Here is a 444,053-nt window from a genome sequence, read left to right on the forward strand (position 1 = left end):
CCATGTCGACGTGGTCCGCGTCCACGATCGCGTCGTCGTCGTCGGAGCCGGCCACGACCCGCACGAGCACGCGGAGGACGCGTCGTGACCCTCTTCGACTTCAGCGACTACGGCGCCCTGCTCGGCCTCGTCACGAACTCGCTCATCGCCGGGGCACTGCTCGGAATCGTCGGCGGTCTGATCGGCTTCTTCGTCATGGCGCGGGACCTCCCCTTCGCCGTGCACGGGATCAGCGAGCTCTCCTTCGCGGGTGCGGCGGGCGCCCTGCTCGTCGGCGCCGACGTGGTCGTCGGCTCCGTGGTCGGCTCGATCGTCGCGGCGCTGCTCATCGGCCTGCTCGGCGTGCGCGCCCGGGAGCGGAACTCGGTGATCGGCGTGCTGATGCCGTTCGGGCTGGGGCTGGGCATCCTCTTCCTCGCCATCTATCCGGGCCGCTCCGCGAACCGGTTCGGCCTGCTCACCGGGCAGGTGGTGTCCGTCGACGGGCCGCAGGTGCTCGTGCTGATCGGGGTCTCGCTCGTCGTGCTCGTCACGCTGCTGCTCGTCTGGCGGCCGCTGCTGTTCGCGAGCGTCGACGAGGACGTGGCGATCGCCCGCGGCGTGCCGACGCGCGCGCTGTCGATGCTCTTCATGGTCCTGCTGGCGCTGACGGTGTCGGTCGCCGTGCAGACGGTGGGCGCGCTCCTCGTGCTCGCGCTCCTCGTGACGCCCGCGGCCGCCGCGTTGCGGGTGGCGTCCGGACCGCTCGCGGTCGCGCTGCTCAGCATGGCGTTCGCGACCGTGTCCGTGGTGGGCGGGATCCTCCTCGCCCTCGGCGCGGCGATCCCGATCAGCCCGTACGTCACCACGATCTCGTTCCTCATCTACCTCGTCTGCCGGATCGTCGGAGGGCGGCGGTCCGCGCGCGTACGCTCGGCCGCATGAAGCGCCGGACGTGGCAGCGCGCCGCCGTGCAGGACGCCCTGACCGGACGGGACGACTTCGTCAGCGCGCAGGCGCTGCATTCGCAGCTCCGGGCGGACGGATCGTCGATCGGCCTGGCGACCGTCTACCGCGCGCTTGCGGACCTCGCCGAGGAGGGCGAGGCCGACTCGTTGCAGGCGGAAGGGGAGAGCCTCTACCGCGCGTGCGCCTCCCCCGGCCACCACCACCACCTGATCTGCCGCTCGTGCGGTCGGACGGTCGAGATCGAGGCCGACGACATCGAGGCCTGGGCGGCATCGACCGCCGCGGCGCACGGCTTCCGCGACCCGCAGCACGTCGTCGATGTGTTCGGAACTTGCGCCGCCTGCGCGGCTCGGCAGGACGCCCGGATCCCCTGAAACGCAATCACGTGTTCGAACCTCGGCGTTTCACGGCCGGGTCCGTTGCACGTGGGCGGGAAGCGGCTCCGAACGGCTCCGCGCCGGGCCTCTGCTAGGCTCTCCGACCGGCCGCGTCGCGGCAGTGGGCGCCCCGCACCCGGGGTGCTCGCAGACAAGTGATCTTGGGTGCTCGCGCTTGCTGCGCGTGCACGGTAAGCAGGAGGAAATCGTGGCAGCAGTGTGCCAGGTGACCGGAGCCGGCCCCGGCTTCGGCAACACCATCTCGCACTCGCACCGGCGCAACCGTCGCCGGTTCGACGTGAACGTCCAGAAGAAGAAGTACTACGTGCCGTCGCTCAAGCGCACCGTCACGCTCACGGTCTCGGCCAAGGGCATGAAGGTCATCGACGTCCGCGGCATCGAGAGCGTCGTTGCGGGCATCCTGGCCCGCGGGGAGAAGATCTGATGGCCCGCCAGCAGGACGTCCGGCCGATCATCAAGCTCAAGTCGACCGCCGGCACCGGGTACACCTACGTGACCCGCAAGAACCGCCGCAACAACCCCGACCGCATCGTGCTGAAGAAGTACGACCCGGTGGTCCGCAAGCACGTCGACTTCCGCGAGGAGCGTTAATCCATGGCCAAGAAGAGCAAGATCGCGAAGAACGATCAGCGCGCGATCGTCGTCGAGCGCTACCGCACCAAGCGGCTCGAGCTGAAGAAGCAGCTCGTGGACCTGAACGGGACCGACGAGTCCCGCGAGGAGGCCCGCCAGGCCCTGCAGAAGCTGCCGCGCGACGCGTCGCCGGTCCGGCTGCGCAACCGCGACGCCGTCGACGGTCGCCCCCGCGGCAACCTCTCGAAGTTCGGCATCTCCCGCGTCCGCTTCCGCGAGATGGCGCATCGGGGCGAACTTCCGGGCATCACGAAGTCAAGCTGGTAGGTTTCCGCGTGGTTCCGGCCGACACGCCGGAGCGACACGGGTCGTGATTCGACTCGAACCGACCCCGCCGACCCGCCGCCGAAGCGCGGCATGACCGTCCGACTCGAGGAGGACGACCGATATGGCAGACACCCTGAACCGCACCGAGCTCGTGCAGGCAGTTGCAGCCGACACGAACCAGTCGCAGGCGACCGTGAACAGCGTGCTGGACGCGGTGTTCTCGCAGCTGGCGAAGTCGGTCGCCGACGGCACGAAGGTGACGATCCCGGGCTGGCTCGCCGTCGAGCAGACCTCTCGCGCCGCCCGCACCGGCCGCAACCCGCAGACGGGTGAGCCGATCGAGATCGCGGCGAGCAAGTCGGTGAAGATCAGCGCCGGCAGCAAGCTCAAGGCCGCCGTCAAGTAGTCGACGACCAGCACGGGAACGGCGCCCGCTCCTCCATCACGGAGGGCGGGCGCCGTTCCCGTTCCCGTCCGGATCGCGCCGTCCGCGCGCCTACCCTGGACGGGATGACCTCCGCCGGCCCCACCGCTGCGCCGGCCGCAGCGATCGCGCGGCCGATGCTGGCCCCGGCCGTCGTCGTCGGGGCGGCCCTGCTGGCGATCGTGGTCGCGGCGGCCACGACCGCTGCGCTGACCGGTGGTGTGCTGCCCGTCCTCCGAGCCGTCGTCCTCGCGCTCCTCACGACCGCCGCGTCCGCGGTGCTCGGCACCGTCCTCGCCGCCGCGCGCCTGCCCCTCGCCCAGCCGATGCGCGGTCGGCTGCTCGACGCGGCCGCGGTCGCTGCGGCGGCGCAGACCGTCCTGGCGGCGACGACCGCGTTCCTGCTCTACCTCGGGACGTCGCCAGCACCGGGCGACCCCGCCTTCGGACCCGGTCTGGTCGCGTTCGTCGAGGACGTCCCGATCGGTCGCACGTGGGCGATCGCCGCCGGTCTCGCGGCGCTGCTGACGGCGCTGCTCGTCGGGGTGCGCTCGCGGCTCGGCGTCGCGGTGCTGTGGCCCGCCTCCGCGCTCGCGCTCGTCCCCGTCGCCGTGCAGGGCTCGATCGGCGGCGGCCCGATCGGGGTGACGCGGTCGGCCGCGGCCGCGCTCCTCGTGCTGCTCCTCGCCGTCTCGACCTGGGCCGGGACGGCGGCGCTCCGCACGCTGCGCGTCGCCGCACCGGCGCGCGGGATCGCGATCGCGTCGGCCATCGCAGCGAGCGTCGCCGCGGCGGCGGGCTGGTCCGCCCTGCGCTCGACCGGGGTCGCCGTGCCCGTCGGGGTGGCGGCGCTCCTCGTCGTGCTCGTGGCGGGGGCCGTGGCCCTCCGCGGCCTCCCGACGGTGCAGCTCGGCCTCCTCGCCCTGGCAGTCGGCCTCGGGGCGACCGCCGCCGTGACCCGCGCGCTGCCGGAGGTCGCGACGCGCAGGACACCCGCGGAGATCCTCACCGGCGCTCCCCTGCCCCAGCCGGCGACACCCGCCGCGCTGCTCGCCGCCTGGCAGCCGGACGCCCTGTGGCTCGTGGTGTGCGTCGGCCTGCTCGCGGCGTACGCCGTCGCGGTCCACCGCGCCGCCGGTCCCTGGTCGCGGTGGCGGGCGGCGTCGTGGACGGCCGGCGTGCTGGTGCTGGCGTGGCTCACCAGCGGGGGACCGGCGGTGTACGAGGAGGTGCTGTTCGGCGTCCATCTCGCGCGGCTCCTCGCGGTGCTGCTCGTCGTGCCAGTGCTCCTCGCCGGCGGCGCTCCCCTGCGGCTGCTCACCGTCCTCGCTCCGCACCGCCGTCTCCCGACCGGGCGACCCCTGGTCGCCGCGGCGCTCGTCGTCGCGCTCGTGCTCTTCCTCCTCTCCGGTCCGGTGCTGCAGTGGTCGCTGACCGATCCCGTCGGCACGGAGTCGGCCCTCGTGGCCGCGCTGCTCGCCGGGACCTGGCTGGTGTGGTCGATCTCGACAGGCGGTCGTGCGCGGGCCGTCGCCGCCGCGGTCGCGCTCCTCGTGTCGGAGGTGATCGGAGCGGTGCTCCTCGGCACCGGGTCCTCCCTCGTGCTCGCGGACTGGTACGGCGCCCTGGGCTGGGGCGTCGACGCGGCGGCGGCGCAGCGGGCCTCCGTGCTCGCGGCGCTGCCGGTCGCGCTCGTGCCGACGGGCATCCTGCTCGTGCGCGCGCTGCGCGCCCCTGCGGTCGGCCCGGCGCCGGCGACGGCCGAGGCGGTGACCGCATGAGCGCCGCGCTCGAGGTCGCCCTCACCCCCGCTCAGCAGGCGGTGCTCGACGCGGTCGGCGGTGACGACGTCACGCCGCTCCTCGTCACGGGGCGCGCGGGCACGGGCAAGTCCACCGTGCTGCACCGCATCGTCGCGGTCGAGCAGCGCAAGGTCGCCGTCGTCGCACCGACCGGGGTCGCCGCGCTGAACGTCGGCGGCCAGACGATCCACTCGTTCCTCCGGCTGCCGGTCGGCCTGATCGGCAACTCCCGCCTGTACCAGGACCGCGAGCTGCGGAAGCTGCTGATGGCGCTCGACGTGCTGATCGTCGACGAGATCTCCATGGTGAGCGCCGACCTGATGGACGGGATCGACCGGGCGCTGCGCGAGGCGCGCGGCCGGCCGGACCCCTTCGGCGGCGTGCGGCTCGTGCTGTTCGGCGACCCGTTCCAGCTCTCGCCCGTGCCGGGCGGTGCGGAGGAGCGTGCCTGGTACACCGAGATGTACCGGTCGCTGTGGTTCTTCGACGCCCATGTCTGGGACCGCATCGGCCTCCGGACCCTCCACCTCGACCTCATCCACCGGCAGCAGGACGAGGAGTTCCGGCGCCTGCTCACCGCCGTGCGGCACGGCGCCGTGACCCGCGAGATGGCGCAGCGCTTGAACGAGGTGGGTGCCAGGCCGCTGCCCGCCGATCCCCCGCTCACGCTGGCGAGCACGAACGCCGCCGTCGCGACCCTCAACCGGCGCGCGCTCGCCGACCTGCCGGGTCAGGAGGCGACGGCGCTCGCGGAGGTCGACGGCGACTTCGGAGGCCGCACGTTCCCGGCCGACGAGGAGCTCCGGCTCAAGGTCGGCGCGCACGTGATGATGCTGCGGAACGACTCGGAGGGCCGCTGGGTCAACGGGTCGATGGGCACCGTCGCGAAGCTGCACCGCGGCGTGCTGACCGTGGAGATCGACGGCGTGCGGCACGAGGTCGAGCCGGTGGTGTGGGAGCGGCACCGGTACACCGTGTCCGCGGACTCGAAGGAGCTGCAGCGGGAGGTCGTCGCGCAGTTCCGGCAGCTGCCCGTGCGGCTCGGCTGGGCGGTCACGATCCACAAGGCGCAGGGCGCGACGCTCGAGGCCGCGCGCATCGACCTCGGACGGAAGGCCTTCTCCCCCGGCCAGACCTACGTCGCCCTGAGCCGGCTGACGACGCTTGCCGGGCTGTACCTGACCCGGCCGCTGATCCCCGGCGACGTCATCGTCGACCCGGACGTCCGACGCTGGGTCGAGGACCGCAGGCGGGCCGCCGCAGCCGATTGAGCCGCTCCGCCGAGGAGCGACAGGATCCGATCAGTGCATCTGCATGGTGCCGCCGACCGAGGTCGCGGCGAGGCTCTGCGTCGTCACGACCGCGACGACGGCGGCAGCCGCCGCGGCCCCGAGCAGGAACCGGACCGGACGGGACTCCCCCGGCGTCCGGCCGGCTCGGAGGAGCTGCAGGGCGACGAGCATCCCGGTCGCGAGGTCGAGGAGGCCGGCACCGAGGAACGCCGACGGCGGGACACCGAGGTCGACCATCGAGCCGTGGCGCGCGGCGGAGGGCGGCAGCAGGAGGGCGACGACGCCGACGACCAGGGCGAGCCCGATGCCGACCGCCGCGGGGACCGGAGCCGGGACCGGGGTGCGCGCGAGCGCGGCGACGCCCCAGAGCAGCTCGAGCGCGCCGAGCAGCGCGAGGGGGACGAGGACCGCGGGCGACGTCCCGGCCGCGCTGCCGAGATGGATCAGCCCGGCCCCGATCGCGGCGAGGCCGGGCCAGGTTCGCATGCGCGCCGGGTCAGGCGTGCAGCGTGCTCTGCGGCTCCGGCTGCTCGGTGGCCCGCGTCGCACCGCGGTCGGCGCCGAGCGCGGTCGCGAGGAGCAGCAGCGCCGAGGCGAGGTGCAGGATGTGGTCCGGCACGTTCAGCGAGAGGAAGTTGATCGGCGAGCGCCCGCCGTCGGGAGCGGTGAGGAAGAACCCGACCACGCCGAGCAGCAGGTAGAGGGCGCCGACCGTGCCGTTCGCGGCCCTGGCGGACGCCGCGGTGCCGGCCCCCGCGATGAGGAGCGCGGCTCCGATCAGCAGGTGGGCGATGTTGTGCAGCGGGTTCACCTCGAACAGGCCGAAGATCGCGTTGCTGCCGTCACCGGGCCCGGCGAACGGGACGCCGTTGACCCAGAAGAACCCGAGCAGCCCGACGAGCACGTAGACGCCGCCGAACAGGAACGCGATGATCCGGTTCGGGGACCGGTGGAACGCGGTGCCGGGGTTGATCTGGTTGATGGGCATGCTGCTGCGCCTCCTGGTGAACGTCCCCGACGCGGGGCCACTCAACGATGGCAGGCCCCGATGGGAACTGCCACTCGGGCCTGCACCCGGTCAGGGGGCCGCGGTCGGGGCGGGCGCCTAGCGTGGAGGCATGACCGATGAGGCCGGCTCCCCCGCCATCGCCGTGAGCGTCCCGAGCGAGCAGGAGGTCGGCGTCTTCGCCGACTTCGCCGGGATCTGGCACACGCCCAACACGTTCGTGCTCGACTTCCTCTCCCTCACCTCTCCCGCTCCGCAGCAGCAGGTCGCGGGCGACGGGGAGGTCATCGGCGCGATGCCGGCCAAGGTCGCGGCGCGCGTGCGCATCCCCGCGGAGCAGGTGTTCCAGATCATCGCCGCCTTGCAGCAGCAGGCCGACCAGTGGCTGGAGGAGACCGGCCGGTCCGAGCCGCCGGACGCCTGGATGCCGTCCGTCTGACGAGAACCCGATCTGGGGCTGGGAGCGCCCTATGAGGATCGCCAGAGTGGTCCCGACGCCGTCCGCGGCGCTGCCCGCTCGCCCGATCCAGGTCAGGAAGCCCGTGCCCGAACCGATCCCGCCGCTGCTCATCGCTCCCCCGCCTCCGGGCTGGACGCCGGACCGGCCGGCCGCGATGGGCCCGACCGGCATGGCGACCGCGTCGCTGGTGCTCGGCATCGTGGCCCTGGTCCTCAACGTCCTCCTGATCCCGACGGTCCTCGCGGTGGTCTTCGGCGCCGTCGCGCTCGCCAAGGGCACCGCCGGCCGGACCCGCTCCATCGTCGGCATCGTGCTCGGAGCGCTCGGCGTCGTCGCCCTCGGCGTCCAGGCCGCGATCGCGATCCCCGTCCTCATCGGCGTCCAGCAGGCCGCCGTCGTCCGCAGCATGGAGGCCTCCATCACGAACGGGCTCGCGCAGCAGGGCACGGCCGTGACCGGCGTCGACTGCCCGGCGCCCGGCGTCGTCCGCGCCGGTGCGACGACCGTCTGCACCGCGACCGGCGCGAGCGGCACCGCACTGCGCGTCGACGTGACCTTCACGGACACGGCCGGCGGCTTCACCTACCGCGTCGGCGCCGCCTGAGCGGTCCGGCTCGACACCGGGCCGTCTCCGTCCGCGGAGGCGGCCCTTCGTCGTCCCCGCGCCTCGCGGCGCTCCCGTGGAACCTTCAACACGGAGTTGAGAGTTCCACGTGCGAGGGACCGACCGGGATCACGGCCGGAGATGAGGCCGTGGGTGCGGCACGAGGGGGGAGTGGAGCGGGCGACGGGAATCGAACCCGCGCTACCAGCTTGGGAAGCTGGAGTTCTGCCATTGAACTACGCCCGCGACGCGCGATCACTCGCGCCCGGTGAGTGTAGCAACGGTGCGGACCGGGGAGCCGCCGCCGCTAGGGTCGGATGCCGTGCTGCTGTCGGACCGGGACATCTCCGCCGAGCTCGAGTCGGGGCGCGTGGTGCTCGACCCGTACGACCCGGGACTGCTCCAGCCCTCGAGCTTCGACGTCCGGCTCGACCGCTCGTTCCGGCTGTTCGACAACCACAAGTACCCGTTCATCGATCCGGCCGAGCACCAGCCGGAGCTGACGCGCCTCGTGGAGACGAAGCCGGATCAGCCGTTCATCCTCCATCCGGGGGAGTTCGTGCTCGGCGCGACGTACGAGGCCGTCACCCTGCCCGACGACATCGCGGCGCGGCTCGAGGGCAAGAGCTCGCTGGGCCGCCTCGGGCTCCTCACGCACTCGACGGCGGGCTTCGTCGACCCCGGCTTCACGGGCCACATCACCCTCGAGCTGAGCAACGTCGCCACGCTGCCGATCAAGCTCTGGCCGGGCATGAAGATCGGCCAGCTCTGCTTCTTCCGCCTCAGCTCGCCGGCGGAGAAGCCCTACGGCTCGGGGGAGTACGCATCGCGCTACCAGGGGCAGCGCGGCCCGACGGCCTCCCGCTCCTACCTGAACTTCACCAGGACGGACGTCGGCGGCGGCGCCTGACCCCCGTCGGAGGGTCAGCCGCGGACGGCGGCGAGCTCGACGAGCTGCAGGCCGAGCCACGGGCTGAACGCCCACGGTGCCCGGCTCACCGCGACCTCGAGGTCGTCGGCGTCGATCCACCGGTGCTCCGCGACCTCGTCGGGGTCCACCTGGACCTCGTCGAGCGTGACCGCGGTGTAGACCGGGCAGATCTCGTTCTCCACGACGCCCGCGGCGTCGACGGCGCGGTACCGGAAGTCGGGCAGCGCGAGCCGGAGGTCGGAGACGGTGATCCCGAGCTCGTCGGACGCGCGACGCGCGACGGCCTCGGCGAGGTCCTCGCCCGGTGCGGGATGCCCGCAGAAGGAGTTCGTCCAGACGCCCGGCCAGGTGCGCTTCGCGAGCGCGCGGCGCGTCACGAGGAGCCGCCCGGCGGCGTCCCGGACATGGCAGCTGAAGGCGAGGTGGAGGGGCGTGTCCGGCCCGTGCACGGTCGCCTTGTCGGCCGTGCCGATCGGCGTCCCGTCCTCGTCGAGGAGCACCACCTGCTCGCGCTTCTCCGTCATCCGCTGCGCTGTACCCTTGCCGTCGTGCCGAGTCGGAACGCCCCCGTTCGGGGGCGTCGTCGGGCCCCGAGCCTAGAGGGCCGCCGAACCGCGACGTGCATCCCGCCGCGCAGGGCGTGCACCGGAGGACGGCGATGACCCCCTCCCCACTTGAGCGCTACGACCGCGCCGCGACGCGGTCGTCGGCCGTCGTCATCGGCGAGTACTCCACGTCGTTCGGCCTCGCCGTCCGCCTGCTGCCCCGGGCGACGCGGCAGCACATCCGCAACGTGTACGCCCTCGTGCGCCTCGCCGACGAGATCGTCGACGGCGTCGCGGCCGCGGCGGGCGTCCCCGTGAAGCGCATCGCCGCCGCCCTCGACGACCTCGAGCGGGACACCGCGGCGGCGATGGCGACCGGCTGGTCGACGAACCTCGTCGTCCACGCGTTCGCGGTCACCGCCCGCACGGTCGGCATCGAGCAGGAGATCGTCACCCCGTTCTTCACGTCGATGCGGATGGACCTCGAGCGCACCACCCACACGGACGACACGTTCGCGACCTACGTCGACGGGTCCGCGGAGGTGGTCGGCCTCATGTGCCTCCGGGCCTTCACGGCCGCGGGTCGGCCGCGCACGGCGGAGCAGCTCGCGGTGCTCGAGACCGGTGCACGCCGACTCGGCGCCGCGTTCCAGAAGGTGAACTTCCTCCGCGACCTCGCCGCGGACGCGGACGGTCTCGGCCGCTCGTACTTCCCGGGCGTGGACGTCGCCCGCCTCGACGAGTCGACGAAGCGCCGGCTCGTCGCGGACGTCGACGCCGATCTCGAGGCGGCGGCGGCGGCCCTGCCACTGCTCGAGCCGGGCCCCCGCCGCGCGGTCGCACTGGCGCACGGCCTGTTCGCGGCGCTGAACGACCGCATCCGCGCCACCCCGGCGGCGACGCTCCGCACGACCCGCATCCGCGTCCCCGACCCCGTGAAGGCGCGGCTCGCCGTCCTCGCGGTCGCGGGCCGGCTGCCGAGGGACCGATGAGCGGCCCGGGCGCGGGGCGCCGCGCGGTCGTCATCGGGGGCGGGATCTCCGGCCTCGCGTCCGCGGCGCTGCTCGCGGAGGAGGGCTGGGAGGTCGTCCTCCTCGAGGCGCGGGAGGACGTCGGCGGCCGCGCGGGGGAGTGGCGGACCGGGGGCTACCGGTTCGAGACCGGGCCCTCCTGGTACCTCATGCCCGAGGTCTTCGACCACTTCTTCCGACTGCTCGGGACCACCGCGGCGGCGGAGCTCGACCTGCAGCGGCTCGACCCGGGGTACCGGGTCGTCTTCGAGCCGCGGGACGGCGCACCCGCCGAGGTCGTCGACGTCGCCGCGAGCCGCGCCGAGAACGTCGCGCTCGCCGAGCGGCTCGAGCCCGGCTCGGGACCGGTGCTCGTGGGGTACCTCGACTCCGCGCGCTGGGTCTACGAGACCGCGAAGCGGTACTTCCTCTACACGACGTTCCAGGACCTGCGGCCGCTGCTCGTCCGCGACGTCGTCCGCGGGCTGCCGCGCCTCGTGCCCATGCTCACGCAGTCCCTGCACCGGTACGTCACGAAGCGGTTCCGCGACCGCCGGCTGGCGCAGATCCTGCAGTACCCCGCGGTGTTCCTCGGCAGTTCCCCGTACGACACCCCGGGGATGTACCACCTGATGAGCACGCTCGACCTCGAGGGCGGCGTGCTCTACCCCCGCGGCGGCATCAGCGCGGTGGTCGAGGCGATCCGCCGGCAGGCCGAGCAGCGCGGCGTCGAGATCCGCACCGGGACCGCGGCGGCGCGCATCGTCACCGCCGGGACCGCGGGCGGGAAGCCGACGGTCACGGGCGTCCGCACCGCCTCCGGGGAGACGATCCCCGCCGACCTCGTCGTGAGCACGATGGACCTCGAGGCCGCCGAGCGCACGCTCCTGCCGCCCGCGCTCCGCACCCACGACGCCGACTGGTGGGCGAAGCGCACGCCGGGCCCGTCCGCGGTCCTCGTGCTGCTCGGCGTCCGCGGCGAGCTGCCGGAGCTGCTGCACCACACGCTCCTCTTCACCGCCGACTGGCACCGCAACTTCGACGCCGTCATGCCGAAGCACCGCCCCGGCCCGCCGCTGCCGGACGAGCTGTCGCTGTACGTCTGCCGGCCGAGCGCCTCCGACGACGTCGCTCCGGAGGGCCACGAGAACCTCTTCGTCCTCGTCCCGGTCACCGCCGACCCGTCCATCGGGCACGGCGGCGTGAACGGCGGGGGAGCGCCGGAGGTCGAGGCGATCGCCGACCGCGCCGTGGACCAGATCGCGCGCTGGCTCGACGTGCCGGACCTCCGCGACCGCATCGCGGTGCGGCGCACCATCGGGCCGGCCGACTTCCGCGACGACCTCGCCGCCTGGCAGGGCACGGCCCTCGGCCCCGCGCACACGCTCGCGCAGTCGGCGCTGTTCCGCGCGGGCAACACGAGCACGGAGGTCGACGGCCTGCTGTTCGCGGGCGGCTCGACGATCCCCGGCATCGGCCTGCCCATGTGCCTCATCAGTGCGGAGCTCGTCGTCAAGCGCCTGCACGGGGACACCTCGGCCGGGCCGCTGCCCGAGCCGCTGGTGCGGCCGTGACCGGCCTCTACCTCGCCGGCCTACTCGTCGCCATCGCCGGCCTGGTCGTCCTCGACCTGCGGTGGAGGCTCTTCCTCTGCGCCGCTCCCGCCCGCGCCGCGCTCGTGCTCGTGGTGGGCGTCGTCGGCTTCCTCGTCTGGGACGCCGCGGGCGTCGGCTTGCGGATCTTCTTCGAGGGGCGACAGCGGCTGCTGATCGGCCTCGACCTCGCGCCGGAGATCCCGATCGAGGAGGTCTTCTTCCTCGTGCTGCTGTGCCTGAGCGCGATGGAGGCCTTCACGCTCGCCGAACGGCTGCTCGCGCGCCGCGACGCGATCGGCGCGCGGGCCGAGCGATGACGAGCTACCTCCTGCTCGCTGCGGGCGTCGCCGTCCCGGTCTCGGTCGCCGCGCTGATCGTGCTGGCCCGCGCGGGACGCCGGGTGCTCGGCGCCGCGCTCGTCGCGCTGGCGGTCCTCGTCGCCCTCACCGCGGTGTTCGACAACGTCATCGTCGGCAGCGGCATCGTCGCGTACGACCCGGCCCGGATCCTCGGCGTCCGCGTGGGCGTCGCGCCGATCGAGGACTTCTCGTACTGCGTCGTCGCGGCGCTGGCGCTGCCGGCGCTCTGGGTGCTGCTCGGCCGACGGAGGCCCGAGCGATGATCCGGCACCTCGTGGTCTCGTCCCGGCCGCTGTCGTGGATCAACACCGCCTACCCGTTCGCGCTCGCCTACCTGCTGCTGGCGCGGCCGGTGGACCCGCTCGTGCTCGTCGTCGGCACGCTCTACTTCCTCGTCCCGTACAACCTCGCGATGTACGGGATCAACGACGTGTTCGACTACGAGTCGGACCTCCGGAACCCGCGCAAGGGCGGGGTGGAGGGCGCCGTGCTCGCGCCGGCCCTCCACCGCCCGACGCTCGTCGCCGCCGCTGTGACGAACGTCCCGTTCCTCGTCGTGCTCGTGCTCCTCGGCGGCTGGGCGTCGTGGATCGTCCTGGCGATCAGCGTCTTCGCGGTGATCGCCTACAGCGCGCCCGTGCTCCGCTTCAAGGAGCGGCCGGTCCTCGACTCGATCACCTCCGCGACGCACTTCGTGAGCCCGGCCGTCTACGGGCTCGCGCTCGCGGGCGCGGCCCCGCGGGCGTCCACCGTGCTCGTGCTCGTCGCCTTCTTCTGCTGGGGCATGGCGAGCCACGCCTTCGGCGCGGTGCAGGACATCCCGGCGGACCGCGAGGCGGGCATCGGCTCGGTCGCGACCGTGCTCGGCGCACGGGCGACGGTCGTCGGCTCGGCGGTGCTCTACCTCGCCGCCGGCGTCCTCGCCGGGCTCTCGGGCTGGCCCGTCGCGCTCGCGGGGCTGCTCGCGATCCCCTACCTCGTGATGGTGCTGCCGTTCGTCGGCATCACGGACGCGACCGCCGAGCAGGCGAACCGGGGCTGGCGGCGCTTCCTCGCGATCAACTACGGCGCCGGGTTCGGGGTGACGGTGCTCGCGATCGTCGCGTCCGCCGTCGCCGCCTCCTGATCCGCAGCGGTCCGGAAGACCCTGCCTCCTCCGAACCGGAGCGTGCAGACTGCTGCCGTGCGGGTGAGGAAGGTGCACCGGGCGATCCCGGGCCCCGGTCAGGAGTCGGTCTGGGACTACCCGCGGCCGCCCGCGGTCGAGCCGTCGAGCGAGCGGATCCGCATCGAGCTCGGCGGCGCGCTCGTGGCCGACACGACCGACGCGCTGCGCGTGCTCGAGACGAGCCACCCGCCCGTGTACTACCTGGCGCCGGAGGCCTTCCTCGTCCCGGTCCACGAGGCCGGCGGCCTCAGCATGTGCGAGTTCAAGGGCATGGCGCACTACCTCACGATCGCGGCCGGGGACCGGATCGCGGTGCGGTCCGCGTGGACCTACCCCGAGCCGTGGCCGGGGTACGAGGCGCTCGCCGGCCGGATCGCGGTCTACCCGTCGCGGATGGACCGCTGCCTGGTCGACGACGAGACCGTCACGGCGCAGGAGGGCGACTTCTACGGCGGGTGGATCACCTCACGGGTGGTCGGCCCCTTCAAGGGCGCGCCCGGCACCCTCGGCTGGTGAGAACGAGCCCTTCACGGGGAGCATGAGGACCAGGCCGAGGGCGAGCACGAGGACGATCCCGAGGATGCCGAACCCCTGGTCCTGCGCGATGGCGGTGAACGCCGCGAAGGCCGCGGGGGCGATGAAGCTGGCCGCGCGACCGGTCGTCGCGTAGAGGCCGAACAGCTCGCCCGCCCGCTCCGCGGGCACGAGCCGGCCGAGGAGCGCACGGCTGGAGGTCTGCGCGGGGCCGACGAACAGGCACAGCGCCAGGCCGAAGACCCAGAACACCCAGCGGCCCTCGTGCTGCAGCGCGAACGCGATCGTGCCGCAGATCACCAGGCCGACGAGCGAGGTCATGATCACCGGCTTCGGGCCGTACCGGTCGTCGAACCGGCCGGAGATCAGCGTGCTCACGCCCGCGACGAGGTTCGCCGCGACGCCGAACACGAGCACGTCCGAGAACGTGAACCCGAACACGGCGGCGGCGATGACGGCGCCGAACGTGAAGACGCCGGTGAGGCCGTCCCGGAACACGGCGCTCGCGACGAGGAACATCAACAGGTTGCGGTCGTTCCGCCAGAGGGCGACGAGGTCCGCGATCAGCCGCCGGTACGTGGCGAGGACGCCGAGCTGCTCACCGGTCGCGATGCGGCGGTCGTCGGGCACCGCGAAGAGCACGGGGATCGCGAACACGGTGAACCAGATCGCGCACACGAGCGCGCTCAGCTGCACCCCGGACGACCCGAGCGGGATCAGGGTCGTGACGAGCAGGACCAGGAGGACGATGCCGCCGACGTAGCCGGACGCCCAGCCGAACGCGCTGATGCGGCCGATCGACTTGGGCGTGGAGATGGGCAGCAGCATCGCGTTGTAGTTGACCGCGCCCGCCTCGTACGCGACGGTCCCGATCGCGACGAGGGCGACGCCGAACCAGAAGAACGACGGGGCCGGCTGGACGAAGGTCATCCCGATCATGGAGGCGGCGACGACCGCGCTCGCGACGGCCAGCGGTCGGCGCCGCCGGCCGACCGCGTCGGAGCGCCTGCCGACGACCGGGGCGATCAGCGCCACCGCGACGCCGGCGATGGCGAGCCCGAGACCGAGCCCGCTCGAGAGCGCCGCCTTGGCGGCCTTGAAGCCGGGCGCGTCCGGGTCGAGGCCCGTGAACGCGTCGCTCGTGAGGTAGACGGTGAAGACGAAGGTGGTGATGACCGCGTTGAAGGAGGCGCTGCCCCAGTCCCACGCCGCCCAGGCGAAGACGCGGCGGTCGAGCAGTCGGACGGCGGGCGCCGGTGCCGTGGTCATGGGCGCAGCGTAGGACTCCCCGGTGTCCGGCTCGCACCCCAGTTCGCGCAGCCGGGCCCCCTGCGCTGCGGAGGGCGGGCGCGCGCGAACGGGGGCGGCGGCGCACGCGTCGACCGGCGCCGGATCAGGGAGAATCGTCCGCTGTGAGCGACGGAACGCGTGCCCTCGAGACCGACCCCTCCGTCTGCTACCGCCACCCCGGCCGGCAGAGCTGGGTCCTGTGCCAGCGGTGCGGCCGCACGGTGTGCCCGGAGTGCCAGATCCAGGCGCCCGTCGGCGTGCACTGCCCGGAGTGCGTCGCGGAGACCTCCGGCGGCGTGGCCTGGCGGCCCGCGCACGACGTCACCCCGCTCGCGAAGCCGAAGCGGCGCCGGCAGCCGGGTCGTGTCCGGTCGATGCTCGCCGGGGCGTCGAGCTCCGGGACGGCCGTCGCCTCGCAGACGATCCTCGTCGCCTACGCGGCCCTGTTCCTGGTGGGCCTCGTGACGAACAACCTGCCGGCCCAGTGGCTCGGCGGCCTCCCGGGCACCGCCTGGCAGCTCTGGCGCTTCGTCACCGCCCCGCTCACGTACCCCGCCGGTCTCGACATCTCGATCCTGTTCGCGGCGCTCTCCGGGGTCTTCTGGTGGCTCACCGCACCGCAGCTCGAGCGGATGCTCGGCATGCGGCGCTTCCTGGGCGTCGTCGCGGTGGCGTCGATCATCGGCACCGCCGGCATGCTCCTGTCGGGCGGCGCGGCCTTCGGTCTCACCGCGCCCCTGTTCGGCCTGTTCGCCGCCCTCCTCGTCGAGGTCTGGGGCGACCCGAGGGCCCGCACCCAGATCCTCGTCATCACCGCGATCAACCTGCTGTTCGCGCTGACCGGCGGCGGTCTCCCCGCGCTCGTCGGCGGCATAATCGGCGGCGCCGGCACCGTGTACCTGCTGCAGTCCGGGCCGTCGCGCGGCTGGAAGCCGCGGACGCCCGTGCTGATCATCGCCGGGGTCTGCGCGCTGCTCGTCGTGCTCGCGGTGCTGCGCGGCGGCCTCCCCGTCCTCTGAGGCGGGCGCACCCGGGCGACCGGGAATGATCCGGCTTGCTGAGAGTTGAGCATCAGTGACTCAACTTCGGCCCGCAGGATTGGACACCGCCCGCCGGGCTTCCTAGAGTTGAGTCGTCGGGACGCAAATCCCGACCACAGACCTCAATGCAAGGAGTAACCCCATGGCTCGTGCCGTCGGTATCGACCTCGGGACCACGAACAGCGTGGTCGCCGTGCTCGAGGGTGGCGACCCCACCGTCATCGCCAATGCGGAAGGCTTCCGCACCACCCCCTCGGTCGTCGCGTTCGCGAAGGACGGTGACGTGCTCGTCGGCGAGACCGCGAAGCGCCAGGCCGTCACGAACGTCGACCGCACCATCTCGTCCGTCAAGCGCCACATGGGCACCTCGTGGACGACCGAGATCGACGGCAAGAAGTACACGCCGCAGGAGATCTCGGCCCGCATCCTCGGGAAGCTGAAGCGCGACGCGGAGCAGTACCTCGGCGACACCGTCACCGACGCGGTCATCACCGTCCCGGCGTACTTCAACGACGCCGAGCGCCAGGCGACGAAGGACGCCGGTGAGATCGCCGGCCTCAACGTCCTCCGCATCATCAACGAGCCGACCGCGGCCGCGCTCGCGTACGGCCTCGACAAGGGCAAGGAGGATGAGCTCATCCTCGTCTTCGACCTCGGCGGTGGCACCTTCGACGTGTCCCTCCTCGAGGTGGGCAAGGACGAGGGCTTCTCGACCATCCAGGTCCGCTCCACCGCGGGCGATAACCGCCTCGGCGGCGACGACTGGGACCAGCGGGTCGTCGAGCACCTCATCAAGCGCTTCAAGGAGTCGACGGGCGTCGACGTCTCGAAGGACAAGATCGCGCTCCAGCGCCTCAAGGAGGCCGCGGAGCAGGCGAAGAAGGAGCTCTCCGGCTCCACCTCCGCCTCGATCACCCTCCCGTACCTCTCGCTCACCGAGAACGGCCCGGCGAACCTCGACGAGACGCTGACCCGCGCCCAGTTCGAGAACATGACGAGCGACCTGCTCGACCGCACGAGGAAGCCGTTCGAGGACGTCATCAAGGAGGCGGGCGTCAAGGTCGGCGACATCGCCCACGTGGTGCTCGTCGGCGGCTCGACCCGCATGCCCGCCGTCTCCGAGCTCGTGAAGAAGCTCACCGGCGGCAAGGAGCCCAACAAGGGCGTCAACCCGGACGAGGTGGTCGCCGTCGGCGCCGCCCTCCAGGCCGGCGTGCTGAAGGGCGAGCGCAAGGACGTCCTCCTCATCGACGTCACCCCGCTGTCCCTCGGCATCGAGACCAAGGGCGGGATCATGACCAAGCTCATCGAGCGCAACACGGCCATCCCGACGAAGCGCAGCGAGACCTTCACGACGGCGGACGACAACCAGCCCTCCGTCGCGATCCAGGTGTTCCAGGGCGAGCGCGAGTTCACCCGCGACAACAAGAACCTCGGCACGTTCGAGCTGACCGGCATCGCGCCGGCGCCGCGCGGCATGCCGCAGGTCGAGGTCACCTTCGACATCGACGCGAACGGCATCGTCCACGTCTCCGCGAAGGACAAGGGCACCGGCAAGGAGCAGTCGATGACGATCACGGGCGGCTCGAGCCTCCCGAAGGACGACATCGAGCGCATGGTCCGCGAGGCCGAGGAGCACGCCGCCGAGGACAAGCGGCGCCGCGAGGCCGCCGAGGTCCGCAACTCCGGCGAGCAGCTCGTCTACTCGATCGAGAAGCTCATCAAGGAGAACGACGACAAGCTGCCCGCGGACGTCAAGGACGAGGTGCAGAGCGACGTCGACGCGCTGAAGAGCGCGCTCGCCGGTGACGACGACGACGCGGTGAAGACGGCGTTCGACAAGCTGAACGAGAGCCAGACCAAGCTCGGCCAGGCCATCTACGCCAGCTCGCAGGCGGAGCAGTCCGCGCCGGCCGCCGACGAGGCCACGTCCTCGTCGTCCTCCGACGAGGACGTGGTGGACGCCGAGGTCGTGGACGAGGACGAGCCCAAGCGATGACGGACGACAAGCAGCAGCCGGAGGGGGCGCCCGAGGAGGGCGCCCCGCAGGGCGACGAGGAGTTCATCGCCGCCGAGGGACCGGACGTGGAGACCTCGCTCACGGACGCCGACCAGGCGTTCCTCAACGGCGAGGGCGACCTCCCGGACGGGACCCCTCGACAGGCTCGGGACGGCGCCCCGAAGCCCGGTGACGAGCACCTCGCCGACCTCAAGCGGGTGACCGCGGAGTACGCGAACTACCGCCGGCGCACGGAGCGGGAGCGCGACGCCATCAAGGACCGCGCGACCGGTGACGCGGCGCGGGCGATCCTGCCCGTGCTCGACGACCTCGACCGCGCGGAGGCGCACGGCGACCTCGCTGAGGGCGGCCCGCTCACCGCGATCGCGCAGAAGCTGCGCGGGGCGGTGGCGAAGCTCGGCATCACGCCCTACGGCGAGAAGGGCGAGCCCTTCGACCCGCACCAGCACGACGCGATCTTCCAGCGGGAGAGCCCGGACGTGCAGCAGCCGACCGTGTCCGACGTCGTCGAGCGCGGGTATCGCATCGGCGACACCACCCTCCGCGTCGCGAAGGTCGTCGTCGACACCCCGTCGGGGAGCTGAGGCATGGCGAGTCAGGACTGGTTCGAGAAGGACTTCTACCGGGTCCTCGGCGTGGACAAGTCCGTCTCGCAGGCCGACCTGAAGAAGGCCTACCGGAAGCTCGCACGGCAGTTCCACCCGGACTCCAACCCGGGTGACACGGCAGCGGAGTCGCGGTTCAAGGAGATCTCCGAGGCGTACAGCGTGCTCTCCGACGAGGAGCAGCGGCGCGAGTACGACCAGATCCGCGCCATGGGCTCGGGCGCCCGCTTCACCGCGGGCGGCGCCGGGCCGCAGGGCGGCGGCTTCGAGGACGTGTTCGGCGGCCTGTTCAACCAGGGCGCACGGACGCGGACGGGGACCCGCGGCGGCAGCGGCGGCTTCGAGGACATCCTCGGCGGCATGTTCGGCGGGGGCGGTGGCTTCGGCCAGACCTCCGGCGGCTTCCGGGGCTTCGGCGGCCCGACGCCCGGACGCGACGTCACCGCGACGACGAGCATCGACTTCGTCACCGCCACCAAGGGCGACACCGTCACCCTGTCCGGCGGCAACGGCAAGCCGATCACCGTCCGCATCCCGGCCGGCGTGACCGACGGTCAGAAGCTGAAACTGCGCGGGAAGGGCGAGCCGAGCCCGGACGGCGGCGAGGCGGGCGACCTGGTCCTCACCGTCCACGTCGACAAGCACCCCGTGTTCGAGCGCGACGGTCTCAACCTCCGCGTGAACGTCCCCGTGACGTTCGCCGAGGCGGCGCTGGGCGCGACGATCGAGGTGCCGACGCTCGGCGGCGACACCGTCCGCATGAAGGTGCCGGCCGGCACCTCGAGCGGCCGGGTGCTCCGCATCAAGGGCCGGGGTGTCGAGACGAAGACGGGCAAGGGCGACCTGCTCGCCCGAGTCGAGGTCGCGGTCCCGAACCACCTGTCGGCGGCGCAGCGGGAGGCCCTCGAGGCCCTCGTGGCGGCCTCCGGCGAGGAGAACCCGCGCGACGACCTCCTGGCGAAGGCCCGCGTGTGACCAGGAGCCGGGTTCACGGATACGGAGATCCCGCGCAGCCGGATCTCCGTATCGGTGAACCCGGTTGCACGGAGATCCGCTGATGGACGCCGACGACCCGATCTTCCCCATCGCCGCAGCCGCCGAGCTCGCGGGCATGCACCCGCAGACGCTGCGTCAGTACGACCGGCTCGGGCTCGTGGTCCCGCGCCGCACCGCCGGCAAGTCCCGCCGCTACTCGCTGCGCGAGGTCGCGCAGCTGCGGGAGGTGCAGCGCCTCTCGGGCGAGGGCGTCTCGCTCGAGGGCATCCGGCGTGTGCTGGAGCTCGAGAACGAGGTCGTCGCCCTCCGGGACCGCGTGCGGCAGCTCGAGACGGCGCTCGCGAACGAGATGCTGTCGCGTCCGGGCGCCCGCGTCTTCGCGTCCTCCGCCCAGGGCGACGTGGTGCCCTTGCGCCACGGCACCCGTGCCGCCCGACGCACCGAGCTGATGGTGTGGCGTCCGCGTTCCCGTCCGGTCGATCCGGACGAGATCGAGGACGCCGAGGTGGAATGAATCCTGAGCGCACCGCGCTCAACTCGATGGACGTCCCGTCCACCGACTTCCGCAGAAAGCAGGACCCATGGCCAACATGCGTGGTGCGGCTGCTCCGCAGGAGAACGCGAAGAGCGCGCTCGAGCAGTACGGCATCAACCTCACCGAGATCGCCCGCGCGGGCAAGCTCGACCCCGTCATCGGACGGGACTCGGAGATCCGCCGCGTCAGCCAGGTGCTGACCCGGCGCACGAAGAACAACCCCGTGCTCATCGGCGAGCCGGGCGTCGGCAAGACCGCCGTCGTCGAAGGGCTCGCGCAGCGCATCGTCGCGGGCGACGTCGCCGACTCCCTGAAGAACAAGCAGCTCGTCTCCCTCGACCTCGCGGCGCTCGTCGCGGGCGCGAAGTACCGGGGCGAGTTCGAGGAGCGGTTGAAGGCCGTGCTGAAGGAGATCAACGACTCCGACGGTCGGATCATCACCTTCATCGACGAGCTCCACACCCTGATGGGCGCGGGCGGCGGGGAGGGCAGCGTCGCGGCGGCGAACATGCTGAAGCCGATGCTCGCCCGCGGCGAGCTGCGGATGATCGGCGCGACGACGCTGAACGAGTACCGCGAGTACATCGAGAAGGACGCGGCGCTCGAGCGCCGGTTCCAGCAGGTGTTCGTGGGCGAGCCGTCGGTCGACGACTCCATCGCCATCCTCCGCGGCCTCAAGGAGCGCTACGAGGCGCACCACAAGGTCGCGATCGCCGACTCGGCGCTCGTCGCCGCCGCCGCGCTGTCGAACCGGTACATCTCCGCCCGTCAGCTGCCGGACAAGGCGATCGACCTCATCGACGAGGCCGCGAGCCGGCTCCGCATGGAGATCGACTCGGCGCCGGTCGAGATCGACGAGCTGCGCCGCTCGGTCGACCGGCTGAAGCTCGAGGAGCTCGCGCTGAAGCGCGAGAAGGACGACGCGTCCCGGGACCGGCTCGAGAAGCTGCGCGCCGACCTCGCGCGCCGCGAGGAGCACCTGCGCGAGCTGCAGGCGCGGTGGGAGCGCGAGCGCGCCGACCTCAACCGGGTCGGCAACCTCAAGGAGAAGGTCGACGCCCTGCGGATGCGCGCCGAGCGCGCGCAGCGCGAGGGCAACCTCGAGGAGGCCTCCCGCCTGCTCTACGGCGAGATCCCGGTCATCGAGCGGGAGCTCGCCGCCGCCGAGCAGGCGGAGGAGCACCCGGACGAGCCGCGCATGGTGAACGACCAGGTGACCGACGAGGACATCGCGGCCGTCGTGGCGCAATGGACGGGCATCCCGATGGGTCGCCTGCTGCAGGGCGAGACGCAGAAGCTGCTGCACCTCGAGAACGAGCTCGGCCGTCGGCTCATCGGACAGAAGGCCGCGGTGCGCGCCGTGGCCGACGCCGTGCGGCGCACCCGCGCCGGCATCGCGGACGGCAGCCGCCCGACCGGATCGTTCCTCTTCCTCGGCCCGACCGGCGTCGGCAAGACCGAGCTCGCGCGGGCGCTCGCCGAGTTCCTGTTCGACGACGAGCACGCGATGGTGCGCATCGACATGAGCGAGTACGGGGAGAAGTTCGCCGTGTCCCGCCTGGTCGGCGCCCCTCCCGGGTACGTCGGGTACGAGCAGGGCGGGCAGCTCACGGAGGCCGTCCGCCGCCGCCCGTACTCGGTGATCCTGCTCGACGAGGTCGAGAAGGCGCACCCGGAGGTCTTCGACATCCTGCTGCAGGTGCTCGACGACGGTCGCCTCACCGACGGTCAGGGCCGCACGGTCGACTTCCGCAACACGATCCTCATCCTCACGTCGAACCTCGGCTCGCAGTACCTGATCGACCCGTCGACCACGACCGAGCAGAAGGAGGAGGCCGTCCAGGCGCTCGTCCGGCAGGCCTTCAAGCCCGAGTTCGTGAACCGGCTCGACGACATCGTCGTGTTCCAGTCGCTGACGGAGGAGGACCTCGGCCAGATCGTCGAGCTCTACATCGACCGGCTCGGCCGTCGTCTGGCCGACCGGCGGCTGCAGCTCGCGGTGACGCCCGAGGCGCGCACCTGGCTCGCCGAGCGCGGGTACGACCCGCTCTACGGCGCGCGGCCGCTCCGCCGCCTGATGCAGCGCGAGATCGACGACCGGCTGGCCCGGGCGCTGCTCGCGGGCGACGTGCGGGACGGCGACACGGTCCGCGTGGACGTCGACCCCGACGTCGACGGGCTCTCGGTCGGCCGCTTCCAGGTCCCCGTCGCGTAGCGACGCCACACGCCATCCGCCGGTGGGAGAAGGCCGTTCATCTTCGGGCGGTAGACGTGGGGCGTGAGCGCCCTGCACCTCCTGCTCGTCGGCATCGACGGCCTCCGGCTCGACCTCGCGACGGAGGAGCGCGCGCCGCACCTCCGCGGTCTGATCGCCCGGGGCGCTTCGACGAGCATGACGATGCCGGTCCCGACCATCTCGGGGCCCGGCTGGGCGACGCTGCTCACGGGGGCGTCGCACGCGGAGCACGGCGTCGTCGACAACACCTTCGTCGGCAGCCGCCTGGCGGGCATCCCCGACCTGCTGAGCCGCGCGTTCTTCGCCGACCCGAGCCGGACGACGTTCGCCGCCGCCGCCTGGCCGCCCCTCGTGGACCCCGTCGGGGTCGGGCCGGTGATCCACACGCGTGACGAGCAGCGCCGCGCGGAGCGGCACCGGGTGATCGTGCGGGACGGCGAGACCTACGGCTACCGCACGACGGACGCCGAGATCGCCGACTTCGCCGTCGCCGGGCTGTTCGCCGCGGGGCCGGACGTCTCCTTCGTGTACTGGTCCGGCGTCGACGAGGCGGGCCACGTCCACGGCGCCCGGAGCGACGAGTACGCGGCGGCGATCACGCGGACGGACGCCTACCTCGGCCGGCTGCTGGAGGTCGTGGAGCACCGCGCCGCAGCGGGGGAGCGGTGGCTCGTCGCCGCCACGACGGACCACGGGCACGTGGACGTCGGCGGCCACGGCGGCGGGGAGCCCGAGGTGGTGGCGTCCTTCGTCGTCCGTGCCGCGTGGAACGCCGGCCTCGACGCGTGGCCCGCGTCGATCGAACCGGCGGAGCTCACGCCGCGGCTGCTGGCCGCGCTCGCCTGACCATCAGTCGCGGACGAGGACCAGCTCGTCGAGCGGCAGCCGCGTGCGCACGGCGGTCTCGCGCTCGCGGTACTTCTCCGGCAGCAGGTCGGGGGAGGCGACCGTGCCGACCGCGGTGACCGTGACGGGGAGGAAGCGCTCCGGCAGGTCGAACTCGGCCTGCAGTCCGGCGACGTCGATGCCGCCCATCGGGTGCGCGTGCAGCCCGAGCGCGTGCGCCTGGCTCGCGAGGTTCGCCATCGACTGGCCCAGGTCGTACTCGGCCCAGCGGTGCGCGCCGAGCGGCTGCTCGCCGTCGGGGGCCACGACGGCGATGGCCAGCACGAGCAGCGACGCGTTGGGCGCCCAGGTGCGGTTGAAGCCCATGAGGTGCCGCTCGATGCGGTCGAAGGTCTCCGTGCCGCGCTTGCCGACGATGAAGCGCCGCGCCTGCGCGTTCGAGGCGGAGGCCGCCCAGCGCGCCGCCTCGAGCAGCGACGTCACCTGCTCGTCGGTCACCACCGCGTTCGCATCGAACGAGCGCGGTGACCAGCGCATCGCCAGGATCTCCTCGATGGGGGCGTCGGTGACGGCCTGGCGGTCGGGGATGACGGTGGACATGCTGCCTCCGGGAGCGGAAGGGACGGGGTGCAGCACACCTTCGGGCCGAGGTGTGCAGCGCATGCCCCACGAGGACTATTCCCGGCGGCGGGCTGCGGCGGCGTCACCCGGCGCAACAGTCGAGCGCGGCTCGACGACCTCCGCCTACCGTGCACGGGTGACCGATGCACCGCTGCACGCGACGTCCGACGACCAGCTCCGATTCGCCTACTGGGTCCCGAACGTGTCCGGCGGCCTGGTGACCTCCGACATCGAGCAGCGCACCGACTGGGGCTTCGACTACAACGTCCGCCTCGCGCAGACCGCCGAGCGGAACGGATTCGACTACGCCCTCTCGCAGGTCCGGTACACCGCGTCCTACGGTGCGGACCAGCAGCACGAGTCCACCTCCTTCTCCCTCGGCCTGCTGCTCAACACGGAGCGTCTGAAGGTGATCGCCGCGATCCACCCCGGCCTCTGGCACCCGGCGGTGCTTGCGAAGTGGATCACGACCGCCGACCACCTCTCGCACGGCCGAGCGGCGATCAACGTCGTCTCCGGTTGGTTCAAGGGCGAGTTCACCGGGCTCGGCGAGCCGTGGCTCGAGCACGGCGAGCGGTACCGACGCAGCGAGGAGTTCATCCGCGTCGTCTGCGCGCTCTGGACCGAGCAGCACGTCGACTTCTCGGGCGACTTCTACCGCGTGCACGACTTCACCATGCAGCCGACGCCGTGGCCCGTGGAGGGGCGGCCGCACCCCGAGATCTTCATGGGAGGCAACTCCACCGACGCCCGCGGCATGGGCGGCCGCGTCGCCGACTGGTACTTCAGCAACGGCAAGGACTTCGCCGGGTTCGAGGAGCAGTACCGCGAGGTGACCGCGGAGGCGGCGCTCGCCGGCCGCACGGACCGGGTCCGCTTCGGTCTGAACGGCTTCGTCGTCGCGCGCGACACCGAGAAGGAGGCCCAGGACACCCTCGAGGAGATCATCGCGAAGGCGAACCCGGAGGCGGTCGAGGGGTTCCGCGAGGCCGTGCGGCAGGCCGGGCGGTCGACCGGGGACGGCAAGGGCATGTGGGCCGACTCCACGTTCCGCGACCTGGTCCAGTACAACGACGGGTTCCGCACGGGACTGATCGGCACGCCGGAACAGATCGCGCGTCGCATCGTCGCCTACAAGGAGCGCGGCGTCGACCTGTTCCTGCTCGGCTTCCTGCACTTCATCGAGGAGATCGAGGCGTTCGGGAGGGATGTGCTGCCGATCGTGCGCGAGCTGGAGGCGGAGTCGATCCGCTCCGGGCGCCTGCATCGGGCCTGAGCGCGCCGGGCCGGGACTCAGGCCAGGCCGACCAGCGATCTGGCCTCCGCCGCCGTCGGCTCGACGGCGTACGCGCCGCGGGCCGCGAGCGTCCGGACCGTCGCGCCGCGGATGCGCGGGCCGCGGATCGCCACGCAGTCGTGCTCCGCGACGGCGGTGACGAGCACGCCCGTCGCGCCGAGCCCGTGCTCGAGCGCGAAGGCGATCTCGTCGGTGAGCCGCTCCTGCACCTGCGGCCGGGCGGCGATGGTCTCGATCACCCGGACGATCGCGCCGAGGCCCGCGACCGCGCCCGGCCGGTAGACGAGCGAGACCGCCCCCGCGAACTTCAGCAGGTGGTGCTCGCACGTCGACCGGAACGGGATGTCGAGGAAGGCCACCGGTCCGCGCGCGTCGGTGTCCGCGACGGCGGAGGCAGCGAGGTCGGGCACCGGGTCCACGCCGACGCCCGCGAACAGCTCGGCGCCGAGACGGGCCACCCGCTCGGGCGTGCGGTCGAGCGACGGGTCCGCGGGGTCGAGGCCGAGGGCGCGGAGGTACTCCTCCACGGCGCGCTGCGCACGCTCCAGATCGGGCGTCATCCCGCCTCCAGTGCCGCGAGCAGGTGGCGCACGCGGCCGCGGCCGGGCAGCACGGCGTCCGGGTCCGCCTCGAGCCAGGGCGACAGCACGAACGCGCGCTCGTGGGCGCGAGGGTGGGGGAGGACGAGTCCCGGTTCGTCGATCCGCCGGTCGCCCTGGACGATCAGGTCGAGGTCGAGGGTGCGGTCGCCCCACCGCTCGGCCCGCACGCGCCCGAAGGTCCGCTCGATCAGCAGCAGCCGGTGCAGGAGGGCCTCCGGCGCCAGCGAGGTGCGGCCGACGACGACGCCGTTCCCGTACCGCGGACGGTCCGGGTCCGGGCCGGAGCGCGTCACGGCGACGGTCTCGTGCAGCGAGGACACCACGTCGACGGTGAGGCCCGGTAGGCGCTGGAGCGCAGCGACCGCCTCTGCGAACGTCTCGGCCCGGTCGCCGAGGTTCGTGCCGATCGCGATGACGACCGGCTCGACGGTCCCGGTGCGCCGGCGTTCGACCCGGACGGCGACGTCCGCGAACGGCACGGGGATCGGCGCCGAGGGCTTGTGCACGGTCACGACGACCGCGTCGACGAGCTCGGCCTCGAGTGCGACGTCCGCGATCCGCTGCGCGAGCGTCTCGATGAGGTCGACCGGATCGCGCTCGACCGCGGCGACGACGGCCTCCGCCAGCTCGCCGTAGTGCACCGTCGCGAGCACCCGGTCCGTCGCCGCCGCGACGGCGAGGTCGAGCGTCAGCTCCAGGTCGACCACGAACTCCTGCCCGGCGGCGCGCTCCTCGGGCAGCACACCATGCCGGCCGAACGCCCGAACGCCGGTGAGCAGGATCCGGTCCGCGGCGCTCATGCCGCTTCCCGCATGCGTCGGACGACGTCGATCGCGGCCCGGCTGACGGCGGGCGCATGGACGCGGACGCCCCAGACCCCCCGCTCGGCGAGCAGCGCGGTGAGCACGGCGGTGACGCCGTCGCGGTCCTCCGCCGGTCCGTCGACGAGCTCGCCGAGGAACCGCTTCCGCGAGACCCCGACGAGGAGGCGGAGGCCGTCGACCCCCAGCGCGTCGAGGTGCGCGAGCAGGTGCCAGTTCTCGGCCGCCGTCTTGCTGAACCCGACGCCCGGATCGACGACGAGCCGCTGGCGGGGGACGCCAGCGGTCGTCGCGGCGTCCACGCGGTCCCGGAGGTCGGTGGCGACGTCCCGGACCACATCGCCGTAGTCGCCGCCGCGACCGGCCGGTCCCCGCGAATGCATGAGCACGAGGTCGGCGCCGGAATCGGCGGCGACGCGCAGCAGCCCGGGGTCACGGCCGCCGTCCACGTCGTTGACGATCGTCGCCCCCGCCCGGACGGCGGCGGCGGCGACCGATGCGCGGCGGGTGTCGATGCTGACGCGGATCCCGCCCGCGACGAGGCCCTCGACGACCGGGAGGACGCGTCGGAGCTCCTCGCCCGGGTCCACGGGCGCGGCGCCGGGCCGGGTGGACTCGCCGCCGACGTCCACCACGTCGGCGCCGGCCTCGACGAGCGCCTGGCCGTGCCCGATGGCAGCGGCCGGGTCGAGGAAGCGGCCGCCGTCGCTGAACGAGTCCGGCGTCACGTTGAGGACGCCGAACACGACCGGCGGGACGAAGGGCTGCGGCATGGGCCCGATCAGGCTAGCGGCGGCTCGGTACCGTGGGGCGTGCTCATCCGCGAGGCGACGGCCGCCGACTGGCCGGCCATCTTCCCGTTCTTCGCCGCGGTCGTCGAGGCGGGGGAGACCTACGCCTACCCGCCCGGTCTGTCCTCCGCGGAGGCCGAGGCGCTCTGGCTCGGCCAGCACCGCGTCGTCGTGGCGGAGGAGGACGGCGTCGTCCTCGGCTCGGCGACGATGGGCCCGAACCGGCCGGGCCGCGGCTCCCACGTCGGCACCGCGAGCTTCATGGTGGCCGAGGCCGCGCGCGGTCGCGGGGTGGGCAGGGCGCTCGGCGAGCACATGCTGGCCTGGTCGAAGGCGGCCGGCTTCCGCGCGGTCCAGTTCAACGCCGTCGTCGAGACGAACACCACCGCGGTGCACCTCTGGCAGTCGCTCGGCTTCCGCATCGTCGGCACGGTCCCGGAGGCGTTCGACAGCCGGTCGCACGGCCTCGTCGGCCTCCACGTGATGCACCGCCCCCTCTGAACCTTGCTCACGCTTCTTGCCGCCCGGCCGGTGGTCGGGCGGCAAGAAGCGTGAGCAAAGCGATCAGGCCGGGGTCGGGGCGAGGGCCGCGAGCACCTGGTCGGCGACCCAGTGGCCCATCCGGATGGCGCCGTCGACGTGCTGGTACCCGGCGCCGGCGATGTCGCTCGACGCCCAGTGGATCGGGCCGACCGGCGTGCGGACGTCCGCGCCGAACCGCTCGAGGCCGCCCATGTCGAAGCTCGCGGCGTAGGCGCCGCGCGTCCACTCCTCGCTGCCCCAGTCGCTCTCGACGTAGATCGTGGGGTGCTTCGCGCGCTCGCCGTAGTACCGCGCGAGGTCGTCGAGGATCGCCTCGCGCCGCTCGTCGGGCTCGAGCGCGAGCAGGCGATCGGCGCGGGCGTCGGACGCGAACCCGACGAGGATCCCGCGCGGGTCGCCGTGATTCGAGTTGTCGTACGCCTCGTGGACGGAGAGGTAGGGGCTGAACGCGGTGCCCGACAGCCCGTCCTCCCGCCAGAACGGCTCCTCGTAGACGGCGTGGATCTTGATGACGAGCCCGAGCGAGAGGTGCTGGTGCAGCACGTGCCGTCGGAGCGGCAGGGTCGGCACGTAGTCGATGCGGTCGTAGAGGTTCGGCGGGACCGCGAGGACGACCTGCCGCGCTTCGACCACGAGGTCCCCGTCCGCCTCGACGACCGCGCCGTCCGCCGACCACGTGATGCGCCGCACCGGGCGGGAGAGCAGCACGTCGTCCCCGAGTGCCGCGGCGAGCCGCAGCGGCACCTGCTGCAGGCCGCCGACGACCCGCTTGTCGAGGATGAAGTCGGCGTCGACGAGGTGCGAGAAGCTGCCGGCCGACGCGGCCATGAGCAGGGACTGCAGCGCGGAGAATGCGTGCGCCGGCTTCGTGAGCATGGCCTCGGCGGTGAACATGGCGACGTTCGACCGCGCCTCGGCGTCGTCGGAGAGCTGCTCGAGGAACGCCCGCCAGGTGATGCCGTCGAGCTCCCGGGCGCGCGGGTGCGCCCACGGGCGGTCCGGATCGATCTCGGCCGTGAGGCCGTCGAGCACGGCGATCATCCGCTCGATCTCGGCCTGCGTCTCCGGCGACGCCGGGAAGATGTCGCCGGTGAACCGGTGGGAGACGCCGTCCGGGCCGATGTAGACGCTGTCGCCGTCGCGGTAGCGCGAGAAGGTCTCGAGCCCGAGCTCCTCGATCGCGCCCTTGAGCGCCGTCTGGTCCGGGGAGACCCACTGGCCCCCGAGCTCCAGCAGGGCGCCGGAGGAGTCGTCGTTCCGGAGGCGTCCGCCGACCCGGTCCCGCGCCTCCAGCACGATCACCGAGGCGCCCGACCTCCGCAGCTGCGTCGCCGCGGTGAGGCCGCACGCGCCGGCGCCGATGACGACCACGTCCCGCTCGATCCGATCCATCCGGCCAGCATATGGAGCCCATCGGGGCGGCGATGCCCGGATCGCCTGCGAATCGGCCCGAGCGGCGCCGATCCCGCACCCCAGACCGGGAGGTGACGACTGGATCCGAAGGCTCAGCCGAGCGCGACGAGCGACACGTGCGCCGCGCGGGCGACCACGATCACGACCGCGTACACGCAGTAGAGGCCGAGGAAGGCGCCGAACAGCGTCTCGCGCCAGCTGCCGGCGTGGCCGAGCACGGGGACGGCGATGTAGCCGTTCCGCTTCCACACCGATCGCAGCACCGGCGTTCGCGCCCACAGCTTCGGCGGGGTGATCTGCACGGGCCAGGTGGGTGAGGGGACGCCCTCCACGGTGAGGAGGTCGCCGGCGATGTGCGTCAGGAAGCCGAGGCCGACCGCGATCGGGAACCAGGTCGGGTTGTCCGGCGCGAACACGACGACAGCGACGGCGGCGAGGACGCCGATCGCCCACGCACCCGCCCACGAGCGCACGAGCTCGCGCGCCTTCACGGCGAAGCAGATGAGGCCGATCGTCGCGATCGCCGGTCCGATCGGCACGAGGCCGAGCTCGGGGATCGGGACGGTGAACCGGCCGACGAGCACGGCGAGGAGGGTCACGATCGCCCCGGCCAGGATCGTGTGGAACCCGTGCCGGTGACCGCCGCTCGCATCCTCGATGCTGCGCGCGACCACCTTCCCGACGATCGGGACGGAGTGCGCGATCGTGCCGCTGTGGTGGTCCGCGTCGGGCAGGAGCGCCGCTCCCGCGCACACGACCGCCCCGGAGAGGACGCCGGCGGGGGAGAGCGGGTAGACGTCGGTGCCGAACGACGGCAGGGCCGCCGTCGCCGCGAACCACACGGCCGCGCCGCTGGTCGCGTGGTTGACGCCCATCACGCGCGCCATCGTGCATCCACCGGTGCTCCGCGGCCGGGTGCCGCGCGGGTCTGGTCCAGGATGCGGAGGTCGGGAGGCGTCGCCTGACCGGATCTCCGCATCCGTGAACGGGTCTACTGCGCCAGCGCGCCCCGCACCGTCGCGACGAAGTCGTCGACGTCCGCCTCGGTCGTGTCGAACGCGCACATCCAGCGCACCTGACGCTTGGCCCGGTCCCAGTCGTAGAACCGGTACCGCTCGCGCACGCGGTCCGCGGCGTCGAGGTCGAGCTCCGCGAACACCGCGTTCGCCTGGGTCGGGTGGCTGAACCCGACGCCCTCGATGCCCTCGAGGCCGGCCCGGAGGCGGGCGGCCATCGCGTTCGAGTGCTGCGCGGTCCGGACGCCGAGCCCGTCCTCGAAGAGTGCGAGCAGCTGCGCGCTCGCGAACCGCATCTTGCTCGCGAGCTGCATGTTCATCTTCCGGAGGAACACGAGGCCGTCGACACGGTCGGGGTCGAGCACCACGATCGCTTCGGCGCCCAGCAGGCCGTTCTTCGTGCCGCCGAGCGACAGGACGTCGACACCGGCGTCGCGCGTGAACGCGGCGAAGGGGAGATCGAGTGCGGCGGCGGCGTTCCAGATGCGCGCGCCGTCCATGTGCACCGCCATCCCGCGCTCGTGCGCGAAGTCGGCGATCGCCCGCACCTCGTCCGGCGTGTAGACGGTGCCGAGCTCGGTCGACTGCGTGATCGAGACGGCCAGCGGCTGCGGGCGGTGCTCGTCGCCCCAGCCCCACGCCTCGGTCTCGGCCGCGGCGGGCGTGAGCTTGCCCTCCTCCTCGGGGACGACGAGCAGCTTCAGCCCACTCACCCGCTCGGGGGCGCCCGCCTCGTCGGTGTGGATGTGGGCGGAGCCGGTCGCGACGATCGCGCCCCAGCGGGGGACGAGCGCCGTGAGCGCCGTCACGTTCGCGCCGGTGCCGTTGAAGACCGGGAAGACCTCCGCGCGATCGCCGAACTCGTGGCGGACGACCTCGCCGAGCCGCGCCGTGTAGACGTCCTCGCCGTACGCGATCTGGTGGCCGCCGTTGGCGTCGGCGATGGCCGCGAGGACCTCGGGCAGCACCCCCGCGTAGTTGTCGGAGGCGAACGTGCGGCGGGTGGGGTCGTGGAGTGGCACGTCCTCCATCCTCGCGCGCCCGCGCGGGCCGTCAGCCCGCTTCGACCTCCGGGGCCACGGTCAGGGTCGCATTCCCGAGAATCGGCGGGTGGTCGATCGGGTGGCCGTCGAAGTCGACCCAGCCGCTGTCCCCCTCGCCGCCGAACGTCTGGCTCATCGACCAGGTCCCGGCGAGGTCGTAGACCAGGGAGAGGAGGAGGCCGGGGAAGACCACGCCGATGAGCGCGTCCCAGACCGGCGTCGTCTCGCGCGGCGGCGCATCGGTCGCAGTCGTCACGACTGCAGCATGGCGACGATCGCCGGTGCCGCACCAGGGGCGACCCCGGAGTTCCCGGGCGCGAGGGACTCCGGGGTCGTCTCGAGCCGTTCCGCACTCGGCGTGGTTTCGACGCGGGCGCGGAGCGCCCGGCTCGACCACCGAGCGGAAACCGCGGAGGGGTCAGGCGGTCGCGGCGGTGATGCCCGCGGTCGACTCGATCGTCGGGCGGAGCTTCTTGCCGAGCGCCTCGTAGAACATCGACAGCGGGAACTCGTCGTCGAGCACGGCGTCCGTGTAGCCCTTCGGCGCCCCGGCGAGGACCTCGTCCGGGAGGCCGCGCGCCCAGCGCGACGCCGGGTTCGGCTCGACGGTCGCCCGCACGAGCTCGTACGCCGCCAGCCAGTGCGCGGTCTTCGGGCGGTCGATCGAGCGCCAGTACAGCTCGTTGATCGCGTCGGACAGTGCGACGACCGTGTCGGGCAGCTGCTCCCAGTCGATGGCGAGACTGGTGTCCGTCCAGTGCAGCACGTGGTGCTGGTGCAGCCAGGCGAACAGCAGCTGGCCACCGAGGCCGTCGTAGTTGCGCACCCGCGAACCGGTGAGCGGGAAGCGGAAGATCCGGTCGAACAGGATCGTGTACTGCGCCAGCTGCGCATGATCCCGTGTGACGGCGTCGGTCTCCGCGGCCCGGACGAGCCGGACCGCCTCGCGGAAGGCGGTCAGGTCGCAGCGCAGCTCCTCCAGCGAGTAGAGGAAGAACGGCATGCGCTGCTTGATCATGAACGGGTCGAACGGCAGGTCGCCGCGCATGTGCGTCCGGTCGTGGATCAGGTCCCACAGCACGAACGCGCGCTCGGTGAGCTCCTGGTCGTCGAGCAGGCGCTGCGCGCCCTCCGGCAGCTCGAGCTTCGTGATCTCGGCCGCAGCGGCGACCACGCGGCGGAACCGCGCCGCCTCCCGGTCCTGGAAGATCGCGCCCCACGTGAAGGGGATGAGCTCCTTCATGGCGACGGTCTCGGGGAACAGGACCGCGGAGTCGGTGTCGTAGCCGGCGGTGAAGTCGACGAACCGCAGGGAGACGAAGAGCGCGTTCGGGTAGGACTCCCGCTCGAGCGCGTCGATGAAGTCCGGCCAGATGACGTCGACGAGCAGCGCCTCGAGCAGCCGGTCCGGCGAGCCGTTCTGCGTCGTCATCGGGAACAGCACGAGGTGGCGGAGGCCGTCGACCCGATCGCGCTGCGGGTTGAACGCGGCGAGCGAGGTGCGGAAGTCGGGCACGTCGAAGCCGCCGGCGGCCCACGCCCCGAGGTCGGCATCGAGCGCGGTGAAATAGGCGGTGTCGTGCGGGAAGGTCGGCGCGAGTGCGCGGACGTGCTCCCGGATCTCCGTCATCAGCCGCGCGGCCAGCGCGGTGTCCGCGCCCTCCGCGAGGGCGCCGTCCTTCCGCTGCAGCTCGCGGAAGCCGGTGACCGCGGCCTTCAGGCGCAGCCACGACGGGGTCTCGGCGGTGACCGCCGGACGGGTCGACTCGAGCAGCGACATCATGCGCCTCCTTCGTTCCCCGTCGACGGTACGACGCGTGGGGCGACCGTTCGATGCGCGGGACGTGCAAGAACGTGCCGTTCACGCAGCTTCGTTGCGCGCGCGGCCGATCAGGCGGGCGTGACGGCGGAGAACGTCAGCGCGGCGCCGCCGATCCACACGAGGACCGCGGTGCCGATCCCGACGAGCGGAGGCCAGAAGGCGAGCCGCGCGCGAATCAGCCGCTCGACGACCGAGGCGATCGCGACGACGGCCACCGCCGCCGGGCCGAGCATCGCGATGAAGACGCCCGCGCTGAGGACCTCCGTGCGACAGGTGCCCGAGGCGCCGCAGGAGTCGCTCGCCATCACGAGGAACGCGCCCGCGAACCCGAGGACGGCGGCGAGCGCGACGAGGACGACCAGGAGTGCGATCGAGAGGACCACGTCCCACGTCCGCCGCACGGGCGGTGCGCCAGACGCGGTCGTCATCCCGCAACGGTACGGCCTGCACGGTCGCACCTGGGAATCAGCTCTGGACCGCGCGACCTCGGGGCAGCTGTGTGCCAGGGTGGACCTAAACCGGTTCAGCGACGACGGGAGGCGATGATGGGCGGGAAGCCGACGATCGCCGACGTCGCCCGCGCCGCGGGCGTGAGCAAGGGCCTGGTGTCGTTCGCGCTGAACGACCGGCCGGGCGTCGCCCCCGCGACGAAGCGCCGCATCCTCGCCGCGGCGGACGAACTCGGGTTCCGGCCCAGCGTGCAGGGCCGGTCGCTGTCGACGCGGCTCGCCTACTCCGTGGGCCTCGTCCTGGCGCGCGACGCCGACCTGGTCGCCGCCGACCCCTTCTACCCGCCGTTCCTCGCGGGCGCCGAGCGCGTCCTCGTCGCCGCGGGCCGCACCCTGACGCTGAGCGTGCTCGACCGGGACCGGGACGAGGAGGCGCACTACCGGGCCCTCGTCGCCGACCGCCGCGTGGACGGCGTCATCGTCGGCGACCTCCGGCCGGCCGACCCGCGCCTGCCCCTGCTCGCCGAGCTCGGCCTGCCGGCGGTCACGCTCGGCCGCACCGGCGACCCGCGCTTCCCCGCGGTGAGCGTCGACGACGCCAAGGGCGTCGCCGAGACGGCCCGGCACCTCCTGACCCTGGGGCACCGGCGGATCGCGATGGTCGCCGGCCCGCGCGACCTCGTGCACGGGGCCCGGCGCGCGGACGCGTTCCGCGCGGCGCTCGCGGCCGCGGGGCTCGAGCCCGTCGCGGTCGTCGAGACCGACTTCACGCCCCTCGCGGCCGCGCGCGCGACGTCGGACCTGCTCGCCGCGGGGGAGCGCCCGACGGCCGTCGTCTACGGCAACGACGTCGCGGCCGCCGCCGGGATCAGCGTGATCCGCGGCCACGGGCTCGGCGTACCCGAGGACATCGCCGTGTGCGGGTTCGACGACGCCGAGATCGCGCAGTGGACCGTCCCCTCGCTCACCACCGTGAGCACCGGCCCCGCCCGCTGGGGTGCGGCGGCCGCCGAAGCCCTCCTCGACCTGCTCGCCGGTGAACGGGTCGAGGACCGCGACCTCGAGCCCGCGCGGCTCGTCGTCCGCGACTCCACCGGCGTCGTCCCGCGCACCACCCGCGCGCAGGACCAGGACCAGGAAAGGACCACCTGATGCACCGCTCTCGACGGGTGCGCAGCATCGCCGCTGCCGCCGTCGCGACCGCCCTCGCCGTCGGCCTCACGGCCTGCGGGCAGGGGAACGTCGCGAATCCGAGCCTCACCTCGAAGGGGCCGATCACGATCTGGTACTCGAACAACGAGCAGGAGGTGGCCTGGGGCAAGCAGATGGTCGCCTCCTGGAACCGGGACCACCCGGACCAGAAGGTCACCGCGCAGGAGATCCCCGCCGGCCGGACGAGCGAGTCCGTCATCAGCGCCTCGATCACCGCCGGCAACGCCCCCTGCCTCGTGCTCAACACGGCGCCGTTCGCGGCCGGGCAGTTCGAGAAGCAGGGCGGCCTCGTCGACCTCTCGAAGTTCCCCGACGGGAACTCCTACATCGAGGGCCGCAGCGGTGACCTGGCGAAGCAGTACCGCTCGAGCGTCGACGGGGACTACTACCAGCTGCCCTGGAAGTCGAACCCGGTCGTGATCTTCTACAACAAGAAGCTCTTCGCGAAGGCCGGGATCGACACGAAGGACCCGGGCCTCGGCACCTACGCCGGTTTCCTCGCCGCGGCGCGGAAGGTCGTGAAGTCCGGGGCGTCGAAGGTCGCCATCCAGCCCGCGCCGACGAGCGAGTTCTTCCAGATGGACACGGACTTCTACCCGCTGTACGTCGCTGCGAGCGGCGGGACGCCGCTGATCCGGGACGGCAAGGCCACCTTCAACGACAAGACCGGCGACGAGGTCGCGAACTTCTGGCGGACCCTCTACAAGGAGGGGCTGTCGAGCCCCGAGCAGTACCAGGGCGACGCCTTCGCCGACGGGTACGCGGCGATGGCGATCGTCGGCCCGTGGGCGGTCAGCTACTACAAGGACGTCGACTGGGGCGCCGTCCCGGTGCCGACGCCGAACGGGACGCCCACCGACGAGATCCACACGTTCAGCGACGCGAAGAACATCGGCATGTACACCGCCTGCCCGCACAAGGGCACGGCGTGGGAGCTGCTGAAGTACGCGACGAGCAGCGAGCAGGACGCGAAGTTCCTGGATCTCACGGGGCAGATGCCCATCCGGCCCGACCTCGCGAGCACCTACGCGGACTACTTCGCGAAGCACCCGCAATACGCGCTGTTCGGGTCGCTGGCGACCCGGACCGTGGAGGTGCCCGCCGGCCCGAACACCGTGCAGGAGATGCAGACCTTCCGCAACGAGTGGACGTCGTCCGTCATCTTCGGCGGCAAGAACCCGGCCCAGGCGCTCGACGACGCCGCGGCGACCATCGACACCCTGGAGGCGCAGCCGTGACCCTTCGACAGGCTCCCGCGACGGCGGTGGCGTCACCCGCCGCGCCCACGCCGGTCGAGAGGATCGACCGGCAGAACCCGAACGACCGCCTCCGGCACCGGATCCTCGGCCGGAACCCGCTCGGGCTCCTGTTCAGCACCCCGTACCTCGTGTTCGTCCTGGCGGTCTTCGCCTCCCCGATCGTCTACGCGGTCTGGATCGCGTTCCACGACTTCTACTTCGCCGCTCCCGGCGCGACGACGTCGTACCCGTTCGTCGGGTTCGCGAACTTCGTCTACGCGTTCACGAACGCGCAGGTGATCCAGTCGTTCGGCAACGTCGGGATCTTCCTGCTGATCAACGTGCCGCTCACCGTGGTGCTGTCGCTGCTGCTCGCGGCGGCCCTGAACCGGGTGATCCACCTGCGGGTCTTCCTGCGGATCAGCTTCTACGTGCCGTACATCACGGCATCGGTGGCGCTCGTGGGCGTCTGGCTGTTCCTCTTCGGCGGCGACGGGCTGGTCAACAGCACCCTGGGGCCGCTCGCGCCGAACCCGTCGTGGCTGGTGAACCAGTCGCTCGCGATGCCCGTCATCGCGATCTACGTGACGTGGAAGCAGCTCGGGTTCTACATCCTGCTGTACCTCGCGGCGCTGCAGAACGTGCCGAAGGAGCTCTACGAGCAGGCCTCCACCGACGGCGCCGGCGCGCTTCGCCAGTTCTGGTCCGTCACCGTGCCGGGCGTCCGGCCGGCGACGCTCCTCGTGCTGCTCGTGTCGACCGTGACGGGCGCGAACCTCTTCACCGAGCCGTACCTGCTGACCGGCGGCGGCCCGAACGGGGCGTCGAACACGCCCGTCTACCTGATGTACCAGCTCGGCGTGGAGCAGGGGCTCCCGGACGTCGCGAGCGCGATCGGCATCGTGCTCGTCATCGGCGTCCTGATCATCGCGTGGCTGCAGAACCGGTTCGCCGGAGGGAGGGACTGATGACGATCCAGCAGGCCCAGGAGGCCGCGCCCGCCGACGGCGCGCGCACGACGAACCGCCCGGCCGGGCGGCGCTCGAAGGGGTGGACACGGACGCAGTCCGTGCTCCGCGGGGTGGTCCTCGGCATCGGCGCCGTGGCCTTCCTGTTCCCCTTCTACTACATGGTCATCGGCTCGCTCCAGAAGAAGCCGGACCAGACCCTGGCCGGGCTGATCCCCGACCCGACGAACCTGACGCTCGACAACTTCGCCGCGGTGAACAGCCGGATCAGCCTGCTGTCCGGCCTGCTCAACTCCGGGCTCTTCACCGGCGGGGTGCTGCTCTGCACACTCGTGTTCGGCGTGCTGGTCGGGTACGCGCTCGCGGTGCTCGAGTGGCGAGGGAGGGGCGCGACGTTCGCGATCGTGCTGCTGGTGCAGGTGATCCCGTTCCAGCTGCTGCAGATCCCGCTGTACGTGCTCGTCGCGCGGAACTACGGCCTCGCGGACAACGTGCTCGGCATGATCCTGCCGTTCGCGATCAACTCGACCGCCGTCATCCTGTTCCGGCAGTACTTCCTGCAGGTGCCGCGCGAGCTGTTCGAGGCGGCGCGGATCGACGGGGCGCGGGAGCTGCGGCTGCTCTGGAGCGTCGCCATCCCGCTGGTGCGGCCGGCGCTCGTGACGGGCGTGCTGCTCACCTTCATCGGTCCGTGGAACGAGTTCCTCTGGCCGTTCCTCATCACGAAGCAGGCCGACCGGCAGCCGCTGGCCGTCTCCCTCGCGAACTACATCACCTCGGTCGCCTCGTCGACCGCCAACCCGTTCGGCGCGGTCACCGCCGGCGCGCTCGTGCTCGCCGTGCCCGTCGTCGTCCTGTTCATCGTGTTCCAGCGCTACTTCGTCTCGAGCGACCTCGGCTCGGGCGTGAAGGGATGACCTCCATGACCACCTCCTCCACCCGCACCGACGTCGGCTACCGCCTCGAGCGCGTCGGCCTCGTGATGGAGCCGGAGCCCGGCAACGACCTCGAGTTCGAGGGGGTGCTCAACCCCGGCTCGGGGCGGGGGCCCGACGGCGAGCTGTACCTGCTGCCGCGCGTCGTCGCGGCGGGCAACGTCTCCCGCGTCGGGCTCGCCCGCGTGCTCGTCGAGGACGGGGTGCCCGTCGGCGTCGAGCGGCAGGGGATCGTGCTCGAGCCGGACCGGCAGTGGGAGCGCGGCGCCACGCACGCCGGCGTCGAGGACCCGCGGATCACCCGGATCGACGAGCTCGGGCTGCACGTCATGACCTACGTCGCCTACGGCCCGCTCGGGCCGCGCACCGCGATCGCGGTGTCGGAGGACCTCCGGTCGTGGCGCCGCCTCGGCCCGGTCACGTTCGCCTACGACGACGAGCAGGACGCCGATCTCGGCCTCGTCTTCAACAAGGACACCGTCTTCTTCCCGGAGGCCGTCACCTCGCCGGACGGCGTGCGCTGCTTCGCGGTGCTGCACCGGCCGATGTGGAACGTGGGGGAGACGGTGCCGGGGGAGGCGCCGCAGGTGCCGGCCGGGCTGCCCGACGCCCGCGAGAGCATCTGGATCGGCTACGTGCCGGTGGAGGACGTCGCCCGCGACCTCTCGCTGCTGACGCGCTGGACGCGCAACCGCTTCCTCGCCGGCCCCGAGTTCCCGTTCGAGGAGCTGAAGATCGGCGGCGGACCCGCGCCGTACCGGGTGCCGGAGGGATGGCTGCTGCTGCACCACGGCGTGACCGGGCGGATCGACAACGCGTTCGCGCAGCAGAAGCACGTGAACTACGCGGCCGGGATGATGCTGCTCGACGGCGACGACCCCTCCCGCGTCCTCGCCCGCACCCCGGTCCCCGTGCTCACGGCGGAGACGGAGTGGGAGAAGACCGGCATCGTGCCGAACGTCGTGTTCCCGACGGCGATCGAGGAGATCGACGGGCAGCCGTTCGTCTTCTACGGCATGGCCGACACGAAGATCGGCGCCGCCCGCCTCGTCAAGGCCTGACCCGCCCCCGTCTGTTCACGGATACGGAGATCCGGTCAGCCGGATCTCCGTATCCGTGAACAGGTCTGCACCGAACGAAGGAGTTCATGCGTGTTGAAGCATCTGTCCGCGTACGTCGCGGCCGGCGCCCTGCTCGCCACGGCGCTCGTCGCCGCGCCCGCCGAGGCGGCGCCCGTCACCGCTCCGGCGGCGGCCCGGCTGACGAACACCGCCCACCTCGACTTCCTCCTGCAGGAGGTCCGGCCGCCCGCGACCGCGGGGCACTCGACCTACGGATCCGCCCCCGTCGAGCTGCCGTGGACGTACGCGGACCGGAACGACGACGGCTCCTACACGCGGGTCGGCGGCGGCACCTACGACGCCGCGACCGACACGTACGGGCAGGGCGCCTTCAACACCGACGACGTCGCCCGCACCGCCGTCGTGTACGTGCGCGACTGGCGGCAGACCGGCTCCGCGGCGAGCCGGGAGCACGCGGAGGCCGTCCTGCGCGGGCTGGCGTTCTTCCAGACCACCACCGGCCCGCACGCCGGGAACCCGGTGCTGTGGATGCAGCCCGACGGCGCGCTGAACCCGAGCGCCGACCCGGTCGAGCTGCCCGACCCGAGCGACTCCGGGCCGAGCTACTGGCTCGCCCGCACGATCTGGGCGTACGGGGAGGGCTACGCCGCGTTCCGGCACAGCGACCCCGGCTTCGCCCGGTTCCTGCAGCAGCGCCTCCGCCTCGCGGTCCGCGCCCTCGATCGCGAGACGCTGCGCACCGGCGCCGCGACGGCGGTCGCGGACGGCGTCCGCGTCCCCGGGCGGCTGATCGTCGACGACGCGGGCGCGAGCGCCGAGGCCGTGCTGGGCCTCGCCGCGTACGCGAAGGCCGCGCCGAAGGACGTCGCTCCGCGGCGCGCGCTCGCGTCGCTCGCAGGGCAGATCGACCGGCTCGCGGCGACCACGCCGCAGACCGCGTCCTGGCCGTACGGTGCGATCCTGCCGTCCGCCGCATCGCGGACGAGTTGGCACGCCTGGGCCTCGCAGATGAGCGCGGCGCTCGCCGCGGCCTGCTCCGCGCTGCACCGCCCGGCACTGCTGCGCTCCGCGGTCCGCGACACGGCCGGGTTCGAGCCCGACCTGCTCGCCGCGGGCGGCGCCGACAACCTGCTCGGGCCGACGCCGAGCGACCGGACCCAGATCGCGTACGGCGTCGACTCGCGCGTCCAGGGCCTCCTCGCCGTGTCGGACCGCACCGGCTCCCGCGGCGTCCGGGCGCTCGCCGCGCTGCAGGCCGCCTGGTTCTTCGGCGCGAACGCGAGCGGCTCCCCGGTCTACGACCCGGCCACCGGCGTCACCTTCGACGGCGTGCAGGCGGACGGGACCGTCAACCGCAACAGCGGCGCCGAGAGCACGATCCACGGCCTGCTCACCATGCTCGCGCTCGACGCGCACCCGTCGGTCGCCCGGGCGGCGACCGCGATCCACGGGCTCGGCGCCCGGGACGGGCTCCGCGTCGTCGAGGCGGAGGACGCCGCGACGACCGGAACCGTGTTCACCCCGGATCCGGCCTCCACGGCGGAGTCCGCCTGGAGCGGGAAGGGCCTGCTGCTCCGGAAGGGGCGGACGGCGACGTTCCACCTCGGCACGGGCGCGCACGAGGTCGAGGCCGTCGTGCAGCAGGTCGAGCGCGGCACCGCGACGGCGCCGGTCTCGCGCTGGACCGGGGGCGGCGTCCGGCGGAGCCTCACCTCGACCGTGGACGCGCAGGGGATCTCGCCGACCTCCGGCGCCCTCGCGGCGCAGACGATCGGCACCGTGCACGGCGACGCGCTCACCGTCCGGGCGATCGCCGGCGCGGTGCGGATCGACGCGCTGCTCGTCCGGCCCGAGGTGCAGCGGGTGGCCTTCGACGGTGGACCTCTCCTCCTCGTCGACTCGGGCCGCGGCGGCACCGCCGCGGTCGACCGGGGCGCCCGCGTCGAGCGGTACCGCGGCGACGGGACCCCCGCCGGCGTCGTGACCGCGCGCAGCGGCCGGGTCGCGCTCCCGAAGGGCGGCTTCGCGGTCGTCCGCTGACCCGCCGAGGGCGTTCCCGGATCCGCTGACCCACCGGATCCGGGAACACCTGCGCGCGCCCGGGAGAATGGGCCCGTGGTCGGCGTGCTGGAGGGGTTCGCCGTCATCGGCGCGATCGTGCTCGTCGGCTACGTCCTCGGCCGCTTCGACGTGCTCGGGCCGGGTGCCCAGGCCGTGCTCAACCGGTACGTCTTCTTCGTCGCGGCGCCCTGCCTGCTGTTCACCGTGATCGCGACCGCCGACACGGCGGTCCTGTTCTCGCCGATCCTGCTCGTCGCCGCGGTGTCCGCGATCGGCGTCGCCGCGATCTACGTCCTCGTCGCCCGCCTCCTGTGGAGGCGCAGCCTCGGACCGCTCGTCGTCGGCGCGATGAGCTCCGGGTACGTCAACGGCAACAACATCGGCCTGCCCGTCGCCGTCTACCTGCTCGGGAACGCCGCCTACACGGCGCCGATCATCCTGCTGCAGCTCATGGTCTTCGCCCCGACCGGGCTCCTCCTGCTCGACGCGGCGACGCACGAGGGGCGCCGCAGCGTCGCCGGCACCGTGCTGACGTCGCTCCGGAACCCGCTCATCATCGCCTCGCTGCTCGGCACCGTCGTCGCCGTGACCGGCGTCCGGCTGCCCGCGCCGGTCCTCGAGCCGCTCAAGCTCCTCGGGGGCGCGTCCGTGCCGCTCATGCTCACCGCGTTCGGGCTGTCGCTCTTCGGCGCGCGCCCGCTCGTCGCGGGGGAGGGGCGGGCCGACGTGCTGCTGGCCGCGGCGCTGAAGTCGGTCGGCATGCCGGCGCTCGCCTTCGTCGTCGGCGGCCTGGTGCTGCGGATGCCCCCCGAGCAGCTGCACGCGTCGGTCGTGCTCGCGGGGCTGCCGACCGCGCAGAACGTCCTCAACTTCGCGAGCCGCTACGGGACGGGCGTGCCGATTGCCAGAGACGCGGGACTCATCACCACGGTCGCGGCCGTGCCGGTGCTGCTCGTCGTCTCCCTCCTGCTCACGCCGTGACCGCGTCCTCGGCGGACGGCTCCGCGACCGGCGCGGGCGCTGCCCGGCGGACGAGGAGCTGCACGACGTCGCCGGCCCCGACCCGCGACCGGGGGTCGAGCGCGCGATCCGTGCCGGCGCGCTCGACGGCGACCGGCACCGCTCCGTCCGGCCAGGCGACGTCGACCGCGACGCGGCCGTCCGCCGCGGAGCCCGGCGCCACGCGCAGCTCGACGACGTCGAAGTCGGGCAGGGGGTCGGGGACGTCGGACGCGGCCTCCGCCTGATCCCGCTCGGCGGCGAGGGAGCGGCGCACCGCGCCGAGCACGCTCCCCGTGGTCAACCAGCCCGTCACGGCGCCGCCGTCGGTCGCGACGACCGGCAGCCCGTCACGACCGGAGCCGTCCAGGTTCCGGAGGGCCTCCGCGATCGGCTCGTCCTCGAACACGGCCTGCGGCCGAGCACGGCTCACGACGGCGCCGAGCGCCGACAGGTCCGGCTCCGATCCGGCGGGCGCAGCCGGGAGCGCCCGTCCGAAGGGGTGCATCGTGGTGCCCGCCGTGAGCCGCAGGAAGGCGGCCCAGGGCGCCGTCCGCTCGAGGTCCTGCCCGCGACGGAGGAGCTTCGTCGTGTAGATCGTGCCGTAGCCGAGCTCCCGGGAGACGGCGGTGGCGATCCCGACCGTGAGCATGACGGGCAGGGCCAGCCCGAAGGCCCCGGTCATCTCGACGATGCTCGCCAGCGCGGTCAGCGGTGCCCGGGTCGACGAGCTGAACACCCCGGCCATGCCCATCGCGGCGTAGAGCACGGGAGACCCGGCCACGGGACCGAGGACGTGGGTGACGACCATGCCGAACGCCGTCCCCGCCATCAGCCCCACGAAGAGGGAGGGCGCGAAGACGCCGCCGGAGCCGCCGACCCCGAGCGTGAGGCTCGTGGCGAGCATCTTGCCCACGAGCAGCAGGAGGAGGAAGCCGAGGGCGTAGCGACCGTCGAGCGCCGCGAACATGACCGGGTAGCCGACGCCGTACAGCTGCGGCAGCGCGAGGAGGAGGAGGCCGACGAGCACACCGCCGACCGCGGGCCGGGCCCACTCGGGACGCCCTCGCCACAGCCGGTCGCAGACGTCCTCGATCAGGTAGAGCAGCTTCGAGAAGCCCTGGCCGAGGAACGCCGCGACGACCGCGAGCAGGGCGACGAGGAGGTAGTCCTGCGGCGCCGTGATCGCGGCGTGCACCGGGAAGTCCTCGAGGAACGGCCGGTCGCCGAGGAACGGGATGGCCACGGCGTCCGCGACCATCGCGGACACCATGAGTGCGAAGAGCGACTCGGCGGAGAGCTCGCGGAGGATGATCTCGGCCCCGAAGAACACGCCCGTGATCGGCGCGTTGAAGGTCGCGGCGATGCCGCCGCCCGCGCCGCACGCGACGAGCACGCGCAGCCGGTGCTCGGGCATGCGGATCCACTGCCCGAAGCCGGAGGCGAGCGCGGAGCCGATCTGGACGATCGGGCCCTCGCGACCGACGGAGCCGCCGGATCCGATCGTGATCGCGGAGGCGAGCGCCTTCACCAGGGCGACCTGCGGCCGGATCCTGCCCCCGCGCTCGGCGACCGCCACCATCACCTCGGGCACGCCGTGCCCGCGCGCCTCGGGGGCGAAGCGGTGCACGAGCGGGCCGTACAGGAGACCGCCGACGACGGGCGCGAGGACGAGGAAGGCGAGGCCCAGCCAGGGGAGGTGCGCGCTGCCGACCCGGCCCTGCTGGCCGAACGCGGTGCTGCCCGTGAACGCCCAGGTGATGCCCTCGACGAGGAGGCGGAAGACGACGGCGCCGAGCCCCGCGCCCGCGCCGATCACGACGGCGAGCGCGAGCAGCCCGAAGCGCGTCGAGCGGAGAGCGCCGACGAACCGCCGGTGCGCGCCCGGGGAGCCGACCGTGCGGCGGGTGGTCCGGGAAGGGGCTGCGGAGGCCAATGGTGTGTGCATGAGTACAATCAGTGTATGCATGCATCGATCGGGGACGCATCGTCGAAGTCGGACGCAGAGGTCCTCGACGCGCTCCTGACCGGTTCGCGAGCCCTCCTCGGGCTCGTCGCGCAGTCGATGGGCGACGCGCTCGACCGGGTCACGCTGCAGCAGTTCCGGATCCTGACGATCCTCACGACGGCCGACGGGCGGTCCGGCCGCGATCTGGCGCAGGACCTCGGCGTCGCGTCGTCCACGGTGTCCCGAGCGGTCGATCGCCTCGTGTCCGCCGGATGGGTGCGGCGCGATCGAGACGCCGGCGATCGCCGCGCGGTCCGGCTCACCGCGTCCGACGAGGCGCGCGAGCTCGTCGCCGGGGTCGCGGCGCGGCGTCGCGCGCTCCTCGCGGAGGTCCTGGAGCGCGTCCCGGAGGCGGATCGGGCCGACCTCGGCCGTGCGTTCCGCGTGCTCGCGGTGGCGACGCGCGAGCCGCAGCCGGCCGATCTGCGGCTGCTGGGGCTCTGAGTCGTCGCGCAACCCCCTTGACATGTGAGTTCACTGACTGCACTCGTCGGCGGCATACCCTGACGGACCGACCGGTTGGCGGTCGTACGGAGGAACCATGACCGCTCTCGACACCTCTGCCGTCGGCCCGCTCCAGGTGCTGACGGCGGACACGCTCGTCCCGGCCGAGCGCCCGACGCTGTACTTCCTCGGCGTCTCGACCGGCTCGTCGTCGATCCAGCGGGTCTTCCCCGCCTGGGCCGCCGAGCTCGGCCTCGACGGCGCGGTGCTGCGCGGCATCGACCTGCCGGTCGGCGCGCCGTCGGCGGACACGCGGCGCATCGTGGAGTTCCTCGGGGGCGACGACCTCGGGCTCGGCATGCAGATCACGAGCCACAAGATCGCCGTCGGGACGGCTGCGCGCGACCTCTTCACCGAGCTGCGCCCGCTCGCGACGCTGATGGGCGAGGTGAGCTGCGTCACCAAGCAGGACGACGGACTGCACGGCTTCGCGAAGGACCCGGTCGCGGGCGCGCTGGCGCTCGACGCGATCGTGCCGGCAGACCACTGGAGCACCACCGGAGCGCCCGCAGTCGTGCTCGGTGCCGGCGGTGCCGGCACGGCCCTCGCCTGGTGCCTCGTCCGGGAGGAGCGCGGGCAGGAGCGCCCGTCGGCGCTCGTCGTCACCGACACGGACGGCGACCGGCTCGAGCACCTCGCCGAGATCGCCCGCACCGTCGGGCCCGACGTCCCGCTCGAGCTCGTGCGGGTGCGCTCGACCGACCAGACCGATGCCGTGCTCGCGGCGCAGCCGGCCGGCTCGCTCGTCGTGAACGCGACGGGCCTCGGCAAGGACCTGCCCGGCTCGCCGATCGGGCAGGACGCCCTCCTGCCGCGCGACGCGATCGCCTGGGACCTCAACTACCGGGGGGACCTCCGCTTCCTCGAGACCGCCATCCGGCAGACCGAGGACCGCGGCGTCCGCGCCGAGGACGGCTGGACGTACTTCGTGCACGGCTGGCTGCAGGCCGTGAAGGAGGTCTTCGGGGTCGACGTGCCGACCTCCGGGCCGGACTTCGACCGCCTCAGCGACCTGGCCCGCGCCGCGCGCTGACCGCCGCGCCGCGCTGACCGCCGCGCCCGCAGCGCCGCCGGACGGCTCAGCGGGGGAGCCGGCCCCGGACGTGCTCGACGATCGCGTCCGCCGCCGCCTCGATCTGCCGCAGCGTCGCCACGAAGCCGGCGTCGTCGCCGTACCAGGGGTCGTCGATGTCGAGGTCGCGCTCGGGCGCAACGCAGGACTCCGGGTCGAACGAGCGGTACATGCGGACCTTCGCGGCATCGTCGGCCGTCCGCGCCTGGCGGCGCAGGTGGTTCGCATGCCGGACCGTCATCGGCAGCAGGAGGTCGTGCTCCCCGATGTCCTGCGGCGTCACCTGGTGCGCCGTGCCGTCCGGCACCGCGTAGCCCGCGTCCTGCAGCACCCGGGCCGCGCGCGGGTCGACGGGGTTGCCGAGCTCCTCCGACGAGGTGCCGCCGGAGTCGACGACGACGCGGTCGCCGAGGCCGGCCGCGTCGAAGCGCGCGCGCAGGACGGCCTCCGCCATGGGCGACCGGCAGATGTTGCCGGTGCAGACGGTCATGATCCGGAACGGCGCAGGCATCAGAAGATCATCGGCCGGTCGTCGTCGAGCGGGGAGTCGGCGTCGAGGTCGACGACGACGGGCACGTGGTCGCTCGGTGCGTCGCCCTTGCGCTCGTTCCGCTCGATCGAGGCGCCCGTCACGAGCTCCTGGAAGGCGGGGGAGCCGAGCACGAAGTCGATCCGCATCCCCTCGTTGCGCGGGAACCGCAGCTGCTTGTAGTCCCAGTACGTGTACCCGGTCGGGACGAGCGGGCGGACGACGTCGGCGAACCCGAGCCCCTCGAACCGCTGGAAGGCGGCGCGCTCCGGGGGCGAGACGTGCGTCGCGCCCTCGAACACGGACCGGTCCCACACGTCCGCGTCGAGCGGGGCGATGTTCCAGTCGCCCATGAGCGCCATCGGCTCGCCCTCGTGCTCCTCCAGCCAGCCGGCCGCCACGTCCGCGAGCGTGCCGAGCCACGCGAGCTTGTACGGGTAGTGCGGGTTGTCGAGCTCGCGGCCGTTCGGGACGTAGAGGCTCCAGAGCCGGACCCCGTCCCCGACCGTGACGGCCATGGCGCGCGCCTCGAGCGGCAGCGACCCGTCCGCGAGCGTCTTGCCGAACCCGGGCATGCCGGGGAAGTCGAGCTGCACGTCGTCGAGGCCGATCCGGCTCGCGAACGCGACCCCGTTCCACTGGGACAGGCCGTGGGTCACGACCTCGTAGCCCGCCGCCTCGAAGGCCTCGTGGGGGAACTGGTCGTCCCGGCACTTGATCTCCTGCATGCCGAGGACGTCGACGTCCGCGCGCTGCAGCCAGTCCGTGACCCGGCCGACCCTGGCCCGGATCGAGTTGACGTTCCAGGTGGCGATCCGCACGGGATGCAACGCTACCCATCGAACGCGGAGAGCTGCCGCGACGGAGGGGCGGACGGATGAGCGTGCGGCACGGGGCGGTGCGCGCGTTCATCGCGGCCACCGGGCGCGGGCGGACCTGGCGGTCGGCGGAGGCCGTGGACGCGGCGATCGCGCGGCGCGACCCCTGGCCCGCACGCCCTCCCGCCCCGACGCGCGGCGTGGCCGTCGCGGTCGCGGAGGACGACGGCTGGCCGCTCGTGCGCCTCGTGCCGCCGCGGGCCGAGGGCGCGATCGTCACCCTGCACGGCGGCGGGTACGTGTTCGGGCCGGAGCCGCAGCACTGGACGTTCTGGCGGGCGCTCGCGGTGGCCAGCGGCCGGGAGGTCGTCGCGCCGCTCTACCGCCTCGCGCCCGAGGGCACGGCGGCCGAGACCGTGCCGCACGTCGCGCGGATCGTCCGGGAACTGGCGGGCGCAGGGCCCGTCGCGCTCGTCGGCGACTCCGCGGGCGGCGGGATGGCGCTCGCCGCCGCGCAGCTCCTCGCGGCCGACGGGCTGCGCCCGCCGCTCCTGCTCAGCGCGCCGTGGCTCGACGGCGCCGTGCCCGCGCCCTGGAGGACGCCCCGCGACCCGTGGCTCGCCGCGCCGGGGCTTCGGCACGCGGCCGACCTCTACCGCGGCGACCTCCCGGTCGAGCACCCGTTCGTCAGCCCGCTGCTCGGCGACCTGCACGGGCTCGGGCCGATCGTCGTCGCCTCGGGCACCCGCGACGTGCTGCACCGCGACGCCCTGCGCCTTGAGGAGCGCTGCCCCTCGCCCGTCCGGGTGCTCGTCGGCAGCGGCCTGCTGCACAACTGGCCGCTGCTGCCGATCCCGGAGGCGCGGCCCGCGCTCCGCGCCTTCGTCGACGCCCTCCGCTGATCCGGAGTTCTTCCGCCGATCCGCAGATCTCGGACGACACGCCGCGCGCCTCCCGCTGCGGGCGGCGTGTCGCCCTGGAACTGCGGATCCGCGAGCCCGGCCCGCGCTGCCTACGATGGGGGACCGTGCCCAGCGCCCGCGATCAGCTCATCGAGCACATCAGCTCGGACGCCGTCTTCCACGGCGACTTCACCCTCACCTCCGGTCAGAAGGCGGCGTTCTACGTCGACCTCCGCAAGGTGAGCCTCGACCACCGGGTCGCCCCGCTGATCGGTCAGGTGATGCTCGATCTGATCGCCGACGTGCCCGACGTGGCGGCCGTCGGCGGCCTGACCATGGGCGCGGACCCGATCGCGACGTCGATCCTCCACCAGGGCGCCGCCCGCGGCCTCGCGATCGACGCGTTCGTCGTCCGCAAGGAGCCGAAGGACCACGGCCGCGGCCGCCAGGTCGAGGGACCGGAGGTCTCCGGCAAGCGCGTGATCGTGGTCGAGGACACCTCGACCACCGGCGGCTCGCCGCTCAAGGCCATCGAGGCGCTGGAGAAGGCGGGCGCGGAGATCGCCGCAGTCGCCGTGGTCGTCGACCGCAGCACGGGTGCGCGGGAGGTCATCGAGCAGGCCGGGTACCGCTACCTCGCGGCGCTCGACCTCGCCGACCTCGGGCTCGCCTGAGCATGCCGCTGTCGGCATGAGCCCGCCGAGCGGTTCCGCGCTGGACGCGGCACGATCCGTCCCGCTCGCGGTCGTCGAGCGGAGCGGCTTCCCCGAGTCGCAGCACATCGGCGCCGCGGTCGTCGTCGCGCCCGACGGGTCCGTCCTCGCCGCGCACGGCGACCGGGACGCGCTCGTCTACCCGCGGAGCGCGCTGAAGCCGTTCCAGACGGTCGCCGCCCTGCGCGCCGGGGTCGAGCTGGACGCGCCCGGCCTCGTGATCGTCACCGCCAGCCACCACGGCGAGCCCCGGCACATCGCCGCCGTGCGAGCGGTGCTCGAGCGGGTCGGCGCCGGTGAGGAGGACCTGCGCACCCCGTCCGCGTGGCCGTCCTCCCGGTCGGCCGCCGCCGACCTCGTCCGCGCCGGCCTCGGTCCGACGCGGATCGCGATGAACTGCTCCGGCAACCACGCCGGGATGATCGGCGCCGCGCTGGCGCTCGGCGTCCCCGTCGAGTCCTACCTCGACCCGACGAACCGCGTCCACGCCCTCGCCGCGGAGGTCGTCCACGAGTACACGGGCGCCCGACCGCAGCACCCCGGCACGGACGGGTGCGGGGGACCGGTGTGGGCGGTGCCGCTCGTGGCGCTGGCTCGCGGGTACGCGGCGCTGTTCTCCGCGCACCCGGCGCTCGCCGCCGCCATCCGTGCCGACCCGGTGCTGATCGACGGCACGGGCACGCCGACCACGAGGGCGATCGGGACGCTCGACGTCGTCGCGAAGATCGGCGCCGAGGGCGTCTGGTGCGCGGTCGCGCCGGACGGCACCGCGGTCGCGGTGAAGGCCCTCGACGGCGCGGAGCGCGCGACCGCCGCGGTCGGCGTCGCCCTCCTCGCGGCGGCCGGTGCGATCGACGGGGAGGCCGCCGACGCGTTCCTCGCGGACCGCTCGCTGGCGGTGCTCGGCGGCGGCGCCGAGGTCGGCCGCCTCCGCGTCCTGGTCTGAGCGGGCCCTAGTCCTCGGGGCCGACGGTCGGGACCGGCTCCGGGTCGAGGAGGTCCGCGACGGAGGCGAGCACCTCGTCCGGCCGGAACGGGTACCGGTCGATCTCGGCCCGGTCGCTGATGCCGGTCATCACGAGGATCGTGTGCAGGCCCGCCTCGATGCCCGCGACCACGTCCGTGTCCATGCGGTCGCCGATCATCGCGGTGTTCTCGCTGTGCGCGCCGATGCGGTTCATCGCGGACCGGAACATCATCGGGTTCGGCTTGCCGACGACGTAGGGCGTCTTGCCGGTCGCGCGCTCGATCAGCGCGGCGACCGCGCCGGTCGCGGGCAGCGGCCCCTCGTTCGACGGGCCGGTCGCGTCGGGGTTCGTGACGATGAAGCGCGCGCCGGCGCCGATCAGGCGGATCGCCTTCGTGATCGCCTCGAACGAGTAGTTCCGCGTCTCCCCGACGACGACGTAGTCGGGCGCGGTGTCGGTGAGGATGTAGCCCGCCTCGTGCAGCGCGGTCGTGAGCCCGGCCTCGCCGATGACGAAGGCGCTGCCGCCCGGGATCTGGGAGGCGAGGAAGTCCGCGGTCGCGAGCGCCGACGTCCAGATCGACTCCTCCGGCACGGACAGGCCCGACGCGCGGAGCCGCGCGGCGAGGTCGCGCGGCGTGAAGATCGAGTTGTTCGTCAGCACGAGGAACGGCTTGCCCTGGTCGGTCCACTGCTGGATCAGCTCGGCCGCGCCGCGGATCGCCTGGTTCTCGTGGACGAGCACCCCGTCCATGTCGGTCAGCCAGCAGTCGACGTCCGCGCGGGTTCCTGCCATGGGGCCAAGCGTAGGGAGCGGGGCTTCCGCGTGCGACGCCCCGGACGGAGGTCAGCCGCGCGCGAGGCGCACCGCGGAGACCCGGGCGAGGACGCCCTCCATCGGGCCCCGCCCCACGAAGCGTTGCCAGACGACCGCGAAGAGCAGCGAGCCGGCGATGAGCCCGGCCAGCAGCGTCCACGACTCGATCCAGGGCGGGTCGCCCGCCGCCGGCGTCGTCAGCCAGACCGCGAGCACGAGCAGCTGACCCGTGTAGATCGTCAGCGGCATCCGCCCGGCGGCGCTCAGGGGTGCGAGCACGATCCGCGCGATCCGACCGGTCGCCGCGGCGGAGCAGAGCAGCTCCAGCGTTCCGACGACCGCGACGGCGAGGCCGCCCGCGCCGAGCACCTCCGCCGTGGTGTCCGAGTGGGCGGACGCGTCGAGCCCCGTCAGGGCCGCCCCGCCGTAGCCGAGCAGGCTCGTCGCCGCGCCTGCGCAGATCATCGAGACGAGGACGCGGCGGCGGCCGAGCCCGGCCCGCGCCGCGACCAGACCGGCGCAGCAGTAGGCGGCGTAGACGACGGCCGGGTAGTACCCGGTCACGGTCCACTCCGCGGGGAGGTGCGCGAGGCGCTGCGGGGTGAAGGGGGTGTCGAGGTCGGGTCCGACGGCGGCGACGAGGAGCGGGCCGCCGAGGGCCGCGACCGCGCCGATGCCCGCCACCACCGGCAGGGGGGCGAACACGAGCGGGAGGAGCAGCAGGAAGAGCACGCCGTAGGTGTCGAGCACGACGGCGATCGGCGTGCCGAGCGTCCAGAGCAGCAGGCCGAGGGCGACGAGCACGACACCGCGCAGGGCGACGGAGAGGAGTGCGGCGACCCGGTCGCGACCCTCCCGGGGCCGGTCGCCGCCGGTGATCAGCCCGATCGAGACCCCCGCGAGGGTCGCGAACAGCACGGCGGAGCGACCGTCCGCGAGGGACTGCCGGGTGCCGTCGGCGGCCGTGTGCGCCCAGAGCATCCCGAGGATCGCGAGGCCCCGCGCGGCGTCGACCCCCGCGAACCGCACGCCCATCGGTCGAGGCTAGGGGGCGGGCGGTCGCCGCCGGGCGGTCGCAGCCGGGAGAATGCAGTGTGCTGGATTGGATCTCCGGAGCGATCCCCACCGCAGTGCTCATCGTGATCGAGGTCGTGCTGCTCGTGGTGGCGGTCGCCGTCGCGCCGATCAACCGGCGTCCGTCGTCGGCGCTCGCCTGGATCATCCTCATCGTCGTGCTGCCGCTGGTCGGCCTGCTGCTGTTCGCGCTGATCGGTTCGTCGAAGCTGCCGCGGGCCCGTCGCGACAAGCAGCGGACGATGAACGAGCGGATCGAGGCCCGGGCCCGGACCGTCGAGCACGTGACCGACAGCCACGGGGCGCCCTCGTGGCTCGCGCCCATCGCCAGGCTCAACCGGGAGATGGGCGCCATGCCGCTCATCGACGGCAACACCGCGGAGCTGCTGCCGCACTTCGACGAGCAGCTCGCCGCCCTGGTGGAGGCGATCGACTCGGCCGAGCGGTTCCTCCACGTCGAGTTCTACGTCCTCGCCCTCGACGACACCACGCGGCCCTTCTTCGCGGCGCTGGAGCGCGCGGTCGGCCGCGACGTGGAGGTGCGGGTCCTCGTCGACCACCTCGGGTCGTTCCAGTACCCCGGCTTCCGGCGGGCGAAGCGGGAGCTGACCCGGATCGGCGCGGAGTGGCACCTCATGCTCCCGGTGCAGCCGCTGCGGGGCCGCTGGCAGCGGCCGGACCTCCGCAACCACCGCAAGCTCATGATCGTCGACGGGCGCGTCGCGTTCGTCGGCTCGCTGAACATCATCGATCCGAGCTACGAGAAGTGGGGCAACCGTCGGCGCGGTCTGCAGTGGCGCGACATCCTCGCCCGGGTGCACGGCCCGATCGTGCAGGAGATCGAGGCGCTGTTCGCGACCGACTGGTTCAGCGAGACCGACCGCATCCCCGGCAGCACTGCGATGGACGCGGTCGCGGACGACGACGACCCGACGACCCTGCTCGCGCAGATCGCGCCCTCCGGCCCCGCGTTCGAGTCGGAGAACAACCTCGCGCTGTTCAACTCGCTCCTCTACGCCGCGCAGCACCGGGTGTCGATCACGAGCCCCTACTTCGTGCCCGACGAGTCACTCCTCGCCGCCATCGAGACGGCTGCGCGGCGCGGGGTGGCGGTCGAGCTGTTCGTCGGCGAGATCGGCGACCAGTTCTTCGTCTTCCACGCGCAGCACTCGTACTACACGGAGCTGCTGCTCGCGGGGGTCCGCATCTACGAGTACGCGGCGCCGACGATCCTGCACGCGAAGCACATGACGGTCGACGACCTCGTGTCGGTGGTCGGCTCCTCGAACATGGACATCCGTTCGTTCCAGCTCGACCTCGAGCTGATGATGCTCGTGTCGGGCCGCTCGTTCACCGACGAGCTGCGGGCGGTGGAGGACGAGTACCGGTCGAAGTCCAAGGAGCTGACGCTCGAGGCGTGGCAGGGGCGCAGCCGCTTCCACGCGTTCGTCGACGGGATCGCCCGGCTCACCTCCGCGGTGCAGTAGGCCGTCAGGGGATCAGCAGGACCTTGCCGGTCGTGCGGCGGCCCTCCAGCGCCCGGTGCGCATCCGGTGCGTCGGCGAGCGGGACCTCGAGGCCGATGCGCACGTCGAGCCCGCCCCGCTCCACCGCGTCGAGCACCTCGGCGTAGCGCCAGGCGCGCTCGATCCGGGTCCGCAGGAAGTCGCCCATCGTCGGCCGGGTGAGGACGACCGACCCCTGGCGCATCAGCCGCAGCGGGTCGATCGGGGGCACCGCGCCGGAGGCGTTGCCGAACAGGGCGAGGGTGCCGCGCGGTCGGAGCGAGGCGAGCGAGTCGTCCGCGGTCGCGGCGCCGACGCCGTCGTAGACGACGTCCACGCCCTCGCCGCCGGTCAGTTCGCGGACCCGGTCGGCGAACCCGTCGTAGGGCAGCACGTGGTCGGCGCCGGCGGCCGTCGCCAGGGCGCCCTTCGCCTCATCGCCGACGGTCGTCAGCACCCTCGCGCCCCGTGCCTTCGCCAGCTGGATCAGCAGCAGCCCGACGCCGCCCGCACCGGCGTGCACGAGGAGCGTCGTGTCCGCGTCGACCGCGTGCACGGACGTGACGAGGTACTGCGCGGTGATGCCCTGCAGCGGCACCGCGGCGGCGGTCCGGAGGTCGACGCCCTCCGGCACCCGGGCGGCGCGGTCGGCCCGCACGAGCGCGTACTCGGCGTAGGTCCTCGTCGCCTCGGCCGTCGTGGCGCGGTCGCCGACGGCCCAGTCCGTCACGCCGCTCCCGACCGCCGCGACCGTGCCGGCGCCTTCCGTGCCCGGCACGTGCGGGAGGTCGACGGGGTACAGCCCCGTGCGGCGGTAGACGTCGATGAAGTTGACGCCGACCGCGGCCAGGCGCAGCAGCAGCTCGCCCTCGCCCGGCTCCAGGACCGGCAGCTCGGCGACGCGGAGGACCTCCGGGCCGCCGGTCCCGGTCACCTGGATCGCGCGCATCGTCTCCGCCACGCGATCAGTGTGCCCCGCGGGGACCGTAGCGTGACCGGGTGCACATCGGCGTCGACCTCGCGTGGGGCGCGAACGGGAGGACGGGGCTCGCGGCCGTCGACGACGCCGGCGCCCTCGTCGCGTCGGCGAGCGTGCGGACGGACGACGAGATCGACGCGTGGCTGGCCGGGCACGGGCCCGCCGTGGTCGTCGGCGTGGACGCGCCGCTCATCGTGCCGAACGCCACCGGACGGCGGGACGCGGAGCGGCTGCTCGGCCAGGCGTACGCGCGGTTCGACGCGGGCGCGCACCCGACGAACCGGTCGCGCCCCTGGATGGACCCGCCGCGGGGCCTCCGGCTCGCCGAGCGGCACGGCTGGTCCGTCGACCCCGCGCACGCTCCCACGGCCGCCGCGCCCCTGTGCCTCGAGGTGTACCCCCACCCGGGCATGGTCGGCCTGCTCGGGCTCGGCCGGGTGATCCCGTACAAGAAGGGCTCGTTCGCCGACCGCCGCGCCGGGTTCGAGACACTGCTCGCCTCCCTCGAGTCGATCCCCGAGCTCCGACTCGCCGCGGCGGCGCCGTGGGCCGCGATCCGCGCCCGGTTCGCCGCCGCGACGCGGCTGGTCGACCTCGCCGTGCTCGAGGACGAGATCGACGCGGTGTTCTGCGCCCACCTCGCATGGCGGTGGGCGGCGCGACCCGCAAGCCTCCAGGTCTACGGCGACCTCGAGGGCGGCTACATCGTCGCGCCGCCGCCTCCCGAGCACGAGCCGACGCCGCGGCCGGGCCGCTCCGTCGACGTCGTGGAGCGCAGCGCGGTCGGCGTCGGGCCGTGGGAGGGCCCGTGGCCGGAGGGTGACCGCTGGGATCCGGAGCTGCTCGCCGCCGGCGACACCCGGAACGTCGTCGACCGCTACCGGTACTGGCGGATGGAGGCGATCGTCGCCGACCTCGACCTGCGCCGGCACCCGTTCTCGGTCGCGATCGAGAACTGGCAGCACGACCTCAACATCGGGTCGATCGTGCGGACGGCGAACGCGTTCGCCGCGGAGACCGTGCACATCGTCGGGCGGCGCCGCTGGAACAAGCGCGGCGCGATGGTGACCGACCGCTACCAGCACGTGGTGCACCACGACGACGTCGCGGGCCTGCTCGCGTGGGCCGGGCAGCGGGCGCTGCCCGTGATCGCGGTCGACAACCTGCCGGGGTCGGTGCCGGTCGAGTCGTTCGACCTCCCCGAGCGGTGCGTCCTGCTGTTCGGACAGGAGGGGCCCGGGCTGAGCGCGGAGGCGCTCGCCGCGGCGGACGCGGTGGTCGAGATCCGCCAGTTCGGCTCGACCCGGTCGATCAACGCCTCGGCCGCCGCCGCGATCGTGATGCACGAATGGGTGCGCCGCTGGGCGCGCTGACTCCCACATCGTTCGTCGTGCAGGACGCGGCGTCCTCCGGAACGAAGACTGCGGGGGACGGGTCAGCGGCGCGGCGGGCGGTTCGCGCGCAGCACCTCGAGGCGGGCGCGGTACTCGACCTCGTCGATCTCGCCGTTCGCGAAGCGCTCGGAGAGCGTCGCCTCGGGGGAGCGGTTCGGTCCGGACGCCGGGCCGCCGTACGCCTCCCAGCGCCGCTGCGCCGCTCGGCGGAACAGGAGCGCGAGGACGACGATGACGATGAGCCAGAGCACCGGGCCGATGAGGAAGAACGGGAAGCCGAACCCGGGGCCGACGTGCGGGCCGACCCAGGAAGCGGTGGTGAGTGCGGTGAGCACGAGGACCTCCGAGAGGGGATGGACGGGTCCGATCGGACCGTGATCCCACTCTCCGCGGCTCGGGCCGTCGGCGCGTCGGCCGGCGGATGACACCTCCCGTGCTCCCCGTGGAGCAGCTCAGGGCTGCCAGCCGGGCGCGACGAGCCCCGTCTCGTACGCCAGGACGACGAGCTGCACCCGGTCGCGCGCGCCGAGCTTGCCCATGACGCGGGAGACGTGCGTCTTCGCGGTGAGCGGGCTGAGGAACAGCCGCTCTCCGATCTCCTCGTTCGTGAGGCCGCCGGCGACGAGGGTGAGCACCTCCCGCTCCCGGTCGGTGAGCACGGCGAGTCGCTCGGGCGCCTCCGACCGGCGCAGTCCGCCCGCCACCCGCTCGAGCAGGCGCCGGGTCGGGCCGGGGCTCAGGAGGGCGTCGCCGGCAGCGGCGACGCGGATCGCCCGGAGCAGCTCGGTCGGTTCCGTGTCCTTGACGAGGAAGCCGCTCGCCCCGGCGCGCACCGCCTCGGCGACGTACTCGTCGAGCTCGAAGGTCGTCACGACGACGACGTGGCAGTGCTCGAGGCCGGCCGTGCCCACGATGCGCCGCGTCGCCCAGAGCCCGTCGCCGTCCGGCATCCGGACGTCCATCAGCACGACGTCGGGCCGCGTGCGGACGGCGAGCTCGACGGCGTCCTTCCCCGTCGCGGCCTCCCCGACCACGGTCATGTCGGCCTCCGCCGCGACGAGGGCGGCGAACCCCGCCCGGATGAGGGCCTGGTCGTCGGCGAGCAGCACGCGGATCATGCGGGGTCCTCCCGGACGGGGACGCGGAGGGCGACCTCGAGGCCGTCGTCGTGGACGCGGAGGTCGAGGGAGCCGCCGAGGGACGTCGCGCGCTCGCGCATCCCCGTGAGGCCGTTGCCCGGGACGGGCGCCTCCGGCGCGGCGCCGGGGAGCCGGTCGCGGACGACGGCGGTGACGGCGCCGGGCTCCCGGTCGAGCACGATGTCGACGGCCGCGCCGGGCGCGTGCCGCCGCGCGTTCGTGAGCGCCTCCTGGACGACGCGGTAGACCGCGAGCTGCACCGGGACCGCGGGCCGCGGGCGGAGCCGGTCGTCGAGCGACACCCGGGCGCCCGACCGGCGGACCTCCTCGACCAGCGGCCCGAGCGCGTCGAGGTCCGGGCCGGGCGCGAGCGGGGCCGCGTCCTCCCCGCGGAGCACGCCGAGCACCCCGCGCACCTCGTCGAGCGCCTCCCGGCTGGCGGTGCGGATCGTCTCGAGCGCCTCCGTCGCCGCCTCCGGTCGATCGGCCGCGAGGTGCAGCCCGACGCCCGCCTGCACGGTGATCGAGGAGAGCGAGTGGGCGAGCACGTCGTGCAGCTCGCGGGCGATGCGGAGGCGCTCCTCCTCGATGGCCGCGCGCGCCCGCTCGGCCTGCTGCCGCTCCTCCTCGGCGCGCCGCACGCGTCGGGATCGGAGGAACCCGCCTGCGCCGAGCGCCAGCACGAGCAGGAACATCGTGCCGAAGCCGCGGGCCGCGTCCACCGACTCGGCGTTCAGGAACACGACCGTGAGCGCGACGGTCCAGGCGAGCGCGACCGAGGCCACCGCCCACACGGCGGCGTCCGCGACCAGCGCGAGGACGACGGCGATCGCGAACGGGAGCAGGGCGAACGGCGGGAGCGGGTTCAGGAACCAGGCGGCGAGGGAGAGCGCGCCCGCGATCGCGACCGTCGGGCCGGGACCCCGACGCCGGAGGAGCGCCACCACGAGGACTGCACCGATTCCGAGCAGGCCGTAGGCGATCCCGCGCCAGGGCGTCGCGGCATCGGACGAGCCCAGGTCGTTGCGCACGACGGTGACGGCGACGAGCGCGATGAGCGCCGCGGACAGGACGAGCGACCCGAGGACGCGGTGCGGACCGCGCGCTCCTGCAGCCACCGGTCGCGTCACCGTCCGACCGTAGCCAGCGGCGTGCCGCCCGGTGTACTCCCCAGGGAGGAGGCCGACGTGCTCCCCGCGCGACGCGACGGCCTCCGACGGTGGCACGCTTGACGGGTGACGGACGTGCTCGAGGACCTCCGCCTCGACGAGCAGCTGGTGCTCGGCAAGCCGTGGACGCTGATCGTCTGGGACGACCCGGTCAACCTCATGAACTACGTCACGTGGGTGTTCACGAGCTACTTCGGCTTCCCGAAGCCGAAGGCGGAGCGGCTGATGATGCAGGTGCACACCGAGGGCAGGGCGGCGGTGAAGACGGGCACGCGCGAGGAGATCGAGCGGCACGTGGAGGCCATGCACGGCTACGGGCTGCAGGCGACGATGGAGCGGGTGGACGCATGAGGATCCTCGGGGAGTTCCAGCGCACGGACGGCGCCATCGAGCGCCGCTTCACCGGCGCCGAGCGGAAGATGATCCGCAACCTGGCGACCGGCCTCGCGGACGTGATGGCGACCGCCGACGACCCGGACGGCTTCGACGACCCCGTGGTGCAGCGGCTGCTGCCGGACGCGGTCCCCGGCGACGAGGAGGCGTCCGCCGAGTTCCGCGCGGCGACCCGCGAGCGCCTCGCCGAGGCGAAGGCGGCGGGCGCGCAGCGCGTCGTCGCCGACCTCGAGGCCGCGCCCGGCGGCGTCGTCCGCCTCGACGACGAGCAGGCCGTCGTCTGGGCGAAGGCGCTCGGCGACCTCCGCATCGCGCTCGCCGCGCGGGTCGGGATCGACAACGTGCAGAAGGCGACCTCGCCCCAGGGCCTGATGTACGCCTGGCTCACCTGGTTGCAGGGCAGCCTGGTCGAGGTCCTCGACGCCGCCTGACCTTCGCGGATCCGGACTCCTGCCGCGGATCCGGAGATCCTCCGCGACACCCCGAGCGGAGCGTGCTCCGCTCGGGGTGTCGTCGCAGATCTCCGGATCCGCGAAGGCCGTCAGCCGCCGATGAGGCTCGGCTGGAGGTCGCGGAGCGTGCGGTGCCGCGTCATCCGGGCCGCGACCGCCGAGGTGAGCGCCATCGCGGCGACGAGCCAGATCGCGAGCACGCCGGCGTCGCCCCAGGCCAGCGACAGATCGCCGCCGTACATCACCTGCCGCAGCGCGTCGACGGCGTAGGCCATCGGCAGCGCGTGGTGGATCGCGGCGAGCGGTCCGGGCAGCGTCTGCCACGGGAACGTCCCGCCCGCGGTCACGAGCTGCACGAGCATCAGGATCAGCCCGAGGAACTGGCCGACGCTGCCGAGCGCCGCGTTCAGCAGCAGGAGGATCGCCGCGAACGTCGCCGCGGTGAGCAGCAGCACGCCGATCGTGGCGGCCGGGTGGACGACGTGGATGCCGAGCGGCCCGGTCGCGATGAGGAACAGCGCCACCATCTGCGCCGCGCCGAGCAGCGCCGGGGTCAGCCATCCGGCGAGGGCGACGCGGATCGGCTGCTCGACGGCCGTGAGCGCGCGGCGCGACAGCGGCCGGAGGATGAGGAACAGCGCGTAGGCGCCGATCCACGCGGACAGGCTGAGGAACAGCGGGGCGAGGCCGGCGCCGTAGGTGCCCGCGCTCGCGGTGTCCTTCGTGCGCACGCCGACCGGGTCGCCGAGCGCCGCGGCCTGCGCCGTGCGCTGCTGCGCGGTCGTCGCGGGGATCGCGTCCGCGCCCTTCGCGAGGCCGTCGCGCAGCGAGGCGGCACCGGAGGAGAGCCTCGCCGTCCCGTTCGCGAGGGCGCTGCTGCCGCTGGCCGCGGACGCCGCTCCGGAGGCGAGCTGCTGCGTCCCGGACGCGAGCGAATCGGTGCCCGAGGCGAGGGAGGACGCCCCCGAGGCGACGCTCCGCGTGCCGGATGCGAGGGAGGCGGCGCCCGAGGCGACCGCACGGCTGCCGGACGCGACGCGCCCCGCGCCCGACGCCGCCTGCGCGGCGGCGGAGGCGACCTGCGACGCTCCGCTGCTGAGGCGGGTCGCGCCCGAGGAGAGGGACGACGCGCCCTGCGCGAGCGAGTCCGCCGAGGACGCCGCCCGGGTCAGCGCCTGCTGCCCCGGCTGCAGCACGGCCAGGGCCTGCTGGATCTGCGCCGGCGTGAGGCCGTCCGCGGCGAGCTGCCGCGCGAGCGCCTCCCCGGTCGCGGTCGACCCGGCGGCCTGCCGCAGCGCGGACGCGAGGGCCGCGTTCCCCGAGGCGACCTGGGACGCGCCGCTCGCGAGGGACCTCGCGCCGGACGGCAGCGCCGAGGCGCCGGAGGAGAGCCGGTCCAGACCGGAGGCGAGGGAGGACGCGCCGCTCGCGGTGCGCTTCGCCCCGGACGCGAGGTCGGCCGCCCCGGATGCGGCGGAGGAGGCGCCGCTCGCGAGGCGGTCGGCGCCGGAGGCGGCGCTCGCCGCGCCGGACGCCGCGGACCGGGCGCCCGACGCGAGCGTCGCGGTGCCGTCGGCGAGCCGCTGCGCGCCCGACTGCGCGGTGCCCGCACCGGAGGCGAGGTCGGAGGCCCCGTCGGCGGCGTCGGTGAGCTTGCCCCGGACCGTGGAGAGGGAGCCGAGGAACCGCTTCGCCGCGGTCGTTCCGACCTGCGAGGCGATGCGGTCGCGCACCTCCGTCGTCACCTGCTTCGCGATGGTCGACGAGAGGTAGCTGTTCGCGTCGTTCGTCGTCAGCCGCAGCTGCGCCTTCGTCGGGTCCGTCGTCCCGGCCGAGGCGATGTCGCGCGAGAAGTCGCGGGGGAAGGTGACGACGAAGTCGACGCCGCCGTTCGCGAGCTCGCGCCGCGCCTCGTCGGCGCTCAGCACGTGCCAGTCGAAGGAGCCGTCCTCAACGAGGTCGTCGGCGGCCTGCCGACCGCGGTTCACCGTCGTGCCGCCGCTCGTGCTGCCGTCGTCCGCGACGACGATGCCGGCCGGCACGTTCGCGAACTTCCCGTACGGGTCGAGGTTGCCCCACAGGTACATGCCGCCGTAGAGCAGGGGCACGGTCATCAGCGCGACGAACGCGAGCACGCCGAGCTTCGTGGAGGTGAGGCGGCGCAGCTCGGTGCGCAGCAGGGTCAGGATCGTCATCGGTCGATCGCTCCAGGGGTGACGGAGGCGGGGAGGGACTCGCGGACGGCCGCGCCGCCGATCACGAGCACGGGCAGCCCGCGGGCGGTGAGGTCCTCCGCGACGCGGCGCCAGCCGGCGGCGTGGCCGCCGTGGCGCTCGGGGGAGGTGAGCACGAGGGCGCGGACGCCGTCCCGGAGGGCTGCGAGCTCGAGCAGCAGCCGGACCCGATCGGTCGGCGGCAGGTCGAGGAAGGGTGCACGGCTCCAGCGGTCCAGGTCGAGGGCGCGGAGCACGGCGTCGGCGTCCCGGCTGCGAGACGGACGGCCGGCGAAGCGGAGCTCCTCCCGCACCACGCTGCGGACCGGGAGGGAGGGGGCGGGCTCGGCGACGACGGGGGTGTCCACGAGCGCGACCGCGCGGCGGAGGGCCGCGGGATCGCCGGACCCGTCGAGGAGCACCTCGCCGCGGTCCGGCACGAGCCGCCCGCCCGCGATGAGGGACGCGAGCATGGGGCCGCGGTCGCCCTCCGCGACCGCGACGCCCGGGTGCTCGGCGTCCAGGCGGGCGCTGAACGCCGGCAGCGCCGGGATCCGCTCCTCGCCCACGCCGGCGCCGATGATCTCGAGCAGGGTCACGCCTCCGCCTCCTCCGTCAGTCGGGCCGCGTGGGCACCGAGCACGTCGTTCGCCTCGCGCCAGGACAGGCCGAGCGCGCCGAGCCCCGCGAGGATCACGAGCCGGCGGCCCTCCGCACGGCCGACGGGCGTGCGCACGCTCTCGTCGAGCACCGAGAACGCGGCGCCCTCGACGAGCCGGGCGACGACCTCCGGGTCGAGGTCCGTCCGACCGGCACCGGTCTCGGCGGCGAGGCGGACGTCGGCGACGATGCGGGCGTGCAGCGGGCCGAGCGCGCCGCCGAGCACCTGGTCGCGGAGCGGCCCGCGGACGACCGTGCGGGTCATGGCGCGGACGTGCTCGACGTCGTCCCAGACGAGGCGGCCGACCAGGGCCAGGTCGAGCACCGGGTCGGGGTCGTGCATGGCGTCGACCGCGGCGGCGACCCGGGCGGCCCCCACCTCCGCCAGCTCGGCGATCAGCGCCTCGCGCGAGGGGAAGTGGCCGTACACCGCGCGCCGCGTGAGACCGGCGGCGGCGGCGATGACGTCCAGGGACGCGTCGGGGTCGCGGTTCAGCTCCGCGCGGGCCGCGTCGAGCAGCGCTGCCCGGTTCTTGGCGGCGTCGCTGCGCGGGGCGCGGACGCGGATTCCTTCGGGCACAGCTGCACTCTACGCCTGATCTTGCACAGGTGTGTGCAACCTAAGCGGGGGACGGCGACCTCGGATAGGTTTGGATCCCAAGAGGAAAGGGATCCTCCATGCCTGCCATCGTGCTGATCGGCGCCCAGTGGGGCGATGAGGGCAAGGGCAAGGCGACCGACCTGCTCGCCGGACGTGTCGACCACGTCGTCAAGTTCAACGGCGGCAACAACGCGGGTCACACGGTCGTCATCGGCGACAAGAAGTTCGCCCTGCACCTGCTGCCCTCCGGCATCCTCAGCCCCGGCGTCGTTCCCGTCATCGCGAACGGGACCGTCGTCGACCTCGAGGTGCTCTTCTCCGAGCTGGAGGCGCTGACCGCGCGCGGCGTCGACGTCTCGCGGCTGCGCGTCTCCGCGAACGCCCACGTCATCACCCAGTACCACCGAACCGTCGACAAGGTCACGGAGCGCTTCCTCGGCAAGCGGCAGATCGGGACCACCGGTCGCGGCATCGGGCCGACCTACGCCGACAAGATCAACCGCGTCGGCATCCGCATCCAGGACCTGTTCGACGAGGGCATCCTGCGGCAGAAGGTCGAGGGCGCCCTCGAGCAGAAGAACCACCTCCTGCTCAAGGTGTACAACCGGCGCGCGATCTCCGTCGACGAGGTCGTCGCCGACCTGCTGCAGTACGTCGAGCGGCTCCGCCCGATGGTCGCCGACACGGCGCTCGAGCTGAACACGGCCCTCGACGAGGGGAAGACCGTCCTGTTCGAAGGCGGCCAGGCGACGATGCTCGACGTCGACCACGGCACCTACCCCTTCGTCACGTCCTCGAACGCGACGAGCGGCGGGGCGGCGACCGGCTCCGGCGTCGCGCCGAACCGGATCGACCGCGTCATCGCGGTGGCGAAGGCCTACGCGACCCGCGTGGGCGCCGGGCCGTTCCCCACCGAGCTCCACGACGCGTCGGGGGAGTGGCTGCGCTCCCGCGGCTTCGAGTTCGGCACGACCACCGGCCGGCCGCGACGCACCGGCTGGTTCGACGCGCCGATCGCCCGCTACGCGCAGCGGATCAACGGGGTGACGGACTTCGTGCTCACGAAGCTCGACGTGCTGACCGGGCTCGAGCGCATCCCCGTCTGCGTCGCGTACGACGTCGAGGGCCGCCGCGTCGAGGAGGTGCCGGTCAGCCAGACCGACTTCCACCACGCCGTCCCGATCTACGAGGAGTTCCCGGGCTGGGACGAGGACATCACCGGCGCCCGCTCCTTCGAGGACCTGCCGCGCACCGCGCAGGAGTACGTCCTCGCGCTCGAGGAGATGAGCCGCGCCCCGATCTCGGTGATCGGCGTCGGCCCCTCCCGCGACGGCGTCGTCGTCCGCCGCGACCTCCTCGGCTAGCCCCGCTCGCGGAGTTCACGGATACGGAGATCCGGCCTGCCGGATCTCCGTATCCGTGAACCAGACCTCAGTGGTCGGTTCGGGCGGGGCGGAGGCGCGCCTCCTCGAGGTCGAGCAGCGCCTGTGCCCGGTCCTCGATGCGCGCCGGGTACACGCCCTGCCGCCGCAGCTCGAGCAGGTGCTCGCGCTCGGCCTCCACGACCGCGAGCCGCAGCCGGCGGAACAGCCGGTGCGGCGTCGCCTCGAGGGGCAGGTCGCCGCTGTGGCTCCGCTCCCACGCCGCCTCGGCGCGGAGGTAGGAGGCCTGCCGGACCCGCTCGATCACCTCGGGATCGACGTCGGTCGTGCTGTCCACGACGCCCTCCGGGTCGTCGAGCACCGCGAGTCCCGTGAAGCTCAGCTCGTCGAGCAGCGCCGCGAGCTGCCGCTGGTCCTCCTCCTCGTCGATCCCGCTGATGCGCAGCGCCCGGATGAGGGCGGGCAGGGTGCCGCCCTGCAGCAGCAGCGTCACGACGGCGACGATGAAGGCGATGAGCACGAGCTGCGAGCGGTAGGGCAGGTCCTGCGGCAGCGACTGCGCCGCGGCGAGCGTCACCACGCCGCGCATGCCGCTCCAGCCCAGGACGACGCCGCCGCGCCAGTCGATGGTCTGGCTGCGCAGCTGCTCGAGGTCGGCCCGCTGTCGCGCGTACCGGCGCCGCAGCGCGGTGATGCGCTTGCGTCGCAGGCCGGTCGTCGGCTCCCGGAGGCGGGCTTCGAGGTACTGGAGGGCGCGGAGCGTCCGCACCTCCGCGTGCTGCTCCCGCAGCTTGAGGAGCAGGACCAGCGGGCCGACCCAGAGGAAGCGGAGCGCGATCAGGATGACGGTGGCGAGGAGGCCGAGCGCGATCGTCGCCTCCAGGGAGAGCTGGCTCGAGTCCTTGTCGACGTCCTCGATCAGCCCGCGGATCTGCAGCCCGATGAGCAGGAAGACGGCGTTCTCGAGCAGGAACTGGATGGTGCTCCAGTTGATGCGGTCACTCGTCCGGGTCAGCACCGAGACGGAGCCCGGGTTCGCGTAGCCCGTGTACAGCCCGGCGACGACGACGGCGAGCACACCGGAGGCGCCGAGGGCGTTCGTCGGTGCGAAGGCGAGGAACGGCACCGTGATCGAGATGGCGGTGGCGAGCACGGAGTCGTCGAGCCGGGAGCGGACCGCGACCCTGACGACGCCGACGAGCAGGCCGATCGCGACGGCCACGACCACCGCGAAGCCGAACTGCTCGGCGGTGAGCAGCACGTTCACGTCGGTCTTCGCGCCGACCAGCGCGATGGCCGACCCGAAGAGGACGAGCGCCGTCGCGTCGTTGACGAGCCCCTCGCCCTCGAGCACGACGAGGAGGCGCGGCGGCAGGCCCAGCCGGCGGCCGACGGCGGTGGCCGCGACCGCGTCGGGCGGGCTGAGCACCGCGCCGAGGGCGATGCCCGCAGCCAGGTCGAGGCGGTCGAGCTGGTCGAACAGCACGAAGCCGGTGCCGAACGCCGTGACCGCGACGAGGACGACGGACAGGCTCACAATGGTCCCGAGGTTCCGCCGGAAGTCGACGAAGGACAGCCGGATCGCCGCCGCGTAGAGGATGGGCGGCAGGAGCACGTCGAGCACGAACTCCGGGGGGACCTCGAGCTCGGGAACGCCGGGGGCGTAGGAGAGGCCGACGCCGATGACGACGAGCAGGATCGGCGCCGCGATGCCGAGTCGACGCGAGAACGCGGCGACGAGCACGATCACGGCGATGCCGATGACGCCGACGACCTCGATGACCCCGAAGTCGATCTCCGCGGCGTGTTCCATCCCGGCGAAGGATACCGGGAGGGGCATGGACATCAGGTCGGGGCGCCGGCGGGCATGAGTGCGCGGAGGCGGTCCAGCAGCTCGAGCTCGATGTCGGCGAGCGGGCGCTCCTCGTCCGCGCTCAGCCACCGCCGGAACGCGGTGCTGAAGACGGCGGAGCCGATCTCCGCGACCAGGCGCGCCTCGACCTCGTCGACACCGCGCTCCCGCAGCGCGGCGTCCATCGCGTCGGCGAGGACGGCGCGCTTCCGCGCCTCCCGCTCCTGCAGGGCGGGATTCGCGTCGATCACCCGCTGACGGTTTCGCGACCAGGGGCGTCGCTCGGCCGTGAAGAAGGCGGAGCCGGCGACGAGCCCGGCGCTGACGAGGTCGAGCGCGCTGGACCCCGTCGGCGCCTGGTCGATGCCCTCGATGAAGCCGGTGCGGTAGGCCTCGCCGCCTCCGAACAGGACCTCGCGCTTGTCCGCGTAGTGCCGGAAGAACGTGCGCTCCGTCAGGCCCGCCGCTGCGGCGATGTCCTGCACCGTCGTCTCCTCGTAGCCCCGCTCGAGGAACAGCGCGATCGCGGCGGCCTGCAGGCGATCGCGCGCTCCCGGCTCCCAGCGGACCATGCGCTCAGCCTACTCATGACAGTTGCTGTCATCGCGGGTGTATCGTGATGTCAGTTCCTGACCTCGATCGAAGGAGAAGACCATGCGCGTGTTCATCACCGGAGCGTCCGGCTGGATCGGTTCGGCGGCGACGACCGCCCTGCTCGCGCGCGGCCACCAGGTCGTCGGCACGGCGCGCTCCGACGGGTCCGCGGCGAAGCTCGAGGGCCTCGGCGCCCAGGTGCGACGCGCCGACCTCGACGACCTCGACGGGCTGCGCGCCGGTGCGCTCGAGGCCGACGCCGTCGTCCACCTCGCCAACAAGCACGACTTCGCCGACGCGGCGGGGACGAACCGCGCCGAGCGCGCGGCCGTCCAGACCTTCGTCGACGCCCTCGCCGGGACGGGCAAGCCGTTCCTGCTCGCCTCCGGCCTCGCCGGCTACCGGCTGGGCCGCCCGGTCGAGGAGACGGATCGCATCGACGAGCGGGGACCGGAGGCGATGCGCGGCGGCACCGAGAACCTCGCGCTCGATGCCGCGACCGAGACCGGGCTCCACGCCGTCAGTCTCCGCTTCGCCCCGACCGTGCACGGCGCGGGCGACCACGGGTTCGTCGCCTTCCTCGTGCAGGCGGCCCGGCGGGCGGGAGCGGCCCTCTACGTCGGCGACGGCGCGAACACCTGGTCGGCCGTGCACGTCTTCGACGCCGGGGACGCCGTCGCGCGGGCGGTCGAGCGCGCGGAGGGCGGGACGGCGGCGCACGTCGTGGCCGAGGAGGGCATCCCGACGCGCGAGATCGCGGAGGCGATCGGTCGGGGGCTCGGGCTGCCGACCCGGTCGGTGACGCCCGAGGAGGCGGCGGAGCGGCTCGGCTTCATCGGGCACGTGCTCGGCATGGACCTCCGCGCGTCGAGCGCGGCGACCCGTCGCGCCCTGGACTGGTCCCCGACCGGCCCGACCCTGCTCGAGGACCTCGCCACGGACGCCTACTTCGCCTGAACCGCGTCGTGCTCACGCTTCGTGCGGCCGCACGACCGCGGCGGCGGCACGGAGCGTGAGCAGAGTCCGGCAAGCGCGGGGAGCCCTAGGGTCGGAGCATGACCGAGGACGAGGCCGCCGAGCTGCAGTCGCTGCGCTCGAGCATCGACAACATCGACGCGGCGCTCGTGCACCTGCTCGCCGAGCGCTTCAAGTGCACCCAGCGGGTCGGCCACCTGAAGGCGAGCGCGGGCATGCCCCCGGCCGACCCGGCGCGGGAGCGCGAGCAGATCGCGCGGCTCCGCGCGCTGGCGGAGGAGTCGCACCTCGACCCCGCCTTCGCGGAGGCCTTCCTCGCGTTCATCGTCGCTGAGGTCATCCACCACCACGAGCGGATCGCGGAGGACGCCGCCCGCGACTGACCCGCGGTCCGCAACGGGTTCAGAGGGCGGGCGCCGCCGCGTCGAGCGCCGCGAGCTGCTCCGGTGTGAGTCGCACGGCCGCGGCCGCGACGTTCTCCTCGAGGTGTGCGACGGAGCGCGTGCCGGGGACGGGCGCCGCCTCGGGGCTCTGCTCCAGCAGCCAGGCGAGCGCGACCTGGCCCGGCGTCGCCCCGACCTCGGCTGCCGCCGCGACCACGGCCGGCGCGCGGACGACCGAGGGCATGCCGTCGAACGCGGATCCGAGCGGGAAGTACGGCATCCAGACCACGCCGTGCTCGCGGCACAGGACGAGCTGGTCCTCGGTGTCGCGGAGCAGCACGTTGTACGCGTTCTGCACGCTCGCGAGCCCGGCCGGGAGAGCGGCGCGCAGCACCGAGGTCGAGGCGGAGCTGAGACCGATCGCCCCGATCGTCCCCGCGTCGCGCAGGGCGACGAGCTCGGCGAGCTGGTCCTCCACCGGGACGAGCTGATCGCCCTCGGCGATCAGCCCCGGGGGGAGGTCCGCGCGTCGCAGGTGCACGAGGTCGAGCCGGTCGACCCCGAGGGTGCGGAGGTTCCGCTCGACCTCCGCGCGCAGCTCGGCCGGTCGCTGCGCGAGCACGAGCTCCTGCGGCGCGGGCGCCGACGTCGCGCCGACCTTCGTCGCGATCACGAGGTCGTCGGCGAACGGGGCGATCGCGGCGCGGATGCGCTCGTTCACCACGCCAGCGCCGTAGAACGCCGCGGTGTCGACGAGGCGCACCCCGAGCTCCACCGCGCGGCGCAGCACGGCGATCGCGGTCTCCTCCGGGACGTCGCGCAGCTGCATGGCGCCGAAACCGATCCTCGGGACATCGCGCCCGTCGAGCCGCACCCTCGTGGTCATGTCGTTCCTCCTGTGGGAGACTGGAAGCGGAGGGACCTCCGATTCCTCCCCAGTCTTACCGGAGGAGCCTCCGCTTGTCCATTCCGATCGAACCGCGCCTCCGTGCCGACGCGCAGCGCAACCGGGACCGCCTCGTCGACGTCGCTCGCGCGGCCTTCGTCGCGGGCGAGGCGCCGACCCTGGAGGCGATCGCCCGCGAGGCGGGGGTCGGCATCGGCACGCTCTACCGCCACTTCCCGACGCGCGAGGCGCTCGTCGAGGCGGTCTACCGGAGCGAGCTGGAGGCCGTCAGCGCCTCCGCCGAGCGCCTCCTCACCGAGATGCCGCCGGACGTCGCGCTCCGGCGGTGGATGGACCGGTACGGGGAGTTCGTCCGGACGAAGCGCGGCATGGCGGACGCGTTCCGGGCGATCCTCGCGGCGGGCGCCGGGAGCGGGACGCGGCCGCGCATCACCGCGGCGGTCGCCGGCCTGCTCGAGGCCGGCGCGCGCGAGGGCGTCCTGCGCGGCGACGTTCCCGCCGACGACGTCGTCGCGGCCGTCCTCGGCGCGTTCCTTGCCACCCCGGACCCGGAGCAGCAGCCGCAGACCTCGCGGCTGCTCGACCTGCTCCTGGACGCCCTCCGTCCCTGCGACTGACCCCACCCGTCCGCGTCGCGATTCGAGCCGCGTCAGCGGCGCCGATGCGGCTCGAATCGCGACGCGAAGGGGCGGGGAGGGGTCAGCCGCCGACGCGCGGCCCCAGGTGCGCGGGCAGCGTGCCCTCGTGCGCGGCGCGGAGCTCCTCGATCGGGATCTCGAACCGGTCCTGCACCTCGAGCAGACCGCTCTCGGCATCCGTGACGCCGATGCGGAGGGCCGGCACCCGGCGCCCCGCGCAGAGGCCGACGAACTTCACGTCCTCCTCCCGCGGCACGGCGACGAGCACGCGCGCGGTCGACTCGCTGAACAGCGCGGTCGCCACGTCGACGCCGTCGCGCTCCTCCACGTCGCCCAGCCAGACGCGCGCGCCGACGCCGAATCGCAGCACGCCCTCCGCGAGGGTCTGCGCCAGACCGCCCTCGCCCAGGTCGTGCGCGGCGGCGATCAGCCCTTCCTCGCCGCCCGCGGCGAGGAGGCCGGCCAGCTTCCGCTCGGCCTCGAGCCGCACGGCGGGCGGGCGGCCGCCGAGGTGGTCGTGCACGACGCCGGCCCACGCGGACCCGTCGAGCTCCAGCGCGGTCGTGCCGAGCAGGTAGAGGTTGAGGCCGTCGTCCTGCCATCCGGAGGGGATGCGGCCCGCGACGTCGTCGATGGTGCCGAGCACGCCCACGACCGGGGTCGGGTGGATCGCCGTCGTCCCCGTCTGGTTGTACAGCGACACGTTGCCGCCGGTCACCGGCACCTCGAGGGCGAGGCAGGCGTCCGCGAGGCCGTCGACGGCCTCGGCGAACTGCCACATCACCTCGGGGTTCGTCGGCGCGCCGAAGTTGAGGCAGTCGGTGACCGCGAGCGGGGAGGCTCCCGTGACCGCGACGTTCCGGTACGCCTCCGACAGCGCGAGCTGCGCGCCCGCGCGGGGGTCCAGCAGGCTGTACCGCCCGTTCGCGTCCGTCGCGATCGCGACGCCGAGGCCGGACTCCTCGTCGACGCGGATCATGCCGCCGTCGTCCGGGAACGACAGGGCGGTGTTGCCGAGCACGTAGCGGTCGTACTGGTCGGTGATCCAGCCGGGGGAGGCGAGCGACGGGGAGGCCAGCACGGCGAGGAGCTGCTCGCGCAGCTCCGGACCGTCCGCCGGCCGCGGCAGCGCGGCGGCGGAGTCCGCCTGCAGCGCGTCGAGCCAGGCGGGCCGCTCGGCGGGGCGGTCGTAGACCGGGCCGTCGACCGCGACGGTGGACGGGTCCACGTCGACGATCGTCTCGCCGCGCCAGGTGATCTCGAGCCGACCGGTGTCGGTCACCTCGCCGAGCACGCTCGTCTCGACGTCCCAGCGCGACGTGACCGCGAGGAACCCCTCCAGCTGCTCGGGCGTGACGATCGCCATCATCCGCTCCTGGCTCTCGGACATGAGGATCTCCTCCGCCGTGAGCGTGGGGTCGCGGAGCAGCACCGCGTCGAGGTCGACCTTCATGCCGCCGTCGCCGTTCGCGGCGAGCTCGCTCGTCGCGCAGCTGATCCCCGCGGCGCCCAGGTCCTGGATCGCCTCCACGTACCCGCCGTGGAACAGCTCGAGGCAGCACTCGATGAGCACCTTCTCCGCGAACGGGTCGCCCACCTGGACGGCCGGCCGCTTCGTCGGACCGCCCGCGGAGAACGTGTCCGAGGCGAGGATCGACGCGCCGCCGATCCCGTCGCCGCCGGTGCGGGCGCCGAACAGGACGACCTTGTTGCCGGCGCCGGTCGCGTTCGCGAGCCGCAGGTCCTCGTGCCGGAGGACGCCGACCGCGAGCGCGTTCACGAGCGGGTTGCCCTGGTAGACCGCGTCGAACACCGTCTCCCCGCCGATGTTCGGCAGGCCGAGGCAGTTGCCGTAGTGCGCGATGCCGGCCACGACGCCGTGCACGACGCGGAGCGTGTCCGCCTCCCGGATGTCCCCGAAGCGCAGCTGGTCCATGACCGCGACCGGGCGCGCGCCCATCGCGATGATGTCGCGCACGATCCCGCCGACGCCGGTCGCGGCGCCCTGGAACGGCTCGATGTAGCTCGGGTGGTTGTGGCTCTCGACCTTGAACGTGACGGCCCAGCCGCGGCCGATGTCGACGACGCCGGCGTTCTGGCCCATTCCGACCATCAGGTGCTCGCGCATCTTCGGCGTGACCTTGTCGCCGAACCGGCGGAGGTACTTCTTGCTCGACTTGTAGGAGCAGTGCTCGCTCCACATGACGGAGTACATCGCCAGCTCGCCGGAGGTGGGGCGCCGCCCGAGCAGCTCGCGCACCTTCGCGTACTCGTCGTCCGTCAGCCCGAGCGCCGCGTACGGCTGCTCCCGGTCGGGTGTGGCCGCGGCCCGCTCGACGGAATCGACGTGGACCACGGGCGCCTCGCTCGTCACGTTCACCGAGCCTACGGCCGCGCGCGCCCGCTTCCCGCGCCGCCGGCACCCCGATGCGCGGTGCTCCGACCCGCCCGCGGTGGGTCGACCCACCGCGCGAGGGTGTCTACTACCGCGTGAGGGAGGCGCGACGATGGCCTTGACCACGGAGCAGCGGCATCGCGCCGCGGCGGAGCTCCACGCGAACCTGCTGCTCGCCGGGGTCACCGAGGCGCACCTCCGGCGGGACACCGACCTCGACGAGCACGAGTTCCGCGAGGCGATGCACGTCTCGCCGCGCTCGCGGCCGGAGCACGTGCTCCTGCTCCGCGACCGGCTCGTGGTGCTGGTGCACGCGGCCGGCAGGCAGCCGGTGCCGTTCACGGCGCTGCCCGGCCGGCCGGGCTGACCGGACGGCACGGGGGGCGGCGGGTCAGGCCGCGAGCACGGCCTCGAGCGCGGAGCGGAAGATGCGCAGCCCGTCGACGCCGGAGCGCATCGCGAGCCGCGTGTCCGGCCCGAACCCCGGCTCGACGGCGTGCTCGGGATGCGGCATGAGACCGACGACGTTCCCGCGCTCGTTCGCGATCCCGGCGATGCGGTTCACCGACCCGTTCGGGTCGACGTCGAGGTAGCGGAACACGACCCGGCCCTCGCCCTCGAGCCGCGCGACCGTGTCCGCGTCGGCGACGTAGCCGCCCTCGCCGTTCTTCAGCGGCACGACGATCTCCTCGCCCGCCGAGAACGCGTTCGTCCAGGCCGTCGAGGTCTGCTCGACGCGGAGCCGCTGGTCGCGGCACACGAACGCCCCGTGGTCGTTGCGGACCAGGCCGCCGGGGAGCAGGTGCGCCTCCGTGAGCATCTGGAAGCCGTTGCAGATGCCGAGCACCGGGAGGCCCGCGTCGGCGGCCGCGACGATCTCGGTCATGATCGGGGACCGCGCTGCGATCGCACCGCACCGGAGGTAGTCCCCGTAGCTGAAGCCGCCCGGCAGCACGACGGCGTCGACGCCCTGCAGGTCGTGGTCCCCGTGCCAGAGGCGCACCGGCTCGGCGCCGGCGAGGCGGACCGCCCGGCGCGCGTCCCCGTCGTCGAGGGACCCCGGGAAGGTGACGACGCCGACGCGGGTCACGCCTCGACGTCCTCGAGCTCGCGGACGCTCACGACGTCCTCGATGACGAGGTTCGCGAGCAGGGTCTCGGCGACCTCCCGCGCGTCCGCGAGCAGGGCGTCCGTCACCGGGCCGTCCACGTGCAGCTCGAAGCGCTTGCCGACGCGGACGCCGCTGAAGGCGGACCGGCCGAGGCGCTGCAGCGCCCCCGCGACGGCCTTGCCCTGCGGGTCCAGCAGCTCGGCCTTGGGCATGACCTCGACGACGATCACCGGCACGCCCCGAGCCTAGCGAGCGGTCGGCGACGCGTCCGCCACGGCGGCGCGCACCGCGTTCCGCCACGGATCCTCGAACGCGAGCTCCCGGCCGTCGTCGCGAACGGCGACGCCGGCCGTGCGAAGCCGGTCCCCGAGCGCGCCCAGCGCCTCCGGATCGGGGACGCGGAGGACGACCTGACCGAGTCCGAGCGCCGGCGTCCGAGGCCCCGCGCCGCGGCTCTCCCACGTGTTCATCCCGACGTGGTGGTGGTAGCCGCCGGCGGACACGAACAGGGCCTGGTCGCCGAACCGGGCGGTGACGTCGAACCCGAGGACGTCGACGTAGAAGCCGTGCGCGGTGGCGATGTCGCCGACCTTGAGGTGGACGTGGCCGACCTCCGCGAGGCCGAGCGGGCGGGCGTCGTCCTGCAAGTGCTCCCGGAGGAACGCGTTCGGGTCGAGGGCGAGCGTGGCCATCCGCACGGTCGTGCCGTCCCACGCCCACTCGGCGCGCGGGCGGTCCCAGTACAGCTCGACCCCGTTGCCCTCGGGGTCGTCGAAGTAGAACGCCTGCGAGACGAGGTGGTCGCTCGAGCCCGTGAACGACCGCGGGTACCGCGTCGCCACCGAGTACACGGCCGCCGCGAGGGCTGCCCGCGAGTCGAACAGCACGGCCGTGTGGTACAGCCCGGCCGCCGAGCGGGAGGCGTGCCGGAGCCCGGCCGAGTGCCGCAGCACGAGGGACGGGACGGCGGCGCGGCCGACGGTCACCTGCCCGGGCGCCGTGGCGAGCACGTCGAGGCCGACGCCCTCCGTGTAGTAGCGGGTCGTGCCGTCGAGGTCCGCGACGTCGAGCGTCACGGCGCCCATGGCGGTCGCGGGGGCGAGCGCATCGGTCATGCAAGAAGCATGACACGTCAACCACCGGTCCGCACGGCCCGTCGGCCTGCGGTCGACCGGGCCGGTCAGCCCGTGATGCGATCCACGAGCTCCCGGTAGCGGTTCGCGGTGCGCTCCACGACCTCGTCCGGCAGGTCCGGCGCCGTGCCGTGCCCGTCCCAGTGCGCCGAGAGCCAGTCGCGGATGATCTGCTTGTCGAAGCTGACGCCGCGGCGGCCCTCCGCGTAGGCGGCCGCGTCCCAGTACCGGCTCGAGTCCGGCGTCAGCACCTCGTCGCCGAGGGTGAGCACGCCGTGCTCGTCGTCGCCGAACTCGAACTTCGTGTCCGCGAGGAGCACGCCCTTCGCGTTCGCGACGGCGGCCGCGGTGCGGAAGATCGCGAGGGACGTGTCGCGCAGCGCCTCGGCCGTGCGGGCGCCCACGAGGTCGACGACCTGCTCGAACGGGATGTTCTCGTCGTGGGCGCCGAGCTCCGCCTTGTAGGCCGGCGTGAAGATCGGCTCCGGCAGCCGGTCGCCGTCCTGCAGGCCCTCGGGCAGCGGGACGCCGGAGATCGACCCGACGCGGCGGTACTCCTGGTACCCGCTGCCGGTCACGACCTGGCGGACGACGCATTCCACGGGGTGCATGGACAGCCGGCGGACGAGCATGGCCCGGTCGGCGACCTCGGGCGGCACGGGCACGGCGTCGTCGGCGAGGTGGTTCGGGACGTCCGGGAGGTGGCCGAACCACCAGCGCGTGAGCGCGGTGAGGAGGGCGGCTCGGCCCGGGATCGGGCGCGACAGCACCTGGTCGAACGCGCTGACGCGATCGTTCGCGACGAGCAGGAGCAGGTCGTCCCGCCCGGTCGGCGCGTAGAGGTCCCGCACCTTCCCCGCCGTGACGAACTCGAATCCCGGCAGCGTCGTGCTCATGCGATCCCCTCGGCGATGTCGGTCCGGTGCCGGCCGCCGGGCAGGTCGATGCGCTCGACCCCGTCGTACGCGGCGGCTCGGGCCGCGGCGATGCCGTCGCCGAGGCCGACCACCGTGAGCACCCGGCCGCCCGCGGCGACGAGGCGGTCGCCGTCCGCGGCGGTGGCGGCGTGGTCGACGTGGACGGCCGGCAGCGCGTCCGCGTCCTCGAGGCCGGTGACGACGCCGCCGAGCACGGGCTCCGCGGGATAGCCCTCGCTCGCGAGCACCACGCCGACCGCCGCCTCCGCCCGGAACGCGGGCTCGGCCACGTCGGCGAGGGAGCCGATCGCCGCGCCGTGGAGCAGCACCGACAGCGGGGACGCGAGGCGCGGCAGCACGACCTGCGTCTCCGGGTCGCCGAAGCGCGCGTTGAACTCGATGACCCGGACGGCGGTGCCGTCGACCACGAGCCCGCAGTAGAGCAGGCCCTGGAAGGGCGTCCCCTCGGCGGCGAGCTGCGCGATGACCGGCTCCGCGATCGTCGCGCGGACCTGGGCGACGAACGCCTCCTCGCCGCCGAACGCCTCCGCGAGCCAGGGGAGCGGCGAGTAGGCGCCCATACCGCCCGTGTTCGGGCCGACGTCGCCGTCCTCCAGGCGCTTGAAGTCCTGCGCGGGGCTGAGCGGCAGCGCCACCGTCCCGTCGCTCACGAAGAAGAGGGAGACCTCGCGGCCGCTCAGGAACTCCTCGAGCAGCACCGGGCCGCTCTCGAGCCAGTGGAGGGCGTGCAGGCGCGCCGCCTCGCGGTCCTCCGTGACGAGCACGCCCTTGCCGGCCGCGAGCCCGTCCGCCTTCACCACGTAGGGCGAGCCGGTCGCGTCGAGCGCCGCGTCGATGCCCGCCGCGGTGAGGACGTCGACGGCGCGGCCGGTCGGCACGCCCGCCGCGGCCATGATGCGCTTCGCGAACGCCTTGCTGCCCTCGAGGGCAGCGGCGTCGCGGTCCGGGCCGAACACCGGGATGCCGCGCTCGCGCAGCGCGTCCGCGACGCCCGCGACGAGCGGGGCCTCCGGCCCGATGACGACGAGCTCGCTGCCGAGGCGGCCGGCGAGCTCGACGACCGCGGTCGGGTCGGTGGCGACCACCGGCTCGATCCGGGCGGTCGCGGCGATGCCCGCGTTCCCGGGGGCGACGACGAGGTCGTGGCCGGCGTCCTCGGCCGCGAGGGCCCGCGCGATCGCGTGTTCCCTCGCACCGGAGCCGACGATCAGGATCCGCACCGGCCCAACCTATCCGCGCAGCCCCGTCCCCGCGGCCGCGTACCGTTCTCCTCTGTGGCGAGAGCACGGATCCCGGACGGCGAGGGCGACCAGGCGGTCGCCGCGTCCGTCGCCGGGGACGCGGACCGCGCGGTGACCGCGACCGCGGTGCGCTACCTCCTGCAGCTGCTCGCCGAGCGCTATCCCGGCGGAGCGGTGGAGGTGCGCGTGCCTCCCTACGGCGCCGTGCAGTGCATCGAGGGCCTCAAGCACACGCGGGGCACCCCGCCGAACGTGGTGGAGATGACGCCGCAGGTCTGGCTGCACCTCGCGACCGGGAGCCGCGGCTGGTCCGACGCGGTCGAAGCCGGCGCCGTGCAGGCCTCCGGCTCGCGGGCCGACCTGACCGGCCGGCTGCCGCTCTGGCGGCCGAGGGTCGGCGGATGAGCGAGCCGCAGCGTCGATCCGTCCGGGTGCGGCGCAGCCCGAAGATCGGGACGTTCCTGCTGATCGGCGCCGTCCTCGGCGTGCTCGTCGCGGTCGTCGCGGTGAACGTCACGCCGGCGGACGCCACCATCTCGACGCCGCAGGCCGTCGGATTCCTTGCCCTCCTGCTCGCGCCGCTCGGCGCGGCCCTCGGCGCGGTCGTCGCGCTCGTCGTCGACCGCGTGAGCGAGCGCGGGGCCCGCATCGTCGAGGCGGAGCGGACCGCGCCCGCACCCGTCGAGCGCCCGGAGGAGCCCGTCGCGGAGCGTCCCGTCGATCAGGAGGACGTCGACCGGTCCTGAGGTCCGCTCGGGACGGCGCGGTCCTCCAGCTCCGCGAGCAGCCGGGCCGTGACCGGCAGGTCGCGCCGGGAGAGCACGCCGAAGGCGATCGCGGCCCCGATCCACACGGCGACGTCGACCGTCCACCCGATCCGCCCGTACGGGGTCGTGCGGGGGCCGAGCAGCTGCAGCACGCCGACCGCGGTCTGCAGCGCGGCCAGCGCGGGCCAGGTCCATCGGTAGCCGAGGAGCCGCTCCCGGCGCTGCCGGAGCAGGCGCCCGAGCGTCGCGTCGTCGACGTCCTCCGGGAGACGCCCGGTCCGCACCGCCCGGTGCACGACCTCCCGCCCGCTCCCCTGCCGCTGCCGGACGAGCAGCGTCGTCCCGGCGAACAGGACGCCGATCAGCGCGCCGACACCGAGGGCGATGAGCGCGATCGGCTGCGGGGGAGGGACGGGCGTCCGGCGGTCGGCGAACAGGAGGACCGACATCGACCCGATGAGGATCCCGAGGACGCCGCGGCCGAGGGCCTCGCGGACGCGGAACGACATGCGGCCTCCTCCGATCCGATCGGAGGCTAGTCGGCCGGGCGGGCGAGGAACTCGAGCGCCCGGGTGCGGAACGTGCCCGCGGTGGGCGCGTTGAAGTGGTTGCGCCCCGGGATGAGGAAGAACTCGCCGATCGAGGACGCCTCGGCCAGCCGTCGGGAGGCGTCGACGATCGGGTCCTCGCTGCCGGCCGCGAAGAGCACCGGCTGCTGCGGCGGGTTCGCCGGATCGGGCTGCTCGCCGCCGCGCATCCCCTCGACCAGCGCGACGAGCGCGGTGAGGTCGTTGCCGGGGATGCCGGACGCCATCGTCAGGTACGCCTGCGTGAGCCGGTCCGTCACCGGCTCGCCGTGCTCGATCGCGCGCTTCGCCTCGTCGACGCGGAAGCGCGTGAGCGGGTCGCCGTCCGGGATCCCGCCGAGCACGGCGCGGGTGATCGCGTGCGTGCTGCCGAGCGCCGCGTGCCAGCCGACGCGGGCGCCGAGCGAGTACCCGACGTAGACCGCCTCGTCGACGAGGTAGGTGTCGAGAACCGTCCGCACGTCGTCCACGAGCAGCGCCATCGAGTACGCGGCCGGGTCGTGCGGCTTCCCGCTGCTCCCGTGGCCGCGCTGGTCGATCGCGATCACGCGGTACCCGGCGCGGTCGAGCTCCCGGACCCAGCCCGTCGCGATCCAGTTCGCGTACGCCGACGAAGCGAACCCGTGGACGGCGAGCACGACCGGTCCGTCCGGGTCGCCGAGGTCGTAGGTCGCGATGGGCACGCCGTCCGGCGCCATCACGCGCTTCGGCTCGGCGGGCGGCGGCAGCAGGCTCACGGCCGCCGATCCTGCCGCATCAGCGGCGCGTCAGGCGTGGGTGCCGGCCTCGTGCGCGGTGTGGGCCGGCGGCTCGAGCTGGAACGTCGAGTGGGTGAGGGAGACGGGGAAGTGCGCCGCGACGCAGTGCTGCAGGGCGTCGAGCACCGCGGGCGCCGTGCCGTTCCGGAAGCAGACCGGCTCGATCACGACGTGCGCGGACAGCACGGGCAGCGACGACGAGACCCGGGTCGCGTGGAGGTCGTGCACGGCGAGCACGTGCTCCTGCTCGAGCAGGTGCCCGCGCACCTCCTCGAGGTCGAGGCCGCGCGGCACGGCCTCGAGCAGCACGTCGAGGGCATCGCGGAGGAGCAGGAGGGTGCGGGGCACGATGAGGGCGCCGACGAGCAGCGCGGCGACGCCGTCCGCCCGCGTCCAGCCGGTGAGGGCGATCACGAGGCCCGCGATCAGGACGCCGACGGAGCCGAGCGCGTCGTTCAGCACCTCGAGCCGGGCGGCCCGGGTGTTGAGGTCCGCGCCGCCCGACCGCCGCAGCACGACGACGGCGACGAGGTTGCCGAGGAGACCGATCGCGCCGAAGACGAGCAGCGCGGGACCCGGGACGTCGGCGGGCTCGGTGAACCGGCGGATCGCCTCGACGACCACGAACACGCCGACGCCGAGCAGCACGGCCGCCTGCGCGGCCGCGCCGAGGACCTCCGCCCGCGCCCAGCCGTAGGTGCGGCGCGCGGTCGCCGAGCGCGCGGCGAGCCGGGCGGCCGCGAGGGCGAGCCCCAGACCGAGGACGTCGGTGAGGACGTGCGCGGCGTCGACGAGGAGCGCGAGGCTGCCGGTCAGCAGCGCGCCGACGACCTCCGCGACGAGCACGGACGCGGTGATCGCGAGCACGACGGCGAGCGCGCGGGTCGGCGTCCCGCCGTGCCCGTGGTCGTGGTCGTGCATGCCCCCAAGTGTGAAGCACCGGGGGCGCAGGGCGGTGTTCTCGGATGCGACGACCCGGGCGGACGCGTCGACCGGATCCCCGTATCGGTGAACCCCTCGACCCGGTGGTCCGTGCCGCGGGGCGGTCCACGCCCCGCGAAGCGACGCAGCAGCGCCGCAGCGGCGGCGGCGCGGCACTGGGCGCCGTACGGAAAGACGCCGGGCAGCTGTGCGGGGGAGTCGCTGCCCGGCGTCATCATCCGGGAGACCGCAGCAGCACGTCGCGGGGGAAGTCCAGTGCTGCCGGTCCATGCACCTCGGGGGTGGTGCGGCGGACCTGAGCGGTCGTATCGGGTAGTACGGCGGTGGGTGCCGCCGACACGAATGTAGCACCCGATGAGGACAGAACGACCTGTCTGTCCCCATGTTTCCCGCCCCCAGTCCGGGGGAGGCGGGGGGTCGCCCGTCAGGAGAGCTGGTTGGCCTCGACCCACTGCAGGTACTCGTCGCTGACGGTGCCCGTCACGTACTCGCCGGTGAAGCAGCTCATCTCGAGCTCGGTGAGGTCGGACCCCTCGAGGATCGCGTCCCGCATGTCGTCGACCTCCTGATAGATCAGGTGGTCGGCGCCGAGCTCGCGGGCGATCTCCGGGATCTTCCGGCCGGCCGCGATCAGCTCGCGGCGCGACGGCATGTTGATGCCGTAGACGTGCGGGTAGCGGACGGGCGGCGCCGCGGACGCGAACGTGACCTTGTTGGCCCCGGCGGCGCGCGCCATGTCGACGATCTCGCGACTCGTCGTGCCGCGCACGATCGAGTCGTCGACGATGAGGATGTTCTTGCCCTTGAACTCGGTGCCGAGCGCGTTCAGCTTCTGCCGCACGCTCTTCTTGCGCACCGCCTGCCCGGGCATGATGAACGTCCGCCCGACGTATCGGTTCTTGTAGAACCCCTCGCGGTAGTTCACGCCGAGGCGCTGCGCCAGCTGCATCGCGGAGGGCCGCGCGGAGTCCGGGATCGGCATCACGACGTCGATGTCGCCCATCGGCGTGTGGGTGGCGACGGTGTCCGCGAGGCGGTCACCGAGGCGGAGCCGCGCGTCGTACACGGAGATGCCCGACATGGTCGAGTCCGGCCGGGCGAGGTAGACGTACTCGAACGAGCACGGCACCAGGCGCGGGTTCTTCGCGCACTGCTGCAGGTGCAGCTCGCCGTCCGGGGTGATGAAGACGGCCTCGCCGGGGAGGACGTCGCGCACGACCTCGTACCCGTTGCTCTCGAGCACGAGCGACTCGGAGGAGACCATCCACTCGTCGCGCTGGACGCCGGGCAGGTGGTCGGCGCTGCGCCGGCCGAGGGTCAGCGGCCGGATGCCGAACGGGTCGCGGAACGCGAGCAGCCCGCGGCCGGCGATGAGCGCGATGGCGGCGTAGGAGCCCTCCACCCGCTCGTGCACGCGACTGACCGCGGTGAAGACCTGCGCCGGGTCGAGCTCGAGGCCCGACAGCTGCGACTGCAGCTCGTTCGCGAGCACGTTCACGAGCAGCTCGGTGTCCGAGTCGCTGTTCAGGTGCCGGCGGTCGACGTGGAAGAGGTCCTGCTGCAGCTCCCGCACGTTCGTGAGGTTGCCGTTGTGCACGAGCAGGATCCCGTACGGGGCGTTGACGTAGAAGGGCTGCGCCTCCTGCTCGCTCGCCGCGGAGCCGCGGGTCGCGTAGCGCACGTGGCCGAGGCCGGTGCTGCCGAGCAGCGTGCGCATGTCGCGGGTGCGGTACGCCTCCCGGACCTGGCCCTTGACCTTCACCATGTGGAAGGAGCCGTTCTCATCGGTCGCGATCCCAGTCGAGTCCTGACCGCGGTGCTGCAGCAGCAGCAGCGCGTCGTAGATGAGCTGGTTGACCGGCTGGGCGGCGGAGACGCCGACGATGCCGCACATTCGGGTAGGGATCCCCTTGGCTTTAGGCTCGAGTGGTGCAGGGACCATCCTCCCATCCGGCGGTCCCGACCCGTGCCCAGGGCGCCCCGGTCGATCGCTACGCCGCCGCAGGGGTCGACACGCACGCGGGCGACACGGCCGTCGAGCTGATGAAGCGCTCGGTCGCCGCGACGCACGGACCCCAGGTCCTGGGCGGCGTCGGCGGGTTCGCCGGGCTCTGGGACGCGTCCGCGCTCACCCGCTACACGCGGCCGATCCTCGCCACGTCCACCGACGGCGTCGGCACGAAGATCGCGATCGCGCAGGCGCTCGACAAGCACGACACGATCGGGCAGGACCTCGTCGGGATGGTCGTCGACGACATCGTCGTGGTCGGCGCCGCGCCGCTGTTCATGACGGACTACATCGCGTGCGGCCGGGTGGTCCCGGAGCGCATCGCCGCGATCGTGGACGGCATCGCGCGCGCCTGCGCCGGCGCCCGCACCGCGCTCGTCGGCGGCGAGACCGCCGAGCACCCGGATCTCATCGCGCCCGACGACTACGACGTCGCGGGTGCCGCGGTCGGCGTCGTGGAGGCGGACCGGCTGCTCGGCGCCGACCGCGTCCGCGAGGGCGACGTCGTGCTCGCGCTCGCCTCCTCCGGGCTGCACAGCAACGGCTACTCGCTCGTCCGCCGCATCATCCGGGACGCGGGCCTGCGCTACGACACCCGCGTCGCGGACTACGGCACGTCGCTCGGGGAGGCGCTGCTCGAGCCCACCCGGCTCTACACCGCGGACCTGCTGGACGTGCTCGACGGGCCCGACGGCGGCGCCGTCCACGCGCTCGGGCACGTGACCGGCGGCGGCCTCGCCGCGAATCTGGCCCGGGTGCTGCCGCCCGGCGCCCGCGTCGACCTCGACCGGTCGACGTGGACGCCGACGCCGGTCTTCACGGTCCTCGCGGACCTCGGGGGATTCCCGCTCGCGGACGTCGAGGGCGCATGGAACCTCGGGATCGGCATGTTCGCGGTCGTCGACGCGTCCGCGGCGGGGCGGATCGCGGGGTCGCTCGACGCGGCCGGGATCCGGACGTGGCAGGTCGGCGTCGTCGAGCGCGGGCTCGCGGACGACTCGTACGTGCAGGGCGCGAAGGGCGTCGAGGGCGGCGCCGTGCGCCTGGTCGGCGCCTACGCCGGCTGAGTCAGCCGCGTCGACTCGAGCGCTTCAGCAGGCTGCGCGCACTCGCGCAGGCTGCGGAGACGCCCAGGAGCCTGCCGAAGTGAGCACGGCCTGCTCAGATGCTCAGCCTGCCGAGAAGCCCACGGCGTGACCGAGCAGGAAAGCGCTCGCCGGAGTCCTCGACGGCGAGCAGTGCGCCGCGATCAGCGGTGCGAGTCCTTCTCCGCGAAGTCCTCCTCCGACCAGCCGGCGTGCGCCTCGGTCGAGTGGGACCCGATCTCCGCCTCGAGGGCGTTGTAGTTCGTTTCCGGGCTGAAGTACTTGAGATCGCGAGCGATCTTCGTGTGCTTCGCCTTCTGACGGCCTCGCCCCATGCGTGACCCCCTCATGTCGTCCTCGCCGCGTGGGTGAAGAGGCGGCGGAAATGCGAAAACTGGCGATCATCGTAACACGCACGGTTGCGGCAGGATGGTGGTCGGCGCTCGCGCCGGGGGAGGGGGTCGGCCGTGGTCGCAGTTCCCGCGCACGTCGACGTGGTGGTGATCGGGGCGGGGCAGGCCGGCCTGTCGGTCGCGTACTACCTCCAGCGCCTCGGCGTCCGCAGCGGCGTCGATCAGGTGATCCTCGACCGCGGGCCCGGAGCGGGCGGCGCGTGGCAGCACCGGTGGGAGGCGCTCCGCCTCGGATCCGCGCACCGCGTCCACGACCTGCCGGGCATGCGCCGGGCCGGCATCACGTTCGAGACGGCCGACCGCAGCCGCCCCGCGCGCGACGTCGTGGGCGAGTACTACGGCCACTACGAGCGCTTCTTCGGCCTCGACGTCCGCCGACCGGTCACCGTCGCGGCCGTCTACGACCGGGGGGCGGACCTCGTCGTCCGCACGACCGCCGGCGAGATCACCACCCGCGTCGTCGTGAACGCGACCGGCACCTGGGGCGCCCCCTTCGTGCCCTACTACCCGGGGGTCCGCGACTTCGCGGGTCGCCAGGTGCACACCTCCACCTACCGCGACGCGGCGGACTTCGCCGGGCTGCGCGTGCTGGTGGTCGGCGGCGGCACCTCCGCCATCGGCTTCCTGCTCGAGCTCGAGGGCGTCGCCGCGAAGACGTTCTGGGCCACCCGCCGCCCGGTCGAGTACCTGGACCAGGGCACGCTCGACCTGGAGGCCGCCGTCGCCGCGGTCGACCAGCAGGACGCGGCGGCGCGCTCGGGACGAGCGCTCCCCTCGATCGTCTCGGGCACCGGCGTGCCGAAGACGCGGCGGATCGCGGCGGCGATCGAGCGCGGCGTGCTCGCGCCGCGGCCGATGTTCGACCACCTCGAGCGCGAGGCGGTCGTCTGGCCGGACGGCTCGCGGGAGCGCATCGACGCGATCGTGTGGGCGACCGGGTTCCGGCCCGACATCCGGCACCTGAGCCCGCTGCGCCTCCACGAGAAGGCCGGCGGCGTGCAGGTGACGAGCGGCGCCGCGGAGCGCGACCCGCGCATCTTCTTCGCGGGCTACGGCCCGACGGCGAGCACCATCGGCGCGAATCGCGCCGGCCGGACGCTCGCGCGGCAGGTGTTCGCGGCGCTCGGGGAGACGACGGCGCCGGTCGAGGCGACGCCCGACACGATCACGGCCGTCCTCCAGGTGCCCAAGGAGCCGGACCCGCAGGACCACGTCGCCCAGCTGATGGCGCGCTTCTTCACCGACGCCTGACCTCCGCGGATCCGGAGATCCTGCGCGACACGCCGGGTGCAGCCCGCGCTCGACGGTGTGCCGCGTCGGATCTCCGGATCCGCGAGTCATCGACCTCGTCGCCATACCTGCTCGATCACGTCGCCGACGTACGCGGTGTCATGCACGGCGGCGTGGTGGGTGAAGCGGAGCGGCGGGGTGCCGAAGTAGGCGATCACCGCGTCGCGCTCACGGTCCTTGATCACCGCTCGTCCGGAGTGGTGCTTGATGCCGTCGGATTCGACGGGCAACCACTCGTCGACGAGGCCGTCCGTCCGGTACAGCTGGGTGAGCCATGCCTGGCTGCGCCACGGAAGGCGGCGATCCTGCGTCTCGAGCCGGAGGAACGTCTCCCCGACCGCCTCGGCGAGCGGATCGCTCCGGTCGACTGCCGCCGTCCGGTTCGCGGGCAGGGCAGATCGGAGCAGCACCGTCCCCTCCGACGGGAGGACGGGCGGCCCTGCGGCCTGGTTGCGAGCGGAGTCGATCGCCGCCGTGAGCCATCGGGTCGTGGTGCAGTGCGCCATCTGCAGCAGCGCATCGACGGGGGAGACCCGCCATCCGCGAGCGGGCTGGAGTCGTCGCTCCCAGTGGAGACGCACCGCACGGTCCTCCCCGGCATGCACATGCCGGGTCGCGTCGTCCGATCGTCGCAGTCGCGTGACGTCCGGCAGGACACTGACGTGGAGGCGCCCGTCCAGCCCCTCGGGGATGAAGAGGCCGTAGGACTCCGCGGCGGCGAAGCAGCCGAGCAGTCCCCCAGTGCGTACCGCGCGCTCCGCTCCGGACGGCGCGGAGGGGTCGAGGTACCAGCCGATCCGGGGTCGGCGGACGACGCCGAGGTGTCGGAGGCGCCCCATGTCCGTGCCGGAGAGTCCTGCTTCGACGAATCGGCGGAGCGGCGCCAGCCCGTGGTTTCTTCGAAGCACCTCCTGTGCGAGGGCGATGATGACGGCGCGATCCGTGGCCATGGCCGGGACTGCGGCGGACGCCCGTCCTGCTCGCAGCGTTCTGGACTGTGGAGGAGTGGAAGACGGGGCGCACCCCTTCGCGGATCCGGAGATCCTCCGCGACACTCCGCAGGACAGGCATGACTCGCGGCGCGTCGTCGACGATCTCCGGATCCGCGGACGGAATGCGGATCCGCGCGGCTCAGCTGCGGGTGAGGTCCTTCTCCGGCTCGGGGGAGGCGGGGGCGGACGGCTCCGGGGGCACCGGGCGGCCGGCGTGCACGTGCCGCCGCGCGGGCATCCTCGGGCGCACCGGCTCGCCGCGGCGGTCCTGGCCGGGGATCGGGCGGGAGCGGCGTCCGTAGATGAGCTGCGAGGAGTCGAGCAGCCAGGGCACGAGCGCGAGCGTCACGCCGTGCACGAGCATCAGCTTCTGCCGGATCCGCCGCGCCTTGTGGTTGTGGAGCAGCTGCTCCCACCAGTGCCCGACCACGTACACCGGCGTGTAGACCGTGACGACCTCCGCGCCGTGGGTCGCGCGATGCGCCTTCACGTACTTGATCAGCGGCACGCTGATGTCGCGGTACGGCGAGGGGACGACCGTCAGCGGCACCGCGATGTTCATGAGCGCCCACTCGTCCTCGAGCCGCTTCGTCGCGGCGTCATCGATGGACACGTGGACGGCCTCGAGGGAGTCGTGCTTCGCGGCGATCGCGTAGTCGAGCGCCTTCAGCACCGGCTTCTGCATCCGGCCGACGAGCACGATCGCGTGGTCGCCCTTCGCGCCGAACGTCGTGTGCGGGTCGACCTCGATCTCCTTCTCGACGTCCCGGTAGTACCGGTTCACGCCGAGCATGAGGAACCACAGGATCGGCATGATCACGAAGACGAGCCACGCCCCGTGGGTGAACTTCGTGATGGTGACGATCACGAGGACGGTCGCCGTCATGCTCGCGCCGACGAGGTTGATGACGAGGCTGCGGATCGTCGCGCTCCGGCCCGGAGCGCGCCGGCGCAGCAGCCGGATCCAGTGCCGCACCATGCCCGTCTGCCCGAGGGTGAACGAGACGAAGACGCCGATGATGTACAGCTGGATCAGGTTCGAGACGCTCGCCTGGTACACGAGCAGCAGCAGCGCCGCGACGGCCGACAGCACGATGACGCCGTTGCTGAAGATGAGCCGGTCGCCGCGCGTGGAGAGCGCCTTCGGCGCGTAGCCGTCCCGCGCGAGCACGCTGCCGAGCAGCGGGAAGCCGTTGAACGCGGTGTTCGCGGCGAGCAGGAGGACGAGCGCCGTCGCCGCCTGCACCAGGTAGAACAGCGGCGACGCGGCCCCGAACGTCGCGGCGGCGACCTGCGCCATGAGGCTCGGCTGCGGCGCGGTCGCGCAGGCCGTCCAGCCGACGAGGTCGCACGGCGTCTCCGCGTAGTGCACCCCGGCCACGAGCGCCGTCGCGAGCAGGCCCACGAACAGGCAGATCGCGATGAGGCCCATCGCCGTCAGCGTCCGCTGCGCGTTCCGCACCTTCGGCCGCCGGAAGGCCGGCACGCCGTTCGCGATCGCCTCCACGCCCGTGAGTGCCGAGCAGCCGCTCGCGAACGCGCGGAGGACGAGCAGCACCATGCCGACCTGCGTCACCTGGTCCGCGTGCACCGTGTACCGCGCGCTCTCGGCGACGGGCGGCTGCCCGAGCAGCGTCCGGATCACGGCGACGACAACCATCAGCGCCACGCTGCCGATGAACACGTAGGTCGGGAGGGCGAACGCCTTGCTCGACTCGCGCACGCCCCGGAGGTTCACGCCCGCGAGCACGACCACGATCACGAGGGCCATCTCGACCCGCACGCCCGCGAGCTGCGGCACCGCGGAGATGATGTTGTCCACGCCGGAGGCGACGGAGACCGACACGGTGAGGATGTAGTCGACGAGCAGCGCGGACGCGACGACCAGCGCGGGGCGCTCGCCCAGGTTCTTCTGCGCGACCTCGTAGTCGCCGCCGCCCGACGGGTACGCCTTGATCAGCTGCCGGTAGGACAGGACGACGACCGCGAGCAGCAGGACGACGACCGCGGCGACCCAGGGGGCGAAGGCGAGGAACGCGGTGCCGCCGAGCAGCAGGATCAGCAGCAGCTCCTGCGGCGCGTAGGCGACCGACGACAGGGGGTCCGAGGCGAAGATCGGCAGCGCCAGGTGCTTCGGCAGCAGCTGGTCCTCGAGCTTGTGGGAGGGCAGCTTTTCGCCCAGGATCAGGCGTTTGACGCGTCGGCTCTCGTCGTCGGGCGCCGAATTCACGAGCGCCGAGAGTACTCCCGGGGCAGTACCTGTCAACAACCCCGTTCGTCCTGTGGATGCACGGCGGGATCGGAGGGCCGGAGGCCGCCGCTGTCCGATCGGTCAGCGATAATCGGCGGGTGCAGATCCTCGCCGCGTTCAGCCTCCGCAACCGCGCGCTGATCGCGCTCGTCACCGTCGTCGCCGCGTTCTTCGGCGTGCTCGCGACGACGGGACTGCGGCAGGAGCTGATCCCGTCGATCCAGTTCCCGCAGCTCGCGGTCGTCTCGACCTACCGCGGGGCGTCGCCCGAGATCGTCAGCGAACGCGTCAGCAAGCCGATCGAGCAGGCGGTGCGCGGCATCCGCGGCGTCGACACGACCTCGTCGACCTCCGCGACGGGCAGCTCGACGGTCAGCATCAGCTTCGCCTTCGGGACGGACCTCGACAACGCCGAGCAGAAGGTCAGCGCCGCGATCAACGGGCTGCAGTCGACGCTGCCGGACGGCGTGCAGCCGCAGGTCGTCGCGGGCAGCCTCGACGACTTCCCGATCGTCGCCGTCTCGGTCACGGGCGACGCCTCGACGACCGAGCTCGCGACCGCGGTGAACGACTCCGTCCTCCCGAAGCTCGAGAAGCTCGACGGGGTGCGGGCCGCGAGCCTCGCCGGCGCTCCCGGCACCCGCATCACGATCGTGCCGAAGGACGCGCTCGCGGACCACGGGCTGCAGACCTCCGTCATCTCGCAGACGCTGCAGGCCTCCGGCGCCCTCGTGCCCGGCGGGACGGTCACGGAGAACGGCCGCACCCGCGCCATCGAGATCGGCACCGAGCTCGGCGGCCCGAGCGACATCGCGGCGCTGCCGCTGTCCGGCGTGACGCAGCAGCAGTGGAACCTCCGCGGCGCGTCGGCGGCCTCCGGGAGTACGCTGAACCGGCCGCCGCGGATCGGCGACGTCGCCACCGTGCGGCAGGAGCAGGACCCGGTCACCACGGTCGCACTCGTGAACGGCAAGCCGGCGCTCACCGTCTCGGTCACGAAGCTGCCGGACGCGAACACCGTCCAGGTCTCCCGCGAGGTCGCGGACGCGCTGCCGGACCTGCGTGGCGCGCTGGGGCCGGGCGGGGCGTTCACCCCGGTGTTCGACCAGGCGCCGTTCATCACGCAGTCGATCGACTCGCTGCTGCAGGAGGGCGGCCTCGGGCTGATCTTCGCGGTCGTCGTGATCCTGCTGTTCCTGCTCAGCATCCGGGCGACGCTCGTCTCCGCCATCAGCATCCCGACCTCCGTCCTCATCACGCTGATCGGGATGCAGGCGGCCCAGTACTCGCTGAACATCCTCACGCTCGGCGCGATCACGATCGCCGTCGGCCGCGTCGTCGACGACTCGATCGTGGTCACCGAGAACATCGCGCGGCACTTCCGGGAGGACCTGCCCGGGTTCGCGAACAGTCGCGAGGACCGGAAGCGCGTGACGCCGGAGGCGCGGCGCAAGGTCGTGCTCGACGCGGTCCGGGAGGTCGCGGGCGCCGTCACGGCCTCCACGGCGACGACCGTGGCCGTGTTCCTCCCGATCGCCTTCGTCGGGAGCACGGCGGGCGAGCTGTTCCGGCCGTTCGCGCTCACCGTCACGATGGCGCTCGCGTCGTCGCTGCTCGTCGCGCTGACGATCGTGCCGGTCCTCTCCTACTGGTTCCTGCGGCCGGGCCGCAGCAGGCGGGAGTCCGCGAAGCGCCTGCCCCCGCTGCAGCGCGCGTACCGGCCGATCCTCTCCGGCACCCTGCGGCACCCCTGGCTCACCGTGCTCGCGGCGCTCGTCGTGCTCGTGCTGACCGGATTCCTCGTGCCGCGCCTGCAGACGAACTACCTCGGCTCGACGGGCCAGAACACGCTGACCGTGACGCAGACGGTGGCGGACGGCACGAGCCTCGACGACCAGACCGCGGACGCGCGGACCGTGGACCGGAAGCTCCGGTCGATCGACGGGGTGCGCATCGTCGCCGCCTCGATCGGCACGAGCGGCAACGCCGCTCGTGACGCGTTCGTCGGCGGTGCGGGTTCGCAGATCACCTACAACGTCACGACCGCGGAGGACCTCGACCAGGACGCGCTGCAGCAGCGGATCCGGGAGCGACTCGGCGGCTCGCGCGGGGAGTTCGAGGTCTCGACCGGGCAGGGCTTCGGCACCTCGAGCGACATCGAGGTCGACATCGCCGCCGGCAGCGTCGACGCGCTCGACGCGTCGGCCTCCCGGATCCTCGAGAAGGTGCGCTCGCTGCCCTCCATCGCGGAGGCGAGCAGCAACCTGTCCGCGACGCAGCAGTACCTCGCGGTGCGGGTGAACGCGGACGCGGCCGCGAAGGCGGGGTTCACGGAGGCGTCGCTCGCCCAGTACGTCGCGGCACAGACCCAGCCGACGGACATCGGCTCGATCACGGTCGGGAACGACAGCATCACCGTGTACCTGCAGGCACAGGACCCGCCGAAGACGCTCGACGCGCTGAAGTCGCTGGACGTCCCGACGGCCACGGGGACGAAGCAGCTCTCCTCCCTCGCGACCGTCGCGCTCGACACCGAGCCGGCGACCGTGACGAGCACCGACGGCGCGCGCAGCGCGACCGTCACCGCGACCCCGAAGGGCACGAACACGGGCGCCGCGATCGCGGACGTGCAGAAGGCGGTCGACGGCCTCAAGCTGCCGGGCGGCGCCTCCGCGACCCTCGGCGGGCTCGCCTCCGATCAGACGAGCGCGTTCCAGCAGCTGTTCCTCGCGCTGCTCGCCGCGATCCTGATCGTCTACACGATCATGGTCGCGACCTTCCGCAGCCTGCGGCAGCCGCTGCTGCTCCTGATCTCGGTGCCGTTCGCGGCGACGGGCGCGATCCTGCTCCAACTCGTCTCCGGCATCCCGCTCGGGGTCGCCTCCGTGATCGGCCTGATCATGCTCGTCGGCATCGTGGTGACGAACGCGATCGTCCTCATCGACCTCGTGCGGCAGTACCGGGAGAAGGGCGAGACGGTGCGGAACGCGGTGCTCGACGGCGCCTCGCGGCGCCTCCGGCCGATCCTGATGACCGCGCTGGCGACGATCTTCGCGCTCGTGCCGCTCGCGTCCGGGCTGACCGGGCACGGCGGGTTCATCTCGCAGCCGCTCGCGATCGTGGTGATCGGCGGCCTCGTCTCCTCCACGGTGCTGACCCTGATCGTGCTGCCGACGCTGTACTTCCTCGTGGAGGGGCGCCGGGAGCGCCGGGACGAGCGCCGCGCCCGGAAGGCCGCGAAGCAGGGCCCTCCCCTCGACCGGGCGGCGGCCTCCCGCGCCTGACCCCGCTTCGAGTCGGCGCGCCGCCGCTCGGAGGATTCCTGCTGACGTGCTCGTGCGGGTCGGCGGTACACTGCAGGGTCGGCCGGGACCGTTCAGTGGAGTCCGAAGGCCGTCGGCGCGTCGCATCCGACGCGCTCCCACGGCCCGCTGCCGACGCGCGACGCGTGCAGCGCCCTGATCGGACGGATCATCCGCATGCCCGCACGTGCCCGTAGCAACAGGACCCCGGACGGCGCGAAGCGCCGCTGGACGCCGGAGGAGCGCGCCGCCCGCGGCGCCGCCTCCGAGCGCACCCACCGCGGCGGCGGTCCCCGCGCGGCGAAGCGCGAGGAACGCTTCGGCACGGCGAGGCCCGCGCAGGAGGAGGGCGGCGCGAAGCGGCAGAGCCGCGGCGTCGACTGGTACCCCGGCCCGCGGAACGCGGACCGGACCGACCGCCGCGCCGGCGACGGGCGCTTCGGCGGCCAGCGCGGCGACCGGCAGGAGCGGCCCGCCCGCGGCGACCGGGACGCCCGCGCGGGGCGCGACGCCGGCGCCACGAGCCGCGTCGACCGCTCGGAGCGGCAGCGGCCGCGCGAGGAGCGCTTCGACCGCCGTGCGCGCCCGCCGCGCGGCGACCGGACGGAGCGTCCGCAGCGGTTCGACCGGGATGCGCGTCCGCAGCGCGCCGACCGGAGCGAGCGTCCGCAGCGGTTCGAGCGCGCCGACCGGACGGAGCGTCCGGAGCGCGCCGAGCGTCCACAGCGGTTCGAGCGGGATGCGCGTCCGCAGCGCGCCGACCGGCCGCGCACCGACCGGCCGCGGCAGGACCGCGACCGTCGTCCAGAGCGCGCCGAGTCGCGGTTCTTCGGCGACCAGCAGAAGCCGGCCCGCTTCGAGGCGCCGGAGGACGTCGTGCTCGAGCGCCTCGAGGGCGAGGTCGTCACGGCGGCCGACGTCGCCGGGCGCAGCTTCGCCGACCTCGGCCTCGGCGAGCAGATCACGAAGGCGCTCGCGGAGCTCGGCGCGACCGAGCCGTTCCCGATCCAGGCCGCGACGATCCCCGCGGCACTCGCCGGACGCAACGTGCTCGGCCGCGGACGCACCGGGTCGGGCAAGACCATCGCGTTCGGCGCCGCGCTCGTCGAGCGCCTCCTCCGCAACTGGGCCGAGTCCGGCCGCACCGGCTCCGGCCGGCGGATGGGGCGGCCGCCGCGCGCGCTGATCCTCGCGCCGACCCGGGAGCTCGCGCTGCAGATCGACCGCACGGTGCAGCCGATCGCCCGCGCCGTCGGCCTCTACACGACGCAGATCGTCGGCGGCGTGCCGCAGGGCCGGCAGGTCGGTGCGCTCGCGAAGGGCGTCGACATCGTCATCGGCACGCCCGGCCGGATCGAGGACCTGCTCGAGCAGGGCCGCCTCGATCTCGGCGCGGTCGAGATCGCCGTGCTCGACGAGGCCGATCACATGGCGGACCTCGGGTTCCTCGAGCCGATCCAGCGCCTCCTGCGCCAGGTGCCGGCGGCGGGACAGCGGCTGCTCTTCTCGGCGACGCTCGACGCGGCCGTGGCGCAGCTCGTGGAGGAGTTCCTCCCGGATCCCGACGTGCACGAGGTCGCCGACGCCGAGGGGTCCACGACGGCGGACCACCGCGTGCTCGTCATCGAGCAGGGCGAGAAGATCCGCGTGCTCGCGGCGCTCGCCGCCTCGGTCGATCGCTCGCTGGTGTTCGCGCGCACCCGCGCGTTCGCCGAGCAGCTCGCCGACGACCTGGACGCGGAGGGCGTGCGGACGGAGAGCCTCCACGGCGACCTGAACCAGGCGCGCCGCACCCGCAACCTCGCGCGCTTCACGGAGGGCAAGGTGCAGGCGCTCGTCGCCACCGACGTCGCGGCGCGCGGCATCCACGTCGACGACATCGAGCTCGTCGTGCACGCGGACTCCGCCGAGGACTACAAGACCTACCTGCACCGCTCGGGTCGAACCGGCCGGGCCGGGGCGTCCGGCTCCGTGGTCACCCTGATCACGGCGCGGCGCCGTCGGCGCTTCACGGAGCTGCTCGAGCGGGCCGGCGTCGACGCCGAGTTCGTCGTGCTGCGCGCCGGCGAGGACCCGGTCGCCGCGCTCTCCGGTACCAGGAGGGGATGATCGGGTCATGGACCTCGTGACCGCCCTCGACGTCGCCGACTGGCGCCGGCGCACCCACGCCCTCTACGAGGCGGTGCGCGAGAGCCGCATGCCCGAAGGGGCATGGAAGGAGTGGCGGGCCGGTCGCGACGCGATGTTCCGTGACCATCCGGCGTCGCCGCTGCAGGCCGAGGACCGCGACGGCTTCGCCGGGCTCGTGTTCCCCGACTACGACCCCGCATGGCGCTTCGAGACCCTCGTCGAGGAGGCCGAGCCCGCCCACCTCGACGTGCCGACCGGCACGGACGGCGTCGTGCCGTTCGACCGCGTCGGCGTCGTGCGACTCGGCGACCTCGGCACGCTCGACGTCTGGTGGCTCTCCTCCTACGGCAACGGCCTCTTCATCCCGGTCAAGGACGCGAGCGCCGGACGACCGGGCGGCACCTACGGCGGCGGGCGCTACCTGATCGACACCGGGAAGGGCGCGGACCTCGGGCTGCGGGGCCGCGACGTCGTGATCGACCTCAACTTCGCCTACAACCCGTCGTGCGCCTACGACCCCGAGTGGGCCTGCCCGCTCGCGCCTCCGGGGAACACGCTGCGCGTCGAGGTCCCCGTCGGCGAGCGCGTCTTCAACACCGACTACTGATTCCGATCTGCAGGAGTTCCGGCGCAGCAGCGTGAGAACTCCTGCGAAGCGGAACCGGGTGTGGAGAGCGGAGCGGCGATGTCCGACGCGCGGGATACCCTCCCCGGCGTGACCGACGTGCTGCCCGCCCCGCCCGTGTCGGGCGACGCGCGCGAGGTGCTGCACCGCGTCTTCGGGTACGAGACCTTCCGCGGTCGGCAGGCGGAGGTCGTCGACGCCGTCGTCGCAGGCGGCGACGCCGTCGTGCTCATGCCGACGGGCGCTGGCAAGTCGCTCTGCTACCAGGTGCCGGCCCTCGTGCGGCGCGGCGTCGGCCTCGTCGTCTCCCCGCTGATCGCGCTCATGCACGACCAGGTGGACGCGCTCCGCGCCGTCGGCGTCCGCGCCGAGTTCCTGAACTCCACGCAGAGCCCGGACGAGCGCGCGGCGGTCGAGCGCGACCTGCTCGCGGGCGACGTCGACCTCGTCTACATCGCGCCGGAGCGCCTCTCCGGCGGCTCCGTGCGCGCGCTGCTCGACCGCGTCGCCGCCGGCCCCGGCATCTCCGTGTTCGCGATCGACGAGGCCCACTGCGTGTCGCAGTGGGGGCACGACTTCCGGCCCGACTACCTCGCGCTCGCCGACCTCGTCGGCCGCTGGCCGGGCGTCCCGACGATGGCCCTCACCGCCACGGCGACGGAGGCCACCCACCGCGAGCTGACCGCGCGGCTGCACCTCGAGGGCGCGACGCACGTCGTCGCGAGCTTCGACCGCCCGAACATCCAGTACCGGATCGTGCCGAAGGACGACCCGAAGCAGCAGCTGCTCAAGCTCATCCGCGACGAGCACCGGGGTGACGCCGGCATCGTGTACGCGCTGTCGCGGAACTCGGTCGAGCAGACCGCGACCTGGCTCGCCGAGCACGGCGTCGACGCGATCCCGTACCACGCGGGCCTCGACCCGCGGATCCGCGCCGCCAACCAGTCCCGGTTCCTCCGCGAGGACGGCGTTGTCGTCGTCGCGACGATCGCGTTCGGCATGGGCATCGACAAGCCGGACGTCCGCTTCGTCGCGCACATCGACGTGCCGAAGTCGGTCGAGGGGTACTACCAGGAGACCGGCCGCGCCGGCCGGGACGGGCTGCCGTCGACCGCCTGGCTCGCCTACGGGCTGCAGGACGTCGTGCAGCAGCGGCGCTTCATCGACCAGAGCGTCGGTGACGCGGCGCACAAGCGGAAGCAGACGGCGAACCTCGAGGCGATGCTCGCGCTCTGCGAGACGGTCGGCTGCCGGCGACGGCAGCTGCTCGCCTACTTCGGCCAGCCGACGGACGAGGACTGCGGCAACTGCGACACGTGCCTGAACCCGGTCGACACCTGGGACGGGTCCGTCGCCGCGCAGAAGCTCCTCTCGACCATCGTCCGGCTGCAGCGGGAGCGGGGGCAGCGGTTCGGCGCCGGCCAGATCGTCGACATCCTGCGGGGCAAGCGCACCCCGCGCGTCGAGCAGCACCGGCACGACGAGCTCAGCGTGTTCGGCGTCGGGGCCGACATCTCCGAGCGCGGCTGGCGCAGCGTCCTGCGCCAGCTGATCGCCCAGGGCGTCGTCCAGGTCGCGGACGAGTACGGCACGCTCGGACTCGGCGCCCTCGGTGCGGCCGTCCTGAAGGGCGAGCACCCCGTCCGTCTGCGCCACGACCTCGAGCGCGCGTCGACCGGTGGGGGATCGCGCGCCTCCCGGGCGAAGCAGGCCGCGGTCGACCTGGACGACGGGGCGAAGGAGCTCTTCGAGGAGCTGCGCGCCTGGCGCGCGGACCAGGCCAAGGAGCAGGGCGTGCCCGCCTACGTCGTGTTCGGCGACGCGACGCTGCGGGCCCTGGCGTCGGAGCGGCCGCAGACCGAGACCGCCCTGGCCGGCATCAGCGGCATCGGCGCCGCGAAGCTCGAGCGCTACGGCGAGGACGTGCTGGCCATACTGGCGAGGTGAGCGAGTTCTGCACGCCCCGTCTGCTGCTCCGGCACTGGCGGGAGGAGGACCGGGAGCCCTTCGCCGAGATGGGCGCAGACCCCGAGGTCATGGAGCACTTCCCCGCGCGACTGTCCCGCGCGGAGTCCGACGCGTTCGTCGACGGCCTCGGCGGGCTGCTCGAGCGGCGGGGGTGGGGGCTCTGGGCCGTGGAGGAGCTGCGCTCCGGCCGGTTCATCGGCTTCACCGGGCTGAACGAGCCGGGCTTCGCGGCGCACTTCACGCCGGCGACGGAGGTGGGGTGGCGGCTCCGCCGGGACGCGTGGGGCCAGGGCTACGCGAGCGAGGCGGGACGGGCGGCGCTGGTGTTCGCCTTCGAGGACCTGAGGCTCGACGAGGTCGTCTCGTTCACGGCGACCACGAATACGCGGTCGCAGGCGGTGATGCGGCGGATCGGCATGACCACCGATCCCGCGGAGGACTTCGACCACCCGACCATCGCCGACGGCAGCCCGCTCCGCCGCCACGTCCTCTACCGCCTGCGCCGCCCCTCCGCTGGTTGAGCCGGGCGCTCCGCGCCCGCGTCGGAACCAGTCCGACCCGTCGTCGAGCGCGGCCGTCAGTCGCGGATGGCGTCCAGCTCCACGATCGCGTCGGCGTCGAGGGTGAAGTCGAGGTCCGCGTTCTCGCGGATGCGCTCCGGCGTCACCGACTTCGGCAGCGGGAGGACGTCCTTCTCGAGCAGGTAGCGGAGGGCGACCTGCGCGGGCGTGCGGCCGACGCGCTTCGCGATCGCGTCGAGCTTCCCGCCCTCGAGCAGCTCGCCCGTGGCGAGCGGCGAGTAGCCCTCGACGAGCACGCCGCGCTGCTGGCACCACGCCGTGGTCTCGTCCTGGGTGTTGCCGACGAACCAGCGGATCTGGTTCGCGTGCGGCACGACGTCGGTCGCCGCGGTCAGCGACTCGAGGTCGTCGACGTCGAAGTTCGAGACGCCGATGCTGCGGGCGCGACCGGACGAGTAGAGCTCCTCGAAGACCTTCCAGACCTCGATGTTGCCGTCGCGGTGGTCGGAGCCGATCGCGTTCCACGGCCACGGCGCGTGGATCAGGTACAGGTCGACGACACCGAGGTCGAGACCCGACTGCGACTTCTCGAACGCCTGCCGTGCGCCGTCGGCGGTCTTGATCTCGGCGGGCAGCTTCGTCGTGATGAAGATCGTGTCGCGGTCGACGCCGCTGTCGCGGACCGCGCGCCCGACGCTCTCCTCGTTGCCGTAGGCGAGCGCGGTGTCGATGTGGCGATAGCCGGTGTCGAGCGCGGTGCGCACGGAGTCGTACGCCTCCGAGCCGTCCGGGATCTGCCACGTCCCGAAGGCGACCTTCGGGATCTGGACGTCGCCGGCGATGGTGAACGTGTCGGTCAGCACGGACATGGGTCTCCTCCTCGATGAGCGCTTGAGCCCGCCGGGAGGCTAGCGAGCGGGGGTCGGGGATCGCCTGTGCGCGGTCACTCCGCGGCGGCGAGGAAGACGCCGGCCGCATCGGCGAGGCGCCCCGGGTCGTCGACGTGCGCGAGCTCGCGCGCCGAGTGCATCGACAGCAGCGGGGTGCCGACGTCGAAGGTGCGGATGCCGAGGCGGGTCGCGGTGATCGGCCCGATCGTGGAGCCGCACGGCACGTCGTTGTTCGAGACGAACTCCTGCCACGGGACGCCGGCGGTGCGGCAGACGCGGCCCCACAGCGCCGCCCCGACCGCGTCGGTCGTGTAGCGCTGCACCGCGTTGATCTTCAGCAGGGGGCCGCCGCCCGCGACCGGCCGGTTCGCCGGGTCGTGCTTCTCCGGCCGGTTCGGGTGCACCGCGTGCCCCGCGTCCGCGGACATGCACCAGGAGCCCGCGATCGAGCGGGCCAGCTCCGCCCGCCCGCCGCCGAGCGCCGCGGTGATCCGCTCGAGCACGTCGACGAGCAGGGGTCCGGCCGCGCCGGACCGGCTCTCGGACCCGACCTCCTCGTGATCGAACGCGGTGAGCACCGCGATCGCGCTGCTCGGCTCGACGGCCTCCATCGCGCGCAGCCCGGCGTGCACCGAGCTGAGGTTGTCGAGCCGCGGCGAGGCGAAGAGGTCCTCCGCGATGCCGAAGCGGCGGGGCGGCTGCGTGTCGACGGTGATCAGGTCGTACCCGGCGACCTCGTCCGGGGCGATCCCGACGAGGTCCGCCAGCGCGCCGACCACGTCGCCGTCTCCGGCGACCCCGAGGACCGGCTGGAGGTCGCGCTGTCGATCGGGCGAGAACCCCGAGTTCAGGTCGCGGTCCAGGTGGATCGCGAGGTGCGGGACGCGGGCCCACGGCCCGGTGCGCACCAGGTGCTCCGCGCCCGAGGCGTCGACGACGCGGCCCGCCAGCTCGAGCTCGCGGTCGAACCACGACGCGAGGATGGGCCCGCCGTAGACCTCGACGCCCGCCTGCAGGAACCCGCCGGACCCGATGGTCGGCTTCGGCTTCAGCTTGAGGCCGGGGGAGTCGGTGTGCGCGCCGACGATCCGGTACGGCGTGGTCGCGTGGGCGCCGCGCGGGATCGCGACGGCGACGACCGCGCCCTCGCGGACGAGCAGCACCCGAGCGCCGGGCACGACGGCGGCCGTCCAGTCGGCGGTCTCGTCGAGGGGCGTGTACCCGGCGGCGACGAGGCGCCGCGCGACCTCCTCCGCCGCGTGGTACGAGCTGGGGGAGGCGGTGACGAAGTCCGCGAGGTCGTCGATGTGCGAGGTGCCGTCCACAGGCGCCATTCAACGCGATGGAACGGGAAGGGCTCGAACCGTTCCCGGTCCGGGCCCTTCCCGCGCTCGCACTCTTCGTTTCGTAGGACTCCGAGTCCTACGAAACGAAGGGTGCGGGGTCACTCGCCGAGGATGCGGTACAGCTCGCGGCGCAGCTCGTCGACCTTCTCGGTCGCGCGGGCGCGCTGCTCGGGCGTGACCCCGCCGCGGAACTGCATGGCGGCGCCGGCGAGCTTGCCGAACGCGGTCATGAGGGCGTCGCCGCCCTGGAAGCGGTCGCCGGCGCTGCGGAAGGCGGCGTCGATCTCCTCCTGGTGCGCGGTCACGTAGGTGCGGCCGGCGTCGGTCAGCTCGTAGGCGCCGCGGGGGCCGCCCTCCTGGCTGATGAGCCCCTCGTCGACGAGCTGGGCGAGCGTGGGGTAGACCGAGCCGGGGCTCGGCGTCCAGGCGCCCTCCGTCTTCTCGCCGATGGCCTTGATCAGGCCGTAGCCGTTCGACGGACCGTCGGACAGCAGGCCGAGGATGGCGCTGCGGACGTCGCCGCGGCGGGCGCGGGGACCGTGCGGGCCGAAGCCCGGGCCGGGTCCGAATCCCTTGAAGGCGCGCAGCGCCTCCGCGGGGCCGTCCCAGGGGCCGCCGAAGCCGCCGCGCGGACCGCGGTGGCCGAACGGGCCGTCGAAGCGGCCGCGCATGCCGCCGTGCTGGTGGGGGTGGTGGTCGTGGATGTGCTCCATGGTGGTCTCCTTCAAGATGTCGTTGTCGTGAAGCATCACGATATATCGGTGAACAGTGGATCGCAAGCGGGTGTTCCCGACGGCGGCGACGGGTCCTTGCGGAACTCGCGGCCGGTTCGGAGGTCGGGCTGTCACGGTCGTGGGACCGAACGGAAGGAGACCGTCATGGCACTCGGCGACAAGATCTCGAACGCGGCGGAGGACCTCGCGGGCAAGGCCAAGGAGGCCGCCGGCAAGGCGAAGGGCGACGAGCGGCTCGAGGCGGAGGGGCAGGGCGACCAGACCAAGGCCCAGGCCAAGCAGGTCGGCGAGGACGTCAAGGACGTCTTCCGCTGATCCGTGCCGGCGCATCGCGCCGCAGGACGACGCCTCCCGGAACGGAGCGGGAGGCGTCGTCCGGTTCGGGTTCTGTGCGTGCAGTGGACCTGAATGAAGGTTAGGCTCGCCTAACCTTCAATGACAGGAGACCCGCAGTGCGAGCCTCGCGCCTGATGTCCATCGCCGCCTCAGCGGCCCTGCTCGTCGCCATGGCCGGCTGCGCGCAGTCGTCCGACGCCCCCGGGAACGGGTCCGCGGCCCCCGCAGGCGCGACCGACGCCTTTCCGGTGACGGTCCAGCATGCGTTCGGCGAGACGACGATCGAGAGGAAGCCGACGCGCGTCGCGACGGTCGCCTGGGCGAACCACGAGGTGCCGCTCGCCCTCGGCGTGGTGCCGGTCGGCATGAGCAGGGCCACCTGGGGCGACGACGACGGCGACGGCGTGCTGCCGTGGGTCGAGGACCGGCTGACGGAGCTCGGCGCGAAGACGCCCGTCCTGTTCGACGAGACGGACGGCATCGACTTCGAGGCCGTCGCCGACACCCGACCCGACGTCATCCTCGCCGCGTACTCCGGGCTGTCGAAGAGCGACTACGAGACCCTCTCGAAGATCGCACCGACGATCGCGTACCCGAAGACCGCGTGGGGCACGACGCTCGACGAGATGATCGAGATGGACAGCGAGGCCATCGGGCTCGGCGAGGAGGGCGAGCAGCTCGAGGAGCGCGTCGACGCGCAGGTCGAGCAGGCCGCGACGAAGCGCCCACAGCTGGAGGGGAAGAGCGCGATGTTCGCGTACATCGACCCCGCCGACCTCAGCAAGGTCGGTTTCTACACCACGCTCGACCCGCGCGCCCGGCTCTTCGAGGACCTCGGCATGACGACGCCGCAGGCCGTGGAGCAGGCCTCCGGGGCCTCGAAGGAGTTCTACCTCACCGTCAGCGCGGAGGACGCGGCGTCGCTCGACGACGTCGACGTGATCGTCACCTACGGCGACGCGGCGCTGCTGAAGAAGCTGCAGGCCGACCCGCTGCTCGGCAAGATCCCGGCGATCGCGCGCGGCTCGGTCGTGCTGCTCACCGACAGCACGCCGCTCGCGGCGTCTGCCAACCCGTCGCCGCTCTCGGTCGGGGCGGCCTCCGACGACTACCTCGACGCGCTCGCGGCCGCCGCGGACCGGGTCGGGTGACGGCCGCCGCGCAGCGCCGAGCGGCAGCGGACGCCCCCGCCCGGCGTCCGCTGCCCGTCCGCGTCACGTGGCTGCTCGTGGCTCTGCTCGGCCTCGGCCTCTTCGGCGCCGCGTCCATCGTCTTCGGCGTCCGCGCGGTGACCTGGCCGGACGTCGTCGGCGGCCTCTCCGGCGCCTCGGACACGATCGCCGAGGCGGCGGTGCTGAAGCGGGTGCCGCGCACGATCCTCGCGATGCTCGTCGGCGCCGCACTCGGGCTCGCCGGCGCCGTGATGCAGGGGGTGACCCGCAACCCGCTGGCCGACCCGGGCATCCTCGGCGTCACGACCGGCGCCTCCCTCGCGGTCGTGACCGGCATCGCGTTCTTCGGTCTCTCCGCCCCGACGACCGTGACGTGGGTCGCGATCGGGGGCGCGGCGGCCGCCGCGGTGCTGGTCTACACGGTCGGTTCGCTCGGTCGCGGCGGGGCGACGCCGCTGAAGCTCGCGCTCGCGGGAGCGGCCTCCTCCGCCGCGTTCTCCTCGCTGATCAGCGCCGTGCTGCTGCCGCGCATCGACGCGCTGACCCAGTTCCGCTTCTGGCAGGTCGGCGGGGTCGGCGGCGCGGAGCCCGGGCGCATCCTGCAGGTGCTGCCGTTCCTCCTCGTCGGTGCGGTCGTCTGCGTCCTCTCCGCCCGCGGGATGAACTCGCTGGCGCTCGGTGACGACGTCGCCGCGGGCCTCGGCGCGCACGTCGGGCGCACCCGGCTCGTCGCAGCAGCCGGCGCGATCCTCCTCTGCGGCGCGGCCACCGCCGTCGCGGGGCCGATCGGCTTCGTCGGGCTCGCGGTCCCGCACCTCTGTCGCCTCCTCGTCGGCCTCGACCATCGCTGGCTGCTCCCCGCCTCCGCCGTCGCGGGCGCGGCACTGCTCACCGGTGCCGATGTGATCGGGCGGCTGGTCGCCCGACCCGCGGAGGTCGACGTGGGCATCATCACCGCGATCGTCGGCGCCCCGATCTTCATCTGGATCGTGCGGCGGCAGAAGGTGCGGGCCCTGTGACCGCCGTGCTCGGCCCCGAGCACGCCGCGCTCGCCCGCGGGCGCCGCCGCCGGACGCTGCAGCGCCGAGGGGCGCTCGCCGCGCTCGCCGCGGTGGTCCTCGTGCTGTTCGCGGTCGCGCTCATGGTCGGCGACACCTTCTACACGCCGTCGGAGGTGATCCGGACGGTGCTCGGTCAGACCGTGCCGGGCGCCTCCTTCACGGTCGGCGAGCTGCGGCTGCCGCGCGCGAGCGCGGGCGTGCTCGCGGGCGCGGCGTTCGGCCTGGCCGGCGTCACCTTCCAGACCATGCTCCGCAATCCGCTCGCGGCACCCGACGTCATCGGCATCAGCTCCGGCGCGAGCGCAGCGGCCGTGATCGGCATCGTCCTGCTCGGCCTCGACCAGGCCGCGACGTCCGTCGTCGCGATCGCCGGGGCGCTGCTCACCGCGGGCGTCATCACGCTGCTCGCGTACCGCGACGGCGTCGTCGGCACACGACTCGTCCTGATCGGCATCGGCGTCGCCGCGATGCTCGACAGCGTCGTGTCCTACGTCCTCCTGCACGCCGCGTCCTGGGACGTGCAGACCGCGATGCGCTGGCTGACCGGCAGCCTGAACGGCGCGACCTGGGAGCAGACGGCGCCGCTGGCCCTCGCGCTGCTCGTCGCGGCGCCCGCGCTCGCGTCGCAGGAGCGGCCGCTCCGCCTCCTGCAGCTGGGCGACGAGGCGGCGGCCGGGCTCGGGGTGCGCGTGGGGCGCACGCGGGTCGTCGTGATCCTCGCCGCAGTGCTGCTCATCGCGTTCGCCACCGCGGCCGCCGGTCCGATCGCGTTCGTCGCATTCCTCGCGGGGCCGATCGCCTCGCGGCTCGTCCGCGGCGGCGGCTCCCTGCTGCTGCCCGCGGCGCTGGTCGGCGCGGCGCTCGTGCTCGCCGCCGACCTGATCGGCCAGTTCGGCTTCGGCAACCGCTATCCGGTGGGCGTGATCACGGGCGTGCTCGGTGCGCCGTACCTCGTCCTGCTCCTCGTCCGCACGAACCGCGCAGGAGGCTCCTTGTGACCGCGTCGCACACCCTGGCCGTCGAGGGCGTGACCCTCGCGTACGGCGACCGCGTCGTCGCCGAGTCCGTCGACCTCGTCGTCCCGCCCGGGCGCATCACCGCGGTGGTCGGCGCGAACGCGTGCGGGAAGTCGACGCTGCTGCGCGCCATGGCGCGGCTGCTCCAGCCGCGGTCGGGGCGCGTGGTGCTGGACGGGAAGGACCTCCACCGATTGCCGACGAAGCAGGTCGCGCGCACGCTCGGGCTGCTGCCGCAGTCGCCGACCGCACCGGAGGGCATCGTCGTCGCCGACCTCGTCGCGCGCGGGCGGCATCCGCACCAGGGCTTCCTCGGCCGCTGGACCGGCGAGGACGAGGTCGCGGTCGCCGAGGCGCTGCGGCTGACGGACACCGCGGCGCTCGCGGACCGAGCCGTGGACGAGCTGTCCGGCGGTCAGCGCCAGCGCGTCTGGATCGCGATGGCGCTCGCGCAGCAGACCGACGTGCTGCTGCTCGACGAGCCGACGACCTTCCTCGACATCGCGCACCAGGTGGAGGTGCTCGACCTGCTCACCGATCTCAACCGCGCCCGCGGCACGACGGTCGTGATGGTGCTGCACGACCTGAACCTCGCCGCGCGGTACGCCGACCACCTCGTCGCGGTCAGCGCCGGGCGGGTGCACGGCGCGGGGGAGCCCTCGACGGTGCTCACCGCCGACGCGGTCCGGGAGGTCTTCGGGCTGGACTGCCGGGTCGTGCCGGACCCGGTGTCGGGCGCGCCCCTGGTCCTGCCGATCGGCCGGCACCACGCTGCGGCCCCGACCGGCGCCTGACCGCGAGCGCACGCCTCGCGGACGAGTGCATGCGCGGCGGCGCATGCACTCGTCCGCCGTTCGTGCACTCGCCCTCGCCGCGGTCGGAGCAGGACCGGAGCAGCGGGCGGCGCCGCATCGTCGTACCGTCGGAGCGCACGAGGAGGGCGCATGAGCGACACGGAGCAGGCCTTCACGGCCGAGGAGCGCGCGGCGATGAAGGACCGCGCGCAGGAGGTGCGGCGGGCGCGCCGCGGGAAGGCCTCGCCGGAGGACGACCTGCGCGACCTCCTGGCGAAGATCGACGAGCTGCCTGAGCCGGAGCGGACCACCGCGCTGCGGATCCACGCGATCGTGACGGCGGCCGCCCCGCAGCTGGCGCCGAAGCTCTGGTACGGGATGCCCGGCTGGGCGAAGGGCGGCAAGAACCTCGTGTTCTTCCAGAGCGCGACGAAGTTCAGGACCCGCTACGCGACGCTGGGCTTCAACGACGTCGCGCGGCTCGACGACGGCGACGCCTGGTCGACCGCCTACGCGATCGCCGCGCTCACGCCCGAGGTCGAGACGCGGATCGCGGAGCTCGTGCGCCGCGCGGTCGGCTGACTCAGTCCCGACCGATCACCGCGGCCTCGTGCGGACCGAGACCGCCCTCGAGGACGCGCTCGCCCGGGCCCGGCGCGAGGTCGACGGCCGCGTCGCCGACGTTGAGCGCCACGGTGACGGCGTCGCCGCCGTCGGGCGCGCTCATCCGGTAGACGAGCACGTCGTTCTCGACCCGGACCTGCTCGTACCGCCCCTGCGCGAGCCACGGCTTCCGGCGGCGCAGCGCGATGAGGCGCTGATGGAGGCGCAGGATCGGCTCGCCGACCGGGGACAGCTCGTCGGGGGAGTCCGGGAAGCGCGGGCGCACGGCGTCGTCGCCGCCCTCGCGATCCTCCTTCACCCCGCGGAAGCCCTCCTCGTCGCCGGCGTACACGACCGGGATCCCGCCGACGGTGAAGAGCACCGTCAGCGCGTGCGCGAGATGACGCTCGTCGTCGAGCCGGCTCGCGATCCGCGTCGTGTCGTGGTTGCCGACGAACGTCGCAGGCAGGAACGCGGCGACCATGTCGCGGTGGCGTCCGAGGGACCACGCGAGCTCCCACAGGTTGCGCTCGTTGAGCGAGCTCCAGATCGCCTTCCAGAGCTCGTACTGGGTCACCGAGTCGAGGCCCGACTCCGCGACGAACGCGGCGTAGTCGCCGTGGATCACCTCGCCGAGGAGCCAGGCGTCCGGGTGGGAGGCGCGCACCTGGTCTGCGACCCGGCGCCAGAACGCGGTCGGGACGGCGTACGCGGCGTCGAGCCGCCATCCGTCGATCCCGCGGTCGAGCCAGTGGCGCATCACGGCGACCACGTGGTCGAGCACGGCCGGCTCCTCGTGGTTCAGCGCCACGAGCGCCCCGTGCCCCTCGAAGTCGGCCCAGCCCTCGCCGTCACGCCGGAACCACCGCGCCGACTCCGCGTCGCCGGCCTCGGCGGCGGCGAAGCGGGGGAAGGAGCGCCCGACGTGGTTGAAGACGCCGTCGAGCACCACGCGCACGCCGCGCGCGTGCGCCGCCGCGACGAGCGCGTCGAGGTCGCCGTCGTCCCCGAGCCGCGGATCGATCCGGAAGTGGTCGCGGGTGTCGTAGCCGTGCGTCTCCGAGTCGAAGACGGGCCCGAGCTGCAGGCCGTTCGCGCCGAGCGCGACGAGGTGGTCCAGCCACGCGAGCAGCTGGGGCAGCCGATGCCGGACGGGACCGCCCGGCGGGTTGTCGCGCTCCGCGCCCGTGAACCCGAGCGGGTACACGTGCCACAGGATCACGTGCTCGAACCGCATCCGTCCCCCTCGCCCGGCCGACCGGCCCCGAGGATCCAAGCAGGTCGGTCGGGGAGCGGGCCGACGGCGGTGGAGGGACCTCCGCTCCGCCCTCGGCTCACTCGAGGACGGAGTAGGTCCAGATCGCCTGCAGCGACTGCAGCCGCGCCGCGCCCCGCTTCCAGGCGTGCCGGATCGTGACCCGCTCGAAGCTTCGCGGCAGGACGGTGGGGTTCGTGGTGTGCACCCCGTCGCGGAGCCGGAGGACCTTCCGGTGTCCGTCGTTGCTGAACACGAGCTTCGCCGTCCCCCGGACGACCGCCACGGTCCGGGTCGCGATGGTCACGCGGCCGAGGCGGTACGCACCGATGAGCCGCTTCGGCAGCTCGGCGGAGGTCGCCTCCGCTCCCACGTCGGTGCGGATCATGAGGGTCCGTCGCGCCAGGCGCTCGGGCATGACGCGGACCGTCGTCGTCCCGCTCCGGTCCGTGCCGTCGGGCGCCGTCGCGGCCACGTGCAGCGTGTACAGCCCGGGCCGGACCGCCGACTTCACGCGACCGTTCCAGCTGAGGACGGAGCCCGTCCCGTGCAGGGCCCAGGTCTTCACGGTGCGGCCGGCGTGCGTGAGCACCGCCCGGCCGTCGAGCGGGATGCAGCCGCCGGCCTCGCCCGCCCCCCACACGGAGAACCGGACGACGTCGAGGTACCCGTCCTTCACCGGGTAGACCATCGCGCTGCTGCGGCGGATGGCGACGCGCGTCGACGCCGGAGTCGGCGCCGACCCGGTCGACGAGGTCGAGACGGCCCGACCGTCGGTCGGATCGGTCGGCGCGGAGCCGGCCGGCACGACATCGACGGGCGCCGAGGGCGCCGAGGTCGGCACCGGGCGGGTCGTGTCGACGGGCGCGGCGGTGGCGGCGCCGCCGGTCTGCCCGGTCGTCGCGCAGCCGAGCAGCCCGATCGTGAGCCGGCTGCCGGAGAGGACGACGCCGCCCGGCAGGTCGCCCGTCGTCGTGCTGCAGGCGTCGGCCGGCTCGGCGGCATGCGCCGGGGCGGCGACGAGGACGCCGCCCGCGGCGACGAGCAGCGCGCACACGGCGGCCGTGGCGGCGCGCGCGGCGCCCCGCCGCGCGGTGTCCGGCTGTGCGGTCATGGCATCCCCCAGGTGCGACGACTCCCCCCGAAGCCGTCCGCAGCAGGAGGATCCCGACGGATCGTCGACGGGGGAAGCGCCCGTGCACGCATCGTCGTGCCGCCGTGCGCCGGTCGAGGTCGATGCCCCCGCTCTGGGGCCGGGGAGGGGGACTCAGACGAGGTCGATGCGGAGGACGTTCGTCTCCCGGCGCCGGAACCCGGCCGACTCGTAGAGCGCGATGGCGGCGACGCGGGAGGGGCGACTGGTCAGCTCCAGCGACCGCAGCCGCGCCTCCCTGGCCAGCTCGACGAGTCGTGCCACGAGCGCGCGCCCCGCGCCGCGTCCCCGGGCGGCCTCGTCCACGACGACGTCCTCCACGTGGCCGCGGAGCCCGCTCGGCGACGGCGCGACGACGAGCGTCGCCATCCCGAGGACCTCCCCCTCCTCCTCGGCGAGCAGCAGCGTGCAGGACTCCTCGCGCACCACCCGCTCGACCAGCGCCGGGTCGAAGACGGCGGAGGCGGACAGCTGCCCGAGCAGCCGCTCGACCGCGATCAGCACGCGCTCATCGGCGGCCGCGGCGGTCGTGACCTCGATCATGCAGCCACCGTACGCGGCGCTCGCCGCGGGCGGCTCCGGGGCCGCCGTGGCATGTCGCCGGGCCCCGAGCACGCCGCGGCGGTACCGTCGGCTCGCTTCCGCGGGTCCCGGCCCGCGCGGTGCCCGAGGGGGAGGTGCGCATGCGAGCAGCGGTCACGACGCCGAGCGGCCGCCGGCGTGCGGCTCGCGCGCCGATGCGCACCCGGCGCCGGGTGCTCAGCGTGCTCGCCGTCCTGGTCTGCGCCGGGATCGCGCTCGTCAGCGTCACGGATCCGTACGCCGGCGCGACCGCCGCGACCTTCTACCGGCAGCCGGTGCTCGCGAAGCACGAGGCGGTGCAGCGGTTCCGGATCCAGGGCGGCTGGGTGCTCGTCACGATGCGGCGCGACCACTACACGGCGGAGGTCGTCGGCACGAGCGGGGTCGCCGTGCCGAGCGGGCCCGTCGCGCCCGCGTCCGTCTCGCAGGCCTACGCGGCGGGTCTCGTCGCCGGCCGCGGCTGGGCCGCCGGCGAGTTCGGCTGCCTCGTCGGGCTGTGGAACCGCGAGTCGGGCTGGAACTCCCGCGCGGCGAACCCGAGTGGCGCCTACGGCATCCCGCAGGCGCTCCCGGGCAGCAAGATGGGGCCCGGCTGGCAGACCGACTACAAGGTGCAGGTACGCTGGGGCATCGGGTACATCGCGGCTCGCTACGGCAGCCCGTGCGGCGCCCTCGCGCACTCGAACGCCGTCGGCTCCTACTGACCGGGATCGCTCAGGCCGCGAGCCGGAACGTGGTCGCGAATCGGTCGAGCAGGGCGGCGTCGCCGTGCAGCAGCGCCACGGCGCCCGTCTCGATCGCGGTCCGCGGCGCGAGGTCGCCGGAGACGATCCGGAGCAGCGCCGGCCCGGCGGCGAACGCGAGGTCGGCCCGGCCGGTGCCGCCGCCGACGTCGAGCAGGCGGCCGTCGACCCGGATGAACAGGTCGGCCGAGTCGATCCGCGCCGAGTAGGAGGTCGCCGGCAGGCCCGCCGCGACGTCCTCCCGGAACGCCGTGCGCAGATCGATCGCCATGGAGGCGGGGGTCACGATCTGCTCGTCCCGTGGATCGCCCATCGCCTGCAGCCCCCACGCGCCGAGCGCGAGGACGACCGGCTCGAGCCCGCGGCCGAACGGCGTGAGCTCGTACACGATCACCCGCGACCGCGGCGCGCGACGCAGGATGCCGGCGGCCTGCAGCTCCTTCAGCCGTGCCGCGAGGATGTTGGTCGGGATGCGGGGCAGCCCCGCCGCCAGCTCGCCGTAGCGTCGCGGACCGGTGAGCAGGTCGCGGACGATGAGCAGCGCCCAGCGCTCGCCGACGAGCTCGACCGCCCGCGCGAGGCCCGAGTACTGCCCGTAGTCGCGGGCCGCCACCCGCGCTAGCCCTGCCGGCTCTCGAAGGCCGCGGGGCCCTCCGCCGCGGCCTTCGGGTCCATCCAGCCGAAGTCGACCGGGTTCCCGTCCGGGTCCGCGAGGCCGCGCTGGTACATGAAGCCGAAGTCCTGGGGCTCGCCGACCTCCCGGCCGCCCGCGGCGACGCCGGCCGCCACCGCGGCGTCGACCTCCTCGCGGCTGCCCACGAAGAAGGCCGTCGCCGCCGTCGGACTGACCGCGGGGTCGCCGAGCGGAAGGGCGGTCATGGTCTGCATGAACTCGCGGGTCTCGATCATGAGGTAGCTGTGGTCCTCCTCGATCACGACGCAGGCCGCGTTGTGGTCGGTGAAGAGCGGGTTGATCCGGAAACCGAGCGCCTCGTAGAACGCCTTCGAGCGCTCCAGGTCGGTCACCGGCAGGTTGACGAACACGATGGCCATGGCGGCCTCCTTCTGGGATGTGGACGCCGTTCACACTTGCAAAAGACAAGTGCGGCGTCAAGAGGGCGCCGGAGGCGATCCTGCTCAGCGGGTCGGTGCGCGCCGTCGCGGCGCGGCCGACCGCGGCGGGATCGATCGCATGTGCGCGCGCACGCGGTCGAGGACGGACGCCAGCGCCTCGACGTCGTCGTCCGACAGCGGGTCGAGGAGCAGCTCGCGGAGCACGGCGATGTGCCCCGGGAAGACCGTCGCGAGCACCGCGCGGCCCGCGTCCGTGATGGTGACGACGACGCTGCGCTCGTCCTCCTGCGACGGGGCGCGGGTGACGAGGCCGGCCTGCTCCAGCAGCCCGACCTGGTAGGTGAGTCCGCTCCGGCTGTAGACGACGCCGTCGGCGAGGTCGGTCATGCGCCGCCGGCCCGACGGGGCGTCGCCGAGCGTCGCGAGCAGCTGGAACTGCACGTAGCTGAGGCCGCCGGACTCCTTCAGCTGCTGCTCGACCGTGTGCCTGAGGAGGCTGCTCACCTCGATCAGCGCGAAGTAGGCGTCGAGCTGCACGGGGTCGAGAGGGCGGTCGTCGCTCATGGAGTCAGTCTAGTTGCTTCGAATTCGCAGCAGTGCTACGGTCGGCTCACTGCTTCGAATTCGAAGCACAATGAGACCGAGTCCAGGAGGACCCCATGCAGGCCATCAGGTTCCACGCGTACGGCGACCCGTCCGTGCTGCAGCTCGAGGACGTCGCGAAGCCGACGCCGAGGGAGGGCGAGGTGCTCGTCCGAGTCGCCGCGACCTCGTTCAACGGGATCGACGCCGGGATCCGCGGCGGCGGGATGCAGGGCCCGTTCCCCGTCGCGCTGCCCCACATCCCCGGCATCGACGTCGCCGGCACCGTGGAGGCCCTCGGCGACGGCGTCACCGGCTTCGAGGTCGGGCAGCGGGTCGTCGGCTTCCTGCCGATGGTCGCGGACGGCGCCGCCGCGGAGTTCGCCGTCGCGCCAACGGCGGTGCTCACCGCAGCGCCGGAGCGGATCCCGCTCGCGGACGCCGCCGCGCTCCCCGCCGTGGGCCTCACCGCGTGGCAGGCGCTGTTCGACCACGCCGGGCTGCGGGCGGGTCAGCGCGTGCTCGTGAACGGCGCGGGCGGCGCGGTCGGCGCCTACGCCGTGCAGCTCGCGAAGCGCGCCGGGGCCCGGGTGATCGCGACGGCGAGCGCGCGCAGCCGCGACCGCGTCCTCGCGTCGGGCGCGGACGAGGTCGTCGACCACACGACGGACGCGCTCGCGGACGCGGTGACGGAGCCGGTCGACGTCGTCGTGCAGCTCGCGCCGATCGACCCGGAGGCGTTCGCGGCCCTCGTGCCGCTCGTCGCCGACGGCGGCGTCATCGTGAGCACGACCGTGTGGATGCCGGCGCCGTCCGACAAGGCGCGCGGCGTCCGGGGCGTCGACCTGTTCGTCCGGAGCGACGCGGTGCAGCTCGCGGAGCTCGTCGCGCTCGTGGACGCCGGGGAGCTGCGCGTCGACGTGGCCGAGCGGGTGCCGCTCGCCGACCTGCGGAGCGTGCACGAGCGGGCGGCCGCCGGCGGCGTCTCGGGCAAGGTCGTCGTCCTCGCGCCGAGCGCCTGAGCGGTGCGCGGTGCAGCGGGTCGCTCCCCGTGCGGTGCGCAGGGGAGCGGCTCGCGCTACGCCCGCCGACCGTAGACGCGGAGTGCGGTCCCCCGGAGGACCGCGTCCCGATCCGCGGGCGATCCGGCCAGCTCCCCGACGAAGGCGAACCAGTCGTCGTACGGGACGGCGTCGGGCGTCGCGGCCGACACCGGGAAGTCGCTGCCGGCCATGGACCGGTCCGGCCCGAACGCCTCGAGCGCCGCGGTCACGAAGGGCCGCGCCTGCTCGAGCAGCGGGCCCGGCGCGGCCTCCAGCGCGAGCCCGGACAGCTTGACGGACGTCCGGGGCAGCGCCGCGAGCTCCCGGATCGCGCCGTGCCAGGCCTCGGCGACGGGCGTGCCCCAGCCCGCCGCGACCGGCGGCTTGCCGAGGTGGTCGAGCACGAGCTCGCCATCCGGCGCCGCGCGACGCAGGGCGATCAGCGCCGGCAGCTGGCCGTGCCGGACGCAGGCGTCGAACGTCAGCCCGGCCTCGGCGACCCGGCGCAGTCCCGCCGCGAGCGCGGTCGATCGCAGCAGGTCGTCGGGCTCGTCCTGCAGGAGTCGTCGGATCCCTGTGACCTCCGGCACGGTTCCGAGCTGCTCGAGCACGCTCGGCAGCCGGTCGACGTCGTCCACCGGTGCGAAGGCCACGACGGCGCCGCCCGGTCCCCACGAGCGGACGTGCTCGGCCGCCCAGGTCGCTTCCGCCACCCCCTGGTCGGCGACGCAGTCCGCCTGCACGAACACCAGTGCGGCCGCCGAGTCCGAACGGCGGCGGAGGTCCTCCGGGGTGAAGCGGAACGGCAGCCCGTCCGCTTCCTCGAGCCACGGGTACCGGAACGTCGCCCGATCCCAGAAGTGGATGTGCGCGTCGATGAATCGACCGGTGTGCTCCATGCGTCCCCTCCCGGGCCGCCTCGTCGCAGCCGTCCGGGCAGGATTCTGCCCGAAGAGGTCGGATGACTGACGGCAGACGTCGCAGGAGAGAGCCGTGGCGGCTCGTCCTCCGCGGCCGCAGGCGCGATAGTGGAGGTCGAACCGGTCCGGGCCGCGGCCTCCGCAGCACGAGTCGCATCGTCGATGCGGGGAATGGAGTTCCATCCATGAGTGCATCGCTCGAGCTGCGCGGGCTCGTCGCCCCGGAGAGCCAGCAGCGTCCGGCGGACACGTTCATGCGCGAGATCGCGGACTCGATCATCTCCGGCCGGTACGCCGAAGGGGAGGTGCTGCCGCCCGAGGCGGTGCTCGGCGGGTACTTCCGGGTCAGCCGCACGATCATCCGCGAGTCGATGAAGCGGCTCGAGGAGAAGGGCCTGGTCGCGATCCAGCAGGGTCGGGGCACCCTCGTGCAGCCGCACGCCCGGTGGAACGTGCTCGACCCCCTCGTGCTGTCCGCGGTGATCGCGCACGACGAGCAGCTGCACACGCTCGACGAGCTCACGCTCGTCCGCGGGGCCCTCGAGAGCGTGATGGCGGGCCAGGCGGCACGGCGCGCCTCGGCCGCCGAGCGGGAGGAGCTGCGCGCCGCGCTCGAGGAGATGCGCGAGGCGGAGGGCGACTACACCCGCTTCCGCGACGCCGACGCCGACTTCCACCGCATCGTCATGCGGCTCTCCGGCAACTTCCTCGCCGGCAACATCGCGGACACGCTCTACAGCCGGGCCCGGGAGTTCTCCCGGTTCGAGGGGCACCCGCCCGCCGACGCGTCGCAGCGCACGCTGGCTCAGCACCGCGCCGTGTACGAGGCCGTCGCCGCCGGCGACGAGGAGGCCGCACGGGCGGCCATGAACGAGCACATCGTCGACGCCTGGCGCCGTCGGAGCGGCACCGCGGGCTGATCCGGCGGCCTCCCGGATCTCACTTCGGTAACACCCCGCCTGCTGAGTGGCGTAAAGGTCATATGTATGATCTGCTACGTCCACCGCGCAGACGCGCAGTCGTCAATGACGTCGACAGATGAAGGAACAGATGAACCCCTCCTCCGCGCGCCGCATCGGGCGGCGCATCGGCATGGTCGGCATCGCCGCCGCGGCCGTCGTGGCCACCCTCACCGGGTGCTCCACGAAGGCGCAGAGCGGATCGAACGGCCAGTACGGATTCGATGAGGCGGCCCAGTCCAAGGGCAGCACCATCACGGTCTGGGTGGACGCCACCCGCGCTCCTGCGGTCAAGGCGTTCGAGCAGGCGAACCCGTCGATCAAGGTCAAGACCGTCACCTACGACGGCTCGTCCAACGGCTCGAACTCGTTCAAGACGAAGATGGGCCTGTTCGACCGCTCGGGCAGCGGCTGGCCCGACGTCGTGTTCTCCTCGCAGAACAACGACGCCTCGTGGGCGAGCCAGAAGACGGCCGGCAAGCAGCCGTTCGCCGCCGTGCTCGACAAGGGCCTCGTGCCGCAGTCGACGCTGTCGAACTTCACCAAGGGCTCGCTCGACGTCTGCACGGTCGACGGCAAGGTGTACTGCCTGCGGAACGACCTCGCGCAGAACGTGCTCTGGTACAACAAGACGCTGCTGACGAAGTTCGGCTACTCGCTCCCCACGACGTGGGAGGAGTACCAGCAGCTCGGCGCGAAGGTCGCGAAGGACCACCCCGGCTACATCATCGGCTCGGTGGGCGACCCGTGGCCCGAGATCTACATGGCCGGCAGCAAGTGCGGCGCGAACGAGGTCACCGGCGCCCGCACCATGAGCGTCGACACCGAGTCGACCGAGTGCAAGCGCGCGACCGACCTGATCGACGCCGGCGTCGCGAACAAGTCCCTGTCGACGCTCAGCGTCTTCAGCCCGGACTTCGTGAAGAAGTACTCCGGCAAGGTGCTCATGATGCCCGGCCCGGTGTGGTTCTCCGGCGCGATCTTCAACAACGCGCAGTCGCTGAACGTCCCCAAGGGCCAGCTCGGCGTCGCGAACCCGCTGCCGTGGGGCAGCGACCAGGCCGTGACCGGCAACGTCGGCGGCGGCACCTGGTTCATCTCGAGCCACTCGAAGAACCTCGCCGCGGCGACGAAGTTCGCGCAGTACGTCACGACCGCCGACGCCTACCAGGTCGACCAGGCGCCGGGCTACCCGGCGTACGCTCCGGCCGCCACGAAGTGGCTCGCGAAGCAGTCCTCGAGCGGCTACTACGCGACCGACCTGTCGGCCGTCACCACGGCCGCCGGTGAGGTGTGGTCCGGCTGGGGCTCCCCCGCGTTCTCGCAGGAGGCCATCTGGGCCAAGGTGATGTCCCCGCTCATCACGAGCGGCAAGTCGACCACGTCGAACCTCGCCGCCTGGGGCACGGAGATCAAGAACCAGGCGCAGGTGAACGGGTACACCGTCAAGTGACGACCCCCGCAGCTGCACCGCTCGCCGCCGGCCCGGCCCTCTCGGGCCGGCGGCGAGCCGGCCGGCGGACCCGCGCCCGCTCCATCGGGCCCGTGTTCATCGCGCCGTACGTCCTCTTCACCGTCGCCTTCGGGCTGGCGCCCGCGATCTACGCCCTCGTGCTGGCGTTCACCGATGGGAACGGCGCGTTCGCCGGGTTCGCGAACTTCGCGAAGGTGATCGGCGACTACCGCTTCTTCGCGGACGTGGGCCACGTCGCCCTCTACCTCGTGATCTGGCTCGTCAGCCTGCTCGTGCTCGTCGTGCTGCTGGCGCTGCTCGTGCACGGGATCCGCTCGCGCCGGGTCAGCGCCGTCTTCCGGCTGCTGTACTACATCCCCGGAGCGCTGGCCGGCGCATCGAGCGTGCTGCTCTGGCTGTTCGTCCTCGACCCCTCGGCGAGCCCCGTCGCGCCGCTGCTCCAGGCCCTCGGGTTCCAGAGCTTCAACCAGTCGATCGCCCCGGCGAACCTGCCGGCGATCTTCGCGATCATCGCGTTCTGGACCGGTGCGGGCGGCTGGATCGTGGTCCTGTTCGGCGCCCTGAACAACATCTCGATCGACGTCATGGAGGCCGCACGGCTCGACGGCGCGAACGCCGTGCAGATCGCCACCCGCATCCAGCTGCCGCTGATGCGGAAGTGGATCGCCTACATGTCGGTGCTCTCACTCGCGGCGGGCACCCAGCTCTTCGTCGAGCCGACGCTGCTCTCGCAGGCGAGCAACGCCGTCGTCCCGAACGACTACTCGCTCAATCAGCTCGCCTACCAGTACGCCTTCGCGCAGAACGACTTCAACGGGGCCTCCGCGATCGCGGTGCTGCTGCTGATCGTCTCGATCGCGCTGTCCGCCCTGTTCGTGTGGCGCGGTGGGCTCTTCTCGACGGAGGACGCATGACGACCACGGCTTCGACCACAGCCGGGACCCGGCGCCGCTCGGCCGGGCTCGGCATCGCCGGCTGGAGCGGCCGCGGCATCGCCGGCGTCGTCCTCGTGGTCTTCGCGCTGTTCTTCATCACCCCGCTCGTGTGGGTGCTGTTCGCCGTCACGAAGAGCGGCGGGGAGCTGAACCGGCTCGGCCCGTTCGCCGTCGGCTCGTTCTCGTCGTTCGCCGCGAACTGGAACCAGCTGTTCTCGTTCCAGGGCGGCGCCGTCTACACGTGGTTCGGCAACTCCGTCCTCTACGCGGTCGGGGCGCTCGTGCTCACGCTCGTGATCTCGATCCCCGCGGGCTACGCGCTCGCCCTCACCGAGTTCCGGGGGCGGCGGGTCCTGCTCGTGCTGACGCTCGTCGTCATGCTCATGCCGAGCACGGCGCTCGTGCTGCCCGTGTTCCTCGAGATGAACGCGCTGGGCCTCGTCGGCACCGCGCTCAGCGTCATCCTGCCGTTCTCGTTCTACCCGTTCGGCGTGTACCTGGCCTTCATCTACTTCTCGACGTCGATCCCCGACTCGCTCCTGGCGGCGGCACGGCTCGACGGGGCGAACGAGCTGCAGGTCTTCTTCCGCGTCGCCCTGCCGCTCGCCGCGCCGGTCGTCGCACTCGTCGGGTTCTTCTCGTTCACGCAGAACTGGAACAACTACTTCCTGCCGTTCGTGATGCTGCCCTCGAGCGACAGCTATCCGCTGCAGGTCGGTCTGTCGACGCTGCTGTCGTCGACGCCGGCGTTCAACCCCAGCTCGGCGGGCTCCGAGTCCGTCCAGCTGCCCACCCTGGCGCTCGGCACCGTCGTGTCGGTGCTGCCCATCCTGATCGTGTTCCTCTTCTCCCAGCGCTTCCTCGTCGAGGGCATGACTGCGGGCGGGACGAAGGAATGACGGACCGCACCGACGCGAGGACCATCGCATGAAGATCACCGGCTATCGCATCCTCTCCACCCAGCACGAGTGGCACCGCCCGGTCGGCGATGTGAACGGCGTCAGCGAGGGCACCAGGACGGCCGTGCACGTGCTCGTCCTCACGACCGACGAGGGCATCGAGGGCGTCGGCCTCACGGCGACCTCGCTCGCGGACGTCGAACGGGTCTTCCCCGCGATCGACGGCGAGGACCCCCGCAGCGTGACCGGGCTCTACGACCGCATGCTCGCGTGGGTGTTCAAGACCGGTCACGCCGGCACCGTGTTCGCGGCCATCGGCGCGATCGACCTCGCGCTCTGGGACATCAAGGCGAAGGCCGCGGGCGAGCCGCTCTGGCGGCTGCTCGGCGGCCGTTCGCGCTTCGTGCCCGGCTACGCGTCGGGGCTCGAGTTCGGGCTCACGGACGAGGAGCTGCACGGGCTCTACTCCCGGTTCGCCGACGCGGGCTTCTCGCAGGCGAAGATCAAGGGCGGTCGCGTGCTCGCGAACGACGTCCGCCGGCTGCGGATCGCGGAGGACGTGATGCGGCGGAACTCCGCCGACCCGGCCCTCATGTTCGACGCGAACGAGTCGTGGCACCGCTCCCAGGCGGTGCGGCACATCCGGCGCATCGAGGACGAGGTCGACCTCACGTGGGTCGAGGAGCCGCTCCGGCGCTGGGACGCGGCGGGGCTCGCGGACGTCCGGCGCAGCGTCGCCGCCGGCGTCGCGACGGGCGAGAACCTCACCGGCCTCGAGCAGTACCGGCCGCTGCTCGCGGCCGACGCCGTCGACGTCGTCCAGTTCAACGCCTCGTGGGGGATCACCCACGCCCTCCGGGTCTCCACGCTCGCGCACGGGCAGGACCTCCCGGTCAGCGCCGTGGGCCTCACCGCGGTGACGGCCCATGCGGCGACGGCGATGCCGAACCACCTGACCTCCGAGGTGCAGGACCTCGGTCAGCCGCTCGGCGTCTCGATCGACCAGCGGATCGAGGACGGCGGCATCGTCCTCGGTGACGAGCCCGGCGCGGGCATCGCGGTCGACGAGGCGTTCATCCTCGGGCTCGCGCCCGCGGCAGGATGGACGCGGGCGAGCGGTCCGCACGTGCGGCCCGCCCGCGCGGGCCTCCGGCTCGTGCCCGAGGACACCGCTCCGGCGGTCGTCGAGACGCTGGAGGCGCGGCGATGAGCGAGGGGGAGCGCCCGGTGCGGCGCGTCTGCCAGATGACGCGGCTCGCGCCCGGGAAGCGCGAGGAGTACCTCGAGCTGCACGCGGCCGTATGGCCGGCGGTCGAGCAGCGGATCCGCGAGGCGGGCCTGGAGAACTACACGATCTTCGTCCGCGACGACCTGCTCATCGGCTACTACGAGTACCGCGGTGAGGACCTCGACGCGGCGCTGCGGTTCATCGGGGAGGACCCCGAGACGCAGCGGTGGTGGACCTTCACCGACCCGTGCCAGGTCGACCCGGAGCCGAGCAGCCCGGGCGGTCCCTGGCGCGACATGACCGAGGCGTGGCACCTCTCGCCCGAGGGCTGACTCAGCGGGCGACGGGCTCGCCGTCGATCGGCCGGTCGAGATCGCGGCGGAACGGGAGGCCCTCCCAGTCGCCGGGGTGCGTGCAGGCCAGCGCGCCGGCCCGAGCGGCCGTCCGCAGCCGCGCCGCCACCGGGAGGCCGCGCACCCGCTCGGCGAGGTAGCCGGCGACGAACGCGTCGCCGGCGCCGACCGTGTCGACGACGCGGACGGGCACGGCCTCGACGGTGCTGACGACCCCGTCGACGAGGGCGAGCGCGCCCTGCTCCCCGAGCTTCACGACGACCTCCCGCGGGCCGAGCGCGGCGATCCGGCGCGCGGCGTCCTCCGGCCCGTCGGCGTCCGGCACGAGCAGCAGCGCCTCGTCGAGGCCAGCGAACACGACGTCGACCCGCTCCGCGATCGTGCGGTGGACCGTCGCGGCGACCTCCGCGTCCCAGAGCCGGCTCCGGTGGTTGACGTCGTAGGACACCCCGACGGGCGACCACCGCTCGACGGCCGCGCCGACCGTCGCGGCGGCGTCGGGGGAGAGTGCCGGGGTGATGCCCGTCACGTGCAGGTGCGTCACCGCGGCGGCGTCGACCAGATCGAGGTCGTCGGGCACCAGTCGGCTGCCCGCGCTGCCGCGGCGGTGGTAGACGACCTCCGTGCGGCCGGCCGGGTCGGTCTCCTTCAGCAGGAGCCCGGTCGGGGCGGCGGGGTCGAGCACCGCATGGACGTCGACGCCCTCCGCGCGCAGCTCCCGGACGATGCGGCGGCCGAGGCCGTCGTCGCCGACGCGGCCGAGCCAGGCGACCCGCGCACCCAGGCGAGCCAGTCCGATGGCGACATTGGCCTCGGAGCCGCCGGTGCCGATGCGGAGGTGGGAGGCGTGCGCGATCGGCTCGCCGGTGTGCAGGACCCCGAGGGCCTCGCCGAGGGTGAGGACCGTCATCGCGCCACCGCGGCGACGGCCTCGCGGGCGAGCGCGGTGACGCGGCTGAGGTCGCCCGCGATCGCGTCCGCCGGCACCATCCAGCTGCCGCTGACCGCCGCGACGTTCGGCAGGGCCGCGTAGGCGGGCGCGGTCGCGGCGCTCACGCCGCCGCTCGGCACGAAGCGCACCTGCGGGAAGGGGGCGCCGAGGGCCCGGATCAGGTCCGGGCCGCCGAGCAGCCCCGCCGGGAAGAGCTTGAGGTCGTTGCAGCCGGCGGCGAGCGCGCGCTGCACCTCGGAGGCCGTGGCGACGCCGGGCACGGCGACCGCGCCGCGCTCCCGCGTCCGGTCGACGACGGCGTCGTCGAAGCCGGGGGAGACGATCATCCCCGCGCCGGCGTCGACGCAGGCGTCCACCTGCTCCGCGGTCAGCACGGTCCCGGCCGCGACCGTGAAGCCGGGCACCGCGGCCGCCTCGGCGATCGCCGCGAGCCCGGCGGCCGTGCGGAGGGTGATCTCCGCGACCGGCAGGCCGCCCGCGAGCAGCGCCTCGGCGAGCGGCCGCGCGAGCGCAGCGTCGTCGAGCGACACGACCGGCAGCACGCGCACCCGCTCCAGGACCTCGAGCGCCCCGCTCATCGGCCGAGCCACCCGCCGTCGACGGGGAGGATCGCGCCGGTGACGTACGCCGCGGCGGGGGAGGCCAGGAACACGACCGCGCCGCGCAGGTCCGACGCCTCGCCCCACCGGCCGGCGGGGATGCGCTCGAGGATCTGCCGCGACCGGTCGGCGTCCGCCTGCAGCGCCGCGGTGTTGTCGGTGGCGATGTAGCCGGGGGCGATGCCGTTCACCGTCACCCCGCGCCCCGACCACTCGTTCGACAGCGCCCGGATCAGCCCGGCGACCCCCGACTTCGCCGCCGCGTAGCCCGGCACGTTGATGCCGCCCTGGAAGCTGAGGAGGCTCGCGGTGAAGATCACGCGGCCCTCGCCGCGGGCGAGCATGCCGCGCGCGACGAGCTGCGTGAGTACGAACTGGCTGGAGAGGTCGACCTCGAGCACGCGGTCCCAGAGCTCGAGCGGGTGCTCGGCCGCGGGCGCGCGCTCGATCGTCCCGGCGTTGTTGACCAGCACGTCGACGCGGCGCTCGGCGAGCTCCTCGCCGAGCGCGACGACCGCGGCGCGGTCGGCGAAATCGACGGCCCGGGCCTCGAACCGTCGGCCGAGCGCCTCGACCGCCGCGCCGACGGCGCTGCCCTCCGGCTCGATCGTCGCGCTGACCCCGATGACGTCGGCGCCGGCGGCGGCGAGCGCCTCCGCGAACGCGCGTCCGATGCCGCGCTTCGCACCGGTGACGACCGCGAGGCGGCCGGTCAGGTCGAAGAGCCCGGTCACTTCGCGGCGCCCGACTGCACGTCGACGAGTACCTTCATCGCGGCGCCCTGCTCGAGCAGACCGAACGCCTCCTGCACCGCGGTGATCGGCACGACCTTCGTGATGAGCGTGTCGGCCGGGATGTCGCCGTCCGCGATCAGCTGCACCGCGGTCTCGAAGTCCTGTCGCTCGTAGACCCGCGCGCCGATGATCGTCAGCTCGCGCCAGAACAGGCGCTGCAGGTCGATCTCGCGCGGCTGCGGGTGGATCGCGACGACCACGAGGCGGCCCCGGACCTTCGCGAGCGAGGTCGCACCGAGCACCGCCTGCGCGGCGCCCGACACCTCGAACACGACGTCCGCGCCGGCGTCGCCCGTCCACTCGTTCACCCAGGCGACCTGGTCGACCGCGCGCGGGTCGAGCGTGGTGAAGCCGAGCTCCTCGACCTGGGCGCGCCGCTTCGCGTCGACCTCCGCCACGACGACGTCGCCGCCGAAGCGGCGCGCGACCGTCGCGATGAGCAGCCCGATCGGGCCGCCGCCGATCACCACGGCCTTCTCGCCCTCGACGAGGCCGGATCGGCGGACGTCGTGCACGGCGACCGCGACGGGCTCGACGAGCGCGGCGTGATCGAGCCGCACCCCGGCGGGCATCGGCACGACGACCCGCTCGGGCACGGTCCACAGCTCCTGCAGGGAGCCGGGGGAGTCGATGCCGATGAAGTTCAGGTTCTGGCAGATGTGCTGGTTGCCGGCGAGGCAGGCCGGGCAGGTGCCGTCCCAGTCCAGGGGCATCACGGTCACCGCGTCCCCGGGCGCGACCGAGGTGACGTCCGCGCCGACGGACTCGACGGTGCCGCTCATCTCGTGACCGAACGCGAGCGGCGTCGTGACGCGCGTGTCCATGTTGCCGTGGACGACGTGGAGGTCGGTGCCGCAGAGCCCCGTGTAGGCGACGCGGATCCGCACATCGCTCGGCCCCGGTGCGACGGGCTCCGCCTCCCGGGTCTCGACCGTGTGGCCACCGACGTACTGCGCAGTCAGCATCGACGCTCCGTTCTCGAATCCCGATGCGGGAATCACCTGACCTATTATGCTGCGTACCGGTCCGACGTCGACGTCAATGGGGAATTCGACGCGGAGTGATCGGATGTCTGAGATCGGGAGTGGCATGACGCAGCACAGGACGCGGACGGGCCTCGCAGTGCCCGAGCTGGGGTTCGGGACCGCCCAGTTCGGCAACCTCTTCCGCGAGACGTCCGACGAGGACAGCGCCGCTGCGGTCGAGTCGGCCTGGGAGTCGGGCATCCGGTACTTCGACACCGCGCCGCACTACGGACTCGGTCTCTCCGAACGACGCCTGGGTGCCGCGCTCGCCGGGTTGCCCCGAGACGAGTACGTGCTGTCCACGAAGGTGGGGAAGCTGCTCGTCGAGGATGCGAACGGCGTCTCCCGCATGGACGACGAGGGCTTCGTCGTGGAGACGACGCTGCGTCGCCGCTGGGACTACAGCCGCGACGGCGTGCTCCGCTCGCTCGAGGGCAGCCTCGAGCGGCTCGGTGTCGACCGGGTCGACATCGTCTACCTGCACGACCCGGACGACCACTGGGCCGAGGCGTCGACGACCGGCTTCGCGGCGCTCGCCGAGCTTCGCGATCAGGGCGTCGTCGGGGCGATCGGCGCCGGCATGAACCAGTCCGCGATGCTCGCGCGGTTCGTCCGCGAGACGGACGTCGACCTCGTGATGTGCGCCGGCCGCTACACCCTGCTCGAGCAGGGGGCCGAGGACGACCTGCTGCCCGCGGCCCTGGAGCGAGGGGTCGGCGTCGTCGCCGCAGGCGTCTACAACTCCGGTCTCCTCAGTCGTCCGCGACCGCCGGCCGACGCGCAGTACGACTACGCGGACGCTCCGGCGGAGATGCTGGACCGCGCGAATCGCATCGCCGACGTGTGCGAGGCGCACGGGCTGACGCTGCCCGAGGTCGCCACCGTTTTCGCCCGCCGGCACCCCGCCGTCGTGTCGACCGTCCTCGGGCTGCGCACGCCCGAGCAGGTCGCCGGCGCGATCGACCGGTTCGCCGTCGAGGTGCCCGACGCACTCTGGCGCGACCTCGAGTCCGCCGGCCTCCTCCGCCGGACCGCCGCCGCGGAGTCCTGACATGCCGATCATCACCGCCGTCCGCACCGTGGACGTCCGTTTCCCGACCTCGCTGTCGCAGGACGGTTCGGATGCGATGAACAAGGACGGGGACTACTCCGCCGCGTACGTCGTGCTGGAGACGGACGAGGCCGGGGTCGCGGGGTACGGGTTCACGTTCACGATCGGCCGGGGGAACGACCTGTGCTGCCTCGCGGCGGAGCAGCGGGCGGCGCCGCTGGTCGGTCGGGAGGTGGACGAGCTCGTCGGCGACCTCGGGGCGGTCTATCGGGAGCTCGCGTCCGACAGTCAGCTGCGGTGGCTGGGGCCGGAGAAGGGCGTCGTGCACTTGGCCATGGCGGCGGTGATGAACGCGCTGTGGGACCTCGCCGCGCGCCGGGCGGGCAAGCCGTTGTGGCGGCTGCTGGTGGACATGACCCCGGAGCAGCTCGTCGACGCGGCGGATCTCCGATATCTGTCGGATGCGCTGACGCGGGAGGAGGCGATCGCGATCCTGACCGAGCAGGCGCCGACCCGTGCGACGCGGATCGCGGAGCTCGAGGCCGCCGGCGGGTACCCCTGCTACACGACGTCCGCGGGCTGGCTCGGCTACAGCGACGACAAGCTGCGCCGCCTGCTGCAGGAAGCGGTCGACGCCGGGTACCGGCACCTGAAGCTGAAGGTCGGCGCGGACGTCGAGGAGGACGTGCGGCGCCTCACCATCGCCCGCGAGGTCGTCGGCTGGGACGTGGACCTGATGATCGACGCGAACCAGGTGTGGGACGTGCCGCAGGCGATCGAGTGGATGGAGCGGCTCGCACCCTTCAAGCCGCTGTGGATCGAGGAGCCGACCAGCCCCGATGACGTCCTCGGGCATGCCGCGATCCGGAAGGCGGTCGCGCCGATCGGCGTCGCGACGGGGGAGCACGGGATGAACCGGGTGCTGTTCAAGCAGCTGTTCCAGGCCGAGGCGATCGACTTCTGCCAGCTCGACTCCGCCCGCCTCGCGAGCGTCAACGAGATCCTGTCCGTGTACCTGATGGCGAAGAAGTTCGGCGTCCCGGTCTGCCCGCACGCCGGCGGCGTCGGGCTGTGCGAGCTCGTGCAGCACCTGTCGGTGTTCGACTACGTCGCGGTCTCCGGCAGCCTCGAGGGCCGGGTCACGGAGTTCGTCGACCACCTCCACGAGCACTTCGTCGACCCGTGCGTCGTCGAGGACGGGCGGTACGTCCTCCCCTCCGCCCCCGGCTACAGCGCCGAGATGCACGAGGGGTCGCTCGCGGAGTACGCCTACCCCACCGGCTCCTACTGGAGCGGCCGCGCCGCCGGCTGACCGGCCCGCCTCCGCCCCCGGCGACGGAGCACGACAGCAGGGATTCCGGAGCACCACAGCAGGAAGCAGGCGCCTCAGCAGGAAGCGGGGCGCACCTGCTTCCTGCTGAAGCGCCCCGTTCCTGCTGATGTGCTCGAGCGCGTCGGGGTCAGGCGCCCGTCGCCTGCACCGGCCGCGGCCGGAGGTGGCTCATCCCGCCGTCCACGTCGAGCGCGAGGCCGGTCGTGGAGCCGGACCGCGGGCTCGCGAGGTAGAGGATCGCGCCTGCGACCTCCTCCGGCGTGACCATCCGGCCGGTCGCCTGGCGGGCGTCGAGCGCGGCCCGCTCGGCCACCGGGTCGGGGAACCGCTGCAGCATCCGGTCCACGAACGGGGTGGCGACCGTGGCGGGGCAGACGCAGTTTACCCGGATGCCCTCCGCGACGTGGTCGGTCGCCATCGCGTAGGTGAGCGCGAGCACCGCGCCCTTGCTCGCGCTGTAGACCGCCCGCTGGGGGAGGCCGTTCTCCGCGGCGACCGAGCACAGGTTGACGATCGCGGCGTGCGCCGACCGGCGGAGCCACGGCAGCGCTGCGGAGCTCACGCGGGCCATGCCGATCACGTTGACGTCGAGGACCCGCGCCCACTCGGCGTCGTCGTTCTCCTCCACGGTGCCGACCGCGGAGATGCCCGCGTTGTTGACGACGACGTCGATCCCGCCGAGGGCCTCGGCGGCCGCATCGACCGCCCTGCGCACCGCGGCGCGGTCGGTGACGTCGGCCTCGAACGCGAGGAGCCCCTCGGGCACCTCCGTCGTCCGGTCCAGCACGGCGACCCGCGCGCCGGCGTCGCGGAGCGCCAGCGCGGTCGCGAGTCCGATGCCGGAGGCGCCGCCCGTCACGATCGCGCTGATCCCGTCGAACTCGCTGCTCACGACCGCTCCGTCCTGGGAGGTGCCGCTGCTTCGGACCTCGACCGCGGATCATCCTACGAATCGTGATCCGAGGATCAGGCGGGCGGGTACCCCTCCGCATCGTGTGCGTCGGCGTACTCCTCGACGCCGAGGACGTGGACGGACATCCGCACCCGCGCCCGCTCCGGCTCGCCCGCCTCGATCTCGGCGAGCACCGCGCGGTGCTCGCGCTGCGTCTCGGCGTTCGCGTGCTGCTGGGTGATCGCCCGCCAGAGGCGCGCCCGGAGGGTGCGGCCGACGAGCCCGTCGATCAGGGCGGCCAGGGTGGGGCTGCCACTCGCGCGCGCGACCACGGCGTGGAACCTCGTGTCCGCCTCGATGAACGCCTGCGCGTCGAGCGGCTCGCCGGACCGCAGCAGGTCGTCGACGCCCGCGAGGATCGCCCGCAGCTCGACGAGGTGCTCCTCCGTCCGCAGCCGCGCGGCCCGGGCGGCGCTCTCGGCCTCGAGGACGCGGCGGACGCCGAGCAGGTCGTGGGCCTGCTCCTCCCCGCGCAGTTCGGCGAACAGCCCGACCGGCCCGAGCAGCGCCGCGGCGTCGAGCGAGGTGACGTAGGTGCCGTCGCCCTGCCGGGTCTGCAGGACGCCGAGCGTCGCGAGCGCCCGGACGCCTTCGCGGAGCGACCCGCGGGAGACGCCGAGGCGGGCGGCGAGGTCCTTCTCCACGGGGAGCCGGTCGCCGGGGCGCAGCTCGCCGTCGACGATCATCGCCTTCACGCCCTCCACGACCACGTCGGTCTGGGAGCGGGAGGCCGACGGTCGGTCCGGGCCGCGGTCGGTCATCCGATCATCGTAGGGACCGCGGTGCGCCGTCATGCGTCCGCGTCAGCGGCGGCCGTCGCGCCGAGGACTCCGAGCAGCTGCAGCTTCTCGTGGCTCTGGCTGCCGGGCTCGGCCGTGTAGACCATCAGGAGGTGCGACTGGCTCGGGTCGACGAGCGACTGGCAGTCGAGCTCGATCACGCCGACCTCCGGGTGCACGAAGCGCTTGCGCTCGCGCGGCTGCAGCCCCACTTCGTGCCGCGCCCAGAGGTCGCGGAACTCCGCGCTCCGCTCGAGCAGGTCGTCGCACATCCGCCGCGCCTTCGAGTCCGGGCCGCGGAGGGTGACGAGCCCGCGGAGTCCCGAGGCGAACAGGCGGCCGAGGAAGGCGTGGTCCTCCTCGGCGTACTGGGCGCGGGTGCCGGGGTGCGTGAACCACCGGAAGCCGAGGCTGCGCTCGAAGCCCGTGAAGCGCGTGGTGTCGCCGGTGAGCGCGACCCCGAGCGCCGTCTGCCGCAGCGTCTCCCCGAGCTCGGTGACGATCTCCGCGGGCGTGTCCTCGAGGCGGTCGAGCACGCGGAGCAGCCCCGGCCCGATGTGCTCGCTGGTCGTGCCGCGCGTCGGCGGCGTGTGCCCGGCGAGCCGGAACAGGTGGTCCCGCTCGTCGAGGGTGAGGTGGAGCCCCTGCGCGATCGACGCGAGCATCTGCTCGGACGGCTGCGGCCCCCGACCCCGCTCGAGCCGGGCGTAGTAGTCGGTCGACATGTGGCAGAGCACCGCGACCTCCTCGCGTCGCAGCCCGTCGATGCGGCGTCGCTGCCCGCGCGGCAGGCCCACGTCCTGCGGCTGCAGGGTCTCGCGGCGGCGACGGAGGAACGTCGCGAGCCCGTCCCGGTCGATCACGGCGCCTCCTGAGGTCGGTCCGCACAGTTCTACCCGCCCGCGAACAGCCCACCCACGGCCTGCCGATCCCCCCTTCCGGTCCGACGGTGCGAGCAGTGGATCGCCGATCAGCGGATGAGCGAGCCGTGGCCGGGATCCCGCGACGAGGTCACGGTGGACCCACCACCCGAACGAAGGAGCCCTCGTGCCTCGCCGACCCGACATCGACATCCCCGACCTGAGCGGTCAGCGCGCGCTCGTCACCGGCGCGAGCGACGGCATCGGCCTCGTCATCGCGACCCGCCTCGCCCGCGCCGGCGCCGAGGTGCTCCTGCCCGTGCGCAACCGGAGGAAGGGCGAGGCGGCGCTCGCCACGGTCCTCCGCCAGGCGCCCGGAGCGGAGGTCGCGCTGCACGACCTCGACCTCTCGTCCCTCGCCTCGGTGCGGGACCTCGCCGCGCGGCTGCAGGACGAGGGGCGCCCGATCCGCCTCCTCGTGAACAACGCCGGCGTGATGACGCCGCCCTCCCGGCAGACCACCACGGACGGCTTCGAGCTGCAGCTCGGCACGAACCACCTCGGGCACGTCGCGCTCGTCGCCGGTCTCCTCCCGCTGCTGCGCGCGGGCGGGGCGACGGTCACATCGCAGATCAGCGTCGCCGCGAACTCGGGCGCCGTCAACTGGGCGGATCTGAACTGGGAGCGCTCGTACGACGGCATGCGCGCGTACAGCTCGTCGAAGATCGCGTTCGGGCTCTTCGGCCTCGAGCTCCAGCGGCGCAGCGCCGCGCTCGGCTGGGGGATCACGAGCGACCTCGCCCACCCGGGCGTCGCGCCGACCGCGCTCCTCGCGGCCCGTCCCGAGCTCGCGCGCGAGCGCGACACCGTCGGCCGGCGGGTGATCACGGCCATGTCGCGGCGCGGCATCCTCGTCGGCACGGTCGAGTCCGCGGCGCTGCCGGCGCTGTACGCCGCGACCTCGCCGGCCGAGCGCGGCGGCCGGTTCTACGGGCCGAGCGGCCCCGGCCACCTCGGCGGCGCGCCCGCGGAGCAGCGGCTCTACTCGCGGCTCCGGAGCGAGGACGAGGCGCGGCGCGTGTGGGAGCGGTCGGAGCAGCTCATCGGGACCTCGATCGGCGGGTGAGGCGCGCCTCAGTCGAGCGGCACGCCGGCGGTGTGCGCGACCTCCGGCGCCACCGCGATCGGCGCCCGCTCGCGCAGCGCGAGCGCGAGGGCGTCCGACGGCCGGCAGTCGACGGCGCGGCGCCGTGTCCCGTCCTCGATCGTGAGCGCCGCGTGCAGGAGGCCCTCCTGCACCGCGGTGATCGCGACGTCGATGAGCCGGAGGTCGAAGTCGTGGAGGACCCGCTGCAGCAGGTCGATCGTCAGTGGTCGGGCCGACCGGAGCCCGTCGGCGGCGATCTGCACGACCGCGGCCTCGCGATCGCCGACCCAGACGGGCAGGCGGAACCCCGCACCGTCGTGCTGCGCGCTCGAGGCGAGCCAGATGACGCCGCGTCCGTCGCGGAGGTCCACCCGCTCGAACTCCACCGGGATCACCGTCGCTCCTCACCGGGCGACGTGCACCGGCCGCCCGTCGATCGGTGCCCCCGCCGAGAGGGACGAGTCCGGCGGCGGCGTCGCCGTCACAGGGCGGACGGCATTGTCAGCGGATTCGGAGGCCTACGCCTCGACGTCCTGGACGACCTCGTTGCGCCGGAGGAACCACGGCTTGAACGGCGGGTCGAATCGCGCGAATCGCGGCGCGCCGACCGGTCGCAGCCCGGCTGCGTCGAGCGCCTCCCGGAGCTGCTGCTCGTGCCGGCGGAAGGCGGCGGCCGAACTCGAACCGGAGAAGCGGAGCGCCGCAGCCGTGGACGCCGGCACCGCGCGGATGCGGATGGACGGATCGGTGGGCACGGGCGCCGACGCCGCGGTCATCCCGGCCGGCAGCACGAACGCCACCGCGTGGGTACCTCGGGCCGTTCCCGTCGGGCCGGCCTGGACGACCGGCGCGGTCATCGGCACCCGCTGGCCCGCCGCCGTCGACCGCTGGACGACGGGCGCGGTCATCGCGACCGATCGCCGAGCGGTGTTGGCGCCGCTGATGTACCCGAAGAGCCGCCCGAAGGCGACGTTCCCGGCGCGGTCGAACGGGGCCTCGACCTCGACCTCCGCGACCGTGTGAGCCGGATAGCGGCGCAGCTCGAACGCCGCGGTCCGCCGGAGGACCTCGTACGGCTGCTGCTCGGTCATGAGGAGCGGAGCATACGTCCGCGGCGGGATGGGGACGAGGGCGCGAGGTCCCTCCCTCGCCCTCGGGCGTGCAGCGGCGCGGTCGACGTGTCCGTCGTCAGATCCGGCTCGCGCGGCCGTCCACGGTCAGCTCACTGCCCGTGACGGAGGAGCTGCGCGGGCTCGCGAGGTGGAGCACCGCCTCGGCGATCTCGTCGGGAGCGCCGAGCCGCCGCATCTGCACGCCCTGCGCCGACCCGTCCAGCAGTACTGCGGACGCGGTGACGCGTCCGGATCGCCCGGCGGGCTGCCTCACGATCATGGGCGGCATCGCCTCAGCCGGTTCGGCGGTGCCCGACTTCCTCGGCGCGAGTCGGAAGGGCGGCGAGCGCGCCCTCGCGGATCGCCTGCAGCGCGCGGTCGACGACGGTGACTTCGTCGCGGGCACGGACGCTGCGGCGCTCGCCCGGTACCTCATGGCGGTGACCGAGGGGCACGCGGTCCACGCGGCCGCGGGCGTGACGCGGGAGGAGCTGCGGGCGTCCGCCCGCATCGCGCTGACGGCTGTCGCCGCGATGGTCGAGCAGCGCTGACCCCCCGGTCCGCCCCGAGCCGATCGACTCTGCAGGGTCGTCGCCCGGTCCGCTCAGTGCATGAGACGCCGGATCTCGACGGGGGAGAACCGCGTCTCGGCGAGCATCCCGGCGATCTCGACCGCGCGCTCCTGCGCCGCGACGTCGACGACGTAGTACCCGCCGACGACCTCGACGCCCTCGGTGAACGGCCCGCGCATCGACAGGACCTGCCCGCGGTGCGTGCCGATCACGGTCGCGTCGTCCGGGTCGAGCTCGTTGCCGTCGACGAGCTCGCCGGTCCGCTGCAGCTCGATGGAGAGTCGCCGGTGCGCGTCGTCGAAGACCGTCGGGTCCTCGTCCCACTGCTTCGCCGCGTCCGCGTCCGTCGAGATCAGGATCATGTAGCGCATCGGGCGCTCCTTCTGTCGGTGTCACCCCTACGACGGATCAGCGCGGCCCGGAAGGACACCTTCCCCGGTAGACATGGGGAATGGAGACCGCTGCGGCACGAGCGGAGCGGTGGATCGCCGAGCTCGGTCTCGAACCGCTCTCGGGTGAGTCGGGCTGGTGGTGCCGGGCGGACGAATCGGCGCTCCCGGTCCGCTTCCACGACGTCGCGATGCCGGCCTTCAGCTCCATCTACTACCTGCTCGACCCGCGGCGTCCGGTGAACGTCTGGCACCGACTCGACTCCGACGACACGCACGTGCTGATCGACGGCGGACCGGTCGAGTACGTGTTCCTGCGAGCAGGGCACGAACCGTCCCGACACGTGCTCGGGCGGGATCTCCGCGCTGGACAGGTGCCGATGCTGACGGCACCGGGCGGCACGTGGAAGGCGCTCCGGCTGCTCGAGCCCGATGGCTTCGCGCTGATGGCCACGATCGTCACGCCGGCGTGGACCGAGGAGGGCGTTCGCATCGGTCTCCCCGTCGAGGACGCGCGGCGATGGTCCGGCTCCGCGCCGTGGCTCACGGACGAGGTGATCGCGCTGCTCGGCGAGGAGTGACCGTCGACGCGGCGGCGAGCGCCCTGGGAGGCGCTGCGTATCCGGATGATCTCGACGCGTCCCGAGCATTCTGCCTACCCTCAGAGAGAAAGGCCTTCCGATCGGTCGAGCGATCGAACGCGGTCCAGCCGGACCCGTCGACAGCGCGCTCGGCCCGAGGGGCGGCGACGATGCAGGGACTCGAGGGCTCGACCGCGGCCGGCCGTCGACCGGGCGTCGGACGACGGACCCGACCTCCGCCGACTACGGCCCTGGCTGTTCGAGAGCGGGGTCGAGTCGCCGTTCACGTGGGCGTTCGAGGGGGCCGGCGGGCTCGAGCGGCTGACGGACGGCGCGAGCTGGACCGTGGACGACCCCGCGTCCTTCTCCGCACGTCTCGTCCGCGTGCAGCTCGACCACGTCGCGCTCGAGGTGCTCGCCGCGACACCGCATCGGTACACGCGCGCCCGTACCCCGGCCGCGGATCCGAGCGTCGCCCTGTTCAGCTTCGTGCTCGTCGCGGAGGAGTCCCTGCTGCTCACGACCCCGTTCATCGCAGCGGCGGTTCCCGCTGACCCGCGGATCCCTGTTCGGCCAGGGAGTCGGCCGTCGCTGGTCAAGCCCTGCGCAGGTCGAGGACACAGGCTCGCCCGATGTCGACGAACGATCCAGGAACCACGTCCGAGAAGCCCGACGACGCGGAGGCGACGTCGCCGGATTCGCTACCGAGCGGTGCAGGACCGCAGGCGGACGGGGAGCAGAGCGACATCGCGTCCGGCGGCGGGTCCGCATCATGAGCGCTCGCGCTGCTCTTCGCGGAACGGCCTCGGCGCGGCGACCGGAGGACGGCCCGCTCGGCAGCGACCCGCGGCCCGACCCGACCGACCCCCGCACCGCCGACCCTCACACCGGCGAGCAGCCGGACGGCGCGCCCGTCGAGAACCCGTCCGGCTGACGCGTCGTCGACCGATCAGGATCCCTCGGACTCCGAGAGTCCAGGACCTGCTCGGTCGGCGGTGCGCCGGCACGCATGTTCGGCCGTCATGCTGCGGGCTCACCCGCGTTCCTTCGCGTGCCGTCGCGGCGCCGCGTGGAGCGACTCGGACGTCTCGATCCGAGGAGCCGCGATGTCATCACTGCAGGTCGGCCGATGCCCGACGGACGGGTGCGACGAACCGGTCACGCTCGGCGATCTGCTGGACGTCGAGCACGGCGCCCCGATCTGGACGTGCGCGGGAGGTCACTACGGCCCGAAGGTCGTCGGCGCCTCGCGCGACGACTAGGCCGGAGCCCGCTCCGGTCGGCCGATCGGCACGCCGGCGACTGCCGTCAGGCCGGGGAGCGAGCCGCGCGGGACGGGACGACGTACTGGCTGCGACTCGGCGACGAGCGCCGGCCGGCAGCGCGTCATCGCGTCCCGCGGGAGCGTTCGGAGTCCGTCGCGGACTCGCCCCTCGAGCGCGGGAAGCAGAAAACCCCCGGTCTCCCGGGGGTTTCAGTGGTGGCTCCGACCGGCGTCGATCCGGTGACCTTTCGATTTTCAGTCCTCTTTGAGGGGTCAGATCGAAGGGACAGAACGCCCGCGATCCGCGGAATGACAGGGATCTGCGCTCATCTGGATCGCTTGGGTTCGCGCTGAATCTCGCTCAGATGTGGCCAGAATGTGGCCACGGCGACGGGTCGCGACACGCCGGGAAGTGGTGCGCCTGGTCGCGGGAGCTCGCGTTCGAGGTGCGGGTGATCGCAGGCCCGTCGCGGGCCAACACCTCATCCGGCCAGAGTCCGCCGGAGGAGGGAGATCGCCACGGCAGCAGCGTCCGATCTGGCCTCAAGACGCGGCGTCAGCCCCAGCGTGCCGCCCGGACGTTCCCGTCGTGCCCGACGACGAGGGAGATGCGGCCGGCGTCCGAGGCGGAGGAACCGTAGTCGTCCTCGTCGGCCTGGGAGACGTGCGCCTGCAAGCCGGACTGCTCGATGACTGAGATCGCGGCCGCGAGCGACGCCCCCACGACCTCGTCGCGATGGACGTACAGCCAGCGGTCCGCGTCGATCGGCTCATCGGATTCGGAGCGGGGGCCGCTGCGGTGGTTCTCCCCGTACCACTGCTCGACGCGGTCCTGCTTGCCCGAGTTCGTCCTGCTCGCCTCATCGAACGAGGCCCTTCCCGTGAGGACATCGAGCACCAGCGCCGCGAGGGATCGGTGTTCAGCATGGGCGCGCGAGGTCAACGCCGCGGTGGCGACCGCGATGGAGCTGTGGCGTTGGGCGGACACGATCCCGATGGCCTGGTTGAGCCCGGTCCAGCCGCTGGCGACCTCCTCGCTGCCCGGGGCGGGGAGGATCTCGAAGTCGTCCCACTCCAGGTCGACGACGGATTCCGGAGGGAGGGCGGGTTCGCTGCTCGGGTGTAGGCCCATGGCCGTTCTGCTCCTGACGAGGTCGAGTCCCCGGAGACGTGCTGTGTGGCGGAACCGCCTCTCTCACCCCGAACCGTCCGGAGAAGCCAGTCCTCCGAGACGGTTCGACGACGAGCTGAGGCTCGGTTCAGGAGGACGAAGGCCGGACGAAGTCGATCTCGGACGAGGCTGCCACCACGAGGGCGTACCGCTCGGTCTCTCGATCGGTGAACGCCTGCAAGTCCGCCATCCGGATGTCGTCCTGCTCCGCGACCAGCTCGGACGCCTCGTGCAGGACAGCGGCGACCTGGGCCGCGAGTCCGGACTTCAGTTCAGCGAGGGAGGTGTGCTCGATCTCGAGGCGGCGGTCGACGACCTTCAACGCGACGTGCTCGAACCCGGCGGCCGACAGTCGACCGTGGGTGGCGGAACCCTCGATGAGAACTACCTCCCGCGGCAGTGGGCGTCTGCTGAAGATGGCCGGAACGGTGTAACGCTCGGGTGCGTCCTTGGTGCCGAGGGACATCGGCAGCGCGGTCGTCAGGATCCCGGTCAACTGCAGGTCGGGGTGAGCGCTCGGGGTGTACTCGGACTGCTTCACGGTGTCGCTCATTTCCGGACGGTAGCGGGAGGGGATGTGCGGCTGCACAGGGAGCGGGGATGTGGTCCACGGCCCCGCGGAGCGGTGGATCGGCGACGCGAGATGCTGTTCATCGCCACGGTCAGACCGAAGCGGCGGGCGCATCGGGCCCGCTGGTGACATCACGATCGACGGAGTGGAGCAAGGGCGTCTCGAGGAGACCGCCGTCCGCGTCGATGAAGACCAGGGCGTTGCCTGCCGGGACGGAGAATTTCATCGACTCACCTCGTTCCGTGTCTTTGCCGGGCGCGGGAAGGGGCGGCTGAGCGTTCGAGACGGCGCCGGCCCCGTCGACGATGCCGATTGGTTCTCGGCTGTGCCACGCCAGAGGCGAGGCGCGGGTGCTCGTCCACCGAGTCCGCCGGTCAAAACGCACCGACCTGATCGACGTGCCCGTACCGGTCGGCGAGCAGCGCGACGCGGTATCGCTGCTTGGTCGGAGGGACATCGGCGCGAGACCACAGGACCACGTGCGCGAACCCCGCGGCTTTGATCACCGCGACGGCTTGGACGAGCGGGAGCCCGGTGAGGAAGCGGTGGTTCATCAGGACGTACTCCCGTGCCTCGATGCCCTCCCACGCGGGCCGGCGGACCTCAAGGCTCGTCTGCTCGGCCGGGTCGCTGGGCGACGTCGCCGTGAAGCGCTGGACCATCAGTCGGCGCCCCGATCGCCGGCTCGAACCGAGTCCGGTGCGAGGCCGTGCTGCGCGAGCCATCCGAGCACGTCGTCGGCGACGTGCTCCCAACCGTGGTCGATCGTCAGCGAATGCCCGCGGCCCTCGAACTCGTGGTACTCCGTGGTCGACGCGCTGTTGTCGGCGTACAGCTTCGCGACCTGCAGCGTCACGACCTTCGGGACGGTGTGATCCTCGGTGCCGGAGGTCAGCAGCAGCGGCCCGCGGACCGCGGAGTGCGTGTCGACCGCAGCAGCGGAATGCCGGCTGAAGTTCGCGGCGGCGTCCTCGAACAGCGGCCGGCCCGGACCGGGGATGCTCCAGGAGTCGAACAGTGCGTCGGACTCCTCGGCCGGCAGGGTGTTGCCGAAGCCGTACCGGAACTGCTTCGCCGTCAGCGCGACCGTCTTCTTCCGGAGTGCAGGGTGGCCGAGGACCGGGAATCCCGACCGGAGCTGCGCGAACGGCAGGGCCGTGACTCCCCGGATCGGCGCGGGATCGATCGCCACGGCTGCGGACACGAGATCGAGCGCGAGCAGCTCCTGGGCGATCAGGCCGCCGAAGGAGTGGCCGACGACCACCGGTCTGATGCCCAGGCGGGCGATCAGGTCGATGTAGTGGCGGCAGATGTCCGCGATGCCGATGCCGTTCATCGCCGCAGGGTCCGCGCGGGTCGCGGCGACCGTGTCCCCGTCTCCGGGCCAGCCGGGGGCGATCGGGGTATAGCCGCGCGAGGCGAACAGGTCCATCCACGGCTGCCACGCGGCTGCGTGGATCCAGAGGCCGTGGATGAAGACGACATCGGTCGTTGCGGGCATTTCGTGCTCCTCGAGGGGGTGTGGATTCCCGGCTGAGGCGATGCCGTGGCCGGGGCTCTCGGGTCCGGGCGCTCGACCCGGCGATCGCTCGTCGGCTCTGTGCTGGGCTGTCACCTGCAAGCGATCCGATACCGACGCGGAAGAAGAGTCGCGGGGTGACGACACGGGATCAGGGACACGTTCGGGTCGTAGCCCATCGCCCATCCCCTTCCACGTCGGTGGTCGAGGGCGCGAGAGCGCCGTTGCTCCGCACCCGGGCGCACACGATGCGGACGAGTCCGAGCCGTGCGATCCCCGTCCTCATGGTCCGGCCGCGCCACGACGACCGATAGAGCAGAAGGGCCTGTCCTGTCGGCCGATCCGGACGACGAGCCCTTCGCCCCGGCGTTCGCTGCGCGTGCTGAACGCAACCACGCCTCCTTCCGGCGGCCGCCGTCGGTCGCGGTGCTGTCGGCGGCGTGCACGATCGCAGTAGGGACCCGGATGTTGACCAAGGCGTCGTGGCAGACCGCGCCGAGGGCAGGCGGAGTGCTCGAGTCGGTTCTCGAGTCGCCGAGTACGAGCAACTGCGCGCCGCCTGAGGCCGCGATCAGCACCTCGGCGACCGGGCCGTGGCGCGAGTGCTCACGCATGTCGATCCCGGGGTGCCGTGCGCGTGCGGCGGCGCCGAGCACGCCGAGGAGCGGATCGACGGGGCCGGTCGGACCATCGATCGGATCTGCACGGACGATCACCAGCGGTTGCCCGGTCGCCGCGGCTTCGTCGGCTGCGAATTCGAGCGCCGCTCGTCCGGCGAGCGACCCGTCGCCGCCGACGACGACACCGAGCGGGTCCGCGATGGTCGGGGCGGGGACGACGACCACCGGGCACGCGGAGCTCGCGGCGAGGGCCAAGGTCGTCGATCCGAAGATCGAGCCGTGGATGAAGCCTGTCTTGTGCGTGCCCACCACGACGAGGTCGAAGTCGTCCGACGCGGCGACGAGCTGCCACATGACACTGCCCCGCAGGGCTCGGACCCGCACCTGTGAGTCCGGTTCCATCGCCTCCGCTCGGTGCAGCTCCTGCGCCAGCGACGGCGCCCATGGCCCTGGGGTGGCCGTTGCATCGCGCGGGTCCGCGACGTGGATGAGCACCACCTCCGCCGAGCTCCGGATCGCGCGGCGCATCGCCCACTCGAGCGCATCCCGACTGTCCGTCGGCTGCGCGATTCCGACCGCGATCGTGTTCGACATGAGCAGGCCCCCGAGTGCGCGGCCGTGCTGGGTGGTCGGCGCTCCGCACTGCGTCGACCACTGTCGCTCGGTTCCGCCCCTGGCCGGTAGAGGCGCAGTACCCGCCTGACGCATCCGTGATCTCGGCACAGAGGCTTACACTCCGCCGGACGCCCGATCGCCGGACGGTTCTGACGACGCACGCGGACGGGTGGTCGGCATCGATACCGGTCGAGGCAGCAGGCGGAAGCAGCCGCCCGCCCATCGCGCGGGGCCCATACGATCCGAGTCGCCGCCGGATACGGCATCGCACCGCGAGCAGTCGCTCGCGCTCACCGCTCTCCGGGTCGAGCACGAGCGGCAGACGCTGCTCGCCGAACGCCGGGATCGCTGGTCAGACGCCGCCATCGCCACGACATCGACGCTGCTGCGCGGGATCGAGACGCGACCACTGCTCGTCCTGGCATCGGCGGTCAGAGCGGTCGCCGGAGCAGACACCGTGACCGTCGTCCGCGCACTCGGCGATCCGGCTGCTCTCATTGTCGTGGCCGCTACCGGCACCACGAACCCCTTCGTCGCCGGCGATGCGGTGCCGCTGACCGACACCCCCTCCGGCGGGGTCTTCCGCGGCGGCCACCCTCGCCTCCTCCCACAGGGGCCGCTCGGGCAGGGCGCCGGGATCCTGGAAGAGCTCCGAGGTCCGGCCATGACGGTGCCGATGCAGAGCGCCGATCGGGTCGTCGGTGCGTTCCTCGTCACCCGGACACACGGTCGTCCCGCCTTCGAGGAGTCGGACCTCGAGCAGCTCGCCCTGTTCGTCGACCACGCGACCGTGGCGATCGAGCTCGCCGAAGCCCGGATCGGCCGGGAGCGAGGAGCACTGCTGGAAGAGCGAGCCCGCATCGCCCGCGATCTGCACGACACCGCGATCCAACAGCTCTACGCGGCGGGCCTCGAACTCCGAGCGACGGCTGCCGGACTCGCGGCCGGCAGCGTGCCCGACGGACTCACCCGCGCGCTGCACCTCGTCGACGGCGCGATCGGGCAGATCCGCACAGTCGTGCTCGCCCTCTCACCGGACCCGGACGGTGCATCGCTGCGCGCCCGCGTACTCGAAATGGTCCGAGGCGTGGAGCACTCCTTCGGAGCGCCCCCGCGGGTCGGCTTCGACGGCCCGATCGAGCTGGTCGAACCGGGCCCGCTCGCCGAGGACGTCCTCGCGGTCGTCCGAGAGTCGCTGACGAACGTGGCGAAGCACGCGTCTGCGCATCACGTCACCGCGGCGATCCGAGTGATCGACGGCAGCGTCGAGGTCGAGGTGTGGGACGACGGGGTCGGCATGCCGGGTCGACCGCCTCGCAGCGGACTCGACAATCTCGCAGAGCGTGCGCGCGCTCGGGAAGGCGACTTCTCCATCACCTTCGACTGCCCGGGCACCGCCGTGGTGTGGCGTGTGCCGCTGCCGACACGGGCGGAGCTGACGTGACCTCGCACCCGATCCGCGTCTTCCTGGTCGATGATCACGAACTCGTGCGGCGCGGGATCACGGCATTCCTCGCCACCGCGGGAGACATCGACGTCGTCGGCGAAGCGGCGACCGCCGCTCAGGCGGTCCGGCGCATCCCGGCCCTGGCTCCGGATGTCGTCCTGCTCGACCTGCGGCTTCCCGACGGCAGCGGCATCGACGTGTGCCGCGCGATCGCGTCCACGGGTGCTGCGACCCGGTCGATCATCCTGACCGCCTTCGACGACAGCGACGCCGTCCTCGCCGCCGTCGTCGCGGGCGCCGCAGGCTTCTTTCGGAAAGACGTGACGGGAGACCGGCTCATCGATGGGATCCGTCTCGTGACGGACGGGGCGTCGCTGCTCGACGCGGACGTCATCGCCCGCGCGACCCGGGACCTGCACGCCGCCAGGGGACACGAAGACCAGCTGCTCGCGCTCAGTGAGCGGGAGCGGCAGGTGCTGACACTCATCGCTGACGGTCTGACGAACCGGCAGATCGCTTCCCGGCTCTTCCTCGCCGAGAAGACGGTGAAGAACTACGTCTCCAGCGTCCTCACGAAGCTCGGCCTGCACAGTCGCACCCAGGCGGCCGTGCTGCGGGTCGGCTCTGCCTGGCACGGTTCGGGCGATCGAGACTTCGAACGAGGAACCATCGAACCCGCTCGGCTCGCCGGGCGGTCCGGACCCGGCAGGTCCCACGGTGAAGTACCTCGCCGATCGGGAGGCTCCACCGAATCGTCGTAGGGGTGACAGACCCGTCGGCCGGTAGATGACGGCGACGCAGTTGCCCTCGCCGCGTCCTCAGAGCTCGGACGGTCCAACTCCTCGACGGTGGTGCGGCCTCAATCCGGTCGGAGAATTCTATGTCACCCGCTCCGGCAGACCGACGAACGCACGCATCAGAGGTCAGCCCGTCGCGCAGTCCCCGAGCCGGCGTCTGATGGCCGTCGTCACAGATCCAGACGTGACGCCCGGACGCGTAGGCAAGGTCGTCGTACACGGGGAACGCGCCGGCCGCGCAGTTCCCTCGCGGGCAGATGCCCCGGCTCAGCATCGGCGAGCCGGCGTGCGACCTCGGTCGCGTCCGAGAAGCGATGGCGTCACCGACGCCGTTTGGAGGTGTTCCACTCGTTGCCCCTTTTTACCGTCGCTGATGAACAGTCGGCCGGGGTCCAGAGCAGGGCCCCGAACGTACGGCGGCTCGGTGGAAGCCGCCTGCCTGCTCTCCGGGAGTCAGTGTCGACTGGACCTTCGACCCTGTCGCGCGCGTCGAAATCAGCATCAGCGCGATCGAAGACCCCTCGCAGCCCCCGTCGTCGAGGCCGTCGTCGACGGTGCTGGGGTGCGCGACGGGTTTCGGACGTCTTGCCCTGTCCTGGCCTGCCACCTCCGCGATGCGGCTCCCGAACCACCCTCACTCAGCAGAAAAGCATTGCTGAGTAAGGGTGGTTCGGGAGTGCAGGTGGCAGGCCAGGACAGGGCAAGAGGAGAGCAGACAAGGGCGAGGGGAGGGAGAGGAGAGGTCAAGAGTGGAGTTCGGGGACGGATCGGTCAAAGCGTCATCTGAGCTGACGGACGGTGGCGGGGGAGACGCGGAGGTGGTGCTGTCGGTGGGCGGTGTTCTCGTTCGGGGAGCGGATGGGGACCGGTCGGAGAGGGCAGCGGTGAGCGCGATGGTGCGGACGTTCGACCAGGACGAGCGGACCGTGTGGGTGATGCCGCGGGACGAGCGGATGATGACGTGGTTTCAGATCGTGCGGATCGCGAACGTGCAGTCCGTGCGGTGGGTGCTCGGAGCGCTGAACCGGCGGCCCACACCGGTGTCGGTTCGGAGGGCGCAGGCCTGGTGTGCGCGCATGGAAGCCGCTGGGCTGGTCGAGAGGGCGCAGCTCGGCGGTGCCGGCGGATCCCTGGTGTGGGCGACCTACGCCGGGACCGGGATGGGCAAGCCGAACCTCTACCGGCAGACGACCCGGCACGAGGTCGCGGTGTCAGCGGCGTCCGCCCGGTACGCCGCGGCCGGCTACGCGTGGCAACGAGACGAGAAACCAACCCTTGTCGGTGGGCATCAGGCAGACGGGATCGCGCTCGCGCCGCAATGGGTGGAGTTGATCGAGGTGGAACTGACCGGGAAGCGGATGCCGCGGTACGCGTCGATCTTCGCCGCCTACCGCCGCCGCCTCGACTACGGCGACGGGAACGTCATCACCTATCTCTGCAATGCGGAGTCCGCCAGAACAGTCCGCGAAGCCCTCCTCACCCTTCCTGCCGGCCGCGACATCGCTCCCCGCATCCAGGTCCACGAGGTCTACGACCGAGCAGGCCTCTGGGCCGGTGGAACCCTTCCCGATTGGTTGCAACCAGCAGCCGATCGAGCGCGATTCTGAAACTGGCCGCCCCGATGGGTTCGGTGGAGAGTTACGCGACCTCGGCAGGGAAGCGCTACCGGGTGCGGTACCGGACACCTGATCGGCGCGATACCCAGAAGCGGGGCTTCCGGACGAAACGCGAAGCCGAGGACTACCTCGCGAGCGTCGAGGTCGCCAAGATGCGCGGCGAGTGGGTCGATGCGTCGCGCTCGAGGATCACGGTGGGGGAGTGGGCGCAGGAGTGGCTTGACGCTCAGGTGCAGCTGAAGCCGACGACGCTCTCCGGTTATCGGCATGCCCTCGAGAAGCACGTCGTGCCGCGCTGGGGGAAAACGCGGCTCGTCGACGTCTCGCACGCCGAAGTGCAGAAGTGGGTGACCGGCCTCTCGACGACGCTCGGGCCGTCCGCGGTCAGGCAGACCCACCTCGCGCTGTCCGGCGTGATGAAGTTCGCCATCCGTGACGGACGTCTCGCCCGCAACCCCTGTGCGGACATTCGGCTCCCCCGGCTCGTCAAGAAGCGACGCGGCTATCTCGCTCATGAGCAGGTCGCGGCCCTCGTCGCGGAGCTGGGCGGCAATGGTGACGTCGCGCTGTTCCTCGCCTACACCGGCCTCCGGTGGGGCGAGATGGCCGCGCTCCGGGTCGACCGCGTCGACATGGTCCGTCGGCGGATCGAAGTGGCCGATGCTGTGTCGGAACCGCGCGGGCAGCTGGTCTGGGGCACCCCGAAGACGCACGAACGCCGGTCGGTACCCTTCCCAGCCCTTCTGCTCGAGCCGTTGCGGGTGCGGTGTGCCGGCAAGGCCAAGGACGACTTCGTCTTCACCGGGGCCGACGGTGGTGTGCTCCGCGGAACGAACTTCCGTCCGCGCCACTTCGAACCGGCGATCAAGCGGCTCCGTGCCCGGGATTCCGAGTTCCCGGACATCACGATGCACGATCTTCGTCACACTGCCGCCAGCCTCGCGATCAGTGCTGGCGCGAACGTGAAGGCCGTTCAACGCATGCTCGGGCATGCCTCCGCCGCGATGACCCTCGACGTCTACGCAGACCTGTTCGACGACGACCTCGACTCCGTCGCCGACGCGCTCGACCGCGGTGCCAGGGAGGCTGCCTCGCCCGAGGTGCGATCGCGGCCACGGACGCATGGCCACGGTGTGGCCACGCCGACGGCGGCGACCCTCTTCGACTGAGCAGCGCTGCTCAGCAGATCGCGTCCGATCGCAGAAGCGCTCGTTCAGATGTGGCCAAATTGTGGCCACGAGCAGTCTCCGTGCCGTTCTCGGGTACTGTAGGAAAAAGAAAACCCCCGGCTGACCGGGGGTTTCAGTGGTGGCTCCGACCGGCGTCGATCCGGTGACCTTTCGATTTTCAGTCGAACGCTCTACCAACTGAGCTACAGAGCCGAAGGGTGCGGCTCTCGCCGCACCTTCGCGACCCTGACGGGACTTGAACCCGCGACCTCCGCCGTGACAGGGCGGCACGCTAACCAACTGCGCTACAGGGCCTTGCTGTGGTGAATCCAACCCGTCGGGATCGTGACCCCAACGGGATTCGAACCCGTGCTGCCGCCGTGAAAGGGCGGTGTCCTAGGCCGCTAAACGATGGGGCCGGAGTCCCCCGTCGCCGGGCTCACCGGGGGACGAGCATACGCGATCAGGAGAGGAAGTCGAAACGGGACCGGCCGTGCCCCGTTCGGGCAGGGACACGGGGGGCGTGATCCGACGAGCCGGGCGTAGCCGCACGCCCGGATTGTCGGATCACGCCCGCCGAGGAGCCGGAGGGTGCATTCGGCCCGGGGAACTCGCTCCCGGAGGGCTCACGGGGTCCGAACGGTGTGCTCGGCGCCACGCGGCGATCCTGCCCGGGGAAGCGCGGGCACCGGGTTAGCGTGGCGGATCGCCGCGGTACCCGCTCGCCGTGGCCTACTCGCGGGAGGTGTCTGTGGTCGATCCGTCCCGCCGACTCCTCCTCCGCGGCGGCCTCGTCGCGCTCGGCGCCGCCGGCGTCGCCGGGCTCGTCGCCGCGCCGCTCTCCGCGGAGGCCGCGTCCTACCCCTCCTGGAAGGACGTCCTCAAGGCGAGGTCGAACGTCAAGGAGAAGGCGAAGGAGATCGCGAGGCTCAAGGGCCTCCTCGCGCAGTCGCAGGCGGCAGCGGATGCGGCGCAGAAGGTCGCCGAGCAGAAGGGCACGCTCTACCAGACGGCCCAGGCGCGGGTCGACGCCTCCAACGAGCGACTGCAGACCATCGAGAAGCAGGTCGAGGCCGACGAGAAGCGGGCCGCCGACGCGAAGCAGCGTGCGGGGCAGCTCGCCGCGCAGCTCTCCCGCACCGGCGGGGCGGACCTCGAGACCACCCTCCTGCTCTCCGGCACCGACTCCAGCGCGAACGACTTCCTCAGCAAGCTCGGCAGCCTCTCGAAGCTCACCGAGACGAACTCGACGATCGCGGAGGACGCGGCCGCGTCGAAGAACGCCGCCGAGGCCACCCAGAAGCAGATGCAGCAGGTCAAGACCGAGCTCGTCGGGCTGAAGGAGCAGGCGCGGCTCGCGTTCCAGGCCGCCGTCCAGGCGAGCGCCGCCGCGAACGAGAAGGTGCAGCAGGAGCAGGCGCAGCAGGTCGAGCTGCAGGCGCGGCTGAACGCCCTGCAGGCGACCTCCGAGTCGGTCGCGCGCCGCTACCAGGCGGGCGTGGCCGCGGCCAAAGCGGCGCAGGCGGCCGGCGCCGGCGGATCCGTGAACGGCGCGGGCTGGGCGAACCCGGCCGGCGCCGGGCCGATCACCGGCGTCTTCGGACCGCGACCCGACCAGCCGGCCGGCGCGAACTTCTTCCACCGAGGCACCGACATCGGCGTGCCCTACGGCAGCCCGATCTACGCCGCGCACGCGGGCACCGTCGTGTACGCGGGCTGGTTCGGCACCTACGGCTACTGGATCGAGATCAACGACGGGGACGGGATCCAGACCGGGTACGCCCACATCCGCCCGGGCGGCATCTTCGTCCGCGTCGGCCAGCGCGTGAGCGCCGGGCAGAACATCGCCTCCGTCGGGCAGACCGGTGCGGCGACCGGCCCGCACCTCCACTTCGAGGTGCGGCTGAACGAGGTCGCCGTGAACGCGCAGCCGTTCATGGCGGCGCGGGGGATCGTCCTTGGCTCCTGAGGAGCCGCGCCGCCGGCGGGACGGCGCGTTCGGCGTCGTCGGGGCGGTGACCCTCGGCGCCGTCGCGGCGACCTTCGTCGCGCCGCCGGCGCTCGCGGACGACCCGGGCTACCCGAGCTGGGCGGAGGTGCAGCGCGCGAAGGCCGACAAGGCCGCCGCGGAGGCGGAGGGCGCCCGCATCACGACGCTCCTCGGGGACCTCCAGGACGCGTCGGACGCCGCCGGGCGCACCGCGTCGATCGCCGCCGAGCGGTACCACCGCGCGCAGCTGGCGGAGGACGCCGCCCGAGAGCAGCACGCCGCGCTCGCCGTACAGGCGGATCGTGCGGCCGCCGCTGCCCGCGTCTCGCGGATGCGCGCGGGCCTGCTCGCGGCCTCCGTCGCCCGCGGAGGGGGCGGCGAGCTCCAGCTCATGCTCGACGGCGGGCACGCCGACGACTTCCTCCAGCGCCTCGCGACCGTGACGCAGCTGTCCGCGCAGACGCAGGCGATCACCCGGGCCGCCCTCGTCGACGAGAACGAGGCGACCTCGCTCGGGGCGAAGGCCGACGCCGCGGCCGACGCGCTCGCCGAGCGGGCCGCCGCCGCGCGGGCCGCCCTCGACGTCGCGCAGCGGGCCGTCGCCGACGCGGCGACCGCGGTCGCGGCCGAGCAGCGGCACGCCGACCGCCTCGTCGCGCAGCTCGCCGAGCTGCGCGGCACCTCGACCCGACTCGCGGCCCAGTACGCCGCGGGCGTCCGCGCCGAGCAGCAGGCCCAGCAGGGGAGCGGGGGAGGCGGATCCGTCGCCGAACCGGTGTCGTCCGGCTCGGGAGGCGGCTCGGGCTCCGGGTCCGACCCGGGGTCGGGCTCGTCGGGGAGCTCCGGCGGGTCGAGCGGGTCGTCCGGCTCGGGGTCCGGCGCCCCGGCTCCGGCGCCGTCCACGGGGACGCCCGCGACGCCCGATCCGGTCCCTCCCGCCCCGGTGCGCACCCCGCCGCCGTCATCCGCGGGTGAGCCGAACTCCGCCCAGGCGGCGAGCGCCGTCGCGTTCGCGCGCGACCAGATCGGCGACCCCTACCGGTTCGCGGGCGCGGGGCCGAACAGCTGGGACTGCTCCGGGCTCACGATGATGGCCTACGCGACGGTCGGCATCGGGATCGGCGGCCACTCGGCGACCGCGCAGTACGACCTCGCGCGCTCGCAGGGACAGCTGGTGCCGTACTCGCAGGTGCGGGTGGGGGACCTGATCTTCTACACGGACGGCGGCGGCGACATGTACCACGTCGCCATCTACTCGGGCAGCGGGATGATGATCGAGGCGCCCTACGCGGGCGTCCCCGTCCGAGAGGTGCCGGTCCGGTCGGTCGACCGCGTCGGCCAGGTCGCCCGCCCGACCGCAGCCGCGAGCTGACCTCCGCGCCGTCGCGGATCCCCAGTTCCTCGGCGACACGCCGACGGCGGGGTCACCGCAGCGGCGTGTCGCCCAGGTTCTGCGGATCCGCGCGAGGAATGCGGATCCGCGAGATCGGCCGGCGGGAGGAGGCGATCCGCGGATCAGGAGTGGTCGGCGCCCGACTCCTGCAGGCGCGTGAAGCCGTCCTGCACGATCCGCTCGGCTTCGGCGGCGTCGCCCCAGCCCTCGATGTTCACGAACTTGCCCGGCTCGAGGTCCTTGTACCGGCGGAAGAAGTGCTCGATCTCGTTCTTCGTCTGCTCGGGGACGTCGCCGATGTCCTGGATGTGCTGCCAGCGCGGGTCCTTGTGCGGGACGACGACGACCTTCGCGTCGGAGCCGGCCTCGTCGCTCATGTTCAGCACGCCGACCGGACGCACCTTGACGCCCACGCCGGGGAACGCCGGGTACTCGAGCAGGACGAGGGCGTCCACCGGGTCGCCGTCGAGCCCGAGCGTGTTCTCGAAGAAGCCGTAGTCCGTCGGGTAGACGAACGAGGTGAACAGCACGCGGTCGAGGTAGACCCGGCCGGTCACGTGGTCGACCTCGTACTTGTTCCGGCTCCCCTTGGGGATCTCGATGATCACGTCGTACGCGGCCACGGCCGTCCTTTCCCTCGGATGAAGCGGCCATAACGTTAGCGAATGCCCGATCGGCCCCGCCTGACGCCGGCCACCGCGCAGACCCGCGGCGCCGTGCGGGCGCTGCTGCCGCTCGTCGGCCCCGGTGGGGCGCTCGTCGCGCTGTCCGGCGGGCCCGACTCCCTCGCGCTCGCCGCTGCGGCGGCGTTCGAGGGGCCGCGCGCCGGCGTCCGCATCGGTGCGATCGTCGTCGACCACGGGATGCAGCCGGGCTCCGCCGGGGTCGCCGAGCGCGCCGCGGCGGCCGCCGCGGGCCTGGGCCTCGACCCCGTCCTCGTTCGGCGCGTGGAGGTCGACGGGGAGGGCGGCCCGGAGGCCGCCGCGCGCACCGCCCGCTACGACGCGCTCCGGGCGGCGCTCGCCGAGACGGGCGCGTCGCACCTCCTCCTCGGGCACACGCTCGACGACCAGGCCGAGACGGTGCTCCTCGGGCTGGCGCGGGGATCCGGGCCGGATGCCGTCGCCGGCATGCGTCCGGTCGGCGACCCGGTCCTGCGCCCCTTCCTCGGTCTGCGCCGTGCGACGACCGTCGCGGCGTGCGCCGATCAGGGCCTCGAGCCCTGGGCCGACCCCATGAACGCGGACGCCCGCTTCGCCCGCGCGCGGGTGCGGGCCGAGGCGCTGCCGGCGCTCGAGGCGGCGATCGGACCGGGCGTCGCCGAGGCCCTCGCCCGCACCGCGGACCAGGTCCAGGAGGACGCCGCCGCGCTCGACGCCATCGCGGACGAGCTGGCGCCCGAGCTCGCCGAGCTGGCCGAGGGCGGCATCGCGCTGCCCGTCCCCGCGCTCGCGGCGAACCCGCCGGCGATCGTCCACCGGCTCATCCGGCTCGCCGTCGAGGACGAGTTCGGGCGCACGCTGTCGAGGGCGCAGACGCTCGCGGTCGCGCGGCTCGTCTTCGACTGGCACGGGCAGGGAGGCGTCGACCTGCCCGGCATTAGGGTGGTCCGCGCCGACGGGCGGCTGGAGTTCCTCGGCGCCTGAAGGGGGACCGAGCGCGTGGATTCCGACGACATCCGGGGCGACCTCGCCGAGGTGCTGCTCACCGAGCAGCAGATCCGCGAGCGCATCGCCGAGCTGTGCCGGGAGATCGAGGCGGACGACGCCGCAGCGGCCGACGACAGCCCGATCCTGCTCGTCGGCGTGCTGAAGGGCGCGGTCATGGTGATGGCCGACCTGGCGCGCGAGCTGCGGATCCCCGTCCAGATGGACTGGATGGCGGTCAGCTCCTACGGCTCGAGCACGCAGTCCTCCGGCGTCGTGCGCATCCTCAAGGACCTCGACGCGGAGCTCGCCGGCCGGCGGGTGCTGATCGTCGAGGACATCCTCGATTCGGGGCTCACGCTGTCGTGGCTCGTCGAGAACCTGCGCTCCCGCGGGCCGGCGAGCGTCGAGGTCTGCACGCTCCTCCGCAAGCCGGACGCCGTGAAGATCCGGGTCGACGTGAAGTACTGCGGCTTCGACATCCCCAACGCGTTCGTCATCGGCTACGGCCTCGACTACGCGGAGCGCTACCGCAACCTGCGCGACGTCGCGGTGCTCGCGCCGCACGTGTACCAGTAGGAGCGGCGGCGCGGTCCCGGACGGGAGAGGCGGACGACCCCCGGTCCTGTGCGGCGCCTACGAGTCGTCGGTGAGCCGGGATCGGGCTGTCCCCCTGCGGCGAACAGCGGTCCGGGGCCGAGAATTCGGGCGTTACCCTATGCGGACTATGGACCTCAAGCGCATCTTCCGCGGTCCCCTCGTCTACATCGTGATCGCGATCGTGGTCGTCTGGGTCGGCTCGAGCCTGCTGACCGGCACGGGCTTCCGCTCCATCACCACCGAGCACGGTCTCGAGCTGCTGAAGAACGGCGACGTCCAGAGCGCCAAGATCGTCGACAACGACAACCGCGTCGACCTCGTGCTGAAGCAGGCGGACGGCAACAACGGGACGCAGGTCCAGTTCAACTTCGTCACCGCCCGCGGCGAGCAGGTCGTCCAGGCCGTCGACACCGCGGCCGCCGCCGACTCGAAGATGAGCTACACCGACGAGATCCCGCAGACGAACTGGCTGCTCTCGCTCGGCTCGATCCTGCTGCCGTTCCTCATCATCGGCGTCATCTTCTGGTTCCTCATGTCCTCCATGCAGGGCGGCGGCAACCGGGTCATGCAGTTCGGCAAGTCCCGCGCCAAGCTCGTCTCGAAGGAGACCCCGAAGGTCACCTTCAACGACGTGGCCGGCTCCGACGAGGCCATCGAGGAGCTCGGGGAGATCAAGGACTTCCTCAAGGAGCCCGCGAAGTTCCAGGCCGTCGGCGCCCGGATCCCGAAGGGCGTGCTCCTGTACGGCCCTCCGGGCACCGGCAAGACGCTGCTCGCCCGCGCCGTCGCGGGTGAGGCGGGCGTGCCGTTCTACTCGATCTCCGGCTCGGACTTCGTCGAGATGTTCGTCGGCGTCGGCGCCTCCCGCGTCCGCGACCTGTTCGACCAGGCGAAGCAGAACGCGCCGGCCATCATCTTCGTCGACGAGATCGACGCGGTCGGCCGTCACCGCGGCGCCGGCCTCGGCGGCGGGCACGACGAGCGCGAGCAGACGCTGAACCAGCTCCTCGTCGAGATGGACGGCTTCGACGTCAAGACGAACGTGATCCTGATCGCGGCGACGAACCGCCCCGACATCCTCGACCCCGCGCTGCTGCGCCCGGGCCGCTTCGACCGCCAGATCGGCGTCGACGCCCCGGACCTCAACGGCCGCCGCCGCATCCTCGAGGTGCACTCGAAGGGCAAGCCGCTCGCCGCGGGCGTCGACCTCGAGGTCCTCGCGCGCAAGACGCCGGGCTTCACCGGCGCCGACCTGGCGAACGTCCTCAACGAGGCCGCGCTGCTCACCGCGCGCAGCAACGCGCAGCTCATCGACAACCGGGCCCTCGACGAGGCCGTTGACCGCGTGATCGCCGGCCCGCAGCGGCGCAGCCGGGTGATGAAGGACCAGGAGAAGCTCATCACCGCGTACCACGAGGGCGGTCACGCCCTGGTCGCGGCGAGCCTCAACCACACCGACCCGGTGACGAAGGTGACGATCCTCCCGCGCGGCCGCGCCCTCGGCTACACGATGGTGCTGCCGCTCGAGGACAAGTACTCGGTCACCCGCAACGAGCTGCTCGACCAGCTGGCGTACGCGATGGGCGGCCGGGTCGCGGAGGAGGTCGTGTTCCACGACCCGACCTCCGGCGCATCGAACGACATCGAGAAGGCCACCGGCACCGCCCGGCGCATGGTCACCGAGTTCGGCATGAGCGCGACCATCGGCTCCGTCAAGCTCGGGGCGGCCTCCGGCGAGATGTTCCTCGGCCGCGACATGGGTCACCAGCGCGACTACTCGGACGAGCTCGCCGAGCAGGTGGACAAGGAGGTGCGCACCCTCATCGAGGCGGCGCACGACGAGGCCTACCAGCTCGTGCTCGAGAACCGCGCGGTGCTCGACCGCCTCGCGACGGCGCTCCTCGAGAAGGAGACGCTCGACCAGAACGAGCTCGCGGAGATCTTCAAGGACGTGAAGAAGCTCCCGCCGCGCCCGCAGTGGCTCTCGAGCGACCGCCGGCCCGTGTCCGACCTGCCCGCCGTGGCGATCCCGACGCCCAAGGCGCCGATCGACGCCGGTGCGGTCGACGGCGGCATCGACTCCGACGGCGGCGGTGCGCCCGCGCGCAAGCGCAGCCCGCGCATCAAGCCCCGCCCCGCCACGGCGTGACCGCGGAGCACGAGCCCGGCGACGGCGGCTGATCCACCGTGAGGCGGACCAGCCCCGTCGCGCTCGTCGGCATCGCCATCGCCGGCGGCGTGATCGGCTGGCTGCTCCAGGTCGCTCTCGCCGCGGGTGGGACGCCCTCGTACCAGCCGCCGGCCACGCTCTACTCGGTCCTGTTCATCCTCGCGTTCGGGCTGATCCTGCTCGGCAGGCCCGTCCGACGCCTGGTGCGCGGGACGGCGAACCGGCCGGTCGACCCGTTCTACGCGATGCGGGTCCTGGTGCTGGCGAAGGCTTCGAGCCTCGCCGGCGCGCTGCTCGTCGGCGTCGCGGTCGCGTTCCTCGGCTACGCGGTCTCGCGGACGGGGAGCTTCGCGGTGCCGGCGTTCTGGCCCGACCTGCTCACGGGCGTCGGCGCACTGGCGCTGTGCGCGGCCGGCCTCGTCGTCGAGTGGTGGTGCCGCATCCCGCCGCAGGACCCCGCCGACCGCCCCGACCGGACTCTGGAGCAGCGATGACCGTCCTCCCGCCGCGGGCCCTCGACGCCGGGCTCACCGGCTGGCGGGGCGTCTCGCCGCGCCTCGTCTGGGTCGAGATCGCCGCCGTGCTCATGTCCGCGGTCGGCGGCGCCGTCGTCGGCGCCTTCCTGCTGCTCGTCGTGCCCGTCCCGTGGATCGGCTGGACCGTCCTGGGCATCGTCGCGGTCCTGACCGTGATCCGTCTCGTCATCGCCCCGCGCCGCGTGCGGGCCATCGGCTGGATCCTGCGGGAGGACGACCTCGTCGTCCGACGAGGCATCCTCCTGTCCCGGCTCGTCGCCGTGCCCTACGGACGCATGCAGCTCGTCGACGTGAACCGCGGGCCGGTGGCGCGGCTGCTCGGGCTCGCAGAGCTGCGCCTCGTCACCGCGGCGGCGACCTCGGACGTGACCCTGCCCGGCCTCCCCGAGCCGGAGGCCGCGGAGCTCCGCGACGCCCTCGTGGCACGGGCCGAGGAGCGGCGCGTGGGACTGTAGGGGCATGACCGCGCAGGCCTCGACGGCGAGGACTCGATACGTCGACGGTGCGTGGCACCGGCTCCACCCCGCGACCCCGCTCCTCCGCGGCGGCATCTGGCTCCTCGCCGTCCTCCTGTACGTGGGCGGGAACCTGCGCGAGCACCTCGTGACGCTGGTCTTCGGGCTGCCGGACGTCGGCGGGGATCCCGTCGACGAGATCGGTCGCCACGACCTCGTCCTGCCGGCCGCGCTGATCGTGCTCGGCGTCATCCTCCTCAGCGTCGGCGCGTTCTGGCTGTCGTGGCGGGCCAGCGAGTTCCGCATCGACGGCGACGACGTGACGGTGCGCTACGGCGTCCTGCTGCGCCGCACCCGCACCGCGAAGCTCGACCGCATCCAGGGCGTGCGGATCTCCCGCCCGCTGCTCGCCCGCCTCGTGGGCGCCGCGCGGGTCGAGCTCGACGTCGCCGGCCAGAACGCGAACGTCCGGCTCGAGTACCTGTCCAACGGCGCGGCCGAGGAGCTGCGCGGCGACGTCCTCGCGCTCGCGTCCGGGCACCGCGAGGCCGAGGCGCCGGAGGGCGAGGAGCCGGAGAGCGTCGAGGCGGCCGTGCTGACCGAGCCCGGCACGCCCGTCGTCACGGTGACCCCGGGCCGCGCGATCGGCTCGGTGCTGCTGTCCGAGACGCTCGTCGCGCTCGTCGTCATCGTGGCCGTCGTGGTGCCGGTGCTCGCCGGCCTCGGCGCCGGACCCGCGGCGGCGGTGTCGTTCGTGCCCGTCGTCATCGGCTCCGTGACCGTGCTCGGGCGCCGGATCGGTCGGAACCTCCGCTTCTCCGTGGTCTCGACCCGCGACGGCGTCCGCGTCTCGAGCGGCGTCGTCAGCACGAGCACGGAGGCCGTGCCGCCCGGACGCGTGCACGCCCTGCACATCGAGCAGCCGCTGCTGTGGCGCCCGGCGGGGTGGTGGCGGGTCGCGGTGAACCGCGCGGGGCACGCGGCGGGGCGGCGCAACGCCGAGTCCGAGCGGTCCCTCGCGCCCGTCGCGACGACGGCGGAGGTGCTCACGCTCCTGCCGCTGCTCGTGCCGGACCTCGAGGACCAGCGCGACCTGCTCGTCGCCGGTCTGGTCGGCCGCGGCGACGAGGGCGACTTCACCCCCGCGCCGCGCCGCGCGCGCTGGCTGCGGCCGCTCGCGTGGCGGCGCACCGGCTTCCGCCTCACCGACGCGTCGGTGCTCGCCCGCTCCGGGTTCCTCCGCCGCGAGCTCGTCGTCGTGCCCGACGCCCGGATGCAGAGCGTCTCCCTGCGGCAGGGCCCGCTGCAGCGCCTGCTGCGCGTGGCGACCGTGCACCCGCACGTGGTGTCGGGCCCGGTGCGGACGACGCTCCGGCTCGTCGACGCCGACCGCGCGCAGCGGCTCTTCGTCGAGCTCGAGGAGATCGGCGTCGGCGCGCGCCGCCGCGACGTCTCGCACCGCTGGCGCGACCTCGGGACGCAGCGGTGAGGCCCGCCGGCCGGCTCGGCGTCGGCGTGATCGGCGCCGGCCGCGTCGGCCCCGTCCTCGGGGCCGCGCTCGCGGGCGCCGGACACGCGCTCGTCGGCATCGCCGCGGTGTCGCAGGAGAGCCGGGACCGGGCGGAGGCGATGCTGCCGACCGCGCCGATCCTCCCCGTCCCCGACCTCGTCGAACGCAGCGAGCTCGTCCTCCTCGCCGTACCCGACGCCGAGCTGCCCGGCCTCGTGCAGGGGCTGGCGGACGCGGGCGTGTGGGTCGCCGGGCAGCTGGTCGTGCACACCGCGCCCGGGCTCGGCACGGAGGTCCTCCTGCCCGCGGTGCGCCAGGGGGCGATCCCCGTGGCGCTGTCGCCGGCCATGGCCTTCACGGGCACGAGCATCGACGTCCTCCGACTGCGGGAGGCCCGCTGCGCCGTGACCGCGCCCGGCCCGGTGCTGCCGATCGGGCAGGCGCTCGCCGTCGAGATGGGGTGCGAGCCGGTCGTCGTCGCGGAGGAGGACCGCGCCGCCTGGGCGCAGGCGCTCGACGACGTCGTCGGCCCGGTCGAGCTCGCCGTCCGTTCCGCGGCGAGAGGGCTCGCGCGCCTCGGCGTCGAGGACCCGGACGCCGTGCTCGGTCCCATCGCGAGGACCGCGCTCGACCGGGCGCTGCTGCGGGTCGGAAGGCCGGACGAGGGGGAGGATCCGCGATGACGGCGACCACGAGCACCATCGACGACGTGCGGGCCGCGGTCGCGGCCGCCCGGGCGGCCGGGAAGCGGGTGGCCCTCGTCCCGACCATGGGCGCCCTCCACGCGGGGCACCTCGCGCTCGTCGAGCGGGCCCGCGAGCTCGCCGATCTCGTCGTCGTGTCCGTCTTCGTGAACCCGATGCAGTTCGGACCGAAGGAGGACTTCGCCCGCTACCCCCGCGACCTCGCGGCCGACACGGCGCTGCTCGACGCCGCGGGCGCCGACGTGCTCTTCGCCCCGGACGCCGGCGAGCTGCTCCCGGAGGGCCGCACGCAGGTCCGCGTCGCCGCGGGCCCGGCCGGCGACGTGCTCGAGGGCCGCATCCGCCCCGGGCACTTCGACGGGGTGCTGACGATCGTCCTGAAGCTCCTCCACGTCGTCGGTCCCGACGTCGTCGTCTTCGGGCAGAAGGACGCGCAGCAGGTCTTCCTGGTGCAGCGGATGGTCCGGGACCTCGACGTCCCCGTCGCGGTGGACGTCGTCGAGACGGTCCGGGAGGACGACGGGCTCGCCCTGTCGAGCCGCAACCGCTACCTGCAGGGCGGCGAGCGGCGGCTCGCCCGCGCCGTGCCGGCCGCCCTCGACGCCGCCGAGTCCTTCGCCGACCGGGACGTGGACGCAATGGTCGCGGCCGCGCAGGGAGCGCTCGCGGGCGAGGACGGCGCCGACCTGGAGTACCTCGCGGTGGTCGACCCGGCCTCCTTCCGGCCCGTGGACGACGGGTATCGTGGCCGTGCCCTCGTGCTCGTCGCCGCCCGGGTCGGCGGAACGCGTCTGATCGACAACCGGTTCGTCCACCTCGGGTGACGTCCGGGCCGTCCGACCGATCCAGGAGCTCCGCGTGACGGACACCACCGCCGACGACACCAACGAGCAGCGCGAGGTCCGCCTCGCGAAGCGCGCGCGGCTGCTCGAGCGGGGCGAGCAGGCCTACCCGGTCGCCGTGCCGGTCACGGACACGATCGCGGCGGTGCGGGAGCGCCACGCCGACCTCGGCGTGGACGAGTCGACGGGGGAGGTCGTCGGGCTCGCGGGCCGGATCGTGCACCTCCGCAACACCGGCAAGCTCTGCTTCGCCGCGCTCCAGGCGGGCGACGGCAGCCGCATCCAGGCGATGGTGAGCCTGGACCGGGTCGGGGAGGAGTCCCTCGCGGACTGGAAGGCGGTCGTCGACCTCGGCGACCAGCTGTTCGTCTCGGGCGAGGTCGTCACGTCACGCCGCGGCGAGCTGTCGATCCTCGTCGCCGAGTGGCGGATCGCCGCCAAGGCGCTGCTGCCCCTGCCGAACCTCCACGCGGAGCTGTCGGAGGAGACCCGGGTCCGGAACCGCTACCTCGACCTCATCGCGCGCCCTGCGGCCCGGTCGATGGTGCTCACCCGGGCGAAGGCGGTCGCGTCGCTCCGCTCGACCTTCGCGGACCGCGGCTACATCGAGCTCGAGACCCCGATGCTGCAGACGCAGCACGGCGGCGCGTCCGCGCGCCCGTTCGTGACGCACTCGAACGCGTTCGACACCGACCTCTTCCTCCGGATCGCGCCCGAGCTGTTCCTCAAGCGCGCCGTGGTCGGGGGCCTCGAGCGGGTGTTCGAGATCAACCGGAACTTCCGCAACGAGGGCGCCGACTCCACGCACTCGCCCGAGTTCACGATGCTCGAGTCGTACGAGGCCTACTCGGACTACAACGGCATCGCCGACCTCGTGCAGGCCCTGATCCAGAACGCGGCCGTGGCCGTCGGCGGCTCGACGACCGCCACGTGGACCGACGGCACCGCGTTCGACCTCGGCGGCGACTGGGACCGGATCTCGATGTACCCGTCCCTGTCGGAGGCGGCCGGCGTCGAGATCACGCCGGAGACGCCGATGGACGAGCTCGTCGCGCTCGCCGACCGGCTCGAGATCGAGGTCGCGCATCCGATCCGCGGCAAGTACGTCGAGGAGCTCTGGGAGCACTTCGTCAAGTCGGGGCTCGAGCGCCCGACGTTCGTCATGGACTTCCCGGTCGACACGTCGCCGCTGGTCCGCGAGCACCGGTCGATCCCCGGCGTGGTGGAGAAGTTCGACCTCTACGTGCGCGGCTTCGAGCTCGCGACGGGGTACTCGGAGCTGATCGACCCGGTCGTGCAGCGGCAGCGGTTCGTCGACCAGGCCGTGCTCGCGGCCGGCGGCGACCCGGAGGCGATGCGCATCGACGAGGAGTTCCTCCGCGCGCTCGAGTTCGCGATGCCGCCGACGGGCGGCCTCGGCATGGGCATCGACCGGCTGCTGATGGCGCTGACCGGCGAGGGCGTCCGGGAGACGATCCTCTTCCCCCTCGTCAAGTAGGGGTTCACGGATACGGAGATCCGGGAAGCGGAGCGCCCCGGATCTCCGTATCCGTGAACAGGGGCGCCGGCAGGGGGCGGATGGGACGTACCCTGGCTCCGTGGGACTGGGAGCGATCGGCGGCTGGGACGAGGGCCTGTGGGCGATCGTGCCGACGATCTGCGTTTCCCTGGTCTTCTGGTTCGTGATGCGGGCGATCCTCCGCGCCGACCGCACCGAGCGCGAGGCGCAGGCGCGGATCGAGGCCGAGGAGGACGCCAAGCTCCTCGCCGAGGCGGACGCGGCCCGCGACGCGCCGCGCGCCTGACCCCACTTTGGCTGCTCCCAGCAGGGGGCGCACCCGACCCGGTCGCACCCGCCCGCGTCGCACCCCGACCGGTCGCACCTCGACTGGGATCGTGCGTCGCGACAGCGGCACCGCGATGCTCGATCCCGCAGCCGGCCCGACGACGGGCCGCGACGAGGGGGACATCATGCGCAAGGCGATCTTCGAGCTCTGGCTGGCCTGGACGCTGACCTTCGGCGGCTCCGCCGCGCTCCTGCGCCGGGCCTGACCCGCACGAGCGACACCCGAGCGGGGAGCCCCCGCACTGGGCCGGTGTCGTGTCGACGCGCGGCATGCCGCCGCGGGCATGCTCCTTCTCGGCGATCGGCTCGGGGGAACCGGTCGCGGTTGGGGGAACACCATGCGCATCGCGCTGATCACCGGTGGCGTCCTGGTCGCGGCGTTGACGCTCGGCGGGACGGCACCGGCGTTCGCGGACGGGGCGGGCACGACGGAGCCCGCCCCGCCCGCCACCAGCACGCCGACACCGACGCCGCCGGCAGCGGCGCCGGCACCCGCCGCGGCTGCCGTCTCGGAGCAGCGGCTGCGGAAGGCACTCGACGCGCTGCTGCCGACGCTGCCCGGCAGCTACACGCTCGAGGCGCGGGAGCTGGACGGCGCGCACCGGCTCGTCCGGATCGGCGCGACGCGGCACCGCGAGCCGGCCTCCGTCTACAAGCTCTTCATCGCCTACGGCGTCCTCACCCGGATCGACGCGGGCGCGCTGCGCTACGACGACCGCGTGCGCTCGGGCCTGACGGTGCGCGCGAGCCTGCGCGCGATGATCGAGCCGTCGGACAACTACGCCGCGCAGGACCTGCTGGCGAAGGTCGGCAAGCCCTGGCTCAACCGGCTACTGCACCGGAACGGCTTCACCGGCACGACCTTCTGGTACTCGGGCCACCGGACGAAGACCACGACGACCGCGGACGTCGCCCGGGTCCTGACCCGGCTCGCGCGCGGACAGCTCGTCTCCAAGGCGTCGACGGCCCGCTTCGAGCGGCTGCTCGAGACGCAGGTGTGGCGGGAAGCCATCCCGCCCGGTCTGCCGGACGGGGTCCGGCAGGCGTCGAAGCCCGGCACGCTGTGGACGGGCACGGGCATGGTGCAGACCGACTCCGCGATCGTCTGGGGCCCGCGCTCCCGGTACGTGCTCGTGGTGATGGGGTCGAACGGGGCGACGACCCGCGCGATCACCCGCATCTCGCGCGTCGTGTACCGCGAGCTCGAGGGCCCGGTGAAGCGGCCGTTCGCCTACGACCGGCAGCAGATGCGCGCCACCGGGGCGCTCGTCCTCACGCGGTCCGTCTCCCGGCACTCGCCCGTGCTCGGGCGCTTCCCGAAGGGCACCCGGGTCGAGGTGATCGACAGCATGCGGACCCGGTACCTCGTCCGCATCGCCGGGAAGGTCGGCTGGGTCGACAACGCACGCCTGACGCTGCGGCACCCGATCCTCTGACGTCCGCGCGACGCGGGATAAGCCGGGGGCGAACAGGCGCCTGGTGGCGGGGGAGCGCGCCGTAGCCTCGTAATGACGCCGACGGGACACCGCCGGCAGTCCAGACGTCGCCCGGTCCGTGCCGGGCAAGCGAGGAGCCACAGCATGTTCGAGCGCTTCACCGATCGAGCCCGCCGAGTCGTCGTCCTGGCCCAGGAAGAGGCCAAGATGCTCAACCACAACTACATCGGGACCGAGCACATCCTGCTCGGCCTGATCCACGAGGGGGAGGGCGTCGCCGCGAAGGCGCTCGAGTCGCTCGGCATCTCCCTCGACGCCGTCCGCGAGCAGGTCCAGGACATCATCGGCCAGGGCCAGCAGCAGCCGACCGGCCACATCCCCTTCACGCCGCGTGCGAAGAAGGTGCTCGAGCTGTCGCTGCGCGAGGCGCTGCAGCTCGGCCACAACTACATCGGGACCGAGCACATCCTGCTCGGCCTCATCCGCGAGGGCGAGGGCGTCGCCGCCCAGGTGCTCGTCAAGCTCGGCGCCGACCTCAACCGGGTGCGCCAGCAGGTCATCCAGCTGCTCTCGGGCTACCAGGGCAAGGAGCAGGTCGCCGTCGGCGGCGAGGCGCAGCAGCAGGCGCAGGGCTCGCAGATCCTCGACCAGTTCGGGCGCAACCTCACGCAGGCCGCGCGCGACGGCAAGCTCGACCCGGTCATCGGGCGCGAGAAGGAGATCGAGCGCGTGATGCAGATCCTCTCGCGCCGCTCGAAGAACAACCCCGTGCTGATCGGCGAGCCCGGCGTCGGCAAGACCGCCGTCGTGGAGGGCCTCGCGCAGGCGATCGTCCGTGGCGACGTGCCGGAGACGCTCAAGGACAAGCAGCTCTACACGCTCGACCTCGGCTCGCTCATCGCCGGGTCCCGCTACCGCGGCGACTTCGAGGAGCGCCTCAAGAAGGTCACGAAGGAGATCCGCACCCGCGGCGACATCATCACCTTCATCGACGAGATCCACACCCTCGTCGGCGCGGGTGCCGCGGAGGGCGCGATCGACGCCGCTTCCATCCTCAAGCCGCTGCTCGCCCGCGGCGAGCTGCAGACCATCGGCGCCACGACGCTCGACGAGTACCGCAAGCACTTCGAGAAGGACGCCGCGCTCGAGCGCCGCTTCCAGCCGATCCAGGTGCAGGAGCCGTCGCTGCCCCACGCGATCAACATCCTGAAGGGCCTGCGCGACCGCTACGAGGCGCACCACAAGGTGTCGATCACCGACGGCGCGATCGTCGCCGCCGCGAACCTCGCCGACCGCTACATCTCGGACCGGTTCCTGCCGGACAAGGCGATCGACCTGATCGACGAGGCCGGCGCCCGCCTGCGCCTCTCGATCCTGTCGGCGCCGCCGGAGCTGCGGGAGTTCGACGAGAAGATCGCCCTGGTCCGCGCGGCCAAGGAGGCCGCGATCGAGGACCAGGACTTCGAGAAGGCCGCGGGCCTGCGCGACGAGGAGAAGAACCTCCTCGGCGAGCGGCTGCGCCTCGAGAAGCAGTGGCGCTCCGGCGACGTCAAGACGACCGCCGAGGTCGACGAGGGCCTGATCGCGGAGGTGCTCGCCCAGGCGACGGGCATCCCCGTGTTCAAGCTGACGGAGGAGGAGTCGAGCCGGCTCATCTTCATGGAGAAGGCGCTGCACGAGCGCGTCGTCGGCCAGGAGGAGGCCATCGCGGTCCTCGCGAAGACCATCCGCCGCACCCGCGCCGGTCTGAAGGACCCGAAGCGTCCCTCCGGCTCGTTCATCTTCGCCGGCCCCACCGGCGTCGGGAAGACGGAGCTGGCCAAGGCGCTCGCCGAGTTCCTGTTCGACGACGAGAACGCGCTGATCTCCCTCGACATGTCGGAGTACGGCGAGAAGCACACCGTCTCTCGGCTCTTCGGTGCCCCTCCGGGCTTCGTCGGCTTCGAGGAGGGCGGCCAGCTCACCGAGAAGGTGCGCCGCAAGCCGTTCTCCGTCGTCCTCTTCGACGAGATCGAGAAGGCGCACCCGGACATCTTCAACTCGCTCCTCCAGATCCTGGAGGAGGGGCGTCTGACGGACGGTCAGGGCCGCGTCGTCGACTTCAAGAACACCGTCATCATCATGACGACGAACCTCGGCACCGCGCAGATCTCGGGCGGTCCGGTCGGCTTCGTCGCCGCCGACGACACCTCGTCGAACTACGAGCGCATGCGCGCCAAGGTGAACGAGGAGCTGAAGCGCCACTTCAAGCCCGAGTTCCTGAACCGCGTCGACGAGATGATCGTCTTCCCGCAGCTCACCAAGCCGGAGCTGCTGCAGATCGTCGACCTGTTCGTGAAGCGCCTCGGCGACCGGATGATGGACCGCGACATGACCGTCGAGCTCACCGTCCCGGCGAAGGAGCGGCTGATCGAGGTCGGGTTCGACCCGGCCCTCGGCGCCCGCCCGCTGCGTCGCGCGGTCCAGCACGAGGTCGAGGACCGGCTGTCGGAGAAGATCCTCCACGGCGAGCTCGTCGCGGGCGATCACGTGCACGTCGACTTCCAGAACGGCGAGTTCGTGTTCTCCACGACGAAGAAGGGCGAGCTGGTCGGCGCCGCCGCCGGTGCGATCACCGACGGGACGCCCGAGGCCGAGTAGTCCTCAGCGCGAACGAAGGGCGCCCCACCGCGAGGTGGGGCGCCCTTCGTCGTCCCCGCCCCGTCGCCCCGCGTCGCGGCTTCCGCTGGTCGAGGTGCGAGCGAAGCGAGCCTCGAGACCACCGACCCTCGTCGTCCCGGCGCGGGACCCCGTGGAAGGATCGACCCGTGAGCGACGCCCCCTTCTTCATCCGGAAGGCGCGCGTCAAGGACGTGCCGGCGATCCAATCCCTCGTCGCGCCGCTCGTGGAGCGGCGCATCCTGCTCGGCAAGGACTCCGCCGTCTTCTACGGCGCGGTGCAGGAGTTCCGCATCGCGGAGGACTCGACGACCGGCGACGTCGTCGGCTGCGGCGCCCTGCACGTGATGTGGGACGACCTCGCCGAGGTCCGCACCCTCGCCGTCGACCCGGCCTGGCGACGTCGCCGCGTCGGCCACGCGCTCGTCGAGCGGCTCGAGGAGGACGCCGCCGAGCTCGGTGTCGACAAGCTCTTCTGCCTCACCTTCGAGGTCGACTTCTTCACGGCGCACGGCTACGCGCCGGTCGGGGAGGGGCTGGTCGGTCCGGACGTCGTCGCCGAGCTCGCGCGGTCGGGCGACGAGGGCGTCGCCGAGTTCCTGGACCTCGCGCGGGTCAAGCCGAACACGCTCGGCAACACCCGCATGCTGAAGGTGATCTGACCGTCACATCCCGCGTCTAGTGTTCTCTGCGTGCGGGGTGACCTCGAGTTCTTCGACGCGGCCGCGGTGCTGTTCGACCTCGACGGCGTCATCACGCCGACCGCCGAGGTGCACATGCGTGCGTGGTCGACGATGTTCACCGAGCTCCTCACGCAGCGGGGCGTTCAACCCCCGTACACGGACGCCGACTACTTCGCGCACCTGGACGGCCGCCCGCGCTACGACGGGGTCGCGAGCCTCCTGGCCTCGCGCGGCATCGAGGTGCCCTGGGGCGACCCCGACGATCCGGACGACGCCGAGACGGTGTGCGGGATCGGCAACCGCAAGAACGCCGTCTTCTCCGCGCTGCTCGCGGCGGAGGGCATCGCCGCCTACCCCGGCTCGCTCGCGGTGCTCGACCGGCTCGGGCAGCTCGGCATCCCGGTCGCGATCGTCTCCAGCTCCAAGAACGCGGTCCCGGTCCTCGCCGCCGCGAACCTCGGCGACCGGTTCCCCGTGATCGTCGACGGCGTCGTCGCCCACGACGAGGGGCTGCCGGGCAAGCCGGCTCCGGACATCTTCCTCGAGGGCGCCCGGCGCCTGCAGGTCGATCCCTCGAACGCGGTGGTCGTCGAGGACGCGACGTCCGGCGTGGCCGCCGGTGCGGCGGGCGGGTTCGGGCTGGTGGTCGGCGTCGACCGGGGAACGGGTTCGGCGGCGCTCCGCGACGCGGGAGCCGATGTGGTGGTCGGCGACCTCGCCGACCTGCTCGATGCGCAGAAGGGTGCACCGGAGTGATCGATCGCGACCGCTTCCCCGTCGACGAGTGGAAGCTCGTCGAACGGATCTACTCCGACGAGCGGATGGGCCTCACGGAGACGATCTTCACCGTCGCCAACGGGTACCTCGGCATGCGCGGCAACAGCTCGGAGGGTCGCGACGCCCACGAGCACGGCACCTTCATCAACGGCTTCCACGAGGTGTGGCCGATCCGGCACGCCGAGCAGGCGTACGGGTTCGCAGAGGTCGGCCAGACCATCGTGAACGTGCCGGACACGAAGATCATCCGGCTCTACGTCGACGACGAGCCGCTCGTGCTCGACGTCGCCGAGCTGCTCACCTTCGAGCGCGAGCTCGACTTCCGCGACGGCGTGCTCCGGCGCGAGCTGCTCTGGCTCACGCCCTCCGGCAAGCGGGTGCGGGTGAAGTCGGACCGGCTCGTCTCGTTCGTCGAGCGGCACCTCGCGATCATGTCGTTCGAGGTCACCGTCGAGAACGCCGACGCGACGGTCGTGCTCTCCAGCCAGAGCCTCAACCGCCAGGACGGCGAGGACGAGTTCGGCCGCACCATCCCCGGCGACCAGGGGTCGACCGGATTCGACCCGCGCCGGGCCGAGCGGCTCGCGGAGCGGGTCTTGCAGCCGGTCGAGTACTGGCAGCAGGGCGACCGGAGCGCGCTGAGCTTCCGGGTCACCCACTCCCACATGACGCTCTCCGTCGTCACGGACCACATCGTGGAGACCGAGAACGAGGTGCACATGCGCCCCTCGATCGCGCCGGACATCGCGAAGAACGTCTACCAGGTGCGCGCGAAGGCCGGCGTGCCGGTGAAGCTCACGAAGGTCGCGGCGTACCACACGTCCCGCAGCGTGCCCCCGCGCGAGCTCATCGACCGCGGGCAGCGACTCCTCGACCGCGTGCTCGACCCGACGACCGGCTCGGGCGCCTCCAGCGGCGTGGACGAGCAGCGGCAGCTGCAGCGGGAGTGGCTCGACGCGTTCTGGGAGCGGAGCGACGTCGAGATCGCGGGGCAGCCGGCCATCCAGCAGGCGACGCGCTGGAACCTCTTCATGCTCGCCCAGGCCGCAGCGCGGGCGGACTCGGCGGGGGTTCCGGCGAAGGGCCTCACGGGCAGCGGCTACAGCGGCCACTACTTCTGGGACACCGAGATCTACGTGATGCCCTTCCTCACGTACACGAGCCCGCTCTTCGCCCGCAACGCGCTGAAGATGCGCGAGCGGATGCTGCCCGCGGCACGCAAGCGCGCGCGGCAGCTGAACGAGGGCGGCGCGCTCTTCCCGTGGCGCACGATCAGCGGCGAGGAGGCCTCGGCCTACTACGCGGCCGGTACGGCGCAGTACCACATCAACGCCGACGTGACCTACGCCGTCGCGAAGTACGTGCGCGCCACCGGCGACGCGGACTTCCTGGCGCGCGGCGCGATCGACATGGTCGTCGAGACCGCGCGGCTCTGGACGACGCTGGGCTTCTGGCGGCACACGGAGGGCAGCTCGTTCCACATCCACGGCGTCACCGGGCCGGACGAGTACACGACGGTCGTGAACGACAACCTCTTCACGAACGTGATGGCGCGCTTCAACCTCCGCTACGCGGCCGAGAGCGTGCGGGTCGTCGCCGACCAGTTCCCGGAGGCGTACGCCCGGATGGTCGAGCGGGTCGGGTTCGACGAGTCCGAGATCGGGGAGTGGGAGCGCGCCGCCGAGGCGATGGTGATCCCGTACTCCAAGGCGTTCACGATCCACCCGCAGGACGCCCACTTCCTCGACCGCGAGGTCTGGGACCTGGAGAACACGCCGCCCGACAAGCTGCCGCTGCTGCTCCACTACCACCCGCTCGTCATCTACCGCTTCCAGGTGCTGAAGCAGGCGGACGTGGTGCTGGCGCTGTTCCTGCTCGCCGACGAGTTCTCGGACGAGATGAAGCGGAACGACTTCGACTACTACGACCCGCTGACGACGGGGGACTCGACCCTCTCGGCGGTCGTGCAGTCGATCATCGCCGCGGAGATCGGCTACCGGGACCTCGCGATGGAGTACTTCGACCACGCGCTGTTCGTCGACCTCGACGACCTGCACAACAACGCGAGCGACGGCGTGCACGTCGCGTCGACGGGTGGCGTGTGGAGTTCGCTCGTCTACGGCTTCGGCGGCATGCGCGATTCCGGCGGCCACCTCACGTTCGACCCGCGACTGCCGCTCGATTGGCCGTCGCTGCGGTTCCGGATGCGCTGGCAGGGGAGCCGGCTGCTGGTCACCGTGACGCAGCAGGAGCTCGCGATCGCGGTGCAGGCGGGCGGCGACGTGGCGCTGACGGTGCGGAGTGAGAAGTTCACCGCGCGGGAGGGCTCCGTGCTCCGGGTGCCGCTGCGCGGTCAGGGGCCGGTGCTGGAGGGGCGGCCGACGGTCGAGCAGTGGGCGAAGACCCGGCGGGACGACGGCTCGCTGCTGACGGCGAGCATCCCGACGCTGCCCGACTGGGACTCGCCGGACGCCGACCCGCTCTCCTAGGAGGTCACGGCCTCGATCACGGCGTCGCGGAGCCAGGCGAGGTCGGGGCCGAGCAGCGTCCCGAAGCCGAGCCGCTTGGCCTCCGACTCCCGGCGCGACGCCTGCACGGCGGGGCGGATCTCGCCGGCGAGGCTGATCTCCCCGCAGACCGCGATGTCGCCCCGGATCGGGCGCTCCGTGATCGCCGACGCGAGGGCGAGGGCGATCGCGAGGTCGACCGCCGGCTCGACGATCTTCACGCCGCCGACCGTCGAGACGTAGATGTCGCTCGGCTTGGACGGGGCGACGTGGGCGTGCCGCGACAGCACCGCCATGAGCATCGCGACACGTGCGCTGTCGACGCCGTTCACCACGAGCCGAGGGTTCGGGGCGCTGGTCGGGACGACGAGGGCCTGCACCTCGACCGGGATCGCGCGGCGGCCCTCGAGGGCCAGCGTCACGCACGTGCCCGGCTCGGTCCCGACCGCTCGGGAGAGGAACAGGCCGCTCGGGTCGGGCACGCCGACGATGCCCTCGCCGGACATCTCGAAGCAGCCCACCTCGTCGGTCGGGCCGAAGCGGTTCTTCACCGCGCGGACGAAGCGCAGCGCCGTGCCGCGGTCGCCCTCGAAGTGGCACACGACGTCGACGAGGTGCTCGAGCACGCGCGGGCCGGCGATCTGCCCGTCCTTCGTCACGTGCCCCACGAGCAGCACGGGGATGTTCCGCTCCTTCGCGACCCGGGTCAGCGACGCCGCGACCTCGCGGACCTGACCCGGGCCGCCGGCGATGCCCGTCGCCTCCGCGGTCGAGACGGTCTGCACGGAGTCGACGATGACGAGGTTCGGCTGCACCTCGTCGATCTGCCCGAGCACGACCGCGAGGTCCGTCTCCGCCGACAGGAACAGGGTGGGGCTGAGGCTCCCGGTGCGCTCCGCGCGCATGCGCACCTGGCCGAGCGACTCCTCGGCGCTCACGTACAGCACGCGCGCGCCCTTCGCCGCGACGCGCGAGGCGACGGCGAGCAGCAGCGTGCTCTTGCCGACGCCGGGCTCGCCGGACAGCAGGATGACCGAGCCCGGCACGATCCCGCCGCCGAGCACCCGGTCGAGTTCGCCCTCGCCCGTCGGGCGGCGCGCCACCGGATCGGTCGGCACGTCCGTGATCGGTCGGGCCCGCCGCGACGGTGCGACGGTGGCCGCCTGGACGCGGCCCGCCGCCGTCGGCTCCGCCTCCTGCACCGTGCCCCAGCTCTCGCACTCCGGGCAGCGGCCGACCCACTTCGCCGTGCGCCATCCGCACTCCGCACAGCGGTAGCCGGCGGGGGTGGGGCGGGAGCGGGCGGTGGCCATGCGTCGAAGATATGTGCGGGTGCCGACATCCGCAGGTGTTCCCCACCGCGCGGACGGGAGGATCGGGCGCGACGAGAGGAGACCCCGATGGCTGACCGATTGGTGAACCTGCGCGACGGCCGCCGACTCGGCCTCACCGCCTTCGGCGACCCGGCGACCGAGCGCGTCGTCGTGTTCTGCCACCCGGCGCCGGGTGCCGGCGGCTTCGATCCCGATCCGGCGGTCACCTCGTCCTGGGGCGTGCACCTGGTCTCGGTCGACCGGCCCGGGTACGGCTCGTCGACCGCCCTGCCCGACGACCTCCGGCCCTCGATCGGCCGGTGGGCCGACGACCTCGGGGAGTACGTCGAGTTCGTGATCGAGCAGGCGCGCGAGTCCGGTCGGACGCCCCTGCACCGGATCGGCGTCGTCGGCTGGTCGGCGGGCGGTCGCGTCGCCCTCGCCCTCGCGGCCCGGTTCCCGGGCCTCGTAGACCGGGTCGCCGTCGTCGCGACGCCCGCGCCGGACGCCGAGGTGCGGTGGATCCCGCCGGAGCTCGCCCGGCTGAGCGCCGAGCTGCTCCAGCAGCCCGTACCCGTGGCGAAGCAGCGCCTGCGGGAGATGCTCCGCGCTCAGGTCCCGGACGGCGTGCCCGGCGTGGAACTCCTCGCGGACGGCGCCGCGGACCTCGCTCTGCTCGACCGCGCAGGGCTGCGCGGCCGCCTCGAGCGGATGCTGCAGCACGCCTACGACCAGGGCACGGTCGGCCTCGCCGACGACCTCCTGTCGTACCTCCCGGAGGAGTGGGGCTTCGACCTGGACGCGGTGCGGGCGCCCACGCTGCTGGTCTACGGCGCGAAGGATCCGATCGTCCCGAGCGCGCACGGTCGCTGGTACCGCAAGCACCTGCCGAACGCGCAGCCGAAGCTCAAGGTCGTCGCGCGGGCCGGCCACCTCGTGGTCGCGCCGGCGTGGGAGCGCATCCTGCAGCACGTCGATCCGCAGCACGGGTCCCGCTCCGACGTCTAGTGCGACGGCCTCCGACTGCTGCGGCTCCGATCCCGGCTGCACGAGCCCGTGCTCGCCGCATGAGCCGCTTCGCCCGGGGTGCCGGCGTCCCGTACACTCGTCCACGGTGGCGTGTCCGAGCGGCCGAAGGAGCATGTCTCGAAAACATGTGATGGTGCAAGCCATCCGTGGGTTCAAATCCCACCGCCACCGCGTGTGACGAACCCCCTTGAACCGCATCCTGGTGCGGATCGAGGGGGTTCGCTCGTTGAGGCGAAGGGGCGTCTGCCCACACTTTGCCCACACTTGTGCGAGCCAGCCCGTCGTTGAGGCGGACGGCCACAAGGTCGAGGTCGTCGTCGAACAGGTCGGCGTAGACGTCGAGCGTCATCGCGGCGGAGGCGTGGCCGAGCATCCGCTGCACGGCCTTGACGTTCGCGCCGCACTGGATTGCGAGGCTCGCGGCAGTGTGCCGGAGGTCGTGCGGCGTCATCCGGGGAATGCCCGCCCGACGGACGGCCTGACTGAACCAGCCTCGGCTCGACTCGTCCGTCCTCGTGCGGCGGAGGTAGCCGCCGTCCTCAGCGGTGAAGACGAGCTCCTCGGCCGACTTGCCCGCGCACTGCTGCGCGAGCGCCGGACCGAGCAGCGCCGGAAACGGCACTGATCGGCGCTTGTGCGTCTTCGGCGTCCCGACCTCGATCCGGTCCGCGACCTCGACCGCGTTGACGGTGACGTTGATACGCCGGCGGCCGAAGTCGATGTCCTGCACTCGCAGGCCGACTGCCTCACCCCAGCGGAGTCCGCAGTACGCGAGGACGAGCACGAACGTGCGCTTATCGCCGCACTCGAGCGCGAGGTCGCTGACCTGCTCGTGCGTCAGGTAGGTGTGGGCTTTCTTGTTCTTCCGCGGCATCTTCACGCCGCGAGCAGGGTTCGATGAGATGCGTCGGTCGCGCGCGGCGACGTCGAGGATCGAGGCGAGCACGCCGTGCGCGCGAAGGACAGTCGTCGCGCTGCGGCCCTCGCTGATGTCGGCGACCCACTCCTGCACGTCGCTGTACTTCACTGCCGACACCGGCGTGGTTCCCCACCGCGGTTCGACGTAGAGCCGCCACGCGATCTCGACTGGTCGGACCGACGACGGCTTCAAGTGGGTCTGGAAGCGAAGCCATGCCGCGCCCAGCACGCCGATCGTCTCTCGAGTCGCTGTGGCATCGACGAACTCCCCGCGAGCCATGGCCACGTTCACTGAGGCGAGGAACAGCTCGGCCTCACGCTTCGTGCGGAACCCGCGCTTGTCCGTCTGCGACCGATCAGGCTTCCGATACCGGACCCGATACCGCTTGCCCGCCGCTGTGTCGTACGCCGAGATCGCACCCATACCGACCGCCTGTCATCTCGCTCACCCGCCGATGCTTCTTCGCGTCCGCAAACCCACCGCTTCACACCGCGCCGATCGCACCACCGCTCTCCGACAGTCCTCGCCCTTGACTGAAATCGCCACCCCGCGTCATCTCACCTGACACCGCTCCCGCCCCCATCCCCTCCTGCTCTTGTTTTGCCCTGTCCTGGCCTGCCACCTGCACTTCCGAACCACCCTCAGTCAGCAACGCTTTTCTGCTGAGTGAGGGTGGTTCGGAAGCCGCGCCAGCGGAGGTGGCAGGCCAGGACAGGGCAAGACGCCCGAAACCCCTCGCTAGACCCCTCGCGGCCGACGAGGTACTCAGCGAGGGGTTTGTTCCAGGGTCTCGGCTGACGATCGCTACTCCATGACGCTGGCTCGGACGGTGCGGTATGCCGCGTTCGTCCGCTCGAACCGCTGTTTCAGGTCCTCGGCGACTGGCCTGAAGCCTTCGCTGCTTACCACCCGATCGAGCCAACTCGTGATGTCGAGCGGCGCAAGGCCAGCCTCGGTCAGCACCTGAAACGACACCTGGTCCTCGAGGCGAGCCTCCTCAATTCGGACTGGGACGAGTGCGCCGACGTTGAGTTCGATCCTCGAGTCTCCCCATGCCCTGCCAGACGGAGTGCTCTCCCGCACGACTGACGGAGTCAGACCAGCCAGCCGACGCTGCGTCTGTTCGAGACGCGGCCACTCCTGCTCCAGCCTCGCGAGAGCGACGACGGCGGCGTTCTCGGGCAGGAGGCGTGCCCACTCCTCAATGGGTTGGTCTTTGAGTGCCTCGCGCAGGTTCTGCACCGGGTGGTAGATCCCCAACCCGCCAGGCACCATCTCTAGGCTCGGTTCCCCGAAGTGCGGCCGCAAAAACACACGAAGCCTGTTCCAATCATCGAGCGCCGCACGGCGCGCATCAGCGCGGTCATGGCGCAGCTGAAGCCACCAGACGGCGAGCGCGACGAGCGCAGCCGTCAGGCCAGCGTTGAGCAGGTCGGGGACGAACTGGCTCCAATTCGGCGGGAACATGTCTCCGCCGTCGGCGAGGACTGCACTTCGGACTAGCACTCGGGCGAGTCTGCCGACGTGATCGGTCGTACGACGAGCGCCGCTCCGAGGAGCTCGGCGCTCTACTCGGGGTCGCCGGCGGTGTGCTCGAAGCCACCGAGCCGCCCGAGTGACTCGGCCGGAAGCGCTTCAAAGAGGCGGTGGCACTCGATCCACAGTTCCTTGTTGGCCTCGGCGAGCTCGACCAACCAGAAGCAGGCGATCTCGGCGTCGGCGTCGGTCTTGAAGGCCGGCACAGTGCTCCACGCCAGGGCGCCTGCCTCGGACTCGCGTTCAGAGGGGCGCCACGAAACCAGGAGGGACGTCCCAGCTGGATGCGCATAGGCGCTGAGCTGCTCGTAGATGGCGCCGAAGCCGAGCAGCCGGCTCTCGGCGGCCTTGATGATGCGCCCGATCTTTAGCCCGTGAGCATTCGGATTGGTCGGGTCGAGCTGCGAGATGCGTTCGGGCGCGATCTTCAGCCACACCAGCATGGCGGCGTTCTCTGAATAGCTTCGGAGCAGGGTGAAGGCGGTGAACGGGTTGTTCTCCTCGATAGCCCTCAGCGCACCGCGGTGGAATGCCTCAGCACGCGCGAGTAACCCAAGCAGGACCATTCGGGGCATCGTGAGATCCGACTCGCTGCATTCAACCTCTCTTGCAGCGGCTGCCCGCAGGTCCTTGAGAGCTCGACGCCCCGCGTTGATTCCTGAAGCCCTGTCCTCGATCCCCCGCTGAGTCTTCATCTCAGGCGTGGCTGGAACCCCCTCACGCATGAGACCGAATGTAGGCGGTGCGAGCGAGTCGAGCTCGACGGACTGCGCTGTCTCAGATTCCTGCCCCCGAGACATCTCACTTCTCTGCTTCTGGAACGGATGACACGCGACCGCGCACGCCGCTCGACTCGCCGGCGCGCTAGGTCGGTGTTCCGTCCTGCGGTAGGGCGACAGCGGCAACGCGGGTCAACGGCTGGCCCGCAGGGCGCTGAGCGCGAGGTCCACGAAGCGGTCGGCGGCCGGACGACCTCGGCTCCGCAGACCATCGGTCACGCCTCGTCCGGCTCGGAGGAGAAGGACGAGGTCGTCGACGGCGATGTCCGGTCGGACCTCGCCATCGACTCGCGCTCTTCGCACCAGGTCGTCCAGCAGCAGGAGGAGTTCGCGGCGATGCTCGATCAGACCAGACGGAAGCATCGCCGACGCCTGCAGCGCCTCCACGAAACCTCGGTTCCGAGCGGACAAGGTGACGAGCTCGCGCATGATCGCACGCAGTCCCCGCCATGCGTCCGGGTCGCTGCTGCCGCGGAGAACGATCCGCCGGCAGGCCCGCATCTCGGATGCGAAGGCCTCGTCGACGAGGGCCTCTCGGGTCGGGAAGCGGCGGTAGAGCGTCGCTGATCCGACCCCCGCGCGGCGGGCGATCTCGGTCGTGCCCACGCTGAGGCCGCGTTCCGCGAAGAGCGCCCGAGCTGCTGCGACAATCCGATCGCGGTTCTCACGGGCGTCAGCACGCAACTGGGACGAAGCGTCCGTCATCGATCTCACTTCCCTCCCCGACACGCTCGCGCGCCTTACCGTCCTCCGCAGTATCGAGCAGACGGAGGAGGCGCGATGCGCGCAGTGGTCATCGAGACGTTCGGCGCACCGGAGGGCCTGAAGGCGGTCGAGGTGCCGGGCCCCGTGCCCGGCGCCGGGCAGGTGCTGATCCGGACCGAGGCGATCGGTGTCGGCGGCGTGGACGCGATGATCCGCCGCGGCACCCTCGGTCCAACGTACCCACCGGGGATGATCCCCGGCAGCGAGGTCGCGGGAGTCGTCGAGGCCGCAGGCGTCGACGTCGATCCTGCTTGGATCGGCACGCGCGTCTGGGCGTTCACGGGCACGAGCGGCGCCTACGCCGAGTTCACGCTCGCGAATCCGTCGGACATCGTCGCGCTGCCCGACGAGGTCCGCGCGTTCGACGCGGTCACGATCGGCAGCGCCGGCGTCGTCGCGCACTTCGCCCTGGCGCACGCCCACTTCTCCCCCGGCGAGTCGGTACTCGTCCGTGGCGCAGCCGGCAGCATCGGCATCGCCGCTGTCGAGCTCGCCGCAGACAGGGGCGCGAGCACCATCGCCGTCACCACCTCCTCACCGCAGCGCGGACAGCGTCTGCGCGCGCTCGGCGCGACGCAGGTGCTCGACCGTCATGGCTTCGACGACTCCTCCGAACCGGGCTCCTTCGACGTCATCATCGACATCGTCGGCGGATCAGCTCTGCCCGGCTTCCTCGACCGTCTCGCACCGAACGGGCGCCTCGTTCTCGTGGGCGCGGTCGCCGGCTACCCGCCCGCCGACTTCAGCACCTCGCTGCTGCGGGCCTTCCAGCAGTCCCGCTCGTTCAGCACCTTCAGCCTCGCGACCGTCCCCGTCCAGGAACGCGACCGAGTGCGCGCCGCACAGCTCGCCACCGCAGGGCTGAGCGGCAGGCCGACCCCCGTCATCGATGACGTCCTCCCCCTCGCCCACGCAGCAGAAGCACACCGCCGAATGGACTCCGGCACCGTCTTCGGCCGCCTGGTCCTCGACCCCGGCGCCACGCCCTGACCGACGGAGGCACCGAAGGCCGACTGTCTCACAGCCCTGCTCGCGAGACGCGATGCCCCTGGACTCAGGCGAGGAGCGTCAGGCGGGTGTGTCCCGGATTCGAGGCGTAGTCGACCAGGTAGAGCTTCTCCCGAGCGGTCATGCGGGTAAGTAGTTCCCGCAGAGGGACGCCCGAGACGGGGTCGGTCATCAAGAAGTTCCTCGTGTCCTCCTACGACACGAGGAGAACTGGCATCTCCTCGACGCCCTCGACGTGGAACTCGTTGGTCACCAGGGCAGCCTGACGCGATCACCTCGACCGCACCCAGGAGCGTCTCATCGTTCAGCTCGTGAGACGTCTCACTCCCCTACTTGCGAGACTCGGCCGACCCCGAAAGGCGGGCTGCCAGGTCGCGACCAGATCACCGATGATGAATGCACGATGAGTCTTAACGTCGCGAGCGCGGTGGTGCTGTTCGCTTGGGGTGCGCCTCTTGCGGCCCTCGGCGGGTACATCTGGCGTCGCGCGACTCAGATGGCTGCTGACCGAGTCGCCACCGATGAAGAAGAATCTGGTGGCAGTTGGCGCTGGTACTGGCCTTGGCAGCGCACCCAAAAGGCCGTTCGTTCCGACGCAGTGATATGGGGTCTCGCGGGTATCGTCTTGCTGGCCGCGGCACTTCTAGAAGTGCTGAGGGTAGGCCCACCCCTTTTCTAGCGCGGTATCGCTGCCCTGGAAGGCGTGCGTTGCCGCGGGACCTCCGGGCGTATCCACGCCCGGAGCGCTGCGTCGCCTGGCTGCCATCCGGCATCGAGCTGAGTAACCTGCTGGTGAGTCCGTGCTGGCCCGCCGGATGACGAGGGAAGACAGGCACAAAACAGGCACGCTCGCCGCGAGATGCCGCGCGGTTCGGCGACTCTATCCGTCACCGACACGGATGCGCTGATCAATGAGCAGTCTTTCCATCGAGCGAGAAGTTGTCACCGCCTTCAACTGCGTCAAAAAATCGAAGGGCCACCTTCACCGATGCTCGGCCGGGGCCATCGCTGGACGCCGGTCGACCGAGTTCTTTTGTTTCCTCATCGGCCGATCCCACCCCTTCTACTGGGCGGATGCGATTTGGTGCATAGTTCGGGTGCTCTGCGTTGGCTCGCTGCGCACGCGGGTGAGAGCGGCCGCAGTGAGCAGGCCCATGATGCGGTCGAGGCCGGCATCGCTGCTCATCGAACTCCGACGCGCTGCGCTGATGTGCCGCTGCAGCGGAGTCCGGGTTCGGAGGATGCGGACGCCGGGCGGTACGGCAGCGATCGTGAGGTCGGGCATGAGCGCGACCCCGATTCCAGCGGCGACCAGCTCGAGCTGTGCGGCGAAGTCCATCGACTCGGCCACGACCTGCGGCCGGAACCCGGCGAGACCGCACGCTCGGTCTGTCATCTCGAAGCAGGTGAGGCCGCGGGTCGGGGTGATCCATCGGTGGTCGGCGAGGTCGGCGAGATCGACCTCGTCGGTGGCAGCCGAGTCGTCGGCGCGAATGGCCAGCCAGATTGGCTCGCTGACGATGGCCTCGATGTCGGTGCCGGGCACTCGTGGCCTTGGCACGTTCGAGTACTCGTGGATGATGGCGAGGTCGGTCCGTCCGGCGTGCAGTTCGAGGATCGCTTCCTCCGGCTCGGGTGTCCTGAGTGAGATCTCTGTGCCGACCTCATCCTCGAGGGAGGCTGCCCAGGCATCGGCGACGAACGTCCGCGCCGCGGAAGGGAAGGCGGCGAGCCGGTAGTGCCCGGCCGCTCCGCGCCGGATCGAGTCGATCTCCAGCTCGGCTACGGACAGCCGGTCGACGAGTTCTCGCCCGTGCGCGGCGAGCAAGCGACCAGCGGGCGTCAACGCGAGGCGACGACCCTGTCGTTCCGTCAGCGCGACCCCGAGCTCCCGCTCGAGTGCGGCGAGCTGCATCGAGATCCCCGGAGCGGTCAGCTGCAGCTGGGCGGCGACAGCGGCGATCGTGCCGAGCCGTTCCAACTCGGACAGCATGCGTAGCTTCCGCACATCGAGCATCAGGCAAACTTAGTAGTGCAGTCATGAAGATTCAGTTGTCATGAGTAGTAGGTTGCGCCGATCGTGAACAGGTGAAGATCGATCGCGGTGTGGGCGCGGGTCTCCTAGTGGTGCTGCTGTGGGCGAGCGCCTTCCCGGCAATCCAGGTCGCCGTGCCGCGACTCGGTGCGATAGGCCTCTCGTTCGTCCGGCTTGCCGTCGCGATGGTCGCGCTGCTGCTCATGGCATCGGTCAAGCGGGTCCGGATCCCGAGGGCGAGGGACCTCGGGTGGATCGTCGCTGCCGGTTTCTTCGGGATGACGGCGTACCAGCTGCTGCTCAACGGCAGTGAGCTGGCGGTGCCGGCCGGTACCGCCAGCATCATCGTCGCCGCCGCGCCGCTCGTGTCCGTGCTGGTCGCCAGGCTGCTGTTCCAGGAGCGCATCGCGCTCCGCACCGTGATCGGCAGCATGATCGCATTGGCCGGTGTGCTGATCGTCTGCCTCGCCCGAGCCGGCCTGTCGCTGTCCGCGTCGGTCTGGATCGCGGTGGCCGCCATGGCCGTGCAGGGCATCTATCACCCGCTCCAGCGACCTCTGCTTCGGACCTACAGCGGATTCGAGGTCGCGACCTACGCCATGATCGCGGGCACGGTCATGACCCTGCCGCTCGTCCCGCTCGGGTGGCACGAACTCATTGGCGCCTCCTCCGGCGGTTGGATCGCCGCGATCTACCTGGGCCTGCTTCCCTCGGCCGTCGGGTTCGTGCTGTGGGGCTATGCCGTCGGCCGACTGCCGGTCGCCGCATCCACCTCGCTGCTCTACCTCGTGCCACCCGTCGCCGTGCTCATCGCCTGGCTCTGGCTCGGCGAGCTCCCGCTGGTCATCGAGCTGCTCGGGGGACTCGTCGTCGTCGTCGGAGTCGTCGTCATCTCGCAAGGAGGCCGCATCCTCGCTCGCATCCGCACCCAGACGCAACGGAGGTCGAGACCACGACCGGGCGATCAGCGCACCGAAGCAAGCAGAGTTTGACGATGAGCGCTGCGCCCCGCTGGCTTGCCCACATTTTGCCCACACATTCAAGCGGAGCGGTGAGATCCGGTGAGATCCGGTGCGATCAGAACAACTGGTCAGAGGCTACTTCTGGGATGTCGCTCGACCTGGTGGGAACGACCTGATCGAGTTCAAATCCCACCGCCACCGCGTCTGACGAACCCCCTCGACCCGCACACCGATGTGGATCGAGGGGGTTCGTCGTCCGCTCGCGAAGACCGGCTGTGGTGACTCGCGCCGCACCGGACGGCGAGCTCGGCGGCTGCGGTCGGGTGCTCGCCGGCCGTCAGCGCAGCGCGTGGTGGGCGACGACCGGGCGGTGCCCGGCGCCGGTCGCCTGCACGAGCATCGATTGTCCGATGAGCGCAGGGGACGCCCAGGCTGCGCTCGCAGAGGTCGCGACAGGACCATTCGGGCGACGTCCGTGCCGAGGGATGACGCGCTTCAGAAGTCCTGGTCGGGCAGCTCGAACGCCGAGATGCGCGTGCGCATGGAGGCGAGGGCCTCCGCGTTGTCGGGCTCGGGCAGCAGCGACTCCGTGCTCTCGGCGACCAGCGTGACGCCGGCGTTCAGCAGGAGGTGGAGGCGGACCTCCTCGCCGTCGACACCGAGCGCCCGAACCGCGACGTCGTCCGCGCCGCCCGTTCGCCCGAGGTGGGCGGCGTAGCGGACGAGGCAGTCGGCGACCTCGTCGCCGATCAGGAGCGACTCGCCGGCGACGCTGAGGTGCTGCATTCCCGGACCGTACGCGCCGTACGGATCCGGAACAGCGGGTTGACCTCGCATGGTCGCGCCGGCGCCGCGATCCGTGCACGGTCGGGGTCGCCGGGTGGCCGAGCGGGCGAGGAGCGCCCTACCATCCCAGCAGCGACGGACCTCCAAGGAAGCGAGCGGGCGACGAGCGGCACGGCATACGTCTCGGTGGCGGCACGGACGACCGACCCCGATCAGGCGGAGACGTTGATCCGCGGGAACACCGGCGTGTACTCGGTGGCCCCGGCAGAGGCGGCGTCCTTCTCCTTCAGCGTCGTGCGGGGCGGCGACGCCCGCGGCATGACGAGCCGGTTCGCCTACGGCGCCTCGTTCGAGACCGAGAACGTCCACGACGTCTTCACGATCGCCTCGGTCGTCGAGGGGTCGATGCGCTGGGAGATGGGCGACGTCCGCGGTTCGGAGGTCGACGGCCCCTTCCTCCAGGCCCCCGGCGTCCGCATGCGCACCTCGGGCTCGGGGGTCGCCGCCGAGGGCGTCGCCCTGCCGAGCGGGTTCCTGCACGATACGGCCTGTCAGGTCTACGCCCTCGACGAGGTCGATCTCCGCTTCGCCGCCCCGCGCGCCATCGACGCGGGTCGGGGGCACCTGTGGCTGAAGCTCACCGCGCTCGCCGCGTCCCTCCGCGACTCCGGAGCGCTCGCGAACGAGCTGATCCGGGCAGCGGTGCTGCGGAACCTCGCCGTCGGCGTCCTCGAGTGGTTCCCGCTCGCCGTCGACCCGAGGGCGACCTCCCGGGTCTGGCGAGCCGAGTCGCAGCTGCGTGCCTACCAGCGCGCGCGGGACTTCCTCGACGATCACGCGTCGCTGCCGATCACCGTCGACGATGCGGCGCAGCACGTCGGCGTCCCGACGGCGGTCCTGATGCGGGCGTTCGCGGCGCACGCGCCGCTCGGGCTGAGCCCGGCGCAGTACCTCCGGCGCAGCCGACTGGCCGCGGCGCACCGGGACCTGGTCCGCGGCGACCCCACGCGCGGCGACTCCGTGCGGGAGATCGCCCTCCGCTGGGGGTTCGCGCACCCGGGACGGTTCGCCGCGCAGTACCGCGCGGCCTACGGCCGGAACCCGAGCCGGGTGCTCGCCCGGTGAGGGCGGAGCGCTCCGCGGACGAACCGCTGCGCGTCGTCACCGGCGACGCCGAGCTCGCGACGGAGGTGTTCCGTCGGGCCTTCCCCGGCATCGGGCTCCGCCGTGCTCCGGATCGGCCCGAGTTCCACTTCGACTACCGGCGGGTGGGCGACGGGCTGCTCGCCGTGAACCGCCTCCGGCTGCGCGGAGCCGCCGAGGGCCGCGGCGTCATGACGGAGGTCGTCGGCGCCGCCCGCATCCGCGGCGGTCGGTTCGGCCTGGAGTACGGACGCACGACGATCGACACCGCAGCGCCGTACCTCCGCCCGCCGGGAGAGTCGGTCGCGATGATGGTGGATGTCGAGGTCGAGCTGATCGAGGTGGATCCGGTCGCGTTCGCCCTCGCGGCGGAGCGACTGCTGGCGGGGAGCGGTCGTCACGTCGTGCTGCCGTCCGTGCGCGCGGCCGCCCCGGCGTCGCCCGACCTCCTCCCCGCGTGGATGCGCATCTGCGACCACGTCGCGGCGATCGCCGCCGACCCGCACGCGTTCGCGTCGCCGCTCGTGCGCGCAGGGCTGCTCGAGCTCGTCGTATCGGGACTGCTGGCGACGTTCCCGCTCACCGACGAGCGCACCTCGGCCGCGGGGACGCACGTGCACTCCGCCGCGATCCGCCGGGCCCTCGCCCACATCGACGAGCACAGCGCCGAGCCCCTCACCGTCGGGGAGATCGCGGCTGCGGCGCGCGTCTCGATCAGGGGGCTCCAGAGCGCGTTCCGGCGCGAGCTCGGCGTCACCCCGCTCGAGCGGCTGCACACCGTCCGGCTCGCAGCGGCGCGGGAGGACCTGCTGCGCGCGGATGCGACCGCGGGCACCACGGTGGCCGAGGTGGCGCACCGGTGGGGCTTCGGGCACGCCGCGCGGTTCGCCGCCCGCTACCGAGCCGTCTACGGCGAGGCGCCGTCGCACACGCTGCGCCGCTGACGCGCGATCGGCCGACCTGTTCGCACTGGTTGCCGGACTCCGGCCTGTGGTACCCAGGACCATGGCCGATGTCGGAGCGCTCCTGCGCGCGAACCTGCACGACGTCTTCGGGAACCGGGACGCCGACGCGCGGCGTCGCGCGATCGAGGCGACCTTCGCCCCCGACGTGGTCTTCACCGATCCGGACGAGTCGGTCACCGGCTGGGACGCGCTCGAGCGGAAGGCGGCCGGCCTCATCGACGGCGCGCCGCCCGAGTTCGCCTTCGTCGACGCCGGGCCGGCCTACATCGCCGACGGGATCGGCGTGCAGGCGTGGGAGTTCGGTCCGGCCGGTGCGCCCGTCGCCCGCGGCGTCGACGTGATCACCGTGCGCGACGGGCGGGTGGCGGAGCTCAGGACGGTGCTGGCGGGCTGACCGCCCGCTCCGGGGCGACCTCGGCCAGCCGGGCCCGGACCGCCGGGAGGAACGCGGCCGCCCAGACGCGGTGGCCCCGGTCGTTCGGGTGGAACAGATCGCCGGCGGCGTTGCGCACGGCGATGATCGGGCCGCCCTTCCGCGTCTCCGCGTGCAGCGGCGCCAGCGTCAGGCCGTGCTCGGCGACCACCTCGCGCACGATGCGGTTCGCCGCCGCGACCCGGCGGCCGACCGGCAGCGGACTGAAGCTCGGCAGGTCGGCCACGATCGTGCCGGGCGGGAGCGCGGCGCAGATCCGGCCGAGCTCCTCCCGGAACCGTTCCGGCTCGAACGACCAGACGTCGTTCGCGCCCACGTCGAGCGTGCAGACGAGCGGGACCTGCCGCTTCGGGAGGCGGTGCAGCTCGTCGGCGATGACGACTGCACAGGTCGCGCCGTCGATGGCGAGGTTCCTTACGCGCACGCGCTTCCCGGTGATGCGCGCGATCTCCTCCGCCACGATGCCGACGTAGCCCCGCTCCGGGGTCGACGCCCCGAGCCCGAGCGCGGCGGAGTCCCCGAGCGCGACGTAGAGCACCGCGTCCGGGTCCGCCTTCCCCCGCTCGCCCCAGTGGACGTGGTGGGCGGGGATGCGGTTGGTGAGCAGCACCGTCCACGCCGCGCGGTGCCGGGCGAGCCACAGCAGGTACCCGGCCAGGCCGGCGCCGGCGACGAGCGCCGCGACGCCGAGCCGCCTCACTTCGGCACCCCGATCGCGGCGAGCCGGCCGCCCGTCGCCGTGAGCAGGTCGGCGCCCGTCAGCTCGATGTCGAAGCCCCGCCTGCCGCCGGAGACGTAGATCGTGTCGAAGTCCTGCGCGGTCGCGTCGAGCACGAGCGGCAGCCGAGTCCGCTGGCCGAGGGGGCTGATGCCGCCCACGACGTAGCCGGTCTTCCGCTCGGCGACGTCCGGCGGCGCCATCACCGCCCGCTTCGCGCCGACGACCGCGGCCAGGGACTTCAGGTCGAGCATCGCCGACACCGGCACGACCGCCACGGTCAGCCGTCCGTCGGCCTCGACCACCAGCGTCTTGAACACCCGCTCCGGCGGCGCGCCGAGCTCGCGGGCCGCCTCGAGCCCGTACCCCTCGACGAACGCGTCGTGCTCGTACGGGTGCGGCACGTACGGGACCCCGAGGCGGTCGAGCGCCTGGGTCGCGGCCGTGGTCGGCGCCTTCTTCGTCACCCCGTGATCCTCCCGCGGGTTCCTGCCGTCGGCCTCAGGTCTGGCAGCGGGGGCACCAGTAGATCTCGCGGTCCATCGCGCCGCGACCGGGCTGCACCGGGTCGCCGAGGGTGCCGCCGAGGATCCGGGTGCCGCAGCGCCGGCACGGCTGCCCCGTCCGGCCGTAGACCCAGTCCTGCTTCCCGCGCCGGACGTCACCCGTGAGCGTGCGCTCGACGCGGTTCTTGTTGGCCTCGAGCGTCCGCTTCGCGAGGCCCACCATCCGTGGGAGGTCGGGCACGGCCGACACCGGCCGCGTGGGCAGGACGCCGCGGAGGAAGCAGAGCTCGTTCCGGTACACGTTCCCGACGCCGGCGAGGTTCCGCTGGTCGAGGAGCGCAAGCCCGATCGCGCGCTCCGGGTCGGCCTCGATGCGCCGGATCGCCTCCGCCTCGTCCCAGTCGGGACCGAGCAGGTCCGGACCGAGGTGTCCGACGACGTCCTCCTCCGCGTCGCGCGGCAGGACCTCGAGGACGCCGAGCGCGAAGCCGACGGCCTGCCACGGCTCGGTGCCGAGCACGATCCGCGCCTCGAACGCCGGCCGCCGCCACCGGGTGCCCGGCCGGTAGAGGTGCCACGTCCCCTCCATCTTGAGGTGGGAGTGGATCAGCGCGGTCTCGGTGCGCAGCAGGAGGTGCTTGCCGCGGCTGCCGACCGACTCGACGCGCTCGCCGGTGAGGTCGACGGTGGCGTACTTCGGCACGCGGACGTCGCAGCGCGTCAGCACCTCGCCGGCCAACGCCGCTTGGAGGTTGTGCGCCGTCCGGTAGACGGTGTCGCCTTCAGGCACGAGCGCACCCCGTTCCGCGCCGAGCCTTCGGCGGTGTCCCGCTCCGCTCGCTCACGAGGCGCGCAGCCGGAGGCCCTTGGGGGTGGCTGCGAACCCCGCTGCCTCGAGAAGCTTGCCGAACGGGCTGCCGAGCGCGAACTCCCCGTCGACCTTCTCGACGACCAGCTGCGGGACGCCGCCGGCGCGGACGAGCGCCGCGAGTCCCTCCGCGGCGCGGCGGTGCGCGCCCTCGTCCGGGCGGAGCAGGAGGACCGTCCGGCCGCCGCGCTCGACGTAGGCGACGAGCTCCCCGTCGACGAGCACCACGAGCGCTCCGGCCTTGCGACCGGGCCGGTGCCCCTCGCCCTCCGGCCACGGCAGCGCCGCGCCGTAGGGGTTCGCCGGGTCGGCGGCCGCGAGGACGAGGACCGATGGATCCTCCACCTCCGTGCCCGCCTCGCGCGTGTGCGTGCGGAGCAGGTCCACCGTGCCGGCGGTCGAGAACTGCGCCGCGCCGAGGTGCTCGACGAAGTAGCCGCGGCGGGCCCGGCCGGCCTCCTCGAGCGCGGCGAGCGTCTTGTAGACGAGCGCGAACCCGCCGACCACGCCCTCCGACTGCACCGAGCCGCGCGTGACGACGCCGTACCGGTCGAGCAGCACCTCCGCCGTGGCGGCGGCCCGCACGGTGGCGTCGGTCTCGGGCAGCGGGAGGATCGCCCACCGGCCCGCGGCGGCGGGAGGACCGGAGCGGACCGGCATGGCGGGGCGCCCGCGGCCGCGGTACGTCCGCGCGCGCGGGGCCCGGCGCTGCGTCCGGTGCGCCGTGTGCCCGCTGCCGGTGAGCGCGCGGACCGGCGCGAAGGTGTCGTTCGTCACGAGCCCGTCCCAGACGAGGTTCCACAGCGCGGTCGTCAGCGCGCCGTCGTCGGTCGCCCCGACCGTGTCGGCGAGCTGGCGGAAGAAGAACGCACCCCCGCCGCCGAGGGTCGCGAGGACCTCCTGCTCGAGCGGGGTGCGGTCCCCCTCCTCGAGCGCCTGCAGGGTCACCGGGAGCGCGTCGGCGAGGTGCAGCGCCACCCAGCCGTCGTTGCCCGCGAGGCGGCCGGTGCCCGACCAGACGACCTCGCCGGTGGCCGTGAGCTCGTCGAGCATCGCGGGGGAGTAGTCGCGGACCCGCGACGGGAGGATCAGCGACTCCCACGCGGACGCGGGCACAGGGACGCCGGCGAGCTGCTCGATCACCGTCGCCACGCCGTCGACGCCGCGCAGCGCCTTCGCCCCGACGTGCTGCCAGCTCGGGAGGAAGCGGGCGAACGCGGCCTGCTCGACCGGCTCGACCTCCTTGCGCAGCGCCGCGAGCGAACGGCGGCGGAGGCGGCGGAGCACCTCGACGTCGCACCACTCCGTCCCGGTGCCGCCGGGTCGGAACTCGCCCTCCGAGACCCGGCGCTCGTCGGCGAGGCGCCGGAGCGTGTCCGCGACGACCGCGACGCCCACTCCGAGCCGCAGGGCGGCGGCCGCGGCCGTGAACGGTGCGTGCGTGCGCGCGTACCGGCCGACGAGGTCGCCGAGCGGATCGGCGACGGGCTCGACGAACGCGACCGGCACGCCGATCGGCAGCGGGACGCCGAGCGCATCGCGCAGGCGGCTCGCGTCCTCGATGCCCGCGATCCAGTCCTCACCGCCCCACGAGGCGCGGATGGCGCGATGCGCGGCCACGAGCTCGGCCGCCAAGGCGACCGCCTGCTCGCTCGTGGCGGGGACCTGCGCGACGTGCAGGCGGGCGGCCAGCTCGTCGACCGTGAGCGGGCCGAGGAGGCGGAGGAGATCAGCAGCGCCCTCGACGCCCGACAACCGGCGGTCGGCCGCGAGCCGCTGCAGCTCGCGCTCGGTCGACTCGACCACGCCGGGGTCGAGCAGCTCGCGCAGCTCGACGCGGCCGAGCAGCTCGGACAGCAGCGTGGAGTCGAGGGCGAGCGCCTGCGCCTTGCGCTCGGCGAGCGGGCTGTCGCCCTCGTAGAGGAAGGCGCCGACGTAGCTGAAGAGGAGGCTGCGCGCGAACGGCGACGCCGTCGGCGTCTCGACCTCCACGACGCGGATCGCCCGCGCCTCCAGCCCCGCCGCGAGCTCCTTGAGCGACGGCAGGTCGTAGACGTCCTGCAGCACCTCGCGGATCGTCTCGAAGATGATCGGGAAGGTCGGGTACTTCTTCGCGACGTCGAGCAGCTGGCTCGCGCGCTGCCGCTGCTGCCACAGCGGCGACCGGCGCCCCGGGTTGTAGCGGGGCAGCAGCAGGGCCCGGGCCGCGCACTCGCGGAACCGCGACGCGAAGATCGCCGACGAGGTGACCTCGGTCGTCACGATCTGGTCGAGCTCGTCCGGCTCGAACAGGAAGAGGTCCGCCCCCGGGGGCTCCGCGTCCGTGTCCGGGACGCGCAGCACGATGCCGTCGTCGGCGGCCATCGCCCCGTTCTCGATCCCGAAGCGCTCGGCCAGTCGAGCGCTGACGGCCAGCGCCCACGGGGCGTGCACCTGCATGCCGAAGGGGGAATGCAGCACGATGCGCCAGTCGCCGAGCTCGTCGCGGAACCGCTCCAGCACCAGCGTGCGGTCCGACGGCACGGCGCCCGTCGCCTCGGCCTGGTCCTTCACGAAGCGCAGGAGGTTCGCCGTCGCCCGGCGGTCGAGCCCGATCCGGCCGGCGAGCGTCTCGGCCTCCTCGTCCTTCGACGCGGCGAGCGTGCGCTGGAACGCGCCGACCGCGCGGCCCAGCTCCGCGGGCCGCCCGAGGCCGTCGCCCTTCCAGAACGGGACGCGACCGGGCTCGCCGAACGCCGGCAGCACGAGGACCCGGTCGTGCGTGATCTCCTGGATGCGCCAGCTGGTCGCGCCGAGGCTGAAGACGTCGCCGACTCGGGACTCGTAGACCATCTCCTCGTCGAGCTCGCCGACGCGGTTGCCTCCGCCCTCCCCACCGGAGACCAAGAAGACCCCGAAGAGACCGCGGTCCGGGATGGTTCCGCCCGAGGTGACGGCGAGCCGCTGCGCGCCGGGTCGGCCCGTCAGGGTGCCCGCGTCGCGGTCCCAGACGATCCGCGGCCGCAGCTCCGCGAACTCGTCCGACGGGTACCGACCGGCGAGCAGGTCGAGCACGGCCTCGTACGCGGAGCGGGGGAGCGCCGCGAAGGGTGCGGATCGGCGGACGGTGTCGAACCAGGCCTCCACCTCGAGCTCGTCGATCGCGCAGGCGGCGACCGTCTGCTGCGCGAGCACGTCGAGCGGGTTGGCGGGCACCCGCAGGGCCTCGATCTCGCCCGCGAGCATCCGCTCGGTGGCGACGGCGGCGTGGATGAGGTCGGCCTGGTGCACCGGGAACACCACGCCCGTGCTGATCTCGCCCACCTGGTGCCCGGCGCGGCCGATGCGCTGCAGGCCGCTCGCGACCGACGGCGGCGCCCCGACCTGCACGACCAGGTCGACGGCGCCCATGTCGATCCCCAGCTCGAGGCTCGAGGTGGCGACCACGCAGCGGAGGCGCCCGGACTTCAGGTCGTCCTCGATGAGGCCGCGCTGCTCCTTGGAGACGGAGCCGTGATGCGCACGCGCGAGCACCTCCGTCGCGCCCCGCGTCGAGCCCGAGGAGGCCATGACCGCGGCGGGCGCCGGTGCGCCGCGGGCGGCGAGCGCGGTCGCGAGCGCCGGCTGCGCGCCGGACGACGCCTCGGCCGGGGCGGCGGCCGCTTCCGCGGCCTCCTGCGCCTCGATCCGCTCCTGGTACTCCTCGTTGAGGCGCGCGGTGAGGCGCTCCGCCTGTCGCCGCGAGTTCGTGAAGACGATCGACGATCGGTGCTCGAGGACGAGGTCGGTGATCGCGGACTCGACGTAGGGCCACATCGAGCCGGTGCGCTGCGGCAGCGGATCGTCGGGGTCGAACACGTCCTGGGCCGCGGACCCCTCGTGGGGTCCTGAGGCACTCGAAGGGTGCGGGACGGCGGCGTCCGTGGGCCCGGGCCACCCGCTGCCGAGGTCCGGGTCGCTCATGTCCTCGACGGGCACCGCCACGGTCAGGTCGAACGTCTTCTGCGCCTTCGGCGCCACGACCGTCACGGGGGAGCGGCCGCCGAGGAACCGGGCGACCTCCTCCACCGGCTTCACGGTCGCGGACAGGCCGATGCGCTGCGCGCGCCGCTCGAGCATCGCGTCGAGCCGCTCGAGCGAGAGCGCGAGGTGCGAGCCGCGCTTCGTCGCCGCGACGGCGTGCACCTCGTCGACGATCACCGTGTCGACGTTCGCGAGCGTCTCCCGCGCCGCCGAGGTGAGCATGAGGAACAGCGACTCGGGCGTGGTGATCAGGATCTCGGGCGGGTCGTTCGAGAGCTGCCGCCGCTCCGACTGACTCGTGTCCCCGGACCGGACGCCGACCCGGATCGGGGGCGGGGTGAGGCCGAGTCGCTTCGCGGTCTGGGTGACGCCGACGAGCGGGCTGCGGAGGTTGCGCTCCACGTCGACGCCGAGCGCCTTGAGCGGCGAGATGTAGAGGACGCGCGTGCCCGCGGGGGCGTCGGCGGGCCGGGCGGCGAGCCGGTCGATCGCCCACAGGAAGGACGCGAGGGTCTTGCCGGACCCGGTCGGGGCGACGACGAGTGCGTGCATGCCCTTCGCGATCGCGGTCCAGGCGCCCTCCTGCGCCGCAGTGGGCGCGCGGAAGGCGCCGACGAACCACTCGCGGGTCGCGGCGCCGAACTCGTCGAGGACGGAGGACATGGTCGAAGGATTGTGCCTCGCCCCTCCGACACTCCGGTGCGAGCGGGAGACGCCCTCGTCGACGGCGGATTCCCCCGGATCCGCGCTCGGACGCGGCGCATCCGGGGGCCGCCGGGTAGAAAGGGGGCATGAGCAGCGTGCGCACGCCGGATCCGAACCCGGGATGGCTCGGCGAGGAGGAGCTCGCCGCCATCCGTCAGCGGCTCCCGCTGCTCTACGTCGAGGCCGTGCCGGTCCGCACCGACGGCATGGGCCGCGTCACCGAGGTCGGCCTCCTGCTGCGGGTCGGCGCGAGCGGCACGATCGCCCGCACGATCGTCTCCGGACGCGTGCTCTACGGCGAGACGCTGCGGGACGCGCTCTTCCGCCACCTCGAGAAGGACCTCGGGCCGATGGCCTTCCCGCAGCTGCCGGCGAGCCCGCTGCCGTTCCAGGTCGCCGAGTACTTCCCGACGCCGAGCCCGAGCCAGTTCACGGACGAGCGGCAGCACGCCGTCGCGCTCGCGTACGTCGTGCCGGTGACCGGCACGTGCGACCCGCGGCAGGACGCGCTGGAGCTCACGTGGATGACGCCCGAGGAGGCGGCCTCCGAGTCGGTGGCGCAGGAGATGGAGGGCGGCCGCGGCGGCCTGGTGCGCGCGGCGCTCGCCTCCGTCGGCCGGCTGCACTGACCGCTCGCCGACTCCCCGCGGTTCGCGTCCGCGCCGGTCGCGCGTCCCACTACGGTCCTCGACGTGCTGACGACCGCTGCTGCCGCCACGCCCGTGTTCACCGTGTCGCTCGCGTCGGCGGTGACGATCGCGGGCGGGGCGCTCGCCGTCGTCGACTCGGCGTTGCGCTTCCGGCGGCCGGGCGGCAACGCGCTCCTCGCGATCCTCGCCCTCGTGATCGGACTGCTGCTGCTCGTCCGCGTGTTCGGACCGGTGCAGACCTACGTCTCGACGTCGATCCCGGTGCTCTACCTCGCCGTCGCGCTCACGGTGGTGCTGCTCGTCGAGCTGCTCGTGAAGGCCGCGCGGAAGTCGGGCATCCTCTGGCTCACGATCGTCGCGACCCTCGTCTGCGGCGTCGCGGCGGTGATCGCCTTCCTCAAGGTCGGCTGACCTCCCGGATCCGCATTCCGTTCGCCGATCCGCAGAAGTCGGTCGACACGCCGGTCCAGGAGCGCCCGAGGACGGCGTGTCGCGCACGAACTGCGGATCCGGGAACGGGTCACGCGGCGTCGGGCACGCGCTCCTCGTCGAAGCCGGGGGCGAGCTGCTTCAGCCGCAGGCCGCGCCACTGCCACAGCGGCCACAGCCCGGCCCAGATCCCGGGCGTGAGCGGGCCAGCGTCGAACTCGAGCCGGTCCCGGTACAGGGTCGCGGTCGGGTCGTCCGGGTGGGGCGCGACCGCCATGCGGTGGTACCAGGAGCGGAACAGGGCCGGGACGCCCTCGGTGCCGCGGCCCGCGTCGCGCACGATCCGCACGCCCTCGTGGGTCGTCGTGTCGAGCGAGATCGAGATCTCCTGCTCGCCGAAGGGCACGAAGCCGGCCGCGAGCAGGGACACGGGGTGGTCACCCGGCTCCCAGCGCGGCGGGAAGCCGCCGTCCTCCCGCGACGTGTAGGCGAGCCAGGGGCCCGCGACCTCGCGCATCACGGTGGGCGACTGCAACGCGCGCCAGGCGGCCTCCGGCGCGCAGTCGAGGCGCTCCTTCAGCATCACGACCATCCGCATGGCGTCAGTATCCCGGTCGCGCCCGGACGGCAGCAGGAGGCGTCAGCCGTGGGAGCGCTCGGCGATCCAGTCGAGCGCGACGCCGCCCTGCAGCCGCTGGAACGCCCGGATGCCCGCCATGCCCTCCGGCTCGGGCGAGAGCGATCGGTGGAGGAAGTAGCCGGCGAGGGCCGCGAGGACGGCGTCGATCCCGTGCGGGTCGACCCCGGCGAGGACCGGGTGACGCAGCGCGCGGTCCGCGTCGCCGCCGAGCCGACGGACGTCGAGCGCGTAGGTCAGCGCGTCGAACCACGGCTTCCCCTCGAGCGCGTTCGGCCAGTCGATCAGCAGGGCGGTGCCGTCCTCGCGGATCAGGACGTTGTCGGGGCGCAGGTCCCCGTGGACGAGCCCGTCCGCCGCGACAGCGTCGCCCGCACGGGCGGCGAGGTCGGCGAGCGCCCGCACCGCCGTCGCGCCGCCCTCGACGACGTCGCTCCGCCCCTCGGCGAGGAGGCGGGTCCAGTCCGCGGCGCCGTCCTCGAGCGCGTCCCGGACGGTCTCGGTCGCCCTGGGCACCGCCGCGGGCATCGGCACCGGCAGGCGGCCGACGGCGTCGAGCACCGCGTCCGTGTCGGCGTCGGAGCGGGGATCCGGGTGGCGCCCGTCGACGTGCTCCACGACGACCGCGATCCAGCCGTCCGACTCGACCGCGCCGCCGAGGCGCGGAGCGACCTCCGCGTCCCCGAGCGCGGCGAGCACGGCGGCCTCGCGGCGGTGCATCTCGACGGTCTGCGCGTTCACGGCGGCGCTCGCCGCCTTCGCGAAGGCGCGGCGGCCGTCCTCGAGCCGCAGGACGTCCGCGGAGCCGGGCGACCAGCCGCCGGCCCGGCTCTCGGCCGCGACCACCCGCGAGCCGAGGAGCGTCTCGACCGCCGACCGGATCGGCTCGGGCACGTCCGACCAGCGCGATCGGGGCGAGGAGCGCTGCATCCCTCCAGTCTCCATCCCGCGAGAACCGGCCCAGGAGGAATGCCGTCGGATGCGGCAGGGTTCCCCCGAGGACGAGACCCCAGGAGGAGGACGTCATGAAGGCTGTGGTCGGAGACACCGTGATCGCGGAGGCCCCGAAGGAGGACCTGATCTCCATCGAGGGCAACTGGTACTTCCCGCCGTCGAGCGTGAAGGGCGAGCTGCTCGAGAAGAGCCCGACGCCGTACACGTGCCCGTGGAAGGGCGAGTGCCAGTACTTCACCGTCGACGTCGACGGGCAGCGCCTGCAGGACCGCGCGTGGAGCTACCCGACGCCGTACGCGAGCGGCATCGAGCGCGTCGGCAAGGACTTCAGCGACTACGTCGCGTTCTGGAAGGAGGTCCGGGTCACCGACTGACCCGGATCCGTCCGCTGCGGGGGCTCCCCGCTGCTGATCCGCCCGTGCGCACCGGCGGATCAGCAGCGGAGGGCCCCCGCAGCGCGTTCGGAGTCAGCCCCGGGAGGACTCCGCCGAGCGCCAGGTGATCAGCGACGCCCTGCTGAAGCGGCGCGAGCAGAGTCCGCACGAGACCTCGCGCGACGGCCGGCGGAACCGCCGGTGCTCGTGGCCGGCGGGGCACGAGCCGATCCACGTCGCCCGGTCCTCCGCGATCGGGTGGTCGTGCAGCCTCGAGCCCGTGTAGCCGATGGCCTCCGCGCGCGCCCGCCAGCGCGGCCCGTGGGCGGCGCGATGCCCGGCCAGCGCGTGGGCGACCTCGTGGAGGAGCACCTGGCGCACCTCGTCCTCGTCCGCCCGCGCGGCGAGGTGCCGGGACAGCGTGATGCGTCGCTCGGCGTGATGGCAGGCCCCGGCCCGGCGCACCGCGCGGTCGAAGCCGAACGACCAGCCCTTCCCGGCCAGGTGGGCGGCCAGCAGCCCTTCCGCCATCCGGGTCACGTCCGTCTCGAGCACGCGGGGAGCGTAGGCGCGACCTCGGACGCGGCCCGCTCAGCGGCTGAAGATGCCGCGACCCGGGTCGGGGGAGGGGGAGGCCGTCGCGTCGGTCACGACGGCGGCGCCGCGGACGAGCGTGGTCAGGTCCTCGCCCGACACCGCCCGCGCCGGATGCGGCCCGGCCGCGACGAGTCGGGGCAGCCACTCGAGCAGCGCGGCGTCGTGCGTGCCGACGATGACGAGGTTCCCGAACCGGCGTCCCTTCATCGTCTGCGCCTCGGCGAGCACCGCCACGTGGGGCAGCACGGCGGCGACCGTCGCCATCTGCCCGCGGGCGAACGGCAGTCCGGCGCCGTCGGCGACGTTCACCGCCATCACCCCGCGGGGGCTGAGCAGGCGGGCGGCGAGTCGGTAGAACTCGACGGTCGTGACCGGCGCCGGGATGGTGGCCCCCGCGAAGACGTCGACCACGACGAGGTCGGACGCCCCCTGCAGCCCGGCCGGCAGCTTCGCCGCCAGCTCGCGCGCGTCGCCGTACCGGACGCGGATGGAGGCGCCCCGGGGGAGCGGGAGGCGCTCCCGGACGAAGTCGACGAGCGCGGGCTCGAGCTCGACCACCTGCTGGCGGGATCCGGGGCGCGTCCACGCGACGTACCGCGGGATCGTGAGGGCGCCGGCCCCGAAGTGGACCGCGGTGATCGGTTCGCCGGGGTCCCCGATCCGGTCGATCACGTGCCCGATGCGCTCGACGTACTCGAACGCGAGGTCGGTCGGATCCGTCAGGTTCACGCTCGACTGGGGCGTGCCGTCGACGACCAGCTCGGTGCGGGCCGGGTTCCAGCGGTCCGCCTCGAGCGTCGCCACCTGGCCGCCGGAGAGCAGCACCGAATCGGATCTCGCCACGCAGCGACCCTAGGACCCCGGCCCGGCCCGGGAGGTCGAGGAGCGCGCCGAGGTTATAGCGGACGGATCGGCGAGGGGTCAAGTAGCGCGCTGGACAAACGGCAGAAGAGGAGCTACCCTGAATCTTCGCGCTCATCGGTCGGCCATGCCCGCAAGCACCGCTACCGGAACCTCTCGCCCTCATATTGCGGTCGGCGGCTCGGCGTGCGGTCTGCCAGCAGACGGTACGCCATCGGGGGAGCGCTCGGCACGCGCCACACGTCCTCTTGCTCGACACGACAGGAATCGGGACCGCACCCGGAATGCGCGGTCTCGCCGAAAGGTCACATCTCCTTGGTTTCCGCGCCTGACGCCACCACTCCCATCAACGGTCGAGGGGCGTCCCGCCTCTCGTTCGCCAAGATCACCGACACGCTGACGGTCCCCGACCTGCTGGCCCTCCAGACGGAGAGCTTCGACTGGCTCGTGGGCTCCGAGGCGTGGCGCACCCGCGTCGAGGAGGCGCAGGCCGCCGGTCGCACCGACCTGCCCGCCCAGAGCGGCCTCGAGGAGATCTTCGAGGAGATCTCCCCGATCGAGGACCTCTCCGAGACGATGCAGCTCTCCTTCACGAACCCGTTCCTGGAGGAGAAGAAGTACACGCTCGAGGAGTGCAAGGAGCGCGGCAAGACCTACGCCGCCCCGCTGTACGTCGAGGCCGAGTTCATGAACCACCTCACGGGTGAGATCAAGACGCAAACGGTCTTCATGGGCGACTTCCCGCTCATGACCGACAAGGGCACGTTCATCATCAACGGCACCGAGCGCGTCGTCGTGTCGCAGCTCGTCCGCTCGCCCGGCGTCTACTTCGAGCGCCAGCAGGAGAAGACCTCCGACAAGGACGTCTACTCGGCCCGCATCATCCCGAGCCGCGGCGCCTGGCTCGAGTTCGAGATCGACAAGCGCGACCAGGTCGGCGTCCGCATCGACCGCAAGCGCAAGCAGTCCGTCACGGTCTTCCTCAAGGCCCTCGGCCTCACGAGCGAGGAGATCCTCGAGCACTTCAACGGGTTCGCGTCCATCGAGCTGACGCTCGAGAAGGACAACATCCTGACGAAGGAGGAGGCGCTCAAGGACATCTACCGCAAGCTGCGTCCGGGCGAGCAGGTCGCCGCGGAGGCCGCGCGGGCGCTCCTCGACAACTTCTACTTCAACAGCAAGCGCTACGACCTCGCGAAGGTCGGCCGCTACAAGATCAACCGGAAGCTCGGCATCGACGCGCCGCTGACGGACAGCGTGCTGACCGTCGACGACATCATCGCGACGATCAAGTACCTGGTCGCCCTCCACGACACGGCGGCCCCGGCCGTCAAGCAGGTCGGCGAGAAGATCTGGGCGCTCGAGGGCAACCGCGACGGCAACGCCGTCGACGTGCGCCTCGACGTGGACGACATCGACCACTTCGGCAACCGCCGCATCCGCGCGGTCGGCGAGCTCATCCAGAACCAGGTCCGCACCGGTCTCTCCCGCATGGAGCGCGTCGTCCGCGAGCGCATGACCACGCAGGACATCGAGGCGATCACGCCGCAGACCCTGATCAACGTCCGTCCCGTCGTGGCGGCGATCAAGGAGTTCTTCGGCACGTCGCAGCTGTCGCAGTTCATGGACCAGAACAACCCGCTCGCCGGTCTGACGCACAAGCGTCGCCTGTCCGCGCTGGGCCCCGGTGGTCTGTCCCGCGAGCGCGCCGGCGTCGAGGTCCGCGACGTGCACCCGAGCCACTACGGCCGCATGTGCCCGATCGAGACCCCGGAAGGCCCGAACATCGGCCTGATCGGCTCGCTCGCGTCCTTCGCGCGCATCAACTCCTTCGGGTTCATCGAGACCCCGTACCGCCGGGTGGAGAACGGCGTCGTCACCGACGACATCCACTACCTGACGGCGTCCGAGGAGGACGAGTACCTCGTCGCCCAGGCGAACGCGCCGCTGAACGCGGACATGTCCTTCGCCGAGGACCAGGTCCTCGTCCGCCCCAAGGGCGGCGAGGTGGAGCTCGTCGCGAAGGGCCGCGTCGACTACATGGACGTCTCCCCGCGCCAGATGGTGTCGGTCGCGACCTCCCTGATCCCGTTCCTCGAGCACGACGACGCGAACCGCGCCCTCATGGGTGCGAACATGCAGCGCCAGGCCGTGCCGCTGCTGCGCTCCGAGAGCCCGGTCGTCGGCACCGGCATGGAGGGCTACGCGGCCATCGACGCCGGTGACGTGGTCACCGCGAACGGTGCGGGCGTCGTGGCCGAGGTCGCCGCGGACTACGTGACGGTCCAGCTCGACGAGGGCGGCACCGAGACGTACTACCTGCGCAAGTTCGACCGCTCGAACCAGGGCACGTCGTACAACCACCGCGTGGTCGTCGACGCCGGCCAGCGGATCGAGGTCGGCCAGGTGCTGGCGGACGGTCCCGCGACGGAGAACGGCGAGCTCGCGCTCGGCAAGAACCTGCTCGTGGCGTTCATGCCGTGGGAGGGCCACAACTACGAGGACGCGATCATCCTCAGCCAGAACCTGGTGAAGGACGACGTCCTCTCCTCGATCCACATCGAGGAGTACGAGGTCGACGCCCGCGACACCAAGCTCGGCAAGGAGGAGATCACCCGCGACCTCCCGAACGTGGCGCCGGACCTGCTGGCGGACCTCGACGAGCGCGGCATCATCCGCATCGGCGCCGAGGTCAGCCCCGGCGACATCCTCGTCGGCAAGGTCACGCCGAAGGGCGAGACCGAGCTGTCGGCCGAGGAGCGCCTGCTCCGCGCGATCTTCAACGAGAAGAGCCGCGAGGTCCGCGACACCTCCCTGAAGGTGCCGCACGGCGAGCAGGGCACGGTCATCGCGGTCAAGGAGTTCTCCGCGGAGAACGACGACGAGCTCGGTTCCGGCGTGAACCAGCGCGTGATCGTGTACATCGCCCAGAAGCGCAAGATCACCGAGGGCGACAAGCTCGCCGGCCGTCACGGCAACAAGGGCGTCATCTCGAAGATCCTGCCGGTGGAGGACATGCCGTTCCTCGCCGACGGCACCCCGGTCGACGTTGTCCTGAACCCGCTCGGCGTCCCCGGCCGCATGAACTTCGGCCAGGTGCTCGAGATCCACCTCGGGTGGATCGCGCAGCAGGGCTGGAAGGTCGAGGGCACCCCGGAGTGGGCGCACCGCCTGCCGGAGGCCGCGTTCTCCGCGCCCGCCGGCTCCAAGCTGGCGACGCCGGTGTTCGACGGCGCTGCGGAGGAGGAGATCGCCGGTCTGCTCGACTCGACGACGCTGAACCGCGACGGCGAGCGGCTGATCGACTCGACGGGCAAGACGCGCCTGTTCGACGGCCGCTCCGGTGAGCCGTTCCCGGACCCGGTGAGCGTCGGCTACATGTACATCCTGAAGCTGCACCACCTGGTGGACGACAAGATCCACGCCCGGTCGACCGGCCCGTACTCGATGATCACGCAGCAGCCGCTGGGTGGGAAGGCGCAGTTCGGCGGCCAGCGCTTCGGCGAGATGGAGGTGTGGGCCCTCGAGGCCTACGGCGCGGCGTACGCGCTGCAGGAGCTCCTGACGATCAAGTCCGACGACATCCTCGGCCGCGTGAAGGTCTACGAGGCGATCGTCAAGGGCGAGAACATCCAGGAGCCCGGCATCCCCGAGTCGTTCAAGGTGCTCATCAAGGAGATGCAGTCGCTCTGCCTGAACGTCGAGGTCCTCTCGGCGGACGGCCAGATCGTCAGCCTCAAGGACACCGACGAAGAGGTGTTCCGCGCGGCGGAGGAGCTCGGCATCAACATCTCCGCCCGGTTCGAGTCGTCGTCCATCGACGACATCTGATCCGGCCCCCACAGACGCACAGACACAAGAGTCAGTAGGAAAGAGAACTAGTGCTCGACGTCACCACCTTCGATGAGCTCCGTATCGGCCTGGCCACCGGCGACGACATCCGTCGCTGGTCCTACGGCGAGGTCAAGAAGCCGGAGACCATCAACTACCGCACCCTGAAGCCGGAGAAGGACGGTCTGTTCGGTGAGCAGATCTTCGGCCCCTCCCGCGACTGGGAGTGCTCCTGCGGCAAGTACAAGCGCGTCCGGTTCAAGGGCATCGTGTGCGAGCGCTGCGGCGTGGAGGTCACCAAGTCCTCCGTCCGCCGCGAGCGCATGGGCCACATCGAACTCGCCGCGCCGGTCACGCACATCTGGTACTTCAAGGGCGTGCCGAGCCGTCTCGGCTACCTGCTCGACATGGCGCCGAAGGACCTCGAGAAGGTCATCTACTTCGCGGCGTACATGATCATCGAGGTGGACGAGGAGGGTCGTCACGACGACCTCCCCGACCTCGAGAACGAGCTGCGCCTCGAGCTGAAGGCCCTCACCGACCAGCGCGACGCCCGCATCAACGAGCGTCTCGCCCGGCTCGAGCAGGACCTCGCCGCGCTCGAGGAGGAGGGCGCCAAGTCCGACCAGAAGCGCCGCACCCGCGACGTGGGCGAGAAGGAGATGTCGCAGATCCGACGCTCCTTCGACGACCAGGTCGCCACGCTGGAGCGCGTCTGGGACGACTTCCGCAACCTGAAGGTCGGCGACCTCAAGCCCGAGGACGCGATCTACAACGAGCTGATGGACCGCTACGGCACCTACTTCGAGGCGTACATGGGCGCCGAGGCGATCAAGCGCCGCCTCGAGGCCTTCGACCTCCAGGCCGAGAGCGACCTGCTCCACGAGCAGATCCGCGACGGCAAGGGCGCGAAGAAGATCCGAGCGATCAAGCGCCTCCGCGTCGTCAGCTCCTTCCTCGCCACCGGCAACTCGCCGGCCGCGATGGTGCTCGACGTGGTGCCGGTGATCCCGCCGGAGCTGCGCCCGATGGTCCAGCTGGACGGCGGCCGCTTCGCGACCTCCGACCTGAACGACCTGTACCGCCGTGTGATCAACCGCAACAACCGCCTCCGCCGCCTGCTCGACCTGGGCGCGCCGGAGATCATCGTGAACAACGAGAAGCGGATGCTGCAGGAGGCGGTCGACGCGCTCTTCGACAACGGCCGCCGCGGCCGCCCGGTCACGGGCACCGGCAACCGGGCGCTGAAGAGCCTGTCCGACATGCTGAAGGGCAAGCAGGGCCGGTTCCGCCAGAACCTGCTCGGCAAGCGCGTCGACTACTCGGGCCGTTCGGTCATCGTCGTCGGCCCGCAGCTGAAGCTGCACCAGTGCGGTCTGCCGAAGCAGATGGCGCTGGAGCTCTTCAAGCCGTTCGTGATCAAGCGCCTCATCGACCTGAGCCACGCGCAGAACATCAAGGCCGCCAAGCGCATGGTCGAGCGTTCGCGTCCGCAGGTGTGGGACGTGCTCGAGGAGATCATCCGCGAGCGCCCCGTCCTGCTGAACCGCGCGCCGACACTGCACCGCCTCGGCATCCAGGCGTTCGAGCCGCAGCTCGTCGAGGGCAAGGCGATCCAGCTGCACCCGCTCGTCTGCGCCGCGTTCAACGCGGACTTCGACGGCGACCAGATGGCCGTGCACCTGCCGCTGTCCGTCGAGGCCCAGGCCGAGGCGCGCATCCTGATGCTCGCGTCGAACAACATCCTGAAGCCGTCCGACGGCCGCCCGGTGACCCTGCCCTCGCAGGACATGATCATCGGCCTGCACCACCTGACCACGATCAAGCCCGGTGCGACCGGCGAGGGCCGCGTGTTCTCCTCCGTGGCCGAGGCGATCATGGCGAAGGACGCGGGCACGCTCGACCTGAACGCGGTCGTCACGCTGCGCCTCACGGGCGTCGTGCCGCCGGCCGCGCAGACCCCCGAGGACTACGTGCCGGGCTCGCCCGTGCTCGTCAAGACCACGCTGGGCCGGGCGATCTTCAACGAGGCGCTGCCGACGGACTACCCGTTCGTCGAGGAGCTGGCCGACAAGGGCGAGATCTCCGTGATCGTCAACGACCTCGCGGAGCGGTACCCGAAGGTGGAGGTCGCGGCGACGCTCGACCGGATCAAGGACGCCGGCTTCTACTGGGCCACGCGGTCCGGCGTGACGGTGTCCCTCTCCGACGTGCTCACGCCGCCGTCGAAGGGCAGCATCCTCGAGGGTGCTGAGGCGAAGGCCGCGAAGGTCCAGTCCCAGTACGACACGGGTCTGATCACGGACGAGGAGCGCCGCCAGGAGCTCATCGAGCTGTGGAACAAGGCCACCAGCGAGGTCGCCACGGCCATGCAGGACAACATGCCGGTCGACAACAACATCAACCGCATGGTGTCCTCCGGTGCCCGAGGCAACTGGATGCAGGTCCGGCAGATCGCGGGCATGCGCGGTCTCGTGTCGAACCCGAAGGGCGAGATCATCCCCCGCCCGATCGTCCACTCGTACCGCGAGGGCCTGACCGTGGCCGAGTACTTCATCTCGACCCACGGTGCCCGCAAGGGCCTGGCCGACACGGCGCTCCGCACCGCGGACTCCGGCTACCTGACGCGTCGGCTCGTCGACGTCTCGCAGGACGTCATCATCCGTGAGGACGACTGCGGCACCTCGCGCGGCCTCGACCTCTCCACCAGCGAGAACGTCGAGAACGCGGTCTACGGCCGCACGCTGGCGACCGCGGTCGTCGACGCCAAGGGCGAGGTGCTCGCGGACGCCGGTGACGACGTCGGCGACGTGCTGATCGCGAAGCTCGTCGCGGCGGGTGTCGAGCACATCAAGGTGCGCTCGGTCCTCACCTGCGAGTCCGCGGTCGGCGTCTGCGCCGCCTGCTACGGCCGCTCGCTGGCCACCGGCAAGCTCGTGGACATCGGCGAGGCCGTCGGCATCATCGCGGCCCAGTCGATCGGCGAGCCCGGCACGCAGCTCACGATGCGCACGTTCCACACCGGTGGTGTGGCGTCCGCGGACGACATCACGCAGGGTCTGCCCCGCGTGCAGGAGCTGTTCGAGGCCCGCACCCCGAAGGGCGCGTCCCCGATCGCCGAAGCGGCCGGTGTCGTGACGATCGAGGACACCGACCGGCAGCGGAAGATCATCCTGACCCCGGACAACGGCGACGAGCCGTTCGCCTACCCGGTGCTGAAGCGCGCCACCCTCCTCGTCGAGGACGGGCAGCACGTCGAGCTCGGCACGCAGTTCCACGTCGGGTCCATCGACCCGAAGGAGGTCCTGCGGGTCAAGGGCGTCCGCGCGGTGCAGCTGCACCTCGTGGACGGCGTCCAGGGCGTCTACCGCAGCCAGGGCGTGCCGATCCACGACAAGCACATCGAGGTCATCGTGCGGCAGATGCTGCGCAAGGTCACCGTCGTCGACCACGGCGACACCGACCTGCTCCCCGGTGAGCTCGTGGACCGCTCGCGCTACCAGGACGTCAACCGCGCCGCGCTGGCGGAGGGTCGTAAGACCGCTTCCGCGCGGCAGGAGGTCATGGGCATTACGAAGGCGTCCCTCGCGACGGAGTCGTGGCTGTCCGCCGCCTCCTTCCAGGAGACGACCCGTGTGCTGACCCAGGCGGCGATGGACGGCAAGTCCGACTCGCTGCTCGGCCTCAAGGAGAACGTCATCATCGGCAAGCTGATCCCGGCCGGCACCGGTCTCGCGCGGTACCGCGACGTGACGGTGGAGCCGACGGAGGAGGCGAAGGCCGAGCGGTACCCGCTCCGGTCCTTCGGCGACGACTCGATGTTCAACGACGCCGATCTGTCGTTCGTCGACTTCGACTCGTTCTCGAGCGACGACTACAGCCCCGGCACCTACAACTGAGGTCGCTGCGCTGATCCGAGCGCGCTGACTGAAGCGGCCCGTCTCCCGAGAGGGAGACGGGCCGCTTCCGTTCTGTTCACCGATACGGAGATCCGGGACGCTCCGCGCCGCGGATCTCCGTATCGGTGAACAGAAAGACCCCTGGACGGGGGATGGAGGGGGAGCCCCGGTTTCCGTAGCGTTGGAGGACGCCGGTCACCCAGCCGGCTACCGCGCACCCTCGCGGTTCTGCCCCCTCTGCACCTGGACCCACGGTGACGACTCCTTCCCCCCTTCACGCGCGCCTGCTCGCGCTCGGAGCACGCTGATGCTCCGCCCGTACCGCCTCGAGCGCGAGCTCGACCGCGCCGTCTCGCAGTGGCTCGACTGGCTGCCCCGCTGGGACCCGGCGACCGCTCGCCGGCGCCTCTCGCCCTGCGTGACCTGCCCCGGCTGGGCCGTCGAGCTCGGCTTCGACGAGGTGCCGCACGGCGCCCTCCACGCGCTCACGACGTCGCTCGACGCCGTCGTGACCGAGCACGTGCGCCGGTCCGTGTCGCTGCAGCCGTTCCTCAGCGACGAGGCCATCGACGGCCTCCGCGACCAGCTGCGCCGGGAGGCGACCGCCTGGGTCGCTCGGCAGCACGCGCAGATCTCCCGCGCGCTCGACGCGTTCGTCGAGCCGAAGGTGCAGCACATGGCGGCGCTCCTGCTCGCCGACCTCGGCGGCGTCTAGCCCCATCGACCCGCGGGTCGGGCCAGGGAGGAGTGGCCCGTCGACGTCCGACCCGCGTTCCTCAGGAACGCAGAAGGCCCGATCCCTGGAACGGATCGGGCCTTCTGCGGTTCCGGTCAGGCCGCGGCGGTGACGAGCTCGGCCTGCAGCGGCCAGTCGTCCTCGAGGATCAGCTGCGTCGCGGTGCGCGCGACCGGGTTGACGACGATCGGCGCGAGCAGGTTCACGACGGGCGCCCCGTCGACGATGTTCGCGACCACGTAGACGTCGGCCTCGGCCGGCGTCGACAGCTGCAGTGCCGCCAGGTCCGCATCGTCGATGGACGGCAGGTACTCCGGCACGTAGAACGTCGGGTCGATGAGGAACAGCCGCAGGCCGGCGCCCGCGGTGTCGCGGAGCGTGTAGAGCCCGGGCGCGCCTTCGACAGCGGCGAGGTCGAAGTCGGTCAGCGGCGCGAAGCCGGGAGGCGGCGCCGTGAAGCTGAGGCGTCCGTCGCGAGCAGTGGGCAGTGCAGAGATCATGAAAGGAAACTCATCAGGGTCGGTTGGATCACTTGGGCGGTCACCTGGAGTGCCGTCTGGTAGGCGAGCTCCTGCGTCTTGAGGTCGAGCAGGGTCTTCGTCGTGTCCGCATCCTGCAGTCCGGACCGCTGGGTCTCCAGGGCCGTCGCCGTCGTGGCGTTCTGCGTCTTCGCGCTGGTCATCCGAGCGTAATTCGCTCCGAGGACCGCGTGCTGCGCAGAGAGGTTCGTGAGGGCGGTGTTCAGCAGGTCGATGCCCGCGGTGACCGCCTCCTTCGGGGTCCGACCCGTGACGGGGTCGGGGGTGTCCGTGTCGTAACCGGGGGAGCGCAGGGCGTCGATCACACCCTGGATCTGCTGGAACACCGAGGGCGACGCGGTGGTGCCCGCGCCGAAGGCCGCCGACCCGTCCGCGGAGACCGTGACGAGGTCGGTCGGTTCGCTGCCGATGCGGCGCTGCACCGATCCGGTGACCGTCGACGTGGTCGTCGTCCCGTTCGTCGTCGACGTGGTGGTCGTGCTGCCGGCGAACACGCCGGCGGCCGTGAACGCGGCCGCCGCGTCGGAGGTGCCCGCGAAGATCGACCGCCCGTTCACCTTCGTGTTCGCCGCGCTGAGCAGGTCGTCGCGGATCCCCTCGAGCTGCGTGGCGATCGCGTTGCGGGACGCCGGCGTGGCGGTGCCGCTGTTGCCGGCCTGGATGGCCAGGTCCTTCGCCTGACGCACGAGGTTCTCGGACGAGGTCATCGTCGAGTCCGCCGTGCTGAGCCACGTGAGGCCGTCGGCGATGTTCGTCGTGTACTGCGCGTTCGCGGACTGCTGGTTCAGCACCTTCAGGATCGACGCGGCCGCGACCGGGTCGTCGGAGGGCTTGGCGACGAGCAGGCCGGAGGACGACTGCGCCGTGAGCTGGGACAGGCGCGCCTTCGACGCCTGGATGTTCGCGGTCGAGCTCGACCAGATCTGCGAGGTCGTCACGCGGCCGATCGTCATCGGGCTCCCATGTTGATGAGCGTGTCGAGGATGTCGTTGATCGTGTTGATCACGCGCGCGGACGCCTGGTACGCGTGCTGGTACATCACGAGGTTCGACGTCTCCTCGTCGAGGTCGACGCCGCTGACGGAGGTCTGCGCGTCGGTGGCGGAGGTCGCGGCCGTGGTCGCAGTCGTCGCCCGCGCGGCCGCGGTGGCGGACTGCCCGCCGACCCGCGAGACGTAGGTGGCCCAGCCCGCGTTGGGGGAGTCGGCGGCGGCGCCGAGCTGCGCGATGCGGTCCGCGACGCTGTTGTCGAGGTTCCCCTTCGTCCCGTCGGCGGACGCGATGCCGGCGAGCGAGGTCGGCACGACCTTCAGGGTCAGCGCGGCCGGCGACGTGGCCGAGTAGGAGAAGAAGTCGAGACCGGTGGTGCCGGCGGAGGTCGTCCCCGTTTCGTGGACCGCGTTCACCTTGTCCGCGATGCTGCGCGCCGCGTCGTCGTACGCCTTCGCGGCCTCCGCGTACACGCCGCCCGTGCCGGAGCCGCCAGCGTCGGCGGGCTGCAGCGCGGCGATGCGACCGGCCAGCTCGCCGCCGTCGAGCGACACCGCCGATCCGGTCGGGGAGTCCCAGGCGAGCTTCACCGGGGTGCTCGCGACGGCGGAGAAGTCGCCGGCGCCGCTGAGCGCGACCTGCCGGGTCGTGCTGCCCGACACGAGGGTGTTCCCGCCGATGATCACGTCGATGGACCCGTCGGCGTTGCCGCGGGTGGACGCCCCCGTCAGCTTCGCGAGCTGCGTGACGGCCGCATCGCGCTGGTCGAGGAGGCCGTTCACGTTCCCGCCCGCGGCGGTGAGCGACCGGATCGAGGTGTTCAGGTCGGCGATCTTCGCCGCGGTCGCGTTGACCGTCGTGACGATCGAGGCGGCGGCCGCGCGCGCGTCCGTCCACGCCTCCGCAGCGGCGGTGTAGCCGGCCGAGATCGTGGATGCGACGAGGTTCCCCTGAGAGATCAGGTTAAGCGCCTGGGCTGGAGCGGTCGAGCCGCCGGTGTTGTTCGCCATCTGCTGCCAGCTCGACCAGAAGTCGCTCATCACCTGCGAGAGGCCGTTCTTGCCGGGCTCGTTCAGCGAGGTCTCGACGGCGCTCGCGGCGTTCGCGGACGCGTTCCAGTAGGCGGCGGAGGACGCGGTGCTATTGACGCGTGCGTCGACGACCGCGTCGTTCAGGCGGCTCACCCCGGTGACGACGACGCCGTCCCCGACGCTGCTCTGCGTGAAGTAGGTCGCGAGCACGCTCTGCGCCATCGGGCTCTGGTCGACGCGCTGCCGGGTGTAGCCCTCGGTGTTGGCGTTCGCGACGTTCTGGCCCGTGACCTCCAGCGCCTTCCGCGCGGCGACGAGGCCGGTGTACGCGGTGCTGAGCCCGCCGAAGCTGCTCATGCTCAGCCCTGCCGGTCGAACAGTCGCGCGCCGGTCGCGGCGGGCACGCGCTGACCCCCGCGGGCGCCGTAGGCGAAGGGGTCGTCCTGCTGGGTACCGACGGTCGCGAGCGTCTCCTGCGTCGCGCGGGTCGCGGCGCGGAGATAGGTGAGGTTGGTGTCGCGCAGGTCCGCGATCTGGGAGGTGAGCGCGGTCAGCGCGGTGAGGTGGGAGAGCAGCACGTCGCGCCACGCCTCGTCCGCGCCCTCGGCGAGCTGGCGGAGCGTCGCGTCCTCCGGCAGGCCCCAGGAGACGGCGACCGACGACGCCTCGACCGTGCGCTCGATCCCGGCGGTGCGGAGGTGGCCGAGCACCTGCTCGACCTCGCGCGTCGCGTGGTGCAGCCACTTCGAGCGGCCGGCGGTGAGGAGCAGCTGCTCCTCCTCGAGCTTGAAGACGAGCATCTCGAGCAGCTCGCGCTCGCGCCACAGGAGGGACGAGAGGTCGTTCACGCTCATCGGTTCCTCCGCTTGTGCTCGTTCGGTGACGGCTCGCATCGATCACCACCATCGGTCGATCGGCCGCGGGTGTAAGCAGTGCGCCTTCGCGGTGGAGCGTAGGTGCGACCCGTGTTCGGGGCGGGGAGGGCCACGCGCCCCCGAACGGGGGACGCGCTGCACGCATCGCCCACGTCCCCCTACTGGGGGCGCGGCGGAGGGGTGCGCGCGGCGCGCGGAGCCCTAGCGTCCCGATCAGAGACGAGCCGCCATGGATGGCCCGGTGCGACAAGGAATCTGATGGGTACACGAACCGAGCGCGACGCGCTGGTCCGCGACAACCTCGCGATCGTCGGCTACCTCGTGAACGAGGTGGCGCGGAAGGCGACGCACGTGTCGCGCGACGAGCTCGCGTCCGCCGGCGCGCTGGGCCTCGTGCTCGCCGCCGAGAGCTTCGACCCGGCGCAGGGCGTGCCGTTCGGTGCGTTCGCCCGGCGCCGGATCCTCGGCGCGATCGCGGACGAGATGCGCTCGGCCGACTGGGCCTCGCGCACGGCGCGCCGCCGCATCCGCGAGTCGCTGACCGTGCAGGAGTCGCTGACGAACGCGCTCGGGCGCGCGCCGAGCGTCGACGAGGTCGCCGAGTCCCTCGGCGTCGACAGGAAGACGGCGATGACGGCGCTGTCCGGCGCGAACCACGCGGTGCAGTCGCTCGACCAGATGGACTCCGTCGCGGACACCCTCGCCGCCGAGGCCGCGAGCCCGGAGGACGTCGTGCTCGAGACGGAGCGCACGCGCTACGTGAAGGCGGCGGTGACGAGCCTGCCGGAGAAGATGCGGTACATCGTCGAGCAGATCTACTTCCACGACCGGTCGGTCGGCGACCTGGCGGCGGAGCTCGGTCTCACGCACTCCGCGGTGTCGCAGCAGCGCTCGGAGGGCATCCGGCTCATGCGGCACGGGCTGGAGACGCAGTACTCGACCGGGCCGGTCCCGCGCATCGAGGACCAGCAGCGTCTCGCCCCGGCGCGCCGCGCGGCCTATCTCGCACGGCTCGCTGAGACTTCCACCGCGCGGATGGCCCAGCCGGCCGCGCCCGCTTTCTTCACCGAACGAACCGCATAACCGCATTCCACGCTCGATCTGCCCCTACTTCGGGGCGAACGGCTAACGGCCTCGCAATTCCGGCCGATAGCCATTCGCGTCGGACCACGGATGGACCGCAGATCAGATCCCGACTCACGGAGGAACTCGAATGGGATTCGCAATCAACACCAACAACGATGCGCTCAACACGTATCGGAACCTGACCAGCGTGCAGAACTCCTTGAGCAAGTCGCTCGAGAAGCTCTCGAGCGGTCTGCGGATCAACCAGGCGGGTGACGACGCGGCCGGCCTGACGATCTCGACGCAGCTCGCGTCGCAGGTCTCCGGTCTGCAGCAGGCCTCCCGCAACGCCCAGGACGGCACCTCGCTCGTCCAGACGGCGGACGGCGCGCTCACGCAGGCGCAGTCGATCCTCGGCCGGCTCCGCGACCTCGCGGTGCAGGCGGGCAACGACTCGAACAGCACGGCCGCCCGCACGGCGATCCAGTCCGAGGCCACGAGCCTCACGGCGGAGCTCTCCCGCATCGGCAGCTCGGTGAACTTCAACGGTCAGAACCTGCTCGACGGCAGCACGCCGACGTTCAAGTTCCAGGTCGGTGCGGACGGGAACTCGCAAAGCCAGATCTCGGTCGACCTGAGCAAGGCGAACCTCGTGTCCGTCGCCGCCGGCCTCAACGCGGGCAACGCGAACGCGAAGGTGTACGACATCGCGACGCTGGGTGCGGCGACCTCGGCGCTGCAGTTCACGGGCTCCGGCACGGGCTACAGCGACAAGGCGACGGTCGACCTGACCGGCACGAACGTCAAGGGCACCGGTGCCGGCGGCGCGAAGACCGCGCAGGACTACGTGACGACGCTGAATGCGGACGCGGACTTCGCGGCCAACTTCACCGCGTCGACGTACGTCGACGGGACCGGCGGGCAGCACGTCGCGGTCGCGGCGAAGAACGCCGCGTCGACCCTGGCAGTCACCGACTCGGCGACGACGCCTGCCACCATCACGGCGAGCACCACGGTGCCCGGCAGCGGTGGCAACCCCGGCATCGGTCAGCTGAGCTTCGCCACGGCTGACGCGGCGCAGGCGTCCATCCAGGCGCTCGACGTGCAGATCGCCGCTGTGTCCAAGGCTCGTGCCGACATCGGCGCCATCGAGAACCGGTTCAACAACGTCGTCTCGACGATCTCCACGTCGGTCACCAACCTGACCGCCGCGAAGAGCCGCATCACCGACGTCGACATGGCGCAGGAGATGGTGAACTACACCCGCGCGAACGTGCTGTCGCAGGCCGGTACCGCGATGCTCGCCCAGGCGAACTCGCTGCCGCAGCTGGCGCTGAAGCTGCTGGGCTGATCCACCTGACGCCGCGGTGGTGCGAGGCCGATCCAGGCCCTCGCACCGCCGCGGCTTCTCCCGTTCCACCGCACCAATCGAGGAGGGATTGACGCATGGCGACCACCGCTGCGCTCTCCACGACCTCGACCACGGGGCTCGGACTCTCCGGGCTCTCGAGCGGCCTCGACACCTCCGGCATCATCACGAAGCTGATGTCGGTGGAGTCCGCGCCGCAGACCGCGCTGAAGACCCAGCTCAGCTCGACGACCACGTACCGCACGGCGCTGCAGTCGCTGAACAGCTCCGTCGCCGCGATCGCGACGAGCGCGAAGTCCGCCGCCGCGGCGAACGCGCTCAGCTCCTTCACCGCCACCTCGGACACGTCCGGCGTGACTGCGACGGCGTCGAGCACCGCCTCCGCCGGGTCCGTCTCCTTCACGGTCGACCGCCTCGCGCAGGCGCAGGTGTCGGTGACCGGCACGATGACCGCCTGGCCGGCTCCCGCGGACGGCACGACCACACCGTCCATCACGCTCCAGGTCGGCAGCGGCACCGCGAAGACGGTCAGCGCCGCCTCGACCAACCTCGACGACGTCGTCGCCGCGATCAACGGCTCCGGCACGGGCATCACCGCGACCAAGGTGGCCGTCGGCAGCAGCAACGGCGTGCCCCAGTACCGCCTGCAGCTGCGCGGCGCGACCGGCGACGGCAACGGTTTCAGCGTCTACCAGGGCGACACCACCTCGGCGCCGGCCCTGGCGACCACGCAGACGCAGGCCGCCCAGAGCGCGCAGATCACCCTGTACAAGGGCGTCGCCGGCGCGGAGCAGCAGGTCTCGTCCACCTCGAACACCTTCGACGACCTGCTCACCGGCGTCGACGTGACGGTCTCCGCCGTGTCCACGAGCACGGCGACCATCAATGTCGCGGCGGATTCGACCGCCGCCACCACCGCGGCGCAGGCGCTGACGTCCAGCCTCATCACGCTCTTCTCGGGGATCTCCGCCGCCAGCGCGATCTCGACGACGACCAGCTCGAGCGGAACGACGTCCGCCACGTCGGGCAGCGTCTTCACCGGCGACAGCATCGTGCGAGCGGTGAACGACTCCCTGCTCTCCGCGGTGTCCGACGCCGTGAACGGCACCTCGCCCTCCTCGATCGGGATCAACCTGACGAAGGACGGCACGATCACCTTCGACTCGTCCAAGTTCGCGGCCGCGATGGCGAGCGACCCCGCCGGCACGACGGCGATGTTCCAGACCATCGCCGGCCGGGTCGCGAGCGCTGCGACCGGCGCCAGCGACTCGTACACGGGCACGCTGACGCAGAAGATCACGTCGCAGCAGTCGACCGAGTCGGATCTGACGAAGCAGATCAGCGACTGGGACACCCGACTCGCGACGATCCAGGCGCAGTACACCTCCCAGTTCAACGCGCTCGAGACGGCGCTGAACAGCCTCAGCTCGCAGGCGAGCTACCTCACCAGCCAGATCAGCGGTCTGACGACCAACTACCAGACGAGCGGTTGACGATGCCCCCCTCGAACTTCGCCGCAGCGCGGAACCTCTACAACCGCGACTCGGTGCTCAGCGCCTCGCCCGCTCGGCTGCTGGTCATGCTCTACGACCGGCTGCTGCTCGACCTCGCCCGCGCGGAGACGGCGCAGCTCGGCGAGGACTGGACGCTCGCGTCCGCGCAGCTGCTGCACGCGCAGGAGATCGTGACGGAGCTCGTCAACTCGCTGCGACCGGACATCTGGGACGGCGGTCCCGGCCTGCTCGGCGTCTACAACTACGTGCTCGCCGGGATGGCGCAGGCGAACATCCACCGCGACGTGGAGAAGACGCGCGAGTGCATCACCCTGCTCGAGCCGCTGCGCCTCGCGTGGCACGAGGCCGCGCTGAAGGTGTCGATGCACGAGGCCGCGATGCGTCGGGACGCCGTTGGCTGAGCAGCTGCCCGAGGCCGCGTCCATGTACACCTCGCCCGCCGAGCCCTGGGACCCGTGGGCCCCGGTGCTCGACGAGCTCGAGCACCGGGTGGAGGCCGCCGAGTCCGGTGACCTCGCCGCGCTCGAGGGCTGGGCGCCGCCGGCCGTGCAGCCGACGCCGATGACGGCCGCCGACCAGGACCGCGCGAACGGCATCCTCGTGCGGCAGCGGGCGCTCATGGCGCGGATGCGCGAGGAGCAGCGGACGGTCGCCGCCTCCATGCGCGGGATGCGCCGACCGCAGTACAGGCCGGCCGTCGCGCCGCCGATCTACGTCGACCGCGTGGGCTGACGACCTCCTGCACAGCGGGGTCTCGAGGCTTGCTTCGCTCGCACCTCGACCAGCGGGTGGGGGCGCGCGGCGGTGCGATGAGGGTGCAGTGCGCGCTCTGCCGGGTGCGTGCTGCGCCGAAGCGCGCCGTCGACCAGGACGGGGGACGACACACCCCCCAACGGGGGGTATGGCGCTTCCACCTCTGGTCGAAGGTTCGGCCCATGATCGACCCATCGAGCACGGATCGCTCGGTGGACCAGGCCACGGATCGGCCGCCCCTCCTTGACGAAGGACGGACTTCTCCGTGTTCGATTCGGTCACCATCAACGCGCTCACGAGCGCGATGGACGGCCTCGCGCTGCGGCAGCGGACGATCGCCCAGAACATCGCGAACGTCAACACGCCGAACTACCACGCGAAGATCGTGTCGTTCGAGAACGCGCTCGCGCAGTCCGTCGCAGGCGGCGGCGACGGCACGGCCTCCGCCACGACGACGACGTCCGAGGCGCCCACCCAGCAGAACGGCAACAACGTCAGCCTCGACTCCGAGACGCTGAACAACATCGAGACGGTGCTGCGGTACCAGTTCGCCACCCGCGCGGTGAACATGGACTTCTCCGCCACCCAGGCCGCGATGAAGACCAGCTGATGGACGCGATCAACATCGCCGCCACGGCGCTCAACACCCACCAGGCGTGGCTCAACGCGATCTCGAACAACATCGCGAACGTCAACACCGCGAAGTCGGCCTCCGGCAACGCCTTCCAGGCCGAGTACCTCGAGGTGCAGGAGCAGGCCGGCAACAACGGCGTCGCCGTCGAGAAGGTCGTCCACGGGGACCCGAAGGGCCGGCTCGTCTACGACCCCACGAACGCGGTCGCCGACAAGGACGGCTACGTCCGCATGCCGGACATCGACCTCGGTGAGCAGATGTCGAGCCTGATCATGGCGCAGCGCGGCTACCAGGCGAACGCCGCGGTCGTCGACCGGGCGAAGACCACCTACGAGGCGGCTCTGCAGATCGGCAGGAGCTGATGACCTCCATCTCCCCGCTGTCCGGGATCGACAGCCTCACCGGGCTCGGCGGCGCGGCCGCCCCCGGCGTCGCGACCACCGCCCCCACCTCCGGCCCGAGCTTCAGCTCGGTGCTCGGCGGTGCCGTCGACAACCTCTCCGGCCTGCAGAACACCGCCGACGCGCTCGCTGTGAAGGCCGTCACGGGCGACCTCACCGACATCCACCAGGCGACCCTCGCTGCGACCCGGGCGCAGGTCACGATGGAGCTCGTCTCCGCGGTGCGCAACAAGGGCGTCGAGGCGTTCAACTCGATCATGAACATGCAGGCCTGAGATGAAGCGGCTGAACGGCGCGGGCACCCGCGCGCTCGAGACGATCAAGCAGTTCACGGTCGCGCAGCGCACCATCGCGATCATCGGCGTCGCCGTGCTCGTGCTCGGGGGCGTCGCGCTCGTGAACTACCTCGGGCAGCCCTCGTACCAGGTCCTGTACTCGAACATCTCCGCGTCGGAGGCGTCCGCCGTCACCGCCCAGCTCGACAAGGACAAGGTCCAGTACCAGCTGCAGGACGGCGGCCAGACGATCCTGGTGCCGAACGCCGCGGTGAACGCCGAGCGCCTCGCGACCGCGACGCTGCTCTCCTCCGGCGCCGGCGGCTACTCGCTGCTCGACAACATGGGCGTGACCGCGAGCGAGTTCCAGCAGAACGTCACCTACAAGCGCGCGATCGAGGGCGAGCTCGCCAACACGATCGAGGCCATCAACGGCGTCTCCTCCGCCTCCGTGCAGCTCGCGATCCCGCAGCAGTCCGTCTTCACGGACCAGAAGGAGGACCCCACCGCCTCCGTCTTCGTGAACGTCTCCTCCCCGCTGACCACCGACCAGGTGAACGCGATCGTGCACCTCGTCGCCGCGGCCTACCCCGGGCTCACCACCGACAACGTGTCGGTCGTCGACCAGCGGGGCGACACGCTCTCCTCGGTCGGCAGCGGCACGGCCGGCAGCGGCTCGGACGCCGCGGCCGACTACGAGCAGGCGACGAAGAACGCCGTGCAGGCGATGCTCGACAAGGTGCTCGGCCCGGGCAACGCGGTCGTCACCGTCGCCGCGGACGTCTCCTCCTCCTCCGGCCGGAAGACGAGCGAGACCTACTCCGGGGCGAACGGGCCCGCGTTCTCCGAGTCGTCGAGCAAGACCACGGGCGGCGCCGGCTCCGGCACGGCGGGCTCCGGGAACGGCGTGAGCGGCGTGCTCGGCACCGACACGACCGACACCTCGACCGGCGGCAACAGCGCGACGGCCGGCGGCTCGGGCTCGGGCTCGGGCGGCGCCTCCTCCACGTCCGTGGTGAAGAACAACGCGGTGAACAAGACGACGACCGACGAGACGATCGTGCCCGGGACGCTGAACCGGCAGACGATCGCCGTCGCGCTGAACGCCAGCACGGTGACCGGGGTGTCGACCGGGTCGATCACGCAGATGGTCACGAACGCGGCCGGCGTGAACCTGTCCCGCGGCGACACCGTCTCCGTCACCAGCGTCCCGTTCTCCACCGCCGCGGCGAAGACGGCCGCGTCGGCGCTCGCCCAGTCGCAGAAGGCCGCCGGCGCGAACCAGATGACCGACATCATCACGACGGCGATCAAGGTCGTCGGCGGCCTCGTGCTCTTCATCCTCGTGACCGGCCTGCTCCGCAAGCTCTTCCGCAAGCCCGAGCCGACCACCGCGGACGCCGGCGTCCTGAACATCGTGCCCGGCGGCGACCCGGCGCTCGGCGGGTACGCCCCGACCCAGCAGCTCGGCGGCTTCGCGGCCCCGGGCCAGCTGCAGACCGGCGGCCCGGGCACCGCCCCGACCGTCGCCCTGAACGCGCCGGCCGACGGCGCGTTCGCCCAGCTGCAGGCCGACGTCGACGCCCTCGCGGGATCCGACCCGAATCAGACCGCCGAGTACCTCCGCGCGCTGATGGGTGATCGGGCCGGCGTATGACGACGGACACGCTCGACGCCCCGGAGCTGACGGGCATGCAGAAGGCCGCGCTGGTGCTCATGAACATGAGCACCGAGCGCGCTTCCGCCGTGCTGCGCACCTTCAGCCTCGAGGAGCAGGAGCAGATCACCGAGGAGATGGCGCGCATGCGCCAGGTCTCCGGCGAGGACGCCGAGCGCGCGATCGAGGCGTTCCGGGAGGTCGCGTCGCAGGCCGCGGAGCCCGAGGAGCGCACCGGCCACGCCGTCGCGACGCAGCTCATCGAGGCGTCCTTCGAGGGGGAGCGCGCGGCGGACCTGCTCGAGCGCATCTCCGCGCCCCAGGCGAGCGCCTCCTTCGCGTTCCTCGAGGAGCTCGCGCCGCCGCGGATCGTGACGCTGCTCGAGGCCGACACCGCCGAGACCGTCGCGTTCGTGCTCGTGCAGCTCGGCCCCGACCTCGCGGCGAAGATCCTCATGCTCCACGAGTCCGACCGCCGCGTGGACATCGCCCAGGCGATCGCCACCATGGGCTCCCCGGCCCCGGAGGCGGGCGGCATCGTCGCGGACGTGCTCCGCCGCCGGGCGCGGGCCGCCGCGGACGAGACCGTGTTCGTCGAGGAGGACGGCGACGAGGACGCCGGTCCCGCGCCGCTGCGCGTGCAGCCGCTCGTCGACATCATGAACCACGCCGCGCCGGCCGACGAGGGCACGCTGCTCGAGGGCCTCCGCGAGCGCGACGGGCACCTCGCCGACGAGGTGCGCGCGAAGCTGCTGTCGTTCGAGGACATCCCGCGCCTGCAGGACCGCGACGTGCAGCAGCTGCTCCGCGGCATCGAGCTGGGCACGATCGCGCTCGCCCTGAAGGGCGCGGCGCCCGAGGCCGCGACCGCGATCACCTCGAACATGTCCGAGCGCAACCGCGAGGCGCTGGCCGAGGAGGCCGCCGAGCTCGGGCGCGTGAAGAAGAGCCAGGTGGAGGAGGCCCGGAACGTGCTGGTCCGCGCGATGCGCGAGCTGGCCGGCACCGCGGGCCTCGAGCTGAAGCCGACGGCACCCGAGCCGGGTGCGGCGGACGAGACCGAGCTCCCGGCCGAGGAGGCCGTGGAGGAGGAGGAAGAGTATGTCGACTAGCGCCTCGTTCGCCCCCATCGCCTTCCCGGAGATGGGCACCCGCCGCGCCGATGGGCCCACGCCCGTCGCCGCGATGCCGCGCGTGACCCCCGGCTACGCGCAGGAGGAGGACATGCGCACGCGCCCCGTCGCGGTGCGCATGACGCCGCTGGCCTACCCGGAGCTCGTGAAGGACGAGACGCCGGAGGTGCGCGAGCGCGCGCGGGTGCAGGGGCACGCCGCGGGCTACGCGGCCGGTCGCAAGGCCGCGACGGAGACCCTCGCCACGGACCGCGCGCAGCTCCGCGCCGAGGCGGACCGCGCGCTCGGCGTGCAGATCGACGGGCTCCGGTCGGCCCTCGAGGCCGTGAACCGCGCCGCGGGCGAGCTCAACGCGCACACGGCGATGTCCCTCGAGGGCACCGAGGAGGCCGTGCTGTCCGCGGCGATCGAGATCGCGGGCATGATCCTCGGCCGCGCCATCTCGGAGGACCGGGAGGGCGCCGCCGTCGCCGGGCTGCGCCGCGCGCTCGAGGCCGCCGGCCCGATCCCGATCCGGATCGTCCGGATGAATCCCGAGGACCTCGAGCTCGTCTCGATGGTCGCCGCGGACGACCCGGGCCTGCAGCTGGTCGCCGACCGCCACGTGTCCCGCGGCGACGCGATGGTCGACCTGCCGGACGGCGTCGTCGACGCGAGCATCGCCTCCGCCGTCGAGCGCGTCCGCCGCGCCCTCGTGGGCGGCGACGAGTGAGGGGGCCCACGGCCGCCGGTACCGGCGCGTCGCGAAGCGACGTCACGGCCGAGCGGATGGGGAGGGTCTCGACCGCCGCCCTGGACCGCCTCCGGCAGGCGGCGCTCCCCGAGCGCACCGGCACCGTCGTGTCCGTCGTCGGGCTCGGCATCGCCGTCCGCGGCATCGAGGCCGCGATGGGCGAGATCGTCCTCGTCGGGGAGCAGCGCCTCCGCGCCGAGGTCGTCGCCGTCTCCGGCGACGCGCTCACGGTCATGCCGGTCGACCGGATCGACTCCCTCCGCGTCGGCGCGCCCGCGCGAGCGACCGGCCGCCGCATGACGGTCCCGACCGGCGCCGGCCTCCTCGGCCGCGTCCTCGACGCCACCGGCCGGCCGATCGACGGCAAGGGCCCGCTGCAGTTCGACGACCGCGTCGTCGTCGACGCGGAGGCGCCGTCCGCGATGGAGCGCGCCCGCATCGACACCCCGGTCGCGATGGGCGTGCGCGTGCTCGACACGCTCACGACGGTCGGCCGCGGCCAGCGCATCGGCCTCTTCGCCGGATCCGGCGTCGGCAAGTCGTCGCTGCTCTCGATGATCGCCCGCGGCACCGACGCGCAGGTGAACGTCATCGCCCTCATCGGCGAGCGCGGTCGCGAGGTCCGGGAGTTCCTCGAGGACGACCTGGGGGAGGAGGGCCTCGCCCGCTCCGTCGTCATCGTCTCCACCGCCGACCAGCCCGCGCTCACCCGCGCCCGCGCCGCCTTCACCGCGACGCGGATCGCGGAGTCGTTCCGCGACCAGGGCGCGCACGCGCTGCTGATGATGGACTCGCTCACCCGCGTCGCGATGGCCCAGCGCGAGATCGGTCTCGCCGCCGGCGAGCCGCCCGCCACCCGCGGCTATCCGCCGAGCGTCTTCGGGCTGCTCGCGCGGCTCCTCGAGCGCGCCGGCACGGGCCCCGTCGGCTCCGTCACGGGCGTGTACACGGTGCTCGTCGACGGCGACGACCACAACGAGCCGATCGCGGACACGGCCCGCTCGATCCTCGACGGCCACGTCGTGCTCGACCGCAAGCTCGCGACCGCCGGCCACTTCCCGTCGATCGACGTGCTCGGCTCGGTCTCCCGCGTCGCGTCGCGCGTGACCTCCCGCGAGCAGCGCGCCGTCGCGACCGCGCTCCGCAGCGCGATGGCGGCGAAGCGGAACGTGCAGGACCTGCTCGACGTCGGCGCCTACGCGGCCGGCTCGAACCCCAAGGTGGACGCCGCCGTCGCGCACCAGCGCGAGATCGACGCCTTCCTGCAGCAGGACATGGACGACGTGACCTCGGCCGACGAGGCCTGGGCGCGGCTCGCGCGGCTCGTGCAGGGGATGGGCATCGACTGATGGCGGTGTTCGGTCTCGCCGGTCTGCTGCGGATCCGGCGCCTCAAGGAGGAACGGGCGGCGCACGAGATGGTGCGCGCCCGCTCCCGGGCGTCGGAGCTCGCGCACGAGCGGCACCAGCTGCTCGACCAGCTGGACGACCACGCGCACGAGGCGCGGGACGTGCGGGGCATCCACGCCCTGTCCGCCGCGCGCGCCTCCACGTCCGGCATGCTCGCCGACCTCGAGGCGCTGTCGCTCACGCAGCGGCGCCTCGTCGCCGAGGCGGAGGACGCGCACCGCGAGGCGCGTCGCGAGGTGCGGGCGGTCGAGAAGCTCGAGGAGAAGCACGGGGAGCAGGAGCGGGAGGCGGAGCTCCGCGGCGAGCAGACGATCCTCGACGAGCTCGCCGCCCGGGCCCGGCTGCGCCTCCAGCAGGGGGCGACCGAATGAGCTACGCGGACGTCGTGCAGCAGATGCAGTCCATCCAGTCGATGCTGGGGCTGCTCCAGTCGAGCCCGAGCGTCGCCGCGACGAAGACGTCGTCGGCGAACGCGACGACGTTCGCGACCGCGCTCGGCAGCGCGACCGCGGCGTCCGACTCGACCGCGCCGCCGTCCGCCGTCTCCTCCGTCGCCGTGCCCGGCGTCTCGACCTCGGCGATCGCCTCGACGGACGGCGCCCTGGTCTCCCCGAACGGCACGACCGGGAACGACGTCGTCGACGCCGCGCTCGACTACCAAGGCACCCCGTACGTGCTGGGCGGCGAGTCGAAGAGCGGCATCGACTGCTCGGGGCTCGTGCAGGCGGCGTTCGCGAAGAACGGCGTCACCGTGCCCCGGCTCGTGCACGAGCAGCAGGTCCTCGGCCAGAAGGTCGACTCCCTGAAGGACGCGAAGCCGGGCGACCTCGTCGTGCTGAACGGCGGCGACCACATCGCCATCTGGATGGGGAACGACACCGTGATCCACGCGCCCTACCCCGGCCGGAACGTCTCCGTGCAGAAGGCGTGGTTCACGGACAAGGACGTCACGACGATCCGCCGGATCGTCCCGGCGACCGACGACGCGACGCCGACGACCGGGATCGACGCGTCCAGCGCTTCCAGCGCGTCCGGGCTCCTCGGCTCGAGCGGGCTCTCCCGTTCCACGGTGCTGGACGCCACGTCGATGCTCACCACCTACGGCGCCGACGTCGGGCTCTACAGCGCCTCCGGCGGCTCGGGCTCCGACGCCTCCGGGGGCACGTCGCTCGGCAGCCTGCTCGCCTCGTTCGGGTTGAGCGGCACCTCGGGCGGCACGACCGCCTCCTCGACCTCCGCGCAGCAGATCATCGCCGCGCGCACCGCACTCCCGGGAGCGACCTCCTGATGCCCGCACTCACCCTCCTCGCGACCTCCGACGCGGCGCCCGCGCCCGGTCCGTCGACGGCGGCCAAGGACAACCCCGCCGCCGCGGGTCTGTTCGGCGACGCCCTCGGCGCGGCGCTCAAGGGCGACGGCCAGGACGCCTCGGCCACGACCACTGCGGCCGACACGACCGGTCCCGCCACGGCGGCACCGTCCCTGCTCGGCTCGGCGGCGGCCCTCGCCGCGATGCTCGGCCGCGGTGCAGCGACCGGCGTCGCCGCGGGGACGGCGCCGGCGCAGGAGGCCGCTGCGGCAGCCGGCGGCGCCGGCACGCCCGCGGCGACGGGTGCGCCCGGGGCTGGTGCCCCCGCACCGACGATCACGACCGTCCCCGCGGCGCTCGCCGCGGGCGACCCCGCGGCCACATCTGCGGGGGCGACCGCCGAGGCCGGGTCCGTGAAGCCGGCGAAGGCGGGCAGGACCGGCACGGCCGAGGACGCCGACAGTGCTGCAGCGGTCGCCGGCGCGGCCGCCGCGGTCGTGTCGCTCGACGCGCAGACCCTCCAGGCGCAGGCCCAAGCGGCGCAGACCGTCCCGGTCGCGCAGGCCGCTGCAGCGGCGCAGTCCGCGCAGTCGGCGCAGTCCGCACCGGCAGCACCCGCGACCCCGTCTGCGCCCGTGTCGACCGCGGCGGTCGCGGCCCCGAGGCCGGCCGGCGGGCACGCCGCATCCCACACCGGTGAGGACCGCGCGACCGCGCAGCCCGTGACGGGCGCCGACGCCGCGACCACGGCGTCCCCCGTCGTCGCCCCGGCGCAGCCCGAGGCATCCACGCCGCTCACCGCGCAGTCCCAGCCGCAGGCGCCGTCCGCCGTGCAGCCCGCACCGGTCGCACCGCTGCAGCCGACCGCGGCATCGGCGCCGGTCGCTGCGGCGCCCGCGCTCGTGGCGACGACGGACCCGACCGTCGCGCAGCAGCTGCAGGGGCCGCTCGTCGCGCTCCGCTCGGCGCCCGACGGCGAGCACGTCATGGTCGTCCGGGTCAGCCCCGAGCACCTCGGCGCCGTCACGGTGCACGCGACCGTGTCGCACGGCGACCTGTCCGTGCAGCTCTTCGCCTCCACGAGCGACGGCCACGACGCGCTCCGCACGATGCTCACCGACCTGCGCCGGGACCTCGGCGCGGGCGGCGCGGGCACCGCCACCACGCTCTCGCTCGGCACGGGTGACGCGCCCCAGCAGGACCCGCGCGGCCAGCAGCCGACCTGGGTCGGCTCGGGCGCCGGCGGCTCCGGCGGCGGCGCGGCCCCCCGCGAGGAGCACGTGCCGTGGACCGCCCCGGCGCGCACGGCCGACGAGCCCCGATCCGACCTCCGCACCCCGACGTCCGGCAGCGCGCTGCTCGACGTGCTCGCCTGAAAGGACCGCAGATGACCGACAGCACCGGCGCGACCGTCCCCGGCGCCTCCCTGCCGCCCGCCACCTCGATCTACTCGAACGGCTCGGCCACGACGCCGAAGGCCAACCAGGAGTACAACAGCCAGCTCTTCCTGAAGCTGCTCGTCACCCAGCTCGCCAACCAGGACCCGAGCTCGCCGATGGACAGCGCGCAGATGGTCTCCCAGACCGCGCAGCTCGCGTCGATGGAGCAGATGACCTCGCTGAACGCGACGACGACGTCGAACTACCAGACGCAGATGCAGGCGACCGCGACCTCGATGCTCGGGAAGACGGTCACCTGGACCGACAAGGACGGCGCGGCGCAGTCCGGCGTCGTCTCCGCCATCGCGTTCTCGAGCACCGGGAAGCCGCAGCTGACCGTCGGCTCCTCCGCCGTCGGCCTGGACGCCGTGACCGGCGTCAAGGTCGCCGCGTAAGCCCCCTCCACCCCCTGAAGCCGCCTCCGCGCGGCAGCCACGACGGCGACTCCTTCGGCCAGGACGGCCACAGCACCGGCGGACCCCACGGGACCCGACCGTTCACCGAACAGGACTCGAATTGCTTCGCTCGCTCTACTCCGGCATCTCCGGCCTCCGCGCCGAGCAGACCATGCTCGACATCACCTCGAACAACATCGCGAACGTCAACACGACCGGTTTCAAGTCGTCGAGCGTGCAGTTCGAGGACGCCCTGTCCCAGATGATCTCCGCGGCCGGTCTCGCGACCACCGCCAAGGCGGGCACGAACCCGAACCAGGTCGGGCTCGGCGTGCGCGTCGCCGGCGTCAGGACGAACCTCACCGAGGGCTCGCAGACGACCACCGGCAACAACCTCGACGCGATGATCTCGGGCGACGGCTACTTCGTCACGCAGACCGGCTCGCAGACGCTGTACACCCGCAACGGGTCGTTCCACTGGGACTCCCAGGGGCGCCTCTCGACCGCCGACGGCTCGCTCGTGCAGGGGTGGAACGCGGTGAACGGCACCGTCTCGACCGGTGGCAAGCCGACCACGCTGACGCTGCCCTCGGGCACGGTCGCGCCGGCGAAGGCGACCTCGCTCGCGAACATGACGGGCAACCTCCCCTCCGACGCCGCGGACGGCACGCAGTTCCAGCGGGACATCACCGTGTTCTCCGCCGACGGGACCGCCCGGCAGCTGACCGTCACCTTCACCGCGCAGACCGCGACGAAGGCGGGCCAGTGGGGCTACTCCGTCGCGGACGGGAAGCTCCCGGACGGCACCACGACGGCACCGGTCACCGGCACTCTGCAGACGGACGGCTCGGGCCAGATCACGGGCTCGAACCTCGCCCCGACGATCGACGGCATCAAGGTCGATCTGTCGAAGATGTCCGGCTACGCCAACCTGACCACGGCCGGCTTCGACAAGCAGGACGGCAACGCCGCGGGCACGCTGCTCGCGGTCTCGATGGGCGGCGACGGCACGCTCTCCGGCACGTTCAGCAACGGCGCCACGGTCGCGATCGCCCGCCTGGCCATCGGCACGTTCACGAACCCGGAGGGCCTCGCCAAGGCCGGCAACTCGTTCATGACCGAGACGCTGAACTCCGGCACCGTCCGGCTCGGCACGGCGGGAGCGGACGGCTACGGCGCGGTCGTGTCCGGCGCGCTCGAGGCCTCGAACGTCGACCTCAGCCAGGAGTTCACGAACCTGATCGTCGCTCAGCGCGGCTTCCAGGCGAACGCCCGCATCATCACGACCTCCGACGAGATCCTGCAGGAGCTCACGCAGCTCAAGCGCTAGTCGCCTGGTCGCCGCCCTCGCCGGTCGAGGTGCGAGCGCTCCGCTCGCACCTCGACCAGCAGGATGGCGGCTCAGACCCGGAGTGGGGCCAGACAGCGCCTGACGAGGCGGCGCAGGATGCCGATGGTCTGCTGTGACGGCGGAGGACTCCACGGATGGAGTCGCGTGCCGGTCCCACGGATGGGGGAGACGATGATCCTGCTGACGCGCCTGAACGGCACCACCTTCGCGGTGAACCCTGATCTGGTCGAACGGATCCAGGAGCAGCCCGACACCACGGTGGTGCTCGTCGACGGCACGACGTTCATCGTGACCGAGACGATCGACGAGGTCATCGACGAGATCGCGGAGTACCGCGCTCGGGTGATCGCGCTCGCGCACTCCATGCACTTCGAGGCGCCCGCCGCCGTCCCCGCGTCCGCGAAGGGACCGCGCCGGTTCGGCGTGGTCGACGGCGCGAAGGCGCCTGTGCGCCCGGTCGGGGGTCGCTGATGGATCCGGCGACCATCGCGGGCATCATCGTCGCGATCGGCGCGCTCGTCGTCATGGCGACGATGGAGGGCGCGCACCTGCAGTCGCTGCTCCTCGCGGCGCCCATGATCCTGGTCTTCGGCGGCACCATCGGTGCGGCGATGGCCTCCACCACGCTCAAGGACACGATCGCGTCCTTGAAGATGATCCCGAAGGCGTTCCTCTACAAGGCGCCGAAGATGGGCAAGGACGTCGAGACCCTCGTCGAGCTCGCCGAGGTCGCCCGCAAGGACGGCCTGCTCGCGCTCGAGGCGAAGGCCGCCGACATCAAGGACCCGTACCTCAAGAAGGCGCTGCAGAACGTCGCCGACGGCATGGACGCGGACGAGCTCCGCATCCTCATGGAGGACGAGGCCGCCTCGCTCGAGAAGGAGGGCCGGTCCGCGGCGAAGTTCTTCGCCGCGATGGGCGGCTACGCGCCCACCATCGGCATCCTCGGCACCGTCGTGTCGCTGACCCACGTGCTCGAGAACCTCGACAAGCCGTCGACGCTCGGCGAGTCGATCGCCTCCGCGTTCGTCGCGACCCTCTGGGGCGTGCTCTCCGCCAACATCATCTGGCTGCCGATCGGCTCCCGGATCGGGAAGATGACCGACCTGCTCTCCGAGCGCCTCACCATGGTCACCGAGGGCGTGCTCGCGGTGCAGTCGGGGGCGCAGCCGCGCACGCTGTCCGAGAAGCTCTACGCCATGCTGCCGGCGTCCGAGCAGCCGAAGGCCGCGGCGAAGGGCGGCGCCGCCAAGGGTGCGAAGGCACCGAAGGCGGCAGAGGCGGCGGCGTAGCGTGTCCGGCCGCAGGCGGAAGGGCCACGCGGAGGAGCACCACGTCGACGAGCGGTGGCTCGTGTCCTACGCGGACATGATCACCGTGCTCATGGCGCTGTTCATCGTGCTGTACGCCCTGTCGACGGTGAACCAGAAGAAGTTCGACGAGCTGAAGAACTCGCTCGCGTCCGGCTTCGGCACGAAGAAGTCGACGAAGGTCGACCAGAACTCCGGGATCGTCCGTCCGGAGGACGTCGCCAAGCACGGATCCGGCTTCTCGAACAGCACCATCGCCGTGATGATGGCGGCGAAGGAGATCACCGACGAGCTGAAGAGCGCCGGCCTCGCGAACAAGGTGACCGTGGACGCGGGATCGAACTCGATCACGCTCTCGCTCGTCGGCGCGAGCACCTACTTCGGCGGGAACGACGCGAACCTGCAGCCGCAGGCCCTGACGGTCCTGAAGAAGCTGTCGCCGACGCTGGAGCGGCACGCGGGCGTCGTCACGGTCGAGGGCCACGCCGACCCGCGCGGTTCGGCGGGCGAGTGGGGGACGGACTGGCTGCTCGCCGCCGCGCGGGCCAACAGCGTCGGGCAGTACCTGATCGACGACAAGGCGATCGACCCGGCGAACATCTCGTTCACCTCGTTCGGCTCCCAGAACGCGAAGAAGGGCACGAGTCAGGCCGCGATCGAGCACAACCGTCGGGTCGACATCGTCCTCCACTCGGTGCAGGTGCCGGCCGCCGCGAGCGACGCGACGGCCGGATCGAAGGAGGCCGCTTCGACGGAGTCCGCCTCGACGGAGGGCGCGTCGAAGGAGGCGTCGGCGGAGGAGCCGGCGAAGACGGCGGAGCACGCCGAGGAGAGCGCCTCCTCGCATCACTGATCCCACGGGAGGGCCGGTCCGCTACGGTGGAGCGGGCCTCCCGGATCCTCGACCTGGGGATGAAGGTTCGTCGGAGTGGCGCACCCCCGTTCGGGTGGCGCGCTGCGAAGATCCGTCGCGTGACCGCCCGGACGACGCCTGCTCGCGCGCTCGTCCACGCGCCGGGCGAGGCGCTCGACGTGCAGCCGTACGACTTCGAGAGCCCCGAGCTCATCACGGGCGAGGACCGCGACCGGCTCGACGCCGCCCTCGAGGGCTGGGGGCGCCAGCTCGGCATGCAGATCACGGCGAAGACGCGCGCCGTCGTCGACGTCGCGACCACGCCGTCGCGCGTGCAGACCTTCGGGGCGGTCATCGCCTCCGCGGAGGGCCCGACGCTCTGGGCGACCGCGCGGTTCGGGTCGGGTCGGGCGCTGTACCGGATCCCGCTCGCCGAGGCCAGCTACTGGGCCGCCCGCATGCTCGGCGCCGCCGGCGACCGCGCCGGCCAGGCGACCGGCATCACCGGCGTCGAGCGCGGGCTCGCCCGCGCCGCGGCCGCCGAGCACCTCGCGGAGCTCCAGCCCGCGACGAGCGGGCTGCTCCCGCTGCCCTCGCTCGAGGCGTTCGGCGCGGAGCCGCCCGCCTCCGTCGACCGCGACGCACAGGCCGTCGTCGTCGTGATCGGCACGCTCCGGAAGGGCGAGCGGCGCCAGCTGGCGCTCGCGCTCGACGTCGACGTCGTGCTGGAGCGGCTCGGCGCGGTCGCCCCGAAGCAGGACGCGGCGGAGGTGACGCACCGCATCGGCGGCCACCTCGCGATGGCGCCGGTCGAGGTGGCGCTCCGCTTCGCCCCGACGCGCGTCGGCCCCGACACCGTGCTCGACCTCGCTCCCGGCGACCTCATCCCCCTCGCGCATCCCGCGGACCGCCCCCTCGTCATCACCCTCGACGGGCAGCCGGTGCTGAGCGCCGCGGCCGGCGGCAACGGCGACCGGCTCGCCTGCGTCGTCGTCGACTCGAACGGAGCCCTCCGATGACCATGTCCCTCGACGACGCCACGCGCACCTCGACGGGGGAGGACGAGTTCGCGATCGTGCAGGCCCTCGTCGCCGCGCTCCCCGGCCCCGCCCTGATGGCGCAGCCGCACGGCGCGGACCTCGTGCCCATGCAGGCGCTCGAGACGGGCGTCTCCACGACCTACGTCGGGCCGCGCTCCGCGGACCTCGCGCTCATCCTGCTCGACCGCACCGAACTCATCGCGGCGGGCGGCGGGGACGCCCGCGTGCGCCTCGGCGACGTCCTGCGGCCCGCCCTCGAGACGGCGTCCGACCTCATCGGCGGCGGCCAGCTGGGCGAGGTCGGCGACGGCGTGCCCGCGAGCCTGTTCCAGTCCGCCGACGCGGTCGTCTTCGACCTGATCGGCGAGGAGGGCGTCGCCGGCTGGTTCGCCGTCGCCCTGCGCACGCCCGCCCCGCCGCGCGCCTTCCGCGACGTGTCCTCCCGCCTCGGCCGGATCAGCACGGTGCAGATGACGCTCGCCGTCGAGATCGGCCGCGCGACCGTGTCGGTGCAGGAGCTCCTCGACGCGCAGCCCGGCACGGTCATCGAGCTGGACCGCGCCGTCGGCAGCGAGGCCGACGTGTTCCTGAACGGGCGCATGATCGCCCACGGGGAGATCGTCGTCGTCGACCGCCGCTTCGCGGTCCGCGTCACCGAGGTCCTCGAGCCCGTGGACGAGATCTGAGGGCCGGTGGACACCGTCTTCCTCGCGCTGCGAGTCGTCGTCGCCCTCGGGGCGGTCTTCGGCGCGCTCCTCTTCGCGCACCGCTGGATCACCAAGGGGCGTCCGGGCTCGAAGCCGCGCAACCGGCAGATCGAGGTCGTCGCGCGGCAGGGGCTCGGCGCGAAGGCGGGCATCGCCGTGGTCGACGCGGGCGGCCGCCGGTACCTGCTCGGCGTCACCGAGCACGCGGTGACCGTGCTCGACACGCTCGGCCCCGCCGAGGCGCCGACCGGTGAGCCCGAGCTGGTGACCGCGCAGCCGATCTCCGTCGCGCGCTTCGAGCAGGAGCTGCGGACGGTCACGATCGCGACCGCGGACGTGCCGATCGTCGTGCACGGCGTGGCGGACCCGACCGATCCCCACGGGCCGATGACGCAGACGGTGGCGATCATGCCCGCCGCCGGCCGCGTCCCCGGTCCGGCGACGGAGGCCATCCGGCTCCCCGGCCTCGTGTCGTACACGGCGGCGAACCCCGTCGTCCCGGCGGCGCGGCCGGAGGTCGACCCCGCGGTCTACACGAGCCGCCGCGCGCTGCGGCAGGCCGAGCAGCAGGCCGCAGCCGAGGTCCGGTCCGCCGTGCAGCGCCCCGCGGCGCAGGGCCCCCTCGCCGGCTCGGTGCTGTCCCCGACGACGTGGCGGCAGACCTTCGACGCCCTGAAGAAGCTGCGGTGACCGCCGTCGCCGCACCGGGTCGCGCCTCGCGCGTCGCCCGGTTCCTCACGGACCACTGGCCCCGCCTCGTCCTCGTCGCGTTCGCGGTGCTCGCCCTCGTGTGGCTCGTCGTCGCGGTGCCCGGCATCGCCCACGCGGACCCGATGGCGCCCGCGCCGAAGCCGAGCCCGTCGCCCTCCGGCGACGTGAACATCAGCATCGGCGCGCCCTCGACGTCGATCACGACGCTCATCGCGATCACCCTGCTGTCGGTCGCACCGGCACTGATGCTCATGATGACGTCGTTCACGAAGATCTTCGTCGTCCTCGCGATGACGCGGAACGCGCTCGGCCTGAACACGATCCCGCCGAATCAGGTGCTCGCCGGGCTCGCGGTCTTCCTCTCGCTCTTCATCATGTGGCCGGTGCTGAACACCGTGAACACGCAGGCGCTCACGCCGTTCCTCGACGGGAAGATCCAGTTCGACGCCGCGCTCGGCAACGCGGCCGTGCCGCTGCAGCACTTCATGCTCCAGCACACCCGCGAGAGCGACATCGCGCTCATGACGCGGGCGGCGAACCTGCCCAACCCGGCGTCCGCGGCGTCCACGCCGTTCTTCACGGTCGTCCCCGCGTTCATGCTCTCCGAGCTCCGCAGCGCGTTCATCATCGGGCTCGTCATCTTCGTGCCGTTCCTCGTCATCGACCTCGTCGTCTCCTCCGGGCTGATGGCGATGGGCATGATGATGCTGCCGCCGACGATGATCGCGCTGCCGTTCAAGATCCTGCTCTTCGTGCTGGTGGACGGCTGGAGCCTGATCATCACCTCGCTCGTGCAGAGCTACAACACCTAGGGGCTCTCGCACATGACGCAGAACCAGGTCGTCGACCTCGCCATCCGCGCCCTCATGCTCGCCGCGGAGCTGGCCGCGCCGCTGCTCATCACCGCGCTCGTCGTCGGCTTCGCGATCAGCGTGTTCCAGTCGATCACGCAGATCCAGGAGGCGACGCTCTCGTTCGTCCCGAAGGCCATCGCCGTCGCGATCGCCCTCGTCGTCTGCGGGCACTGGATGATCTCGGAGGCGGTCACTTTCACGCAGCAGCTGTTCGCGATGATCCCGAGCTACCTCCGGCAGTCGTGACGATCTTCGGGTCCGTCGCGCTCAACGAGACCTTCGTCGAGGCGGCGATGCTGGCGGCGATGCGGATCACCGCGTTCCTCGTCATCGCGCCGCCGTTCTCGTTCTCCGGCATCCCGCTGCGGATCAAGGGGATGCTCGCGATCGCCCTCTCGATCCTCGTCGCGCCGACCGCCGCGCAGGGCCTGCCCGCCGCGATGGACGGCGGCGCGTTCGTCGTGTCGCTGATCAGCCAGCTGGTCATCGGCGCGCTGCTCGGGTTCATGGTCTTCGTCGTCTTCTCCGCCATCCAGTCCGCGGGCAGCCTGATCGACCTGTTCGCGGGCTTCCAGATGAGCCAGGCGTTCGACCCGCTGATGAAGGTCAACGGGGCGCAGATGACGCGCCTCATGCAGATGGTGGCGCTCGGGCTGCTGTTCGTCTCCGGCGGCGCGGAGCTCGTGCTCGGCGGCCTCTTCCGCACGTTCCACGCCCTGCCGGTCACCGGCTTCCTCTCGCAGGACGCGGGGGAGCGGCTCCTGCCGGGCGTCGCGCAGATGTTCGTCGCGGCCGTGCAGATCGCCGGGCCGATCGTCGTGGTGCTCTTCCTCGCGGACGTCGGCCTCGGCGTCCTGACCCGCGTCGCGCCGGCTTTGAACGCGTTCTCCCTCGGGTTCGTCCTGAAGATCCTCATCACGCTGCTCGCCGGCGGCACGATCTTCATCGCCCTCCCGCGCATCGTGGAGGCGCTGCTCGAGGACGCCCTCCGCGCGATGGCCTCCGTCTCGTGAGCACGACAGCAGGAATCCTCGAGCGCTGCAGCAGGAAGCAGGCGCTGCAGCAGGAATCCGCGGCCCTCTTCTTCCTGCTGAAGCGCCTCGTTCCTGCTGTCGTGCTCCCGAGGACGGGGGTGACCCGTGCCTGACCAGCCGTCCGGGGAACGCACCGAGAAGGCCACGCCGAAGCGCCTCGAGGAGGCGCGGCGCGAAGGCCGCATCCAGCGCTCCCGCGACATGCCGAGCTGGCTGTCCATGGGCGCGGCGGCGCTGACGCTGCCGCTCGTCATCGGCAACGGCGCCGCCGCCTCCCGCGACCTCGTGCTCGGGGTGAAGGAGATCATCGCCGACCCCACGGCGTCCCGCGCCCAGTCGACGTTCCTCGGGGCGTTCGGGGTGCTGCCGGGCGTCCTCGCGCCGGTGATGGCCGCGGCCGTCGTCGGCGCGATCGCCGGCTCGCTCGCCTCCGGCGGGTTCTCGATGAAGCGGTTCAAGCCCCATTTCGACCAGTTCGACGTCGTGAAGGGTGCCGGCCGCCTCGTCGGCAAGCAGGCGCTGTGGGAGGGAGCGAAGGCGCTCCTCAAGACCGGCGTCGTCGGCGTCGCCGTCTGGACCGCGATCCAGGGCGCGATCCCCCTGCTGTCCGCGTCCGGCGCGATGCCGGTGTCCGCGGTCGTGTCCACGGCGTCCGGCATCGCCGTCGCGATCCTCCAGGCCGCGATCGTGGCGGGCGTCGTGCTCGGCGCGATCGACGTGCTCGTCGTCAGCCGGCGGAACCGGCAGCACACGATGATGACGAAGCAGGAGATCAAGGACGAGTCGAAGTCCACCGAGGGCGACCCGCACATCCGGCAGCAGCGGCGCAGCCGGGCAATCCAGATCTCCCGCAACCGCATGATGGCCGCGATCGCCGGCGCGGACGTCGTGATGCTGAACCCGACGCACGTCGCCGTGGCACTGAAGTACGAGCCGGGGAAGTCGGCGCCGCGGGTCGTCGCGAAGGGCGCGGGGGAGGTCGCGGCCCGGATCCGCGAGCGCGCCGCCGAGCACCGCGTGCCGATGGTGCAGGACATCCCGCTCGCCCGCGCGCTCTACGCCGCGTGCCAGGTCGACCAGGAGATCCCGGAGGAGCTCTACGGCGCCGTCGCCCGCGTGCTCGCGTTCGTCATGTCGCTGAAGCGCCGCGGCGCCGCGCTCGGCGTCCACCGCCTCGCCTCCTGAGGCCGCCCTCCGTCGCTCACCGTCGTGCGGTCCGCAGGCGGATCGCGCGACGCCACCGCCACCGCTCGAGGGACGCCCGGAGGAGGATCGGGCCGTGGAGGTGACGTTGCGGCCGCTCACCCGCGCCGACCTCGCCCTGCTCGGGACCTGGCTCCGCGAGCCGCTCGTGGCCGAGTGGTGGCACGACGATCCGAATCCTGCGGCGCTCGAACGGCAGTACGGGCCCTCGATCGACGGCCGCGACCCGACCGTCCTGCGCATGGGCGAGGTCGACGGCGTCGCGGCCGGGTTCGTGCAGTGGTACCGCTGGGCCGATGAGCCCGACTGGGCCGCCGAGCTCGCGCCGTTCCTCCGGATCCCGGACGACGCCTGGAGTCTCGACTACCTGGTCGGAGAGCCGACGCTCCGCCGGCGCGGCATCGGGACCGCGCTCGTCCGCGCGGCCCTCGAGCGGATCGGCCCGGCGCCGGTGGTCGTGCCGGTGCAGGCGGGGAACGCGGGGTCGATCGCCCTCCTGCGGCGCGCGGGGTTCGCCGTCGTCGCGCACGCGGACCTCGAGCCGGACAACCCCGCGCACGGCCGCGACCACGTCGTGCTCGCGCGGGCCTGATCCTCAGGCGGGGACGCGGGCTCGGACGAGCGGCGGCTCGACCGCGAGCAGCAGCAGCGCCGCAGCCGCGAACACGGCGCCGACGAGGGGGAGGCCGGCGAGGCCCACGACCGCGAGCAGCGCCCCGCCGGCGGACGAGCCCGCCATGATGCCGACGTTGAATGCCGTGGAGGTGCCGCCGGCGGCGACGTCCGTCGAACCCGGGGCGACCGTCAGCACGCGGGTGCTCAGGCCCGTCGTGAACGCCGACATCCCGCCGGCGATGAGCGCGAGCCCGACCGTCGCGACCAGCGGCTGCTCCCGCCCCGCCCACTGCACGAGGAGCCCGACGACGAGCAGCGCCGTGGCGGCCAGCATGACGCGCCGCGGATGCCGGTCGATGAACCGGCCCGACACGAGCACGGCGAGCAGTCCGGCGGCGCCGCGCACGAGCAGGACGGCGCTGACGGCGCCGGGCGACACACGGCTGACGTCGATGAGGAACGGCGTCACGTAGGTGAACGCGAGGAGCGACCCCGTCGCGACGAGGACGGTGGCCGCGACGAGCACCGCGTAGCGCGGGCCGCTCGGCTCGCTCCCGGTCGCGGCGAGGTCCTCCGCCCGCGCGACCCGGGGCAGCGCCGCCGCGGCGACGGCCAGCGCGACCGCCGCCAGGACGGCCGCTCCGCCGAACGCGGCGCGCCAGTCGACGGCCTCCCCGATCAGGGTGCCGAGCGGGACGCCGACGACCACGCCGATCGACTGCCCCGCGAAGACCGCGGCGAGCGCCCGGCCTCGGGCACCGGGCCGGGCGAGGGAGGCCGCCGTCGGTCCGACCACGGCCCAGAACAGCGCGTGGCTCAGCGCGGCGATCACCCGCGCGGCGACGAGCACGCCGAACGCCGGCGCGAGCGCGCTGCCGAGGTTCGCGACGACGAGCAGGCCCAGGAGGAGCAGCAGCTGCGCCCGGCGGGGCACCCGAGCGGTCAGGCGGGCGAGCGGCACCGTCGCGACGACCACGACCAGCGCGTACGCGCCGACGAGCAGCCCGACCGTCGCCGCGTCGACGGAGAACGCGCGCGCGATCCCCGGCAGCACGCCGATCGGCAGCGTCTCCGTGGTGACGTAGGTGAAGGTGGCGATCGCGAGCGCCCCGAGGGCGAGCGCGCGCCGCCGTGCCTCCGCCGTCACGCGCGACCCCCGGTCCTCGGCGACGCCCGCCGGTGCGGAGGGAGGCTACGCGCCGTCCCCGACAGGCCGCCGACGTCGGGGGATCGCCCAGCCGTCGATGGGAGAACTGCGGCATGCGCTACCGCGAGGACGCCCGGCTCGACACCTCGGACGTGCAGGACCGCCGCGGCGGCGGCGGCCGCGCGATCGCGCTCGGCGGCGGCGGCCTCGGCGTCGTCGGCGTCGTCGTCGTGCTCCTGCTCCAGCTGCTCGGCGGGGGCGGTGGAGGAGGAGGCGGCACGGCCGGCGGCGACCCGAACGCGCTCGGCCCGATCCTCGACGGGCTCGGATCGGGGGAGACGGCCTCCGGCGACGAGCTGAAGCAGGCCTGCACGACGGGGAAGGACGCGAACTCGCGCACCGAGTGCGCGGTCGTCGCCGACATCGAGTCGATCCAGGACTACTGGGCGGGGCGGCTCGGCGACCGCTACCAGCGCTCGGACACCGTCTTCTTCAGCGGCGCCACCGACACCGGCTGCGGCTCGGCCACGAGCGGCGTCGGCCCGTTCTACTGCCCCGCGGACCGGCTCGTGTACATCGACCTGTCCTTCTACGACGAGCTGAGGACGAAGTTCGGCGCCGAGGGCGGGCTGTTCGTCGACGCGTACGTGCTCGCCCACGAGTACGGGCACCACGTCCAGGACCTCCTCGGCACGGACGGGCGCGTGCAGCAGGGCGACACCGGCCCCACGAGCGGCAGCGTCCGGCTCGAGCTGCAGGCCGACTGCTACGCGGGCACCTGGGCGAAGCACGCGACGACGGTGCCGTCGGACGGCGGCGCGCCGCTGATCGAGCAGATCACGCAGGACGACGTCGACCGGGCGCTCGACACCGCGGGACGCATCGGTGACGACTTCATCCAGCGCGAGCTCGGGAACGGGACGGTCGACGAGCAGTCGTTCACGCACGGGACGTCCGCGCAGCGCCGCCAGTGGTTCACGACCGGCTACGAGGCGGGCGACCCGAACCGCTGCGACACCTTCGCCCGGGGCGCGCTCGGCTGATCCGACCGCGCCACCCCCGCCCAGGTGCCCCCCTTCCGGGGGGAGCGGGCGTGGCGCGCCGGGGCGGCGAGGCGCCGCGCCCGCATGATGGCCCTCACACGGGCGTCGCGCAGGACGCGCTCCCCGTGCACGCCCGGCGGAGCCGGGGTCACCGACGGTCGCGGCGGAGCCGCAGCAGATCGCGCCACCGAAGTGGACGGAGTCCCGTGCGACGACTCGCGCTCGGCCGGACCGCGTCCGCCATCGCCGTGCCGCTCGGCCTGGTGGCGATCATCATGCTGCTCGTCGTGCCGATCCCGGCATGGCTGCTCGACCTGCTGATCACCGTGAACATCCTGTTCGCGCTCGTGATCCTGCTGACGACGATGTTCGCGAAGAAGCCCCTCGACTTCTCCGTCTTCCCGTCGCTGCTGCTCATCGCGACGCTCTTCCGCCTCGGGCTCAACGTCGCCTCCACCCGCCTCGTGCTCGGCCAGGGCTACGCGGGGGAGGTCATCCACGCGTTCGGCTCGGTCGCGGTCGGCGGCTCCATGGTCATCGGCGCGGTCGTCTTCGTGATCCTCGTCGTCATCCAGTTCGTCGTCGTCACGAAGGGCGCGGAGCGCGTCGCCGAGGTCGGCGCGCGCTTCACCCTCGACGCGATGCCCGGCAAGCAGATGGCGATCGACGCCGACCTGAACTCCGGCCTCATCACCGAGGACGAGGCGCGCCGCCGCCGCAAGGAGGTCAGCGCGGAGGCCGACTTCTACGGCGCGATGGACGGTGCGTCGAAGTTCGTCAAGGGCGACGCGATCGCCGGCATCGTCATCGTCCTGGTGAACGTGCTCGGCGGCATCATCATGGGCGTCCTGATCCACGGCCAGCAGATCCTGGACGCGGTCAACACCTACACGCTGCTCACGATCGGCGACGGCCTCACCGCGCAGATCCCGGCCCTGCTCATGGCCGTCTCCACGGGCATGATCGTGACGCGGTCGAACTCGGAGAGCGAACTCGGCCAGGACGCGGGCAAGCAGCTCACGCAGTCGCGGCTCGCGCTGATGATCGCGGGCGTCGCCGCCTGCCTCATGGCGCTCATCCCGGGCATGCCGATGATCCCGTTCATCCTCGTCGGCGGCACCCTGATCTTCGTCTCCACCCGACTCCGCCGCGCCGAGCAGAACAAGGAGAAGGAGGCGGCGCTCGCCGAGGTCGCCGCGAAGCAGCAGGCGCCCGCCTCCGACACCCCGGAGGAGCTCATGGAGCAGATGCGCGTGCACGCGCTCGAGGTGCAGCTCTCCCCGGACCTCGTCGACCTCGTCTCCGGCGTCAGCGACGACCTGCTCGCACGGGTCAAGGCGCTGCGCCGCCGCATCGCGATGGAGTACGGCGTCGTCGTGCCGCCGGTGCGGACGCGCGACAGCGTCGACCTGCCGCCGTCGACCTATGTCATCCGCGTCGCCGGCGTCGAGATGGGCCGGGGCCTCGCTCCGGTCGGCAAGGTGCTCGCGCTCGGCGACCACCTCGACGCGCTGCCCGGCACGCCGACGGTCGAGCCGGTCTTCCAGCTGGCGGGCAAGTGGATCCCGGCGGAGCTGCGGCACGCCGCGGAGACCACGGGCGCGACGGTGATCGACCGCGGCTCCGTGCTCGTCACCCACCTCTCGAGCGTCATCACCGACAACGCGGGCCGCCTCCTGTCCCGGGAGGACGTCCGCGTCCTCACCGAGGGCGTCAAGCGCTTCAGCCCCGCGCTCGTCGAGGAGCTCGTGCCCGGCCTGCTCACGCTCGCCGAGATCCACCGCGTCCTGCAGGGCCTGCTCGCGGAGAAGGTGCCGATCAACGACCTCGCCCGCATCTACGAGGCGCTCTCCCTGCGGGCGAAGGTGTCGACCGACCCCGAGGGGCTCATCGAGGCCGCCCGCGGCGCGCTCGGGCCGGTGCTCGTGTCGCCGCACCTCGACGAGCGCACCCTGCGCGTCGTGATGATCGACCCGCAGCTCGAGCAGGGGATGCTCGAGAACCTCCGGCCCTCCGAGCTCGGGACCCAGATCCTCATCTCGCCGGACATGATCACGCGCATCGTGGAGTCGCTGCGCACCGCCGTGCAAGCCGCGGAGATGCGCGGCTGGTCGCCCGTGCTCGTGTGCGCGCCCGCCCTGCGCCCGGCGATACGCCGTCTCGTCGCACCGCAGACGAACGGCCTGCCCGTGCTGTCGTACCAGGAGGTGACGTCGGCCGACGTCACCATCGAGACCGTTGGAGTGGTTCGTGCCCTCGATTCGATTCCGGCTTGAGAAGCCGACCCTGACTGGTCTCGCCGCCCGCGTCGCGGCGGAGTTCGGTCCGGAGGCGCGGATCCTCGACACCGAGGAGTCCATCGTCGGCGGCATCGCCGGCCTCTTCGGCAAGCGGGTGATCGACGTGACGGTCGAGCTGCCCGACCGGGCCGCCCCGGAGGGCGCGCACGAGTTCTCCATGCGGTCCCGCGTCGGGCTCGCCGCGCTGCTCGACGACGCCGACGCCGCGGACCTCGGGCCGGCGTCCGCCTACGGCGACGACCCGTGGATGGTGCCCGCGCCCCCGGCGCAGGTCTCGACGCAGGGCGGCGACTTCGCCTCGGTGCTCGATGCGCTGCGCATCGACGTCGAGCCGGGCGAGACCGGGGGAGGCACACCCGCGCGTCCCCTCCGCCGCACGACGGCCGCCGCGCAGCCCCAGCACTTCACGCAGCTGCGGCCGCAGCGCCCTGCCGCCCCGCCCGCCCCGATGCGCGCGGTCACCGCCTCCGTGCCGGTCCGGGCGCTCGAGGCGCCGTCCGCCCGGCACGTCCCGGTCGCCCCCGCGGCTCCGGCCGAGCCGACGCCCGCGGAGGTCGCCGCCGTGCAGCAGTACGTGTGGGCGACGAGCACCCCGCGGTCGCGCATGGGCCGCACGACCCCGGGGGCGCCGCCGCCGCAGCGCACCCGCGCCGGCGACCTCCTGCTGCTCGTCGGCATCGGCGACGACGCGATGCACGTCGCGAAGTCGCTGCGCGACCGCATGCAGCGGGGCTACGTCTGCGACGGCGGGACGCTCGAGGGCAACACCCGGCGTCGGGTCGACGACCGCCGCGGCGCCGTCGCCGCTCGCGCGTACGGGGTGCGGAGCGACCAGCCGGTGATCGTCGCCTACGGCGTCGGCCGCGGCCCGATGGCCGAGGAGGAGCTCGAGCAGCTGCTCTCCATCGACAGCGACCAGTCCTGGCTCGTCGTCGACGCCGCGAAGGACGCGGAGGAGACGCTCGAGTGGACCGGGCGCCTGCGGGGCCGGCTCCAGGTCGACGCGGTCGCGAGCCTCCGCGCGCAGCGGGGCGTGCAGCACGAGGCGCTCGCCGCCATCGGCCTCCCCGAGGCCTACCGCGAGCTCGCCGGCTGATCCCGATCCTTTGTTTCGGAGGACGCCGCGTCCTACGAAACGAAGAATGCTGCGGACTAGGCTCGCGGCGTGCTGGTGCTCACGCGGAAGAAGGGTGAGCGCGTGATGATCGGCGACGACATCGTCGTCACCGTCATCGACGTCCGGGGCGACGGCGTCCGCATCGGGTTCGACGCCCCGCGCGGCGTCAGCATCCAGCGCGCGGAGGTCGTCTCCGCGGTGCAGGAGGCGAACACCGGCGCTGCGGCCTCCGCCGCGCAGTCCGCCGACCTGCTCGTCGGCCTGCTCAACCGGGCGCGCAAGGCCGAGGCGGAGCGGTCCGAGCCCGCGGCCGAGGCCCCCGCGCCGCCGACGCCGCCCGCCCCGCGCACGCCTCCTGGGCCCGCACCGAAGCCGACCCCGCCCAAGCCCCGCGGCTGACGCGGCGCGGCCGGCCGGCCTCGATCGACGCGCCGTCGATCCGAGCTGCGTCAGGCCGGCAGCGGGCCGCCCTGCTCGTCGATCAGGCGCAGGAGGTGCCGCACGACGCCGTCGCCGCTCGCCCGGATGCCGTCGTGCTGCCACTCGTTCGTGACCCACGTTCGCACGTTCCCGACCTCCTGCGCGGTCGCGAGCGACAGCCCGGCGTCGACGTAGAGGTCGTCGAAGTAGACGACCGCCGCCAGCGGCACCTCGTTCGCGGCGAGCCGCGCGCGGTCGAACAGCGGCGTCCAGTCCGTCTTCGCCGCGAGCACGTCGACGGCCGGCGCGAACGGCCGCAGCAGTCGGATGTCGTCGAACATCCACCGGAACATCGCCTCGCCCGTGAGCCGGAGCGGCCGCGCGTCCGCCGCGAACTCCGGGTGCCGCGCATGCTCGGCGTCCGCCGCCCACGCGGTCGCGCCGGTCTCGGGCGCGCCGTAGAGGGGCTCCTGCAGCGCGGCCCAGAGGGGGCCGTCCGCGAAGTCGGTCGCCGACTGCACCTGCGCGAGGAAGGTGTCCGACAGCCCCCCGTCGGACGCGGTGAACGCCTCGTCGACCGTCCAGTGCACCTCCTCGAACCCGTGCTGCATGCCGAACGCGTTCCCGAGGAACTGGAGCCGCGGCACCGTGAGCCGGTCGCCGTCCGGGAGGCGCACCTCCTCCGCCGTGACGAGGTCGGCGATCCGTCCGAGCACGACCGCGTCGTCCGGGAACCGCTGCTCGTAGACCCGGTTCTTCGCGAGCATCCGCGGGTACGTCCGCCGGTACACCTCCGCCGCGTCGGGGACGAGGGCGCCGAGTCCGCCGGTGACGAGGCAGGCCGTGAGCGCCTCGGGCGCGAGCGACAGGTAGGTGAGCGTGAGCCAGCCGCCGTAGCTCTGCCCGATCGTCGCCCAGCGGCGCCCGCCGAAGTCGGTGGCCCGGAGGTGCTCCGCGTCGCGCACGATCGAGTCCGCGCGGAAGCGCTCGAGGAAGCGCGCGCCCTCCTCCCCGGTGGCGAACGCGCGCATCCGCGCGGCGTCCACCCGCGAGCTGCGGCCCGTGCCGCGCTGGTCCAGCAGCACGAGCCGGTACCGCTCGAGCAGCGCGCCGAGCCAGCCGCTCGCGTCGTTCGGGCGGGGGCCCTTCCCGCCCGGCCCGCCCTGCAGGTAGAGCATCAGCGGGAGGTCCTCGTCGCGACGGTGCGCCGCGACGATCTCGCGGGCGAAGACGGAGAGCCGCTCGGGGCCGGGGGAGTCCCAGTCGAGCGGCACCCCGACCTCGTGCTCGCGCACGTGCAGGCCCTGCATCGTGTACTCGGCGGTGATCACGGGATCGATCCTCGTCCTGGTGGTCTCGAGGCTCGCTGCGCTCGCACCTCGACCAGCGGGGGAGGGCTCGCTGCGCTCGCACCTCGACCCGCACGGTGGTTGAGCCGGGCGCCCGGCGCCCGTGCCGGAACCACGCCCCGTGCACCCCTCGCACGACCGGGACCCCGCCCGCCAGGATGTGCTGGTGAGCGGAGTCGGCGGCGTCGGGGCCCGCGGCGCGCTCGGCGGCGTCGGGGCCCGCGGCGCGCTCGGCGTCGTCGGCGTGCTGGTGGTCGTCGAGTTCGCCTCCGGCGTCCTTCAGGGCTACTACGTCCCGCAGCTCACGGACATCGCCCGAGCGCTGGACATCGCGGACGCGGACGTCAACTGGCTCGAGGGCGGGCAGCTCGCGCTCTCCGTCGTCGCCCTGCCGATCCTCGCGAAGCTCGGCGACCTCGTCGGCCATCGCCGGATGCTGCTCGTCGCGCTCGCGGTCACCGCCGTCGCGAGCCTCGGCCTCGCCTTCGCGACGACCTTCCCGGTCTTCCTGACGCTGTGGGCGGTCCAGGGCGTCTACGGCGCGTGGCTGCCGCTCGAGATCGCGCTGATCGCCCACCGGGCGAGGACGAGGGAGGACCCGCAGGCGACGACGCGCGCCGGAGCGGGGGTCGTCGTCGCGGCGCTCGAGGCGGGCGCCATCGCCGGTGCGCTGGCCGGCGGCTCCGCGCAGGCGCTGCTCGGCTCGCTCCGCGCGGCCCTGCTCGTCCCGGGCGTGCTCGTCGTCGTCGCGTTACTCGCGGTGCTGATCGGCGTCCGCAGCACGGGGGAGCGGGCGCCCGGGCGGCTCGACGGGCGCGGCGCCGTGCTGCTCGGTTCGGCGCTGGCGGTGCTGACCGGGGCGCTCAGCCTCCTCCGGCTCCAGCCGGGGTCCGGGCTCGGCTGGGGCGTCCTCCTCCTCGGGCTGGTGCTCCTCGCGGTGTTCGTGCTCGTCGAGCGGCGCGTCGACGACCCGCTCATCGACATGCGGGTGCTCGCCCGGCCCGCGGTGTGGCCGATCCAGCTCGCGGCCCTGCTCTTCGGCGTGAGCGTGCTCGGCGCGCAGGGGCCGCTGTCGACGTTCGTCCGCACCGATCCGGCCGCCGTCGGCTACGGGCTCGGCCTGAGCTCCGGGATGCTGTCGGTCGTCATCGGCGCCTACGTGCTCGCACTCCTGGTCGGTGCCCTCCTCCTCGGTCCCGTCTCGCGCCTCGCGGGCACGCTCCCGACGCTCATCGCGGGCTCCACGATCGTCGCGGTCGGCTACCTCGCGCTCGTGCCGTTCCACGCCTCGCTCGCGGAGGTGCTCGTCGCGATGGTGATCGCGGGCCTCGGCTCCGGGACGCTCGTCGCCGCGCTGCCCGCGGCGGCCGCCGCCGTCGCGCCGGCGGGCCGCACGGCGGTCGCCACCGGGCTCACGAACACCGGCAAATCGCTGGGCGGCGCGTTCGCCTCGTGCGGCTTCGCGATCGCCCTCGCGACCGGCGCACCCGCCGGCGGCACCGCGGGCAGCTACGCCGGCTACCTCACCGTCTGGGCCGTGTGCGGCGGCACGGCGCTCGTCGGCGCGGTCGCGCTCCTCGTCGTCCCGGCCGCGGCCTTCCCGAAGCGGGCGGCCGCATGACCCCAGCCGACCGCCTCGCCGCCCTCATCCGCATCCCGACCGTCTCGGACGCCGCGACCCGGGACGAGGCCGCATTCGTCGCCTTCCGCGCGACGCTCGCCGAGCTCTACCCGCTCCTCCACGAGCGCCTGGAGCGCGCGGAGGTCGCAGGCGGCGCGCTCCACCTCGTCTGGCGGGGCGGGACCGCCGCGCCGGTCGTGCTCATGGCGCACCACGACGTCGTCCCCGTCGCGGACCAGCCCTGGCACCGCGACCCGTTCGGCGGCGAGGTCGTCGACGGCGTCCTCCACGGCCGGGGAGCGCTCGACGACAAGGGACCGCTCGTCGCGGTGCTGGAGGCGGTCGAGGGCCTCCTCGCCGAGGGGTTCGTCCCCGCGGGCGACGTCCACGTCGTGTCCGGGCACGACGAGGAGGTCCGCGGCTCTGGTGCGCAGGCGATCGCGCAGACGCTGCGGGCGCAGGGGGTGCGGCCGGCGCTCGTCCTGGACGAGGGCGGCGCGGTCGTCGAGGGCATCGTCCCCGGCGTCGCGGGCCGCCTCGCGATGATCGGGCTCACCGAGCGCGGCACCGCGGAGGTGCGGCTCACCGTGCGGTCGTCGGGCGGCCACGCCGCGGTCCCGCCGCGCCGGCAGGCCGCCGTGCGACTCGCGACGGCGCTGACGCGGATCGAGCGGCACCCCTTCCCCGCCCGCAGCAACGCCGCGATCGTCGCGATGGCCGCTGCGCTCGCGCCCCGGCTGCCGGCGCCCGTCGGTGCGGTCCTCCGCTCGCGCACGTCCGCGCCGCTCGTCGCCCGGCTGCTCGGCGCCCTCGGCGGCGTCACCGGCGCACTCGTGCGCACCACGGTCGCCGTCACCCGCATCCGCGCGGGGGAGGCCGCGAACGTCCTGGCCGCGGAGGGCACCGCCGAGCTGAACGTCCGCATCGCGCCCGGCGACGACGTGCAGGGCGTGCTCGCCCGGCTGCGGCGCATCGTGCGCGACCCGGCCGTCGAGGTCGAGCTGATCGCCGGCGACGAGCCCGCGCCGCTGTCGCGCGCGCACGGGCCGGCGTGGGACCGCGTCGCCGCCGCGGTCGCTGCGGCCTACCCGGACGCCCTCCCGGTGCCGTACGTCATGGTGCAGGCGAGCGACGCCCGCCACTTCTCGGGACTGGGCGCGGACGTCTACCGCTTCATGCCGTTCGCGATCACCGCGGAGGAGCTCGCGGCCATCCACGGCGCCGACGAGCGGGTCTCCGTGGCGGCGCTGGACGCGGCGATCGCCTTCCACCGCGCCCTCCTCACCGCCGGCTGACGGCCCCTTCGCCCGGCCACCGAATCGGACCCGCCGATCCCGAATCGGCTGCGCGAGGGCATGGCCCGACACCTGCCCCCTGCACTGGGGCGCCTCCCTTTGGGTATTCCTGGCCGTGCAGGCCGTTTCCTAGCCTGAGGTCCCCGGGAGGACTCCGGGACCCGACGCCGCACGGCGTCGTGCGGAAGGAGCGAGCATGTCGATCATCACGCCGAACGGCGCGAACGTCTTCGGCGCGCCCTTCGTGGAGATCCTCGAGTACCCGATCGACCGCGAAGCGGCGGTCAGCGTCTCGGCCAATCTCTGCCGGCGCCACAAGCTGCTTCCCATCGGGCGCGAGGGCGGGACGCTCATCGTCGCGATGGCGGACCCGAACGACATCCTTGCCCTCGACGACGTCTCCGCCGCCACCCGGCTCCGCATCCGTCCCGTGCTCGTGGACGCGAAGGACCTCGCGACCGCGATCGACCGCTACCACCGCGCGGACGACGAGCTCACGGACCTCTCGAACGCGCTGCAGGACCAGAGCGAGCTCACCTCCGTCGACCAGGTCGCCGAGGACGAGGACGACGCGCCGATCGTCCGGTTCGTGAACCTGCTCATCTCGCAGGCGATCCAGGACCGCGCCTCCGACATCCACATCGAGCCCGGCGAGGGCTCGCTCCGCGTCCGGTACCGCATCGACGGCGTGCTGAAGGAGGTGCAGTCGGTCTCGAGCTCCATCCAGAGCGGCGTGCTCTCCCGCCTGAAGATCATGGCCGAGCTCGACATCTCGGAGCGTCGCAAGCCGCAGGACGGCCGCATCTCGGTCATGCACCAGGGGCGGAAGATCGACCTCCGCGTCGCGACCCTGCCGACCGTCTACGGCGAGAAGATCGTCATGCGGATCCTGGACTCGTCCGGGTCCGCCAAGAACATCGCGGACCTGAACATGATGGGCCGCAACTTCGAGGCCTTCAAGAACGCGTACTCGCGCCCGAACGGCATGATCCTCGTCACCGGTCCCACGGGGTCCGGCAAGTCGACGACGCTCTACACGGCGATCCAGGAGGTCGCGAAGCCGACCGTCAACGTGATCACGGTCGAGGACCCGGTGGAGTACCGGATGGCCGGCATCAACCAGGTGCAGATCAACGCGAAGGCCGGGCTCACGTTCGCGTCCGCGCTGCGCTCCATCCTGCGGTCCGACCCCGACGTCGTGCTGATCGGTGAGATCCGCGACCACGAGACCGCGCAGATCGCCGTCGAGGCCGCCCTCACCGGCCACCTCGTCATGTCGACCCTGCACACGAACGACGCGCCGTCCGCGGTGACGCGCCTCGTCGAGATGGGCATCGAGCCCTACCTCGTCGGCTCCGCGCTCGTCGGCGTCGTCGCCCAGCGCCTCGCGCGCCGGCTCTGCGACAAGTGCAAGCAGCCCACCACCTACGACGAGGACTACCTCGCGCGCATCGGCCTGCTGATCGAGGAGGACGAGGAGGTCTTCGTGCCCGTCGGCTGCTCGCACTGCGCGAACACCGGCTACCGCGGCCGCATCGCGATCCACGAGGTCATGACCGTGACCGAGGAGATCGAGCGCCTCACCGTCCAGCGCTCCTCCGCCAGCGAGATCAGCCGCACCGCCCTGCAGCAGGGGATGCTCTCGCTCCGCATGGACGGCTGGAACAAGGTCTGCGCCGGCCTCACCTCGATCGAAGAAGTCCTCCGCGTCGCCGTCTAGCGACCGGCCCACCGCTCCACCCGAACCGACTGGAATCCCCGTGAACGCCACCAGCACCGCCGATCCGATCACCCTGCTGAACCGCGCGCTCGCCCACGTGGTCGAGCAGGGCGGCTCGGACCTCCACATCGCCGCCGGGCGCACGCCGGCCGTGCGCCTGCGCGGCGCGCTGCAGCCGGTCGACGCGGTCGGCGTGTGGGACCACGACGACGTCGAGCGCATCCTCTCGGCCGCGATGACCGAGAAGCAGCGGAAGACCTTCGTGGAGGAGCTCGAGCTCGACTTCGCGTACACGCTCTCCGCCGAGAGCCGCTTCCGCGTGAACGTCTACCAGCAGCGCGAGCACTGGGGCGCGGCCTTCCGGCTCATCCCGACCGAGATCAAGACGCTCGAGCAGCTCGGCCTGCCCGAGTCGATCGGCGAGTTCGCCGACCTCCCCCGTGGCCTGGTGCTCGTCACCGGCCCGACCGGTTCCGGCAAGTCGACGACCCTCGCCGCGCTGATCGACCGCGCGAACGAGACCCGCGCCGACCACATCATGACGGTCGAGGACCCGATCGAGTTCGTGCACCAGAGCAAGCGCTCCCTGGTGAACCAGCGCGAGGTCGGCGCCGACACGCAGAGCTTCGAGGCCGCCCTCAAGCACGTCCTGCGTCAGGACCCGGACATCATCCTGCTCGGCGAGCTCCGGGACCTCGAGTCGATCTCGGTCGCGCTGACCGCCGCGGAGACCGGCCACCTCGTGTTCGCGACCCTGCACACCTCGGACGCCCCGCAGTCGATCGATCGCATCGTCGACGTGTTCCCCGCGTTCCAGCAGCAGCAGGTGCGCATGCAGCTCTCGCTCGTGCTCCAGGGTGTCGTCTGCCAGACGCTCGTCCCCACCGCGGACGGCAAGGGCCGCACGGTCGCCGTCGAGGTCCTCAAGATCACGCCGGCCGTCGGCAACCTGATCCGCGGCGCGAAGACGAGCCAGATCGTGACCGCGATGCAGACGGGTTCCTCGCTCGGCATGCAGACGATGGACCAGCACCTCGCGGCGCTCGTATCGGACGGCACCATCACGCTCGAGGCGGCCGAGGGCAAGGCCCACGACGTCGAGACGATGCGCCAGCTCGTGACGACGCCGCGCTTCGCGCAGCAGTCGAACGACTTCTTCAGCATGGGCTCGATGGCCGCTCCGACCGGCATGGGCGGCTTCTGATGGCCGGCTCCGCCGTCGCGCAGAAGGGCGGCGCCCGGGCGGCGAACAAGGAGTTCGCCTATCGCGCGCGGAACGCCGAGGGCAAGATCGTCAAGGGGGCCTTCGACGTGCCGACCGAGGCGGCCGCGGCGAGCCGATTGCTCAGCATGGGCCTGTCGCCGGTCAGCATCGCGGAGAAGGAGGTGGGGTCCGGCCTCAACAAGGAGATCTCCCTCGGCTTCCTCTCCAAGGGCATCAAGACCACCCATCTCGCGGTCGCGACCCGTCAGCTCGCCACGATGACGAACTCCGGCCTCGCGCTCCTCCGCGCCGTCACGGTGGTCGCGGACCAGACCGAGAACGAGAAGCTGCAGGCGCTGCTCCATGACGTGGCTCGCGACATCGAGACGGGCAACTCGTTCTCCGACTCCCTCGCGAAGCACAAGGAGATCCCGCTCATCATGGTGAGCATGCTGCGCGCCGGTGAGGCGGGCGGCTTCCTGGACATCGCGCTGGCGGCCGTCGCGACGACCTTCGAGAAGGAGGCGAAGCTCAAGGCGACCATCAAGTCCGCGATGACCTATCCGGCCGCGGTCCTCGGGATCGCCGTCATCGCGGTCGTCGCGATGCTGCTGTTCATCGTTCCCATCTTCAAGAAGATGTTCGAAGGCTTCGGCAAGGCGCTTCCGCTGCCGACGCAGATCCTGGTCGACATCTCCGACAACATGGTGTGGATCATCCCCACCGCCATCGTGCTCATCGTCACGCTCACGGCACTGTGGCGGGCGAAGAAGGACGCGGACGCGGTCCGACGCGTCGTGCACCCCCTGCTGCTCAAGTTCCCGATCTTCGGGCCGCTCATGGGCAAGGTCGCCATCTCCCGCTTCGCGCGCAACCTCGCCAACATGACGCACGCCGGGGTGCCCCTGCTCCGCGCATTGCAGATCGTCGGTCAGGCGTCCGGCAACTGGGTCATCGAGCAGACCGCGAACCGCGTTGCCGAGTCGATCCGCCTCGGCGGCTCGATGGCGGAGCCGCTCTCTGAGGAGAAGATCTTCCCCGCGATGGTCGTGCAGATGGTGGCCGTCGGCGAGGAGTCCGGCTCTGTCGATGTGATGCTCGGCAAGGTCGCGGACTTCTACGACGACGAGATCGAGGCAACCTCCGCCGCACTGACCTCGCTCATCGAGCCACTGCTCATCTGCGTCCTCGGTGTCGTCGTGGGAGGCATGGTCGTCGCCCTGTACATGCCGATCTTCAGCATCGCCAGCGCCGTCCACTGAGCAGGGTCGCAATGGGAGACGCGCGGCACCGCCGCGACAGGTTCGACGCAGGGTTCACCCTGATCGAGCTCGTCGTCGTCATCATGATCATCGGGATCCTCGTCGGCGTCTCGGCGCCGAGCTACGTCGGGCTCGTGAAGGGCGTGCGGGAATCCGCGACCCAAGCCGACCTCGGGAGCGATCGATCGGCGCTCGTCGCTTACGGGATCGACAGCAACGGCGTCTTCCCGCAGAAGTCGAACCTGGACACGTCGACCGGATCCCTGCTCGCCGGCTACGGGTGGCAGAAGTCGATGGAAACGCAGCAGCTCGACTACTTCCCGAGCGTCACGAGGACCAGCTGGTGCCTGCAGGGCACGAGCGTCACGGGCACCGTCTTCCGTGTTTCCCCGCGGAATCCCACACTTGCGGGCACCTGCTCCGCGCTCGGTGAATCGAACTACTAGCGCTTTCGTGCCGCCCGAGACGCACACCCCCCGTTCCGTCACCGGAACGGGGGGTGTTTCGTTCGTGCGCGGGCGTGTCGGCCGGCTTCATCCTCGGAGTGCGGAGATCGAAGGGGTCCCGTGCAATGAGGCACCGAAATGCGTGCACCCCGGCCTGGGGGCATTTCTTTTTTGAAATACCCCCGCTCGGGGTCTGCTATTCCCTTTTCCATTTCCATATCTTTTGGATATGGCCTTTCCGGCGTATCCGGGACGGCTGCTCCACCACTCCACATCCTGAAACGGAAAACGAACCCGTCATGTCCATCACCACCGCCCTTTCGGCCCGACGCGACGCCCTGCGCGACCGCGAGGCCGGCTTCACGCTCATCGAGCTCCTGGTCGTCGTCCTGATCATCGGCATCCTCGCCGCGATCGCGATCCCGGTGTACCTCGGTGTGCAGAACAACGCGAAGGACACCGCCGTCAAGTCGGACCTCGTCAACATGAAGACGGCGCTCATCGCCGTCTCCGCCAACAACTCCGGCGGCGCCGTCACGAACGTGGCTCAGAGCGCGATCACCGCTCCGCTCACCGCGACCGCGACGGTCACCGGTGCGACGAGCCAGCAGGACCTCGTCGCTCTCGGCTGGTCGCGCAGCAGCCAGGAGAAGGTCAACCCCTTCTTCTCCGCGGGTAACACCACCGCCACCGCCGGCAAGTGGTGCCTCGCCGCGCAGAGCGTCACGGGCAACATCTTCACCGTCACCTCGGGCGGCTCGGTCACGCAGTCGACCGGCACCACCCTCACCTGCACGGTCGGCTGACCTCAGCCGCCGCGTACCTCGAACGGGCGGTCGGGCTTCGGCCCGGCCGCCCGCTCGGGCGCTCCACCCCCGACCTCTCCTCACGAACCGCGAAGGACGACGTGAACGCGCGACTGACTGGTGGCCGCAAGGCCGCCGATGAGGGCTTCACGCTCATCGAGGTCCTCGTCGCGCTCCTCGTCTTCGCCATCATCAGCACCGGCATCCTCGCGGGCATCACGACGATCGTGCAGATGACGAACGACAACCGCTCGCGAGTGACCGCGGCGAACCTCGCGTCGCAGGAGCTCGACACGGTCCGCGCGACATCGGACACCTACACGGTGCAGTCCGCGCCGAAGCGCTCCATCCCGGTCGACGGCCGCACCTACTGGCTGACCCGGACCGTGACCTGGGTCTCCTCGGAGGGCACCAGCGTCTCCTGCAACAGCTCGACCAACCTCTTCTTCCTCCACGTGAACATCCGAGTCACATGGGAGGGGATGTCGTCCGGCGACAAGGGCGTCCAGGACGACACCATCCTCGCGCCGGCCGACGGCAGCACGAACAGCTCCCTCGGGGCGATCGCCGTCTCCGTCGTCGGGTTCGAGGGCCAGCCCGTCTCCGGCATCGCCATCACCGTCAATGTCGCGACCGGCGGCCCCGGTGAGTCGCCGGCCGCCTCGAAGCCGACGACCGCGGACGGGTGCACCTACGCGAACGGCGTGAAGCCGGGCAACTACGTCGTCTCGATCTACAAGTCCGGCTACCGGGATCAGGCCGGGGCGACGAACCCGTCCAAGAACGTGACCGTCAGCGCAGGGGCGACCAGTTCCGTCCAGTTCGTGTACGACCAGGCGGGCACGATCAACGTCCTCTTCACGGACGGGACGTCCGCGACCACCGCGGCCATTCCCGCCGCGTTGCCGGTGAACTACACCTCCGGTGGCGCCACCTACAGCGTCATGGGACTCCTCGCCGGCCTGTTCCCGAATGCCTACGACGTCACCGCCGGCACCGCGAAGTCGGGCTCGAAGACCTGCGCAGCGATCGATCCGTCCGCGTGGGTCGCTGCAAACGTCAACGGGGTCTCGCTCAAGGCCGGCGTCACATCCACGGTCAACTCGCTCGTGAACGTGTCATCGACCGTGAAGGTGCCGCTCGGCGTCGTGAACGTCTACGCGCCGGCCGGGTCGACACTGACCGCGATCCAGACGACGCCCCAGGGCGCCGGAAACCCCGGTTGCGACGTCCGCAGCAAGCTCACCTACTCGATAAGCGGCAATGGATCGTGGGTCGCGCTCGCGCTGCCGTACGGCTCCTGGACCATCTCCGCGGACGGCGTGCCCCTGGCTGCCGGTGCGCTCCAGGTCGTGACGAATGCTGCACTGCCCGGAGTGTCCAGCGACGGCACCGTCACGCTCGACCCGAGGAAGGCCGGATGAACGCGCTCGATCGGCTGCGTCAGGGCAGGAGTGGAGAGGACGGGTTCACGCTCGTCGAGCTGCTCGTCACGATGCTCATCACCGGCATCGTCCTGTCGATGATCGGGGTCTTCTTCGCGAACATCTCCCGACTCACCAGCTGGTCGGGGAAGGACCGCGACGCGACCGGTCAGGCGGCGCTGGCCCTCGACGCGGTCCGAGCGGTCGTCCGCGTCGCCACCAACGTCCCGAAGTCCACGACGGAGACCTACTGGGCGATCCAGTACGGCACGCCCACGCAGCTGCAGATCATCGCCTACTCGAACACCTCCGTCAGCGACTCCGCTCCGGTCCTCGTGACCTTCAACCTCGGCTCCGACGGCACCTTCACCGAGCAGCGGCAGGCGGCGACGATGTCCCCGCTCACCGGCTTCTACGCGTTCAACGGGTCGGTGACGAAGACCACCATCGCGAACGGCTTCGTCGCATCGGGCGCCGAGACTCCCTTCTTCCAGTACCTCGACCAGTCGTTCAAGCCACTGAACGCGTCGCCGAAGCTGAGCGACGCGGATCGGCAGAACAACGTGACGCTGATCCGCGTCACCACGACGCTGGACCCGACCACCGCAGGCGGGCCTGACGGCAAGGTCATCGTCACGAGCTCCATCGGCATGCCCAACCTCGACCGCGACGTGGTGGCGACGGCGTCCGTCCCCAACCTGCCCACGCCGACCGAGACGCCCACACCGACGCCGACGGTCACGAAGTCGAGCAGCGCTCCCGCTGCGTCGCCGACGCCGACGACCGGGGCCAGCTCGGGCGGCTCGGGCACCGGAACGGGGACCGGATCGGGCCCCGGCACGGGCCCGGGCACGTCGACCCCGACGACCGGGACCGGTGGTGGCGGCACGGGATCCACCGGTGGCGGTAGTGGAACCAGCACGCCGGCTCCGTCCTCCTCGTCGCCGAAGCCGACCGCAACGGCGACCCCGACTCCGAAGCCGACTGCAACGGCCAAACCTCCGGTGGTGATCGACCAGTGATGCTCCGTCGACGCAGGGACGACGAGGGTGCGGCGCTCATCGCCGTGGTCGTCCTCGGATTCGTGATGATGGTGCTCATCGCGACGGGGCTCACCGTCGCGACGTCCGGTCTGCGCCAGGCCGTCGGTGTGCAGCGCTCGACGAGCGCGCTGGACGCCGCCTACGCGGGCGTGCAGGACTACCTCGCCCGGGTCAACCTCGACAGGACGTACATCAAGTACGGGAATCCGGACGACACCTTCAACACGGGGACCGCGCTTGTGCGCCCCGACCCGTGGAACCCCGCCTTCGGCATGGGCGCGAAGACCGGGAATCCCGCCACGGACAAGTACGCGACGTGGGCGACGGTGCCTGGCAGCGAGGACGACTCCGGTGTGGCGGCGCAGTACCGCTACGAGGTCAATGCCGCCAACTACACGACGACGGGTGTCATCCAGCTCCGGGTGACCGGGCTCTCCGGCACGAGGACGCGGACCATTCTCGCGTCGCTGCGCGTGAAGGGCTTCGTCGACTTCGGCTACTTCACCGACTACGAAATCAAGGACCCCGAGACCTTCGTCGTGCCGTCCGGCGCCAAGAGCTTCGACCCGAACTCGTGCGTCGTCTACGCCTGGACCGGGAAGCGCCCGGCCGCGTGCAGCTACGTGAACACCGACGACCCGAGCAAGACGACGGACATGCGGGTGCCGTTCAAGAACACCGACCTCCTGTACGGCGACGCGCACACCAATGACACCCCGACCTTCAAGACGTCGCAGGTGAGCGCCTGCGGCATGGTCGTGACCGGCCAGTTCGAGACGGGCGCACCGACGTCGGCGCAGGTATTCAAGGACGCGGCCTCGTGCACGCCGAAGATCCCGCTCGTCAACAAGCCGACGCTCGCGATGCCGGCGACGAACAGTGCGATGGCCTCGGACGCGAGGTGCCTGTACACCGGCCCCACCCGGATCACGTACCTCGGGACCGGATACATGAACGTGGTCTCGCCATGGACGAAGCTGCCCGCCAAGGGCGGCACGGCTCGCGACGACAGCGCGTGCGGCTCACCGTCGGCGCTCGCCAGTCCGTTCGGTGCGACTGTGAAGCAGCTGAACCAGGACCTCCTGTACGTGCAGAACGTGCGCACTCCTGCCCTGGACCCCACGAACGGATGGGCGACCACGGCGAAGCCGAGCGGCGTGACGTGCATCGGGGCGGACGGCAACCTCGACCCGACGGCCTACACGGGCATCGGTTGGTCGCTCGGTTCGGGAGCGGCGCAGATCCGCTTCCCGCTCGACGGCGAGGCGCCGGCCACGAGCTGGACCAACACGTCGTCCACTCCGGCGTCCTGGGACACGGGGACGCCGGCCTACGGGTGCCGCAGCGGCGATCTCTACGTCTCCGGCAAGGTGACGACACTGACCACGGCGGCATCCCAGAACTACGTCTGGATCACCGACGACATCACCTACGCGGACCGCACGGCGGATCTCCTCGGCCTGGTGGGACAGAGCTCGGTGGTCGTCTGGAACCCGATGTCGTCGTCGGACGACCAGCCGATGGTGAAGCCAGGCGCCGCAGGCATCCAGGTCAACCTGGAAGTGGACGCGGCGATCGTCTCGGTGGCGCACACGTTCCGCGTCGAGAACCATGACCGCGGGTCGAGCCGGGGCTCGCTCGAGGTCTTCGGGTCCATCGCGCAGAAGTTCCGCGGCTCGGTGGCGGCCGCGCACGTCACGAGCAAGCCGGATCCGTCCGATCCCAGCCAGCTCATCTACACGACGACGCCGACCGGCTACACGAAGGCGTACCAGTACGACACGTTGCTGAAGACGGTGAGCCCGCCGAAGTTCCTCGAGCCGACGGCCACCAGCTTCACGGTCATCCGCTACGCGACCGTGCCGGTCGCGTACTCCCCGGACGGAACCAAGGTGGTCAACCCGTGACGACGTTCATCCTCGTGACGGCCGGGGTCCTGGGGCTCCTCATCGGCTCCTTCCTCAACGTCGTGGCCTACCGGGTCCCGGCCGGCCTCTCGATCGTGTCCCCGGGGTCCGCGTGCCCCGGCTGTCGCAACGAGATCAGCGCCAGGGACAACATCCCGCTGCTCTCCTGGGTGCTGCTTCGCGGCCGGTGCCGGCACTGCGACATGCGCATCCCGGTCCGCTACCCCCTCGTCGAGGGCGCGACCGGGCTCGCGTTCGTCGTCGCGGCGCTGCCCTTCGCCGGCTCGCTCGAGGCGCCGTCCGATCCGAGGACGACGATCGCGTCGTCGCTCGAGCTCGTCGCGTTCCTGTACCTCGCGGCGATCTCCGTCGTGCTCGCGGTGATCGACCTCGACACGAGGCGGCTGCCCGACAGCATCGTGCTGCCCGGCTTCGCGGTCGGCGCCGCGCTGCTCGGGGGAGCGGGGATCCTGCGCGCGGACTTCGGCGCACTGCTCACCGCGGGCACCGGGGCAGTCGCCGCTGCGGCGTTCTTCTACGTCCTCTACTTCATCGGCGGCATGGGATTCGGCGACGTCAAGCTCGCCGGCGTCGTCGGGCTCTTCCTCGGCTTCCTCGGTATCCCGCAGCTCGTGGTCGGCTTCGCGGCGGCCTTCGCGGTCGGTGCCGTCTTCGGCATCGGCCTCATGGTCGTCCGCGGCAGGAGCCGTAAGACGGCCATCCCCTTCGGCCCGTGGATCCTGACCGGCGCCTGGATCGGCGTGCTCGCCGGCGAGCCGCTCGCGACCGGCTACCTGCGCCTCATGGGGCTCGCGTGACCCCTGGGGGGCGCACCCCCACTGGGGTCTGACGCGGCCCCATCCCGATCGTCACACTCGCATCGTCCACCCGAATCGAAGGACCCGAACGAACATGCCGAACACCATCGTCGGACTCGACTTCGGCCACGGAGTCATCCGTGCCGCCGAGGTCAGCGCCGACGGCAAGCACCAGCCGGTGCTGCACCGGTACCACGAGGTGCAGGTCCCGGTCGACGCCATCAAGGAGGGTGTCGTCACCGACGTCGACGCCGTCGTGTCCGCGCTGACCTGGCTGTGGAAGGTCGCGGCCTTCAGCTCGAAGAAGGTCGTCACCGGCATCGGCAGCCAGCAGGTGCTGATCCGCGAGCTGATCCTGCCTCGCATGCCGCTCGCCCACATCCGCGAGACGCTGCCGTTCCGGGTGCAGGAGCTGCTCCCGCTGCCCGCGGAGCAGGCGGTCCTCGACTTCTACGGCGTCGAGGAGGTCGAGCACGAGGGCGAAGCGCACATCCGCGGCCTGCTCGTGGCGGCGACCCGCGAGTCCGTCCTCGCCAACACTCGCGCCATCGAGGCCGCCGGCCTCAAGGTCGTGGACGTCGACCTCATTCCCTTCGCTGTCGTCCGGGCGCACGTCGAGCACGAGCGCTCCGGGGTGAAGATCTACCTGCACGTCGGCGCCGTCTCGACGAGCGTGATCGTCGCCGAGCAGGGGGTCCCGCAGTTCATCCGCATGCTGCCGTCCGGCGGCAACGATCTGACCGCCGCGCTCGCGGAGAAGCTCGGTCTGTTCCACGACCGCGCCGACGAGATGAAGCGCCGCTTCGGCCTCATCGCCGACGAGGCCGACCTCGACTCCCGCGGCGTCGCGACCGTCAGCGTCGAGGCCGCCAAGGACCTCGTGCAGGCGGTCCGTTCGACCGTCGCGTTCTGGCAGAACAACCACCCTGAGTCCCAGGTCGACGGCGTCGTCCTCTCCGGTGGAGGCGCGATGCTGCGCGGCCTGCCCGAGGCGCTGCAGTCCGCGACCGGCCTCGCCGTCACCATCAGCCGCCCTGCAGGTCGGTTCACCGTCGGCGACCGCGTGGACGAGGCGTCCTTCCTCGCTGCAGGCGCTGCTCCCGCGGTCGCGCTCGGCCTCACGATCAGGAGTGCCGCATGAGCGACACCAATCTCGACCAGCTCGTCGAGCCGTCCCCGAAGCCCGCTCGGGCGAAGCGCGGCCTCGAGATCCGGCGGACGCCGGAATTCGTGGCCGGTGGACTGCCCACGGTCTCCCTCCTCCCGCGCGAGTTGAAGGCTGCCGCCCGCAGCCGCAGTATCCAACGAGCCTTCGCCGCAGGGGTCGTGGTCGCGGTGATCCTCGCGGGCGGGGCGACCGCCGGGGCGATGGCTATCGCGAGCGCCGCTCAGTCCAGGCTGGACGCCTCGAACGCGGCCTCGCAGCAGCTCCTGTCTCAGCTCTCCCGGTTCCAGGACGTGCAGATGCTGCAGCAGAGCATCCGGCTCGGCGAAGCGGCGGTGATGGTCGGATCCTCGACCGAGATCGACTGGCAGGCGCAGATCGACGCGGTCGAGGCGCTCATGCCGAGCGGGTGGACGGTGACGAGCATCCAGGGCGACTCCGCCTCACCGGTCCTCGACTACTCGCAGGGCACCTCTCCGCTCGACGTGCCCAGCGTCGCCAGCGTCCAGATGGCGATCACGACCAGCGACATCTCGTCGGTCGGGCCTTGGCTCAGAAAGCTTCGCGGCATCCCCGCGTACGGCGACGCAACTGCTTCGGTCATCTCGGATGACACGACCGGCTACACGATCCAGCTCACGCTCCACCTGACGCCGAAGGCGCTCGTGAACGCAGGGAAGGCCGCGAAGTGACCGTCAACCTCCGGATCTGGGGAATCGCGTCGGGTGCCGCTGTTGTCGCGGTTCTCGCCGGCGGCTGGTTCCTCGGCGTGCAGCCGCAGCTCGCGGCTGCAGCGACGTCGGCGCAGGCCGCCGTGAACGTGGACGCGCAGAATCAAGCGACGCAGATCAAGATCGCCGCGCTCACGAAGGCGGCTGCGAAGCTCGACGAGATGAAGGTGCAGGACGCGGTCTTGCAGAAGAACGTCCCGACCGTCTTGAAGCCGAACACCTTCATCCGCCGCGTGACCGAAGTCGCCGCGCTCGACGGTGTGAACGTGGTCTCGATCACACCCGGTGACGCTGCGGCCTATACGGCGCCCGCCTCGGCGAGTGGACAGGCCGGAGCCAGTCCGACGGGATCGATCCCGCTCGCGAAGACGAGCCCGCTCATCACCGGGACGAACCTCGCGGTCGTCCCGGTGAGCATCGTCGTGAGCGGCGGGCCGGACGCGGTTGTCCAGTTCTCCCACGACATCCAGAACGATGAACGGACGTTCGCGATCAACGGTGTCCAGACCGTGAAGAACGACCAGTCATCGACGATTACCGGGACGTTCTCCGGATTCATCTACGTCCTGAAGCGCTAGGCGCCTCGGACACACCACCTGCTCGGCGGGACGGGCGCGCACGACGCGCCCGTCCCGCCGTGCTGCTTCCACCGGCCGGGGGGACGGGGACATGAAGGTCACGACTCGCGGTGGTCTGCGGCAGAGCACCGCGATCGCCGTCGCGGCGTGCGTCACCATCGGGATGGGGGGCACGGCGCTCGCCGACGAGCTCACGCCCGATCCCGTCGCCTTCGTCCTCACGACGGCCGGTGACGCGCCGACCGTGCAGCAGCTGCAGTCCACGCTGCCCTCGCTCGACGTCCAGTCGGTGACGCCGCTCGGGGACGGGCTCGCCTCCGTCGAGGTGTCGGCGCGGACCAGCGCGGCGGCGCAGGCGGAGGCCCTCGCGGCCTCGCCCCTCGTCACCGCGGCGACGCCCGCCCGCCGCTTCACCGTCGCGCGCGTGCCCTCGCCGGTCGCCGGCGTCTCGCCCTGGTACGGCGAGCAGTGGGACCTCTGGGACGGCGCCTCGACGAAGCGCGCCGGCGGGTTCGGCGTCGACGCGCCGCGCGCGTGGACGAGGACCTTCGGTCGCAGCGACGTCGTCGTGGCGGTGCTCGACACCGGGATCACGCCGCACCCGGACCTCGCGGGAGCCTCCGTGGTCCCCGGCTACGACTTCGTCTCCCAGACGCCCGGCGTCCTCACCGGCGACGGCGACGGCTGGGACGCGGACCCGTCCGACCCGGGCGACGTGTGCTCCGAGCTCGGCTCCGCCTCGACCTGGCACGGCACGTTCGTCACCGGCGAGATCGTCGCGCAGCGCGACCGGGTCGGCGTCACCGGCCTGGCACCGCGCGTGAGCGTCGAGCCCGTGCGGGTGCTGGGCGGCTGTGGTGGATCGGAGGCCGACACGATCGCCGCGATCGAGTGGGCGTCCGGCGGCAGCGTGCCCGGCGTCCCCGCCAATGCGCACCCCGCCCAGGTCCTCTCCATGTCGCTCGGCTCGGACGGCGGCGACTGCTCGGACGCGCTGCAGACGGCCGTCGACGACGCCATCGCGCGCGGCACCACGATCGTGGCGGCGGCGGGCAACGAGGGGACGACGATGGCGAACACCTCGCCGGCCAACTGCGCCGGCGTCGTGAGCGTCGTCGCGACGACCAGGCAGGGCTCGCTGGCGGTCTACTCGAACCGCGGCTCGGGCCTCGTCGAGCCGTCGCTCGCGGCGCCGGGCGGCTCCGACGCCGACCCGGTGATCGGCGACATCTGGACCTCCACCGGTGCCTTCACCGCGAAGGGGAACCGGCCTGCGATCGGCACCGACGTCGGCACGAGCATGGCGACGCCTCGCGTCGCCGCGGCCATCGCGCTGCTGCTGTCGGTCCGGCCCGGCCTCGACCCCGCGTCGGTGATGCAGCGCCTCTCGGCGACGGCGTCGCCGTTCCCGTCGACCTCGACCTGCACCGAGACGCGGTGCGGGGCCGGGATCGTCGACGCCGGCGACCTGGTCGGCGCGAAGCGCGTCCTCCTGCCGACGACGTCGGCGACGATCACGGGCGCCGCCCGCGTCGGCGGCCGCCTCACCGCGACGAGCGGCACGTGGCGGCCCGCCGCGAAGGCGGCCGCATACCGATGGCTGCGGGACGGCCGCCCGATCGCCGGCGCGACCGGTCGGCGCTACACCCTCCGTCCGGCGGACGCCGGGCACCGCATCACCGTCCGGGTCCAGGTCGGTCGTGCCGGCGCGTTGTCGGCGGCCTCCACCAGTCCCGCACGTCGTATCGCGCGCTGACCCGCTCCCGTAGCCTTGGCGCCCACGACGAAAGGGACGCCGACATGGCCGAGCCGACCAGACCCGCCGGAGATCCGGAGGACGCGGAGCGCGCGACCGACGCCCCCACGAGGGCCCGAGCGCCTCGCGACGGGCTGCTCGCGCCGCCGACCGACGACGAGCTCGCCGCGACGGGGGAGCCCACGGCCGACGAGATCCACGCCGCCGCGTCCGGGAACCGCGCGCGCCCCGACGGCGCCGACGACGACTCGGTCGCCGACACCCGGGTGCTGCCCACGCCGGCCGCCGAGTCCGCCCGGGCCGAGGACACCGAGGTGATCCGCCCCGCGGAGACGCAGGTCATCCGCCCCGCCGCCGAGGACCGGGACGCCGCGAGGGACGAGCCGGCCGCGGGGGAGCGCGCCGCCGCGCCGGCGGCCGTCGCCGCATCCGGCGCCGCCGCGTCGGCGGCGGCCGCGCCGGAGCCCGCGCCGACCCGGCAGCCCGTGCTCGCACCGGCGGAGGACGACGCCCCGCCCGCGCCGAAGCGCGGCGGCAACCGCCTCGTCGCCACGGCGTGGGTGCTGCTCGCCGCGGGCCTGTTCGAGGTCCTGTACTTCGCCGCGGTCGCCCTGCTCGAGCTGATCATCGCCGGCCCCAACGCGGTCGCAGGTCAGCTGCAGGCGCTCATCGAGACGAAGGGCGCCGTCTTCGCCTGGCTGCCCGTCCTCTTCTTCTTCCTCTTCTTCGAGCTCACGGTGCTGCTCCTGAACCGCGCGGGCCGGTTCGCCTACGTGGTCGCGAGCGCGGTGGTCGGCCTGCTCGTCTACGTCGTGAGCGCGATCCTCGTGCCGCTCGTGATCGCCGGGCAGTTCGCGGACCGCAACACGGCCCTGCAGGCGTTCCTCAGCCCGGCGTTCATCCTCATCCTGATCGTCGCCCGCGAGGTGATGCTCTGGACCGGTTTCGCCATCGGCGCGCGCGGCACCCGCGTCCGCCGGCGGAACAAGGAGGCCCGGGCGCGCTACGACCAGGAGGTCGCCGACGCCCGGGACTGAGCGGCGCGCCGGCGCCGGGCTCGCGACCCTCCTCGCGCTCGGCTGGATCGCTTGCGTGGTCGCGGCCAACGGGTTCGTGAGCCTCGCCACGGACGCCGACGTGATCGCGGTGCCCGGGGCCGGCCCGCTCGCGGAGCCGGTCGGCGTCGCGGTCACCGCCGGGGCGATCGGGCTGCGGATCGCGCGGGCGACCGGTCGGAGCGTGCTGCTCCCCGTCGAGACGGCGCTGCTCAGCGCGGTCCTCCTGATCCTCGTGCCGGCGCTGGTCGCGCTGGCGGCCGGGGGAGCGGGCGCGGCGTTCCTGGTCCTCGGCGAGGCGTCCACGTCGCTCTTCACGCTCGCGGACGCGCTGCTCGCGGCCGTCGCGGGCCTCATCGCCCTGCTCATCGTCCGCGCGCGGGCGGCGGGAGCGGGCACCCCGCGCTGGCCCTGGGAGCGCGAGCGCTGAGCACGATGGCGCGGCCGCGACGGCGGTGTGTTTGATCCCCCTCCCGAGTGCGGGTACTATCGACGGGTTGTGTGCCGCTGTCCGGTGCACGCGTGTCCCGCGGAAGGCCTCGCGCCAGTGTGTGGGACCACCGCGGATGCGCGTCATCCGCTTCGACCGTCCGGCCCCCGCGAGCGGAGCCGGATCGCCCGCGGGGGCGATGTCCGGAAGGCCGTCCGCCCTCGCAGGCGGCGCAGAACACAAGAGATGCCGCTCGAGCAGCGGCGCCAAGGAGTCAGCAGAGTGCCCACCATCCAGCAGCTGGTCCGCAAGGGCCGCACGCCCAAGGTCGTCAAGACCAAGGCGCCTGCGCTGAAGGCGAACCCGCAGCAGCGCGGCGTCTGCACGCGCGTCTACACGACGACGCCGAAGAAGCCGAACTCCGCGCTCCGCAAGGTCGCGCGCGTGAAGCTGTCGAACGGCACCGAGGTCACCGCCTACATCCCCGGCGAGGGCCACAACCTGCAGGAGCACTCGATGGTGCTCGTCCGCGGCGGCCGCGTGAAGGACCTGCCGGGCGTGCGCTACAAGATCGTCCGCGGCGCGCTGGACACCCAGGCCGTGAAGAACCGCAAGCAGGCCCGCAGCCGCTACGGCGCCAAGTTGGAGAAGAAGAAGTAATGCCTCGTAAGGGACCCGCTCCGAAGCGCCCGGTCGTCGCCGACCCGGTCTACCAGGCTCCGGTGGTCAGCCAGCTCGTCAACAAGATCCTCGTCGACGGCAAGAAGGGCCTGTCCGAGCGCATCGTCTACGGCGCGCTCGAGAACGTGGCCGCGAAGAACGGCCAGGACGCCGTCGCGACGCTGAAGAAGGCGCTCGACAACGTCCGCCCGACCATCGAGGTCAAGAGCCGCCGCGTCGGCGGCTCGACCTACCAGGTCCCCGTCGAGGTCAAGCCGCACCGCGCGAACACGCTCGCGCTGCGCTGGCTCACCTCGTACGCGAAGGCCCGTCGCGAGAAGTCGATGACGGACCGCCTCACCAACGAGATCCTCGACGCGTCGAACGGCCTCGGCGCCGCGGTGAAGCGCCGCGAGGACACGCACAAGATGGCCGAGTCGAACCGCGCCTTCGCGCACTACCGCTGGTAGCTCCCACGCTCGGTCGACGTCCCGCCGGCTGAGCGCGAGAACCCACGCACTCCACCGCGGCCGCGGCTCCGTCCATCCGGACGGGGTCCGCGGCCTCGGGCATGAAACGGGGCGCTCGTCTGTTGAGGCGAGGGCCCGAAACTTCTTTCGAAAGGTTCCCCCGTGGCAGTCGCCCAGGACGTCCTCACCGACCTGAACAAGGTCCGCAACATCGGCATCATGGCGCACATCGACGCCGGCAAGACCACGACGACCGAGCGCATCCTCTTCTACACCGGCATCACCCACAAGATCGGCGAGGTGCACGACGGCGCCGCGACGATGGACTGGATGGCGCAGGAGCAGGAGCGCGGCATCACCATCACGTCGGCCGCGACGACGTGCTTCTGGAACAACAACCAGATCAACATCATCGACACCCCGGGCCACGTGGACTTCACGGTCGAGGTCGAGCGCTCCCTGCGCGTCCTCGACGGCGCCGTCGCTGTCTTCGACGGCAAGGAGGGCGTCGAGCCCCAGTCCGAGACCGTGTGGCGGCAGGCGGACAAGTACAACGTCCCGCGCATCTGCTTCGTCAACAAGATGGACAAGCTCGGTGCGGACTTCTACTTCACCGTCGACACCATCGTGAGCCGTCTCGGCGCCAAGCCGCTGGTCATCCAGCTGCCGATCGGTGCGGAGAGCACGTTCGAGGGCGTCGTCGACCTGGTCGAGATGCGCGCCCTGACGTGGCGCGGCGACGCCAAGGGCGACGTCCAGATGGGTGCGAAGTACGCCATCGAGGAGATCCCCGCCGACCTGCTCGAGAAGGCGCAGGAGTACCGCGAGAAGCTGATCGAGACGGTCGCCGAGTCCGACGACGCGCTGCTCGAGAAGTTCTTCGGTGGCGAGGAGCTGACGGTCGCCGAGATCAAGGGCGCCATCCGCAAGATGACGGTGAACAGCGAGCTGTACCCGGTCCTCTGCGGCTCCGCGTTCAAGAACCGCGGCGTTCAGCCGATGCTCGACGCGGTCGTCGACTACCTGCCGAGCCCGCTCGACGTGCCGGCGATCGAGGCGCACGACCCGCGCGACGAGGAGAAGGTCATCCTCCGTCACGCCGACGCCTCCGAGCCGTTCTCGGCCCTCGCGTTCAAGGTCGCGGTGCACCCGTTCTTCGGCCGCCTCACCTACGTCCGGGTCTACTCGGGTCACATCGAGGGCGGCAGCCAGGTCATCAACTCGACCAAGGGCAAGAAGGAGCGCATCGGGAAGATCTTCCAGATGCACTCCAACAAGGAGAACCCGGTGGACGGCGTCTCCGCCGGCCACATCTACGCGGTGATCGGCCTCAAGGACACGACGACGGGCGACACGCTCTCCGACGTGAACGAGCAGGTCGTCCTCGAGTCGATGACGTTCCCGGAGCCGGTCATCGAGGTCGCGATCGAGCCCAAGACCAAGGCGGACCAGGACAAGCTCGGCACGGCGATCCAGAAGCTCGCCGAGGAGGACCCCACCTTCCGCACCGAGCAGAACCGCGAGACCGGCCAGACCATCATCAAGGGGATGGGCGAGCTCCACCTCGACATCCTGGTCGACCGCATGAAGCGCGAGTTCAACGTCGAGGCGAACGTCGGCAAGCCCCAGGTGGCCTACCGCGAGACGATCCGCAAGACGATCGAGCGCTACGACTACACCCACAAGAAGCAGACCGGTGGTTCCGGTCAGTTCGCGAAGGTGCAGATCGCGCTCGAGCCGCTCGAGGTCACGGCCGAGACGACGTACGAGTTCGAGAACAAGGTCACCGGTGGCCGCGTGCCGCGCGAGTACATCCCCTCGGTGGACGCGGGCATCCAGGACGCGATGCAGGTCGGCGTCCTCGCCGGCTACCCGACGGTCGGCGTCAAGGCGACGCTGCTCGACGGCGGCTACCACGAGGTCGACTCCTCCGAGATGGCGTTCAAGATCGCCGGCTCGATGGCCTTCAAGGAGGCCGCGCGCAAGGCGTCCCCGGCTCTCCTCGAGCCCGTCATGGCCGTCGAGGTCCGCACCCCCGAGGAGTACATGGGCGACGTCATCGGCGACCTGAACTCCCGCCGCGGGCAGATCCAGGCCATGGAGGACGCCTCCGGCGTCAAGGTCGTCACCGCCAAGGTGCCGCTGTCCGAGATGTTCGGCTACGTCGGCGACCTCCGGAGCAAGACCTCCGGTCGCGCCGTGTACTCGATGCAGTTCGACAGCTACGCCGAGGTGCCGAAGAACGTCGCCGACGAGATCGTCCAGAAGAACAAGAGTGAGTAGTCGATGCACGGACTTTCGCGCGGCCGGCTTCGCCGGCGCCGCGAAAGTCCGTGCTCCGGCTTCGCCTTCGCAGCACGGCTCCGCCGTGCGAAGAGCGCGCCGGCCTGAGCCGGCGGGGCGCTGCGCGCCCCGCCACTTCATCTCCACTCCGCTCACTCGCGTCCCGGCAGCGACTGCTGCTGCTGACACGCCCGTGTAACAAACCGAAATCAAACCGGGTATCCTCGACCGGTCGTTTCCGCGCAAACCCGCGCCCCTACGACCGAGGTAGGACACCTCGACCAACAGTCCTGAGGAGGACAAGTGGCCAAGGCCAAGTTCGAGCGCACCAAGCCGCACGTGAACATCGGAACGATCGGTCACGTCGACCACGGCAAGACGACGCTCACCGCGGCGATCACCAAGGTGCTGCACGACAAGTACCCGACGCTGAACACCGCGAGCGCGTTCGACCAGATCGACAACGCTCCCGAGGAGCGTCAGCGCGGCATCACGATCAACATCTCGCACGTCGAGTACCAGACGGAGAAGCGCCACTACGCGCACGTGGACGCCCCGGGCCACGCCGACTACATCAAGAACATGATCACGGGTGCCGCCCAGATGGACGGCGCGATCCTCGTGGTCTCCGCGACCGACGGCCCGATGCCGCAGACGCGCGAGCACGTGCTGCTCGCCCGCCAGGTCGGCGTGCCCTACATCGTCGTGGCGCTGAACAAGTCCGACGTCGTCGACGACGAGGAGATCCTGGAACTCGTCGAGCTCGAGGTCCGCGAGCTGCTCTCGAGCCAGGAGTTCGACGGCGACAACGCCCCGATCGTCCGCGTCTCGGCGCTCCAGGCCCTCGAGGGCGACGCCAAGTGGGGCGAGACGGTCGCCGACCTCATGGACAAGGTCGACGAGTTCGTCCCGGAGCCCGAGCGCGACGTCGACCGTCCGTTCCTGATGCCCATCGAGGACGTCTTCACGATCACCGGTCGTGGCACGGTCATCACCGGCCGCGTCGAGCGCGGTGTCCTCAAGGTCAACTCCGAGGTCGAGATCGTGGGCATCAAGCCGACGAGCATCAAGACCACGGTCACCGGCGTCGAGATGTTCCGCAAGCTCCTCGACGAGGCGCGCGCGGGCGAGAACGTCGGTCTGCTCCTCCGCGGCACCAAGCGCGAGGAGGTCGAGCGCGGCCAGGTCGTCGTGAAGCCGGGTTCGGTCACGCCGCACACGAACTTCGAGGCCAACGCGTACATCCTGTCGAAGGACGAGGGCGGGCGTCACAACCCGTTCTACGCGAACTACCGTCCGCAGTTCTACTTCCGCACCACGGACGTCACGGGCGTCATCTCGCTGCCCGAGGGCACCGAGATGGTCATGCCCGGTGACACCACCGAGATGACGGTCGAGCTCATCCAGCCGATCGCGATGGAGGAGGGCCTCCGCTTCGCGATCCGCGAGGGCGGCCGCACCGTCGGCGCCGGCACGGTGACGAAGATCATCAAGTGAGCTGACGCTCGCTGAAGCGACGAGGGGTCGGGCCGAGAGGCCCGGCCCCTTCGTCGTTCCCGACTGGGGGTCGGCCGGACGGTGCTCGCCACTGCGGCCGCGCACGCTCGCCGCCTACAGTTGCAGGGTCATGCCAGCGCCAGTGCCGTCCCCGTTCGTCCCGGAATCGACCGCGCCGGTCGCGCTCGCGGAGCTCGCCGATCGGTTCGGTCTCGCCGGCGATCCCAGTGACGTCGAGGTCACCGGTATCAGCCTCGGCACGGGCGCCGTGCGCCCCGGGCATCTCTTCATCGCGTTGCAGGGCGTCCGCAGCCACGGCGCGGAGTACGCCTCGGACGCGGTCGAGCGCGGCGCGGTCGCCGTGCTCACCGACCCCGAGCACGCGGATCTCGCGGTCGGCGTCCCGGTCGTGACCGTCGCGGAGCCCCGCCTGCTGCTCGGCGAGCTCGCCGCGGAGGTCTACCGCACGCGCGAGCACCACCCGCTGCTGCTCGGCGTGACCGGCACGAACGGCAAGACGTCCACGAGCCACTTCCTCGCCGGCCTGCTCGACCTGCTCGAGGTGCCGAACGGGCTCAGCTCCACCGCCGAGCGGCGCGTGGGGTCGGAGCGCCGCGTCGCGGGCCTCACGACGCCGGAAGCGACCGAGCTGCACGCCCTCATCGCGCGGATGGTCGAGACCGGGGTCGAGGCAGCGGCGATCGAGGTCAGCGCGCAGGGGCTCTCGCGGCACCGCCTCGACGGCATCGTCTTCGACGTCGCGGGGTTCACGAACCTCAGCCACGACCACCTCGACGACTACGCCGACATGGAGGAGTACTACGCCGCGAAGGCGGTGCTGTTCCAGCCGGACCGGTCGCGCCGCGCGGTCGTCTCGCTCGACACGACGTGGGGCGCCCGCGTCGTCGCCGACGCCGGGGTTCCGACGACGACCATCGCGCTGGCGGGTGGCGAGGTCGCCGACTGGACGGTCACGGTGACGGAGGAGACGCAGGCGTTCACCGCGTTCGTGCTCGAGGGGCCGGACGAGCGGCGGCTCGAGACCCGGATCCCGGTGCTCGGGGCGCACATGGCCGCGAACGCGGGGCTCGCGATCCTGATGCTGCTCGAAGCGGGGTACGCCTTCGACCGCCTCCGGACGGTCCTGGAGGGGCCGCGCGGCATGGACGCGACGCTGCCGGGCCGGACCGAGCTCGTGTCCGGGCCGGGGGCGCCGGCGGTCTACGTCGACTTCGGGCACTCGCCGCACGCGTTCCAGGAGACGCTCGCGGCGGTGCGGGCGGTGACGCCCGGCAAGGTCGTCATGCTCTTCGGCGCGGACGGCGACCGCGACACGACGAAGCGCCCGGACATGGCGCGTGCCGCCGTCCGGGGGAGCGACGTGCTGATCGTCACCGACCACCACCCCCGCTTCGAGGACCCGGCGAGCATCCGCGCGGTCCTGGTGGCGGCCGCGCGGGAGGCCGAACCGGATCACCCGCTCTACGAGGAGGGGCAGCCGGAGAAGGCGATCCGCCTCGCGGTCTCGCTCGTCGAGCCGGGCGACGCCATCCTGTGGGCCGGCCCGGGGCACCAGAACTACCGCGACATCCGCGGGGTCCGCACCGACTACTCCGCGCGCCGCGAGGCCCGCGCAGCCCTGCAGGAGGCCGGCTACGCGGCCGCGCCCTCCCGCGACCTCCACACCTGACGGGCGCGACGGCGGCCGTCCATAGGAGTCTCTTCACCGCGCCCGGGGTGGTCACCAGGCGGGCTCCGTAGCGTTCCACGCGGACAGTCCGGCGAACTCCCGGGCCGATCGAATCCCCGATCCGACGGGCAATCGGATCGATCCGTGGACGATCCGGCCCTCGCCGGGCCGGGTGGGTGAGAAGGGGAGGGCTCGGCGGCCCTCCCCTTCTCCATGTCCTCGCTTCCCCGACCGGACGATCGACCTCCGGCGCAAGCCCCCGTCATGCCCAGGCGCCCGTCCATACACTCGCCCGTCATGACCGACGCGCCGCCGAAGCCCACGACGCGCCTGCGCAAGAGCAACCCGCTCGGCAAGGGCTACCACCGCGTCCGCGCCGGCCGAGGGTTCAGCTACCGCGCTCCCGACGGCACCACCGTGACCGACCCCGCCCTGCGGGAGCGGTTCGAGGCGCTCGGCATCCCGCCGGCCTGGACGGACGTGTGGATCGCGCCCTACGAGAACGGGCACATCCAGGCGGTCGGGCACGACGCGGCGAACCGCAAGCAGTACATGTACCACCCGACGTGGCGGGAGCGGCACGACAAGAACAAGTACCGCCGCATGCTGCTGCTCGCCGAGGCGCTGCCCGGCGCCCGGGGCACGGTGCGGCGGCACCTCCGCGATCCGGAGGAGCCGCGGCGGCAGGTGCTCGCCGCGGCCTTCCGGATGCTCGACCTCGGCGGCCTGCGCATCGGCTCGTCGATCTACGAGGAGGAGAACGGCAGCTACGGCCTGACCACGCTGCACGGGGAGCACGTCCGGGTCGACGGCGATGTGATCGACCTGCGGTTCCCGGCCAAGAGCCACAAGCTCTGGGAGTCGACGATGCGGGACGAGGACCTCGCACCGCTGCTCGCGGGCCTGAAGGCACGGGGCGACGACGAGCGCCTGCTCGCCTACGACCACGGCGGCCGCTGGCACACCATCGCGCCGGAGGACGTGAACGGCTACGTCCGCGAACGGCTCCACGGGGAGTTCTCCGCGAAGGACTTCCGCACGCTGCGCGGCACGGTCGCCGCGGCGACGAGCCTCGCGAAGCACGGGCCGGAGTCGAAGAAGGGCGCGCAGAAGCGGGCGATCGCCGACGCGATGCGCGCGGCGGCCGCCGAGCTCTCCAACACCCCGACCGTGGCGAAGGCGAGCTACGTGGACCCGCGCGTCGTCGACCGGTACCGGGCGGGGGAGACGATCGACCCGGCGCGGCTGCACGCGGCGGAGTCGGAGGTGCTCGCCCTGCTCTTCGAGCGCCCGGGCTCGCCGATCGCGAAGCCGAAGCGGAAGCGGACCGCGAAGTCCTAGCCGTCGCGGGCCCGAAACACGCGGTGGGTAGCGTCCGCCGCATGGATCTGGACGCGTTCGTGGCGGGCATGCCGAAGACCGAGCTCCACGTGCACCTCGAGGGCACGCTCGAGAGGGACCTCCTCCTGCGGCTCGCCGCGCGGAACGGGGTCGACGTGCCGATCCCGGAGGGCGGGTTCACCGACCTGACGAGCTTCCTCGCCCAGTACTACCCGGCGATGCGCGCGCTCGTGACGGAGGACGACTTCTTCGAGCTCGCGTGGGCCTACCTCGAGAAGGCGGCGTCGCAGCACGTCGTCCACGCGGAGCTGTTCTTCGACCCGCAGGCGCACACCGGGCGGGGCGTGCCGTTCCCGACGGTGCTCGGCGGCTACCGGCGCGCGATCCTCCGCGCCGAGCGCGAGCTCGGGGTGCACGCCGACCTGATCCTCTGCTTCCTCCGCGACCTCACCGCCGAGCACGCCATGTCGACCCTGATGGAGGCGCTGCCGTTCAAGGCGTGGATCGTGGGCGTCGGCCTCGACTCCGACGAGCGCGGCAACCCGCCGGCGAAGTTCGCCGACGTGTTCGCGCGGGCCAGGGCCGAGGGGTTCCAGCTGACGATGCACTGCGACATCGACCAGCCCGGGTCGATCGAGCACATCCGGTCGGCGCTGCTCGACATCGGGGTCGACCGGATCGACCACGGGACGAACGTCGTCGAGGACCCGGCGCTCGTCGCCGTGCTGCGCGAGCGCGGGGTCGGGCTCACCTGCTGCCCGATCTCGAACGGGTTCGTGACCGACGACATGAAGGCGCAGGAGATCGCGGCGCTCCTCCGGTCCGGGGTGAAGGTGACGGTCGCCTCCGACGACCCCGCCTACTTCGGCGGCTACGTCACCGAGAACCTGCTCGCGCTCGCGGCGGCCGCGGACCTGACCCGCGACGAGCTCGTCCAGCTGCAGCGCAACGCGCTCGAGATCGCCTGGCTGGCGCCGTTCCGGCGCGACGCGCTCCTCGCCGGTCTCGAGGCCCACGCCCTAGCCTGAGCCCGTGCGCCCCACCGTCAAGGACGTCGCCGCGCTCGCCGCGGTGTCGCCGAAGACGGTGTCGAACGTGCTGGGCGGCACCGTCCGCGTCGCCCCGGACACGAGGGCGCGGGTCGAGCACGCGATCGAGCGGCTCGGCTACGTGCCGAACCTCGCCGCTCGCGGCCTGCGGTCGGGGCGGACGGGCCTGATCGCGCTCGTCCTGCCGGACGTCCGGTCGCCGTTCTCCGCCGAGCTCGTGCAGCTCGTGGTCGAGCTCGCGCACGAACGGGCGCTCGGCGTCCAGCTCGAGCAGGCCTCGACCTCCGTCGACCGCACCCGCGAGCTCATCGCGAGCGCGCGCCGGCACCTCGTCGACGGCGTCCTCCTGAACCCGGCGACCGGCGCGCAGCGGGATGCGGCGCTGGGCGGCGGCGGCGGCGAGGTGCCGCTCGTGATGCTCGGCGAGGTGGAGCAGCGGGACGTGGACCAGGTGTGGGTCGACAGCGTCGACGCCGCGCGACGGATGACCGCGTTCCTGATCGGCCTCGGGCACCGCCGCATCGCCATGCTCGGCGTGCAGCCGCCGGGCGAGGGCACGGTCACGGGCGGCCTCCGGCGCCAGGGCTACCGGGAGGCCCTCACCGAGGCCGGGCTGCCGGCCGACCCGGTCCTCGAGCGGACCTGCGCCGCGTGGACGCCGGAGGGGGGCTACGACGCGATGACCCGGCTCCTCGCCGAGGAGGGCCGGCCGGATGCGGTCTTCTGCGCCACCGACGCCATCGCGCTCGGGGCGCTCTCCGCGCTCTGGGTCGCCGGCGTGCGCGTCCCCGACGACGTGTCGGTCGCCGGCTTCGACGACGTGTCGGTGGGCGCCTTCGCGGCCCCGCCGCTCACCACCGTGCGGTGGGACAAGCGCGGGTACGCGGAGGCGGCGCTCGACCGGCTCGTCACCCGGATCGCCGGCTCGGCCGAGCCGGCGCTGCGCCTCCGCTTCCCCGTCGAGATCGTGCGCCGCGCGAGCGTGCGGGAGCGCTGACCCCGTCCGTCCGCGCCCCGCGACGAGCGCCGTCGCCTGCGCCTGACGATCCGGCGTGCGCGCCCGCGTCACGCTTGACGGGCGATTCCAACGATGTAACGCTGTCCTCGTCACACCGCCGTGCCCGTGAGAGGACCTGCTGCACCCGTGCCTGAAGCCCGCATCACCGTCTCGACCGCAGCGCCGGTCGGCTCCATCGACCGTCGCGTCTTCGGCTCGTTCGTCGAGCACCTGGGGCGGTGCGTGTACGACGGCATCCACGAGCCCGGCCACCCGTCGGCCGACGAGCAGGGCTTCCGCGAGGACGTGCTCGAGCTCGTCCGCGAGCTCGGCGTGACGACCGTCCGGTACCCGGGCGGCAACTTCGTCTCCGGCTACCGCTGGGAGGACGGGGTCGGGCCGAAGGACCGGCGCCCCGTGCGCCGCGACCTCGCCTGGCACTCCACCGAGACGAATCAGGTCGGGCTGCACGAGTTCGCGCACTGGAACACGAAGGCGGGCAGCGAGCCGATGCTCGCGATCAACCTCGGCACCCGCGACGAGCTCGCGGCCCTCGACCTCCTCGAGTACACGAACCTCCCGGTCGGGTCGACACTGTCCGACGAGCGTGCGGCGAACGGCGCCACGGACGGCTTCGGCGTGAAGATGTGGTGCCTCGGCAACGAGATGGACGGGCCGTGGCAGCTCGGCCACCGCAGCGCGGAGGACTACGGCAAGCTCGCCAGCCGGACCGCGAAGGCCCTCCGGCAGCTGCAGCCCGACCTCGACCTGGTCGTCTGCGGCAGCTCCGGACGTGGCATGCCGACGTTCGGCAGCTGGGAGCGCGTGGTCCTCGAGCACACCTACGAGGACGTCGACTTCATCTCGGCGCACGCGTACTACGAGCCGCACGACGGCGACGTCGACAGCTTCCTCGCCTCGGCGGTCGACATGGACCGCTTCATCGAGGCCGTCGCCGCCACGGCGGACGCGGTGAAGGCCGAGCTGCGGCACGACAAGACGATCTTCATCTCGTTCGACGAGTGGAACGTCTGGTACCAGTCCCGGTACCACGACACCGACAAGGTGGAGGGCCTGGACAACTGGCCGATCGCGCCGCGGCTGCTCGAGGACGTGTACACCGTCACGGACGCGGTCGTCTTCGGCAGCCTGATGATCTCGCTGCTCAAGCACGCGGACCGCGTGAAGGCCGCGAGCCTCGCGCAGCTCGTCAACGTGATCGCCCCGATCATGACCGAGCCGGGCGGGCCGGCCTGGCGCCAGACGACGTTCTTCCCGTTCGCGATCACCGCCCGTCTGGCGCAGGGCGAGGCGCTGCAGGTGGGGATCGACGCCCCGACCATCACGACGAAGGCGTACGGCGACGTCCCCGCCGTCGACGCCGTCGTCACGCGCGGCGACGCGGGCGCGGGCGTGTTCCTCGTCAACCGGCACCGCACGGAGCCGATCACGGTGACCGTGGACCTCGAGGGGCTGCGGACCGCGTCGATCAGCGAGACGCACCTCATCGCGGACGACGACCCGGACGCGGCGAACACGCTCGAGGACCAGGAGCGCGTCCGCCCGACGCCGAACGACACGGCGGCGATCCAGGACGGCGTCCTCACCGTCACCCTGCCGCCCGTGTCCTGGACGGCGATCGGACTCACCGCGTAGCCCCTGACCGGATCCGCTCGCGGATCCACCCCGAATGCACGACGAGGAGGTCGAGCACATGGCGGACACGTTCCTCCGCAGCCCGATGACGAGGAGGGGCCTGCTCTCGGCGGGCATCGCGGCGATGGCGGTGCCCGCGCTCGCCGCGTGCTCGAGCCCCGTCGTCGCGGGCCTCACCGGTGCCGAGCTGGATCCGAGGACACTCGTGTTCTGGAACCTGTTCGGCGGCGGCGACGGCAGCCGGATGCAGGAGATGTAGGCGGTCTACCAGAAGGCGAACGGCGGCCCGTCGTCGCTGCAGGCGACCGTCTTAGCGTGGGGCAACCCGTACTACTCGAAGCTCACGCTCGCGACCGTGGGGAACAAGCCGCCCGACGTCGCCGTGGCGCACCTCACGCGAGCGAAGCTGCTGGCGCAGGGCGGCGTGCTCGACGAGATCACGCAGGAGGACCTCGCGTCCGTCGGCCTGTCGTCCGGCGACCTCGACCAGAAGTCGTGGGCGTCGCAGCGGACCGACGGCAGGGACATCGCGATCCCGCTCGACACCCACCCGTTCGTCATGTTCTTCAACCAGGACGTGATCGACAAGGCGGGGCTGCTGGAGAACGGGAAGCTCAAGACGATCACGGGGCTGCAGGAGTTCGAGGCGGCGCTCGCGGAGGTGAGCAAGGTCACCGGCGGCGTCGCGATCACGTCCGCGAACGTCAACGAGACCGCGACGCCGTGGCGCCTGTTCCAGACGCTCTACAGCCAGATCAGCGGTGCGACGCCCTACCTCGGCGACGACGGGCGCACCCTCACGGTCGACCAGGACGCGGCGAAGGAGGTGCTCGGCACCATCGCGAAGTGGAGCTCGAAGGGGTGGCTCAACAAGGCGCTCGACTACGCGGGCAGCCAGACGCCCATGTTCACCGGCAAGGCCGGCTTCTACCTCCAGGGCGAGTGGGAGATCACGACGGCGCAGTCCATCAAGGGCCTGAAGTTCGGCATGGTCCCCGTGCCGCAGCTCTTCGACAAGCCGGCCAGCCAGGCCGACTCCCACACCTTCGTGCTCCCGAAGAAGGACCGCACGCCCGAGCAGCGCAAGCAGGCGATGGGCTTCATCAAGTCGATGCTCGACCAGAGCTACACCTGGGCGCAGGGCGGTCACGTCCCCGCCTACCTCCCGCTCCGGGACAGCCAGAAGTACAAGGACCTCGAGCCGCAGGCCGACTACGCGGCGGCGGCCGACAACGCCGCCTACGACCCGTCGGCCTGGTACTCGGGCTCCGGCTCGACCTTCGAGACGATCGTCGGCTCGCAGTTCGCGCTCGTCCAGCAGGGCGCCTCGTCGCCGGACGGCGCGCTCAAGTCGGCGAGCGACCAGCTCCAGACCTACCTGAAGACCCCGTCCCCGCTCTGATCCGCCCCGAGAACCGGAAGGCCATCGCAATGACGCAAGCCATCTCCGTCCCACCCGCGGGGGTCGCGGCCCGATCACGCGGGTCCAACCCCGTCGACCGCGGCGGCGCCCGCGCCGGGTGGGGGTTCATCGCCCCGTTCGGGCTGTTCTACCTGCTGTTCCTCCTCGGCCCCGTGGTCGTGATGCTCGTGGCGAGCTTCTTCAACAGCTCGACCGTCCAGTCGGGGCTCGGCTCCTTCGCCGGGTTCGGCAACTACGCCGAGATGTTCGGCCGCGCCGACTTCTGGGACGCGATGTGGCACACGGTGCAGTTCACGATCTACACGACGCCGCCGCTCGTGATCCTCGGCTTCGTCCTCGCCGTGCTGACGAACCGCATCCGACGCGGGCAGTGGTTCTTCCGCCTCGCGTTCTTCCTGCCGTTCGTGCTCCCCTCGGCGACGATCTCGCTGATCTGGCTGTTCATCTTCACGCCGGGCAGCGGGCTCTGGGCGCTGGGGGAGCAGCTCATCGGGCTCACACCCGGACCGGGCGTGCTCGCCGGGCCGGGCACGGCCATGATCGGCGTCGCCCTCGCCACCATCTGGTGGACCCTCGGCTTCAACTTCGTGCTCTACCTCGCCGGGCTGCAGGAGATCCCGCGGGAGCTGTACGAGGCCGCCGCCGTCGACGGGGCCTCGCAGTGGGAGCAGATCCGCTTCATCACCCTGCCGCTGCTGAAGCGCACGACGACGCTCGTGATCCTGCTGCAGATCATCGCCAGCCTGAAGATCTTCGACCAGGTGTACCTGATGACCCAGGGCGGCCCGGGCACCGCGACGCAGGTCGCGCTCGGCCTCGTCACCAGCACCGCGTTCACCGACAACCGCATCGGCGCGGCCTCCGCCGCCTCCACCGTCCTCTTCGTCCTGATCGTCGTCATCGCGGTGGTCCGGCAGCTCACCGACCGCACGAAGGAGGCGTGAGATGACCTCGACGCCCACCACCACGCGACGTTCCTCCGCCGTCCGCCGGGCGGTCTCGCCGGCGGCGCCCGCCCGAGCGGTCCCGGCGGAGGCGAGCCGGCGCAGCGACCGCGTCTTCAACGTCGTCGCGCTGGTCGTCCTGATCGTGCTCGCGATCCTGTGGCTGATCCCGAGCCTCTTCGCGCTGAAGACGTCGCTGACCGAGAACGGCACCGCCGCGCTCGGCGCGGGCCAGATCATCTCGTCGTTCTCGCCGACGCTGCACTCCTACGCGTCGCTGCTGCAGGCCGGCGACATCTGGAACTGGTACATCGCGAGCGGCATCACCAGCGTCCTGACGACCGTGCTGACGGTGCTGTTCGCCTCGATGGCGGCGTTCGCCCTGTCGCGGCTGATGTTCCGCGGCCGGAACGTCGTGTTCCTGCTGATCGTGCTCGGGATCATGATCCCGACGCAGGTGCTGATCGTCCCGATCTTCCAGATGCTCGGCGCCGTGAACCTGCTCAACACCTACTGGGGGGTGATCCTGCCGCAGGTGCCGGCGGTCATCGCGGTGTTCATCTTCAAGCAGTTCTTCGACGGCATCCCGAAGGACCTGGAGGAGGCCGCGCGCATCGACGGCGCCAGCCGGTGGCGCGTGTACTGGTCGGTGATCATGCCGCTCTCGCGGCCGGTGATCGCGGCGGTGTCGATCCTCACGTTCGTGGGCGTCTGGAACAACCTGCTGCTGCCGCTGTTCGTGGTCGCGAACCCGAACCTCATGACCATCCCCGTCGGCCTCGCCACGGTGCAGGGCAGCTTCGGCCAGCGCTACTCGGACATCCAGGCCGGGGCCGTGCTGGGCGCCCTCCCGCTCGTGGTCCTCTACGTGATCTTCCAGCGCCAGATCGTGGAGGGCGTCACGGGCAGCGGCCTCAAGGGCTGACCCGCCTGCGCGGGCCGTGGACGAGCGCGCGGGCGGCCGCCCGTGCACTCGTCCGTCGCGCGTGCAGTCCGCGCTCCGCTCCTCCCCAGGGCTCGATCGACGCGCGGGCGACCGCGGGCCGATCTCCGCACGCACCGGTGCGCGCAGGATCCCGGCGTGCTGCTGGACGAGGCGAGACGGCTCTTGATCACGACCGGGTCGGCGGAGGAGCGGAGCTCCCGGGCGCTGTCCCGGCTGGTGGCGGCGGGGTCGCTCATCCGCCTGCGCCCCGGCGTGCACGTCGACGCGATCGTGTGGGCACGGCTTCGCCACGAGGAGCGGCTGCAGCTCCGCATCCTCGCGCTCGCCCTGACGTCCCGGACCCGACCGGTCTTCTCCCACTGGTCCGCTGCGGTCCTGCACGGGAAGCCGGTCCCGCGCCGGGCGTGCGACGCCGTCGACGTCGCCCTGGAGGCCTCGCGGAACCGCGTCCTCGTCGGCGCGCGGGCCCACGCGGTGGCGCTCCGGCCGGACGACGTGGTCGAGATCGACGGTCTGCTGTGCACCTCGCTGCTGCGCACGCTCGTCGACGTCGCCGCCGACGAGGGGTTCGAGGAGGCCGTCGTGCTCGGGGACGCCTTGTACGCGGCCCTCGGCGACGGGGCGAAGGAGCGCGCCCGGGCCGCCCTCGACGCATCCGGACGGCGACGGGGCGCGGCCAGGGCGGGGGCCGTACTCGATTTCGCCGACGGCCGAAGCGGATCGCCCGGCGAGTCCGTCAGTCGCGTGCGCATCCATCGGCTCGGCTTCGCCCGCCCGGAGCTGCAGGTCCCCATCGAGGTGGACGGTCACCGGTACGAGGACGACTTCGACTGGGAGGAGGTGGGCACCGCGGGGGAGTTCGACGGCGAGCTCAAGTACCGCGAGGACCGCTTCCGGCTCGGAGGCTCGGTCGCCGACGTCGTCATCCGCGAGAAGAACCGGGAGAACCGGATGCGGCGCCGCCGCCCTCGGTTCGCCCGATGGGACTGGAGCGACCTGCTCGCCGGTCGGCTCGAGCGGATCCTCCTCGACGCGTGCGTCCCCAAGCGGAACGGCCGGGCCTGACATCGTCTGCACGGTCGGCGGACGACTGCGCGGGCGCCCGCGCACACACTCGTCCGCCGAGCACGCAGACGCTGTCGCGGAGGTCGGCAGACCGGACCGTGCCGCTGTTCGCCCACCGCGACACGCCCGGGTTGCACCCCGTCCAGGGGCGTGGCAAGATATCGGGGTTCCACATTCCGGGTGGACCGCTCGCGGATAGCGCAGTCGGGCCTCCGGATCACTGTCAGGCTGTGCACGATCCTTCGAGGTCGGGCCGCGGGCAGCAGAACACCTCGGCGCTCCGGTGCCGTGTCCTCGCGGGCGCGGTGGGGCGTGCGCGGATCCGCTGCGGACTCGTTCCGCCAGGGCGGGCAGCGCATGCGCGGACGGGGAGCCGACACCCAAAGCAGAACAGCGGTGCGGATCGCGCTGCGCACACGGGGTCACCCGTGAGCGCCGGGCGAGATGGCCGGAAGCCACCCACGAGCCGCGCGTCACGAACGCGCACGGAACGAGGAATCCATGGCGGGACAGAAGATCCGCATCCGACTGAAGTCGTACGACCACGCCGGGCTCGACAGCTCCGCGCGGAAGATCGTCGACACGGTCACGCGCGCCGGCGCCACGGTCGTCGGCCCGGTGCCGCTGCCCACGGAGAAGAACGTGATCGCCGTGATCCGTTCTCCCCACAAGTACAAGGACAGCCGCGAGCACTTCGAGATGCGCACCCACAAGCGGCTCATCGACATCATCGACCCGACGCCGAAGGCCGTCGACTCGCTCATGCGGCTCGACCTCCCCGCCGACGTCAACATCGAGATCAAGCTCTAGGAGAGGAACGGATGTCCACCGCGACCCGCACGTTCTCCGGTCTTCTCGGCACGAAGCTCGGCATGACCCAGGTCTGGGGCGAGGGCAACAAGCTCGTCCCCGTCACGGTCATCCAGGTGACCCCGAACGTCGTCACCCAGATCCGCACGGCTGAGAAGGACGGCTACGAGGCCGTCCAGATCGCCGCCGGCGCCATCGACCCGCGCAAGTCGAACAAGCCGGAGGCCGGCCACTTCGCCGCCGCCGGCGTCACGCCCCGCCGCCACCTCGCCGAGGTCCGCACCGCGAACGCCGCCGAGTACTCGCTCGGCCAGGAGCTCTCGGTCGAGGTCTTCGAGGCCGGCAAGAAGGTCGACGTCGTCGGCACCAGCAAGGGCAAGGGCACCGCCGGTGTCATGAAGCGCCACAACTTCAAGGGCGTGTCCGCGAGCCACGGTTCGCACCGCAACCACCGCAAGCCCGGCTCGATCGGCGCGTCCTCGACGCCGTCGCGCGTCTTCAAGGGCATGCGCATGGCCGGCCGCATGGGCAACGAGCGCGTCACCGTGCTCGGCCTGACCGTGCACGCCGTCGACGCCGAGAAGGGCCTGCTGCTCGTCAAGGGCGCCGTCCCCGGCGCCAAGGGCCGCCTCGTGTTCATCCGCGACGCCGTGAAGGGGAACTGACCATGGCCGCTCCTAAGAACCTGCCGATCGAGCTCTTCGACGTGCCGACGAACGTCCCCCTGATCCACCAGGTGGTCGTCGCGCAGCTCGCCGCCGCTCGCCAGGGCACGCACAAGACGAAGAACCGCGGCGAGGTCTCCGGTTCGGGCGTCAAGCCGTTCAAGCAGAAGGGCACCGGCCGGTCCCGCCAGGGTTCGGTGCGTGCGCCGGAGCACCGCGGCGGTGGCGTGGTCCACGGCCCGACGCCCCGCGACTACTCGCAGCGCACCCCCAAGAAGATGATCGCCGCGGCCCTGCTCGGCGCGCTGTCGGACCGCGCCCGCAACGGCCGCATCCACGAGGTCGAGCTCGAGCTGAACGGCGTTCCGTCGACCAAGGCGGCCGTCGCGGCCCTCGCCGCGACCCGCAACGGCAAGCGCCAGCTCGTCGTGCTCGACCGCGAGGACGTCGTCGCGCAGAAGAGCATCCGCAACCTGCGCGGCGTCGAGGTCCTGTTCGTCGACCAGCTCAACGCGTACGACGTGCTGAAGAGCGACGACGTCGTGTTCACCCCCGCCGCCCTCAACGCCTTCATCGAGGCGAAGGGCGCCGCCGTCGAGGAGGTCTCCGCGTGAGCGCCATCGATTACAAGGACCCGCGCGACGTGATCCTGCGTCCCGTGGTCTCCGAGAAGAGCTACGGCCTGATCGACGAGGGCAAGTACACGTTCCTCGTCGACCCCCGGGCGAACAAGACCGAGATCAAGCTCGCGATCGAGAAGATCTTCGGCGTCCAGGTCAAGTCCGTCACGACGGCGAACCGCACCGGCAAGACCAGCCGCACCAAGTACGGCACCGGCAAGCGCAAGGACACCAAGCGCGCCATCGTGTCGCTGAAGTCCGGCTCGATCGACATCTTCACGGCTGTCGGCTGAGGCACGGGAGGTAGGAACACATGGCAATCCGCAACTACAAGCCGACCACGCCCGGTCGTCGCGGCTCGTCGGTCTCCGAGTTCACGGAGATCACCCGCTCGACGCCCGAGAAGAGCCTGCTGCGCCCGCTGCCGAAGACCGGTGGCCGCAACGCGCAGGGCCGGATCACCACCCGTCACATCGGTGGCGGTCACAAGCGCCAGTACCGAGTCATCGACTTCCGCCGCTCCGACAAGGACGGCGTGAACGCCCGCGTCGCGGAGATCGAGTACGACCCGAACCGCACCGCGCGCATCGCGCTGCTGCACTTCGTGGACGGCGAGAAGCGCTACATCCTCGCGCCGAACCGCATCAAGCAGGGCGACGTCGTCGAGACGGGCCCGGGCGCGGACATCAAGCCGGGCAACAACCTGCCGCTGAAGAACATCCCGGTCGGCACGATCGTGCACGCGATCGAGCTGAAGCCGGGCGGCGGCGCCAAGATGGCCCGCTCCGCCGGTGCCTCCGTCCGCCTCGTGGCGAAGGACGGCCCCTACGCGCAGCTCCGCCTGCCCTCGGGCGAGGTCCGCAACGTCGACGTCCGCTGCCGCGCGACGATCGGCGAGGTCGGCAACGCCGAGCAGTCGAACATCAACTGGGGCAAGGCCGGCCGCATGCGCTGGAAGGGCGTCCGGCCGACGGTCCGCGGTGTCGCGATGAACCCGATCGACCACCCGCACGGTGGTGGTGAGGGCAAGACCTCCGGTGGTCGCCACCCGGTCACGCCGTGGGGTCAGGCCGAAGGCCGCACCCGGCACCCGAACAAGGAGAGCGACAAGCTCATCGTCCGCCGTCGCACCGTCGGCAAGAAGCGCAAGTAGGAGTAGCGAAGAATGCCTCGCAGCCTGAAGAAGGGCCCCTTCGTCGACGACCACCTGCTGACGAAGGTGCAGAACGCCAACACGAACAACTCGAAGCAGGTCATCCGCACCTGGTCGCGTCGCTCGATGATCATCCCCGCCATGCTCGGCCACACCATCGCCGTGCACGACGGCCGCAAGCACATCCCCGTGTTCGTGACGGAGGCGATGGTCGGGCACAAGCTCGGCGAGTTCGCCCCCACCCGCACGTTCCGCGGGCACGAGAAGGACGACAAGAAGGGTCGTCGCCGCTAAGCGCGGCGACGAGAAGGAGACAGTCATGGTGGAGTCCACCGCGCGGCTGCGGCAGGTCCGCATCACCCCGCAGAAGGCCCGTCGCGTCGTCGACCTCATCCGCGGCAAGCAGGCCGCGGAGGCCCTCGCGATCCTCAAGTTCTCGCCGCAGGCCGCGGCGACCCCGGTGTACAAGCTCGTCGCCTCGGCGATGGCGAACGCCAAGGTCAAGGCCGACGCGGAGAACACCTACCTCGATGAGCAGGACCTGTTCATCCAGCGCGCGTTCGTGGACGAGGGCACCACGCTCAAGCGGTTCCAGCCGCGAGCGCAGGGCCGCGCGTTCCGCATCAACAAGCGCACCTCGCACATCACCGTCGTGCTGTCGACCCCCGCGGTCGACGACGAGGGCACCACGCAGAAGAAGGGGAACCGCTGATGGGCCAGAAGGTCAACCCGTACGGCTTCCGCCTCGGCATCACCACCGACCACACCTCGCGCTGGTTCTCGGACTCGCAGAAGGTCGGTCAGCGGTACAAGGACTTCGTGGCGGAGGACGTCAAGATCCGACGCCTCCTCCTGAAGAACCTCGACCGCGCCGGCGTGGCGAAGATCGAGATCGAGCGCACCCGCGACCGCGTCCGCGTGGACATCCACACGGCGCGCCCGGGCATCGTCATCGGCCGCCGCGGCGCCGAGGCCGAGCGCATCCGCGCCGACCTCGAGAAGCTCACCAAGAAGCAGATCCAGCTGAACATCCTCGAGGTGAAGAACCCCGAGGCCGAGGCGCAGCTGGTCGCGCAGGGCATCGCCGAGCAGCTCTCCGCCCGCGTGGCGTTCCGCCGCGCGATGCGCAAGGGCCTGCAGAGCGCGCAGCGCGCCGGCGCCAAGGGCGTCCGCGTGCAGGTCTCCGGCCGCCTCGGCGGCGCGGAGATGAGCCGCTCGGAGTTCTACCGCGAGGGTCGCGTTCCCCTGCACACGCTCCGCGCCAACATCGACTACGGCTTCTACGAGGCCAAGACGACGTTCGGCCGCATCGGCGTGAAGGTCTGGATCTACAAGGGCGACATCACGGCCAAGGAGCTCGCTCGCGAGCAGGCCTCGCAGCCCGGCCGCAGCCGCCCGCAGCGCGACGACCGCCGTGGTGGCGGCCGCCGCAACGAGTCCCTCGAAGGAGCGAACGCCTGATGCTGATCCCACGACGCGTCAAGCACCGCAAGCAGCACCACCCGGGGCGCAGCGGTCAGGCCACCGGCGGCACGAAGGTCTCGTTCGGCGAGTTCGGCATCCAGGCCCTCACCCCGGCCTACGTGACGAACCGGCAGATCGAGTCCGCCCGTATCGCCATGACACGCCACATCAAGCGCGGCGGCAAGGTCTGGATCAACATCTACCCGGACCGCCCCCTCACGAAGAAGCCCGCCGAGACCCGCATGGGTTCCGGGAAGGGTTCGCCCGAGTGGTGGGTTGCGAACGTCAAGCCGGGCCGCGTCCTCTTCGAGGTCGCCGGCGTCGACGAGACGCTGGCGCGCGAGGCGCTGCTCCGCGCGATCCACAAGCTGCCGCTCAAGGCACGCATCATCACCCGTGAGGAGGGGGACGCCTGATGGCGATCGGAACCAAGGCCCTCGCCCCGACCGAGCTCGACTCGTTCGAGGACAGCCGCCTGACGGAGGAGCTCCGCAAGGCGAAGGAGGAGCTCTTCAACCTCCGCTTCCAGTCCGCGACCGGGCAGCTCGAGGCCCACGGGCGGGTGCGCGCAGTCAAGCGCGACATCGCCCGCATCTACACCGTGATGCGCGAGCGCGAGCTCGGCATCCGGGCCACGCCCGCGCCGGCCCCGGTCGCCGAGGCGAAGCCGAAGCGCTCCCACGCCAAGAAGGCCGAGGAGCCCACGACCACCGAGACGGCTCCTGAGGCCGCCGCGGAGTCCGAGGAGACGAAGTAATGGCGAAGGCACAGGAGACCGCGGCGACGCCCGCGACCGCCGGCCACGAGCATGGCGCGCACGACGTCCGCGATGAGACCGCCCGCGGCTACCGCAAGGCCCGCCGCGGCTACGTCGTCAGCGACAAGATGGACAAGACCATCGTCGTCGAGGTCGAGGACCGCGTGAAGCACCCGCTGTACGGCAAGGTCATCCGTCGCACGAGCAAGGTCAAGGCGCACGACGAGGCCGGCACCGCCGGCATCGGCGACCTCGTCGTGATCAGCGAGACCCGTCCGCTGTCCGCCACGAAGCGCTGGCGCCTCGTCGAGATCCTGGAGAAGGCCAAGTGATCCAGCAGGAGTCCCGCCTCAAGGTCGCCGACAACACCGGCGCCAAGGAGCTGCTCACCATCCGCGTCATGGGCGGCTCCGGCCGTCGCTACGCCGGGCTCGGCGACACGATCGTCGCGACCGTCAAGGACGCGATCCCGGGCGGCAACGTCAAGAAGGGCGATGTGGTCAAGGCCGTCATCGTCCGCACCGTGAAGGAGACCCGTCGTCCGGACGGCTCCTACATCAAGTTCGACGAGAACGCCGCCGTCATCCTGAAGAACGACGGCGATCCGCGCGGGACGCGCATCTTCGGTCCGGTCGGTCGCGAGCTCCGCGACAAGAAGTTCATGAAGATCATCTCGCTCGCACCGGAGGTGATTTGAGCATGGCCAAGATCAAGAAGGGCGACCTCGTCCAGGTGATCTCGGGCGCCACGCAGGCGCGCGGCGGCGACCGCGGCAAGCAGGGCAAGGTCCTCGAGGTCCTCGTCGAGCGCAACCGTGTCGTCGTCGAGGGCGTCAACTTCGTCACGAAGCACGCCCGCGTCGGCCAGACGCAGCGCGGCACGAAGACCGGCGGCATCGAGACCGTCGAGGCGCCCATCCACATCTCGAACGTCGCCCTCGTCGACCCCGACTCGAAGAAGCCGACCCGCGTCGGCCACCGGGTCGAGACGAAGACGGTCGACGGCGTCTCGAAGACCGTTCGCGTCCGCTACGCGAAGAAGTCCGGGAAGGACCTGTAATCCATGAGCGACACGACTGTTGCGCCGACTGAGAAAGTTCAGCCGCGCCTGAAGCAGAAGTACCGCAGCGAGATCGTGCCGAACCTCCAGAAGGAGTTCGGCTTCGGGAACATCCACCAGGTGCCCGGTCTCGTGAAGGTCGTCGTCAACTCCGGTGTCGGCGAGGCCGCCCGCGACGGCAAGATCATCGACGGCGCCGTGGCCGACCTGACCAAGATCACCGGTCAGAAGCCGCAGGTCACCCGTGCCCGCAAGTCCATCGCGCAGTTCAAGCTCCGCGAGGGCCAGCCGATCGGTGCGCACGTCACGCTGCGCGGCGACCGTGCGTGGGAGTTCCTGGACCGCCTGCTGTCGCTGGCGCTGCCCCGCATCCGCGACTTCCGCGGGCTGTCGGACCGGCAGTTCGACGGCAACGGCAACTACACCTTCGGTCTGACCGAGCAGAGCGTGTTCCACGAGATCGACCAGGACCGCATCGACCGGGTCCGCGGCTTCGACATCACGGTGGTCACGACCGCCAAGACCGACGACGAGGGTCGGGCCCTGCTCCGCGCCCTCGGCTTCCCGTTCCGCGCCGCCTCCTAGGCGCCGCGGAGCTCCGTACGAGGTCCGGGGAACGTCCCCGGAAACCTGACGAAAGTAGAACCCCATGACGATGACCGATCCGGTCGCGGACCTGCTCACGCGGGTGCGCAACGCGAACTCGGCCTTCCACGAGACGGTGTCCCTGCCGCACTCGAAGCTGAAGGCCGGTATCGCCGAGATCCTGAAGCGCGAGGGCTACATCGCCGACTGGAGCGTCGCCGACGCCCGCGTCGGCAAGACCCTGACGCTCGACCTCAAGTACGGCCCGAACCGCGAGCGGTCGATCGCCGGCATCAAGCGCGTCTCGAAGCCCGGCCTCCGCGTGTACGCGAAGTCCACGGAGCTCCCCACGGTGCTCGGCGGCCTCGGCGTCGCGATCCTGTCCACCTCCTCCGGCCTCCTCACGGACCGGCAGGCGACCAAGAAGGGCGTCGGCGGGGAAGTCCTCGCCTACGTGTGGTGATCTGACATGTCGCGAATCGGACGACTCCCCATCGACATCCCCTCCGGGGTCGACGTCACCATCGTCGGCTCGGCCGTGACGGTGAAGGGCCCGAAGGGCACGCTGAACCACGTCATCCCCGCCCCGCTCACCGCGGCGGTCGAGGACGGCAAGGTCGTCGTGTCCCGCCCGGACGACGAGCGCCGCTCGAAGTCCCTCCACGGCCTCACCCGCACGCTGATCGCCAACCAGATCACGGGTGTGACCGCGGGCTACAGCAAGGGCCTCGAGGTCGTCGGCACCGGCTACCGCGTGCAGGCCCGCGGCGCGAACATCGAGTTCGCGCTCGGCTTCTCGCACCCGGTCCTCGTCGAGCCGCCGGCCGGCATCACCTTCACGGTCGAGGGCAACAACAAGCTCACCGTGTCGGGCATCGACAAGCAGGCCGTCGGCGAGACCGCCGCCAACATCCGCAAGATCCGCAAGCCCGAGCCCTACAAGGGCAAGGGCGTCCGGTACGCCGGCGAGAACGTGCGCCGCAAGGCCGGGAAGAGTGGGAAGTAAGCATGGCCACCACCTCTCGTTCGGCCGCGCGTGACAAGCGTCACGCCCGGCTCCGCAAGCGCATCTCCGGGACCTCGACCGCTCCGCGGCTCGTGGTGAACCGGTCCGCGCGGCACGTCTTCGTGCAGGTCGTCGACGACACCGTCGGCCGCACCCTGGCGTCGGCCTCGACGCTCGAGGCGGACCTGCGCGCGTCCACGGACGACAAGACCGCCAAGGCCAAGCGCGTCGGCGAGCTCGTCGCCGAGCGCGCGAAGGCCGCCGGCATCGACTCCGTCGTGTTCGACCGCGGCGGAAACAAGTACGCGGGACGCGTGGCGGCTGTGGCCGACGGCGCCCGGGAAGGCGGGCTGAGCCTGTGAGCGACACCACCAACACCAACGCCGAGCCGGCGACGACCGACGACAGCGCGCTGCGCGCGGCCGTCGCGAAGGCCAACGCCGCGGCGCCCGAGCCCGCTGTCGAGGCGCCGGTCGAGACCGCGGCCGGCACCGACTCGGTGAGCCGTGACAACCGGCTCAGCCGGGGCCGTGGCGGCAACGACCGCGGCGGACGCGGCGGCAACGACCGCGGTGGCCGTGGCGGCAACGACCGCAACAACCGCGGCGGGGACAGCAACTTCCTCGAGCGCGTCGTCACCATCAACCGCGTCTCCAAGGTCGTGAAGGGCGGTCGTCGCTTCAGCTTCACCGCCCTCGTGATCGTCGGCGACGGCAACGGCACCGTGGGCGTCGGCTACGGCAAGGCCCGCGAGGTCCCGACCGCGATCAGCAAGGGCGTCGAAGAGGCGAAGAAGAACTTCTTCCGTGTCCCGCGCATCGCCGCGACGATCCCGCACCCCGTCCAGGGGGAGGCCGCCGCGGGTGTCGTGCTCCTGCGTCCGGCTGCCGCCGGTACCGGCGTCATCGCGGGCGGTCCCGTCCGCGCGGTCCTCGAGTGCGCGGGCATCCACGACGTGCTCTCGAAGTCGCTCGGCTCGTCCAACACCATCAACATCGTCCACGCGACGGTGGCGGCGCTGCAGCAGCTCGAGGAGCCGCGCGCGGTGGCCGGTCGTCGCGGGCTGGACATCGACGAGGTCGTCCCGGCCCGCCTCCTGCGCATGCAGGACGCGGCGGCGGCGGCCCAGAAGGCGAGTGCCTGATGGCCACGACGCTGCGAGTCACCCAGATCAAGTCCAAGGTGAGCGAGAAGCAGAACATGCGCGACACGCTCCGCAGCCTGGGCCTCCACCGCATCGGCGAGACCGTCGAGCGGCCGGACACGGCTCAGAACCGCGGGTACGTGCGCACCGTCGCCCACCTCGTCAAGGTTGAGGAGATCGACTGATGGCTGAGGCCACGACGCCGTCCACGCGCTCGCGCACGACGGCCAAGAAGGCGCCCGCCGAGGAGACGGTGGAGAAGGTGAGCCTGCTCAAGGTCCACCACCTCCGTCCCGCCGCCGGCGCGAAGAAGGACCGCACCCGCGTGGGTCGCGGTGAGGGCTCGAAGGGCAAGACCGCCGGTCGCGGCACGAAGGGCACCAAGTCGCGCTACGGCGTGCGCGCGGGCCTCGAGGGCGGCAACCTGAACTTCGTCATGCGGTCCCCGAAGCTGAAGGGCTTCAAGAACCCGTTCCGGGTCGAGTACCAGGTCGTGAACCTGGAGAAGCTCGCCGTGCTGTACCCGACCGGCGGCGACGTGACCGTCGCCGACCTGGTGGCCAAGGGCGCCGTCCGCAAGAACGAGAAGGTCAAGGTCCTCGGTTCCGGCGACATCGCGGTTAGTCTGAACGTCGCCGTCGACAAGGTGTCCGAGTCGGCGCAGCAGAAGATCGTGGCCGCTGGCGGCTCGGTCAACTGAATCGATCATGAAGGTGCCCGGGCCCGCGGGCCCGGGCACCTTCGATCGTGTGCCGCGGACGGAAAGCGCAGGTAGCCGATGCTGAGTGCCCTCACGCGGATCTTCCGCACACCGGACCTCCGGCGGAAGGTGCTGTTCACCCTCGGGATCATCGCCGTGTTCCGGCTCGGCTCGTTCGTGCCGGCGCCATTCATCGACTACGGCAACGTCCGCGCCTGTCTCGCGAGCCAGCAGAGCGGCGCGAGCGGCCTCTACGAGCTGGTCAACGTGCTGTCCGGCGGCGCGCTGCTGCAGCTGTCGATCTTCGCGCTCGGCATCATGCCGTACATCACGTCGTCGATCATCGTGCAGCTGCTGCGCGTGGTCATCCCTCGCTTCGAGGCCCTGTACAAGGAGGGCCAGGAGGGGCAGGCGCGCCTCACGCAGTACACGCGCTACCTGACGATCGCGCTCGGCGTCCTCCAGTCGACGACCCTGATCACGGTCGCCCGCAGCGGGGCCCTGTTCGGCACGACCGACACCTCCGCCTGCTCGCAGCTCGTGTCGAACAACGCCTGGTGGGCGACGGTCCTCATGGTCCTCACCATGACCGCCGGCACCGGCCTCATCATGTGGATGGGCGAGCTCATCACCGAGCGCGGGGTCGGCAACGGCATGTCGCTCCTCATCTTCACGGCGATCGCCGCGCGGTTCCCGCAGTCGATCATCGCCATCGGCCAGGCGCAGAGCCCGGAGGTCGCGGTCGTCGTCGTCGCGATCGGCGTCGTCATCGTCGGTCTGGTCGTCTACGTCGAGCAGTCGCAGCGGCGCATCCCCGTCGAGTACGCGAAGCGCATGGTCGGCCGCCGGACGTACGGCGGCAACAACACGTACATCCCGATCAAGGTGAACATGGCGGGCGTCGTGCCGGTCATCTTCGCCTCGAGCCTGCTCTACCTGCCGGCGCTGATCGCCCAGTTCAACCAGCCGCGCGACGGGTCCGCCCCGGCGCCCTGGGTGACGTGGATCCAGAACTACCTGACGACGGGCGACCACCCGCTCTACATGGCGCTGTACTTCCTCCTGATCGTGGGCTTCACGTACTTCTACGTGGCGATCACCTTCAACCCGGAGGAGGTCGCGGACAACATGAAGAAGTACGGCGGCTTCATCCCCGGCATCCGTGCGGGGCGTCCGACGGCCGAGTACCTCGACTACGTGCTGACCCGCGTCACGCTGCCCGGCTCGATCTACCTCGGCCTGCTGGCGCTGATCCCGCTCGTCGCGTTCGTCGCGATCGGGGCCAACCAGAACTTCCCGTTCGGCGGTGCCTCCCTGCTGATCATCGTCGGCGTGGGCCTCGAGACCGTGAAGCAGATCGACTCGCAGCTGCAGCAGCGGCACTACGAGGGACTGCTCCGCTGATGCGGATGCTGCTGATCGGGCCTCCGGGTGCCGGGAAGGGCACGCAGGCGGTCCGGGTGGCGGACCACTACGGCATCCCGGCGATCTCGACGGGCGACATCTTCCGCGCCAACGTGTCGGAGGGCACGCCGCTCGGGCTCCAGGCCAAGGACTACATGGACCGCGGCGCCTACGTGCCCGACGACCTGACCAACGCCCTCGTGCTCGACCGGCTCGCGCAGGAGGACGCCGGCTCGGGCTTCCTGCTCGACGGCTTCCCCCGCACGCTCGCGCAGGTGTCGACCCTCGACGACTGCCTCGAGGCGACCGAGGGCGGCCTCGACGCGGTCGTGCAGCTGACGATCGACACGGACGCGATCGTCGAGCGCCTGCTCAAGCGGGCGACGGACCAGGGCCGCAGCGACGACACGGAGGACGTGATCCGCAGGCGGCTCGACGTCTACCAGGAGCAGACCCACCCGCTCGTCGCGGTCTACGCCGAACGCGGCATCCTCGTCAGCGTCGACGGCATGGGCGAGGTCGACCAGGTGACCGATCGCATCTTCGGCGCGCTGTCCGGCCGCGTCGTGGGCTCCACGGAATGACTGGGGCGCGATCGGCCTGAGGGCCGCGGTCAGGGGAATGGATTAGGGCCCACTCCTGTTGGTGGGCTATGATCGTCCGTCGGCCACTCACGCCCTGATCCATCAGGCTGCGTGCCACGGCCGACCCGTCTGCCGGACATCCCGTCCGGTCGGCGTCCCGCATGACCAGCGATCGGTCGTGGCCGAGCCGCGACCCAGTGACGAAGTGAGGCTATGGCCAAGAAAGACGGTGTCATCGAGATCGAAGGTGCGGTCGTCGAAGCGCTGCCCAATGCGATGTTCCGAGTGGAGCTGAGCAACGGGCACAAGGTGCTCGCCCACATCTCCGGCAAGATGCGTCAGCACTACATCCGCATCCTCCCGGAGGACCGCGTGATCGTCGAGCTGAGCCCGTACGACTTGACCCGCGGCCGCATCGTCTACCGGTACAAGTAGGCCGATCGCTGAGAAGTAACGGCCGACCGGTCCGCCGGTCGGTACGAGGACAGCGAGAAGAGGAATCCCATGAAGGTCGCGCCTTCCGTCAAGCCCATCTGCGAGCACTGCCGCGTGATCCGCCGTCACGGCCGGGTCATGGTCATCTGCTCCGTGAACGTGCGTCACAAGCAGCGCCAGGGCTGATGCACCGCCCCGGACGTCCGCGTCCGGGGCGCTCCCACAACTGAACAGACACCAGCGCCACCAGATCCCTGCCGCGGAAGCGGGAGGGGGACACCTCGGGTCGGAGGCCCGAGCACCGGCGGCGCACCACACCTCCGATCCCTGAGAAGGAGCAGACGCATGGCGAGACTTGCCGGCGTCGACATCCCGCGCGAGAAGCGCGTGGAGGTCGCACTCACCTACATCTACGGCGTGGGACGCACCCGTGCCACCGAGACGCTCAAGGCGACGGGCATCGACCCGGACACCCGCGTCCGCAACCTCACCGACGACCAGCTGGTCGCGCTCCGCGACCACATCGAGGGCACCTACAAGGTGGAGGGCGACCTCCGCCGCGAGGTCGCCGCCGACATCCGCCGCAAGGTCGAGATCGGCTCCTACGAGGGTCTGCGGCACCGCCGCGGCCTGCCCGTGCGCGGTCAGCGCACGAAGACCAACGCTCGTACCCGCAAGGGCCCGAAGCGCACCGTCGCCGGCAAGAAGAAGGCCGGGCGCAAGTAGCGCTCGCCGCCCCACAGACTTCGTAGGAGAGAACAGACATGGCAGCACCGAAGGCCGGCGCGGGCCGCAAGCCCCGCCGCAAGGAGAAGAAGAACGTCGCGATTGGGCAGGCCCACATCAAGTCGACGTTCAACAACACGATCGTCTCGATCACCGACACCACGGGTGCCGTGATCAGCTGGGCCTCGTCCGGCGGCGTCGGCTTCAAGGGGTCGCGCAAGTCGACCCCGTTCGCCGCGCAGCTCGCGGCCGAGTCCGCCGCGCGTCAGGCGCAGGAGCACGGCATGAAGAAGGTCGACGTCTTCGTGAAGGGTCCGGGCTCCGGCCGCGAGACCGCGATCCGCTCCCTCCAGGCCGCGGGCCTCGAGGTCGGCTCGATCAACGACGTGACGCCGCAGGCCCACAACGGCGTCCGCCCGCCGAAGCGCCGGCGCGTCTGACCCGCAGCACTCTCCGTTTCGGAGGACGTGACGTCCTCCGAAACGGAGAGTGCTGACCCGCACACCCCCGGGCGGTCCGCCCGGACCCACCTTCGACGTGTCATATAGCGGACACGAAAGGACATCATCCCGTGCTCATCGCACAGCGCCCCACCCTCGCCGAGGAGCCCATCAGCGAGTTCCGCTCGCGGTTCGTCATCGAGCCGCTCGAGCCGGGCTTCGGCTACACCCTGGGCAACTCCCTCCGCCGCACCTTGCTGTCGTCCATCCCGGGCGCCGCGGTCACGTCCATCCGCATCGAGGGCGTCCAGCACGAGTTCACGACGATCCCCGGTGTGAAGGAGGACGTCACCGAGATCATCCTGAACATCAAGCAGCTGGTCGTCTCCTCCGAGCACGACGAGCCGATCACGGCCTACCTGCGCAAGCAGAGCGAGGGCCCCGTCACGGCCGCCGACATCTCGGCGCCCGCGGGCGTGGAGATCCACAACCCCGAGCTGCTCATCGCGACGCTGAACGACAAGGCGCGCTTCGACCTCGAGCTGACGATCGAGCGCGGCCGCGGCTACGTCTCCGCCACGCAGAACCGCAGCGAGTTCAGCGAGGCCGGCCAGATCCCGGTCGACTCGATCTACTCGCCCGTCCTCAAGGTCACCTACCGCGTCGAGGCGACGCGGGCCGGTGAGCGCACGGACTTCGACCGGCTCGTGGTGGACGTCGAGACGAAGCCGGCGATCTCGCCGCGCGACGCGATCGCCTCCGCGGGTCGGACCCTCACCGAGCTGTTCGGCCTCGCCCGCGAGCTGAACAGCGCCGCCGAGGGCATCGAGATCGGCCCGGCCCCGGTCGACCAGCTGGTCTCGTCCGAGCTGTCGATGCCGATCGAGGACCTGGACCTGTCGGTCCGCTCCTACAACTGCCTCAAGCGCGAGGGCATCAACACGGTGTCCGAGCTCGTCTCGCTCTCCGAGACGCAGCTGATGAACATCCGCAACTTCGGACAGAAGTCCGTCGACGAGGTCAAGGACAAGCTCGTCGAGCTCGGCCTGTCCCTCAAGGACGCCGTGCCCGGCTTCGACGGCACGCACTTCTACTCCGCCTACGACGACGAGGAGAACTGACCATGCCCAGGCCCACCAAGGGACCGCGTCTCGGCGGCGGACCGGCGCACGAGCGCATGCTGCTCGGCCAGCTCGCCTCGCAGCTGTTCGAGCACCGCTCCATCCAGACCACCGAGGCGAAGGCCAAGCGCCTCCGCCCGGTCGCGGAGCGCCTCGTCACGTTCGCGAAGCGCGGCGACCTCCACGCCCGTCGTCGCGTGATGCGCACCATCGGCGACAAGACGGTCGTGCACGAGCTCTTCACGGAGATCGCGCCGCTCGTCGCCGAGCGTCAGGGTGGCTACACCCGCATCGTGAAGACGGGCTTCCGGAAGGGCGACAACGCCCCGATGGCGGTCATCGAGCTCGTGCTCGAGCCGGTCACCCCGAAGCGCTCGCGCACCCGCACGGCTCCGGCCGCCGCGGCTGCGCCCGCTGCGTCGGACGTGCCGGTCGAGGAGACGAACACCGTCGAGGAGTCCGCCCCGATCGAGGCCGAGTCGGAGACGCCGGCCGCGACCGAGGTCGAGGAGTCGGCCGCCGAGACCGGCGCGGACGCGCCGGAGGCGCCGGCCCCCGCCGCGGACGAGCCGACCGTTCCGGACGAGAAGCCGGCGACGCCGGCCTCCTGATCCGCTGCGTCGCACACGCGATCGCACCACAGCACGGCAGGGCCCGCACACCGATCGGTGTGCGGGCCCTTCCGCGTCCCGGGCGCTCGGGACGAGAGCGGTCGAGGGCCCTGCTCTACGCTCGGCGCATGGCGAGCGAGGCGACCACCGTCGACGTGGACGGGCCGCACGGCACGAGGTCCATGCGGGTCTCGAGCCCGTCGCGGCTGGTCTGGCCGGAGGCCGGCATCACGAAGCTGCAGCTCGTCGAGTACTTCGTCGCCGTCGCGGACGCCTTCCTCGCCGCGAACGGCGATCGGCCGGTGTCGCTGCAGCGCTTCGGCGGCGACGTGACGGGGGAGTCCTACTTCTCGAAGAACCCGCCGAAGGGCGCCCCCGACTGGATCCGGACGGTCGACGTGACGTACCCGTCGGGCCGGGTGCACCCGCAGCTCGTCTTCGACGAGCCCGCCGCGATCGTGTGGGCCGCGCAGATGAACACGGTCGTGTTCCACGCGTGGCCGTCCAGGGCTGAGAATCCCGACAACCCGGACCAGCTGCGCATCGACCTCGACCCGCAGCCCGGGACCGCGCTCGCCGAGGCGACGACCGCGGCGTTCGGGATGCGGGAGGTGCTCGCCGAGGCGGGACTGACCGCGTTCGTGAAGACGTCCGGCAACCGCGGTCTGCACCTGTACGCGCCGATCCGACCCGATTGGGAGTTCCTCGACGTGCGGCACGCGGTGATCGCAGCGGCGCGCGAGCTGGAGCGCCGGCGCCCGGACGCGGTCACGACCGCGTGGTGGAAGGAGCTGCGCGGGGAGCGGATCTTCCTCGACTACAACCAGGCGGCGCGCGACCGCACCATCGCCGGCGCCTACAGCCCGCGGCCCCTGCCGGCCGCGACGGTGTCGACGCCGGTGTCGTGGGAGGAGCTGGAGGCGGGGGTCGACCCGTCCTCGTTCACGGTCCGCACCGTCCCGGACCGGCTCGCGGCGATCGGCGACCCGTGGGCCGACATGCACGGCCGGGCCGGCGGCATCGAGACGCTGCTCGCGTGGTGGGAGCGGGACGTCGCGAACGGCGAGGGTGAGCTTCCGTTCCCGCCCGACTACCCGAAGATGCCCGGCGAGCCGCCGCGCGTCCAGCCGTCCCGGGCGAGGAAGCCCGACTAGGCGCCCGGCTCAAGAGGCGCGCACCGCCGTGTGGAGGAGGTCGAGGGCGTCGCGGAGGCGGAGCGCGTCGACCTGGCCCGGTGCGCTCGCGGCGCCGACCGTCCCGAAGGTGACGCACGAGCCGAACGTCTCGCCGGCGAGCCGGGAGACGACGCCCAGCCCGCCCATCGCCATGGTGATCGCGGGCCGGGCATCGGGCCGCGCGGTGTAGTCGGCCGTCGCGGCGAGCAGCGTCAGCACGTCCTCCGGCGTCTGCGGGGTGCACGCGAGCTTGACGACGTCCGCCCCGAGCGCCTGCTGGCCCACGAGTCGGCCGACGATCTCCTGCCGGGAGGGCGTCCCCTGCAGATCGTGGAACGACAGCACGACGGGCTTGCCCTCGGCGTGCACCCCCTCCATGATCGCGTCGACGACCTCGCGCGGCAGCGCCGCCTCGACGTCCACGGCGTCGACGACGTCCGACGCCGACGAGCGGATCAGCAGGTCGCGGTAGGCCTCCGCTGGGATCGCCGCGCCGCCGCCCTCGGCCGCGGTGCGGAAGGTCAGCAGGACGGGCAGCGACGGATCGAGCGCGACGCCGACGAGGTCGATCGCCTCGCGGACCGCCCGCTGGTCGGTGGCGCCGTCGAGGCGGTCGATCCGCAGCTCCACCAGGTCGGCGGCGGCCGGCGTGACCGCGGCGGCCTCCGCCTGCAGCTCGCGCAGCGACGCGCTCGTGAGCGGGACGCACACCTTCGGCCGACCGGTGCCGAGCTCGACCGAGCCGACCCGCACGGTCACGTCAGCACCGCGCCGAGGTCGTACGCGTGCGGCACGTCGAGCTGCTCGAAGGTGCAGGACCGCGCGTCGCGGTCCCGGCGCCAGCGCTCGAACTGCGCGGTGTGCCGGAAGCGGTCGCCCTCCATCTGGTCGTACCGGACCTCGAGCACGCGCGCCGGGCGGAGGACGACGAACGAGGTGTCCTTCGAGGACGAGAACCGGTTCCGCTCGCCTTGGCCCCGGACGGGCTCGCCGTCCTCGTCGCGCGCCACGAGGGGCGCGAGCTCGTCGATGAGGGCGTCGCGCACCTGCGCGGTGAACGCGGAGACGCCGCCGACCTGGCGCAGCGTCCCGTCCTCGTCGTAGAGCGACAGCAGCAGCGATCCGACGCCGTGCCCGCTCGCGTGGACGCGGTAGCCCGTCGCGATCACGTCCGCGGTCCGGTGGTGCTTGATCTTCAGCATCGACCGCTTGCCGGGTGCGTAGGCGCCGTCGACCGGCTTCGCGACGACCCCGTCGAGCCCCGCGCCCTCGAACTCCGCGAGCCAGCGCTCCGCCAGTGCGGCGTCGTCCGTGACGCGGGTGACGAAGAGCGGCGCGTCTGGGGAGGGGAGCAGCGCCTCGAGGGCGCCGCGCCGCTCGAGGAAGGGCTCGTCGATGAGCGAGCGGTCGCCGTCGGCGAGCAGGTCGAACGCGATGAAGGACGCGGGCGTCTCGGTCGCGAGCTTGGCGATCCGCGAGGCGGCGGGATGGATCCGCTGCGACAGCGCCTCCCAGTCGAGCCGCTGCGCCCCGGCCGCACCCGTCGGCACGACGACCTCGCCGTCGAGCACGCAGGGGCCCGGCAGCGCCGCGGCGAGGCCCTCGACGAGCTCCGGGAAGTAGCGGGTCAGCGTCTTCCCGCCCCGGCTGCCGATCTCGACCGTCTCGCCGTCGTAGGCGACGACGCCGCGGAACCCGTCCCACTTCGGCTCGTAGAGCAGCCGGCCCCCGCCGGGCGCGACGGCCGGCACGGCCGACACCGCTTTGGCGAGCATCGGCTCGATCGTGTGGTCCACGGGCAGCGGCATGGGGACATCCTGCCCGCCGCGGCGGATCGGCAGCAGGATGGGGTCGTGACGCGCTTCCCGGACGAGGTCGACGGGGTGGCGTGGCGGCCCGGGCACGCGGACGACGTCGCCGAGCTGACCGAGATCATGGCCGCCGCCGACGCGGTCGACGATCCGGGGCACATGCAGGGCGTGAGCGGCACGGAGGACCTCCTGCGGGTCCTCGACCCCGCGGAGGCGATCGTGATCGGCACGCGCGACGGGACTCCGGTGGCGGCGAGCATCGTGTGGCGGCCCGGGGACGGGCCCGTGCGGCTCCGCGGGGGCGTCGCGCCCGCCGCGCGGGGCCGGGGGATCGGCCGCGTGCTCCTCCGCTTCCAGCTCGCGCGGGCGGCCGAGCTGCATCCGGACGCGGGGCTCGCCGGCGTGCGCAGCGTCGACGGGCGCGGACCCGCGGCGGTGGCGCGTCGGTTCGGCTTCCACGAGGCGCGGACGTTCCTCACCATGCGGCGCTCGCTGCTCGGCGGTCCGGCCGTGCTGCCGCTGCCGGCGGACCTGCGCGCCGTGCCGTTCGACCCGGGGCTCGACGAGGCGACGCGCGTCGCGAAGAACGCCGCCTTCCACGACCACTGGCAGGGCGTCGCCGACGGGCCGGAGCAGTGGCGCACGCGGATGCTCGGTCCGCACCTCGATCGCGCGCTGAGCCGGATCGCCGTCGACGCGCAGGGCGACGTCGCCGGGTTCGTGCTCGTCCAGCGCGTGCCGGAGCAGCCCGACGACGCCTACGTCCCGCTCGTCGGCACGGCGCGCGCGCACCGCGGCAGGGGCGTCGCCCGCGCGCTCCTCACCGCGGCGCTGGCCGCCGCCGCGCAGGAGGGACTGCTCGAGACGACGCTCGAGGTGGACGCCGACAGTCCGACCGGCGCGGTGGGGGTCTACGGGGCGGTCGGGTATCGGACCGTCGAGCGGGCGACGGTCTGGCAGCACTCGCTCTGAGCGCGGTGGCCCTCCGTGATCCGCCACGATGGAGGCATGGACGGATCCGATCGGGCGGGATCCGTGCGGGTGCGGCTCGACGTGGCCTACGACGGCACCGGATTCGCGGGCTGGGCGGCGCAGCCCGGGCTGCGGACCGCGCAGGGCGAGCTCGAGGGCGCCCTCGCCGTCGCGACGGGCCGGGCGGCGGGGGAGCCGCCGCGGCTCGTGGTGGCCGGACGCACCGACGCGGGCGTCCACGCGAGCGGGCAGGTCGCGCACGTCGACCTGACGCCCGCCCAGCTCGAGGCGCTGACGCGGCGGCACGACGGCGCGGCCGAGGTGGAGGGCGTCGCGCGCCGGCTGACCGGCCTCCTCGCGGCGGCGGGCGATCTCGTCGTGCAGCGCTCCACGACGGCGCCGGCGGGCTTCGACGCCCGCTTCAGCGCGGTCTTCCGCCGGTACCGCTACCGCATCGCAGACCGCCTGACGGCGCGCGATCCGATCGATCGGCACCGCACCGCCGTCTCCCCGCGCGAGCTCGACGAGGATCGGATGCGGGCCGCCGCGCGCGGCCTCGTCGGCCTGCACGACTTCGCGGCGTTCTGCAAGCCGCGGCCGGGGGCGACGACGATCCGCGAGCTGCAGGCGCTGACGTGGGACCGGGATCCGCGCGGCGTGCTCGTCGCCGAGGTCCGCGCGGACGCGTTCTGCCACAGCATGGTCCGCGCACTGGTCGGTGCGAGCATGGCGGTCGGCTCGGGCCGCATCGCCCCGGAGCGCCTCGCCGACCTCTTGAACGCGTCCGCCCGCTCGAACGAGTTCGCCGTCGCGCCGGCGCACGGGTTGACGCTCGTCGAGGTCGGCTACCCGCCCGACGCGGACCTCGCTGCCCAGGCGGAGCAGGCGCGGGCCCGCCGCACGCTGCCCGACGAGCCGCGCTGAGCCGCTGCGGCGGCCGCGACGCGCCCGGCCCGCGGATCGGGTACAGTAGACCGGCCCTGCGGGAACGCTCCCGTGCGGCTTCGAGCCCTCCAGCGCTCGTTCCGGGTCCGTCAGGCCCCATGGAACCGGCATCGGAGCGGGATCCACGACCACCTCGAACAGGAAGCGTGCACACAGTGACGCGTACGTACAGCCCCAAGGCGAGCGAGATCACCCACGACTGGGTCGTCATCGACGCCACCGACGTCGTGCTGGGCCGTCTGGCCAGCCACGCCGCCGCCCTCCTCCGCGGCAAGCACAAGCCGACCTTCGCCCCGCACCTCGACAGCGGCGACTTCGTCATCATCATCAACGCCGACAAGGTCGCGCTGACGGGTTCGAAGCGCGACGAGAAGCTCGCGTACCGCCACTCGGGCTACCCGGGCGGTCTCACGGCGACGAAGTACTCGGAGCTGCTGGAGAAGCAGCCGGAGCGCACCGTGGAGAAGTCGATCCGCGGCATGCTGCCGAAGAACTCCCTCGGCCGCGCGCAGATCAAGAAGCTGAAGGTCTACGCGGGTCCCGAGCACCCGCACGCCGCGCAGCAGCCCACGCCCTACACCCTGACCCAGGTCGCCCAGTAGGCACCGGAAGAGAAGCACGAGACATGGCACGCATCGCAGACTCCATCGACACCCCGGCGACCTTCAGCACCTCCTCCGCGCCGGAGACCGCTCCCGCCGTCGAGCGCCCGCCGCTCACCGTCCCGGGTGCCGCCGTCGGCCGCCGCAAGCAGGCGATCGCCCGCGTCCGGCTCGTCCCGGGCAGCGGCACGATCACGGTCAACGGCCGCACGTTCGAGGACTACTTCCCGAACAAGCTGCACCAGCAGCTGATCAACGACCCCTTCACGATCCTGCAGCTCTCGGGCGCGTACGACGTCATCGCGAAGATCTCCGGCGGCGGCCCCTCGGGCCAGGCCGGTGCGCTCCGCCTCGGCATCGCGCGCTCGCTGAACCAGATCGACGAGGAGAACAACCGGCCCGGCCTGAAGAAGGCCGGCTTCCTGAGCCGCGACGCGCGGGTCAAGGAGCGCAAGAAGGCCGGTCTGAAGAAGGCGCGCAAGGCGCCGCAGTTCTCCAAGCGCTGATCGCCTCCCCGCACCACCGCTCGATGCCACGGCTCTTCGGCACGGACGGCGTGCGCGGTCTCGCCAACCGCGAGGTCACGGCCGAACTGGCCCTGTCCCTCGCGCAGGCGACCGCGCACGTGCTGGGCGACGGTCCGCGCTCGAGCGGCCGCCGTCCTGTCGCCGTCCTCGCGCGAGACCCGCGGATCTCCGGCGAGTTCATCTCGGCGGCGGTCGCGGCGGGTCTCGCGGGCTCGGGCGTCGATGTGCTGGACGCCGGGGTCATCCCGACCCCGGCGGCCGCGTTCCTCATCGCGGACATCGGCGCCGACTTCGGCGTCGTCATCTCCGCCTCCCACAACCCTGCGCCCGACAACGGGATCAAGGTCCTGGGCGCGGGCGGCGCGAAGCTGACCGACGACGTCGAGGACCGCATCGAGGCCGCGATGGCGGCTGCGCCCCTGGCTCCGACGGGCGCCGAGGTCGGCCGCATCGACAGGTTCGCGGACGCGGAGGACCGCTACGTCGTCCACCTCCTCGGCGCGCTGCCGCACCGCCTCGACGGGCTGAAGATCGTCCTCGACTGCGCGAACGGCGCCGCGGCGGGCGTCTCGCCGGAGGTCTTCACCGACGCCGGCGCGCAGGTCATCGTGATCGGCAACGATCCGGACGGCGTCAACATCAACGACGGCGTCGGCTCCACGCACCTCGGGCCGCTGCAGGCCGCGGTGCTCGAGCACGGCGCCGACGCGGGCATCGCGCACGACGGCGACGCGGACCGCTGCCTCGCGGTCGACGCGGATGGGAACGTCGTCGACGGCGACCAGATCATGGCGATCCTCGCGATCGCGATGAAGGCGCGCGGCGTCCTGCAGCGCGACACGCTCGTCGCCACCGTCATGAGCAACCTGGGGCTCCGCCGCGCGATGGAGCGCGAGGGGATCCACGTCGTCACGACCAGGGTGGGCGACCGCTACGTGCTCGAGGCGCTCGGGGAGGGCGGCTACTCGCTCGGCGGCGAGCAGTCCGGCCACGTCATCCTCACCGCGCACGCCACGACCGGCGACGGCCTGCTCACGGGGCTGTCGGTCATGGCGGAGGTCGCGCGCACCGGCAGGACGCTCGCCGAGCTCGCCGCCGCCGTCACGATCTATCCGCAGGTCATGATCAACGTCCGCGACGTCGACCGCGCTCGGACGGACGACCCGGACCTCGTCGCCGCGGTCGCCGCGGCCGAGCTGGAGCTCGGCGACGCCGGTCGCGTGCTGCTGCGTCCCTCCGGGACCGAGCCGGTCGTCCGCGTCATGGTGGAGGCCGCCGATCACGACACGGCGGAGTCGGTCGCCGCAGCGCTCGCCGAGGTGGTGCGCGAGCGGCTCGCGCTCGCCCCCGCCCCGTGAGCCGCGTCGCGCCGCCCCCGGACCCCGAGACCCGGCGCCGGGGGATGCGGCGGCTGCTGCTGGTCGCGATCGCGCTGTGCCTGCCGATCATCGTCCTGGCGTGGTTCGTCGTGCCCGCGGGCTGGGACGCGCTCGCGATCATCACGACGCTCGCCTACGTCGCCGGCGTGCTCGCGCTGTCGGTCTTCGTGACGAGCGTCGTCCAGCTCCGGACGCAGCGCCTCTGGCCGCGCGTCGCGATCGCCGTCGCGGCCGTGATCGCCGGCGCGGTGCTGCTGCAGGTGTGGCCGCCCGACCAGGCGCAGATCGCCTACGCGTCCGGGCAGGTCCTCGCGCCTCCGGAGCGCGCGCTGCATCTGACGTACCTCTACGTGCTCGTGTTCGCGCCGTGGCAGCTCGGGGTGTTCGTCCTCTTCGGCACCGTCGGTGCCGCCCTCACGCGGTGGCGGTCGCGGTCGCGGTGACCCTCCGCCCGCGGTGGTCGAGCCGTGCGCTCCGCGCCGGTGCCGAGACCACCGCGCTCCGGGTCAGATCTTGCGGAGCAGGACCGAGCGGACCGCGTGGTCCTCGGCCTTCTTCAGCACGAGCGTGGCGCGGGACCGGGTGGGCAGGATGTTGTCCCGCAGGTTCGGCTCGTTGATCGACCGCCAGTAGCCGAGCGCGGTCTCGCGCGACTCCTCCGGCCCCAGGTCGGCGAAGCGGTGGAAGTACGACGCGGGGCTCGAGAACGCGGCCGTCTGCAGCTGCTGGAACCGGTGGACGTACCACTCGGCGATGTCGTGCGTGCGGGCGTCCACGTAGACGCCGAAGTCGAACAGGTCGCTGACCGCGAGGCCCTCGCGGGTGGGCGCCTGCAGCACGTTCAGGCCCTCGATGATCAGGATGTCGGGGCGCCGGACGACCAGCTCCGCCCCCGGGACGATGTCGTAGCGCTCGTGCGAGTAGAACGGCGCCCGCACCTCCGCCGCACCGCTCTTCACCGCGGTGACGAAGCGCAGCAGGCCGCGGCGGTCGTACGACTCCGGGAACCCCTTGCGGTCGAGGATGCCCCGCCGCTCGAGCACGGCGTTCGAGTGCAGGAACCCGTCGGTGGGCACCAGCTCGACCTTCGGGGTGTCCGGCCAGCGGGAGAGCAGCTCCCGGAGGAGGCGCGCGACCGTCGACTTCCCGACCGCGACGGAGCCGGCGACGCCGATCACGAAGGGCGTGGTCTCCTCACGGATCCCGAGGAACGAGCGGGTGGTCGCGTGCAGCTGCCGCGCGCCGGTCGCGTACAGGTTGAGCAGGCGGCTGAGGGGGAGGTAGACCTCCGCGACCTCCCGCTCGTCGAGCGGCTCCCCGAGGCCCGCGAGCCGGTGCAGCTCGTCGGGGCGGAGCGGCTGCGGCACGCCCTGCGCGAGAGCCGCCCAGCGGGCGCGCTCGATCTCGATGAAGGGGCTCGGGCCGTGACCGCCAGCCGCCGCGGTGCGATCCGACACGGCGACGAGCCTAGCGATCGCACCTGTCCCCTGATCGGGCGGCGGATAGGCTCGGCATGGTGTGCGGGATCGTCGGATATGTGGGACCAAGGGCCGCCATCGACGTGCTCGTCGGCGGGCTGAAGCGGCTCGAGTACCGCGGGTACGACTCGGCCGGCGTCGCGGTGATCGACGACGACGGCGCGCTCGTGACGCACAAGCGCGCGGGCAAGCTCGGCGTGCTGGAGGGCGACCTGCTCCGCGCGCCGTTGCCGGACGCGCGGACCGGCATCGGCCACACCCGCTGGGCCACGCACGGCGGCCCGACGGACGCGAACGCGCACCCGCACCTCGGCGACGACGGCAGGCTCGCACTGATCCACAACGGGATCATCGAGAACTTCGCGTCCTTGAAGGACGAGCTCCTCGACGAGGGCTTCACCTTCTCGAGCGAGACGGACACGGAGGTCGCGGCGGTGCTGCTCGGCCGCGAGTACCGCCGCTCGGGCGACCTCCTGACCGCGTTCCGCGCGGTCGTCGGGCGGCTGCACGGCGCGTTCACCCTCCTCGCGGTGCACGCGGACGAACCGGGCCTCGTCGTCGGCGCCCGCCGGAACTCGCCGCTCGTGGTCGGCCTCGGCGACGGCGAGCAGTTCCTCGGCTCCGACGTCGCGGCCTTCGTCGAGTACACGCGGCGCGCGCTCGCGATCGGGCAGGACCAGATCGTCGCGATCCGCCCGGACGGCATCGAGCTGACCGACTTCGCGGGCGAGCCGGTGGAGGGCGAGGAGTACGAGGTCGCCTGGGACGCCTCCGCCGCCGAGAAGGGCGGCTGGTCGAGCTTCATGGCGAAGGAGATCAGCGAGGAGCCGGAGGCGCTCGAGCAGACACTCCTCGGCCGGGTGCACGACGGGCTCGTCGTCCTCGATGAGATCGCGGACGGCTTCGACGACGAGACCCTCCGCTCGGTCGACCGCATCGTCGTCCTCGGGGCCGGGACGGCCGCCTACTCCGGGCTGCTCGGCAAGTACGCGATCGAGAAGTGGGCCGGCGTCGCGGTCGAGGTCGAGCTCGCGCACGAGTTCCGCTACCGCGACCCCGTGCTCGGGCCGAACACCCTCGTCGTCTCCATCAGCCAGTCCGGCGAGACCATGGACACGCTGATGGCGGTCAAGTACGCGAGCGAGCGGGGTGCGCGGACGCTCTCCATCTGCAACACCCAGGGCGCGACGATCGCGCGCGAGTCCGACGCCGTGCTCTACACGCGGGCCGGTCCGGAGGTCGCGGTCGCGTCGACGAAGGCGTTCACCGCGCAGGTCGTCGCGCTGTACCTGTTCGGGCTGCACCTCGGCCGCGTGCGGGGCGCGCTCGCCGACGAGCAGTCGCGCGCGCTCGTCGCCGAGCTGCAGGCGCTCCCGGCGAAGCTGCAGGAGGTGCTGCTGCAGGGCGACGAGGTCCGGGAGATGGCCCGGCAGATGTCGGACACCCGCAGCGTGCTCTTCCTCGGTCGGCACGTCGGGTACCCGGTCGCGCTCGAGGGCGCGCTGAAGCTGAAGGAGCTCGCCTACATCCACGCGGAGGGCTTCGCCGCGGGGGAGCTGAAGCACGGGCCGATCGCGCTGATCGAGCCGGGCCAGCGCGTCTTCGTCATCGTCCCGAGCCCGCGCGACTCCTCCAGCCTTCACCCGAAGGTGGTGTCGAACATCCAGGAGATCCGCGCCCGCGGCGCCCACGTCCTCGCGATCGCGGAGGCCGGGGACGTGGCCGTGCTGCCGTTCGCGGACGAGGTGCTGCGCATCCCGCTCGCCGGACCGATGTTCGAGCCGCTGCTCGCCGTCGCGCCGCTGCAGCAGTTCGCCATGGAGCTCGCGGCCGCGAAGGGGCTGGACGTCGACCAGCCGCGCAACCTCGCGAAGTCGGTGACGGTCGAGTGACCCTGCTCATCCGGGGCCGCGGATGATCCTCGGCATCGGGGTCGACGTCGTCGACATCGCGCGGTTCGGCCGGTCGCTCGAGCGGACGCCGCCGCTGCGCGACCGCCTCTTCGCCCGGAGCGAGCGGGACCTGCCGCTGTCCTCCCTCGCCGCCCGATTCGCGGCGAAGGAGGCGCTCATCAAGGCCTCGGGCGACTCGAGCGGCTTCAGCTGGCAGGACATGGTGGTGAAGAGCGACCCGTCCCGACGGCCGCGTCTGGTGACGACCGGCGAGGTCGCGACGCGGCTCGCCCTGCTCGGCGTGACGACGACGCACCTGTCGCTGAGCCACGACGCCGGGATCGCCTCCGCGTTCGTGGTGCTGGAGGGCTGATGGGCCGGCTCCGCGTCCTCCCCGGCGCCGGCGAGCCGGCGCTCGACCCGCGCTCCGGCACCGCGCCGGTCCGGCGGGCGCGGATCGACACGGGCGCGATCGAGCACAACGTCCGCGTGCTCCGCGAGATCGCCGGCACGCCCGAGTTCCTCGCCGTCGTGAAGGCCGACGGGTACGGGCACGGTGCCGCGACGGCGGCCCGGGCGGCGCTCGCGGGCGGCGCGACCTGGCTCGGCACCGCGGACCCGGACGAGGCGCTGGCGCTCCGCCGGGCGGGTGTGGTGGCGCCGATCCTCGCCTGGATCCTGCACACCGACGCCGACTTCGGCGAGATCGCCGCCGCGGGGATCGACCTCGGCGTGTCCTCCGAGGTCCAGGTCGAGCGGGTCGCGGCGACCGCGCCCGGCGCCGCGGTGCAGATCAAGCTCGACACCGGGCTGTCGCGGAACGGCGTCGAGGCGCCGGCGTGGGGGCGGGTCTTCGAGACGGCCGCTGCGCTCGAGCACGAGGGCGCGATCCGGGTGCGGGGGCTGTTCAGCCACCTCGCGAACACCTCGGCGGCGGAGGACGCGCTCGCCGAGGAGCGCTTCGCCGACGCGGTCCGCCTCGCGCGCGGCGCCGGGCTGGATCCCGCGCTGCTGCACCTGTCGAGCACGGCGGCGGCCGTGTCCCGTCCGCAGGCCGCGTACACGATGGTGCGCTGCGGCATCGGGATCTACGGCGTCTCGCCCTTCGGCGACGCCGCACGGGTGCCGGCGGGGCTGCGCCCGGCGATGACGCTCGCGACGGAGGTCGCCGCCGTGCGCCGCATCGCGCCGGGCACCGGCGTCTCCTACGACCACGTCTGGCGCGCGGACGTCGCCACGACGCTCGCCCTCGTGCCGCTGGGGTACGCGGACGGGGTGCCGCGGGCCGCCTCGGGCCGCGCGGAGGTGCTGCTCGGCGGCGTCCGGCGCCCCGTGCGCGGGCGCATCGCGATGGACCAGTTCCTCGTCGACGTCGGCGACGACGAGGTGCGGGTCGGTGACGAGGTCGTGCTCTTCGGCGATCCCGCGACCGGTGCGCCGTCGGCCGACGAGTGGGGCGCGTGGGCGGACACGATCGGCTACGAGATCGTCACCCGAATCGGACCGCGGGTCGAGCGGGAGCCGACGTGATCGAGCACCTCGTCGTGCCGGACCCCGAGGCGATGGAGGAGTTCGGCGTCGGGCTCGGCCGCCGCCTGCGCGCGGGTGACCTCGTCGTGCTGACCGGGCCGCTCGGCGCGGGCAAGACGACCCTCAGCCGCGGGATCGGCGAGGGGCTCGGCGTCCGCGGCCCGATCTCGAGCCCGACGTTCGTGCTCGCGCGCACGCACCCCTCGCTGACGGACGGCCCGCCGCTCGTCCACGTCGACGCGTACCGGCTCGGCTCGCCGGCGGAGCTCGACGACCTCGACCTCGACTACGAGGCCGCCGTCGTCCTCGTGGAGTGGGGCGCCGGCATGGTCGACGGGATCAGCGATTCGATGCTCGAGATCCGCATCGACCGCGCGGCCGACGACACCCGGTCCGTGGAGCTCGAGGGCACCGGACCGCGCTGGGCCGAGGGCGTGCTCCGATCCGGAGGGCCGGGGATCAGCAGTCCGGGGGCGTCCGCGTCGACGACCGGCTGAGCTCGAGCGTCTGGTCCGGCGGCATCGCCGCCTGGGCGGCGCCGTAGGGGAGCGCGAGCAGCACGTCGCTCAGGCAGAGGGAGAACCGCTGCGCGACCGCGCCGACGGTGTCGCCGGACGCCACCGTGTAGCGCACCATGTCCGGCCCCTCGGCGACCGCGGCGCCGCGGGCACGATCCCGCTCGCCGCCGTCGAAGACGGGCTCCGTCCCGAAGGTCACGAACCATCCCTGGTCCCCGTCGGGCCGGCCCGTGTCGACCGCCGCGGTCGGCGCGGGCGTCGAGACGGAGGCCTGCTCGGGCGCTGCGCGGCCCCCGACCAGGAGCGCGCCGCCGAAGGCCGCCACGACGAGCACGCCGAGGCCGCCGATCACGAACGGCCGGAGCGACGGACCGCGCTCGCCGGCGGGCGCGACTACCGCCGGCGAGCCGGCCGGGTCGATCGTCGTCGCCTCCGCGACCCCCAGGTAGGCGGCGAGGTCGTCCGGCGAGACGCCCGGGCGGTAGAGCCGCTGCCGGAGCGCCTCCCTGTCCGCAGGATCGGTCGCCACCGTCGCACGGTATCCCGTCCCTCCGCCCGCTCGTAGGCTCTTCTCCCGTGCTGCTCGCCATCGACACCTCCGGCGCGACGTCCGCCGCGGTCGTCGCCGACGACGGCGCGGTCGTCGCGGCGCTCCTCGACGAGGACGTCCGCGCGCACGCCGAGCACATCGGCCCGATGCTCGAGGCGGTGCTCGACCGCGCGGGGCGCCCGACGATCGAGGCGGTCGCCTACGGCGTCGGGCCCGGGCCGTTCACGGGGCTCCGCGTCGGGATGGCCGCCGCCCGCGCGGCCGCGCTCGTGCTCGGCGCGGTCGAGCTGCCGGTGCTGAGCCACGACGCCGTCGCCCTCGCGGCGGTCCGCCGCGGCGTGCGGCCCGCCTTCGTCGTCGTCGCCGACGCGAAGCGCCGCGAGCGGTTCGCGACCGTCTACCGACGACTCGACGCGGCGGGCGTACCCGTCCGGGACGGCGAGCCGACGGTCGGCCCGGAGGAGTCGATCCCCGCGCTGCCGCAGGTGCTCGGCGCCGTCGACGCCGGGCTGCTCGGCGCCGTCGCGGCGCTCCGACGCGCGGCGGACATCGCGCCGGAGCCGCAGGAGGCCCGCTACCTCCGCAGCCCGGACGTCACGATCGCGACGGCGCGGAAGTCGGTGCTCGGATGACGGCGCCGGTCCGCGCCGGCACGTTCGCCGACCTCGACGCGGTGATGGACATCGAGCGGGCGAGCTTCCCGACCGATGCGTGGTCGGTCGACGCGATGCGGGAGACCTTCGCGACCGGTGACGCGTTCGTCGCCGAGTCCGACGACGGGATCGTCGGGTACGCCGCCGTCCTCGCACCGCAGGGCAGCGGGGACGCCGACGTCCTCACGATCGCGGTGACCGCCGCCCACCGCGGGAAGGGCATCGGCGCCGCGCTGCTCGAGCACATGCTCGAGACGGCATCGATGCGTGGCGCCCACCGGGTCTTCCTCGAGGTGCGGGCCGACAACCCGGTCGCCCAGCGCCTCTACGCGTCGCGGGGGTTCGCGGTCGTCGGCCGCCGCCCGCGGTACTACCAGCCGGACGGCGTCGACGCGATCGTCATGCGGCTCGACCTGGGAGAGGCGCGATGAGCACCGGTCCGCTCGTCCTCGGCATCGAGAGCTCCTGCGACGAGACCGGCGTGGGCGTCGTCCGCGGGCGGGAGGTCCTCGCGAACGTCATCGCCTCCTCCGTCGACGAGCAGGCGCGGTACGGCGGTGTCGTGCCGGAGATCGCCGCCCGAGCGCACCTCGAGGCGATGCGGCCGACGCTCGAGCGGGCTCTCGAGGTCGCGGGCGTCGGCATCACCGACCTGGACGCCGTCGCCGTGACCGCGGGCCCGGGCCTCGCCGGCGCGCTCATGGTCGGCGTCGGCGCCGCGAAGGCGCTCGCCGTCACCGCGCGGAAGCCGCTCTACGGCGTCAACCACCTGGTGGGGCACGTCACGGCGGATCAGCTGCACGGCGCCGGGGAGGAGGCGCGCCCGGTCGAGCTGCCGACCGTCGCCCTCCTCGTCTCCGGCGGCCACACCTCCCTGCTCCTCGTCCGCGGCCTGGTCGACGACGTCGAGCTGCTCGGGGAGACCCTCGACGACGCGGCGGGGGAGGCCTTCGACAAGACCGCCCGACTGCTCGGCCTGGCCTATCCGGGCGGGCCGTCGATCGACCGCGCCGCGGTCGACGGGGACCCGGCCGCGATCCGCTTCCCGCGCGGGCTCACCGCCGCCAAGGACCGCGAGCGGCACCGGTTCGACTTCTCCTTCTCCGGGCTCAAGACCGCGGTCGCGCGGCACGTCGAGCGCGCCGAGGGCGACCTCGCGATCGGGGACGTCGCCGCGTCCTTCCGCGAGGCGGTCGTCGACGTGCTCGTGACGAAGGCCCTGGACGCGTGCCGGGAGACGGGCGTCCCGCGCCTGCTGCTCGGCGGCGGGGTCGTCGCCAACCGGCGCCTCCGCGACGTCGCCGCCGAGCGGGCGGCCGCGGCCGGGGTCCAGCTGCGCATCCCGCCCTTCGACCTGTGCACGGACAACGGCGCGATGATCGCCGGCCTCGGCGCGCGGCTGGTCGATGCGGGCGTCGCGCCGAGCGGCGCGGGCTTCGGCGTCGACTCGACGTTGCCGGTCGGCCAGGTCCTCATCGCCTGACGGTTCCCTGCGTGTCCGTTGACGGTCGTCCTTGCACGCTGGGAGCATGTGGCCCACACATCCCGCGATGAGGAGCCATGAGCGACTACCAGCCCCAGCCCCCGACCTCCACGCCGTACACGGGGTCGGCAGCGCCCGCGAAGACACCGATCCTGAGCATCCTGTCGCTCATCGGCGGCATCCTCGGCATCCTCACCTCCTTCTTCTGGATCGGCCTGCTCTTCGGCGCCGCGGGCGCGATCCTCGGCTTCATCGGGCGACGTCGGGAGCCGCAGGCCCGGGGACTCGCCCTCGCCGGGATCATCACCGGCATCATCGGCTTCGTCATCTCGCTCGTCGTGATCATCGCGTTCTTCGTCCTCCTTGGAGTCGCGGCCTCGCAGGGCGCGTTCAACAGCACGGCGCCCTGATCCGGCTGCGGAGCGCCCCGCTCAGCGGTGGCAGAGGAGGGCGACGCGGCGGTCCGCCGTCCGCGTGACGATCAGGACGGCGTCCTCGTCGCCGCGGAGCGCGAGCTCCCGGCGGAACGCGGCCGGGTCGAGGTCGACGCCCCGCTTCTTGATCTCGAGGCGGCCGACGCCGCGGGCGCGGAGCTCGGTCCTGATGCGTCGCGCGTCGAAGGGCAGCACCGCGTCGACCGTGAAGGCCGTGAGGAACGGCGACGGGGAGAAGTCGTCCCCGGTGAGGTAGGCGATCCCCGGCCCGAGCGGACGCGTGCCGGTCGTCCGGGCGACGTCGCCGATGAGCCGCGCCCGGATCACGGCGCCGTCCGGCTCGTAGACGTGCTCCCCGAGCGGTCCGACCGGCTCGTCCTCCGCGTCCTCGGACGCGGTGAGCTCGGCGGTCCCGCCCGGTCCCGTCACGAGGGCCGCTCGGCGGACGCCGTCGCGCTCGAGCCCGCCGCGCCAGAGCACGAGCTCGACGACCTCCCCGCGGTCGGAGACCCACTGGGCCTCGGCGCCGTCAGGAATCGCCGAGCGGTCGTGCGCCGGGGACAGCTTCACGCCCGTCGGCAGCCGCGCCGCGACCCGGTCCGCGAAGTCGAGCGACGGCGAGTAGTCGGCAGCGCCGACCCGCTTCGTGTCCGCGTGGCCAGGCGTCCTGCGCGCGGGGTCGATCCAGGCCGCGTCCGCGGCCCCGAGGCCCACCCGCTCGGCGTCGTCGACCACGACCTCCGCCTCCGGGAACGGAGCCAGGTTGTACTGCGCGAGCACCGCGGTGACCTCGTCGCGCTCGACCGCGAGCACGCGCAGCCCGACCGCGGCCAGGGCGAGGGCGTCGCCGCCGATCCCGCAGCCGAGGTCGGCGACGGTCCGCGCACCGGACGAGCGGAAGCGGGCCGCGTGCCGAGCGGCGACGTCGAGCCGGGTCGCCTGCTCCAGCCCCGCCCGCGTGAAGAGCATCCGGTCCGCGAACTCGCCGAACTTCGCCCGGGCCCGGCGGCGCAGCGCCGCCTGGGTGAGCACGGCCGCCGCCTGCTCGGGCGCGAAGCCCGCGCGGCGCAGCGCGGTCGATCTGGCGAGCACATCGGCCGGCGTCTCGGGCCGCGCCTCGTCGTCGATGGCGGCGAGCACGCGGGGGTCGAGGAGCGCTTCGAGCTCGCTCCGTTCCATCCGTCCACCGTAGGCGCCGCGGCGCTGGCACTCGCATTGCATGAGTGCCAGGGGACATCTAGTGTTGGGGGCTGGCACTCGACATGCTCCTGTGCCAATCGAACGTGTGGAAGCAGCTCTCAGTAGCTCTACGGGAAAGCAGAGGTGGACCGTGTCGGTCTCCATCAAGCCGCTCGAGGATCGCATCGTGATCAGCCAGGTCGAGGCCGAGCAGACGACCGCGTCGGGTCTCGTCATCCCCGACACCGCGAAGGAGAAGCCCCAGGAGGGCGAGGTCGTCGCGGTGGGTCCGGGCCGGATCGACGACAACGGCAATCGCGTGCCGCTCGACGTCGCCGTCGGCGACCGCGTCATCTACTCGAAGTACGGCGGCACCGAGGTCAAGGTGTCGGGCGAGGACTACCTCGTCCTGTCCGCGCGCGACGTCCTGGCGGTCGTCGTCCGCTGATCGCAGCATCCGAGGAGGGGCCCGCGCCGCACGGCGCGGGCCCCTTCCCGTTCCCCGGCACCGCCGGACGCCCGTCGCGCGACGGCATCGGAGCCGGCGGGCACTAGCGTGCTCCGGTGACGAGCGAGGCGCGGGCATCGACGAGGGCCGGCCTGCTGTTCGGGATCGGCGCCTACGCCCTCTGGGGCGCGATGCCCGTCTACTTCCTGCTGATGCGGCCGGCGGGCCCGTTCGAGATCGTCGCCTGGCGGATCCTCTTCTCCCTCGTGTTCTGCGCGCTGCTGCTGCTCGTGACCCGGGGCTTCGGCCGGTTCCGCAGCGTGCTGCACGATCGCCGCGCGGTCGCGTCGTTCGCCCTCGCGGGCGCGCTCATCTGGGCGAACTGGACCGTCTACGTCATCGCGTCCACGTCGGGCCGCGTCGTCGACGCCGCGCTCGGCTACTTCATCAACCCCATCGTCACGGTCCTGCTCGGCGTGGTCGTGCAGAAGGAGCGGCTGCGCACCCTCCAGTGGGTCGCCATCGGCGTGAGCGTCCTCGCCGTCGTCGTGCTCGCGATCGAGACCGGCTCCCTGCCGTGGATCTCCCTCGCGCTCGCCGCGTCGTTCGGCCTCTACGGGCTCGTGAAGAAGCGGGCCGGGCGGATCGACGCGGTCTCGGGCCTGACGCTCGAGACGGCCTGGCTCGTCCCGGTCGCCGTGGTGCAGCTGGTCGTCGTCGGGTCGACCTCCGGGCTCGCATGGGGCTCCGCGGGGTGGTTCCCGACCCTGATGCTCACGTCCGCCGGTGTCGGCACCGCCGTCCCGCTGCTGCTGTTCGCGTCCTCCACGCGGCGCCTGCCGCTGTCCGTCGTCGGGTTCCTGCAGTACATCGCGCCGATCCTGCAGCTCGCCATCGGCGTGGCCGTGCTGCACGAACCGATGTCGACGGGGCGCTGGACCGGGTTCGTCCTCGTCTGGGTCGCCCTCGTCGTGCTGGTGGGGGAGTCCCTGGTGCGCGGCAGATCGCGGGGGATCGCCCGCGTGGAGCCCGACCCGGTCGCCTGACCACCGCCCACCGGGCCGGACGGTCACGGATTCGCAACGAATCGTCATCTCGGGGCCGCCGAAACATGGCCGGAACCTGTTCGCCGTAGGTTGCGGATGTCCACCACGCGTCCGTGCGATGTGGACCTGCCCTGAACCGAGAAGTTAGGACATCCATGCCTGGAACCCGACGCGGACGCCGCGCGGCGCTGGCGATCGCATCGACGGCCGCGCTCGCGGTCGCGCTGACCGCCTGCTCCGGCTCGCCGAGCGACACCTCGAGCTCGTCCGGCCCGCTGGACCTGAAGATCGGCACGCTGCTGCCGCAGACCGGGACCCTCGCGGTGCTCGGCCCGCCCGAGATCGCCGGCGTGAACCTCGCGGTCGCCGACATCAACAAGGCGGACGCGGGCATCAAGGTCACCTCGATCCAGAAGGACTCGGGCGACACCAGCACGAACATCGCCACGCAGTCGGTGACGTCGCTGCTGTCCTCCGGTGTGAGCGCCATCGTCGGCGCCGCGTCCTCGTCCGTCTCGCTCTCGGTGATCGACCAGATCGTCAAGGCGAAGGTCGTGCAGTTCTCGCCGGCGAACACGTCGCCGACGTTCACGACGTACAAGGACGACGGCTACTACTTCCGCGACGCCCCGTCGGACGTCCTGCAGGGCCGCGTGCTCGGGCAGGCCGTGCTGAAGGGCGGCGCGATCAACGTCGCCGTGCTGTACCAGAACGACTCCTACGGCCAGGGCCTCAACACGAACGTGAAGAGCGCCATCGAGGGCGGCGGCGGCACGGTCGCGGCCGACGTCTCGTTCGACCCGAACGCGACGAACTTCTCCGCCGAGGTCTCCAAGGCCCTGGCGTCGAAGCCGGACGCGCTCGTCGTGATCTCGTTCGACCAGATCAAGTCGATCGCGCAGGAGATCGACAAGGCGGGCTACCCGTTCAGCAAGGTCTGGGGCGCGGACGGCAACTACGGCGTCATCACCCCCGACTTCAAGAACGTCGACATCGCCGGCGCCCAGTTCACGAACCCGGGCGTCGTCGCGACGGACGACTTCAAGAGCCGCCTGCAGGCCCAGGTGAAGAGCGACGGCGACAAGGAGCTCAGCGTCTTCTCCTACGCGCCGGAGTCCTACGACGCCACGACCCTCATCGCGCTCGCGGCGCTCGTCGGTGGCAAGACCGACGGCACCACGATCCGCGACAACCTCGCACAGGTGTCGTCTGGCGGCGAGAAGTGCAAGTCGTTCGCCGAGTGCGCGAAGCTCGTCAAGGCGGGCACGAAGAACATCGACTACGACGGCGTCTCGGGCCCGATCTCGCTCGACAAGAACGGCGACCCGTCGCAGGCGTACATCTCGATCTACAAGTACGCGAAGGGCAACACCAGCTCGGCTGTCGGCTCCGAGTTCGGCGACCTGACCAAGCAGTAGGTCCCACCACCGCGCGGAGGGCGTGGGGTCGGCTCCGGCCGGCTCCACGCCCTCCGTCGTTCCCGGGGCCGGGCGGTCGGCGTCAGTCGTCGCCGCAGGCGCGGACGACCCAGGCGAGCACCGCGTCCTTGATCGCCTTCGGCGCCCGCACCGGGACGGTGCCGCGTGCGCCGTCCGCGAGGCGCAGCTGCACGGGGAGCACCGTGCCGACCTTGTCCTCGGCGATCGCGTGCAGGTCGCAGCGGGTCGGCACGGTGCGGAGCGCGAGCCGCCCCGACGCCGTGAAGCGGCGGCCGATCGTCCACAGCTCGGTGCCGCCCGCGGGGGAGAGCAGCGGGGTCGGCAGCACCCGTTCGATCTCGATGCCCGCCGCCGCGGCGGCGCCGCCGATCACGGCCAGGTCGACCTCCGCGGTCCTGCCGTGCGGCCGGAACGCCGCGACGGCGAGCGAGGCGGTGCGCGCCGCGCGCTCGCGGAAGCAGTCGGCCGCGTGGAGCCCGCGGAGCGTCCCGTGCTCGTCGACGGCCCGGACGGATCGCGTCGTGCCGTCAGCGAGCCGCAGGAGGCCGCTGAGGCGCGTCGTCGACCCGCAGTCGGCGGTGGTGAGCCGCGCAGGCAGGTCGACCACGACGCCCGCGCCGATCTCGGCCGGATCGTCGTCGGACCAGCGCAGCGCGGGCGTCCAGCCGGATCCGCGGAGGGCCGCAGCTCGCACCACGATGCGCTCCTCCGACCCGTTGACGACCCGGAGCTGCACCTGGTCGGGCGCGATGTCGGACCGGTACTGCAGCACCCGGATGGACACGCCGGGCAGCGTCGTCGGCGCCGCGGGGGACGAGCAGCCGCCGAGCGCGCAGGCGAGCAGGGCGGCGACCGCGCCGGCCGCCGCCCTGCTCGGCGTCGTCAGGGCTTGCGCGCCTTCTCCTGGTCGGCGGCGAGGGTGCCGAGGTAGAGCTCGATCACCTTGGGGTCGTTCATCAGCTCGCGGCCCTTGCCCGTGTACGCGTCGCGGCCCTGGTCGAGCACGTAGCCGCGGTGGCAGATCTGCAGCGCCCGCCGGGCGTTCTGCTCGACGATCAGCACCGAGACGCCGGCGCGGTTCACGCGCGCGACGTTGAGGAACGTCTCGTCCTGGCGGACGGGGGAGAGGCCGGCGGAGGGCTCGTCGAGCAGCAGCACCGACGGGTCCATCATGAGCGCCCGCGACATCGCGACCATCTGCCGCTCGCCGCCGGAGAGCGAGCCGGCCCGCTGCTTGAGGCGCTTCTTCATCTCGGGGAACAGGCCGACGACCTCGTCGATGCGCTCGGCGTAGAGCTTGGGGCGCTGGAAGACGCCCATCTCGAGGTTCTCCTGGATGGTGAGGCTCGGGAACACGTTGTTCGTCTGCGGGACGAACCCGACGCCCTTCGTCACGAGCTTGTCGGCGCCGAGCCCGGTGATGTCCTCGCCGCGGAGCGTGACGCTGCCGCTGCGGATGTTCACCTGCCCGAAGATCGCCTTCAGCAGGGTCGACTTGCCGGCGCCGTTCGGGCCGATGATGCCGACCAGCTCGCCCTTGCCGACCTCGACGGTGCAGCCGTTCAGGATGTTGATGCCCGGCAGGTAGCCCGCGTGCAGGGCGTCCGTGCGCAGGACGATCTCGTCAGCCATCGGTGCGGTCCTCCTCGCGCTCGACCTCGGCCTGCGTCTCGTCGAGGAGCTCCGCCTGCTGCTCCTCCGTGAGGTCGCCGAGGTCCGTGTCGTGGTGCGAGCCGAGGTAGGCGTCGATGACGGCCTGGTCGGACATCACCTCGTCGGGGAAGCCCTCCGCGACGATGCGCCCCTCGGCCATCACGATCACCCAGTCCGCGATCTCGCGGACGACGTGCATGTCGTGCTCGACGAAGAGCACGGTCATGCCGCTCGACTTGAGGTCGAGGATGTGGTGCAGCAGCGACTGCGTCAGCGCCGGATTCACGCCCGCCATCGGCTCGTCGAGCATGATCATCTTCGGGTCGCTCATCAGCGCGCGCGCCATCTCGAGCAGCTTGCGCTGCCCGCCGGACAGGCTCGCGGCGAAGTCGTCGGCCTTCGCGTCGAGCTTGAAGCGGGCGAGCAGGTCCTGCGCGCGCTCGGTGATCTGCTGCTCGCGACGCCGCCACAGCGCGGGCACGAGGGCGCGGGCGATGTTCTCGCCCGGCTGCTCCTGCGCCCCGAGCCGCATGTTCTCCATGACGGAGAGCATCGACAGGGCCTTCGTCAGCTGGAACGTGCGGATCATGCCGCGGCGGGCGACCTTGTAGGCGGGCACGCCGCCGATCGGCTTCCCGTCGAACGACCAGGAGCCGTGGTTCGGCTTGTCGAAGCCGGTCAGCAGGTTGAAGAACGTCGTCTTCCCGGCGCCGTTCGGGCCGATCAGCGCGGTGATGGCGCCGCGCGGGATCTCCACGTGGTCGACGTCCACGGCGTGGACGCCGCCGAACGTGCGCTGCACGCCGTCCGCGACGACGATCGGGTCGGTCTTCTTCACGCCGGGCGCCGGCGCGCCGTCGATGAGCGCCGCGCGCTCCGCGGTCGTGTCAGGCAAAGAACGCCTCCCGCTTCTTGCCGATCAGGCCGGACGGCCTGAAGATCACGATGAGCATCAGGGCCACACCCACGATGATGAACCGCACCGGGCCCTGCTGGATGGTCGTGATCGGCAGCCAGTGGTACTGCACGGCGAGCGACAGGAAGCCGTCGGCCAGGGACAGCACGATCCAGAACACGATCGCCCCGACGAGCGGCCCGAACACCGTCGTCGCGCCGCCGAGCAGGATGATCGTCAGCAGGAAGAACGTGGTCTGCGTGCCGTAGTTGTCCGGCTGCAGCGAGGTCGGGATGATGTTGATGATCGCCGCCAGGCCGCCGAGCGCGCCGCCCAGGATCAGGCTCTGCATCTTGTAGGAGAAGACGTTCTTGCCGAGGCTGCGCACGGCGTCCTCGTCCTCGCGGATGCCCTTGATGACACGGCCCCAGGGGCTGCGCATGAGCTGGCGCACGAGCAGCGCGACGACGATCACGAAGACCCAGCCGACGAGGATGATCCAGAGGTCGTTCTCGTCGTAGCGGAGCGGTCCGAACCCGTACGACCCCGGCGGGATGGGGTTCAGCGCGTCGAACGTGACCGCGGCGCCGTTCAGGCCGTCCGAGCCGCCCGTGATCGGGATGAGGTCCGGGGTCTTCACGACGTAGCGGATGATCTCCGCCGCCGCGATCGTCACGATGGCGAGGTAGTCGGCCCGGAGGCGCAGCGTCGGGATGCCGAGGATCAGGGCCATCACCGTGGTCGCGACGAGCGTCGAGAGCACCGCCAACCAGAACGGGAACCCGAGGCGCAGCGTCGTGATCGCGAACGCGTAGCCGCCGATCGCCATGAAGCCCGCCTGGCCGAAGTTCAGGAGGCCGGTGAAGCCGAACTGGACCGCGAGGCCCAGGGCCGCGAGCGCGTACGCGATGGTCTGCGGCGAGATGATCTGGCCGAGCGCCAGCAGCAGGAAGCTGAAGTCCATGGTCGGTCCTATCCGATCCGGGATCGTCTGCCGAGGATGCCCTGCGGACGGACCAGCAGGATCGCGATGAGCACGACGAGGGCGGCGACGTACTTGAGGTTGTTCGGGATGAACACCGTCGAGACGTCGGTGATGACGCCGATGACGAGCGAGCCGACGAGGGCGCCGAACGCCGTGCCGAACCCGCCGAGGGTGACCGCGGCGAAGATCAGCAGCAGGATGCTCGCGCCGGTGTCCCACCGCAGCGACTGGTAGTAGCCGATCAGCACGCCCGCGAGGCCCGCGAGGGCGCCCGCGCCGACCCAGACGGTGCGGATGACCCGCTCCACGTCGATGCCGGAGGCCGCGGCGAGCGAGCGGTTGTCGGAGACCGCCCGGGTCGCCTTGCCGATGCGGGTCCGCAGCAGCACGAAGGCGACGAGCAGCAGCAGCACGATGCAGATGACCGCGCTGATGATGTCCGTCGAGCGGAGGCGGATCGGGCCGAGGACCAGCGCCGCCCGGTTGTCCGCGGGCAGCACCAGCTGGTCGGCGCCGAAGATGAACTGGAACAGGTACCGCAGGGCGAGCGACAGGCCGATGCTGACGATCATCAGCGGAACCAGGGCGACCCCGCGTCGGCGCAGCGGCCTCCACAGCCCGAGGTCCTGCACGTAGCCGAACACCCCGCCGAGGACCGTCGCGGCGATGATCGCGACGAAGCCCGGCAGGCCGAGGACGGCCGAGAACACGTAGCCCATGAGCGCGCCGAACGTCACGAGCTCGCCGTGGGCGAAGTTGTTGAGCCCGGTGGTGCCGTAGATCAGCGAGACGCCGATCGAGGCGAGCGCGAGCAGCAGGCCGAAGATCAGGCCCGTCACGATGCGCGGCAGCACGAGCTCGAACAGGCTCGCGCCGGAGCCTCCGCCGGAGGCGCCGTCGCTCGCGCCGGAGGAGGCGCCGCCGGTCGCTCCGGGCGTCGGGCTCGCGCCGCCCTGGGCGACGAGGATGTAGTACGCGGGGACGCCCTGGTTGCCCTCCGACACCACGACCTGCCGCGGGTTGAGCCCGGTCGGCACGGTGCCGGCGCCCTCGGGCACCGTCGACGCGTCGAGCTCGACCTTGTAGGTGCCCGGCGTGGGGACCGGCACGAGCGCCTTGCCGTCGTCACCGCTCGTGACGGTCTGGCTGAAGGAGCCCTGCGACACCGTCACCTTCACGCCGGGGACGTTGCTGCGGTCGGCGGCCTTCCGGATCCAGATCTGGATCGACTGGGCGGCGGAGGAGCTGGGCGACGGCGTCGGGCTGCCGGCCGCGTTCGCCGGTGCGGCTCCCGCGAACACGAGCATCAAGGCGAACGCGGCCGTCGCGATCGCCGTCAGCAGCGCGGCCGGCCCGACTCGTCGTCGGCTGGTCGTGTCGTGGCGCACGTCGGTGGACCTCCGGGGCAGGGAACGGCGCGACGATGAGCCGCTGCGGACGGGGAAGGATCCCGACCGTATTGCCTCGACTGTTTCGTGCGTGTGTCCATCCTCGGTGCAGGGACCGATCGCAACAGGACCGTGACCCGGGGCTCCGGGCCTCTCGTACCATGGATCCACGGGGAATTCCCGGACGAACCACCGGTTGGGGGATGCATGGCTGACGACCCGTTCGGACTCCTCGGACTGACCTACGACGACGTGATGCTCCTGCCCGGGCACACGGACGTGATCCCGAGCGAGGCGGACACGTCGACGCGGCTGACGCGGAACATCCGCATCGCGTCGCCGCTGATCTCCTCCGCGATGGACACGGTCACCGAGTCCCGCATGGCGATCGCGATGGCGCGGCAGGGCGGCCTCGGGGTCCTCCACCGCAACCTGTCGATCGAGGACCAGGCGAGTCAGGTCGACCAGGTCAAGCGCAGCGAGTCCGGGATGATCACGCACCCCGTGACGACGACGCCGGACGCGACCGTGGCCGACGTCGACCGGCTGTGCGGGCACTTCCGCGTCAGCGGGCTGCCGGTCGTCGACGGCGACGGGAAGCTCGTCGGCATCGTCACGAACCGCGACATCCGCTTCGTCTCGCCGTTCGAGAAGGAGACGACGCGGGTCGCCGACGTGATGACGAAGCAGCCGCTCGTCACCGCGAAGGAGGGCGTCGACCCGGACGACGCGATCGGCCTGCTCGCGCAGCACCGCATCGAGAAGCTGCCGCTCGTCGACGACGCCGGGCGCCTGACCGGCCTCATCACCGTCAAGGACTTCGAGAAGAGCGAGCGCTACCCGAACGCGACGAAGGACGAGGCGGGCCGCCTCCGCGTGGCCGCCGCCATCGGCTTCTTCGGCGACGCCTGGGACCGTGCGATGACGTTGATCGACGCGGGCGTCGACATCCTCGTCGTGGACACGGCGAACGGCGACAGCGCGGGCGTGCTCGACATCATCCGGCGGCTCAAGGCGGAGCCGCGCGCGGCCGGCGTGGACGTCATCGGCGGCAACGTCGCGACGCGCAGCGGCGCGCAGGCCCTCATCGACGCCGGCGTGGACGCGGTCAAGGTCGGCGTGGGTCCCGGGTCGATCTGCACCACCCGCGTCGTCGCAGGCGTCGGCGTGCCGCAGGTGACCGCGGTGTACGAGGCGTCGCTCGCCGCGCGGGAGGCGGGCGTGCCCGTCATCGCGGACGGCGGGCTGCAGTACTCGGGCGACATCGCGAAGGCGCTCGTCGCCGGCGCGGAGTCCGTGATGCTCGGCTCGCTGCTCGCCGGCACGGACGAGAGCCCCGGCGACCTGATCTACGTGAACGGGAAGCAGTTCAAGACGTACCGCGGCATGGGCTCGCTCGGCGCCTTGCAGACGCGGGGCAAGAAGACCTCCTACTCCCGCGACCGCTACTTCCAGGCCGACGTGCCCTCCGACGAGCAGCTGATCGCCGAGGGCATCGAGGGGCAGGTGCCGTACCGCGGCCCGGTCGGGAGCGTCGTCTACCAGCTGATCGGCGGGCTCCGCCAGTCGATGTTCTACGTCGGCGGCCGGACGATCCCGGAGCTCCGCGAGCGCGGCCGCTTCGTCCGCATCACCGCGGCGGGGCTGAAGGAGTCGCACCCGCACGACGTGCAGATGGTCGTCGAGGCGCCCAACTACCGCCGCTGACCCGCGCGGGCCGTCCTCGGGGCGATTCCGGCCCCAGCCGGTCCGTTCGGCCGCGCCCGCCGGTCCGTCTCGGCCCGGTCCGGTCGTCCTCACTCGTCCGCGTCGGGCCGAACCAGACCGGGAGGGGCTCCGGTCCACGACGACGGGAGGCCTTCGCCTCCGCTCCTCCCCAGGCGGGTTCTCGCGCCCCCGGTGGGGACGCGGAGCCGCGCGGCTCGGGCGTGGCGCCATGCTCCGTCGCGTGCAGCCCATAACCGCTCGACACCAGCTCCGATTCGTCGGCGTCCGCAACCACACGGGTCTCGACGACCGCACCCTCCGCAAGGCCGCGGCGCGAGGCGAACTGACCCAGGTCGCTCGTAGTGCGTTCGTGGGCTCCTCGGTCTGGACCGCCCTGTCGATCGATGAGCGCCGTCGCCTCGTGCTCGCTGCGAGAGCGGCCAGGGCGAAGCAGCCGATCGTGTTCAGCCACCGCAGCGCGGCCGACCTCCATGGCGTCCCGATGACGGGAAGACGGGACACGGGTGTGGACGTGCTCACGACGCTCGCGAACGGCAGCCGGCGGGAGCACGGGTTCACGAAGCACGCGTCCGCGATGCCCGACCTCGAGGTCGTCGACGTCGAGGGGCTGCGAGTCACGTCCGTCGCCCGCACCGTGGTCGAGCTCGCGATGGTCCTTCCGTTCCGGGACGCGGTCGCTTCCGCGGACTGGGCGCTGCGCCGGGGGATCCCGAGGCAGGAGCTGCTCGCGCTGCTCGACCTCCTCGGTACCGGAGCGGCCCGGAAGCGCGGCGCGCGCGTGATCGCCTTCGCCGACCCGCGGTCCGGGTCGCCGGACGAGTCCAAGAGCCGGGCGCTCATCGACGAGCTCGGCTTCCCGCCGCCGGATCTGCAGGCGCGATTCGAGGACGAGTTCGGGTTCATCGGCGACGTCGACTTCTTCTGGTCGCACGTGCCGCTGATCGGCGAGTTCGACGGCGCGATCAAGCTGCGGGACCCGGCCATGCTGCGGGGCAGGACCCCGGCCGAGGTGGTCCGCGACGAGAAGCGGCGCGAGGACCGGCTGCGCCGCCAGGGGCCGCTCGTCGTGCGCTGGGGTCACGAGGACCTGTCGATGAGTCGTCTGGGCACGATCCTCTTCGGCGCGGGTCTGCGTCCGGTGGTCTGAGCTGTGGGGCGCATTCGGCCCGACGCGGTTCGGATCGGACGACCGGATCGGGCCGAAGTCGCCCGCCGAGCGTCCGCGGCCGGTCAGGGCCTTGCGGGGACCTCGGTCGTGAGCTCGTCCGCGATCTCGAGCACCGACGCGATCGCGTCCGTGTCCGCGATCGCCCGGGCGAGTCGGGCGGCGGCGCGGCGGAACCGGGCGCGCTCGTCGAGCACGTGGAGCACGGCCTCCCGCACCGCGTCCGGCTCGACGCGCTGCTGGTGGAGGTCGATGCCGACGCCGGCCCAGCGGACGCGGGCGTTCACCTCCACCTTGTCCTCCGAGGTGCCCGCGACGACGAGCGGCAGCCCGTGCCGCAGCGCGTGGTGCACGGCGCCGAAGCCGCCGTTCGTGACCATGACCGCCGCGGCGGGCAGCAGGTGGTCGTAGGGCATGAAGCGCTCGACGCGCACATTCGCGGGCAGCGGTCCACCGTGCGCCCGCTCGATCGTCGACCGGTCGGGGCCGCCGGTGGTCGCGACGACGAGCACGTCCTCCTCGGCGAGCGCCCGGATCGTCGGGACGATGAGCTCGGTCGGGTCCTCGTTCGCGTACGTGCCCTGCGTCACGTGGACGATCCGGCGGCGCTCGCTGTAGTCCCACCAGTCCGGGAGCGGGAAGGACGTCGGCGCCGGCAGCGGGCCGACCCAGCGGACCTGCTCCGGCGTGCGCCGGCGCGGGTACTCGAACTGCGGGACGCTGGTCTGGGCCCAGGCGTCGCTCGTCAGCCCGAGGTCGAACAGGCCGCCGCTCGGTCGCCGCCCGGTGAGGCGCTCGATCGTCGCCGCGAACTCCTTCCGGACGCGCTCGAGCGCGACGACGTCCGCGGCGCCGCGCAGCAGCGCGTTCCGCAGCGGGTTGAGCGGCCCCTCGATCGGCGTGAGGCCGGAGCCGAACGGCGGCACGTCCGGGCTGGAGAACGGCAGCGGGAACAGTCCGATCGACAGCACCGCGGGGCGCTCGGACCGCGGCAGCAGGCCGACGGCCGCGGCGCCGACGAACAGCGGCTCCGTCACGACGAGGTCGAACCCGATCCGACCGTGCAGCGCCATGACGGTGCGGAAGTCCGGCTCGACGGAGTCGAGGAACAGCGACCGCAGCAGCCGGGCGACCTCCCGGACGCCGCTGCGGGGCTGCTCGTGCTCGATCCGGGAGGGCGGGACCGCCTCGTCGTAGGGCATGCGCTCGAACACCGCGCCGGCCGCCTCGATCCGGTCCCGGTACGCGTCGCCGCAGAGGAACCAGACCTCGTCGCCGCGCGCGACCATCGCCCGGACGAGCTGGAGCAGGGGGAGGACGAAGCCGTCCTGCCGGGCGCTCGTGAACAGGACGCGGGCCACGCGACCACTCTGGTGCCGCGGCGCCCCGGCCGCGACGATGCGGGGCACCCCCGTCCGGGGAGCCCGGACCGATCCGATGCCGCCTGGATAGGGTGGCCGACCGTGAGCATGGACTTCGAGATCGGCCGAGCCAAGCGCGCACGGCGGGTCTACGCGTTCGACGACGTCGCCGTCGTGCCCTCCCGGCGCACCCGCGACCCGGAGGACGTGTCGACCACCTGGTCGATCGACGCCTTCCAGTTCCAGGTGCCGTTCCTGTCCGCGCCGATGGACTCCGTCACGTCGCCGGCCACCGCGATCGCGTTCGGCCGCCTGGGCGGCCTCGGGGTGCTCGGTCTGGAGGGGCTGTGGACCCGCTACGAGGACCCGGCGCCGCTGCTCGAGGAGATCCGCGACCTGCCGGAGGACCGGGCGACCGCCCGCATGCAGGAGATCTACCGCGCCCCGATCCGCGCGGACCTGATCACCGCGCGCATCGCGGAGATCCGCGCCTCGGGGGTGCCGGTCGCCGCGGCGCTGTCGCCGCAGCGGACCCAGGAGTTCTTCCAGACCGTGCTCGACGCGGGTGTCGACCTCTTCGTCATCCGCGGCACCACGGTCTCCGCGGAGCACGTGTCGAAGTCGACGGAGCCGCTCGACCTGCGCCGCTTCATCTACGAGCTCGACGTGCCGGTCATCGTCGGCGGCGCGGCGACGTACACAGCGGCGCTCCACCTCATGCGGACGGGGGCCGCGGGCGTCCTCGTCGGGTTCGGCGGCGGCGCGGCGACCACCACGCGCACCTCGCTCGGCATCCACGCGCCGATGGCCACGGCGGTCGCGGACGTGGCCGGGGCGCGCCGGGACTACCTCGACGAGTCCGGCGGCCGCTACGTGCACGTCATCGCGGACGGCGGCCTCGGCAACTCGGGCGACATCGTCAAGGCGATCGCGATGGGTGCGGACGCGGTGATGCTCGGCACCACCCTGGCGCGCTCGACGGAGGCGCCGGGCGGCGGCTGGCACTGGGGCCTGGAGGCCCACCACGAGCAGCTGCCGCGCGGTCGGCGGGTGTGGGTCGGTCAGGCCGCGCCGCTCGACGAGCTGCTCTTCGGCCCGGCCCACCGGCCGGACGGGACGGTGAACCTCGCGGGGGCGCTGCGTCGCTCGATGGCGACGACGGGGTACTCTGACATCAAGGAGTTCCAGCGGGTCGAGGTGGTCGTCGCGCCCTACGAGGGCTGACCCGCGCGGCCCGTCGGTCCGGGCCGGCGGACCGCGCGTGAACATCCGTGCAGATCCGCCGCTCACAGATGGGCGCCGCAGTCCGCGCGATTACGCTCCTCGGGTCGAGGAGGCTGCAATGGCGAAGAACCCGGTGAGGACCGACGACGAGGTGGCCCCGGTGGCCGCCACGGGATCGAGGGGACTGGGGCCGTCCCAGCGTCGCGCGGCGATCGCCGCGATGCGGGACCAGGAGCTCGACGTCCTCGTCGTCGGCGGCGGCATCGTCGGCACCGGCTCGGCGCTCGACGCCGTGACGCGCGGCCTGTCCGTCGGGCTCGTCGAGGCCCGCGACTGGTCGGCGGGCACGTCGAGCCGCTCGTCGAAGCTCGTGCACGGCGGCATCCGCTACCTCGAGCAGCTCAACTTCGCGCTGGTGCGCGAGGCGCTCATCGAGCGCGGCCTCCTGCTGCAGCGCATCGCGCCGCACCTCGTGAAGCCCGTCAAGTTCCTCTTCCCGCTGACGCACCGCGTCTGGGAGCGGGCGTACATCGGCGCCGGCATGGCGATGTACGACGCGTTCAGCTGGACGGGCGGCCGCCCGCCCGGCGTCCCGCACCACCGGCACCTGTCCCGCACCCAGCTCTACCGCGCGATCCCGTCCCTGAAGAAGGGCGCGATGATCGGCGGGATGACCTACTACGACGCGCAGGTCGACGACGCCCGCTACGGCGCCTCCGTCGCCCGGACCGCGGCGTACTACGGCGCCCACGTCGCCACCCGCGTGCGCGTGGAGGGCTTCATCAAGGTCGGCGAGCGGGTCGTCGGCGTCGACGCCCAGGACCTCGAGACGGGGGAGCGCTTCCAGATCCGCGCGAAGCAGGTCGTGAACGCGACCGGCGTGTGGACCGACGACACCCAGGCGCTCGTCGGCGAGCGCGGTCAGGTCCACGTCCGCGCGTCGAAGGGCGTCCACCTCGTGGTGCCGCGCGACCGCATCCGGTCGACGATGGGCATGATCTTGCGCACCGAGAAGAGCGTGCTCTTCGTCATCCCGTGGGGCCGGCACTGGCTCGTCGGCACGACGGACACCGACTGGAACCTGGACAAGGCGCACCCGGCCGCGACGGCCAAGGACATCGACTACATCCTCGACCACGTGAACGAGGTGCTGGCGGTGCCGCTCACCCGCGAGGACGTGGAGGGCGTCTACGCGGGCCTGCGCCCGCTGCTCGCCGGCGAGAGCGAGGAGACGAGCCAGCTGTCGCGCGAGCACTACGTCGCGCACGTCGTCCCGGGCCTCGTCGTCATCGCGGGCGGCAAGTGGACCACCTACCGGGTGATGGCGAAGGATGCGATCGACGAGGCGGCATCCGCCCTCGACGAGCGGGTCCCGAAGTCGGTCACGGAGGACATCGCGCTCGTCGGTGCGGAGGGCTACCAGGCCGCCTGGAACCAGCGCGCCGCGATCGCGGCCCGGACCGGGCTGCACACCGCGCGGATCGAGCACCTCCTGAACCGGTACGGCACGCTCGCGTCCGAGGTCATCGCCCTGATCGAGCAGCGGCCCGAGCTCTCCGCGCCGATCCCGGGCGCGGACGACTACCTGCAGGCGGAGATCGTCTACGCGACGACGCACGAGGGCGCGCTGCACCTCGACGACGTCCTCGCCCGACGCACCCGCATCTCGATCGAGGCGTGGGACCGCGGCGTCTCGGCCGCCCCGGTCGCCGCGGAGCTCATGGCGGACGTGCTCGGCTGGGACGCGGAGCACCGACAGCTCGAGGTCGACACGTACCTCGAGCGGGTCCGCGCCGAACGCGAGAGCCAGACGATGCCCGACGACGAGTCCGCCGACCGCGTGCGCCTCGAGGCGCCGGAGATCGTGCAGGCTGTCTGACATGTCGTCGTCCGCAGCGCCCGCCCGGACGCTGCGGGCGGCGTTCCTGACGCCCCGCTCGATCGGGCTGCTGCTGCTCGCGATCCTCATCGCGGTGGTGTTCGCCCTGCTCAGCCAGTGGCAGGTGTCGCGCGCGGTGCAGCAGGGGACCGTCGTCGCGCGGGCCACCGAGAAGATCGTGCCGCTGTCGAGCATCGCGCGGCCCGCCGAGCAGCAGACGGACGCGTCCGTCGGGCAGCGGGCGAGCACCCGCGGCGTCCTCGTGCCCCGCGACACCGTGATCGCGAGCGACCGGCTGAACCACGGGACGCGCGGCTGGTGGGTGGTCGGGCACGCGATCGTCGACGAGCCGCGCGGCGCGCAGCTCGCGGTCGCGCTCGGCTGGGCGCCGTCGGAGGCGATCGCGCGCGCCGCCGCGGACGAGATCCGCCGCAGCGCACCCGTCGACGGGCCGCTCGTCGGCCGGTACGTCGACAGCGACGCCGCGCAGCCGTCCACCTCCGGCGACCCGGACGCGCTGGACGCGGTCTCGACCGCCCGGCTCGTGAACCTGTGGACGCAGGACGTGGGGCAGCCGACCTACGAGGGCGTCCTCACGCTCGACCGGGCGCCCGACGGCCTCACCGACATCTACTCGCCGAAGCCGGGGGAGCAGGTGGAGCTGAACCTGCTGAACATTCTCTACGCGATCGAATGGGTGCTCCTCGCGGTCGCCGCGTTCTACGTCTGGTACCGGCTCGTCCGCGACCGCTGGGAGCAGGAGACCGCGCCCGTCGACGCGGTCGAGCCCGTTCACCACGACGTGTAGAAGAACGGCCTAGCATCGGGCGCATGCCCTGGAGCCCTCTGCGAGTGCCGCCGACGCGCGACTTCCCGACGATCCGGCGCAGCCTCCTCTTCTACAAGGTGTTCGCGTACGCGACGGGCACGTTCCTCCTGCTCGTGTGCCTGGAGGTGCTCCTCCGGTACGCCTTCGGCTCGGAGGTCGTCCTGGGCGGCGCGCTCGGGCCGGTGGCGCTCGTCGCGCCGGAGCAGGTCCGCGCGGTCGGCGGGTTCAACCTCAGCATCGCGGTGCTCATCGCGCACGGCTACCTGTTCATCGCCTACCTCATCAGCGACTTCGTCCTGATCACCGTGATGCGCTACCCGATCACCCGCTTCATCGCGATCGCGGCGGGCGGCGTCGTCCCGACGCTCTCCTTCATCGTCGAGGCGCGGGTGAAGCGCGAGGTGCGCGACTACCTCGCCCACCGCGAGGCGCAGGCGGCCGTCGCCTCGGCCTGACGTCCGCACCTCGCGTTCCGTAGGACGTCGCTTCCTACGAAACGAAGAGTGCGTCAGCGCGGGGTCGAGACGAAGCGCGCCGCGGCCTCGTTCGCCGCTCGCGCCGCGTCCGCGGGGTCGAGGCCCCCGAGCAGCCCCGCCAGGAACGTCCCGACGTGGGTGTCGCCCGCGCCGTTGGTGTCGACCGCGGTCACGGCGGGCACCGACAGGTGGACGGGCGAGCTCCCGCGGCGGGCGATCAGGCAGCCCTCGGCCCCGAGCCGCACGACCGCCCCTGCGCGCACGGTGCCCGCGAGCAGCCGGGCGGCGGCCTCGACGTCGCCGAGCCCGGTCGCGGCGCGCGCCTCGGCCGCGTTGCCGCTCCACCAGTCGACGCGCGGCAGCAGCCGCGCGAGCACGCCCGGATCGGCGTCCGCCCCGAACGGCCCGGGATCGAGCAGCACGGCGACGCGCTCGGGGAGCCGGAGGACGAAGTCGGCCAGCGCCGGCCCGCGCCGCGGCGCGACCAGGCCGTAGCCGTGCACGTGGACCACGTCGTCCGCCCTCACCGCGACGTCCTCGAGACCGGGCGCGGCGGACTCGGCGCCCGGCACCGTCGTGAAGGTGCGCTCGCCGTCCGGCTCGAGCGACGCGATCGAGAACCCGGAGTCGAGGTCCGGGACGGCAGGCAGCGGCGCGGGGACCGCGAGCCCCGCCAATGCCGCGCGCACGAGGTCGCCGAACGGACCGGTGCCGATGCGGCCGAGGAACAGGGCCTCCGCCCCGACGGCGCGGGCCGCGACGAGGGCGCGGAACCCGCCGCCCCCGACCTCGACGCGGCCGGACGTGGCGAGCACGTCCCCGCCCCGCTCCGGCAGGTGCGGGACCGCCGCGACGACGTCGACCAGCGCGTTGCCGGTGCTCACCACGCGGCCGGTCATCGGAGCGCCAGGAGGGCGTCCACCCGGGCCTCGAGCCGGAGGTCGTTGACGGCGCGGACCGTCTCGACCGCGTCGGCGGGGAAGGCGGCGACGCCGTGGACCGCGCCCGCCATGGCGCCGGTCATCGCCGCGATCGTGTCCGTGTCGCCGCCGAGCGACGCGGCGGCGCAGCACGCCGCCCACGGGTCGTCCGGATGCAGCAGCAGCATGGCGAACGCCGCGGGCACCGACTCCTGCGTCGCGAGGCTCGTGCCGATCAGCCTGATCACCCGATCGACGGCCGTGGCACGGTCGAGCCGACCGGCGAGCTCGGTGGTCCAGGTGATGCGGGCGGCGACGTCGGCGCCCGCGACCCAGCGGCCCCGATGCGCCCCGGCCCGGGCGGCCGCGATGCCCAGCGCCACGGCGAGCGGCAGGTCGTGGCCCTCCACCCCGGCGCTCACGACCGCGGCGACGGCCGCGGCGCCCGCGATGGCGACGGACGTGTGGTGGCTGACGAGGCAGGCCTCCTCCACCGCGCCGACGAGGTCGTCGAGGTCCACGATCGGCGTCGCGATCCCGACGGGCGCGATGCGCATCGCGGCGCCGTTCGTCGTGCCGTTGGCCCCGGCGAGCTCCGGGGCGGTGCCCTCCCGCACCGCCTGGATCGCCGCCCGTGTCGAGGGGCCGAGGAGATCGAGGGAGCCGCGCGCTCGCGCGTCCCGCTCCCAGCGGTCCAGGTCGTCGGCGAGTCGGCGCGGGTCGATGCGCCCCTCGCCGCCGATCAGCGCGTCGGCGACGAGCAGCGCCTGCTCGGTGTCGTCCGTCACGTGGCCGGCCGCGAGCCCGTGCGCCAGCGGGTGATCGGGCGCGGCGGCGCGGAAACCCGTCACGGCCCCCGCGGCGAGCACGGCCTCGCGGGGCAGGGTCTGCGTCGGCATGCCGAGCGCGTCGCCGATGGCGAGCCCGGTCAGCGCGCCGAGCGCACGGTCCCTGCGGCTCATGCCCCCATCATGGCGAGCACCGCGTCGACGCTGCTGATCGTGATGAGCGGCGCGTACAGGGTCATCGCGTCGAGCGCGCGGCGGTGGTCCGCGTCGGACAGGCCCGCGCACGCGTCCTCCGGCACGACGACGAACCGGCCGGCGTCCGCCGCGGCGAGCGCCGTCGAGAGCACGCAGCAGTCGGTCGAGACGCCCGTGACGACGAGCCGGTCGGCGCCCTCGGTGGCCGCCGCGAGGTCCGGGCCCCATTTGCCGAAGGTCGGCGCGCTGACGACCGGTGCGTCGCCGACGGGGAGCTCGGGCGTGATGTCCCACATCGGGTCGTCCTCCGGACGCAGCTGGTCGGGCCAGTCGGCGTAGTACGGGATCCAGGAGCCCGTCGGCTCCGCCGGGGCGACGAACCGGGTGAAGACCGTCGCCCCGTCGAACGCGGGCAGCAGGCGGCGGACGCCCGCCGACGCGGAGGCGTACCCGGGCGTCGCCCAGGAGCTCCCCGCGTCGGCGAACACGCGCTGCATGTCGACGACGACGAGCCGGGTGCCGGTCATTCGGCTCGCTCGAGCGGCAGCGCCTCCTGGCGGCGCACGGCCCCGCGGCCGAGCAGGAGGGTCCCGACGAAGCCGATCAGCAGCGCGACGAGCACGCCGAGGTTTGCGTACTGCCAGGCACCGGTCGGTCCGCCGAGGCCGAGCGGCCCGAGGAGGTAGCCCTGCCAGTTGAGCCACTCGGGCACGCCGTACGAGTTGGTGATCAGGCCCCAGCCGATCGCGGTGCCGGCGAGCACGAGCAGCACCGCGGACCAGCGGACGGAGCCGTAGCGGCCGCGGGCGTCGTAGAGCTCCGCGTTCGCGTAGTCGCGACGCCGCAGCAGGTAGTCGGCGATGAAGACGCCGCACCACGCGGCGATCGGCGTGCCGAGGGTGACGAGGAACGCCTGGAACGGGCTCGAGAAGTCGGGAGCGAAGAACGCGACGTAGATCGCGCCCGCGATCATCACGACGCCGTCGATCCCGGCCGCGACCGGACGAGGGATCCGGATCCCGGCCGTGAGCAGCGCGAGCCCCGACGAGTAGATGTCGAGCACCGCGCCGCCGACCAGCCCGAGGATCGCGACGAGCGCGAACGGGACCAGGAACCAGACGGGAAGGATGGAGGTCAGCGCTCCGATCGGGTCGCCCGCGACGGCGTCCGAGAGGCGCTTCGACGATCCGGCGAGGAGCAGGCCCACGATCACGAGGATCACCGGCGCGAGCGCGCCGCCGAGGGTGGTCCAACCGAAGACGCCGCGGCTCCTCGCCGAGCGCGGGAGGTAGCGGGAGTAGTCCGCCGCCGCGTTGACCCAGCCGAGCCCGAACCCGGTCATGACGAACACGAGCGCGCCGACGACCGCCTGCGGCGAGCCGGCGGCGAGGTTCGCGACCGCGTCGAACCGGATGTGCGGCACCGCGAGGATCACGTAGACGACGGTCAGGACCGCGGTGATCACGGTGATCCACTGCTGGAGCCGCATGATCACCGTGAACCCGGCCACACCGGCCCCGACGATGAGCGCCGCCACGACGATCAGCGCGACGACCTTCGTCACGGGGCCGCCGTCCCAGCCGAGCTCGCGGAACACCGTCGAGGTCGCGAGCACCGCGAGCGCGGCGAGCACCGTCTCCCACCCGACCGTGAGGATCCAGGAGAGGACGGCCGGCAGCCGGTTGCCGTTCACGCCGAACGCCGCGCGGGAGAGCACCATCGTCGGCGCGGATCCGCGCTTGCCCGCCAGGGCGACGACGCCGCAGAGGGCGAACGACACCACGATCCCGACGACCGCGACGATCGTTGCCTGCAGGAACGAGATGCCGTTGCCCAGGATGAACGAGCCGTAGCTGAGGGCCAGGACGGAGATGTTCGCGGCGAACCACGGCCAGAAGAGGTCGCGGGGCCGGCCCCGCCGGTCGGCCTCGGCGATGGTGTCGAGGCCGACGACCTCGATGGCGCCCGCCGTGCGGCCGGGGTCGATGGTGGTGCTCATGTGAGCAGTTCCTCTCGTACGGTGGATCGGTAGAGGGCGGGCGGGCGGTTGCGCGCGCCGGCCTGGTGGGCGCCCGTGGGCGTGAGGGTGCCGGACGCCTCCGCGCGGCGCCGGAAGTTCGCGGGGTCGAGGCGGCGGCCGAGGATCGCCTCGTGCACCTCCCGCAGCTGGCCGAGGGTGAACTCCTCCGGCAGCAGGGCGTGCGAGATCTGCGTGTAGCCGAGCTTGTTCTTCAGCCGGCGGACCGCCCACCCGACGATCTCCTCGTGGTCGAAGGCGAGCGGCGGCAGGGCGTCGACCGGGAACCAGGCGACGTTCGGGTCGTCCCGCGTCGTCGCCGCGACCTCCGTGCGCACTAGCGCCCAGTAGACGATCGAGACGACGCGGTCCGGAGCGCCGCGGTCGACCGCGCCGAACGTGTACAGCTGCTCGAGGTGCGCGGCGTCGAGGCCCGTGGTGTCGGCGAGGTTCCGCCGTGCCGCGTCCCGCAGCGATTCGTCGGGCCGGAGCGGGCCGCCGGGGAGCGCCCAGCGGCCGAGGTGGGGCTCCCGGACCCGGCGGACGAGCGGGAGGTGCACCTTGGCCGTGCCCCCGTGGTCCTGGATGCCGAAGATGACGGTCGACACGGCGACGCTGGCGGGCTGCTCGGCCATCGCGCCTCCTGTAATGGTCGAATCGACACGAACTGTGCGGGAGCGTAGCACTGAAGGTGCCCGTGACCATTACTCGGCGCCCCTACCCTTGGAGGGGTGACGAGCACGACCCCGGACGCCCCCGCCCCCGACCGGCCCGCGGGCGAGGCGCATCCCGTCCTCGTCGTCGACTTCGGGGCGCAGTACGCGCAGCTGATCGCGCGCCGCGTGCGCGAGGCGGGCGTGTACTCCGAGATCGTGCCGCACGGCGTCACGGCCGAGGAGGTCAAGGCGCGGCAGCCCGCCGGCATCGTGCTCAGCGGCGGCCCGTCCAGCGTGTACGAGGAGGGCGCGCCCGCGCTCGACCCGGGCATCCTCGAGCTCGGGGTGCCCGTGCTCGGCATCTGCTACGGCTTCCAGGTCATGGCGCAGCAGCTCGGCGGCACCGTCGCGCACACCGGGAACCGCGAGTACGGCTCCACGGCCGTGCGGCTCAGCTCGGACGGCACGGAGGACGGCGCGCCCCTCGTCGCCGGCCAGCCGGTCGACCAGACCGTGTGGATGAGCCACGGCGACTCCGTCGCCACTGCGCCGGAGGGCTTCCGCGTGCTCGCCTCGAGCGAGTCGACGCCGGTCGCGGCGTTCGCGAGCGACGAGCGCCGCATGTACGGCGTGCAGTGGCACCCGGAGGTCCGGCACACGGCGCACGGTCAGGAGGTCATCGAGAGCTTCCTCCACGACGCCGCAGGGATCCCGGCCGACTGGAACCCCGGCAACGTCATCGCCGACCAGGTCGAGCGCATCCGCGCGCAGGTCGGAGACGCCCGCGTGATCTGCGGCCTGTCGGGCGGCGTCGACTCCGCCGTGGCCGCCGCGCTCGTGCAGCGGGCGATCGGCGACCAGCTCACCTGCGTCTTCGTCGACCACGGGCTGCTGCGCGAGGGGGAGGCGGAGCAGGTCGAGCGCGACTACGTCGCCGCCACCGGCGTCAACCTCGTCGTCGTCGACGCGGCGGACGTCTTCCTCGACGCGCTCGACGGGGTGTCCGACCCTGAGACGAAGCGGAAGATCATCGGCCGGGAGTTCATCCGCGCGTTCGAGCGCGCCGCCGCCGACGTCGTCGCGCAGGCCTCGGAGGAGGGCGCGAAGGTCGGCTTCCTCGTCCAGGGCACGCTCTACCCGGACGTCGTCGAGTCCGGAGGTGGCAGCGGCACGGCGAACATCAAGAGCCACCACAACGTCGGCGGCCTGCCGGAGGACCTCGAGTTCCAGCTCGTCGAGCCGCTCCGCACGCTGTTCAAGGACGAGGTGCGCGCCATCGGCCGCGAGCTCGGGCTGCCGGAGGTCATCGTCGGCCGCCAGCCGTTCCCCGGCCCCGGCCTCGGCATCCGCATCGTCGGCTCGGTGACGCGTGACCGGCTCGCGACCCTGCGCCGCGCGGACGCGATCGTGCGCGAGGAGCTCTCCGCGGCCGGGCTCGACGGCGAGATCTGGCAGTGCCCGGTCGTGCTGCTCGCGGACGTCCGCAGCGTCGGTGTCCAGGGCGACGGGCGCACCTACGGGCACCCGATCGTGCTGCGACCGGTCTCGAGCGAGGACGCGATGACCGCGGACTGGACCCGGCTGCCCTACGACCTGCTCGCGAAGGTCTCCAACCGCATCACGAACGAGGTCGCCGAGGTGAACCGCGTCGTGCTCGACGTCACGTCGAAGCCGCCGGGCACCATCGAGTGGGAGTGACGCGCTCGCCCGCTGGTCGAGGTGCGAGCGGGGCGATGGGCCCCACAGCCGGTGTTCCCGGCTGAGGGACTCGAGACCACCGCCGTGCCCGGGCGTCAGCCGACGGCGGCGCGCAGCGGCGCGGACGACCCGGTCGGCTGCCCGACCTCCGCCCAGAGCTCGGATTCGATGCGCGCCGCGACCTCCGCGAGGGCGACCCGGTCGACCGTGAGCGGGTCGTGCGGACGCGTGTCGAGCAGGCACAGCGCACCGATCCGGTAGCCGTCCGGCGACTCGAGCGGGTGGCCGGCATAGAAGAGCCAGCCCTCGGCCGCGATCCGCTCGGTCCTCGTGTCCCCGAGCACGAGCGCGCCGTTCCGCCGGATCGTGCGGTCGCACGGCGCGACGGAGCGGGGCAGCTCGATCGCGGGCATGCCGACCGCGGCCTTCATCACGACGCGGTCGCCGTCGACGAAGGTGACGGCGGCGCCGGTGATCCCGAAGAGCTCCTTCGCGCTCCGCAGCAGCCGGTCGAGCCGCGGGTTGGAGCCGGACTCGAGCAGCCCGGTCCTGTCGAGCGCCTGCTGCCGGTCCGCCTCGGGATCCGGCGCGTCGCGGAGGCGTCGTGCACCGCTCGGCGCCGGGCGGGCCGCGAGCAGGTCGAGCTCGCTGGCCAGTGCGGGCGCGATGCGGCCGGCGAGGGCGTCGTAGGCCTCGGGCGTGCGCGGCGCCTCGAGGGCGGCGTCGTCGTCCAGGAGGTGCAGGACGCCGGTGCGCCGGGCGCACACCTCCGCGGCCACCCGGTCGAGCCGCGTCGCGTGCGCGTCGACGAGCCGCCCCGCTCGGCCGAGGGCGGCGTTCGGCCGCTGCAGCGGCCGGATCCCGAGCACGGCGACGACGGTCGTCGGCGTGGTCGCGGCGCGGAGGATGTCCGTGAGCTGCGCGAGGTCGGCGCGCCAGCGCTCCTCCGGCAGCAGGTTGTAGGCGTCGGACGAGCCGATGCAGAGCACGACCGCGTCGTAGTGCGTCATCCGCACCTCGTCCACGAGGCGGGGCGCGAGGGCCGCGGTCGTGCCGCGGCGTGCGAGCACGTCCACGCGCACCCCGCGCCCGGTGACGTCATGGAGGCGGCGTGCGAGCCGACCGGGGAGCGCGAGCTCCTGGGTCAGGACGCCGAACCCGATCGCGGGACCGTTGCCGAGCACGAGGACCCGGTCAGGGTCCGGGCCGGCGACGATCTGGCGGGGCGAGTCGAACGGGTGCGGGACGACGTCCAGCTCGTCGCGGACGCGCCGGCCCCATCGCGCGGCCAGCGGCGCCAGGAGGTCGGTCACCTGCATGCTGCTCGGTCCTTCCGTTCGGGAGCACGTCACCGTACGGGAGGCGGACGCCTCGGATCGCGAGGCGCACGGCCGCGCGTCGCCCGCTGCACGCGGCGCTGTCCCCAGTCCGCGGCGGGGACGACGAAGGGCGCCCGGGCCGGAGCCCGAGCGCCCTTCGGAGCGCGACCGACTAGTTGTTGCCGCGGAGGATCGCGATGAGGCGGAGGAACTCGACGTAGAGCCACACGACGGTGACCATGATCCCGAAGGCGCCGGTCCAGCCGTACTTCGCGGGGATGCCGCGTCGGACGCCCTGCTGGATCTGGTCGAAGTCGAGGACCAGCGAGTACGCGGCCATGATGACGACCGCGACGCCGATGATCACGCCGAGCACGCCGCTCTGCAGACCGAAGGTGCCGCCGGCGACGCCGGTGATCATCAGCACGACGTTGACGAGCTGGAAGACCGCGTAGGAGACCATCGCGATCAGGAAGATCTTCGTGGCGCGGGCCGAGGCGCGGATCTTGCCGCTCGCGAATAGGGCGAGCGTCACACCGACCGTGACCAGCGTCGCGAGGCCGGCCTGCGCGACGATGCCGTTCCAGCGGTCGTCGAAGATCCGCGAGATGCCGCCGACGAAGAGGCCCTCCGCCGCGGCGTACAGCACGATGAGCGGGACGGACGGCTCGCGCTTGAAGGTGTTGACCATCGCCAGCACGAAGCCGACGAGCGCGCCGACGATCGCGAGGGCGGGCACGAACCAGCCGACGGCGGACGTGGCGAGCAGCACGGCGAAGAGGATCACGGTCTTCACCGCGGTGTCCTCGTACGTCATCCGGCCGGTGTCCGCGGGCGAGGCGGCCGGACGCTCGTACAGCTCCTCGAGATCGGCAGCCGTGACCGTGCTGCCCTTCTTGAACGCGGGGTTGTTGGAGAGGGCGGGGTTCGCCATGGTTCCTGTTCCTGTCTGGACCGTCGCGATGATGCGAGTCGGAACGGGGAGTCTATGAAGATCCCCTGCGGCGCGCAGGCGTTTCCGCTATGGGCTTGCCATGGATCGCGCGCCCGTTGTCGTAGCCTCTGCAGGTGCCCGCCCCGCTCGTCATCGCGCATCGCGGTGCCTGCGGGTACCGGCCGGAGCTGACGCGGAGCGCCTTCCGGCTCGCGCTCGAGCAGGGCGCGAAGGCGATCGAGGTCGACGTGGTCGCGAGCGCCGACGGCGAGCTCGTCGTCCGGCACGACCCGGAGCTGAGCCACACGACCGACGTCGCCGCGCACCCCGAGCTGCGGGAGCGGCTCCGGACGAAGGTCGTCCGCGGCCGTCCGCGTCGCGGCTGGTTCGCCGAGGACCTCACGCTCCCCGAGCTGCGCACCCTGCGGGGGAGGGAGCGCCTGCCGCGTCTCCGCCCGGTCAGCGCGCAGCACGACGGCGCCGAGGAGGTGCTGACGCTCGGCGACGTGATCGAGCTCGTGGCGGCGGCCGGCGACGTGCGCCTCGTCGTCGAGCTCAAGCACGCGGCCCGGTCGGCGCGGCTCGGGCTGCCCCTCGACGAGCTGCTCGCAGCGACCCTCGAGCGCGCGCCCCGCCTGCCCGGCATCGTCGTCGAGAGCTTCGAGCACGATGCGCTCGACCTCCTCGCCGCCCGCGGCCTGCCGCACCCGCTCGTCGCCCTGATCGGGCACGAGCCGCTGATCGACCACCTCACCGTCCGGTACCCCGAGCGCTTCGCCCGGTTCGACGGCGTGAGCCTCGGGGCGAACCTCGTCACACCGCGCACCGTCGCGGGGTTCCGCGAGGTCGGGCTCGACGTGTGGACCTGGACGCTGCGGCCTGAGAACCGCTTCCTCCCGCGCCGCTACCGCCTGCCGGGCAGCCCGTTCGGCCGCTACGCGGAGTACTGGCGGCGGCTCCAGGCGGCCGGCGTCACGGGCCTCTTCGCGGACCACCCGGACCTCGCGCACGCGGTGCTCGGCGGCCCTCCCGGTGTCGGAGTCCCGACCTACTCTTGACGGCATCATGCCGCAGCTCGTCCAGTCGCCGTCAGCCACACCCGGACCGGCGGAGCCCTCGTCCGCACTGCTCGACGGGCTGAACCCGAGGCAGCGCGAGGCGGTGCTGTACCGCGGGCCCGCGCTGCTCATCGTCGCGGGGGCCGGGTCGGGCAAGACCAGCGTGCTCACGCGCCGGATCGCCTCGCTCCTCGAGACGCGGGAGGCGTGGCCCAGTCAGATCCTCGCCATCACCTTCACGAACAAGGCCGCCGGGGAGATGCGCGAGCGCGTCCGGCACATGGTCGGCCATGCCTCGGACGGCATGTGGATCTCGACCTTCCACTCGGCGTGCGTGCGCATCCTCCGCCGGGAGGCGGAGGTGTTCGGCTACGCCTCCGGCTTCACCATCTACGACTCCGGCGACAGCCGTGCGCTGCTGAAGCGGCTCGTGAAGCAGTACGAGGCCGACGTGATGGGCCTCGGCGTCGCGAACGTCGCGGCGCGCATCTCGAAGCTGAAGAACGAGCTCGTCGATGCGGAGACCTTCTCCCGGTCCGTGAACCTCTCGGACCCGAAGGAGGCGCTCTTCCTCACCATCTTCCGCGAGTACTCGCGGGCGCTGCAGGCGGCGAACGCCTTCGACTTCGACGACCTGATCGCGCAGACGGTCTACCTGTTCCGCGCCTTCCCGCACGTGGCCGAGCCGTACCGCCGCCGGTTCCGGCACATCCTCGTCGACGAGTACCAGGACACGAACCACGCGCAGTACGCGCTGATCCGCGAGCTCACGAAGCCGGCGGAGGGGATCCCCGCCGCGTCGCTGACCGTCGTCGGCGACTCCGACCAGTCGATCTACGCGTTCCGCGGCGCGGACATCCGCAACATCATCGAGTTCGAGCAGGACTACCCCGAGGCGACGGTGGTGCTGCTCGAGCAGAACTACCGGTCGACGCAGACGATCCTCGACGCCGCGAATGCGGTCATCGCGAACAACTTCGACCGCAAGCCGAAGAACCTCTTCACCGCGGGCGGCGCGGGAGCGAAGATCGTCGGCTTCACGGGCTACTCGGGTCACGACGAGGCGCAGTTCGTCGCCGACGAGATCGAGCAGCTGCACCGGGGCGGCATGGAGTACCGCGACATCGCGGTCTTCTACCGGACCAACGCGCAGACGCGCGCGCTGGAGGAGATCCTGATCCGGTCGGCCGTGCCGTACCGGATCCTCGGCGGCACGAAGTTCTACGAGCGCGCCGAGATCAAGGACGCGATGGCGTACCTCATCGCCGTCGCGAACCCCGCCGACGCCCTCGCGATGCGGCGCATCCTCAACACCCCGAAGCGCGGGATCGGCCAGGTGACCGAGACGCAGCTGGCGAACCTCGCCGAGCGGAACGGGATCACGTTCCGCGAGGCGCTCCGGCACGCCGCGGACCTCGGGGTCGGGCCGAAGGTCGCGAAGGCGATCACCGGCCTCTCCGACCTGCTCGACGAGGCGACGGCCATGACCGCGCCGCCGGCGGAGGACGCGGCCCCGATCCCGGTGTTCGACGTGCTGTCGCTGCTGATGCAGAAGAGCGGGTACGTCGACGCGCTGCGCGCCAGCCGCGACCCGCAGGACGAGGCGCGGCTCGAGAACATCGAGGAGCTCCTCGCCGTCACGAAGGAGTTCCAGCGGAACAACCCGGACGGCCTGCTCATCGACTTCCTGACGGAGACGGCGCTCGTCGCCGCCGCGGACGAGCTCGACGACTCGTCCGGGACCGTGTCGCTGATGACCCTGCACACCGCGAAGGGCCTCGAGTTCAAGGCGGTGTTCCTCACGGGGATCGAGGAGGACCTCCTCCCGCACCGGATGAGCGCGAACGAGCCGGGCGGCCCGTCGGAGGAGCGGCGCCTCTTCTACGTCGGCATCACGCGCGCGAAGGAGCGGCTGTACCTGTCGCTCGCCATGACGCGGAACAGCTACGGGGAGACGAGCGTGTCCGCGCCGAGCCGCTTCCTCGCGGAGATCCCCGCCGAGCTGATCGACTGGCGGCAGTCACCGGGGATGACCGGTCCGGGCGCCGGCTCCCGGGCCGCCGGCAGCCTCTCGTGGAGCGGTGGTGTCGGCTCCGGGCCGGCCGCGCAGAAGCCGAAGACCGAGTGGACGAACCGCGTCACCGGGAAGGTGCGCGACAACGGCGACCTCGAGCTGGCGATCGGCGACCGGGTCCGGCACGACGACTTCGGCGAGGGCCGGGTGCAGGCGATCACGGGCACCGCGGCGAAGCGCATCGCCGAGGTGCAGTTCGACACCGCCGGTCGGAAGCGGCTGCTGGTCAAGGTCGCGCCGATCGTGAAGCTGTGACGCTGCACGTCCGGCCGTTCGCGGACGGCGACGAGGACGCGGTCGTCTCCCTCTGGGAGGCGGCCGGGCTGACGCGGCCCTGGAACGACCCGCACCGCGACATCGAGCGGAAGAAGCGGGTGCAGCGCGAGCTGTTCCTCGTCGCGACGGACTCGACGCCCGCGGCCGGCGGAGACGACGCGGTCGTCGCGACCGCCATGGCCGGCTACGACGGGCACCGCGGGTGGGTCTACTACCTCGCCGTCGCCCCGGACCGGCAGGGCGAGGGCCTCGGCCGGCTGCTCATGGCCGCGGCGGAGGAGCGGCTCGTGGCCCTCGGCTGCCCGAAGGTGAACGTGCAGATCCGGTCGGGCAACGACCGGGTGACCGCGTTCTACGACCGCCTCGGCTACGCGCCGGACGGGGCGACCGGGCTCGGCAAGCGCCTGATCCCGGACGACTGAGCCGGGCTCAGGAGATCCGGGCCCGCAGGATGCGCGCGGGCGACGGCTGCGCGGCCGGCGCGGGCTGCGCCGCCGCTGGGGCCGCGGTCTCCGCGGCGGTGCGCTCGAGCGCCTCCCGCTCGGCGTCGGAGAGGTGCTCCAGCAGCAGGGACCGGACCGCGGCGACGTGCGCGTTGTCCGCGAGCTCGAACTTCTGCCGACCCATGCGCGTGACCGCGACCGCGTGGACCCGGCCGGACTTCTGCCGGTCGATCAGCTCCCGGTGCTGCATGCGGGTCAGCTGGTGCGAGAGGCGGCTCTTGTCCCAGCCGAGCAGGGCCGCGAGCTCGTTCTGCCGCAACTGCCGCTCGGGCGCCTCCACGAGGCACCGGAGCACGTCGAACTCGGCGGCCGAGAGATCGGCGGCGGAGCGGATCTGGTGCTCGACGACACCGGTCGCGAGGTCGGACAGACGCTGGATGAGGCGCCACGTCGACGCCTCGCCGCTCGTCAGCTCCCCGGCCATGCTCGCACCGTATCCCGTCAGGGTTGACGTGGCAACGCGGGCGCTCCCAGGGGCCCGGCGAGCGCTCGGTGGACGGCCGGTAGGGTTGCCCGGTTCCGCCAGTGAAGGAGACGTGGGCTTCGGATGGATCTCTTCGAGTACCAGGCGCGTGACCTGTTCGAGCAGCACGGGGTGCCGGTTCTCGCCGGCATCGTCGCGGACACGCCGGAGCAGGCGCGGGCCGCCGCCGAGCGGCTCGGCGGCGTGACCGTCGTCAAGGCGCAGGTGAAGGTCGGTGGTCGCGGCAAGGCCGGCGGCGTGAAGGTGGCGAAGACGCCCGACGACGCCGAGGCCGCGGCGAAGGCCATCCTCGGGATGGACATCAAGGGCCACACGGTGCATCGCGTGATGGTCGCCGCCGGCGCGGACATCAAGGAGGAGTACTACTTCTCCGTCCTGCTCGACCGTGCGAACCGCTCCTACCTGTCGCTCGCGAGCTTCGAGGGCGGCATGGAGATCGAGGAGCTCGCGGTGACGCGGCCCGAGGCGCTCGCCCGTGTCGAGGTCGACCCGAGCGAGGGCGTCACCCTCGAGAAGGCCGTCGCGATCGCGCGGGCCGCGAACTTCCCCGCCGAGCTCGTCGAGAAGGTCGCCCCGGTCTTCGTCAAGCTGTACGAGGTCTACACGGCGGAGGACGCGACGCTCGTCGAGGTGAACCCGCTCGTCCTGACGGGCGGCGGCGACATCGTCGCACTCGACGGCAAGGTCTCCCTCGACGAGAACGCCGACTTCCGCCACCCGGAGCACGCGGCGCTCGAGGACAAGGCATCGGCCGACCCGCTCGAGGCGAAGGCGAAGGCCGCGGACCTCAACTACGTGAAGCTCGACGGCGAGGTGGGCGTCATCGGCAACGGTGCCGGGCTCGTCATGTCGACGCTCGACGTCGTCGCCTACGCGGGGGAGCGGCACGGCGGCGTCAAGCCGGCGAACTTCCTCGACATCGGCGGCGGCGCCTCGGCCGCCGTGATGGCGGCGGGACTCGACGTGATCCTCGGCGACCCGCAGGTGAAGAGCGTCTTCGTCAACGTCTTCGGCGGCATCACCGCGTGCGACGCGGTCGCGAACGGCATCGTGCAGGCGCTCGGCATGCTCGGGGACGCCGCGACGAAGCCGCTCGTCGTCCGACTCGACGGCAACCGGGTGGAGGAGGGACGGCGGATCCTCACGGAGGCCGCGCACCCGCTCGTCACCCTGGCGCTCACCATGGACGACGGCGCCGACAAGGCCGCCGAGCTGGCCGCTGCGAACTGAGAGGACGAGCACATGTCGATCTTCCTGAACAAGGACTCCAAGGTCATCGTCCAGGGCATCACCGGCGGTGAGGGCACGAAGCACACCGCGCTGATGCTGAAGGCCGGGACGCAGGTCGTCGGCGGCGTGAACGCGCGCAAGGCCGGCACCACCGTGCAGCACGGCGAGACGACCCTGCCCGTGTTCGGCACGGTGAAGGAGGCGATGGCCGAGACCGGCGCGGACGTCTCCATCGCGTTCGTGCCGCCCGCCTTCGCGAAGGACGCGATGATCGAGGCGATCGACGCGGCGATCCCGCTGCTCGTCGTGATCACCGAGGGCATCCCCGTGCAGGACGCGGCGGAGGCATGGGCGCACGCCAAGGCGACCGGCGGGAAGACGCGGATCATCGGCCCGAACTGCCCGGGCATCATCACACCGGGCGAGTCCCTCGTGGGCATCACGCCCGCGAACATCACCGGCAAGGGCCCGGTCGGCCTCGTCTCGAAGTCCGGCACGCTGACCTACCAGATGATGTACGAGCTGCGGGACCTCGGCTTCTCCACGGCGATCGGCATCGGCGGCGACCCGGTCATCGGCACGACGCACATCGACGCGCTCGCCGCGTTCGAGGCGGACCCCGAGACGAAGGCGATCGTGATGATCGGCGAGATCGGCGGCGACGCGGAGGAGCGCGCGGCCGACTTCATCAAGGCGAACGTGACGAAGCCGGTCGTCGGTTACGTCGCGGGCTTCACGGCGCCCGAGGGCAAGACGATGGGGCACGCCGGTGCGATCGTGTCCGGCTCCGCCGGCACCGCGCAGGCGAAGAAGGAGGCCCTCGAGGCCGCCGGCGTCAAGGTCGGCAAGACGCCGTCCGAGACCGCCGCCCTCCTCCGCGAGGTGCTGCCCGCCTAGTCCTTCCTTCCACGGGTCCGGGGATCCGCGCGCTCGTCGCGCAGATCCCCGGACCCGTGAACGGGACACCCCGCGGCGGTGCTCCGCCCGGGCGGGGAGCGTCCGTAGCCTGCCGGGATCGACTCCTCGACCCTCCTCCCCGACGCACCCGACGTCGTCCCGGCACCCCCGACGCGGCAGCGGCCGCGCCGGCTCGGCGCCGTCCTCGTCGGTGCTGTCGACGGTGCGCTCGGCGTCGCGCTGCCGTTCGCGGTGCTCGTCTCGCTCGCCGTGCTCGCCTGGGCGAGCCTCGGGCGACCGGACGCCTGGACGCCCTCCGTCTCCGCGGCGGCGGACGCCTGGCTCATCGGGCACGGGGTCGACGTGCGGTTCGCCGTGCCGGACCACCCCTTCACGGTGACGATCGCCGCGCTGGGGCCCGTGCTCGTCACTGCGGCATGCGCGGTCCGAGCGGGCCGCCGGGCGGTGGCGACCGCGTCCCCGCTCGCCGCGTGGATCGCGCAACTCGTGGCCACGGCGCTCGTGTCCGGCGTGCTCGTCGCCGTCGGCACCTCCTCGGTCGCCGCGCCCGTCGGCTGGCAGGGCGTCCTCCTGCCCGTGCTCGTCGTGCTCGGCGCGTCGGCGGCCGGCATGCGGAGCGCACGACCGGGAGCGCGTCCGCTTCCCGCCGGCGTCCGCGCCGGGCTGGGCGCGGTCGTGCTGCTCGTCGCCGTCTCCGCGGTCGCGGTCGCGGTGCTGCTCCTCGCGCGATTCGCCGACGTCGTCGCGCTCGACGAGTCGCTCGACACCGGGCCGCTCGGCGGCCTCGTGCTCACCGCGCTGCAGATCCTGGCGCTGCCGACGGTCGTCGTGTGGGCGGCCTCCTGGTTCCTCGGGGCCGGCTTCTCGCTCGGCACCGGCTCCGTGATCGGGCCGTTCGCCGGGCAGGCCGGACCGCTGCCCGCGCTGCCGATCCTCGGCGCCGTGCCGGCCGACCCGCCCGTCTGGGCCGCCGGGCTGCTCGTCGTGCCGGTCCTGGCGGGGTTCGCGGCAGCGGTCCTCGTCCGTCGCGGCGGGGCGACGACCGGCGCCGTCTCGCTCGGGCTCCTGGCCGGGGCCGTCTCGGGCGCCGTGCTCGGCGTCCTCGCCGCCGCGTCCGCGGGTTCGGCCGGCCCGGGACGCCTCGCCGCCGTCGGACCGGACGCCCTCCTCGTCGCGATCCTCGCCGCGGTGCTGACCGGGGTGCCCGTGGTCGTCGGGGCCGCGGTCGTCCGGCCGCGGATCTCGCCGTCGGAGCCGGGCGACGCGTCCCAGTAGGCTCGCGGGGTGCTGCGGCTCGTCGTGCTGATCTCCGGCGGCGGCAGCAACCTCCGCGCACTGCTCGAGCGGTGCGAGGACCCGGCCTTCCCGGCCCACGTCGTCGCCGTCGGCGCCGACCGGGACGCGGAGGGCCTCGTGCACGCCGACGAGTTCGGCGTGCCGTCCTTCCTCGTGCCCTTCGGGCACTACGCGACGCGGGAGGTGTGGGGCGCGGCGCTGCTGGAGACGATCCGCACGTGGGCGCCGGACCTCGTGATCCTGTCCGGCTTCATGCGGCTCCTGCCCGCCGCGGTCGTCGACGCGCTCGCGCCGGCGCTCCTGAACACCCATCCCGCGCACCTGCCCGAGTTCCCGGGCGCCCACGGGGTCCGCGACGCCCTCGCCGCCGGTGCGACGGAGACGGGCGCAAGCGTGATCGTCGTCGACCACGGGACGGACAGCGGCCCGATCCTCGCGCAGGAGCGCGTCCCGGTGCTGCCCGGCGACACGGAGGCCGCCCTGCACGATCGCATCAAACCCGTCGAACGGCGCCTGCTCGCCGACGTGATCCTGGACATCGCGGAAGGACGGATCGACCTGGAGGAGCTCGCGTGACCATCGCTCGAATCGTCGAGGCGGGCTCGCCCGACGTGATCCCCGTCCGCCGCGCACTGCTGTCCGTCAGCGACAAGCACGGTCTCGTCGAGCTCGGCGCGGCGCTCGTCGCCGCGGGCGTCGAGCTCGTCTCGACCGGCTCCACGGCGTCGACGCTCCGCGGCGCGGGGCTCGCCGTGACCGACGTCGCCGCCGTGACCGGATTCCCGGAGTCGCTCGACGGCCGCGTGAAGACTCTCCACCCCGCCGTGCACGGCGGTCTGCTCGCCGACCTGCGGCGCGAGCAGCACGCCGCCGAGCTCACCGACCTCGGCATCGAGCCGTTCGAGCTCGTCGTCTCGAGCCTCTACCCGTTCGAGCGGACGGTCGCGTCCGGCGCGGACGACGAGGCGATCGTCGAGCAGATCGACATCGGCGGCCCCGCGATGGTGCGCGCCGCGGCCAAGAACTTCGCGAACGTGGCCGTCGTCACCGGCGTCGACGCGTACCCGGTCGTGCTCGAGGCGATCGCCCACGGCGGCATCGGCCTCGACCTCCGCCGCCGGCTGGCCGCGCACGCGTTCGAGCGGATCGCCGCCTACGACCGCGCCATCGCCGACTGGTTCGCGGGCGGCGCGGACGCGTCCGTCGTCACCGGCTCGTACCGGTTCGTCGAGACGCCCCTCCGGTACGGCGAGAACGCCCACCAGTCGGCGGCGCTCTGGCGCGAGCCGGGCGGGCACGGCCTCGCGCAGGCGGTGCAGCTGAACGGCAAGGAGCTCAGCTACAACAACATGGTCGACGCGGACGCCGCGGTCCGCGCGGCGCTCGACTTCGACGAGCCGGCCGTCGCCGTCATGAAGCACGCGAACCCGTGCGGGATCGCCGTCGCCCCCGCGCACGCCGTCGACCCGATCGCGGCCGCGCACCGCCTCGCGAACGACTGCGACCCCGTCTCCGCCTTCGGCGGCGTGATCGCCGCGAACCGCACCGTCACCCTCGGGATGGCGGAGGCCGTCGCCGGCATCTTCACCGAGGTCATCGTCGCCCCCGCCTTCGAGTCCGAGGCCGTCACCGTGCTGAAGCAGCGGAAGAGCCTCCGCATCCTCGAGCTGCCGGAGGGCTTCGAGCGGCCCTCCCGCGAGTTCAAGCAGGTGTCCGGCGGCGTCCTGGTGCAGGACCCCGACCGCTACACCGTCGTCGACCCCGCGACCTGGACCCTCGCCGCCGGCGCCCCCGCCGACGACGAGACCCTCGCCGACCTCGCCTTCGCCTGGCGCGCCGTCCGGTCCGTGAAGTCCAACGCGATCCTGCTCGCCTCCGGCGGCGCCTCCGTCGGCATCGGCATGGGCCAGGTCAACCGCGTCGACTCCTGCCAGCTTGCCGTCACGCGCGCGGGGGAGCGCGCCGCCGGCTCCGTCGCCGCGTCCGACGCGTTCTTCCCCTTCGCCGACGGCGTCGAGGTGCTGCTCCGCGCCGGCGTGAAGGCCGTCGTGCAGCCGGGTGGCTCCGTCCGCGACCCGGAGGTCGTCGCCGCGGTGGAGGCCGCCGGCGTGACCATGTACTTCACGGGCGAGCGCCACTTCTTCCACTGAGCTCATGGTCTTCGATCCGCAGGCGGATCGAAGACTGTGCCGTACCGGCGCGCTGGACGCGCGCTCGGATGACGGCGCGCGGGACGCTGTTGACGCGGTGATCGAGCCGGGCGTGCTGCGCGGACACGGTGGTTGAGCCGGGCGCTCAGCGCCCGTGTCGAGACCACGGCCGGGGGAAGGGGGCGGCAGGTGGGAGGAACCTGCTCGAAATGCAAGAGACCGTTGTGCGGACGCCACCGGTTCCATAAGCTGGAGGGCTGTCGCAGCGAGGTCCACACCGTGCTCGGGTGGGGAGGCCGCGGCCGCCGATCCGGAGACGTCCGCGCCACCGATCGCTGAGGGGCAGGAGGCCGACATGTCCACGAACACCCGTGTGCTCGCCGCCGCCGCGCTCGTCGTCGCTCGCGCTCCGCGCAAGCGCGACTGACCGCCGCCTCCTCTCAGCCCCTCAACCGGTCGCGTCCGCCGCGCGACCGCCCGTCCAGCGCCGACGACGACGCTCCCGACGTCTCCGCACCCCCTCGCGCCCGATCGCCGCCGAGGAGGCGGGAAGGAACACGCATGACCAGCCCCGCCAAGCAGCCCACCACGATCCAGGCGCTGCGCCGCCTCGACCCGTTCGTCCGGCCCGTCCGCCGCAGCATCGTCATCGCCATGGCGATGGCGCTCGCCGCTTCGCTCGTGTCGCTCGCCGTGCCGCAGGTGCTGCAGCGCATCGTCGACGGTCCGCTCGCCTCGAAGGACCCGGCGCAGATCCCGCCCGCCGTGGCGCTCATCGCGCTGCTCGGCGTGCTCGAGGCCGCGCTCTACTTCGCCCGCCGGCTCTACATCGTCGGCCCGGCGACCGGCGTCGAGGCGAACCTGCGCCGTGCCCTGTTCGCGAAGCTCCAGGACCTCCCCGTCGCGTTCCACGACCGCTGGCCGAGCGGGCAGCTGCTGTCCCGCTCGATGAGCGACCTCAGCCTGATCCGGCGCTTCATCGCCTTCGGGTTCATCTACCTCGTCGTGAACGTCATCACGATCGCGGTGGGCGTCGTCGTGCTCGCCTTCCTGAACCCGCTGCTCGCGGTCGTCTTCACGCTCTGCTCCGTGCCGCTGTGGATCAACGGCTTCCGCTTCGAGCGCCGGTACCACGTCGTCGCGCGCCGCAGCCAGGACCAGCAGGGCGACCTCGCGACGCTGGTCGAGGAGTCGGTGCACGGCATCCGCGTGCTGAAGGCGTTCGGCCGCGGCCGGACGAAGCTCAAGGGCTTCCTGCAGCGTGCGGAGGAGCTGCGCGGCACGGAGATCGAGAAGGCGAGGGCGGTCGCGCAGATCTGGCTCTGGCTGCTGCTCGTCCCCGACGTCGCCTTCGCGCTGTGCCTCCTGGTCGGGGTCTGGCAGGCGAGCCTCGGCAACCTCACCGTCGGCGGCCTCGTCGCGTTCTTCGCGACCGCCACCGTGCTGCGGTTCCCCCTCGAGTCGATCGGGTTCCTGCTCTCGATGATGTACGACACCCGCACGGCGACGGACCGGTTGTTCGAGGTGTTCGACGAGGAGAACACGATCCGGGACCCGGAGCACCCGAAGCACATCGCGGAGGCGCGCGGCCGGCTCGAGTTCCAGGACGTCCACTTCCACTACCCGGACGCGCCCGAGGGCGCCCCGGACCTGCTGGACGGGATGGACCTGACGATCGAGCCGGGCGAGACCATGGCCCTCGTCGGGCTGACCGGCTCGGGCAAGACCACCGCGGTCGAGGTCGCGGGGCGCCTGTACGACGTGACCGGCGGTCGCGTCCTGCTCGACGGCGTCGACATCCGGGACCTCACACGCGTCGAGCTGCGCACGCACATCGCCATGGCGTTCGAGGAGGCGACCCTCTTCTCCGCGTCGGTCCGCGACAACGTGCTGCTCGGCCGGCCCGACGCCGGCGAGCGCGTGCTGCAGGAGGCGCTCGACATCGCGCAGGCGTCCTTCGTCCACGACCTGCCGGAGGGTCTCGACACCGTCATCGGCGAGGAGGGGCTCAGCCTCTCCGGCGGCCAGCGGCAGCGCCTCGCGCTCGCCCGCGCGGTCGCCGCGAACCCCGCCGTGCTCGTGCTCGACGACCCGCTCTCCGCGCTCGACGTCGACACGGAGGCGCTCGTGGAGGCGGCGCTGCGGCAGGTGCTGACCCGCACGACCGCGCTGATCGTCGCCCACCGCCCCTCCACCGTGCAGCTCGCCGACCGCGTCGCGCTGCTCGAGGGCGGCCGCATCATCGCCGTCGGCACCCACACCGAGCTGCTGGCCACCAGCGAGCGGTACCGCTTCGTCATCTCGAGCCTCGAGGACGAGCAGACCTACGAGGAGGTGGACGCGTGAGCTCGATCACCGGTGTCGCCGGCGAGGAACGCCGCGACTTTGACAAGGCGGAGCGCCGGCTGCTGCGCCGCCGCTCACTGACGCTGCTCGGCAGCCTGCTCGCGCCGCTGAGGCGGCGGATCGTGCTCACGGCGCTCGTCGTCGTGATCAGCACCGCGTTGCAGGTCATCGGGCCCGCGATCATCGCCTACGGCATCGACACCGGCCTGCCGTCGCTGCTGCGCGGGCAGGCGCTGCCGCTCGCCGTGTCCGTCGTCGTCTACCTCGTCGCCGGCGTCGGCGCTGGGGTGCTGATCGCCGCGTACACGGTGCAGACCGCGCAGATCAGCCAGGCGATGCTGATCGACCTCCGCGAGCGGGTCTTCGTGCAGACGCAGCGGCTCAGTCTCGAGTTCCACGAGCAGTACACGTCCGGCCGGATCATCTCCCGGCAGACGAGCGACCTGGACTCCATCCGGGAGCTGCTCGACGGCGGGATCAACGAGCTCGTGCAGAGCGTGCTCTACATGGTCTTCACCGCGGTCGCGCTCGTGCTACTCGACGGCTGGAGCGGCCTCGTGCTGTTCTGCTCGTTCGTGCCGCTGTGGTTCCTCATCCGCTGGTTCCAGCGGCGCAGCGAGGCGACGTTCCGCGAGTCGCGCGTGTACTCGGCGAAGCTCATCGTGTTCTTCGTCGAGACGATGACGGGCATCCGCGCGGTGCAGGCGTTCCGCAAGGAGCCGCGGAACGCGCGCGAGTACGGCGACCTGACGGAGGACTACCGCGGGATCAACGCCCGCGCCATCCGCCTGTTCGCGGTCCTCGAGCCGGGCCTGACCCTCATCGGGAACCTCACCACGGCGGCGGTGCTGCTGTTCGGCGCGTACCGCGTGCTGAGCGGGGACCTCGCGATCGGCGTGCTGCTCGCCGCGGTCCTCTACACGCGGCGGTTCTTCGACCCGATGGAGGACATCGCCACCTTCTACAACGCGTACCAGTCGGCCGAGGCCGCGCTCGAGAAGATCTCGGGCGTGCTCGAGGAGAGCCCGACCGTGCCGGAGCCGGTGCAGCCGAAGCCGCTCGCCACCGGCGTCACGGGCCGGGTCCGCTTCGAGGGCGTGCGCTTCGCCTACCGGGCGGACCGCGAGATCCTGCCGCACTTCGACCTCGACGTGCCGGCGGGGCAGACGATCGCTCTCGTCGGCTCCACCGGGGCGGGCAAGTCGACGCTGGCGAAGCTCATCGCCCGCTTCTACGACCCCTCCGACGGGCGCATCACGCTCGACGACGTCGACCTGCGCGACCTGACGAACCAGGACCTGCACCGCGCCGTCGTGATGGTGACGCAGGAGGCGTACCTGTTCTCCGGGTCCGTGGCGGACAACATCGAGCTCGGGCGCCCCGGCGCGACCCGGGAGGAGATCGAGGCGGCCTCACGCGCGGTCGGCGCCGACGCCTTCATCCGATCGCTGCCGGACGGCTACGACACGGACGTGAACAAGCGCGGCGGTCGGGTCTCGGCCGGGCAGCGGCAGCTGATCTCGTTCGCGCGGGCCTTCCTCGCCGACCCGGAGGTGCTGATCCTCGACGAGGCGACCGCGTCCCTCGACATCCCGAGCGAGCGGCTCGTCCAGGAGGCGCTGCAGACGCTGCTCGCCGACCGGACGGCGCTGATCATCGCCCACCGGCTGTCGACGGTCGCGATCGCGGACCGCGTGCTCGTCATGGAGCACGGTCGGATCGTGGAGGACGGCACGCCCGCCGACCTCATCGCCGGCACGGGCCGCTTCGCCGCGCTCCACGCCGCCTGGCGCGACAGCCTCGTCTGACCCCGCCCCGCCCTCTTCACCGATACGGAGATCCGGCTCACCGGATCTCCGTATCGGTGAACAGGAGCGGACTCAGTGCGCGTCCGGGGTCCAGGCGGCGGTGCGGAGGTCGATCCGGTAGCCCTCGGGCGTCGGTGCTGGCAGGAGCGGCGTCCCCTCCTCGTCGTAGTGCGCCCTCGCCTCGACCGAGAGGCCGCGCGGCGGGTGGCCGCCGGCGCGCACGACGCGCCACCAGGGCAGCCCCTCGCCGTGATACCGCATCACCATGCCGACCGCGCGGGCGCCCGCGTGACCGAAGGTCCACGCCACGTCGCCGTAGGTCATGACCCGACCGGCCGGGATCGTCGCGACGACGGCGACGACCGCATCGGTGTAGTCGCCGCCCGCGTCGAAGACGCGGGTCACAGGGCGAGGGCGCCGATCACCTCGCCGAACCGGGTCTCGCCCTCCGGCACGAACCCGACGCTGAGGAAGAAGTCCTCCGGCCCCTCGTCCCCGCCGTCCCAGATGACCGTGAGCTTCGAGAAGCCGCGCGAACGGGCCTCGTCCGCGAGGCCCTTGACGGCGAAGGTGCCGACGCCCTTGCCCTGCGCGGACGCCTTGACGTTGATCGACCAGATGCAGCAGCGGAACTCGGGACGCGTCTCGTGCTCGTCGAAGCTGCCCTTGATGAAGCCGACGACCTCGTCGCCGTCGAGCACGACCCGGGGCCACGCGCCCTCGGGGTCGATCGTCTGCTCCGCCTCCGCGTGCGAGACCGGCACGGCGTACTGCTCCTGACCCGGTTTCAGGGTCAGGGAGTTCGCCGCCACGACGGTGGTCGCCGAGAGTGGTTCCAGGTGGAGGTCCGCCACGCGCACGAGCGTAGCGAGCGAGCACCCGGTCCGGGCTCCCGGATCCTGCACGGCGGAGCCTCGATAAGGTGTTCGGCGGCGTGCGCAGGCGCGCCGGTACGGCGAAGAGGCAGGAGCGGCCCATGGCGGACAAGATCAAGGTCGAGGGCACCGTCGTCGAGCTCGACGGCGATGAGATGACCCGGATCATCTGGCAGTCGATCAAGGACACCCTGATCCACCCGTACCTCGACGTGAACCTCGAGTACTACGACCTCGGCATCGAGAAGCGCGACGAGACCGACGACCAGATCACGATCGACGCCGCGAACGCGATCAAGAAGCACGGCGTCGGCGTGAAGTGCGCCACGATCACGCCCGACGAGGCCCGCGTCGAGGAGTTCGGCCTGAAGAAGATGTGGCGGAGCCCGAACGGCACCATCCGCAACATCCTCGGCGGCGTCATCTTCCGCGAGCCGATCATCATCTCGAACATCCCGCGCCTCGTCCCGGGCTGGAACAAGCCGATCATCGTCGGCCGCCACGCCTTCGGGGACCAGTACCGCGCGACGGACTTCGTCTTCGACGGCCCCGGCACCCTGACGATCAGCTTCCAGCCGCAGGACGGCTCGGAGGCCCAGTCCTTCGAGGTGTTCCAGGCGCCGGGCGGCGGCGTCGCGATGGCGATGTACAACCTCGACGCGTCGATCCGCGACTTCGCCCGCGCGAGCATGAACTACGGCCTCGCCCGCAACTACCCGGTCTACCTCTCCACGAAGAACACGATCCTCAAGGCCTACGACGGCCGCTTCAAGGACCTGTTCCAGGAGATCTACGACACCGAGTTCAAGGAGCGGTTCGAGGCCGCCGGTCTCACCTACGAGCACCGCCTGATCGACGACATGGTCGCGTCGGCGCTGAAGTGGGAGGGCGGCTACGTCTGGGCCACGAAGAACTACGACGGCGACGTGCAGTCGGACACCGTCGCGCAGGGCTTCGGCTCCCTCGGCCTCATGACGAGCGTGCTCACGACCCCGGACGGCAAGATCGTCGAGGCGGAGGCGGCCCACGGCACGGTGACGCGGCACTACCGCCAGCACCAGGCCGGCAAGCCGACCTCCACGAACCCGATCGCCTCGATCTACGCGTGGACCCGCGGCCTGCAGCACCGAGGCAAGCTCGACGGCAACCAGGCGCTGATCGACTTCGCCGACACCCTCGAGGACGTCGTCGTGAAGACCGTCGAGGGCGGGTCCATGACCAAGGACCTCGCGTTGCTCGTCGGACCGGACCAGAAGTGGGAGACGACGGAGGAGTTCCTCGCGTCGATCACCGAGAACCTGCGCGCCAGGCTGGGCTGACGACTTGGGTGCGTTCATCTACGGCGGGAGCACCACGATCCCCATCGAGGACCGCGCCCTGGCCCACCTGCAGCTCGTCGTCTACGCCAAGCTGCGCGCGCACGAGTCCTTCGCGTTCACGTGGAAGGACGAGCAGGGCGTCGGCGACGGGCACGGCTCCGTCTGGATCTCGCCCGGCGTCCCGATCCAGTTCAAGTACGCGGGCAGCCGGGATCCGTCGGTGAACCGGGAGTGGCTCCGGGTCCTCCGGGACCTCGCGAACCAGCCCACGGGGCTCCGGGTCGTTCCGGAACCGACGGGGAAGGACTAGCCCATGCGGCGGATCTCGTACGCGCAGACCGTGATCGGCACCGACGAGCATCTCGCCGACCTGGTGCTCCAGTACGCGACGGTGCTCGCGCGCGCCGGATCCGCCGACACCGTCGTCGTCCCCGGCCGCGTGGCCGACGGCCCGGTCGAGTCGGTCTCCCTGCTCGTCGGGCCGGCCAGTCAGATCACGTCGTGGAGCGACGCGGAGCCCTTCGACGTCGACGTGAGCGACGCCGTCGCGGACCTCGAGCGGCGCATCGCGAGCGCGACCGGCGGGTCGCACGCCGACGAAATCGGCCCCGGCGCGATCGACGAGTTCGACGACCTGGCCTGACCCCTACCGGAAGACGATCGTCCGGCGGCCGTCCTGCAGCACGCGGTGCTCGGCGAACCAGCGCACCGCCTGGGTGAGCGTGCGGCTCTCCTCGTCCTGACCGATCGCGACGAGCTCCTTCGCGCTGCGCGAGTGGTCGACGCGGATCACGTTCTGCTCGATGATCGGCCCCTCGTCGAGGTCCGCCGTCACGAAGTGGGCCGTGGCGCCGATCAGCTTCACGCCGCGGGCGTGCGCCTGCTTGTAGGGGTTGGCGCCCTTGAAGCCGGGCAGGAACGAGTGGTGGATGTTGATCGCCCGTCCCGCCAGCCGCTCGCACAGCGCCGGCGACAGGATCTGCATGTAGCGCGCCAGCACGACGAGCTCGATGTCGTGCTCCTCCACCGCGGCCATGACGCGCTCCTCGAACGCCGCCTTCGTCTCCGGCGACGTCACGGCGCGGTGCTCGAACGGCACCCCGTAGAACCCGGCGAGGCCCTCGAGGGTCGCGTGGTTCCCGAGCACGAGGGGGATCTCGATCGGCAGCTGGCCGGAGTGCTGGCGGAACAGGAGGTCGTTCAGGCAGTGGCCGGCGGTCGAGACGAGCACGAGGGTGCGCGCCGGTCGCCCGACCCGGTCGAGGTGCCACTCCGCATCGAAGGTCCCGGCGACGGGGGCCATATGGGCGGCGAGCTGCTGCGCGGTGGCCGGCGACTCGACCTGCAGGCGGAGGAAGAACCGCCCCGTGTCCTCGCTGGAGAACTGCTGGCTCTCGGTGATGTTGCCGCCCGCGGCCACGATCGCGCCGGAGACGGCGTGCACGATGCCGGGGCGGTCGGCGCAGACGAAGGTGAGGACCCAGTGGGCGTCGGTGGCGTCCGGCACGGGCGTCACTGTACCGAGCCCGGATCATCACGGGGAGATAACGATGGGTTCGCCCGCTCCACGCATCCCCGTGAGGGAACTCGCTTATGGTGATCGCCAGTTCCTCAGGACGGAAGGCGCCATGACGGACGGAATCACGCTGGACTCCCGCGGAGCGGAGGCGGTGCGCGACGCCGCGGACCGCGTCATCGCCGCGGTCGGGACGGTCATCGACGGCAAGGACGACGTCATCCGGTCCGCGTTCGCGGTCATGCTCGCGGGCGGGCACCTCCTCATCGAGGACGTGCCGGGCGTCGGCAAGACGATGCTCGCGAAGGCGCTCGCCCGGGCGACGGGCGGCACCATCAGCCGCATCCAGTTCACGCCGGACCTGCTGCCCTCGGATGTCACGGGCGCCTCGGTCTTCGACCAGTCCGCGGCGCGGTTCGAGTTCAAGCCCGGCGCGGTGTTCGCGAACGTCGTCATCGGCGACGAGATCAATCGCGCGTCGCCGAAGACCCAGGCCGCCCTCCTCGAGTGCATGGAGGAGGGGCAGGTCACGGTCGACGGGTCGAGCTGGCCCCTGCCCGACCCGTTCCTCGTCGTCGCGACGCAGAACCCGGTCGACATGGAGGGCACGTACGTGCTCCCCGAGGCGCAGCGCGACCGGTTCATGGCCCGCATCTCCATGGGCTACCCGGACGAGGACGCCGAGCGTGAGATGCTCCGCTCGCACGGCCGCGTCGACCCGATCGAGCGCCTCGAGTCCGTGCTGCCCGCCGGCGGCCTCGCCGACCTCGCCGCGCAGGCGCGGGACGTCTACGTCTCGCCGGCGGTCGAGACCTACGTGCTCCGCATCGTCGGCGCCACGCGCAACCACTCCGAGGTCCGCCTCGGAGCGAGCCCCCGCGCGAGCCTCCAGCTGCTCCGCGCCGCGAAGGCCACCGCCCTCATCGACGGCCGCGACTTCGTCCTCCCCGACGACGTCGACGCGCTCGCGGCGGACGTGCTGGCCCATCGCCTCGTCCTCCGCCGCACCGGCGTCGACGTGCGGGAGGGGCAGGCCGTCGCGGCCACCCGCATCGTCCGACAGGTGGTCGCGGCCACCCCCGTCCCGCTGCAGTAGGTGGCCCGCCCGACCGAGCCGCTGTCCGGGCTCAAGACGGTGCGGCTGACCGCGCGCGGCGGGGTCTTCCTCGGCGCGGGGTTCGTCGGGCTGATCGTCGCCTACGCGGCCGGCTGGCCCGCGCTCCTCGCGGTGTCCCTGTTCCTGTTCGGGGCCGTGCTCGCGGGCGTCGGGGCCGTCGTGGTCTCGCCGGCCGCGCTCGTGATCGAGCGGCGGATCGAGCCGCCCGTCGTCGAGCAGCGTCGGCCGGTGCAGGTGCGGCTCACCGCGCGCGGTCAGGCGGCGGGCGCGCTCGAGTGGAGCGAGGACCTGCCGCGCTCCGTCGTCGTCACCGGGCACGCGGAGGGCGTGCTGCCCGCGGTCCGGCCGGACCGGCCCTCGCAGCTCATCGACTACTCGTTCGCGGCGCGGACGCGCGGCTCCGTGCCGATCGGGCCGCTGCGCATCGCGCGGACGGACCCGCTGGGCCTCGCGACCACCCGCCGCCGGGTCGGCGGCGTCGACCACGTGACCGTGCTGCCCGGCATCCATCCGGTCGAGCTGCCCTTCGCGGTGCGGCGCAACGACCCGGACTCCGGCGCGAGCACCGTGTTCGGCGCGGTCGGGGACCAGCTCGACATCGTCGCCCGCGGCTACCGGGCGGGCGACCCGATGCGGAACATGGACTGGCGCGCGACGGCGCGCCGGGGCGAGCTCATGGTCCGCACCGAGACCGCGGCGACCACCGCGGCGACCGGCCTGCTCCTCGACGTGCGCCAGGAGGTCTGGCCCGACTCGACCGCCTTCGAGTGGGCGGTCGACTACGCGGCCTCCCTCATCGCCGCGCTCGACGAGCGGCACGCGCCGGTCCGCCTCGCGGCCGGCAGGACCACGATGACGGACGCGATCGCCGGCCTCGTCGCGCTCGCCACCGTGCACCCGAGCAGCGGGGCGGCGCAGCCCTCCGAGCTCCTCCGCGATCTCGCCACCGTCGACGTGCAGGTCGTGCACGTCATCACCGGGCCCGGCGGCGCGCCGGACGTGACCCGGCTGCCCCCGCTGCCGACCGGCGCGCTCGGCATCGCGTCCGTCGTCGCGCGCCGCGCCGTGCAGCTCGATCCGCCGCTCGGGTGGCAGGTCGTGCAGCGGGACTCGAACGCCCCGGTCGGGACGGCCCACGATGCCTGAGCGCTCCACCGGCCGCGGCGCCGTCACCGCCGTGACGGGCGTCGGCGTGCTGCTCGCCGCGCTCTCGCTGCTGCCCGTCGTCTACGGCGCGCTGTGGTGGATCGAGTCGGTCGTCACCGTGGTCGTGGCCCTCGCTGCGGCGGCCGCGTCCCGCCGCGTCGGGCTCACCTCGGGCGCGGCGGCGCTGATCGGGCTGACGAGCATCCCGATCGTGCTCGCGCTGATCGTCGCCGGCTCGACGGTGACGATCACGACGCCGCAGGGCGCCGCGCTCGGCGTGGTGGACGGGTTCTCGACCGCGTTCCGGCAGATCTACCTCGACACGGTTCCGGCGCAGGGCACCGCCGCCCTCGCGCTGCTCATCGCGTCCGGTGCGGCGGTCGTCGCGGTCGTCGCGGACTTCGTCACCGTCGGCCTCCGCGCGCCCGTCGCCGGCACGCTCGTGATCGTCGCCGTCGCGATCGTGCCCGGGAAGGCCTTCGCGACCGGGACGAACGGGTTCCTGCTGCTCGCCGTCGCGGCCGCCGCGCTCGGCGTCATCGCGGCGGACCGACGTCGGCGCGGCCGGGCGCCCCGCATCGCCGGCCTCGCCGCGGGCGGCGCCGTCGCGGTCGTCGTCGCGCTCGTCGTGCAGATCGTGCTGCCGACGCCGTTCTCGTCGCAGGCGGCCATCGCGGGGGCGCCGGTCATCGACTCCGGCGCGAACCCCCTGCTGCGGCTGGGGCAGGACCTCCGGCGCGGGGCCAGCACGCCCGTGCTCAGCTACACGAGCCGGAACGACCAGCCGGTCTACCTCCGACTCGCGGTGCTCGAGGACTTCACGGGGCAGACCTGGGCGCCGAACCCGCCCGACGGCCGACCGCTCGGCCTCGGCTCGACACCGCAGGCGCCCGGCGTCGCGGTCTCGGCGGACACGAACACCACCTCGACGACGATCACGCCGGCCTCCGACGTCGCGATCGGCGATCGGCTGCCGCTGCCCTACCCGGCCGTCGCGGTGCAGGGGGTGTCGGGCCGCTTCCGGTGGGAGGAGAAGGGGCTGACGCTCGCGCGCTTCGGCGGCGGCGCCGTCGGCACCTACACCGTGCGATCGGCGGACATTGCGGCGACGCCGACGCAGCTGCGGGACGCCTCCGTGTCGGTCCCCGCGGGCGACGAGCAGTCGCTCGAGCTGCCGTCGGACGTGCCGTCGATCATCCGCCGCACCGCTGCCCGGTGGGTCGCGTCGGCGCAGACGCCGTACGACATGGCCGTCGCGATCCAGAACCAGTTGCGGAACGGATCGTTCTCCTACGACGAGGACACCCCGGCGGAGCAGGGCTACGACGGCGACGGCCTCGGCGTCATCGCGAAGTTCCTCCAGGTGAAGGCCGGGTACTGCATCCACTTCGCCTCCACGATGGCCGTGATGGCGCGCATCGAGGGCATCCCGGCACGCATCGTCGTCGGCTACCAGCCGGGGGAGACGCAGGCGGACACGCGGGCGCACCGCGTCTCGAGCGACGACCTGCACGCCTGGCCCGAGCTGTACTTCGACGGCGTCGGCTGGGTGCGCTTCGAGCCCACGCCGGGCCGTGGCGCCGTGCCCGCCTACGCACCGCTCCCGTCGGCGAGCGTGAGCACGACCCCGACGGCGGCGCCGTCCACCGAGGCGGCCGCCACCCCGCAGCCGACCGAATCCGACCCGGCCGCCGCCCGCTCGGGAGATCGCGGCGGCGCATCCCTCGTCCCCCTGCTCCGCGGCTCCGGCGTCGCGCTGATCGTCCTCGCGCTGCTGGCGCTCCCCGGCCTGCTCCGGCGCGGGCTGCGCCGGAGGCGGATCGGCCGGCTCGGGCGCGACGGGCCCGCCGGCGCCTGGCGGGAGATCCTCGACACCGCCGTCGACCTCGGGCTGCCGACCGGCAGGGGGAGGAGCCCCCGCGGGATCGAGGCCGTCGTCGCCGAGCAGGTCGGGTCCACGCCGGGGGCGCGCGAGGCGCTCGGCCGACTCCGTGCCGCGTACGAGCGGCAGGCGTACTCGCGCGACGTCGCGGCCGCGACCGAGGCGGACGTCGCGCTCGTGCTCCGCGCGCTGCGGGCGCACGCCTCGGGCGGCCGCCGCTTCGCCGCCGCCGTGGCGCCGCGATCCCTCGCCGGTACACTGGTGCCGCCGCGACTGGCGTTCAGGTGGTCACCACCGGGGAGCGGCTGATGGAGAGGCGCCGCTCGCCTGGGCGCTGATCGCCCTCACCAGCCGCGCGCACCGCGCATCCCCTCCGACGCCGGGAGTCCTTCCGTGACCGACACCGCCTCCACCTCTGCGCCCACTCCCGTGGGCTCCACCTTCGACGCGCCGCTCGAGGAGGTCGACCCCGAGATCGCGGCCGTCCTCCGCGACGAGCTGCAGCGCCAGCGCACGACGCTCGAGATGATCGCGAGCGAGAACTTCGTGCCCCGCTCCGTGCTCACCTCCGCCGGCAGCGTCCTGACGAACAAGTACGCCGAGGGCTACCCCGGTAAGCGCTACTACGGCGGCTGCGAGGTCGTCGACGTCGCCGAGGAGCTCGCGATCGCTCGCGCGAAGTCGCTCTTCGACGCCGAGTACGCGAACGTGCAGCCGCACTCCGGCGCCACCGCGAACGCCGCCGTGCTGGCCGCGCTCGCGCAGCCGGGCGACACGATCCTCGGGCTCGAGCTCGCGCACGGCGGTCACCTCACGCACGGCATGAAGCTGAACTTCTCCGGGAAGCTGTACAACGCCGTCGCCTACGGCGTGGACCCGGAGACGTTCCGCATCGACATGGACCGTGTGCGCGACGCCGCGCTCGAGCACCGGCCGGCCGTCATCATCGCCGGCTGGTCCGCGTACCCGCGGCAGCTCGACTTCGCCGCGTTCCGCGAGATCGCGGACGAGGTGGGCGCGAAGCTGTGGGTCGACATGGCTCACTTCGCAGGCCTCGTCGCGGCCGGCCTGCACCCGAGCCCGGTGCCGCACGCGGACGTCGTGTCGACGACCGTGCACAAGACGCTCGGCGGCCCGCGGTCCGGCCTGATCGTCTCGCGCGACGACACCTGGGCGAAGAAGCTCAACTCGGCCGTGTTCCCGGGGCAGCAGGGCGGTCCGCTCATGCACGTGATCGCCGCGAAGGCGACGGCCCTGAAGATCGCGGCGTCGGAGGAGTTCCGCGACCGCCAGCGGCGGACGCTCGAGGGCGCGCAGCTGCTGGCCACTCGCCTCACGGCGCCCGACGCCCGCGAGGCCGGCGTCGACGTGCTCACGGGCGGCACGGACGTGCACCTCGTGCTCGCGGACCTGCGCGAGTCGCCGATCGACGGCCGCGAGGCGGAGGACCTCCTGCACGAGGCCGGCATCACGGTGAACCGCAACTCGGTGCCGTTCGACCCGCGGCCGCCGATGCGGACCTCCGGGATCCGGATCGGTACGCCGGCGCTCGCGACCCGCGGGTTCGGCGCGGCCGAGTTCACCGAGGTCGCCGACATCATCGCCCGCGTGCTGACCCCCGGCGCGGACGTCCCGGGCCTGCGCCGCGAGGTGGCGGCCCTCGCCGACCGCTTCCCGCTCTACCGGGGCCTCGAGGGCTGGTAGTCCGAGACCTCGTTCACGGATAAGGGGATCCCGGCGCTCCGCGCGGGGATCCCCTTATCCGTGAACGAGGTCAGACGTGGGTGCGCCAGGCCTGCACGGTCTGGTCGAGCAGCGTCGCGATCGTCATCGGGCCGACGCCGCCCGGCACCGGCGTGATCAGCGCGGCCCGCTCCTTCGCGGTCTCGAAGTCGACGTCGCCCTTCCCGTGGTCGTAGCCGGCGTCGATCACCACGGCGCCGGGACGCACCCAGTCGCCCGGGATGAGCCCCGGCCTGCCCACGGCGGACACGAGCAGCTCGGCGCGCTCGACGTGCGATCGGAGGTCCTTCGTCAGCACGTGGCACGACGTCACGGTCGCGCCGTGCGCCGCGAGCAGCGCCGACAGCGGGCGGCCGAGGATCGGGCCCTGGCCCACCACGACCGCCTCGATGCCGGGCAGCTCGACGCCGTACTCGTCGAGGAGCCGCAGGATGCCGCCGGGTGTGGCGGAGGCGAAGCCGCCCGAGCCCTCCGCCATCCGGGCGAACGAGGCGAACGTGACGCCGTCGACGTCCTTGTCCGCCGCGATCGCCTCGAACGCCGCCCGCTCGTCGACCTGCGGCGGCACCGGGTGCTGGAGCAGGATCCCGTCGATCTCCGGGTCGGCGGAGAGCGCCTGGATCGTGGTGAGCAGCCGCTCGGTCGTCGTCGTGTCCGGCAGGTCGACGCGGCGGGTCGCGAGGCCCGCGGCCTGCGCGCGCCGCACCTTCATGCGGACGTAGGTGTGGGAGGCGGGATCGCCGCCGACGAGGACCGTCGCGATGCACGGCGGGCGCAGGCCGGCGTCGACGCCGGCGCGCACCTCGGCGGCGATGCGGTCGAGCGTGGCCGCGGCGAGCGCGGAGCCGTCGATCAGCGTGGCGGGCATGGGACCTCCTGGAGACGGGTTCGCGGAGGCGCCCAGGCGGTCGACGCGCTCCGCCGGTACTCCCTGGTGGTGGTCCACCCGCGCCGGTCGTGCCCTCCACGGTACCGGCTCGGCCGTTCAGCGCGCGGTCCCGCGAGCCGGGGATGATGCCGGTACCGGCGTCCGCCGGACCAGCAGACCCGAGGGAGACCCCATGCCCGCGACCGGCGCCCAGCACGTCCTCCGGCTCGACGGACCAGCCGGGCCCGTGACGGCGACCGTCGCGGAGCTCGCCGCGAGTCTCCGGCGAGTCCGGGTCGGCGACACGGAGATCGTGCAGGACTATCCGGCCGACGCGCTGCCCTCCGGCGCCTCCGGCGTCGTGCTCGTGCCGTGGCCGAACCGCGTGCGCGACGGGCGGTGGGTGCTCGACGGGAAGCCGCAGCAGCTCGACCTCAGCGAGCCGTCGAAGGGCAACGCGAGCCACGGGCTGCTCCGGAACACCGGCTACCGCGTCACGGACTCCAGCGAGTCGGCCGTCACGCTGTCGGCGACGGTGTTCCCGCAGCACGGGTACCCGTTCCACCTCGAGACCTCCGTCCGCTACGCGCTCACCGACACGGGCATCGACGTCGTGCACGGCGTGCACAACGTGGGGGAGGGGACCGCGCCGTTCGGCGTCGGCTGCCATCCGTACCTCCGCGTCGGCGACGTGCCGATGCGCGATCTGACGGTCGCCGTCTCGGGGGCCCGGATGCTCGAGACGGACGATCGGAGCCTGCCGGTGCGGGAGGTGCCCGTGGCCGGGACGGACCGGGACCTGCGGGCCGGGGCGGCGCTGCGCGGGCTCGACCTCGACACCGCCTACACGGGTCTCGAGGTCGTCGACGGGCGCGTTCGCCACCGCGTCACCGCACCGGACGGCACGGCGGTCGAGCTCGCCGCCGACCCCGTCTTCGGCTGGGTGCAGGTGTTCACGACGGACGTCTACGGGACGGACGACGGGCTGATCGACGCCGTCGCCGTCGAGCCGATGACCTGCCCCGCGGACGCGTTCAACTCGGGCACGGACCTGCTGCACCTCGAACCGGGCGAGCAGTGGGTCGCGTCGTGGAGCCTCGCGCTCGTCAGGCCCTGAGGCGCGAGTCGGGCGTCAGCGGCGTCGGAGGAAGAAGCCGACCGGACCGGGGGTGTTCTCGCCCCGGGAGGCGGAGCGGTCGAGCGCCGCGAGGAGGAAGCGCCAGCCGAGCAGCAGCGCGCCCACGACGATCGCGGCGACGATCACGAACGCGACCTGGACGCCCTGCCCGCTGAGCGCGCGGAGCAGCATCCCGAACAGCACCGTGCCGACCCACGCGAGCAGCCCGGTCCGCGAGATGGAGAACGGCCGCCGCCAGCCGCGCGCGCCGACCCAGCCGATGACGAGCCCGGTCGCGAACGGCCAGAAGGTGACGAGGAACGCGGACTGGTCCTCGCGGTGGCTCGCGCGGCCGATGACGACGAAGACCGCGACGGCGATCAGGTCGATCGCGAACGCGACGAGCGCACGAAGGCGGGGATCCACGACCACGAGTCTCGCAGCCGCATCCCCGCTCCGTGCGCGAGCGGCGTCCGCGTCGGTCCTCACCGACACGGACGCCGCCCTCGCGTCACCGTGGACTCAGCGGATCCCCAGCGCGCGACGCATGGTCGTGTTCAGGTCGGTCTGGTTCGTGATGCCGAGCACGTTCGCCGCCTGCGGACCCTTGGCCGCGATGCGGACCTCGGTGCCCGTGTGCTGCTGCGAGCCCGTGATGGGCGCGGTCGCGTAGCTGATCGTCATCGGGGCGCCGTCGTGCGTCGTGAGCGTCGCGGTGACGCCCTCGGTCGGGCCCTCCACGATCTGGCTGGTGTGGCCGTGGTCCGCGGTGACGACCACGAGCGTGTCCCTGTGCTTCGCCTGGTAGGCGAGCGCCAGCTGCACGGAGCGGTCGAACTCGACGGTCTCACCGATCTGGCCGCACGGGTTGGCCGCGTGGTCCTGCTTGTCGATGGACGCACCCTCGATCTGGAGGAAGAAGCCCTTCTTCGCGTGCTTCGAACGGGTGTCGAGGATCTGCAGCGCCTTCGACGCCATCGTGCTGAGGTGCGGCTGCGAGGCCGTGCGCGCCGTATTGACCTGGCAGGTCGTCGCGGCCGTACCGGTCTTCGTGGGGGTCGGTCCGGTCCACTCGAGGTCCATGTTGTTCGGCGCGAACGTGCCGAGCACCGGGTCCTTCGAGTGCGGGCTGATCCGGGCGAGCTCGGCCGCCGTACCGGCCGTCTGGTAGCCGCTCCGCTTCGCGGACTCGAGCACCGTCCTCCCGGCGAACCGGCCGGCCGTGATCGTCTCGCCGAAGTACGCCGCGCCGCCGCCGAGCAGCACGTCGGCGCGCGCCGCGACCTCCTGCTCGGAGATCGAGCCGGCGCCGCCGTTCTCCTTCGCGTTCACCGCGCACTTCGCGGTCGTCGCGACGGGACCCTTGCAGTCGCGGCTGACGACGTGGGACTCGAGCACCGCGGGCGTCGCGTCCTGGACCTCCGCCGTGGTGACGTTGCCCGTGCGGTAGCCGGCCTTCTTCGCCAGCTCGAGGATCGTCGCCTTCGGCTTCCCCCGCAGGTCGACGGAGATCGCGCCGTTGTACGTCTTCGTGCCCGTGGCCCAGCCGGTGCCGGAGGCCGCCGAGTCGGTGACGTAGTCGGGCTTGCCGGTCTCCTGGTTCAGCGCGTACGTCGTGTACTCGCCGGTGAGGGGCAGCGTGTCCATGGCGAGCCGGCCGGCGGCGCCGACCTGGTAGTTGCGGGCGATCGTGATCTCGCTGTCGCCCATGCCGTCGCCGATGAGCAGGATGACGTTGCGCGCCTTCCCGCCGACGATGGCGTGCCGGGCGGCGTTCGTGTTGTCGGTCGTGGTGCCGTTCGCGGCGACCGGGACGGTGACGGCGAGCGCCGCGACGGCGGCGGTCGCGGCCGCCACGGCGGCGACGCGGCGGGGGTGGTGGATGCGCACGGAGGACTCCTCGGATCGGATGGGGTTGTGCGGGCACACCGAGTCGAACCACCGCGCATGAACGCGACATGACCGGTCCGGTGAACATCCGGTGACGCGGGGCGAGCCCGGCGGATCGGCGGCCGCGAGGCACACGGCGGGCTCTCGGCTGCGCGTTCCCCGCCGTTCACCGGCCGTGCTTAGCGTCGCCGCCCGTGGACGCCACCCTGCTGATCACCGTCGTGCTCGTCGTCGTGTTCGCGCTCGTCTTCGACTTCACCAACGGGTTCCACGACACCGCCAACGCGATGGCGACCTCCGTCGCGACCGGTGCGCTGAAGCCCCGCACGGCCGTGGTCATCGCCGGCGTGCTCAACCTCGTGGGCGCCTTCCTGTCGACGGAGGTCGCCAAGACGATCAGCTCGGGCATCATCCGGACCGACTCGAGCGGCCACGAGATGATCACGCCCGCGCTGATCTTCGCCGGCCTCGTCGGCGCCATCATCTGGAACCTCGTCACCTGGTACTTCGGCCTGCCGTCGAGCTCGTCGCACGCGCTGTTCGGCGGTCTGATCGGCGCCGCGATCCTCGGCGGCGGCGTCGGGGCGATCAGCTGGAGCGGCGTTGTGACGAGCATCGTCATCCCCGCCGTCCTCGCGCCGATCGTCGCCGGCATCGCCGCCCTCATCGGGACCGTGATCGTCTACCGGATGACGAAGCAGGCGAGCGTGCCGCACGCGAAGCCGGCCTTCCGCGTCGCGCAGACGGTCTCCGCCTCGCTGGTCGCGCTCGCGCACGGCACCTCGGACGCGCAGAAGACGATGGGTGTGATCACGCTGACGCTGATCGCCGCGAACGCGCAGCCCGCGAACACGGGGCCGCAGTTCTGGGTGATCCTCACCTGCGGGCTCGCCATCGGCCTCGGCACCGCGATCGGCGGCTTCCGGATCATGAAGACGGTCGGCACCCGGATCACGCCGGTCGAGTCGCCGCAGGGGTTCGCGGCGGAGAGCGCGTCCGCGGCGACGATCCTCGCCTCGTCCCACCTCGGCTTCCCGCTCTCGACCACGCAGGTCGTGTCCGGCTCGATCGTGGGCGTCGGGCTCGGGAAGCGCCTGTCCGAGGTGCACTGGAACGTCGCGGGGCGGATCGGGCTCGGCTGGGTCTTCACGCTCCCGGCCGCGGCGGTCGTCGGCGCGGTCGCCGCGTGGGTCGCGATCAGCAGCACCGCGGGCCTCGTCATCGTCGCGATCGCCGCCGTCGTCGGGGTGGCCGTGATCTTCCGGCTGGCGGGCCGCAAGCCGGTCACCGCCCGCAACGTCAACGAGGGTGCGCCGGATGCGGCGCCGCAGACCCAGGGAGCGCTCGCATGATCGAGATCGACTGGTCGAAGTTCGCGATCGTCGCCGGCGTCGTGCTCGGCGCGACGATCCTGCTGACGCTGTTCTGCTCCGGCGGGGTCCGCCTCCTGGAGACCGCGGGCGCCTCGAGCGCGGCGGCGCGGGTCGGGGCCTACGCCTGCTTCGCGGTCTGCATCGCCGCGGTCCTCTTCGGGCTCTGGGTCATCGTCCCCCAGTTCCATTGAGCCCCTGAACCGCCGCTGAGCGGCAGTTCCGCCTGCACCGGCAGGCGGGACTGCCGCTCAGCGGCGGGGTCCGAGTCAGGCGTCGACGCGGCGGAGCTTCGACAGCGGTGCGAGCTCGCCCGGGAAGACGCGCTTCACGCCGTCGCCCTTCGCCGTGCCGATGATGCGGATGTCGCGCACCAGGCTCATCAGGCCGTGCGGCTCGAGCGAGGCGGCGTGGTCGCTGCCCCACATCGCGCGGTCGAGCGTGATGTGCCGCTCCACGGCGACGGCGCCGAGCGCGACGGCCGCGAGCGAGATCTGCAGCCCCGGCTCGTGGCCCGAGTACCCGACCGGCACGCCGTAGCGCTCGCGGAGGGTCGGGATCATGAGGAGGTTCGCCTCCTCCGGCGGCAGCGGGTAGGTGCTCGTGGCGTGGAGGATCACCAGGTTCTCGGTGCCGAGCACCTCCACGGCGCGGTCGATCTGCTCGAGCGTCGACATGCCCGTCGACAGGATGATCGGCTTGCCCGTGTCGTGCAGCCGCCGCAGCAGGCCGATGTCGGTGACGGACGCGGACGCGACCTTGTGCGCGACGACGTCCATCTCCTCGAGGAAGTCGACCGCGGGCTCATCCCACGGGGACGCGAACCAGTCGAGGCCCTTGCTGTCGGCGTACTCGCCGACCTCCGCGTACTGGTTCTTGTCGAACTCGACGCGGTACCGGTACTCCAGGTACGTCATCGTGCCCCACGGCGTCTCGCGGGGGACGTCCTTCATGTGCTCCGGCGTCGAGATCGCCGGCGTGCGCTTCTGGAACTTGACCGCCTGCGCGCCCGCGAGGGCCGCGACGTCGATCAGCTTCTTGGCGATCTCGACATCGCCGTTGTGGTTCAGCCCGATCTCGCCGATCACGTAGACCGGGTGGTCCTCGCCGACCGCGTACCGGCCGATCTTCACGTCCTCCGTCATGCTTCCTTCCCTCCGTGCGCGGCGAGCACCAGCTCGGCCGCCTCGCGGACGGCGCCGTGGCCGCCCCGGTTCCGCAGCACCGCTCGTGCCGCGCGTCGTACCGCCGGGTGCGCGTCGGCGACCGCGATGGGCCAGCCGACGAGCGCCATGGCGCCGAGATCGTTGACGTCGTTGCCGACGTAGGCGCAGCGCGCCGGGTCCAGGCCGCGCTCCGCGAGCCACGCGGCGAGCGCCGCCGCCTTGTCGTCGACGGCCTGCAGCACGTCGACGCGCAGCTTCGCGGCGCGGGCGCCGACGACGCCGTTGCGCTCCTTCGACAGGATGAGCACCGGCACGCCCGCGGTGCGGAGGCGCTCGACGCCCAGGCCGTCCGCGCGGCTGACGTGCACGGACTCCGTGCCGTCCTCCCGGACGATCGCCGCGTCGTCCGTGTGCACGCCGTCGAAGTCGGTCACGAGCACGTCGACGTCGACGGCCGCCGGCGCCGCGTCGAGCACCGGAGCGAGCACGCGAGCGAGCTCGAGCTCGTGGGCGTCGTCGATCTCGACCGCGCGGGCGGCCGCGACCGGCTCCACGGCCGTGCGGCCGAAGAAGCGGAACCCCGCCTCGCGGAACCCGCTCGTGCGGAGGACGTAGAACGCCCCGGTCTCCTGGAAGTGCGGCTCGCGGTCCTGGCGGCGCGGCCGGAACGCGGCGTCGTGGTTCACCCCGACGGCACCGTCCGCCGTGCTGCGCCAGAGGAACGCGTAGGTCTCGAACGCCGAGAGCACGCTGTCCGCCTCGTCGTCGAGCACGCGGCGCACCGCGCGGGCGAGCGGCGCCGGCTCGATGAACGGGGACGTCGCCTGGAGGAACACGAGGACCTCCGGCAGCCCGCCCTCCGCCTCGAGCACGTCGAGGGCGTGGAGGAGGGCCGCCTCGCTCGTCGCGGTGTCGCCGGCCAGCTCCGCGGGTCGGTCGATCACGCGGGCGCCGGCGGCGCGCGCCGCCGCGGCGATCCCGGCGTCGTCCGTGCTGACCCGGACGTCGGCGATGCCCGCCTGCAGCGCGGCCGCCACCGCGCGGGCGACGAGCGGCACCCCGCCGACCGCGGCGACGTTCTTGCCCGGGACGCCCTTCGAGCCCCCGCGGGCCGGGATCACGGCGACCGCGTCCGCCGCTGCGAATGCGCTCATGGTGCCGTCTCCCGCTGTTCACCGGAGGTTCGCCGACCCGACGCGTCGATGGTCCCGGACCGGGCGTGTCCGCGCCGGCCGAGGTGCGCCTCGAGCCGCCCGATCCGCTCCTCGTAGAACGCGACGGCGGCGAGCCGGGCGCGCTGGCGCGCCGCCTCGGCGTCGCCGTCGGCGAGCGCGACCCGGGCGCCGCCGCCGACCTGCTCGGTGAGCGTCGCGACGTGCGCGGCGAGCAGCAGGTGGTCGCGCTCGAGCTCGGCGACGCGGTTCCGGAGCACCCGGACCTCGTCGGCGAGGCCGCCCTTCGCAGCGAGCGCCGCCGTCTCGAGCCGCGCTGCCGCGCGCGGGTGGCGCTGCCGCTGCACGCGCCACAGCGGGCCGAAGCGGCGGAGGATGCGCCTCACGCGAGCGGCTCCAGCCAGCCCGCGCGCGTCCAGGCGCGGAGGGCGCGGGCCTCCCGCTCGAGCCGGTGCTCGGGGGTCAGGGTCACCGCGCCGCCCCAGTGGTGGTCGAGGCTGCTCCTGCCCGATCGGCCGGGCAGCATGCTCGAGCCGGCGAGCAGGATGCGTGCATGCGGGAACAGTCGGTGCATGAGGTGAACGGCGAGTGTCCCGGTCGTCGGCCAGGCGACGGCGACACGCGCGAGCCGCATCGCCGCACGTGTCCGGGAGGTGAACTCCCGATTGGAGACGGGGATCAGCTCGAGGTCGGTCGGCCACCAGGCGGGCAGCGGTTCGGACTCCCAGTACGCGCGGCCCGGCTCCGCGAGCAGGTACAGGCGGGACGCATGGTCGAGGAACGTGTCCGGACCGGGCTGCACCGCGCGGTGGAGGACCACGACGTCCGTCCTGGTGCCGATCGCGGGCTCCCCGCGGTCCACGGCGAAGGTCGTCATCCGGACGACGAGGTCGGCCCCGTCGATCGCCGTCGCGCGCTCGGCGGACGGCGCGACGGGCGCGTTGCCCACCACGGCGACCGTGCGGGGCAGGCGTCCGCCGGCTCGCGGCAGCAGCAGGCGCCGCAGGATCTGGGCCTGCTGGGGCGCGGGAGGGGGCAGCACGCGGCGGATGGTAACCACGGCCGGTAACCGGCTTCCCCTACTCTGCGCCGCCGACGGGGAAGAGGAGGTGGCCGATGCGTGTCCTGCTGCTGTCGAGCTTCGATTCCGGCCTCAAGTACGCGGGCCGGGTGGCCGAGGCGGTCGCCGCGCTCGGGGCGGAGCCGGACCTCCGCGTGCCCACGACCGTGGTGCCGCGCCTCCTCGGCGCGGAGCAGGTGGCGGCGGCGACGGCCCGACCGGTCCGGTTCGAGCCGTGGGCGGACCTCGTCGCCGCGGCGGCGGAGGCCGACGTCGTCGTGCCGGTGTTCGAGGGGCCGACGGTCGAGCGGTTCGTCCGCGAGGTCCACGCCGTCGCGGGGGACCGGATGCCGGTGATCGGTTCCGGCTACGTCGGCATGGTCCTCTACGACGTCGTCGCCGGCTACCTGTCCCGCTCGCTCGCCGACGTCCTCGCCGTGAACTCGAGGACCGACCTGACGGCGTTCGCGGCCGCGGCGGACGGCCTCGGCCTGCCGGACGACAACCTCCTGCTCGCCGGGCTCGCGCTGCTGCCCGCCCGGCCGGAGCCGGTCCGGCGCGGCCCGATCCGCACGGTGCTCTTCGCGGATCAGCCCACCGTCCCGCGGAGCGCCGCCGACCGCGCCTATCTGTGGGACCGGCTCGCCGCCTACGCGGAGCGGCATCCCGACCGCCGCGTGCTGCTCCGGCCGCGGCACCGACCCGGCGAGGACACGTTCCACCGCATGGACCACTCGCCGGACGCGTGGGCGGCCAGCAGGGTGCTGCCGTCGAACCTCGCCGTCGAGCACGCGCCGATCGGCGGCCTGATCGCGGCGAGCGACCTCCTGCTCACCGTCTCGTCGACCGCCGCGCTGGAGGCGCTCGCCGCGGGGACGCGCGTCGCGTTCGTCGCGGAGTGGGTGAACGACGCCGCGCTGAACCCGCGGCTCCTGCCCTCGGGCCTGCTCCGCCGGTTCGACGAGATCGACGACGACCGTCTCGGCGAGCCGCACGCGGCCTGGCTCGACGACGTCTTCCCGGCGGCGGAGGGGCCGTCGCCGGCCGAGCGGTTCGCGGCCCGCCTGCTCGCGGTCGCCGCGGGCGACGTCCCTCGCGTGCACCAGCGGCTCTGGGACTCCGCCTTCCACACCGGCCGGCGGGCGACCGACGTCGCCGTCGCCGCCCGCACCGCGGCGAGCAGTCGGTACACCCCGCGCCGCGTCGCCGCCGGCGCCCTGCGGCGGGCGCTCCGGCTCGTCGAGTCCTGACCCGTTCACCGACGCTTCACCGGGCGCTTCCCCGACGGACGCCCGCGCTGCGTAGTTTCGCGCGGACCATGCCGCCCGCCGCCGTCCGTCGTCCGACCCCGCCCGGCACCGAGGACGGCGTCGTGCTCGCGGTGCGGGCGACCGGTCAGGAGCGACTCCGCGCCGCGCTGCGCGCCGTCGCCGCCGAGCCCGAGCTGCTCGGGCTGCTGCGCCGGATCGTCGTGGTCGACACGGCCGCGACTCCGTCCTCCACGCTGCTGCGGGAGGCCGTCCGGCTGCCCGCGGGGCTGCTGCACCTCGTCCGGCGCCCCGCCGTGCCCGCCCCGGAGGCGCTGTCGCTCGGCGTGCTCGCCGCACTCGACGAGGTCGCGAGCGACGTCCTCCTGCTCGACGACGCCGCCCTCCTGGACCCCGCCGCGCTCGTCACCGCCATCGCGCGGCGCTCGGCTGCCACCGCGGTGATCGGCCTGCGCGACCCGCGCGCCGCGGCCGCGGGCCCGGTCTCCTGGTGGGGCGCGCTGCTGCCGCTGGAGGCGGTCCGCGCGGTCGGCGCGGCCCTGCCCGAGGCGGGCGAGGTCGCACTCGCCGACCTCGTCCTCCGGGCCGAGACGGCCGGGTTCCGGTGGGCGGCGCTCGACGCGGCCGGGCCGGTGCCGACCGACCGCGAGACCGATCGGCTGCTCCTCGCGCTGCTGCACGGCACCGGCGGCGCGGTCGCCGCGCTGCGCGACGGCATCGCCGGCGACCTCCGGCTCCTGCTCCGTCCCGCCGCGCTGCGCGAGCGCCGGTCCGCCGTCCGCGAGCTCCTCGCCGGGCTGGGGGAGGAGCGTCGGGCGCTGCCGCGCCTCCGCCTCGCCCTCGCGTGGTCCGCCCTGCAGCGCCGCGCCCGCGCGGGCGCGCTCGAGCGCTCCTCCGAGTCCGCGTGGGCCGAGCGGCTCGGCGGCGATCGGGTGAACCGCGGATGGCCGCGCGCCGAACGGGAGGCGGCCGACGAGCGACCCGCCGCCGTACGCTTGCCCGCATGGCCGACGACGCGGAGGACGAGCGCGGCCTGATCCGCGCCGTCGACGAGCACCTCACCGCGGCGTACGGGGTCGTCGTCGACGACGTCGTGCTGCGGGCCTGGGGCAACGAGCAGGTCGAGCTCTCCTACCTGCTGCTGAACGCCGCGATCGCGGCGTCCGGCGCCGAGGCGGAGGAGGCGGACCTCTGGCTCGTCGCCCGCGCGGTCGCGTTCGCGACGCCGATCCCGACGCCCGTCCGCCGCTGACCCGACCTCGCGGATCCGCAGTTCTCGGCCGACACGCCGCAGGGCGCGGCCGCTGTGCCGGCGAGTCGCATCAGCAGTGCGGATCCGCGGAGGAAGTGCGGATCGGGGAGGCCGGTGGGGTCAGCCGCGACGGCGTCGCCGGGCGGGCCGGGCCTCCTCGGCCGCGGCGCTCGAGTAGTCGTAGCGCACCGGGTCGCCGAGGTGGCCTTCGGTCAGCGCGTACTCGACGCCCTCCCGCTCGAGCCGCAGCGGCAGCCCGGCGGACGGGATGATCATGATCTCCCGCGTGTCCGGTGCGGGCGCGTCGACGAACTCCACGACGACCTCATCGCCCGGTTCCGGCGCCTCGCGCTTCGCATGCCTCCCAGCCACGCCGCGATGGTAGCCGGGCGGCCGCGGCGACATGCCGGTCGGCGCGGTCGGGCCGTCGGTTCAGGGCGGGTTCGATGGAGCGCTCGGCCCGGGGCCAGGATTGGCCCATGACGAGCGCGGCGGTCGGCGAGATCCTCCCGACCCTCGTCGGCGTGCTGCTGCTCTGCGGCGTCTCGGCGGCGGTGCTGACGGTCGCGGGCGTGCGGGAGCGCTTCGGACCCACGCTCGCGGTGCTGCGCGCGGCCGTGCAGCTGTCGGTCATCGCCGTGATCCTCACGGGCGTCATCACGAGCCCGTGGTGGGTGGGGCTCGCCCTGCTCGTCATGCTCGGCGTCGCGATCGGCACCTCCGTCCGTCGGCTCGGCCTGACGCGCGCTCACCTCGGAGCCGTCGCGACGGCGATCGTCGGCGGCACGGTGGTCGCCCTCGCCGCCGTGTTCGCCAGCGGGGCGCTCGCGCCGACGCCGCGCTACCTCCTCGCGATCGGCGGCATCGTCGTCGGCAACGCCATGGCGATCACGACGCTGAGCGCCCGCCGGTTCCTCGAGGCGGCGGACGAGCACTGGGACGAGGTCGAGGGCTGGCTCGCGCTCGGCGCGCGGCCGATCGAGGCGACGCGGTCGCTCGCCCGCGGCGCCGTGCACACGGCGCTCGTGCCCTCGGTGGACCAGACGCGGACCACCGGGCTCGTCACGCTGCCCGGCGCGTTCGTCGGCGCCATCTTCGGCGGACTCCCGCCGTTCGAGGCGGGCCGGTTCCAGATCGTCGTGCTCGCCGCGATCGTGGCGGCCGGCGCGCTCGCCGCCACGATCGTGGTCCGGCTGCTCGGCGCGATCGAGCAGCGGCCGGTGCGGTCCTGACCGCTCAGCGCCGCGGAGGCGGGTCCGGGTAGCCGCCGTCCGCGAGGCCCGCGGCCCGCTCGAACCGGTTGCCGACGGCGCGATCGCCCGTGCGGAGCAAGGACCAGCCGGCGCAGAACAGGTAGGCCGGAAGGAAGGGGAGGCCGCCCCAGCGCAGCCACTGGTCGGCGTGCCGCGCCTCGTGGTCGAGCACGCGGGGGAACCGGCCGACGAGGTCGCCGAAGCGACCGGTCGTCAGCACGACGTCGCCGATCGTCATCGCGCCCGCATCGGGGAACGGGAGCCGGCACCCCTCCGCCAGCAGCAGCCCGTGCGGGCCGCCGCGGATCCGGGCCCGCCCGGCCGTCGCGAGCAGCACGCCGAGCGGCGTCGAGAGGTTCAGCAGGTTGCCGACGCGCCGCAGGCGGACCACGGTCAGCCCTCCGCGAGCGCCTTCAGGCGCGCCAGGTCGGCGGCCACGGCGGCCGCGTCGCGCTCGAAGTCCGCGTCGGCGGCGTCGCCCCGCCGGAGCGTGAACACCGCCTCGGCGCCGTCGGGTGCTCGAGGACGCGGAACGGGTTCCGGGTCACGGACCCGTCGGGCAGGGTCACGTCGTGGTCGAGGACGCCGTGGTCGTTCGGCGGGGTGAAGACGACCCGCACCCGGCCCATGGGGGAGTCGACGGCGAACACGCCCTCGCCCTCCTGCGCCACCTCGCCCTGCGCGAGGCCGCCCGCCCACTGGGGCAGCAGGGCGGGGTCGCGGGCGATCGCGACGACCCGGTCGCGCGGCGCTCGGATCACCGCGCTGATGTGCCTGCTCGTCATGCAGCGCACCCTAGGTCGGGCGTCCGACCACCGGGGAGGAGGATCGGAGGGTGAGCGACCCGACCGAGACCGACTCCCTCGCCGCCGATGCCGCCGACCTCGGCGTCGCCGGGCCGCTGCCGACGGTGCAGCGCGTGGGGACCGAGGTCGACGGCCGACTCGTGAGCGCGCTGCGCTGGGGCGCCCGTCCCGGAGTGACCCTGCTGCACGGCGCCGGGCTGAACGCGCACACCTGGGACGCGACCCTGCTGGCCCTGCATGAGGACGCGCTGGCCGTCGACCTGCCGGGACACGGGGACTCCGCGTGGCGCGACGACTTCGACTACCGGCCGGCCACGAACGCGACGGCCGTCGCCGCGCTGCTCGACGCCCTCGGCACCGGGCCGCAGGTCGTCGTCGGGCAGTCCCTCGGCGGGCTCACCGCGATCGCGCTCGCCGCCGACCGCCCCGACCTCGTCGCCGCCCTGGTGATCGTCGACGCGAGTCCCGGCCTCCGCGTCGGCGACGCGAAGCAGGTGACCGACTTCCTCGCGGGGGAGCAGGTCTTCGACTCCCGCGAGCAGATCGTCGCGAACGCGATCGCCGCCGGCATCGGTGCCGACCGCGCCAGGATCACCCGCGGCGTCGCCCACAACACCCGCGTCCGCGACGACGGGAAGGTGGTGTGGAAGCATCATCTCGCCTACCCGCCGAAGGCGGCGCCCGGGCTGCCGGACGTCACGACGCCGTGGACCGGCCTGACGGCCACCGAGGTGCCGGTGCTGCTCGTCCGTGCGGCGCACGGCTACCTGCCCGACGACGTCGTCGCCGAGTTCCGGGAGCGCGTGCCGCGCGCGGCGGTCGTCGAGCTCGACACCGGCCACAACGTGCAGGAGCAGGATCCGGCCGGTCTCGCGGCGGCGATCCGCGGCGTGCTGGGCTGAGCCACGCCGGTCGCCCCGGGGAGACCCGAGCAGCGGGTCGCTCTGTTACGTCCCGGGGGGTCCGCGCGGCGCTCCCGTCGGTACCGTCGGCCGGATGAGCGACGACTGGGGCTTCGACACCGCGCAGGTGCACGCCGGGGCGACGCCCGATCCCGGCACCGGGGCCCGGGCGACGCCGATCTTCGCGACGTCGAGCTTCGTGTACGAGAGCGCCGAGCAGGCGGCGGCGTCGTTCCTGCTGGACGATCTCGAGGGCTACGGCTACACGCGGATGTCCAACCCGACCACCGCCGTCGCGGAGCGGCGCATCGCCCGACTCGAGGGCGGCGTCGTCGCCGTCGCCACCGCCAGCGGGCAGTCCGCCACCGCGCTCTCCCTCCTCAACCTGCTCCGCAGCGGCGACCACGTCGTCATGGCCGGGCAGATCTACGGCGGCACGTCCAACCTGCTCGGGCAGCGCTTCGCGGAGATCGGCATCGGCCTCACGGTGGTGCCGGTCGACGACCACGACGCGTGGCGCGCGGCGATCCGCCCCACCACCCGCGCGTTCTTCGCCGAGAGCATCGGCAACCCGATCGGCGCGGTCGCCGATCTGGAGGCGATCGCCCGCATCGCCCACGAGGACGCCCGGGTCCCCTTCATCGTCGACAACACGCTCGCGACGCCGTACCTGCTCCGGCCGCTCGAGCACGGCGCGGACGTCGTCGTGCACTCGACGACGAAGTTTCTGTCCGGGCACGGCACCGTCATCGGCGGGGTGGTCGTCGACGGCGCCACGTTCGACTTCGGCGCCGAGCCGGAGCGGTGGCCCGGCTTCCACAAGCCCGACGCCGGGCACGGGTCGGAGGGCTACTGGGCGCGGTTCTCACCGCAGCGGCAGGCGTACAGCCGCCGGCTGCGGAGCACGGTCCTCCGCGACTACGGGCCGGCGCCGAGCCCCTTCAACAGCTTCCTGCTGATCCAGGGGCTCGAAACGCTGAGCCTGCGGATGCGGCAGCACGTCGCGAACGCCGAGGCGGTGGTGCAGCACCTGCTCGCGCACCCGCAGGTCGAGCGCGTGCACTTCCCGACGCTGCCCGGCACGCCGTGGTCGGCGACCGCGCAGCGCCTCCTGCCGCGCGGCGGCGGCGCGATCGTGTCGTTCGACATCGCCGGCGGCCTCGACGCCGGACGCCGGTTCGTCGACGCGGTCCGCCTCTTCAGCCACCTCGCGAACGTCGGCGACGTGCGGAGCCTCGTGATCCACCCGGCCTCGACGACGAACTCCGGGCAGTCGCCGGAGCAGCGGCTCGCGGCGGGCATCGGGCCGGGGCTGATCCGGCTCTCCATCGGCATCGAGGACGCGGCCGATCTCGTCGCCGACCTCGACCGGGCATTCGCGGCGGCCCTCGGCGGTTGACGCGTCCGCCACTTCCGCCGAACAGGAGAATGTCGGGATGCGAACCCTCAGGCCGATGCTCGTCGCCGCGCTCGCGGCCGCGACCGCGCTGGCGCTCGCAGCGTGCTCGCCCGGCGCCTCGGCCACGAAGGGGGCCGACACGGGGGCGACCGTCGACGTCGGCCTCTACCTCGAGCCGACCGACCTGAACGTGCGCACCACCTCCGGCGTCGCGCTCGACCAGGTCCTCATCGACAACGTGTACCAGGGGCTCGTCGGGCTCGACACGAGCGGCCGCATCCACGACGTGCTGGCGAAGAACCACACCGTCTCGGCCGACGGGCTCACCTACGACTTCACGCTGCACGACGGCGCGCGGTTCAGCAACGGCCACGCGCTCGACGCCGCGGACGTCGTGTGGTCGCTCGAGCAGGTGCGCCGGACGAAGACCGACGTCGGGAACGCCGACCTCACCGCCGTGCGGACGATCACCGCCCCGACGGACTCGACCGTGCGCCTGACGCTGACGAAGCCGGACTCGGAGCTGCTCTACGCGCTCGCGGGTCGGGCCGGGCTCGTCCTCGACGAGCAGGCGAAGAACGACCTGAAGACGACCGCGATCGGCAGCGGTCCCTACCTCCTCACGTCGTGGAAGCAGGGCGACAGCATCACCCTCGTCCGGAACACGACGTACTGGGGGACGAAGGCGAAGGTCGCCTCCGTCGTCCTCCACTACTTCTCCGACCGCTCGACCGCGGTGAACGCGGCCCTGAACGGCGACCTCGAGGTGCTCACCACCGTCGACCCGACGCTGAAGGCGAAGTTCGAGGGGAACCAGGACTTCCGCCTCGAGCAGGGCGCCTCGACCGACAAGTACACCCTCGTGTTCAACGAGAAGGAGGGGCCGCTGACGTCCCTCGCGGTCCGGAAGGCGCTCCGGCAGGCGATCGACCCGAAGGCGATCATCGCGGCCGTCGGCGGGGACGGCGTCGCGCAGGGCGGCCCGATCCCGAAGGGCGACCCCGGGTACCGGGACCTCACGTCGATCGACCCGTACGACCCCGCCGCGGCGAAGGCGGCGATCGCCGCCGCCGGCCTCACGGGGACGACCCTCACGCTCACGGTGCCGACCGTCTACGGCACGACCGTCTCCGACGTGCTGACGAGCGAGTTCAAGGCGGTCGGCATCACGCTGAAGGTGAGCAGCGTCGACTTCACCACCTGGCTCACGAAGGTCTACACGAACAAGGACTACGAGCTGAGCTTCGTCGACCACGCGGAGGCGCACGACTTCGCGAACTGGACGACCCCGGGCTACTACTTCAACTACAGCGACCCGCAGGTGGACCGGCTCGCCGCTCAGGCGAGGACGGCGCTGACCGCGTCGGAGGCGGACGCGAAGCTCGCGCAGGCGGCGCGCATCGTCGCGGAGCACGCGCCCGCCGCCTGGCTCTACACGGCGATCAACCAGACCGCGATCCGCACGACCGTGCACGGCTTCCCGACCGACTTCACCAGCAACCGGCTGAACCTCGCCGACCTCGCCGTGACGAACTGACCCCGGGGCCGTGCTCCGCTTCGTCGCGACCCGACTGGTCCTGCTGGTCGTCGGGCTGCTCGTCGCCGCGGCGCTGATCTTCCTGACGCTCCGGGTGCTGCCGGGCGACGTCGCGCAGGTCATCGGCGGCACGCGGGCGAGCCCGGAGCAGGTCGCCCGGATCCGCACGGAGCTGGGGCTCGACGAGCCGATCCCGCTGCAGTTCCTCGACTGGATCGGCGGCGTCCTCCGCGGCGACCTCGGACGCTCACTCGTCACGGGCACGCCGGTGGCCGTCGAGCTCGGCGCCAAGCTGGCCGTCACGCTGCCGCTCGCCGGGCTGTCGCTGCTCATCGGGCTGCTCGGGATCCCGCTCGGCGTGCTCTCGGCCGTCCTGTACCGGCGCGCGGGCGGGTTCCTCATCGCCGCGGCGGCGCAGGCGATCGCCGCGGTGCCGGTCGTCTTCGCCGGCGTGCTCCTCGTGCTGCTGCTCGGGGCATGGCTGCGGCTGCTGCCCGTGCAGGGCTTCCCCCTGGACGGCTGGCAGGAGCCGGGCAGGGCGCTCGCCTCGCTGGTCCTCCCGGCGCTGACGATCGGGATCGTCGAGGGCGCCGTCGTCCTCCGCTTCACGCGGTCGGCGACGCTCGAGGCGCTCGGCCAGGACCACGTGCGCACCGCGGCCGCGAAGGGGATGACCCGCACGCGCGCGCTCCTGACCCACGGGCTGCCCGGCGTGCTGCTGTCCGTGATCGCGGTGATCGGGCTGGAGATCGCCGCCCTGCTCGTCGGGGCCGTCGTCGTCGAGTCCCTCTTCCAGCTGCCGGGCGTCGGGCGGATGCTCGTGACCGACGTCGCGAACCGCGACCTCGTCAAGGTGCAGAGCGAGCTGCTCGTGCTGACGGGGCTCGTCCTCGTCGTCGGCGCCGTGGTGGACGTCCTCCACCGGCTGCTCGATCCGCGCCTCCGGGAGCGCGCGTGATCCCCGGCTGGGCGCGGGAGGTCCTCCGTCGACCCGCCGGCGTCTTCGGCGCCGTCGTCATCGCGCTGCTCGTCGCCGCGGCGATCGTCTCCGTGTTCTGGACCCCGCGCGACCCGTTCGCCGCCGATCCGTTCCAGCGGTGGCTCGGCCCGAGCGCCGCGCACCCGTTCGGCACGGACGGCGTCGGCCGCGACATCCTCAGCTACGTGCTCGCCGCGACCCGGACGACCGTGCTCGTCGCGGCGCTCTCATCCGTCGTCGCCGCGCTCGTCGGCCTCGTCCTCGCCGCCATCGCGGCGCTCGGTCCGCGCTGGGTGCGGGAGCCGCTCGCGGTGCTCATCGACGTGCTCATCGCCTTCCCCGTCCTGCTGATCGCGATCATGCTCAGCGCCGTGCTCGGGTCGTCCCTCGGGACCGTGATCGCGGCGGTCGGCATCGGCTTCGGCGTCAACATCGCGCGCGTCAGCCGAGGGGAGATCCGCCGCGTCGCGCGCGCCGGCTACGTGCTCGCGGCGCGGGCGTCGGGCCTCGGGCCGGTCCGCACCCTCCTCGACCACGTGCTGCCGAACATCGCGCCGGTGTTCATCGTGCAGCTCTCGCTGAGCGCCGGCGTCGCCGTGCTCAGCGAGGCGGGGCTGTCGTTCCTCGGCTATGGCGCGCCCCCGTCGAGGCCGTCGTGGGGTCGACTGCTCAGCGACCTCCAGGACTACGTGACCGTCCATCCGCTGACGGTCGTGTGGCCCGGGCTCGCGATCACCCTCAGCGTCCTCGCGTTCAACCTGTTCGGCGACGCACTGCGGGAGGCCACCGACCCGCGCCTCCGATCCCGGCGGAGGATCGCGCGGTGACGCTCGAGGTCCGCGGGCTCACGATCCGGATCGGCGACCGGACCGTCGTCGACGACGTCTCCTTCACGGTGCCCGACGGCGGCCGCTTCGGCCTCATCGGCGGCTCGGGGAGCGGGAAGTCCCTGACCGTGCTCGCGATCCTCGGCCTGCTGCCCGACGGCGCGGACGCGACGGGGAGCGTCCTGCTCGACGGGGTCGAGCTGCTCGGCGCGCCCGAGCGGCGGCTCGCGCGCGTCCGCGGGTCCCGGATCGGCACGGTCTTCCAGGACCCGCAGACCGCCCTGAACCCGCTCCGCACCATCGGCCGGCAGCTCGCCGAGCCGCTGCGGCTCCGCGGCCGGCTGACGCGCACCGCGACTCGAGCGGAGGCAGTCCGGCTCGCGGGGCTCGTCCGCCTGCCCGATCCCGGGCGCGTCGTCGACGCGTACCCGCACCAGCTCTCCGGCGGCCAGCGGCAGCGGGTCGCGATCGGCATCGCTCTGGCGCTGTCGCCCGGGCTGCTCCTCGCGGACGAGCCGACGACCGCGCTCGACGTGACGACGCAGGCGGAGGTTCTCGGCCTCTTCGACCGGCTGGTGGCCGACGCGGGCGCCTCGCTCGTGTTCGTGACGCACGACCTCGCCGTCCTGGCGGGCATCACCCGCGAGGTGCTCGTGCTCTCGGAGGGTCGCGCCGTCGAGCGCGGGCCGGTCGCGCAGGTCCTGGCCGCGCCGCAGCACCCGGTGACCGCGGCCCTCGTCGCCGCCGCGCGCGCGACGAGCTTCGGCGCGGGGGAGGGCTCGTGAGCCTCCTGAGCGCCCGCGGCCTCACCCGCGACCACCGCCTGCCGCGCAGGACCCTCTTCGAGGCGCCGGTCGTGCGGCACGCGCTGCGCGGCGTCGACCTCGACGTCGAGCAGGGCGAGACCGTCGCGGTGATCGGCGAGTCCGGCTCGGGCAAGTCGACGCTCGCGCGGCTCCTCATCGGCCTCGACGTCCCGACGGCGGGCACGGTGACGTTCGACGGCCGCACCGTCAGCGGGTCCGACCGGGCGCTCCGGCCGCTGCGGCGGGACACGGGCATGGTGTTCCAGGACCCGTACTCGTCCCTCGACCCGCGCATGACCGTCGCCCGGATCGTGGGTGAGCCGTTACGGGCGCTCCGCATCCCCGGCGACCACCGCGCGATGATCACCGCGGCGCTCGAGGACGTGCGGCTCGACGCGGCGCTCGCCGCCCGCTACCCGCACGAGCTCTCGGGCGGTCAGCGGCAGCGCGTCGCCTTCGCGCGGGCGATCGTGCACCGGCCGCGCCTGCTCGTCGGCGACGAGCCGATGAGCGCGCTCGACGTCACCGTCCGCGCGCAGCTGCTGAAGCTGCTCGCGCGCCTGCGGCGCGAGTTCGACCTCACCGTCCTCCTGGTCTCGCACGACCTGGGGCTCGTGCAGCACGTCGCCGACCGCCTCGTCGTGATGCGGGAGGGGCGGATCGTCGAGCAGGGGTCGGCGGAGCGTGTGCTGCGCGACCCGCAGCATCCGTACACGCGGGAGCTGATCGCCGCGGTGCCGCGGCTGCCCTGAGGTCCTGGACCGTGCTCGGTCAGCGTCCCGCGGCCTCGTAGGCCTTCGCGGGGATCTGCGTCGCCAGCTTGCCGCCGCTCACGTCGATCAGCGTGCCGGTGATGTAGCCGGCCGCGTCGCTCGCGAGGAAGACGAGCAGATCCGCGATGTCGTCCGGCGTCTCCCAGCGCCGCAGCGAGAGCGTGTCGAGCAGCCGGTCCTGCGCCGCCTGCGGCATCGTCGCGAAGCCGTTCAGCGTCGTCGGCACCATGCCGGGCGCGTACGCGTTGACGGTGATGCCCCACGGGCCGAGCTCGCTCGCGAGCACGCGCGTGAACTGCACGACCGCGGCCTTCGACGCGGCGTAGGCCGCGCTCCCGACGCTCGGGACGATCGCCGCGAAGGAGGCCGCGTTGATGATCCGTCCGCGGCCGGCGCGCTGCATGACCGGGATCACCGCCTGCGACGCGAGGAAGACGCCGCCGACGTTCACGTCCATGCACGCCTTGAACCGCGCCGGGTCGAGGTCCGCGACCGCGCCCTCGACGAGGATCCCCGCGTTGTTGATCAGGACGTCGACGGTGCCGAACCGGTCGACGGCCTCCGCGATCGCGCCCTGCACGGAGGCCGCGTCCGTGACGTCGCACGCGATGCCGACCCGGTCGTCCGGCACGCCGTCCGGGAAGTCGAGGTCGAGCACGACGGCCCGCGCGCGCTCGGCGACCATCCGGTTCGCGATCCCCGCGCCGATGCCCCGCGCACCGCCGGTGACCACGACCACCCTGTCGTGCAGATCGAGCTCCATGCCGCACCTCCTGGCGCCGAATAGTAATACTGAGGACTTCGGAGGAGCGGAGGCGGCATGGCGGCGCAGGACCGGGTGACGTGGGTGACGGGCGCGGGCAGCGGGATGGGCCGGGCGGCCGCGCTCGCCGCGGCGCGGAGCGGCCGGGCGGTGGCGCTGAGCGGCCGGCGCGCCGACCGGCTCGCGGAGGTCCGGGCGACGATCGAGGCCGCCGGCGGCCGGGCGCTCGCCGTCCCCGGCGACACGACCGACCCGGCCTGGGCGGGCGAGGCGGCCGCAGCGGTGCTCGGCGCGTGGGGGCGCATCGACGAGGTCGTCGTCGCGGCCGGGCTGAACGAGCCCCGGCGGCGCTGGGACGACCAGTCGATGGCGGGCTTCGAGGCGGTCGTCGCGACGAACCTCACCGGCGTCGCCCGGGTCGTCGACGCCGCGCTGCCCGCGCTGCGGGAGCGCGGCGGCACGGTCGTCGTGGTGTCCTCCTACGCCGCCTGGACGTTCTCGGCGGGCTCGGGCGTCGCCTACAGCGCGAGCAAGACGGCGCTCGGCCCGCTCTGCCGCACGCTGAACGCGCAGGAGGGCGCCCACGGCGTCCGCGCCACGCACCTCTGCCCCGGCGACGTGGACACCGACTTCCTCGCGCAGCGGCCGGTGGTCCCGGACGCGGACGCCCGCGCGGTCATGCTCACGCCGGACGACGTCGCCCGCAGCGTCCTCCACGTGCTCGACGCCCCGCCGCACGTCCGCATCGACGAGCTCGTGATCTCGCCGGTCGCCCAGCGATGACCTCGGGCGGCTCCGCGTACGGCCTGGTGCTCGAGCGCGTCGGCGCGGCGATCGTGTCCGGTTCCTGGGCCGCCGGCCGCATCGCGACCGTCGACGCCCTGGTCGCGGAGACCGGGGTGTCCCGGACGATCGTCCGCGAGGTGACGCGGGAGCTCGTCGCCGCCGGCCTCCTCAGCGCGTCGCCGAGGATCGGACTGCGCGTCCTGCCTCGGGAGTCCTGGGACCTGCTCGACCGCCGCGTGGTGCGGTGGCGGCTGCGGGTCGGCGACCGCGAGCAGCAGCTCCGGGAGCTGCGGGAGCTGCGGGCCGCGGTCGAGCCGGAGGCGGCGGCGCTCGCCGCGGCGGCCGGTGCGCCGGCGGGCGACCTGGTCCGCGCGGCGGCCGTGCTCGACGCGGCCCGCAGCACCGCGGACGGGTCGGCGTTCCTCGCGGCGGACACGGGGTTTTACCACGTCCTGCTCGACGCGTCCGGCAACGCGATGCTGCGCGGGCTCGGGGCGCTCGTCGACGCGGCGCTCGAGGACCGGGCGCTCGTCGCGCTCCACGGCCGTGTCGCATCGGCGGAGGACGTCGCCCTCCACGCGGAGGTCGCCGCCGCGGTCGCGGCGTGCGCCCCGGAGCGCGCGCGGACCGCGATGCGCGCCATCGTCGACCGCGCCGTCGGCTGACGAGCGTTCACGGATACGGAGATCCTGCGCGGACTGCGCCGCGCCGCCGCCGATCGTCGGACCGGATCTCCGTATCCGTGAACGATGCCGGACGGGTCAGCTCAGGGCGCTGTGGTCGCCGAGGGAGTGGTAGCGGCGGTTGTGGTAGACGAGGGGCGCGGCGTCGCCGGCGTCCTCCGGCAGCTTCGCCTGCAGGGCGTGCACCGCGATGACCGTCGAGGTGCCGGCCTCCATCCGGTTGATCACCCGCCCGCGGATCCAGGCGTGCGCCGCCGGGAAGTACGGCTCGCCGGTGATGAGCCGATCCCAGATCGAGCGGTCGGCGAAGCGGTCGATCCCGCTCGTCGCGCCGAGCTTCGCGAGGTCGAGCTGGTCCGCGCCGAGCAGGTGCACGATCAGCGTCTCCGCCTTCCGGATCGTCGGCGCGGACGACGACGCGGAGGAGATCGAGAAGATGAGCAGCGGCGGCTCGGCGCTCACGGAGAACACGGACGTCGCGGTGAGCGCGACCGGGCCGTCACCTGCGTCGGCGGTGATCAGCGCGACGCCGGCGGCGTGGTTGCGGAACGCGAGCTTGAAGTCCTCGGGGGAGAGGCCGCCGTCCAGCGCGGCCGGCTCGTCCTGGTCGGTCCGGAGCGCGGCGAGGCGTGCCGCGTCCGCGATGTCGTTGCTCATGGCTGCTCCCCGTGCGTGGCCCGATCGGACCTCCACGATCACCCCGAACGCCCGGACGAGCAAACCCATTCCGCAACGCGGCGTCGCAGAGGCGCCGTTCAGACCAGGACGCGGCGCTCCGCGACGGACGAGGCCAGCGCGTGGACGATCTCCGCGAGGATCGGCGCCGGCGTCGCGAAGACGATCCGGACGTGCTGCTCGAACCCGCGGCCGCAGAGCGCGCCGGCGGTGAGGGCGACGCCGGCGCGCTCGCGGAACCAGCGCTCGGGCGCCTCCGGCAGCGCGAGCGCCGCGCAGTCGAGCCAGCCGAGGTAGGTGCCCTCCGGCGGTGCGAACCCGACCTCGGGCAGCGCATCCGCGAGGAGGTCGGCGAGCAGCAGCCGGTTCCGGTCCAGGTACGCGCGCACGTCGACGAGCCAGTCGCGGCCGTGCCGATAGGCGGCCGTCGCGGCGACGACCCCGAGCGTCGACGGCTCCGCGAGGTGCCCCATCCCGTCCGCCTGGAACCGCTGCTCGTGCGCCTCCGACGACAGGATCAGCTGCGCCGCCTTCAGGCCCGGCACGTTCCACGCCTTCGACGCGCTCGTCGCCGTGATCGTGTGCGCGGCGGTCGCGGCGGAGAGGCTCGCGTAGGGCACGTGCGCGCCCTCGAACACGATCGGCGCGTGGATCTCGTCGGCGAAGACGAGGCCGCCGTGCCGCTCGACGACGTCTGCGATCCGCTCCAGCTCGGCGCGGTCGAAGACGCGGCCGGTCGGGTTGTGCGGGTTGCAGAGCACGAGCACGCCGCCGCCGGAGGCGAACGCCTCGTCCAGGCGCTCGAGGTCCAGCACCCAGCGGCCGTCCACGACCTCGCCCGGCACCTGCAGCAGCCGTCGCCCGAGCGTCCGCGGGAGGGTGAGGAACGGCATGTAGGCGGGCGTCGGCACGATGATCGCCGACTCGGGGCGCGAGAACTGGCGGACGGCGATCTCGAGCGCCGAGAGCACGTCCGTCACCGCGTGGACCCGCCGCGGGTCCGGGCGCCAGCCGTACTCGGCGGCGCACCAGTCGCTCGTCGCCTCGGCCGCGTCGCGGGCGAGCGCCGGGGTCAGGTAGCCGAACAGCTGGTCGCGGACGCCCGCCTCGATCGCCCGCTGCACGACGGGCGCCGTACCGAAGTCCATCTCGGCGACCCACGCGCCGATCGAGCCGGGGTGGAGGCTCCACTTGCGGCTCGTCGGACGGCTGAGCTGCTCGCGGCTGAGGGCGTCGAAGTCGAGCGTCATCGCTGCCCTCCCGATCGGTCGTGGGCGCCATCCAACTCCGCGCCGGCGGTTCGGGCGACGATCGCCGTCACAGTCGGTAACGCGCGTTCCTCCGCCCGCGAGTCAGGGGCGCAGGCGCGCCTCGCTGCACGCTGCGTGCGCCGTGCGGCGGACGAGGTGCGAGGCCCGCGGAGGTGCGACGCGCGCGCTTCAGCGGGTCGGCACGCGAGTCCCGGCCGTGAGCGGCGACGTGCTCGTGTCGACGAGGTCGCGGTTCGTCGTCTCCGGCGCCGCGACCTGCGACACGACGCCGCCGACCACGCAGATCGCCGCGGCGATGAGCATGCAGGCGCCGGTGCCGATGGCGTCGATGCCCACGGGGAGCAGGAAGGTGCCGATCGCGGCCCCGACGCGGCTGGCGGCCGCGGCGACGCCGACGCCGCTCGACCGGACGGCGGTGGGCAGGATCTCGATCGGGTAGACCGCGGTGAGGTTGCCGGACAGGGCGTTGAGGAACGAGGACACGGCGAAGCACAGGACGATCACCCACGCCGGCGCGCCCGCCCACAGACCCACGACGGCGAGGGCGGCGGCCATGGCGAACCACGGCGGCACGGCCTGCTTCCGGCGACCGATGTGCTCGATGCTCAGCATGCCGACCACCGCCCCGACGGCGGCCATCGCGTTGACGACGATCGTGCCGACGGCGGGATCGCCGAGCTGCAGGGTCTTCAGCACGGTCGGCGCGAACGTGAAGATCGCGAAGTAGGGCGCGACGTTGCAGGCCCAGAAGACCGAGAGGAACGCGAGCCGCTTCAGGTTCTCGCCGCGGAACAGGGCGGCCTTCGGGCCGTCCTCCTCCGCGCCGAACCGCTCGTCGTCGAAGTACTGCGAGCCGCCGAGGTGCCGGTAGACGATCGCTCGGGCCTCGTCGCCGCGGCCGTGGGCGAGGAGCAACGGGGGCGACTCGGGGAAGCCGATCCGGACGAGCGCGGTCACGAGCGCCGGGAGGGCGCTGCACGCGAGCGCCCAGCGCCACGACAGCCCGAGGCCGTCGATGAGGACGTACGCCGTGATCACGGCCACCAGGTAGCCGCCGTACCAGCCGACGAGCAGCCCGCTGAGGCGCCGGCCGCGGCCGCGCGCGGGCGCGAACTCGGAGAGCATCGCAGCGCCGATCGAGTACTCCGCGCCGATCGCGACGCCGAGCAGCACGCGGACGACGAACAGCTGCAGGCCGTCGGTCACGACGCCCTGCAGGAGGCCGAGCACGATGAAGGCCATCACGTCGATCGTGAAGAGCAGCCGCCGTCCGAGCCGGTCGGTGAGGAACCCGGCGAGCGGCGCGCCGACGAAGATCCCGATGAGGGAGGAGGCGCCGATCAGCCCCGCCTCGACCGGCGTGAGGCCGAGCGCCTTCGTGATGAACGGCAGCGCGACGCTGATGACGCCGAGGTCGAACCCGTCGAGCCCCTCGCCCCAGGTCGCCGCGAAGGCGAGTCGGCGGACGAGTCCGGTGCGGGGCGGGGCGGCGGTCGACGTCATGCGGTCCTCTCGGTGGGCGCGCGGAGGCGCACGACCGCCCAGCCCATCGCGGACCCGTGCACCGAGACGAGGGGTTGACCTGCCAGGTACCGGGATCCGCAGCCGCCGCCCGGACCCGTGAGAGATGTCATGCCGGAGTCGTGACAGCGGGCCGAGGCGTGCGGGTCGCGGCCCGGCCAGGCTCGGAGCCATGACCTCCTCCCCTCCGATCCGGCTCACCGGCCTGGCCAAGCAGTTCGCGAAGCTGCGCGCCGTCGACGGCCTCGACCTCACCGTCCAGCGCGGCGAGGTCGTCGCGCTGCTCGGCCCGAACGGCGCCGGTAAGTCGACGACCATCGACCTCCTGCTCGGCCTCAGCACCCCGACCGCCGGTACGGCCGAGCTGTTCGGCGGCGCCCCGCGCGGGGCGGTCGTCGCCGGCCGGGTCGGCGCGATGCTCCAGGGCGGCGCGCTGCTGCCGACCACGACGGTCGCCGAGAGCGTCGCGCTCGTCGCGGCCGCGCACCGGCACCCCCTGCCGGTCGCCGAGGCCATGGAGCGCGCGGGCGTCACCGCGTTCGCGAAGCAGAAGGTCGCCCGGCTCTCCGGCGGCCAGCTGCAGCGCGCGCGGTTCGCCGTCGCGATCGTGTCGGACCCGGAGCTGCTCATCCTCGACGAGCCGACCGCCGCGATGGACGTGGAGGGGCGCCGGGCGTTCTGGACGTCGATGCACGAGCTGACGGACGCCGGCCGCACGGTCGTGTTCGCGACCCACTACCTCGACGAGGCGGACGCCTTCGCCGACCGCGTCGTCATGATGAGTCGCGGCCGCGTCGTCGCCGACGGCACGCCCGCCGAGGTGAAGGCGGTCGTCGCCGGCCGCACCGTCGGCGTCACGCTCCGCGCCCCCGCCGGCGACCTGGAGCAGCGCCTCCGCGCCGACCCGGCCGTGCAGCACGTGGAGGTGCGCGGCGAGCGGCTGCGCGTCGCGACGACCGACTCCGACGCGGTGCTCCGGCTCCTGCTCGCCGAGCGGGCGGACGCCCACGACATCGAGGTGACCGCCCGCACCATGGACGACGCCTTCCTCGCCCTGACCGCCGCCGAGACCGAGGAGGCCTCCCGATGAACCCCCGCTACGTCGCCCGCGACGCGCTCCGCCAGCTGCGGAACGTCCGCTCCGTCGTCTTCACCTTCGTCGTCCCGATCGCGATGCTGCTCATCTTCGGCACCGCGTACGGCAGCGGCAGCGCCGTGGATCCGGCGACCCGCCTGCCCTGGCTGGTCGAGACGACGATCCAGATGGGCGGCTACGGCGCGATGATGGCCGGCCTGTCGCAGGCGTTCGCGATCGTGAACGAGCGCTCGATCGGCTGGAACCGCCAGTTGCGGCTCACGCCGCTGACCGGCACGTCCTACCTCGTCTCGAAGGTCGTGGCCGCGCTCGCGGTCGCCGCGATCTCGATCACGGCGGTCGTGCTCGTGTCCGTGCTCGGCCTGCACGCCCACCTCGGCGCCGGGGCCTGGTTCGCGGCGGGCCTCGGCCTGTGGATCGGGATCGTCCCCTTCGCGCTGATCGCGATCCTGATCGGCCAGTTCGCCCGGCCCGACTTCGCGCAGCCGCTCTTCATGGTCACGTTCCTCGGCCTGTCGATCCTCGGCGGCCTGTGGGTGCCGCTCTCGATCCTCCCCTCGTGGATGGGCGACGTGGCGCGAGCGGTGCCCTCGTACTGGCTGAACCGCCTCGGGCAGCTCGGCGCCTCGGGGTCGGGTGACGTGCTCACGCCCGCCCTCGTCCTCGCCGCGTGGACGGTCGCCCTCGCCGCGCTCATCACGTGGCGGTACCGCCACGACGCGGCCCGGGCCTGAGGCTCGCTACCGTGACGGGCATGACGGAGGCCGCGCCGCTGATGACGGCGGCGCGGGGCGATCTCGGGCTCCTCGCCCGGCTCCGGCATCCCGGCGCGTGGCGCTGGTACGCGGGCGGCTCGATCGGGCTCGCGTACCAGGCGTTCGAGGTGATCGGCGTGTGGACGTCGCCGACGGGCTCGCTCTCCGCCCGCACGGTCGCCACGATCGCGCTCGCCGCCTACTACGCCGCGTACCTCCTCGTCCCACCGCTCGTCTGGCCGGAGCGCGAGGCCGTCCGGATCGGCGCGATCCTCGGCCTGCTCGCGCTCTCCGCCCCGCTCTTCGCGCTCGTCGACCTGACCGCCGTGTGGACGTGGCTGCTCGTGCTCTGCGCGGCGGCGTTCACGTGGTCGTCGCAGACCGCCGGCCTCGTGCTCACCGGGGTGGTCAGCCTGCTCGCGCTCGCCATCGCGGCACTCGCCGGCTTCCCCGACTCGATCAGCGCGGCGCCGTGGATCACCGCCTCGGTCGGGATCCTGATGGTCGCGTTCGGCCACCAGGTGCGCCAGACCGTGCAGCTCCGCGCCGCGAACAAGCGGATCGCGCTCCTCGCGGTCGACGAGGAGCGCGCGCGGTTCGCGCGGGACCTGCACGACTCCCTCGGGCACTCGCTGACCGTCGTGACCGTGAAGTCGGAGCTCGCGGGCAAGCTCGTGGCGCGGGACCCGGACGCGGCGCGCGCCGAGATCGCGGACGTGGAGCGGCTCGCCCGCGAGGCGCTCGCCGACCTTCGCGCCGCGGTCGGCGGCTTCCGCGGCGTGACGCTCGAGGGCGAGCTCGACGCGGCCCGGGAGGCGCTCGCGGCGGGCGGCATCGCGCTCGAGGTGCCGACGCCCGCGGCCGTCGTCCGCCCGGAGCTGCGGCCCGTCTTCGCCTGGGCCGTGCGGGAGGGCGTGACGAACGTGCTCCGCCACTCGGGCGCCGAGACCTGCACGATCGCGCTGAGCCGGACCGCGGTGCGCATCCGCGACGACGGCGGCGCCGTCGCCCCGGCGGCGCCGGGCGTCGGGTCCGGCGCCGGCCTCCGCGGCCTCGCCGAGCGGGCGGCCGCCGCGGGCGTCCGTGTCGAGGCGGGCCCGCGCGCCGCTGGCGGCTTCGAGCTGCGGGTGCAGCGGTGATCCGCCTGCTCGTCGCGGACGACCAGGCGCTCGTCCGCGGGGCGCTCGCGACGCTGCTCGGGCTCGAGGAGGACCTGGAGGTCGTCGCCCAGGTCGGCCGCGGGGACGAGGTCGTCGCCGCGGCGCGGGACCACCGCGCCGACGTCGCCCTCCTCGACGTCGAGATGCCGGGCCTCGACGGGATCGCCGCCGCTCGCGCGCTCGCGGCCGAGCACCCGGCGTGCCGCAGCCTCATCGTCACGACGTTCGGCCGGCCCGGCTACCTCCGCCTCGCGCTCGAGGCCGGCGCCTCCGGCTTCGTCGTCAAGGACACCCCGTCCGCGACCCTCGCCGCGATCGTGCGGCGCGTGGCCGCGGGGGAGCGGGTCGTCGACCCCGCGCTCGCCGCGGAGTCCCTCGCGGTCGGCCCGTCCCCGCTCAGCCCGCGCGAGCGCGACGTGCTGCTCGCCTTCCGCGACGACGGCGCGGCGGTCGCGGTGGCGAAGCGCCTGCACTTGTCGGAGGGCACCGTGCGCAACCACCTGTCCGCGGCGATCGGCAAGACGGGCGCCCGGAACGCCGCGGAGGCGGTGCGCACGGCCGCCGAGCGCGGCTGGCTGCTCGGCGGCTGACGACGCCCGTCAGTCCGGCAGGGTGCTGATCTCCGCCTCGGCGAGCTGCGCGAGGTCGCGGAGCACGGCCGGATCGACGTCGGCCGGGTCGTGCGGCACCAGGTCGAACACGCACAGCGTGCCGATCCGGTACCCGTCCAGCGACTCGATCGGGTGCGCCGCGTAGAAGCGCACCGGGTGCGCGGCGGCGTGCACGTGCGGGTTCGCGTCGAGCCGGTGGTCCTCCCAGGTGTCGGCGATGATCGTCGGTCCCGACCCGCGGACCGTGATCGTGCAGATCGGCTGCTCGGCGTCGTCGCCCGCGGCGCCCACGTACGCGAGCGTGCGGATCCGCCCGTGGTCGAGCAGGTTCACCTGCGCGAACGGCACCCCGAACGTGTTGCGCGCGAGGAGGACCACGCGCTCGAGGTGGGGCGTCAGCCCACCGAGCGCGTCGGTGACCCGGTCGACGGCCTGCTGCCGCTCCGCCTCGGGCTGCGGGAGGTCGCGCCGCTCCCGCGCCGTCCCGCCGGTGCCCGCGCCGGCCTCCCGGTCGGCGGCGCCCAGCAGCCCGACGAGCCGGTCGGCGACGGCGTCCGCGCCACCGCGTCCTGCGCCGTCCTCGTCGTCCGGCACCCGCAGCGAGGAGACGGTCGGGCCGTCCCAGCGGTGGTCCCGCGGGGACGGGGCGCCGATCCGCACGATCAGCACCGAGCTCGCGCGCGCCAGCTCCGGCAGCACCTGATCGGCGATGCGGCGGATGCGCTCCCGCCGCCAGCCTCCTGCGTCCTCCTCGCCGCTCGTCCGCGCGAGCACCACGACCGCCTCGTAGCGCCACAGCCGCCAGGCCTCGGTCGAGTGCGTGACGGCCCGGAGGACGGGGCCGAGGTCCCAGGCGATGTCGAGGTCGAGCCCGCGGCCCGTCCGCGTCGCGACCCGGTCCGCGAGGAGCTCGGCGAACGGCGCCGCGGTGCTCGCCCCGAGCAGCACGCTCTCGGTCACGAGCAGCACGCGCTGCGGATCCCGCCCGGACCGGTGCAGCCGCGCGGAGGCGAGCCGACGGCCGGGCGTCGGAGGCCGAGTTCCGTTCACCGCACGCTCCTTGAGGGAGCGGTCATCCTCACAGGCGCAGCATCGGAGGAGCCGTGCGTCGGCCCGGCGGCTCGCAGGCGGGCGGCGCGAGGATGGCCCGCATGAGCGCGATCGTGCACGTGGTCCTGGTCGAGTGGCAGGACGGGGCCGACCCGGCGGAGGCGGACGCCCTCGTCGACCGGCACCTCGTCCCGCTGCCGGGCGTGCTGACCCTCGACCGCGGCCCGAGCGTCAGCACGGAGGGCCTCGAGTCCGGGTTCGACTGGGCGCTCGTCATCCGCTTCGCGAGCGCCGACGCGCTCGCCGCCTACCTCCCGCACCCCGAGCACGTGGTCGTCGGCTCGTTCCTCCAGGCGCACGCGGCCCGGCTGGTCGTCTTCGACGTCGCCGCCGCGCGCTGACGGGGCTCCCCGCTGCTGTTCCGGCGGTGCGCACCGCCGGAACAGCAGCGGGAGGCCCCGGGAGCGATCAGCCGTCGCGGCCGAGGACCCGGCGCATCTCGCCCGCGAGGGCCGGGTTGCGCGCGTCGAGCTCCGACACGATCCGCTCCTGCACCTCCGGCGCCTTGTTCTGGCTGAGCTTCGCGCGGGCGTCGAACCGGGTCACGCGCATCCGGAGGCCGACCGTGCCCTTCGCGATGCGGCGCGACCGCTCGGGGTCGAGCTCCAGGCTCCTGCCGTCCTCGAAGCCGTCCTCGAAGTGGTGGGTGAGCTGCGACAGGACCGAGTAGTTCTCCTCGTCGGAGAGGATCTCCGGCACCCCGTAGAGGTGCGCGGTGACGTGGTTCCAGGTCGGGACGACCTCGCCCTCCGGGTACCAGCTCGCGGAGACGTAGTCGTGCGGTCCCTGCACGATCACGAGCAGCTCGTGCTCGCCGAGCTCGTGCAGCTGCTCGTCCGGCCGCCCGAAGTGGCTGAGGATCGTCAGCCCGTCCGCGGCCTCGTCGAGGAGCGTCGGGTAGTGGGAGGCGACGAGGCCCGCCGACGTCGCCGACACGTACGTCGCCCACGGGTTGCCGCGCACGAGCCGCGCGACCTCGGCCGGGTCGGTCATCAGGTACGTCGGGGTGTGCCGCATGCGTCGACGCTAGTCACCGGGCGCGGCCGGCGGCGTCAGCCCTGGAAGTCCTCCGGGTCGACCTCGTCGAGGAAGCGGCGGAACTCCGCGACCTTGTCCTCCGAGTCGGCGGGGTCGACGTCCTCGTCGTCCTCGAGGACGCCGGCGACCTCGAGCACCGCTTCGGCGACGAAGAGCGGCGCGCCGACCCGCGCGGCGAGCGCGATCGCGTCGGACGGCCGGCAGTCGAGCGCGAGCGGGCCGGCGGCGGTCGTGATCGTGAGCGCCGCGTAGAAGGTGCCCTCCTCGATCCGCGTCACGTCGACGCGGTCCACGGAGGCGCCGACCGCGTCGAGCAGCCGGCGCATCAGGTCGTGGGACAGCGGACGCGGCGGGGCCTCGCCGCTCACCGCGATGCCGATCGACGCGGCCTCCTGCGTGCCCACCCAGATGGGCACGACGGTGCGCGGCGCGTCGCCGTCGAGCGGGGTGAGCAGCACGACCGGCTGACCCACCGCATCGACCGCGAGACCGAGGACGCGCACGGGGACCACTCGTCCAGGGTAGGCACGTCCGCCCGGAACGCCAGGGTCGGGTCGCCCCTAGCCGTCCTGCGCGAGCCGGTCGACCTCGGCCGCCGCGTCGTCGGCGGCGCGCCTCGCCCCCGCCGCTGACCGCTGCGCGTCGACGAGCGCCGACTGCGCGGCGTCGAGCCGTCGCTGCAGGTCCTGCAGCCGGCGGCGCAGGTCCGCGACGTCCTGCTCGCGGTCCTCGGCCTCGGCGTCCGCATCGCGCGCCTCGGCGGCGGCCGCCCGTCCGCGGTCGCGCGCCGCCTCGAGCCGCTCCGTGCGGGCCCGCTCGGCCTCGGCCTCGGCCTCGGCCTCGCGCCGCGCGGCGTTCTCATCGGCGGCCGGCGCGGCGCCGGACCGTCGTCGGGTCGCCGAGCCCGCGGGCGGCGCACCGCCGGCGACCGCGTCGTCGAGGTCCACGGGATCGAAGCCGTCCGCGTCGAGCCCCCGGACGAGCCGCCCGGTGCGCACCGCGGCGGCGGCCTCCGGCGTCGTCATCGCCGCCTGGAGGGTCTGCTGCGCCTCCTCGACCGCGGCCTGGCCGATGCGCTGCCCGGCCTCCTCGGCCCGCTCCGCGGCGCGACGCACGACCTCGCCGAGCTGCGTCCGCCGGTCCCCGGTGAGTCGGCGCAGGCGGTCGCGGTCGCCGGCCTCCTGCGCCTCCCGCAGGTCGTCCCCGAGGTCGAGCACCCGCTGCAGGTCGTCCGGCAGCTCGCGGGCCAGCAGGTCGACGAGCCAGGCCGACGCGGAGGGTTTCGCCAGCGCGGCGATCCGGGCCGCGAGATCCCGGTCCCCGTCGCTCCGTGCGGCCTTGGCCCGGGCGTTCCGCTCGGCGGTGAACCGCGCGAGCGGCAGCGCGAGCAGCTCGGTGGCCGCCTCCGCGAGCGCGTCGTCGCCCTGGGCCACCCGCTCCTCCTCCGGCTCGCCCGTCCCCGGTTCCCCGAGGCGGTCCACCGGACACTAGAGGCACCGCTGCTGAAGGAGCTCATCGTCCGAGCAGGTCAGGCGGGCTGCCAGAGCTCCACGCGGTTGCCCTCCGGGTCGGTGAACCAGCCGAAGCGGCCGATGCCGTCGTAGGTCGGCCGCTCCGGGTCGACGGGGACCTCCGCGGCGGCGAGGCGGTCCAGCATCCCGTCCAGATCGTCGACCTGCAGGTTCAGCATGACCGGCTGCGCCGCGGGGAAGGAGGCCTCGTCGCGCGCGAAGAACGCGAGCACGACGGGTGCACGCTCCGCCGACTGCGCCAGCTCGAAGACGCCGTGGGTGCGGGGGAGCCCGAGGTGCTCCGCGTACCAGGCGGCCAGCGCCTCGGGGTCGTCCGCGCGGAGGAACGCCCCGCCGAACCCGGTGATCGATGCCATGCGGATGCCCGTGCCGATCCGCGTCAGCGCGAGAGCGGCGAGATGAGGTAGATGCCGAACAGGGCGACGAGCCCGCTCACGACGAACAGCGCGGTGGCGCCGACGGTCGCGATCGGCGGACGCGTCCCGTGCTCGACGTCGTCCATCTCCTCGTCCCGCGCCGTGCCGGTCGCGGCGGCGCCGCGCGGCGGGAGCGCGAGCAGGCGGATCGCCGTCGCGAAGCACAGCACGATCACGCACGCGGACGCGAGCGCGGTGCCGAAGACGCCCAGGAAGGCCGGCCAGTCGATGGTCACGCGTTCGCCCTCCGCTTCTTCCGCGGCCGGACGACGGCGGTGCCGGCGGCGTTGACCTCCGCCTCGAGGCTCGACGCATCGACGCGGTCGGGCTGGGCGATGATGAAGATGACGACCATGAAGGCGACCGCCGCGACCGTGTCGATCACGATGCCGACCGGGCCGAGCAGGGTGAGCAGCGCCGCGAGCGCCCCGACCACGGCGGCCGCGGGCAGGGTCAGCACCCAGCCGAAGACGATCCGACGTGCGGTGCCCCACTGCACCTTCGAGCCGCGTCGTCCGAGGCCGGAGCCGATGACGGAGCCGGAGGCGACGTGCGTCGTCGAGAGGGCGAACCCGACGTGGCTGGAGGCGAGGATCGTCGCCGCGGTGCTCACCTCGGCCGCGAAGCCCTGCGCGGGCTTGACCGCCGTGAGCCCCGTGCCGAGCGTCTTGATGATCCGCCAGCCGCCGGTGTAGGTGCCGAGGGCGATCGCGAGGGCGCACGCGAGCACGACCCAGAACTCGGGCCCGGTGCTCGCCGTCTGCGCGCCGGCCGCGACGAGCGCGAGGGTGATGACGCCCATCGTCTTCTGCGCGTCGTTCGTCCCGTGCGCGAGCGCCACGAGGGAGGAGGAGAACACCTGCCCGATGCGGAACGTGCGCCGGCCGTCGGGCCGGCCGTCGTAGCGCCGCGTGACCGAGTAGGCGATGCGGGTGGCGCAGAACGCGACCACGCCCGCGGTGAGCGGCGCGAGCACCGCCGGGATGATGACCTTGCCGAGCAGGACGCCGTAGTCCACCGCGCCGAAGCCGGCGCCGACCAGCGCGGCGCCGACGAGGCCGCCGAACAGGGCGTGGCTCGAGGACGAGGGCAGGCCGAAGTACCACGTCGACAGGTTCCAGATGATCGCCCCGATCAGGCCCGCGAAGACGAGCTCCGGGCCGACGTGGACCTCGGTGCCCTCCTTGAGCAGGCCTCCGGAGATCTGCTTCGCCACCTCCGTCGACAGGAAGGCGCCGACGAGGTTCAGGACGGCGGCCACCGTGACCGCGACCTTCGGCCGCATCGCGCCGGTCGCGATCGGGGTCGCCATCGCGTTGGCGGTGTCGTGGAACCCGTTGGTGAAGTCGAAGATCAGCGCGAGGACGATGACGGTGACGACGAGCGGGATCGCGGACTGGATCACCGGTCCGCCTCGGGCGTCCCGCTGATCGCGGGGGTCTCCTGCGGCAGCACCGGGGAACTCTATCCGGGTGCCGCGCACCGCGCCCGACGCGCACGCTTCGGCTGATCAGCCCGTGGGTACGCGCTCCACGACCGCCCCGAACGGAGCGGTCGTGGACCATCGCGTGATCCCGGGTCAGGCGCCCCGGCGCCGGTAGACCGCCGTCGCGACGGCCCAGGCCGCGACGAGGATCCCGGCGCACCAGAGGAGGGCGACCGGCAGGTCGGCGCCCACCGGGCGCACGGCGAGCAGGTCGCGGATCGCGTTCACGATCGAGGTCACCGGCTGGTGCTCCGCGAACCAGCGCACCGGGCCGGGCATCGACGCCGTCGGCACGAAGGCCGAGCTGATGAACGGCAGCAGGATCAGCGGGTAGGAGAACGCGCTCGCTCCGTCGACGGTCTTCGCGGTGAGCCCCGGGATGACCGCGACCCAGGTCAGCGCCAGCGTGACGAGCACGAGGATCCCGAGCACCGCGAGCCAGGCCAGCGGCCCCGCGCTCGACCGGAAGCCGATCAGCAGCCCGACCGCGACCACGACCACGAGCGACAGCACGTTCGCGACGAGTGACGTGAGCACGTGCGCCCACAGCACGGACGACCGGGCGATCGGCATCGAGCGGAACCGCTCGAGGATGCCGCCCTGCAGGTCCTGGAACAGGCGGTACGCGGTGTACGAGACGCCGGTGGCGATGGTGATGAGCAGGATCCCCGGCAGCAGGTAGGCGACGTAGGAGTCGGTACCGGTCCGGATCGCCCCGCCGAGCACGAAGACGAAGAGGAGCAGCAGCGCGATCGGCATGAGCGCCGTCGTGATGACGGTGTCGAGGCTGCGGGTGACGTGGCGCAGCGAGCGCCCCGTGAGGGCGACGGTGTCGCCGACGAAGGTGATGGACATCAGCGGGCCTCCTGCCCGGTCGGGTCGCCCGCGGCGCGCCGCGAGCCGATGACGGCGAGGAACACGTCCTCGAGGGCGGGCGGCTGCTCCACGCGCTCGACCCGCGTCGGCGGCAGCAGCGCCTGCAGCTCGGCCAGGGTGCCGTCCACGATGATGCGGCCCTCGTGGAGGATCGCGATCCGGTCGGCGAGCTGCTCCGCCTCGTCGAGGTGCTGGGTGGTGAGCAGCACGGTGGTGCCGCCCGCGGCGAGCCCGCGGATCGCGTCCCACACCTCCAGCCGCGCCTCGGGATCGAGACCCGTCGTCGGCTCGTCGAGCACGACGACCGCGGGGGAGCCGATGAGGCTCATCGCGATGTCGAGCCGGCGCCGCATGCCGCCGGAGTACGTCCCCGCACGGCGCCGCCCCGCCTCGGTCAGCGAGAAGCGCGCGAGTAGCTCGTCGGCGACGCGGCCCGGGTCGGGCAGGTGTCGGAGCCGGGCGACGAGCACGAGGTTCTCGCGGCCGGTCAGGACCTCGTCGACGGCGGCGAACTGGCCGGTGAGGCTGATCGACCGTCGGACGTCGGCGCCCCGGGTCGCGACGTCGAAGCCGGCGACCGCGACCTCGCCGCCGTCCATCCGGAGCAGCGTCGACAGGATGCGGACCAGGGTCGTCTTGCCCGCGCCGTTCGACCCGAGCAGGGCGAACACGGTCCCCGGGGCGACCTCGAGGTCGACCCCGCGCAGCACGTGCAGGTCCCCGAACGACTTCTCGAGGCCGCGGACGGCGACGGCGGCGCTCATCGCTCCGGCTCCGACCGGGTCGCGTCGGTCGCGTCGATCGCGTCGCTGAGGCGCTGGCGCTCCTTGTCCATCCACCGCCGGCCCGTATAGGCGGCGACGAAGTCGTTCGCGAACTCGGCCGGGTCGTCGCCGACGATCTGCCGGACGGGCGTCCCGTCCACCGCGGCCCGCTCCCACAGGTCGACGAAGTCGCCCTGTATCCGGACCAGCGTCTCGCCGTCGACGATCCCGCCGGACACCATGATGTACCGCTGCACCGCCCTGGCCGCCGCCCGGTAGGGCTCGGCCAGCGCGTCGAGCCGTGCCTGCTGCCGGCGGTACTGCTTCTTCTGCTCGAGCGGGCCCGTGAGCTTCTCGATCCACATGGTCAACCTCTCCCTTCGTGGAGCTGTTCGATCCGTTCGGCGAGGAAGCTCCACGTCCTCCAGAACTCGGCCAGGTGCTCGCGTCCGCTGTCGCTCAGCGAGTAGACCTTGCGGGGCGGCCCCTTCTCCGACGGGACCTTCTCGACGGCGACGAGACCGCGCTGCTCGATCCGCACGAGGAGCGCGTAGACCGTGCCCTCCGCGATGTCGGTGAAGCCCTGGTCCCGCAGCCACGTCGTGATCTCGTAGCCGTAGGCGCTGCGGTTCGCGAGGACGCCGAGGACGATGCCCTCGAGCGTGCCCTTCAGCATCTCCGTGATCTGCTTCGCCATCGGTGCTCCCATCGGTACTCAGTGCTGCTGAGTACCGGTACATAGTGACACGGAGTACCGGTTCGTGCAAGGGCCGAGGAGGATGCCCGCGTGCGCATGCTGCTGACCTCGAACGGGATCCACGAGGGGCCGACGCTGGACGCGCTCCGCGGGCTCCTGGGCAAGCCGATCGCGGAGGCGAGGACGGTCGTCCTGCTCGACGCGATGCTCCCGTTCCCCGGCGACAAGACGGTCATGCTCCGCAACATCGAGCAGTACCGGGCGCTCGGGTGGGCGGAGGTCGACGTCCTCACGCTGTTCTCCGGGCCCCGGTCGCTCGTCGAGTCCCGGCTCCGCGCCGCGGACGTCGTGTTCGGCTACGGCGGCTCCAACCACTGGCTCGCGCACGCCTGGCGGGAGTCGGGCCTCGCGCCCGTGCTCCGCGAGGTGCTCGACGAGCAGGTCTACGTGGGGACGAGCGCCGGCTCGATGGTCTTCTCGAGCCTGCACGAGGCCGCGGTCGAGGCCCTCGACGACCACGAGGAGGTCGAGCTGCTGCAGCTCGACTCGGTCGGGCCGGTCTTCCCCCTCTTCGACTGGTTCGTCGTGACGCACCTCGGGGCGCCCTACTTCCCGCACGCCACCGACGAGTGGGCCGCCGCGACCGCCGCTCGGCTCGGCGGCCCCGCGTGGTTCCTCTCCGACGGCTCGGCGCTCGTGGTGCGGGATCCAGCTGCGGAACCGGAGGTGGTCTCGGACGGCCACTGGCTCCGCTTCGACGCCTCGGGCGCTCTCATCGAAGCGGCTCCCGCCCCCATCGGTGGTTGAGCCGGGCGCTCCGCTCCGCGCCGAAACGACGCCCCCGGGTCGAGGGGTGGATCGGCCGCCGTGACTCTGCGACGCTCGACGCAGGAGTCCGATCAGCCCCCTGAGGAGTCGTCCTGTCCTACGTCGTCGGCGCAGCCCGCGGATCGCGGGCTCCGAGCCGACGTTCCGTGCTGCCGTTCATCGCCCTCGCGGTCGCGCTGTCCGCGGTGCGCCTGTTCCTCACCTTCTCGCCGCTCGGCGGCGGCGCCGCTCCGGCGTCGACGCAGACGCTCGTCTTCACCGTGCTCTGGATCGCGAGCTACGTCGCCGAGGCCACCGCGGGCCGGCTCCTCTGGCGGTCGCGCAGCCGGCACACGTACGGGCGCGCGGTGGTCGTCCTCTTCCGGATCCAGATCGGGCTGCAGGTCGTCCGACTCGTCAATTTCATGGCCGCGCGCCTGCTGCCGCCGCCCGTGCCCTGGTCCGCGTTCGCCACGATCGCCCTGCTGGTCGCCGCGGGAGCCGTGACCACGGTCGCGGCCTGGTCGATCCCGCGGGCGGCCTCCGTGCTGCTCGGGGCGGTGCTCGCATGGCTGCTCGTCGTCACCGCGATCACCGGCGTGGACGCGATCCTCCGCTACGGACTGCCGATCAGCTGACCCGCGCCCGTCTGAGGTCCGATCGTGCCCGACAGCCTCCTCCGCCTGCAGTACTCCGCCACCGACGCCGTCGCGGCGACGACGGCCGCGAGTGCCGTACTCGGATCAGCCACGGTGTCCAGCCGGCACGGCGACCTGCTCTGGGAGCAGGTGACCGTCGTCGACGACGGCGTCTCGATCACGTTGGTCCGGTCCGACGGAGAGGGCATCCATCTCGCGATCCCGGTCGCCGCGGAGCTCGTCGTCGTGCAGGTGGATGCCGGCGAGGCGACGCTGACGTGCGGGGACCGGTGCGTCGTGCTCGGGGAGCACGACCTCGGCCTGGTCCCGATCGGCGCTCAGGCGGACCTGCGCTGGTCGTCCGCGCAGCTGCAGCTGTTCTCGGTGGCGGCCGCGCCGCTCGCCCGCCTGCTCGGCGTCCCGCGGTCCGCGGTGCAGCTCCACGCGCCTCGGATCGAGCCGGCCTCACCGGAGCTCGCCGAGTACCTGCGTCGCACGGGGCGGCTGCTGTCCTCGAGGCCGCGCGAACGGCGCTCGTCGACGAGGCAGCGGTCGGCACGACGATCGCCGACGTCGCGCGCCGATTCGGCTACGCGAACAGCGGCCGCTTCTCCACCCACTACCGGAACGAGTACGGCGAGGCGCCGAGCGCGACCCTCCACCGCGTCCGCAATGACGCGGGCGAGCCGGACGCGCCCGTGGACGGGGTGCAGGAGTCGGCGCTCGTCGCCGGCGACGCCCGGTTCGGCGGGGACTCGGACGACCGGCTCGACCACGCCGCGCGGTCGCCGTGGAGGAGGCCGACGCGATCGGGCGGTGACGTCCGCCCGCCGCTAGCGCGCCTTGCCCGACGAGCGGCGGGACCGCTCCGTCGGCGACGGTCCGTCGTGCTGCTCCTTGGGCGTGCGCGGCAGGGGGATCGCCCCGGTGTCGGTCAGCGCGCGGACGTCGTGGATGTCGGTGTGGACCCTGATCCTGCGGCGGCTTCGGTCGTCGGGCATGCCTGTCTCCTCGCCATCGAGAGGTCGCAGTACACACCGCCCACCTGCGGAAGGGCCGACCGGTGCATCGGCGTTTCCTCGCATCCGAGGCGGGTGGCAGCGACCTCGGCCGTCGGCGGAGGGGTGCCGGTGGGCGAGACTGGCAGCAGCCGACCAGGAGGACCGCGGCCGACATGCTGACCACGACCGGCGCGGACGCGTCCCCGGCGCTCAAGGGGGTCGTCCGCGCGATCGCCGCTGCGGCGTCCGCCGCGCGCCGCCCGATCGTGCTCGTGGACGGCCGCTCCGGCGCCGGCAAGTCGACGCTCGCCGCGCGGCTCGCGCCGCGGCTCGGCGCCGACCTCGTCCGCCTGGACGACGTCTACCCGGGCTGGGACGGCCTCGCCGCGGGCGCCGAGCACGTGCGCCGGCACGTGCTCGGCACCGGCTCACCCCGGTACCGGCGCTGGGACTGGGCGGAGGGCCGCCCGGGGGACTGGCGGGTGCTGCGTCCCGGCGTCCCGCTGGTCGTGGAGGGCTCGGGCGCACTGTCCCGCGGGGCCGCGCCCCTGGTGACCTTCCGGGTGTGGCTCGAGCTCGACCTGGAGGAGCGCCGCCGACGGGCCCTCGACCGGGACGGCGACGGGTACGCGCCGCACTGGGAGCGCTGGGCCGAGCAGGAGGCGGCGTTCGTGCGGCGCGAGCGCCCCGCCTCGCTCGCGGACGCGGTGGTGCGGTCGGCGGACTGGACGGTGCGGTTCCGGTCCGCGGATCAGCGGATGCCGCTGCGGGCGAAGCCCTGCACGAAGTAGCGCTGGAACACGAGGAAGAGCACGACCATCGGCGCCACGTCGAGCAGGGCGAACGCCATCGTCGTGTTGTAGTCCGGGCCGTTCTCGCTCTGCAGGTACAGCAGCCCGATCGGCAGGGTGAAGAGCCGGTTCTCCTTCAGCGCGATCAGCGGCCAGGCGAAGTCGTTCCACGACGCGAGGAGCGTGAGGAAGAAGAGGACGGCGAGCAGCGGTCGCGACAGCGGGATCACGATCGAGCGGAAGACCCGGAGGTGACCCGCGCCGTCGAGGCGCGCGGCCTCGATGAGGTCGCGCGGGATCGACAGCATGAACTGCCGGGACAGCAGCAGCCCGACCGCGCTCGCCGAGGTCGGCAGGATCACCGCCCAGTAGCTGCCGTACAGGCCGAGCGAGGTCGTCAGCTGGAACAGGGCGACCATGATCACCTGCACGGGCAGCGTCAGGGTGCCGAGCGCGACGAAGAAGAGGAGCGTGGAGCCGCGGAAGCGCAGGTGCGCGAAGGCATAGCCGGCGAGCGTGTTCAGCGTGACGGTGATCAGCGCGACGACGACGGCGATCGCGACGGAGTTGCCGAACCACGTCCAGACCGGGAAGCGCTCGAAGACGCGCGCGAAGTTGTCGAGCGTCAGCGATGACGGGATCAGCCGGAGGCTGCCGCTCAGCAGGTCGGACCGGGTCGAGAGCGCGACGACCGCCATCCAGTAGAGCGGGAAGGCGACGACGATCGCGACGACCACGGCCGCGAGCGTCCGGAGCGCGACGACGAGCCGTCTGCGCGCGACCCGTCCGGTCGCCCGCCGGCGGGTGAGCGGGGTGGTCGCGGCCGTCATTCGGTGAGGTCCCGCGTCCGGCTGGTGTTCCACTGGACCACCGCGAAGACGACGGCGACGACGAGCAGGACGACCCCGATCGCCGCCGCGTACCCCTGGTCCCGGGTGACGAAGCCGTTCTGGTACGCGTAGGTCACGAGCACGTCGGTCGCGTTCTGCGGGCCGCCGCCGGTCAGCACGAACACGACGTCGAACACCTGGAACGAGTAGACGACGTCGATGACGAGGAGGAAGAAGGTGGCCGGGCCGAGCATCGGCACGACGACGTACCGGATGCGCTGCCGGGCGCCCGCGCCGTCCAGCGTCGCGGCCTCGATGAGGTCGCGGCCGACGCCCTGCAGCGCGGCCAGGTAGATCAGCATGTTGAAGCCGAGCCGCAGCCAGAGCGTCACGAGGACGACGGACGCGAAGGCGGGCGCGCCGCCGGACTGCCAGGACACCGCCGGTAGCCCGACCGCCTGGAGCAGCGCGTTCAGCACGCCCGCGTTCTCGTCGAAGACGAGCTTCCCGATGAGCGCCGACGCGACGCTCGACACCGCCATCGGGAGGATCAGGATCGACCGGAGCACGGCCCTGGCGGGCAGCGCGGCGTTCAGCAGCAGGGCGGTGAGCAGGCCGAGCCCGAGCGAGAGCCCCGTGACGAGCACGGTCGAGAGCGCGGTGTTCGCGGACGCCCGCCAGAACAGCGGGTCCGCGAACAGCCGGGCGTAGTTCTCGAGGCCGACGAACACGCCGCCGCCGAAGCCGTTCGTCCGCTGCAGGGAGAGCACGAGCGTGCCGACGAGCGGCACGACGACGAACAGGGCGAGCAGCCCCAGATTCGGCGCGATGAAGCCGTAGGCCGCGGCGTCGCCCCGGTGCCGCCTGCGTCGCTCGGGCCGGCGCGACGGCGCAGCGGCCACTGCGGTCACGCGACCGCCGCGGTGATCCCGGCGGCGGCGGCCGTGGCGGTGGCCGCGGCGCCGCGGCCGCCGACGAACGCGGTGTCGAGCTGCGTCTGCAGCACGGTGATGATCTTCGACATGTTCGGGGAGGCGACCTGCCCGGAGTCCGAGGCGCGGACCAGGCTCGCCTGCCCGACCGACACCTTCGACAGCTCGGGGCGGACCGTGAAGGAGATCCCGTCGCTCACGAGGTCCTGCCGGGTCGGCAGCAGGGAGGCCCCCTCGCAGAAGGTCCGCATCTGCGCCTCCTGCGTCACATGGTCGAAGAACTCCGCGATGAGCTCGGCCTTCCCGCCGGCCGCTTTCGTCGCGACGAGCGCGTTCCCGCCGAAGTCGCTGCCGCCCCTGGCCTGCCGCGGCGAGAACGTGGAGCCCCACTCGAACTTGAGGCCGTCCGTGTCCGGGATCGCGAAGGCGCCCGAGAAGACCATCGCGACCGACTCGTTCGCGAAGGCGTCCGCGGCGTACGTCGACGACTTGACGAAGTCGTTCTTCGGCACGAGCCGGTCGGGGAAGAAGGTCCGGGTGAAGTCGATCGCGGCCCGCCCCTGCGTCGAGTCGATGGCGGCGGACTTCAGGTCGCTGCTGAGGAAGCGGCCGTCGTCCTGGAAGAGCCAGTTGAGCCACCGTGTGACGCCGTTGCCCTGCCAGTTGTAGGCGAACGGGTACCGGTTCGACGGCAGCGACGAACGGAGCTTCTGCGCCACGGCGCGGAACTCGGACCACGTCCACGCGCTGTCGGCCGAGGTCGGCACGGACGTCACCCCCGCGTCCGACAGGGCCTTCCTGTTGTAGAAGATCACGTTCGTGTCGGTGTGGTGCGGGACGCCGAAGGGCTTCCCGCCCTGCTGCACCGCCGCCCACGCCTGCGGGGTGAAGCGGTCGGCGAAACCGCTCGGCAGGTGCTTCGACAGGTCGAGCAGCTGATCGCCCCCGGCGTACGAGCCGAACGTGTAGTAGGGGACGCGGAACACGTCCGGCGGGTTCCCGGCCTGCAGCTGCGCGTCGATGTTCGTGAACATCTGCTCGTAGGGCACGGCGTTCAGCGTGACCTCCGCGCCCGGGTGCGCCTTCTCGAAGGACGCGATGACCGACCTGAAGCCCGCGAGCTCCGCGTCGGTGCCCCAGGTCGTGAAGGCGATCGTCCCGGCGGCCGCCTTCGACGGCGCCGCGGAGGGGACGAACCCGCAGCCGGCGAGCGCGAGCGGGAGCGTGCCGACCGCGGCGGCACCGAGGGCCTGTCTCCGTGTGAGCGTCATCGTGTCCCTTCTCGGCCGCCGGGACGGCGGCCCGTCGGACGCTAGCGAGCGCGGGGCGCCGTCCGATCGGGCGGGGGCGGCATCCCATGCGCTTGTCAGGCGCACCGCACCCCGCTCGGAGCGAACGGGGTCGCCCGGGCGGCCGATCAGCGACCGACGACCTTCTTCGCGCGGCCCTTGGCGTCCTCCAGCCATCCGGCGACCGGTCGCTGCTGCTCGCCCTGCTGCGCGTTCAGCACGAGGAGCACGCCGGTGAGCACCGGGATGGCCCACTGCGTGACCTTCTCGACGCGCTGCGCCGCCTGCAGCTGCTCGGACGAGTCGCCGCTCGGCTCGGTCACGCCGACCCCGCCCTCGTCCGCGTGCCGCAGGATCGCGGCGCCGGCGAGTCCGCCCGCGACGCTCGCGGCACCGGCGGCGGCCGTCACCACCGTCTTGACGACGGAGTTCGACTTCGCCCCCTGCTGGGCTGCGAGTCGGCCCTTGTTGGACAGGATCAGGCCGATGCCGCCCACGCCGTGCACGGCGATCGCGGCGAGCTGCACCGGCGTCCAGCGGGCCCAGCCGACGGCGGAGATCCGCAGCCGCTCCGACGGCTTCTTCGCGGTCGCGGCGGCGCCGTTCAGGCCGACGGCGCCCATCAGGCCGCCGCCGAACCAGGCCGCCAGGCCGACGTCGTGCAGGGTGCGGATGACGGTGTTGCGCTGAGACATGGTGGTCCTCTCGAAGCCGGAACGAGCCAGTGTGCGGACCTCGTCTGGACGTGCGCGGACTCGGTGCGGATGCTCGGGCGGCTCGGAACCGGGCGCGACCGGGCACGTGCTACGCGCGTCCGGTGGGCGCTCCGTCCGGGGTGAGCGGCTGCGCATCGGCGCCCCGCTAACGTGTCCGCATCGAAGTCGCGCTCATCGCCGTGCTCCTCGGCGTCTCCGGTGCCGTCGTCGCGGTCGTCCTGCTGATCCGCGCCGGCCGGTCCGTCGCAGGCGCGGACACCGCGCAGGGGACCGTCCGCGTGCGCGCCGAGGTCCACACCGGTGTCGAGCAGGCGCTCATCGGGCTCACCCGGTCGCTCGCGCTGGTCGGCAGTCCGGCCGACGCGGCTTACGGGCAGCTGTTCCTGCAGCAGACCGCGGTGGCGACCCTCACGGTCGGGTCGCGGTCCGAGATCGGCCGAGGCTTCCGGGCGCTGATCACCGCGGAACCCGGGCGGGGAGCGACGGAGATCCGGTATGCCATACTCCGGCTGCCCGGCGATGAGACGCTGCACGCGGCGGTGCTGCAGTTCGAGCTGCTGCTGATCGAGGCGATCCGCCGGCTCGACGCGAACGCCGACGTGCGGCTCGTCGGTCGGGCGCTGCGGGACCTCGACCGCACGACCGGGCAGGAGGGCGGGGCGAGATGACGTTCACCTCGGCCGTGCGCCCGCCCTGGACGGCGGTGCTGAGCGACGGCGAGCACACCGTGCTGCTGTTCGCGGTGCTCGCCGCGGTGCTCGCGATGCTCGCCACGCTCGTGCGCGAGCGGTTCGCTTCCAGCGAGGTGCACGGGGAGTACCGCACCGCGGGCCTGACCGGCACGTCGATCGTCGCGATCGCCCTGGTCTCCTACGTCCTCGTGCTCGTCACGGTGCTGGTCGGCTACACGCCGGTCGACGGGACCTGGGTGCCGACGGCCGTCACGCAGTACGCGTGGTCGATCCGCTACGCCGACTGGGCCATCACCGTCCCGTTGCTCGTCGTCGAGCTCCTCGCGGTGAGCGTCGCCCGCACGCCCTCGCGGAAGGACGCGCAGCGGCGGGCGGGGATGGTTCTCGCCTTCCTCATGATCGTCCTCGGCTTCATCGGCGCCTTCGTCGTCGACGGCGGCCGCAGCTTCGAGGCCCTCGCGGGGTTCGGCGCGGTCAGCGCGGTGTGCTTCCTCGCGCTCGCCCTGATGATCGTGCGCTCCGCGATGTACTCGCTCCCGCGCATCGTCGAGCCCGCCCGCCGTCCGTACCGCTCGGCCGTGTCGCTGCTCGTCGTCGTGTGGTTCGCCTACCCGATCGTCTACGGCCTGCAGGGCACGACGTCGGGCGGCACGTGGGCCGTGATCGGCGCCGTCATCCTGAGCGTCGCGGACGTCACGGCGAAGGTCGGCTTCGGTTCCCTCGTCCACCGCGCCGCCGTCTACCAGTCGCGGGCGGAGGAGGACGCGTCGCCGACGACGCAGCGCCGCCCGCGGACCCCGGAGGCCGACTCGCTGTGGGTCGGCGAGCAGGGCCGGTACGACCGCGACGGCTTCTGACCGTCAGAGGTCGCGGTCGGTCAGCTCCGTGAGCAGGTGCTGGAGGGCGCGGCCCAGCTCGGTCGGCACCCCGCCGAGCGCGTCGCGCGCGGCGAACGTGTGGGCCGCGGCCAGGTCGATCGCGGCCGCCCGCGCCCCGCTCCGCTCGACGAGGTCCCGCAGCCGGGCCGCGGCGGCCTCGGGCGGCATCCGGTCGACGCGCGGATCGATGCCGCGCTCGGCGAGCAGGGCGGCGAGCACCGTCCGCTTCCCCTCCCGCGCGTCGCTCACGGTCGACTTGCCGACGACCGCGGGGTCGCCGAACAGGCCGAGCAGGTCGTCGGTGATCTGGTACGCCACCCCGAGGGCGCGGCCGGCCCGATCGAGCGCCGCCAGGACGTCCGCGTCGGCGCCGGCGAGTGCGGCGCCCGCGCGCAGCGGCGCGCAGAACGTGTAGACGCTCGTCTTCGCCTCGTACATCGCGAGCACGGTGTCGAGGTCGGGGCCGTCCGCCGCGGCGAGCTCGACGTCGAGCAGCTCGCCGGCGGCGGTGGCGGACACGGCCTCCGCCACGATCGCGGCGAGCCGTGCGCTCGTGGCGGCGTCGTCAGAGGCTCCGCCGACGAGCTGCACCGCGCCGGCGACGGCGAGGTCCCCCGCGATGATCGCCGCGCTCACCCCGAGGTGCTCGGCCGCGTCCGGCCGTCGTCCCCGGGCGAGCGCGGCCGCGCGGAAGGTCGCGGCGACGTTCGCCTCGCCCCGCCGCGTCCAGTCGTGGTCGATCACGTCGTCGTGGATCAGGAAGGCGGTGTGGAGCAGCTCGAACCCGGCCGCGGCGCGGGCCTCCGCGGTTGCGTCCGCGCCGCCGAGCGCACGGTGCGCGGTGACGAGCAGGCGCGGTCGGACCAGCTTGCCGCCGGAGCTCGCCCGTCGCACCTCGCTCCACAGCCGCGCGGCCGCGGGCGTGGCCGCCGCCGCGACGTCGATGTGGCGGTGCAGCGCGTCCACGACGTGCTGCAGGTCGGGCGTCGTCGGGCGGGCCGGGACCTGCGCGGTCCGGGCGAGGGGCGCTGCGGTGGACACGGATCGAAGTGTTCCGAGGCGGGGGTGCGGTGCACGATCCGGAGGATCGATGTGCGGCGCTCGCCCAGCGGACGGGGGCGCCCACGCGACGCCTCGAGTTCCGAGCGTTACGCTCCGCACGTGTCACCCCTCTTCCGGCGTGCGCAGCGCCGCGAGGCGGTGGCCGACTCCGTCCCACCCCAGACCACCGGCGCCCGGCCGCTGCCGCAGCACCCCTCCGTGCCGCCAGCGGCCGCGCCGCCGCGACCCCTGCCGGTCGCCGCCGCATCCGCCGCCGAGGAAGCACCGGACGAGCCGGTCCGGCTCGGCGGCCGGTACGTGCTCGAGCGGGTGCTCGGCAAGGGCGGCGAGGCGAGCGTCTACGCGGCGCGGGACGAGGCGCTCGATCGCACCGTCGCCATCAAGCTGTTCCACCGGCGTGCCGTGCCGCCGTCGCAGGGCATGCTCGAGGCCGCCGAGGCGCGGGTCGGCGCCGCCCTCGGCCACGCGTCCCTCACCACGCTGTTCGACACCGGCATCGACGTGGGACCGGACGGCGCGCCCCAGCTCTACATGGTCATGGAGTACGTCCGGGGCGAGACGCTGAGCGAGCGGCTGCGCCGCGGCGCGATCTCCCCGAGCGACGCCTGCTGGCTCGGCTTCGACATCGCCGAGGGCCTCGACTACATGCACCAGGTCGGCTTCGTGCACCGCGACGTGAAGCCGAGCAACATCCTCATCTCCGGCCTGCGCAGCGTCCGCCCGGTGGTCGCGAAGCTGACGGACTTCGGCATCGCGGCGCCGGTCGGCGAGCCCGACCTGAGCGAGTTCACCGTCGGGACCGCCGCCTACCTGAGCCCGGAGCAGGTGGAGGGGAACGACGCCGTGCCCGCGTCGGACACCTACTCGCTCGGACTCGTCATGATCGAGGCGATGACGGGTCGCGTGGTGTTCCCGGGGTCGGTCACGAAGTCCGCGTTCGCGCGGCTCACGGAGGACCCCGAGATCCCCGAGCAGATCCCGCCGCGGACGGCCGCGCTGCTGCGGAGGATGACGGAGCGCCGCCCCGCCGACCGCATCGGCCTGGGGGACGCGGCCGTCGAGATGCAGCAGATCCTGGCCGCCGACCTCGTCCGCCCGCGGACGGGCGCCATCCCCGTCGTGCCGGCGGCCGAGCCCGCCACGACGCCGGGCACCCGGCCGGCAGTGCAGCCCTCGGCGGCGACCGACTCCGCGGTGCGTCTGGCGGCGGCCGCGGCGGGGACGTCGAAGGGCCTCCTCCTCCGCTTCGACGCGGACGGCGCGACCCGGATCGTCGCCGCGCACGGCTGGGGCGAGCGCCCGTCGGTGATGGAGACCTGGCCGCTGCGGTCCGAGGGCGGCGCCGGCGCATGGGCCATCCCGGACCTGCTGGCGCACCCCGTGCTCTTCTCGCACCCGGTCGCGAGCGCCCCGCACGACGTCCGGGCGATCGCGGGCGCGCCGCTCCTCGCCGCCGACGGCGCGGTCGTCGGGCTGCTGTGCGTCGCGGACGAGGACGCGCAGGCGTTCTCGGACGCCCGGCTCGGCGCGCTGCAGGACGCGGTGGCGCTCCTGCAGCACGACCTGCAGCTGCGGGCGGCGGTGCGGCGGGCGGTGCTCGGCGCGGACTGACCCGCCGACCTCAGGCGGTGAAGCCGCGGTGGCGGCGGAACAGCTTCCGCAGCATCGCGAGCGTCTGCGCCACCGTCACGGCCGCGAGCGCGGTCCACCCGACGGTGAGCAGCAGGTGCTGCCAGACGGCGTCGAGCTGCAGCCAGCCCCAGCCCACGACCGCCGCGATCGCGGCGCCGCCCAGCACGGCGAGGATCACGCCGCCCGCGCCGCCCTGACCGCTCTCGGCCCGGGCCTGCGCCGCCCAGTTGTCGCGCTCCGACCGGCTCAGTACCTGCGTCCACGCCTTCAGGAAGTGGACGCCGCGCAGCAGCATGTACGCCTCGCCGGGCACGAACGCGAGGGCGTAGAGGACGTCGCGGCCGGTCCAGCCGCGCATGCTCGTGGCCGTCCGCACCGCGAGGAGGACGGACACGACGGGCGGGATCACCCACCACCAGGCGAACTCGAACGCGTGGATCGAGAGCGCGGCGGCAGCGAGCGCGACGAAGAGCACCCGTGAGGCGAGGTTCATCAGCATCGCGACGTTCTCGCGCCACCGGAGCCGGAGGTTCGGGTGCAGCGGGTTGCCGAGGATCAGCTCCACGCCGCCCGCGTTCCACTTGACCTGCTGGGCGTCGAGCGACCGGATCGTCGTCATCGCGCCGACGGAGGCGCGGGCGGAGGCCGAGATCTTCGTCCGGTAGCCGGCGGAGCGCAGCTGGAGGGAGAGGAGCGAGTCCTCGATCTCCGAGTCGACGACCCACGGGGTGTCCTGCCGGTTCGCGATCATCGTGCGCTTCATCGCCGCGACGTTGAGCAGCGAGCACTGGCCGCCCAGCACGGCCATGTTCCGCGACCGCAGCAGGTTGTCCATGTTGAAGCCGGCGAACTGGAAGCGCTGCGACCGCACGAGGAAGCGCTGCAGCGGGGTGCGCGCGACGTCCTGGTCGAAGCCGTAGATCGCGGAGACGCCGCCGATGCGGCTGTCCGAGACGATCTCCTCCGTCAGGTGCTGCACGCACCGACGGTCGAGGACCGTGTCCCCGTCGACGCCGAGCAGGTAGTCGTAGTCCTTCGCCAGCGCGAAGCCGTAGTTGAGCGCGCCGACCTTCTTGTCCGGCACCTCGCCCATGTCGACGACTGTCACCGTGCAGGTCATGAGGCTGTCGCGGTACGACCGCCGGTGCTCGCCCTGGTACTCGCGGGCGACCCAGTAGGTCTCATCGGTGGAGTTGTTGACGAGGACGAAGACGGCGTCGGGGACGCGGGTCTGCGCGAGCAGCGACTCGATGGTCGCGCCGATGCTCGCCTCCTCGTTGTAGGCGGGGAGGATCGCCGCGATGCGCGCGTCCTCCACGTGCCGGCGGGCGGGCGGGTCGAGCAGGCGCTCAAGGTCGAGCAGATCGGGAGTGACGGACTGCGGCATTCGGGGGTCTCTTCATGCGGGCGCGCCGAACCGGGGAGGAGCGACGCCGCCATCGGCGGGCGGCCCGGGGACGGCCGCGCGGGCGACGCTGGGGGACGTCGCGCGATCGACGGTAGGGCGGGTCGGGGGCGTCGCCCAGACCCACTGCGGGTGCGCCTCGGAATGGGGTGGCGTCGACCGAGGGCCGGGTCCGTCCGCAGCGCCGCTGTCCTGGTTCGGAACCGAACTGATGCCGTATAACACCTGTTACATCGCATCGCTGAGGAGGCGTCATGGCAGCGCCGTCGCACGTCGAGCATCCGAGCCGGTCCGCCGCGGGCGTCCGGCCGGGAGGCCGTCGATCCCGTCTGCTCGTGGAGCCGCGCACCCTCGACGAAGGGCAGAGCCGTCGACGGTCGAGGCGCGCGGTCGTCCTCGCGGTCATCGGCCTGATCGTCTTCTTCGCCGCGCTGATCGGCGTGCTCACGCACACCGGCCTCCAGACGTTCGACCGGCCGATCGAGTCCTGGTTCGACGCGCGGCGGGAGCCCGACCGCACCGGCGTGATGGTCGTCCTGGCGCTGCTGTTCGGCCCCGTGGGGATGCCGATCGTCGTCGCGATCACCCTCGTCGTCTGGATCGTGCTCGCCCGGCACCTGTGGCGCCCGCTGCTCCTGCTCGCCGGCATGGTGACCGGGGTGCTGCTCGCCCAGGTCCTCGCGCCGATCATCCGGCATCCGCGGCCGCCGATCGCCGACATGCTGCTCGGACCCGACCACACCTTCTCCTTCCCGTCCGGCCACGTCCTCGGCATGAGCGACTTCTTCCTCATCACCGCGTACCTGCTCGCGACGAGGGTGCGACGGCGCTGGTTCACGGTGGCAGCCGTGGTCGTCGCGGTGGGGCTCGTCGTCGCGCAGGTGGTCAGCCGCCTCTACCTCGGCTACCACTGGTTCACCGACGTGACCGGCTCGATCGGCCTCTCCATGGCGATCGTCGCCGTGGTCGTGATCGTCGACACGAGGCACACGACGCGGCGGCAGGGCGACCCGGAGCGGCCGCGCGAGCAGGCGGCGTTCGTCGCCCGCGACCACCCGTCGGCGCACGCCGACTCGACCGAACGAGGAGGGACGCGATGAGCGCGACCACCCGCGCCCGATCCGCCGCCGGATCGGCGCGCACCAGCCCGGTCCTCCGCGGTCTCGCCCGCGCCGGGTTCGTCGCGAGCGCAGCGATCCACATCGCGCTCGGCCTCCTCGCCCTCCGCGTCGCCCTGCACCAGAGCGCGCGGTCCGACCAGTCCGGCGCGATCCAGGAGGTCGGGAAGCTCCCCGGCGGCCCGGTGCTGCTGTGGGTGATGACCGTCGGTCTCTTCGGGCTCGCCCTCTGGCTGGTCCTCGCGGCCGTCTTCGCCGTCGGCGCGCAGGACAGCAAGCGTTGGAGTCGCATCCTGCAGAACGCAGGGAAGGCGGCCGCCTACGCGGCGCTCGCCTTCACGGCGCTGGCCTTCGCCCGGGGCAGCTCCTCCGACTCCCGGACGGCGACCGAGAGCGCCAGCTCGGACGTGCTCAAGATGCCCGGCGGGCAGGTGCTGCTCGTCCTCGTCGGCCTCATCGCGACGGGCGTCGGCGTGTACATGATCGTCAAGGGCGCTCGCCGCGGCTTCCGCAAGGACCTGGCGATGCCGTCCGGCACGGCCGGCACCGTGGTGTCCGCGCTCGCGATCGTCGGGTACGTGGCGAAGGGGATCGCGGTCGTGGCGGTCGGCGTGCTGTTCATCGTCGCAGCGGTCACGCTCGATCCAGGCCGCGCGTCCGGGCTCGACGGCGGCCTGCGGGCGCTGACGTCGATCCCGTTCGGCAGGATCCTGCTCGTGTTGATCGCCATCGGCTTGGTGGCCTTCGGGATCTACACCTTCGTCCGAGCGCGGTACGCCCGCCTCTGACCCGGGCTCGACAACCGGGACCTCTGTCCTTCGGTGGTTGAGGTGCGAGCGAAGCGAGCCTCGGAACCACTCAGCACCCTCGGCACCGACCTGGCCCGCCGCGCCTTCCGCAGAACGGAAAACACCTGACCCAGATCGGGTTCGAATGTCAGTGCCCCGTGCTCGAATACCCCCATGACCCGGACGGCGGAGGCGCTCCTCGAGCAGGCGGACACCTACGCCTGCCTCGCCGACGACGCCCTCCGGTTCGTCTCCGACCAGGCACTCCTCGACCGGCTGTCCGCGGTCGCGAGACTGCGCCGGCTGGCCCAGGCGGAGGAGACCACCCTCGCCGGGGAGGTCGCCCGGCGATCCGAGAACCGGGACGACTCCCTCGCCCGCAAGCAGGGCGCCGCCAACGCCGCCAACCTCGTGTCCCAGGTCACCGGGATGCCGCGCTCGACCGCCGCGACCGTGGTCGCATCGGGTGAAGCGTTCCGGCCGCGGGAGGCGATGACCGGCGAGACACTCCCGGCGACCTGCCCGCAGATCGCCGAAGCCTTCGCCGCCGGCCTCCTCGACCCCGAGATCGCCACGGCGATGCGCCGCACCCTCGCCGACTGCGCGCCCGGGCTGGCGCCATGGGAGCTCGACGACCTCGAGCGGACGCTCCTCGACACCGCCGCCGAAGGCTGGGCACCCAACGATCTCCTCCGCTGGCTCAACCGCGTCCCCGAGCACGCCAACCCCGACGGCGGACGCCCCGACCGGGGCGAACCGACCCCGATCCCGACGGTCAAGCGGCGGCACCTCCGCAACGGGCTGGTCCGGTGGACGCTCGACCTCGACACCCTCACCGACGGGTTCCTCAAGACCGCGGTCGAGGCCAACAGCCCCACCCGGCGCCCGATCCTCGTCACCCCGGACCAGGACGGGGCCGATCTGGCCACAACCGACCGGCGGCCGGTAGAGCAGCAGTGGGTCGACGGCATCCGCCTGATCGCGAAGAAAGCGATCCAGGTCGACGACGGCCAGATCGCCGGCACCGCCGTCACCCTCCTCGTCACCATGACCGAAGAAGCCCTCCGCACCGGACTCGGCACCGCCGAACTGCCCGACTGCGGCACCCAGATCTCTGCCTCGGTCGCACGGATGCTCGCGGCCGATGCGGAGATCATCCCGGTCGTGCTCGGCGGGAAGTCCCAGCCGCTGGACCTCGGCACCGGGCGCCGGTTCTTCACCGAAGCCCAACGGCGGGCGATGGCGGTCCGGGATGGCGGCTGCGCGGGTCCGGGCTGCGACGCCCCACCGTCCTGGTGCGACGGCGCGCACATCCGACCCGCCGGATACGGATCGACCTCGATCGACAACGGGGTACTGCTGTGTTGGCGGTGCCATCTGCTGCACGACGTACACGGGTGGCAGATCGACCGGGACGACGGCAGGTGGTGGTGGACGCCACCACCGTGGGTCGACCCGACCGGGAAGCGGCGACCCGGCGGGCGGATACCGCCGGTCGCGGCATGACGTGTTCTGGGCGGCCAGCGGGCCAGCGGGGCTGTGGTTCGACGCGAGATTCGCACGCGCTTCGGCCATCGGCGACGCGGTGGCGCGAGTTCGCGGGAGATCTCCCGCATTCGCGATTTCGAGGAATTCTGCCCCCAGAATTGGGGTCGGCTCACTCGCCCTATTTCGCAGCGAATTCCCATTCGTCGCCGTTATCAATTCTTCTTGCTGCGACGTGCAGCGAACATCACAGCAAATCGATTCATCCCTGATGAGTCCCAAGATCGGAGTCCGCCCATGACCATGGGAACCGGCGTCGTGCTCTTCGTGATCGGCGCGATCCTCGCGTTCGCGGTGCACGTGCAGACCGCCTTCATCGACCTCGGGACCGCGGGCTACGTCCTGATGGTCGCGGGCGTCGTCGTCTTCGTCATCGGCCTGGCGCTCGCCATCCGCGGTCGCCGCTCGGTGACCACCACGACCGCCGAGCCGGTCGCGGGGGAGCCCGTTATCGCGGGCAGCCGCACCACGCGCACGAGCGGCCCCGAGGACTTCTAGGCCCGAACGTGACGGGGAGGGGGTGCCGTTCGGCACCCCCTCCCCGTTCTCGCGTCCGACGAGCGATCACCAGCTCGCGGAGCCGCCCGGCCGCGTCCCGTCCGGGCCGGCGTTCTCGTCGAGCACCCGCTCCGCGTACTCCCCGAGACGCGCCTCGCACCGCGCCAGCGCCGCTGCCGCGTCGGTCGCCTCCTGCAGGCCGAGCACGTCGCGCTCCAGCAGGGTGCCGAACCAGCGCTTCAGGCGCTCGAGACTCTGCTCCTCCTCCTCGAGCTCGCCGAGGGTGAACTTCTCCTTGGCGAACTCCTTGTCGATCTCCGCCATGAACTTGCGGCACTCGTCGAGGAATTCGGTCCACTCGTCGATCCGCACCCGGGCGAACGCGGTGCGGAGCGTGTCCGCGGCCATCGCGTCACGTGGCGTGCCGTCGAGCACCGCGATCGTGCCGCCCTCGCGCACGGCCACCGCCTGCACGCGCTCGACCCCGCCCGCGAACGGCTCGCTGTTCGGCAGCAACCACGCGCCGGAGCCGATCGGTGCGGCACCGAGCCGACGGAGCTCCCGCCACACGGCGACGCGGTGCCGCGAGGGCTCCGACGGCAGGCTCGGCAGCAGCAGGATCCAGGACGACACCTCGGTCACGGCAGGAACTCCTCCAACGCTGTGTGACGTGCGTTACAACCGCATGCTATGCGGCGCGGTGCAACAGGCGGTGGGAGGTGCGCCTGCATCGCGGTGCTCGCAGGGATCGAGCGGGCCGGAATCCGAGTCTCTGCAGGCTCCCGATCGCCGCTGAGGAGCCCCTGGCTTTCGGTCCCCGCTGATGTGTACGGTGTGCACATCAACCGCTTCGGCGGGCGCGATCGCAGCCGGGAGGGCGTCATGACGAAGTACCTGATCTCGTTCCCGAGCGGGGAGATGGACCTCTCCGACGGCGGCCTGCAGGCCGCTGCCGACGCGGCGCACGCACTCGTGCGCGAGGCGAAGGCCGCCGGCGTGTGGGTGTTCGGCGGCGGCATCGACGAGAGCGTCGCGCCCGTCCTCGTCGGCGCCGACGGGTCGGTGACGCCCGGGACCTACCCGCAGACGGAGCGCATCGAGGGAGGGTACGCGGTGCTCGATCTGTCGACGCGGGACGAGGCCGTCGCCTGGGCGGCCAGGATGGCGGCCGCGTGTCGATGCCGGCAGGAGCTGCGCGCCTTCATGGACGACCCGGACGCCTGAGGCGTCGCGCGCTCAGCCCCGGAGGACCTGCAGCGCCTCCCGGAGCGCGGAGAACACGATGACGAGCCCGGCGACCGGGTCCGCCCACCACCAGCCGAGCGCGGTGTTCGCGGCGACGCCGAGCAGCACGGCCGTCGCGAGAATCCCGTCGATCAGTGTCACAGGTCCTTCGGTGATCAGTACCTCGTTGTGCAGCGCCCGGCCGGTGCGCGTCTTCAGCGCGGCGAGCACGAACATGACGGCCGCGGTGACCGCGGTCCACGCGATGCCGCCCGGGCTGCCGTCCGGCCGGTGCCCGGAGATGAGCGCGCCCAGCGACGCGACGGTGACGTAGACCGCGAGCAGCACGAAGGCGATGCCGATGAGTCGCAGTGCTCGCCTGGTCCGCGCCTCCGACGTCCCGCGCAGCTCCCACAGCACGACCGTGCTCGCGCCGATCTCGATCAGGGAGTCGAGCCCCCGTTCACTGTGGACGCGCGTGCGAACGCGCTGGAAGCGCTTCGAATGCGCTCATCCGCTTCGGGCCGTTGGATCGGAAGCAATGGTTCGGGAGCGGTCGTGCATGCCGGAACGGCGAGGGAGGCCTCTGGTTCCTGCTCCGGACGTGACCGGTGCGCAGGCTCGCCTTGCCTGCGTGGTCAGGGGTCTGCCGATGCGGCAGGGTGGCGTCGATGGGGCGACGTGGTCGGACCTCGCTGCAGCGGATCGTCGATCCGTGCGCTCGATGCCGAACGGACCCCGAGGACCGGGAGGAACGACCATGAGCGCGGATCGGACCGACAGGACGGACACCAGCAGCCACCACATGGCGGCGCGGCTGCCCGCGGGCGGCGATCGCCTCGGCGGGACGTTCGGCCAGTCGCCGTCCCTCGAGGCCTGGTACCCGCAACGTCTGCGGGTGGAGCTGCTGCACCGCAACGGGCTCGACGCGGATCCGCTCGGCGCGGACTTCGACTACGCCGCAGAGTTCGCGAAGATCGATCTCGAGGCGCTGAAGGCGGACATCAAGCGGTTGCTGACGACCTCCGTCGACTGGTGGCCGGCCGACTACGGCAACTACGGCCCGCAGATGGTGCGGATGGCCTGGCACGCCGCCGGGACGTACCGCATCGCCGACGGCCGCGGCGGAGCCGGGACCGCGATGCAGCGGTTCGCACCGATCAGCAGCTGGTGGGACAACGGCAACACCGACAAGTCGCGCCGGCTGCTGCAGCCGATCAAGCACCGGTACGGGGCCGCCCTCTCCTGGGCCGACCTCATGGTCCTCACCGGCAACTGCGCGCTCGAGCTGATGGGCCTGCGGACGTACGGCTTCGCGGGCGGTCGCCTCGACGCCTGGGAGCCCGACGAGGGCACCTGGTGGGGTCCGGAGGTCTGGAACCCGCACGACGTCCACAGCTCCGACGACATGGTCCAGCGCGACCAGCGGTGGCACGGGAAGAACGGCGACGCCGGCTACGACCTCCAGAGCCCGCTCGCCGCATCGCACCAGGCCCTCATCTACGTGAACCCGGAGGGGCCGTACGCGAACGGCGACCCGCTCGGTTCGGCCCGCGACATCCGCACGACGTTCACCCGGATGGCGATGAACGACGAGGAGACCGTCGCGCTGATCGCCGGCGGGCACGCCTTCGGCAAGAGCCACGGGCAGGTGAAGGCGGACCGCATCGGGCCGCCCCCGGAGATCGCGCCCATCGAGGCGATGGGCCTGGGCTGGCACAACCCGGAGGGCTCCGGGAACGGCCGGCACACGATGACGAACGGCATCGAGGGCAGCTGGACGCCGAACCCGCTGCGGTGGGACAACACCTACCTCGAGAACCTGTTCGCCTACGACTACGAGCAGACGAGGAGCCCCGCCGGGGCGCTGCAGTGGACGCCGACCGACCCGGACGCGCCGAGGACGCCCGACGCCCACGTGCCGGGCGTCAGCCACCCGCTGATGATGATGACCTCGGACATCGCGCTGAAGGTCGACCCCGAGTACCGGAAGGTGTGCGAGAAGTTCCTCGCCGACTTCGACACCTTCACGCTCGCCTTCTCGAAGGCCTGGTACAAGCTCACGCACCGCGACATGGGGCCGAGGTTCCGCTACCTCGGGCCGGAGGCGACCATCGAGGACGACCTCCTCTGGCAGGACCCGCTGCCGGAGGCGGACGGGGCCCCGATCGACGGGGACGACGTCGAGGCGCTGAAGCGGACGATCCTCGCGACCGGACTCTCGGTGTCCGACCTCGCTTTCACCGCGTTCTCCGCCGCGTCGACCTACCGCGACAGCGACAAGCGCGGCGGAGCGAACGGCGGCAGGCTCGCGCTCGCGCCGCAGCGGGACTGGGCCGTCAACCGCCGCACCGTGCCCGTGGTCGACGCGCTGCGGCGGGTGAAGGCCGACTTCGACGGCTCGGCCGCGGGTGGGAAGCGCGTGTCGCTGGCGGATCTCATCGTGCTCGGCGGGTGCGCCGCGGTCGAGCAGGCGGCGCGCGACGCCGGCGTCCCGACCGCCGTGCCCTTCACGCCCGGCCGCGTCGACACGACGCAGGAGCTCACCGACGTCGAGATGTTCGAGTGGCTCCGACCCGTCGCCGACGGCTTCCGGAACCACCTCGACGCGGACTTCCCGGCGGTCGCCCCGGGCGTCGCGCCCGAGGCGGTGTTCCTCGATCGGGCGAACCTCCTGACGCTGACGGCGCCCGAGTGGACCGTGCTGACCGGCGGGCTCCGGGTCCTCGGTGCGAATGCGGACGGCTCCGCCGCCGGCGTGTTCACCGACCGGATCGGCGTGCTCTCCACCGACTTCTTCGTGCACCTGACGGACACCGAGCTCGTGTGGACGAAGGACGACGAGACGGAGACGACCTTCACCGGGACCGTGCAGGCGACGGGGGAGGCGCGCTTCTCCGCGACGCGCGCCGACCTGCTGTTCGGCAGCAACGCGCAGCTGCGGTCGATCGTCGACGTCTACGCGGCGTCGGACGGCCTGCCCCGCTTCGTCGCCGACTTCGTCGCGGCCTGGGACAAGGTGATGATGCTCGACCGGTTCGACGTGAAGGGGGCGCACCGCTCCGGGCCGATGGCTGCTTGACTCGGGGGACCACGACGCTGCAGGGACGCGAGGACGATGTGACGAGGACCGAGCCGCCGGGGGGCGCCGACGAACCGCACGCCGGCGGGCTGGCCGGCCGGCTGAACTGGCTGCGGGCCGGCGTGCTCGGCGCGAACGACGGCATCGTCTCCGTCGCCGCCATCGTCGTCGGCGTCGCGGGGGCCACGACCGCGACGGCGCCGATCCTCACGGCCGGCGCGGCGGGCGTCGTGGGCGGCGCGATCTCCATGGCGCTCGGCGAGTACGTCTCCGTGAGCAGCCAGCGCGACAGCCAGACCGCGCTGATCGCGAAGGAGCGGGAGGAGCTGCGGGCGACGCCGGATGAGGAGCTCGCCGAGCTCGCCGGGCTCTATGACGCGAAGGGCCTGACGGCCGAGACGGCGCGACGGGTGGCCGAGGAGCTCACCGCGCACGACGCCCTGGCCGCGCACCTCGAGGCGGAGCTCGGCATCGGGGAGGACGACGTCGTCAGCCCGTGGCAGGCCGCCGGCGCCTCAGCGCTGTCGTTCCTCATCGGCGCGATCCTGCCGATGATCGCGATCCTCCTGCCGCCGCCCGACCTCCGCGTGCCGATCACCTTCGTCGCGGTCCTCGTCGCACTCGCTGCGACCGGCACCATCAGCGCGACGGTCGGCGGCAGCGCGAAGACGCGCTCGACGCTGCGCGTCGTGGTCGGCGGCGCGATCGCGCTCGCCGCGACGTTCCTCATCGGACGCCTGCTCGGCACGAGCGGCATCGCCTGAGCATCTCGGACGGACTCGACGCGGACCACGACGTCCGCCGGCCGGTCGCCTTCACTACGGTGGCGGCATGACGGACGGCCGGAGCACCCGCTTCCCCACCTTCGTCTACGGGCGGGGTGAGGAGCCGGACCCCCGCTTCACCCTCGCGAACGAGCGGACGTTCCTCGCATGGATCCGCACCGGCCTGGCGCTGATCGCGGGCGGTGTCGCCGTGAACGCGGTGCGGCTGCCGATCCCGGACGGCGTCCAGATCGCCGTGGTGCTGATCCTGCTCGTGCTGGGACTGGTGGTGCCGCCGCTGGCCTGGGTGAACTGGGCGGTCACCGAGCGGGCGCTGCGGCTCGGTCGTCCGCTGCCGGGCTCGCTCGTCACGCTGCCGCTGGCGGTCGGCGTGCTGCTCGTCGCCGCGTTGGTCGGCCTCGGCATCCTGCTGCAGTGAGCGCGCCGCAGGATCCGGGGCTGCAGCCCGAGCGCACCGAGCTGTCGTGGCGGCGCACCCTGCTCGCCCTCGCGGTCGGGGCGCTCGTCTCGGTGCGGGTGCTGCCGCCCGTGCTCGGCGGGTGGACCGTCGCGACCGGGCTGCTCGGCGTGCTCGCCGCCGCCGTCCTGTGGCTCCTGGCGCGTCGGCGGCACGCGTCGGTCGCGGCGGTCTTCCGCGGGAGCGTCGCCGCGACGGCGATGCCCGGCGGCGGGCTCCTGCTCGCGCTGACGGTGTTCACCGCCGTGGGCGCCCTCCTCGGCCTCGGCTACGCCGTCCTGCTCCGCGCCGGCTGAGCGGGCACGATCCGCTCCACGGACCGGAAGCCGACGGCCGCGACCGGATCGCATCGCACCGTTCACCTGCGGGGCCTACGGTCCGGACCATGGCTGAATCCTTCGACGCCGAGCAGGTCGTCCGCGAGGTCACGACCACGCTCCTGACGAAGTTCCCCGATCGCGATCCCGTCGAGGTGGAGCGCGCGGTCCGCGAGCAGGTCGACGAGCTGGCGCGCCATCCGGTCCGCGACTACGTCTCGGTCCTCGCTCGCAGGGCGGCGAAGAAGCAGCTCGAGTCGAACGCCTGACGGCACGGCCGCGGCGGGCTCGAACCGTCAGGGCGCTTCGTCGTTCGCGATCGTCTCCACCTGGTCCACCGCGTCGTCGGGGAAGGAGAAGCTGCGCGGTCCGTCCTCATGGGACCACCAGGCGTCGCTCGCCGCCGGTCCGCCCGCGGCGACGATCACGTCGACCACGTCGCCCGGCACGGGTTCACCGTTGTGGGCGATGAGCCAGTGCCGCGTGGTCGTGTCCAGGCGTCCCCACCAGTGCTCGATGTCCATGCGTCGAGTGTGCGCCGCTCGCGGGGCGCGGCGACCCGTCCATTCGCCTCATCCCGCGGAGGGGGAGGTGCCCGCGCGTCTGCGGACCATCGCGTCAGCGCGATGAACGCCGCGACCGCGACTCCGAGCGAGCTCGGGGAGGTCACCCCGGAGGTGAAGACGGGGTCGTACAGCGCTGCGGCGAGCGGCCCGACGACGCCGGCGTTGATGCCGGCGGGGCGGGATCGTCGCGGATCCACGCGAGTCCGACCAGCCCGGCGACGGCGGCCCGCCGACCCACCGCCGCCGCACCACGAACGTCTCGTGGAAGTGCCCGAGGTGGGCGATCGGGCCGCCGAACGAGGTCAGCCCGAGGCGCAGGAAGACCCGGAGCACCTCCAGCGGCGAATCGGAGTGCGCGCGTTCATCGACCGCGCTCGCAGGATCCGTCACCGCTGCATCGTGGCGGTCCTCCGTGACGAACGCGAGAACGGCCTCGGGCAGGCGCCGGCCCGGGCTCGGGCGCCCGGCTCACTCCCCGCCGGCGAGGGTGCCGGTGAGGCGGGTGTGGAAGCGGTCGCTGGCGTCGTTCATGCCCTCGATGACCACGGTCTTGTGGTGGCGTGCGTACCGGACGGCGACGGTGTCGAGCGCGGCCACGGTGGAGGCGTCCCAGATGTGCGATCGGCTGAGGTCGATGATCACGCGGTCGGGGTCGCCGGCGTAGTCGAAGCGGTGGGTGAGGTCGTTGCTGGAGGCGAAGAAGAGCTCGCCGACGACGCGGTAGCGGACCTGTCCGCTGTCGTCCACGGAGCGGTCGACGGACGCGAACCGCGCGACGCGGCGCGCGAAGACGATCATCGCGGCCAGGACCCCGACGACGACGCCGACGGAGAGGTCGTTCGTGGCGACGACCACGGCGACCGTCGCGACCATGACGATCGTCTCGCCGAGCGGCATGCGGCGCAGCGTGGCGGGGCGGATGCTGTGCCAGTCGAACGTGCCGACGCAGACCATCACCATCACGGCGACGAGTGCCGCCATGGGGATGTCGGCGACGAGGTCGTGGAAGACGACCATCAGGATCAGCAGGAACACCCCGGCGCTGAAGGTCGACAGCCGGGTGCGGGCGCCCGACTCGCGCACGTTGATCATCGTCTGGCCGATCATCCCGCAGCCCCCCATGCCGCCGAAGAGCCCGGAGGTGATCTGCGCGATCCCCTGCCCGATGCTCTCCCGGGTCTTGTTCGACCCGGTCTCGGTGATGTCGTCGACGAGCTTCGCGGTCATCAACGACTCGATGAGTCCGACCAGGGCCGCAGCGAGCGCGAAGGGGCCGATGATCTGCAGGGTCTCGAGCGTCAGCGGGACCTGCGGCAGCAGGAACGACGGGAGGCCGTTCGGCAACGCGCCCTCGTCGCCGACGGTCGGGATCCGGACGCCGCCGAAGACCGCGATCGCCGTGATCAGCACGACCGCGACGAGCGGCGCCGGCACCGCCCTGGTGAGACGCGGGAAGAGGACGATCGCGGCGATGCCGAGCGCGACCAACGGGTAGACGGCCCAGGGGACGCCGATGAGGTGCGGCAGCTGGGCGATGAAGATCAGGATGGCGAGCGAGTTGACGAACCCGACCATCACGCTGCGCGGGATGAACCGCATCAGCTTCGCGAACCCGATCGCGCCGAGCACGATCTGCAGCACCCCGGCGAGCATCACCGTCGCGACCAGGTACTGCAGCCCGTGCTCCTTCGCCACGGGAGCGACGACGAGCGCGATGGCGCCGGTCGCGGCGCTGATCATCGCACGGCGACCGCCCACGATCGAGATCACGATCGCCATCACGACGGACGAGTAGAGCCCGACGCTCGGCGAGACGCCGGCGACGATCGAGAACGAGATCGCCTCCGGGATGAGGGCAAGGCCGACGACGAGGCCCGCGAGCACCTCGCGGACGAGGACCCTCGGCCGCCGGACGGCGTCGATCACCCGCGCGGAGTCGTGGCGCTCGGGTGCGCCGACGGTCGCGTCGAGGACGAGTCGTCGCAGGTCGGTCGGCATGGTCGGCTCCTGCCCAGCGCGTGCGATCGCGCCATCGAATGAGAAGGTCGTAGGCGCAGCGGCGCACGGAGAGCGATCGCGGCGGCCCGACCGGCCGCCAATCGATGCGACAGCGACTCTACCCTTCCGTGAGGGGAGGGTTGAGCAGGGGGACCTGGTGGAGAGCGAGCGGACGATGCACATCGGCGAGGTCGCCGACCGCACCGGGCTGTCCCATCGGACGCTGCGGCACTACGACGAGGTCGGTCTCGTCGTGCCCTCCGGCCGCACGGGCGGCGGATTCCGGCTCTACACGGAGACGGATCTGCAGCGGTTGCTGCTCGTCAGACGGATGAAGCCGCTCGGCTACACCCTCGAGCAGATGCGCGAGCTGCTGGACACGGTGCGCGACCTCCAGGAGGACGACGACCCCGAGGCTCGAGCGCGGGTCGCGGCGTTGGAGGCCGACGTCGCCGCCCGGCGTCTGCAGCTCGTCCGACAGGTCGAGATGGCGGACGAGTTCGCCGCGCTGCTCCGCGGCCTCTAGGGCCTGCTGCTGCCGGGAGCGTTCAGCGCCCGACGAGGCGCGCCAGGAACCCCGTCCGCTTCGGGGCGGCGTCGTGCCCGGGGCAGCGGTCGCGGGCGGGTACGCCTCGCATGACCTGGTCGACGTGCTGTCCGCAGCCCGCCCACGTCGTCTTCCCGCAGGTCCTGCACGTCACCTGTCGACACATCGCGACACCTCCTGGCTCCCTGTGCGCCGTGCGGCGCACATCCGGACTATACCCCCGGGGGTATAGTGGACCGCATGAGGACGGTCATCATCGGGGGAGTCGCGGCGGGCATGAGCGCTGCGACGCGGCTGCGTCGGCTCGATGAGGAGCGCCGGATCACAGTGTTCGAGCGGGGTGCCTACGTGTCGTTCGCCAACTGCGGTCTGCCGTACCACGTCGGTGGGGTGATCCCGGAGCGCTCGTCGTTGCTGCTGCAGACGCCGGCGTCGCTCGTGAGCCGGTTCGCGCTGGACGTGCAGGTGCAGCACGAGGTCGTCGACATCGACGCCGAAGCGCGGACGGTGACCGTTCGCGACCTCGTGACCGACACCGAACGGGTCGAGGGCTACGACGAGCTCGTGCTCGCGACCGGTGCGGTCGCCGAGCCCGGCCCGTCGAGCGCCGGAGTCCCGACGCACACGCTGCGCAGCGTGGAGGACGTCGATCGGGTCATCGCGGTCCTGGAGGAGGCGGGCCCGTCGCCGCGCGTGCTCGTGGTGGGCGCCGGATTCATCGGGCTCGAAGCCGTCGAGAACCTCCTGGCTCGAGGTGCTCGCGTGGTGCTCGCCAGCCGGGGCGCCCAGGTGCTGTCCCCGCTGGACCGCGAGATGGCGGCCCCCGTGACCGCCGCCCTGCGCGCCGCGGGCGTCGACATCCGTCTCGGCGTCACCGTCATCGGGGCCGAGGACGGCTCCGTCCGACTCAGCGACGGCACCACGGTCGACGCCGACCTCGTCGTCGAGGCGAGCGGGGTCCACCCGGACCGCCGCCTCGCCGACGCCGCCGGGGTCCGCGTCGGCTCGACCGGTGGCATCGTCGTCGACCGGCACCACCGCACGTCCACCCCGCACATCTGGGCCGTGGGCGACGGCGTCGAGAAGCAGCAGCACGGTGACGGGGCGCCGGTGCTCGTCACGATGGCGGGGCTCGCGAACCGGCACGGCCGGGCTGCAGCGGACGACATCGCCGGGGCGCGCCCGCACGTCGCGGTCCCTGCGCTGGGGACGGCGATCCTCGGCCTGCTCGGGCTCACCGTCGCCCTCCTCGGCCGGAACGAGCGCGAGCTGCTCGCGGCGGGCGTCCGACCTCGCGTCGTGCACACGCACCCCGCATCGCATGCGACCTACTACCCGGGAGCGCAGCCGATGGCGATGAAGCTGCTCGTCGACCCGGCGACCGACCAGATCCTGGGCGCACAGATCGTCGGGGGAGCGGGGGTCGACAAGCGCATCGACGTCCTCGCCGTCGCGATGACCGCCCGGATGCCCGCCAGCGCGCTCTCGCAGCTGGAGCTCGCGTACGCGCCCCAGTACGGGTCCGCGAAGGATCCGGTGAACCTGCTCGGCTACGTCGCCGAGAACGTCGCGACGGCGACCACCCGCACCCTGCAGTGGCACGAGCTCGCCTCGGCGCTCGAGCGGGGCGCGACGCTCGTCGACGTGCGCAGCGAGCAGGAGCACGAGACCGCCTCGATCCCGGGCGCGGTGAACATCCCGCTGGACGACCTCCGGGTCCGGCACGACGAGATCCCGGACGGGCCGGTCGTCGTGCACTGCCAGGTCGGCCAACGCGGCCACACCGCCGCACGCCTGCTGGCGCAACTCGGCCACGACGTCCAGAACCTCGACGGCGGCTACCGCACGTGGGCCGCCGGGACCGCGGCCTGACCGGCTCGCCGCCGGATCCACCGTCCCCAGTCCGAGAAGGAGCCATGCAGCAGATCACCGACACCGCGACCGACGAGGCACGCGCGCTGCGCGACCAGGAGGCCGTCCGGAAGGTCGCCAACAGGCTCAAGCGGGCGCAGGGGCAGCTCGCGGCCGTCATCGCCGCCGTCGAGAACGGCGGTGACTGCCGCGACGTCGTGACCCAGCTCGCCGCCGTCAGCAGCGCCATCGACCGCGCCGGATTCGCGATCATCTCCACCGCGATGCGCGAGTGCCTCGCGGACGCCCCGGCGGCGTCCACGGACCAGGAGACACGCCCGTCGCGGCTCACGGTCGAGGAGCTCGAGCGACTGTTCCTCACCCTGGCCTGACGGCGCAGGAGCCCGCCCGCGCTCAGCGGGCGAAGGACGCCCGGAACCGAGGTCCGGGGATCGGCTTGCCGACGAGCGGCGCGAGGAGGCAGACGTCCAGCGCGCTGGCACCGGCCACGACCGCTCCGACACCGGCGAGGATCCACCACGGGCCGCCCAGCACGGCGCCCGCGATCAGCAGGCCGGCACCGGCGACGACCCGCACCGCGCGCCCTCGGGTCGAACCCAGGAATCGGATGATGAACATGAGGCACCTCCACGACGTCTTCCCGCCAGGAGGCGTCCGCGGCGCCCGACGGAGCCAGGGGCGAAAGGCCTTCACAGCGGGCTCGGGCCATGGACGACGCGCGTTGGGTGGACCCCGAGTCGCAGCGGAACATGAACGGAACGGGCTCCCGCCCCGCTGACGGCATCGTGACGGCGGCCCGAGCGAGTCGTGCCGGTCGGCGTGCAGTTGACTGCAGTCGTGCCGGCGCTCGGCGGAGCAGCGTCGTGGAAGGTGGTGTCGGACGATGGCCGCCGGTCGCGGGCCGAGAACCTCCAGGAGGACTGCGGGTTCGTCGGGACCAGCAGATGCGTCGACGGAGGTGCTCGAGCTCCTGGGGGCCGTCGCGCTGCCGGTGCTGGGGACCGGGATCCTCGCCGGCCTGGGCGGGGCCGTGGTGACCTCGATGCTGCGCCTGCTGCAGCACGTCGCCTACGGCTACTCGGCGGGGGACTTCCTCTCGGGCGTCAGCGCGGCCGCCCCGTGGGTCCGGGTCGTCGCTCTGAGTGCTGCCGGCGTCCTGGGGGCTGTGGGGTGGTGGGCGCTGCGCCGGTGGGGATCGCCGGTCGTCCCGGTCGAGGACGCCGTGCAGGGGACGCGGATGCCGCTCATCGCGACCACGGCGAGCGCCGGGCTGCAGATCCTCATCGTGGGTCTCGGGGCCTCCATCGGGCGCGAAGCGGCGCCGCGGCTGCTCGGCGGCCTCGCCGGCGATCGCATCGGCGCGTCGAGCCGGGCCGATCCTCGGCTGCGTCGGGTGCTCGTGGCGGCGGGCGCAGGAGCCGGACTCGCAGCGGTGTACAACGTCCCGCTCGGCGGCGCGCTCTTCGCGGTCGAGGTCGTCCTCGGCGAGACGACGCTCCTCACGGTCACCGCGGCGCTCGTCGCCGCGCTCACCGCGACGCTCGTCGCGCGGATCGTCGTTCCCGACGCCGTGCTCTACACGGTGCCGGCGTTCGTCCCGACGCCGTCGCTGCTGGTGCTGGCCGTCGCGCTCGGCGCGGTGCTCGGCGTGCTCGGCCTGGGCTTCGACCGACTCGCGGTCGCCGCGCGACGACGGCGCCTCGCCGGATGGCGGATCCTGGTCGGGATGCCGGTCGTCTTCCTCGGCGTCGGCGTGCTGGCGATCCCGTTCCCCGAGCTGCTCGGCAACGGTCGTGCGCTGGCGGAGCTCTCGTTCGAGTTCACCAGTCCGATCACGCTGCTGCTCGTCGTCGCGGTCCTGAAGGCCGTCGCCACCGTCGCGACCGTCTGGAGCGGTGCGGAGGGCGGCCTCCTGACGCCCTCGGTGTCGATCGGAGTCGCACTCGGCTGCGCTGCAGCCGTCCTCTGGTCGTCCGCGTGGCCGGGAGCGAGCATCGCGGGCGGCGCCGTCGTCGGGGGCGCGGCGTTCCTCGCCGCGACGATGCGGGCGCCGATCACCGCGGCGGTCCTCGTGGTGGAGTTCACGGCGGCCGCGGGGCGCGATCTGCTGCCGATCCTGCTCGCCGTCGCCGCCGCGACGGTCGCGCGTGCGCTGATCGAGCGGCGGGCCACCTTCCGCGAGCGACCCGCGCTCGGGCGGCGGGGACCCGCCGCGGACTCGTAGCCGCGTCGACGCGATCCTCCTCCGCTCCACCCGCTCGCAGGGCTGGACCGTGTCCTCGCCGATGTGTCAGCCTCCCAGCGTGAGTGCAGCGGAGATCGACGCGTACCTCTCCTCGCTCGCCGAGCCGCAGCGCTCGACGTTGGAGGAGATGCGGCGCCGCATCCTGGAAGTCGTTCCGGACGCCGAGCAGGGGATGTCGTACGGCGTACCGGCGTTCAAGGTGGACGGCCGCACGGTCGCCGGGATCGCCGCGTTCACGAACCATCTGAGCTACCTGCCGCACAGCGGATCGGTGCTGAGCGCGCTCGAGGAGGAGCTGGGGGAGCGGGAGCACACGAAGAGCGCCCTGCACTTCCCGCCCGGTGAGCCGCTGCCCCGCTCCCTGGTCCGGCGGCTGATCGAGGCGAAGCTCCGCTCCGGCGGGTGAACGCGCGGACCGTCGCGCCGGGAGGCCGGGCGGGACCCGGACGCGTGCAGGAGTGGCGGCCGACCCGTCCGTGGGATCGCAGCTGGCGACGCGGTCGTCTCGCCGTTATGGGAACGATGACGGCCGGCGCGCGTGCCCCGAGCCGCCGGAGGTGTTCACGCAGCGGGTCGGAGTTCAATGCAGCGGTGCTCGATCACCTTCCTCTGTGGCTGCTGATCGTCGTCTTCGTCGCGAGCGGTGCGGTGATCTGGGTCGCGGGGGTCCAGCTGTCGAAGTCGACGGACGCGATCGACGACCGGCTCCACCTCGGCAGCGCGCTCGGCGGGTTGATCGTGCTGGCCGTGGCGACGAACCTCCCCGAGATCGCCATCACGGTCACGGCGGCGGCGAGCGGTTCCGTCGAGGTGGCGGTCGGCAACATCCTCGGCGGCATCGCCCTGCAGACCGTGGTGATCGTGATCCTCGATCGGTTCGGTAGGCGGAAGAAGGAGGCGCCGCCTCTGACGTTCCGGGCGGCCTCCCTCACGCTCGTGGTCGAGGCGCTGTCCGTGGTCGCGATCCTCGCGGTCGTGGTCGCGGGGACGCAGCTGCCGAAGGGGCTCGACGTGCTCCGGTTGACGCCGCAGGCCGTGCTCATCGTCGTGCTCTGGATCATCGGCCTCCTCCTCGTCCGACGGGCCGGCTCCCACCTGCCGTGGCACGAGAACGGGAACGCGCCGGGCGCGACGCCGCACCGCTCGGGGCATCGCACCAGGTCGTCGGCAGGTCATCACGACTCGGTCTCGGAGGGGCAGCGGAAGCGCGGGCTCGGCCGCACCCTCGCGGTCTTCGCAGCGGCGGCGCTGGCCACGCTCGTCGCCGGCTTCTTCCTCGAACAGAGCGGCGATGCGGCCTCCGGTCAGCTGGGCCTGTCCGGCCTGCTGTTCGGCGCGACCGTCCTGGCGCTCGCGACATCCCTGCCGGAGATCTCGACGGGGCTGCAGGCGATCCGGCAGGGCGACGACAACCTCGCGATCAGCGACATCTTCGGCGGCAACGCCTTCCTCCCGGTACTGTTCCTCCTGGCCGGACTCATCTCCGGGAAGGCGGTCCTGCCCGTCGCGAAGAGCGGCGACATCTACCTCACCGCGATCGCCGCGCTGCTGACGGCGATCTACGCGATCGGTCTGCTCTTCCGGCCTCGCAGACGCGTCCTCGGCATGGGCGTCGACTCGCTCGCCGTGCTCATCGCCTATCTGCTCGGCATCGGCGGCCTGATCGCCGTCACCGGATGACCGACGCGAGCGGGGGCACAGCATGAGTGACGAGCGGCGCAGCGAGATCGGCGACTCCGACGAGCCCGTCGAGGACGAGGTCGTCGAGTCCTTCGACGCGATCGTCGAGGAGGGCGCCGAGCGGCTCAACCGCACCTGGGCGGCCGTGCTCGTCACCGGCCTGTCCGGTGGCATCGAGATCGGCGTCGGCGTCATGGCCTACCTCGCCGTCCTCCACGAGACCGGCAGCCACCTGCTCGCCGGCGTCGCGTTCTCGGCCGGGTTCATCGCCCTGCTGCTCGCGCGCAGCGAGCTGTTCACGGAGAACTTCCTCGTCCCCATCGCCGCGCTGGCCGCGAAGGAGGGCACGCCCGCGCAGCTCGCGAAGCTCTGGATCGGGACGCTGATCGCGAACCTCATGGGCGGTTGGCTGGTGATGCTGCTCGTCGTCGCGGCGCTCCCAGCGCTGCGGTCGACGCTGGTCGAGTCGGCGCGCCACTACCTCGACGTCGGGTTCGGCTGGGAGGGCGTCTGCCTCGCCCTGCTCGGCGGGATGGCGATCACGCTCATGACCCGCATGCAGCACGGCACGGACTCCGACGTGGCGAAGATCGCGGCGGCCGTCGTGGGTGGCCTGCTGCTCGCCGGTCTCCAGCTCATGCACTCGGTGCTCGACTCGCTGCTGATCTTCGGAGCGATCACCCTCGGCGAGGCGGACCTGGGGGAGTGGGTGCGCTGGTTCGTCCCCACTCTCGTGCTCAACGTCGTCGGCGGGATCCTGCTCGTCACCGTCCTGCGCCTCATCCGCAGCAAGGAGCTGCTCGCGCACGCCCGGAGGTGAGCCGTGGCTGCCTGCCGTCGACCGCGTGGACGCCCGATCCGAGCGCGGGCGTGGCTCGCCGGTCCTCCTGAGTGATCGATTCCTCGGCACCTGCGAGCTGCCGTGTTCGCAGACGGGGCCGGAGGAGGGTGTCGCAGATGAGCTCAGAAGCTGGGCGCGGACGTGAGCCGGCGCGTGGACGTCCTGTGCTGCGCCGAGCGCCGACGGGCACTCGTTCGTGGTGAGGGACACCGCCGGGCTCCTCGCGTCAGACGCAGTGCCCGTGGCGCACCCGGCGAGGCCGTGGGCTGCAGCACACGCGATCACCACCGGCAGCACCTTCATGCGAATGTGCGCTCAGCGCGCAGCGTCTCACCACCAGGGGTCTGAGAGGCGTGGCGGCCGGTGGTGGCCGTGACGGGGTCTGTGGGTCAGGTGTTCCATCGGCCGGTGTCGAGGAAGCGCTCGATCTGCTGCGTGTGGGGGAGCAGGTCGAGCCCGTGCGCGGTCGTCCAGGCGTCGTCGTAGTAGGTCTGGGCGTAGCGGGAGCCGCTGTCGCAGATCAGGGTGACGACGCTTCCGGTCCGACCTGCGCCGAGCATCTCGGCGATGACCTGGAACGCGCCGATCAGGTTCGTGCCGGTCGATCCGCCGGCCCAGTGCTGCGTCCGGGCACGGAGAACGCGTGCCGCGGCGATCGAGGCGGCATCGGGGACCTGCATCATCCGGTCGATGACGGTCGGGAGGAAGGACCGCTCGACGCGCGGGCGGCCGATGCCCTCGATGACCGACGTCGACGTGCTCGCCGCGGTGAGGTCGCCGCTCTGCCAGGCAGCGAACAGCGCCGAGCCGGCCGGATCGACGACGGCGAGCTTCGTGGCGACGCGGGAGTACCGCGCGTAGCGGCCGAACGTCGCTGCGGTGCCGCCGGTGCCGGCGCCGACGACGATCCAGGCCGGGATCGGGTGGCGCTCCAGGGCGAGCTGCCGGAAGACGCTGTCGGCGATGTTGTTGTTCCCGCGCCAATCGGTCGCGCGCTCGGCGAGCGTGAACTGATCGAGGAAGTAGCTGTCCGGTTCGGCGCCGAGGGCCTCGGCGCGAGGCGACACCAGGCTCGGGTCGTCGACGGTGTGGCAGTGGCCGCCGTAGAACTCGATGAGCCTGATCTTCTCAGGGCTCGTCGACCGCGGGAGGACGGTCACGAACGGGAGGCCGAGCATCCGAGCGAAGTAGGCCTCCGACACGGCGGTCGATCCGCTGGACGCCTCGACCAGGGTCGTGTTCGGGCCGATCGACCCGTTCACCAAGCCGTAGAGGATCAAGGAGCGCGCCAGCCGGTGCTTCAGCGAGCCGGTGGGATGGACCGATTCGTCCTTGAGGTAGAGATCGATGCCCCAGGGAGCGGGCAGCGGAAACGTGTGCAGGTGCGTGTCCGCGCTGCGGTTCGCGTCCGCTTCGAGCAGTCGGATGGCTTCGATGACCCAGGGGCGAGCGGTGTCGGATCGGGGGTCGTGCGCCGGGCGTGCATCACCGGGGAGCCGGTCGGCGGAATCGGGAGCTTGGAAGGCCGGCACGGTCGCTCCTCACACGCCTCGCGCGAGACGTTCGCGACTCGGAGCGTACTGAAGCGACCGCGCGCACGACGGGGAAGAGCGACCGGCCCGGCGATCACCGCTGCTGCGACTCGGTCGCGTGTCGAGGGAAGGGAGATGTCTCGCTCGCAGCCCGTCTGCTGGGTGCGTCGATCGCTGACCGTGCAGCGGCGCTTCGGGTGTTCGCCGGCAACACCCGTGTCTTCGGTTCTCCGCGAAGCACGGCTTCCACCCCGGCGGCGACCACCAGGTCGATCCGGGTACGGGCGTCCCGCGAGCCGTCATGTCGGACGCCCTGCAAGGCGGTGCCAGGAGTCGCGGGTGGCTCGCGGTCAGCGGAGAGCGCAGCGGATGCCGCTGCGCTCTCCGGATCGCGCCCGCCAGGTCAGTGCTTCTCGTCCGCCTGTGCGCGGATGTCGAGCGCCCAGATCACACCGAATCGGTCGCGGAGCTGTCCTGCCAGCGGCGACCACGGGGACGGGCCGATCGGCTGCCGGATCTCCGCGCCTTCGGCCAGTCCGCGCCAGGCGGCGGTGATCTCGTCGGGGTCGTCGCCGCTCAAGTAGACGTAGAAGGCGTTGGCGCCCTGGTCGTAGGTCTGGTGCGGCCAGACGTCGAAGGCCATCACCCGGATGCCGGTGGTCGTCTCGACCTGCCCGAACACGATCCGGTCCGCCCATGCCGGGTCGTCGGAGGCGCCCATCTGCCCGTAGGTGACGGCGACGGGCTCGGTGCCGAAGGCGGCGGCGTAGAACTCCAGGGCCTCCCGTGCTCGGCCGTCGAAGTTGAGGTGCGGAGTGGTGGCGATCGTCATGTCGACTCCTCGGTCGGGCAGCTCGATCGAGCTGCAGTGATCGATACGATCCCGGGTGTTGCGGTCAGATCCTGTCCGCGATCAGGAGCAGACTCGTGATGTGGCCGATCCGACTTCGCGTCTGCTGCAGCTGCTGTCGCTGCTGCAGGTCCGGCAGGAGTGGCAGGGCGACGTCCTCGCCGGCAGGCTGAACGTCAGTCCGCGCACGATCCGACGCGATGTCGATCGGCTCCGTGAGCTCGGGTACCGGATCCAGTCGGTGAGCGGCCCCACGGGTGGGTACCGGCTCAGCAACGGCTCCGAGCTGCCGCCGCTGCTGTTCGACGACGACCAGGCGGTCGCGGTCGCGTTGGCCCTCGCGGTCGCGCCGGCGTCCGGCGCTGACATCGCGGAGGCGGCCGCCCGCGCGTTGGCGACGGTCCGGCAGGTCATGCCGTCCCGGCTTCGGGCTCGGGTCGACGCGATCGAGGTGATTCCCGCGCCCGGTCGAGACTTCGTCGATCCAGAGGTCCTGGTCGCGGTCAGTGACGCGACTCGGAAGCACGAGGTCCTCCGCTTCCACTACGCACCACCCGGGCAGAGCGATGACCGACCGTCGCGACGGGTCGAACCGCACGCCGTGATCGCCCGAGCCGGCCGCTGGTACCTGCTGGCCTGGAACGACGACGCGAAGGGCCCGGTCGACGGCGATGCGACCGGGGACTGGCGCACGTACCGGATGGACCGGATCACGTTGAGCGCACCGACCCGACGCTCCTTCCGTCCTCGACCCGTCCCCGGCGGCGATCCGTCGAGCTTCGTCGCGGCTCGGTTCAGGGGTTCCTCCAGCTCGAACGTCTGGCCCTGCATCGGCACCGCCGTGGTGCACCTCCCAATCGAGCAGATCGCGCCGTACGTGGACCCGGACGCGGTCCTCGGGGCGCGGGACGAGCGATCGACCGAGGTCACGATGGGGTCGTGGTCCTGGAGCGCCCTCGCCGTTCGGTTCGCGGGGTTCGATGCGCAGTTCGAGCTGATGGCACCCGCGCCACTCCTGCACGGCGCCGCTGAGTTGGCGCGGAGGCTCGAGCAAGCTCGACCCGCCCGGCCCGACCGCCCCTCGGGCTCGCTGAGCACCTCGGCCACAAGCGGCCTTCGATGAACAGGACGTCTGCATGTCGCGGAAGGTCGGCACGGCGGAGACCGCCATGCACCACGACCGAATGCTCGGAATGCGTTCGGAGACGCTCTGGGGGATCCGCACGAACACGACGGTCAAGTGGGGCTCGTGGGGCTCGAACCCGAGACCCGCGGTACTTCCCCTTCGGCACCGACGTGCGCGTGTTCGCGGTCATGAGCAGTGAGGACATTGCTGCGTGAGCCACCAAAGCCGCACCGCGCTCGAATGCTCGCATGGGTCGACTACCGTCTTGAAGCCAGCGCTCTGAGGCATCTCAGCGGAGGATCTGAGAGGCGTCACCGCTGCGCCGTGTTGGGGACGAGTGACTCACGTCCACTGACGATTCGCGCCGGGTTCGGTACTCCATCTGGACCGGCCCAGGCAGGATCATGGCCGTAGGGTCGACCTCGAAGGCGGCCTGCCTTCTGCACCGGCCCGTGATGTCCCGAGAACGAGAGCGATCGTGTGTGCTCGATCTCTCGTTGTGAGTTTCGCGAATATCGCATTCACGTGCGATTTCACTGTCGCTATGGAGACATGCAGGCGAGCGGCGATCTCGTCGTTACTGTCGCCGCGGGCGATCAGCGATAACACTTCGGATTCTCGTCGGGTGAGACCGGGGAAGCGTTCTTGTAGCCGACCTGTCGTGAGTATGCGTTCGCTGGCGTCTCGGAGCTGCCCGAGCTCGGCCGCGTGTGCGCGGTTCACGTCTTCGACGCGCGCCACGTTCGCCTGAGCTGCGGCACGTCGAGCGGCAGCTGCCGACACGCTCACTGCGAGGATTGCGCCAGCTAGGGCTAGTCGCGGCCCTGTCGTCGGAGCAAACGCGCACCCGAGCAAACCTGAGGCGAGTGCGATCGCGGGCCAGCCCCAGCGCATCCACGATGGGCTGAGCACGTCGCCGTTGACGATGATGAGGCTGCCGACCATCGGGGCGATCGCTGCCGAGTACGTCGGTACGGCTGCGAAGCTCGCAGCGATCAGCATCCCGCCCAGCAGCGCCAGATCTGCTCTCCGCCCCACGCGTGGTGCCGCGAGGGCTCGGGCAGCCCAGAGGGCGGGAGCGGCGACTGCGGCCGCTACAGGTAGCCGCGTCATCTCGGTCGGCTGAGCCACGGCGAGAGCCGCCGCCAAGGTGACTGCGGCGATCGCGAGTTGAAGCTGCATCCCCGATCGCTGCATGGCTCCATGGTGCAACGACGCGAAGTCGATGAGGTCCCGGCTCGGCGGACCTCCACCCTGGGATGGAGGTCTTGACCACTCCACCTGCAGGCGGTGGTTCGTGGGCAGCGAGGCGACTGGTGTCAGATCCATGACGACATACGACTGGGTCACGGACATCACATTGATCGCGCTTGTTCTGCTGCAACTTCGAAGGAGGCGGCTCGGCCTGATCCAGCTCCTGCTGCCGATCGTCCTCGTCGCACTTGCGGTCTGGCACTACTTCGCGGTTTGGCCGGGGACGTCGAACGGCGCGCTCCTCGTCGGCGGGGCGACTGCCGTCGGCGCACTCCTCGGCGTCGGCTCGGGCGTCTGCGCTCGGATGTGGAAGGTCGACGGAACCGTGTTCGTGCGAGCGGGCGCCGTTGCAGCGGTTCTCTGGATCGTCGGGATGGGCTTCCGGCTGGGCTTCCAACTGTGGGCACAGTCCGACATCGGCGCCGCTCGCGTCGTGACGCTCAGCATGCAGCACGATCTCGATCGAGCTGCATGGGTCGACGCGCTCCTCTTCATGGCGATCGCGCAAGTCCTCGTCCGCGCCTTCGTGCTCGTCGTGCGGCGCCTCCTGCTTGCTCGCGCGACTGTGCTCGCCCGCTCATCTGCCGCGTGACCCCTCATCGCCGCCGCCGCGCGTCCGAGCGGCACGCGCGGTGGTTGACTTCGAGCGCGCCACGCCGAGATTCGACCAGGCTTTCGGGTCATCCGACCAGGCGCTGGAGCCAGTGGTCGCGGGTGGCGACCATATCTCTGGCGAGTTGCGTGGTCGGGGCGAAGGCGTCGAACCCGTGGAAGCCACCGGGCCACACGTGAAGCTCGGCCTGACCGCCGGCAGCCCAGATGGCATTGGCGTACGCGATGTCCTCGTCGCGGAAGACCTCGGCGGAACCGCAGTCGATATAGGTCGGCGGTAGTCCGGAGAGGTCAGTCGCTCGCGCGGGCGCGGCGTAGATGGAGACGGCACCGGTGCCCCGGCGCTCGCCGAGCAGGGCGGTCCAGCCGGTGCGATTGCTCCCGCGATCCCAGACGCCGACGCCATCGATCTGCCGGGTGGACAGCGTCTCGTCGCGGTCGTCGAGCATCGGGTACTGGAGGAGCTGCCCCGCGATCACCGGTCCGCGCCGGTCGCGAGCGAGGAGTCCGACGCCGGCGGCGATCCCGCCGCCGGCGCTGGCTCCGGCGACGATCAGGCGGTCGGGGTCGATGCCGAGTTCGGCCGCGTGCGAGGCCGTCCAGACGAGGCCGGCGTACGCATCCTCGACCGGGGTCGGATCCGGATGCTCTGGCGCCAGCCGATACTCGACCGTCACTGCCACCGCGTCGTAACGGACGATCCAGTCCACAAGTCCCGCGACACCACTCCAGCGGTCCCCGAAGATCATGCCGCCGCCATGGATGGCGTAGAAGCAGGGTCCGCTGCAAGTGCGGCCGGCCCGCTGAACGACTGACAGCATGATGTGCTCGCCGTCGTACGACGCGATTTCCACATCGTGGACGTCGAGGCCAGCGTCGGTGAGTGCGGAGCGCGCCGTGGGCCCGCCGGCCATCGCTTGGCGCATCGGGGTGATCATCTCGGCGGTGATCGTGGACGGCAGCTGTCCGGCGAGAGCGTGAAGGACCGTCTGCAGGTCGCGGTCGAACGGCGGACGGGGGAGGTTGCCGATCTGCTCCTCGTCGCTTCGCTGCGCTGTCACTTCGTCTCCAGGCGTCCGAGCGGCTCGGACGCCGCCCCGAGGTCGGCGGTCGCTCGGGCCCACGCGCTGTCGTCACCGGTCAGGTGCGCCAGGAGGTAGGCCCAGGCGAATTCGAGGACGAGGTCGGCGCGAGCCGGGTTCTCATCCGTGGTCCGCGAATCGTTGAAGCCGTTGATGCCGCCGAGGGAGTGCTCGCCGCCGAATACGGTCAGGAGCGCGTCGGCACCCGGCGCCAGTCGGTAGACGTCCTCGAACCAGTCTCCACCTCGTGTGGAGAGCGGCGACTGGTCCGCATCGCCTGCCGCGACGAACGCCGGAGCGGTCTGCTCGGAGAAGTCCGGGTTCATGAACGGGAAGTACTGCGTTGCCAGCGGGGTCAGGCTGTCGCCGGTGCCAGGGTCGGCAAGCAATGCACCGACCGTGAAGCGAGGGTCGCGCAGGCTCTCGCCGGGCTCGCCGGTCTCGTCGAGCACTCGTTGCCCCAGCAGCATCCCGGCGGTGGTCGCACCGTACGAGTGACCGGCGGCCGCGACTCGCGTGCGATCCACTCGGTCCGCAAGGCCCGGCACCGCCTGCTCGATGAGATCAAACTCATCCAGCACGGTGCGCATGTCCTGCACCCGCAGTCGCCAGATGTTCGGTTGCCGAGAGTCAGTGGGTGCCAGGGCAAGCGACGCGGAGTCGAGGAACGTCGGCTGGACCACGACGAAGCCGCGGCTCGCCCAATGCTGCGCGACCGGTGCGTAGTCCCGCGACGAGAGCGTGAAGCCGTGGGCGAACACGACCGCGGGCAACTCCGCACCGGTAGCGGGGGCCGTCACGCGGACGGTGAGATCCTGCCCACGGTAGGGAGCGGGCAGGGCGACGGTGTCGACGGAGACGACCGGGCTGACGGGGGGCATCGCTGTGGTGCTCATGACGCTCATTCCTCTGGACGTCGCGGACGGCGTCCGGTTAGTGTCGGTGTAGGCGGATCACTGATCCAGTTGCCCAACTATATGGATCGTTGATCCGTTTTGCAATCTCGAGGAGGGCGAGCGTGAGTCGTGTTCAGACCGAGCGGGTCGGGCCGGGTCGGCGCGCGGATGCCGTCCGCAACGCACAGGCGGTGGTCGACGCCGCGGCCGCGGTGTTCGCCGAGGAGGGAGTCGATGCACCAATTCGTCGGATCGCAGCGCGGGCCGGGGTCGGGATGGCCACGGTGCTACGGCACTATCCGGATCGACAAGCGCTCATTGCGGACGTCTATCGAAGTCAGGTCGAATCCTGCGCTGCGGCTGCGCCATCCCTGCTCGAGTCCGCATCGTCCCCGGCCGAGGCGCTCAAGGCCTGGGCTGGCCTGTTCGTGGAGTTCCTGTCCACGAAGCACGGCCTCGCTACCGTGATGTCCGCCGACCCGGACGGTTTCGGCGCGCTGCACGCGTACTTCCTCGCCCGCCTGGTCCCTGCCGGCCAGCTGCTGCTCGATGCCGGTGTCGCCCAGGGGTTCTTCCGTGAGGATGTCCCTGCAGCGTTGATGCTGCGCGCAATCGGGAACCTCTGCGTGACGAGTCGACACGACGCGGCCGGAGAGACGCTGGCGATGGTCGGAGTCTTCCTTGACGGGCTTGCACGACGGTCCTCCGCGGCGGGAAACCGTGAGTTCGGCGCGGCGCCGGCTTCCTAGGGTGCCGTCGCCGAGGCGAAGGGGGTGGGAGATCTCGGATTGGGCGCGGCCTTGCGCTTGTCGTGGATCGGGGTGGTGATGAGGTCTACTGGGCAGTGGCCGGTTGCGCCGTTGATCCTGCGACTCGTCGCCGTCGCGCGAGTTCCGCGACGACGAGCAGGCCGGCCGGCTTGGAATGGTCATACGTTCGCGGAGCGGAGAAAGGACGACAGTCCTGGTCCTTAACGCCTCGGAATCGTTCGCGTCCGGCCTGCGACGCGAATACCGTGACTGGCGGCAGCAGGCATGCACTTCGATCTGTCCGGACCAGCAGTCGACGAGTCGCGGCTCGACCGCTTCGGCACTCCCATCATCGCCCCAGACTGCCGCTCGCACATGCCGAGCACGACATGCGCACCCTGGCCGGCGGCTACGAGCGCCAGTGATCCAGGCTGCTGAAGGTCCGGAGCTTTGATGACGGGTTACCCGCAATGTCGTTCGACCCGGTGCAGTAGTCCCGCCTCGGCATGAGTTAGATCGCTTCACCCGCCTTCTTGCGCCGTCTTCGCAGGTACGGACTAGTCCTGCGTCGCTGCCCAGGTCGCCAGCAGCCGAAGGGCGTCCGCGCTGGAGCTGCCGGGCTCTGGCGTGTAGACGGTCAGGACGAGGCCGGGGTCGGATGGGAATTCCATTGCCTCGAAGCTCAGGTCGAGATCGCCGACAACGGGGTGGTGAATTCGCTTGTAGCCAGCGCGGTGGAATCGGACGTCATGCTTCGCCCAAAGTCGGCTGAACTCCGTACCGCGAGTTGCGAGCTCGCCGATCAGGTCGGACAGGGCCTTGTCGTGAGGGGTGCGAGCTGCTTGAGTCCGCAAGTAGGCGATGGTGTCGGACGCGGTCCGTTCCCAGTCGCGCCAGAAGATCTTCGCTGCCGGGTCGAGGAGCGTGAATCGTGCCAGATTCGCCGGTCTCGCCGGATCGGCGAATACCTGAACGAGCAGCGCGTGGGCAAGTCGGTTGGTGGCGAGTACGTCGTAATGAGCGTTGCGGACCCAGGCAGGGACGTCCTCGACCGCGTCCAGTACCCGGAGGATAGAGGGGCGAACACTTGGAGCCGCGGTCCTGTGCGGAGCCATCCGACCGCCTGCGGCAGCACGCCGGGCGAGGTCGAAGAGGTGCTCGTGCTCTGCCCCGTCCAGATGCAGGGCGCGGGAGATGCTCGCCAGCACGCTGTCCGACGCACCGCCGAGGTTCCCGCGCTCCAGGTTGGCGTAGTAGTCCACAGAGACGCCGGCGAGCATCGCCACCTCTTCGCGGCGCAGCCCGGACACGCGCCGGTTTCCCCCGTATGCCGGCAGGCCGGCCTCCTCTGGTGTGATGCGGGCACGGCGAGTCGTCAGGAAGTCGCGGACCTCGGCCTTCTCGTCCATGCGCGGAACCGTAGCCGCCCGCCGTAGCGGGAGGGAGGGGCTGCTGGTGCACGGAAGACCGGCCCCTGCCGTCGGCGCTCCGGCGGTCGTCTGATGGGCACCAGCGATCGGCCGGCTGCAGGCGCAGCCATCGAGATGGGAACGACATGACGAATGACGACTGGATACTGGCGCCCGCTGCACTGGGTACCTGGGCATGGGGCGACAGTGGGGAACACGGTGACGGGTACTTCGGGAGCGAGCTCGACCCAGCGGCCCTGGACCAGCTCGCCGACATGGCGCACGCCGCGGGTCTCACCTTGTGGGACACCGCGCTGGTCTACGGCATGGGGCGTTCCGAACAGGTCCTCGGTCGGGTGCTGCAGCGCTTCGACCGTGCCGACTATCAGCTCTCCACGAAGTTCACCCCGCAGATCGCCGCCGACGGCGTCGACGCGGTCGGGGACATGCTCGAGCGGAGCCTCGCGAACCTCGGCACCGACTACATCGATCTGTACTGGATCCACAACCCCGCCGACGTGACCCGGTGGACGCCCCGACTGATCCCGCTGCTGGAAGCCGGCACGATCAAGCACGTCGGCGTGTCCAACCACGACCTCGCGCAGATCCAGCAGGCCGACCGGATCCTCGGCGAAGCGGGGTTCCGGGTCGAAGCCGTGCAGAACCACTACAGCCTGCTGTACCGCGGCTCCGAGCGGGCGGGCATCCTCGATTGGGCCGGTGGTCGCGGCATCCCGTTCTTCGCCTACATGGTGCTGGAGCAGGGTGCGCTGACCGGCCGATACGGCCCGAGCAACCCGCTTCCCGACGGAAGCGCCAGGGCCCAGACCTACAACCGGCTGCTGCCGCAGCTCCAGGCCCTGACCAACGGGCTGACCGAGATCGGCCGGTCACGCGTTGCCTCGGCTGCGGACGTCGCGGTCGCGTGGGCGATCGCTAAGGGAACGAGACCGATCGTCGGTGTCACCAAGCCGCAGCACATCGACGGGCTGGTTCGTGCCCGCAGAATCGAGCTCACCGGTGCCGACATCGAGCACCTGGAGGGCCTCGCCGACGCAGCGGATGTGGACACGCGTGCCGCCTGGGAGCATGTGATGTAGTCGAACGCGTTCGAGGTGGGCCACCGCGTCCGCGACAGCTCACTCCGTTCCGTGGGGGACTGCCGGCAAGGTGACCGTCACTGGTCACGTGACCGGCTCGCGGCTCCGCTCGTTCCTGAGACAGGAGCCCGACCGCGTGCGCGGCTCAGCGCGCTCGGTGGACGATCCGCCGGGCGCGCTGCTCCGGGACGCCGAGGACGAGGAGGCTCGTCGTTGCCGCCGTGTCGTCGCCGTAAGCAGCGTGCTCCTCGCTGGCGAGGGTGAAGACGATCCACTGCGCGATTCGCCCGAGCGTTTCTGCGGGAAGGTGGCGAGTGAACGCGCCGCTCGCCTGTCCCTCTCGGACGAGGTCGGCCAGGGCCGTGTCGACCGGAGCGAGCAGGTCGTGGATCTCATCGCCGTACTCGCTGCGCCGCAGCTCGAGCAGCACTCGGTAGCGGTCGATCACGGGCCAGATGCGGGTCACGTATCGTGCCCATGCCTCGGCGGGGTCCGCGGGCTCGGCGGTGCTGCGGTGAAGCGCATCGAGGAGCTTCGAGGCCGCGGTCTGCGCGATCGCTCGGATGAGGTCGGCGCGGGTGGGGAAGTGACCGTACACGGTCCGCCGCACCACGCCGGTCGCTTCGGCGATGTCGTTCATGCCGGCGTTCGGGCGCCGCCCGAGCACGTCGAGCGCGACCTCGATGATCCGTGCCCGGGTATCGCCCGGCCGGCTCGGTCCGGCAGCGTCGCTCGCCACGGCTCGAGGATTGCACACGCATGTGCAACGATGGCCGAATTGCACAACAGTGTGCAATCCGTGCGAGGTGCTGGGGTGAGGAGAGGCGCGATGACGGAGGAACCAGGCGAGCTGCGGCCGTACCAGGTGGCGGTGCCGGATGCGGATGTCGACGACCTGCGAAGGAGGCTCGCGCACACGCGGTGGCCGGTCGCGGAGACGGTGACCGACTGGTCGCAAGGCGTGCGGATCCAGGACCTGAAGGCGCTGACCGACAGGTGGGCGCAGGACTACGACTGGCGCCGCTTCGAGCGGAAGCTGAACCGCTACCCGCATTTGATGACGGAGATCGACGGCGTCGACATCCACGTCCTCCACGTGCGGTCGGAGCATCCGGATGCGCTGCCGCTGCTGCTGACGCACGGCTGGCCCGGGTCGAATGCGGACTTCCTCAAGCTGATCCAACCGCTGGTCGACCCGGTCGCGTACGGCGGTGAGGCGGCGGACGCGTTCGACGTGGTCGCGCCGTCGATGCCCGGCTTCGGCTTCTCGGGGTCGCCGACCACGACCGGCTGGACCGTGCAGCGAACCGCTGCGGCGTGGATCGAGCTGATGCGCCGCCTCGGCTACGAGCGGTGGGCGGCGCAGGGCGGGGACTGGGGGGCGATGGTGACGACGGCGCTCGCGGCGCAGGAGCCGGCGGGTCTCCTGGGGGTCCACCTGCATTCGGCCTACGCGTTCCCGTCAGCGCTGCCCGAGACGCTTGACCCGGACGAGCAAGCGGCGGTCGACGGGCTCGCCCGGTACTCGGGGGAGCTGGGCGGGTCGAATCATCTGCAGGGCACGAGGCCGCAGACCGTCGGGTTCGCGCTGGCGGATTCGCCGGTGGGGCAGGCCGCATGGCTCTTTGAGAAGTACCAGGCCAAGACGGACAACTCCGGGCGGGTCGAGGACGCGATCAGCGTCACGGACATGCTCGATCAGATCTCGCTCGCTTGGTTCACGAACACGGCGGCCTCCTCGGCGCGGATCTACTGGGAGAACCGGAACCTCGGCGCGTCGGGCCCGATCGTGACGCTGCCGGTCGCGGTCACGGTCTTCCCGAAGGACCTGCCCCTCCCGCCGCGCCACTGGATCGAAGCCGCGTACCCGAATCTCCTCCTCCTCCACCAGGCGAAGCGCGGCGGTCACTTCGCCGCGCTCGAGCAGCCGGAGGTGTTGGTGCGCGATCTCCGTGCGGGTCTGCGGGCTCTCCGATCCTGACCGCGACAGAATGGTCCCCTGCGGGTCACGTCGACGCGAAGGCGCTCCGATACGCGCTGGGCGTGGTACCCACGATGCGGTGGAAGTGGCTGCGCAGGTTGTGGGCCGATCCAAGTCCCGCTTGCGCGGCGATCTGATCGAGGCCCAGGTCGGTGGCTTCGAGTAGTTCGCGGGCGCGGTCGAGGCGAGCGCGGAGCAGCCATTGCAGCGGTGGATGACCGGTGTCCTCGACGAACCTGCGGGCGAAGGTGCGGGATGAGACGCCGGCGTGCGCGGCGAGCTCGGCGACCGTCAGCGGCTCGCCGAGCCGGCCCAGAGCCCACTCGCGGGTGCGGGCGAAGGTGCTGCCGGTCCGCTCGGGCAGGGCGTGGGGGAGGTACTGCGCCTGGCCGCCCGAGCGGTACGGGGCCGCGACGATCTGCCGTGCGACGTCCGCCGCGACGCGGACGCCGTGATCGCGCCGGATCAGGTGCAGGCAGAGGTCGATCCCCGCCGCGACGCCAGCGGAGGTGAGCACCCGCCCTTCGTCGACGAAGAGCACGTCGGGATCGACCGTCACCCTCGGGTACCGTGCCGCGAGCTCGGCGGCCTGCTGCCAGTGCGTCGTCGCGCGGTGCCCGTCGAGCAGGCCGGCAGCGGCGAGCGCGAAGGCGCCGGTGCAGACCGAGACGATCCGTGCTCCGCGGGCAGCAGCGTCTCGCAGCGCTCGGATCGCCGCCGGGTCGATCGGCGAGGCGAGGTCGGCGTAGCCCGGCACGATCACGGTGTCCGAGTACTCCAGGGCTTCGACGCCCCGCTCGACGGCGTAGCCGAAGCCGCCGGCCGCAGGGACGACACCCCGGCGGATGCCGGCCATGGTGACCTCGTACGGTGCGCCGTGGCGGCGCCGGAACATCTGCATCGGGATGCCGACGTCGAGTGCGAGCGCGGACTCGAGCACCAGCACCACAATCCGGTGCTCCCTCGGCTGCTTCCGTTCCTCCTCGACGCGCGTCATGGCTCGAATGATACGAATATTGGCATTGCTGCCGCTCGTGCGCGCCAGCGTTCCTCGCGACGATGCTCGACGTGCCGTCCCCCCGAAGTGCAGTCGTCCGTCACCTGACCGTCGCTCAGGGGCTGTCGGTCGCGGGAAGCACCGTCGATCTGACCCTCACCGGGATCGTCGGGGCGCGCATCGCTCCGACGCCGGCTCTCGCGACGGTGCCCTACTCGCTGGTCTTCCTCGTCGCCGGTCTCTGCACGTTCGGGGTGTCGAGAGCGATCGGCCGCCTCGGACATCGCCGTGTCTTCGTCGCTGCCCCGATCGCGGCTGCGGTGTCCGGGTGCGTGTCCGCTGCCGGGGTCCAGCTGCAGCAGTTCTGGCTGTTCTGCGTCGGGACCGCGCTGATCGGCGTCTATCAGGCCGGCAGCGGGTACTACCGGTACCTCGCGGCCGAGTCGATGCCGCGCGAGCGGGCTCGTGCGGTCAGCTCGGTCCTCGCGGGTGGACTGGTCGCGGCGCTCGTCGGTCCGTTCCTCGCCACCGCGCTCGGCGGTCTCACCTCCACGCCCTTCGTCGGCTCCTACCTGCTCGTCGCCGTCCTCGGCGCCGCGGCGTCGGCATGGAACACCCGGCTCGTCGAGCCGTTGGCGGGAGGCCGGGTGGCGGTGGCGGTGGCGGTGGCTCCGCCTCGGGCGCGTCGCGAGCTCTGGCAGCAGCCGGGTCTCATCGCCGGTACCGCGGCGGCGCTGCTCGCCGCCGGGACGATGATGGCCATGATGACGGCCGGCCCCATCCTCGGGCTCGCGACCGGCAGGACCCCGGTGGAGGCTGCGTTCGGCGTGCAGCTGCACATGATCGGCATGTACGCACCGGGACTCGTCGTCGCGAGGGCGATGGCCCGGGTTGGCGAAAGGGTCGTCGCGATCGGCGGATGCGTGCTGGTGCTCGCAGCAGGACTCACGGCAGCGACCGCGACCTCGCTGGCGGCCTACCTGGCGGCGATGCTCCTGATCGGCGTGGGCTGGAACCTCGGGTACGGCGCCGGAAGCGCGATGATCACCGCCCACCACCGACCCGCGGAACGAGGACGGGTGCAGCCGATCGCGGAAGCGCTCATCATCGCCGCGCAGGTCCTCGCATCGGCGTTCGCAGTCGCTTTCACGTCGGTCACCGGGTGGCACGCGCTCGGCTGGTGCTGCCTTGCTGCGGCGGCCGTCGTCGCCGTCGTGGTTCTTCGCGCCCGACCAGGCCTCATCCGCGCCGTCTGACGCGGCGAGGTCCCGCTCAGTCGATCTTCACGACGAGCTTCGTCGCGGAGACCCCGCGTCGCTGCAGGTCGAGGGCCTCCTGGACCTCCGCGAGGCCGCACCCCGCGATCGTCGGCGCCGGCGCGATGCGGTACCGGTGCTCCGCGTGCGCAGCGGGCAGGTACTCGCCGTAGATCGCCGAGCTGACCATGGTGTGCTTGATGCTGGACCCGAAGATGAACCGCGCGCGGACACCGTGCAGCCGGGAGGAGAGCAGCAAAGGCGTCATGTGACCCACGAGCGCCGTGACGACGCGGACGCGATCCAGTGGTCGGCCGTGTACGAGTCGGCCGAGGTCCCCCGGTGGCGTCCCCATCGCGACCCGCCTGCGATCCGCGCAGATGAGCCGATCGGGTGGGCCCCGTGGGGCTCGAACCCACGACCCGCGGAGTGGAGATAGTGGGTTCGCGTGAGATCACGGGAAGTAGCAGATCGTTGATCTGACGCGGATCGAGGTGCAGTTCGCTCACAGGAGATCGCACCCGATACTGCTAAATGTTCGGAATAGATTCGGAGTTCGGGCCCGCGCGCCGAACCCACTAACTGGTGCTGTGGCGCCCCGTCTTCGTGCTGCCTCGGTAGCAGGGACACGAGACGCTTCGGCTTGAAGTGGCGCTATTCGCCTCCGTCTCGCGAGGAAGTGTCTCGCCACTCATCAGCTGCGCGACGCGGCTGGGTTGGGTTGATTCAGGTGAACCGCAGAGATCGGGGTGTCTTGACAGCGGAGTGGGGCCCGTCCTTCTGCGGACGAGCCCCGCTCGCCTGGGTCAATCCTGTGGATTGGCGCTGCCGTCGTATGACGGCAGCGCCTGCACGAGGGCGGTGAGTCCGGGATCCTCCGCGTACCTTCTGCGGTGCAGTTCTGCGATCTTCTGGTGGATGGTCGGGTCGGTCGAGTCGGTGATGTCGAAGGAGACGAACCGATCGACGAGTGGGAGCCCGATCTCGTCCGTGTGTCGGTGAGCGGGGGCCTTCAAGTACTCCCAGTAGCCGTCGAGGTCATCGAGGACATACATCGCGCCCCACTCGAAGTCGCCGCCCACGTCTGGGCCCACGACGTAGCTGCGGACCGACGGGATCACCTCGCCCTGATTGCGGAGGCTAGCGAAAGCGGCCTCCTTGGCGTCTTCGGAGGCGCCGGCGTTGAGGGTCATGCGGACGATGTGTGCAATCACGTTGATCTCCTTTTTGGGGTTGGGGTTGGGGTTGGGGTTGCGTTTGGGGTTGGAGGAGTGGCTCAGCGGCCGTCTGTCCTGTCGCGGAGCAGCAGCCGCACGACGGCCGCGACGAGGGCGAGTGCAGCCGCGCCGAGGAAGACCCAAGAGAAGCCGCCGGTAAGGGCCGTGGCAGCGTCGAGGCCCCGGGCTTCGAGCGCGCCGGTGCGAGCGGTGGCGACGGAGCTGAGCACCGCGAGGCCGAGCGCTCCGCCGACCTGTTGGCTGGTGTTCACCAGGCCGCCGGCGAGGCCGGCGTCGCGGTCGGGCACGTCCTCGACCGCCAGCTGGGTGGCCGCCACGGCGGCGCCGCCGAGGCCGACGCCGATGACGATCGTCGGGCCGAGGACGGCGGTCGCGAACACCGCGGTGCTCGGCGCGGCGGCGAGCCAGACGAGGCCGGCGGCCAGGATCAGCAGGGCTCCGATGAGGGTCCGCTTCGAGCCGAGGCGGACGACGGCGGCGGGCACCAGGCCGGCGGTCAGGACTAGGGCGCCGGCGAGGGGGAGCTGGCTCAGGCCGGCGGCCAAGGCGTTGTATCCGAGGACCGCCTGCAGGAAGACGGACAGTGCGAAGAAGAGCGCGACCATCCCGGCGCCGAGGAGCAGGGTGATCGCGTTGCCGCTCGAGAGCCGCCGGTTGCGGAACAGCGTGAGCGGGACCAGGGGCAGGGCGGTCCGCCGCTCGACCGCGACGAACGCCGCCGCGAGCGCGATCGCGGTCGCCCCGAGGCCGAGCGTCAGAGGCGAGGCGGGGCCGCGCTGCTCGAGCGCGCTGAGCGCGCCGACCGCGGCGACAAGCGCTCCGGTGATGAGGGTCGCACCGGGGAGGTCCAGGCGCTCGCGGACCGTAGCGGCGTCTCGAGCGACGAGACGAGCGGTCCCGAGGACGGCGATGACTCCGACGGGGATGTTGACGAAGAAGATCGCCTGCCACCCGAGAGCGGCGGTGAGCACGCCGCCGAGCAGAACGCCCGCGGCGGAGCCAATGCCGGCGACCGCGCCCCAGATGCCGAGCGCCTTCGTCCGATCCGCCGCCGCGGGGAAGAGCCGCGTCACCAGCGCGAGGGCGGCCGGCGCGAGCATCGCCGCGGACCCGCCCTGGGCCGCACGGGCACCGAGCAGGATGCCGCTCGTCGGCGACAGCCCGGCGACGGCAGAGGCGAGCACGAACGCACCGGTTCCGACGAGGAACAGGCGGCGGTGGCCGTACCGGTCGCCGAGCCTGCCGCCGAGCAGGAGCAGGCCGCCGAACGCGAGCACGTAGGCGGTGATGACCCACGGGAGGTCGCCGGTGCCCATGCCAAGGTGGGCGCCGATCTCCGGCAGTGCGATGTTCACGATCGAGGCGTCCAGCACGACGAGGAACTGCGCGAGCGCGAGGAAGCCGAGTGCGCTCCACCGCCCTCGCGCGGGCGGGGGCGACTCGAGGGGGACGAGGGGCGGGTGGGACAGGGTCGTGGACACGATTTCCTCCAATTGTTGAGTGTTTGGTCACTCACCTAGCGACCACAGGGGCCGCGACGTGGTGCCCGTCGGCGCGGACGGCCGGGGTTCAGGGGTGGCGGATGCCCTGCGCGAGCAGGCGCGCCCAGGGCTCGGGGGTCTCGTCGAGCCCGGTGATCGCGATCAGGTGGCAGAGCTGGCCGAACGCGATGAACCGCTGCACCTGCTCGCCGCTCGCTCCCGAGCGCTCGGACGCGAACGTCACGACGCGGGCGAGCCCGTCGCGGAGGGCTTCGGCGATGACCGGTTCGCCAGCGGCGGACTGGGCGTGGACCTGCAGGAGGAGGAGCGATCGATCGGCGATGAGATCCGCGTAGGCGCCGCCCATCGCGTCCAGCACGGCCTCCGGACCGTTGTCGTCGGCGCGGTCGGCGCCGGCCCGCAGTGCCTCAAGGACCTGGTCGAAACAGGACTCGAGAGCGGCGACGAACAGGGCGTCCTTGCCGGGAAACAGCTTGAACACGTACGCCGGCGAGATCTTCGCCTCGTTCGCGACGTCCGCCACCGTCGTGCCGTGGTAGCCGCCGACGGCGAAGCGGCGGACGGCTGCGGCGGCGACCACAGGGCGGCGCAGCTCGGCGGTGGAGAGGATCGTGCTCGACGGCATGTGAGTGACTATACACACACTTGCGACGACTGTCTCGCCGGGCCCTCGGGAGGGCACTCCTGCCCGACTGCATGTCGATGGCCCCTCAGGGCGCTGAGAGGGGATCCGCGGCTCGCATCGCGACTTGCGGGAAGAGCGACACCGCCGTGGTTGCGACCGATTCTTGTGCTGTTCCTGACATGAATCCGGACGTGAACACGCGGCGTGCACTGAGATCGACGACGGGGAGGTCGGTGCACGGCGCGCCGGTGTCACATCCATAGACCACATGGTCGGGCGTCGTGATCTCGAGGACTGGGCCGAGGGATCGGAAGGTCCCGGATACGGCTACGTCGTAGAAGAGCCCGGCCAGCGCTTCGCGGATCTCCGTCTTCGAGACTGCCATCGGGTTGGGGGCCCAATCGAGCTCGAGGGTGCTCTGCACCCGGCCCGCAAGAGTCGGGGCAAGGCCGCCCGCCTGCGCGACGATCAGCCGAATGTCGCGATGATTTCGGAAGAAGCCGGAGTAAATCATCTGATACACGGTGCGGGCGATATCGAACGTCACCTCGAGGAGGGGCGTGGGCAGCTCTGTCGGATTGTGCAGGTGAGGGTTGGCGTGGATGAAGACCGTGGCCCGCCGCTCGTTCAGTCTCCGCCAGACGTTGTTGAAGATGCTGTCGCCGAGATTGTGTCCGTCATAACTTGATCGCAGCGCGAAGTCGTCGGCGTGTAGCTCGTCCAGTGCCCGGTCGATCTCGTCGAGTGCCTCCGGTCCGTCCAGCATGGGCAAAGACGCGAGGAGCCCGAACCGCGCGGGATTCGTAGTGGTGATCGCGGCGCCGAAGGAGTTGGACCGCATGACTTCTTCAGCGGTCCATGCATCGGTGTTGCTGAGGAGCTGAACGGGGGTGATTGCGGAATTTAGTTGTGCAAGCTCTTGTGCGGGGTCCCAATTTTGGGGAAATCCCTCACCCGAATTTTCGTCATGGAGGCGTCGGAGGTTAAGGTGCGCATCCTGATCGGTCGAGGGCACGGCGAAGTGAGCGTATAGATCCAGCGCGACTCCCGGGGGCATCTAAGGTGATTCCCTTTCGTGATATGCAAGCATTTCAGCTTGAGTCGTCGCCTTCGTTCCTGCGCGAAGCATGGAAATGGCTGTAAGGCGTCAATGGCGTACTGTCCGCGAGTTCACCGGCGCGCCTCGCGGGCAACCCGATTTCAGGCTTAGGGGAAGGCTGAACGTGCCGGTCCCTTCGCCTCGTCACACGGGAGAGCGAGGTGTGAGCTCGACGACCTGGACGCCGTAGCCCACGCGGTCCAGCGTCCGCGGCTCCGTCGCTTCGGGGACCCGCAATACGGCCGGTCCCTTGTAAGAGCCCCAGTGGACGATGTGTGCCAGGTCACCTCGAGGAGTCGGCCGGATCGTTACCAAGGTCCGACTAACTCGCTTGCCGTCGACTTCGATCCGTGGTGCTGCGGGCAGCCGTACCTCGGAGGCTGAATTCGAGTGCAGTCGACGCACGGTGTGACCGTCGGCGAGCACCTCGTCCAACTTCTCCTCGGGCACTGTGCACCCGGGCGGGACGAGCAGAGTCGCCTTTGCGCGCGGCGTGAATGGCGTCGCCGTGTCCCAGAGATCGAAGACCATGCCGGCCGCGGTGAGCGCGGTCAGTGTCTGCTCCCATGCCCGGTACGCGGCCGTTCCGCCTGCATCCGCCCAAGTGGTCTCCGGTACCCGTGACGTGCCCACCGACGCGTAAGCGGCAAAGGCATCAGGCCGATGCCAGGCGACGTGCACGGACGCGAGCGGCGGGCTGGAGAGTGCCTTGTGATCGCGCTCCGCGAGGTCGACCAGAGGATGGATCGCCGTGATGAACGGGGACGGGGTGCCAGCGACGGTGTAGGGCGCGTGTTCCCAGTTCTCCCGGTCTGCGAGCATGTAGAAGTTCGCGCCGGCGAAGCCGAGGGCGACGGCCGCTCCGGTCCAGACCTCTTGCTCGCGCGGGGTCGGCTCCGGATAGTCGACGTGTTCGCCGGGCGAGCGCCAGATGCCGGACTGCAGCTCGGGGATCCAGGGGAGTGGTTCTCCCGCCGCGCGCGCGGTCGCCGCGGACCGGGCTAACCGGGCGATGTCTGCGGTGTCGAGTGGCGGGATGTAGTAGTGGTCCTCGCCGACGATGGCGCCGGTTCCGACGCGGATCCTTTGGTGGCTGACCGGGACGTCGTGCACTGGATGGGTGACGAGATTGACGGTGTAGAGGAGTGCTTCCCCGCCGAGGTCCTCGTGCATCCGACGGAGTGCGGCGAGGTAGTCGGCAGTCGCCTCGGTCTTGAACGTGATCCAGTCGTGCTGCCGTCCGGGCGGTGTGTGGGTGCCAGTCGGACGGCGCGGTGGCTCGACGGTCTCGAACGATTCCTGAGGACTGTCCCAGGCGCACGCGAGCGCGTCGAGGTCGTCGTCGTACCGATGACGGATCCAGTCGCGGAAGGCAGCGATGCTCGGCCAGCTGTAGTCGGTGCCGTACATCGAGTCCTGGAAGCAGCTGCTGGGTTCGTTATCGAGCTGCATCGCGATCACCGGCCCGTGGGGGTAGGCGTACGGGCGGATCGAGTCCCAGACCGCTGTGAACCACTTCCGGACCTCGGTGAGGTAGTCGGGATGTGCGTAGCTCGGCACCGGGTGGAGGAACGGCGGGTTGTAGCCGACGACGGGCTCGTCCTGGTCGTCGCGGGCAATGAGGTCTGTCCTTGTCAGAAGCCGGTCGGGGTATCCGCCACCGGGTTCCTCGGCGCAGATCCACGGGCCGGGCTTCAGTTGGACCGGCAGGTCGGCTTCGGCGCAGAGCTGCAGAAACGCGCGCACGTTCAGCCGCGGATCGCTCGCCCCGTCGAAGTCGTATCTGCCGGGTGCGATCTCGTGACGCCGCCAGGAGAGGTAGGTGCTGACCAGGGTGATCCCGTTTCGGGCCGCTGCTCGGAGGGCCGGCTCCCAGGTGTGCGGATCCATACGCCAGAACTGGATCTCCCCGGCGATGAGCGGGACCGCACGGTCGCCGCAGCGCAGGAGCCCGTCCTGAACGACCACGCGGTCGGTCATCCCTTCACCCCACCGGCGGCGTTCCCGGCGACGAGCCACTTCTGGATGAGGGAGAACAGCACGATTGAGGGGATCGCAACGAGGATCGACATGGCGGCGAGCTGGTTCCACGAGACCTCGTAGGCGCTGGAGAGCTGCGAGAGGCCGACCGGGAGCGTGCGGTGCTCATCGGTGTTGGTGAAGGTGAGGGCGAAGGTGAACTCCTCCCACGCGCCGATGAAGATGAAGATCCCGGCCGCGACGACACCGGGTCGTGCAGCGGGTAGCGCGGCGCTCCACATGGCGCGGAAGTGCCCACACCCGTCGATGCGCGCGGCTTCGTCGATCTCCTTCGGAACCTGGTCAAACGCCGTCTTCATCAGCCAGGCCCCGAGCGGGGCGGATGACGACACCTGCGCGAGGATCAGCGCCCAGGGGCTGTCAATCAGTCCGAGCTGCGAGACGAGCCCGAACAGCGGGATGATCAGCAGCACCGAGGGGAACATCTGCGTGGCGAGCAAGCCGACGAGCACGACGCTCCGACCCCGGAAGGTGAATCGGGACAGCGCGTAGCCGGCCATCACCCCGACGAGGAGTCCGATGGCGACGGTGCTGGTGCTCACGAGTACGGAGTTGCCGAGCCAGGCGAAGAAGTTGCCGCGTCCGACGACGTAGGCGAAGTTGTCGACGGTGGGGTGCGCCGGCAGCAGGCTCGTCGAGTCGTACAACTCCTGCCGGGTCTTGAACGCGTCGGCGACGATGCTGAGCATCGGCGCGAGCGCGAACGCGGCGAGTGCAGCCGCGCCGATCCAGAGCAGTGACCGGGCCGGCCGGATGCGGCGTCGTCGCCGGTGGGGGAGGGCGATGGTGGTCATGAGAGGGCCTCTCTGCCGAAGGCACGGATGTAGAGCGCAGAAGCGATGCCGACGATCGCGAACAGGATCATGGACAACGCGGACGCGTAGCCGAAGTCGAAGCTCTGGAACGCGGCCTTGTAGACGAAGGTCGTGAGGATGTCGGTCGCACCGCCCGGGCCGCCGCCGGTCATGACGTAGATCGAGCTGAAGTTGTTGAACGTCCAGATCAGGGCGATCAGCGTGCTCGTCAGCAGCACGGGCTTCAGCAGCGGAAGAGTGATGCTGCGGAAGGACCGCGCCCAGGTCGCGCCGTCGACGCCCGCCGCTTCGTAAAGGTCCGGCGGGATGGAGGCCATCCCGGACAGCAGCAGGACCATGATGAAGGGGAAGCCTCGCCAGACGTTCGCGACCACGACCGACAGCAGTGCGGTGCTCGGGTTGGAGAGCCAGGCCTGCTGAAGGGTGGGCAGGCCGGCTGCTCCGAGGATCTCGTTGATGAGGCCGTAGTCGGGTTGGTAGAGCAGCTTCCACGCGAGCGCACCGACGACGACGGGAGTCGCCCAGGGCAGGACGAAGACCGCTCGGAGGATTCGAGCGCCGGCAAGCTGCTGCAGCAGGAGCGCCGCGGCCATCGCGACGATGAACTGGAGCAGCACCGACCCGATGGTCCAGATCGCGCTGTTGCCGAGCACGCTCCAGACCGCGTCGTCAGCGAAGGCATCGAGGTAGTTCTGGACTCCAGCGAACGTCCAACCGGCGTGTCGAGTCGGGCGGATATCGAACAGGCTCTGCGCGGCGACGATCGCGATGGGGTAGGCGATGAAGACCGCGACGGCGACGAGCGCTGGCGCGAGGAACGCCCACGGCCCCAGCCGTCGCTGCCAGCCCGGCCGGCGACGGCCTCGTGGGCCGGACTGTGCAGTCCGGCCCACGAGGAGGGATGACGCGTGCGTCACTTGAGCGCCTTGTTCGACGCCGCGACCGCGTCGTCGAGGGCCCGCTGAGGCGTCTTGGAACCGGACAGCGCCGACTGCACCGCCGCGCCGAGGGCGGTGTCGATGTCCCCGGCGGCCGCGACGGTCGGTCGGGTCTTGGCCTGCTGCAGGACGGTCGAGAACGTCGCGATCGAGGAGTCGTCCTTGAAGGCGGGGTCCGAGTAGAGCGAGGTCTTCACGGGCAGGTAGCCGAGGGCGGAGGCCCAGGTCTTCTGCGTGGAGTCCTGCATCAGCCACTTCACGAAGGTCTTCGCAGCGTCCGCGTGCTTCGAGTTCTTTAGCACGACGAGGTCGAGTCCTCCGAGCACGGTCGCGGCCTGCTCACCCTCCGGCAAAGGCGCGACTGCCCACTTGCCGTCAATGCCCGCGGACTTCAACGACGGCAGCATCCAGGGGCCGGAGGTGAGCATCGCGAGCTTGCCCGAGATGAACGGCCCCTTCAGGTCGTCCTCGGTCGCAGCGGCCATGCCCTTCGGCATCGCCGTCTTCTGCAGGTCTGCCCAGAGCGTGAGTGCCTTCACCGCCGCGGGGGAGTCGAACACGGCCTTCGTCTGGTCACTGTTCACCACCTCCGCGCCGGACTGCCACAACCACGGGTAAAACTCGAAGCCGCCCCAGCCGCCGAACAGGCCGACGCCGTGGACGTCACCCTTAGTCAGGGTCTTTGCGTCGGCTTCGAACTCGTCCCAGGTCGCTGGCGGCGCGTCGATGCCGGCCGCCTTGAACAGGTCGGTGCGGTAGTAGAGCGCGAGGGCGGACACGTCGACGGGGACGCCGTAGAGCTGGCCGTCCTTGGTGACGGACTTGAGGCTCGCCGGGAAGTAGTCCTTCGCGCTGCCGCCGGCGTCACCGAGTGGCTGCACCCAGCCGGCCGCGATGAACTGCGAAGCGCGGGGCGGCTCCACCCGAGCGATGTCGGGACCCTGCCCGGCAGCGATCTGCGTCGTCAGTTTGTCGTAGTAGCTCGCATCGTTGTCCCGGATCAGCTTGACGGTGATGTTCGGGTGCTGCTTTTCGAATTCGGCCAACTGCTTGGTGAACTGCGCGGTCTCCGCGTCGCTGAACTGCTCCTGGAAGGTGATGGTCGCTTTGTCGTCACCGGTCGTTCCGGAGCCGCCGGAGCAGCCGGTCAAGGCGATCACGGTCGCTGCGGTGCTGACGAGCGCCGCGGCGATGCGGGTTCGAGTTCGGATTCGGGGGTGCATGGCACGCCTCTCTGCAGTGCGAATGGTTGGGGTCAGGACGTTTGAAGGGGCGGCACGACCACGCTGCGACGGAGGTCGCGGCTGTCGTGCCCGGCGTGCAATCGATACAGCGTTTTCGGGAGCGCCCAGGTCGCGCCGGCGGGATCCCAGATCTCGAAGGCGCGGCGCTCGATCTCGATCTCGACGACGCCGGTCTCCCCGGGGGGCACCGCGAGGCCAGCGAAGCCCGCCAGCCATCGCGCCGGCCGCTCGATCGTCGACTCGGGGGCCTCGAGGTAGAGCTGCACGGTCTCTCTCGCGGTGCGCGAGCCGATGTTCGTGACGGTCACCCGGGCTGTGCATCCGGTGATGTCGCCGGATATGACGAGCTCGTCATATCGCCATGCGCCGTAGCCGAGGCCGAATCCGAACGGCCTTGCCGGCGTGCGGCCGTCGCGATCCCACTGGCGATAACCGACATGCAGGCCCTCGATGTAGTCGATCGTGCCGTGCTTCGGGACGACGTCCCGGACGGGGACGTCCTCTTCGGACGCAGGAAGGGTCCAAGGGAGTCGGCCGCTCGGCTCCGTCTCGCCGAGCAGCGCTGCGGCAAGGCCTGTGCCCGCCTCCTGCCCCGGCAGCCACCACCACAGAACTGCGGCGACCTCGTCGAGCCACGGGAGCACGACCGGAGCGCCCGCATTCACGACGACGACGGTGTTCGGATTCACCGCAGCGACGCGGCGCACGAGATCGTCTTGGAATCCGGGCAAGCCAAGGCTCGTGCGGTCCCATCCCTCCGACTCGGACTCCTCGTTCGTGCCGACGACGACGATCGCGACCTCGGCATCCGCGGCAGCGTCGAGTGCGTCTTGCAACTCGCTGGAAGTCGCGACCGAGTCGCAATCGTGGCGGAGCACGAAGCGGACGAACCGGCCGTAGGCACCCGCATCGACGACCTGCTGGACAGCCGCGATCCGCACCACCCGGTCCTCGGCCTGCTCGAAGCGCCGTACCGGGCCGTCGGGATTGTTCGCCGACGAGTCGAGGATCACGTCGTGATCCGCCTCACGAGTCGACTCCGACACAACCTCGCCGTCGAACCGGATCACGTGGGAACCACTCACACCGACCTCGACCACGTGGGCACCGGCAGCCAGGTGCACGTTCGCGCGGATCCGCGCGCGCACGGCCCCGTCCGGGGCGTCGCGGTTCCACGTCTCGTCAGCGGCGACGACCCGAGAGGGCTCGATCTCTCGGCCGTCGACATCGAAGAAGGTGAGCAGGTAGCCCGGTTCGCCGGACGGTGTCGTGACCAGGTGGGGATCGATCGGATGCGCGTGCCGACGGCTCGGCGATCCGCGATGCAGCGTGATCTCCGCCCGCGGCAGTGCGTCGCGCAGTGCGTCGATCGGAGAGGACTGCAGCACGGCGGTCACCGATGCGCTCCCACCCCCTTGCACGAAGGGTTCGACTGCATTCGGGCCGATCACGGCGACCCGGCGAACGTCTCGTCCGAGGGGCAGGACGCCCTCGTTCCGGAGCACCACGCTCGATGCGGCGACAACGCGCCGCAGTAACGTGCGCGTCGAAGTGGAGTCCGGCTCGGTCCAACCCGTCGCCGGCGCCTCGTGGCCGGTCACAGCGCCGACGCGGCGTCCGAGCCGGACGACGCGATCCACCTTGTCCTTGACGATGGCAGCGGGCACCGATCCGGCTTCCACTGCCTCCTCGAGCGCCGCGCCCCACGGGCCACCCGGGCCAGGCATGACGAGATCGAGGCCGCCCACCGCGCTCGGGACTGTCGACTTCGTCGCCAACCAGTCGCTGATCACCACACCGTCGAACCCCCACTCGGCCTTGAGCAGCGAGGTGAGCAGACGGCCGTGCTCGGTCGCGGGCGCGGCCTCCACCCCGTCGTCGACACCGTTGTAGGCCGCCATGACGGTCCAGACGCCTGCTTCGACTGCCCGCTGGAACGGGGCGAGGTAGACCTCCCGCATGGCACGCTCGTCCATGCGAGCGAGGTACGTCGTCCGATCCGTCTCAGATTCGTTGCCGAGGAAGTGCTTCACGCACATCGCGACGCCTAACGACTGCGTCGCCGTGATCATCGAAGTCGCAAGGACACCGGTGAGCAGCGGGTCCTCGGAGAACATCTCGAAGTGACGTCCACCGAAGGGAGTGCGCTGCAGGTTCACGACCGGTGCGAGGACGATGTCGACGTCCTTGCGGCGCGCCTCCCGCCCGAGGAGGAGGCCGAGCTCGCCGAGCAACTTCCGGTCCCAGGTCGCAGCCAGAGCGGACGGCGACGGCAGCTGAGCGGACGGACGGTCGTCTTCGTCCACCCCCCGAACGCCGATCGGGCCGTCGGACAGGACCATCGGCCTCAAGCCGGCTGCCGGCAACGCGGCCGTGGTCCACGAGGTGACGCCGGTCAGGAGCGCGATCTCCGCCGGAGCGATGAGGGGCGCCGACGCGGCGCGCGCCACTTGCAGCGTCATTGGGCTCCGAACCGCGGGGACCCCCGCACACTCTGCGACCCTCGTGGTCACGACGAGGAACGTAGATTACTGACTGAGCACTCCGCAAGTGTTTCCGACCACGGTTCGCATACCAGCTCGGGCGGCCCCGGAAAGGTGCTTCCTGGCGGTCACTGACTGGTCATACAGTTGAACTCCCTCAAGGAAGTGCAGGTGGAACCGGTGCACGATGCTGAGCAGCTGCCCGTCGGGGCGCGCGTCCGCCGACCCCGCCCTGGTACCGCAGAACGCCGACGTCGCGTGCTCGACTCAGCGACCGAGATCTTTGCGACCAAGGGCTACACGAACGGCTCGCTGCTCGAGATCGCGGAGCACGCCGGAATCAGCCAGGCCGGGGTCGTGCACCACTTCGGTTCGAAGGACCAACTGCTCGTCGCAATGCTTGAGTATCGCGACGACGCGGACGTTGCTGAGCTCGAGGGGAGTCACATCCCGGACGGGGCGGCGCTGTTCGACCACCTCGTGCACACCGTCGAGCTGAACACTCAGCGGCGCGGGATCGTGCAGTTGTACGCCGTCCTCTCGGCCGACTCGGTCACTGAGGGGCACCCCGCGCAGCAGTACTTCCGAGGACGTTTCGTGGGTCTGCGAGAGATGGTCGCGTCGGCCCTGCGCGACGTCGTTCCCGATGCGGATGCGCACGCCGTGGACACCGCAGCCTCGGCCATCATTGGCGTCATGGATGGCCTGCAGGTGCAGTGGCTCCTCGATGAGAGGTCGGTGGACATGCCGGTTGCCGTCCGCATGGTGATCGACGCGGTGATCCAGGGGCTCCGAACCGCCGCTGCGTCCTGACGAAGGGAGTGCGACGTTCGACCGTGCTCTGACCCCAGTCGCGCGGGCGGCGTGCATGGCCGACGGCGGCAGGGTCGGTCCGCCCTGCGCAATGCTCGCCTCCATGCGGGTGTCGCTCGGGCGGGAATTCGGTCCTCCTGTGCTGAGTGCTCGGAGCAGGCGTCTGCGACCGGTCATCGGTCGCTGGCGCATTCGGGCCTGACCGAGCCGGCTGCGGAGCGCGTCGCTCGTGCGAAGCGATGTGCGAGCCGAGTGCTGCCCGCTGCCTCTGGTCGCCGCGCGTCCGCGGCCGGGTCGGCCCGCAGGCCGTGATTCGCGCTGAGTCCTGGCCGATTCCCCTGGGAAGAACCGACCGCGTCCTCGCGGTGCGGCTACCCCGGGCGACGTGGTGCACGACAGCGCTGGTCCCGCGGACAGGGGCGCGCTCTCGCGCCCGACGGGCGGACCTCGCCTTCGTCCCTCAGCGGCCGAGCTCGGCCTGGCGCTGACGACCAGGTAGGGCCCGAACACGCGAGGACCAAGGTCTTGCGCGGTTCGGATGCTTAGGCGATTGTAATGCTGAGTAAGCACTCAGTAAGCAAATCACAGCGGGTTCCGCTGAGGGG

The 444,053-nt window shown here is 72.5% G+C and carries 465 protein-coding genes, 5 tRNA genes, 4 pseudogenes and 2 riboswitches (1 of these 476 running past the window's edge); of the genes and pseudogenes, 300 read left to right on the forward strand and 174 right to left on the reverse strand.

Annotated features, from left to right (window positions below; translation table 11 throughout):
* The 9 genes from CLV52_RS18780 to CLV52_RS19010 all read left to right on the forward strand — a co-directional run.
* Positions 1-88 carry the 3' end of a metal ABC transporter ATP-binding protein gene (locus tag CLV52_RS18780; RefSeq protein WP_133764375.1) on the forward strand. The gene continues 707 nt to the left of window position 1, outside the view, so the window shows 88 of its 795 coding nt (coding positions 708-795); its start codon lies beyond the left edge, outside the window; the stop codon is at positions 86-88.
* Complete coding sequence (locus CLV52_RS02040; protein ID WP_133764377.1) at positions 85-924, forward strand: metal ABC transporter permease; 840 nt, start codon at positions 85-87, stop codon at positions 922-924. The genes CLV52_RS18780 and CLV52_RS02040 overlap by 4 nt, the downstream gene beginning before the upstream one ends.
* A complete protein-coding gene (locus CLV52_RS02045; protein WP_133764379.1) occupies positions 921-1,322 on the forward strand; it encodes a Fur family transcriptional regulator in 402 nt (133 codons plus the stop codon). Before CLV52_RS02040 ends, CLV52_RS02045 begins: the two co-directional genes overlap by 4 nt.
* Positions 1,323-1,533: 211 nt before the next feature.
* Entirely contained in the window at positions 1,534-1,770 is a 237-nt protein-coding gene (gene rpmB / locus CLV52_RS02050) for a 50S ribosomal protein L28 (protein WP_133764381.1), read from the forward strand.
* Positions 1,770-1,937 (forward strand): 50S ribosomal protein L33, encoded by a 168-nt coding sequence (gene rpmG / locus CLV52_RS02055; RefSeq protein ID WP_119480475.1) that lies wholly within the window; start codon positions 1,770-1,772, stop codon positions 1,935-1,937. The genes rpmB and rpmG overlap by 1 nt, the downstream gene beginning before the upstream one ends.
* 3 nt (positions 1,938-1,940) lie before the next feature.
* A complete protein-coding gene (rpsN, locus tag CLV52_RS02060; RefSeq protein ID WP_133764383.1) occupies positions 1,941-2,246 on the forward strand; it encodes a 30S ribosomal protein S14 in 306 nt (101 codons plus the stop codon).
* A 121-nt stretch (positions 2,247-2,367) separates the two neighbouring features.
* On the forward strand, positions 2,368-2,652 hold the full coding sequence (locus tag CLV52_RS02065; protein WP_133764385.1) for an HU family DNA-binding protein: 285 nt from the start codon (positions 2,368-2,370) through the stop codon (positions 2,650-2,652).
* Between the two features lie 104 nt (positions 2,653-2,756).
* The gene (locus CLV52_RS02070; protein ID WP_133764388.1) at positions 2,757-4,451 is read left to right on the forward strand and encodes a cytochrome c oxidase assembly protein; all 1,695 of its coding nucleotides are present in this window, start codon (positions 2,757-2,759) and stop codon (positions 4,449-4,451) included.
* Positions 4,448-5,743, forward strand: a complete 1,296-nt coding sequence (locus CLV52_RS19010; RefSeq protein ID WP_133764390.1) for an ATP-dependent DNA helicase — start codon at positions 4,448-4,450, stop codon at positions 5,741-5,743. The genes CLV52_RS02070 and CLV52_RS19010 overlap by 4 nt, the downstream gene beginning before the upstream one ends.
* 30 nt (positions 5,744-5,773) lie before the next feature.
* Here the strand turns inward: CLV52_RS19010 and CLV52_RS02080 are convergent, their stop codons facing one another.
* Positions 5,774-6,250 carry a hypothetical protein gene (locus CLV52_RS02080; RefSeq protein WP_133764392.1) on the reverse strand — a complete coding sequence of 159 codons (477 nt, stop codon included), beginning with the start codon at positions 6,248-6,250 and terminating at the stop codon, positions 5,774-5,776.
* A gap of 10 nt (positions 6,251-6,260) precedes the next feature.
* A complete protein-coding gene (locus tag CLV52_RS02085) occupies positions 6,261-6,752 on the reverse strand; it encodes a DUF4383 domain-containing protein (protein ID WP_133764394.1) in 492 nt (163 codons plus the stop codon).
* 130 nt (positions 6,753-6,882) lie between these two features.
* Between CLV52_RS02085 and CLV52_RS02090 the strand changes: the two genes are divergently transcribed.
* On the forward strand, positions 6,883-7,209 hold the full coding sequence (locus CLV52_RS02090; RefSeq protein WP_133764396.1) for a DUF3467 domain-containing protein: 327 nt from the start codon (positions 6,883-6,885) through the stop codon (positions 7,207-7,209).
* A 31-nt stretch (positions 7,210-7,240) separates the two neighbouring features.
* Positions 7,241-7,834, forward strand: coding sequence for a DUF4333 domain-containing protein (locus CLV52_RS02095; RefSeq protein ID WP_133764398.1), 594 nt, complete (start codon positions 7,241-7,243; stop codon positions 7,832-7,834).
* A gap of 172 nt (positions 7,835-8,006) precedes the next feature.
* On the opposite strand, the gene CLV52_RS02100 is transcribed toward CLV52_RS02095, so the two are convergent.
* Positions 8,007-8,080, reverse strand: a tRNA-Gly gene (locus CLV52_RS02100).
* A 76-nt stretch (positions 8,081-8,156) separates the two neighbouring features.
* Here CLV52_RS02100 and dcd point away from each other — a divergent pair.
* Positions 8,157-8,744: a dCTP deaminase gene (gene dcd, locus CLV52_RS02105; RefSeq protein WP_133764400.1), complete on the forward strand. Its 588-nt coding sequence runs from the start codon at positions 8,157-8,159 to the stop codon at positions 8,742-8,744.
* Positions 8,745-8,758: 14 nt separating this feature from the next.
* On the opposite strand, the gene idi is transcribed toward dcd, so the two are convergent.
* The gene (gene idi / locus CLV52_RS02110) at positions 8,759-9,289 is read right to left on the reverse strand and encodes an isopentenyl-diphosphate Delta-isomerase (RefSeq protein ID WP_133764402.1); all 531 of its coding nucleotides are present in this window, start codon (positions 9,287-9,289) and stop codon (positions 8,759-8,761) included.
* A gap of 134 nt (positions 9,290-9,423) precedes the next feature.
* Between idi and CLV52_RS18255 the strand changes: the two genes are divergently transcribed.
* The 6 genes from CLV52_RS18255 to CLV52_RS02135 are packed head-to-tail and all read left to right on the forward strand — an operon-like array spanning position 9,424 to position 13,958.
* Positions 9,424-10,302 (forward strand): phytoene/squalene synthase family protein, encoded by an 879-nt coding sequence (locus CLV52_RS18255; RefSeq protein ID WP_162850679.1) that lies wholly within the window; start codon positions 9,424-9,426, stop codon positions 10,300-10,302.
* Positions 10,299-11,894 carry a phytoene desaturase family protein gene (gene crtI, locus CLV52_RS18260; protein ID WP_162850680.1) on the forward strand — a complete coding sequence of 532 codons (1,596 nt, stop codon included), beginning with the start codon at positions 10,299-10,301 and terminating at the stop codon, positions 11,892-11,894. Before CLV52_RS18255 ends, crtI begins: the two co-directional genes overlap by 4 nt.
* Entirely contained in the window at positions 11,891-12,232 is a 342-nt protein-coding gene (locus CLV52_RS02120) for a lycopene cyclase domain-containing protein (RefSeq protein WP_133764404.1), read from the forward strand. The genes crtI and CLV52_RS02120 overlap by 4 nt, the downstream gene beginning before the upstream one ends.
* A complete protein-coding gene (locus CLV52_RS02125) occupies positions 12,229-12,537 on the forward strand; it encodes a lycopene cyclase domain-containing protein (RefSeq protein WP_133764406.1) in 309 nt (102 codons plus the stop codon). The genes CLV52_RS02120 and CLV52_RS02125 overlap by 4 nt, the downstream gene beginning before the upstream one ends.
* Positions 12,534-13,400 carry a prenyltransferase gene (locus tag CLV52_RS02130; RefSeq protein WP_133764408.1) on the forward strand — a complete coding sequence of 289 codons (867 nt, stop codon included), beginning with the start codon at positions 12,534-12,536 and terminating at the stop codon, positions 13,398-13,400. The genes CLV52_RS02125 and CLV52_RS02130 overlap by 4 nt, the downstream gene beginning before the upstream one ends.
* Before the next feature lie 57 nt (positions 13,401-13,457).
* Entirely contained in the window at positions 13,458-13,958 is a 501-nt protein-coding gene (locus CLV52_RS02135) for a DUF427 domain-containing protein (protein ID WP_246017902.1), read from the forward strand.
* Here CLV52_RS02135 and CLV52_RS02140 read toward each other — a convergent pair.
* Entirely contained in the window at positions 13,908-15,245 is a 1,338-nt protein-coding gene (locus CLV52_RS02140) for an MFS transporter (RefSeq protein WP_133764411.1), read from the reverse strand. The two genes, CLV52_RS02135 and CLV52_RS02140, sit on opposite strands and share 51 nt — an antisense overlap.
* A 143-nt stretch (positions 15,246-15,388) precedes the next feature.
* On the opposite strand from CLV52_RS02140, the gene CLV52_RS02145 reads away from it, so the two are divergent.
* The 7 genes from CLV52_RS02145 (at position 15,389) to CLV52_RS02180 (ending at position 23,544) form a co-directional block, all read left to right on the forward strand.
* Positions 15,389-16,285, forward strand: coding sequence for a rhomboid family intramembrane serine protease (locus CLV52_RS02145; protein WP_133764413.1), 897 nt, complete (start codon positions 15,389-15,391; stop codon positions 16,283-16,285).
* A 163-nt stretch (positions 16,286-16,448) separates the two neighbouring features.
* The gene (dnaK, locus tag CLV52_RS02150; protein ID WP_133764414.1) at positions 16,449-18,305 is read left to right on the forward strand and encodes a molecular chaperone DnaK; all 1,857 of its coding nucleotides are present in this window, start codon (positions 16,449-16,451) and stop codon (positions 18,303-18,305) included.
* Positions 18,302-18,910 (forward strand): nucleotide exchange factor GrpE, encoded by a 609-nt coding sequence (locus tag CLV52_RS02155; protein WP_133764416.1) that lies wholly within the window; start codon positions 18,302-18,304, stop codon positions 18,908-18,910. The genes dnaK and CLV52_RS02155 overlap by 4 nt, the downstream gene beginning before the upstream one ends.
* A 3-nt stretch (positions 18,911-18,913) precedes the next feature.
* The gene (locus CLV52_RS02160; RefSeq protein ID WP_133764419.1) at positions 18,914-19,906 is read left to right on the forward strand and encodes a DnaJ C-terminal domain-containing protein; all 993 of its coding nucleotides are present in this window, start codon (positions 18,914-18,916) and stop codon (positions 19,904-19,906) included.
* An 82-nt stretch (positions 19,907-19,988) separates the two neighbouring features.
* Entirely contained in the window at positions 19,989-20,441 is a 453-nt protein-coding gene (locus CLV52_RS02165) for a heat shock protein transcriptional repressor HspR (protein WP_133764421.1), read from the forward strand.
* A 67-nt stretch (positions 20,442-20,508) separates the two neighbouring features.
* On the forward strand, positions 20,509-22,677 hold the full coding sequence (locus CLV52_RS02170) for an ATP-dependent Clp protease ATP-binding subunit (RefSeq protein ID WP_133764423.1): 2,169 nt from the start codon (positions 20,509-20,511) through the stop codon (positions 22,675-22,677).
* Positions 22,678-22,740: 63 nt separating this feature from the next.
* Entirely contained in the window at positions 22,741-23,544 is an 804-nt protein-coding gene (locus tag CLV52_RS02180) for an alkaline phosphatase family protein (RefSeq protein WP_133764425.1), read from the forward strand.
* Between the two features lie 3 nt (positions 23,545-23,547).
* Here CLV52_RS02180 and CLV52_RS02185 read toward each other — a convergent pair whose 3' ends face one another.
* Positions 23,548-24,144: a nitroreductase family protein gene (locus tag CLV52_RS02185; RefSeq protein WP_133764427.1), complete on the reverse strand. Its 597-nt coding sequence runs from the start codon at positions 24,142-24,144 to the stop codon at positions 23,548-23,550.
* A 157-nt stretch (positions 24,145-24,301) separates the two neighbouring features.
* On the opposite strand from CLV52_RS02185, the gene sfnG reads away from it, so the two are divergent.
* Positions 24,302-25,441, forward strand: coding sequence for a dimethylsulfone monooxygenase SfnG (sfnG, locus tag CLV52_RS02190; protein WP_246017903.1), 1,140 nt, complete (start codon positions 24,302-24,304; stop codon positions 25,439-25,441).
* A gap of 17 nt (positions 25,442-25,458) precedes the next feature.
* Here the strand turns inward: sfnG and folE are convergent, their stop codons facing one another.
* The 3 genes from folE to folP are packed head-to-tail and all read right to left on the reverse strand — an operon-like array spanning position 25,459 to position 27,658.
* A complete protein-coding gene (folE, locus tag CLV52_RS02195; protein ID WP_133764431.1) occupies positions 25,459-26,022 on the reverse strand; it encodes a GTP cyclohydrolase I in 564 nt (187 codons plus the stop codon).
* Positions 26,019-26,864, reverse strand: a complete 846-nt coding sequence (folK, locus tag CLV52_RS02200) for a 2-amino-4-hydroxy-6-hydroxymethyldihydropteridine diphosphokinase (protein ID WP_133764433.1) — start codon at positions 26,862-26,864, stop codon at positions 26,019-26,021. Before folK ends, folE begins: the two co-directional genes overlap by 4 nt.
* Positions 26,861-27,658, reverse strand: a complete 798-nt coding sequence (folP, locus tag CLV52_RS02205; protein WP_133764435.1) for a dihydropteroate synthase — start codon at positions 27,656-27,658, stop codon at positions 26,861-26,863. The genes folK and folP overlap by 4 nt, the downstream gene beginning before the upstream one ends.
* Before the next feature lie 39 nt (positions 27,659-27,697).
* Here folP and CLV52_RS02210 point away from each other — a divergent pair, with 39 nt between their 5' ends.
* On the forward strand, positions 27,698-28,177 hold the full coding sequence (locus CLV52_RS02210) for a GNAT family N-acetyltransferase (RefSeq protein WP_133764437.1): 480 nt from the start codon (positions 27,698-27,700) through the stop codon (positions 28,175-28,177).
* Between the two features lie 63 nt (positions 28,178-28,240).
* Here the strand turns inward: CLV52_RS02210 and CLV52_RS02215 are convergent, their stop codons facing one another.
* The 6 genes from CLV52_RS02215 to CLV52_RS02240 all read right to left on the reverse strand — a co-directional run bounded on the left by CLV52_RS02215 (position 28,241) and on the right by CLV52_RS02240 (position 33,941).
* A complete protein-coding gene (locus CLV52_RS02215; protein ID WP_133764439.1) occupies positions 28,241-29,611 on the reverse strand; it encodes a flavin monoamine oxidase family protein in 1,371 nt (456 codons plus the stop codon).
* 113 nt (positions 29,612-29,724) lie between these two features.
* On the reverse strand, positions 29,725-30,519 hold the full coding sequence (locus CLV52_RS02220; protein WP_133764441.1) for a metal-dependent hydrolase: 795 nt from the start codon (positions 30,517-30,519) through the stop codon (positions 29,725-29,727).
* 104 nt (positions 30,520-30,623) lie between these two features.
* On the reverse strand, positions 30,624-31,679 hold the full coding sequence (locus tag CLV52_RS02225; protein ID WP_133764443.1) for a threonine aldolase family protein: 1,056 nt from the start codon (positions 31,677-31,679) through the stop codon (positions 30,624-30,626).
* A 22-nt stretch (positions 31,680-31,701) separates the two neighbouring features.
* On the reverse strand, positions 31,702-31,947 hold the full coding sequence (locus tag CLV52_RS02230; RefSeq protein ID WP_133764445.1) for a hypothetical protein: 246 nt from the start codon (positions 31,945-31,947) through the stop codon (positions 31,702-31,704).
* Between the two features lie 162 nt (positions 31,948-32,109).
* The gene (locus CLV52_RS02235; RefSeq protein ID WP_425455652.1) at positions 32,110-33,474 is read right to left on the reverse strand and encodes a DUF6421 family protein; all 1,365 of its coding nucleotides are present in this window, start codon (positions 33,472-33,474) and stop codon (positions 32,110-32,112) included.
* A gap of 107 nt (positions 33,475-33,581) precedes the next feature.
* Positions 33,582-33,941, reverse strand: a complete 360-nt coding sequence (locus tag CLV52_RS02240) for a hypothetical protein (RefSeq protein ID WP_133764450.1) — start codon at positions 33,939-33,941, stop codon at positions 33,582-33,584.
* A gap of 117 nt (positions 33,942-34,058) precedes the next feature.
* Here CLV52_RS02240 and CLV52_RS02245 point away from each other — a divergent pair, with 117 nt between their 5' ends.
* The 7 genes from CLV52_RS02245 (at position 34,059) to CLV52_RS02275 (ending at position 42,439) form a co-directional block, all read left to right on the forward strand.
* Entirely contained in the window at positions 34,059-35,114 is a 1,056-nt protein-coding gene (locus CLV52_RS02245; protein WP_246017905.1) for a LacI family DNA-binding transcriptional regulator, read from the forward strand.
* Positions 35,114-36,412: an extracellular solute-binding protein gene (locus tag CLV52_RS02250; protein WP_133764454.1), complete on the forward strand. Its 1,299-nt coding sequence runs from the start codon at positions 35,114-35,116 to the stop codon at positions 36,410-36,412. Before CLV52_RS02245 ends, CLV52_RS02250 begins: the two co-directional genes overlap by 1 nt.
* Positions 36,409-37,380, forward strand: a complete 972-nt coding sequence (locus tag CLV52_RS02255) for a carbohydrate ABC transporter permease (RefSeq protein ID WP_425455653.1) — start codon at positions 36,409-36,411, stop codon at positions 37,378-37,380. Before CLV52_RS02250 ends, CLV52_RS02255 begins: the two co-directional genes overlap by 4 nt.
* Positions 37,380-38,297 carry a carbohydrate ABC transporter permease gene (locus CLV52_RS02260; RefSeq protein WP_133764456.1) on the forward strand — a complete coding sequence of 306 codons (918 nt, stop codon included), beginning with the start codon at positions 37,380-37,382 and terminating at the stop codon, positions 38,295-38,297. The genes CLV52_RS02255 and CLV52_RS02260 overlap by 1 nt, the downstream gene beginning before the upstream one ends.
* Positions 38,294-39,376 (forward strand): glycoside hydrolase family 130 protein, encoded by a 1,083-nt coding sequence (locus CLV52_RS02265; protein WP_211342586.1) that lies wholly within the window; start codon positions 38,294-38,296, stop codon positions 39,374-39,376. The genes CLV52_RS02260 and CLV52_RS02265 overlap by 4 nt, the downstream gene beginning before the upstream one ends.
* Before the next feature lie 90 nt (positions 39,377-39,466).
* Positions 39,467-41,437 carry a hypothetical protein gene (locus CLV52_RS02270; protein ID WP_211342587.1) on the forward strand — a complete coding sequence of 657 codons (1,971 nt, stop codon included), beginning with the start codon at positions 39,467-39,469 and terminating at the stop codon, positions 41,435-41,437.
* Between the two features lie 75 nt (positions 41,438-41,512).
* Positions 41,513-42,439 carry an AEC family transporter gene (locus CLV52_RS02275; RefSeq protein ID WP_133764460.1) on the forward strand — a complete coding sequence of 309 codons (927 nt, stop codon included), beginning with the start codon at positions 41,513-41,515 and terminating at the stop codon, positions 42,437-42,439.
* On the opposite strand, the gene CLV52_RS02280 is transcribed toward CLV52_RS02275, so the two are convergent.
* Positions 42,429-44,405: a chloride channel protein gene (locus CLV52_RS02280; RefSeq protein ID WP_133764462.1), complete on the reverse strand. Its 1,977-nt coding sequence runs from the start codon at positions 44,403-44,405 to the stop codon at positions 42,429-42,431. The two genes, CLV52_RS02275 and CLV52_RS02280, sit on opposite strands and share 11 nt — an antisense overlap.
* Positions 44,406-44,420: 15 nt before the next feature.
* Between CLV52_RS02280 and CLV52_RS02285 the strand changes: the two genes are divergently transcribed.
* Both CLV52_RS02285 and CLV52_RS02290 read left to right on the forward strand, forming a co-directional pair.
* Positions 44,421-44,909 carry a MarR family winged helix-turn-helix transcriptional regulator gene (locus CLV52_RS02285; protein WP_133764464.1) on the forward strand — a complete coding sequence of 163 codons (489 nt, stop codon included), beginning with the start codon at positions 44,421-44,423 and terminating at the stop codon, positions 44,907-44,909.
* A 97-nt stretch (positions 44,910-45,006) separates the two neighbouring features.
* Complete coding sequence (locus CLV52_RS02290) at positions 45,007-46,002, forward strand: shikimate dehydrogenase (RefSeq protein WP_211342588.1); 996 nt, start codon at positions 45,007-45,009, stop codon at positions 46,000-46,002.
* A 46-nt stretch (positions 46,003-46,048) separates the two neighbouring features.
* On the opposite strand, the gene CLV52_RS02295 is transcribed toward CLV52_RS02290, so the two are convergent.
* Positions 46,049-46,552, reverse strand: coding sequence for a low molecular weight protein-tyrosine-phosphatase (locus tag CLV52_RS02295; protein ID WP_133764467.1), 504 nt, complete (start codon positions 46,550-46,552; stop codon positions 46,049-46,051).
* The gene (locus CLV52_RS02300) at positions 46,552-47,391 is read right to left on the reverse strand and encodes an exodeoxyribonuclease III (RefSeq protein WP_133764469.1); all 840 of its coding nucleotides are present in this window, start codon (positions 47,389-47,391) and stop codon (positions 46,552-46,554) included. The genes CLV52_RS02295 and CLV52_RS02300 overlap by 1 nt, the downstream gene beginning before the upstream one ends.
* Positions 47,392-47,447: 56 nt before the next feature.
* On the opposite strand from CLV52_RS02300, the gene CLV52_RS02305 reads away from it, so the two are divergent.
* From CLV52_RS02305 to CLV52_RS02315, 3 genes are all read left to right on the forward strand, one after another.
* The gene (locus CLV52_RS02305) at positions 47,448-48,290 is read left to right on the forward strand and encodes an alpha/beta hydrolase fold domain-containing protein (RefSeq protein ID WP_133764471.1); all 843 of its coding nucleotides are present in this window, start codon (positions 47,448-47,450) and stop codon (positions 48,288-48,290) included.
* A gap of 125 nt (positions 48,291-48,415) precedes the next feature.
* Positions 48,416-48,964, forward strand: a complete 549-nt coding sequence (gene pyrE / locus CLV52_RS02310; RefSeq protein ID WP_133764473.1) for an orotate phosphoribosyltransferase — start codon at positions 48,416-48,418, stop codon at positions 48,962-48,964.
* A 16-nt stretch (positions 48,965-48,980) separates the two neighbouring features.
* Positions 48,981-49,949 (forward strand): asparaginase, encoded by a 969-nt coding sequence (locus CLV52_RS02315; protein WP_133764475.1) that lies wholly within the window; start codon positions 48,981-48,983, stop codon positions 49,947-49,949.
* Between the two features lie 7 nt (positions 49,950-49,956).
* On the opposite strand, the gene CLV52_RS02320 is transcribed toward CLV52_RS02315, so the two are convergent.
* Both CLV52_RS02320 and CLV52_RS02325 read right to left on the reverse strand, forming a co-directional pair.
* Entirely contained in the window at positions 49,957-50,766 is an 810-nt protein-coding gene (locus tag CLV52_RS02320; protein WP_133764477.1) for an HAD-IIA family hydrolase, read from the reverse strand.
* Positions 50,767-50,817: 51 nt separating this feature from the next.
* Positions 50,818-51,822 carry a DUF418 domain-containing protein gene (locus CLV52_RS02325; protein ID WP_133764479.1) on the reverse strand — a complete coding sequence of 335 codons (1,005 nt, stop codon included), beginning with the start codon at positions 51,820-51,822 and terminating at the stop codon, positions 50,818-50,820.
* Between the two features lie 59 nt (positions 51,823-51,881).
* On the opposite strand from CLV52_RS02325, the gene cls reads away from it, so the two are divergent.
* A complete protein-coding gene (cls, locus tag CLV52_RS02330) occupies positions 51,882-53,348 on the forward strand; it encodes a cardiolipin synthase (RefSeq protein WP_133764481.1) in 1,467 nt (488 codons plus the stop codon).
* 4 nt (positions 53,349-53,352) lie between these two features.
* Here the strand turns inward: cls and CLV52_RS02335 are convergent, their stop codons facing one another.
* Positions 53,353-54,315, reverse strand: a complete 963-nt coding sequence (locus CLV52_RS02335) for a quinone oxidoreductase family protein (RefSeq protein ID WP_133765798.1) — start codon at positions 54,313-54,315, stop codon at positions 53,353-53,355.
* A gap of 50 nt (positions 54,316-54,365) precedes the next feature.
* Between CLV52_RS02335 and CLV52_RS18795 the strand changes: the two are divergent.
* Together CLV52_RS18795 and CLV52_RS18800 are read left to right on the forward strand one after the other, a co-directional pair.
* Positions 54,366-54,992 (forward strand): annotated as a pseudogene (locus CLV52_RS18795) (DUF429 domain-containing protein); the annotation flags it as partial.
* A 120-nt stretch (positions 54,993-55,112) separates the two neighbouring features.
* Positions 55,113-55,718 (forward strand): TrmH family RNA methyltransferase, encoded by a 606-nt coding sequence (locus tag CLV52_RS18800; protein ID WP_246018025.1) that lies wholly within the window; start codon positions 55,113-55,115, stop codon positions 55,716-55,718.
* A gap of 62 nt (positions 55,719-55,780) precedes the next feature.
* Here CLV52_RS18800 and CLV52_RS02345 read toward each other — a convergent pair whose 3' ends face one another.
* From CLV52_RS02345 to CLV52_RS02355, 3 genes are all read right to left on the reverse strand, one after another.
* Positions 55,781-56,074: an SHOCT domain-containing protein gene (locus tag CLV52_RS02345; RefSeq protein ID WP_133764485.1), complete on the reverse strand. Its 294-nt coding sequence runs from the start codon at positions 56,072-56,074 to the stop codon at positions 55,781-55,783.
* Positions 56,075-56,191: 117 nt separating this feature from the next.
* Positions 56,192-56,857: a response regulator gene (locus CLV52_RS02350; protein ID WP_133764487.1), complete on the reverse strand. Its 666-nt coding sequence runs from the start codon at positions 56,855-56,857 to the stop codon at positions 56,192-56,194.
* Positions 56,854-58,008 carry a sensor histidine kinase gene (locus tag CLV52_RS02355; protein WP_133764489.1) on the reverse strand — a complete coding sequence of 385 codons (1,155 nt, stop codon included), beginning with the start codon at positions 58,006-58,008 and terminating at the stop codon, positions 56,854-56,856. The genes CLV52_RS02350 and CLV52_RS02355 overlap by 4 nt, the downstream gene beginning before the upstream one ends.
* A gap of 114 nt (positions 58,009-58,122) precedes the next feature.
* Here CLV52_RS02355 and clpS point away from each other — a divergent pair, with 114 nt between their 5' ends.
* On the forward strand, positions 58,123-58,398 hold the full coding sequence (clpS, locus tag CLV52_RS02360) for an ATP-dependent Clp protease adapter ClpS (protein ID WP_425455673.1): 276 nt from the start codon (positions 58,123-58,125) through the stop codon (positions 58,396-58,398).
* Positions 58,395-58,871 (forward strand): DUF2017 family protein, encoded by a 477-nt coding sequence (locus CLV52_RS02365; RefSeq protein WP_133764491.1) that lies wholly within the window; start codon positions 58,395-58,397, stop codon positions 58,869-58,871. The genes clpS and CLV52_RS02365 overlap by 4 nt, the downstream gene beginning before the upstream one ends.
* 110 nt (positions 58,872-58,981) lie before the next feature.
* On the opposite strand, the gene CLV52_RS02370 is transcribed toward CLV52_RS02365, so the two are convergent.
* Genes CLV52_RS02370 through CLV52_RS02380 form a run of 3 tightly spaced genes read right to left on the reverse strand, consistent with a single transcriptional unit; the run spans position 58,982 to position 62,345 of the window.
* Entirely contained in the window at positions 58,982-61,087 is a 2,106-nt protein-coding gene (locus tag CLV52_RS02370) for a YhgE/Pip domain-containing protein (protein ID WP_133764493.1), read from the reverse strand.
* Entirely contained in the window at positions 61,084-61,704 is a 621-nt protein-coding gene (locus CLV52_RS02375; protein WP_133764495.1) for a hypothetical protein, read from the reverse strand. Before CLV52_RS02375 ends, CLV52_RS02370 begins: the two co-directional genes overlap by 4 nt.
* Entirely contained in the window at positions 61,701-62,345 is a 645-nt protein-coding gene (locus CLV52_RS02380; protein ID WP_246017909.1) for a TetR/AcrR family transcriptional regulator, read from the reverse strand. Before CLV52_RS02380 ends, CLV52_RS02375 begins: the two co-directional genes overlap by 4 nt.
* Positions 62,346-62,443: 98 nt before the next feature.
* On the opposite strand from CLV52_RS02380, the gene CLV52_RS02385 reads away from it, so the two are divergent.
* Positions 62,444-63,730: an adenylosuccinate synthase gene (locus tag CLV52_RS02385; protein WP_133764497.1), complete on the forward strand. Its 1,287-nt coding sequence runs from the start codon at positions 62,444-62,446 to the stop codon at positions 63,728-63,730.
* A 67-nt stretch (positions 63,731-63,797) separates the two neighbouring features.
* Here the strand turns inward: CLV52_RS02385 and CLV52_RS02390 are convergent, their stop codons facing one another.
* Both CLV52_RS02390 and CLV52_RS02395 read right to left on the reverse strand, forming a co-directional pair.
* Positions 63,798-65,561, reverse strand: a complete 1,764-nt coding sequence (locus tag CLV52_RS02390) for a cation:proton antiporter (RefSeq protein ID WP_133764499.1) — start codon at positions 65,559-65,561, stop codon at positions 63,798-63,800.
* 32 nt (positions 65,562-65,593) lie between these two features.
* Entirely contained in the window at positions 65,594-66,172 is a 579-nt protein-coding gene (locus CLV52_RS02395) for a TetR/AcrR family transcriptional regulator (protein WP_133764501.1), read from the reverse strand.
* 82 nt (positions 66,173-66,254) lie between these two features.
* Here CLV52_RS02395 and CLV52_RS02400 point away from each other — a divergent pair, with 82 nt between their 5' ends.
* Together CLV52_RS02400 and CLV52_RS02405 are read left to right on the forward strand one after the other, a co-directional pair.
* Entirely contained in the window at positions 66,255-67,151 is an 897-nt protein-coding gene (locus CLV52_RS02400) for an SDR family oxidoreductase (protein WP_133764504.1), read from the forward strand.
* A gap of 98 nt (positions 67,152-67,249) precedes the next feature.
* Positions 67,250-67,552, forward strand: coding sequence for a chorismate mutase (locus CLV52_RS02405; protein ID WP_133764506.1), 303 nt, complete (start codon positions 67,250-67,252; stop codon positions 67,550-67,552).
* A gap of 19 nt (positions 67,553-67,571) precedes the next feature.
* Here CLV52_RS02405 and CLV52_RS02410 read toward each other — a convergent pair whose 3' ends face one another.
* Positions 67,572-68,438: an aldo/keto reductase gene (locus tag CLV52_RS02410; RefSeq protein WP_133764508.1), complete on the reverse strand. Its 867-nt coding sequence runs from the start codon at positions 68,436-68,438 to the stop codon at positions 67,572-67,574.
* 74 nt (positions 68,439-68,512) lie between these two features.
* Between CLV52_RS02410 and CLV52_RS02415 the strand changes: the two genes are divergently transcribed.
* Positions 68,513-69,076, forward strand: coding sequence for a TetR/AcrR family transcriptional regulator (locus tag CLV52_RS02415; protein WP_133764510.1), 564 nt, complete (start codon positions 68,513-68,515; stop codon positions 69,074-69,076).
* 82 nt (positions 69,077-69,158) lie between these two features.
* On the opposite strand, the gene purL is transcribed toward CLV52_RS02415, so the two are convergent.
* Positions 69,159-71,471, reverse strand: a complete 2,313-nt coding sequence (purL, locus tag CLV52_RS02420; protein WP_133764512.1) for a phosphoribosylformylglycinamidine synthase subunit PurL — start codon at positions 71,469-71,471, stop codon at positions 69,159-69,161.
* 133 nt (positions 71,472-71,604) lie between these two features.
* Between purL and CLV52_RS02425 the strand changes: the two genes are divergently transcribed.
* Positions 71,605-71,859 (forward strand): DUF2316 family protein, encoded by a 255-nt coding sequence (locus tag CLV52_RS02425; RefSeq protein ID WP_133764514.1) that lies wholly within the window; start codon positions 71,605-71,607, stop codon positions 71,857-71,859.
* A 24-nt stretch (positions 71,860-71,883) separates the two neighbouring features.
* Here the strand turns inward: CLV52_RS02425 and purQ are convergent, their stop codons facing one another.
* The 5 genes from purQ to purD form a co-directional block, all read right to left on the reverse strand.
* The gene (purQ, locus tag CLV52_RS02430) at positions 71,884-72,582 is read right to left on the reverse strand and encodes a phosphoribosylformylglycinamidine synthase subunit PurQ (RefSeq protein ID WP_133764516.1); all 699 of its coding nucleotides are present in this window, start codon (positions 72,580-72,582) and stop codon (positions 71,884-71,886) included.
* On the reverse strand, positions 72,579-72,839 hold the full coding sequence (purS, locus tag CLV52_RS02435) for a phosphoribosylformylglycinamidine synthase subunit PurS (RefSeq protein ID WP_133764518.1): 261 nt from the start codon (positions 72,837-72,839) through the stop codon (positions 72,579-72,581). The genes purQ and purS overlap by 4 nt, the downstream gene beginning before the upstream one ends.
* Positions 72,840-72,848: 9 nt before the next feature.
* Positions 72,849-73,718 carry a VOC family protein gene (locus CLV52_RS02440; protein WP_246017910.1) on the reverse strand — a complete coding sequence of 290 codons (870 nt, stop codon included), beginning with the start codon at positions 73,716-73,718 and terminating at the stop codon, positions 72,849-72,851.
* Positions 73,719-73,783: 65 nt separating this feature from the next.
* Positions 73,784-74,632, reverse strand: a complete 849-nt coding sequence (locus CLV52_RS02445) for a phosphoribosylaminoimidazolesuccinocarboxamide synthase (RefSeq protein ID WP_133764520.1) — start codon at positions 74,630-74,632, stop codon at positions 73,784-73,786.
* Positions 74,629-75,894, reverse strand: a complete 1,266-nt coding sequence (gene purD, locus CLV52_RS02450) for a phosphoribosylamine--glycine ligase (RefSeq protein WP_133764522.1) — start codon at positions 75,892-75,894, stop codon at positions 74,629-74,631. The genes CLV52_RS02445 and purD overlap by 4 nt, the downstream gene beginning before the upstream one ends.
* Before the next feature lie 54 nt (positions 75,895-75,948).
* Here purD and CLV52_RS02455 point away from each other — a divergent pair, with 54 nt between their 5' ends.
* Entirely contained in the window at positions 75,949-76,320 is a 372-nt protein-coding gene (locus CLV52_RS02455; protein WP_133764524.1) for a sterol carrier family protein, read from the forward strand.
* On the forward strand, positions 76,317-76,661 hold the full coding sequence (locus CLV52_RS02460; RefSeq protein WP_133764526.1) for a hypothetical protein: 345 nt from the start codon (positions 76,317-76,319) through the stop codon (positions 76,659-76,661). The genes CLV52_RS02455 and CLV52_RS02460 overlap by 4 nt, the downstream gene beginning before the upstream one ends.
* Here the strand turns inward: CLV52_RS02460 and CLV52_RS02465 are convergent.
* The 4 genes from CLV52_RS02465 to purF all read right to left on the reverse strand — a co-directional run bounded on the left by CLV52_RS02465 (position 76,637) and on the right by purF (position 80,863).
* Positions 76,637-77,191, reverse strand: coding sequence for a hypothetical protein (locus CLV52_RS02465; RefSeq protein ID WP_133764527.1), 555 nt, complete (start codon positions 77,189-77,191; stop codon positions 76,637-76,639). The genes CLV52_RS02460 and CLV52_RS02465 overlap by 25 nt on opposite strands.
* Before the next feature lie 26 nt (positions 77,192-77,217).
* Entirely contained in the window at positions 77,218-78,006 is a 789-nt protein-coding gene (locus CLV52_RS02470; RefSeq protein WP_246017912.1) for an alpha/beta fold hydrolase, read from the reverse strand.
* 30 nt (positions 78,007-78,036) lie between these two features.
* Entirely contained in the window at positions 78,037-78,948 is a 912-nt protein-coding gene (locus tag CLV52_RS02475) for a cation diffusion facilitator family transporter (RefSeq protein ID WP_133764529.1), read from the reverse strand.
* 445 nt (positions 78,949-79,393) lie between these two features.
* A complete protein-coding gene (purF, locus tag CLV52_RS02480; RefSeq protein ID WP_133764531.1) occupies positions 79,394-80,863 on the reverse strand; it encodes an amidophosphoribosyltransferase in 1,470 nt (489 codons plus the stop codon).
* A 35-nt stretch (positions 80,864-80,898) separates the two neighbouring features.
* Here purF and purM point away from each other — a divergent pair, with 35 nt between their 5' ends.
* Positions 80,899-82,044 carry a phosphoribosylformylglycinamidine cyclo-ligase gene (purM, locus tag CLV52_RS02485; protein ID WP_133764533.1) on the forward strand — a complete coding sequence of 382 codons (1,146 nt, stop codon included), beginning with the start codon at positions 80,899-80,901 and terminating at the stop codon, positions 82,042-82,044.
* 182 nt (positions 82,045-82,226) lie between these two features.
* Here purM and CLV52_RS02490 read toward each other — a convergent pair whose 3' ends face one another.
* The gene (locus CLV52_RS02490; protein ID WP_133764535.1) at positions 82,227-82,397 is read right to left on the reverse strand and encodes a DUF3073 domain-containing protein; all 171 of its coding nucleotides are present in this window, start codon (positions 82,395-82,397) and stop codon (positions 82,227-82,229) included.
* 132 nt (positions 82,398-82,529) lie between these two features.
* On the opposite strand from CLV52_RS02490, the gene CLV52_RS02495 reads away from it, so the two are divergent.
* On the forward strand, positions 82,530-83,726 hold the full coding sequence (locus CLV52_RS02495) for an NAD(P)-binding domain-containing protein (RefSeq protein WP_133764536.1): 1,197 nt from the start codon (positions 82,530-82,532) through the stop codon (positions 83,724-83,726).
* 86 nt (positions 83,727-83,812) lie between these two features.
* On the opposite strand, the gene CLV52_RS02500 is transcribed toward CLV52_RS02495, so the two are convergent.
* On the reverse strand, positions 83,813-84,715 hold the full coding sequence (locus CLV52_RS02500) for a PDDEXK family nuclease (RefSeq protein ID WP_133764538.1): 903 nt from the start codon (positions 84,713-84,715) through the stop codon (positions 83,813-83,815).
* A gap of 181 nt (positions 84,716-84,896) precedes the next feature.
* A complete protein-coding gene (locus CLV52_RS02505; protein ID WP_246017913.1) occupies positions 84,897-86,987 on the reverse strand; it encodes an APC family permease in 2,091 nt (696 codons plus the stop codon).
* 119 nt (positions 86,988-87,106) lie between these two features.
* Between CLV52_RS02505 and CLV52_RS02510 the strand changes: the two genes are divergently transcribed.
* The 5 genes from CLV52_RS02510 (at position 87,107) to CLV52_RS02530 (ending at position 95,554) form a co-directional block, all read left to right on the forward strand.
* Complete coding sequence (locus CLV52_RS02510; RefSeq protein WP_162850681.1) at positions 87,107-90,292, forward strand: efflux RND transporter permease subunit; 3,186 nt, start codon at positions 87,107-87,109, stop codon at positions 90,290-90,292.
* Between the two features lie 195 nt (positions 90,293-90,487).
* Positions 90,488-92,419: a DEAD/DEAH box helicase gene (locus CLV52_RS02515; RefSeq protein ID WP_133764542.1), complete on the forward strand. Its 1,932-nt coding sequence runs from the start codon at positions 90,488-90,490 to the stop codon at positions 92,417-92,419.
* A gap of 7 nt (positions 92,420-92,426) precedes the next feature.
* The gene (locus CLV52_RS02520; protein WP_133764544.1) at positions 92,427-93,047 is read left to right on the forward strand and encodes a DUF1684 domain-containing protein; all 621 of its coding nucleotides are present in this window, start codon (positions 92,427-92,429) and stop codon (positions 93,045-93,047) included.
* A 78-nt stretch (positions 93,048-93,125) separates the two neighbouring features.
* Positions 93,126-95,012, forward strand: a complete 1,887-nt coding sequence (gene recQ / locus CLV52_RS02525) for a DNA helicase RecQ (RefSeq protein ID WP_133764546.1) — start codon at positions 93,126-93,128, stop codon at positions 95,010-95,012.
* Positions 95,009-95,554 carry a GNAT family N-acetyltransferase gene (locus CLV52_RS02530; protein ID WP_133764548.1) on the forward strand — a complete coding sequence of 182 codons (546 nt, stop codon included), beginning with the start codon at positions 95,009-95,011 and terminating at the stop codon, positions 95,552-95,554. The genes recQ and CLV52_RS02530 overlap by 4 nt, the downstream gene beginning before the upstream one ends.
* Before the next feature lie 56 nt (positions 95,555-95,610).
* Here CLV52_RS02530 and CLV52_RS02535 read toward each other — a convergent pair whose 3' ends face one another.
* From CLV52_RS02535 to CLV52_RS02545, 3 genes are all read right to left on the reverse strand, one after another.
* On the reverse strand, positions 95,611-96,423 hold the full coding sequence (locus tag CLV52_RS02535; RefSeq protein ID WP_133764550.1) for an aldo/keto reductase: 813 nt from the start codon (positions 96,421-96,423) through the stop codon (positions 95,611-95,613).
* A 74-nt stretch (positions 96,424-96,497) separates the two neighbouring features.
* Positions 96,498-97,778, reverse strand: a complete 1,281-nt coding sequence (locus tag CLV52_RS02540) for a M18 family aminopeptidase (RefSeq protein ID WP_133764552.1) — start codon at positions 97,776-97,778, stop codon at positions 96,498-96,500.
* 110 nt (positions 97,779-97,888) lie between these two features.
* Positions 97,889-98,503 carry a PadR family transcriptional regulator gene (locus CLV52_RS02545; protein WP_133764554.1) on the reverse strand — a complete coding sequence of 205 codons (615 nt, stop codon included), beginning with the start codon at positions 98,501-98,503 and terminating at the stop codon, positions 97,889-97,891.
* A 165-nt stretch (positions 98,504-98,668) separates the two neighbouring features.
* Between CLV52_RS02545 and CLV52_RS02550 the strand changes: the two genes are divergently transcribed.
* The 6 genes from CLV52_RS02550 to CLV52_RS02575 all read left to right on the forward strand — a co-directional run bounded on the left by CLV52_RS02550 (position 98,669) and on the right by CLV52_RS02575 (position 103,485).
* Entirely contained in the window at positions 98,669-98,839 is a 171-nt protein-coding gene (locus CLV52_RS02550; RefSeq protein ID WP_133764556.1) for a CsbD family protein, read from the forward strand.
* Between the two features lie 155 nt (positions 98,840-98,994).
* Complete coding sequence (locus tag CLV52_RS02555; RefSeq protein WP_211342589.1) at positions 98,995-100,011, forward strand: ABC transporter substrate-binding protein; 1,017 nt, start codon at positions 98,995-98,997, stop codon at positions 100,009-100,011.
* The gene (locus CLV52_RS02560; protein ID WP_133764560.1) at positions 100,008-101,051 is read left to right on the forward strand and encodes a FecCD family ABC transporter permease; all 1,044 of its coding nucleotides are present in this window, start codon (positions 100,008-100,010) and stop codon (positions 101,049-101,051) included. Before CLV52_RS02555 ends, CLV52_RS02560 begins: the two co-directional genes overlap by 4 nt.
* Positions 101,048-102,091 carry a FecCD family ABC transporter permease gene (locus tag CLV52_RS02565; RefSeq protein WP_246017920.1) on the forward strand — a complete coding sequence of 348 codons (1,044 nt, stop codon included), beginning with the start codon at positions 101,048-101,050 and terminating at the stop codon, positions 102,089-102,091. Before CLV52_RS02560 ends, CLV52_RS02565 begins: the two co-directional genes overlap by 4 nt.
* Positions 102,088-102,903, forward strand: a complete 816-nt coding sequence (locus CLV52_RS02570) for an ABC transporter ATP-binding protein (protein WP_133764563.1) — start codon at positions 102,088-102,090, stop codon at positions 102,901-102,903. Before CLV52_RS02565 ends, CLV52_RS02570 begins: the two co-directional genes overlap by 4 nt.
* Positions 102,904-103,053: 150 nt before the next feature.
* Positions 103,054-103,485, forward strand: coding sequence for an iron chaperone (locus CLV52_RS02575; RefSeq protein WP_133764565.1), 432 nt, complete (start codon positions 103,054-103,056; stop codon positions 103,483-103,485).
* A gap of 1 nt (position 103,486) precedes the next feature.
* Here the strand turns inward: CLV52_RS02575 and CLV52_RS02580 are convergent, their stop codons facing one another.
* The 3 genes from CLV52_RS02580 to CLV52_RS02590 form a co-directional block, all read right to left on the reverse strand.
* Positions 103,487-104,743 carry an alpha-amylase family glycosyl hydrolase gene (locus CLV52_RS02580; protein ID WP_133764567.1) on the reverse strand — a complete coding sequence of 419 codons (1,257 nt, stop codon included), beginning with the start codon at positions 104,741-104,743 and terminating at the stop codon, positions 103,487-103,489.
* 97 nt (positions 104,744-104,840) lie between these two features.
* Positions 104,841-105,875, reverse strand: a complete 1,035-nt coding sequence (locus CLV52_RS02585) for a hypothetical protein (RefSeq protein WP_133764569.1) — start codon at positions 105,873-105,875, stop codon at positions 104,841-104,843.
* Between the two features lie 153 nt (positions 105,876-106,028).
* A complete protein-coding gene (locus CLV52_RS02590; protein WP_133764571.1) occupies positions 106,029-106,457 on the reverse strand; it encodes a GNAT family N-acetyltransferase in 429 nt (142 codons plus the stop codon).
* 140 nt (positions 106,458-106,597) lie between these two features.
* Between CLV52_RS02590 and CLV52_RS18645 the strand changes: the two genes are divergently transcribed.
* A complete protein-coding gene (locus CLV52_RS18645) occupies positions 106,598-107,200 on the forward strand; it encodes an aggregation-promoting factor C-terminal-like domain-containing protein (RefSeq protein ID WP_211342590.1) in 603 nt (200 codons plus the stop codon).
* A gap of 10 nt (positions 107,201-107,210) precedes the next feature.
* On the opposite strand, the gene CLV52_RS02600 is transcribed toward CLV52_RS18645, so the two are convergent.
* The 3 genes from CLV52_RS02600 to CLV52_RS02610 all read right to left on the reverse strand — a co-directional run bounded on the left by CLV52_RS02600 (position 107,211) and on the right by CLV52_RS02610 (position 108,877).
* Positions 107,211-107,852, reverse strand: a complete 642-nt coding sequence (locus tag CLV52_RS02600) for a winged helix-turn-helix transcriptional regulator (protein WP_133764573.1) — start codon at positions 107,850-107,852, stop codon at positions 107,211-107,213.
* Between the two features lie 5 nt (positions 107,853-107,857).
* Positions 107,858-108,292, reverse strand: coding sequence for a VOC family protein (locus tag CLV52_RS02605; protein WP_133764575.1), 435 nt, complete (start codon positions 108,290-108,292; stop codon positions 107,858-107,860).
* A gap of 84 nt (positions 108,293-108,376) precedes the next feature.
* The gene (locus CLV52_RS02610) at positions 108,377-108,877 is read right to left on the reverse strand and encodes a MarR family winged helix-turn-helix transcriptional regulator (protein ID WP_133764577.1); all 501 of its coding nucleotides are present in this window, start codon (positions 108,875-108,877) and stop codon (positions 108,377-108,379) included.
* Between the two features lie 95 nt (positions 108,878-108,972).
* Between CLV52_RS02610 and CLV52_RS02615 the strand changes: the two genes are divergently transcribed.
* Complete coding sequence (locus CLV52_RS02615) at positions 108,973-109,917, forward strand: NADP-dependent oxidoreductase (RefSeq protein WP_133764579.1); 945 nt, start codon at positions 108,973-108,975, stop codon at positions 109,915-109,917.
* Between the two features lie 56 nt (positions 109,918-109,973).
* Here CLV52_RS02615 and CLV52_RS02620 read toward each other — a convergent pair whose 3' ends face one another.
* Positions 109,974-110,837 carry an amidohydrolase family protein gene (locus CLV52_RS02620; protein ID WP_162850682.1) on the reverse strand — a complete coding sequence of 288 codons (864 nt, stop codon included), beginning with the start codon at positions 110,835-110,837 and terminating at the stop codon, positions 109,974-109,976.
* Positions 110,838-111,043: 206 nt separating this feature from the next.
* Between CLV52_RS02620 and CLV52_RS02625 the strand changes: the two genes are divergently transcribed.
* The 6 genes from CLV52_RS02625 (at position 111,044) to CLV52_RS02650 (ending at position 116,685) form a co-directional block, all read left to right on the forward strand.
* Positions 111,044-111,778 (forward strand): FadR/GntR family transcriptional regulator, encoded by a 735-nt coding sequence (locus CLV52_RS02625; protein ID WP_162850683.1) that lies wholly within the window; start codon positions 111,044-111,046, stop codon positions 111,776-111,778.
* Positions 111,779-111,896: 118 nt separating this feature from the next.
* On the forward strand, positions 111,897-113,270 hold the full coding sequence (locus tag CLV52_RS02630) for an ABC transporter substrate-binding protein (protein ID WP_246017922.1): 1,374 nt from the start codon (positions 111,897-111,899) through the stop codon (positions 113,268-113,270).
* A complete protein-coding gene (locus tag CLV52_RS02635) occupies positions 113,267-114,205 on the forward strand; it encodes a carbohydrate ABC transporter permease (protein ID WP_133764585.1) in 939 nt (312 codons plus the stop codon). The genes CLV52_RS02630 and CLV52_RS02635 overlap by 4 nt, the downstream gene beginning before the upstream one ends.
* A complete protein-coding gene (locus CLV52_RS02640; protein ID WP_133764587.1) occupies positions 114,202-115,125 on the forward strand; it encodes a carbohydrate ABC transporter permease in 924 nt (307 codons plus the stop codon). Before CLV52_RS02635 ends, CLV52_RS02640 begins: the two co-directional genes overlap by 4 nt.
* Before the next feature lie 28 nt (positions 115,126-115,153).
* Positions 115,154-116,335, forward strand: coding sequence for a mandelate racemase/muconate lactonizing enzyme family protein (locus CLV52_RS02645; protein WP_133764590.1), 1,182 nt, complete (start codon positions 115,154-115,156; stop codon positions 116,333-116,335).
* Positions 116,332-116,685, forward strand: a complete 354-nt coding sequence (locus CLV52_RS02650) for an L-rhamnose mutarotase (protein WP_246017923.1) — start codon at positions 116,332-116,334, stop codon at positions 116,683-116,685. Before CLV52_RS02645 ends, CLV52_RS02650 begins: the two co-directional genes overlap by 4 nt.
* 1 nt (position 116,686) lies before the next feature.
* Here CLV52_RS02650 and CLV52_RS02655 read toward each other — a convergent pair whose 3' ends face one another.
* The 4 genes from CLV52_RS02655 to CLV52_RS02670 are packed head-to-tail and all read right to left on the reverse strand — an operon-like array spanning position 116,687 to position 120,016.
* A complete protein-coding gene (locus tag CLV52_RS02655; protein ID WP_133764592.1) occupies positions 116,687-117,616 on the reverse strand; it encodes a sugar kinase in 930 nt (309 codons plus the stop codon).
* Positions 117,613-118,236, reverse strand: coding sequence for a bifunctional 4-hydroxy-2-oxoglutarate aldolase/2-dehydro-3-deoxy-phosphogluconate aldolase (locus tag CLV52_RS02660; RefSeq protein ID WP_133764594.1), 624 nt, complete (start codon positions 118,234-118,236; stop codon positions 117,613-117,615). The genes CLV52_RS02655 and CLV52_RS02660 overlap by 4 nt, the downstream gene beginning before the upstream one ends.
* Positions 118,233-118,991 (reverse strand): SDR family oxidoreductase, encoded by a 759-nt coding sequence (locus tag CLV52_RS02665; RefSeq protein WP_133764596.1) that lies wholly within the window; start codon positions 118,989-118,991, stop codon positions 118,233-118,235. The genes CLV52_RS02660 and CLV52_RS02665 overlap by 4 nt, the downstream gene beginning before the upstream one ends.
* Entirely contained in the window at positions 118,988-120,016 is a 1,029-nt protein-coding gene (locus CLV52_RS02670; RefSeq protein ID WP_133764599.1) for a zinc-dependent alcohol dehydrogenase, read from the reverse strand. Before CLV52_RS02670 ends, CLV52_RS02665 begins: the two co-directional genes overlap by 4 nt.
* 124 nt (positions 120,017-120,140) lie before the next feature.
* Here CLV52_RS02670 and CLV52_RS02675 point away from each other — a divergent pair, with 124 nt between their 5' ends.
* Together CLV52_RS02675 and CLV52_RS02680 are read left to right on the forward strand one after the other, a co-directional pair.
* Positions 120,141-121,127, forward strand: coding sequence for an aldo/keto reductase (locus CLV52_RS02675; RefSeq protein WP_133764601.1), 987 nt, complete (start codon positions 120,141-120,143; stop codon positions 121,125-121,127).
* A gap of 1 nt (position 121,128) precedes the next feature.
* Positions 121,129-122,439, forward strand: coding sequence for an L-fuconate dehydratase (locus tag CLV52_RS02680; protein ID WP_133764603.1), 1,311 nt, complete (start codon positions 121,129-121,131; stop codon positions 122,437-122,439).
* A 148-nt stretch (positions 122,440-122,587) separates the two neighbouring features.
* On the opposite strand, the gene CLV52_RS02685 is transcribed toward CLV52_RS02680, so the two are convergent.
* The 3 genes from CLV52_RS02685 to CLV52_RS02695 form a co-directional block, all read right to left on the reverse strand.
* A complete protein-coding gene (locus CLV52_RS02685; RefSeq protein ID WP_133764605.1) occupies positions 122,588-123,352 on the reverse strand; it encodes an SDR family NAD(P)-dependent oxidoreductase in 765 nt (254 codons plus the stop codon).
* A 74-nt stretch (positions 123,353-123,426) separates the two neighbouring features.
* The gene (locus CLV52_RS02690) at positions 123,427-124,173 is read right to left on the reverse strand and encodes a FadR/GntR family transcriptional regulator (protein ID WP_133764607.1); all 747 of its coding nucleotides are present in this window, start codon (positions 124,171-124,173) and stop codon (positions 123,427-123,429) included.
* 29 nt (positions 124,174-124,202) lie between these two features.
* A complete protein-coding gene (locus CLV52_RS02695; protein WP_211342591.1) occupies positions 124,203-125,054 on the reverse strand; it encodes a helix-turn-helix transcriptional regulator in 852 nt (283 codons plus the stop codon).
* A 184-nt stretch (positions 125,055-125,238) separates the two neighbouring features.
* Between CLV52_RS02695 and CLV52_RS02700 the strand changes: the two genes are divergently transcribed.
* A complete protein-coding gene (locus CLV52_RS02700) occupies positions 125,239-126,177 on the forward strand; it encodes an SDR family oxidoreductase (RefSeq protein WP_133764611.1) in 939 nt (312 codons plus the stop codon).
* A gap of 8 nt (positions 126,178-126,185) precedes the next feature.
* On the opposite strand, the gene CLV52_RS02705 is transcribed toward CLV52_RS02700, so the two are convergent.
* From CLV52_RS02705 to CLV52_RS18805, 3 genes are all read right to left on the reverse strand, one after another.
* Positions 126,186-126,593, reverse strand: coding sequence for a bifunctional nuclease family protein (locus CLV52_RS02705; RefSeq protein ID WP_133764613.1), 408 nt, complete (start codon positions 126,591-126,593; stop codon positions 126,186-126,188).
* A 123-nt stretch (positions 126,594-126,716) separates the two neighbouring features.
* Positions 126,717-127,289 (reverse strand): SOUL family heme-binding protein, encoded by a 573-nt coding sequence (locus CLV52_RS02710; protein ID WP_133764615.1) that lies wholly within the window; start codon positions 127,287-127,289, stop codon positions 126,717-126,719.
* A 97-nt stretch (positions 127,290-127,386) separates the two neighbouring features.
* A complete protein-coding gene (locus CLV52_RS18805) occupies positions 127,387-127,590 on the reverse strand; it encodes an SDR family oxidoreductase (protein ID WP_246017925.1) in 204 nt (67 codons plus the stop codon).
* On the opposite strand from CLV52_RS18805, the gene CLV52_RS18810 reads away from it, so the two are divergent.
* Positions 127,589-127,861 (forward strand): hypothetical protein, encoded by a 273-nt coding sequence (locus tag CLV52_RS18810; RefSeq protein ID WP_246017927.1) that lies wholly within the window; start codon positions 127,589-127,591, stop codon positions 127,859-127,861. The genes CLV52_RS18805 and CLV52_RS18810 overlap by 2 nt on opposite strands.
* Before the next feature lie 53 nt (positions 127,862-127,914).
* On the opposite strand, the gene CLV52_RS02720 is transcribed toward CLV52_RS18810, so the two are convergent.
* Positions 127,915-128,253, reverse strand: a complete 339-nt coding sequence (locus CLV52_RS02720) for a YciI family protein (protein WP_133764619.1) — start codon at positions 128,251-128,253, stop codon at positions 127,915-127,917.
* Between the two features lie 80 nt (positions 128,254-128,333).
* Here CLV52_RS02720 and CLV52_RS02725 point away from each other — a divergent pair, with 80 nt between their 5' ends.
* The 3 genes from CLV52_RS02725 to CLV52_RS18270 all read left to right on the forward strand — a co-directional run bounded on the left by CLV52_RS02725 (position 128,334) and on the right by CLV52_RS18270 (position 130,114).
* Positions 128,334-128,852 carry a cupin domain-containing protein gene (locus tag CLV52_RS02725; protein ID WP_133764621.1) on the forward strand — a complete coding sequence of 173 codons (519 nt, stop codon included), beginning with the start codon at positions 128,334-128,336 and terminating at the stop codon, positions 128,850-128,852.
* A 772-nt stretch (positions 128,853-129,624) separates the two neighbouring features.
* A complete protein-coding gene (locus CLV52_RS18265; protein ID WP_162850684.1) occupies positions 129,625-129,786 on the forward strand; it encodes a hypothetical protein in 162 nt (53 codons plus the stop codon).
* A gap of 172 nt (positions 129,787-129,958) precedes the next feature.
* Positions 129,959-130,114: a hypothetical protein gene (locus tag CLV52_RS18270; RefSeq protein WP_162850685.1), complete on the forward strand. Its 156-nt coding sequence runs from the start codon at positions 129,959-129,961 to the stop codon at positions 130,112-130,114.
* A gap of 558 nt (positions 130,115-130,672) precedes the next feature.
* On the opposite strand, the gene CLV52_RS02730 is transcribed toward CLV52_RS18270, so the two are convergent.
* The 5 genes from CLV52_RS02730 to CLV52_RS02750 all read right to left on the reverse strand — a co-directional run bounded on the left by CLV52_RS02730 (position 130,673) and on the right by CLV52_RS02750 (position 134,591).
* Positions 130,673-131,248 (reverse strand): hypothetical protein, encoded by a 576-nt coding sequence (locus tag CLV52_RS02730; protein WP_133764623.1) that lies wholly within the window; start codon positions 131,246-131,248, stop codon positions 130,673-130,675.
* A 127-nt stretch (positions 131,249-131,375) separates the two neighbouring features.
* Positions 131,376-131,840 (reverse strand): hypothetical protein, encoded by a 465-nt coding sequence (locus CLV52_RS02735; protein ID WP_133764625.1) that lies wholly within the window; start codon positions 131,838-131,840, stop codon positions 131,376-131,378.
* A gap of 392 nt (positions 131,841-132,232) precedes the next feature.
* Positions 132,233-132,520 (reverse strand): hypothetical protein, encoded by a 288-nt coding sequence (locus CLV52_RS02740; RefSeq protein ID WP_133764627.1) that lies wholly within the window; start codon positions 132,518-132,520, stop codon positions 132,233-132,235.
* Complete coding sequence (locus CLV52_RS02745; protein WP_133764629.1) at positions 132,520-133,359, reverse strand: alpha/beta fold hydrolase; 840 nt, start codon at positions 133,357-133,359, stop codon at positions 132,520-132,522. Before CLV52_RS02745 ends, CLV52_RS02740 begins: the two co-directional genes overlap by 1 nt.
* A 110-nt stretch (positions 133,360-133,469) precedes the next feature.
* Complete coding sequence (locus tag CLV52_RS02750; protein ID WP_162850686.1) at positions 133,470-134,591, reverse strand: universal stress protein; 1,122 nt, start codon at positions 134,589-134,591, stop codon at positions 133,470-133,472.
* Between the two features lie 190 nt (positions 134,592-134,781).
* Between CLV52_RS02750 and CLV52_RS02755 the strand changes: the two genes are divergently transcribed.
* From CLV52_RS02755 to CLV52_RS02770, 4 genes are all read left to right on the forward strand, one after another.
* Positions 134,782-136,056 carry a GAF domain-containing sensor histidine kinase gene (locus tag CLV52_RS02755; RefSeq protein WP_133764633.1) on the forward strand — a complete coding sequence of 425 codons (1,275 nt, stop codon included), beginning with the start codon at positions 134,782-134,784 and terminating at the stop codon, positions 136,054-136,056.
* Positions 136,053-136,820: a response regulator transcription factor gene (locus tag CLV52_RS02760; RefSeq protein ID WP_133764635.1), complete on the forward strand. Its 768-nt coding sequence runs from the start codon at positions 136,053-136,055 to the stop codon at positions 136,818-136,820. Before CLV52_RS02755 ends, CLV52_RS02760 begins: the two co-directional genes overlap by 4 nt.
* 785 nt (positions 136,821-137,605) lie before the next feature.
* On the forward strand, positions 137,606-138,463 hold the full coding sequence (locus tag CLV52_RS02765; RefSeq protein ID WP_133764637.1) for a hypothetical protein: 858 nt from the start codon (positions 137,606-137,608) through the stop codon (positions 138,461-138,463).
* Positions 138,464-138,477: 14 nt separating this feature from the next.
* The gene (locus CLV52_RS02770; protein ID WP_133765807.1) at positions 138,478-139,641 is read left to right on the forward strand and encodes a site-specific integrase; all 1,164 of its coding nucleotides are present in this window, start codon (positions 138,478-138,480) and stop codon (positions 139,639-139,641) included.
* A gap of 137 nt (positions 139,642-139,778) precedes the next feature.
* Here the strand turns inward: CLV52_RS02770 and CLV52_RS02775 are convergent.
* The 3 genes from CLV52_RS02775 to CLV52_RS02785 form a co-directional block, all read right to left on the reverse strand.
* Positions 139,779-139,854, reverse strand: a tRNA-Phe gene (locus CLV52_RS02775).
* Between the two features lie 28 nt (positions 139,855-139,882).
* A tRNA-Asp gene (locus CLV52_RS02780) sits at positions 139,883-139,956 on the reverse strand.
* Positions 139,957-139,987: 31 nt separating this feature from the next.
* Positions 139,988-140,060, reverse strand: a tRNA-Glu gene (locus CLV52_RS02785).
* A gap of 332 nt (positions 140,061-140,392) precedes the next feature.
* On the opposite strand from CLV52_RS02785, the gene CLV52_RS18815 reads away from it, so the two are divergent.
* Positions 140,393-141,610 carry a M23 family metallopeptidase gene (locus CLV52_RS18815; protein ID WP_133764639.1) on the forward strand — a complete coding sequence of 406 codons (1,218 nt, stop codon included), beginning with the start codon at positions 140,393-140,395 and terminating at the stop codon, positions 141,608-141,610.
* The gene (locus tag CLV52_RS02795; RefSeq protein WP_133764641.1) at positions 141,600-143,003 is read left to right on the forward strand and encodes a C40 family peptidase; all 1,404 of its coding nucleotides are present in this window, start codon (positions 141,600-141,602) and stop codon (positions 143,001-143,003) included. The genes CLV52_RS18815 and CLV52_RS02795 overlap by 11 nt, the downstream gene beginning before the upstream one ends.
* A gap of 143 nt (positions 143,004-143,146) precedes the next feature.
* Here the strand turns inward: CLV52_RS02795 and CLV52_RS02800 are convergent, their stop codons facing one another.
* On the reverse strand, positions 143,147-143,647 hold the full coding sequence (locus tag CLV52_RS02800) for an inorganic diphosphatase (RefSeq protein ID WP_133764643.1): 501 nt from the start codon (positions 143,645-143,647) through the stop codon (positions 143,147-143,149).
* Between the two features lie 42 nt (positions 143,648-143,689).
* Between CLV52_RS02800 and tilS the strand changes: the two genes are divergently transcribed.
* The 16 genes from tilS (at position 143,690) to CLV52_RS02875 (ending at position 161,376) form a co-directional block, all read left to right on the forward strand.
* Positions 143,690-144,670 carry a tRNA lysidine(34) synthetase TilS gene (gene tilS, locus CLV52_RS02805; RefSeq protein WP_133764645.1) on the forward strand — a complete coding sequence of 327 codons (981 nt, stop codon included), beginning with the start codon at positions 143,690-143,692 and terminating at the stop codon, positions 144,668-144,670.
* A 15-nt stretch (positions 144,671-144,685) separates the two neighbouring features.
* The gene (gene hpt / locus CLV52_RS02810; protein ID WP_133764649.1) at positions 144,686-145,249 is read left to right on the forward strand and encodes a hypoxanthine phosphoribosyltransferase; all 564 of its coding nucleotides are present in this window, start codon (positions 144,686-144,688) and stop codon (positions 145,247-145,249) included.
* A gap of 148 nt (positions 145,250-145,397) precedes the next feature.
* Positions 145,398-147,419 carry an ATP-dependent zinc metalloprotease FtsH gene (gene ftsH / locus CLV52_RS02815; RefSeq protein ID WP_133764651.1) on the forward strand — a complete coding sequence of 674 codons (2,022 nt, stop codon included), beginning with the start codon at positions 145,398-145,400 and terminating at the stop codon, positions 147,417-147,419.
* Between the two features lie 38 nt (positions 147,420-147,457).
* A complete protein-coding gene (locus CLV52_RS02820; protein ID WP_133764652.1) occupies positions 147,458-147,934 on the forward strand; it encodes a DUF3180 domain-containing protein in 477 nt (158 codons plus the stop codon).
* A complete protein-coding gene (locus CLV52_RS02825; RefSeq protein WP_133764654.1) occupies positions 147,931-148,431 on the forward strand; it encodes a PH domain-containing protein in 501 nt (166 codons plus the stop codon). Before CLV52_RS02820 ends, CLV52_RS02825 begins: the two co-directional genes overlap by 4 nt.
* A 4-nt stretch (positions 148,432-148,435) precedes the next feature.
* Complete coding sequence (locus CLV52_RS02830; protein ID WP_133764656.1) at positions 148,436-149,920, forward strand: PH domain-containing protein; 1,485 nt, start codon at positions 148,436-148,438, stop codon at positions 149,918-149,920.
* Positions 149,917-150,624: an NAD(P)-binding domain-containing protein gene (locus CLV52_RS02835; protein WP_246017928.1), complete on the forward strand. Its 708-nt coding sequence runs from the start codon at positions 149,917-149,919 to the stop codon at positions 150,622-150,624. The genes CLV52_RS02830 and CLV52_RS02835 overlap by 4 nt, the downstream gene beginning before the upstream one ends.
* Positions 150,621-151,469: a pantoate--beta-alanine ligase gene (gene panC, locus CLV52_RS02840; protein ID WP_133764658.1), complete on the forward strand. Its 849-nt coding sequence runs from the start codon at positions 150,621-150,623 to the stop codon at positions 151,467-151,469. The genes CLV52_RS02835 and panC overlap by 4 nt, the downstream gene beginning before the upstream one ends.
* Before the next feature lie 34 nt (positions 151,470-151,503).
* Positions 151,504-152,985, forward strand: a complete 1,482-nt coding sequence (lysS, locus tag CLV52_RS02845) for a lysine--tRNA ligase (RefSeq protein ID WP_246017930.1) — start codon at positions 151,504-151,506, stop codon at positions 152,983-152,985.
* Between the two features lie 100 nt (positions 152,986-153,085).
* Positions 153,086-153,292 carry a hypothetical protein gene (locus CLV52_RS02850; protein ID WP_246017932.1) on the forward strand — a complete coding sequence of 69 codons (207 nt, stop codon included), beginning with the start codon at positions 153,086-153,088 and terminating at the stop codon, positions 153,290-153,292.
* 91 nt (positions 153,293-153,383) lie between these two features.
* The gene (locus tag CLV52_RS18275; protein ID WP_162850688.1) at positions 153,384-153,539 is read left to right on the forward strand and encodes a hypothetical protein; all 156 of its coding nucleotides are present in this window, start codon (positions 153,384-153,386) and stop codon (positions 153,537-153,539) included.
* A gap of 132 nt (positions 153,540-153,671) precedes the next feature.
* Positions 153,672-154,769 carry a serine hydrolase gene (locus tag CLV52_RS02855; RefSeq protein ID WP_162850689.1) on the forward strand — a complete coding sequence of 366 codons (1,098 nt, stop codon included), beginning with the start codon at positions 153,672-153,674 and terminating at the stop codon, positions 154,767-154,769.
* 144 nt (positions 154,770-154,913) lie between these two features.
* Positions 154,914-157,409, forward strand: a complete 2,496-nt coding sequence (locus CLV52_RS02860) for an ATP-dependent Clp protease ATP-binding subunit (protein WP_133764664.1) — start codon at positions 154,914-154,916, stop codon at positions 157,407-157,409.
* Between the two features lie 167 nt (positions 157,410-157,576).
* Positions 157,577-158,089 (forward strand): amino-acid N-acetyltransferase, encoded by a 513-nt coding sequence (locus CLV52_RS02865; RefSeq protein ID WP_133764666.1) that lies wholly within the window; start codon positions 157,577-157,579, stop codon positions 158,087-158,089.
* Positions 158,090-158,119: 30 nt separating this feature from the next.
* The gene (locus CLV52_RS02870) at positions 158,120-158,866 is read left to right on the forward strand and encodes an HAD family hydrolase (protein WP_133764668.1); all 747 of its coding nucleotides are present in this window, start codon (positions 158,120-158,122) and stop codon (positions 158,864-158,866) included.
* Complete coding sequence (locus CLV52_RS02875) at positions 158,863-161,376, forward strand: glycoside hydrolase family 65 protein (protein WP_133764670.1); 2,514 nt, start codon at positions 158,863-158,865, stop codon at positions 161,374-161,376. The genes CLV52_RS02870 and CLV52_RS02875 overlap by 4 nt, the downstream gene beginning before the upstream one ends.
* Here CLV52_RS02875 and radA read toward each other — a convergent pair.
* A complete protein-coding gene (radA, locus tag CLV52_RS02880) occupies positions 161,373-162,707 on the reverse strand; it encodes a DNA repair protein RadA (protein WP_133764672.1) in 1,335 nt (444 codons plus the stop codon). The two genes, CLV52_RS02875 and radA, sit on opposite strands and share 4 nt — an antisense overlap.
* Positions 162,708-162,794: 87 nt before the next feature.
* Between radA and CLV52_RS02885 the strand changes: the two genes are divergently transcribed.
* Both CLV52_RS02885 and CLV52_RS02890 read left to right on the forward strand, forming a co-directional pair.
* Entirely contained in the window at positions 162,795-163,715 is a 921-nt protein-coding gene (locus tag CLV52_RS02885; protein ID WP_133764674.1) for an alpha/beta fold hydrolase, read from the forward strand.
* A 105-nt stretch (positions 163,716-163,820) separates the two neighbouring features.
* Positions 163,821-163,907, forward strand: a tRNA-Ser gene (locus tag CLV52_RS02890).
* Positions 163,908-164,115: 208 nt separating this feature from the next.
* Here the strand turns inward: CLV52_RS02890 and CLV52_RS02895 are convergent.
* The 4 genes and pseudogenes from CLV52_RS02895 to CLV52_RS02910 all read right to left on the reverse strand — a co-directional run.
* Positions 164,116-165,078 (reverse strand): annotated as a pseudogene (locus CLV52_RS02895) (tyrosine-type recombinase/integrase); the annotation flags it as partial.
* 381 nt (positions 165,079-165,459) lie between these two features.
* Complete coding sequence (locus tag CLV52_RS02900; protein WP_133764676.1) at positions 165,460-166,122, reverse strand: hypothetical protein; 663 nt, start codon at positions 166,120-166,122, stop codon at positions 165,460-165,462.
* Positions 166,123-166,223: 101 nt separating this feature from the next.
* Positions 166,224-166,757 (reverse strand): hypothetical protein, encoded by a 534-nt coding sequence (locus tag CLV52_RS02905; RefSeq protein ID WP_133764678.1) that lies wholly within the window; start codon positions 166,755-166,757, stop codon positions 166,224-166,226.
* A 345-nt stretch (positions 166,758-167,102) separates the two neighbouring features.
* Complete coding sequence (locus tag CLV52_RS02910; protein ID WP_133764680.1) at positions 167,103-167,675, reverse strand: TetR/AcrR family transcriptional regulator; 573 nt, start codon at positions 167,673-167,675, stop codon at positions 167,103-167,105.
* A 75-nt stretch (positions 167,676-167,750) separates the two neighbouring features.
* On the opposite strand from CLV52_RS02910, the gene CLV52_RS02915 reads away from it, so the two are divergent.
* Complete coding sequence (locus CLV52_RS02915; protein ID WP_133764682.1) at positions 167,751-168,725, forward strand: zinc-binding dehydrogenase; 975 nt, start codon at positions 167,751-167,753, stop codon at positions 168,723-168,725.
* Between the two features lie 64 nt (positions 168,726-168,789).
* Here CLV52_RS02915 and CLV52_RS19015 read toward each other — a convergent pair whose 3' ends face one another.
* Positions 168,790-168,915 carry a hypothetical protein gene (locus CLV52_RS19015; RefSeq protein WP_281276041.1) on the reverse strand — a complete coding sequence of 42 codons (126 nt, stop codon included), beginning with the start codon at positions 168,913-168,915 and terminating at the stop codon, positions 168,790-168,792.
* An 891-nt stretch (positions 168,916-169,806) separates the two neighbouring features.
* A complete protein-coding gene (locus tag CLV52_RS02920) occupies positions 169,807-170,760 on the reverse strand; it encodes a LysR family transcriptional regulator (RefSeq protein ID WP_133764684.1) in 954 nt (317 codons plus the stop codon).
* A gap of 71 nt (positions 170,761-170,831) precedes the next feature.
* On the opposite strand from CLV52_RS02920, the gene CLV52_RS02925 reads away from it, so the two are divergent.
* On the forward strand, positions 170,832-171,770 hold the full coding sequence (locus tag CLV52_RS02925; RefSeq protein ID WP_133764686.1) for a DMT family transporter: 939 nt from the start codon (positions 170,832-170,834) through the stop codon (positions 171,768-171,770).
* Positions 171,771-172,235: 465 nt separating this feature from the next.
* Here CLV52_RS02925 and CLV52_RS02930 read toward each other — a convergent pair whose 3' ends face one another.
* Positions 172,236-172,526 (reverse strand): hypothetical protein, encoded by a 291-nt coding sequence (locus tag CLV52_RS02930; RefSeq protein WP_133764688.1) that lies wholly within the window; start codon positions 172,524-172,526, stop codon positions 172,236-172,238.
* A gap of 186 nt (positions 172,527-172,712) precedes the next feature.
* On the opposite strand from CLV52_RS02930, the gene CLV52_RS02935 reads away from it, so the two are divergent.
* The 3 genes from CLV52_RS02935 to CLV52_RS02945 all read left to right on the forward strand — a co-directional run bounded on the left by CLV52_RS02935 (position 172,713) and on the right by CLV52_RS02945 (position 175,028).
* The gene (locus CLV52_RS02935; protein WP_211342592.1) at positions 172,713-173,651 is read left to right on the forward strand and encodes a helix-turn-helix transcriptional regulator; all 939 of its coding nucleotides are present in this window, start codon (positions 172,713-172,715) and stop codon (positions 173,649-173,651) included.
* Positions 173,648-174,613, forward strand: coding sequence for an AraC family transcriptional regulator (locus CLV52_RS02940; RefSeq protein ID WP_133764690.1), 966 nt, complete (start codon positions 173,648-173,650; stop codon positions 174,611-174,613). Before CLV52_RS02935 ends, CLV52_RS02940 begins: the two co-directional genes overlap by 4 nt.
* A 61-nt stretch (positions 174,614-174,674) precedes the next feature.
* Positions 174,675-175,028, forward strand: a complete 354-nt coding sequence (locus CLV52_RS02945) for a nuclear transport factor 2 family protein (RefSeq protein ID WP_133764692.1) — start codon at positions 174,675-174,677, stop codon at positions 175,026-175,028.
* On the opposite strand, the gene CLV52_RS02950 is transcribed toward CLV52_RS02945, so the two are convergent.
* Genes CLV52_RS02950 through CLV52_RS02965 form a run of 4 tightly spaced genes read right to left on the reverse strand, consistent with a single transcriptional unit; the run spans position 175,006 to position 181,824 of the window.
* Complete coding sequence (locus CLV52_RS02950) at positions 175,006-175,767, reverse strand: SGNH/GDSL hydrolase family protein (RefSeq protein WP_133764694.1); 762 nt, start codon at positions 175,765-175,767, stop codon at positions 175,006-175,008. The genes CLV52_RS02945 and CLV52_RS02950 overlap by 23 nt on opposite strands.
* Complete coding sequence (gene ybaK / locus CLV52_RS02955; protein ID WP_133764696.1) at positions 175,764-176,252, reverse strand: Cys-tRNA(Pro) deacylase; 489 nt, start codon at positions 176,250-176,252, stop codon at positions 175,764-175,766. Before ybaK ends, CLV52_RS02950 begins: the two co-directional genes overlap by 4 nt.
* A gap of 34 nt (positions 176,253-176,286) precedes the next feature.
* Positions 176,287-177,081, reverse strand: coding sequence for a DNA-formamidopyrimidine glycosylase family protein (locus tag CLV52_RS02960; RefSeq protein WP_133764698.1), 795 nt, complete (start codon positions 177,079-177,081; stop codon positions 176,287-176,289).
* Positions 177,082-177,132: 51 nt separating this feature from the next.
* Positions 177,133-181,824: an ATP-dependent helicase gene (locus tag CLV52_RS02965; RefSeq protein WP_133764700.1), complete on the reverse strand. Its 4,692-nt coding sequence runs from the start codon at positions 181,822-181,824 to the stop codon at positions 177,133-177,135.
* 128 nt (positions 181,825-181,952) lie between these two features.
* On the opposite strand from CLV52_RS02965, the gene CLV52_RS02970 reads away from it, so the two are divergent.
* On the forward strand, positions 181,953-182,495 hold the full coding sequence (locus CLV52_RS02970) for an NUDIX hydrolase family protein (protein ID WP_133764702.1): 543 nt from the start codon (positions 181,953-181,955) through the stop codon (positions 182,493-182,495).
* A 63-nt stretch (positions 182,496-182,558) separates the two neighbouring features.
* Entirely contained in the window at positions 182,559-182,927 is a 369-nt protein-coding gene (locus tag CLV52_RS02975) for a hypothetical protein (RefSeq protein WP_133764704.1), read from the forward strand.
* A gap of 109 nt (positions 182,928-183,036) precedes the next feature.
* Here CLV52_RS02975 and CLV52_RS02980 read toward each other — a convergent pair whose 3' ends face one another.
* Together CLV52_RS02980 and CLV52_RS02985 are read right to left on the reverse strand one after the other, a co-directional pair.
* Complete coding sequence (locus CLV52_RS02980) at positions 183,037-183,543, reverse strand: hypothetical protein (RefSeq protein ID WP_246017934.1); 507 nt, start codon at positions 183,541-183,543, stop codon at positions 183,037-183,039.
* A 42-nt stretch (positions 183,544-183,585) separates the two neighbouring features.
* On the reverse strand, positions 183,586-184,512 hold the full coding sequence (locus CLV52_RS02985; RefSeq protein WP_162850690.1) for a phosphotransferase: 927 nt from the start codon (positions 184,510-184,512) through the stop codon (positions 183,586-183,588).
* A gap of 95 nt (positions 184,513-184,607) precedes the next feature.
* On the opposite strand from CLV52_RS02985, the gene CLV52_RS02990 reads away from it, so the two are divergent.
* Complete coding sequence (locus CLV52_RS02990) at positions 184,608-184,910, forward strand: DUF427 domain-containing protein (RefSeq protein ID WP_133764708.1); 303 nt, start codon at positions 184,608-184,610, stop codon at positions 184,908-184,910.
* 93 nt (positions 184,911-185,003) lie between these two features.
* Here the strand turns inward: CLV52_RS02990 and CLV52_RS02995 are convergent, their stop codons facing one another.
* Together CLV52_RS02995 and CLV52_RS03000 are read right to left on the reverse strand one after the other, a co-directional pair.
* On the reverse strand, positions 185,004-185,465 hold the full coding sequence (locus CLV52_RS02995; RefSeq protein WP_133764710.1) for a SprT-like domain-containing protein: 462 nt from the start codon (positions 185,463-185,465) through the stop codon (positions 185,004-185,006).
* A 36-nt stretch (positions 185,466-185,501) separates the two neighbouring features.
* Positions 185,502-186,350: a spermidine synthase gene (locus CLV52_RS03000; protein ID WP_133764712.1), complete on the reverse strand. Its 849-nt coding sequence runs from the start codon at positions 186,348-186,350 to the stop codon at positions 185,502-185,504.
* Between the two features lie 333 nt (positions 186,351-186,683).
* Between CLV52_RS03000 and rpoB the strand changes: the two genes are divergently transcribed.
* The 3 genes from rpoB to CLV52_RS03015 all read left to right on the forward strand — a co-directional run bounded on the left by rpoB (position 186,684) and on the right by CLV52_RS03015 (position 194,813).
* Complete coding sequence (gene rpoB, locus CLV52_RS03005; RefSeq protein ID WP_133764714.1) at positions 186,684-190,199, forward strand: DNA-directed RNA polymerase subunit beta; 3,516 nt, start codon at positions 186,684-186,686, stop codon at positions 190,197-190,199.
* A gap of 50 nt (positions 190,200-190,249) precedes the next feature.
* Entirely contained in the window at positions 190,250-194,098 is a 3,849-nt protein-coding gene (locus CLV52_RS03010; protein ID WP_133764716.1) for a DNA-directed RNA polymerase subunit beta', read from the forward strand.
* Positions 194,099-194,405: 307 nt separating this feature from the next.
* Positions 194,406-194,813, forward strand: coding sequence for a hypothetical protein (locus CLV52_RS03015; RefSeq protein WP_133764718.1), 408 nt, complete (start codon positions 194,406-194,408; stop codon positions 194,811-194,813).
* A gap of 116 nt (positions 194,814-194,929) precedes the next feature.
* On the opposite strand, the gene CLV52_RS03020 is transcribed toward CLV52_RS03015, so the two are convergent.
* From CLV52_RS03020 to CLV52_RS03035, 4 genes are read right to left on the reverse strand one after another with little or no spacing between them, the layout of a single operon-like run.
* Positions 194,930-195,334 carry a flagellar assembly protein FliW gene (locus CLV52_RS03020; RefSeq protein ID WP_133764720.1) on the reverse strand — a complete coding sequence of 135 codons (405 nt, stop codon included), beginning with the start codon at positions 195,332-195,334 and terminating at the stop codon, positions 194,930-194,932.
* Positions 195,331-196,311 carry a flagellar hook-associated protein FlgL gene (gene flgL / locus CLV52_RS03025; RefSeq protein ID WP_162850691.1) on the reverse strand — a complete coding sequence of 327 codons (981 nt, stop codon included), beginning with the start codon at positions 196,309-196,311 and terminating at the stop codon, positions 195,331-195,333. Before flgL ends, CLV52_RS03020 begins: the two co-directional genes overlap by 4 nt.
* A gap of 11 nt (positions 196,312-196,322) precedes the next feature.
* The gene (gene flgK / locus CLV52_RS03030; protein WP_133764724.1) at positions 196,323-197,750 is read right to left on the reverse strand and encodes a flagellar hook-associated protein FlgK; all 1,428 of its coding nucleotides are present in this window, start codon (positions 197,748-197,750) and stop codon (positions 196,323-196,325) included.
* Positions 197,751-197,752: 2 nt separating this feature from the next.
* Positions 197,753-198,247: a flagellar protein FlgN gene (locus CLV52_RS03035; RefSeq protein WP_133764726.1), complete on the reverse strand. Its 495-nt coding sequence runs from the start codon at positions 198,245-198,247 to the stop codon at positions 197,753-197,755.
* Positions 198,248-198,526: 279 nt separating this feature from the next.
* Between CLV52_RS03035 and CLV52_RS03040 the strand changes: the two genes are divergently transcribed.
* The 29 genes from CLV52_RS03040 to CLV52_RS03175 all read left to right on the forward strand — a co-directional run bounded on the left by CLV52_RS03040 (position 198,527) and on the right by CLV52_RS03175 (position 222,009).
* The gene (locus CLV52_RS03040; protein WP_133764728.1) at positions 198,527-199,351 is read left to right on the forward strand and encodes a sigma-70 family RNA polymerase sigma factor; all 825 of its coding nucleotides are present in this window, start codon (positions 198,527-198,529) and stop codon (positions 199,349-199,351) included.
* Positions 199,352-199,481: 130 nt separating this feature from the next.
* The gene (locus tag CLV52_RS03045; RefSeq protein WP_133764730.1) at positions 199,482-200,684 is read left to right on the forward strand and encodes a flagellin N-terminal helical domain-containing protein; all 1,203 of its coding nucleotides are present in this window, start codon (positions 199,482-199,484) and stop codon (positions 200,682-200,684) included.
* A gap of 95 nt (positions 200,685-200,779) precedes the next feature.
* Positions 200,780-202,195: a flagellar filament capping protein FliD gene (fliD, locus tag CLV52_RS03050; RefSeq protein WP_133764732.1), complete on the forward strand. Its 1,416-nt coding sequence runs from the start codon at positions 200,780-200,782 to the stop codon at positions 202,193-202,195.
* Between the two features lie 2 nt (positions 202,196-202,197).
* Positions 202,198-202,617, forward strand: a complete 420-nt coding sequence (gene fliS, locus CLV52_RS03055; RefSeq protein ID WP_133764734.1) for a flagellar export chaperone FliS — start codon at positions 202,198-202,200, stop codon at positions 202,615-202,617.
* On the forward strand, positions 202,610-202,948 hold the full coding sequence (locus CLV52_RS03060; protein WP_133764736.1) for a hypothetical protein: 339 nt from the start codon (positions 202,610-202,612) through the stop codon (positions 202,946-202,948). Before fliS ends, CLV52_RS03060 begins: the two co-directional genes overlap by 8 nt.
* A gap of 286 nt (positions 202,949-203,234) precedes the next feature.
* Complete coding sequence (locus tag CLV52_RS03065; protein WP_133764738.1) at positions 203,235-203,579, forward strand: flagellar basal body rod protein FlgB; 345 nt, start codon at positions 203,235-203,237, stop codon at positions 203,577-203,579.
* Positions 203,579-203,965, forward strand: coding sequence for a flagellar basal body rod protein FlgC (locus CLV52_RS03070; RefSeq protein ID WP_133764740.1), 387 nt, complete (start codon positions 203,579-203,581; stop codon positions 203,963-203,965). The genes CLV52_RS03065 and CLV52_RS03070 overlap by 1 nt, the downstream gene beginning before the upstream one ends.
* Positions 203,965-204,279 carry a flagellar hook-basal body complex protein FliE gene (gene fliE, locus CLV52_RS03075; protein WP_133764743.1) on the forward strand — a complete coding sequence of 105 codons (315 nt, stop codon included), beginning with the start codon at positions 203,965-203,967 and terminating at the stop codon, positions 204,277-204,279. Before CLV52_RS03070 ends, fliE begins: the two co-directional genes overlap by 1 nt.
* 1 nt (position 204,280) lies before the next feature.
* Positions 204,281-205,936, forward strand: coding sequence for a flagellar basal-body MS-ring/collar protein FliF (fliF, locus tag CLV52_RS03080; RefSeq protein WP_133764744.1), 1,656 nt, complete (start codon positions 204,281-204,283; stop codon positions 205,934-205,936).
* Positions 205,933-207,048: a flagellar motor switch protein FliG gene (locus tag CLV52_RS03085; RefSeq protein WP_133764746.1), complete on the forward strand. Its 1,116-nt coding sequence runs from the start codon at positions 205,933-205,935 to the stop codon at positions 207,046-207,048. Before fliF ends, CLV52_RS03085 begins: the two co-directional genes overlap by 4 nt.
* Positions 207,038-207,781 (forward strand): FliH/SctL family protein, encoded by a 744-nt coding sequence (locus tag CLV52_RS03090; protein WP_133764748.1) that lies wholly within the window; start codon positions 207,038-207,040, stop codon positions 207,779-207,781. Before CLV52_RS03085 ends, CLV52_RS03090 begins: the two co-directional genes overlap by 11 nt.
* A gap of 56 nt (positions 207,782-207,837) precedes the next feature.
* Entirely contained in the window at positions 207,838-209,151 is a 1,314-nt protein-coding gene (locus CLV52_RS03095) for a FliI/YscN family ATPase (protein WP_133764750.1), read from the forward strand.
* Positions 209,151-209,582, forward strand: coding sequence for a flagellar FliJ family protein (locus CLV52_RS03100; protein WP_133764752.1), 432 nt, complete (start codon positions 209,151-209,153; stop codon positions 209,580-209,582). The genes CLV52_RS03095 and CLV52_RS03100 overlap by 1 nt, the downstream gene beginning before the upstream one ends.
* On the forward strand, positions 209,579-210,499 hold the full coding sequence (locus CLV52_RS03105; protein WP_133764754.1) for a C40 family peptidase: 921 nt from the start codon (positions 209,579-209,581) through the stop codon (positions 210,497-210,499). The genes CLV52_RS03100 and CLV52_RS03105 overlap by 4 nt, the downstream gene beginning before the upstream one ends.
* The gene (locus tag CLV52_RS03110; RefSeq protein WP_133764756.1) at positions 210,499-211,896 is read left to right on the forward strand and encodes a flagellar hook-length control protein FliK; all 1,398 of its coding nucleotides are present in this window, start codon (positions 210,499-210,501) and stop codon (positions 211,894-211,896) included. Before CLV52_RS03105 ends, CLV52_RS03110 begins: the two co-directional genes overlap by 1 nt.
* A gap of 11 nt (positions 211,897-211,907) precedes the next feature.
* Positions 211,908-212,354 carry a flagellar hook capping FlgD N-terminal domain-containing protein gene (locus tag CLV52_RS03115; RefSeq protein WP_133764758.1) on the forward strand — a complete coding sequence of 149 codons (447 nt, stop codon included), beginning with the start codon at positions 211,908-211,910 and terminating at the stop codon, positions 212,352-212,354.
* A 121-nt stretch (positions 212,355-212,475) separates the two neighbouring features.
* Positions 212,476-213,684, forward strand: a complete 1,209-nt coding sequence (locus CLV52_RS03120; RefSeq protein ID WP_133764760.1) for a flagellar hook protein FlgE — start codon at positions 212,476-212,478, stop codon at positions 213,682-213,684.
* A 165-nt stretch (positions 213,685-213,849) separates the two neighbouring features.
* A complete protein-coding gene (locus tag CLV52_RS03125; protein ID WP_246017936.1) occupies positions 213,850-214,176 on the forward strand; it encodes a flagellar FlbD family protein in 327 nt (108 codons plus the stop codon).
* Entirely contained in the window at positions 214,176-214,997 is an 822-nt protein-coding gene (locus CLV52_RS03130) for a motility protein A (protein ID WP_133764762.1), read from the forward strand. Before CLV52_RS03125 ends, CLV52_RS03130 begins: the two co-directional genes overlap by 1 nt.
* A gap of 1 nt (position 214,998) precedes the next feature.
* Positions 214,999-215,868: an OmpA/MotB family protein gene (locus tag CLV52_RS03135; protein ID WP_162850692.1), complete on the forward strand. Its 870-nt coding sequence runs from the start codon at positions 214,999-215,001 to the stop codon at positions 215,866-215,868.
* Positions 215,869-215,987: 119 nt separating this feature from the next.
* A complete protein-coding gene (locus tag CLV52_RS03140; RefSeq protein WP_133764766.1) occupies positions 215,988-216,887 on the forward strand; it encodes a FliM/FliN family flagellar motor switch protein in 900 nt (299 codons plus the stop codon).
* Positions 216,884-217,594 (forward strand): FliM/FliN family flagellar motor switch protein, encoded by a 711-nt coding sequence (locus CLV52_RS03145; RefSeq protein ID WP_133764768.1) that lies wholly within the window; start codon positions 216,884-216,886, stop codon positions 217,592-217,594. The genes CLV52_RS03140 and CLV52_RS03145 overlap by 4 nt, the downstream gene beginning before the upstream one ends.
* A 6-nt stretch (positions 217,595-217,600) precedes the next feature.
* Complete coding sequence (locus CLV52_RS03150; RefSeq protein WP_133764770.1) at positions 217,601-218,305, forward strand: FliO/MopB family protein; 705 nt, start codon at positions 217,601-217,603, stop codon at positions 218,303-218,305.
* Positions 218,302-219,138 carry a flagellar type III secretion system pore protein FliP gene (fliP, locus tag CLV52_RS03155; RefSeq protein WP_425455655.1) on the forward strand — a complete coding sequence of 279 codons (837 nt, stop codon included), beginning with the start codon at positions 218,302-218,304 and terminating at the stop codon, positions 219,136-219,138. Before CLV52_RS03150 ends, fliP begins: the two co-directional genes overlap by 4 nt.
* A 12-nt stretch (positions 219,139-219,150) precedes the next feature.
* A complete protein-coding gene (gene fliQ, locus CLV52_RS03160; protein ID WP_133764772.1) occupies positions 219,151-219,426 on the forward strand; it encodes a flagellar biosynthesis protein FliQ in 276 nt (91 codons plus the stop codon).
* Complete coding sequence (locus tag CLV52_RS03165; protein ID WP_342773132.1) at positions 219,423-220,193, forward strand: flagellar biosynthetic protein FliR; 771 nt, start codon at positions 219,423-219,425, stop codon at positions 220,191-220,193. Before fliQ ends, CLV52_RS03165 begins: the two co-directional genes overlap by 4 nt.
* Entirely contained in the window at positions 220,190-220,327 is a 138-nt protein-coding gene (locus tag CLV52_RS18280; protein WP_162850693.1) for a hypothetical protein, read from the forward strand. Before CLV52_RS03165 ends, CLV52_RS18280 begins: the two co-directional genes overlap by 4 nt.
* Positions 220,320-221,399 (forward strand): EscU/YscU/HrcU family type III secretion system export apparatus switch protein, encoded by a 1,080-nt coding sequence (locus CLV52_RS03170; RefSeq protein WP_133764775.1) that lies wholly within the window; start codon positions 220,320-220,322, stop codon positions 221,397-221,399. Before CLV52_RS18280 ends, CLV52_RS03170 begins: the two co-directional genes overlap by 8 nt.
* Positions 221,400-221,493: 94 nt before the next feature.
* Positions 221,494-222,009 carry a GNAT family N-acetyltransferase gene (locus CLV52_RS03175; RefSeq protein ID WP_133764777.1) on the forward strand — a complete coding sequence of 172 codons (516 nt, stop codon included), beginning with the start codon at positions 221,494-221,496 and terminating at the stop codon, positions 222,007-222,009.
* A 3-nt stretch (positions 222,010-222,012) separates the two neighbouring features.
* On the opposite strand, the gene CLV52_RS03180 is transcribed toward CLV52_RS03175, so the two are convergent.
* A complete protein-coding gene (locus CLV52_RS03180; RefSeq protein ID WP_133764779.1) occupies positions 222,013-223,179 on the reverse strand; it encodes an MFS transporter in 1,167 nt (388 codons plus the stop codon).
* Positions 223,180-223,292: 113 nt separating this feature from the next.
* Here CLV52_RS03180 and ypfJ point away from each other — a divergent pair, with 113 nt between their 5' ends.
* The 4 genes from ypfJ to csrA all read left to right on the forward strand — a co-directional run bounded on the left by ypfJ (position 223,293) and on the right by csrA (position 228,038).
* Entirely contained in the window at positions 223,293-224,222 is a 930-nt protein-coding gene (gene ypfJ, locus CLV52_RS03185; protein ID WP_133764782.1) for a KPN_02809 family neutral zinc metallopeptidase, read from the forward strand.
* A 275-nt stretch (positions 224,223-224,497) separates the two neighbouring features.
* Entirely contained in the window at positions 224,498-226,498 is a 2,001-nt protein-coding gene (locus CLV52_RS03190; protein WP_211342643.1) for a flagellar biosynthesis protein FlhA, read from the forward strand.
* Complete coding sequence (locus CLV52_RS03195; RefSeq protein WP_133764786.1) at positions 226,473-227,618, forward strand: hypothetical protein; 1,146 nt, start codon at positions 226,473-226,475, stop codon at positions 227,616-227,618. Before CLV52_RS03190 ends, CLV52_RS03195 begins: the two co-directional genes overlap by 26 nt.
* A 69-nt stretch (positions 227,619-227,687) precedes the next feature.
* The gene (gene csrA / locus CLV52_RS03200) at positions 227,688-228,038 is read left to right on the forward strand and encodes a carbon storage regulator CsrA (RefSeq protein WP_133764788.1); all 351 of its coding nucleotides are present in this window, start codon (positions 227,688-227,690) and stop codon (positions 228,036-228,038) included.
* 50 nt (positions 228,039-228,088) lie between these two features.
* On the opposite strand, the gene CLV52_RS03205 is transcribed toward csrA, so the two are convergent.
* Complete coding sequence (locus CLV52_RS03205; RefSeq protein WP_246017937.1) at positions 228,089-229,390, reverse strand: alpha/beta fold hydrolase; 1,302 nt, start codon at positions 229,388-229,390, stop codon at positions 228,089-228,091.
* 184 nt (positions 229,391-229,574) lie between these two features.
* Between CLV52_RS03205 and CLV52_RS03210 the strand changes: the two genes are divergently transcribed.
* From CLV52_RS03210 to ligD, 60 genes are all read left to right on the forward strand, one after another.
* A complete protein-coding gene (locus tag CLV52_RS03210; RefSeq protein ID WP_133764790.1) occupies positions 229,575-231,029 on the forward strand; it encodes an MFS transporter in 1,455 nt (484 codons plus the stop codon).
* Complete coding sequence (locus CLV52_RS03215; RefSeq protein WP_133764792.1) at positions 231,026-232,324, forward strand: M20/M25/M40 family metallo-hydrolase; 1,299 nt, start codon at positions 231,026-231,028, stop codon at positions 232,322-232,324. Before CLV52_RS03210 ends, CLV52_RS03215 begins: the two co-directional genes overlap by 4 nt.
* A gap of 196 nt (positions 232,325-232,520) precedes the next feature.
* On the forward strand, positions 232,521-234,044 hold the full coding sequence (locus CLV52_RS03220) for a GspE/PulE family protein (protein ID WP_133764794.1): 1,524 nt from the start codon (positions 232,521-232,523) through the stop codon (positions 234,042-234,044).
* A 40-nt stretch (positions 234,045-234,084) separates the two neighbouring features.
* A complete protein-coding gene (locus CLV52_RS03225) occupies positions 234,085-235,248 on the forward strand; it encodes a type IV pilus twitching motility protein PilT (protein WP_281276042.1) in 1,164 nt (387 codons plus the stop codon).
* Positions 235,248-236,510, forward strand: coding sequence for a type II secretion system F family protein (locus tag CLV52_RS03230; RefSeq protein WP_133764796.1), 1,263 nt, complete (start codon positions 235,248-235,250; stop codon positions 236,508-236,510). The genes CLV52_RS03225 and CLV52_RS03230 overlap by 1 nt, the downstream gene beginning before the upstream one ends.
* An 11-nt stretch (positions 236,511-236,521) precedes the next feature.
* On the forward strand, positions 236,522-236,956 hold the full coding sequence (locus CLV52_RS03235; protein WP_133764799.1) for a type II secretion system protein: 435 nt from the start codon (positions 236,522-236,524) through the stop codon (positions 236,954-236,956).
* A gap of 299 nt (positions 236,957-237,255) precedes the next feature.
* Positions 237,256-237,762, forward strand: a complete 507-nt coding sequence (locus CLV52_RS19020; RefSeq protein WP_211342593.1) for a type II secretion system protein — start codon at positions 237,256-237,258, stop codon at positions 237,760-237,762.
* Positions 237,763-237,863: 101 nt separating this feature from the next.
* A complete protein-coding gene (locus tag CLV52_RS03245) occupies positions 237,864-239,186 on the forward strand; it encodes a prepilin-type N-terminal cleavage/methylation domain-containing protein (RefSeq protein ID WP_162850694.1) in 1,323 nt (440 codons plus the stop codon).
* Positions 239,183-240,208 (forward strand): type II secretion system protein, encoded by a 1,026-nt coding sequence (locus CLV52_RS03250; RefSeq protein WP_133764804.1) that lies wholly within the window; start codon positions 239,183-239,185, stop codon positions 240,206-240,208. Before CLV52_RS03245 ends, CLV52_RS03250 begins: the two co-directional genes overlap by 4 nt.
* Complete coding sequence (locus tag CLV52_RS03255; protein WP_133764806.1) at positions 240,208-242,136, forward strand: hypothetical protein; 1,929 nt, start codon at positions 240,208-240,210, stop codon at positions 242,134-242,136. Before CLV52_RS03250 ends, CLV52_RS03255 begins: the two co-directional genes overlap by 1 nt.
* Positions 242,133-242,954, forward strand: coding sequence for a prepilin peptidase (locus CLV52_RS03260; protein WP_133764808.1), 822 nt, complete (start codon positions 242,133-242,135; stop codon positions 242,952-242,954). Before CLV52_RS03255 ends, CLV52_RS03260 begins: the two co-directional genes overlap by 4 nt.
* Before the next feature lie 94 nt (positions 242,955-243,048).
* On the forward strand, positions 243,049-244,095 hold the full coding sequence (pilM, locus tag CLV52_RS03265) for a type IV pilus assembly protein PilM (protein WP_133764810.1): 1,047 nt from the start codon (positions 243,049-243,051) through the stop codon (positions 244,093-244,095).
* A complete protein-coding gene (locus tag CLV52_RS03270; RefSeq protein ID WP_133764812.1) occupies positions 244,092-244,811 on the forward strand; it encodes a hypothetical protein in 720 nt (239 codons plus the stop codon). The genes pilM and CLV52_RS03270 overlap by 4 nt, the downstream gene beginning before the upstream one ends.
* Positions 244,808-245,428, forward strand: a complete 621-nt coding sequence (locus CLV52_RS03275; protein ID WP_133764814.1) for a hypothetical protein — start codon at positions 244,808-244,810, stop codon at positions 245,426-245,428. Before CLV52_RS03270 ends, CLV52_RS03275 begins: the two co-directional genes overlap by 4 nt.
* Before the next feature lie 91 nt (positions 245,429-245,519).
* The gene (locus CLV52_RS03280) at positions 245,520-247,184 is read left to right on the forward strand and encodes a S8 family serine peptidase (protein ID WP_133764816.1); all 1,665 of its coding nucleotides are present in this window, start codon (positions 245,520-245,522) and stop codon (positions 247,182-247,184) included.
* A 44-nt stretch (positions 247,185-247,228) separates the two neighbouring features.
* The gene (locus tag CLV52_RS03285; RefSeq protein WP_133764818.1) at positions 247,229-248,221 is read left to right on the forward strand and encodes a hypothetical protein; all 993 of its coding nucleotides are present in this window, start codon (positions 247,229-247,231) and stop codon (positions 248,219-248,221) included.
* A gap of 55 nt (positions 248,222-248,276) precedes the next feature.
* Positions 248,277-248,669, forward strand: coding sequence for a hypothetical protein (locus tag CLV52_RS03290; RefSeq protein ID WP_133764820.1), 393 nt, complete (start codon positions 248,277-248,279; stop codon positions 248,667-248,669).
* 282 nt (positions 248,670-248,951) lie between these two features.
* Positions 248,952-249,329 carry a 30S ribosomal protein S12 gene (gene rpsL, locus CLV52_RS03295; RefSeq protein ID WP_119480680.1) on the forward strand — a complete coding sequence of 126 codons (378 nt, stop codon included), beginning with the start codon at positions 248,952-248,954 and terminating at the stop codon, positions 249,327-249,329.
* Entirely contained in the window at positions 249,329-249,799 is a 471-nt protein-coding gene (rpsG, locus tag CLV52_RS03300; protein WP_133764823.1) for a 30S ribosomal protein S7, read from the forward strand. The genes rpsL and rpsG overlap by 1 nt, the downstream gene beginning before the upstream one ends.
* A gap of 162 nt (positions 249,800-249,961) precedes the next feature.
* Positions 249,962-252,082, forward strand: a complete 2,121-nt coding sequence (gene fusA / locus CLV52_RS03305) for an elongation factor G (protein WP_281276043.1) — start codon at positions 249,962-249,964, stop codon at positions 252,080-252,082.
* Positions 252,083-252,385: 303 nt separating this feature from the next.
* Entirely contained in the window at positions 252,386-253,579 is a 1,194-nt protein-coding gene (gene tuf / locus CLV52_RS03310; RefSeq protein ID WP_133764825.1) for an elongation factor Tu, read from the forward strand.
* A 130-nt stretch (positions 253,580-253,709) separates the two neighbouring features.
* On the forward strand, positions 253,710-255,269 hold the full coding sequence (locus tag CLV52_RS03315; RefSeq protein ID WP_133764827.1) for a Mur ligase family protein: 1,560 nt from the start codon (positions 253,710-253,712) through the stop codon (positions 255,267-255,269).
* Positions 255,270-255,566: 297 nt separating this feature from the next.
* Entirely contained in the window at positions 255,567-256,610 is a 1,044-nt protein-coding gene (locus CLV52_RS03320; RefSeq protein WP_133764829.1) for a DNA topoisomerase IB, read from the forward strand.
* A 41-nt stretch (positions 256,611-256,651) separates the two neighbouring features.
* The gene (add, locus tag CLV52_RS03325; protein ID WP_133764831.1) at positions 256,652-257,638 is read left to right on the forward strand and encodes an adenosine deaminase; all 987 of its coding nucleotides are present in this window, start codon (positions 256,652-256,654) and stop codon (positions 257,636-257,638) included.
* Positions 257,639-257,642: 4 nt separating this feature from the next.
* A complete protein-coding gene (locus CLV52_RS03330) occupies positions 257,643-258,656 on the forward strand; it encodes a LacI family DNA-binding transcriptional regulator (RefSeq protein WP_133764833.1) in 1,014 nt (337 codons plus the stop codon).
* 147 nt (positions 258,657-258,803) lie between these two features.
* Entirely contained in the window at positions 258,804-260,312 is a 1,509-nt protein-coding gene (gene arfA / locus CLV52_RS03335) for an arabinosylfuranosidase ArfA (RefSeq protein ID WP_133764836.1), read from the forward strand.
* A 34-nt stretch (positions 260,313-260,346) separates the two neighbouring features.
* On the forward strand, positions 260,347-260,571 hold the full coding sequence (locus CLV52_RS18825) for a hypothetical protein (RefSeq protein ID WP_246017939.1): 225 nt from the start codon (positions 260,347-260,349) through the stop codon (positions 260,569-260,571).
* Positions 260,572-260,607: 36 nt separating this feature from the next.
* Positions 260,608-261,714, forward strand: a complete 1,107-nt coding sequence (locus tag CLV52_RS03340) for an extracellular solute-binding protein (RefSeq protein WP_342773140.1) — start codon at positions 260,608-260,610, stop codon at positions 261,712-261,714.
* 29 nt (positions 261,715-261,743) lie between these two features.
* Entirely contained in the window at positions 261,744-262,679 is a 936-nt protein-coding gene (locus CLV52_RS03345) for a carbohydrate ABC transporter permease (RefSeq protein ID WP_133764838.1), read from the forward strand.
* A gap of 1 nt (position 262,680) precedes the next feature.
* Positions 262,681-263,604 carry a carbohydrate ABC transporter permease gene (locus CLV52_RS03350; RefSeq protein ID WP_133764841.1) on the forward strand — a complete coding sequence of 308 codons (924 nt, stop codon included), beginning with the start codon at positions 262,681-262,683 and terminating at the stop codon, positions 263,602-263,604.
* 156 nt (positions 263,605-263,760) lie between these two features.
* Positions 263,761-264,690 carry a hypothetical protein gene (locus tag CLV52_RS03355; RefSeq protein ID WP_133764843.1) on the forward strand — a complete coding sequence of 310 codons (930 nt, stop codon included), beginning with the start codon at positions 263,761-263,763 and terminating at the stop codon, positions 264,688-264,690.
* Positions 264,691-265,191: 501 nt separating this feature from the next.
* Positions 265,192-265,500 carry a 30S ribosomal protein S10 gene (gene rpsJ, locus CLV52_RS03360; protein ID WP_116648288.1) on the forward strand — a complete coding sequence of 103 codons (309 nt, stop codon included), beginning with the start codon at positions 265,192-265,194 and terminating at the stop codon, positions 265,498-265,500.
* A gap of 11 nt (positions 265,501-265,511) precedes the next feature.
* A complete protein-coding gene (gene rplC, locus CLV52_RS03365; RefSeq protein WP_133764845.1) occupies positions 265,512-266,165 on the forward strand; it encodes a 50S ribosomal protein L3 in 654 nt (217 codons plus the stop codon).
* 2 nt (positions 266,166-266,167) lie between these two features.
* Complete coding sequence (rplD, locus tag CLV52_RS03370) at positions 266,168-266,779, forward strand: 50S ribosomal protein L4 (RefSeq protein ID WP_133764847.1); 612 nt, start codon at positions 266,168-266,170, stop codon at positions 266,777-266,779.
* Positions 266,780-266,784: 5 nt separating this feature from the next.
* Positions 266,785-267,078 (forward strand): 50S ribosomal protein L23, encoded by a 294-nt coding sequence (rplW, locus tag CLV52_RS03375; protein ID WP_425455674.1) that lies wholly within the window; start codon positions 266,785-266,787, stop codon positions 267,076-267,078.
* A 20-nt stretch (positions 267,079-267,098) separates the two neighbouring features.
* Positions 267,099-267,938 (forward strand): 50S ribosomal protein L2, encoded by an 840-nt coding sequence (gene rplB / locus CLV52_RS03380; protein WP_133764851.1) that lies wholly within the window; start codon positions 267,099-267,101, stop codon positions 267,936-267,938.
* Positions 267,939-267,950: 12 nt separating this feature from the next.
* Positions 267,951-268,232, forward strand: a complete 282-nt coding sequence (gene rpsS / locus CLV52_RS03385) for a 30S ribosomal protein S19 (RefSeq protein WP_133764853.1) — start codon at positions 267,951-267,953, stop codon at positions 268,230-268,232.
* Between the two features lie 25 nt (positions 268,233-268,257).
* The gene (rplV, locus tag CLV52_RS03390; RefSeq protein WP_133764855.1) at positions 268,258-268,650 is read left to right on the forward strand and encodes a 50S ribosomal protein L22; all 393 of its coding nucleotides are present in this window, start codon (positions 268,258-268,260) and stop codon (positions 268,648-268,650) included.
* Positions 268,650-269,399, forward strand: coding sequence for a 30S ribosomal protein S3 (gene rpsC / locus CLV52_RS03395; protein WP_133764857.1), 750 nt, complete (start codon positions 268,650-268,652; stop codon positions 269,397-269,399). The genes rplV and rpsC overlap by 1 nt, the downstream gene beginning before the upstream one ends.
* Positions 269,399-269,818, forward strand: a complete 420-nt coding sequence (rplP, locus tag CLV52_RS03400; protein WP_119480699.1) for a 50S ribosomal protein L16 — start codon at positions 269,399-269,401, stop codon at positions 269,816-269,818. Before rpsC ends, rplP begins: the two co-directional genes overlap by 1 nt.
* Positions 269,818-270,159, forward strand: coding sequence for a 50S ribosomal protein L29 (gene rpmC / locus CLV52_RS03405; protein WP_133764860.1), 342 nt, complete (start codon positions 269,818-269,820; stop codon positions 270,157-270,159). The genes rplP and rpmC overlap by 1 nt, the downstream gene beginning before the upstream one ends.
* Positions 270,159-270,491: a 30S ribosomal protein S17 gene (rpsQ, locus tag CLV52_RS03410; RefSeq protein WP_133764862.1), complete on the forward strand. Its 333-nt coding sequence runs from the start codon at positions 270,159-270,161 to the stop codon at positions 270,489-270,491. The genes rpmC and rpsQ overlap by 1 nt, the downstream gene beginning before the upstream one ends.
* Entirely contained in the window at positions 270,488-270,856 is a 369-nt protein-coding gene (gene rplN / locus CLV52_RS03415; protein WP_133764864.1) for a 50S ribosomal protein L14, read from the forward strand. Before rpsQ ends, rplN begins: the two co-directional genes overlap by 4 nt.
* A gap of 2 nt (positions 270,857-270,858) precedes the next feature.
* Positions 270,859-271,218, forward strand: a complete 360-nt coding sequence (gene rplX, locus CLV52_RS03420) for a 50S ribosomal protein L24 (protein ID WP_133764866.1) — start codon at positions 270,859-270,861, stop codon at positions 271,216-271,218.
* Between the two features lie 3 nt (positions 271,219-271,221).
* Complete coding sequence (gene rplE / locus CLV52_RS03425; RefSeq protein ID WP_133764868.1) at positions 271,222-271,803, forward strand: 50S ribosomal protein L5; 582 nt, start codon at positions 271,222-271,224, stop codon at positions 271,801-271,803.
* A gap of 64 nt (positions 271,804-271,867) precedes the next feature.
* A complete protein-coding gene (rpsH, locus tag CLV52_RS03430; RefSeq protein WP_133764871.1) occupies positions 271,868-272,266 on the forward strand; it encodes a 30S ribosomal protein S8 in 399 nt (132 codons plus the stop codon).
* Positions 272,267-272,272: 6 nt separating this feature from the next.
* The gene (gene rplF / locus CLV52_RS03435) at positions 272,273-272,809 is read left to right on the forward strand and encodes a 50S ribosomal protein L6 (protein WP_133764873.1); all 537 of its coding nucleotides are present in this window, start codon (positions 272,273-272,275) and stop codon (positions 272,807-272,809) included.
* 2 nt (positions 272,810-272,811) lie between these two features.
* A complete protein-coding gene (gene rplR, locus CLV52_RS03440; protein ID WP_133764875.1) occupies positions 272,812-273,171 on the forward strand; it encodes a 50S ribosomal protein L18 in 360 nt (119 codons plus the stop codon).
* Positions 273,172-273,221: 50 nt separating this feature from the next.
* Positions 273,222-273,953: a 30S ribosomal protein S5 gene (gene rpsE / locus CLV52_RS03445; protein ID WP_133765819.1), complete on the forward strand. Its 732-nt coding sequence runs from the start codon at positions 273,222-273,224 to the stop codon at positions 273,951-273,953.
* Positions 273,953-274,138, forward strand: coding sequence for a 50S ribosomal protein L30 (gene rpmD / locus CLV52_RS03450; RefSeq protein ID WP_133764877.1), 186 nt, complete (start codon positions 273,953-273,955; stop codon positions 274,136-274,138). Before rpsE ends, rpmD begins: the two co-directional genes overlap by 1 nt.
* Positions 274,138-274,653 carry a 50S ribosomal protein L15 gene (gene rplO, locus CLV52_RS03455; protein WP_133764879.1) on the forward strand — a complete coding sequence of 172 codons (516 nt, stop codon included), beginning with the start codon at positions 274,138-274,140 and terminating at the stop codon, positions 274,651-274,653. The genes rpmD and rplO overlap by 1 nt, the downstream gene beginning before the upstream one ends.
* 78 nt (positions 274,654-274,731) lie before the next feature.
* The gene (gene secY, locus CLV52_RS03460) at positions 274,732-276,057 is read left to right on the forward strand and encodes a preprotein translocase subunit SecY (protein WP_133764881.1); all 1,326 of its coding nucleotides are present in this window, start codon (positions 274,732-274,734) and stop codon (positions 276,055-276,057) included.
* Positions 276,057-276,641 carry an adenylate kinase gene (locus CLV52_RS03465; RefSeq protein WP_211342594.1) on the forward strand — a complete coding sequence of 195 codons (585 nt, stop codon included), beginning with the start codon at positions 276,057-276,059 and terminating at the stop codon, positions 276,639-276,641. The genes secY and CLV52_RS03465 overlap by 1 nt, the downstream gene beginning before the upstream one ends.
* A 213-nt stretch (positions 276,642-276,854) precedes the next feature.
* A complete protein-coding gene (gene infA, locus CLV52_RS03470; protein ID WP_055965022.1) occupies positions 276,855-277,076 on the forward strand; it encodes a translation initiation factor IF-1 in 222 nt (73 codons plus the stop codon).
* A 69-nt stretch (positions 277,077-277,145) separates the two neighbouring features.
* Positions 277,146-277,262, forward strand: coding sequence for a 50S ribosomal protein L36 (gene rpmJ, locus CLV52_RS03475; RefSeq protein ID WP_119480711.1), 117 nt, complete (start codon positions 277,146-277,148; stop codon positions 277,260-277,262).
* Positions 277,263-277,421: 159 nt separating this feature from the next.
* Positions 277,422-277,802, forward strand: a complete 381-nt coding sequence (gene rpsM / locus CLV52_RS03480; RefSeq protein WP_133764885.1) for a 30S ribosomal protein S13 — start codon at positions 277,422-277,424, stop codon at positions 277,800-277,802.
* Positions 277,803-277,840: 38 nt separating this feature from the next.
* Positions 277,841-278,242, forward strand: a complete 402-nt coding sequence (rpsK, locus tag CLV52_RS03485; protein WP_119480713.1) for a 30S ribosomal protein S11 — start codon at positions 277,841-277,843, stop codon at positions 278,240-278,242.
* Positions 278,243-278,373: 131 nt separating this feature from the next.
* Positions 278,374-279,363, forward strand: a complete 990-nt coding sequence (locus CLV52_RS03490) for a DNA-directed RNA polymerase subunit alpha (RefSeq protein ID WP_119480714.1) — start codon at positions 278,374-278,376, stop codon at positions 279,361-279,363.
* Positions 279,364-279,365: 2 nt separating this feature from the next.
* Positions 279,366-279,974: a 50S ribosomal protein L17 gene (gene rplQ / locus CLV52_RS03495; RefSeq protein ID WP_133764887.1), complete on the forward strand. Its 609-nt coding sequence runs from the start codon at positions 279,366-279,368 to the stop codon at positions 279,972-279,974.
* Between the two features lie 128 nt (positions 279,975-280,102).
* On the forward strand, positions 280,103-281,128 hold the full coding sequence (ligD, locus tag CLV52_RS03500) for a non-homologous end-joining DNA ligase (protein ID WP_133764889.1): 1,026 nt from the start codon (positions 280,103-280,105) through the stop codon (positions 281,126-281,128).
* A gap of 9 nt (positions 281,129-281,137) precedes the next feature.
* Here ligD and aroD read toward each other — a convergent pair whose 3' ends face one another.
* Together aroD and CLV52_RS03510 are read right to left on the reverse strand one after the other, a co-directional pair.
* A complete protein-coding gene (gene aroD, locus CLV52_RS03505; RefSeq protein WP_162850695.1) occupies positions 281,138-281,908 on the reverse strand; it encodes a type I 3-dehydroquinate dehydratase in 771 nt (256 codons plus the stop codon).
* Positions 281,905-282,957: an ATP-dependent DNA ligase gene (locus CLV52_RS03510; protein WP_133764892.1), complete on the reverse strand. Its 1,053-nt coding sequence runs from the start codon at positions 282,955-282,957 to the stop codon at positions 281,905-281,907. The genes aroD and CLV52_RS03510 overlap by 4 nt, the downstream gene beginning before the upstream one ends.
* A 45-nt stretch (positions 282,958-283,002) precedes the next feature.
* Here CLV52_RS03510 and CLV52_RS03515 point away from each other — a divergent pair, with 45 nt between their 5' ends.
* From CLV52_RS03515 to CLV52_RS03540, 6 genes are all read left to right on the forward strand, one after another.
* Positions 283,003-283,932, forward strand: a complete 930-nt coding sequence (locus CLV52_RS03515; RefSeq protein WP_133764894.1) for a GNAT family N-acetyltransferase — start codon at positions 283,003-283,005, stop codon at positions 283,930-283,932.
* A 36-nt stretch (positions 283,933-283,968) separates the two neighbouring features.
* A complete protein-coding gene (gene truA / locus CLV52_RS03520) occupies positions 283,969-284,856 on the forward strand; it encodes a tRNA pseudouridine(38-40) synthase TruA (protein WP_133764896.1) in 888 nt (295 codons plus the stop codon).
* 176 nt (positions 284,857-285,032) lie between these two features.
* Positions 285,033-285,479, forward strand: coding sequence for a 50S ribosomal protein L13 (gene rplM / locus CLV52_RS03525; RefSeq protein ID WP_133764898.1), 447 nt, complete (start codon positions 285,033-285,035; stop codon positions 285,477-285,479).
* A 23-nt stretch (positions 285,480-285,502) separates the two neighbouring features.
* Positions 285,503-285,985 (forward strand): 30S ribosomal protein S9, encoded by a 483-nt coding sequence (rpsI, locus tag CLV52_RS03530; protein WP_133764900.1) that lies wholly within the window; start codon positions 285,503-285,505, stop codon positions 285,983-285,985.
* A 23-nt stretch (positions 285,986-286,008) separates the two neighbouring features.
* The gene (glmM, locus tag CLV52_RS03535; RefSeq protein WP_133764902.1) at positions 286,009-287,364 is read left to right on the forward strand and encodes a phosphoglucosamine mutase; all 1,356 of its coding nucleotides are present in this window, start codon (positions 286,009-286,011) and stop codon (positions 287,362-287,364) included.
* The gene (locus CLV52_RS03540; protein ID WP_133764904.1) at positions 287,361-287,828 is read left to right on the forward strand and encodes a hypothetical protein; all 468 of its coding nucleotides are present in this window, start codon (positions 287,361-287,363) and stop codon (positions 287,826-287,828) included. The genes glmM and CLV52_RS03540 overlap by 4 nt, the downstream gene beginning before the upstream one ends.
* A 63-nt stretch (positions 287,829-287,891) precedes the next feature.
* Here the strand turns inward: CLV52_RS03540 and coaA are convergent, their stop codons facing one another.
* The gene (gene coaA / locus CLV52_RS03545; protein ID WP_162850762.1) at positions 287,892-288,860 is read right to left on the reverse strand and encodes a type I pantothenate kinase; all 969 of its coding nucleotides are present in this window, start codon (positions 288,858-288,860) and stop codon (positions 287,892-287,894) included.
* Positions 288,861-288,901: 41 nt separating this feature from the next.
* Between coaA and glmS the strand changes: the two genes are divergently transcribed.
* The 4 genes from glmS to tsaE are packed head-to-tail and all read left to right on the forward strand — an operon-like array spanning position 288,902 to position 292,782.
* Entirely contained in the window at positions 288,902-290,755 is a 1,854-nt protein-coding gene (gene glmS, locus CLV52_RS03550) for a glutamine--fructose-6-phosphate transaminase (isomerizing) (protein WP_133764908.1), read from the forward strand.
* A gap of 22 nt (positions 290,756-290,777) precedes the next feature.
* Entirely contained in the window at positions 290,778-291,128 is a 351-nt protein-coding gene (locus CLV52_RS03555; protein WP_133764910.1) for a holo-ACP synthase, read from the forward strand.
* Positions 291,128-292,285, forward strand: a complete 1,158-nt coding sequence (gene alr, locus CLV52_RS03560; RefSeq protein ID WP_133764912.1) for an alanine racemase — start codon at positions 291,128-291,130, stop codon at positions 292,283-292,285. The genes CLV52_RS03555 and alr overlap by 1 nt, the downstream gene beginning before the upstream one ends.
* 32 nt (positions 292,286-292,317) lie before the next feature.
* Complete coding sequence (gene tsaE, locus CLV52_RS03565) at positions 292,318-292,782, forward strand: tRNA (adenosine(37)-N6)-threonylcarbamoyltransferase complex ATPase subunit type 1 TsaE (RefSeq protein WP_133765821.1); 465 nt, start codon at positions 292,318-292,320, stop codon at positions 292,780-292,782.
* Here the strand turns inward: tsaE and CLV52_RS03570 are convergent.
* Positions 292,745-293,332: a hypothetical protein gene (locus tag CLV52_RS03570; RefSeq protein WP_133764914.1), complete on the reverse strand. Its 588-nt coding sequence runs from the start codon at positions 293,330-293,332 to the stop codon at positions 292,745-292,747. The two genes, tsaE and CLV52_RS03570, sit on opposite strands and share 38 nt — an antisense overlap.
* Positions 293,333-293,379: 47 nt before the next feature.
* On the opposite strand from CLV52_RS03570, the gene tsaB reads away from it, so the two are divergent.
* The 4 genes from tsaB (at position 293,380) to CLV52_RS03590 (ending at position 295,899) form a co-directional block, all read left to right on the forward strand.
* Positions 293,380-293,985 (forward strand): tRNA (adenosine(37)-N6)-threonylcarbamoyltransferase complex dimerization subunit type 1 TsaB, encoded by a 606-nt coding sequence (tsaB, locus tag CLV52_RS03575; RefSeq protein WP_133764915.1) that lies wholly within the window; start codon positions 293,380-293,382, stop codon positions 293,983-293,985.
* Positions 293,982-294,437, forward strand: coding sequence for a ribosomal protein S18-alanine N-acetyltransferase (gene rimI, locus CLV52_RS03580; protein WP_133764916.1), 456 nt, complete (start codon positions 293,982-293,984; stop codon positions 294,435-294,437). The genes tsaB and rimI overlap by 4 nt, the downstream gene beginning before the upstream one ends.
* Complete coding sequence (tsaD, locus tag CLV52_RS03585) at positions 294,434-295,489, forward strand: tRNA (adenosine(37)-N6)-threonylcarbamoyltransferase complex transferase subunit TsaD (RefSeq protein ID WP_133764917.1); 1,056 nt, start codon at positions 294,434-294,436, stop codon at positions 295,487-295,489. Before rimI ends, tsaD begins: the two co-directional genes overlap by 4 nt.
* A gap of 77 nt (positions 295,490-295,566) precedes the next feature.
* A complete protein-coding gene (locus CLV52_RS03590; RefSeq protein WP_133764918.1) occupies positions 295,567-295,899 on the forward strand; it encodes a DUF4190 domain-containing protein in 333 nt (110 codons plus the stop codon).
* Positions 295,900-295,920: 21 nt separating this feature from the next.
* Here CLV52_RS03590 and CLV52_RS03595 read toward each other — a convergent pair whose 3' ends face one another.
* The gene (locus CLV52_RS03595; RefSeq protein WP_133764919.1) at positions 295,921-297,102 is read right to left on the reverse strand and encodes a THUMP-like domain-containing protein; all 1,182 of its coding nucleotides are present in this window, start codon (positions 297,100-297,102) and stop codon (positions 295,921-295,923) included.
* A gap of 151 nt (positions 297,103-297,253) precedes the next feature.
* Here CLV52_RS03595 and groES point away from each other — a divergent pair, with 151 nt between their 5' ends.
* The 3 genes from groES to CLV52_RS03610 all read left to right on the forward strand — a co-directional run bounded on the left by groES (position 297,254) and on the right by CLV52_RS03610 (position 300,014).
* Positions 297,254-297,550 carry a co-chaperone GroES gene (groES, locus tag CLV52_RS03600; RefSeq protein ID WP_133764920.1) on the forward strand — a complete coding sequence of 99 codons (297 nt, stop codon included), beginning with the start codon at positions 297,254-297,256 and terminating at the stop codon, positions 297,548-297,550.
* A 116-nt stretch (positions 297,551-297,666) separates the two neighbouring features.
* Positions 297,667-298,596, forward strand: a complete 930-nt coding sequence (gene rarD, locus CLV52_RS03605; protein ID WP_246017941.1) for an EamA family transporter RarD — start codon at positions 297,667-297,669, stop codon at positions 298,594-298,596.
* Between the two features lie 155 nt (positions 298,597-298,751).
* A complete protein-coding gene (locus CLV52_RS03610) occupies positions 298,752-300,014 on the forward strand; it encodes an ABC transporter substrate-binding protein (RefSeq protein WP_133764921.1) in 1,263 nt (420 codons plus the stop codon).
* Positions 300,015-300,096: 82 nt separating this feature from the next.
* Here the strand turns inward: CLV52_RS03610 and CLV52_RS03615 are convergent, their stop codons facing one another.
* The 5 genes from CLV52_RS03615 to CLV52_RS03635 all read right to left on the reverse strand — a co-directional run bounded on the left by CLV52_RS03615 (position 300,097) and on the right by CLV52_RS03635 (position 304,956).
* Positions 300,097-300,819 (reverse strand): hypothetical protein, encoded by a 723-nt coding sequence (locus CLV52_RS03615; protein ID WP_133764922.1) that lies wholly within the window; start codon positions 300,817-300,819, stop codon positions 300,097-300,099.
* A gap of 98 nt (positions 300,820-300,917) precedes the next feature.
* Positions 300,918-301,667: an ABC transporter ATP-binding protein gene (locus tag CLV52_RS03620; RefSeq protein ID WP_133764923.1), complete on the reverse strand. Its 750-nt coding sequence runs from the start codon at positions 301,665-301,667 to the stop codon at positions 300,918-300,920.
* Positions 301,660-302,583: an ABC transporter ATP-binding protein gene (locus CLV52_RS03625; protein ID WP_133764924.1), complete on the reverse strand. Its 924-nt coding sequence runs from the start codon at positions 302,581-302,583 to the stop codon at positions 301,660-301,662. Before CLV52_RS03625 ends, CLV52_RS03620 begins: the two co-directional genes overlap by 8 nt.
* Positions 302,576-303,547, reverse strand: a complete 972-nt coding sequence (locus CLV52_RS03630) for a branched-chain amino acid ABC transporter permease (RefSeq protein WP_133764925.1) — start codon at positions 303,545-303,547, stop codon at positions 302,576-302,578. Before CLV52_RS03630 ends, CLV52_RS03625 begins: the two co-directional genes overlap by 8 nt.
* An 8-nt stretch (positions 303,548-303,555) precedes the next feature.
* The gene (locus tag CLV52_RS03635; RefSeq protein WP_246017942.1) at positions 303,556-304,956 is read right to left on the reverse strand and encodes a branched-chain amino acid ABC transporter permease; all 1,401 of its coding nucleotides are present in this window, start codon (positions 304,954-304,956) and stop codon (positions 303,556-303,558) included.
* A gap of 207 nt (positions 304,957-305,163) precedes the next feature.
* Here CLV52_RS03635 and guaB point away from each other — a divergent pair, with 207 nt between their 5' ends.
* Both guaB and CLV52_RS03645 read left to right on the forward strand, forming a co-directional pair.
* Entirely contained in the window at positions 305,164-306,663 is a 1,500-nt protein-coding gene (gene guaB / locus CLV52_RS03640) for an IMP dehydrogenase (RefSeq protein WP_133764926.1), read from the forward strand.
* Between the two features lie 241 nt (positions 306,664-306,904).
* Positions 306,905-307,831 (forward strand): hypothetical protein, encoded by a 927-nt coding sequence (locus tag CLV52_RS03645; RefSeq protein ID WP_133764927.1) that lies wholly within the window; start codon positions 306,905-306,907, stop codon positions 307,829-307,831.
* Between the two features lie 83 nt (positions 307,832-307,914).
* Here the strand turns inward: CLV52_RS03645 and CLV52_RS03650 are convergent, their stop codons facing one another.
* On the reverse strand, positions 307,915-309,210 hold the full coding sequence (locus tag CLV52_RS03650; RefSeq protein WP_133764928.1) for a nucleotide disphospho-sugar-binding domain-containing protein: 1,296 nt from the start codon (positions 309,208-309,210) through the stop codon (positions 307,915-307,917).
* 108 nt (positions 309,211-309,318) lie between these two features.
* On the opposite strand from CLV52_RS03650, the gene CLV52_RS03655 reads away from it, so the two are divergent.
* From CLV52_RS03655 to CLV52_RS03670, 4 genes are all read left to right on the forward strand, one after another.
* Positions 309,319-310,434: a GuaB3 family IMP dehydrogenase-related protein gene (locus CLV52_RS03655; RefSeq protein WP_133765824.1), complete on the forward strand. Its 1,116-nt coding sequence runs from the start codon at positions 309,319-309,321 to the stop codon at positions 310,432-310,434.
* 118 nt (positions 310,435-310,552) lie between these two features.
* On the forward strand, positions 310,553-312,313 hold the full coding sequence (locus CLV52_RS03660) for a glycerol-3-phosphate dehydrogenase/oxidase (RefSeq protein WP_133764929.1): 1,761 nt from the start codon (positions 310,553-310,555) through the stop codon (positions 312,311-312,313).
* Between the two features lies 1 nt (position 312,314).
* Positions 312,315-313,121: an SURF1 family cytochrome oxidase biogenesis protein gene (locus tag CLV52_RS03665; protein WP_133764930.1), complete on the forward strand. Its 807-nt coding sequence runs from the start codon at positions 312,315-312,317 to the stop codon at positions 313,119-313,121.
* A 23-nt stretch (positions 313,122-313,144) separates the two neighbouring features.
* On the forward strand, positions 313,145-313,597 hold the full coding sequence (locus CLV52_RS03670; protein WP_133764931.1) for a DUF3817 domain-containing protein: 453 nt from the start codon (positions 313,145-313,147) through the stop codon (positions 313,595-313,597).
* Between the two features lie 53 nt (positions 313,598-313,650).
* On the opposite strand, the gene CLV52_RS03675 is transcribed toward CLV52_RS03670, so the two are convergent.
* The 5 genes from CLV52_RS03675 to CLV52_RS03695 are packed head-to-tail and all read right to left on the reverse strand — an operon-like array spanning position 313,651 to position 318,173.
* On the reverse strand, positions 313,651-314,517 hold the full coding sequence (locus tag CLV52_RS03675) for a PfkB family carbohydrate kinase (protein WP_133764932.1): 867 nt from the start codon (positions 314,515-314,517) through the stop codon (positions 313,651-313,653).
* Positions 314,514-315,500, reverse strand: a complete 987-nt coding sequence (locus CLV52_RS03680) for an ADP-ribosylglycohydrolase family protein (RefSeq protein ID WP_133764933.1) — start codon at positions 315,498-315,500, stop codon at positions 314,514-314,516. The genes CLV52_RS03675 and CLV52_RS03680 overlap by 4 nt, the downstream gene beginning before the upstream one ends.
* Positions 315,497-316,048 carry a cysteine hydrolase family protein gene (locus tag CLV52_RS03685; protein ID WP_133764934.1) on the reverse strand — a complete coding sequence of 184 codons (552 nt, stop codon included), beginning with the start codon at positions 316,046-316,048 and terminating at the stop codon, positions 315,497-315,499. Before CLV52_RS03685 ends, CLV52_RS03680 begins: the two co-directional genes overlap by 4 nt.
* On the reverse strand, positions 316,045-317,520 hold the full coding sequence (locus CLV52_RS03690) for a purine-cytosine permease family protein (RefSeq protein ID WP_133764935.1): 1,476 nt from the start codon (positions 317,518-317,520) through the stop codon (positions 316,045-316,047). Before CLV52_RS03690 ends, CLV52_RS03685 begins: the two co-directional genes overlap by 4 nt.
* Positions 317,517-318,173, reverse strand: a complete 657-nt coding sequence (locus CLV52_RS03695; protein ID WP_133764936.1) for an NUDIX hydrolase — start codon at positions 318,171-318,173, stop codon at positions 317,517-317,519. Before CLV52_RS03695 ends, CLV52_RS03690 begins: the two co-directional genes overlap by 4 nt.
* 96 nt (positions 318,174-318,269) lie before the next feature.
* Here CLV52_RS03695 and guaA point away from each other — a divergent pair, with 96 nt between their 5' ends.
* Complete coding sequence (gene guaA / locus CLV52_RS03700) at positions 318,270-319,892, forward strand: glutamine-hydrolyzing GMP synthase (protein WP_133764937.1); 1,623 nt, start codon at positions 318,270-318,272, stop codon at positions 319,890-319,892.
* 95 nt (positions 319,893-319,987) lie between these two features.
* Here the strand turns inward: guaA and CLV52_RS03705 are convergent, their stop codons facing one another.
* Together CLV52_RS03705 and CLV52_RS03710 are read right to left on the reverse strand one after the other, a co-directional pair.
* Positions 319,988-321,211 carry an SGNH/GDSL hydrolase family protein gene (locus tag CLV52_RS03705; RefSeq protein ID WP_133764938.1) on the reverse strand — a complete coding sequence of 408 codons (1,224 nt, stop codon included), beginning with the start codon at positions 321,209-321,211 and terminating at the stop codon, positions 319,988-319,990.
* Positions 321,212-321,383: 172 nt separating this feature from the next.
* The gene (locus tag CLV52_RS03710) at positions 321,384-322,145 is read right to left on the reverse strand and encodes a Bax inhibitor-1/YccA family protein (RefSeq protein ID WP_133764939.1); all 762 of its coding nucleotides are present in this window, start codon (positions 322,143-322,145) and stop codon (positions 321,384-321,386) included.
* Positions 322,146-322,279: 134 nt separating this feature from the next.
* Here CLV52_RS03710 and CLV52_RS03715 point away from each other — a divergent pair, with 134 nt between their 5' ends.
* Genes CLV52_RS03715 through CLV52_RS03725 form a run of 3 tightly spaced genes read left to right on the forward strand, consistent with a single transcriptional unit; the run spans position 322,280 to position 325,975 of the window.
* Complete coding sequence (locus CLV52_RS03715; RefSeq protein WP_246017943.1) at positions 322,280-323,203, forward strand: glycerophosphodiester phosphodiesterase family protein; 924 nt, start codon at positions 322,280-322,282, stop codon at positions 323,201-323,203.
* Positions 323,204-323,210: 7 nt separating this feature from the next.
* Positions 323,211-325,532: an ATP-dependent helicase gene (locus CLV52_RS03720; RefSeq protein WP_133764941.1), complete on the forward strand. Its 2,322-nt coding sequence runs from the start codon at positions 323,211-323,213 to the stop codon at positions 325,530-325,532.
* On the forward strand, positions 325,529-325,975 hold the full coding sequence (locus tag CLV52_RS03725) for a GNAT family acetyltransferase (RefSeq protein WP_133764942.1): 447 nt from the start codon (positions 325,529-325,531) through the stop codon (positions 325,973-325,975). The genes CLV52_RS03720 and CLV52_RS03725 overlap by 4 nt, the downstream gene beginning before the upstream one ends.
* A 7-nt stretch (positions 325,976-325,982) precedes the next feature.
* On the opposite strand, the gene CLV52_RS03730 is transcribed toward CLV52_RS03725, so the two are convergent.
* The gene (locus CLV52_RS03730) at positions 325,983-326,480 is read right to left on the reverse strand and encodes a MarR family winged helix-turn-helix transcriptional regulator (protein ID WP_133764943.1); all 498 of its coding nucleotides are present in this window, start codon (positions 326,478-326,480) and stop codon (positions 325,983-325,985) included.
* Between the two features lie 123 nt (positions 326,481-326,603).
* On the opposite strand from CLV52_RS03730, the gene sucC reads away from it, so the two are divergent.
* From sucC to CLV52_RS03765, 8 genes are all read left to right on the forward strand, one after another.
* Complete coding sequence (sucC, locus tag CLV52_RS03735) at positions 326,604-327,770, forward strand: ADP-forming succinate--CoA ligase subunit beta (protein WP_133764944.1); 1,167 nt, start codon at positions 326,604-326,606, stop codon at positions 327,768-327,770.
* Between the two features lie 12 nt (positions 327,771-327,782).
* Positions 327,783-328,667, forward strand: a complete 885-nt coding sequence (gene sucD / locus CLV52_RS03740; protein WP_133764945.1) for a succinate--CoA ligase subunit alpha — start codon at positions 327,783-327,785, stop codon at positions 328,665-328,667.
* A 252-nt stretch (positions 328,668-328,919) separates the two neighbouring features.
* Complete coding sequence (locus CLV52_RS03745) at positions 328,920-329,963, forward strand: cell division protein PerM (protein ID WP_133764946.1); 1,044 nt, start codon at positions 328,920-328,922, stop codon at positions 329,961-329,963.
* Between the two features lie 9 nt (positions 329,964-329,972).
* Positions 329,973-330,560 carry a phosphoribosylglycinamide formyltransferase gene (gene purN, locus CLV52_RS03750; protein WP_133764947.1) on the forward strand — a complete coding sequence of 196 codons (588 nt, stop codon included), beginning with the start codon at positions 329,973-329,975 and terminating at the stop codon, positions 330,558-330,560.
* On the forward strand, positions 330,557-332,134 hold the full coding sequence (gene purH, locus CLV52_RS03755; protein WP_133764948.1) for a bifunctional phosphoribosylaminoimidazolecarboxamide formyltransferase/IMP cyclohydrolase: 1,578 nt from the start codon (positions 330,557-330,559) through the stop codon (positions 332,132-332,134). Before purN ends, purH begins: the two co-directional genes overlap by 4 nt.
* Positions 332,135-332,138: 4 nt before the next feature.
* A complete protein-coding gene (locus tag CLV52_RS19025) occupies positions 332,139-332,270 on the forward strand; it encodes a hypothetical protein (RefSeq protein WP_281276044.1) in 132 nt (43 codons plus the stop codon).
* A 425-nt stretch (positions 332,271-332,695) separates the two neighbouring features.
* Entirely contained in the window at positions 332,696-334,480 is a 1,785-nt protein-coding gene (locus CLV52_RS03760; RefSeq protein WP_133764949.1) for an ABC transporter ATP-binding protein, read from the forward strand.
* Positions 334,477-336,288, forward strand: a complete 1,812-nt coding sequence (locus tag CLV52_RS03765; protein ID WP_133764950.1) for an ABC transporter ATP-binding protein — start codon at positions 334,477-334,479, stop codon at positions 336,286-336,288. The genes CLV52_RS03760 and CLV52_RS03765 overlap by 4 nt, the downstream gene beginning before the upstream one ends.
* 72 nt (positions 336,289-336,360) lie before the next feature.
* On the opposite strand, the gene CLV52_RS03770 is transcribed toward CLV52_RS03765, so the two are convergent.
* Both CLV52_RS03770 and CLV52_RS03775 read right to left on the reverse strand, forming a co-directional pair.
* Positions 336,361-336,693, reverse strand: a complete 333-nt coding sequence (locus CLV52_RS03770; protein WP_133764951.1) for an MGMT family protein — start codon at positions 336,691-336,693, stop codon at positions 336,361-336,363.
* Positions 336,690-337,142 carry a GNAT family N-acetyltransferase gene (locus tag CLV52_RS03775; RefSeq protein WP_133764952.1) on the reverse strand — a complete coding sequence of 151 codons (453 nt, stop codon included), beginning with the start codon at positions 337,140-337,142 and terminating at the stop codon, positions 336,690-336,692. Before CLV52_RS03775 ends, CLV52_RS03770 begins: the two co-directional genes overlap by 4 nt.
* Positions 337,143-337,264: 122 nt before the next feature.
* On the opposite strand from CLV52_RS03775, the gene CLV52_RS03780 reads away from it, so the two are divergent.
* Genes CLV52_RS03780 through CLV52_RS03790 form a run of 3 tightly spaced genes read left to right on the forward strand, consistent with a single transcriptional unit; the run spans position 337,265 to position 339,125 of the window.
* Positions 337,265-338,482: an NADP-dependent isocitrate dehydrogenase gene (locus tag CLV52_RS03780; protein WP_133764953.1), complete on the forward strand. Its 1,218-nt coding sequence runs from the start codon at positions 337,265-337,267 to the stop codon at positions 338,480-338,482.
* A gap of 4 nt (positions 338,483-338,486) precedes the next feature.
* A complete protein-coding gene (locus tag CLV52_RS03785) occupies positions 338,487-338,792 on the forward strand; it encodes a DUF7882 family protein (RefSeq protein ID WP_133764954.1) in 306 nt (101 codons plus the stop codon).
* A 3-nt stretch (positions 338,793-338,795) separates the two neighbouring features.
* On the forward strand, positions 338,796-339,125 hold the full coding sequence (locus tag CLV52_RS03790; RefSeq protein WP_133764955.1) for a hypothetical protein: 330 nt from the start codon (positions 338,796-338,798) through the stop codon (positions 339,123-339,125).
* Between the two features lie 3 nt (positions 339,126-339,128).
* On the opposite strand, the gene purU is transcribed toward CLV52_RS03790, so the two are convergent.
* Positions 339,129-339,989, reverse strand: coding sequence for a formyltetrahydrofolate deformylase (gene purU, locus CLV52_RS03795; RefSeq protein ID WP_133764956.1), 861 nt, complete (start codon positions 339,987-339,989; stop codon positions 339,129-339,131).
* Between the two features lie 121 nt (positions 339,990-340,110).
* Here purU and CLV52_RS03800 point away from each other — a divergent pair, with 121 nt between their 5' ends.
* The 4 genes and pseudogenes from CLV52_RS03800 to glyA all read left to right on the forward strand — a co-directional run bounded on the left by CLV52_RS03800 (position 340,111) and on the right by glyA (position 345,847).
* Positions 340,111-341,094, forward strand: coding sequence for an AAA family ATPase (locus CLV52_RS03800; protein WP_133764957.1), 984 nt, complete (start codon positions 340,111-340,113; stop codon positions 341,092-341,094).
* Positions 341,095-342,261 carry a DUF58 domain-containing protein gene (locus CLV52_RS03805; protein WP_133764958.1) on the forward strand — a complete coding sequence of 389 codons (1,167 nt, stop codon included), beginning with the start codon at positions 341,095-341,097 and terminating at the stop codon, positions 342,259-342,261.
* Positions 342,254-343,765: pseudogene (locus tag CLV52_RS19120) on the forward strand (transglutaminase TgpA family protein); the annotation flags it as partial. The gene CLV52_RS03805 and the pseudogene CLV52_RS19120, both read left to right, overlap by 8 nt.
* A gap of 637 nt (positions 343,766-344,402) precedes the next feature.
* Positions 344,403-344,483, forward strand: a riboswitch (ZMP/ZTP riboswitch).
* 53 nt (positions 344,484-344,536) lie between these two features.
* The gene (gene glyA, locus CLV52_RS03815) at positions 344,537-345,847 is read left to right on the forward strand and encodes a serine hydroxymethyltransferase (RefSeq protein ID WP_133764960.1); all 1,311 of its coding nucleotides are present in this window, start codon (positions 344,537-344,539) and stop codon (positions 345,845-345,847) included.
* Positions 345,848-345,917: 70 nt separating this feature from the next.
* Here the strand turns inward: glyA and CLV52_RS03820 are convergent, their stop codons facing one another.
* Positions 345,918-346,754, reverse strand: coding sequence for a bifunctional 5,10-methylenetetrahydrofolate dehydrogenase/5,10-methenyltetrahydrofolate cyclohydrolase (locus tag CLV52_RS03820; RefSeq protein WP_133764961.1), 837 nt, complete (start codon positions 346,752-346,754; stop codon positions 345,918-345,920).
* A gap of 23 nt (positions 346,755-346,777) precedes the next feature.
* Positions 346,778-346,855, reverse strand: a riboswitch (ZMP/ZTP riboswitch).
* Between the two features lie 92 nt (positions 346,856-346,947).
* On the opposite strand from CLV52_RS03820, the gene CLV52_RS03825 reads away from it, so the two are divergent.
* On the forward strand, positions 346,948-347,871 hold the full coding sequence (locus CLV52_RS03825; protein WP_133764962.1) for an aldose 1-epimerase family protein: 924 nt from the start codon (positions 346,948-346,950) through the stop codon (positions 347,869-347,871).
* 15 nt (positions 347,872-347,886) lie between these two features.
* On the opposite strand, the gene CLV52_RS03830 is transcribed toward CLV52_RS03825, so the two are convergent.
* The gene (locus CLV52_RS03830; RefSeq protein WP_246017947.1) at positions 347,887-348,297 is read right to left on the reverse strand and encodes a DUF3054 domain-containing protein; all 411 of its coding nucleotides are present in this window, start codon (positions 348,295-348,297) and stop codon (positions 347,887-347,889) included.
* Between the two features lie 96 nt (positions 348,298-348,393).
* Positions 348,394-349,761, reverse strand: a complete 1,368-nt coding sequence (gene phoA / locus CLV52_RS03835; RefSeq protein ID WP_211342597.1) for an alkaline phosphatase — start codon at positions 349,759-349,761, stop codon at positions 348,394-348,396.
* A gap of 194 nt (positions 349,762-349,955) precedes the next feature.
* Between phoA and CLV52_RS03840 the strand changes: the two genes are divergently transcribed.
* Positions 349,956-351,113 (forward strand): inorganic phosphate transporter, encoded by a 1,158-nt coding sequence (locus CLV52_RS03840; protein ID WP_133764964.1) that lies wholly within the window; start codon positions 349,956-349,958, stop codon positions 351,111-351,113.
* Complete coding sequence (locus tag CLV52_RS03845; RefSeq protein WP_211342598.1) at positions 351,110-351,325, forward strand: hypothetical protein; 216 nt, start codon at positions 351,110-351,112, stop codon at positions 351,323-351,325. The genes CLV52_RS03840 and CLV52_RS03845 overlap by 4 nt, the downstream gene beginning before the upstream one ends.
* A gap of 75 nt (positions 351,326-351,400) precedes the next feature.
* Here the strand turns inward: CLV52_RS03845 and CLV52_RS03850 are convergent, their stop codons facing one another.
* The 4 genes from CLV52_RS03850 to CLV52_RS03865 are packed head-to-tail and all read right to left on the reverse strand — an operon-like array spanning position 351,401 to position 354,511.
* Entirely contained in the window at positions 351,401-352,276 is an 876-nt protein-coding gene (locus CLV52_RS03850) for an N-acetylneuraminate synthase family protein (protein WP_133764965.1), read from the reverse strand.
* Complete coding sequence (locus CLV52_RS03855) at positions 352,273-353,451, reverse strand: acylneuraminate cytidylyltransferase (RefSeq protein ID WP_133764966.1); 1,179 nt, start codon at positions 353,449-353,451, stop codon at positions 352,273-352,275. The genes CLV52_RS03850 and CLV52_RS03855 overlap by 4 nt, the downstream gene beginning before the upstream one ends.
* Positions 353,448-353,855, reverse strand: a complete 408-nt coding sequence (locus tag CLV52_RS03860; RefSeq protein ID WP_133764967.1) for a hypothetical protein — start codon at positions 353,853-353,855, stop codon at positions 353,448-353,450. The genes CLV52_RS03855 and CLV52_RS03860 overlap by 4 nt, the downstream gene beginning before the upstream one ends.
* Positions 353,852-354,511, reverse strand: coding sequence for a glycosyltransferase family 29 protein (locus CLV52_RS03865; protein ID WP_133764968.1), 660 nt, complete (start codon positions 354,509-354,511; stop codon positions 353,852-353,854). The genes CLV52_RS03860 and CLV52_RS03865 overlap by 4 nt, the downstream gene beginning before the upstream one ends.
* Before the next feature lie 74 nt (positions 354,512-354,585).
* On the opposite strand from CLV52_RS03865, the gene CLV52_RS03870 reads away from it, so the two are divergent.
* The 3 genes from CLV52_RS03870 (at position 354,586) to CLV52_RS03880 (ending at position 357,049) form a co-directional block, all read left to right on the forward strand.
* A complete protein-coding gene (locus CLV52_RS03870; RefSeq protein WP_133764969.1) occupies positions 354,586-355,779 on the forward strand; it encodes a DUF6716 putative glycosyltransferase in 1,194 nt (397 codons plus the stop codon).
* 68 nt (positions 355,780-355,847) lie between these two features.
* Entirely contained in the window at positions 355,848-356,834 is a 987-nt protein-coding gene (locus CLV52_RS03875) for a hypothetical protein (protein WP_133764970.1), read from the forward strand.
* The gene (locus CLV52_RS03880; RefSeq protein ID WP_133764971.1) at positions 356,801-357,049 is read left to right on the forward strand and encodes a hypothetical protein; all 249 of its coding nucleotides are present in this window, start codon (positions 356,801-356,803) and stop codon (positions 357,047-357,049) included. The genes CLV52_RS03875 and CLV52_RS03880 overlap by 34 nt, the downstream gene beginning before the upstream one ends.
* 120 nt (positions 357,050-357,169) lie before the next feature.
* Here CLV52_RS03880 and CLV52_RS03885 read toward each other — a convergent pair whose 3' ends face one another.
* On the reverse strand, positions 357,170-357,421 hold the full coding sequence (locus CLV52_RS03885) for a hypothetical protein (protein WP_133764972.1): 252 nt from the start codon (positions 357,419-357,421) through the stop codon (positions 357,170-357,172).
* 107 nt (positions 357,422-357,528) lie between these two features.
* Between CLV52_RS03885 and CLV52_RS03890 the strand changes: the two genes are divergently transcribed.
* Complete coding sequence (locus CLV52_RS03890) at positions 357,529-358,281, forward strand: ABC transporter permease (RefSeq protein ID WP_133764973.1); 753 nt, start codon at positions 357,529-357,531, stop codon at positions 358,279-358,281.
* Between the two features lie 4 nt (positions 358,282-358,285).
* Here the strand turns inward: CLV52_RS03890 and CLV52_RS03895 are convergent, their stop codons facing one another.
* Both CLV52_RS03895 and CLV52_RS03900 read right to left on the reverse strand, forming a co-directional pair.
* Positions 358,286-358,693 carry a hypothetical protein gene (locus CLV52_RS03895; RefSeq protein ID WP_246017948.1) on the reverse strand — a complete coding sequence of 136 codons (408 nt, stop codon included), beginning with the start codon at positions 358,691-358,693 and terminating at the stop codon, positions 358,286-358,288.
* Between the two features lie 22 nt (positions 358,694-358,715).
* Positions 358,716-359,087 carry a hypothetical protein gene (locus CLV52_RS03900; RefSeq protein ID WP_246017949.1) on the reverse strand — a complete coding sequence of 124 codons (372 nt, stop codon included), beginning with the start codon at positions 359,085-359,087 and terminating at the stop codon, positions 358,716-358,718.
* Between the two features lie 50 nt (positions 359,088-359,137).
* On the opposite strand from CLV52_RS03900, the gene CLV52_RS03905 reads away from it, so the two are divergent.
* The 7 genes from CLV52_RS03905 to CLV52_RS03935 all read left to right on the forward strand — a co-directional run bounded on the left by CLV52_RS03905 (position 359,138) and on the right by CLV52_RS03935 (position 366,310).
* The gene (locus tag CLV52_RS03905) at positions 359,138-360,010 is read left to right on the forward strand and encodes an alpha/beta fold hydrolase (protein ID WP_133764974.1); all 873 of its coding nucleotides are present in this window, start codon (positions 359,138-359,140) and stop codon (positions 360,008-360,010) included.
* 94 nt (positions 360,011-360,104) lie between these two features.
* A complete protein-coding gene (locus CLV52_RS03910) occupies positions 360,105-361,409 on the forward strand; it encodes an O-acetylhomoserine aminocarboxypropyltransferase/cysteine synthase family protein (RefSeq protein ID WP_133764975.1) in 1,305 nt (434 codons plus the stop codon).
* A 37-nt stretch (positions 361,410-361,446) separates the two neighbouring features.
* Positions 361,447-362,946, forward strand: coding sequence for an ABC transporter substrate-binding protein (locus CLV52_RS03915; protein WP_133764976.1), 1,500 nt, complete (start codon positions 361,447-361,449; stop codon positions 362,944-362,946).
* A 10-nt stretch (positions 362,947-362,956) separates the two neighbouring features.
* The gene (locus tag CLV52_RS03920) at positions 362,957-363,904 is read left to right on the forward strand and encodes an ABC transporter permease (protein WP_133764977.1); all 948 of its coding nucleotides are present in this window, start codon (positions 362,957-362,959) and stop codon (positions 363,902-363,904) included.
* The gene (locus tag CLV52_RS03925) at positions 363,901-364,752 is read left to right on the forward strand and encodes an ABC transporter permease (protein ID WP_133764978.1); all 852 of its coding nucleotides are present in this window, start codon (positions 363,901-363,903) and stop codon (positions 364,750-364,752) included. Before CLV52_RS03920 ends, CLV52_RS03925 begins: the two co-directional genes overlap by 4 nt.
* Positions 364,749-365,537, forward strand: a complete 789-nt coding sequence (locus CLV52_RS03930; protein ID WP_133764979.1) for an ABC transporter ATP-binding protein — start codon at positions 364,749-364,751, stop codon at positions 365,535-365,537. The genes CLV52_RS03925 and CLV52_RS03930 overlap by 4 nt, the downstream gene beginning before the upstream one ends.
* Positions 365,534-366,310, forward strand: a complete 777-nt coding sequence (locus tag CLV52_RS03935; protein WP_133764980.1) for an ABC transporter ATP-binding protein — start codon at positions 365,534-365,536, stop codon at positions 366,308-366,310. The genes CLV52_RS03930 and CLV52_RS03935 overlap by 4 nt, the downstream gene beginning before the upstream one ends.
* Before the next feature lie 19 nt (positions 366,311-366,329).
* On the opposite strand, the gene CLV52_RS03940 is transcribed toward CLV52_RS03935, so the two are convergent.
* Entirely contained in the window at positions 366,330-367,094 is a 765-nt protein-coding gene (locus tag CLV52_RS03940; protein ID WP_133764981.1) for an SDR family NAD(P)-dependent oxidoreductase, read from the reverse strand.
* A 57-nt stretch (positions 367,095-367,151) separates the two neighbouring features.
* Between CLV52_RS03940 and CLV52_RS03945 the strand changes: the two genes are divergently transcribed.
* The gene (locus CLV52_RS03945) at positions 367,152-367,877 is read left to right on the forward strand and encodes an SDR family oxidoreductase (protein WP_133764982.1); all 726 of its coding nucleotides are present in this window, start codon (positions 367,152-367,154) and stop codon (positions 367,875-367,877) included.
* Positions 367,874-368,545 (forward strand): FadR/GntR family transcriptional regulator, encoded by a 672-nt coding sequence (locus CLV52_RS03950; protein WP_133764983.1) that lies wholly within the window; start codon positions 367,874-367,876, stop codon positions 368,543-368,545. Before CLV52_RS03945 ends, CLV52_RS03950 begins: the two co-directional genes overlap by 4 nt.
* Positions 368,546-368,641: 96 nt before the next feature.
* Here the strand turns inward: CLV52_RS03950 and CLV52_RS03955 are convergent, their stop codons facing one another.
* The 3 genes from CLV52_RS03955 to CLV52_RS03965 form a co-directional block, all read right to left on the reverse strand.
* Positions 368,642-369,220, reverse strand: coding sequence for a flavin reductase family protein (locus CLV52_RS03955; protein ID WP_133764984.1), 579 nt, complete (start codon positions 369,218-369,220; stop codon positions 368,642-368,644).
* Between the two features lie 98 nt (positions 369,221-369,318).
* Positions 369,319-370,488, reverse strand: a complete 1,170-nt coding sequence (locus tag CLV52_RS03960; RefSeq protein WP_133764985.1) for a MalY/PatB family protein — start codon at positions 370,486-370,488, stop codon at positions 369,319-369,321.
* Positions 370,489-370,677: 189 nt separating this feature from the next.
* Positions 370,678-372,012, reverse strand: a complete 1,335-nt coding sequence (locus CLV52_RS03965; protein ID WP_133764986.1) for an MFS transporter — start codon at positions 372,010-372,012, stop codon at positions 370,678-370,680.
* A gap of 190 nt (positions 372,013-372,202) precedes the next feature.
* On the opposite strand from CLV52_RS03965, the gene CLV52_RS03970 reads away from it, so the two are divergent.
* Genes CLV52_RS03970 through CLV52_RS03985 form a run of 4 tightly spaced genes read left to right on the forward strand, consistent with a single transcriptional unit; the run spans position 372,203 to position 375,631 of the window.
* On the forward strand, positions 372,203-373,120 hold the full coding sequence (locus tag CLV52_RS03970; RefSeq protein ID WP_133764987.1) for an ABC transporter ATP-binding protein: 918 nt from the start codon (positions 372,203-372,205) through the stop codon (positions 373,118-373,120).
* Positions 373,117-373,860, forward strand: coding sequence for an ABC transporter permease (locus CLV52_RS03975; RefSeq protein WP_133764988.1), 744 nt, complete (start codon positions 373,117-373,119; stop codon positions 373,858-373,860). The genes CLV52_RS03970 and CLV52_RS03975 overlap by 4 nt, the downstream gene beginning before the upstream one ends.
* 20 nt (positions 373,861-373,880) lie before the next feature.
* A complete protein-coding gene (locus CLV52_RS03980) occupies positions 373,881-375,020 on the forward strand; it encodes a sensor histidine kinase (RefSeq protein WP_133764989.1) in 1,140 nt (379 codons plus the stop codon).
* On the forward strand, positions 375,017-375,631 hold the full coding sequence (locus CLV52_RS03985) for a response regulator transcription factor (RefSeq protein ID WP_133764990.1): 615 nt from the start codon (positions 375,017-375,019) through the stop codon (positions 375,629-375,631). Before CLV52_RS03980 ends, CLV52_RS03985 begins: the two co-directional genes overlap by 4 nt.
* A gap of 9 nt (positions 375,632-375,640) precedes the next feature.
* Here CLV52_RS03985 and CLV52_RS03990 read toward each other — a convergent pair whose 3' ends face one another.
* Positions 375,641-376,702 carry a GAF domain-containing protein gene (locus CLV52_RS03990; RefSeq protein WP_133764991.1) on the reverse strand — a complete coding sequence of 354 codons (1,062 nt, stop codon included), beginning with the start codon at positions 376,700-376,702 and terminating at the stop codon, positions 375,641-375,643.
* Between the two features lie 101 nt (positions 376,703-376,803).
* Here CLV52_RS03990 and CLV52_RS03995 point away from each other — a divergent pair, with 101 nt between their 5' ends.
* Positions 376,804-377,103, forward strand: coding sequence for a Dabb family protein (locus CLV52_RS03995; protein ID WP_162850696.1), 300 nt, complete (start codon positions 376,804-376,806; stop codon positions 377,101-377,103).
* A gap of 67 nt (positions 377,104-377,170) precedes the next feature.
* On the opposite strand, the gene CLV52_RS04000 is transcribed toward CLV52_RS03995, so the two are convergent.
* From CLV52_RS04000 to CLV52_RS04045, 10 genes are all read right to left on the reverse strand, one after another.
* Complete coding sequence (locus tag CLV52_RS04000; RefSeq protein ID WP_133764993.1) at positions 377,171-377,779, reverse strand: FMN-binding negative transcriptional regulator; 609 nt, start codon at positions 377,777-377,779, stop codon at positions 377,171-377,173.
* A 35-nt stretch (positions 377,780-377,814) separates the two neighbouring features.
* The gene (locus tag CLV52_RS04005; protein ID WP_133764994.1) at positions 377,815-378,312 is read right to left on the reverse strand and encodes a bifunctional nuclease family protein; all 498 of its coding nucleotides are present in this window, start codon (positions 378,310-378,312) and stop codon (positions 377,815-377,817) included.
* Between the two features lie 48 nt (positions 378,313-378,360).
* Positions 378,361-379,233, reverse strand: a complete 873-nt coding sequence (locus CLV52_RS04010; protein WP_133764995.1) for a hypothetical protein — start codon at positions 379,231-379,233, stop codon at positions 378,361-378,363.
* A 95-nt stretch (positions 379,234-379,328) separates the two neighbouring features.
* On the reverse strand, positions 379,329-379,688 hold the full coding sequence (locus CLV52_RS04015) for a VOC family protein (protein WP_133764996.1): 360 nt from the start codon (positions 379,686-379,688) through the stop codon (positions 379,329-379,331).
* A 23-nt stretch (positions 379,689-379,711) separates the two neighbouring features.
* Complete coding sequence (locus CLV52_RS04020; protein WP_133764997.1) at positions 379,712-379,984, reverse strand: hypothetical protein; 273 nt, start codon at positions 379,982-379,984, stop codon at positions 379,712-379,714.
* Positions 379,981-381,150: an inorganic phosphate transporter gene (locus CLV52_RS04025; RefSeq protein ID WP_133765828.1), complete on the reverse strand. Its 1,170-nt coding sequence runs from the start codon at positions 381,148-381,150 to the stop codon at positions 379,981-379,983. The genes CLV52_RS04020 and CLV52_RS04025 overlap by 4 nt, the downstream gene beginning before the upstream one ends.
* Before the next feature lie 177 nt (positions 381,151-381,327).
* Positions 381,328-382,089 (reverse strand): ABC transporter permease, encoded by a 762-nt coding sequence (locus CLV52_RS04030; RefSeq protein WP_133764998.1) that lies wholly within the window; start codon positions 382,087-382,089, stop codon positions 381,328-381,330.
* Positions 382,089-382,874 carry an ABC transporter ATP-binding protein gene (locus CLV52_RS04035; protein ID WP_133764999.1) on the reverse strand — a complete coding sequence of 262 codons (786 nt, stop codon included), beginning with the start codon at positions 382,872-382,874 and terminating at the stop codon, positions 382,089-382,091. Before CLV52_RS04035 ends, CLV52_RS04030 begins: the two co-directional genes overlap by 1 nt.
* Positions 382,871-383,239 (reverse strand): DUF1048 domain-containing protein, encoded by a 369-nt coding sequence (locus CLV52_RS04040; protein WP_133765000.1) that lies wholly within the window; start codon positions 383,237-383,239, stop codon positions 382,871-382,873. The genes CLV52_RS04035 and CLV52_RS04040 overlap by 4 nt, the downstream gene beginning before the upstream one ends.
* Positions 383,240-383,241: 2 nt before the next feature.
* Positions 383,242-383,571, reverse strand: coding sequence for a PadR family transcriptional regulator (locus CLV52_RS04045; RefSeq protein ID WP_133765001.1), 330 nt, complete (start codon positions 383,569-383,571; stop codon positions 383,242-383,244).
* Between the two features lie 96 nt (positions 383,572-383,667).
* Here CLV52_RS04045 and CLV52_RS04050 point away from each other — a divergent pair, with 96 nt between their 5' ends.
* Together CLV52_RS04050 and CLV52_RS04055 are read left to right on the forward strand one after the other, a co-directional pair.
* A complete protein-coding gene (locus CLV52_RS04050) occupies positions 383,668-384,378 on the forward strand; it encodes a Type 1 glutamine amidotransferase-like domain-containing protein (protein ID WP_246018029.1) in 711 nt (236 codons plus the stop codon).
* 167 nt (positions 384,379-384,545) lie between these two features.
* On the forward strand, positions 384,546-385,016 hold the full coding sequence (locus tag CLV52_RS04055; RefSeq protein ID WP_162850697.1) for a tryptophan-rich sensory protein: 471 nt from the start codon (positions 384,546-384,548) through the stop codon (positions 385,014-385,016).
* A gap of 105 nt (positions 385,017-385,121) precedes the next feature.
* On the opposite strand, the gene CLV52_RS18845 is transcribed toward CLV52_RS04055, so the two are convergent.
* Together CLV52_RS18845 and CLV52_RS18850 are read right to left on the reverse strand one after the other, a co-directional pair.
* Positions 385,122-385,460, reverse strand: coding sequence for a hypothetical protein (locus CLV52_RS18845; protein WP_246017950.1), 339 nt, complete (start codon positions 385,458-385,460; stop codon positions 385,122-385,124).
* A gap of 389 nt (positions 385,461-385,849) precedes the next feature.
* Entirely contained in the window at positions 385,850-386,017 is a 168-nt protein-coding gene (locus CLV52_RS18850; protein WP_246017951.1) for a hypothetical protein, read from the reverse strand.
* Positions 386,018-386,190: 173 nt separating this feature from the next.
* Between CLV52_RS18850 and CLV52_RS04065 the strand changes: the two genes are divergently transcribed.
* Positions 386,191-386,808 (forward strand): nucleoside/nucleotide kinase family protein, encoded by a 618-nt coding sequence (locus tag CLV52_RS04065; RefSeq protein WP_133765005.1) that lies wholly within the window; start codon positions 386,191-386,193, stop codon positions 386,806-386,808.
* On the opposite strand, the gene CLV52_RS04070 is transcribed toward CLV52_RS04065, so the two are convergent.
* The 4 genes from CLV52_RS04070 to CLV52_RS04085 all read right to left on the reverse strand — a co-directional run bounded on the left by CLV52_RS04070 (position 386,769) and on the right by CLV52_RS04085 (position 390,554).
* Entirely contained in the window at positions 386,769-387,638 is an 870-nt protein-coding gene (locus CLV52_RS04070; protein WP_133765006.1) for a carbohydrate ABC transporter permease, read from the reverse strand. The genes CLV52_RS04065 and CLV52_RS04070 overlap by 40 nt on opposite strands.
* A complete protein-coding gene (locus CLV52_RS04075) occupies positions 387,635-388,549 on the reverse strand; it encodes a carbohydrate ABC transporter permease (RefSeq protein ID WP_246017952.1) in 915 nt (304 codons plus the stop codon). Before CLV52_RS04075 ends, CLV52_RS04070 begins: the two co-directional genes overlap by 4 nt.
* On the reverse strand, positions 388,546-389,841 hold the full coding sequence (locus tag CLV52_RS04080) for an ABC transporter substrate-binding protein (RefSeq protein WP_133765007.1): 1,296 nt from the start codon (positions 389,839-389,841) through the stop codon (positions 388,546-388,548). Before CLV52_RS04080 ends, CLV52_RS04075 begins: the two co-directional genes overlap by 4 nt.
* A 146-nt stretch (positions 389,842-389,987) precedes the next feature.
* Positions 389,988-390,554 carry a hypothetical protein gene (locus tag CLV52_RS04085; RefSeq protein ID WP_133765008.1) on the reverse strand — a complete coding sequence of 189 codons (567 nt, stop codon included), beginning with the start codon at positions 390,552-390,554 and terminating at the stop codon, positions 389,988-389,990.
* A gap of 200 nt (positions 390,555-390,754) precedes the next feature.
* On the opposite strand from CLV52_RS04085, the gene CLV52_RS04090 reads away from it, so the two are divergent.
* Positions 390,755-391,243, forward strand: a complete 489-nt coding sequence (locus CLV52_RS04090; RefSeq protein WP_133765009.1) for a hypothetical protein — start codon at positions 390,755-390,757, stop codon at positions 391,241-391,243.
* Positions 391,240-392,124 (forward strand): bacteriorhodopsin, encoded by an 885-nt coding sequence (locus CLV52_RS04095; RefSeq protein WP_133765010.1) that lies wholly within the window; start codon positions 391,240-391,242, stop codon positions 392,122-392,124. Before CLV52_RS04090 ends, CLV52_RS04095 begins: the two co-directional genes overlap by 4 nt.
* A 3-nt stretch (positions 392,125-392,127) precedes the next feature.
* Here the strand turns inward: CLV52_RS04095 and CLV52_RS04100 are convergent, their stop codons facing one another.
* Positions 392,128-393,186 (reverse strand): polyprenyl synthetase family protein, encoded by a 1,059-nt coding sequence (locus CLV52_RS04100; RefSeq protein WP_162850699.1) that lies wholly within the window; start codon positions 393,184-393,186, stop codon positions 392,128-392,130.
* 120 nt (positions 393,187-393,306) lie between these two features.
* Here CLV52_RS04100 and CLV52_RS04105 point away from each other — a divergent pair, with 120 nt between their 5' ends.
* Entirely contained in the window at positions 393,307-394,818 is a 1,512-nt protein-coding gene (locus CLV52_RS04105) for a serine/threonine-protein kinase (protein ID WP_133765012.1), read from the forward strand.
* Between the two features lie 10 nt (positions 394,819-394,828).
* On the opposite strand, the gene CLV52_RS04110 is transcribed toward CLV52_RS04105, so the two are convergent.
* The gene (locus tag CLV52_RS04110; RefSeq protein ID WP_133765013.1) at positions 394,829-396,226 is read right to left on the reverse strand and encodes a glycosyltransferase family 2 protein; all 1,398 of its coding nucleotides are present in this window, start codon (positions 396,224-396,226) and stop codon (positions 394,829-394,831) included.
* Positions 396,227-396,498: 272 nt separating this feature from the next.
* On the opposite strand from CLV52_RS04110, the gene CLV52_RS04115 reads away from it, so the two are divergent.
* The 4 genes from CLV52_RS04115 (at position 396,499) to CLV52_RS04130 (ending at position 400,193) form a co-directional block, all read left to right on the forward strand.
* Entirely contained in the window at positions 396,499-397,344 is an 846-nt protein-coding gene (locus tag CLV52_RS04115; RefSeq protein ID WP_133765014.1) for a phosphatase PAP2 family protein, read from the forward strand.
* Positions 397,341-398,150, forward strand: a complete 810-nt coding sequence (locus tag CLV52_RS04120) for a DUF1206 domain-containing protein (protein ID WP_133765015.1) — start codon at positions 397,341-397,343, stop codon at positions 398,148-398,150. Before CLV52_RS04115 ends, CLV52_RS04120 begins: the two co-directional genes overlap by 4 nt.
* 174 nt (positions 398,151-398,324) lie before the next feature.
* Complete coding sequence (locus tag CLV52_RS04125; protein WP_133765016.1) at positions 398,325-399,656, forward strand: HNH endonuclease signature motif containing protein; 1,332 nt, start codon at positions 398,325-398,327, stop codon at positions 399,654-399,656.
* Positions 399,657-399,932: 276 nt separating this feature from the next.
* Complete coding sequence (locus CLV52_RS04130) at positions 399,933-400,193, forward strand: DUF6458 family protein (RefSeq protein ID WP_133765017.1); 261 nt, start codon at positions 399,933-399,935, stop codon at positions 400,191-400,193.
* A gap of 66 nt (positions 400,194-400,259) precedes the next feature.
* On the opposite strand, the gene CLV52_RS04135 is transcribed toward CLV52_RS04130, so the two are convergent.
* Positions 400,260-400,835: a Chromate resistance protein ChrB gene (locus CLV52_RS04135; protein ID WP_211342599.1), complete on the reverse strand. Its 576-nt coding sequence runs from the start codon at positions 400,833-400,835 to the stop codon at positions 400,260-400,262.
* A 240-nt stretch (positions 400,836-401,075) separates the two neighbouring features.
* Between CLV52_RS04135 and CLV52_RS04140 the strand changes: the two genes are divergently transcribed.
* Complete coding sequence (locus CLV52_RS04140; protein ID WP_133765018.1) at positions 401,076-401,417, forward strand: YciI family protein; 342 nt, start codon at positions 401,076-401,078, stop codon at positions 401,415-401,417.
* Positions 401,418-401,429: 12 nt separating this feature from the next.
* Here CLV52_RS04140 and CLV52_RS04145 read toward each other — a convergent pair whose 3' ends face one another.
* Entirely contained in the window at positions 401,430-401,837 is a 408-nt protein-coding gene (locus CLV52_RS04145; RefSeq protein WP_246017953.1) for a cation efflux transmembrane domain-containing protein, read from the reverse strand.
* A gap of 340 nt (positions 401,838-402,177) precedes the next feature.
* Here CLV52_RS04145 and katG point away from each other — a divergent pair, with 340 nt between their 5' ends.
* The 5 genes from katG to CLV52_RS04170 all read left to right on the forward strand — a co-directional run bounded on the left by katG (position 402,178) and on the right by CLV52_RS04170 (position 406,327).
* Positions 402,178-404,499: a catalase/peroxidase HPI gene (gene katG / locus CLV52_RS04150; protein WP_133765020.1), complete on the forward strand. Its 2,322-nt coding sequence runs from the start codon at positions 402,178-402,180 to the stop codon at positions 404,497-404,499.
* Between the two features lie 38 nt (positions 404,500-404,537).
* The gene (locus CLV52_RS04155; protein WP_162850700.1) at positions 404,538-405,263 is read left to right on the forward strand and encodes a VIT1/CCC1 transporter family protein; all 726 of its coding nucleotides are present in this window, start codon (positions 404,538-404,540) and stop codon (positions 405,261-405,263) included.
* Positions 405,264-405,330: 67 nt separating this feature from the next.
* Positions 405,331-405,702: a YidH family protein gene (locus CLV52_RS04160; protein WP_133765022.1), complete on the forward strand. Its 372-nt coding sequence runs from the start codon at positions 405,331-405,333 to the stop codon at positions 405,700-405,702.
* The gene (locus CLV52_RS04165) at positions 405,699-406,037 is read left to right on the forward strand and encodes a DUF202 domain-containing protein (protein ID WP_133765023.1); all 339 of its coding nucleotides are present in this window, start codon (positions 405,699-405,701) and stop codon (positions 406,035-406,037) included. Before CLV52_RS04160 ends, CLV52_RS04165 begins: the two co-directional genes overlap by 4 nt.
* An 89-nt stretch (positions 406,038-406,126) precedes the next feature.
* On the forward strand, positions 406,127-406,327 hold the full coding sequence (locus CLV52_RS04170; protein ID WP_133765024.1) for a three-helix bundle dimerization domain-containing protein: 201 nt from the start codon (positions 406,127-406,129) through the stop codon (positions 406,325-406,327).
* Between the two features lie 27 nt (positions 406,328-406,354).
* On the opposite strand, the gene CLV52_RS04175 is transcribed toward CLV52_RS04170, so the two are convergent.
* The 3 genes and pseudogenes from CLV52_RS04175 to CLV52_RS04190 form a co-directional block, all read right to left on the reverse strand.
* The gene (locus CLV52_RS04175) at positions 406,355-406,582 is read right to left on the reverse strand and encodes a hypothetical protein (protein ID WP_133765025.1); all 228 of its coding nucleotides are present in this window, start codon (positions 406,580-406,582) and stop codon (positions 406,355-406,357) included.
* Between the two features lie 273 nt (positions 406,583-406,855).
* Positions 406,856-407,014 (reverse strand): annotated as a pseudogene (locus tag CLV52_RS18855) (chromate transporter); the annotation flags it as partial.
* Between the two features lie 78 nt (positions 407,015-407,092).
* On the reverse strand, positions 407,093-408,622 hold the full coding sequence (locus CLV52_RS04190; protein WP_133765026.1) for a SulP family inorganic anion transporter: 1,530 nt from the start codon (positions 408,620-408,622) through the stop codon (positions 407,093-407,095).
* Between the two features lie 175 nt (positions 408,623-408,797).
* Between CLV52_RS04190 and CLV52_RS04195 the strand changes: the two genes are divergently transcribed.
* The 3 genes from CLV52_RS04195 to CLV52_RS04205 all read left to right on the forward strand — a co-directional run bounded on the left by CLV52_RS04195 (position 408,798) and on the right by CLV52_RS04205 (position 411,412).
* Entirely contained in the window at positions 408,798-409,148 is a 351-nt protein-coding gene (locus CLV52_RS04195) for a helix-turn-helix domain-containing protein (protein WP_133765831.1), read from the forward strand.
* 261 nt (positions 409,149-409,409) lie between these two features.
* Positions 409,410-411,041, forward strand: coding sequence for an FAD-dependent oxidoreductase (locus CLV52_RS04200; RefSeq protein WP_133765027.1), 1,632 nt, complete (start codon positions 409,410-409,412; stop codon positions 411,039-411,041).
* A 44-nt stretch (positions 411,042-411,085) separates the two neighbouring features.
* The gene (locus tag CLV52_RS04205) at positions 411,086-411,412 is read left to right on the forward strand and encodes a metal-sensitive transcriptional regulator (RefSeq protein ID WP_133765028.1); all 327 of its coding nucleotides are present in this window, start codon (positions 411,086-411,088) and stop codon (positions 411,410-411,412) included.
* Between the two features lie 22 nt (positions 411,413-411,434).
* Here CLV52_RS04205 and CLV52_RS04210 read toward each other — a convergent pair whose 3' ends face one another.
* Entirely contained in the window at positions 411,435-411,659 is a 225-nt protein-coding gene (locus CLV52_RS04210) for a DUF2892 domain-containing protein (RefSeq protein WP_133765029.1), read from the reverse strand.
* A 340-nt stretch (positions 411,660-411,999) separates the two neighbouring features.
* Between CLV52_RS04210 and CLV52_RS04215 the strand changes: the two genes are divergently transcribed.
* From CLV52_RS04215 to CLV52_RS04230, 4 genes are all read left to right on the forward strand, one after another.
* The gene (locus CLV52_RS04215) at positions 412,000-413,265 is read left to right on the forward strand and encodes a chloride channel protein (protein ID WP_246017954.1); all 1,266 of its coding nucleotides are present in this window, start codon (positions 412,000-412,002) and stop codon (positions 413,263-413,265) included.
* A 79-nt stretch (positions 413,266-413,344) separates the two neighbouring features.
* Positions 413,345-413,692, forward strand: coding sequence for an iron chaperone (locus tag CLV52_RS04220; RefSeq protein ID WP_211342600.1), 348 nt, complete (start codon positions 413,345-413,347; stop codon positions 413,690-413,692).
* A gap of 185 nt (positions 413,693-413,877) precedes the next feature.
* The gene (locus tag CLV52_RS04225; protein WP_246017955.1) at positions 413,878-414,966 is read left to right on the forward strand and encodes a sodium:calcium antiporter; all 1,089 of its coding nucleotides are present in this window, start codon (positions 413,878-413,880) and stop codon (positions 414,964-414,966) included.
* A 22-nt stretch (positions 414,967-414,988) separates the two neighbouring features.
* Entirely contained in the window at positions 414,989-415,786 is a 798-nt protein-coding gene (locus CLV52_RS04230; RefSeq protein ID WP_133765032.1) for a formate/nitrite transporter family protein, read from the forward strand.
* Between the two features lie 410 nt (positions 415,787-416,196).
* Here CLV52_RS04230 and CLV52_RS04235 read toward each other — a convergent pair whose 3' ends face one another.
* Both CLV52_RS04235 and CLV52_RS04240 read right to left on the reverse strand, forming a co-directional pair.
* Complete coding sequence (locus CLV52_RS04235) at positions 416,197-417,243, reverse strand: PLP-dependent cysteine synthase family protein (RefSeq protein ID WP_211342647.1); 1,047 nt, start codon at positions 417,241-417,243, stop codon at positions 416,197-416,199.
* A 499-nt stretch (positions 417,244-417,742) separates the two neighbouring features.
* Positions 417,743-418,171 (reverse strand): VOC family protein, encoded by a 429-nt coding sequence (locus tag CLV52_RS04240; RefSeq protein WP_133765034.1) that lies wholly within the window; start codon positions 418,169-418,171, stop codon positions 417,743-417,745.
* Positions 418,172-418,271: 100 nt separating this feature from the next.
* Here CLV52_RS04240 and CLV52_RS04245 point away from each other — a divergent pair, with 100 nt between their 5' ends.
* Positions 418,272-419,312: a helix-turn-helix transcriptional regulator gene (locus CLV52_RS04245; RefSeq protein ID WP_133765035.1), complete on the forward strand. Its 1,041-nt coding sequence runs from the start codon at positions 418,272-418,274 to the stop codon at positions 419,310-419,312.
* 405 nt (positions 419,313-419,717) lie between these two features.
* Here the strand turns inward: CLV52_RS04245 and CLV52_RS19105 are convergent, their stop codons facing one another.
* Positions 419,718-420,671 (reverse strand): helix-turn-helix transcriptional regulator, encoded by a 954-nt coding sequence (locus CLV52_RS19105; RefSeq protein ID WP_342773134.1) that lies wholly within the window; start codon positions 420,669-420,671, stop codon positions 419,718-419,720.
* Between CLV52_RS19105 and CLV52_RS04255 the strand changes: the two genes are divergently transcribed.
* The gene (locus CLV52_RS04255) at positions 420,613-421,161 is read left to right on the forward strand and encodes a hypothetical protein (RefSeq protein ID WP_133765036.1); all 549 of its coding nucleotides are present in this window, start codon (positions 420,613-420,615) and stop codon (positions 421,159-421,161) included. The genes CLV52_RS19105 and CLV52_RS04255 overlap by 59 nt on opposite strands.
* An 88-nt stretch (positions 421,162-421,249) precedes the next feature.
* Here CLV52_RS04255 and CLV52_RS04260 read toward each other — a convergent pair whose 3' ends face one another.
* Together CLV52_RS04260 and CLV52_RS04265 are read right to left on the reverse strand one after the other, a co-directional pair.
* The gene (locus tag CLV52_RS04260; protein WP_246017956.1) at positions 421,250-422,242 is read right to left on the reverse strand and encodes an alpha/beta hydrolase; all 993 of its coding nucleotides are present in this window, start codon (positions 422,240-422,242) and stop codon (positions 421,250-421,252) included.
* Positions 422,239-423,159 (reverse strand): alpha/beta hydrolase family protein, encoded by a 921-nt coding sequence (locus tag CLV52_RS04265; RefSeq protein WP_133765037.1) that lies wholly within the window; start codon positions 423,157-423,159, stop codon positions 422,239-422,241. Before CLV52_RS04265 ends, CLV52_RS04260 begins: the two co-directional genes overlap by 4 nt.
* A 122-nt stretch (positions 423,160-423,281) precedes the next feature.
* Here CLV52_RS04265 and CLV52_RS04270 point away from each other — a divergent pair, with 122 nt between their 5' ends.
* Entirely contained in the window at positions 423,282-423,908 is a 627-nt protein-coding gene (locus CLV52_RS04270; RefSeq protein ID WP_133765038.1) for a TetR/AcrR family transcriptional regulator, read from the forward strand.
* A gap of 557 nt (positions 423,909-424,465) precedes the next feature.
* Here the strand turns inward: CLV52_RS04270 and CLV52_RS04275 are convergent.
* Complete coding sequence (locus CLV52_RS04275; protein WP_133765039.1) at positions 424,466-425,317, reverse strand: helix-turn-helix transcriptional regulator; 852 nt, start codon at positions 425,315-425,317, stop codon at positions 424,466-424,468.
* 146 nt (positions 425,318-425,463) lie between these two features.
* Here CLV52_RS04275 and CLV52_RS04280 point away from each other — a divergent pair, with 146 nt between their 5' ends.
* Positions 425,464-426,417, forward strand: coding sequence for an aldo/keto reductase (locus tag CLV52_RS04280; protein ID WP_133765040.1), 954 nt, complete (start codon positions 425,464-425,466; stop codon positions 426,415-426,417).
* A 145-nt stretch (positions 426,418-426,562) separates the two neighbouring features.
* On the opposite strand, the gene CLV52_RS04285 is transcribed toward CLV52_RS04280, so the two are convergent.
* Positions 426,563-427,156: a TetR/AcrR family transcriptional regulator gene (locus CLV52_RS04285; RefSeq protein WP_133765041.1), complete on the reverse strand. Its 594-nt coding sequence runs from the start codon at positions 427,154-427,156 to the stop codon at positions 426,563-426,565.
* A gap of 90 nt (positions 427,157-427,246) precedes the next feature.
* On the opposite strand from CLV52_RS04285, the gene CLV52_RS04290 reads away from it, so the two are divergent.
* A complete protein-coding gene (locus tag CLV52_RS04290; RefSeq protein WP_133765042.1) occupies positions 427,247-428,398 on the forward strand; it encodes an epoxide hydrolase family protein in 1,152 nt (383 codons plus the stop codon).
* A 25-nt stretch (positions 428,399-428,423) separates the two neighbouring features.
* Here CLV52_RS04290 and CLV52_RS04295 read toward each other — a convergent pair whose 3' ends face one another.
* On the reverse strand, positions 428,424-429,395 hold the full coding sequence (locus tag CLV52_RS04295; protein WP_133765043.1) for a GlxA family transcriptional regulator: 972 nt from the start codon (positions 429,393-429,395) through the stop codon (positions 428,424-428,426).
* Between the two features lie 71 nt (positions 429,396-429,466).
* Here CLV52_RS04295 and CLV52_RS04300 point away from each other — a divergent pair, with 71 nt between their 5' ends.
* Positions 429,467-430,651: an MFS transporter gene (locus CLV52_RS04300; protein ID WP_133765044.1), complete on the forward strand. Its 1,185-nt coding sequence runs from the start codon at positions 429,467-429,469 to the stop codon at positions 430,649-430,651.
* A gap of 16 nt (positions 430,652-430,667) precedes the next feature.
* Here the strand turns inward: CLV52_RS04300 and CLV52_RS04305 are convergent, their stop codons facing one another.
* From CLV52_RS04305 to CLV52_RS04350, 10 genes are all read right to left on the reverse strand, one after another.
* Entirely contained in the window at positions 430,668-430,919 is a 252-nt protein-coding gene (locus tag CLV52_RS04305) for an MDR/zinc-dependent alcohol dehydrogenase-like family protein (RefSeq protein WP_133765045.1), read from the reverse strand.
* A 538-nt stretch (positions 430,920-431,457) separates the two neighbouring features.
* Positions 431,458-431,865, reverse strand: a complete 408-nt coding sequence (locus CLV52_RS04310) for a Dabb family protein (RefSeq protein WP_133765046.1) — start codon at positions 431,863-431,865, stop codon at positions 431,458-431,460.
* A 62-nt stretch (positions 431,866-431,927) separates the two neighbouring features.
* On the reverse strand, positions 431,928-433,370 hold the full coding sequence (locus CLV52_RS04315; RefSeq protein ID WP_246017957.1) for an MFS transporter: 1,443 nt from the start codon (positions 433,368-433,370) through the stop codon (positions 431,928-431,930).
* Positions 433,371-433,458: 88 nt separating this feature from the next.
* Positions 433,459-434,016: a TetR/AcrR family transcriptional regulator gene (locus tag CLV52_RS04320; protein WP_133765047.1), complete on the reverse strand. Its 558-nt coding sequence runs from the start codon at positions 434,014-434,016 to the stop codon at positions 433,459-433,461.
* An 85-nt stretch (positions 434,017-434,101) separates the two neighbouring features.
* Complete coding sequence (locus CLV52_RS04325) at positions 434,102-435,031, reverse strand: amidohydrolase family protein (protein ID WP_162850701.1); 930 nt, start codon at positions 435,029-435,031, stop codon at positions 434,102-434,104.
* A gap of 228 nt (positions 435,032-435,259) precedes the next feature.
* Positions 435,260-437,095: a beta-galactosidase gene (locus tag CLV52_RS04330; protein WP_133765049.1), complete on the reverse strand. Its 1,836-nt coding sequence runs from the start codon at positions 437,093-437,095 to the stop codon at positions 435,260-435,262.
* Positions 437,092-437,949 (reverse strand): carbohydrate ABC transporter permease, encoded by an 858-nt coding sequence (locus CLV52_RS04335; RefSeq protein ID WP_133765050.1) that lies wholly within the window; start codon positions 437,947-437,949, stop codon positions 437,092-437,094. Before CLV52_RS04335 ends, CLV52_RS04330 begins: the two co-directional genes overlap by 4 nt.
* Positions 437,946-438,887, reverse strand: coding sequence for a carbohydrate ABC transporter permease (locus CLV52_RS04340; RefSeq protein ID WP_133765051.1), 942 nt, complete (start codon positions 438,885-438,887; stop codon positions 437,946-437,948). The genes CLV52_RS04335 and CLV52_RS04340 overlap by 4 nt, the downstream gene beginning before the upstream one ends.
* Positions 438,884-440,131, reverse strand: a complete 1,248-nt coding sequence (locus CLV52_RS04345) for an ABC transporter substrate-binding protein (RefSeq protein ID WP_133765052.1) — start codon at positions 440,129-440,131, stop codon at positions 438,884-438,886. The genes CLV52_RS04340 and CLV52_RS04345 overlap by 4 nt, the downstream gene beginning before the upstream one ends.
* Positions 440,132-440,163: 32 nt before the next feature.
* Positions 440,164-442,614 carry a beta-glucosidase family protein gene (locus tag CLV52_RS04350; protein ID WP_133765053.1) on the reverse strand — a complete coding sequence of 817 codons (2,451 nt, stop codon included), beginning with the start codon at positions 442,612-442,614 and terminating at the stop codon, positions 440,164-440,166.
* Between the two features lie 192 nt (positions 442,615-442,806).
* Here CLV52_RS04350 and CLV52_RS04355 point away from each other — a divergent pair, with 192 nt between their 5' ends.
* A complete protein-coding gene (locus CLV52_RS04355; RefSeq protein ID WP_246017958.1) occupies positions 442,807-443,448 on the forward strand; it encodes a TetR/AcrR family transcriptional regulator in 642 nt (213 codons plus the stop codon).
* Positions 443,449-444,053 lie beyond the last annotated feature (605 nt).

Source organism: Amnibacterium kyonggiense (assembly GCF_004364555.1).
GTDB classification, from domain to species: domain Bacteria; phylum Actinomycetota; class Actinomycetes; order Actinomycetales; family Microbacteriaceae; genus Amnibacterium; species Amnibacterium kyonggiense.

Bases quoted from the DNA above. Each gene is read 5' to 3' on its own strand.
- CLV52_RS03035 (WP_133764726.1), bottom strand. From the start codon at position 198,247: ATGAGCGTGAACGACCTCTCGTCCCTCCTGTGGCGCGAGCGCGAGCTG.
- CLV52_RS02335 (WP_133765798.1), bottom strand. From the start codon at position 54,315: ATGCGCGCGATCCAGGTGACCGGGACCGGCGGCCCGGAGGTCCTCCGC.
- rpsK (WP_119480713.1), top strand. From the start codon at position 277,841: ATGGCAGCACCGAAGGCCGGCGCGGGCCGCAAGCCCCGCCGCAAGGAG.
- CLV52_RS02140 (WP_133764411.1), bottom strand. From the start codon at position 15,245: ATGACCACGGCACCGGCGCCCGCCGTCCGACTGCTCGACCGCCGCGTC.
- CLV52_RS02445 (WP_133764520.1), bottom strand. From the start codon at position 74,632: ATGAGCACGACGCTGCCGGGATTCGAGTTCGTCACGGCGGGGAAGGTG.
- CLV52_RS04000 (WP_133764993.1), bottom strand. From the start codon at position 377,779: ATGCGGCACACCCCGACGTACCTGATGACCGACCCGGCCGAGGTCGCG.
- CLV52_RS02305 (WP_133764471.1), top strand. From the start codon at position 47,448: ATGAGCGTGCGGCACGGGGCGGTGCGCGCGTTCATCGCGGCCACCGGG.
- CLV52_RS02885 (WP_133764674.1), top strand. From the start codon at position 162,795: ATGGCTGACCGATTGGTGAACCTGCGCGACGGCCGCCGACTCGGCCTC.
- CLV52_RS18805 (WP_246017925.1), bottom strand. From the start codon at position 127,590: ATGATCGTGAGGCAGCCCGCCGGGCGATCCGGACGCGTCACCGCGTCC.
- CLV52_RS03685 (WP_133764934.1), bottom strand. From the start codon at position 316,048: ATGACCGGCACCCGGCTCGTCGTCGTCGACATGCAGCGCGTGTTCGCC.
- CLV52_RS04230 (WP_133765032.1), top strand. From the start codon at position 414,989: ATGAGTGACGAGCGGCGCAGCGAGATCGGCGACTCCGACGAGCCCGTC.
- CLV52_RS04070 (WP_133765006.1), bottom strand. From the start codon at position 387,638: ATGACGGCCGCGACCACCCCGCTCACCCGCCGGCGGGCGACCGGACGG.
- CLV52_RS02220 (WP_133764441.1), bottom strand. From the start codon at position 30,519: ATGGCGCGCGTGATGGGCGTCAACCACGCGACCAGCGGCGCGGCCGTG.
- CLV52_RS02990 (WP_133764708.1), top strand. From the start codon at position 184,608: ATGAAGGCTGTGGTCGGAGACACCGTGATCGCGGAGGCCCCGAAGGAG.
- add (WP_133764831.1), top strand. From the start codon at position 256,652: ATGGATCTGGACGCGTTCGTGGCGGGCATGCCGAAGACCGAGCTCCAC.
- CLV52_RS02440 (WP_246017910.1), bottom strand. From the start codon at position 73,718: ATGACCGATGCGCTCGCCCCCGCGACCGCCATGGGCGCCGTGACGCTC.
- CLV52_RS02965 (WP_133764700.1), bottom strand. From the start codon at position 181,824: ATGTCCTCCGTCCTCGACGAGTTCGGCGCCGCGACCCGCGAGTGGTTC.
- rpmG (WP_119480475.1), top strand. From the start codon at position 1,770: ATGGCCCGCCAGCAGGACGTCCGGCCGATCATCAAGCTCAAGTCGACC.
- recQ (WP_133764546.1), top strand. From the start codon at position 93,126: ATGTCCGACGCGCGGGATACCCTCCCCGGCGTGACCGACGTGCTGCCC.
- CLV52_RS02660 (WP_133764594.1), bottom strand. From the start codon at position 118,236: ATGAGCGGGGCGCTCGAGGTCCTGGAGCGGGTGCGCGTGCTGCCGGTC.
- CLV52_RS03085 (WP_133764746.1), top strand. From the start codon at position 205,933: ATGACGACGGACACGCTCGACGCCCCGGAGCTGACGGGCATGCAGAAG.
- CLV52_RS03130 (WP_133764762.1), top strand. From the start codon at position 214,176: ATGGATCCGGCGACCATCGCGGGCATCATCGTCGCGATCGGCGCGCTC.
- CLV52_RS02070 (WP_133764388.1), top strand. From the start codon at position 2,757: ATGACCTCCGCCGGCCCCACCGCTGCGCCGGCCGCAGCGATCGCGCGG.
- CLV52_RS03465 (WP_211342594.1), top strand. From the start codon at position 276,057: ATGCGGATGCTGCTGATCGGGCCTCCGGGTGCCGGGAAGGGCACGCAG.
- CLV52_RS02045 (WP_133764379.1), top strand. From the start codon at position 921: ATGAAGCGCCGGACGTGGCAGCGCGCCGCCGTGCAGGACGCCCTGACC.
- CLV52_RS02395 (WP_133764501.1), bottom strand. From the start codon at position 66,172: ATGGTCCGCTGGGAGCCGGGAGCGCGCGATCGCCTGCAGGCCGCCGCG.
- CLV52_RS04170 (WP_133765024.1), top strand. From the start codon at position 406,127: ATGGCTGAATCCTTCGACGCCGAGCAGGTCGTCCGCGAGGTCACGACC.
- rpsQ (WP_133764862.1), top strand. From the start codon at position 270,159: ATGGCGAAGGCACAGGAGACCGCGGCGACGCCCGCGACCGCCGGCCAC.
- CLV52_RS03015 (WP_133764718.1), top strand. From the start codon at position 194,406: ATGCTCCGCCCGTACCGCCTCGAGCGCGAGCTCGACCGCGCCGTCTCG.
- CLV52_RS04275 (WP_133765039.1), bottom strand. From the start codon at position 425,317: ATGGACGAGAAGGCCGAGGTCCGCGACTTCCTGACGACTCGCCGTGCC.
- CLV52_RS03915 (WP_133764976.1), top strand. From the start codon at position 361,447: ATGCGAACCCTCAGGCCGATGCTCGTCGCCGCGCTCGCGGCCGCGACC.
- CLV52_RS04080 (WP_133765007.1), bottom strand. From the start codon at position 389,841: ATGACGCTCACACGGAGACAGGCCCTCGGTGCCGCCGCGGTCGGCACG.
- CLV52_RS02680 (WP_133764603.1), top strand. From the start codon at position 121,129: ATGCCGATCATCACCGCCGTCCGCACCGTGGACGTCCGTTTCCCGACC.
- rplP (WP_119480699.1), top strand. From the start codon at position 269,399: ATGCTGATCCCACGACGCGTCAAGCACCGCAAGCAGCACCACCCGGGG.
- CLV52_RS02675 (WP_133764601.1), top strand. From the start codon at position 120,141: ATGACGCAGCACAGGACGCGGACGGGCCTCGCAGTGCCCGAGCTGGGG.
- CLV52_RS04045 (WP_133765001.1), bottom strand. From the start codon at position 383,571: ATGGCGAAGCAGATCACGGAGATGCTGAAGGGCACGCTCGAGGGCATC.
- CLV52_RS03070 (WP_133764740.1), top strand. From the start codon at position 203,579: ATGGACGCGATCAACATCGCCGCCACGGCGCTCAACACCCACCAGGCG.
- CLV52_RS18645 (WP_211342590.1), top strand. From the start codon at position 106,598: ATGCGAGCAGCGGTCACGACGCCGAGCGGCCGCCGGCGTGCGGCTCGC.
- CLV52_RS18255 (WP_162850679.1), top strand. From the start codon at position 9,424: ATGACCCCCTCCCCACTTGAGCGCTACGACCGCGCCGCGACGCGGTCG.
- CLV52_RS02655 (WP_133764592.1), bottom strand. From the start codon at position 117,616: ATGACGGTCCTCACCCTCGGCGAGGCCCTCGGGGTCCTGCACACCGGC.
- CLV52_RS03820 (WP_133764961.1), bottom strand. From the start codon at position 346,754: ATGCCCGCCACGCTGATCGACGGCTCCGCGCTCGCCGCGGCCACGCTC.
- folK (WP_133764433.1), bottom strand. From the start codon at position 26,864: ATGAGCGCCGCGGACCGGATCCTGCTCACCGGCGTTCGGGCGTTCGGC.
- rpsN (WP_133764383.1), top strand. From the start codon at position 1,941: ATGGCCAAGAAGAGCAAGATCGCGAAGAACGATCAGCGCGCGATCGTC.
- CLV52_RS02650 (WP_246017923.1), top strand. From the start codon at position 116,332: ATGAGCGAGGGGGAGCGCCCGGTGCGGCGCGTCTGCCAGATGACGCGG.
- CLV52_RS03760 (WP_133764949.1), top strand. From the start codon at position 332,696: ATGACCAGCCCCGCCAAGCAGCCCACCACGATCCAGGCGCTGCGCCGC.
- CLV52_RS04125 (WP_133765016.1), top strand. From the start codon at position 398,325: ATGACCCGGACGGCGGAGGCGCTCCTCGAGCAGGCGGACACCTACGCC.
- rplV (WP_133764855.1), top strand. From the start codon at position 268,258: ATGGTGGAGTCCACCGCGCGGCTGCGGCAGGTCCGCATCACCCCGCAG.
- fliS (WP_133764734.1), top strand. From the start codon at position 202,198: ATGCCCCCCTCGAACTTCGCCGCAGCGCGGAACCTCTACAACCGCGAC.
- CLV52_RS03890 (WP_133764973.1), top strand. From the start codon at position 357,529: ATGACGAGCGCGGCGGTCGGCGAGATCCTCCCGACCCTCGTCGGCGTG.
- CLV52_RS03900 (WP_246017949.1), bottom strand. From the start codon at position 359,087: ATGACGAGCAGGCACATCAGCGCGGTGATCCGAGCGCCGCGCGACCGG.
- CLV52_RS03850 (WP_133764965.1), bottom strand. From the start codon at position 352,276: ATGACGGAGGACGTGAAGATCGGCCGGTACGCGGTCGGCGAGGACCAC.
- rplR (WP_133764875.1), top strand. From the start codon at position 272,812: ATGGCCACCACCTCTCGTTCGGCCGCGCGTGACAAGCGTCACGCCCGG.
- CLV52_RS03790 (WP_133764955.1), top strand. From the start codon at position 338,796: ATGCGGCGGATCTCGTACGCGCAGACCGTGATCGGCACCGACGAGCAT.
- idi (WP_133764402.1), bottom strand. From the start codon at position 9,289: ATGACGGAGAAGCGCGAGCAGGTGGTGCTCCTCGACGAGGACGGGACG.
- CLV52_RS02625 (WP_162850683.1), top strand. From the start codon at position 111,044: ATGAGTGCATCGCTCGAGCTGCGCGGGCTCGTCGCCCCGGAGAGCCAG.
- rplD (WP_133764847.1), top strand. From the start codon at position 266,168: ATGGCCGCTCCTAAGAACCTGCCGATCGAGCTCTTCGACGTGCCGACG.
- CLV52_RS03510 (WP_133764892.1), bottom strand. From the start codon at position 282,957: ATGCCGCTGCCCGTGGACCACACGATCGAGCCGATGCTCGCCAAAGCG.
- rpsS (WP_133764853.1), top strand. From the start codon at position 267,951: ATGCCTCGCAGCCTGAAGAAGGGCCCCTTCGTCGACGACCACCTGCTG.
- CLV52_RS03270 (WP_133764812.1), top strand. From the start codon at position 244,092: ATGAGCGACACCAATCTCGACCAGCTCGTCGAGCCGTCCCCGAAGCCC.
- CLV52_RS04175 (WP_133765025.1), bottom strand. From the start codon at position 406,582: ATGGACATCGAGCACTGGTGGGGACGCCTGGACACGACCACGCGGCAC.
- CLV52_RS02370 (WP_133764493.1), bottom strand. From the start codon at position 61,087: ATGACGATCCTGACCCTGCTGCGCACCGAGCTGCGCCGCCTCACCTCC.
- CLV52_RS03800 (WP_133764957.1), top strand. From the start codon at position 340,111: ATGACGGACGGAATCACGCTGGACTCCCGCGGAGCGGAGGCGGTGCGC.
- CLV52_RS04190 (WP_133765026.1), bottom strand. From the start codon at position 408,622: ATGCCGACCGACCTGCGACGACTCGTCCTCGACGCGACCGTCGGCGCA.
- CLV52_RS03315 (WP_133764827.1), top strand. From the start codon at position 253,710: ATGCCAGCGCCAGTGCCGTCCCCGTTCGTCCCGGAATCGACCGCGCCG.
- rpsH (WP_133764871.1), top strand. From the start codon at position 271,868: ATGACGATGACCGATCCGGTCGCGGACCTGCTCACGCGGGTGCGCAAC.
- CLV52_RS02545 (WP_133764554.1), bottom strand. From the start codon at position 98,503: ATGGAGCACATCCACGACCACCACCCCCACCAGCACGGCGGCATGCGC.
- folP (WP_133764435.1), bottom strand. From the start codon at position 27,658: ATGCCGCAGCCCTTCGTCCCGCCGGTCGTGTTCGGCGTCCTCAACGTG.
- CLV52_RS02915 (WP_133764682.1), top strand. From the start codon at position 167,751: ATGCGCGCAGTGGTCATCGAGACGTTCGGCGCACCGGAGGGCCTGAAG.
- CLV52_RS02575 (WP_133764565.1), top strand. From the start codon at position 103,054: ATGAGCGACACGGAGCAGGCCTTCACGGCCGAGGAGCGCGCGGCGATG.
- CLV52_RS03975 (WP_133764988.1), top strand. From the start codon at position 373,117: ATGAACCCCCGCTACGTCGCCCGCGACGCGCTCCGCCAGCTGCGGAAC.
- CLV52_RS03040 (WP_133764728.1), top strand. From the start codon at position 198,527: ATGGGTACACGAACCGAGCGCGACGCGCTGGTCCGCGACAACCTCGCG.
- CLV52_RS03965 (WP_133764986.1), bottom strand. From the start codon at position 372,012: ATGACGTCGACCGCCGCCCCGCCCCGCACCGGACTCGTCCGCCGACTC.
- CLV52_RS02720 (WP_133764619.1), bottom strand. From the start codon at position 128,253: ATGCGCTACATGATCCTGATCTCGACGGACGCGGACGCGGCGAAGCAG.
- CLV52_RS02155 (WP_133764416.1), top strand. From the start codon at position 18,302: ATGACGGACGACAAGCAGCAGCCGGAGGGGGCGCCCGAGGAGGGCGCC.
- CLV52_RS02250 (WP_133764454.1), top strand. From the start codon at position 35,114: ATGCACCGCTCTCGACGGGTGCGCAGCATCGCCGCTGCCGCCGTCGCG.
- CLV52_RS04035 (WP_133764999.1), bottom strand. From the start codon at position 382,874: ATGAGCGCCGCCGTCGCCGTCCGCGGCCTCGAGAAGTCGTTCGGGGAC.
- CLV52_RS03680 (WP_133764933.1), bottom strand. From the start codon at position 315,500: ATGAGCCGCAGGGACCGTGCGCTCGGCGCGCTGACCGGGCTCGCCATC.
- CLV52_RS02460 (WP_133764526.1), top strand. From the start codon at position 76,317: ATGAGCGAGCCGCAGCGTCGATCCGTCCGGGTGCGGCGCAGCCCGAAG.
- CLV52_RS02725 (WP_133764621.1), top strand. From the start codon at position 128,334: ATGGAGACCGCTGCGGCACGAGCGGAGCGGTGGATCGCCGAGCTCGGT.
- CLV52_RS03710 (WP_133764939.1), bottom strand. From the start codon at position 322,145: ATGGCGAACCCCGCCCTCTCCAACAACCCCGCGTTCAAGAAGGGCAGC.
- ypfJ (WP_133764782.1), top strand. From the start codon at position 223,293: ATGCGCTACCGCGAGGACGCCCGGCTCGACACCTCGGACGTGCAGGAC.
- CLV52_RS02085 (WP_133764394.1), bottom strand. From the start codon at position 6,752: ATGCCCATCAACCAGATCAACCCCGGCACCGCGTTCCACCGGTCCCCG.
- CLV52_RS19010 (WP_133764390.1), top strand. From the start codon at position 4,448: ATGAGCGCCGCGCTCGAGGTCGCCCTCACCCCCGCTCAGCAGGCGGTG.
- CLV52_RS03995 (WP_162850696.1), top strand. From the start codon at position 376,804: ATGAGCGCGATCGTGCACGTGGTCCTGGTCGAGTGGCAGGACGGGGCC.
- CLV52_RS03215 (WP_133764792.1), top strand. From the start codon at position 231,026: ATGACCCCAGCCGACCGCCTCGCCGCCCTCATCCGCATCCCGACCGTC.
- CLV52_RS03250 (WP_133764804.1), top strand. From the start codon at position 239,183: ATGAACGCGCTCGATCGGCTGCGTCAGGGCAGGAGTGGAGAGGACGGG.
- CLV52_RS02225 (WP_133764443.1), bottom strand. From the start codon at position 31,679: ATGGAGGACGTGCCACTCCACGACCCCACCCGCCGCACGTTCGCCTCC.
- CLV52_RS03555 (WP_133764910.1), top strand. From the start codon at position 290,778: ATGATCCTCGGCATCGGGGTCGACGTCGTCGACATCGCGCGGTTCGGC.
- CLV52_RS04265 (WP_133765037.1), bottom strand. From the start codon at position 423,159: ATGAGCACCACAGCGATGCCCCCCGTCAGCCCGGTCGTCTCCGTCGAC.
- CLV52_RS03780 (WP_133764953.1), top strand. From the start codon at position 337,265: ATGGCGGACAAGATCAAGGTCGAGGGCACCGTCGTCGAGCTCGACGGC.
- CLV52_RS04330 (WP_133765049.1), bottom strand. From the start codon at position 437,095: ATGACCGACCGCGTGGTCGTTCAGGACGGGCTCCTGCGCTGCGGCGAC.
- rpsM (WP_133764885.1), top strand. From the start codon at position 277,422: ATGGCGAGACTTGCCGGCGTCGACATCCCGCGCGAGAAGCGCGTGGAG.
- CLV52_RS02475 (WP_133764529.1), bottom strand. From the start codon at position 78,948: ATGCACGACCACGACCACGGGCACGGCGGGACGCCGACCCGCGCGCTC.
- CLV52_RS03880 (WP_133764971.1), top strand. From the start codon at position 356,801: ATGGCCGACGACGCGGAGGACGAGCGCGGCCTGATCCGCGCCGTCGAC.
- CLV52_RS02730 (WP_133764623.1), bottom strand. From the start codon at position 131,248: ATGGGCCTACACCCGAGCAGCGAACCCGCCCTCCCTCCGGAATCCGTC.
- CLV52_RS03665 (WP_133764930.1), top strand. From the start codon at position 312,315: ATGTCGTCGTCCGCAGCGCCCGCCCGGACGCTGCGGGCGGCGTTCCTG.
- CLV52_RS02350 (WP_133764487.1), bottom strand. From the start codon at position 56,857: ATGATCCGCGTGCTGCTCGCCGACGACCAGGCCCTCATCCGGGCGGGG.
- CLV52_RS18265 (WP_162850684.1), top strand. From the start codon at position 129,625: ATGAGCGCTCGCGCTGCTCTTCGCGGAACGGCCTCGGCGCGGCGACCG.
- CLV52_RS02130 (WP_133764408.1), top strand. From the start codon at position 12,534: ATGATCCGGCACCTCGTGGTCTCGTCCCGGCCGCTGTCGTGGATCAAC.
- CLV52_RS03285 (WP_133764818.1), top strand. From the start codon at position 247,229: ATGGCCGAGCCGACCAGACCCGCCGGAGATCCGGAGGACGCGGAGCGC.
- CLV52_RS02535 (WP_133764550.1), bottom strand. From the start codon at position 96,423: ATGTCCGTGCTGACCGACACGTTCACCATCGCCGGCGACGTCCAGATC.
- CLV52_RS02290 (WP_211342588.1), top strand. From the start codon at position 45,007: ATGACCGCTCTCGACACCTCTGCCGTCGGCCCGCTCCAGGTGCTGACG.
- CLV52_RS03825 (WP_133764962.1), top strand. From the start codon at position 346,948: ATGCCCGCGACCGGCGCCCAGCACGTCCTCCGGCTCGACGGACCAGCC.
- CLV52_RS02245 (WP_246017905.1), top strand. From the start codon at position 34,059: ATGGGCGGGAAGCCGACGATCGCCGACGTCGCCCGCGCCGCGGGCGTG.
- CLV52_RS02580 (WP_133764567.1), bottom strand. From the start codon at position 104,743: ATGCGGTTCGAGCACGTGATCCTGTGGCACGTGTACCCGCTCGGGTTC.
- CLV52_RS02160 (WP_133764419.1), top strand. From the start codon at position 18,914: ATGGCGAGTCAGGACTGGTTCGAGAAGGACTTCTACCGGGTCCTCGGC.
- flgK (WP_133764724.1), bottom strand. From the start codon at position 197,750: ATGAGCAGCTTCGGCGGGCTCAGCACCGCGTACACCGGCCTCGTCGCC.
- CLV52_RS04335 (WP_133765050.1), bottom strand. From the start codon at position 437,949: ATGACCACCATCGCCCTCCCCCACCGGCGACGACGCCGCATCCGGCCG.
- ligD (WP_133764889.1), top strand. From the start codon at position 280,103: ATGGCGAGCGAGGCGACCACCGTCGACGTGGACGGGCCGCACGGCACG.
- CLV52_RS02090 (WP_133764396.1), top strand. From the start codon at position 6,883: ATGACCGATGAGGCCGGCTCCCCCGCCATCGCCGTGAGCGTCCCGAGC.
- CLV52_RS03875 (WP_133764970.1), top strand. From the start codon at position 355,848: ATGCCGCCCGCCGCCGTCCGTCGTCCGACCCCGCCCGGCACCGAGGAC.
- CLV52_RS18850 (WP_246017951.1), bottom strand. From the start codon at position 386,017: ATGCCCGACGACCGAAGCCGCCGCAGGATCAGGGTCCACACCGACATC.
- CLV52_RS02905 (WP_133764678.1), bottom strand. From the start codon at position 166,757: ATGGTCCTGCTTGGGTTACTCGCGCGTGCTGAGGCATTCCACCGCGGT.
- CLV52_RS04015 (WP_133764996.1), bottom strand. From the start codon at position 379,688: ATGGCATCGATCACCGGGTTCGGCGGGGCGTTCCTCCGCGCGGACGAC.
- katG (WP_133765020.1), top strand. From the start codon at position 402,178: ATGAGCGCGGATCGGACCGACAGGACGGACACCAGCAGCCACCACATG.
- rplB (WP_133764851.1), top strand. From the start codon at position 267,099: ATGGCAATCCGCAACTACAAGCCGACCACGCCCGGTCGTCGCGGCTCG.
- CLV52_RS04130 (WP_133765017.1), top strand. From the start codon at position 399,933: ATGACCATGGGAACCGGCGTCGTGCTCTTCGTGATCGGCGCGATCCTC.
- CLV52_RS02540 (WP_133764552.1), bottom strand. From the start codon at position 97,778: ATGGCGCCTGTGGACGGCACCTCGCACATCGACGACCTCGCGGACTTC.
- sucD (WP_133764945.1), top strand. From the start codon at position 327,783: ATGTCGATCTTCCTGAACAAGGACTCCAAGGTCATCGTCCAGGGCATC.
- rplQ (WP_133764887.1), top strand. From the start codon at position 279,366: ATGCCCAGGCCCACCAAGGGACCGCGTCTCGGCGGCGGACCGGCGCAC.
- CLV52_RS03235 (WP_133764799.1), top strand. From the start codon at position 236,522: ATGGGAGACGCGCGGCACCGCCGCGACAGGTTCGACGCAGGGTTCACC.
- CLV52_RS02750 (WP_162850686.1), bottom strand. From the start codon at position 134,591: ATGTCGAACACGATCGCGGTCGGAATCGCGCAGCCGACGGACAGTCGG.
- CLV52_RS19020 (WP_211342593.1), top strand. From the start codon at position 237,256: ATGTCCATCACCACCGCCCTTTCGGCCCGACGCGACGCCCTGCGCGAC.
- CLV52_RS04030 (WP_133764998.1), bottom strand. From the start codon at position 382,089: ATGTCCATCACCTTCGTCGGCGACACCGTCGCCCTCACGGGGCGCTCG.
- truA (WP_133764896.1), top strand. From the start codon at position 283,969: ATGGACGGATCCGATCGGGCGGGATCCGTGCGGGTGCGGCTCGACGTG.
- CLV52_RS18825 (WP_246017939.1), top strand. From the start codon at position 260,347: ATGCACGACGAGGAGGTCGAGCACATGGCGGACACGTTCCTCCGCAGC.
- CLV52_RS02400 (WP_133764504.1), top strand. From the start codon at position 66,255: ATGCGCGTGTTCATCACCGGAGCGTCCGGCTGGATCGGTTCGGCGGCG.
- pilM (WP_133764810.1), top strand. From the start codon at position 243,049: ATGCCGAACACCATCGTCGGACTCGACTTCGGCCACGGAGTCATCCGT.
- CLV52_RS02385 (WP_133764497.1), top strand. From the start codon at position 62,444: ATGCCTGCCATCGTGCTGATCGGCGCCCAGTGGGGCGATGAGGGCAAG.
- CLV52_RS03950 (WP_133764983.1), top strand. From the start codon at position 367,874: ATGACCTCGGGCGGCTCCGCGTACGGCCTGGTGCTCGAGCGCGTCGGC.
- secY (WP_133764881.1), top strand. From the start codon at position 274,732: ATGCTGAGTGCCCTCACGCGGATCTTCCGCACACCGGACCTCCGGCGG.
- CLV52_RS02585 (WP_133764569.1), bottom strand. From the start codon at position 105,875: ATGACCGCACAGCCGGACACCGCGCGGCGGGGCGCCGCGCGCGCCGCC.
- rpmJ (WP_119480711.1), top strand. From the start codon at position 277,146: ATGAAGGTCGCGCCTTCCGTCAAGCCCATCTGCGAGCACTGCCGCGTG.
- CLV52_RS03100 (WP_133764752.1), top strand. From the start codon at position 209,151: ATGGCGGTGTTCGGTCTCGCCGGTCTGCTGCGGATCCGGCGCCTCAAG.
- CLV52_RS04140 (WP_133765018.1), top strand. From the start codon at position 401,076: ATGACGAAGTACCTGATCTCGTTCCCGAGCGGGGAGATGGACCTCTCC.
- CLV52_RS02645 (WP_133764590.1), top strand. From the start codon at position 115,154: ATGAAGATCACCGGCTATCGCATCCTCTCCACCCAGCACGAGTGGCAC.
- CLV52_RS02515 (WP_133764542.1), top strand. From the start codon at position 90,488: ATGCCCGCACGTGCCCGTAGCAACAGGACCCCGGACGGCGCGAAGCGC.
- CLV52_RS03350 (WP_133764841.1), top strand. From the start codon at position 262,681: ATGACCTCGACGCCCACCACCACGCGACGTTCCTCCGCCGTCCGCCGG.
- ftsH (WP_133764651.1), top strand. From the start codon at position 145,398: ATGGACCTCAAGCGCATCTTCCGCGGTCCCCTCGTCTACATCGTGATC.
- CLV52_RS03610 (WP_133764921.1), top strand. From the start codon at position 298,752: ATGCCTGGAACCCGACGCGGACGCCGCGCGGCGCTGGCGATCGCATCG.
- CLV52_RS02980 (WP_246017934.1), bottom strand. From the start codon at position 183,543: ATGCGGATGGTCGTGATGCTGAAGGAGCGCCTCGACTGCGCGCCGGAG.
- CLV52_RS04200 (WP_133765027.1), top strand. From the start codon at position 409,410: ATGAGGACGGTCATCATCGGGGGAGTCGCGGCGGGCATGAGCGCTGCG.
- CLV52_RS03190 (WP_211342643.1), top strand. From the start codon at position 224,498: ATGCTGCTCGTCGTGCCGATCCCGGCATGGCTGCTCGACCTGCTGATC.
- CLV52_RS02630 (WP_246017922.1), top strand. From the start codon at position 111,897: ATGAAGGAACAGATGAACCCCTCCTCCGCGCGCCGCATCGGGCGGCGC.
- crtI (WP_162850680.1), top strand. From the start codon at position 10,299: ATGAGCGGCCCGGGCGCGGGGCGCCGCGCGGTCGTCATCGGGGGCGGG.
- CLV52_RS02710 (WP_133764615.1), bottom strand. From the start codon at position 127,289: ATGACCGAGCAGCAGCCGTACGAGGTCCTCCGGCGGACCGCGGCGTTC.
- CLV52_RS04095 (WP_133765010.1), top strand. From the start codon at position 391,240: ATGACGTTCACCTCGGCCGTGCGCCCGCCCTGGACGGCGGTGCTGAGC.
- CLV52_RS02550 (WP_133764556.1), top strand. From the start codon at position 98,669: ATGGCACTCGGCGACAAGATCTCGAACGCGGCGGAGGACCTCGCGGGC.
- CLV52_RS03730 (WP_133764943.1), bottom strand. From the start codon at position 326,480: ATGGCCGGGGAGCTGACGAGCGGCGAGGCGTCGACGTGGCGCCTCATC.
- CLV52_RS03870 (WP_133764969.1), top strand. From the start codon at position 354,586: ATGCGTGTCCTGCTGCTGTCGAGCTTCGATTCCGGCCTCAAGTACGCG.
- fliD (WP_133764732.1), top strand. From the start codon at position 200,780: ATGGCGACCACCGCTGCGCTCTCCACGACCTCGACCACGGGGCTCGGA.
- CLV52_RS02520 (WP_133764544.1), top strand. From the start codon at position 92,427: ATGGACCTCGTGACCGCCCTCGACGTCGCCGACTGGCGCCGGCGCACC.
- CLV52_RS02240 (WP_133764450.1), bottom strand. From the start codon at position 33,941: ATGACGACCGCGTCTGGCGCACCGCCCGTGCGGCGGACGTGGGACGTG.
- sucC (WP_133764944.1), top strand. From the start codon at position 326,604: ATGGATCTCTTCGAGTACCAGGCGCGTGACCTGTTCGAGCAGCACGGG.
- CLV52_RS03145 (WP_133764768.1), top strand. From the start codon at position 216,884: ATGACCATGTCCCTCGACGACGCCACGCGCACCTCGACGGGGGAGGAC.
- CLV52_RS03945 (WP_133764982.1), top strand. From the start codon at position 367,152: ATGGCGGCGCAGGACCGGGTGACGTGGGTGACGGGCGCGGGCAGCGGG.
- folE (WP_133764431.1), bottom strand. From the start codon at position 26,022: ATGACGCCCGATCTGGAGCGTGCGCAGCGCGCCGTGGAGGAGTACCTC.
- CLV52_RS04085 (WP_133765008.1), bottom strand. From the start codon at position 390,554: ATGTCTCAGCGCAACACCGTCATCCGCACCCTGCACGACGTCGGCCTG.
- CLV52_RS18270 (WP_162850685.1), top strand. From the start codon at position 129,959: ATGTCATCACTGCAGGTCGGCCGATGCCCGACGGACGGGTGCGACGAA.
- CLV52_RS02740 (WP_133764627.1), bottom strand. From the start codon at position 132,520: ATGGTCCAGCGCTTCACGGCGACGTCGCCCAGCGACCCGGCCGAGCAG.
- CLV52_RS04050 (WP_246018029.1), top strand. From the start codon at position 383,668: ATGCTGCTGACCTCGAACGGGATCCACGAGGGGCCGACGCTGGACGCG.
- CLV52_RS02235 (WP_425455652.1), bottom strand. From the start codon at position 33,474: ATGATGTCGCTGCTCGAGTCGACCCGTCCGGCGGTCACCGCCGAGACC.
- CLV52_RS03220 (WP_133764794.1), top strand. From the start codon at position 232,521: ATGTCGATCATCACGCCGAACGGCGCGAACGTCTTCGGCGCGCCCTTC.
- rplX (WP_133764866.1), top strand. From the start codon at position 270,859: ATGGCCAAGATCAAGAAGGGCGACCTCGTCCAGGTGATCTCGGGCGCC.
- rplO (WP_133764879.1), top strand. From the start codon at position 274,138: ATGGCTGAGGCCACGACGCCGTCCACGCGCTCGCGCACGACGGCCAAG.
- CLV52_RS03630 (WP_133764925.1), bottom strand. From the start codon at position 303,547: ATGGACTTCAGCTTCCTGCTGCTGGCGCTCGGCCAGATCATCTCGCCG.
- CLV52_RS02910 (WP_133764680.1), bottom strand. From the start codon at position 167,675: ATGACGGACGCTTCGTCCCAGTTGCGTGCTGACGCCCGTGAGAACCGC.
- CLV52_RS02315 (WP_133764475.1), top strand. From the start codon at position 48,981: ATGAGCCCGCCGAGCGGTTCCGCGCTGGACGCGGCACGATCCGTCCCG.
- tilS (WP_133764645.1), top strand. From the start codon at position 143,690: ATGCCCGATCGGCCCCGCCTGACGCCGGCCACCGCGCAGACCCGCGGC.
- CLV52_RS02425 (WP_133764514.1), top strand. From the start codon at position 71,605: ATGGCCTTGACCACGGAGCAGCGGCATCGCGCCGCGGCGGAGCTCCAC.
- CLV52_RS04065 (WP_133765005.1), top strand. From the start codon at position 386,191: ATGCTGACCACGACCGGCGCGGACGCGTCCCCGGCGCTCAAGGGGGTC.
- rplC (WP_133764845.1), top strand. From the start codon at position 265,512: ATGTCCACCGCGACCCGCACGTTCTCCGGTCTTCTCGGCACGAAGCTC.
- CLV52_RS02920 (WP_133764684.1), bottom strand. From the start codon at position 170,760: ATGCTCGATGTGCGGAAGCTACGCATGCTGTCCGAGTTGGAACGGCTC.
- CLV52_RS02490 (WP_133764535.1), bottom strand. From the start codon at position 82,397: ATGGGGCGAGGCCGTCAGAAGGCGAAGCACACGAAGATCGCTCGCGAT.
- CLV52_RS02260 (WP_133764456.1), top strand. From the start codon at position 37,380: ATGACGATCCAGCAGGCCCAGGAGGCCGCGCCCGCCGACGGCGCGCGC.
- CLV52_RS03660 (WP_133764929.1), top strand. From the start codon at position 310,553: ATGGCGAAGAACCCGGTGAGGACCGACGACGAGGTGGCCCCGGTGGCC.
- CLV52_RS04115 (WP_133765014.1), top strand. From the start codon at position 396,499: ATGGCAGCGCCGTCGCACGTCGAGCATCCGAGCCGGTCCGCCGCGGGC.
- CLV52_RS02900 (WP_133764676.1), bottom strand. From the start codon at position 166,122: ATGTTCCCGCCGAATTGGAGCCAGTTCGTCCCCGACCTGCTCAACGCT.
- panC (WP_133764658.1), top strand. From the start codon at position 150,621: ATGACGGCGACCACGAGCACCATCGACGACGTGCGGGCCGCGGTCGCG.
- CLV52_RS02825 (WP_133764654.1), top strand. From the start codon at position 147,931: ATGACCGTCCTCCCGCCGCGGGCCCTCGACGCCGGGCTCACCGGCTGG.
- CLV52_RS03675 (WP_133764932.1), bottom strand. From the start codon at position 314,517: ATGACCGGCCGCGTGGTGAGCACCGGCAACGCGCTGGTCGACGTCGTC.
- CLV52_RS03090 (WP_133764748.1), top strand. From the start codon at position 207,038: ATGTCGACTAGCGCCTCGTTCGCCCCCATCGCCTTCCCGGAGATGGGC.
- CLV52_RS02390 (WP_133764499.1), bottom strand. From the start codon at position 65,561: ATGGAACACGCCGCGGAGATCGACTTCGGGGTCATCGAGGTCGTCGGC.
- CLV52_RS02555 (WP_211342589.1), top strand. From the start codon at position 98,995: ATGTCCATCGCCGCCTCAGCGGCCCTGCTCGTCGCCATGGCCGGCTGC.
- rpsG (WP_133764823.1), top strand. From the start codon at position 249,329: ATGCCTCGTAAGGGACCCGCTCCGAAGCGCCCGGTCGTCGCCGACCCG.
- CLV52_RS02770 (WP_133765807.1), top strand. From the start codon at position 138,478: ATGGGTTCGGTGGAGAGTTACGCGACCTCGGCAGGGAAGCGCTACCGG.
- CLV52_RS02280 (WP_133764462.1), bottom strand. From the start codon at position 44,405: ATGCACACACCATTGGCCTCCGCAGCCCCTTCCCGGACCACCCGCCGC.
- CLV52_RS03855 (WP_133764966.1), bottom strand. From the start codon at position 353,451: ATGAGCGCATTCGCAGCGGCGGACGCGGTCGCCGTGATCCCGGCCCGC.
- CLV52_RS03230 (WP_133764796.1), top strand. From the start codon at position 235,248: ATGGCCGGCTCCGCCGTCGCGCAGAAGGGCGGCGCCCGGGCGGCGAAC.
- CLV52_RS02985 (WP_162850690.1), bottom strand. From the start codon at position 184,512: ATGCAGCGCTCCTCGCCCCGATCGCGCTGGTCGGACGTGCCCGAGCCG.
- radA (WP_133764672.1), bottom strand. From the start codon at position 162,707: ATGGCCACCGCCCGCTCCCGCCCCACCCCCGCCGGCTACCGCTGTGCG.
- rpsC (WP_133764857.1), top strand. From the start codon at position 268,650: ATGGGCCAGAAGGTCAACCCGTACGGCTTCCGCCTCGGCATCACCACC.
- CLV52_RS03695 (WP_133764936.1), bottom strand. From the start codon at position 318,173: ATGGCCGAGCAGCCCGCCAGCGTCGCCGTGTCGACCGTCATCTTCGGC.
- CLV52_RS02640 (WP_133764587.1), top strand. From the start codon at position 114,202: ATGACGACCACGGCTTCGACCACAGCCGGGACCCGGCGCCGCTCGGCC.
- CLV52_RS03690 (WP_133764935.1), bottom strand. From the start codon at position 317,520: ATGAGCACCACCATCGACCCCGGCCGCACGGCGGGCGCCATCGAGGTC.
- rpsJ (WP_116648288.1), top strand. From the start codon at position 265,192: ATGGCGGGACAGAAGATCCGCATCCGACTGAAGTCGTACGACCACGCC.
- CLV52_RS03345 (WP_133764838.1), top strand. From the start codon at position 261,744: ATGACGCAAGCCATCTCCGTCCCACCCGCGGGGGTCGCGGCCCGATCA.
- CLV52_RS03960 (WP_133764985.1), bottom strand. From the start codon at position 370,488: ATGACGCTCGACTTCGACGCCCTCAGCCGCGAGCAGCTCAGCCGTCCG.
- CLV52_RS02215 (WP_133764439.1), bottom strand. From the start codon at position 29,611: ATGGATCGGATCGAGCGGGACGTGGTCGTCATCGGCGCCGGCGCGTGC.
- CLV52_RS03280 (WP_133764816.1), top strand. From the start codon at position 245,520: ATGAAGGTCACGACTCGCGGTGGTCTGCGGCAGAGCACCGCGATCGCC.
- CLV52_RS03940 (WP_133764981.1), bottom strand. From the start codon at position 367,094: ATGGAGCTCGATCTGCACGACAGGGTGGTCGTGGTCACCGGCGGTGCG.
- tsaE (WP_133765821.1), top strand. From the start codon at position 292,318: ATGGAGGAGTTCGGCGTCGGGCTCGGCCGCCGCCTGCGCGCGGGTGAC.
- CLV52_RS03955 (WP_133764984.1), bottom strand. From the start codon at position 369,220: ATGAGCAACGACATCGCGGACGCGGCACGCCTCGCCGCGCTCCGGACC.
- CLV52_RS04210 (WP_133765029.1), bottom strand. From the start codon at position 411,659: ATGTTCATCATCCGATTCCTGGGTTCGACCCGAGGGCGCGCGGTGCGG.
- CLV52_RS03095 (WP_133764750.1), top strand. From the start codon at position 207,838: ATGGGGAGGGTCTCGACCGCCGCCCTGGACCGCCTCCGGCAGGCGGCG.
- CLV52_RS03670 (WP_133764931.1), top strand. From the start codon at position 313,145: ATGCCCTGGAGCCCTCTGCGAGTGCCGCCGACGCGCGACTTCCCGACG.
- fliF (WP_133764744.1), top strand. From the start codon at position 204,281: ATGAAGCGGCTGAACGGCGCGGGCACCCGCGCGCTCGAGACGATCAAG.
- fliQ (WP_133764772.1), top strand. From the start codon at position 219,151: ATGACGCAGAACCAGGTCGTCGACCTCGCCATCCGCGCCCTCATGCTC.
- CLV52_RS04320 (WP_133765047.1), bottom strand. From the start codon at position 434,016: ATGCCGTCGAGCACGATCCTCTCCACCGCCGAGCTGCGCCGCCCTGTG.
- CLV52_RS03970 (WP_133764987.1), top strand. From the start codon at position 372,203: ATGACCTCCTCCCCTCCGATCCGGCTCACCGGCCTGGCCAAGCAGTTC.
- CLV52_RS02690 (WP_133764607.1), bottom strand. From the start codon at position 124,173: ATGACCGACCGCGGCCCGGACCGACCGTCGGCCTCCCGCTCCCAGACC.
- fliE (WP_133764743.1), top strand. From the start codon at position 203,965: ATGACCTCCATCTCCCCGCTGTCCGGGATCGACAGCCTCACCGGGCTC.
- CLV52_RS03115 (WP_133764758.1), top strand. From the start codon at position 211,908: ATGACCGACAGCACCGGCGCGACCGTCCCCGGCGCCTCCCTGCCGCCC.
- CLV52_RS02500 (WP_133764538.1), bottom strand. From the start codon at position 84,715: ATGGCCACGGATCGCGCCGTCATCATCGCCCTCGCACAGGAGGTGCTT.
- CLV52_RS02590 (WP_133764571.1), bottom strand. From the start codon at position 106,457: ATGATCGAGGTCACGACCGCCGCGGCCGCCGATGAGCGCGTGCTGATC.
- CLV52_RS02265 (WP_211342586.1), top strand. From the start codon at position 38,294: ATGACCTCCATGACCACCTCCTCCACCCGCACCGACGTCGGCTACCGC.
- CLV52_RS02855 (WP_162850689.1), top strand. From the start codon at position 153,672: ATGCGCATCGCGCTGATCACCGGTGGCGTCCTGGTCGCGGCGTTGACG.
- CLV52_RS04280 (WP_133765040.1), top strand. From the start codon at position 425,464: ATGACGAATGACGACTGGATACTGGCGCCCGCTGCACTGGGTACCTGG.
- CLV52_RS03910 (WP_133764975.1), top strand. From the start codon at position 360,105: ATGAGCGACGACTGGGGCTTCGACACCGCGCAGGTGCACGCCGGGGCG.
- CLV52_RS02125 (WP_133764406.1), top strand. From the start codon at position 12,229: ATGACGAGCTACCTCCTGCTCGCTGCGGGCGTCGCCGTCCCGGTCTCG.
- CLV52_RS04305 (WP_133765045.1), bottom strand. From the start codon at position 430,919: ATGACGCCTTTGCTGCTCTCCTCCCGGCTGCACGGTGTCCGCGCGCGG.
- CLV52_RS02170 (WP_133764423.1), top strand. From the start codon at position 20,509: ATGGCCAACATGCGTGGTGCGGCTGCTCCGCAGGAGAACGCGAAGAGC.
- CLV52_RS02610 (WP_133764577.1), bottom strand. From the start codon at position 108,877: ATGAGCGACGACCGCCCTCTCGACCCCGTGCAGCTCGACGCCTACTTC.
- rplF (WP_133764873.1), top strand. From the start codon at position 272,273: ATGTCGCGAATCGGACGACTCCCCATCGACATCCCCTCCGGGGTCGAC.
- CLV52_RS02745 (WP_133764629.1), bottom strand. From the start codon at position 133,359: ATGCCCGCAACGACCGATGTCGTCTTCATCCACGGCCTCTGGATCCAC.
- CLV52_RS02080 (WP_133764392.1), bottom strand. From the start codon at position 6,250: ATGCGAACCTGGCCCGGCCTCGCCGCGATCGGGGCCGGGCTGATCCAT.
- CLV52_RS02295 (WP_133764467.1), bottom strand. From the start codon at position 46,552: ATGCCTGCGCCGTTCCGGATCATGACCGTCTGCACCGGCAACATCTGC.
- CLV52_RS02365 (WP_133764491.1), top strand. From the start codon at position 58,395: ATGAGGATCCTCGGGGAGTTCCAGCGCACGGACGGCGCCATCGAGCGC.
- CLV52_RS19015 (WP_281276041.1), bottom strand. From the start codon at position 168,915: ATGACCGACCCCGTCTCGGGCGTCCCTCTGCGGGAACTACTTACCCGC.
- CLV52_RS03845 (WP_211342598.1), top strand. From the start codon at position 351,110: ATGATCGAGATCGACTGGTCGAAGTTCGCGATCGTCGCCGGCGTCGTG.
- CLV52_RS03590 (WP_133764918.1), top strand. From the start codon at position 295,567: ATGAGCGACTACCAGCCCCAGCCCCCGACCTCCACGCCGTACACGGGG.
- glmM (WP_133764902.1), top strand. From the start codon at position 286,009: ATGCCACGGCTCTTCGGCACGGACGGCGTGCGCGGTCTCGCCAACCGC.
- CLV52_RS04195 (WP_133765831.1), top strand. From the start codon at position 408,798: ATGCACATCGGCGAGGTCGCCGACCGCACCGGGCTGTCCCATCGGACG.
- CLV52_RS04110 (WP_133765013.1), bottom strand. From the start codon at position 396,226: ATGCCGCAGTCCGTCACTCCCGATCTGCTCGACCTTGAGCGCCTGCTC.
- CLV52_RS18810 (WP_246017927.1), top strand. From the start codon at position 127,589: ATGGGCGGCATCGCCTCAGCCGGTTCGGCGGTGCCCGACTTCCTCGGC.
- CLV52_RS19105 (WP_342773134.1), bottom strand. From the start codon at position 420,671: ATGTCCGTGACCCAGTCGTATGTCGTCATGGATCTGACACCAGTCGCC.
- purF (WP_133764531.1), bottom strand. From the start codon at position 80,863: ATGTGCGGCATCGTCGGCGTCTCCGCCGCCCAGCCGGTCAACCAGCTC.
- CLV52_RS02325 (WP_133764479.1), bottom strand. From the start codon at position 51,822: ATGGGCGTGCGGTTCGCGGGGGTCGACGCCGCGCGGGGCCTCGCGATC.
- CLV52_RS02860 (WP_133764664.1), top strand. From the start codon at position 154,914: ATGTTCGAGCGCTTCACCGATCGAGCCCGCCGAGTCGTCGTCCTGGCC.
- CLV52_RS03705 (WP_133764938.1), bottom strand. From the start codon at position 321,211: ATGCAGGTGACCGACCTCCTGGCGCCGCTGGCCGCGCGATGGGGCCGG.
- CLV52_RS02285 (WP_133764464.1), top strand. From the start codon at position 44,421: ATGCATGCATCGATCGGGGACGCATCGTCGAAGTCGGACGCAGAGGTC.
- CLV52_RS03105 (WP_133764754.1), top strand. From the start codon at position 209,579: ATGAGCTACGCGGACGTCGTGCAGCAGATGCAGTCCATCCAGTCGATG.
- CLV52_RS02320 (WP_133764477.1), bottom strand. From the start codon at position 50,766: ATGGCAGGAACCCGCGCGGACGTCGACTGCTGGCTGACCGACATGGAC.
- CLV52_RS02670 (WP_133764599.1), bottom strand. From the start codon at position 120,016: ATGCTGACTGCGCAGTACGTCGGTGGCCACACGGTCGAGACCCGGGAG.
- CLV52_RS02930 (WP_133764688.1), bottom strand. From the start codon at position 172,526: ATGCAGCACCTCAGCGTCGCCGGCGAGTCGCTCCTGATCGGCGACGAG.
- CLV52_RS02405 (WP_133764506.1), top strand. From the start codon at position 67,250: ATGACCGAGGACGAGGCCGCCGAGCTGCAGTCGCTGCGCTCGAGCATC.
- dnaK (WP_133764414.1), top strand. From the start codon at position 16,449: ATGGCTCGTGCCGTCGGTATCGACCTCGGGACCACGAACAGCGTGGTC.
- CLV52_RS04160 (WP_133765022.1), top strand. From the start codon at position 405,331: ATGACGGACGGCCGGAGCACCCGCTTCCCCACCTTCGTCTACGGGCGG.
- guaB (WP_133764926.1), top strand. From the start codon at position 305,164: ATGGCTGACGACCCGTTCGGACTCCTCGGACTGACCTACGACGACGTG.
- CLV52_RS03595 (WP_133764919.1), bottom strand. From the start codon at position 297,102: ATGGAACGGAGCGAGCTCGAAGCGCTCCTCGACCCCCGCGTGCTCGCC.
- CLV52_RS02065 (WP_133764385.1), top strand. From the start codon at position 2,368: ATGGCAGACACCCTGAACCGCACCGAGCTCGTGCAGGCAGTTGCAGCC.
- CLV52_RS02095 (WP_133764398.1), top strand. From the start codon at position 7,241: ATGAGGATCGCCAGAGTGGTCCCGACGCCGTCCGCGGCGCTGCCCGCT.
- CLV52_RS02945 (WP_133764692.1), top strand. From the start codon at position 174,675: ATGGCCGATGTCGGAGCGCTCCTGCGCGCGAACCTGCACGACGTCTTC.
- CLV52_RS04205 (WP_133765028.1), top strand. From the start codon at position 411,086: ATGCAGCAGATCACCGACACCGCGACCGACGAGGCACGCGCGCTGCGC.
- CLV52_RS03980 (WP_133764989.1), top strand. From the start codon at position 373,881: ATGACGGAGGCCGCGCCGCTGATGACGGCGGCGCGGGGCGATCTCGGG.
- rimI (WP_133764916.1), top strand. From the start codon at position 293,982: ATGACGGCGCCGGTCCGCGCCGGCACGTTCGCCGACCTCGACGCGGTG.
- rpsI (WP_133764900.1), top strand. From the start codon at position 285,503: ATGGCACGCATCGCAGACTCCATCGACACCCCGGCGACCTTCAGCACC.
- infA (WP_055965022.1), top strand. From the start codon at position 276,855: ATGGCCAAGAAAGACGGTGTCATCGAGATCGAAGGTGCGGTCGTCGAA.
- CLV52_RS03720 (WP_133764941.1), top strand. From the start codon at position 323,211: ATGCCGCAGCTCGTCCAGTCGCCGTCAGCCACACCCGGACCGGCGGAG.
- CLV52_RS02410 (WP_133764508.1), bottom strand. From the start codon at position 68,438: ATGACCACGAGGGTGCGGCTCGACGGGCGCGATGTCCCGAGGATCGGT.
- CLV52_RS02620 (WP_162850682.1), bottom strand. From the start codon at position 110,837: ATGGAGCACACCGGTCGATTCATCGACGCGCACATCCACTTCTGGGAT.
- CLV52_RS03110 (WP_133764756.1), top strand. From the start codon at position 210,499: ATGCCCGCACTCACCCTCCTCGCGACCTCCGACGCGGCGCCCGCGCCC.
- CLV52_RS03020 (WP_133764720.1), bottom strand. From the start codon at position 195,334: ATGATCTCTGCACTGCCCACTGCTCGCGACGGACGCCTCAGCTTCACG.
- CLV52_RS04290 (WP_133765042.1), top strand. From the start codon at position 427,247: ATGACGGAGGAACCAGGCGAGCTGCGGCCGTACCAGGTGGCGGTGCCG.
- CLV52_RS03255 (WP_133764806.1), top strand. From the start codon at position 240,208: ATGCTCCGTCGACGCAGGGACGACGAGGGTGCGGCGCTCATCGCCGTG.
- CLV52_RS02615 (WP_133764579.1), top strand. From the start codon at position 108,973: ATGCAGGCCATCAGGTTCCACGCGTACGGCGACCCGTCCGTGCTGCAG.
- CLV52_RS19025 (WP_281276044.1), top strand. From the start codon at position 332,139: ATGGTCTTCGATCCGCAGGCGGATCGAAGACTGTGCCGTACCGGCGCG.
- rplE (WP_133764868.1), top strand. From the start codon at position 271,222: ATGAGCGACACGACTGTTGCGCCGACTGAGAAAGTTCAGCCGCGCCTG.
- alr (WP_133764912.1), top strand. From the start codon at position 291,128: ATGGGCCGGCTCCGCGTCCTCCCCGGCGCCGGCGAGCCGGCGCTCGAC.
- CLV52_RS02165 (WP_133764421.1), top strand. From the start codon at position 19,989: ATGGACGCCGACGACCCGATCTTCCCCATCGCCGCAGCCGCCGAGCTC.
- CLV52_RS04240 (WP_133765034.1), bottom strand. From the start codon at position 418,171: ATGACGATCGCCACCACTCCGCACCTCAACTTCGACGGCCGAGCACGG.
- CLV52_RS04345 (WP_133765052.1), bottom strand. From the start codon at position 440,131: ATGCACCCCCGAATCCGAACTCGAACCCGCATCGCCGCGGCGCTCGTC.
- CLV52_RS03045 (WP_133764730.1), top strand. From the start codon at position 199,482: ATGGGATTCGCAATCAACACCAACAACGATGCGCTCAACACGTATCGG.
- CLV52_RS03320 (WP_133764829.1), top strand. From the start codon at position 255,567: ATGACCGACGCGCCGCCGAAGCCCACGACGCGCCTGCGCAAGAGCAAC.
- CLV52_RS04295 (WP_133765043.1), bottom strand. From the start codon at position 429,395: ATGACGCGCGTCGAGGAGGAACGGAAGCAGCCGAGGGAGCACCGGATT.
- rpmD (WP_133764877.1), top strand. From the start codon at position 273,953: ATGGCCACGACGCTGCGAGTCACCCAGATCAAGTCCAAGGTGAGCGAG.
- CLV52_RS04040 (WP_133765000.1), bottom strand. From the start codon at position 383,239: ATGTGGATCGAGAAGCTCACGGGCCCGCTCGAGCAGAAGAAGCAGTAC.
- CLV52_RS02735 (WP_133764625.1), bottom strand. From the start codon at position 131,840: ATGAGCGACACCGTGAAGCAGTCCGAGTACACCCCGAGCGCTCACCCC.
- CLV52_RS02465 (WP_133764527.1), bottom strand. From the start codon at position 77,191: ATGTCGTTCCGCGTCCGCGAGGCCCTCGGCCGCGGCGTCCTCGGGATC.
- rpmC (WP_133764860.1), top strand. From the start codon at position 269,818: ATGGCGATCGGAACCAAGGCCCTCGCCCCGACCGAGCTCGACTCGTTC.
- CLV52_RS03655 (WP_133765824.1), top strand. From the start codon at position 309,319: ATGGACTTCGAGATCGGCCGAGCCAAGCGCGCACGGCGGGTCTACGCG.
- CLV52_RS02970 (WP_133764702.1), top strand. From the start codon at position 181,953: ATGAGCAGCGTGCGCACGCCGGATCCGAACCCGGGATGGCTCGGCGAG.
- CLV52_RS02605 (WP_133764575.1), bottom strand. From the start codon at position 108,292: ATGGCCATCGTGTTCGTCAACCTGCCGGTGACCGACCTGGAGCGCTCG.
- CLV52_RS02830 (WP_133764656.1), top strand. From the start codon at position 148,436: ATGACCGCGCAGGCCTCGACGGCGAGGACTCGATACGTCGACGGTGCG.
- tsaD (WP_133764917.1), top strand. From the start codon at position 294,434: ATGAGCACCGGTCCGCTCGTCCTCGGCATCGAGAGCTCCTGCGACGAG.
- CLV52_RS03620 (WP_133764923.1), bottom strand. From the start codon at position 301,667: ATGGCTGACGAGATCGTCCTGCGCACGGACGCCCTGCACGCGGGCTAC.
- CLV52_RS04350 (WP_133765053.1), bottom strand. From the start codon at position 442,614: ATGACGCTGCAAGTGGCGCGCGCCGCGTCGGCGCCCCTCATCGCTCCG.
- CLV52_RS04120 (WP_133765015.1), top strand. From the start codon at position 397,341: ATGAGCGCGACCACCCGCGCCCGATCCGCCGCCGGATCGGCGCGCACC.
- CLV52_RS02185 (WP_133764427.1), bottom strand. From the start codon at position 24,144: ATGTCCACCGTCATCCCCGACCGCCAGGCCGTCACCGACGCCCCCATC.